Source organism: Leucogemmata humicola (assembly GCF_055379415.1).
Map to the genome: position 1 here is coordinate 1,378,541 of NZ_AP040875.1, position 461,373 is coordinate 1,839,913.

General features: G+C 63.0%; 377 protein-coding genes and 1 riboswitch (2 of these 378 only partly in view). Of the genes, 235 read left to right on the forward strand and 142 right to left on the reverse strand.

The window, feature by feature from the left end; all coding sequences use genetic code 11:
- Together AC6H4Z_RS05685 and AC6H4Z_RS05690 are read left to right on the forward strand one after the other, a co-directional pair.
- On the forward strand, positions 1-167 hold the final stretch of the coding sequence (locus AC6H4Z_RS05685; protein WP_497545769.1) for an FAD-dependent oxidoreductase. The gene continues 2,968 nt to the left of window position 1, outside the view; only the last 167 of its 3,135 coding nucleotides appear in the window; the start codon falls outside the window, past its left edge; its stop codon occupies positions 165-167.
- Entirely contained in the window at positions 164-5,440 is a 5,277-nt protein-coding gene (locus tag AC6H4Z_RS05690; protein WP_497545770.1) for an AAA family ATPase, read from the forward strand. Before AC6H4Z_RS05685 ends, AC6H4Z_RS05690 begins: the two co-directional genes overlap by 4 nt.
- A 41-nt stretch (positions 5,441-5,481) precedes the next feature.
- Here the strand turns inward: AC6H4Z_RS05690 and AC6H4Z_RS05695 are convergent, their stop codons facing one another.
- Complete coding sequence (locus AC6H4Z_RS05695) at positions 5,482-6,690, reverse strand: carboxylate--amine ligase (RefSeq protein WP_497545771.1); 1,209 nt, start codon at positions 6,688-6,690, stop codon at positions 5,482-5,484.
- Between the two features lie 542 nt (positions 6,691-7,232).
- On the opposite strand from AC6H4Z_RS05695, the gene AC6H4Z_RS05700 reads away from it, so the two are divergent.
- On the forward strand, positions 7,233-9,164 hold the full coding sequence (locus AC6H4Z_RS05700) for a DUF2779 domain-containing protein (RefSeq protein WP_497545772.1): 1,932 nt from the start codon (positions 7,233-7,235) through the stop codon (positions 9,162-9,164).
- Between the two features lie 276 nt (positions 9,165-9,440).
- Here AC6H4Z_RS05700 and AC6H4Z_RS05705 read toward each other — a convergent pair whose 3' ends face one another.
- Positions 9,441-10,424 (reverse strand): DNA-methyltransferase, encoded by a 984-nt coding sequence (locus tag AC6H4Z_RS05705; protein ID WP_497545773.1) that lies wholly within the window; start codon positions 10,422-10,424, stop codon positions 9,441-9,443.
- 131 nt (positions 10,425-10,555) lie between these two features.
- Here AC6H4Z_RS05705 and AC6H4Z_RS05710 point away from each other — a divergent pair, with 131 nt between their 5' ends.
- Complete coding sequence (locus AC6H4Z_RS05710; RefSeq protein ID WP_497545774.1) at positions 10,556-10,765, forward strand: helix-turn-helix domain-containing protein; 210 nt, start codon at positions 10,556-10,558, stop codon at positions 10,763-10,765.
- 113 nt (positions 10,766-10,878) lie between these two features.
- Positions 10,879-11,502, forward strand: a complete 624-nt coding sequence (locus AC6H4Z_RS05715) for a hypothetical protein (RefSeq protein WP_497545775.1) — start codon at positions 10,879-10,881, stop codon at positions 11,500-11,502.
- Between the two features lie 508 nt (positions 11,503-12,010).
- Here the strand turns inward: AC6H4Z_RS05715 and AC6H4Z_RS05720 are convergent.
- Entirely contained in the window at positions 12,011-12,763 is a 753-nt protein-coding gene (locus tag AC6H4Z_RS05720) for a hypothetical protein (protein WP_497545776.1), read from the reverse strand.
- Entirely contained in the window at positions 12,760-14,340 is a 1,581-nt protein-coding gene (locus AC6H4Z_RS05725; protein WP_497545777.1) for a hypothetical protein, read from the reverse strand. Before AC6H4Z_RS05725 ends, AC6H4Z_RS05720 begins: the two co-directional genes overlap by 4 nt.
- Before the next feature lie 490 nt (positions 14,341-14,830).
- On the opposite strand from AC6H4Z_RS05725, the gene AC6H4Z_RS05730 reads away from it, so the two are divergent.
- Positions 14,831-15,499 carry a hypothetical protein gene (locus AC6H4Z_RS05730; RefSeq protein ID WP_497545778.1) on the forward strand — a complete coding sequence of 223 codons (669 nt, stop codon included), beginning with the start codon at positions 14,831-14,833 and terminating at the stop codon, positions 15,497-15,499.
- 82 nt (positions 15,500-15,581) lie between these two features.
- On the opposite strand, the gene AC6H4Z_RS05735 is transcribed toward AC6H4Z_RS05730, so the two are convergent.
- The 3 genes from AC6H4Z_RS05735 to AC6H4Z_RS05745 all read right to left on the reverse strand — a co-directional run bounded on the left by AC6H4Z_RS05735 (position 15,582) and on the right by AC6H4Z_RS05745 (position 20,347).
- Positions 15,582-18,809, reverse strand: coding sequence for a DEAD/DEAH box helicase (locus tag AC6H4Z_RS05735; protein WP_497545779.1), 3,228 nt, complete (start codon positions 18,807-18,809; stop codon positions 15,582-15,584).
- A gap of 9 nt (positions 18,810-18,818) precedes the next feature.
- On the reverse strand, positions 18,819-19,517 hold the full coding sequence (locus AC6H4Z_RS05740) for an SGNH/GDSL hydrolase family protein (RefSeq protein ID WP_497545780.1): 699 nt from the start codon (positions 19,515-19,517) through the stop codon (positions 18,819-18,821).
- A gap of 209 nt (positions 19,518-19,726) precedes the next feature.
- Positions 19,727-20,347, reverse strand: a complete 621-nt coding sequence (locus AC6H4Z_RS05745) for a hypothetical protein (protein WP_497545781.1) — start codon at positions 20,345-20,347, stop codon at positions 19,727-19,729.
- Between the two features lie 227 nt (positions 20,348-20,574).
- On the opposite strand from AC6H4Z_RS05745, the gene AC6H4Z_RS05750 reads away from it, so the two are divergent.
- The 3 genes from AC6H4Z_RS05750 to AC6H4Z_RS05760 all read left to right on the forward strand — a co-directional run bounded on the left by AC6H4Z_RS05750 (position 20,575) and on the right by AC6H4Z_RS05760 (position 24,017).
- Positions 20,575-20,820, forward strand: coding sequence for a helix-turn-helix domain-containing protein (locus AC6H4Z_RS05750; RefSeq protein WP_497545782.1), 246 nt, complete (start codon positions 20,575-20,577; stop codon positions 20,818-20,820).
- Positions 20,821-21,063: 243 nt separating this feature from the next.
- Positions 21,064-22,344 (forward strand): amidase, encoded by a 1,281-nt coding sequence (locus AC6H4Z_RS05755; protein ID WP_497545783.1) that lies wholly within the window; start codon positions 21,064-21,066, stop codon positions 22,342-22,344.
- Positions 22,341-24,017: a serine hydrolase domain-containing protein gene (locus AC6H4Z_RS05760; protein WP_497545784.1), complete on the forward strand. Its 1,677-nt coding sequence runs from the start codon at positions 22,341-22,343 to the stop codon at positions 24,015-24,017. Before AC6H4Z_RS05755 ends, AC6H4Z_RS05760 begins: the two co-directional genes overlap by 4 nt.
- An 11-nt stretch (positions 24,018-24,028) precedes the next feature.
- On the opposite strand, the gene AC6H4Z_RS05765 is transcribed toward AC6H4Z_RS05760, so the two are convergent.
- Positions 24,029-24,397 (reverse strand): hypothetical protein, encoded by a 369-nt coding sequence (locus tag AC6H4Z_RS05765; RefSeq protein WP_497545785.1) that lies wholly within the window; start codon positions 24,395-24,397, stop codon positions 24,029-24,031.
- A gap of 151 nt (positions 24,398-24,548) precedes the next feature.
- Here AC6H4Z_RS05765 and AC6H4Z_RS05770 point away from each other — a divergent pair, with 151 nt between their 5' ends.
- The 4 genes from AC6H4Z_RS05770 (at position 24,549) to cysK (ending at position 28,339) form a co-directional block, all read left to right on the forward strand.
- A complete protein-coding gene (locus AC6H4Z_RS05770; protein ID WP_497545786.1) occupies positions 24,549-26,252 on the forward strand; it encodes a cytochrome c peroxidase in 1,704 nt (567 codons plus the stop codon).
- 75 nt (positions 26,253-26,327) lie between these two features.
- Complete coding sequence (locus tag AC6H4Z_RS05775; RefSeq protein WP_497545787.1) at positions 26,328-26,717, forward strand: RidA family protein; 390 nt, start codon at positions 26,328-26,330, stop codon at positions 26,715-26,717.
- A gap of 124 nt (positions 26,718-26,841) precedes the next feature.
- Complete coding sequence (locus AC6H4Z_RS05780) at positions 26,842-27,255, forward strand: GxxExxY protein (protein ID WP_497545788.1); 414 nt, start codon at positions 26,842-26,844, stop codon at positions 27,253-27,255.
- 58 nt (positions 27,256-27,313) lie between these two features.
- On the forward strand, positions 27,314-28,339 hold the full coding sequence (gene cysK, locus AC6H4Z_RS05785; RefSeq protein ID WP_497545789.1) for a cysteine synthase A: 1,026 nt from the start codon (positions 27,314-27,316) through the stop codon (positions 28,337-28,339).
- A gap of 234 nt (positions 28,340-28,573) precedes the next feature.
- Here cysK and AC6H4Z_RS05790 read toward each other — a convergent pair whose 3' ends face one another.
- The 3 genes from AC6H4Z_RS05790 to AC6H4Z_RS05800 all read right to left on the reverse strand — a co-directional run bounded on the left by AC6H4Z_RS05790 (position 28,574) and on the right by AC6H4Z_RS05800 (position 32,616).
- Complete coding sequence (locus tag AC6H4Z_RS05790; RefSeq protein ID WP_497545790.1) at positions 28,574-29,440, reverse strand: hypothetical protein; 867 nt, start codon at positions 29,438-29,440, stop codon at positions 28,574-28,576.
- Positions 29,441-29,487: 47 nt separating this feature from the next.
- Positions 29,488-30,654 carry an AAA family ATPase gene (locus tag AC6H4Z_RS05795; protein ID WP_497545791.1) on the reverse strand — a complete coding sequence of 389 codons (1,167 nt, stop codon included), beginning with the start codon at positions 30,652-30,654 and terminating at the stop codon, positions 29,488-29,490.
- Positions 30,655-30,963: 309 nt separating this feature from the next.
- A complete protein-coding gene (locus tag AC6H4Z_RS05800) occupies positions 30,964-32,616 on the reverse strand; it encodes a S41 family peptidase (RefSeq protein WP_497545792.1) in 1,653 nt (550 codons plus the stop codon).
- Positions 32,617-32,763: 147 nt separating this feature from the next.
- Here AC6H4Z_RS05800 and AC6H4Z_RS05805 point away from each other — a divergent pair, with 147 nt between their 5' ends.
- Positions 32,764-34,359 (forward strand): beta-N-acetylhexosaminidase, encoded by a 1,596-nt coding sequence (locus AC6H4Z_RS05805; protein WP_497545793.1) that lies wholly within the window; start codon positions 32,764-32,766, stop codon positions 34,357-34,359.
- Between the two features lie 354 nt (positions 34,360-34,713).
- Here the strand turns inward: AC6H4Z_RS05805 and AC6H4Z_RS05810 are convergent, their stop codons facing one another.
- Positions 34,714-36,024, reverse strand: coding sequence for an amidohydrolase family protein (locus tag AC6H4Z_RS05810; RefSeq protein WP_497545794.1), 1,311 nt, complete (start codon positions 36,022-36,024; stop codon positions 34,714-34,716).
- A gap of 680 nt (positions 36,025-36,704) precedes the next feature.
- Between AC6H4Z_RS05810 and AC6H4Z_RS05815 the strand changes: the two genes are divergently transcribed.
- The 4 genes from AC6H4Z_RS05815 to AC6H4Z_RS05830 are packed head-to-tail and all read left to right on the forward strand — an operon-like array spanning position 36,705 to position 41,350.
- Positions 36,705-37,193, forward strand: coding sequence for a hypothetical protein (locus AC6H4Z_RS05815; RefSeq protein WP_497545795.1), 489 nt, complete (start codon positions 36,705-36,707; stop codon positions 37,191-37,193).
- A gap of 15 nt (positions 37,194-37,208) precedes the next feature.
- Positions 37,209-37,673, forward strand: coding sequence for a hypothetical protein (locus tag AC6H4Z_RS05820; protein WP_497545796.1), 465 nt, complete (start codon positions 37,209-37,211; stop codon positions 37,671-37,673).
- An 18-nt stretch (positions 37,674-37,691) separates the two neighbouring features.
- Positions 37,692-38,516: a hypothetical protein gene (locus AC6H4Z_RS05825; protein WP_497545797.1), complete on the forward strand. Its 825-nt coding sequence runs from the start codon at positions 37,692-37,694 to the stop codon at positions 38,514-38,516.
- Positions 38,517-38,530: 14 nt separating this feature from the next.
- Positions 38,531-41,350, forward strand: a complete 2,820-nt coding sequence (locus AC6H4Z_RS05830; RefSeq protein WP_497545798.1) for a hypothetical protein — start codon at positions 38,531-38,533, stop codon at positions 41,348-41,350.
- On the opposite strand, the gene AC6H4Z_RS05835 is transcribed toward AC6H4Z_RS05830, so the two are convergent.
- Positions 41,237-42,136, reverse strand: a complete 900-nt coding sequence (locus AC6H4Z_RS05835; protein WP_497545799.1) for a sigma-70 family RNA polymerase sigma factor — start codon at positions 42,134-42,136, stop codon at positions 41,237-41,239. The genes AC6H4Z_RS05830 and AC6H4Z_RS05835 overlap by 114 nt on opposite strands.
- A 162-nt stretch (positions 42,137-42,298) precedes the next feature.
- On the opposite strand from AC6H4Z_RS05835, the gene AC6H4Z_RS05840 reads away from it, so the two are divergent.
- A complete protein-coding gene (locus tag AC6H4Z_RS05840) occupies positions 42,299-42,598 on the forward strand; it encodes a hypothetical protein (RefSeq protein WP_497545800.1) in 300 nt (99 codons plus the stop codon).
- A 108-nt stretch (positions 42,599-42,706) separates the two neighbouring features.
- Here the strand turns inward: AC6H4Z_RS05840 and AC6H4Z_RS05845 are convergent, their stop codons facing one another.
- Positions 42,707-44,398 carry an amidase family protein gene (locus AC6H4Z_RS05845; RefSeq protein ID WP_497545802.1) on the reverse strand — a complete coding sequence of 564 codons (1,692 nt, stop codon included), beginning with the start codon at positions 44,396-44,398 and terminating at the stop codon, positions 42,707-42,709.
- Positions 44,399-44,492: 94 nt separating this feature from the next.
- Here AC6H4Z_RS05845 and AC6H4Z_RS05850 point away from each other — a divergent pair, with 94 nt between their 5' ends.
- A complete protein-coding gene (locus AC6H4Z_RS05850) occupies positions 44,493-45,980 on the forward strand; it encodes a serine hydrolase domain-containing protein (RefSeq protein ID WP_497545803.1) in 1,488 nt (495 codons plus the stop codon).
- 30 nt (positions 45,981-46,010) lie between these two features.
- Here the strand turns inward: AC6H4Z_RS05850 and AC6H4Z_RS05855 are convergent, their stop codons facing one another.
- Together AC6H4Z_RS05855 and AC6H4Z_RS05860 are read right to left on the reverse strand one after the other, a co-directional pair.
- On the reverse strand, positions 46,011-47,126 hold the full coding sequence (locus AC6H4Z_RS05855) for a DUF2911 domain-containing protein (protein ID WP_497545804.1): 1,116 nt from the start codon (positions 47,124-47,126) through the stop codon (positions 46,011-46,013).
- 173 nt (positions 47,127-47,299) lie between these two features.
- Positions 47,300-47,722, reverse strand: a complete 423-nt coding sequence (locus AC6H4Z_RS05860) for a GxxExxY protein (RefSeq protein WP_497545805.1) — start codon at positions 47,720-47,722, stop codon at positions 47,300-47,302.
- A gap of 585 nt (positions 47,723-48,307) precedes the next feature.
- On the opposite strand from AC6H4Z_RS05860, the gene AC6H4Z_RS05865 reads away from it, so the two are divergent.
- Entirely contained in the window at positions 48,308-49,861 is a 1,554-nt protein-coding gene (locus AC6H4Z_RS05865; protein WP_497547020.1) for an amidase, read from the forward strand.
- An 87-nt stretch (positions 49,862-49,948) separates the two neighbouring features.
- The gene (locus tag AC6H4Z_RS05870) at positions 49,949-51,298 is read left to right on the forward strand and encodes a PrsW family glutamic-type intramembrane protease (RefSeq protein WP_497545806.1); all 1,350 of its coding nucleotides are present in this window, start codon (positions 49,949-49,951) and stop codon (positions 51,296-51,298) included.
- A 288-nt stretch (positions 51,299-51,586) separates the two neighbouring features.
- On the opposite strand, the gene AC6H4Z_RS05875 is transcribed toward AC6H4Z_RS05870, so the two are convergent.
- Complete coding sequence (locus tag AC6H4Z_RS05875; RefSeq protein ID WP_497545807.1) at positions 51,587-52,696, reverse strand: D-alanyl-D-alanine carboxypeptidase family protein; 1,110 nt, start codon at positions 52,694-52,696, stop codon at positions 51,587-51,589.
- Between AC6H4Z_RS05875 and AC6H4Z_RS05880 the strand changes: the two genes are divergently transcribed.
- On the forward strand, positions 52,695-53,525 hold the full coding sequence (locus tag AC6H4Z_RS05880; protein WP_497545808.1) for a hypothetical protein: 831 nt from the start codon (positions 52,695-52,697) through the stop codon (positions 53,523-53,525). The genes AC6H4Z_RS05875 and AC6H4Z_RS05880 overlap by 2 nt on opposite strands.
- A gap of 3 nt (positions 53,526-53,528) precedes the next feature.
- Here AC6H4Z_RS05880 and AC6H4Z_RS05885 read toward each other — a convergent pair whose 3' ends face one another.
- Positions 53,529-53,930, reverse strand: a complete 402-nt coding sequence (locus AC6H4Z_RS05885) for a YidH family protein (protein WP_497545809.1) — start codon at positions 53,928-53,930, stop codon at positions 53,529-53,531.
- 118 nt (positions 53,931-54,048) lie between these two features.
- A complete protein-coding gene (locus AC6H4Z_RS05890) occupies positions 54,049-54,609 on the reverse strand; it encodes an outer membrane beta-barrel protein (RefSeq protein WP_497545810.1) in 561 nt (186 codons plus the stop codon).
- 197 nt (positions 54,610-54,806) lie between these two features.
- Here AC6H4Z_RS05890 and AC6H4Z_RS05895 point away from each other — a divergent pair, with 197 nt between their 5' ends.
- Together AC6H4Z_RS05895 and AC6H4Z_RS05900 are read left to right on the forward strand one after the other, a co-directional pair.
- On the forward strand, positions 54,807-55,367 hold the full coding sequence (locus tag AC6H4Z_RS05895) for an ECF-type sigma factor (RefSeq protein WP_497545811.1): 561 nt from the start codon (positions 54,807-54,809) through the stop codon (positions 55,365-55,367).
- A gap of 46 nt (positions 55,368-55,413) precedes the next feature.
- Entirely contained in the window at positions 55,414-58,047 is a 2,634-nt protein-coding gene (locus tag AC6H4Z_RS05900) for a tetratricopeptide repeat protein (protein ID WP_497545812.1), read from the forward strand.
- 232 nt (positions 58,048-58,279) lie between these two features.
- On the opposite strand, the gene AC6H4Z_RS05905 is transcribed toward AC6H4Z_RS05900, so the two are convergent.
- The 4 genes from AC6H4Z_RS05905 to AC6H4Z_RS05920 all read right to left on the reverse strand — a co-directional run bounded on the left by AC6H4Z_RS05905 (position 58,280) and on the right by AC6H4Z_RS05920 (position 66,344).
- Positions 58,280-61,390: an efflux RND transporter permease subunit gene (locus AC6H4Z_RS05905; RefSeq protein ID WP_497545813.1), complete on the reverse strand. Its 3,111-nt coding sequence runs from the start codon at positions 61,388-61,390 to the stop codon at positions 58,280-58,282.
- Entirely contained in the window at positions 61,387-62,553 is a 1,167-nt protein-coding gene (locus tag AC6H4Z_RS05910) for an efflux RND transporter periplasmic adaptor subunit (RefSeq protein WP_497545814.1), read from the reverse strand. The genes AC6H4Z_RS05905 and AC6H4Z_RS05910 overlap by 4 nt, the downstream gene beginning before the upstream one ends.
- On the reverse strand, positions 62,550-64,157 hold the full coding sequence (locus tag AC6H4Z_RS05915; protein WP_497545815.1) for a TolC family protein: 1,608 nt from the start codon (positions 64,155-64,157) through the stop codon (positions 62,550-62,552). Before AC6H4Z_RS05915 ends, AC6H4Z_RS05910 begins: the two co-directional genes overlap by 4 nt.
- 123 nt (positions 64,158-64,280) lie before the next feature.
- On the reverse strand, positions 64,281-66,344 hold the full coding sequence (locus tag AC6H4Z_RS05920) for a M13 family metallopeptidase (RefSeq protein WP_497545816.1): 2,064 nt from the start codon (positions 66,342-66,344) through the stop codon (positions 64,281-64,283).
- 167 nt (positions 66,345-66,511) lie between these two features.
- Between AC6H4Z_RS05920 and AC6H4Z_RS05925 the strand changes: the two genes are divergently transcribed.
- Together AC6H4Z_RS05925 and AC6H4Z_RS05930 are read left to right on the forward strand one after the other, a co-directional pair.
- Entirely contained in the window at positions 66,512-66,823 is a 312-nt protein-coding gene (locus AC6H4Z_RS05925) for a UBP-type zinc finger domain-containing protein (RefSeq protein ID WP_497545817.1), read from the forward strand.
- Between the two features lie 28 nt (positions 66,824-66,851).
- Positions 66,852-68,495 carry an FAD-dependent oxidoreductase gene (locus tag AC6H4Z_RS05930; protein ID WP_497545818.1) on the forward strand — a complete coding sequence of 548 codons (1,644 nt, stop codon included), beginning with the start codon at positions 66,852-66,854 and terminating at the stop codon, positions 68,493-68,495.
- A gap of 326 nt (positions 68,496-68,821) precedes the next feature.
- On the opposite strand, the gene AC6H4Z_RS05935 is transcribed toward AC6H4Z_RS05930, so the two are convergent.
- The 4 genes from AC6H4Z_RS05935 to AC6H4Z_RS05950 form a co-directional block, all read right to left on the reverse strand.
- A complete protein-coding gene (locus AC6H4Z_RS05935) occupies positions 68,822-70,678 on the reverse strand; it encodes a TonB family protein (RefSeq protein WP_497545819.1) in 1,857 nt (618 codons plus the stop codon).
- Positions 70,675-71,061: a BlaI/MecI/CopY family transcriptional regulator gene (locus tag AC6H4Z_RS05940; RefSeq protein WP_497545820.1), complete on the reverse strand. Its 387-nt coding sequence runs from the start codon at positions 71,059-71,061 to the stop codon at positions 70,675-70,677. Before AC6H4Z_RS05940 ends, AC6H4Z_RS05935 begins: the two co-directional genes overlap by 4 nt.
- Before the next feature lie 100 nt (positions 71,062-71,161).
- Complete coding sequence (locus tag AC6H4Z_RS05945; protein WP_497545821.1) at positions 71,162-72,433, reverse strand: MFS transporter; 1,272 nt, start codon at positions 72,431-72,433, stop codon at positions 71,162-71,164.
- Entirely contained in the window at positions 72,430-73,866 is a 1,437-nt protein-coding gene (locus AC6H4Z_RS05950) for a pyridoxal phosphate-dependent decarboxylase family protein (protein ID WP_497545822.1), read from the reverse strand. The genes AC6H4Z_RS05945 and AC6H4Z_RS05950 overlap by 4 nt, the downstream gene beginning before the upstream one ends.
- A 344-nt stretch (positions 73,867-74,210) precedes the next feature.
- On the opposite strand from AC6H4Z_RS05950, the gene AC6H4Z_RS05955 reads away from it, so the two are divergent.
- The 4 genes from AC6H4Z_RS05955 to AC6H4Z_RS05970 all read left to right on the forward strand — a co-directional run bounded on the left by AC6H4Z_RS05955 (position 74,211) and on the right by AC6H4Z_RS05970 (position 81,167).
- Positions 74,211-74,585, forward strand: a complete 375-nt coding sequence (locus AC6H4Z_RS05955; RefSeq protein ID WP_497545823.1) for a BlaI/MecI/CopY family transcriptional regulator — start codon at positions 74,211-74,213, stop codon at positions 74,583-74,585.
- Positions 74,582-76,063: a M56 family metallopeptidase gene (locus tag AC6H4Z_RS05960; protein ID WP_497545824.1), complete on the forward strand. Its 1,482-nt coding sequence runs from the start codon at positions 74,582-74,584 to the stop codon at positions 76,061-76,063. The genes AC6H4Z_RS05955 and AC6H4Z_RS05960 overlap by 4 nt, the downstream gene beginning before the upstream one ends.
- 140 nt (positions 76,064-76,203) lie before the next feature.
- Positions 76,204-78,171, forward strand: coding sequence for a CocE/NonD family hydrolase (locus AC6H4Z_RS05965; RefSeq protein WP_497545825.1), 1,968 nt, complete (start codon positions 76,204-76,206; stop codon positions 78,169-78,171).
- Between the two features lie 107 nt (positions 78,172-78,278).
- Positions 78,279-81,167, forward strand: coding sequence for a bifunctional serine/threonine-protein kinase/formylglycine-generating enzyme family protein (locus AC6H4Z_RS05970; RefSeq protein WP_497545826.1), 2,889 nt, complete (start codon positions 78,279-78,281; stop codon positions 81,165-81,167).
- 7 nt (positions 81,168-81,174) lie between these two features.
- Here AC6H4Z_RS05970 and AC6H4Z_RS05975 read toward each other — a convergent pair whose 3' ends face one another.
- A complete protein-coding gene (locus AC6H4Z_RS05975; RefSeq protein WP_497545827.1) occupies positions 81,175-81,534 on the reverse strand; it encodes a VOC family protein in 360 nt (119 codons plus the stop codon).
- Positions 81,535-81,660: 126 nt separating this feature from the next.
- On the opposite strand from AC6H4Z_RS05975, the gene AC6H4Z_RS05980 reads away from it, so the two are divergent.
- The 7 genes from AC6H4Z_RS05980 to AC6H4Z_RS06010 are packed head-to-tail and all read left to right on the forward strand — an operon-like array spanning position 81,661 to position 90,120.
- Complete coding sequence (locus AC6H4Z_RS05980; protein WP_497545828.1) at positions 81,661-82,137, forward strand: chemotaxis protein CheW; 477 nt, start codon at positions 81,661-81,663, stop codon at positions 82,135-82,137.
- Complete coding sequence (locus AC6H4Z_RS05985) at positions 82,134-83,612, forward strand: CheR family methyltransferase (protein ID WP_497545829.1); 1,479 nt, start codon at positions 82,134-82,136, stop codon at positions 83,610-83,612. The genes AC6H4Z_RS05980 and AC6H4Z_RS05985 overlap by 4 nt, the downstream gene beginning before the upstream one ends.
- Complete coding sequence (locus AC6H4Z_RS05990) at positions 83,609-84,160, forward strand: chemotaxis protein CheW (protein ID WP_497545830.1); 552 nt, start codon at positions 83,609-83,611, stop codon at positions 84,158-84,160. The genes AC6H4Z_RS05985 and AC6H4Z_RS05990 overlap by 4 nt, the downstream gene beginning before the upstream one ends.
- A complete protein-coding gene (locus tag AC6H4Z_RS05995) occupies positions 84,157-85,623 on the forward strand; it encodes a HAMP domain-containing methyl-accepting chemotaxis protein (protein ID WP_497545831.1) in 1,467 nt (488 codons plus the stop codon). The genes AC6H4Z_RS05990 and AC6H4Z_RS05995 overlap by 4 nt, the downstream gene beginning before the upstream one ends.
- Complete coding sequence (locus tag AC6H4Z_RS06000) at positions 85,620-87,743, forward strand: hybrid sensor histidine kinase/response regulator (RefSeq protein ID WP_497545832.1); 2,124 nt, start codon at positions 85,620-85,622, stop codon at positions 87,741-87,743. The genes AC6H4Z_RS05995 and AC6H4Z_RS06000 overlap by 4 nt, the downstream gene beginning before the upstream one ends.
- On the forward strand, positions 87,743-88,822 hold the full coding sequence (gene cheB, locus AC6H4Z_RS06005) for a chemotaxis-specific protein-glutamate methyltransferase CheB (protein WP_497545833.1): 1,080 nt from the start codon (positions 87,743-87,745) through the stop codon (positions 88,820-88,822). The genes AC6H4Z_RS06000 and cheB overlap by 1 nt, the downstream gene beginning before the upstream one ends.
- Positions 88,819-90,120 (forward strand): hybrid sensor histidine kinase/response regulator, encoded by a 1,302-nt coding sequence (locus tag AC6H4Z_RS06010; protein ID WP_497545834.1) that lies wholly within the window; start codon positions 88,819-88,821, stop codon positions 90,118-90,120. The genes cheB and AC6H4Z_RS06010 overlap by 4 nt, the downstream gene beginning before the upstream one ends.
- Here AC6H4Z_RS06010 and AC6H4Z_RS06015 read toward each other — a convergent pair whose 3' ends face one another.
- The 5 genes from AC6H4Z_RS06015 to AC6H4Z_RS06035 all read right to left on the reverse strand — a co-directional run bounded on the left by AC6H4Z_RS06015 (position 90,121) and on the right by AC6H4Z_RS06035 (position 94,862).
- Positions 90,121-90,675 (reverse strand): hypothetical protein, encoded by a 555-nt coding sequence (locus AC6H4Z_RS06015; protein WP_497545835.1) that lies wholly within the window; start codon positions 90,673-90,675, stop codon positions 90,121-90,123.
- A 92-nt stretch (positions 90,676-90,767) separates the two neighbouring features.
- On the reverse strand, positions 90,768-91,214 hold the full coding sequence (locus tag AC6H4Z_RS06020) for a hypothetical protein (RefSeq protein ID WP_497545836.1): 447 nt from the start codon (positions 91,212-91,214) through the stop codon (positions 90,768-90,770).
- Between the two features lie 11 nt (positions 91,215-91,225).
- Positions 91,226-93,124, reverse strand: a complete 1,899-nt coding sequence (locus tag AC6H4Z_RS06025; protein ID WP_497545837.1) for a serine/threonine-protein kinase — start codon at positions 93,122-93,124, stop codon at positions 91,226-91,228.
- A gap of 65 nt (positions 93,125-93,189) precedes the next feature.
- Entirely contained in the window at positions 93,190-94,431 is a 1,242-nt protein-coding gene (locus tag AC6H4Z_RS06030; RefSeq protein WP_497547021.1) for an RNA polymerase sigma factor, read from the reverse strand.
- A gap of 35 nt (positions 94,432-94,466) precedes the next feature.
- A complete protein-coding gene (locus tag AC6H4Z_RS06035; RefSeq protein WP_497545838.1) occupies positions 94,467-94,862 on the reverse strand; it encodes a YciI family protein in 396 nt (131 codons plus the stop codon).
- Between the two features lie 293 nt (positions 94,863-95,155).
- Between AC6H4Z_RS06035 and AC6H4Z_RS06040 the strand changes: the two genes are divergently transcribed.
- On the forward strand, positions 95,156-95,515 hold the full coding sequence (locus tag AC6H4Z_RS06040; RefSeq protein ID WP_497545839.1) for a YciI family protein: 360 nt from the start codon (positions 95,156-95,158) through the stop codon (positions 95,513-95,515).
- A 9-nt stretch (positions 95,516-95,524) separates the two neighbouring features.
- Complete coding sequence (locus AC6H4Z_RS06045) at positions 95,525-96,775, forward strand: RNA polymerase sigma factor (protein ID WP_497545840.1); 1,251 nt, start codon at positions 95,525-95,527, stop codon at positions 96,773-96,775.
- A gap of 2 nt (positions 96,776-96,777) precedes the next feature.
- Here the strand turns inward: AC6H4Z_RS06045 and AC6H4Z_RS06050 are convergent, their stop codons facing one another.
- Positions 96,778-98,229, reverse strand: a complete 1,452-nt coding sequence (locus AC6H4Z_RS06050; protein WP_497545841.1) for a DUF4403 family protein — start codon at positions 98,227-98,229, stop codon at positions 96,778-96,780.
- Positions 98,230-98,559: 330 nt separating this feature from the next.
- On the opposite strand from AC6H4Z_RS06050, the gene AC6H4Z_RS06055 reads away from it, so the two are divergent.
- Both AC6H4Z_RS06055 and AC6H4Z_RS06060 read left to right on the forward strand, forming a co-directional pair.
- Complete coding sequence (locus AC6H4Z_RS06055) at positions 98,560-99,207, forward strand: DUF305 domain-containing protein (RefSeq protein WP_497545842.1); 648 nt, start codon at positions 98,560-98,562, stop codon at positions 99,205-99,207.
- 85 nt (positions 99,208-99,292) lie between these two features.
- Positions 99,293-101,515, forward strand: coding sequence for an LVIVD repeat-containing protein (locus AC6H4Z_RS06060; RefSeq protein ID WP_497545843.1), 2,223 nt, complete (start codon positions 99,293-99,295; stop codon positions 101,513-101,515).
- A gap of 210 nt (positions 101,516-101,725) precedes the next feature.
- Here AC6H4Z_RS06060 and AC6H4Z_RS06065 read toward each other — a convergent pair whose 3' ends face one another.
- The 5 genes from AC6H4Z_RS06065 to AC6H4Z_RS06085 all read right to left on the reverse strand — a co-directional run bounded on the left by AC6H4Z_RS06065 (position 101,726) and on the right by AC6H4Z_RS06085 (position 108,043).
- Positions 101,726-102,079, reverse strand: coding sequence for an Ig-like domain-containing protein (locus AC6H4Z_RS06065; protein WP_497545844.1), 354 nt, complete (start codon positions 102,077-102,079; stop codon positions 101,726-101,728).
- Between the two features lie 146 nt (positions 102,080-102,225).
- A complete protein-coding gene (locus AC6H4Z_RS06070) occupies positions 102,226-103,566 on the reverse strand; it encodes an ankyrin repeat domain-containing protein (RefSeq protein ID WP_497545845.1) in 1,341 nt (446 codons plus the stop codon).
- 182 nt (positions 103,567-103,748) lie between these two features.
- On the reverse strand, positions 103,749-105,203 hold the full coding sequence (locus tag AC6H4Z_RS06075; RefSeq protein ID WP_497545846.1) for a S10 family peptidase: 1,455 nt from the start codon (positions 105,201-105,203) through the stop codon (positions 103,749-103,751).
- The gene (locus AC6H4Z_RS06080) at positions 105,200-106,459 is read right to left on the reverse strand and encodes an aminotransferase class V-fold PLP-dependent enzyme (RefSeq protein WP_497545848.1); all 1,260 of its coding nucleotides are present in this window, start codon (positions 106,457-106,459) and stop codon (positions 105,200-105,202) included. The genes AC6H4Z_RS06075 and AC6H4Z_RS06080 overlap by 4 nt, the downstream gene beginning before the upstream one ends.
- A gap of 48 nt (positions 106,460-106,507) precedes the next feature.
- Positions 106,508-108,043, reverse strand: a complete 1,536-nt coding sequence (locus tag AC6H4Z_RS06085) for a hypothetical protein (RefSeq protein WP_497545849.1) — start codon at positions 108,041-108,043, stop codon at positions 106,508-106,510.
- A 54-nt stretch (positions 108,044-108,097) separates the two neighbouring features.
- Here AC6H4Z_RS06085 and AC6H4Z_RS06090 point away from each other — a divergent pair, with 54 nt between their 5' ends.
- On the forward strand, positions 108,098-108,874 hold the full coding sequence (locus AC6H4Z_RS06090) for a DUF481 domain-containing protein (RefSeq protein ID WP_497545850.1): 777 nt from the start codon (positions 108,098-108,100) through the stop codon (positions 108,872-108,874).
- Positions 108,875-108,888: 14 nt separating this feature from the next.
- On the opposite strand, the gene AC6H4Z_RS06095 is transcribed toward AC6H4Z_RS06090, so the two are convergent.
- Positions 108,889-109,398, reverse strand: coding sequence for a hypothetical protein (locus AC6H4Z_RS06095; RefSeq protein WP_497545851.1), 510 nt, complete (start codon positions 109,396-109,398; stop codon positions 108,889-108,891).
- A gap of 156 nt (positions 109,399-109,554) precedes the next feature.
- On the opposite strand from AC6H4Z_RS06095, the gene AC6H4Z_RS06100 reads away from it, so the two are divergent.
- Positions 109,555-110,439 carry an AfsR/SARP family transcriptional regulator gene (locus AC6H4Z_RS06100; protein ID WP_497545852.1) on the forward strand — a complete coding sequence of 295 codons (885 nt, stop codon included), beginning with the start codon at positions 109,555-109,557 and terminating at the stop codon, positions 110,437-110,439.
- Here the strand turns inward: AC6H4Z_RS06100 and AC6H4Z_RS06105 are convergent.
- Positions 110,410-110,889 (reverse strand): hypothetical protein, encoded by a 480-nt coding sequence (locus AC6H4Z_RS06105; RefSeq protein WP_497545853.1) that lies wholly within the window; start codon positions 110,887-110,889, stop codon positions 110,410-110,412. The two genes, AC6H4Z_RS06100 and AC6H4Z_RS06105, sit on opposite strands and share 30 nt — an antisense overlap.
- Entirely contained in the window at positions 110,886-112,265 is a 1,380-nt protein-coding gene (locus tag AC6H4Z_RS06110) for a hypothetical protein (protein ID WP_497545854.1), read from the reverse strand. The genes AC6H4Z_RS06105 and AC6H4Z_RS06110 overlap by 4 nt, the downstream gene beginning before the upstream one ends.
- A gap of 523 nt (positions 112,266-112,788) precedes the next feature.
- Here AC6H4Z_RS06110 and AC6H4Z_RS06115 point away from each other — a divergent pair.
- The 4 genes from AC6H4Z_RS06115 (at position 112,789) to dacB (ending at position 120,521) form a co-directional block, all read left to right on the forward strand.
- Complete coding sequence (locus AC6H4Z_RS06115) at positions 112,789-115,854, forward strand: SusC/RagA family TonB-linked outer membrane protein (RefSeq protein WP_497545855.1); 3,066 nt, start codon at positions 112,789-112,791, stop codon at positions 115,852-115,854.
- 60 nt (positions 115,855-115,914) lie between these two features.
- Complete coding sequence (locus AC6H4Z_RS06120) at positions 115,915-117,207, forward strand: RagB/SusD family nutrient uptake outer membrane protein (protein WP_497545856.1); 1,293 nt, start codon at positions 115,915-115,917, stop codon at positions 117,205-117,207.
- A 90-nt stretch (positions 117,208-117,297) separates the two neighbouring features.
- Positions 117,298-118,938: an N-acyl-D-amino-acid deacylase family protein gene (locus AC6H4Z_RS06125; RefSeq protein ID WP_497545857.1), complete on the forward strand. Its 1,641-nt coding sequence runs from the start codon at positions 117,298-117,300 to the stop codon at positions 118,936-118,938.
- Positions 118,935-120,521, forward strand: coding sequence for a D-alanyl-D-alanine carboxypeptidase/D-alanyl-D-alanine endopeptidase (dacB, locus tag AC6H4Z_RS06130; RefSeq protein ID WP_497545858.1), 1,587 nt, complete (start codon positions 118,935-118,937; stop codon positions 120,519-120,521). Before AC6H4Z_RS06125 ends, dacB begins: the two co-directional genes overlap by 4 nt.
- 7 nt (positions 120,522-120,528) lie before the next feature.
- Here the strand turns inward: dacB and AC6H4Z_RS06135 are convergent, their stop codons facing one another.
- Positions 120,529-121,353 carry a GntR family transcriptional regulator gene (locus tag AC6H4Z_RS06135; protein WP_497545859.1) on the reverse strand — a complete coding sequence of 275 codons (825 nt, stop codon included), beginning with the start codon at positions 121,351-121,353 and terminating at the stop codon, positions 120,529-120,531.
- Positions 121,354-121,503: 150 nt separating this feature from the next.
- On the opposite strand from AC6H4Z_RS06135, the gene AC6H4Z_RS06140 reads away from it, so the two are divergent.
- A complete protein-coding gene (locus tag AC6H4Z_RS06140) occupies positions 121,504-122,625 on the forward strand; it encodes a M23 family metallopeptidase (RefSeq protein ID WP_497545860.1) in 1,122 nt (373 codons plus the stop codon).
- Here AC6H4Z_RS06140 and AC6H4Z_RS06145 read toward each other — a convergent pair.
- Complete coding sequence (locus AC6H4Z_RS06145; protein WP_497545861.1) at positions 122,622-123,131, reverse strand: GNAT family N-acetyltransferase; 510 nt, start codon at positions 123,129-123,131, stop codon at positions 122,622-122,624. The genes AC6H4Z_RS06140 and AC6H4Z_RS06145 overlap by 4 nt on opposite strands.
- Positions 123,132-123,269: 138 nt before the next feature.
- On the opposite strand from AC6H4Z_RS06145, the gene AC6H4Z_RS06150 reads away from it, so the two are divergent.
- Both AC6H4Z_RS06150 and AC6H4Z_RS06155 read left to right on the forward strand, forming a co-directional pair.
- The gene (locus tag AC6H4Z_RS06150; protein WP_497545862.1) at positions 123,270-124,226 is read left to right on the forward strand and encodes an SDR family oxidoreductase; all 957 of its coding nucleotides are present in this window, start codon (positions 123,270-123,272) and stop codon (positions 124,224-124,226) included.
- Between the two features lie 95 nt (positions 124,227-124,321).
- The gene (locus AC6H4Z_RS06155) at positions 124,322-125,047 is read left to right on the forward strand and encodes a hypothetical protein (RefSeq protein WP_497545863.1); all 726 of its coding nucleotides are present in this window, start codon (positions 124,322-124,324) and stop codon (positions 125,045-125,047) included.
- A gap of 17 nt (positions 125,048-125,064) precedes the next feature.
- Here AC6H4Z_RS06155 and AC6H4Z_RS06160 read toward each other — a convergent pair whose 3' ends face one another.
- The 5 genes from AC6H4Z_RS06160 to AC6H4Z_RS06180 form a co-directional block, all read right to left on the reverse strand.
- A complete protein-coding gene (locus tag AC6H4Z_RS06160; protein ID WP_497545864.1) occupies positions 125,065-125,463 on the reverse strand; it encodes a VOC family protein in 399 nt (132 codons plus the stop codon).
- A 152-nt stretch (positions 125,464-125,615) separates the two neighbouring features.
- Positions 125,616-127,946 (reverse strand): arylsulfatase, encoded by a 2,331-nt coding sequence (locus tag AC6H4Z_RS06165; protein ID WP_497545865.1) that lies wholly within the window; start codon positions 127,944-127,946, stop codon positions 125,616-125,618.
- A gap of 352 nt (positions 127,947-128,298) precedes the next feature.
- The gene (locus AC6H4Z_RS06170; protein WP_497545866.1) at positions 128,299-128,640 is read right to left on the reverse strand and encodes a hypothetical protein; all 342 of its coding nucleotides are present in this window, start codon (positions 128,638-128,640) and stop codon (positions 128,299-128,301) included.
- On the reverse strand, positions 128,637-130,346 hold the full coding sequence (locus AC6H4Z_RS06175) for a sensor histidine kinase (protein ID WP_497545867.1): 1,710 nt from the start codon (positions 130,344-130,346) through the stop codon (positions 128,637-128,639). Before AC6H4Z_RS06175 ends, AC6H4Z_RS06170 begins: the two co-directional genes overlap by 4 nt.
- 60 nt (positions 130,347-130,406) lie before the next feature.
- Positions 130,407-131,090, reverse strand: a complete 684-nt coding sequence (locus AC6H4Z_RS06180) for a LuxR C-terminal-related transcriptional regulator (RefSeq protein WP_497545868.1) — start codon at positions 131,088-131,090, stop codon at positions 130,407-130,409.
- A 159-nt stretch (positions 131,091-131,249) separates the two neighbouring features.
- Here AC6H4Z_RS06180 and AC6H4Z_RS06185 point away from each other — a divergent pair, with 159 nt between their 5' ends.
- Positions 131,250-131,711 (forward strand): response regulator, encoded by a 462-nt coding sequence (locus tag AC6H4Z_RS06185; protein ID WP_497545869.1) that lies wholly within the window; start codon positions 131,250-131,252, stop codon positions 131,709-131,711.
- 2 nt (positions 131,712-131,713) lie between these two features.
- On the opposite strand, the gene AC6H4Z_RS06190 is transcribed toward AC6H4Z_RS06185, so the two are convergent.
- Together AC6H4Z_RS06190 and AC6H4Z_RS06195 are read right to left on the reverse strand one after the other, a co-directional pair.
- Positions 131,714-132,106: a hypothetical protein gene (locus AC6H4Z_RS06190; RefSeq protein ID WP_497545870.1), complete on the reverse strand. Its 393-nt coding sequence runs from the start codon at positions 132,104-132,106 to the stop codon at positions 131,714-131,716.
- A 92-nt stretch (positions 132,107-132,198) separates the two neighbouring features.
- Positions 132,199-133,023, reverse strand: a complete 825-nt coding sequence (locus AC6H4Z_RS06195) for an SH3 domain-containing protein (RefSeq protein WP_497545871.1) — start codon at positions 133,021-133,023, stop codon at positions 132,199-132,201.
- A gap of 363 nt (positions 133,024-133,386) precedes the next feature.
- On the opposite strand from AC6H4Z_RS06195, the gene AC6H4Z_RS06200 reads away from it, so the two are divergent.
- The 5 genes from AC6H4Z_RS06200 to AC6H4Z_RS06220 all read left to right on the forward strand — a co-directional run bounded on the left by AC6H4Z_RS06200 (position 133,387) and on the right by AC6H4Z_RS06220 (position 141,108).
- Positions 133,387-133,860 carry a MarR family winged helix-turn-helix transcriptional regulator gene (locus AC6H4Z_RS06200; RefSeq protein ID WP_497545872.1) on the forward strand — a complete coding sequence of 158 codons (474 nt, stop codon included), beginning with the start codon at positions 133,387-133,389 and terminating at the stop codon, positions 133,858-133,860.
- Positions 133,861-133,963: 103 nt separating this feature from the next.
- Positions 133,964-137,128 carry an efflux RND transporter permease subunit gene (locus tag AC6H4Z_RS06205; RefSeq protein ID WP_497545873.1) on the forward strand — a complete coding sequence of 1,055 codons (3,165 nt, stop codon included), beginning with the start codon at positions 133,964-133,966 and terminating at the stop codon, positions 137,126-137,128.
- Positions 137,115-137,588: a BP74-related protein gene (locus AC6H4Z_RS06210; protein ID WP_497545874.1), complete on the forward strand. Its 474-nt coding sequence runs from the start codon at positions 137,115-137,117 to the stop codon at positions 137,586-137,588. The genes AC6H4Z_RS06205 and AC6H4Z_RS06210 overlap by 14 nt, the downstream gene beginning before the upstream one ends.
- A 68-nt stretch (positions 137,589-137,656) precedes the next feature.
- Positions 137,657-138,427 carry an SDR family NAD(P)-dependent oxidoreductase gene (locus AC6H4Z_RS06215; RefSeq protein WP_497545875.1) on the forward strand — a complete coding sequence of 257 codons (771 nt, stop codon included), beginning with the start codon at positions 137,657-137,659 and terminating at the stop codon, positions 138,425-138,427.
- A complete protein-coding gene (locus tag AC6H4Z_RS06220) occupies positions 138,424-141,108 on the forward strand; it encodes an MGH1-like glycoside hydrolase domain-containing protein (protein ID WP_497545876.1) in 2,685 nt (894 codons plus the stop codon). Before AC6H4Z_RS06215 ends, AC6H4Z_RS06220 begins: the two co-directional genes overlap by 4 nt.
- A 44-nt stretch (positions 141,109-141,152) precedes the next feature.
- On the opposite strand, the gene AC6H4Z_RS06225 is transcribed toward AC6H4Z_RS06220, so the two are convergent.
- Together AC6H4Z_RS06225 and AC6H4Z_RS06230 are read right to left on the reverse strand one after the other, a co-directional pair.
- Entirely contained in the window at positions 141,153-141,611 is a 459-nt protein-coding gene (locus tag AC6H4Z_RS06225) for a methyltransferase family protein (RefSeq protein WP_497545877.1), read from the reverse strand.
- Positions 141,608-142,825, reverse strand: coding sequence for an alpha/beta hydrolase (locus AC6H4Z_RS06230; RefSeq protein ID WP_497545878.1), 1,218 nt, complete (start codon positions 142,823-142,825; stop codon positions 141,608-141,610). The genes AC6H4Z_RS06225 and AC6H4Z_RS06230 overlap by 4 nt, the downstream gene beginning before the upstream one ends.
- 42 nt (positions 142,826-142,867) lie before the next feature.
- Here AC6H4Z_RS06230 and AC6H4Z_RS06235 point away from each other — a divergent pair, with 42 nt between their 5' ends.
- Positions 142,868-143,884, forward strand: a complete 1,017-nt coding sequence (locus AC6H4Z_RS06235; RefSeq protein WP_497545879.1) for an App1 family protein phosphatidate phosphatase — start codon at positions 142,868-142,870, stop codon at positions 143,882-143,884.
- On the opposite strand, the gene AC6H4Z_RS06240 is transcribed toward AC6H4Z_RS06235, so the two are convergent.
- Entirely contained in the window at positions 143,881-144,930 is a 1,050-nt protein-coding gene (locus AC6H4Z_RS06240) for an LLM class flavin-dependent oxidoreductase (protein ID WP_497545880.1), read from the reverse strand. The genes AC6H4Z_RS06235 and AC6H4Z_RS06240 overlap by 4 nt on opposite strands.
- Positions 144,931-144,939: 9 nt before the next feature.
- Positions 144,940-146,232 (reverse strand): dipeptidase, encoded by a 1,293-nt coding sequence (locus AC6H4Z_RS06245; RefSeq protein ID WP_497545881.1) that lies wholly within the window; start codon positions 146,230-146,232, stop codon positions 144,940-144,942.
- Between the two features lie 153 nt (positions 146,233-146,385).
- On the opposite strand from AC6H4Z_RS06245, the gene AC6H4Z_RS06250 reads away from it, so the two are divergent.
- From AC6H4Z_RS06250 to AC6H4Z_RS06295, 10 genes are all read left to right on the forward strand, one after another.
- The gene (locus AC6H4Z_RS06250; protein WP_497545882.1) at positions 146,386-146,739 is read left to right on the forward strand and encodes a hypothetical protein; all 354 of its coding nucleotides are present in this window, start codon (positions 146,386-146,388) and stop codon (positions 146,737-146,739) included.
- A 124-nt stretch (positions 146,740-146,863) separates the two neighbouring features.
- On the forward strand, positions 146,864-147,079 hold the full coding sequence (locus AC6H4Z_RS06255) for a hypothetical protein (RefSeq protein WP_497545883.1): 216 nt from the start codon (positions 146,864-146,866) through the stop codon (positions 147,077-147,079).
- Positions 147,080-147,097: 18 nt separating this feature from the next.
- Positions 147,098-148,567 (forward strand): potassium/proton antiporter, encoded by a 1,470-nt coding sequence (locus AC6H4Z_RS06260; protein WP_497545884.1) that lies wholly within the window; start codon positions 147,098-147,100, stop codon positions 148,565-148,567.
- A gap of 64 nt (positions 148,568-148,631) precedes the next feature.
- Positions 148,632-149,699 carry a dTDP-glucose 4,6-dehydratase gene (gene rfbB / locus AC6H4Z_RS06265; protein WP_497547022.1) on the forward strand — a complete coding sequence of 356 codons (1,068 nt, stop codon included), beginning with the start codon at positions 148,632-148,634 and terminating at the stop codon, positions 149,697-149,699.
- Positions 149,696-150,580 carry a glucose-1-phosphate thymidylyltransferase RfbA gene (gene rfbA, locus AC6H4Z_RS06270; protein ID WP_497545885.1) on the forward strand — a complete coding sequence of 295 codons (885 nt, stop codon included), beginning with the start codon at positions 149,696-149,698 and terminating at the stop codon, positions 150,578-150,580. Before rfbB ends, rfbA begins: the two co-directional genes overlap by 4 nt.
- Entirely contained in the window at positions 150,577-151,122 is a 546-nt protein-coding gene (gene rfbC, locus AC6H4Z_RS06275) for a dTDP-4-dehydrorhamnose 3,5-epimerase (protein WP_497545886.1), read from the forward strand. The genes rfbA and rfbC overlap by 4 nt, the downstream gene beginning before the upstream one ends.
- Positions 151,123-151,128: 6 nt before the next feature.
- The gene (gene rfbD, locus AC6H4Z_RS06280) at positions 151,129-152,055 is read left to right on the forward strand and encodes a dTDP-4-dehydrorhamnose reductase (RefSeq protein ID WP_497545887.1); all 927 of its coding nucleotides are present in this window, start codon (positions 151,129-151,131) and stop codon (positions 152,053-152,055) included.
- 78 nt (positions 152,056-152,133) lie between these two features.
- Positions 152,134-152,373: a hypothetical protein gene (locus tag AC6H4Z_RS06285; protein ID WP_497545888.1), complete on the forward strand. Its 240-nt coding sequence runs from the start codon at positions 152,134-152,136 to the stop codon at positions 152,371-152,373.
- Between the two features lie 6 nt (positions 152,374-152,379).
- On the forward strand, positions 152,380-152,937 hold the full coding sequence (locus AC6H4Z_RS06290; RefSeq protein WP_497545889.1) for a redoxin domain-containing protein: 558 nt from the start codon (positions 152,380-152,382) through the stop codon (positions 152,935-152,937).
- The gene (locus AC6H4Z_RS06295) at positions 152,934-153,497 is read left to right on the forward strand and encodes a DsbA family protein (RefSeq protein ID WP_497545890.1); all 564 of its coding nucleotides are present in this window, start codon (positions 152,934-152,936) and stop codon (positions 153,495-153,497) included. The genes AC6H4Z_RS06290 and AC6H4Z_RS06295 overlap by 4 nt, the downstream gene beginning before the upstream one ends.
- A gap of 28 nt (positions 153,498-153,525) precedes the next feature.
- Here AC6H4Z_RS06295 and AC6H4Z_RS06300 read toward each other — a convergent pair whose 3' ends face one another.
- A complete protein-coding gene (locus AC6H4Z_RS06300) occupies positions 153,526-154,041 on the reverse strand; it encodes a COG4315 family predicted lipoprotein (RefSeq protein ID WP_497545891.1) in 516 nt (171 codons plus the stop codon).
- 201 nt (positions 154,042-154,242) lie between these two features.
- Here AC6H4Z_RS06300 and AC6H4Z_RS06305 point away from each other — a divergent pair, with 201 nt between their 5' ends.
- Positions 154,243-154,596 (forward strand): DUF5335 family protein, encoded by a 354-nt coding sequence (locus tag AC6H4Z_RS06305; protein WP_497545892.1) that lies wholly within the window; start codon positions 154,243-154,245, stop codon positions 154,594-154,596.
- A complete protein-coding gene (locus AC6H4Z_RS06310; protein ID WP_497545893.1) occupies positions 154,586-155,185 on the forward strand; it encodes an HdeD family acid-resistance protein in 600 nt (199 codons plus the stop codon). The genes AC6H4Z_RS06305 and AC6H4Z_RS06310 overlap by 11 nt, the downstream gene beginning before the upstream one ends.
- A 60-nt stretch (positions 155,186-155,245) precedes the next feature.
- On the opposite strand, the gene AC6H4Z_RS06315 is transcribed toward AC6H4Z_RS06310, so the two are convergent.
- The gene (locus tag AC6H4Z_RS06315) at positions 155,246-155,938 is read right to left on the reverse strand and encodes an Ig-like domain-containing protein (RefSeq protein WP_497545894.1); all 693 of its coding nucleotides are present in this window, start codon (positions 155,936-155,938) and stop codon (positions 155,246-155,248) included.
- Between the two features lie 166 nt (positions 155,939-156,104).
- Between AC6H4Z_RS06315 and AC6H4Z_RS06320 the strand changes: the two genes are divergently transcribed.
- The 4 genes from AC6H4Z_RS06320 to AC6H4Z_RS06335 all read left to right on the forward strand — a co-directional run bounded on the left by AC6H4Z_RS06320 (position 156,105) and on the right by AC6H4Z_RS06335 (position 161,830).
- Complete coding sequence (locus AC6H4Z_RS06320; RefSeq protein WP_497545895.1) at positions 156,105-157,946, forward strand: glycoside hydrolase family 3 protein; 1,842 nt, start codon at positions 156,105-156,107, stop codon at positions 157,944-157,946.
- Between the two features lie 273 nt (positions 157,947-158,219).
- Entirely contained in the window at positions 158,220-159,044 is an 825-nt protein-coding gene (locus AC6H4Z_RS06325; protein WP_497545896.1) for a glycosyltransferase family 2 protein, read from the forward strand.
- Between the two features lie 67 nt (positions 159,045-159,111).
- Positions 159,112-160,404 (forward strand): aminotransferase class V-fold PLP-dependent enzyme, encoded by a 1,293-nt coding sequence (locus AC6H4Z_RS06330; protein WP_497545897.1) that lies wholly within the window; start codon positions 159,112-159,114, stop codon positions 160,402-160,404.
- A gap of 133 nt (positions 160,405-160,537) precedes the next feature.
- On the forward strand, positions 160,538-161,830 hold the full coding sequence (locus AC6H4Z_RS06335) for an acetyltransferase domain-containing protein (RefSeq protein WP_497545898.1): 1,293 nt from the start codon (positions 160,538-160,540) through the stop codon (positions 161,828-161,830).
- A gap of 49 nt (positions 161,831-161,879) precedes the next feature.
- Here the strand turns inward: AC6H4Z_RS06335 and AC6H4Z_RS06340 are convergent, their stop codons facing one another.
- Positions 161,880-162,380, reverse strand: coding sequence for a DinB family protein (locus AC6H4Z_RS06340; protein ID WP_497545899.1), 501 nt, complete (start codon positions 162,378-162,380; stop codon positions 161,880-161,882).
- A 136-nt stretch (positions 162,381-162,516) separates the two neighbouring features.
- On the opposite strand from AC6H4Z_RS06340, the gene AC6H4Z_RS06345 reads away from it, so the two are divergent.
- The 6 genes from AC6H4Z_RS06345 to AC6H4Z_RS06370 all read left to right on the forward strand — a co-directional run bounded on the left by AC6H4Z_RS06345 (position 162,517) and on the right by AC6H4Z_RS06370 (position 170,351).
- On the forward strand, positions 162,517-164,217 hold the full coding sequence (locus AC6H4Z_RS06345) for a glutamine--tRNA ligase/YqeY domain fusion protein (protein ID WP_497545900.1): 1,701 nt from the start codon (positions 162,517-162,519) through the stop codon (positions 164,215-164,217).
- Between the two features lie 347 nt (positions 164,218-164,564).
- Positions 164,565-166,532, forward strand: coding sequence for an erythromycin esterase family protein (locus AC6H4Z_RS06350; RefSeq protein WP_497545901.1), 1,968 nt, complete (start codon positions 164,565-164,567; stop codon positions 166,530-166,532).
- Between the two features lie 158 nt (positions 166,533-166,690).
- Positions 166,691-167,623: a TraB/GumN family protein gene (locus AC6H4Z_RS06355; RefSeq protein WP_497545902.1), complete on the forward strand. Its 933-nt coding sequence runs from the start codon at positions 166,691-166,693 to the stop codon at positions 167,621-167,623.
- A gap of 42 nt (positions 167,624-167,665) precedes the next feature.
- Positions 167,666-168,385, forward strand: coding sequence for a DUF969 domain-containing protein (locus AC6H4Z_RS06360; RefSeq protein ID WP_497545903.1), 720 nt, complete (start codon positions 167,666-167,668; stop codon positions 168,383-168,385).
- On the forward strand, positions 168,382-169,338 hold the full coding sequence (locus AC6H4Z_RS06365) for a DUF979 domain-containing protein (protein WP_497545904.1): 957 nt from the start codon (positions 168,382-168,384) through the stop codon (positions 169,336-169,338). Before AC6H4Z_RS06360 ends, AC6H4Z_RS06365 begins: the two co-directional genes overlap by 4 nt.
- Positions 169,335-170,351: a DUF2891 domain-containing protein gene (locus tag AC6H4Z_RS06370; RefSeq protein WP_497545905.1), complete on the forward strand. Its 1,017-nt coding sequence runs from the start codon at positions 169,335-169,337 to the stop codon at positions 170,349-170,351. The genes AC6H4Z_RS06365 and AC6H4Z_RS06370 overlap by 4 nt, the downstream gene beginning before the upstream one ends.
- A 7-nt stretch (positions 170,352-170,358) precedes the next feature.
- Here the strand turns inward: AC6H4Z_RS06370 and AC6H4Z_RS06375 are convergent, their stop codons facing one another.
- Entirely contained in the window at positions 170,359-171,408 is a 1,050-nt protein-coding gene (locus AC6H4Z_RS06375) for an N-acetyltransferase DgcN family protein (protein ID WP_497545906.1), read from the reverse strand.
- Positions 171,409-171,503: 95 nt separating this feature from the next.
- Here AC6H4Z_RS06375 and AC6H4Z_RS06380 point away from each other — a divergent pair, with 95 nt between their 5' ends.
- The 5 genes from AC6H4Z_RS06380 to AC6H4Z_RS06400 all read left to right on the forward strand — a co-directional run bounded on the left by AC6H4Z_RS06380 (position 171,504) and on the right by AC6H4Z_RS06400 (position 179,363).
- On the forward strand, positions 171,504-171,713 hold the full coding sequence (locus tag AC6H4Z_RS06380) for a hypothetical protein (RefSeq protein ID WP_497545907.1): 210 nt from the start codon (positions 171,504-171,506) through the stop codon (positions 171,711-171,713).
- 142 nt (positions 171,714-171,855) lie between these two features.
- On the forward strand, positions 171,856-173,328 hold the full coding sequence (locus tag AC6H4Z_RS06385) for an ATP-binding protein (protein WP_497545908.1): 1,473 nt from the start codon (positions 171,856-171,858) through the stop codon (positions 173,326-173,328).
- A 33-nt stretch (positions 173,329-173,361) separates the two neighbouring features.
- Positions 173,362-174,909: a cyanophycinase gene (locus AC6H4Z_RS06390; RefSeq protein ID WP_497545909.1), complete on the forward strand. Its 1,548-nt coding sequence runs from the start codon at positions 173,362-173,364 to the stop codon at positions 174,907-174,909.
- Between the two features lie 102 nt (positions 174,910-175,011).
- Complete coding sequence (locus AC6H4Z_RS06395) at positions 175,012-177,024, forward strand: ATP-binding protein (protein WP_497545910.1); 2,013 nt, start codon at positions 175,012-175,014, stop codon at positions 177,022-177,024.
- Between the two features lie 2 nt (positions 177,025-177,026).
- Positions 177,027-179,363 (forward strand): protein kinase domain-containing protein, encoded by a 2,337-nt coding sequence (locus AC6H4Z_RS06400; protein ID WP_497545911.1) that lies wholly within the window; start codon positions 177,027-177,029, stop codon positions 179,361-179,363.
- Between the two features lie 76 nt (positions 179,364-179,439).
- Here the strand turns inward: AC6H4Z_RS06400 and AC6H4Z_RS06405 are convergent, their stop codons facing one another.
- Positions 179,440-179,961, reverse strand: a complete 522-nt coding sequence (locus tag AC6H4Z_RS06405; RefSeq protein WP_497545912.1) for a DinB family protein — start codon at positions 179,959-179,961, stop codon at positions 179,440-179,442.
- Positions 179,962-180,543: 582 nt separating this feature from the next.
- On the opposite strand from AC6H4Z_RS06405, the gene AC6H4Z_RS06410 reads away from it, so the two are divergent.
- The gene (locus AC6H4Z_RS06410; protein WP_497545913.1) at positions 180,544-181,332 is read left to right on the forward strand and encodes a PEP-CTERM sorting domain-containing protein; all 789 of its coding nucleotides are present in this window, start codon (positions 180,544-180,546) and stop codon (positions 181,330-181,332) included.
- A gap of 111 nt (positions 181,333-181,443) precedes the next feature.
- On the opposite strand, the gene AC6H4Z_RS06415 is transcribed toward AC6H4Z_RS06410, so the two are convergent.
- The 5 genes from AC6H4Z_RS06415 to AC6H4Z_RS06435 all read right to left on the reverse strand — a co-directional run bounded on the left by AC6H4Z_RS06415 (position 181,444) and on the right by AC6H4Z_RS06435 (position 186,291).
- A complete protein-coding gene (locus AC6H4Z_RS06415) occupies positions 181,444-182,364 on the reverse strand; it encodes an MBL fold metallo-hydrolase (protein ID WP_497545914.1) in 921 nt (306 codons plus the stop codon).
- A gap of 3 nt (positions 182,365-182,367) precedes the next feature.
- Positions 182,368-182,760, reverse strand: a complete 393-nt coding sequence (locus tag AC6H4Z_RS06420; protein WP_497545915.1) for a DUF8785 domain-containing protein — start codon at positions 182,758-182,760, stop codon at positions 182,368-182,370.
- 69 nt (positions 182,761-182,829) lie between these two features.
- The gene (locus tag AC6H4Z_RS06425; protein ID WP_497545916.1) at positions 182,830-184,344 is read right to left on the reverse strand and encodes an MBL fold metallo-hydrolase; all 1,515 of its coding nucleotides are present in this window, start codon (positions 184,342-184,344) and stop codon (positions 182,830-182,832) included.
- Positions 184,345-184,432: 88 nt separating this feature from the next.
- Positions 184,433-185,185, reverse strand: a complete 753-nt coding sequence (locus AC6H4Z_RS06430; protein ID WP_497545917.1) for a LytR/AlgR family response regulator transcription factor — start codon at positions 185,183-185,185, stop codon at positions 184,433-184,435.
- Positions 185,182-186,291: a sensor histidine kinase gene (locus tag AC6H4Z_RS06435; RefSeq protein WP_497545918.1), complete on the reverse strand. Its 1,110-nt coding sequence runs from the start codon at positions 186,289-186,291 to the stop codon at positions 185,182-185,184. The genes AC6H4Z_RS06430 and AC6H4Z_RS06435 overlap by 4 nt, the downstream gene beginning before the upstream one ends.
- A 98-nt stretch (positions 186,292-186,389) precedes the next feature.
- Between AC6H4Z_RS06435 and AC6H4Z_RS06440 the strand changes: the two genes are divergently transcribed.
- The 7 genes from AC6H4Z_RS06440 to AC6H4Z_RS06470 all read left to right on the forward strand — a co-directional run bounded on the left by AC6H4Z_RS06440 (position 186,390) and on the right by AC6H4Z_RS06470 (position 193,946).
- Entirely contained in the window at positions 186,390-188,204 is a 1,815-nt protein-coding gene (locus tag AC6H4Z_RS06440; protein ID WP_497545919.1) for a M20/M25/M40 family metallo-hydrolase, read from the forward strand.
- Positions 188,201-188,614 carry a hypothetical protein gene (locus tag AC6H4Z_RS06445; RefSeq protein WP_497545920.1) on the forward strand — a complete coding sequence of 138 codons (414 nt, stop codon included), beginning with the start codon at positions 188,201-188,203 and terminating at the stop codon, positions 188,612-188,614. Before AC6H4Z_RS06440 ends, AC6H4Z_RS06445 begins: the two co-directional genes overlap by 4 nt.
- Before the next feature lie 7 nt (positions 188,615-188,621).
- Positions 188,622-189,686 carry a calponin homology domain-containing protein gene (locus AC6H4Z_RS06450; protein ID WP_497545921.1) on the forward strand — a complete coding sequence of 355 codons (1,065 nt, stop codon included), beginning with the start codon at positions 188,622-188,624 and terminating at the stop codon, positions 189,684-189,686.
- Positions 189,683-190,624 (forward strand): alpha/beta fold hydrolase, encoded by a 942-nt coding sequence (locus AC6H4Z_RS06455; RefSeq protein WP_497545922.1) that lies wholly within the window; start codon positions 189,683-189,685, stop codon positions 190,622-190,624. The genes AC6H4Z_RS06450 and AC6H4Z_RS06455 overlap by 4 nt, the downstream gene beginning before the upstream one ends.
- A gap of 24 nt (positions 190,625-190,648) precedes the next feature.
- Positions 190,649-190,897, forward strand: coding sequence for a GlsB/YeaQ/YmgE family stress response membrane protein (locus AC6H4Z_RS06460; protein ID WP_497545923.1), 249 nt, complete (start codon positions 190,649-190,651; stop codon positions 190,895-190,897).
- 78 nt (positions 190,898-190,975) lie between these two features.
- Positions 190,976-192,100, forward strand: coding sequence for an HD domain-containing phosphohydrolase (locus AC6H4Z_RS06465; protein ID WP_497545924.1), 1,125 nt, complete (start codon positions 190,976-190,978; stop codon positions 192,098-192,100).
- Positions 192,072-193,946 carry a protein kinase domain-containing protein gene (locus tag AC6H4Z_RS06470; RefSeq protein ID WP_497545925.1) on the forward strand — a complete coding sequence of 625 codons (1,875 nt, stop codon included), beginning with the start codon at positions 192,072-192,074 and terminating at the stop codon, positions 193,944-193,946. The genes AC6H4Z_RS06465 and AC6H4Z_RS06470 overlap by 29 nt, the downstream gene beginning before the upstream one ends.
- A gap of 21 nt (positions 193,947-193,967) precedes the next feature.
- On the opposite strand, the gene AC6H4Z_RS06475 is transcribed toward AC6H4Z_RS06470, so the two are convergent.
- Genes AC6H4Z_RS06475 through AC6H4Z_RS06485 form a run of 3 tightly spaced genes read right to left on the reverse strand, consistent with a single transcriptional unit; the run spans position 193,968 to position 196,549 of the window.
- Positions 193,968-194,561, reverse strand: a complete 594-nt coding sequence (locus AC6H4Z_RS06475; protein ID WP_497545926.1) for a hydrolase — start codon at positions 194,559-194,561, stop codon at positions 193,968-193,970.
- Between the two features lie 2 nt (positions 194,562-194,563).
- Complete coding sequence (locus AC6H4Z_RS06480) at positions 194,564-195,124, reverse strand: nitroreductase family protein (protein ID WP_497545927.1); 561 nt, start codon at positions 195,122-195,124, stop codon at positions 194,564-194,566.
- 36 nt (positions 195,125-195,160) lie between these two features.
- Positions 195,161-196,549 (reverse strand): serine hydrolase domain-containing protein, encoded by a 1,389-nt coding sequence (locus AC6H4Z_RS06485; RefSeq protein ID WP_497545928.1) that lies wholly within the window; start codon positions 196,547-196,549, stop codon positions 195,161-195,163.
- A gap of 141 nt (positions 196,550-196,690) precedes the next feature.
- Here AC6H4Z_RS06485 and AC6H4Z_RS06490 point away from each other — a divergent pair, with 141 nt between their 5' ends.
- The 7 genes from AC6H4Z_RS06490 (at position 196,691) to AC6H4Z_RS06520 (ending at position 207,691) form a co-directional block, all read left to right on the forward strand.
- Positions 196,691-197,083, forward strand: coding sequence for a cupredoxin domain-containing protein (locus AC6H4Z_RS06490; protein WP_497545929.1), 393 nt, complete (start codon positions 196,691-196,693; stop codon positions 197,081-197,083).
- Between the two features lie 119 nt (positions 197,084-197,202).
- Positions 197,203-200,637, forward strand: a complete 3,435-nt coding sequence (locus tag AC6H4Z_RS06495; protein WP_497545930.1) for an amidohydrolase family protein — start codon at positions 197,203-197,205, stop codon at positions 200,635-200,637.
- A 373-nt stretch (positions 200,638-201,010) separates the two neighbouring features.
- Positions 201,011-202,390: an FAD-binding oxidoreductase gene (locus AC6H4Z_RS06500; protein WP_497545931.1), complete on the forward strand. Its 1,380-nt coding sequence runs from the start codon at positions 201,011-201,013 to the stop codon at positions 202,388-202,390.
- Positions 202,391-202,476: 86 nt separating this feature from the next.
- Positions 202,477-203,370, forward strand: a complete 894-nt coding sequence (locus AC6H4Z_RS06505; protein WP_497545932.1) for an alpha/beta hydrolase — start codon at positions 202,477-202,479, stop codon at positions 203,368-203,370.
- Positions 203,371-203,389: 19 nt separating this feature from the next.
- Positions 203,390-203,896: a DinB family protein gene (locus AC6H4Z_RS06510; protein WP_497545933.1), complete on the forward strand. Its 507-nt coding sequence runs from the start codon at positions 203,390-203,392 to the stop codon at positions 203,894-203,896.
- Positions 203,897-203,956: 60 nt separating this feature from the next.
- The gene (locus AC6H4Z_RS06515) at positions 203,957-206,434 is read left to right on the forward strand and encodes an ABC transporter permease (protein ID WP_497545934.1); all 2,478 of its coding nucleotides are present in this window, start codon (positions 203,957-203,959) and stop codon (positions 206,432-206,434) included.
- 84 nt (positions 206,435-206,518) lie between these two features.
- Positions 206,519-207,691, forward strand: a complete 1,173-nt coding sequence (locus AC6H4Z_RS06520) for a metallophosphoesterase (RefSeq protein ID WP_497545935.1) — start codon at positions 206,519-206,521, stop codon at positions 207,689-207,691.
- A 3-nt stretch (positions 207,692-207,694) separates the two neighbouring features.
- On the opposite strand, the gene AC6H4Z_RS06525 is transcribed toward AC6H4Z_RS06520, so the two are convergent.
- A complete protein-coding gene (locus tag AC6H4Z_RS06525; RefSeq protein ID WP_497545936.1) occupies positions 207,695-210,157 on the reverse strand; it encodes an ABC transporter permease in 2,463 nt (820 codons plus the stop codon).
- Between the two features lie 156 nt (positions 210,158-210,313).
- Here AC6H4Z_RS06525 and pepT point away from each other — a divergent pair, with 156 nt between their 5' ends.
- Positions 210,314-211,621 carry a peptidase T gene (gene pepT, locus AC6H4Z_RS06530; RefSeq protein ID WP_497545937.1) on the forward strand — a complete coding sequence of 436 codons (1,308 nt, stop codon included), beginning with the start codon at positions 210,314-210,316 and terminating at the stop codon, positions 211,619-211,621.
- Positions 211,622-211,625: 4 nt separating this feature from the next.
- Here the strand turns inward: pepT and AC6H4Z_RS06535 are convergent, their stop codons facing one another.
- Together AC6H4Z_RS06535 and AC6H4Z_RS06540 are read right to left on the reverse strand one after the other, a co-directional pair.
- A complete protein-coding gene (locus AC6H4Z_RS06535; RefSeq protein ID WP_497545938.1) occupies positions 211,626-212,912 on the reverse strand; it encodes an MFS transporter in 1,287 nt (428 codons plus the stop codon).
- Between the two features lie 43 nt (positions 212,913-212,955).
- Positions 212,956-213,741, reverse strand: coding sequence for a LolA-like protein (locus tag AC6H4Z_RS06540; protein WP_497545939.1), 786 nt, complete (start codon positions 213,739-213,741; stop codon positions 212,956-212,958).
- 128 nt (positions 213,742-213,869) lie between these two features.
- Here AC6H4Z_RS06540 and AC6H4Z_RS06545 point away from each other — a divergent pair, with 128 nt between their 5' ends.
- The 3 genes from AC6H4Z_RS06545 (at position 213,870) to AC6H4Z_RS06555 (ending at position 215,725) form a co-directional block, all read left to right on the forward strand.
- A complete protein-coding gene (locus AC6H4Z_RS06545; protein WP_497545940.1) occupies positions 213,870-214,556 on the forward strand; it encodes a DUF4412 domain-containing protein in 687 nt (228 codons plus the stop codon).
- A gap of 73 nt (positions 214,557-214,629) precedes the next feature.
- Complete coding sequence (locus AC6H4Z_RS06550; protein WP_497545941.1) at positions 214,630-215,013, forward strand: MbcA/ParS/Xre antitoxin family protein; 384 nt, start codon at positions 214,630-214,632, stop codon at positions 215,011-215,013.
- Positions 214,973-215,725, forward strand: a complete 753-nt coding sequence (locus AC6H4Z_RS06555; protein ID WP_497545942.1) for an RES family NAD+ phosphorylase — start codon at positions 214,973-214,975, stop codon at positions 215,723-215,725. Before AC6H4Z_RS06550 ends, AC6H4Z_RS06555 begins: the two co-directional genes overlap by 41 nt.
- A 25-nt stretch (positions 215,726-215,750) precedes the next feature.
- Here AC6H4Z_RS06555 and AC6H4Z_RS06560 read toward each other — a convergent pair whose 3' ends face one another.
- The gene (locus tag AC6H4Z_RS06560) at positions 215,751-218,192 is read right to left on the reverse strand and encodes an ABC transporter permease (protein WP_497545943.1); all 2,442 of its coding nucleotides are present in this window, start codon (positions 218,190-218,192) and stop codon (positions 215,751-215,753) included.
- 65 nt (positions 218,193-218,257) lie between these two features.
- Between AC6H4Z_RS06560 and AC6H4Z_RS06565 the strand changes: the two genes are divergently transcribed.
- Together AC6H4Z_RS06565 and AC6H4Z_RS06570 are read left to right on the forward strand one after the other, a co-directional pair.
- Complete coding sequence (locus AC6H4Z_RS06565) at positions 218,258-219,559, forward strand: VanZ family protein (protein WP_497545944.1); 1,302 nt, start codon at positions 218,258-218,260, stop codon at positions 219,557-219,559.
- Between the two features lie 53 nt (positions 219,560-219,612).
- Positions 219,613-219,852 (forward strand): hypothetical protein, encoded by a 240-nt coding sequence (locus tag AC6H4Z_RS06570; RefSeq protein WP_497545945.1) that lies wholly within the window; start codon positions 219,613-219,615, stop codon positions 219,850-219,852.
- Here the strand turns inward: AC6H4Z_RS06570 and AC6H4Z_RS06575 are convergent.
- The 8 genes from AC6H4Z_RS06575 to AC6H4Z_RS06610 all read right to left on the reverse strand — a co-directional run bounded on the left by AC6H4Z_RS06575 (position 219,839) and on the right by AC6H4Z_RS06610 (position 231,464).
- Entirely contained in the window at positions 219,839-221,647 is a 1,809-nt protein-coding gene (locus AC6H4Z_RS06575) for an NAD(P)-binding protein (RefSeq protein ID WP_497545946.1), read from the reverse strand. The genes AC6H4Z_RS06570 and AC6H4Z_RS06575 overlap by 14 nt on opposite strands.
- Before the next feature lie 100 nt (positions 221,648-221,747).
- Entirely contained in the window at positions 221,748-222,899 is a 1,152-nt protein-coding gene (locus tag AC6H4Z_RS06580) for an NAD(P)/FAD-dependent oxidoreductase (RefSeq protein ID WP_497545947.1), read from the reverse strand.
- 70 nt (positions 222,900-222,969) lie between these two features.
- Complete coding sequence (locus AC6H4Z_RS06585) at positions 222,970-223,404, reverse strand: hypothetical protein (RefSeq protein WP_497545948.1); 435 nt, start codon at positions 223,402-223,404, stop codon at positions 222,970-222,972.
- A gap of 54 nt (positions 223,405-223,458) precedes the next feature.
- A complete protein-coding gene (locus AC6H4Z_RS06590; protein WP_497545949.1) occupies positions 223,459-227,079 on the reverse strand; it encodes an ABC transporter permease/M1 family aminopeptidase in 3,621 nt (1,206 codons plus the stop codon).
- A 3-nt stretch (positions 227,080-227,082) separates the two neighbouring features.
- Positions 227,083-227,967, reverse strand: coding sequence for an ABC transporter ATP-binding protein (locus tag AC6H4Z_RS06595; RefSeq protein ID WP_497545950.1), 885 nt, complete (start codon positions 227,965-227,967; stop codon positions 227,083-227,085).
- Positions 227,968-228,080: 113 nt separating this feature from the next.
- Positions 228,081-228,854 (reverse strand): DUF4159 domain-containing protein, encoded by a 774-nt coding sequence (locus AC6H4Z_RS06600; RefSeq protein ID WP_497545951.1) that lies wholly within the window; start codon positions 228,852-228,854, stop codon positions 228,081-228,083.
- 61 nt (positions 228,855-228,915) lie between these two features.
- Positions 228,916-230,034, reverse strand: coding sequence for an alpha/beta fold hydrolase (locus AC6H4Z_RS06605; RefSeq protein WP_497545952.1), 1,119 nt, complete (start codon positions 230,032-230,034; stop codon positions 228,916-228,918).
- A gap of 53 nt (positions 230,035-230,087) precedes the next feature.
- Positions 230,088-231,464, reverse strand: a complete 1,377-nt coding sequence (locus AC6H4Z_RS06610; protein WP_497545953.1) for a serine hydrolase domain-containing protein — start codon at positions 231,462-231,464, stop codon at positions 230,088-230,090.
- Between the two features lie 93 nt (positions 231,465-231,557).
- Here AC6H4Z_RS06610 and AC6H4Z_RS06615 point away from each other — a divergent pair, with 93 nt between their 5' ends.
- The 8 genes from AC6H4Z_RS06615 to AC6H4Z_RS06650 all read left to right on the forward strand — a co-directional run bounded on the left by AC6H4Z_RS06615 (position 231,558) and on the right by AC6H4Z_RS06650 (position 240,622).
- On the forward strand, positions 231,558-232,955 hold the full coding sequence (locus tag AC6H4Z_RS06615; RefSeq protein WP_497545954.1) for a serine hydrolase domain-containing protein: 1,398 nt from the start codon (positions 231,558-231,560) through the stop codon (positions 232,953-232,955).
- Between the two features lie 10 nt (positions 232,956-232,965).
- Positions 232,966-233,874, forward strand: a complete 909-nt coding sequence (locus AC6H4Z_RS06620; protein WP_497545955.1) for a M55 family metallopeptidase — start codon at positions 232,966-232,968, stop codon at positions 233,872-233,874.
- 220 nt (positions 233,875-234,094) lie between these two features.
- Positions 234,095-234,682 (forward strand): DUF4337 domain-containing protein, encoded by a 588-nt coding sequence (locus AC6H4Z_RS06625; RefSeq protein ID WP_497545956.1) that lies wholly within the window; start codon positions 234,095-234,097, stop codon positions 234,680-234,682.
- A gap of 26 nt (positions 234,683-234,708) precedes the next feature.
- Entirely contained in the window at positions 234,709-236,064 is a 1,356-nt protein-coding gene (locus AC6H4Z_RS06630; protein WP_497545957.1) for an MFS transporter, read from the forward strand.
- A 102-nt stretch (positions 236,065-236,166) separates the two neighbouring features.
- The gene (locus AC6H4Z_RS06635; protein ID WP_497545958.1) at positions 236,167-237,420 is read left to right on the forward strand and encodes a FecR family protein; all 1,254 of its coding nucleotides are present in this window, start codon (positions 236,167-236,169) and stop codon (positions 237,418-237,420) included.
- A gap of 24 nt (positions 237,421-237,444) precedes the next feature.
- Entirely contained in the window at positions 237,445-237,927 is a 483-nt protein-coding gene (locus tag AC6H4Z_RS06640; protein WP_497545959.1) for a hypothetical protein, read from the forward strand.
- 60 nt (positions 237,928-237,987) lie between these two features.
- Positions 237,988-238,884 carry a PP2C family protein-serine/threonine phosphatase gene (locus tag AC6H4Z_RS06645; RefSeq protein WP_497545960.1) on the forward strand — a complete coding sequence of 299 codons (897 nt, stop codon included), beginning with the start codon at positions 237,988-237,990 and terminating at the stop codon, positions 238,882-238,884.
- A 4-nt stretch (positions 238,885-238,888) separates the two neighbouring features.
- On the forward strand, positions 238,889-240,622 hold the full coding sequence (locus AC6H4Z_RS06650) for an N-acyl-D-amino-acid deacylase family protein (protein WP_497545961.1): 1,734 nt from the start codon (positions 238,889-238,891) through the stop codon (positions 240,620-240,622).
- Here AC6H4Z_RS06650 and AC6H4Z_RS06655 read toward each other — a convergent pair whose 3' ends face one another.
- Positions 240,623-241,024, reverse strand: a complete 402-nt coding sequence (locus AC6H4Z_RS06655; RefSeq protein ID WP_497545962.1) for a response regulator — start codon at positions 241,022-241,024, stop codon at positions 240,623-240,625. It lies immediately after the preceding gene.
- Positions 241,025-241,162: 138 nt separating this feature from the next.
- Between AC6H4Z_RS06655 and AC6H4Z_RS06660 the strand changes: the two genes are divergently transcribed.
- From AC6H4Z_RS06660 to AC6H4Z_RS06670, 3 genes are all read left to right on the forward strand, one after another.
- Positions 241,163-243,403: a M20/M25/M40 family metallo-hydrolase gene (locus AC6H4Z_RS06660; protein WP_497545963.1), complete on the forward strand. Its 2,241-nt coding sequence runs from the start codon at positions 241,163-241,165 to the stop codon at positions 243,401-243,403.
- Between the two features lie 182 nt (positions 243,404-243,585).
- On the forward strand, positions 243,586-245,847 hold the full coding sequence (locus AC6H4Z_RS06665; RefSeq protein WP_497545964.1) for a carbohydrate binding family 9 domain-containing protein: 2,262 nt from the start codon (positions 243,586-243,588) through the stop codon (positions 245,845-245,847).
- 62 nt (positions 245,848-245,909) lie between these two features.
- Positions 245,910-248,267, forward strand: a complete 2,358-nt coding sequence (locus AC6H4Z_RS06670) for a carbohydrate binding family 9 domain-containing protein (RefSeq protein ID WP_497545965.1) — start codon at positions 245,910-245,912, stop codon at positions 248,265-248,267.
- Positions 248,268-248,455: 188 nt separating this feature from the next.
- On the opposite strand, the gene AC6H4Z_RS06675 is transcribed toward AC6H4Z_RS06670, so the two are convergent.
- Complete coding sequence (locus AC6H4Z_RS06675; RefSeq protein ID WP_497545966.1) at positions 248,456-250,543, reverse strand: prolyl oligopeptidase family serine peptidase; 2,088 nt, start codon at positions 250,541-250,543, stop codon at positions 248,456-248,458.
- 106 nt (positions 250,544-250,649) lie between these two features.
- On the opposite strand from AC6H4Z_RS06675, the gene AC6H4Z_RS06680 reads away from it, so the two are divergent.
- Genes AC6H4Z_RS06680 through AC6H4Z_RS06690 form a run of 3 tightly spaced genes read left to right on the forward strand, consistent with a single transcriptional unit; the run spans position 250,650 to position 253,490 of the window.
- A complete protein-coding gene (locus AC6H4Z_RS06680) occupies positions 250,650-251,612 on the forward strand; it encodes a chromosome partitioning protein ParB (RefSeq protein ID WP_497545967.1) in 963 nt (320 codons plus the stop codon).
- Positions 251,613-251,617: 5 nt separating this feature from the next.
- Positions 251,618-252,550 (forward strand): 1-aminocyclopropane-1-carboxylate deaminase/D-cysteine desulfhydrase, encoded by a 933-nt coding sequence (locus AC6H4Z_RS06685; RefSeq protein ID WP_497545968.1) that lies wholly within the window; start codon positions 251,618-251,620, stop codon positions 252,548-252,550.
- A gap of 37 nt (positions 252,551-252,587) precedes the next feature.
- Positions 252,588-253,490: an esterase/lipase family protein gene (locus tag AC6H4Z_RS06690; RefSeq protein WP_497545969.1), complete on the forward strand. Its 903-nt coding sequence runs from the start codon at positions 252,588-252,590 to the stop codon at positions 253,488-253,490.
- Here the strand turns inward: AC6H4Z_RS06690 and AC6H4Z_RS06695 are convergent, their stop codons facing one another.
- On the reverse strand, positions 253,491-254,105 hold the full coding sequence (locus tag AC6H4Z_RS06695) for a DinB family protein (RefSeq protein ID WP_497545970.1): 615 nt from the start codon (positions 254,103-254,105) through the stop codon (positions 253,491-253,493). It lies immediately after the preceding gene.
- A 152-nt stretch (positions 254,106-254,257) separates the two neighbouring features.
- Between AC6H4Z_RS06695 and AC6H4Z_RS06700 the strand changes: the two genes are divergently transcribed.
- On the forward strand, positions 254,258-254,869 hold the full coding sequence (locus tag AC6H4Z_RS06700) for a hypothetical protein (protein WP_497545971.1): 612 nt from the start codon (positions 254,258-254,260) through the stop codon (positions 254,867-254,869).
- 19 nt (positions 254,870-254,888) lie between these two features.
- Here AC6H4Z_RS06700 and AC6H4Z_RS06705 read toward each other — a convergent pair whose 3' ends face one another.
- Positions 254,889-255,914 carry a hypothetical protein gene (locus AC6H4Z_RS06705; RefSeq protein WP_497545972.1) on the reverse strand — a complete coding sequence of 342 codons (1,026 nt, stop codon included), beginning with the start codon at positions 255,912-255,914 and terminating at the stop codon, positions 254,889-254,891.
- 57 nt (positions 255,915-255,971) lie between these two features.
- On the reverse strand, positions 255,972-256,991 hold the full coding sequence (locus tag AC6H4Z_RS06710) for a hypothetical protein (RefSeq protein WP_497545973.1): 1,020 nt from the start codon (positions 256,989-256,991) through the stop codon (positions 255,972-255,974).
- Positions 256,992-257,235: 244 nt separating this feature from the next.
- On the opposite strand from AC6H4Z_RS06710, the gene AC6H4Z_RS06715 reads away from it, so the two are divergent.
- On the forward strand, positions 257,236-258,846 hold the full coding sequence (locus AC6H4Z_RS06715) for an alkaline phosphatase family protein (RefSeq protein WP_497545974.1): 1,611 nt from the start codon (positions 257,236-257,238) through the stop codon (positions 258,844-258,846).
- A gap of 187 nt (positions 258,847-259,033) precedes the next feature.
- A complete protein-coding gene (locus AC6H4Z_RS06720; RefSeq protein ID WP_497545975.1) occupies positions 259,034-261,781 on the forward strand; it encodes a TonB-dependent receptor in 2,748 nt (915 codons plus the stop codon).
- Between the two features lie 208 nt (positions 261,782-261,989).
- Here the strand turns inward: AC6H4Z_RS06720 and AC6H4Z_RS06725 are convergent, their stop codons facing one another.
- The 5 genes from AC6H4Z_RS06725 to AC6H4Z_RS06745 form a co-directional block, all read right to left on the reverse strand.
- The gene (locus AC6H4Z_RS06725) at positions 261,990-263,381 is read right to left on the reverse strand and encodes an APC family permease (RefSeq protein ID WP_497545976.1); all 1,392 of its coding nucleotides are present in this window, start codon (positions 263,379-263,381) and stop codon (positions 261,990-261,992) included.
- 87 nt (positions 263,382-263,468) lie between these two features.
- The gene (locus AC6H4Z_RS06730; RefSeq protein WP_497545977.1) at positions 263,469-263,906 is read right to left on the reverse strand and encodes a carboxypeptidase-like regulatory domain-containing protein; all 438 of its coding nucleotides are present in this window, start codon (positions 263,904-263,906) and stop codon (positions 263,469-263,471) included.
- 129 nt (positions 263,907-264,035) lie between these two features.
- Positions 264,036-265,340, reverse strand: a complete 1,305-nt coding sequence (locus AC6H4Z_RS06735; protein ID WP_497545978.1) for a hypothetical protein — start codon at positions 265,338-265,340, stop codon at positions 264,036-264,038.
- Positions 265,341-265,379: 39 nt separating this feature from the next.
- Entirely contained in the window at positions 265,380-269,135 is a 3,756-nt protein-coding gene (locus AC6H4Z_RS06740; RefSeq protein WP_497545979.1) for a TonB-dependent receptor, read from the reverse strand.
- Between the two features lie 304 nt (positions 269,136-269,439).
- On the reverse strand, positions 269,440-270,504 hold the full coding sequence (locus tag AC6H4Z_RS06745; protein ID WP_497545980.1) for an NADH:flavin oxidoreductase/NADH oxidase: 1,065 nt from the start codon (positions 270,502-270,504) through the stop codon (positions 269,440-269,442).
- 62 nt (positions 270,505-270,566) lie between these two features.
- Here AC6H4Z_RS06745 and AC6H4Z_RS06750 point away from each other — a divergent pair, with 62 nt between their 5' ends.
- Positions 270,567-271,535: an ankyrin repeat domain-containing protein gene (locus tag AC6H4Z_RS06750; RefSeq protein ID WP_497545981.1), complete on the forward strand. Its 969-nt coding sequence runs from the start codon at positions 270,567-270,569 to the stop codon at positions 271,533-271,535.
- 58 nt (positions 271,536-271,593) lie between these two features.
- Here AC6H4Z_RS06750 and AC6H4Z_RS06755 read toward each other — a convergent pair whose 3' ends face one another.
- Genes AC6H4Z_RS06755 through tssK (AC6H4Z_RS06765) form a run of 3 tightly spaced genes read right to left on the reverse strand, consistent with a single transcriptional unit; the run spans position 271,594 to position 277,301 of the window.
- Positions 271,594-275,058, reverse strand: coding sequence for an ImcF-related family protein (locus AC6H4Z_RS06755; RefSeq protein WP_497545982.1), 3,465 nt, complete (start codon positions 275,056-275,058; stop codon positions 271,594-271,596).
- Positions 275,055-275,810, reverse strand: a complete 756-nt coding sequence (locus AC6H4Z_RS06760; protein WP_497545983.1) for a DotU family type IV/VI secretion system protein — start codon at positions 275,808-275,810, stop codon at positions 275,055-275,057. The genes AC6H4Z_RS06755 and AC6H4Z_RS06760 overlap by 4 nt, the downstream gene beginning before the upstream one ends.
- Before the next feature lie 60 nt (positions 275,811-275,870).
- Entirely contained in the window at positions 275,871-277,301 is a 1,431-nt protein-coding gene (tssK, locus tag AC6H4Z_RS06765) for a type VI secretion system baseplate subunit TssK (RefSeq protein ID WP_497545984.1), read from the reverse strand.
- 86 nt (positions 277,302-277,387) lie between these two features.
- Between tssK (AC6H4Z_RS06765) and AC6H4Z_RS06770 the strand changes: the two genes are divergently transcribed.
- Positions 277,388-278,842: a hypothetical protein gene (locus tag AC6H4Z_RS06770; RefSeq protein WP_497545985.1), complete on the forward strand. Its 1,455-nt coding sequence runs from the start codon at positions 277,388-277,390 to the stop codon at positions 278,840-278,842.
- Positions 278,843-278,860: 18 nt separating this feature from the next.
- Here the strand turns inward: AC6H4Z_RS06770 and tssK (AC6H4Z_RS06775) are convergent, their stop codons facing one another.
- Positions 278,861-280,210, reverse strand: a complete 1,350-nt coding sequence (gene tssK / locus AC6H4Z_RS06775) for a type VI secretion system baseplate subunit TssK (protein WP_497545986.1) — start codon at positions 280,208-280,210, stop codon at positions 278,861-278,863.
- Positions 280,211-280,346: 136 nt separating this feature from the next.
- On the opposite strand from tssK (AC6H4Z_RS06775), the gene AC6H4Z_RS06780 reads away from it, so the two are divergent.
- The 15 genes from AC6H4Z_RS06780 to AC6H4Z_RS06850 all read left to right on the forward strand — a co-directional run bounded on the left by AC6H4Z_RS06780 (position 280,347) and on the right by AC6H4Z_RS06850 (position 299,393).
- Positions 280,347-281,900 (forward strand): methyltransferase regulatory domain-containing protein, encoded by a 1,554-nt coding sequence (locus AC6H4Z_RS06780; protein ID WP_497545987.1) that lies wholly within the window; start codon positions 280,347-280,349, stop codon positions 281,898-281,900.
- 48 nt (positions 281,901-281,948) lie between these two features.
- On the forward strand, positions 281,949-283,355 hold the full coding sequence (locus AC6H4Z_RS06785) for a type VI secretion system contractile sheath domain-containing protein (protein WP_497545988.1): 1,407 nt from the start codon (positions 281,949-281,951) through the stop codon (positions 283,353-283,355).
- Between the two features lie 10 nt (positions 283,356-283,365).
- Positions 283,366-284,931, forward strand: coding sequence for a methyltransferase (locus AC6H4Z_RS06790; RefSeq protein ID WP_497545989.1), 1,566 nt, complete (start codon positions 283,366-283,368; stop codon positions 284,929-284,931).
- Between the two features lie 52 nt (positions 284,932-284,983).
- Positions 284,984-285,499: a type VI secretion system contractile sheath small subunit gene (gene tssB, locus AC6H4Z_RS06795; RefSeq protein ID WP_497545990.1), complete on the forward strand. Its 516-nt coding sequence runs from the start codon at positions 284,984-284,986 to the stop codon at positions 285,497-285,499.
- Positions 285,492-286,973: a type VI secretion system contractile sheath large subunit gene (gene tssC / locus AC6H4Z_RS06800; protein WP_497545991.1), complete on the forward strand. Its 1,482-nt coding sequence runs from the start codon at positions 285,492-285,494 to the stop codon at positions 286,971-286,973. The genes tssB and tssC overlap by 8 nt, the downstream gene beginning before the upstream one ends.
- A 158-nt stretch (positions 286,974-287,131) precedes the next feature.
- On the forward strand, positions 287,132-287,614 hold the full coding sequence (locus AC6H4Z_RS06805; protein ID WP_497545992.1) for an Hcp family type VI secretion system effector: 483 nt from the start codon (positions 287,132-287,134) through the stop codon (positions 287,612-287,614).
- A gap of 19 nt (positions 287,615-287,633) precedes the next feature.
- Complete coding sequence (locus tag AC6H4Z_RS06810; RefSeq protein ID WP_497545993.1) at positions 287,634-288,347, forward strand: type VI secretion system accessory protein TagJ; 714 nt, start codon at positions 287,634-287,636, stop codon at positions 288,345-288,347.
- Positions 288,348-288,356: 9 nt separating this feature from the next.
- Entirely contained in the window at positions 288,357-290,144 is a 1,788-nt protein-coding gene (tssA, locus tag AC6H4Z_RS06815) for a type VI secretion system protein TssA (protein ID WP_497545994.1), read from the forward strand.
- Between the two features lie 2 nt (positions 290,145-290,146).
- Positions 290,147-290,665: a type VI secretion system baseplate subunit TssE gene (gene tssE / locus AC6H4Z_RS06820; protein ID WP_497545995.1), complete on the forward strand. Its 519-nt coding sequence runs from the start codon at positions 290,147-290,149 to the stop codon at positions 290,663-290,665.
- On the forward strand, positions 290,658-292,538 hold the full coding sequence (gene tssF / locus AC6H4Z_RS06825; protein ID WP_497545996.1) for a type VI secretion system baseplate subunit TssF: 1,881 nt from the start codon (positions 290,658-290,660) through the stop codon (positions 292,536-292,538). Before tssE ends, tssF begins: the two co-directional genes overlap by 8 nt.
- A gap of 7 nt (positions 292,539-292,545) precedes the next feature.
- Positions 292,546-293,577: a type VI secretion system baseplate subunit TssG gene (gene tssG / locus AC6H4Z_RS06830; protein WP_497545997.1), complete on the forward strand. Its 1,032-nt coding sequence runs from the start codon at positions 292,546-292,548 to the stop codon at positions 293,575-293,577.
- Positions 293,578-293,615: 38 nt separating this feature from the next.
- Positions 293,616-296,351: a type VI secretion system ATPase TssH gene (tssH, locus tag AC6H4Z_RS06835; RefSeq protein ID WP_497545998.1), complete on the forward strand. Its 2,736-nt coding sequence runs from the start codon at positions 293,616-293,618 to the stop codon at positions 296,349-296,351.
- Between the two features lie 15 nt (positions 296,352-296,366).
- Positions 296,367-298,451, forward strand: coding sequence for a type VI secretion system Vgr family protein (locus AC6H4Z_RS06840; RefSeq protein WP_497545999.1), 2,085 nt, complete (start codon positions 296,367-296,369; stop codon positions 298,449-298,451).
- Between the two features lie 13 nt (positions 298,452-298,464).
- A complete protein-coding gene (locus AC6H4Z_RS06845) occupies positions 298,465-299,073 on the forward strand; it encodes a DUF6931 family protein (RefSeq protein ID WP_497546000.1) in 609 nt (202 codons plus the stop codon).
- Between the two features lie 20 nt (positions 299,074-299,093).
- A complete protein-coding gene (locus tag AC6H4Z_RS06850) occupies positions 299,094-299,393 on the forward strand; it encodes a PAAR domain-containing protein (protein ID WP_497546001.1) in 300 nt (99 codons plus the stop codon).
- A gap of 12 nt (positions 299,394-299,405) precedes the next feature.
- Here AC6H4Z_RS06850 and AC6H4Z_RS06855 read toward each other — a convergent pair whose 3' ends face one another.
- The 3 genes from AC6H4Z_RS06855 to AC6H4Z_RS06865 all read right to left on the reverse strand — a co-directional run bounded on the left by AC6H4Z_RS06855 (position 299,406) and on the right by AC6H4Z_RS06865 (position 302,497).
- Complete coding sequence (locus AC6H4Z_RS06855) at positions 299,406-300,014, reverse strand: pentapeptide repeat-containing protein (protein ID WP_497546002.1); 609 nt, start codon at positions 300,012-300,014, stop codon at positions 299,406-299,408.
- 174 nt (positions 300,015-300,188) lie between these two features.
- Positions 300,189-302,084: a M28 family peptidase gene (locus AC6H4Z_RS06860; RefSeq protein ID WP_497546003.1), complete on the reverse strand. Its 1,896-nt coding sequence runs from the start codon at positions 302,082-302,084 to the stop codon at positions 300,189-300,191.
- Positions 302,085-302,197: 113 nt separating this feature from the next.
- On the reverse strand, positions 302,198-302,497 hold the full coding sequence (locus AC6H4Z_RS06865) for a hypothetical protein (protein WP_497546004.1): 300 nt from the start codon (positions 302,495-302,497) through the stop codon (positions 302,198-302,200).
- 114 nt (positions 302,498-302,611) lie between these two features.
- Here AC6H4Z_RS06865 and AC6H4Z_RS06870 point away from each other — a divergent pair, with 114 nt between their 5' ends.
- A complete protein-coding gene (locus tag AC6H4Z_RS06870) occupies positions 302,612-304,510 on the forward strand; it encodes an ATP-binding cassette domain-containing protein (RefSeq protein WP_497546005.1) in 1,899 nt (632 codons plus the stop codon).
- Between the two features lie 24 nt (positions 304,511-304,534).
- Here the strand turns inward: AC6H4Z_RS06870 and AC6H4Z_RS06875 are convergent, their stop codons facing one another.
- Positions 304,535-305,068, reverse strand: a complete 534-nt coding sequence (locus AC6H4Z_RS06875; protein WP_497546006.1) for an HNH endonuclease — start codon at positions 305,066-305,068, stop codon at positions 304,535-304,537.
- A 76-nt stretch (positions 305,069-305,144) separates the two neighbouring features.
- On the reverse strand, positions 305,145-305,603 hold the full coding sequence (locus tag AC6H4Z_RS06880; protein ID WP_497546007.1) for an META domain-containing protein: 459 nt from the start codon (positions 305,601-305,603) through the stop codon (positions 305,145-305,147).
- 148 nt (positions 305,604-305,751) lie between these two features.
- On the opposite strand from AC6H4Z_RS06880, the gene AC6H4Z_RS06885 reads away from it, so the two are divergent.
- On the forward strand, positions 305,752-306,750 hold the full coding sequence (locus AC6H4Z_RS06885; protein ID WP_497546008.1) for an HAD family hydrolase: 999 nt from the start codon (positions 305,752-305,754) through the stop codon (positions 306,748-306,750).
- A gap of 121 nt (positions 306,751-306,871) precedes the next feature.
- Positions 306,872-307,732 (forward strand): creatininase family protein, encoded by an 861-nt coding sequence (locus AC6H4Z_RS06890; protein ID WP_497546009.1) that lies wholly within the window; start codon positions 306,872-306,874, stop codon positions 307,730-307,732.
- Between the two features lie 133 nt (positions 307,733-307,865).
- Here AC6H4Z_RS06890 and AC6H4Z_RS06895 read toward each other — a convergent pair whose 3' ends face one another.
- A complete protein-coding gene (locus tag AC6H4Z_RS06895) occupies positions 307,866-310,949 on the reverse strand; it encodes a M14 family zinc carboxypeptidase (RefSeq protein ID WP_497546010.1) in 3,084 nt (1,027 codons plus the stop codon).
- Positions 310,950-311,100: 151 nt separating this feature from the next.
- On the opposite strand from AC6H4Z_RS06895, the gene AC6H4Z_RS06900 reads away from it, so the two are divergent.
- Positions 311,101-311,556 (forward strand): VOC family protein, encoded by a 456-nt coding sequence (locus tag AC6H4Z_RS06900; protein WP_497546011.1) that lies wholly within the window; start codon positions 311,101-311,103, stop codon positions 311,554-311,556.
- Positions 311,557-311,932: 376 nt separating this feature from the next.
- Here AC6H4Z_RS06900 and AC6H4Z_RS06905 read toward each other — a convergent pair whose 3' ends face one another.
- The 4 genes from AC6H4Z_RS06905 to AC6H4Z_RS06920 all read right to left on the reverse strand — a co-directional run bounded on the left by AC6H4Z_RS06905 (position 311,933) and on the right by AC6H4Z_RS06920 (position 318,875).
- Positions 311,933-312,916: an aldolase/citrate lyase family protein gene (locus AC6H4Z_RS06905; RefSeq protein WP_497546012.1), complete on the reverse strand. Its 984-nt coding sequence runs from the start codon at positions 312,914-312,916 to the stop codon at positions 311,933-311,935.
- Positions 312,917-313,297: 381 nt separating this feature from the next.
- Positions 313,298-315,913, reverse strand: a complete 2,616-nt coding sequence (locus tag AC6H4Z_RS06910; RefSeq protein WP_497546013.1) for an ABC transporter permease — start codon at positions 315,911-315,913, stop codon at positions 313,298-313,300.
- Positions 315,910-318,528, reverse strand: a complete 2,619-nt coding sequence (locus AC6H4Z_RS06915; RefSeq protein WP_497546014.1) for an ABC transporter permease — start codon at positions 318,526-318,528, stop codon at positions 315,910-315,912. Before AC6H4Z_RS06915 ends, AC6H4Z_RS06910 begins: the two co-directional genes overlap by 4 nt.
- Positions 318,525-318,875: a PadR family transcriptional regulator gene (locus AC6H4Z_RS06920; protein ID WP_497546015.1), complete on the reverse strand. Its 351-nt coding sequence runs from the start codon at positions 318,873-318,875 to the stop codon at positions 318,525-318,527. The genes AC6H4Z_RS06915 and AC6H4Z_RS06920 overlap by 4 nt, the downstream gene beginning before the upstream one ends.
- Before the next feature lie 229 nt (positions 318,876-319,104).
- On the opposite strand from AC6H4Z_RS06920, the gene AC6H4Z_RS06925 reads away from it, so the two are divergent.
- Positions 319,105-321,603, forward strand: a complete 2,499-nt coding sequence (locus AC6H4Z_RS06925) for a fused MFS/spermidine synthase (RefSeq protein WP_497546016.1) — start codon at positions 319,105-319,107, stop codon at positions 321,601-321,603.
- Positions 321,604-321,694: 91 nt separating this feature from the next.
- Here AC6H4Z_RS06925 and AC6H4Z_RS06930 read toward each other — a convergent pair whose 3' ends face one another.
- Positions 321,695-322,183 (reverse strand): MmcQ/YjbR family DNA-binding protein, encoded by a 489-nt coding sequence (locus AC6H4Z_RS06930; protein ID WP_497546017.1) that lies wholly within the window; start codon positions 322,181-322,183, stop codon positions 321,695-321,697.
- Positions 322,184-322,272: 89 nt separating this feature from the next.
- Between AC6H4Z_RS06930 and AC6H4Z_RS06935 the strand changes: the two genes are divergently transcribed.
- Genes AC6H4Z_RS06935 through AC6H4Z_RS06955 form a run of 5 tightly spaced genes read left to right on the forward strand, consistent with a single transcriptional unit; the run spans position 322,273 to position 327,077 of the window.
- A complete protein-coding gene (locus AC6H4Z_RS06935; protein ID WP_497546018.1) occupies positions 322,273-323,496 on the forward strand; it encodes an MFS transporter in 1,224 nt (407 codons plus the stop codon).
- A complete protein-coding gene (locus AC6H4Z_RS06940; protein WP_497546019.1) occupies positions 323,462-324,037 on the forward strand; it encodes a prolyl-tRNA synthetase associated domain-containing protein in 576 nt (191 codons plus the stop codon). Before AC6H4Z_RS06935 ends, AC6H4Z_RS06940 begins: the two co-directional genes overlap by 35 nt.
- Positions 324,034-325,275 carry an acetate/propionate family kinase gene (locus AC6H4Z_RS06945; RefSeq protein ID WP_497546020.1) on the forward strand — a complete coding sequence of 414 codons (1,242 nt, stop codon included), beginning with the start codon at positions 324,034-324,036 and terminating at the stop codon, positions 325,273-325,275. The genes AC6H4Z_RS06940 and AC6H4Z_RS06945 overlap by 4 nt, the downstream gene beginning before the upstream one ends.
- Before the next feature lie 6 nt (positions 325,276-325,281).
- The gene (locus AC6H4Z_RS06950) at positions 325,282-326,088 is read left to right on the forward strand and encodes a PPK2 family polyphosphate kinase (protein ID WP_497546021.1); all 807 of its coding nucleotides are present in this window, start codon (positions 325,282-325,284) and stop codon (positions 326,086-326,088) included.
- Positions 326,085-327,077 carry a CHAD domain-containing protein gene (locus AC6H4Z_RS06955; RefSeq protein WP_497546022.1) on the forward strand — a complete coding sequence of 331 codons (993 nt, stop codon included), beginning with the start codon at positions 326,085-326,087 and terminating at the stop codon, positions 327,075-327,077. The genes AC6H4Z_RS06950 and AC6H4Z_RS06955 overlap by 4 nt, the downstream gene beginning before the upstream one ends.
- A 79-nt stretch (positions 327,078-327,156) precedes the next feature.
- Here the strand turns inward: AC6H4Z_RS06955 and AC6H4Z_RS06960 are convergent, their stop codons facing one another.
- Positions 327,157-329,211, reverse strand: a complete 2,055-nt coding sequence (locus AC6H4Z_RS06960; protein ID WP_497546023.1) for a S9 family peptidase — start codon at positions 329,209-329,211, stop codon at positions 327,157-327,159.
- A 226-nt stretch (positions 329,212-329,437) separates the two neighbouring features.
- Here AC6H4Z_RS06960 and AC6H4Z_RS06965 point away from each other — a divergent pair, with 226 nt between their 5' ends.
- The 9 genes from AC6H4Z_RS06965 to ppk1 all read left to right on the forward strand — a co-directional run bounded on the left by AC6H4Z_RS06965 (position 329,438) and on the right by ppk1 (position 338,777).
- Positions 329,438-331,162 carry a carboxypeptidase regulatory-like domain-containing protein gene (locus tag AC6H4Z_RS06965; protein WP_497546024.1) on the forward strand — a complete coding sequence of 575 codons (1,725 nt, stop codon included), beginning with the start codon at positions 329,438-329,440 and terminating at the stop codon, positions 331,160-331,162.
- Between the two features lie 97 nt (positions 331,163-331,259).
- On the forward strand, positions 331,260-331,595 hold the full coding sequence (locus AC6H4Z_RS06970; protein WP_497546025.1) for a PadR family transcriptional regulator: 336 nt from the start codon (positions 331,260-331,262) through the stop codon (positions 331,593-331,595).
- Between the two features lie 128 nt (positions 331,596-331,723).
- Positions 331,724-331,996 carry a hypothetical protein gene (locus tag AC6H4Z_RS06975; RefSeq protein WP_497546026.1) on the forward strand — a complete coding sequence of 91 codons (273 nt, stop codon included), beginning with the start codon at positions 331,724-331,726 and terminating at the stop codon, positions 331,994-331,996.
- 59 nt (positions 331,997-332,055) lie between these two features.
- Positions 332,056-332,781 (forward strand): energy transducer TonB, encoded by a 726-nt coding sequence (locus AC6H4Z_RS06980; RefSeq protein WP_497546027.1) that lies wholly within the window; start codon positions 332,056-332,058, stop codon positions 332,779-332,781.
- A gap of 48 nt (positions 332,782-332,829) precedes the next feature.
- Complete coding sequence (locus AC6H4Z_RS06985; protein ID WP_497546028.1) at positions 332,830-333,324, forward strand: hypothetical protein; 495 nt, start codon at positions 332,830-332,832, stop codon at positions 333,322-333,324.
- Positions 333,325-333,344: 20 nt separating this feature from the next.
- Positions 333,345-333,854 carry a hypothetical protein gene (locus AC6H4Z_RS06990; protein ID WP_497546029.1) on the forward strand — a complete coding sequence of 170 codons (510 nt, stop codon included), beginning with the start codon at positions 333,345-333,347 and terminating at the stop codon, positions 333,852-333,854.
- Between the two features lie 27 nt (positions 333,855-333,881).
- On the forward strand, positions 333,882-334,916 hold the full coding sequence (locus AC6H4Z_RS06995) for a DUF4956 domain-containing protein (protein ID WP_497546030.1): 1,035 nt from the start codon (positions 333,882-333,884) through the stop codon (positions 334,914-334,916).
- 24 nt (positions 334,917-334,940) lie between these two features.
- Positions 334,941-336,083, forward strand: coding sequence for a hypothetical protein (locus AC6H4Z_RS07000; protein WP_497546031.1), 1,143 nt, complete (start codon positions 334,941-334,943; stop codon positions 336,081-336,083).
- Between the two features lie 18 nt (positions 336,084-336,101).
- On the forward strand, positions 336,102-338,777 hold the full coding sequence (gene ppk1 / locus AC6H4Z_RS07005) for a polyphosphate kinase 1 (protein WP_497546032.1): 2,676 nt from the start codon (positions 336,102-336,104) through the stop codon (positions 338,775-338,777).
- On the opposite strand, the gene AC6H4Z_RS07010 is transcribed toward ppk1, so the two are convergent.
- Both AC6H4Z_RS07010 and AC6H4Z_RS07015 read right to left on the reverse strand, forming a co-directional pair.
- The gene (locus tag AC6H4Z_RS07010; protein WP_497546033.1) at positions 338,774-341,521 is read right to left on the reverse strand and encodes an ABC transporter permease; all 2,748 of its coding nucleotides are present in this window, start codon (positions 341,519-341,521) and stop codon (positions 338,774-338,776) included. The two genes, ppk1 and AC6H4Z_RS07010, sit on opposite strands and share 4 nt — an antisense overlap.
- A 4-nt stretch (positions 341,522-341,525) precedes the next feature.
- Complete coding sequence (locus AC6H4Z_RS07015) at positions 341,526-341,873, reverse strand: PadR family transcriptional regulator (RefSeq protein WP_497546034.1); 348 nt, start codon at positions 341,871-341,873, stop codon at positions 341,526-341,528.
- 343 nt (positions 341,874-342,216) lie between these two features.
- Between AC6H4Z_RS07015 and AC6H4Z_RS07020 the strand changes: the two genes are divergently transcribed.
- The gene (locus AC6H4Z_RS07020) at positions 342,217-343,305 is read left to right on the forward strand and encodes a sensor histidine kinase (RefSeq protein ID WP_497546035.1); all 1,089 of its coding nucleotides are present in this window, start codon (positions 342,217-342,219) and stop codon (positions 343,303-343,305) included.
- Here the strand turns inward: AC6H4Z_RS07020 and mgtE are convergent.
- From mgtE to AC6H4Z_RS07035, 3 genes are all read right to left on the reverse strand, one after another.
- The gene (gene mgtE / locus AC6H4Z_RS07025; RefSeq protein WP_497546036.1) at positions 343,298-344,695 is read right to left on the reverse strand and encodes a magnesium transporter; all 1,398 of its coding nucleotides are present in this window, start codon (positions 344,693-344,695) and stop codon (positions 343,298-343,300) included. The genes AC6H4Z_RS07020 and mgtE overlap by 8 nt on opposite strands.
- A 97-nt stretch (positions 344,696-344,792) precedes the next feature.
- Positions 344,793-345,446, reverse strand: a complete 654-nt coding sequence (locus AC6H4Z_RS07030; RefSeq protein WP_497546037.1) for a TetR/AcrR family transcriptional regulator — start codon at positions 345,444-345,446, stop codon at positions 344,793-344,795.
- A gap of 36 nt (positions 345,447-345,482) precedes the next feature.
- The gene (locus AC6H4Z_RS07035) at positions 345,483-345,806 is read right to left on the reverse strand and encodes a hypothetical protein (protein WP_497546038.1); all 324 of its coding nucleotides are present in this window, start codon (positions 345,804-345,806) and stop codon (positions 345,483-345,485) included.
- A gap of 323 nt (positions 345,807-346,129) precedes the next feature.
- Here AC6H4Z_RS07035 and AC6H4Z_RS07040 point away from each other — a divergent pair, with 323 nt between their 5' ends.
- Positions 346,130-346,813, forward strand: coding sequence for an alpha/beta hydrolase (locus AC6H4Z_RS07040; RefSeq protein WP_497546039.1), 684 nt, complete (start codon positions 346,130-346,132; stop codon positions 346,811-346,813).
- On the opposite strand, the gene AC6H4Z_RS07045 is transcribed toward AC6H4Z_RS07040, so the two are convergent.
- Positions 346,810-347,775 (reverse strand): SDR family oxidoreductase, encoded by a 966-nt coding sequence (locus AC6H4Z_RS07045; RefSeq protein ID WP_497546040.1) that lies wholly within the window; start codon positions 347,773-347,775, stop codon positions 346,810-346,812. The genes AC6H4Z_RS07040 and AC6H4Z_RS07045 overlap by 4 nt on opposite strands.
- 102 nt (positions 347,776-347,877) lie before the next feature.
- On the opposite strand from AC6H4Z_RS07045, the gene fdhF reads away from it, so the two are divergent.
- The 8 genes from fdhF to AC6H4Z_RS07085 all read left to right on the forward strand — a co-directional run bounded on the left by fdhF (position 347,878) and on the right by AC6H4Z_RS07085 (position 359,975).
- Positions 347,878-349,860: a formate dehydrogenase subunit alpha gene (gene fdhF / locus AC6H4Z_RS07050; protein ID WP_497546041.1), complete on the forward strand. Its 1,983-nt coding sequence runs from the start codon at positions 347,878-347,880 to the stop codon at positions 349,858-349,860.
- On the forward strand, positions 349,860-351,737 hold the full coding sequence (locus tag AC6H4Z_RS07055) for an NAD(P)H-dependent oxidoreductase subunit E (RefSeq protein ID WP_497546042.1): 1,878 nt from the start codon (positions 349,860-349,862) through the stop codon (positions 351,735-351,737). The genes fdhF and AC6H4Z_RS07055 overlap by 1 nt, the downstream gene beginning before the upstream one ends.
- Before the next feature lie 41 nt (positions 351,738-351,778).
- Positions 351,779-352,738, forward strand: coding sequence for a 2Fe-2S iron-sulfur cluster-binding protein (locus AC6H4Z_RS07060; protein ID WP_497547023.1), 960 nt, complete (start codon positions 351,779-351,781; stop codon positions 352,736-352,738).
- Complete coding sequence (gene fdhD / locus AC6H4Z_RS07065) at positions 352,728-353,555, forward strand: formate dehydrogenase accessory sulfurtransferase FdhD (RefSeq protein WP_497546043.1); 828 nt, start codon at positions 352,728-352,730, stop codon at positions 353,553-353,555. Before AC6H4Z_RS07060 ends, fdhD begins: the two co-directional genes overlap by 11 nt.
- A 13-nt stretch (positions 353,556-353,568) precedes the next feature.
- The gene (locus tag AC6H4Z_RS07070) at positions 353,569-355,251 is read left to right on the forward strand and encodes a formate--tetrahydrofolate ligase (protein ID WP_497546044.1); all 1,683 of its coding nucleotides are present in this window, start codon (positions 353,569-353,571) and stop codon (positions 355,249-355,251) included.
- A 338-nt stretch (positions 355,252-355,589) separates the two neighbouring features.
- Entirely contained in the window at positions 355,590-357,002 is a 1,413-nt protein-coding gene (locus tag AC6H4Z_RS07075) for an efflux RND transporter periplasmic adaptor subunit (RefSeq protein ID WP_497546045.1), read from the forward strand.
- 3 nt (positions 357,003-357,005) lie between these two features.
- Positions 357,006-358,421, forward strand: coding sequence for an ABC transporter permease (locus AC6H4Z_RS07080; RefSeq protein ID WP_497546046.1), 1,416 nt, complete (start codon positions 357,006-357,008; stop codon positions 358,419-358,421).
- Positions 358,422-358,499: 78 nt separating this feature from the next.
- A complete protein-coding gene (locus AC6H4Z_RS07085) occupies positions 358,500-359,975 on the forward strand; it encodes a TolC family protein (RefSeq protein WP_497546047.1) in 1,476 nt (491 codons plus the stop codon).
- 74 nt (positions 359,976-360,049) lie between these two features.
- On the opposite strand, the gene AC6H4Z_RS07090 is transcribed toward AC6H4Z_RS07085, so the two are convergent.
- The 3 genes from AC6H4Z_RS07090 to AC6H4Z_RS07100 all read right to left on the reverse strand — a co-directional run bounded on the left by AC6H4Z_RS07090 (position 360,050) and on the right by AC6H4Z_RS07100 (position 363,474).
- A complete protein-coding gene (locus AC6H4Z_RS07090; RefSeq protein WP_497546048.1) occupies positions 360,050-362,632 on the reverse strand; it encodes an ABC transporter permease in 2,583 nt (860 codons plus the stop codon).
- Positions 362,629-362,946, reverse strand: coding sequence for a PadR family transcriptional regulator (locus AC6H4Z_RS07095; RefSeq protein WP_497546049.1), 318 nt, complete (start codon positions 362,944-362,946; stop codon positions 362,629-362,631). Before AC6H4Z_RS07095 ends, AC6H4Z_RS07090 begins: the two co-directional genes overlap by 4 nt.
- A gap of 84 nt (positions 362,947-363,030) precedes the next feature.
- On the reverse strand, positions 363,031-363,474 hold the full coding sequence (locus AC6H4Z_RS07100; RefSeq protein WP_497546050.1) for a DUF1569 domain-containing protein: 444 nt from the start codon (positions 363,472-363,474) through the stop codon (positions 363,031-363,033).
- A 280-nt stretch (positions 363,475-363,754) separates the two neighbouring features.
- On the opposite strand from AC6H4Z_RS07100, the gene aroF reads away from it, so the two are divergent.
- The 6 genes from aroF (at position 363,755) to AC6H4Z_RS07130 (ending at position 368,640) form a co-directional block, all read left to right on the forward strand.
- On the forward strand, positions 363,755-364,813 hold the full coding sequence (gene aroF / locus AC6H4Z_RS07105) for a 3-deoxy-7-phosphoheptulonate synthase (protein ID WP_497546051.1): 1,059 nt from the start codon (positions 363,755-363,757) through the stop codon (positions 364,811-364,813).
- Positions 364,810-365,133 (forward strand): chorismate mutase, encoded by a 324-nt coding sequence (locus AC6H4Z_RS07110; protein ID WP_497546052.1) that lies wholly within the window; start codon positions 364,810-364,812, stop codon positions 365,131-365,133. The genes aroF and AC6H4Z_RS07110 overlap by 4 nt, the downstream gene beginning before the upstream one ends.
- Positions 365,130-365,993: a prephenate dehydrogenase gene (locus AC6H4Z_RS07115; RefSeq protein ID WP_497546053.1), complete on the forward strand. Its 864-nt coding sequence runs from the start codon at positions 365,130-365,132 to the stop codon at positions 365,991-365,993. The genes AC6H4Z_RS07110 and AC6H4Z_RS07115 overlap by 4 nt, the downstream gene beginning before the upstream one ends.
- Before the next feature lie 125 nt (positions 365,994-366,118).
- Positions 366,119-366,868, forward strand: a complete 750-nt coding sequence (locus AC6H4Z_RS07120; protein WP_497546054.1) for a VOC family protein — start codon at positions 366,119-366,121, stop codon at positions 366,866-366,868.
- 63 nt (positions 366,869-366,931) lie between these two features.
- A complete protein-coding gene (locus AC6H4Z_RS07125) occupies positions 366,932-367,855 on the forward strand; it encodes a phospholipase C/P1 nuclease family protein (RefSeq protein ID WP_497546055.1) in 924 nt (307 codons plus the stop codon).
- 119 nt (positions 367,856-367,974) lie between these two features.
- Positions 367,975-368,640 carry a L,D-transpeptidase gene (locus AC6H4Z_RS07130; RefSeq protein WP_497546056.1) on the forward strand — a complete coding sequence of 222 codons (666 nt, stop codon included), beginning with the start codon at positions 367,975-367,977 and terminating at the stop codon, positions 368,638-368,640.
- Here the strand turns inward: AC6H4Z_RS07130 and AC6H4Z_RS07135 are convergent.
- Together AC6H4Z_RS07135 and AC6H4Z_RS07140 are read right to left on the reverse strand one after the other, a co-directional pair.
- A complete protein-coding gene (locus AC6H4Z_RS07135) occupies positions 368,637-369,566 on the reverse strand; it encodes a DMT family transporter (protein WP_497546057.1) in 930 nt (309 codons plus the stop codon). The two genes, AC6H4Z_RS07130 and AC6H4Z_RS07135, sit on opposite strands and share 4 nt — an antisense overlap.
- Before the next feature lie 43 nt (positions 369,567-369,609).
- On the reverse strand, positions 369,610-370,422 hold the full coding sequence (locus tag AC6H4Z_RS07140; RefSeq protein ID WP_497546058.1) for a class I SAM-dependent methyltransferase: 813 nt from the start codon (positions 370,420-370,422) through the stop codon (positions 369,610-369,612).
- A gap of 104 nt (positions 370,423-370,526) precedes the next feature.
- On the opposite strand from AC6H4Z_RS07140, the gene AC6H4Z_RS07145 reads away from it, so the two are divergent.
- From AC6H4Z_RS07145 to AC6H4Z_RS07155, 3 genes are all read left to right on the forward strand, one after another.
- Positions 370,527-370,928 (forward strand): BlaI/MecI/CopY family transcriptional regulator, encoded by a 402-nt coding sequence (locus AC6H4Z_RS07145; RefSeq protein WP_497546059.1) that lies wholly within the window; start codon positions 370,527-370,529, stop codon positions 370,926-370,928.
- A 4-nt stretch (positions 370,929-370,932) separates the two neighbouring features.
- Positions 370,933-373,143, forward strand: a complete 2,211-nt coding sequence (locus AC6H4Z_RS07150) for a HEAT repeat domain-containing protein (protein WP_497546060.1) — start codon at positions 370,933-370,935, stop codon at positions 373,141-373,143.
- Positions 373,144-373,264: 121 nt separating this feature from the next.
- The gene (locus tag AC6H4Z_RS07155; RefSeq protein ID WP_497546061.1) at positions 373,265-374,635 is read left to right on the forward strand and encodes a HEAT repeat domain-containing protein; all 1,371 of its coding nucleotides are present in this window, start codon (positions 373,265-373,267) and stop codon (positions 374,633-374,635) included.
- A 32-nt stretch (positions 374,636-374,667) separates the two neighbouring features.
- Here the strand turns inward: AC6H4Z_RS07155 and AC6H4Z_RS07160 are convergent, their stop codons facing one another.
- Complete coding sequence (locus AC6H4Z_RS07160; RefSeq protein WP_497546062.1) at positions 374,668-375,045, reverse strand: hypothetical protein; 378 nt, start codon at positions 375,043-375,045, stop codon at positions 374,668-374,670.
- 107 nt (positions 375,046-375,152) lie between these two features.
- Here AC6H4Z_RS07160 and AC6H4Z_RS07165 point away from each other — a divergent pair, with 107 nt between their 5' ends.
- Positions 375,153-375,893 (forward strand): SGNH/GDSL hydrolase family protein, encoded by a 741-nt coding sequence (locus tag AC6H4Z_RS07165; protein ID WP_497546063.1) that lies wholly within the window; start codon positions 375,153-375,155, stop codon positions 375,891-375,893.
- A 6-nt stretch (positions 375,894-375,899) separates the two neighbouring features.
- Here AC6H4Z_RS07165 and AC6H4Z_RS07170 read toward each other — a convergent pair whose 3' ends face one another.
- Positions 375,900-376,334 (reverse strand): hypothetical protein, encoded by a 435-nt coding sequence (locus tag AC6H4Z_RS07170; RefSeq protein WP_497546064.1) that lies wholly within the window; start codon positions 376,332-376,334, stop codon positions 375,900-375,902.
- A 73-nt stretch (positions 376,335-376,407) separates the two neighbouring features.
- Positions 376,408-376,803: a surface-adhesin E family protein gene (locus tag AC6H4Z_RS07175; protein ID WP_497546065.1), complete on the reverse strand. Its 396-nt coding sequence runs from the start codon at positions 376,801-376,803 to the stop codon at positions 376,408-376,410.
- A gap of 240 nt (positions 376,804-377,043) precedes the next feature.
- On the opposite strand from AC6H4Z_RS07175, the gene AC6H4Z_RS07180 reads away from it, so the two are divergent.
- The gene (locus AC6H4Z_RS07180; protein ID WP_497546066.1) at positions 377,044-378,660 is read left to right on the forward strand and encodes a DUF1800 domain-containing protein; all 1,617 of its coding nucleotides are present in this window, start codon (positions 377,044-377,046) and stop codon (positions 378,658-378,660) included.
- Positions 378,661-378,674: 14 nt separating this feature from the next.
- On the forward strand, positions 378,675-379,964 hold the full coding sequence (locus tag AC6H4Z_RS07185) for a DUF1501 domain-containing protein (protein ID WP_497546067.1): 1,290 nt from the start codon (positions 378,675-378,677) through the stop codon (positions 379,962-379,964).
- Between the two features lie 26 nt (positions 379,965-379,990).
- Here AC6H4Z_RS07185 and AC6H4Z_RS07190 read toward each other — a convergent pair whose 3' ends face one another.
- The gene (locus AC6H4Z_RS07190; RefSeq protein ID WP_497546068.1) at positions 379,991-380,350 is read right to left on the reverse strand and encodes a cupredoxin domain-containing protein; all 360 of its coding nucleotides are present in this window, start codon (positions 380,348-380,350) and stop codon (positions 379,991-379,993) included.
- Between the two features lie 15 nt (positions 380,351-380,365).
- Between AC6H4Z_RS07190 and AC6H4Z_RS07195 the strand changes: the two genes are divergently transcribed.
- Positions 380,366-380,860, forward strand: a complete 495-nt coding sequence (locus AC6H4Z_RS07195; RefSeq protein WP_497546069.1) for a hypothetical protein — start codon at positions 380,366-380,368, stop codon at positions 380,858-380,860.
- 3 nt (positions 380,861-380,863) lie between these two features.
- Here the strand turns inward: AC6H4Z_RS07195 and AC6H4Z_RS07200 are convergent, their stop codons facing one another.
- The 5 genes from AC6H4Z_RS07200 to AC6H4Z_RS07220 are packed head-to-tail and all read right to left on the reverse strand — an operon-like array spanning position 380,864 to position 384,413.
- Complete coding sequence (locus AC6H4Z_RS07200) at positions 380,864-381,712, reverse strand: hypothetical protein (protein WP_497546070.1); 849 nt, start codon at positions 381,710-381,712, stop codon at positions 380,864-380,866.
- A complete protein-coding gene (locus AC6H4Z_RS07205; protein WP_497546071.1) occupies positions 381,709-382,500 on the reverse strand; it encodes a molybdopterin-dependent oxidoreductase in 792 nt (263 codons plus the stop codon). Before AC6H4Z_RS07205 ends, AC6H4Z_RS07200 begins: the two co-directional genes overlap by 4 nt.
- A complete protein-coding gene (locus tag AC6H4Z_RS07210; protein ID WP_497546072.1) occupies positions 382,481-383,194 on the reverse strand; it encodes a cytochrome b/b6 domain-containing protein in 714 nt (237 codons plus the stop codon). The genes AC6H4Z_RS07205 and AC6H4Z_RS07210 overlap by 20 nt, the downstream gene beginning before the upstream one ends.
- Entirely contained in the window at positions 383,191-383,580 is a 390-nt protein-coding gene (locus AC6H4Z_RS07215) for a DUF1634 domain-containing protein (protein WP_497546073.1), read from the reverse strand. Before AC6H4Z_RS07215 ends, AC6H4Z_RS07210 begins: the two co-directional genes overlap by 4 nt.
- A complete protein-coding gene (locus AC6H4Z_RS07220) occupies positions 383,577-384,413 on the reverse strand; it encodes a sulfite exporter TauE/SafE family protein (RefSeq protein WP_497546074.1) in 837 nt (278 codons plus the stop codon). Before AC6H4Z_RS07220 ends, AC6H4Z_RS07215 begins: the two co-directional genes overlap by 4 nt.
- Before the next feature lie 121 nt (positions 384,414-384,534).
- On the opposite strand from AC6H4Z_RS07220, the gene AC6H4Z_RS07225 reads away from it, so the two are divergent.
- From AC6H4Z_RS07225 to AC6H4Z_RS07240, 4 genes are all read left to right on the forward strand, one after another.
- Complete coding sequence (locus AC6H4Z_RS07225) at positions 384,535-386,217, forward strand: L,D-transpeptidase family protein (protein WP_497546075.1); 1,683 nt, start codon at positions 384,535-384,537, stop codon at positions 386,215-386,217.
- 175 nt (positions 386,218-386,392) lie between these two features.
- Positions 386,393-386,773, forward strand: coding sequence for a hypothetical protein (locus tag AC6H4Z_RS07230; RefSeq protein ID WP_497546076.1), 381 nt, complete (start codon positions 386,393-386,395; stop codon positions 386,771-386,773).
- 75 nt (positions 386,774-386,848) lie between these two features.
- Entirely contained in the window at positions 386,849-387,799 is a 951-nt protein-coding gene (locus tag AC6H4Z_RS07235) for a TPM domain-containing protein (RefSeq protein ID WP_497546077.1), read from the forward strand.
- Positions 387,800-387,823: 24 nt separating this feature from the next.
- Positions 387,824-389,413, forward strand: a complete 1,590-nt coding sequence (locus AC6H4Z_RS07240; RefSeq protein WP_497546078.1) for an amidase — start codon at positions 387,824-387,826, stop codon at positions 389,411-389,413.
- Positions 389,414-389,601: 188 nt separating this feature from the next.
- Here AC6H4Z_RS07240 and AC6H4Z_RS07245 read toward each other — a convergent pair whose 3' ends face one another.
- Entirely contained in the window at positions 389,602-391,209 is a 1,608-nt protein-coding gene (locus AC6H4Z_RS07245) for a M20/M25/M40 family metallo-hydrolase (RefSeq protein ID WP_497546079.1), read from the reverse strand.
- 94 nt (positions 391,210-391,303) lie between these two features.
- Here AC6H4Z_RS07245 and AC6H4Z_RS07250 point away from each other — a divergent pair, with 94 nt between their 5' ends.
- From AC6H4Z_RS07250 to AC6H4Z_RS07270, 5 genes are all read left to right on the forward strand, one after another.
- Entirely contained in the window at positions 391,304-392,875 is a 1,572-nt protein-coding gene (locus AC6H4Z_RS07250; RefSeq protein WP_497546080.1) for a glycoside hydrolase family 10-like protein, read from the forward strand.
- A 29-nt stretch (positions 392,876-392,904) separates the two neighbouring features.
- Positions 392,905-393,894 (forward strand): NAD(P)H-quinone oxidoreductase, encoded by a 990-nt coding sequence (locus AC6H4Z_RS07255; RefSeq protein ID WP_497546081.1) that lies wholly within the window; start codon positions 392,905-392,907, stop codon positions 393,892-393,894.
- 65 nt (positions 393,895-393,959) lie between these two features.
- Positions 393,960-394,313, forward strand: a complete 354-nt coding sequence (locus AC6H4Z_RS07260) for an ArsR/SmtB family transcription factor (RefSeq protein WP_497546082.1) — start codon at positions 393,960-393,962, stop codon at positions 394,311-394,313.
- 14 nt (positions 394,314-394,327) lie between these two features.
- The gene (locus tag AC6H4Z_RS07265; RefSeq protein WP_497546083.1) at positions 394,328-396,766 is read left to right on the forward strand and encodes an ABC transporter permease; all 2,439 of its coding nucleotides are present in this window, start codon (positions 394,328-394,330) and stop codon (positions 396,764-396,766) included.
- Positions 396,767-396,853: 87 nt separating this feature from the next.
- Complete coding sequence (locus tag AC6H4Z_RS07270) at positions 396,854-397,318, forward strand: SRPBCC family protein (RefSeq protein WP_497546084.1); 465 nt, start codon at positions 396,854-396,856, stop codon at positions 397,316-397,318.
- Between the two features lie 31 nt (positions 397,319-397,349).
- Here AC6H4Z_RS07270 and AC6H4Z_RS07275 read toward each other — a convergent pair whose 3' ends face one another.
- Genes AC6H4Z_RS07275 through AC6H4Z_RS07285 form a run of 3 tightly spaced genes read right to left on the reverse strand, consistent with a single transcriptional unit; the run spans position 397,350 to position 399,467 of the window.
- Positions 397,350-398,621 (reverse strand): RNA polymerase sigma factor, encoded by a 1,272-nt coding sequence (locus AC6H4Z_RS07275; protein ID WP_497546085.1) that lies wholly within the window; start codon positions 398,619-398,621, stop codon positions 397,350-397,352.
- 48 nt (positions 398,622-398,669) lie between these two features.
- Positions 398,670-399,083, reverse strand: a complete 414-nt coding sequence (locus AC6H4Z_RS07280; protein WP_497546086.1) for a YciI family protein — start codon at positions 399,081-399,083, stop codon at positions 398,670-398,672.
- Between the two features lie 9 nt (positions 399,084-399,092).
- On the reverse strand, positions 399,093-399,467 hold the full coding sequence (locus tag AC6H4Z_RS07285; protein ID WP_497546087.1) for a YciI family protein: 375 nt from the start codon (positions 399,465-399,467) through the stop codon (positions 399,093-399,095).
- Between the two features lie 135 nt (positions 399,468-399,602).
- On the opposite strand from AC6H4Z_RS07285, the gene AC6H4Z_RS07290 reads away from it, so the two are divergent.
- The gene (locus AC6H4Z_RS07290; RefSeq protein ID WP_497546088.1) at positions 399,603-401,069 is read left to right on the forward strand and encodes an MATE family efflux transporter; all 1,467 of its coding nucleotides are present in this window, start codon (positions 399,603-399,605) and stop codon (positions 401,067-401,069) included.
- On the opposite strand, the gene AC6H4Z_RS07295 is transcribed toward AC6H4Z_RS07290, so the two are convergent.
- The 4 genes from AC6H4Z_RS07295 to AC6H4Z_RS07310 form a co-directional block, all read right to left on the reverse strand.
- On the reverse strand, positions 401,063-401,950 hold the full coding sequence (locus AC6H4Z_RS07295; protein WP_497546089.1) for a transglycosylase SLT domain-containing protein: 888 nt from the start codon (positions 401,948-401,950) through the stop codon (positions 401,063-401,065). The two genes, AC6H4Z_RS07290 and AC6H4Z_RS07295, sit on opposite strands and share 7 nt — an antisense overlap.
- A gap of 63 nt (positions 401,951-402,013) precedes the next feature.
- On the reverse strand, positions 402,014-402,523 hold the full coding sequence (locus tag AC6H4Z_RS07300) for a hypothetical protein (RefSeq protein ID WP_497546090.1): 510 nt from the start codon (positions 402,521-402,523) through the stop codon (positions 402,014-402,016).
- Positions 402,520-402,906, reverse strand: a complete 387-nt coding sequence (locus AC6H4Z_RS07305) for a four-helix bundle copper-binding protein (protein ID WP_497546091.1) — start codon at positions 402,904-402,906, stop codon at positions 402,520-402,522. The genes AC6H4Z_RS07300 and AC6H4Z_RS07305 overlap by 4 nt, the downstream gene beginning before the upstream one ends.
- A 63-nt stretch (positions 402,907-402,969) precedes the next feature.
- Positions 402,970-405,060 (reverse strand): TonB-dependent receptor, encoded by a 2,091-nt coding sequence (locus AC6H4Z_RS07310; protein WP_497546092.1) that lies wholly within the window; start codon positions 405,058-405,060, stop codon positions 402,970-402,972.
- Positions 405,053-405,154: riboswitch (TPP riboswitch) on the reverse strand. It overlaps the preceding gene by 8 nt.
- 74 nt (positions 405,155-405,228) lie before the next feature.
- Between AC6H4Z_RS07310 and AC6H4Z_RS07315 the strand changes: the two genes are divergently transcribed.
- From AC6H4Z_RS07315 to AC6H4Z_RS07325, 3 genes are all read left to right on the forward strand, one after another.
- Positions 405,229-405,693 carry a YMGG-like glycine zipper-containing protein gene (locus AC6H4Z_RS07315; RefSeq protein ID WP_497546093.1) on the forward strand — a complete coding sequence of 155 codons (465 nt, stop codon included), beginning with the start codon at positions 405,229-405,231 and terminating at the stop codon, positions 405,691-405,693.
- 93 nt (positions 405,694-405,786) lie between these two features.
- Complete coding sequence (gene infA / locus AC6H4Z_RS07320; RefSeq protein WP_497546094.1) at positions 405,787-406,008, forward strand: translation initiation factor IF-1; 222 nt, start codon at positions 405,787-405,789, stop codon at positions 406,006-406,008.
- 164 nt (positions 406,009-406,172) lie between these two features.
- A complete protein-coding gene (locus AC6H4Z_RS07325) occupies positions 406,173-407,273 on the forward strand; it encodes a porin (RefSeq protein ID WP_497546095.1) in 1,101 nt (366 codons plus the stop codon).
- A 14-nt stretch (positions 407,274-407,287) separates the two neighbouring features.
- Here AC6H4Z_RS07325 and AC6H4Z_RS07330 read toward each other — a convergent pair whose 3' ends face one another.
- The gene (locus AC6H4Z_RS07330; protein ID WP_497546096.1) at positions 407,288-408,349 is read right to left on the reverse strand and encodes an L-threonylcarbamoyladenylate synthase; all 1,062 of its coding nucleotides are present in this window, start codon (positions 408,347-408,349) and stop codon (positions 407,288-407,290) included.
- 36 nt (positions 408,350-408,385) lie between these two features.
- Here AC6H4Z_RS07330 and AC6H4Z_RS07335 point away from each other — a divergent pair, with 36 nt between their 5' ends.
- From AC6H4Z_RS07335 to AC6H4Z_RS07345, 3 genes are read left to right on the forward strand one after another with little or no spacing between them, the layout of a single operon-like run.
- Positions 408,386-410,140, forward strand: coding sequence for a M28 family peptidase (locus AC6H4Z_RS07335; protein WP_497546097.1), 1,755 nt, complete (start codon positions 408,386-408,388; stop codon positions 410,138-410,140).
- A gap of 1 nt (position 410,141) precedes the next feature.
- On the forward strand, positions 410,142-410,741 hold the full coding sequence (gene pnuC, locus AC6H4Z_RS07340; RefSeq protein ID WP_497546098.1) for a nicotinamide riboside transporter PnuC: 600 nt from the start codon (positions 410,142-410,144) through the stop codon (positions 410,739-410,741).
- The gene (locus AC6H4Z_RS07345; protein WP_497546099.1) at positions 410,738-411,259 is read left to right on the forward strand and encodes an AAA family ATPase; all 522 of its coding nucleotides are present in this window, start codon (positions 410,738-410,740) and stop codon (positions 411,257-411,259) included. The genes pnuC and AC6H4Z_RS07345 overlap by 4 nt, the downstream gene beginning before the upstream one ends.
- Before the next feature lie 20 nt (positions 411,260-411,279).
- Here AC6H4Z_RS07345 and AC6H4Z_RS07350 read toward each other — a convergent pair whose 3' ends face one another.
- Positions 411,280-412,665, reverse strand: a complete 1,386-nt coding sequence (locus tag AC6H4Z_RS07350) for an MATE family efflux transporter (protein WP_497546100.1) — start codon at positions 412,663-412,665, stop codon at positions 411,280-411,282.
- Between AC6H4Z_RS07350 and AC6H4Z_RS07355 the strand changes: the two genes are divergently transcribed.
- The 5 genes from AC6H4Z_RS07355 (at position 412,651) to AC6H4Z_RS07375 (ending at position 418,056) form a co-directional block, all read left to right on the forward strand.
- Entirely contained in the window at positions 412,651-413,976 is a 1,326-nt protein-coding gene (locus tag AC6H4Z_RS07355; protein WP_497546101.1) for a hypothetical protein, read from the forward strand. The genes AC6H4Z_RS07350 and AC6H4Z_RS07355 overlap by 15 nt on opposite strands.
- A complete protein-coding gene (locus AC6H4Z_RS07360; protein WP_497546102.1) occupies positions 413,964-415,235 on the forward strand; it encodes an LVIVD repeat-containing protein in 1,272 nt (423 codons plus the stop codon). The genes AC6H4Z_RS07355 and AC6H4Z_RS07360 overlap by 13 nt, the downstream gene beginning before the upstream one ends.
- A 148-nt stretch (positions 415,236-415,383) precedes the next feature.
- Positions 415,384-415,728 (forward strand): hypothetical protein, encoded by a 345-nt coding sequence (locus AC6H4Z_RS07365; protein ID WP_497546103.1) that lies wholly within the window; start codon positions 415,384-415,386, stop codon positions 415,726-415,728.
- 26 nt (positions 415,729-415,754) lie between these two features.
- A complete protein-coding gene (locus tag AC6H4Z_RS07370; protein ID WP_497546104.1) occupies positions 415,755-417,326 on the forward strand; it encodes a S41 family peptidase in 1,572 nt (523 codons plus the stop codon).
- Between the two features lie 40 nt (positions 417,327-417,366).
- Entirely contained in the window at positions 417,367-418,056 is a 690-nt protein-coding gene (locus tag AC6H4Z_RS07375; protein WP_497546105.1) for an alpha/beta hydrolase, read from the forward strand.
- Positions 418,057-418,068: 12 nt separating this feature from the next.
- Here the strand turns inward: AC6H4Z_RS07375 and AC6H4Z_RS07380 are convergent, their stop codons facing one another.
- Entirely contained in the window at positions 418,069-418,458 is a 390-nt protein-coding gene (locus AC6H4Z_RS07380) for an RNA-binding S4 domain-containing protein (RefSeq protein WP_497546106.1), read from the reverse strand.
- Positions 418,459-418,542: 84 nt separating this feature from the next.
- Here AC6H4Z_RS07380 and AC6H4Z_RS07385 point away from each other — a divergent pair, with 84 nt between their 5' ends.
- The 7 genes from AC6H4Z_RS07385 (at position 418,543) to AC6H4Z_RS07415 (ending at position 425,097) form a co-directional block, all read left to right on the forward strand.
- Complete coding sequence (locus tag AC6H4Z_RS07385; protein WP_497546107.1) at positions 418,543-419,178, forward strand: alpha/beta hydrolase; 636 nt, start codon at positions 418,543-418,545, stop codon at positions 419,176-419,178.
- Positions 419,179-419,240: 62 nt separating this feature from the next.
- The gene (locus tag AC6H4Z_RS07390; protein ID WP_497546108.1) at positions 419,241-419,657 is read left to right on the forward strand and encodes a hypothetical protein; all 417 of its coding nucleotides are present in this window, start codon (positions 419,241-419,243) and stop codon (positions 419,655-419,657) included.
- 211 nt (positions 419,658-419,868) lie between these two features.
- On the forward strand, positions 419,869-420,555 hold the full coding sequence (locus AC6H4Z_RS07395) for a TetR/AcrR family transcriptional regulator (protein ID WP_497546109.1): 687 nt from the start codon (positions 419,869-419,871) through the stop codon (positions 420,553-420,555).
- A complete protein-coding gene (locus AC6H4Z_RS07400) occupies positions 420,552-421,925 on the forward strand; it encodes a TolC family protein (protein WP_497546110.1) in 1,374 nt (457 codons plus the stop codon). The genes AC6H4Z_RS07395 and AC6H4Z_RS07400 overlap by 4 nt, the downstream gene beginning before the upstream one ends.
- 30 nt (positions 421,926-421,955) lie before the next feature.
- Entirely contained in the window at positions 421,956-423,095 is a 1,140-nt protein-coding gene (locus AC6H4Z_RS07405; protein WP_497546111.1) for an HlyD family secretion protein, read from the forward strand.
- Between the two features lie 37 nt (positions 423,096-423,132).
- Complete coding sequence (locus AC6H4Z_RS07410; RefSeq protein ID WP_497546112.1) at positions 423,133-424,749, forward strand: DHA2 family efflux MFS transporter permease subunit; 1,617 nt, start codon at positions 423,133-423,135, stop codon at positions 424,747-424,749.
- A gap of 54 nt (positions 424,750-424,803) precedes the next feature.
- On the forward strand, positions 424,804-425,097 hold the full coding sequence (locus tag AC6H4Z_RS07415) for a GNAT family N-acetyltransferase (RefSeq protein ID WP_497546113.1): 294 nt from the start codon (positions 424,804-424,806) through the stop codon (positions 425,095-425,097).
- 26 nt (positions 425,098-425,123) lie between these two features.
- On the opposite strand, the gene AC6H4Z_RS07420 is transcribed toward AC6H4Z_RS07415, so the two are convergent.
- Positions 425,124-426,230, reverse strand: a complete 1,107-nt coding sequence (locus tag AC6H4Z_RS07420; protein WP_497546114.1) for an alanine racemase — start codon at positions 426,228-426,230, stop codon at positions 425,124-425,126.
- A gap of 35 nt (positions 426,231-426,265) precedes the next feature.
- Between AC6H4Z_RS07420 and AC6H4Z_RS07425 the strand changes: the two genes are divergently transcribed.
- The 6 genes from AC6H4Z_RS07425 (at position 426,266) to AC6H4Z_RS07450 (ending at position 431,659) form a co-directional block, all read left to right on the forward strand.
- Positions 426,266-426,661: a RidA family protein gene (locus AC6H4Z_RS07425; RefSeq protein ID WP_497546115.1), complete on the forward strand. Its 396-nt coding sequence runs from the start codon at positions 426,266-426,268 to the stop codon at positions 426,659-426,661.
- 139 nt (positions 426,662-426,800) lie between these two features.
- A complete protein-coding gene (locus AC6H4Z_RS07430) occupies positions 426,801-427,295 on the forward strand; it encodes a Spy/CpxP family protein refolding chaperone (protein WP_497546116.1) in 495 nt (164 codons plus the stop codon).
- A gap of 249 nt (positions 427,296-427,544) precedes the next feature.
- A complete protein-coding gene (locus AC6H4Z_RS07435; RefSeq protein WP_497546117.1) occupies positions 427,545-428,843 on the forward strand; it encodes a GGDEF domain-containing protein in 1,299 nt (432 codons plus the stop codon).
- A 31-nt stretch (positions 428,844-428,874) separates the two neighbouring features.
- On the forward strand, positions 428,875-431,175 hold the full coding sequence (locus AC6H4Z_RS07440) for a lytic transglycosylase domain-containing protein (protein ID WP_497546118.1): 2,301 nt from the start codon (positions 428,875-428,877) through the stop codon (positions 431,173-431,175).
- A 119-nt stretch (positions 431,176-431,294) separates the two neighbouring features.
- Positions 431,295-431,543, forward strand: a complete 249-nt coding sequence (locus AC6H4Z_RS07445) for a four helix bundle protein (protein WP_497546119.1) — start codon at positions 431,295-431,297, stop codon at positions 431,541-431,543.
- Positions 431,501-431,659 carry a hypothetical protein gene (locus tag AC6H4Z_RS07450; RefSeq protein WP_497547090.1) on the forward strand — a complete coding sequence of 53 codons (159 nt, stop codon included), beginning with the start codon at positions 431,501-431,503 and terminating at the stop codon, positions 431,657-431,659. The genes AC6H4Z_RS07445 and AC6H4Z_RS07450 overlap by 43 nt, the downstream gene beginning before the upstream one ends.
- Positions 431,660-431,791: 132 nt before the next feature.
- Here AC6H4Z_RS07450 and AC6H4Z_RS07455 read toward each other — a convergent pair whose 3' ends face one another.
- The 3 genes from AC6H4Z_RS07455 to AC6H4Z_RS07465 all read right to left on the reverse strand — a co-directional run bounded on the left by AC6H4Z_RS07455 (position 431,792) and on the right by AC6H4Z_RS07465 (position 440,027).
- Positions 431,792-434,968, reverse strand: coding sequence for a peptidase S9 (locus AC6H4Z_RS07455; RefSeq protein WP_497546120.1), 3,177 nt, complete (start codon positions 434,966-434,968; stop codon positions 431,792-431,794).
- 423 nt (positions 434,969-435,391) lie between these two features.
- A complete protein-coding gene (locus AC6H4Z_RS07460; RefSeq protein ID WP_497546121.1) occupies positions 435,392-436,825 on the reverse strand; it encodes a RagB/SusD family nutrient uptake outer membrane protein in 1,434 nt (477 codons plus the stop codon).
- Positions 436,826-436,856: 31 nt separating this feature from the next.
- Positions 436,857-440,027, reverse strand: a complete 3,171-nt coding sequence (locus tag AC6H4Z_RS07465; RefSeq protein ID WP_497546122.1) for a SusC/RagA family TonB-linked outer membrane protein — start codon at positions 440,025-440,027, stop codon at positions 436,857-436,859.
- 330 nt (positions 440,028-440,357) lie between these two features.
- Between AC6H4Z_RS07465 and AC6H4Z_RS07470 the strand changes: the two genes are divergently transcribed.
- Complete coding sequence (locus AC6H4Z_RS07470; protein ID WP_497546123.1) at positions 440,358-441,077, forward strand: tetratricopeptide repeat protein; 720 nt, start codon at positions 440,358-440,360, stop codon at positions 441,075-441,077.
- Here AC6H4Z_RS07470 and arfB read toward each other — a convergent pair.
- On the reverse strand, positions 441,074-441,502 hold the full coding sequence (gene arfB / locus AC6H4Z_RS07475) for an alternative ribosome rescue aminoacyl-tRNA hydrolase ArfB (RefSeq protein WP_497546124.1): 429 nt from the start codon (positions 441,500-441,502) through the stop codon (positions 441,074-441,076). The two genes, AC6H4Z_RS07470 and arfB, sit on opposite strands and share 4 nt — an antisense overlap.
- Positions 441,503-441,645: 143 nt before the next feature.
- On the opposite strand from arfB, the gene AC6H4Z_RS07480 reads away from it, so the two are divergent.
- The 18 genes from AC6H4Z_RS07480 to topA form a co-directional block, all read left to right on the forward strand.
- The gene (locus tag AC6H4Z_RS07480) at positions 441,646-443,415 is read left to right on the forward strand and encodes an ATP-binding protein (protein WP_497546125.1); all 1,770 of its coding nucleotides are present in this window, start codon (positions 441,646-441,648) and stop codon (positions 443,413-443,415) included.
- Positions 443,412-444,788 (forward strand): sigma-54-dependent transcriptional regulator, encoded by a 1,377-nt coding sequence (locus AC6H4Z_RS07485; protein ID WP_497546126.1) that lies wholly within the window; start codon positions 443,412-443,414, stop codon positions 444,786-444,788. The genes AC6H4Z_RS07480 and AC6H4Z_RS07485 overlap by 4 nt, the downstream gene beginning before the upstream one ends.
- Positions 444,785-445,531: a glycosyltransferase family 2 protein gene (locus tag AC6H4Z_RS07490; RefSeq protein WP_497546127.1), complete on the forward strand. Its 747-nt coding sequence runs from the start codon at positions 444,785-444,787 to the stop codon at positions 445,529-445,531. Before AC6H4Z_RS07485 ends, AC6H4Z_RS07490 begins: the two co-directional genes overlap by 4 nt.
- Positions 445,528-447,297: a tetratricopeptide repeat protein gene (locus AC6H4Z_RS07495; protein ID WP_497546128.1), complete on the forward strand. Its 1,770-nt coding sequence runs from the start codon at positions 445,528-445,530 to the stop codon at positions 447,295-447,297. The genes AC6H4Z_RS07490 and AC6H4Z_RS07495 overlap by 4 nt, the downstream gene beginning before the upstream one ends.
- 98 nt (positions 447,298-447,395) lie before the next feature.
- Positions 447,396-447,782 (forward strand): type IV pilin protein, encoded by a 387-nt coding sequence (locus tag AC6H4Z_RS07500; protein ID WP_497546129.1) that lies wholly within the window; start codon positions 447,396-447,398, stop codon positions 447,780-447,782.
- 194 nt (positions 447,783-447,976) lie between these two features.
- A complete protein-coding gene (locus AC6H4Z_RS07505; protein WP_497546130.1) occupies positions 447,977-448,321 on the forward strand; it encodes a type IV pilus modification PilV family protein in 345 nt (114 codons plus the stop codon).
- Positions 448,315-449,220: a type II secretion system protein gene (locus AC6H4Z_RS07510; RefSeq protein ID WP_497546131.1), complete on the forward strand. Its 906-nt coding sequence runs from the start codon at positions 448,315-448,317 to the stop codon at positions 449,218-449,220. The genes AC6H4Z_RS07505 and AC6H4Z_RS07510 overlap by 7 nt, the downstream gene beginning before the upstream one ends.
- Positions 449,193-450,179: a hypothetical protein gene (locus AC6H4Z_RS07515; RefSeq protein ID WP_497546132.1), complete on the forward strand. Its 987-nt coding sequence runs from the start codon at positions 449,193-449,195 to the stop codon at positions 450,177-450,179. Before AC6H4Z_RS07510 ends, AC6H4Z_RS07515 begins: the two co-directional genes overlap by 28 nt.
- A 203-nt stretch (positions 450,180-450,382) precedes the next feature.
- Positions 450,383-451,423: a type IV pilus assembly protein PilM gene (pilM, locus tag AC6H4Z_RS07520; protein ID WP_497546133.1), complete on the forward strand. Its 1,041-nt coding sequence runs from the start codon at positions 450,383-450,385 to the stop codon at positions 451,421-451,423.
- A gap of 36 nt (positions 451,424-451,459) precedes the next feature.
- Positions 451,460-452,215, forward strand: a complete 756-nt coding sequence (locus AC6H4Z_RS07525) for a PilN domain-containing protein (protein ID WP_497546134.1) — start codon at positions 451,460-451,462, stop codon at positions 452,213-452,215.
- A gap of 2 nt (positions 452,216-452,217) precedes the next feature.
- Entirely contained in the window at positions 452,218-452,835 is a 618-nt protein-coding gene (locus tag AC6H4Z_RS07530; protein WP_497546135.1) for a type IV pilus inner membrane component PilO, read from the forward strand.
- On the forward strand, positions 452,835-453,497 hold the full coding sequence (locus AC6H4Z_RS07535; RefSeq protein WP_497546136.1) for a hypothetical protein: 663 nt from the start codon (positions 452,835-452,837) through the stop codon (positions 453,495-453,497). Before AC6H4Z_RS07530 ends, AC6H4Z_RS07535 begins: the two co-directional genes overlap by 1 nt.
- The gene (locus AC6H4Z_RS07540) at positions 453,494-455,503 is read left to right on the forward strand and encodes a secretin GspD/PilQ domain-containing protein (protein WP_497546137.1); all 2,010 of its coding nucleotides are present in this window, start codon (positions 453,494-453,496) and stop codon (positions 455,501-455,503) included. The genes AC6H4Z_RS07535 and AC6H4Z_RS07540 overlap by 4 nt, the downstream gene beginning before the upstream one ends.
- Positions 455,504-455,524: 21 nt before the next feature.
- On the forward strand, positions 455,525-458,065 hold the full coding sequence (locus AC6H4Z_RS07545; protein WP_497546138.1) for a hypothetical protein: 2,541 nt from the start codon (positions 455,525-455,527) through the stop codon (positions 458,063-458,065).
- Between the two features lie 71 nt (positions 458,066-458,136).
- Entirely contained in the window at positions 458,137-459,372 is a 1,236-nt protein-coding gene (gene aroC / locus AC6H4Z_RS07550; protein WP_497546139.1) for a chorismate synthase, read from the forward strand.
- Positions 459,329-459,892, forward strand: a complete 564-nt coding sequence (locus AC6H4Z_RS07555; protein WP_497546140.1) for a shikimate kinase — start codon at positions 459,329-459,331, stop codon at positions 459,890-459,892. The genes aroC and AC6H4Z_RS07555 overlap by 44 nt, the downstream gene beginning before the upstream one ends.
- Positions 459,893-460,023: 131 nt before the next feature.
- A complete protein-coding gene (locus tag AC6H4Z_RS07560) occupies positions 460,024-460,263 on the forward strand; it encodes a DUF494 family protein (protein ID WP_497546141.1) in 240 nt (79 codons plus the stop codon).
- 2 nt (positions 460,264-460,265) lie between these two features.
- Positions 460,266-461,373, forward strand: the start of a protein-coding gene (gene topA, locus AC6H4Z_RS07565; protein ID WP_497546142.1) for a type I DNA topoisomerase. The gene runs 1,409 nt beyond the window's last position; 1,108 of the gene's 2,517 nt are visible here — the first part of the coding sequence; it begins with the start codon at positions 460,266-460,268; its stop codon lies off the right edge, out of view.

Here is a 461,373-nt window from a genome sequence, read left to right on the forward strand (position 1 = left end):
GGTACGCCAACATGTTTCTGGCCGGCGACTGGACCAACTTTGGCCTCAACGTTGGATATATCGAGGGAGCGTTGATTTCCGGAACGCAGGCCGCGCAGGCGCTGCGGCGCCGATTCTTTGGCCAGACGAACAACCGCGTCATCTGGACGGACCCGCACGCTCGATGACCGTTCCTCGGTCCGTCACCCCCGCGCGAACGATTCTCCACGAACGGCCGCGCACGACGGTCTACCTCGACGCCGGGGGTGACGCGCCGATCGTCATCAAAGTTCTCAACGATCCGCAGCCCACGGTCGAAGAGCTTGCGCGCTTTCAGCGCGATCTGTCGATCTCGCGTCAGCTCGACATTCCAGGCGTACGTCGCGGCGTGCGAAAAGATCGAGTCGGCGAGCGACATGCGCTCGTGCTCGAGCACGCACCCGGCAAACCGCTGCTACCGCGTGTCATTCGCAGCGAGAGTGACGTCCGTGATTTTCTACGCACCGCGATCGCAATTACGCGCGTGCTGGGCGACGTTCACGATAGGCACGTCGTTCACAAGGATATCAGACCCGCACATCTGATTCACGATCCGCTCACGGGCGCGGTGACGCTCATCGATTTCGGCATCGCTTCGCGCCTCGAGCTCGCGGTTGCCGACGCGGGTCGCCCGGAGCTCATCGAAGGAACGCTGGCGTACATCTCGCCGGAGCAGACGGGCCGTACCAGCCGCGTCGTCGACTGGCGCTCCGACCTCTACTCGCTGGGCGCAACGTTCTACGAACTGCTCACAGGCCGTCCGCCGTGGACGCTCGACGACGCCGGAGAACTCGTCCACGCGCACCTTGCGCGTACTCCCGCGCGCGCGGACGACGTGAATCCGGCGGTGCCGCAGCCTATCGCCGACATCGTAGACAAGTTGCTCGCCAAGGACGCCGAGGATCGGTATCAATCCGCTGGCGGACTCGCGTTCGATCTTGAACGATCTCTCGCGTCGTTGGAGCACGATGGGCGCATCGAGTCGTTCGCGCTGGCAACACAGGACGCGTCGGGCCGACTGCGCTTTCCACCACGCCTCTACGGTCGCGAAGCGGAAGCCGCCGCGTTGCTTGATGCGTTCGCTCGCATTCGCGCCGGCTCGCGTGAACTCGCGCTCGTCGCCGGCGATCCCGGCGTTGGAAAGTCGTCGGTGGTTCACGAGTTGGACCGCCCGATTGCCGAACGTGCCGGCCTGTTCATCGAAGGAAAGTTCGATCAGATGCGTCGAAGCGTTCCGTATAGCGCGTTGGAGCAGGCCTTTCGCCAACTCGTCGACACGCTGCTCACGGAACCAAACGCCGCCTTCGCTCGCTGGCGCGACGCGATCGCCGGCGCGCTCGGCGCATCGAGTGCGGCGTTGTTGCCACTCGTGCCGTCGCTCGAACGGATCCTCGGACCGCTGCCGGCTCTCAGCGACGCGTCGAGCGACGAAGTCCAGAATCGTTTTCGCATTGCAGTCCAAGCGTTCGTGCGTGCTGTGTCGTCGGCCGAGCGACCGCTCGTGCTGTTTCTCGACGATCTGCAGTGGGCCGACATCGCGTCGCTCGAGGTGCTGCGCTGGATTCTGACCGATCGCAACGGTGCGCACGTCCTCATCATCGGCACGTACCGCGACAATGAAGTTCCGTCGGGACATCCGCTGAACGAGCTACTTCGGGCGACGGCCGCGGCGGATGTGCCGACGCACACCCTGCGCTTGAATGATCTCGCGCTCTCCAACGTCGAGGCACTCGTCGCGGACACGCTGCATGTACAGGCGAGCGAGGCCGCCGAGCTCGCGGCGCTCGTCCACGCCAAGACGCGAGGAAATCCTTTCTTCGTTCGCCGCTTCATCGAATCGCTCGACGACGACGGACATCTGCGGTTCGAAAAGAGTGCACTCCGTTGGCGCTGGGACGTCGCGTCCATCGCGTCGCTGAACATCACCGACAACGTCGTCGAGCTCGTGGCGGCGCAGCTCGAGCGCCTCCCGGAAGAGACGCGCGCCGTTGTGCAGTCCGCCTCGTGCATCGGCGGACGGTTCGATCTGTCGATTCTCTCCACGGCTACGGCTCAGTCGTCGGATGAATTGCGCCGCGTGCTGTGGCCGGCGGTGAGCGCCGGATTCATCACACCGCGAGACCGTGCCGAGTCGAGCTTTTCATTCGTGCATGACCGCGTGCGCCAAGCCGCCTACGATGCGCTCGACGAAGGTGTGCGCACCGCGGCGCATCTCCGGATCGGACGAGCGCTACTGGCGAACACGCCGCTCGCCGACCGCGACGAACGCTTATTCGAGATCGTGAATCATCTCGACGTCGCGGCGACCCTCATCGACAGTGCAGCCGAGCGCCGCGGCCTCGCCGAGCTCAATCTCGCCGCCGGTCGACGCGCCGCGGCATCGGCCGCCTACGAGCCAGCGTGTCGGTATCTGTCTGCCGCCCTACCACTGCTCGGACAGAACGAGTGGGACGCCGAATACGAGCTCACGCTCGCCGTGCAGTCGGCATTGGGCGAGGCCGCGTATCTGTCCGGAGCCCTGGAGGATGCCGATCGGGCCAGCGACGACGTCGTGCGACACGCCCGCAGCGCACTCGATGCCGTCACCGCCCGCGACACGCGCGTCATGGTCGCGTACGCGCGCGACCGGCAGGATCTCGTACTCGAGCACGGTCTCGACGCGCTGCGGCAGCTCGGCGTGCGATTCCCGTCGTCGCCCACGACGGCGTCGATCGTCGTCGATCTCGGGCGTACGAAGCTCGCCCTGCGCGGACACGCCACCGAATCGCTCGCCGAACTTCCGGTGATGACCGACGCGCGCATGATCGCGGCGATGCACATGATCGAGCGGATGATTCCGGCGGCGTTCCGCTCGGGAAGCAAGCTCTTTCCTCTGCTCGTGTTTCGGCTCGTTCGCCTGTCGGTTCGTCACGGAAACAGTCCCGTGTCGGCCTTCGGATACTCGACGTACTCGATCAGCTTGTGCGGTGTGCTCGGCGACTACGAAGGCGGCTATCGTTTTTCGCTCGTCGGCCAGCGCGTCGCCGAGCGATTCAATGCGCCCGCGTTCCGTGCGAAGGCACTGTTCGTGTTCGGCAACTTCGTTCGCCATTGGCGTGAACCGCTCGCCGAGTCCATCGAGCCACTCGCGCAGTCGTGGCGCCTCGGCATGGAGAGCGGTGCGCAATTCGAGGCCATCTGGGCCACGTTCTATCGGCTCCTGTGGCTCCTGCAACTCGGCCGCGATCTGCCGGACCTCGAGGGCGACATCATCGCCATGGAGGGACTGCTGGCTCAGGATGTCGGCGCGGCCGATGCCGGGAGACTGCTGCGACAGGCGGTCGTGAATCTCGGCGCGCGAGATGGCGCACAGCCAAAGGACGCGGCGCGACTGTCTGGCCCATACTACGACGAGGCGACGATGCAGGCGCGCCACGCCGAGGCCACGGATCAAACGCACCTGTGTTTCTACCACGCCATCAAGCTGCAACTGGCCGTGTGGTTTGGAGCCGTCGATGAAGCGCGTCATCACGCGGAGGAGGCGGAGCGACGAATCGAGTCGGTGACGTCAATGCCGTACGTGCCGATCATCCGCTTCTACTCGGCGCTCGCCGCGCTCGACGCGCTGCGGGCGAAGCCCGAGGATCGTGCGCTCGGTCGACTGGCAGCCAAGCGCTCTGGCCTCCTGAAAAAGTGGGCAGAGCGCTCACCGGCGAATTATCGGCATAAGTATTTACTCATCGAAGCAGAACGTGCTCGAGCGGCCGGCAACGCGGGTGACGCGCGCGAGCGATTCGAAGCAGCGTTGACGGCTGCAAAGGCCAGTGGTCTCGTACAGGAAGAAGCACTCGTCCTCGAGCGGGCCGGCGCGTTCTATCAGTCGTTGGGGCAGGGCTTGCTCGCGTCAGCGCTGATCAACGAAGCGGTGCGCGCGTGGCGCCATTGGGGCGCGCATGCCAAGGTCGCAGAGCTCGAGCGCGAGTTTCCGTCGCTCGTCGTCCGCGACCACGATGGCCGTTCGCGCGACACCTCGGCACATCACGCGAGCGCGGCGGCAACCGCCGGGAGTGTGCTCGACCTCGCGGCGATGACCAAGGCGGCCGGCGCGATCAGCGGCGTCGGTGATCAACTACTCGAGCGCCTCGTGTCGGTGGCCGTGGAGAGTGCCGGGGCAACGCGCGGTGTGCTCGTCACGGCGCGGGGTGGCACACTCGTCGTGGCTGCCGTGCACGACGGCAACAGCCCCACCGAATTGGTGAATCGGCCACTCGATGCCAACGCGCCGCTCTGCGATGCCGCGGTGTTGTTGGCCGCGCGAACGTCTCAGGCGCTGGTCGTTGCCGACGCGCGCGCCGACGCGCGCTTTCGCGATCACTCGTGGATCACGAACAGTCCCGCGCGTGCGCTCCTTTGCGTGCCGATCATCCTCCGCCAGCAGCTCGGCGGCGTACTGTATCTCGAGAACACCGCACCCGGCTCGTTCACGCCGGATCGCGTGGAAGTGTTGACCGTCCTCGGCGGCGAGGCCGCCATCGCGCTCGAGAATGCTCGACTCTTCGACGCTCAGCTACGACTCACCGAGGCACAGCAGCGCTTCGTGCCCACCGAGTTCCTTCGCAGCCTCGATCGGATGGACATCGCCGAGGTCAAGCTTGGCGATGCGATCGAGAAGACGATGTCGGTCCTCTTCGCCGACATGCGCGGGTTCAGCACGCTGATCGAGGGAATGACACCAGCGGAGAGCGTTCGCTTCATCAATGCGTATCTCGGTGAAATGGAGCCGAGCATCACGAAGTACGGCGGATTCGTGGACGAATATCAGGGCGACGGCATTCTCGCTCTGTTCGACGCGAGTCCCGACGACGCGGTGCGTGGCGCGCTCGACATGCTGACGCGGTTGGAGGCGATGAATGAGCGACGGCATCGGAGCGGCCACGCGCCAATCCGCATCGGCGTCGGGATCAACACTGGACGGCTGATTCTCGGGACCATCGGCGGTGAACGTCACCTGAAGGCGGCGGTCGTCGGCGACATCGTCAACCTGTCGGCGCGCATCGAGTCGTTGACGAAGGCGTACGACGTATCGTTGTTGGTGGGCGGGGAGCTCGTGTCCGCGCTCAGCCGCCCGAGCGATTTCGCATTACGACCGCTCGACACCGTTCTCGTCGTCGGACGGGCGACGCCGGTGACGTTGTACGAAGTGTTCGATGCGGACCCACCGCCGAAGCGAGAGACAAAACGAGCGCTTGCCGCACGGTGGACAGAGGCGCTGGCATGTTATCAGCGGCGCGAGTTCGCTGCTGGGAGGGCGCTGGCGCTCGAGTATCTCGAGGCGGTGCCGGGCGATGTGGCGGCGGAGACGCTTGCCGGGCGGTGTGCGCGATATGAGGCGGAGCCACCGCCAGAGGAGTGGACGGCCGTCGAGAAGTTGCAGAGGAAATAGAACACGGGCGGCTTCGCCCGTTGGCCGTCAGCCGACGCTGTTCAGAACAGGTACGATACGATGGCGGCGACGATCGGCACGCGCTGCAGACGTCGGCCGAAGAACGTCGACGACACGCGGAACGCCGAGCGTAGAGCGGGAAGGGGATCGCTCAGTTGAAAGACTGGCTGAATCGCGCCAATCCAGGATCGCGCCCACTCACGGAGTGAGAGCTTCCCGACCCGCCGAAGGTCGACGCAGGCGAAGTAGTCGTAGTACGGATACACGAGCTTGCGCCCAACGTCGTAGCTCTCGACCGAGTCTACGGAGTGGCCCAGCGCGTCCTCGTACGCCATGCGGCACACGTCGACGCCGCTGCGCGCGGCGAAGTCGACGTACCACCACGCGCGCGTATTGACCTCGATGATCTTGAACACGCCATCGCGCGGATCGAGCTTGAACTCGGCGCTGAACATCCCGCGGTAGTTCACGTGTCGCAACAGTGACGTGATGGAGTCGACCGCGCCCGATGCCGCCGATGCAGGCACACTCACCATAAAGGTGCTGTTGCCGAAGTCGCGCGGCGACATGCGCAGACGCTGACGCACGAACGCCGCACGCACAGCGCCGGAGCGGTCGATGAATCCGTCGACGAAGTAGTGGTGCGACGCTGGTCCCGGGATGTATTCCTGCAAGATCACGGAGAAGCCCGCGGCCGTCGCCATTCGCAGCCGATCGAGTGCCGCTTCGCGCGTCGTGACGTGGAACGCCTTCACACCGAAGTGTTCGATGAACGCCTGCGAGTCGCGCGGCTTCACGATCGCGCTCGCAAAGAGGTCGTCGGGCGCGGACATGACGTCGGCCGGCGAATCCAGCGGATGCGATCGCGGATGCGGCGTGCCGGTTTCGCGAAGGAGCTCGGCGAACTGGCCCTTGTCGAGGAAGCGGCCGATCGTGCCGGCCGACGAGATGCTCGTCGGGAATCGTTCTGCCAGGGCCGGGTCGAGCGCCGCCACCTCGCGTGCCCAGTCGTCGGAGCAGGGCATGAGGACCGCGCGGTCGAACGGGAGCGTTGCCAGCCATTCGCCGAGTGGCGCTTGCATCGGCTTTGGCGCGCCAGGGACGCGCCGGAACCATCGCGAACTGCTCGCCAGGTGTGCCCGCGGCTCGACGGCGTACGCGCGAAGGCCGTCACGCGCCATGATGCGAATGACTCCAAGCCCGGTCACGCCGGATCCGAGCACGAGCACTGGCGGACGATGGTCAGCCATCGATCAGCTCTGCGCTCCGCCGCTGCTTTGGCAAATCATGTTGCGGCCCATCGACTCCCTGACGACAAACGCGATGCGACGGGCAACGGAGCCCGTCCCCCATTAAGCCCGACGAAGGATGGCTTGGGGTGTCACGAAACATTGTGACGGGACCGACATGGCGGCGCTAAGGTTTTCGGCGCCGGGGGCAGGCGTGAGGCGTGAGGCGTGAGGCGTGAGGCGTGAGGCGTGAGACGTGAGACGTGAGACGTGAGGCGTGAGGCGGGCGGCGAGTCGGGTCGGCGGGTCGGCGGGTCGGCGGGTCGGCGAGGCTCGGGATTCTTGATCGGGGCGGGAAATCCATTGCACTTTCGCCGACGCCGGATGACTCGTCATCGGGCGCTCCGGCATGCGAGCACTCACGCTCGTGATCGAGTGAGGCTCGCTGGACGATTATGAAAAAACACTAATGTTGCAGGTTGGTCTTGATGCGCTGACAGTCGAATAGCACCTTTGCTATCGTCGTACGCGCGATCACAAGCTCGCGGACGATCCGAGTAGTCATGATCAACCGCGATCTGGGAGTGGCGATGGGTGAGACGGCGCACGGCACGCAACTCGATCTGCTCACGAGCGCCACTCAACGCACCCTCTCCAAGTCCGACTTCAAGCTCGCCCGCACCTGCGACGCGAAGCTGTACTTTCGCGAGAATCGCTACCCGGACAACCGCGGGAGCAACCCGTACCTCGCGCTACTCGCCGAGGGCGGATACATGGTCGAGGCACTCGCTCGGGCGAAGTACGCAGACGGCATCCAGGTGGGCTACGGCGGAAGCCCGGCCAAGGACTACGCGCTCACGATCGAGCATCTAAAGCAGGACACCGTCACCCTCTTCGAGGCGACGCTACTCGCCGGCCGCCGGCAGGCCCGCGTCGACATTCTCGAGAAGAAGGGCAATGTCGTGCGCCTCCTCGAGGTGAAGGCGAAGTCGTTCGACGGCGCGAAGCACGCAGAGTCAATCGCCGAGGGAAAGAAGGGCGTGCTGCGCGGCGTGAAGAAGCCGTTCAAGTTGCTCAGCGACTGGGAAGAGAAGTTCGAGGAGATCACGTTTCAGACGATCCTCCTCGAGAAGCTGCGACCGGACCTCGTCGTGAAGCCGTATCTCGTGCTCGTGGACACGAGCAAGGAGTCGGGCATCGACAACGTGCCTGGCCTGTTCGAGCTCGTACGCCGCGACCGCGGTGCCGACACGATGACGGTCCACTCGGCGCGCTTCACAGGCTCCGCAGAGGACCTAGCGCAGCTCGATCTCGTGACCGAGGTCGACGTCTCAGAGGAAGTCGAGATGCTTCGCGCCGAGGTCGAAGAAGCGGCCGCCCGGTACGAGTCGCTGCTCGACGCGCCGCTCTCGGCGTACGCGGCGACGGTCGAGCGCAACGCGAATTGCGGGAAGTGCGAGTTTCGCGTCGACGACAGTGCCGTCGAGAGCGGATTCGCCGAGTGCTGGGGCGCGCTCGCGAAAGCCAAGCCGCATATGCTCGAGCTTTTCTCCGTGGGTCGCGCCAAGGCGTCCGACGGTACGCCGCTCGTCGACGCGATGCTCCGCAGCAACTCGGCGAGTCTCCTCGACATTCCGCTCGACGGATTCGAGATCAAGCCGGAGAGTCCGGGCGCGATCGGCAATCGGCAGCGCCGGCAGATCGAGTACACGAAGTCGAAGTCCATCTATTGGAGCGACGAGCTGCGCAAGCAGGTCGAGCAGCTCCGTGGTCGCGGCACGATGCACTTCATCGACTTCGAGACGTCGCGTCTGGCGTTGCCGTATCACAAAGGAATGCGACCGTACGGACTCGTCGCGTTTCAGTGGAGCTGCCACACGATCGACGCATTCGGCGATCGTCCGCGCCACGCCGAGTGGCTCAACATGAACGACATCTGGCCGAATCAGTCGTTCGCCGAATCGCTACGGAAAGCGATTGGTGACGAGGGGCCGGTGCTGACGTGGAGCCACTTCGAGGGAACGACGCTCAAGCAGATCGTTCCGGAGCTGACGAAGTTCGGGCACGAGGTGCCGGAGCTGGTCGAGTGGATGAAGGATGTCGTCGAGCGGCGGATCGTCGATCTGCACGACTGGGCGCGGTGCCATTATTACAATCCGGGTATGCGCGGTCGGACGTCGATCAAAGTCGTGCTAGATGCGCTCTGGCAGTCGGATCCGGTGATGCGGGAGCAGTTCGGTTTGTGGACTGGCCGCTCTGCGGAGGGCGTGGCGGATCCGTATCGGACGTTGCCGCCGGTGGAGATTGCAGGGGTGATGCAGGATGTGCATGAAGGGACCGGGGCGATGCGGGCGTATCAGGAGATGATGTACGGGGTGGATCGGGATGATGTCGGGGTGAAGGAGAAGTGGGCTCGTTTGCTAAGACAGTACTGTGGATTGGATACGTTAAGTATGGTGCTCATCTTGGAGCATTGGAGCCGTCTGACGGCATAGGTCCACTTTCGATTATTCGCGGAGTCTGGTTGTTCGGGAGACCACGAGCCGTCCGCGATGGAACCTGTTCCGCACTGGAGACGCTTGACGGCAGCGTCGGGTCCCATCGCGGCCGTGTTCCGCCAAGCGTATTCACGCTGCGCTCCTGTTGCGCGGCGGGTGCCTCAAGCACTCCGTTTCAGACACGCTTTGAAAAATCGAGTCGCGCCGAAACAAAAACGCCACGCTTCCGGAGGCCGCGTGGCGTTTGCTGCATGATTTCAAAGCAAAGGAAGGTTACCGTCGAGCCAGCTGGTCATCACTGAAACGGAATTTGCTGGCTTCGAGATATTCCTGCACTTCATCGGCAATGATCCATCGGCGATCGAGAGCTTCGGCGACCATTCCGGTGGTATTTGAGCCGCCGAATGGATCAACAATTAGGTCGCCCTCATCAGTCAGTAGTTTCACAAAAAAATCTGGCAACGCCGACGGGAAGCGCGCTGGATGAATCTTGAATCCCGCCTCTTTGCAGCGCTTGGTGTATACGTCGTTGGCGGCGTTGTTCCCAAATTTCAAGAGATCCGAGGCGACGTCTTCCTCGAACATGTTCGGCGGAATAGAACCTCCGGCGTCGACCTTGTTGAAGTCTTCTGTAATGTTGTGGCCTGAGGGTCGGACGGTCGCACGTACACCGCGCTTGTTAAGGCGGATCATATCAGCACTGTATGGCTTTAAGACTCGACGGTTATTCGCTTTCGGCCAAGGCGTCTTTGAAAACCACCAGACGTACTCCACCGCGTCCTTTACACGAATTCGGCGCACAGTAACCCACTCTGCTGGCATCGGCATTTTCGCCGGGTTGTACCAGAAAAGCTCCTGCGCTAGATAAAAGCCCAACTCTTCAACAAGGGCTAAGAGCAATTTGAAGTGATACGTTGAGCGGGATGGCTCGCCCTTGTTGTAGCTGCCGCCGATGTTAAGGATGAAGCTCCCGTCGTCGCGGAGAATGCGATGTATGTCTTTAGCAAACGTCAGAAACCATTCGACGTACTCGTTCTTATTGACATTGCCATACTCCTTCTTGAAATGAAGGGCGTACGGCGGGGAGGTGAAGACTAGATTGACCGATGAATCGGCTAAGCCCTTCAAAACGTCGCGCGAGTCCCCCAAATAGGCAGCGCCCCTCTGCGTGGTGTAGAAGGGTTTATGGCCGGATAACAGTTCCGCGGGATGCGGGTCGTCTCGAAAAGAAAGCGAATGCTGCTTCGGAACCGTCATTCGACGTTGTCTCTGTTAGGCGGGGCGAGTCATTCCTTGCGTGACGTGACCGGATGGCGAAGCTTAACATCGCGTCAGGCGTCCTCACCAACTCTTCCACTGCACCACGAACCTAAAAGAATTGGTTGTCGGTGTCAACCCATTTCGATGATTCTGACTGGATCTCACAGGCCGAGGCCGCACGGCTTCGCGGAGTCTCTCGACAGGCGATTGCGCGCCTTATCAAGCGCGGGCGGTTGGCGACGAGAGCGGTTGCAGGCTACCTCCTAGTGCGCCGAGCCGACGTTTTGAACTTCAGCCCCCGTAGTGCCGGCCGACCTGCAAAGGACGGAGCCAAGTGACAGACCTCGACGAGGTAAGGCGGCTCCTCGACGGAATGACTCTGGATGAGCGAAAGGAGGTTTTCGCCTACCTCCGCTTACTTCTTCCAAAGCACCCGATGGAAGAGAAGTTGATGATTTCACCTGAAGGCATGCTTGACGCCTTTGCACGTTCTGGTGACTTCACGGTGAGAATGATTCGCGGCGTTTTCGCCGAGGCAGCATTTGCAGCAGACGTGCTTCCGGGCCTGAAGAATTGGCACGAATTGCCGATGCGTGGTGACCCGCCGTACGACTTTTACCTGACCGATCGCGTGGGCGAGCTGATTCCGGATCCGGATCCGTCCCACACGACCGTAAAACTCCAGGTGAAGATGCAACGGTCGCAGGGCGGAAAGCCGATGTCTGCCGCAGATGTGTGGAAGAATGCAGTCAAGTGGCCGGCGTCGGATTTCGTCGTCGAAGTTCAGAAGAGTCGAAAGGGCGAGAAAAAGGGATTGAGTACTCGGCCGATGCGATTCGGCGAATTCGACATTCTCGGCGTATCCCTCGGCCCGTCTCGGGGACGGTGGTCGCACTTCATGTTCACGCTGGAACGTTGGTTGCTACCTACGCCGGGACGTACCGACGAGATCCTAAAATTCCAGCCGGTTTCGCCCGAAGAGACGGATTGTTGGACCAAGGACTTCGAGCGCGCCGTCGAATGGCTGCGTGCCGGGGAGAAACGCCGTATTTCGGACGAGATTCCGAAGACCTAGCGCTCATCGGAGGATATTCCAGCGGATTTCCCGCGATTGGGCGTGATTAGTAGAATCCCGGAGGCCGTATGACGCATCAGAAGAAAGAAGAGAAGCCAGAGGGATCGGTTGAGCAGAGCTACACACGACTGTTGACGGAGTTCGAGGCGACGGGCCGGCCCAATCGAGACGCGGTCACGTTCTTGGTTTCTCGAGGATTCACTCGCGGCCAGGCGCGGAACGCGGTGTACAGATTCCGGCAGAAGCGCGTTGATGCCTCCTAGGCCTTCCCGTTCTCGCCTCGCGGCGGCCGAATATCGAATGCATCGTCAACACGAATAAACGACTCGCGAATCTCATCCGTTGACTGCGAAGCGGCATTTCCCCCGGCGAGGAGGTCTTTCGAGCGCGTTACGGACCTCCGGATCTAATCGGTCGCGTTCACTTCGCTCGCGTGGAGCCTGAGCGGCATTGCTCGTTGGCCATCAAGCCGCCAGAGTGCTTCGACGACGTTGCCATTCCCGCCAAATCAACAGCGAACTTCCGACGCGTCCGGCACAAACGCTCGGTAGTTACCCACCGTTAGCGTTCCTCCCGCGGCCGCGAAGTACCGAACCCAGAAGTCTCTAATCGCCGCTTCACGCTGCGTCTTCGACCCAGCCCCCGCGACCACCACACAGACTCCGCGCACATCCGGCAGTCGGTTCGTGCTCTGACGAACCTCAATCCACTGCCGAGAGGGTATCCCCTCGTCTCGCTCCATCCGCATCTCGGCCGTCGAATTCTCCATGTCCGACAACAAAATCAATGTCGGCCGCCGGTCATGCGCTGCTTTCGCATAATCTGAAGCTCGATTGATCGTCCCAAACACGTCGGTGTTGTCGATCCTCCGCACTCGATTCGGATCGAACATCGCGCCGACAACCTGATGCGCGACGGCTTTGAAATCGTCGAGCCTCCGCTTGTCGCTCGGCGTGACGACGCCTGGCGTTCGCGCGCGCGGAACCGAATCGATCCACTGGTGATCCCCAGTGTCCGAGCTGCCGTACATCTCGAGCAACACTAGTTCATCGCCGTTGTGCAGTCTCTCGACGAGGTTGTCGAGGAGCCGCCGCGAATCTCGCAGCGCTTCCACGGTGCGACTGGCCGACAGATCGATTCCCACGATGAACTGATTCGTCGGCGGTGGAACCACCTTCGCGCCAGCCGACTGTCCGCAACCCAGCGCCGACAACCCGAGAGCAAACGAGACACATCCGAGTGCGAGCCGCGCCACCATCATACCGAGCTCGCGTCGCTGAGGTTGATCGGAATTCGCGCCGTCGCAGCCACGAAGTCGCGACGGGTCGCATCGAATTCCTCCTTGAGCCTTGCAAAATCGGTCGGCTCGGGAAAACCGCGCTCCGCTTCGAGGGTCGGTAGCGACAGCGACGGCTTTCCAGCAAATGCAAGAATGCTCGCCGGATCCATGTTGCGCAGCCGAGCATTCTCCCCGCGGAACAGTGGAATCACAACTTCCAATCGATCGGCCTTCGCGACCCACTCGGCCAGCGGACTCGCGCTCATCAAATGCTCGACACGTCCAATGCTCGCGCGAGCCTGTGATTCCGCCGCACGGCCCGCTCGAACCGCGGAGTGCGCGTCCGCTTGGAGCGATTGGCGATCCGCTCGAAGCTTGACGATCGCTGGATGCTCGGTCTTTCCGTCGCGCACGACTTGGCGGTAGGTCAGAAATCCCAGGACCGCAGCGCCGAAGACAAGCCCAAGGTTGAGGAAGAACAGCGGCGTATTGTTGTTCTGCACCGTGGTTGCATAAGCGCGATCGTCGCGGTGGATCTCGAGTGTCCGCGCTTGATCGCGAATTGCTCCGGCCGATCTGCCCATGGCGCCGAGGTCGCCAGGTGGAATCTGCTGTGCTTCACTTTTGAGCCGTTGCAACTCGAGGCTGTCGGCCGTCACTCGCTGAGCCGCAACCGAAGCGATGCTGGCGCGCGACAAATATAGGAACGCTAATACAGCTGCGACGCCGATGAGTGAGCCGAGCAGCGCGGCGAGGTGTTGCCGTCGAATGCTCTTGATGGTTGTCGTAGCGAGCGGCTGGTCCTTGGGTATGAGCGCGACGAGGACGCGACCCGATCCGCCAATCGTTTTGCCGAACAAGATGAGAAAGAGCACTGCGACGAGCGCGACGAAGAGCGCGTCTGCGTGGAGAACGATCTCCTTCATCTGCAGCGCCAAGCCCGCCCACCAGTCCGCACTGATCGTATCTTGCGCCGCATCTTCCGCGGCCTTTGCCAGCCCCGCTTTGAGCGGAAGAAGGAGGCGAAAGACCGGGAAGTTGGCGAAGAACTCCACGATCGTCAGCGCGATGGCGAAGAACCAGAAGAACAACCAACCCGGAACGATCGGCTCGAACCCGACCGGCGCCGCGTTCTCCTTTGTCTCAGCGCTGAGTTGCTGAACTCGGGCGTCGATTCCGGTGATCTCCGATTCGAGCCGCTCGAGTCGGATTGTCGACGCGCGCAACTCGACGAGCTTGTCACCGAGCGACTGGGCCTCGCGGGCGATTCGGTCGCGCATCGTCACGCGAACGCGATCGACCCATTGACGAAACGTCTCCGCGCAGCGGCCGGCGAGAAACTGTTCTACCTCGAGCGGCTCCGTTCGCGCGACGTCATGTCGCGGCAGTCCCTTGGTAGCCCAAGCCGCCGCGAATGTTCGTGCGTCGCGTTCAAGAACGCCGACTTCCCGATCGAACCAAGAGTTGGTCTCTTGCGTGATCGCATGAATGTCGCCGGACGCGTCGATGACGACCTCCGGTGCGGCCCGCTTGGCCCTAGGGATGAGCCTACCCAGCACGCTGCGCAGCCTTGACGTCGTCTTCGGAACGCGAGTTGTGCCAGGGTGAACTTCGACACTCGACGCGAGTGGAACCTCGAGCTCGATTCTTCTCTCGGCACTGGTCGTTGTTCGACCAAGTGCCCTGTCCGTCAAGTCGTGAGATTGACTGTCGTCGATCTCACGACGAGGCTTGCCGTTGGTCGTCTCCATTCTATTCGTCCCCTGGACTAGCAAGACTTTCAAGAAGCCTGAATACAAAGAACGGCCGCTTCGCCGGCTTTGTTTCGAGCTCGCTGAGGTCGGGGATGGGACACTTTCCGGGCCACGAACCGCGGCCGGCATCGAGCCGCGAAACATGGCTCCGGCGATCTCGACGGCCATTCACTAACGCTCCGGGCCGCGGCGGCGCTCGTGTGCTGACCTCGATCTACCACCGCATTGCGCGCTTTTGGTACGACGCGAATCGGTATGGTACCGGCACCGCCTGCGACGGACGTAAGATCAGACCATGGGCCTCACACTTCACTACGAGCTTCGTCTCCCTCCGCACACGTCGCGCACCGACGTCGCCGCGCGCCTGAACGCACTCCGCTCCCGCGCCGTCGCCACGCCCGCGACTCACGTCTCGCCGCTCTTCGACCTCACGCTCGACGACGGCCACCTCGATAAAGAGGACACCTCTTGCCGAGGATTTCTCGAATTCCACGCTGAGTGCGTCGGCGATCCGTACACCGACGATGACACGCCGCCCTTTTCCGGCGACCCGCGCTCAGCGATCGGCTTCACGGTCGATCCCGGCCGCGGTTCGGAGACCGCAACCTTCGCCCTCATGCGCCGTCGCGCCGAGCGTGGCGGCGCAGAAGAATGGTTCTGGCTGTGCAGTTGTAAGACGCAGTACGCATCCACCGTCAGCGATGACCATCTCGTCACAGTTCACACATTGCTCGTCACCATCCTCGACGCCGCCGCGGAACTCGGCTTCGATGTGACCGTCTGCGACGAGACCGACTACTGGGAATCCAGGTCGACGACCGCCCTTCTAGAGTCGGTCGCGAAGATGAATCGCCTCATGGCCAGGTTCGCCGGCGGTCTGAGCGATGCGTTGGGCGACGGTAACAGCGTCCAGGCCGCGATCTTCGAGCATCCGCGCTTCGAGCGGTTAGAGATGGGGGAGTGATGTCAGGCGCTCATTCCAAATTTGGAATGAGGCGACCTGGAGGGCGTGGTGCAGCCTGCGCGAGTTCCGAGCATGGATAGCTTCAGCCTAGCAACATCGCTAGCTCCTCCCGCCCGATCTGCGCCAGCACACCCTGATCCTGCCCGAGGATCGCCTCGGCCAACGCGCGCTTGGACGCCTGCAGATCCAGGATCTTCTCCTCGATCGTATCGCGCGCCACGATCCGCGTCGCAATCACGCGCCGCGTCTGACCAATACGGTGCGCACGATCGATCGCCTGCGCCTCGACCGCCGGATTCCACCACGGATCGAGAATGAACACGTACTCCGCCGACGTGAGATTGAGCCCCTGTCCGCCCGCCTTGAGGCTGATCAGAAAAAGTGGACACGTCGGATCATTCTCGAATCGGTCGACACGCGCCTGGCGATCGCGCACTCGGCCATCCAGATACTCGTAGCGAATCCCCATCTCGTCGAGCCGCTCGCGCAGCAGGCCGAGGAAGGTCGTGAACTGCGAGAACACGAGCACCTTGTGCCCTTCGGAGATGACCTCCTCGAGCGTCGGGATCAGCGCGTCGAGCTTCGCACTCGGCCCCGCGTGTCTGCGTGGATCGGCGAGGGCAGGGTGACACGCCGCCTGTCGTAGGCGGAGCAGCGCCTCGAGAATGTGCATGCGCGCCTTGCCCACACCCACGCGGTCGACGCGTTCGAGAACGCTGCGACGATACGCCTCGAGTAAATCATCATAAAACTTGCGCTGCGCGCCTTCGAGCTCGACGTGCAACGTTTGCTCGATGCGCGCGGGGAGGTCGGTCGCGACTTGAGCCTTGGTGCGACGCAAGATCACCGGACGCAGGGCGCGCGCGAGCACGTCGCGGCCGCCGGCTTTGTCACCGAGGCCGGCGAGTCGGGCCAGTTGTGCGAAGGTTGACGACGGGCCGAGCATTCCTGGATTCAAGTACTCGAAAATGCTCCAGAGTTCTTCGAGACGATTCTCGATCGGCGTACCGGTCATCGCCAAGCGATGGTCGGCACGTAGCAGGCGCGCGGCTTTGGCCGACGCCGAGCTTGGCGTCTTGATCGCCTGCGCCTCGTCGAGGATCGCGTAATCGAACTCGATCTCGGCCAGTTGTGCGATGTCGCGACGCAGCGTGCCGTACGTCGTGATCACCAAGTCGACCTTGTTGCCATCGATCGCTTCGATCTCACGACCCACGCCCGAGTGGTCGATCACACGCAGGCGGGGCGTAAAACGCTCGGCCTCGCGTAGCCAGTTGAACACGAGCGATCGCGGAACGACGGCGATCGACGGACGGCTCGGATTCTCGGGCGTACCGCGTCGCGCATCGAGCAGCGCGAGCACCTGAATCGTTTTGCCGAGTCCCATGTCGTCGGCGAGACAGCCGCCGAGTCCGAAGGTGCGAAGGAAGTGAAGCCAGCCGAGTCCTTCGCGTTGGTATTCGCGTAGCGTGCCGCGGAACGATCGCGGCGGATCGAGCGGCGCGACCTTGTCGAAGCCGCGCAACTCGGTGCGCGCCTTGGCGAACGTCTCGTCGACGTCGGCTTCGGGGAGCGTGGCGAGCAGGGCGTCGAGCAGCGCTGTTTGAGAACGCGAATAGCGCATCGCGCCATCGACGACTGTGCCGCCAGCAGCGATCGGGCCGAGTCGCGCGAGCCAGTCGATGGGAATGACGCCGCGAGTCCCATCGGATAGTTCGATCACCGACGCGCCCTTGCGTCGCGCGTTGAGCAATTCCTGCAGCGATACCTCGATGTCGCCGTATCGCACGCCCGCGCTGAGCTCGAACCAATCGATGCCCGACGTCACTGACGCTCGCGTGTGACCCGCAGCGCGATACAACACGCCCTCGGCTTCGACGCGCCAGCCGTCGTTCACGAGTTCGGTGATGACCGGAATCAGTTTGCTCGAGTGAATCGACAGGCCGCGCGCGCGACCGGCGACGGGCGCCTCTTCTTTCGCACCGAGTCCAACGAGACGCGAGCGCGCCGCACGTTCGCGCGCGAGATCGCGCGGATGCACCGTGAGCGTCTCGCGATCGAACAGCGTCGCGTCGGGCGTGTTCATGTCGACGCGCAGCGCGCCGTACATCGAGAACGGCTCGAGCCGATGATGTGCCTGACGCCAATCGCTTTCGTCGGGGAGAATCATCACGCCCGGCTCGGGCTCGAGACGCACCTCAGTGATGTGCGCGTCGGGCGGCAGCTCGAGTGCCGGGCGACGCGGCAGCGTGTACAGCGACTCGAGCATCGCGGGCAGATCGTCGTCCGACACGCGGACAGTCGGCTTCTCGCGGAAGAGCGACACGAGCGCGAACGCGCCCCCGTGGTCGAAGCGCGCGAACGAACCGCGTGCGAGCAGCAGTCCCTCGGAGTGCAGCATCGTCGGCTCTTGCAGCGACATCTCTTCGCCGTCGCGACGCAGCATGCCTTCGACCACACTCTCGCCCGCCTCGCGATGCGCGACGCGCAGGCGGAATTGCCACGCGGCCCCATCGTCGAAACCGACGGCGTCGACGGGACGTTCATCGTGTACGCGACGCACTCGGCAACGGCCCGTGGAGCAGATCAGTTGCAGCGTCGTCTCGAGCGCCGCGCCACGGAGCACGAAGCCCGACGTGCGCGTCGGTCCGACGCTCTGCGTCGGCGGCGGCGCGCCGATGAGCATTTGCGCAATCTGCCGATCGACCGGATCGGGCGCGGCTTGCCACGCGTCCGCGGCGATGCGGAACGGCATGGGCGGTTCCCACGAGCCGCCGGGTGTCTGTCGCTCAGTTGCCAGTTCCACGACGATGCCCGCCGCATGCGACGTGACCGACAGGTCGACGATGTACACGATGCGCTGATCCGCGGGCCAGAAGGCCTGCGTCGACGTGTCGAGCGTCGACAGATAGGCCATCTGCCGGCGCGCCGCGTCGAGGAACGCTTTCCATTCGGGCGGACGCCCCGATCGATTGCCGGACACGTCCTCTCTCCGAGTCGCGGCGAGCGCTGGGTTGGGGCCGGTGGTGTTCAAGAGTCGGTCGAGGCGACCCTCTGAGTCAGCCTGTCGCAGGCCGGCCCAGATGTGTTTGCAGATCCCATGGTCGGCGGCGTACCGGCAGGTGCAGCTCGCGGTGAGCAGATCGGGTTCGGCGCCGAGTTCGACGACATACCCGGTCGTACCGCGCACGAGCGCCGACAGACCCGTGGGTCCGGAGCGCGCGATTTTGACGTTGCGCGAGGAAAAGTACCGTTCTCCGCGGGAGCGGACGTCGGCAGGAAAGGCGGCTGTTATACGGCGTGGAATCACCCGATAAAACTATCGCAGCAACGCCTCGGCGATTGCCCGTTCCACGATCGGGCCCATCACGGCAAAGCCCGGCGCGGTCGGATGCACGCCGTCATTGGTCAGATTGCTCTTCAACCCTTGGCGTTCGTCTGCCATGGCGCTATGGAAGTCGCAGTACACCGCGCCCGCGCGCGCCGCGTATTGCTTGATCCACGCATTGAGCGCGACGATCTTCTGCGCCGGCTCGAGGCCCTTCTTCCACGGGTAGTCGTACACCGGCAGCACTGAGGCGAGCACGACGCGAATCCCGTTCGCCTTGGCGAGCTCGGTCATCGACGCGAGGTTGTCCTCGATCATCTCGAGCGTCGACGGTCCGGTGTTGCCCGCAATGTCGTTCGTGCCGCCGAGTATGACGACGACGTCGGGCTTGAGGGCGATGACGTCCTGTCGAAAGCGCAGCAGCATCTGCGGCGTGGTCTGCCCGCTAATGCCTCGGCCGATATATGGTTTGCCCGGGAACTGCGTGTCGAACTGTTTTGCCCACCCCTCGGTGATCGAGTTCCCCATGAATACGACGCGATGCTCGCCAGCGCGGACGGGCGGAAGCTCGGCGTTGGCTTTGGCGTATCGGCCGAGTGCGGGCCAGTCGGCCGAGGCCTGAGCGGCGAGAGTGTTGAAACTGAGGACGGCCGCGATGGCCGCGCCCAGGGAGATTCGGCGCCAGGTCATGGGGGCGAGGCGTTGGTGTGGGGGCCGCTCATTCCACGAAGTGGGATGTGCGCCGAGTGGCGAATCGGTTGCTCATTCCAAAATTGGAATACGATGCCCGGGTGGGGGCTGGACGAAATGGCCGTCGGCAGGGTCTCTAGCGAGTTACCGCTAACAAGTCCCGGCCGGTGGCGACCGATCGTCCCCGTATTCCAATTTTGGAATGAGCGTCACTGCGCAGACACCTTCTGCACCCGATCGAGAATCTTCTGCTCGAGATTACCCGTCGACGTGCATCCCTGTGGACCGCGAAACACGCCCGACACATCTCGACCACTTGCCACGGTCGCAACCCCAACTTTGGAGCCCGGGCCGGCCGGCCTTACCCAGACAACGACCGCGATTTCTAGGCGATAGGAATCGGCATTCGGCCCGATCGCGCTCTCGCCGCAGGCGAACGACTTCGACATCAGCGAACCAGCGAGGGTCCGCGTCCGCTCGAAGCGCTCGCTTCCGATGATGCCCTTGCCTCCATCCGTACGCCCCGTGGGAATTTCCAAGTCGGCAAAGGCTTTGAGCGCCGCCTGGTACGCCTTATCCGCGGGCACGCTGATTTCGTGCTCCTGGCGCAGGGTGTCCATCAACACCGACTCCTGCCACGCGGCGAGCTTGATCCGGACCTGGGCGCCGAGGGTCGGATGGGCGGTGGCGACGAGAGCGACTGCACCCGCGAGCTGACATAGGAAACGATGACGCAGTGACACCATCGGATACGCTCCTTCGCCGCCGTGCGGCACGAGTGGGTTGCTGGCACGAATGTATACAAAACCGAGTGGGAAGGCCAGAATCATTTTTGGCTCTCGCGGTAGGGCGGAAACTGCGGCGGAGTTGGGGCCCACGGTGTCTCCGCGCGACCTGGGCAATACTGCCGATACTGCCGGCAGTATTGCCGCTGGCCCGCGCTGCGACACCGTGGGCCCCAACGCCGCGGACGCACTTCGCTACCGAGTGCGTGGCGCCCGCACGATTCGCGGCCGGACGATGACGCGCGCTGAACCCCACGGCGCGACCATGCGTCATGCCTCGCGTCGATCCCATCCCTGCACTCAAAATCCAACTCGGCGCCGAGCTCGCCTCGCTACTCGACGGCTGGAACGGCGACGACGTCGCAGCCCTGATCGGGACGGACCGCGCGCGAATCTCCGATCTGCGCCGCGGTCGCCTCCGCCGCTTCTCGCTCGAGACGCTGATTCGGTATGTCGAGCGCTTGGGCCGCCGAGTCGAGATCGCGACAAGCCCGCGCCCGATCACACGCGCGCGATGAGAAGAACTCCGTGCCCGCGAAGCGGCCGCCGGTAGAGGCTAGTTGGGTGGCGGGTGGGCCGGCGTCCGCAGCGCGGGCCAGTGGCGATACTGCCGGCAGTATCGGCAGTATTGCCCAGGTCGCGCGAAGGACGTCGGCCCACTCGCCACCTCGCGCGAAGGACCAGGCCCGTCGTCGCGAGGTGGGCGATTCCATCGCGCGCCGTCAGCGGGCATCTTTGTCCCGACTCAACCCCAGACCAACATGCCGACCTCCGCCGACCTCGTCGACGCGAGCCTTGCTGCTATCGCCGAACACGGTGCTTCCACCAACGCGTTCATACGCGTCGACGCCGACGCCGCCCGAGCAGCGGCCAAGGTCGCTGACGACGAACGCGCGCGCGGAATCGACCGCGGACCGTTGCACGGCGTTCCGATCTCGATCAAAGATCTCATAGATATCGCCGGCCAGCCGACCACCGCGGCGTCGAACGTCCGCAAGGGACACATTGCCGCCGAGGATGCGCCGGTCGTGAAGCGGCTGCGCGAGGCGGGCGCCGTGATCATCGGCAAAACGAACCTGCACGAATTCGCCCTCGGCACCACGAGCGAGGAGACTGCGTTCGGCGCCGTGCACAACCCACTCGACCTCGGTCGTTCGGCCGGTGGTTCGAGCGGTGGATCGGCGGCCGCAGTGGCGACGGGGATGGGAGTCGCGTCGATCGGCTCGGATACCGGCGGCTCGATCCGAATTCCCGCAGCGGCGTGCGGGATCGTTGGACTCAAGCCGTCGCTCGGCGAAGTGCCGACCGACGGCGTCGTGCAGCTCTGCGCGACGTTCGATCACGTCGGGCCGATCACGCGCAACGTTGCCGACGCGGCGGCGCTGTGGGCAATTCTGGCGAACCGGCCGATTCCGACGATCGAAACGCCCGCGCCAAGCGCGGTAAAGCTCGGCGCGCTCGGTGGATACTTCACGGCGCTGCTGCAGAGCGAAGTGCGCGTCGCATTCGACGCGGCGATTGCGCGTCTTCGTGCGTGCGGCATGTCGATCGAGTCGCGCGCGGTGGAAGGCACCGACACGATCATCGATACGTACGTCAACATCTCGCTGCCTGAAGCGGCGAATTGGCATCGCATCGCACTCGACACACAGCCGGGCGACTATCAGCCGCCGGTGCGTGAACGACTCGAACGCGGTCGCACGATTCCGGCGGTGAATTATCTGCGCGGTCGTGAGGTGCGCGAGGTGCTCACTCAGGCGGTCGACGCGGCGCTCGAAGGGTGCGATGCGCTCGTGTTGCCAACACTGCCAATCGTCGCGCCGGTGATCGGATCGACGGAGGTGAAGATGGACAACGGCGAATCGCTGCTCGTGCGTGCGGCAATGCTGCGCCTGACTCAGCTATTCAACATCACCGGGCATCCGGCGATTTCGCTGCCGGTTCGAACGGACGGACTTCCGGTTGGACTTCAGCTCGTTGGGAAGCGCGATCGCACGGTCGACTTGCTAGCGGTGGCAAGTGCGTGCGAACGTATGCTATGAACCCGCGCCCCCCACGCACCGTCGCGATCGCACTCGCTGCGTCGCTGATCTCCGCAGGAACGTCCGCTGCTCAAACGCCGAGCACCAATCCGCGCATCGACTCGATCTACGCGTGGTTCGATAAGCGCGATTCGCCCGGCTGCGCGGTGTCCGTCTCCGAAGGCGGTCGAACGGTGTTTGCCAAAGGCTACGGCGCGGCGAGTCTCGAGCACGATGTGCCGATCACGCCCGTGTCCGCGTTCTACGCAGCGTCGGTGTCGAAGCAGTTCACGGCGTTCGCGGTCGCGCTGCTTGCGACGCAGGGCAAACTCTCGCTCGACGACGATATCAGAAAGTGGATTCCCGAAGTTCCGAAGTTCGGGAAGACGATCACCGTTCAGCATCTCATTCACCACACGAGCGGAATCCGCGATTACTTCGGTCTGCTCGGAATGACCGACTGGCAGTCGGACGGCCCGCTTACCGAAGCGCGCTTTCTAGATCTCGTAAGCCGTCAACACGCACTCAACTTCGATCCGGGCACGCGGTCGCTGTACAGCAATACTGGCTACGTGCTGCTGTCGATCCTCGTGAAACGAGTGTCGGGTCAATCGCTGCGCGAGTTTGCCGACGCGCAGATCTTCGCGCCGCTCGGGATGACGAACAGTCACTTCCGCGACGATCACACTGCGTTGGTGAAGAATCGCGCGCTTGCGTACGCGCCGCGTTCGCCGAAGGACGGCGGCGGCTGGGAGCTCGACATGCCTGGCTTCGACGTCGTCGGCGATGGCGGATTGTTCACGACGGTCGAAGATCTCGCGAAGTGGGCGCGCAACTTCGACGATCACACTGTCGGTGGCGACAAGGTCGCAGCGCTCGTGCTCACGCGCGGGCGCCTCAACTCCGGCGACTCCATTCCGTATGCGTTCGGCCTGTCGCTCGGCAACTATCGCGGGCTTGCGACGGTCGAGCACTCCGGCGGATACGGCGGGTATCGCACGAACGTCCTGCGCTTTCCGGCGCAACACCTCGCGGTACTCATGCTGTGCAATGCGGCAATCGCGAACCCCGTCGCGCTCAGCCAACAGGTTGCCGCCGTCTACCTCGGCGACAAACTCACGTCGACGACTGCGGCGACGCAGTCGAGCATCGCCGAGCCGACGGTGTCCGTGCCGCGAGAGCGCGTTGCGCGCTACGCGGGCGCATACTGGGACGCAACGAACGAAGCGCTCGTGCGCATCGAGATGCGTGGTGATTCGCTCGCCGTCGTCGGCGCGCCTACTGTATTTCGCCCCGTCGCTGTCGATCGCTTTCGCCCGATGATGGGGCCGAACGTCATCACGTTCCAGCCGGAGTCGAACGGCGTGATGCGCATGGAAGTCGCGACACCGCCGAGCCAGGTGGCGACGTATCGTCGAATGCCGGCGCCTCGCACCGATGCGGCGACGCTCGCCGGCTTTGCTGCCGACTATCGCAGCGACGAACTCGACGTAACGTGGACGCTCGCGGTCAAAGACGGCGCGCTCGTAGTGCGGCGTCGCGCGATGCCGGACATGGTGCTCCGGCCCGCGTTCCTCGATGCGTTTCAGTCCGACGTGGGCGTCGTGCGCTTCGTGCGCAACGACAAGAAACGCGTCACGGGTTTCGTCGTTGGCGCGGGTCGCGTCACCGGCTTCCAGTTCGCGCGACGCTAGCGATTGACGCGTTAAGCGCGGCGTCGTGCCGAGAGCGCGGCGCGTAACGTGTCGACGGCCGCCGCTGGATCGGCGACTTCGATGACCAAACGCGTATAGTGCTCGTGATTGAGCTCGAGCACGATCGTGTTCTCCGGATCGTGAACGTCATAGAACACGGCGCCGTCTGACTGATAGAACGTGCCCGCCGTGAGCACGCCGGGAATCTGCGTGCCCGGCAACCGGAGTCCGTGCCACCAGCCGCGCGCTGGCTCAGGGTCCGCCCGCACGGACGTCACGTGCTCGAGCGGAATCTCCAGTTGGCTCTTCAGCGCCCAGAGCTTGTCCCAGCCCTCGACTGTGAAGTGAACGCGATCATTCTCGATGGAAATATTGACCATTATCTAAACTCGGCGACGATGTTGGAGCCCATCTCACTCGTTGCGTACACGCTGAAGGTGGCGAACTCAGGACGAGACCGTCAGGGTTGAACCCCAGACGGCGTGTCTCCCTGGATCGGACGGCCGGCGCAGTTTCTCGCCATCATTACGTATGGTCAATTTCCTTCGCAGGTGTGCGCGCATCTCGGTTGTCGGCGCCGTTCTCGCCTGCGGCGGCGATTCGACGCAGAGTCCGACCACAGCCGCGCCCGCGCCAACCCCTGCCGCGCCGACGCTGTTGGCGTCGAATGGGATTCTCGCGGTCACCGTTGGAAACTCGGTCGCGTACGATGCGAGCAAGGGCGCGACGGTATTTTCCGATCCCGCGGCGAAGGGCCTCACGTACAAGGTGACGTTGGCTGGCGCGGCGAACGGACTGACGACAACCGGTTCGTCGATCTCCGGAACGCCATCGTCGCCAGCCGTGATGAGCGCCACCATCACCGCGACCGATGCACTCGGCCGATCTGTCTCCGATCAGTTCTCGATCGTCGCGTTCGCTGCCGGGCTCGCTATTCCGGTTCTGCCACCGTCGCTCGAACGATATGCCGACGCCGAGGTGCCCGTGCCTGGGCATTTCTCGGCCAGCATCGGAGGCACATCCGTCGTCGCGACGGACGCTACTCCGGCGACCAATCCCATTACTGACGCCGGCGCCACGCTCGGCCGCGTTCTGTTTTACGACCCGCGTCTGTCGGCCGACGACGGGACCGCGTGCGCGTCGTGTCACGTACAGTCGCTCGGCTTCAGCGACGCCGGGCAATTCAGCGTCGGCTTTGCCGGCGGGATGACGACGCGCCATTCACCCGGTTTGACGAACACGCGGTATTACAAACGCGGTCGGTACTTCTGGGACGAACGCGCGGCGTCCGTCGAAGCACAGGCGCTGGCGCCAATTCAGAACGCGACGGAGATGGGCCTGACGCTCGATGCGCTCGTCGCCAAACTCTCCGTCACGCCGTACTACCCGCAACTTTTCACGGCGGCCTTCGGTTCGTCCGCCGTGACGAGCGATCGCGTGTCGCTCGCAATCGCGCAGTACGTCCGCTCGATGGTGTCGGCGTCGTCGCGCTACGATCGCGCGTTCTCGGCTGCTGGCGTCGCTGATTTCACGACGACACTGACCGCCGAGGAGCAGCAGGGTGAACAGCTTTTCCGGTCGGCAGGCTGCGCGTCTTGTCACACGACCGTCGCCCAGCTCGGCGACTCGGTGCACAACATCGGTCTCGATGCTGTATCGATCGACACGGGCTCGGGCAAAGGCGCGTTCAAGGCGCCGTCGCTGCGCAATGTCGCTGTGCGTCCGCGGTACATGCATGACGGACGCTTTGCGACGCTCGCCGAAGTGGTGGAGTTCTTCGATTCGGGTGTGCAGGCGAATGTGAATCTCGATGCGCGTCTCAAAGCGGCGGATGGTTCACCAAAGAGACTCGGGTTGAGCGGTGCCGAAAAGAGCGCGCTGGTTGCGTTTATGAGAACACTCACGGATTCGACTTTCCTGACCGCGATCAAGTTCTCCAACCCGTTCGTCATCGGTGCTACGCCGCCGCCACTTCCCGCAGGGAGTGTATCGATCACGATTCAATCGATTGCGTATCATCCGAATCTGTTGACCGTGGCGCCGGGCACCATTGTCACGTTCACAAATCTCGACAACACTCGGCACAGCGCGAACTTCAGCTCGAGCGCCATCGGCGCGACGGGGATCTTCTCGTCGGGCAGTCGTTCGCTGACGATGCCGACGACGCCAGGGAGCTACTACTTCCAGTGCGCGATTCACGGCGCGGCGATGAACGGCACAATCATAGTGAAGTGAGTCGCCGGCGATGGTGGCGGACGGGTTTTAGGACTGGCTAGCATTCCTGGACCACACCAATCCATCGAGATCTTCATGTCGACGCATCGCCCCATTCACGATCCCAAGCTTCCAGCGCCGGTTGGCCCGTATTCGCCTGGCATGGGCTTCGAGCGCCTCATCTTCGTTTCTGGTCAGGGCGCGACTGTTCCTACCACCGGCAAACTCGCCGGTTCCGACGCGACGGCGCAAACTGCCCAGTGTCTGGAGAATGTGCGAACGATCCTACGCGCCGCCGGATCGGATTTGCAGTACGTCCTTCGCTGCGGTGTGTTCCTGCTCGACATGAAAGAATTCGAACAAATGAACGCCGTGTACTCCCAGGTGTTTGGCGACCACCGTCCGGCGCGGACGACGATTCAGGCCGCTGCGTTGCCCGGGGAGGGGCTGCGCGTGGAGATCGATTGCATCGCATATATCCCGTGACGTAGTTAATCCGGCAGTTTCCGGAGATCCGGCCGTTTCCGTTCATCTCGCTTCGATGCGTTGTTTTGGTACGACCATCAACAAAATGATGATCGGAAACGGCCGGATGTGCTGAAACTGCCGGATGACAAAAAACAAACTGGTGGATGAGGAGCTCAGCGGAGCTGTCATCGGGGCGTTCTACCGGGTGTACAATCACCTGGGGTTTGGGTTTTTCGAGACAGTGTACCGGAAGGCGCTGCAGGTGGAGCTCGAGCGGCGCGGGCTGCGTGTCCGGCGGGAGGCACGCGTTCGCGTTTACTATGAGGGCGTAGAGCTCTGTCAGTTCCGAATGGACATGATCGTGAATGAAACGTTGGTGGTTGAGATCAAGTCGACGCTCGACCTCCACCGGGCCGCAAAGCGGCAGGTTCTGAACTACCTCCGCGCGACGGACCTCGAGGTGGGGCTGCTCCTGCACTTTGCGCCGGAGCCCAAGTTTCATCGGGTCTACAGTCCCAATGGCGTCACGGCCAACCCAGAGCCGGAGGCGGACTAGCAGGGAGGCTGTAGTATTCGAGGACCGATGGCATAACCTCCAGCCGCTCGTCGAAACCATGACCAAATTCGCCAGCATTCTCGAGACAGTCGGTAACACGCCGGTGGTGAAGATCAACAAGCTCGCGCCGGCGGGCGTCGACCTGTACGTCAAAGTCGAAGCATTCAACCCACTCGGCTCCGTAAAGGATCGACTCGCCCTTGGCATCATCGAAGACGCCGAGCGTACGGGCGCGCTGAAGCCTGGGCAGACGGTGATCGAGGCGACGAGTGGCAACACTGGCATCGGCCTGGCGATGGTGTGTGCGGCGAAGGGCTATCCGCTCGTGTTGACGATGGCCGAGTCGTTCAGCGTCGAGCGTCGGAGGTTGATGCGCTTCCTCGGCGCCAAGGTCGTGCTGACGCCGTCGCCTGAAGGTGCGACGGGAATGGTTCGACGCACCGTGGCGCTTGCCGAAAAGAATGGCTGGTTCATGACGCGTCAGTTCGAAAACGAAGCGAACGCTGACTATCACGCGAAGACGACGGCGCGCGAGATCATCAACGACTTCGCCGGGCAGCGCCTCGACTATTGGGTGACCGGCTTCGGCACTGGCGGTACACTCAAAGGCGTGAGTCGCGTGCTCGACAAGGAACGTCCCGAGACGAAGATCGTCGTCGCCGAACCGGCAGACGCGGCGATGGTCGCGAGCGGAACGAAGCAGGAGCGCAACGCTGACGGCTCTCCGGCGGGGCGACACCCGGCGTGGAAGCCGCATCCCATCCAAGGTTGGAGCCCGGACTTCATCGCAAAGCTTGCTGGCGACGCGGTCGACGCCGGGTTGGTCGACGAGCTGATCTCCGTTTCCGGCCCGGATGCCATGCAGTGCGCACGCGATCTCGCGAAGAAGGAAGGCATCTTCGTGGGCACGTCGTCAGGCGCGACATTCGCCGCGGCCCTGCAGGTGTGCAAGGAAGCGCCGAAGGGTTCGACGATTCTGTGCATGCTACCCGACACGGGCGAGCGGTACCTGAGTACGCCGCTCTTCGCCGATATCCTGCCTGAGATGAACGACGAAGAGAAGGCGATCGCCGAGTCGATCTGAGTCTTGGCGGATCGGCCCTGAGGAATTGGTACAACGAAACAACCGGATTTTGCGAAAACGGCCGGATGAAAATCGGACACGATTTCATCCGGCCCGTTTCCGTAAAATCCAGCCGCTTTAGCACTCAGTCAATCGACTGCTAAACAAAAATCAGAATTGTGATTGTAGCTGGGGCCGGCGCGACCCAAGCCACGAGGACGGCGTCTCCTCGGCAGCGCGGGCTATCAAGTCGCGCTACGCAGCGTCGATCTGCGCTCGGATCGCTGTGCGGTACGGGAGCACCCACTCTCCCGCAAAATCCAGTGAGACAGTGACTGCCCCCAACAACCGCTTCTCCAAACTGTCCTCGTGAAACGTCCGATTCCCAGCACGCGCGCGAATTGTTTCTACAAGGAAATGAACGTACCAACTGCCCTTGAACACTACGTCGTGACGACCTTGATCATAGAGGTCCCCGACGAGCGAGCTGATTTCTTGTCGGCGCAACCGAAAGTCCGCCTTTGATAGACCAGCCTTCTCCCGGAGGCTGATCAGCCGCTTCGCATAGTCACGCCTGCTCAACGCGCTCCATGCAGAACTATGCACCGGCGACTGCAATTTGTAGGTGCAACCGCACCCAACCTGGTGCACGCGGTCATGCACACAAAGCTCGACCCACGGACGCCAGTTAATTGCGGCGGCCTTCATCCACTCTGCTTTATTTGTGAGGTCGGCAAACATCGTCGCAGGCAGGGAAGAACACCTCGCGGCGGCTGATACAAGATCAGCATGCCGGAAGAAGTAGTTCTCCATGTGATAGTGCTCGGTATAGACGATGCTCGGCGATCGAACCAAGGAGTTCGTCACGTCGTCGATGTCTTTATCGGGGAAAAACATCGCGACAGTCCGCTTCCCCTGAAAGTCGTTGGTCAGGGATCCAAGGGCGGATTGTTCGGCGAAGAGCTTTAGGAGTTGGTTCTTACCCCCCGACTCGCCTAGAACTTCCTCCGCGCTGGTGACCTCGAATGGTTCCTTAGCAGTAACAGCTGCCCGACAAATCTCCTCGTAGAACCAGCGGTCCGAAGGTCCTTCGACGAAGCAAAACAGAACTGTTTGCGACATCTGCATTGCTCGGCGGAACCCCGCTGGTGAATGCGCGGGACGAGCCTTCATAAGCGAAAGATCTTTTCGTCGGGTAGGTTCGCCAGAATCTCTGGCGAATGAGTAGCGAGGATCAGTTGCGACGTTGGATTCAATTGACGCATCGAGGGAATCAGCACTTTCTGCCAATCGAGGTGAAGCGAGATTTCTGGTTCATCAATCAGTATCGCGCTGTCACGTTGGATGAGAACTTCCGCGAGGATTCGCAGCGCCTGCTTTTCACCGGAAGAGAGCGAGTTCAAGCCGATCTCCTCCTGGTCTCGCGATAGGATCTCAATTCCACGATCCGTGAATTGAATGCGCTTTGAGCCGCTAAACAGTGAGCCGACGAGTTTTTGAAATCGATCGCGGAGAGCGGTCGCCTTCTCGATTCTGCGTTCTACTTGTTCAAGATCCACCGCCAGCCGGCGTAGCGCGGCGTTCTTCGCGTATCGGTCGCGGAAACTCTCCATCGAACCGAGGAGATTTTCGGAGCCTTGTCGTTCAAGAAAGGATTGCAATCTCGAATATGCAACTTCGACTGAGACCTTCTTCCTAGTCCGGCCTCCCTTTCCAGCCAGGACAGTTTCAAGAATGCCTGTGAGACCCTCAGCCTGAGCTTTGGAAACCTCCGACACGACTCCGACTGAATAACTTTGCCATAACGACGTCATTTGCTGAGCAAAGAACGCATCCAATGCTCGCTCTGACGCTTGCGGGCTGTGCCCAGCGAGCGCAGTTCTCGTTTGCCCCGACCGCCGACTTGAGGCGAGATAGAGGCGTGACGTCGGCAGCCAAGTGTGGCGCCACCCGGTCAGTTGTTTCCTATCCGGGGGATGGAGTTCCCAGTTAACGTCAGGCTCTCCGATCAGCGATAGCCCGGTCAATTCTGCGTGACGCGCTCCGGACGAGCGCATAGTTGCGGTTTCAGGCTTTGGACGCGTCGGCTTCGTCAGCGTATGGGTAAACACTCCCTTGAAGTCGAGAGAGTAGATCTGAACCTCAGCCCGACTAAAGGGAACGTCTTCGATGCCCTCAGTATTGTGGGAGAGCGCCGACGCCAAGAGACGCAACAACGACGTTTTGCCAGCCCCATTTAAGCCGAAGAATACATTGACGTCGTCATTCAGCTTGACACTATAAGGCTCGCTTCGACCGGCGAGGCCGTCGATGGTGAAACTGACGATGTGAGCCATTCTTGGAAGAACTCAAGTCAAGGAGGGAGCAACGATGGGACCTTTAGAGCCTACTCAAGATGCAGCGGTGGCAACCACACGTCCAGACTCGGCCAGAAATTGACTCGATGCACCCGGACGACAGGCAAAGAACTTCGTGGGTCTTCCCGCATACGGAACGACCCCACAGGTGTGGCTCACGAGTATCGAAGAAACTCGTCGCTAGGTTGTCGATAGACTTTGGCAAAATGAGAAAACTCGACGATATCGACTCGCCGCTGCCCTGATTCCGACTTCGGCTTGAGTCGCTGCGGCCAAATTCGGGCAACCTTACATGCCGCCAATGAACTTGGCCAACGCGATCAAATTCTCCGGTCGCTGATCGTCCTGCGTCGATAGCAAGATGTCGACGTCGAAACCGTAGCCATCGAAGGATCGGTTGTCTCCATAGCCGTCGCTCGTACCCAGCGCGATGCGGAAGGGAAGGCGAGTGTGCGGCAGCACCGAGTATCCCGGCTGAACGTACTGCGCAACGCCGTAGCTGTTGCTGCCAACGATCACCGCTTCGGGCAGCGACGCGAGCAGCATCTCCATGTACTCGCCGTCGCTGCCGACGCCGTTGTTCACGAGCACCATGATGCGCAGCTGTCCGTCGGTGGCGCCGGGTGGTTGCATCGCGTGCTGCCGATAATCCCAGCCGCTGTTGCTGTCCTCGAACTGGCTCGGGCAATCGGGCGCCGACGGTCTGAATAGATCGCGCATCGACGTCTGGAGACGCTGCGTCATCGACGCGGTCGCCGGCGGTTTGATCGACGACGTCGATACGGTGACGTATCCCCAGCGGAGCGCATGGTAGAGACACGACGCGCCTTGGTGGCGATGCGTCGCCTGGGCGCGTTCGGTACGTCGAACGTCGACCCAGCCGCGCAGGGTTTGCGTCGCGACGTCGCCACCTCCGTTGTCGCGCAAGTCGACGATCAACACTCGCTCGGCGCCCGTCTTCTTGGGCCAACTCGCGATGCGCTTCTCGATGATCTGGCCGTTCGCCACGTTGAACGTCGGCAAACGGAGATATGCGACCGTCGGTTCGAGAACTTTAAAGTCCGGTTCGTCGATGATCGCGCCGGACAGCGCGCGTACAGCGAGATCGCGCGCGGAGGCCTCCGCCGGCGAACGACTCGCCGGGTCGCCCGACGGCCACGCAGCGGTCATCGCGAGTGAGTCGGCGCCGCAGCGGATCGACATCGGTACACCGCGATTTGCCGGAAGACTGAGGTACGTCACTGGAACGAGAGCGTGTGCAGACGCATCCCAACGTTTCGCAACGCGCGGTCGTTGCGCGGGATCGTTGACGTCGAGCGTCAGTGAACGACCATCTGCCATTCGTACTTCCGTGCAGGGCGCCGTCGGCGAACCAGCGATCACCGCGGAGCGCGAGCCGCTCCCGAAGCGGGCGCCTCGAAGTGGGATCGTCGTGTGATTGTCGAGCTGAACGGCCATCAAGTCTTTCATCGGCGCGAACGCATCGATGAGCGCGAGCTTTTGCCCCGATCGCGCGTGGAGCCTCGTGGTCCAATCCGCGAACCACTTGTCCCAATTCCAGCCACGACGCTTGGCCGTGTCCCAACCGCCGTACGCGCGCTCCATCACCGTGGCGAGAATCGGCAGATCCGCCGCGAGCGCATCGGCGCTCACCGAATCAGGAATGGGTGCCGTGAACCACGCCTGCGGCATGACGTACGATCGTCGCGTGAATGGCGGGTCCCATGGCCGCTCGAGGATCACGCCACCTTCTGGAACGTTGACGCCGAGCGCGCGTAGCCGAGCCGACTCGGCATCGCGGTCGGCTTGGGGTACGATCATCGCGGAGTCCGCGGCGGGCGCGGCCAGAACCTCAGCACGCGCCGTGCGGATGGACAGGGTCGCGCCGGCCGCGAGAGTTGCCACCGTGCCGGCAAGCAAATACGCTGTGGTCGTTCGCATACGTCTCGCGAGTCGAATGACGCCGGCTATCTAGGGCAGTCCACCGGCCTGAACCAAATATGGGACCGGGATGGGGCGCGACAAGTACATTGAAGGGCTCGTCGACGCCGCCGTCGCGGGCCATGGGAAATCACCACGTTCGCTGCGATGAGACTTTACTCAACGATCATTCTGGCGACCGCGCTCGCCATCTCGGCCTGCGGCCACGCCACCAGCACCAACTCAACGCCGGAGAGGCCGACGCCGACTCCGGCCAACCGGCCGCTAGCGCACAGCGTCGTGCCCATCCCGTCGACGATCGAAATCGCGGCGCCTGACAGCTTCCTCGTCACAGTGCGCACGAACGTGTATGTCGACGCCGATGCCAGCGCCGAAGTCGAAGCGATCGGGACGTACGCGGCGAACATCATCGCGTCGAAATCGGGCGCGACCGCACAGCGTCTAGCCGCGGGAGCGTCGGCGCCGGACTCGAACGTCGTGCTCCGACTCGATCCGTCGCGCACGCAACTCGGCACCGAGGGATACGAGCTCGTGGCGACGAAGACACAGGTGCGCATCGTCGCCGCGCAGCCGGCCGGACTGTTTCACGGCGTGCAGACGATGCGGCAGCTGTTGCCCGCGTCGGTCGAGCATCAGGCGGCAGTGAATCGGCGACTCATCATGCCTGCCGCGCGTGTCACCGATGTGCCCCGCTTCGAGTGGCGCGGCGCGATGCTCGACGTCGCGCGCCACTTTCTTGGCCCGGATGACGTCAAGCGATTCATCGACCTGTATGCGCTGTACAAGTTGAATCGCCTTCATCTGCATCTCGCCGACGACCAAGGCTGGCGCATCGAGATCAAGTCGTGGCCGAATCTCACCGCGATTGGTGGAGCGACGCAGATCGGCGGTGGTCGCGGCGGATTCTTCACGCAGGAGCAGTACGCCGACATCGTTGCGTACGCGCGTTCGCGCTACATCACCGTCGTGCCCGAGATCGACATGCCAGGCCACAGCAACGCGACGCTCGTGGCGTATCCGGATTTGCGCTGCAATCGCACCGCGCCTGAGCCCTTCATTCGCGTCGGTGGTCCGCCGAACACGCTCTGCACGGAGCGCGATAGCGTCTACGGATTCATCGGCGACGTCGTGCGTGAGATCACTGCGATTGCGCCGACTCCGTATTTCCATTTCGGCGGCGACGAGGTCGCTGGACTCAACAAAACTCAGTATCACGGTTTCGTCGAACGTGTTGAGCGCATCGTCGACTCGATCGGCCCGCGGCCAATCGGATGGGGCGAGATCGCGCTGGCGAACATCAATACGCGCACGATCGTTCAGAGTTGGACGAAGGACTCGAGCGACGAGCACGCGAAGCGCGGCGGCAAGCTGATTCTGTCGCCAGGACCGCGGATGTATCTCGACATGAAGTACGACAGCGCGACGGTGCTCGGTCTCAAGTGGGCCGGATTGATCGATCTGCGGCGCGCGTACGACTGGAATCCGACGACGTTCATTCCGGGCGTGACCGAGTCGTCGATCCTCGGGCTCGAAGCTCCACTCTGGGCCGAAACGCTCATCACGCGTCAGGACTACGAGTTCATGTCTTTCCCGCGACTGACGGCCATCGCCGAGTTGGCGTGGTCGCAGCCGGATCGCGTGGGTTGGGACGGCTACCGTCGTCGCATCGCGGCGCACGGGGCGCGCCTCGCCGCGCTCGGCGTCAACTTCGCGCGCGTGCCTGGTATCGAGTGGACGTGGTAATCGCGAAAGGGCGGCGGCCGCGGTGGGGCCGGAGTGTCGCCGCGCGACCGCTGGCAATACTGCCAAACTGCCGGCAGTATTGCCCCGGCTCGCGCTCTGACACTCCGGCCCCACCGCGTCCTTAAGGGCGCGCGCGGGGCGACGACGGTAACGGCCCATCGAGCCCGGGAGGGTGTGGCGCGCACTCGGCGCTGACGAGACCGTTCAGACGACGCGCCGATTCGCAGTGGACGGAGGGGTGCTGTCCGCAGCGCGGGCCAGTGGCAATACTGCCGGCAGTTTCGGCAGTATTGCCCAGGTCGCGCGGAGGACAGCACCCCTCCGTCCACTCCCTCGGCGCGAACGGCTAACGCCTCACCGAGGCATCCCGTAGAGTCGCGCCGCATTACCACGGAGCACAGCACGGGCGATATCGACAGCTTGGGCGCGTGTGATCTCGCCGTCGGTCATCATGCCGGTCAGGGCGATCGCGAGCGCGTCGCGCGCCGAGGTCGTGGTCTGCCAGCCAATCTCTTCCCAGTCGACCTGCGGCGTGCCGGGCGAGAGATCGGTGCCGAACAGCACCTTTTCCGGATACCACTCGAGCCAATACCGAATGGACTTGGCGAGCTCGCTCGTTGGTAGCAGCCAGGTCTGTTCGGAGAAATCCGTGTACACGTTGGGCTTCATGAGCAGCGGCGCGATCGACGTCGAGAACGGCCCGGCGCCGCCGTGCAGCAGAACGAACGTCGTTTTCCGGAGCGCCGCGTCGTCGAGAATGGGTTCGAGCAGCAGCGGATTCGCGCCCGCGATCTCGAAGTATCCGCCGCAGCCGTAGCCCGTATGGATGTGCACGGGAAGTCCGAGGCGCCCAGCTTCGGTGGCGATATAGTGAAAGACAACGTCCTGAATGGCCGTGTACTCCCCGTCGGTCGGCACGCCTGACGACGCGTACTTGGCATACGCGCGATCGGCGGCGGCACGATCGCCACGAGTGAAGTTGAGAGGACGCAAATATGCAACTTCATATTTGATCGCGACGCCGCCTTCGCGCTTCAGCCGCTCGAGCGTCGGTGTCACCACCTTCGACAGGTATTCGCCGAGCGATCCGGGACGACGAGAGACGTTGATCGCGGACATGTATCGCTTGAGCAGAGCGTCCTCTCGCGCGAAAAAGATCTTGCGGTCAGGCGTGTACGCCGCGACGGCGCTGTTGTCGAGTGGAAAGAGCAGCGCGTCGACGAACGGCACCCAACGAAAGCGCGGGGCCGTGAGTCCGCGTCCGGGCGCCACGCGATTCGCGAGCTCAGTCTCGATGCCGAGTTGGTCGAGGACCCACGCGGGATAGCGGTCGCCCTGCGCGGCCTTCACTCGCTGCTTTGCCGCGAGCAGCTCACGCACGTGCGTCGAATCGGTGTCGTTGTACTTGTAGCCATAGAGCGCCTTCCATGCAGCAAGAAAGCGCGGATTGTCGGCACGGCTACTCAGTGCGGGATCGGTCGGCTCCAACGGGTCGCACGGCAGCGCATCGAACTCTGGATCACGTTGACCGGCAGGTGTAAGGGCCGGCGGGTGTGAGTGGTTGTCGATCGCGCGAATCGCTCGAATGGCGGTGACGAGCCGTGGGTCAGGCTGCTGGGCCCATGCGGGCGAAGCGAAGAGAATGACGAGGAGGAGGCGCTTCATCACGGTCCCGGAATAACGGTTTCGATGCGATGAGGAACTGCGATCCGGCTGTCTGATCGCCCTCGAAACTCTAACTCAGCGTGGGGAACGGCAACCGCGAAACGGCGGCGGCCGCGGTGGGCCCGAAGTGTCGCCGCGCGACCGGTGGCAATACTGCCAAAATGCCGGCAGTATTGCCCCGGCTCGCGCTCTGACACTCCGGCCCCACCGCAGCCGCGAAGCAGGGCGCGCGCTAGAACGGCGTAGACCCGGATAGCGCGCACCGGACCGGCGGCGAAGGGAGCGCGTCGGGCTCGATCTGCGGCCGACGAAGCGTCGGCTATCGCGCGCGACAAGATCTGCGCTCTGTTACTCGCACCACGGTAGACGGACGGGTGGGTGCCCGCAGCGCGGGCCAGTGGCAATGCTGCCGCAGTTTGGCAGCATTGCCCAGGTCGCGCGGAGGGCATCCACCCGTTCGTCTACCCCACCGTCGACCTGTAACGCTTTGCCGGGCCATGCCGCCCTCGATCGCACGCGAAACTCTGAACCAGACGACCAGTCTCTCTTGGCCGCCCATGGAAATTTATGTGCCCTAGTATCGGTTCGACCGTCTCATTTCTAGACGCACCGATGTCGGGGCGTAGCAACAACCCAATCGCACTGCGCGGACCTTCACGACCGACGACGGAGATGAAGAAATGAGGATCGCACGCGCACTTCCCACGGTTATCGCGCTCAGCGCTGGACTCGCGCGCGTAACCATGGCACAGACGGCGACGCAGACCGTCACGTACCAAGTCACTGCCATCAATCAAATTTCGATCACCGGCGCTGCGCCGACGTTGATCGTGAACAGCGCGACGGCCGGTGGTGCTCCAACAACGGCATCGTCAAGCGGAATTACCTGGGCAGTCACGACGAATCAGACGGGTGCCAAGATCAACGCGAGCATCCCGGCGAACATGCCGACTGGCCTGACGCTGTCGGCGAACCTAGGCGCACCCGCCGGCGCGACGAGCGCCGGACTCAAAGCGCTGACCACGACGGCTGTCGACGTGGTCACGGGCATCACGAAGCTCAGCTCGAGCGGATTGACTCTCACATATTCGCTCGACGCGACGGCCGCTGCCGGTGTTGTAGCATCGGGCACGCGACTGGTCACGTTCACGGTGTACGGCGGAACCTGACCCGTGGGCGGCGGGATGTCGACGGCGCGTCCTAACCGACGCGCCGTTTCCCTTTTCGCGCTCGCGCTGGTACTTGCTCAGGCGCGAACGGCTGTGGCGCAGGATGCCGTTCAGTTTCAGGCCGCCGCGGGATCGATGGTGATCAGCTCCGCGGTCGCCGGCGCCGCACCAACCGCACAGACGACGTCGACCGGGCAGTATCGCGTACGCGTCGCATCGGGCACGACGAAACAGATCAAGGCGTCGATCAACAGCGCGATGCCCGCCGGAGTGACGCTCACGATTTCGCTCGTCGCACCTTCGGGAGCGACGAGTGTCGGAACGGTGACGCTCACGACCACGCCGCAAACGGTCGTCACCAACGTCACCAACACGTCGTTCTCGCCGAACCTTGGCATCACCTACACGCTGAACGCGACGTCGCCGGCCGGTGTCGTCGCATCGAGTAACAAGACGGTGACCCTCGCCGTTACACCCTGACCCGTTGGTGAGTTGCGGATGTGGTTCAATGTAGGCGTACATGCACGTCGGTTCGTCGTCGCACTCGGCGCCATTGTCGCCGCGCCGCGGGCGATGCGCGCACAGCTCGCGGTGCTCACGAACCTCGTTGAAGAAAAAACGGCGAGTGCGGGCGATCGATATGTCGGTCGGATCACGGTCCGAAACACGACCAATATCGCGCAGTCAGCGCGAATCTATCAGACCGACTTTCGCTTTTCCGCGGACGGTACGTCACACACCGACGATCCTGGATCATCGGTGAGGTCGAACGCGGCGTGGGTGCATCCGCAGATGACGCGGATCTCCATTCCCGCGGGCGCCGAGGTGAGCGTCCCATACTCGGTGGACGTTCCGCAGAGCGACGCGCTGCGCGGAACGTACTGGAGCATGATCATGATCGAAGGCGCGCAGTCGGTGGCCGAGCTCAGTGAGGCGGCGAACGGCAAGGCGACTGTCGGTATCGGCTCTGTCATGCGCTACGCCATTCAAGTTGCGACGCACATCGGATCGACCGGCACGCGAGCCGTGCAGTTTACCGATGTCAGCGCATCAAAGAATCCTGATGGTCGTGCGACGCTGGATCTCGACGTCATCGATACGGGCGAGCGCGGATATCGGCCGGTGTTGTGGGTCGAGGTGTACGATTCGACTGGCGCGCTGCGTGCCAAAGGAAAACAGTCGCGCGGTCTGCTCTATCCCGGCACGTCGCTGCGGCAACACTACGACCTCGGCGCGCTGCCGAGCGGTACGTACAAGGCGCTCGTCTTTGCGGACACCGGCATCGAGCCCGTCTTCGCGGCGCAGTTCACCGTGGTCTTCTAAGCGCTTCCGCCGCCATGCGCCCCCGCCCCCGACTGCCTTTGCTCGCACTCGTGGGGTTGATCGCGACCACACCGCGCTTTGCGCACGCGCAGTCGCAGGTCGTGATTCAAGCAGCACGTCGCGATACGCTAGTCGTCGAATCGGGAAGCACCGTGACCGCTGCCTTCGACGTGAGGAATGCGCGCGACGACTCCGTGCGCGCCGAGCCGCGTGTGGCGCTGCCGAAGGGTTGGTCTGTCGTGGTTGGCGGCGCTCCGTTCACTCTTTCGGCGAACGGCCGCGAGCTCTGGCTCGTCGGAATCGCCCCAGCGTCGATGGCAGCGGCGGGAACGTACGCGATTCGCGCAACGGTCGCTGTTGGCGGCGACTCGATCCTCGCCGATTCAGTATTCGTTCGCATACCTGAGCGGCGCGGCGTCGAAGTGTACGCGGGCGACGCGCCGACGTATGCGATGACTGGCGACGGGTATCCGGTGAGTGCGTTCGTCCACAATCGTGGCAACGTCGCGGCAACGTTCTCGCTTCGGGCGTCGTCGAGCGTGGGCGCGGCTCCGTCGTTGGCGCGCAGCGTCGTGATGGTGCCGCCCGGAGCGACCGTCACGGTGCTTGGTCGCGTGGCGAACGAACGCTCCGGACTCGGCTGGGGCACGCACGAGAACGTCGTCGAGCTGCAAGTCGCAGATCAGGCAGACAGCACCGTCTCGTCGACCGTGTCGTTGCACACGACGATCGTTCCGCGCTCACGACGATGGCTCGATCAACTGTCTACGATGCCGGCGCAACTCGTTGTGCGCGCGGTCGGCGCTAACGGCGGCGTCTCACCAGCAACGCTGTTCGGAAGCGGCCAGCTCGGTCCGGAAACCAACACGCAAGTCGACTTCGTCTTTCGTGCGCCGGTGAGCGGCCCATCGTTGTTCGGTGAGCGTGACGAATACCGTGTCGCCGTCACCGCCGACCGATATCGAGTACGGCTCGGCGACAATCTATTTGGATTCTCTCAACTCAGTTCGAGTTGGCAATCCGGGTTCGGGGCCGAGCTTCGTGGGGAGGCGTCCGGTCTCACGGCGGGCGCGTATATCAAAGAAGATCGGTGGACACACACGCCCGGCTCCGAACGCGGCCTGCAAGTCGGTACATCTTTGCAAGCGCCTCTCTCGGTGTCGCTCATTGGCGTCGACCGTACTGGCGCCTTCGGAACGGGCGCGCGCATGGGCGCGTTCGCGTCGCAGGCGCACGTCGGCGAGCATTCGCTGCTCGAGCTCGAAGGCGCGATGAGCGACAGCGCGGGGGTAACGGGCGAAGCGCACCGCATACGAATGTCGGGCGACTATACGAAAGTGAGTTACGACCTCAGTGTCACTCACGGAACGCCCGACTTCGCCGGGCGCGATCGCGCGCAGACCAATGGGCACGCTGGATTCACCGCACACCTCGTCGATTGGGCGTCACTCACAGCGAATACGAATACTCTGACGTACGTGCCTGCGTTCGACCAATTGGGCTTCAGTCGAGTGCAATCGACGAGCATAGAGAGCAGTCTGCTTCACGATCGACTGGGCGTCGCCTACGAGCAGATGGATCGATCCGACAGCGGCGTGTTCGTGACGCTCGGCGGCGCCCAGCGCGGTGGCCGCCTTCGCGCCAGCGTTCCGCTCGGCTGGGCCGATCTTTTCGCCGACCTCGCTGGTGGGACGGCGAGTCGGCTCAATTCAGTCGAGACGCGATACTCATCGTTCTCGATGACACTTCACGCACCATTGCGACAGGTGGGATCGCTGGAATTCTACGTGCAGCGTAGTTCCGGAATGCTGTTCGAAACGTCCGGGCTGAATGCTGCTACGACGGCGATGCTTCACCTTCCACGCGCGACGAACATCATCATCTCGGCGTTCGGCAATCTGCCCACGGGCCAAAGCCGATTGTACTACGGCCAGATCGACGCCGAGGTTGGTCATACGTTGGCAAACGGGATGACGCTCGTGGTGCGCGATCGATTCACGAACTCCACGTGGAGCGCGGGCCAGCCGATGGTGAATCGGCTCTTCGTCGAGTTGCGTGCGCCGCTGCGAATCCCAACGGGCATCTCGCGTCCCACTGGTCTCGCGCGCGGACGAATCGTGGATGAAGAGACAGGCCGCGGCGTCAGCGGCGTACTCGTGCGACTCGGGCCCGAGGCCGCGGTGACCGACGCGCAGGGAAGAGTGTCGTTCGCGTCGCTCGCTCCCGGCCGATATCACGCGAGCGTCGACGGGGCTCTCGCGCCGCGTCTTGCCGATGCGCTGCTCACTGGTGACGTCGCGGTCGACGTAACGCCAAAGGCGCGTCAGGCGGCCGACTTTTCGCTGTCGCTCGTGCGTGGCGGACAGGTGCGCGTCGACGTGCGACAGCTGGACTTCGCGCAGACGCTCGCGAATTCGTCGCCTGATTCGCTCGTCGACGCCGGCGGCTTGGGCGGAGCGATGCTCGCGCTCGTCGGCCTGCGCGATACGATTTACCAGGTGACGAATCAGGATGGCGTCGCGGACTTTCGGGACGTGCCGGTGGGGCGATGGACCGTGCGCTTGATTGCGGTAGAGCTACCGGAGGCGCACGCATTGGACGATGAGGAGCGCGTCGTTGTCGTGCGCGCCCGTGAGCGCGCGACGGTCGGGTTGCGAATCGTGCCGAAGCGTCGGGCGGTGCAGTTCGTGCCACCGCCGGGCATCATCGTTGCGAGGCCGTCACCCAAGCAGGTAGTCGATGTGCACGTAGTCGCGGATGCGTACGACGCGGCCGTCCTGCCACCACAACCTGATCGCCGTATGCGGCTGCCAGTCGTTTCCGGCGCGACGTGAGTGGATGATCACCGGCATGTCACTGACCATGCCGAAGTCGAGTCGCCACTCCCACGGCAATTTCACGTAGTTCGTCGAGTAGCTCGCGCCCAAGCCAGCCATGTCTCCCTCGGCTTCGCCGACGATTTCCAGGCGCGCATCGGCGCTGACGAGGTCGCGCAGTGCTTCCCAGTCACGTCGATTGAAGACCTCGGCGTACGCCTCGAACAATCGCCGCTGATCGAGGTCGAGCGTCGAGAGCGACGGCGTTTCGGTGGTCGCGCGCAGCTTAGCGCGTCCGCGATGCAGCGCGGCCTTGGCGCCGCCGAGCGTGGAATCGGCGATGTCGGCGACCTCGGTCAGCGCGTAGCCGAGGACGTCTTTCAAGATTACTGAAGCTCGCTCCTTGGGCGGCAGCGCACCGACGAGCGTGATCAGCGCCTCGTCGATTGGCGCATCGGCAAGATCGTCGGCGTCGGACTCGTGCGCGCGATCATGGTGCTCGTCGTACGCAACTTCGGCCTCGTAGCGCTGGTTGCGACGCAGGAAGTCGACGGATTTGTGGTAGGCGATGCGAAAGAGCCACGGTTCGAAGCGGCTCGGGTCTTTCAACGAATTGAGTTTGAAAAAACCCTCGGCCAGCGTCTCCTGTACGACGTCCTCGCCGTCGAGCGACGAGCCGCACATCCGCGCGCAGAAGCGGTGAAGCCGAGGCCGCAAGCCGCTGGCGGCCTCGATGAACGCCTTTCGTGAGCGCGCGACGGACTCTCGCAGTGCGGGCGACAGATTGGGCGTGGCGTCGGTCATTGGGGTGAGTGCGAGGAAGGGGCCCGTTGTATGACGAGATTCCACCCCCGAAAGGATACGCGTCGGAGGGCGATGGGGTCGACGTATCCTTTCGCGCCTCAGAATTCGACAACAGGGTAGGCGCGGCGAGTCGCGCTACACCTTGGAGATTGGAGACGACCGATGAAACACGTAATGGTGCGCTATACGACGCGACCTGAGCGCGCTGAGGAAAACGCGAAGCTGATCACGGATGTGTTCGACAGCCTTCGGCGGAGCGCGCCGCCCGGATTGACGTATTCCTCGTATCGCCTAGAGGACGGCGTGAGCTTCGTTCACGTCGCATCGGTCGCGGACCCGGACAACAATCCGCTACGGCAGCTGGCTGAGTTCAATGCGTTCACCGCGGGGATTCGCGAACGGTGCGATATGCCGCCGGTGACGTCGGTGCTTCAAGAGGTCGGGCGCTATTCGGACCGCTGAGCCTCTCGAAAGAGGGAACATGTTTGTCGCGAAAACGGCAGTTTTCTGGCAGTTTTCGTGTTCCAAATCTTCCATTCGTCAACGCGCACGACGGCCAGTCGCCTCAGTTTATGGAAACTCAGGCGGCGCGACTCGCTTCTTTGTCGCCTGCTCGAACGCATACGCGAGCGCGATGAGCTTTGGCTCCGTACACATCGCCCCGGTGAAGCTCACGTTGAACGGCGCCGGCTTCGGCTCGAAGCCGGCCGGAAAGGCGAAGATGCCGGTTCCCTGCGGCACGGGCAGCAGCCCGTATGGAACTGTGACAGTCGGATAGCCGGGGCGTGCGGCGATGCCTGCGCTGCTCACGCCGGGAAAGAGCAGCGCGTCGAGATGATTCTGTTTCAGCGCCGCATCGATGCCGTTCGTCGCCGACAGCTCGATGTCCTTTCGACGATCGGACTCGTAGCGCGCGCGGTCGGCCTGGAGGTCCATCTCGTCAGAAATGTCGAGATTCGCCTGGCCGTACTTGATCGACCCCGCGCGCTGATGCGCGATGTTCCATTCACGCAGCGCGGTGAGCGTCTTCAACGGCGCCTTGGCACCGAGTGATTGGAGCCAGGTGTTGAAGTCGCGCTTCATCCCGTACTTGAACGCGACCGAGCAGCTGATGTCGAGCCCCTTCGCATTCTCGAGACCGCTGCATGGATTCCAGTTGATGAAATTGCGTCCCGCGGCGGTGTCGACGACGCTCGGGATGTCGGCGGGATCGACGATCACTGCGCCCTGCTGTGTGAGCGTCGCGATGACTTCCTTCATCATTGCCCGCTGGGCGTCGGTCAATCCGCCGCGCGGCGCGGTGGCGCCTGCCGACGATGGCTCGTAGAAGAACGCGCGGGGAATGCCGATTCGCATGCCCTTGAGCGCGCCAGCGTTTAGAAATCTCGTATAGTCTCTCCCCGGTGGCGGCGGACAATTGCGCGTTGCCGGGTCGTTCGGATCGGGACGGGGATTTTCCATTGCGCCGAGCATGATCGCTGCGTCGGACACGGAGCGGGTCATGGGGCCGGGGGTGTCCTGGTCAGCAGTAATCGGAATGACACCATACCGACTCACACGCCCCACACTCGGCTTGATGCCGACGAGCATATTCTGATTCGACGGGCTCAGGATAGAGCCCGACGTCTCCGTGCCGACGTTCGCCATCCAGAAGCTGACGTTCGTTCCGGCGCCGGAGCTCGAGCCACCCGTCGACAGAACGGGGCGACCGTCGAAGAATGCGTCGCGCGGATCTCGGCGCGGATCCCACGGATTCATGCCGTAGCCATTGAGTCCGTTGTAGTTGCCGGGCATTCCACTAGCGACCCAGTTGGCGAGCTCCGTGAGCTGTGTTTTGGCGAGAATGATCGCGCCGGCCGCTTCGAGGTTCTTCGTGAGCGTGGCTTCATACGGCGGCACCAGGCCGGCGAAGGCGAGCGCGCCGCCCGTCGTCGGCATGTCGGTCGTATGAATATTGTCCTTGAGCGCCACCGGAATGCCGTGCAGCGGGCCGTGAATCCGGCCGGCCGCTCGCTCGCGGTCGAGCGAATCTGCGATCGCCAAGGCGCGTGGATTCACCGTGATGACGGCGTGCAGCTTGTCCTCGTATGTCGCGATGCGCGTGAGGTATTGCGTCACGAGTTCGCGCGACGTCGTTCGGTGTTGTTCGAGGGCGGCCCGCGTGTCGGCGATATTCGCTTCGACTACGGAGAAGGGACGCGCCGTCTGCGCGGCGAGAGGAGCAGAAATCAGGGTGAGCAACAGGAGCGGCGAGCGCTTCATTCGAAAGTGGGGAAGAGACCGGTGAAAGGTGGGCACGATTGGGAGTCGGGGCCATAGCTGGCGCACTGGCGCCCCAGGCACTCTCTTAGATCGCATGCGACACACTACGAGTCACCGCGTTGCGTTGGCACTGGCCTTGGGGCTCGCGGGCCGCGCCATCGCTCAGAATCCGAGCGCGATCGAGCACCATCTTCGCTTTGGCGTTCGACTTCTCGATCAGCCGGACAGCTCGATCGATCTCGTCGACCGGATGCGCGCGTATCACGTGCCCGGTGTCAGTATCGCCATCATCGACAACTACAAAGTCGTCTACGCCAAGGGCTACGGCGTCGCCGAGTTTGGTAAGAGCAAGGCGGTCGACAGCACGACGCTGTTTCTGGCGGGCTCGATCAGCAAGCCAGTGTTCGCGAGCGGCTTTCTGCGCGTCGTCGAGGACCGCAAGCTTCCGCTCGACGCTGACGTGAACACGCTGCTCAAGTCGTGGCAGTTGCCGGCGAGCCGATTCACCGCGACAGAGAAGGTGACGCTCCGGCGTCTGCTCTCCCACTCTGCCGGACTCACGGTCTGGGGCTTTCCCGGCTACGCACTCGGCGCGCCCGTACCAACGGTGCCGCAACTGCTCGACGGCATGGCGCCATCGAACACTCCAGCCGTGCGCAACGACACCACGCCTGGCGCGCGATGGTTGTACTCGGGCGGAGGGATGACGATCGCGCAGCTCGTCTCCACCGACGTGACCGGCGAAGCATTCCCGAGCTTGATGCAGCGCGAGATGCTCAAGCCCGCGGGGATGACGCGCAGCACGTACGAGAATCCGCTTCCCGTGTCGCGACGCGCCGAGGCGGCGTCGGGCCACGAGCAGGTCGACACGCCAGTGCCCGGCGGATTCCACGTTTATCCTGAGATGGCCGCAGCCGGTCTCTGGACGACGGCGTCCGATCTCGCGCGATGGGCGATCGCGCTGTCACACTCGTATCGCGGCGAACCGGGCGGTGTGCTGTCGACGAACATGGCGCGCCAGATGGTCTCGAATCAGATGCGCGTACTCCCTCCGTACGGCAACGGCTACTGGGGGCTCGGAGTCAGCGTCGCCGGCGATGGCGATTCATTGTCGTTCAGTCACAGCGGCCGCGACGAAGGCTTCATCGCCAACATGATGATGTGGCCTGCACGCGGACGCGGGCTCGTCATCATGATGAACGGCGTCAACGGTGGCTTGATGGCCGAGATTCAACGCGCATTCGCCGAGGAGTATGGAGTGGGCGCGGTGCCGCGTGTCGAACGCCGGCTCGCGCCGCTCGGTGCAGAGAAGCTCTCCGAGTTTCGCGGGACGTACGTTGCCGTCGTGAACAAGGATACGACGACGTTCGAGGTGAGTGTCGCGCGCGATGGTAAAACACTCATGGCGTATCAACCGGGCCCAAAGCGGACGCTCGTGCTGGCGCCGATGGGCGGCGACACGTTCGTCGGAATGGACGGTGGCGGAGAGTGGACCTTCGAGCGCGCGGCGCCGAATGGCCCAGTGCGGGGACTCGCAACTGGAGCAGGCCCGAACCGACGAGTATTCGAAAAGAAAGGGTGAAGGGACGTTTCCCTTCACCCTTCTCGTGCTTCAACGAATGTCGAATGCCGCCGTTGCCATCGAGTCGCCCCACGCGAAGTCGATGGCACCGCGAGTTGCGGTGATGTTGCGCACGGTGATCGTGAAGTCCTCGACGTGGTCTGGCGTACGCGCAAAGTCCATCTTCACGCGACCGATGTCCTGCGACGCTTGATACTCAGTGCCCCACTGACCAACCTGTTTGTTGACGATCAGGAAGGTCCCGTTGCGAGTATGCTGAATCCACAGCGAATACAGGCCCGGCGCGAGGGTCATGTCGCCGAGTGCGATGGTCTTCGACGTTGCGAGGTGGGTGGCTTCGTTCGCGCCCGTTCGCCAGATCGAATCGAAGGGCACGAGCGTTCCGCCCCACACGGTTCGTTCGCGCACGGCCGGTCGCCCGTAATTCACGAAGATCGGTCCGCGATTGAAGCCAGCGTACGCGGTGCCTCGCGGCGACAACACGCCAGTCGGCTTCATCGCGGCGGCGAGTGCGTTGATGTCGGCGGCTCCCGCCGAACGCGTGCCGATCGACTTGTTCGTCGTCAGCGATCCGTCGGCGACCTGAATTCGTCCGTCGCGATCGAACCGCACCAACATCTGGTACGTCCCGCCGCGCATGCGCAGCGTGTCGCCGGAGACCGGCTGCAATCCGATCACGCTGATCATGTTCCCAGTCAGTCCGACAGCGAGCACCGAATCACGTCCACCTGCTCCGCGAGCGTTGATCAGCTCGAACGGCGCGTAGGCAAACACCGGCAACGCTGGAAACGCATTGGGTGCAGCGAACGATCGGACCTGCGTGCTGTCGCGCCACACGATCTCGCGTCGCGCCGAGTCGGCGCGAAAGGTGAAGCGCACTTCGGTGGGATTGTTCGGAATAGGCGACCCGTCAGCCTGTCGGCGTCGAACGGTGGCCGCGGTGACTTTTCCGCTCGCGAGTGTGAGATCGTATTCGGTGCGAGAGACGACCGCTCCGCTACGCGTGACCATTTCGCCGGCGAACCGGGTCGCGCTGCGTGAGAATCGCTCGACAGCGACGGTGTCGCGTCCGAGTCGGTAAACGATCGTCGCGTCTTGCGCGAGGAGGGGGGCGGGGAAGAGGAGGGCGAGGAGTAGGCGCCGCATTGGGTAGGTGTTGTGGGTGCGATGAACGTTCGCTAGCGGACGCTGTTGTGGGAAGGTCGCCCCGCGAGGACCGTTCGCGTCATCGGATTCGTTACGAACGGCTTTGTACACGAATGACACGAATGAACCCCAATCGAACCGTGTTGGTTCAGGAGGTCGACGTGGCCCGTTGCCTACGGGGCGTCAAGACTCGGGCTTGTATCGACTCTGCTGGGGCGCTTCGGATAGTCGACGAAGCGATGGAACTGCGGCACGAGACCGAAGTGGAGTATGAGTCCAACCTCGAAGGGCGTTGCGCAGAGGTAGCTGAGCAACTGAGGTGCAGCGGTGACCGGCAGCTTCGCGGTGGCCTTGTTTTCCACGATGACCTTGAGGTCGACCAGCATGTCGAGGCGTTGGCGTGCGACCTCGTGTCCCTTGTAGAAAATCGGGACGCTGTATTCACGATGAACCGTGTGGCCACGAGCGCGAAGCTCGCGAGCCAGCGCGCCCGCGTAAACGGCCTCGCTCAATCCGAAGCCGTAGTAGTTGTACACCTCGAAGAATGCTCCGACGATCGAGTAAACTCGCCGCGCTTCGATCAATTCGCCTCGCATGCGGCAACAATAGGCTCGCCGTGAAAGATCATCCCATCATTCTCGCGCATGACGATGCAAATCCATCGACGACCAACTGCTCTGAACACGAATGAGACGAATCAACACGAATCGAACCCATTGTTCTCAGGCGACATCTCGGCCCTTCAACCAGCCCGACTCGGGGCGATGGATGTGGCAATTCTCACGGTTGGATTCGTTTTCATTCGTGTTATTCGTGAAAAGAGTCGTCAACTCTCCGCGGCTACAATCTCTCCGGGGCGCATCGGTGAAGTCCGCGATAGTTGCGACCCGTGGCGATCGGCGTTCTCTTAACGAATCCGAACACCGACTCGCGTGAACACTCGACGCCAATTTCTGATCACGGCTCCCGTCAGCCTCTTGTCCGTCGCCGCGGCATGCCGGGGCGAAGCCCAGAAGCCTGACGCCCCGCCTTCGACCGCCGGCGCGCCGCCGACCTTCGGCACCATGCCCGCGGTTGGACCCGAGGTCACGGCAGCGACCTTCGCCGAAGCAGAGAAGCTGTCGCAGGTGCAGTTCACGCCCGCCGAGCGTGAAATGGCGGCGAAGAGTTGGCGGACGACCATGGCAGCGTTGCTCGAGCGACGCGCTGGCCCGCGCGTCATTGCCCTCGAGCCTACGGTAGCTCCCGCGAGCGGATGGAATCCATCGTTACCCGGAACGCCTGCAGCGCCCGCGCACGATCTGTTCGTGCGCTCGAAGATCGATCCGGGCCCACTGCCGACGAGCGACAGCGAGATCGCCTACGCTCCGGTCACGCAGCTTTCACGATGGATCGAGACGAAGAAGCTCACGTCCGAACGACTCACATCGATCTATCTCGCACGCATCGCACAGTACGATCCCAGGCTGCATTGCATCATCACCCTCACGCGCGACTCGGCCATGACGCGGGCGAAGAAGGCCGATGCGGAGATTGCGGCGGGACACTATCGTGGTCCGCTACACGGCATTCCGTACGGCGTGAAAGATCTGCTCGATACTGCCGGAATTCCGACGACGTATGGCGCCGAGCCATTTCGCAATCGCGTGCCGACTGCCGACTCCGCGGTCGTTGCACGACTCGACAATGCGGGCGCGGTCCTCATCGCGAAGTTGAGTCTCGGCGCGCTGGCGCTGAACGACATTTGGTTCGGCGGCCAGACGATGAATCCGTGGCTGCTCGAAGAAGGCGCGTCGGGGTCGAGCGCAGGGCCAGGTGCGGCGACTGCCGCGGGACTCGTCGGATTCTCAGTCGGAAGCGAGACGGGCGGCAGCATCGTGAGTCCGAGTATGCGCTGCGGCGTGACGGGTCTGCGTCCAACGTTCGGTCGCGTGCCGCGCACAGGTGCGATGACACTTTGCTGGTCGCTCGACAAACTCGGACCGATGACACGAAGCGTCGAAGATGCGATGCTCGTGCTGCAAGCGATCGGCGGCCCCGATGCGGGCGACGTCGCGAGTGTGCCGAGTCATCTGAATTTCGATGCGACGGCGGATGTGAAAGGACTGCGCGTCGGCTACCTCGCCAATTGGATGAAGGAGGCGCCGGCGACGGATGTCGATCGCGCAGCACTCGATACGGTGCGCAAGCTCGGCATGGTACCGACAGAGGTTACGCTCCCCGACTTACCCTACGATTCGCTGCAGCTCATCCTGTTCGCCGAAGCAGCAGCAGCGTTCGAAGGACTCACGCTCACGGGCGACGCGGCGAAGCTCAAGGTCCAAGTGCCCGACGCGTGGCCGAACATCTTTCGTCAGGCCCGTTTCCTCTCGGCCGTCGACTTCGTGCAGGCCGATCGACTCCGCCGGCGCGTCGCGCAGGAAATGGCTCGCGTGTTCGCCAGCGTCGATCTCCTACTCGTGCCGTCGTTGCGCGACGAGATGCTCGTCATCTCGAACTTCACCGGGCATCCGTCCCTCACGTTGCGCGCCGGGTTCGTCAACGTCGCAGAAGCGCGAAGCGATTGGGCGCCTGATCCGGCGAATCCGCTGCCGAAGTTCTCGCCGCCGCGTCGCGTGCCGCACGGCGTCACGCTGATCGGTCGCCTGTTCGACGAAGGCACCGTCGCGCGCGCCGGCATCGCCATGGAGCGCTCATTCGGCGTCGTGAAGGAGCATCCGCCCGCGTTCGCCTGACGCTGGCGGGAGCGCTTCGGTACCCTGGCCGACGGTATCCGTAGGCCATAGCTTCTCGCGCCTACATCGCTCATCTGCGAGGCCGCGATGACTACCGCCGGTACCGAGCGCTCCACGACATCCGCGACGCACTTCCTCACCTGCATCTCGGGACCGGATCAGGGAAAGCGCATTGCACTTACATCCGGCCGCCTGGTCGTGGGCCGAAGCTCACAGTGCAACGTATTGAGCGACGATCCGGAGGTGACCGACACCTTCGCCACGCTCAGCTTCGTCGGCGGCCGGCTCGAGATCAGAGCGCTCGCGATGCCGCTCCCGTTTGTTGACGGACACTCTGTGTCGGAGGCGAGTCTGTCGCCGGGACAGCAAGTTCGGCTTGGAAGATCCGTCTGGCAGGTGAACACTGGGATGGCCGGCGCCAATCACGGCGTATTCGACTTCGTGAATAAGATCGGCGATCAGCTCAGCCACGCTGCCGGGCTGGAGAAACCGACCGACTGGAATCCACGCGAGATGTTCTCGGACGTCGGCAAGAAGCGCGGCGACGACGAGATCGAGGAGTACTTCACCGTCGGCACCAGCCGCACGACGCCACCGCTGTCCGCCGTGGACGCTCGCTGGCCGAAGCCATGGGTATTCGTGCGCGTGTTCATCGCGTCGCTCGTTCTGTATCTCGGTTTCGTCGGGGCATGGAAGGAGTTCGAGAACATCTATCTCATCCCGGCGATCATCATGATCGGCTCGGTGGCGATGCCGTTCTCGCTGCTCATCTTCTTCTTCGAAGTGAACGTTCCGCGCAACATCTCGATCTACCAGGTCATTCGCCTGCTGTTCATCGGTGGCCTGCTTTCGATTGTCGTGTCGCTATTCGGCTTCAAGATGACAGATCTCTCCAGCCTGCTCGGCGCCGCCAGCGCTGGTATCATCGAAGAAACCGGCAAGGGATTGGCGCTGTTGCTGGTGGTGAACCGCCCGAAGTTTCGCTGGACGCTGAACGGCCTTCTCCTCGGTGCGACTGTCGGCACCGGCTTCGCCGTGTTTGAATCGGCCGGTTATGCGCTGCGCACGCTGCTCGAGTCGCAGAGTGCACTCGCGATGCGGGGGCTGATCATGGAGCGCGGAATCCTCACTGTCTTCGGCGGTCACGTGTTGTGGACGGGACTCGTGGGCGCTGCGCTCTGGCGCGTGCGCGGCGATCGCCCGTTCAGCCGAGAGATGTTGTTGGATCCGAAGTTCCTGCGCGTGTTCTTCTTCTGCGTCATCATGCACATGATCTGGAACACGAGCCTCATCGATCTGCCCTTCCGCGGGAAGTACATCGCGCTTGGCGCAGTCGCGTGGCTGCTCGTGCTCGGCTTCATCCAGGACGGCCTGAAGCAGATCCGCGAAGCCCAGGGAATCGAAGGCGCCAAGGTGGCGGCCGCCGCGACGGCCTGACCCGGCGGGACGTGGTAACCATCGTCGCGCTGCTCGCCATGGCGGCGCGGCCGGAGTAGCCCGCGCCCCGTTACAAAGTCCAATAGGCGCGAGTGCGACCGGCGACCAACGTGCGTTCAGTCGCGTCGAGAGGCGTGCGACGGATTTCGACGGGCACGGGTGTGGGGTATGGGGGGCCGTCGGCAAAGACCTCTCGGCGCGATCGCCAAGCGCAACGGCGTTGTCGCTTCGATTCGTTTGTTATTCGTCCAATTCGTGTCGCAGCAGTTTGCAGTTGTTCAGAACCGCTCAGGGCTGCAACCGCGGCGGAAGCGTCGGCGCGAAGTCGCAGGGTGTCGTAGAGCCGGGCGCGAGGCACTTCTTGGCCCGCTCGATCGCCTCCTCGATGCTGTGGAACCCAATCTGGTCCGTTGGCACTTCGACGTGCGGCCAATCCCACGTGTGATCGAGCGCGCCGAGCACATGAAAGCGCTCGCCAGTCGGTGCTCGATACGTCGTGAGCCAGGTCCGGAACGCAATCCAGTCCGCCTTCGTCTGCTTGTGCGCTCGATTGCCGTCGTCGACGACAATGTCGAGTGCGCGCCCGTACGAATGCGACGACGTCAGCGTATGCGTGCGGTTGCCGCCCATCGACATGAGAAATGCCTGCCGCTGAGGCGACCGATACGTTGCGATGACGTGAAGCTTGTAGCCGGCGGTCGCCGCGTCGTTGAGCATTTGCTCAACAGCGGGCCGAACATTTGGATCGAGGTCGGCTGTGGAACGACTCGACGGAATGCGACTGCCAGCGAAGCGCCGATGCGGCGTTTCCTTTACCCGGCGCTCGACCTGCTCCCATGACTCACCGGGCTGTCGCACAGACATGAAACCGACGTCGTAGCTGTCGACGTAGCACGTCCGACATGCCTTCACCCGCGTGTCGTATTTGAGGAGCTGCGTGTCGCTCGAGTCGGATAGATACAGACGGTGCGGATCTTCAATGCCGTAGGCGCGGCGAAGCAGGAGCGAGTCTTCCGCAGAGAACGACTGCGTGGCGTAGTGCGGAATTCCCTCGCTGTCGTGGCCCTCGTAGGCGACCGCGGCGTCGTCGCTGTCGGGGGCGATTCCGAAAAACGCCTCCAGGCGAGTCCACCATCCGAGCGCCGCCGGTGCCGAGTCCACGACCATATTCGGCGACGGCAAACTGTCGGCAACGGTTCCGCTCGCGCTCTTCGGATGTTGGCACGCGACCGCGACAACACACAGACCCATCATTCCCAGCACCGCGGCGCGACCAACGACTCCCATGACTGCTAAGCACGCGACGTTCCGTGCCTCACAGAGCGAGGGCGTTACAAAGTCCAATGGTCGGCGCAACGTGCGACTCGCGATCGTTGAACGATTCAGCGAGGTGGACATGCGTAGTACTCTTTGCGTAGGTCGTCGACTCTTCAGCGCGGCTGCTGCGTTCACTGTCGTCGTACTTAATCTACCGACCACAGCTGGCGCACAACTGGCTCCGGCCCCAATCGGCCCGGATTCGGCGACACGCCGTGACCCGTGCGCGCCGACTACGCGTGCGCCGCAGGCGCACTTCATCATCGCGCCGTACGCCTGGATGCCCGGCATCAAGGGCGACGTTGGCGTCCGCGATCTCACGGCCGATGTCGACATCAGCTTCGGCGATCTGCTCTCGAAGCTACGATTCGCCGCGATGGGGACCTACGAGTTCAGCTACGGCCACTGGCTCGGCATAGCGGACGGGGTGTACGCGTCGATCCACCAGAACAATACGCCGTCGGTTCGCGGCCTTACCGCCGATATCGATTTCAATCAGAAAATGCTGATCGTCCAAGGCTTCGGCGGCTATTCATTCCGCTTGCGACCCAACCTTGCCGTTGATCTGCTCGCAGGTTCGCGCGTCTGGCACGTCGACGTGTCGCTGCGTCTCACCGGTGAGGACGTCGCACGGGAACGACAGCGCATTCGCACCTTCGCCGACGCGATCGGCGGTCTGCGTGTCCGTTGGGAACCGGCGCAGCGGTGGTACGTCGGTCTCGCTGGCGACGGCGGGGCAGGCGCGTCGCAGGGAACCGGCGAGGGCATGGCAACGATCGGTTACGACGTATCGCGCCGCTGGAACATCTTCGGCGCGTATCGATATCTCTACGAGGACTACCGCGGCACCGATCTGTCGTTCAAAGGCCACCTGACTGGCCCTGCGATTGGTGGCGCCTACCGCTGGTAGGCGCTACGCGCGGAAGAGCATCGACAGCAGACCGAGAACGCCGAGCATTCCAATCAGCGCGGCGAGAACGCGCGAGTTCGAGCGCGGAATTGGCGGATAGCCGCGCTGCTCGGAATACTGCTCTCTCAACCTGTTCATGGCGTTGTGATGCTCACGCACGCTCAGGATGAGCGTGCAGAGCCCGATGATCATCATCGCGAGACCGAACTCGCGCGGTCCGATGAACCCGGTCGTACGGTCGGGCTTCATGTTCCGAAAGAACTGCTGGATGCTGAAGCCGAAGGTGATCAGCGAGATCGCGGTTCGGACCCACGCGAGTTCGGTTCGCTCGTACGCCAGTACGGTGCGCTCGAGTGCGAGCTTCGAGCCGGCGTCGACCTTGGGCGACTCGGAGTCGTTTGCCATACGCCGCGGTCCTACATGATTCACGCCAACTCTGGTGACCGAGCGCAAAAGCAAAAGGGCCGCCGAGTGATCGGCGGCCCTTCGAGCGTCGTCCAGTCGTAGGCGACGTGCTGCGGTCTTACATGACCTTGAACATCAGGCCGACGTTGAACGTCGCGGCACCAGCGCCGACGTCGACGTAGCCCGCCATGTTCGGCTGGAAGAAGTAGCGTGCGCCCGCGCGGCCGATGAAGTAGATCGCGCTGTTCGAGCACAGGCTGCTGCCCGTCGATCCGGTGAAATCGCAGGTGATGAGCTGATAGCCGAGACCAGCGCCAATGAACGGGTCGAACTTCGGCTCCGACACCTTGAAGTGATAGTTCGCCGTGACACCGATCGGGATGTACTTCCAGCTATAGAAGTTGTTGCTCCACGAGTAATAGTCGAAGCTCGCTTCGATGCCGAGCGTGCCATTTCCGAGATCGGGCAGCGCCTTGATGGCGTGCTCGAAACGTCCGCCAAACGACGCGCTGGCGTTACCAATGCCGCCGATGCCGATCGCCGGGCCGATGTCCGTGTAGCCCAATCCGAAGCCGCCAGCGCCGCCCTTGGCCTGTGCGCTCGCCGACTGCGCGCTGAAAGTCATGGCAGTCAGCACCGCCAACGTCGCGGCGGCCTTTCGTGCAAATGAGTGACGCATTGTGTTCTCCTAAAGGGGGGGAGAGGTTGGCCGTCATCGGCCGGGAAGTTGAGTCGAGCGGGAGACCTACCGATACAACGTTTGGGAATTGCGATCGTACAACGTTGGGTGGTACGCTTTACCCATCCGAGTTTGCGAGCTTACTGCCTGCATTGCGCAGGCAGGGACCGAAAACCGTCATTCCGCACGGAGACTCAGTGTCACACGGGCTGGACATGGGCGAATTTGGCGGAATGTTCGACGATGTCCGTCTGCTCGACGACCTGTTTAGTGCTACGTACGAGGAACTACGACGTCTGGCTTCAGTCGTGCGACGCGGCGACCCGAGTGCAACGTTGAGTCCAACGGCACTCGTCAACGAAGCGTGGCTGAAACTACGTGAATCCCCCCACCTCGCGCGAGCCTCTCAGGTTCATTTCAAGCGGATCGCCGCCCGCGCAATGCGGCAGGTTTTGATCGAAGCCGCACGCCGCCGACAGGCCGACAAACGCGGTGGCGGAGCAGCCATGGTGACGTTCGACGAGACAGTTCACGAGTCGGCAGCGTACGCCGAAGATCTACTCGCACTCGACGAAGCGCTTCGGGACCTCGCGAAGGTGCAACCGCGTCAGGCAACACTAGTTGAGAGTCGTTTCTTCGGTGGCTTGGACGTCGCCGAAACCGCAGAATTGCTCGACGTCTCGGAGTCCACGGTGTTGCGAGATTGGCGCGCCGCAAAGGCGTGGCTCGCTCACGAACTTCGCGGCGGATTCCAGTAAGTCATAGGTCCTTTCCGACCCAAGTCACTCCGACGGAGGCGTGACCATGGATGCAGTGCGCTGGGAACGATTGCAGTCGCTCTTTCACGCCGCCGCAGATCTTCCGGCCGCCGACCAGCGCGCCTTTCTCGACACAGAGTGTCGCGACGATCCAACACTCGTTGCCGACACGCTCGCCCTTCTCGCCGAAGACGCGCGAGGTGGATCGCTGCTCGATCACGGCGTCGCAGCGGTCGCGCACCAGATGTTTAGGCGATCCGCCTACGATCTCCCCGTCAACCGTTTCGGCCCCTACCGAATCACCAAATCACTCGGCGAAGGCGGCATGGGCGTCGTCTATCTGGCCGAGCGCGATGACCTCGGGACGCTCGCCGCGATCAAGATCCTGCGCGACGCCTGGCTCTCTCCAGCGCGACGCGAACGCTTTGCGAGCGAGCAACGCACGCTCGCGCAGCTCAACCACCCGCTCATCGCGCGACTCTACGACGCCGGCACGCTCGACGACGGGACGCCCTGGTTCGTCATGGAGTACGTCGAGGGCGTATCGCTCACCGCGTACTGCGCCAGCAACCACACGCCGCTCCGCGACCGTCTTCGACTCTTCCGCGACGTCTGCGCGGCCGTGCAGCACGCGCACCAACACCTCGTCATCCATCGCGACCTCAAACCGTCGAACATTCTGGTGAAGGCCGACCGCAGCGTGAAGCTGCTCGACTTCGGTATCGCCAAGCAGCTCGATAGTCTCGACGGACCAGCCGATCAGACGCGCACCGGCGTTCGTCTCATGACGCCCGCGTACGCCGCGCCGGAGCAGGTCAGCGGCGGACGCGTTGGTATTCACACCGACATCTACGCACTCGGGGTGATTCTGTACGAGCTGATCGTTGGTCGTCTGCCGTTCGACTTCACCGACAAGACGTCGGCAGAAATCGAGGCGCTGCTGGGCGCGCGCGACGCCGAGCGTCCATCGATCGCGGCGCGGGACACGTCGCAGAGCGCGAGCGAGTGGGCCGATCTCGACGTGCTGTGCCTCACCGCGATGCACAGAGATCCGCAGCGGCGCTACGCCACCGCCGACGCGTTGATCCGCGACGTCGATCACTACCTGAACGGCGAACCACTCGAGGCGCGTCCCGATAGCGTGCAGTATCGCCTCGGGAAATTTGTTCGACGTCATCGCGCGGCTGTCGCCGCGACGAGCGCCGCGTTCGCGATCGTCGTCGCGCTGGTCGTGTTCTACACCGTGCGCTTGACCGTCGCCAAGAACGAAGCGATCAACGAAGCAGCGCGGGTACAGCGCATTCAACGCTTCACCCTCGATCTGTTCGAGGGCGGCGACAAAGCTGCCGGACCCGCCGACAGTCTGCACGTCACCACGCTCGTCGATCGCGGTCTGCAGCAGGCACGGAGTCTCGACGCCGACCCCGCGGCGCAAGCGGATCTGTACATCACCCTCGGTGGCATCTACGAAAAGCTTGGCAAGCTTCCGCGCGCCGATTCGCTGATCAATCTCGCGCTCGAGCGTCGGCGCGCACGCTTCGGTCCAACACATCGCGACGTCGCCGCGTCGCTGATCGCACTCGGCGAACTGCGCATCGATCAGGCGCAGTTCGAGGATGCGGAGCGATTCATTCGGCAGGGATTGGACATGGCAAAGCAAACCTTGCCACCAAACGATCCCGGTGTCGTGAAGGCGACGGCAGCGCTTGGCCTCGTGCTGCAGGAGCGCGGTGAGTATGAGAAGGCGATCCCAGTGCTGCAGGATGTCGTGCGCCTCAACCAGCAATCGTCAGCCGGAACCGCTGATCTCGCTGCGAGCATGAGCTCGTTGGCCGACGTCCATTTCTACTCTGGACACTATGACGCGTCGGATTCGCTCAACCGTCTCGTGCTCGGCATGTACCGACAGGTCTACGGCGATCGACACCCGCTCGTGTCGGACATCCTCATCAACCTGGGTGCGACGCAGTTCGATCGCGGCAACTACGCCGACGCGGAGAAGTTCGAGCGCCAGGCGCTCGACATCACGCGAGCGTTCTACGGCGACGACCACTATAAAACGGCGGGCAACCTCACGATGCTCGGCCGCACGCTCGTGCGCGAAAAGCGAATCGACGAGGCGACGACGATCCTTCAACAGGCGCTGACGATTCGCGAGCGGGTTTACGGAGCAAAGCACCCGACCGTCGCGTCCACGGCGAACGAGCTTGGCAGCATCATGCTTCAAGCCGATCGATTCGATGAGGCGGAAGCGTACTTCCGCCGAATGCTCTCCATCTACCACGACGTCTACGGCGACAAGCACTACCTGATCGGCGTTGCGACGTCGAACCTCGCCAGCGTGTACAGCGGACGGAAGGACTTCGCGCACGCCGAGCAACTCTATCGGGACGCAGTGCGACGCTTCTCGGAGTCGCAGGGCGCGGATCATTTGAATACTGGCATTGCGCGCATCAAACTCGGTCGCTCGCTGCTTCGGCAGCGCAAGTTCGACGAAGCGCAGGTCGAGTCGCGCGCCGGCTACGACGTCCTCGCAAAACAGGCCAATCCAGCGATGGGCTTTCTTCAGAACGCGCGGAAGGATCTCGTTGCGGAATATGACTCGCTGAAACAGCCGTCGCGGGGAGATCGATTCAGGAAGGAGTTGGCCGCCGAATCGTTGAAGGTGGTGAAGAAGTAGTTCGCGCCGCGGACGTTTCCATGCGCGGAGGCACATGTCGCGCTCTGATCGCCGGCGAACGTAACGCTGACGTCTGCCCTACGGCCCCGCTCTGCAGCTCGACCGCCGTGATCACGGTCGCACGCAAGCTCTTCTCGTGTTCCTCGAGATACAGCGCCACCTGGTCGTCGCGGAATTTCGGCAGGAGCGGTTGTACGACGAACCGAACGACGATCGCGATGATCGCCAACCGCTAGTCACCAGCCGGCTGAAGCTGGATCTCCGCCTTCTTCTCGCGCGCTAACGCCCTCTCGACCCGCTTGTTGAGCGGATCAAGGTACGTGTACACCACGGGCGTGATGTACAGCGTGATGATCTGCGACAGCGCGAGACCGCCCACGACCGCGATACCGAGCGGACGACGCGATTCTGAGCCCATGCCCGTCGCCATCGCGACCGGAAGCGTGCCGACGAGCGCCGCCATCGTCGTCATCATGATCGGCCGAAAGCGAATGTGCGCCGCGTGTACGATCGACTCGGTCGGCGCTCGCCCTTCAGTGCGTTCAATCTCCAACGCGAAGTCGACCATCATGATCGCGTTCTTCTTCACGATGCCGATCAGCAGAATGATGCCGACGAACGCGAAGACGCTGAGTTGGATGTGAAAAATGTATAGCGCGAGCAGCGCGCCGAGCGCGGCGAAGGGCAGTCCGGACAGGATCGTCAGCGGATGCACGAAGCTCTCGTACAAAACGCCGAGCACCATGTAGATCACGGCGATGGCGAGGATGATCAGGACCATCAACCCAGCTTGCGTCGATTGAAACGCCTGCGCCGTTCCGGAGAACGCCGTCGTGATTCCACTCGGCAGGTTCTGCACGGCGAGTCGCTGCATCTCGGCCGTCGCAGCGCCGAGCGACGCATTCGGTGACAGATTGAACGTGATCGTCACCGAGGGAAGTTGGCCCTGGTGATTCACCGTCACGGGGCCGACACCGCGAGAGAGTTTGGCGACGGCGCGAATCGGGACGAGGCTGCCGTTTGATGACTTGAGAAAAAGCAGCCCGAGCGCCGAGGGGTCCTGCTGGTACTGAGGCAGCAACTCCATGATCACCTGATATTCGTTGCTCGACGTGTATATCGTCGAGACTTGGCGCGAGCCGTAGGCGTCGTAGAGAGAACCCTCGACCAAATCTGCCGTCACGCCGAGCACCGCTGCGCGCCGTCGATCGATGTCGACGTTCACCTGCGGACTGTTGTTCTGCATGTCGCTCGTCACGTCCTGCAATGCGGGCGACGTCAACGCGGCATTGATCAGCTTCTGCGCAGCCGGGTAGAGCACGCTCGCGTCGGACGCCTGCATCGTGAACTGATACAGGCCCTTCGAGACGCGTCCGCCGATCTGAATCGCCGGCGGGAGCGTGACGTAGGCCGTGATTCCCGGTATGTGCGACAGCTTGGGTCGCAGCTCGTTGACGAGATCCATCGCGGACATTCGCGTGCCCAGCGGTTTGAGCGCGAGAACGAGTCGGCCGTTATTGATCGCCGACGAGCCGCCCGTTCCGCCAACGACCGAAATCAGCGCTTGGACATTCGTGTCGCGCTGCACAATGGCGGCGATCGCCTGCTGGCGTCGCACCATATCGTCGTACGATGCGCCCTGCGCGGCCTCGGTGGTGATGTTGATCTGGCCAATGTCCTGGTCGGGAAGGAATCCGGTCGGACTCGCCTTGAACAGGATCACCGTCGCGACCAGCACCAGCGCTGAGAAGATGAGCGCGACTGGCCGATACCGCATTGTCCAGTCGAGTGTCCAACGATACTGATCGAGCAGCCAATCGTAGCCACGCTCGAACAGCATGTAGGCGCGATTGTGCTTCTGATCGGCGTGTCCGCGCAGGAAACGGCTCGACAACATTGGCGTGAACGTCAACGACACGACGCCAGAAACGAGAATCGCTGTCGCAATCACGACGGCAAACTCGCGGAAAAGCCGGCCGACGACGCCGCCCAGAAAGAGCAGGGGAATGAACACCGCCGTGAGCGAGATCGTCATCGACACGATCGTGAAGCCGACCTCGCGTGCGCCGTCGACGGCGGCCACGAGTGGCGGCTTTCCCATCTCGAGATGGCGCACGATGTTCTCGAGCATTACGATTGCGTCGTCGACGACGAACCCGACCGCGAGCGTCAACGCCATGAGCGACAGCGTGTCGAGGCTGTAGCTCAACGCGTACATGATCGGGAACGTGCCGACTACCGAAAGCGGAAGTGCCAAACTCGGAATCAGCGTCGCCCAGAAATTCCGCAAGAACAGGAAGATCACGACGATCACTAGAACGAGCGTAAGCACCAGCGTGCGTTTCACGTCACGCACCGACTCTTCGATGCCGACAGATCGATCGAAGAGGGTGTGAATGACCACGCCGCCAGGCAACTGCGCGCGCATCGAGTCCAGTGTCGCATTCACCGTCTTCGCGATCTCCACCGTATTCGTGTTCGGCTGTCGCTGAATCGCGAGGATGATCGCACGCTGCCCGTTGAACCAGCTCGCGCTCTTGTTGTTCTGTACATCATCCAGCACTCGGCCGAGCGCACCAAGAGTGACCGCGGCGCCATTGCGATAGGCGACGGTCATCGCGCGGAACGCCGCGGCGTCTTCGAGCTGACCGTTGGCTTGCAGCGTGTACGCTGTCGTTGGACCCCAGAGCACACCGGTGGGTTCATTGACGTTCTGATCGTTGATCGCTGTCGCGACTTCGTCGATGCCGATCTGCCGATACGCGAGCGCGGTTGGGTCGAGCTGCGCGCGCACGGCGTATTTCGCGGCGCCGTACACCTGCACTTGTGCCACGCCGTCGATCGTCGAAATGCGCTGGCCGATCAGCGTTTCGCCGACTTCATCGAGGCGCGAGATCGGAACGTTCTCCGACGTCAGCGCGAAGAGTTGAATCGGCGACGCTGCCGGATTCGCTTTCTGATAGGACGGCGGCGTGATGCCGAGCGGGAGCTGTCGCAACGTCTGCGCGATCGCTGCCTGCACGTCCTGCGCGGCCGCGTCGATGTCTCGGCTCAGCGAGAACTGCAGCGTGATCGACGTCGATCCCAAGCTCGACGTCGACGTCATGTTGTCGATGCCGGCGATCGTCGAGAATTGTTTTTCGAGCGGCGTTGCCACCGCCGACGCCATTGTCGTTGGGCTCGCGCCCGGAAGGCTCGCGCTCACACTGATCGTCGGGTAGTCGACGGTCGGGAGGTCGCTGATCGGCAAACGGTCGTAGGCAATGATGCCAAACAGGAGAATGGCGACCATCAGCAGGATGGTCATCACCGGACGGCGAATGAATTGCTCGGAGACGTTCATCGTCGCCTCGGCGCTGGTGCAACGTCGCCGGCGTCCGTCTTGGTCGTGGGGCGTGCGACCGTCGCGGTGTCGCCAAGTGGCGGTAGCAGCGCCACACTCGCTCCGGGAATCACACGCGACTGACCATCAACGATGACGCGCTCGCCGAGTGCGACGCCGCGCGTCACGACGGTGCGTCCGGCAACCTGCTGGCCGATCGTCACGGGGCGCGTTTGCGCAGCACTCTTCGCATCGACGACATAGACGTAGCTGCCCTGTTGACCGGTGAGCACGGCTTCGTTCGGCACCGCGATCACACCGCGGTGCATCGCCAGCTCGACCGTGAGAAAGACAAGCTCCCCCGGCCACAGTCGTCGTCGCGCGTTGGCGAAATTCGCTTTGCCCACCACGGTTCCGGTGAGCGAATCGACTTCGTTATTGAGAAACCTCAGTTCGCCATGCTCGACGTCGCCGCTGCTGTCGCTCGACACGGCCATCACGTCCAGCGGGTGCGCCGCGACGGCGCGTTGCACGGCAGTGAAGTCCTGCGACAGAACGGGAAAGCGAACGAGTACGGGGCTGATCTGATTGATCACGACGATTGGCCCCGACGTCGGGCTGACGTTGTTTCCGCGTCGCACGAGCAACACACCAGTGCGTCCGGAGATCGGCGCGCGAATCGTCGTGAAGCCGACGTTCACTTCAGCGGCACGGAGTGCGGCGCGATCGGCTTGCACCGTTGCTGCTTGCACCTTGGACGCCGCGCGAAACTGATCGGCCTGCGACGCGCTGACGTAGCCCATGTTCAACAATCGTCGGTAGCGCTCGTCGTCCTTCAGCGCCGCCTCGGCCTGCGCTTCGTCTTTTGCGAGCGTCGCGCGCGCCTGATCGGCAAGTGCACTGAGCGCTCGCGCGTCGAGACGGAAGAGCGGCTGACCCTTCTCGACGTAGTCGCCTTCCTTGAAGAGCACGTCCATGAGTGTTGCGCTCACCTGCGCGGTGATGTCGACGGTCTGCACTGGCTCGACGACGCCGGTCGCGACGATCGTCGTCGGCGCGTCGATGCGGACGGCAGCGGCCACGCGCACAGGCGGTGGCGCGGGCGCGCGCTTCGGTGCGGATTCTCGACATCCGGCGAGCGCCGCCCAACTCACGAGGCCGAGTCGCACTATTGTGCGCGTCATCGACGAACCTGCGGCGGACCGAGCGGAAGGTTCGGGCGTCCCGCGGTGTCGAGCGAACCGACGTCGTGCGCCAACTGCGCCAGCGCGGTCTGCCATTCCCACCGCGCCTGGACAAACTGTCCGCGAGCCGTGGCAAGCGCGCTTCGCGCGATCAACACGTCAGTGATCACCCCCACGCCTTCGCGATATCTGCCAATTGCTCCGCTCGACGACTGTTGGGCGCTGGCAATCAGCTCGATCGCCGACTCCATGCGATCGGTGGCCGTGCGCAGGACCGAGTACGACGTAAAGACTTCGAGCGCGATCTGACGCCGCGTCGACTGCACACGAGCCAGGCCCGCCTCGTAGCGTTCCTGCGCGGAACGAACATCGTACGCGCGCGAGTAGCCGTTGAAGATCGGTATCTGGAGACCGAGCTGCAGCGAATAGTTCGTTCCGTTGTTTCCCTGACCCTGAAGGCGACTGGCGAGCCCACCATTCGAGCTCAGTGTCAACGACGGAAATCCGGCCGACCGTGCAACGCGAATCTGCGCCGCCAACGCCTCCGCTTCAGCTCGCGACTCAGCGAGTTCTGGGCGCTCGACGATCGCGCGATTGATGAGTGTGTCGACGCTCGCCGTGATCGACGCGACCGAGTCGGCCGCCAAAATGTTCGGGATCTCGAACTCGACGTTCGCCGGAAAGCCGAGCGCGTTGGCCAGTGTTCCGCGTGCTGTGACGAGGTTGCCCTCGTACGTCGCGAGCTGAAACTTGGCCTGCGCGAGTGCTGTGCGCGTCTGGTAGAGGTCCTCGAGAATGCCGACGCCAACGCGCAGCCGCGCCGAGGCCGCCGATGTGTCGGAGCGCGCTTCGTCGACGCTGGTGACCTGTGCATCTCGCAGCGCGCGCGCCGCGAGAAAAGCGAAAAGCGACGACTCGGCCTGAAGCACGACGTTTCGAATCGTCGCGTTGTGAGTGAGATTCGCGGCGATGGCCGTCTGCTTCGCCGACTCGATCGTGCCGGAGCGACCGCCATGATCGAAGATCAGATAGAAGACGGAAAACCCCGGTGTGATCTGAGCGCGCGTGGACCCACCGCCACTAGCGAAGCCTCCGGTGCTGTCCGTCGTCGCGTTGTTATTGCTATTGTTGCTGTTATTGCTGTTGAATCCGCCAAAGCCACCGAAGCCGCCGTTGCTATTGCTGTAGTTCTGCGTGAGGTTGACGGTCCCGTTGATCGTCGGATAGCGTGCGCCACGCGCTGAGCCATACGCGTCAACGGCCGCGAGCGCATTGGCCCACGATTCCCGTGTCGCTGGGTTGTTGCGCAGCGCGAGATCAACGACGTCGGCGAGCGATAGATGGCGCGCCGAGCCAGCCGTCGCGGAATCCGCTCGCAACGCGTCGGTCGCATTCGGTGCAACTGGTGGATTGCGCGATGGCGCCGGCGTCCGCACGGCAGGCGGTACAACCCACGGCGCCGCGCGGCTCGGTGGTGCCCCCGCCATGTCGTCGATCTTCGGTGTTCCGGGCGTGGCGCACGCAGCAACGGCGAGAACGACAGTTCCAGCCAGCAGCGGTCGCGGTCGCGACCATCGAGATGAAATGCAAACACGCACGGTCATCGGCACCGTGCGTGGAATGCACATCAAGGACCGAGCGCGGCGCAATTCGCCGCTCGGTCGTGGCCGCCGGCCACAAAGAGTTGTGAGTGCTGAGTTCTCTGAGCGCGAGAACTCAGCGACTTACTACCAAATCCTCGCTCTCAGAGCCTCCGGTCGAACCATCGCATCACTGTCCTTGCATCCCCAGGCTGCTTTGAACTCCGGCATGTTCGCGAGCGGTCCGTCGACGCGCCATTTGCCGGGCGCATGCGGATTGGTCTTCAGGTTCTGCAATTCTGTTTCGGGCCGCGAGAGGCCGCGCCAAATCTGCGCCCACGCGAGAAAGAAGCGTTGCTCCGGCGTGAAGCCATCGATCTTCGTGCGCGGCTTGTTGCCGAGCGCTTTCTCCATCGCGAAGTAGGCGACGGTCAGTCCGCCAAGGTCGGCAATGTTTTCGCCGAGCGTCAGCCGTCCATTCACGTGCGACGCGCTGTCGACCACCGTGAAGCCGTTGAACTGATCGACGACGAGCTGCGCCGCGGCCTTGTACTTCGCGGCGTCTTCCGGCGTCCACCAGTCGCGAAGGTTGCCCTTACCGTCGAACTGACGGCCTGAGTCGTCGAAGCCGTGCGTCATTTCGTGGCCGATCACCGCGCCGATCGCACCGTAGTTCACTGCATCGTCGGCATTCGGGTCGAAGAACGGCGGCTGCAGAATGCCGGCGGGGAACTGAATCTGATTCAGTGACGAACTGTACGACGCGTTCACCGTTGGCGGCGTCATGCCCCACTCGGTACGATCCGGTGCCTTGCCCACACGCGACCAACTGCGCGCGGAATTCCACTCGCCAACGACGCGCTGATTCTCATAGTACGAACCCGATTTGATCGCGAGCGTCGAGTAGTCGCGCCACTTGTCGGGATACGCGACTTTGCGAAGGAACGCGTCGAGTTTCGCGACGGCCTGCACTTTCGTCGGCGCGCTCATCCACTCGAGACCCTTGATTCGATCGCGTAGCGCCGAGACGAGGTTGTCGACCATCTTCGACGCGCGAGCTTTGGCCTCAGGAGAGAAGTTGCGCTTCACCCAATCCTGGCCGACGGCTTCGCCTAATGCGGCATTCGTTGCGCTCGCGCATTGCTTGAGTCGCGACTCCTGCTGCTGCACGCCGCTCGTGATCTGCTGCCAGCGAAATGCTTCTTTGCGAAACGCCGAGCTCAACGAGCCCATCGCGCCACTTGTTGCGTGCCAGCGGAGATACGCTTTCCAATCGTCGACTGGCGTCGACGCGATCAGCCCGTCGAGCGATGTAAAGAACGCTGGCGCGCGAACGTTCACATCCGTCACGTTCTTGCCGCCCTGCTGCTGCACATACCTCGGCCAGTTGATGTGCGGCGTGGTCTTACCAAACTCGGCCAGCGTCATCTTGTGATACGTCGCCACTGGATCGCGCATGTCGGCCGGCGGGATCGTGATGTTCGCGATCGCGGTCTCGAGCTTGAGCACGGCGTCCGCGTCAGCCGACGCCTGTGTGCTGCTCTCACCAATCAGCGCGAACGTACGCGCCATGTGCTCGGTGAAGTCGGCGCGACGCTTCTGCGCGCGATCGTTCGTGCCGAGGTAGTCTTCGCGGTTGAGCGTGAGGCCGCCCTGATTGGCCGAGACGATGACCATGAGCGCGTTCTTGGGATCGGTCTGCGGTCCGAGTGAAAAGGGGGCGAGTCCGCCACCACCACCGCGACCGCCGCCGCCAGCACCACGCGCGCCGAACGTCTTCACGACGTCGTCGGTCGTCTTGATCGCGGCGATCGCATCGAGGGTCGGCTTGATGGGCTTGAAGCCAGCCGCTTCCATGGCCGTGGTGTCCATGCACGCCATGTAAAACGTGCCGATCTTCCAGTCGTTGCTTCCGGCCTTCGCCTCGCCGTCGCTTACCAGGTTGGCGTCGTCGATGACGATCTTTTGCACGACCTCCTGGTTCTTGTCGCCGAGCATCCCAAAGCTGCCGAGGTTGGTTTTGTCGGGCGGGATCTTGTTGCGCTTCAGCCAGTTGCCGTTCGCAAACTGATAGAAGTCGGTACAGGCGGCGCAGGTTGTATCGAGATTGGCGCGATCGAGCGGTTTGGCCTTTTGCGCCGCGGCCGCGGACGCCGCCAGCAGGCCGATCAGCGCCGGCAGAGGCAGGCGCGAAATGAAGCGAGAAAGCATAGCAAACTCACGAGTTGAAGACGCGACTTCGGATCCAATCCAAGAAAACCTGTCGCTCCGGCTCGCCACGCGCAAACAAGAATCCCTCGATGGAGGCAGCGGCTCGGGCGCGTGGGTAGACTTGTGTACTCAGTTCGGGAAAACCGCCACCCATTTCGCCAGGCTCAATGTCCCCGTCATCCGCGCGTTGCTCGCATTTCTCGCAGATCAAGGCGATCGAACCGAAGACTCCGACCGGCTGCGAGGAATGCCTGGCGTCCGGCAGCAAATGGGTGCATCTCCGTCTTTGCCTCGAGTGCGGTCACGTTGGCTGCTGCGACAACTCCGCAAACCGACACGCGACGCGACATTTTCACGACACGAAGCACGCGATGATGCGAAGTTTCGAACCCGGTGAAGAGTGGGGTTGGTGTTACATCGACCAGATGTTCTTCGAGCCGATGGATACCTTCGGACTGAAGACCACGCATCACCCTTGACGTTCCTTCCTCGCTCCTTCGAGCTCAGATGGCGACAGAACTAGAAATCGCGTTTCCCACCCTATCGGCGCGCGACATTGATTCACTCCGTCCCGCCGGACATGAACGCGACATCGTAGCGGGCGAGGTGCTCTTCGCCGAAGGCGACCGGGACTTCTGCTTCTTCGTCGTGCTCGAAGGATCGATCGAGATCGTCGAGCACTCGTCAGACGTCGAGCGCGTGGTCGTTGTGCATGGCGTCGGGCAGTTCACGGGTGATGTCGACATGCTCACCGGTCGCGCCGCGATCGTCACTGCGCGGGCCCGTGAGAATGGGCGCGTTTTGCAAATCGGCGCGCGCGATCTGCGTCATGCCGTACAGGGATTGCCCGACCTCGGCGAGACGTGCCTCAAGGCATTTCTCATGCGTCGTACGCTGCTCCTAAGAACGGGTTTCGAAGGCATTCGCATCATCGGTTCGCGCTTCTCGCAAGACGCGCATCGCTTGCGCGACTTCTCGACGCGCAATGCGATTCCATTCACCTGGATCGATCTCGAGCGCGACGAGCACGCGGAAGCGCTGCTCACGCAATTCGGCATTCCCGCGTCGGCAACACCGGTGGTGATGTGTCGCGGCGGCAAGTTTCTCACGAATCCATCGAATGCCACGCTGGCGCACGCGATTGGACTCGAGGCGCACGTCGAGCCGGGAGAAATGTTCGACCTCGTGGTCGTTGGCGCGGGACCAGCGGGGCTCGCGGCGTCGGTGTATGCGGCGAGCGAAGGCCTGCGCACGATCACGCTCGACGGTCTCGCTCCCGGCGGCCAAGCGGGAACGAGTGCACGCATCGAGAACTACCTCGGCTTTCCTACCGGTGTGTCGGGCGCGGATCTGACGGGCAATGCGCTCGTGCAGGCGCAGCGTTTCGGCGCGCGCGTTACCGTACCGGGCAAGGTCACGGGCCTGATGCTCGATGGTGCGCATCGCATCGTTGCACTCGATGACGGCACCGAACTCCGCTCACGCTGCGTGCTCGTCGCGAGCGGTGTGCAGTATCGCCGCCTCGACATTCCGGGCTTCGATCGCTTCGAGTCGGCAGGCGTGTACTACGCGGCTACGGAGATGGAGGCCCGCCTCTGTCGCGACGATGAAGTCGTCGTCGTCGGTGGCGGTAACTCGGCGGGGCAGGCAGTCGCGTTTCTCACGCGCTTCGCCAAGAAGGTGCACCTCGTCGTGCGCGGCTCCGACCTCGGCGCGAGCATGTCGCGCTATCTCGTTGATCGCGTCGAGACAATGCCGAAGGTGGAGATCCATCTCAACTGCCAAGTGAGCGCGCTCGATGGCAACGGTCATCTCAGCGCTGCGGAACTCACATATGGCGACGGAACGAAGCGCACCGTCGCCGCCGGCGCGATTTTCCTGTTCATCGGCGCGGCCGCACACACGGCGTGGCTGAGTGGTTGTGTTGCACTCGACAAGAATGGCTTCGTGCTCACGGGCCCAGAGATTCCCGGCGACAAGCTCGATGCGAATTTGTGGAGCGACGTCAATCGAAGACCGATGCACCTCGAGACGAGTCTGCCTGGCATCTTCGCGGCGGGCGACGTGCGCAGCGGATCGATGAAGCGCGTTGCGTCAGCCGTCGGCGAAGGTGCGATGGCCGTGAGTCTGGTGCATTCGCATCTGAGCTGATTGACTGCTGCGACGGGCTCCATCGGCCGGGATGGAAACGGCTCTGGACACGAATGACCCGAATAAACGACCAATCCAACCGTGTGCAGCTCCGGCGGCGTCACGCCGTGGATGCACATGGTTCGATTCGTTTTGATTCGTAGTATTCGTGTATAAGCCGTGTACGTCTTGTCCCAGTTTCCGACTTGAGTCTTGGGATTCGTCCAATCCGTTAATCCGTGCTGCAGTTACTCCCGTCATCGAAACCTGACCTGGCCACGATGACGAACACAAAAAGCACACGGATTCGCGGATTTGACGAATTTCGCGGATGACTCGCTGAATCGCTAAGGATGCGGATACTCGCGAGCGCGACGCGCAGCCTCGGCGAACGAGCGGCCTTGCGCATAGAACGCGCGGAGCATTCCCACATGCGTGGTGTCGCCATCCGCGACTGCGAAGTAGCCGCCGACCACTTCGCCGGTTCGCCGCTCACGCGCGGCGAAGTCGAGATTCATTTCCTGAATCTCGCCAAAGGCAAGGAGATCGTAGCCGCCAGTTTCATCTCGGATTCGCAGCATGCCGTCGCGCAGCTTGGGCGCCAGGTGATCCTGAACGTATTTGCGGAGCGCCGTAGTGTCAGTGCTGTTGAATGCCTGTAGCCAGACATCGAAAGCGCGCTTTGCCGGCGACGATGCTTGCGACTCCTGCGGCTGGCGCGGTGGAACGCGGATCGGCTCCATCGCGGCGACGATCACGACTGGCAGAACGTCGACGCCCTCAACGGTGAAGGTCGGCGAGTTGCCGTTAGCCATTTCTCGCTGGCTGGTCTCTGCGGCCATGAACCGACAGGCCATGCGGACCAATCCCGGCGAATCGAAGCGCCACGACGAAAGCGCGGAGCGCACGGAACTGTCGAACAGCGCATGCGATGACGAGAGAATCTGAATTGTCGACATTTCGACGAGTCCGTTCGCATTGGTCGAGAATTTCAACGTCACCGTACCCTCGACGCCAGCGGTCTTGAGAGAATCCGGATACCTCGGTGTCGGATTCCCCGGTACTGGCCGCGGATTGCTCGTCGCCACCGGTTGCGCGGTCGGCGGAGTGATGGGCGTCGGCGCCAGAACTTTCGTGACCACTTGAGCGAGCGGCGTCGTGTGCTTGCCCGCGGTGTATGCCGAACTCGAAACAGGGGCGAGCACGACGCGTCGTAGCGGTGTCGCGAGGGCGACCGCGTGCGATCGCGGAAGCGGTTCCGGCCGCGGCATCCATGCGGCCGTCGTGAGAACGACGAGCGCGATCACAGCGAAGGGAAGCGATGCAACGATAGGCCGACGGTGACGCGCGGTAGTCATGGCGTTGATCCTCGCCTCGAGATTCGTCGGGCGTTCAGAGAGGAACGCCGACATCGGAAGTCCGGCCGTGTGGCGCTCGCCGGCAGTGAGCAGCATGAGTCCGTACGAATGCGCGCTCTTCACGGTGCGAATGACACGTGCGTCGCAATCGATCTCGATCGCCAAGCGAAGGCGTCGTGACATCCAGACGATCGCGGCGTTCCACGGAAAGGCCATTTGCAGTAGCACCGCGCCGAACAGAACGCGCGTGTCGCCGGCACGCACGTGCTCGAGCTCGTGTCGGAGGAGTAGATTCCGCGTCGATCGATCCGCGTCGACCGCCCACTGCGGAATCACGATACGCGGCTGCAGTACACCAATGACAGCCGGGCCGGCGTCGCGCGCGACCAATACGCGAACTGCCTCGAGGTCCACCTCTCGCCAGCCGGCGCGGAGCCGTCGTTGGCGTAAAACCGCGAACACAACGAACGCCAACCATCCGAGCGATACCACGAGCCAACTCGGCGCGATCGACCTGTCGAGCAGTCCGTTGATCTGCCGCGCGGTGATCGGCGCGCTGACTAGACGCGACGGATGTTCAGCGAACGTATTCGCTCGCGTGGGCGCCGCGACGCTCAGCGGAGTTGTTGCCGGCGCGATGACAGGTGTTCCAACACGGCCCGTCAGGTGATTGCTCGGCTCCGGACGCAGCGCGATTGCGACACTCGCCAGGGCCGACGCGAGCATTGCCCCGATCCAGATGAAGCGTCGCGGCGCGCCGATGTAGCCAGCGATTCGGTCGATCGCCGATGCCGCCGCAGCGATGAGTGCGGAAGCGAAGATGGACCAGAGAATCCAGACGGTCATGGCTCGTCCCTCCCGTCGTCGACGGCCAGCCGCGCGTCGAGAATTGCGCGAAGATGACGGAGTTTCTTCTGATCGATGTGTCGGTCGCTCACGAGCTGTGCGAGCAGCAGTTCGTGCGATCCGGCGAACATCGTGTCGAGAATTCGCGACAGTGCGCTCTTGCCGGCGACGTCCGGTTCGACGGTGGGAACGTACCGGTGCGCTTTGCCTTCGACGACAGGTTTGACGTACCCCTTCTCGGCAAGCGTGCGAAGGACGGTAAGCACGGTCGTCCGCGCAAAATCGTCGGCCAGCGCCTCACGCACCTCGGCCACTGTCCCCGAGCCGCGTGCCCACAGCACGGCCATGACGTCGAGCTCTCGATCGGTAAACGCGATGCGCAAGGGAATCTCCGACTAGATGTCTAGTCGATTGTATTGTCCTTGGGCAACCGTGTCAACTAGTATTTTAGTCGGCGCAGTCGAGGACGCTCTGCGTAGGGCTCTAGTCGACTCGCGCCAGATCCTCGCCGCGCGTCTCGCGCGAGATGCCGATGCACACGAGCGCCGGCCCGGTCATCGCCGCTGCGTACAGCGATACCGGTATCGTCGAACCGTACACGTTGAGCAGCGCGACTCCGATCAGCGGTGCGACTGCGCCCGAGATCACGGTTGCGAGTTGATAGCCCAGCGAGAAGCCGGTGTATCGCGCCGACGTCGGAAAGAGTTCGACGAAGAACGCCGACATTCCACCGACGATCGTTCCATGGCATAAGCCGCCCACGGCCGCGGCGAACATCAGCGCCGGCACGCTACGCGACGCGAGCGGAAAGAGCGCGAACGCCCATATCGCTGCGCCGATCAAACCCGCTGCGGTGACGACGCGCCGCCCAACACGATCCGAAAGCGCGCCCGTCGCGAAGATCGTGACTATCTCGACGACCGAAGCCACTGCGATCGCGGTCAACGCGAGCTGTCGTGGCTTCTGCAGCATTCGTGTGACATACACGACGAGAAATGTGCTGAAGACATAGAACAGCGCGTTCTCGCCAGCTTTCACGAGCAACACAGTGAACACCGATTGCCAGTGCGCCGCGACCGTCGCTGCGATCGTCGTGTGTGGCGTTCGTCCGCGTCGTTCGGCGTAGGCGCGATATAGCGGCGATTCCTCGACGCGAGTGCGCATCCAAACGCCAACGCCGATCAACAATCCCGAAGCGATGAACGCCAATCGCCAACCCCAGGCAAGGAATGCAACGTCACCCAGCGAGGCGCCGAGCAACCCAAGCGCGCCGGCAGCGAGCAGATTGCCCGCCGCGCCGCCGATCATTGGCCACGCAGTCCAGACCCCTCGTCTCTCGGCCGGCAGACTCTCGGCAACGAGCAGCAATGCGCCGCCGACTTCACCGCCGACCGCGAGTCCCTGCGTGAGTCGCAACGCGACGAGCAGTATGGGCGCCGCGACACCAATTGTTGCATAGCTGGGAATGAGACCGACGGCGACCGTCGCCATTCCCATGAGCACGAGACTCCAGACGAGTGCGCGCTTACGCCCGTACCGATCGCCGAGTACGCCGAAGACGATGCCGCCGAGCGGACGGGTGATGAATCCGACCGCGTACGTCATCAGCGAGAGCAGCACGCCGGTGAGTGGATCGGCGCGCGGAAAGAACGCGCGATCGAAGACCAAGGCGGCTGCCGACGCGAACACAAAGAAGTCGTACCATTCGATAATTGTGCCGATCGAGCTCGAGAGCAGCAGGTTCCGCTTGGTCACGCTCGGCCAGACTCCACGTCGAGCGCTTCGAAGATGGCGGACATGACTTCGTCGATGTCGCCCTCGGTCATGCGATGCACCTGCGTACAGAGACGCAGCGAGAACTTTCCGCGAAGCTTGGTCGACGAGATCAGAAAGCGTCCCGTGGCATTGACGCGTGTGTTGATGCGCTCGTTCAATGCATCGATCGCCGGCTCGTCGAGTGCCGACGGCCGTGCACGAAAGCAGACGACGCCGAATTGCGCGGGCGACAGGACTTCGAAATCCGACCGCGCTCGCACGATCTCTTCAGCATACTCGGCGCGTCGAACGCCGCGGGCGATCGCCTCGCGTATGGCGTCGACGCCGAAGTACTGGACGGATAGCCAGACTTTGAGCGCATGTGACGAGCGAGTGAGCTGTTCACCGAGGTCCGCGAAGTTCACTTCGTGTTCTCGCGCGCGAACGTCGGTGAGATACTCAGGATGAACGCTGAACGCTTCTTCGAGCTTGCGTGGATCGCGAGCGAGCAGACAGCCGCACTCGAACGGCACGAACAACCATTTGTGCGGATCGAGCGTCACCGAGTCGGCGCGTTCGATGCCAGAGAGCGTCGTCGCGCCACGCGGCGTGAGTGCGGCGAAGCCGGCATACGCCGCATCGACGTGCATCCACAGCTTTTCGCGCTCGCATACGTCGGCGACGAGACCGAGCGGATCGACTGCGCCGGTGTTCGTGGTTCCGGCACTCGCAGCAACGAGGAAGGGAACGAGTCCCGCCGAGCGATCGGCGGCAATGGCGTCATTGAGCGCGTCGACGCGCATGCGAAAATCGTCGTCGGTCTCGATCGCGCGGACGTTCGTGCGCGGAATTCCCGCGATCCATGCAGCGCGCTGTACCGACGAATGCGCCTGCTCGGATGTGTAGAGCGTGAGCTGTGACACGAGATCGCCCGACGGATCGGCCGCGTGGCGCGCCGCGACGACGGCAGTGAGCGTCGCGGTGGATCCACCCGATGTCAGCAGGCCACTCGTGCCGGCGGGCATGCCGAGCCATTGCCGAAACCAGTCGAGTACGACGAGCTCGATCTCGTTTGGCCCCGACGCGACCGACCACACGCCAGCGAAGAAGTTGAATCCCGATGCGAGCCAATCTCCTAGCACGGCGGGGAAGGTGGGCGAGCTGGGGATGTATCCCATGAAATGCGGATGCGGCTCGCGCGCGTGATATGGGAACACGCGTTCTTGGAGCGTACTCAAGATCTGCTCGAAGTCGCTGCCTTTCTCCGGCGGCGGCGACGCGATGAGTTGCGTCGCGTCTGCGCGGCTGAGCGAGCGCTGCGCCGGCTGTTCGCGGAGAGTGGCGATGTGCTCCGCAACGAGTTCCGCTACGCGGGTGCCGTGGCGGAGCATTGTGTTGCGGTCGAGGTCGAGATTCGAGGGCTGGTGAGGCATGCGGAGAACGTACTCGGCCGTTGGTTGCGAGAACATGGCGACCGGGCCTCACTGGTTGCGCACTGTACTGCATGGACAGGCATTGGACGAATAGCATCGAATCGAACCAATCAAGGGTTGGTTGAGTCGTGGCACTTCGAGCTGTTGCCAGGCGGTTCGGCTGCGTCGGCTCCTCGGTTGGATTCGTTTCGATTGTTGTGATTCGTGTCCAAGTCATTGCAGTTGCTAACTCTGGCCCCCGCCGGGACTGCCAGGCGACCCAAATCGCTCGACTACGGAAAAAGCAGTTGACAAATCCAGCCCCCGGCCACACACTACTGGAAGACCAGTAGAACGGGTGCCTGATGAACGAGATCTATTTCCCGCCGCGCGAACTCGCGGTCATGAGCGTCCTCTGGCGGCTTGGATCCGCCAGCGTCACCGAAGTGCGTGACGCGCTCGAAGAAGACCTGGCGTACACGTCGGTGCTCTCGGCGCTACAAACGCTCGAGGAAAAGGGCTACGTGCGACACGAGGCCGAAGGTCGTGCGTATCGCTACTTCGCGACCGTCGAAGCGGAACGCGCGGGAGGCAGCGCATTAGCCCGAATTCGCGACGCGATCTTCCATGGATCGGCTGAGCGGATGTTCGCGCAAATGGTGTCCGACAAAAAACTCGGACGCAAAGAGCTCGAGCAGATGCGACAGCTGCTCGCCAAGCGACTGGGAGAAAAGCCATGATCGCCTGGATGCTGTACACGATCGTCGTGAGCACGTTCGTCGTGCTCGGTGCGCGCGCGGTTGAATCGATCGGACGAAGCATTGGCTACCCGGTCCGGTGGATATGGACCGGTGCGTTGCTCCTGCTCGTCGCGCTCACCGCCATCGCGCCCTACCGCGTCGCAAAGCAGCAGGCACCGATGCAAATCATGGCGAAGGTGCGCGAGGTGCCCACTGCACCTGCCATCGTCGCTTCCAGCTGGACGGATGTGATTCAGTCACGCGTCGAAGCCGTGCGTCAAGCATTCAACGCGCGGATCGGTTTCGTGGCGCGTGTGGTCGAACAAAAATTACCGCAACGCACGACGGCATATGCGTTGGGCTCGTGGTCAATCGTCACCGCGACGCTGGTGCTGCTCTTCGCGCTCGTGCAGCTGCGCTTTCGTCGGGCGCGTCGGGGGTGGCCACTCACTGACGTCCAGGGCGTGCGTGTCCGTGTCGCACCGAACATTGGTCCCGTCGTGATCGGCGTTGCCCGGCCGGAGATCGTCGTACCGCACTGGCTCCTCCGTCGCGCGGCGCACGAACAGCGGCTCGTCGTTGCACACGAAGCTGAGCACGTGCGCGCTCGTGACACGCTGCTGCTCGGTGCGGCGTGTGTCGTCGCCGCCCTCATGCCGTGGAATCCCGCCGTGTGGTACATGCTCTCGCGGCTGCGCTTGGCCGTCGAACTGGATTGCGATGCACGCGTGCTTCGGGCCGGTGCTGCTCCGCATTCATATGGCGCGTTGTTGATCGATGTCGCCGAGAACAATTCTGGCTTTCGTTTGGGCGCACCGGCGCTCGCGGATGATTCGTCTCACCTTCATCAGAGGATCCTGGCAATGAACGCAACACGTCCGAAGTTCGCGCTGGTGCGCGGTGGGGTTTTTGGTTCGCTGGCCCTCGTTGCGGTGTTGGCCGCATGTGAGGCGAAGATGCCGACGACCGCAGACATCGACAAAATGGACGCGGCCGCGGCTGAGCGAACGGCGACGAAGATGGCGCTGCTCAGCAAGCAGGGAGACTCCGGGACCGTCTATCTCGTCGACGGCGTTCGCGCCCCAGCGGCGAAGGCGAACGCGATTGCTCCGGCCGACATTGCGAGCATCGAGGTAAAGAAGAGCGATGGCCAGGGTGTGATCAGCATTCGGACCAAAGCGGGCTCGTCGTCACTCGGCGTTGATAGCGTGCGCACGACCGCATTGAAAGAGAAGGAGCACGTCATCCGTCGTCGTGACTCGTCAGCGGTCTCGCTGGAAAAGCTCGGGGAAAAAGCGCCGCTGCTATACGTCGACGGCGTGAAGATGCCGGCTGCGACGATCAAGACGCTGGCACTCGACCCCAAAGCCATCGAGTCGGTCGAAGTGCTCAAGGGCGCCGCGGCGGCGGCATATGTGAATGATCCAGACGCCGCAAACGGCGTCATCGTCATCAAGACCAAGAAGGGATCGAAGTAGCTCACTTTGCTGGGCAGGGAGAGCGGCGCGCCGGTCCCCCGGCGCGCCGTGTTTTTTGGGGGCATCCCGGTACCCTCGCGGGGTAGCGTGACGAGCGGTTAGCTTGGATTAACCGCCTTAATTGTCCCCCAGGAGCCCGCATGACCACGTTCACTCGCCGTGCGCTCTTCGCGCTGGCCGCCATTCTCTCGGCGTCGACCGCATTGCCCGCACAGGGCCGCGGCGGCCGCGATACGGTGCTCGTCAACCGACGCGACTCGCTCGAGAAAGAACTCCAAGCAATCGCCGTCGTCGACCGAAAGGTCATGGTCGCGATGGCTGACGGCACGCGCATTCCATTCGACATCTACCGTCCGAAGAACGCGACGGGAAAGGTGCCGGCGATCTTCGTGCGCACGCCATACAACATGAACTTCTGGGACGTCGCGCTTGGCGCTCCCGCTGACATGTCACAGCAGCTCGACGCCGTGAAGCGCGGTTACGCGTGGGTCGGTGCCAACGAGCGCGGACACTTCTTCTCCGAAGGCAACTACGACATCCTCGGCCCGCCGCTCTCCGACGGCGTCGAAGAAATCAACTGGATCAGCAACCGCCCGTGGTCGAACGGCAAAGTCGGTCTGATCGGATGCTCGTCGACGGCAGAGTGGCAGATGGCGGTCGCTGCGCAGTCGCCGAAGGGACTGGGCACGATCATTCCGCAGGGCTTTGGTGCCGGTGTTGGTCGTGTTGGCCCGTACTACGAGCAGGGTAACTGGTATCGCGGCGGCGCCGTGCAGATGCTGTTCATCGACTGGCTGATGGGCGAACAGAATCAGGTGCGCCCGATGCTGCCGAAGAATGCGACGCAGCAAGATCTCATTCGCGCCGCAAAGTCGTTCGATCTTGCGGAGCATTCGCCGCCGGTCGATTGGGCCAAGAATTTCTGGCACCTACCGTTGAAGGACATGATGAAGGCGGTCGACGGGCCGAAGGGCATCTTCGCCGATTCGATGCCTGGTATCGCCACGGGTGGTGCGATGATTCAGCGTACGCCGAATAGCGCGGCGTGGTACAAGGGCGGTCTGTTCAACGACGGCATGAAGATCAACGTTCCGGGGCTGTGGTTCATGTCGTGGTACGACGTGTCCGTCGGCCCGAACCTCGCGACGTACAATCACGTTCGCAAAACGGCTTCGCCCGACGTCGCGAACAAGCAGTACGCCGTCATTGCACCAACGCTTCACTGCTCGTACACGCGCGCCACCGAGAACACGATCGTCGGCGAACGCAGCATGGGCGACGCACGCTACGACTACGCGGCGCTGACGTACGGCTGGTTCGACATCTTCCTCAAGGGCGACAAGACCAGCAAGCTGCTCGACACGATGCCGAAGGTCCGCTACTACACGATGGGCATGAACAAGTGGCAGTCGAGCGACAGCTGGCCGCCGCGCGGCGCGCAGACGCTCACCTACTACCTCGGCAGCGGCGGCAACGCGAACACGCTCAATGGCGACGGTGTGCTCAGCCTCCAGGCGCCCGCCGCGGACAAGCCAGACAACTTCGTCTACGATCCGATGAAGCCGTTGATGTCGCACGGCGGAAACGTGTGCTGTCAGGCGAATGCACTGAGCGGCGGATCGCTCGATCAGCGCGAGATGGAAGCGCGTCCCGACGTTCTGGTGTATTCGACCGAGCCGCTCAAGGAGGCGATCGAACTGAGCGGACCGATGGAGTTCACGGTGTATCTCTCGTCGGATCGAAAAGACACCGACGTAACCGTGAAGGTGATCGACGTCTACCCTGACGGCAAAGCGTACAACCTCGACGAAACGATTCAGCGCGTGCGGTATCGCGACGGATACGACAAGCCGGCGAAAATGATGGAGCCGGGCAAGGTCTACAAAGTCGCGCTGCAGCCGATGACGACGAGCAACTACTTCCCGGCGGGTCACCGCATCCGTATCGAAGTGTCGAGCTCGAACTTCCCGCGCTTCGATCGCAACTTGAACACGGGCGGCAACAACTTCGACGAGACGGTTGGCTTGGTCGCACACAACACGGTGCACCACTCCAAGGAGTATCCGTCGGAGCTCAAGATCAGTGTGGTAAAGAAGCCAGTCCCCTGAGCTGACCGACCGCTCATGTCCTACGGGACTGTTCGACCACACGCCATCCTTCAGCTCGGACCTCTCGAGCTGGAGGGTGGCGTGATCGTTTTGGGGCGCGGAGGACCATGACGCTGGTTCCAGGATCGAAGCTCGGACCGTATGAGATTCTCGCCCCGCTGGGCGGCGGCGGAATGGGCATGGTCTACCGCGCACACGACGCGCGGTTGCGTCGCGACGTGGCAATCAAGGTGCTCGCGCCCGGGCTCTTGGCCGACGACGACGCTCGCCGGCGCTTTCAGCGAGAGGCACTCGCTCTCGCCAAGCTGAATCATCCCAACATCGCCACGGTGTTCGACGTCGGCGCGCAGGATGGTGCCGACTATCTCGTGATGGAGTTAGTACCAGGCGAATCGCTCGCGACAAAGCTGGCGTCGGGACAGCTTCCGGTGCGCGACGCGCTGAGCGTTGCGTCGCAGATTGCGGCCGCGCTCGAAGAGGCGCACGAGCACGGGGTCGTGCATCGCGACCTCAAGCCGGCGAATGTGGTCGTTACGCCCAAGGGCCACGCTAAGGTGCTCGACTTCGGCATCGCGAAGTTGATCGAGCCTACGACGTCGACGACGGGTCTCACGCAAACGAAGGGACCGATCGGAACGCCGCTGTACATGTCGCCAGAGCAAATCGCTGGCGAGCAGGTCGACGCTCGCACCGACCTGTGGAGCTTGGGGGTTGTGCTGTACGAATCGCTCACGGGTAGTGCGCCGTTCACCGGCCCGACCGCGATGGCGCTCTTCTCTGCGATTGCCACCAAGGCCGCGAGACCGCTGCGCGACGCACGTCCGGAGATATCTGGTCAGGTGGAGACGGTGGTCGGTCGCGCGCTCGAGAAGGATCCGACGCACAGATATCAGTCCGCCGCCGACATGCAGCGCGATGTGTCGGGCGCGCTCGCGCAACTGACCGCTACGCCGGCGCCGGCTCCTCGCACGCGCGCATCGGGTGCGCGAATGATTGGCGCCTTGGTTGTAATCGCGATCGTCGCGGGCGGCGGAGCGTGGCTGTACCACCGGTCGGAACGCCGTCACTGGGCGCGCGAAGATGCGGTGCCAGAGGTGTTGCGACTCGCAGACGCTGGGAAGGACATCGAAGGATTTAGAATTCTCCAACAGGCCGTGGCCTACCTTCCAGCGGATACAGGCCTCAAGCGACAGCTCGCCGAGAAGACGGATACTGTCGCCATCGTCTCGTCGCCGTCGGGAGCGACGATCGAAATCCAGGATTACGCCCAGCCGTCGGCCAACTGGTATCGCGTGGGGACGACGCCGATCGATCGCGCGATGATCCCTGACGGATACTTTCGCTGGAAGGTGACGAAGGCTGGCGTCGGCGAGTACATCACGGCGCCAGCGATCCGCGGCCACATGCGCTTTGACCTGGACTCGGCGCTCGCGGCCCCGCAGGGAATGGTGCGCGTGAGCGGCGGCACGTGGATGGACATGATCGACTTCGTTGGGTGGGTCGGTCCGTTCGAGCTACCGACGTACTACATCGATCGTCTCGAGGTCACCAACAAGGAGTATCAGGAATTCGTCGACCGCGGCGGATATACATCACAACAATACTGGAAAGAGAAATTTGTAAACAATGGCCGGGAGCTGGCGTGGAGCGACGCGATGCAGTTGCTGCGCGACCGCACCGGGCGTCCGGGCCCGTCGACGTGGCAGGGAGGTCGCTATCCCGACGGTCAGGGCGACTATCCCGTGTCGGGTGTCAGCTGGTTCGAGGCGTCGGCATACGCGGTATTTGCTGGCAAGAGTCTTCCGACGTTTCCGCAATGGTACCGCGCTGCGCCGCCAACGCTCACACGCGCGATCGTGCGGCAGAGCAATATCACGCGTTCGGGCGTTGCGCGCGTGGGTTCGTTCAATGGACTTGGTCCGTTCGGTACTCTCGATATGGCGGGCAACGTGCGTGAGTGGACGCAGAGTCTCGTTGAACCAGAAGCGCGTCTGATCTTGGGCGGAGCATGGAACTCGCAAGCGTATCTCTACGGAGAACCGCTCAGCCTTCTCCCCTTCGACCGCTCACCGGAGAATGGTATCCGGTGCGTGCGCAATCTCTCGCCGCTGCCAGTCGCGGTCACGGCACCGATCAAGCGCCTCGATCGAGACTTCGCAAAATTCCGCCCCGCGTCGGATGAGGTGTTCAACGCGTACAAGGTGATGTACGACTATCCGAAGACGATGGCGCTGCACACGGTGCTCGATTCGTCCACGGCGCAGGATTCGCCGGATTGGCGCGTGGAGCGAGCTACGTTCGACGCTGCGTACAACAGCGAGCGAATGTCGGCCTATCTCTTCATTCCAAAGAAAGTCCGCCCGCCGTATCAGACGGTCGTCTTTTTTCCGAGTGCAGCCGTGCTCGGAATTCAGTCGAGTCAAACGCTGGGCGATAAGTCGTTCTTCGACTACATCGTGCAGAGCGGTCGCGCGGTGCTCTATCCGGTTTTTCAGGACACCTACGAGCGCCGCGTGAAGTTCCAACTCCCGGGTACTGCGCACGATCTCGCCCTGGCAACTCAGCGCTCGAAGGATCTCGGCCGTTCGCTCGACTATCTCGCGACACGAACTGACATCGACACCAGTCGTATTGCGTATCTCGGTGTGAGCATGGGTGCCGCAGAAGGCGTGATCTACACCGCGCTAGAGCAGCAGCGACTCAAGACTGCGGTGTTCTTCGACGGCGGATACTTTCTCTTCTCGCCGCCGAAAGGCGGCGATCAAGCGGACTTTGCGCCGCGACTCAAGCTTCCCGTGCTGATGGTGAACGGTCGGTACGACTTCACCTTCTCATTCGAACGGGCCCAGCTTCCGTTGTTCAACACGCTCGGCACTCCCGCCGCCGACAAAAAGCACGTCGTTCTCGACGCGCCTCACGGCGTGAACGCGCAGCGCCCCGCGATGATGAAAGCAACGCTGGAGTGGCTCGACAAGTATCTGGGTCGAGTGAACTGAAGACGCGCTAGATCGGGCAGGAGACTTCGATCAGGATTTCGCCGGGCGCGCTGAAGTAGAATCCCCAACTGCCATGCATGACTCGCGGCGGGTCAATGGTGAATCCGGCTGCCGTGAGTCGGTCGTGCATTGCCTCGACGGGCGCTCGCTCTGCCTGGATGAAACCGAGATGAAAGTCCTTCGGATACTCGGGCTTCGTGCTCCGATCGAGATTGGAGACGATCAGCGTGAAGCCGGCATCGTCGCGCAGGACAGCGAGGCTGTCACGCCCCTTCCGTTCGAGTATCTCGAACCCGAAGAATTTCTCGAAGAACGCCGCGGACTCGGCGACATCGGGAACGCTGAGGTTGATGTGGTTGAGATTCATAGTCTCTCGAGTTGGCGCGCCTTGAATCTATGAGGACCGATGCCGCGGCCGGCGAGTTCAGCGCCTAGCGAGGTCAGCGGCACGCGGTATGCCTAGAGAAGACTTACCCCTCTCAGGCCCCGTTCCTTGTCTGCTCCCACGCTTCTCCTCGCGTTCCGCGTGGAGGAGATTCGATTTGGCCTTCCGGCCGCGTCGGTTGTCGAAGTTGCCCGCGCCACTGCCGTCAGCACGCTCCCTGGAGCGCCGACTGTCGTCGAGGGTGTGATCAACTATCGTGGAACGATCATACCCGTCTTCGATGCCGCGCGTCGGTACACTGACCGCGAACGCACCGTACGAGCGAGTCATTCGTTTGTGGTCGCCGATACGCCAACGAGGCGCGTCGCGTTGCATGTCGATCAGGTCGACGGGCTGATCGAGAGCGATGCGCCGATGACCGATCCCCCGGTTTCGTTGCCGCCGGAAATTCCTGTTGCCGGCGTGCTTCGGACCGATGATGGTTTGCTCATCGTGCAGGACCTCGGCCGCTTTCTGTCGCACGCCGAGTCGTGGGCGCTCGACAGAGCGTTGCGCAAACGGGCTGACGCCGCGAGCGGCTCGTGATCGCACCGACCGCCGACCTGCTTGGAGCAAGCGCCTATCCGCTCGCGATCGAAGTGCTCCGCGAACGTGGCGGGCTCGTATTCGCTTCGCCGCGGCGAAAGACGGTCGAGTCGGCGCTCGGGCGAGTGATGCAGCGGGTCGGAATTCTCGACGCCGATCGGTTCGCTGCAGTCCTTGCTGAGTCCGGGCCTGTGTTCGACGAGGTGATGGCGCTCGTCACTGTCGGCGAAACGTATTTCTTTCGCGAGGCGGCGCAGTTCACCGTGCTGCGCGATCGCGTATTTCCGGAGATCGTCGAGCGCGAAGGGGCGAGGCCCGCGCGCATCTGGAGTGCCGCTTGTGCGACTGGCGAGGAGGCGTACTCGCTTGCCATTGCCGCCGCCGAGTCGCGAGTGAACGCATCGATCCTCGGCACGGACGTGTCGCGGGCGCGGCTCGCGGCGGCGAGGCGCGGACGGTATCGCGAGTGGTCGATGCGTGGCGTTCCGCGCCCGACAGTCAATCGATACTTCACCCACGCCGACAGCGAATACACGATCACGGCAAACTTTCGCCGCCAGGTTCGCTTTGCGTACCTCAATCTGGCGTCCGACACGTATCCGTCGACGACGAACGATTTGTGGGGTTTCGACGTCATCTTCTGCCGCAACGTTCTCATCTATTTCGATGCGCCGACGATTGCGCGGGTTGCGACGCAGCTGTTGGAGTGTTTGAGCGACGCTGGCTACCTCTTTCTCGGGGCGTCTGATCCGCCGTTGATCGATCGCGTCGATTGCGAGATCGTGCAAACACCGGCAGGCCTAGTCTATCGGCGGGGCACGGCAGGACGGTCGCGCCGATGGGAGCGTCCTGTCGCCATGCCGGAGTTTCCAGCGCGTGCAGCTACCGCGCCGAACCTCGCTCCGGCCACGACTGCAGAACCGCGCGTCGAGATTGGTACGCCAACACCGCCTGACATCACTGTCGCGGCTATTGGCGAACGACTGCGAGCGGCCTATCGCAAGCGAGAGTATCGCGCTGCAGCGGAGATCGGGCGAACGATGTTCGATCTTGGCGATGACAGTGCCGACTCAATGGTCCTGACGATTCGCGCACTGGCCAACATCGGCGAGCTCCGCGACGCCGAACGACTCTGCGCCGAGGCGCTCGATCGGCATGGCGATGTCGCAGAACTTCGGCACTTGATGGCGATGCTGCTGTTGCACGCGGGCCACGCGCGCGCCGCTGCCACCGAAGCGCGACGAGCCATCTACCTCGATCGCACCGGGGGCGCGGCGTATCTCACGCTTGCCGACGCGCTCGCGCAGCTCGGCGACGGGAACGCGGCTCGGCGCACCTTGCATCGCGTCGAGCGCGTGCTGGAGTCGCTGCCGGCAACCGATGTGTTAGAACCTGATTCAGACGAGTCGCCGGCGCGATTGCTCGCCATCGCCCGGGCGCGACTCAAGCACTTTCCTGAGCTCACTGACAAATGAGCGACGCACACGCTGTCTCAGCCGTGGAGCGCGAGATACTCGAAGAGCGGGCGCGCGCGCTCGCTCGCCCGCCACGCGTCGCTGACGTCGACGTCGCGACGACGGTGACGTTCCGTTTATCGCGCGAGCGGTACGCCATTGCGGCGGCGAATGTCTTTGCGGTGTTTCGCCTGTCGACGCTGGTGCGCGTTCCCGGTGCACAGCTGCCTGTCGTCGGCGTCACTCGATGGCGGGGCGACGTGCTCACCCTGCTCGATGTGCGGTCGCTGGTCGGTGCGTCCACACATGCACTCGACGATCTCGCCGTGGTATTGGCGATCGGAATCGATCAACCGGAGTTCGGCATTCTCGCCGACGCACTCGACGCACCGATCGCGCTCGATTCCAACGAACTGCTCGCTCCCGTCACTCGCCTCGACGCCACCAACGAAACCGTGGTTCGTGGCGTGACCCGCGACGGTCATCTCGTACTCGACGCCGCAGCTCTGATACAGCGACAGACCGGTGCTGCGCGTCCTTCCACTTCCTCACCGTCTCGGTCTCTATGAACTGGACTATCAGCCGTCGCATCGTCGTTGGGTTTTCGATCATTCTCGTTCTGCTCTCGGTTGTTGCCGTGCTCGGGTGGTATACGCTCCGGCAAACGGCTCAGACGTACGAGGATGCGCTGGCGGATCGTCGTGCGTCGCTCGTTCCGGCGCTGCAGGCCGAGTCCGAGCTGCGGGCGGCGAACAGCGCGTTCCTCCGCTATCTCATCGAGATGAAAGACGCGGATCGGCACGAGCGCGACAGTTTGCTGGACATCAACGCGCGCCTGCTCACAGGCCTACGCGATTCCGCGCTGACGCCAGATCTGCGTCAAACCTGGACAGAGGCATCGCAGCTGCTGGCACAGTGGCGTGAGTCGGCTGACACGGCGATGGCGATTCGTGCGCGCGGAAATCTGGCCGGTGCCATGACCATGCGCTCGGAAACCACGGCACCGGTTCGCAAGCGACTCGAAGCGCTCCTGCGCTCTGGCGTGATTCGCGCGACGACCAGCGCCGACGCGACGGCACGTCGCGGCGCGAGCACGGCGAGTGCCGCGCGCACAATGCTTCTTGCCGGCGCGCTCATCGCGCTCATGGTTGGGCTGGTGTCTGCGGCAATGCTCAACAACGCCATCGTTCGCCCGCTGCAGGAAACGAGCAATGTGATCGCGTCCGGGACCGCGGAAATTCTCTCGGCAACCACCGAACAGGCAGCTAGCGCAAACGAGACGATGGCGGCGGTATCAGAGACCGTGGCGACGGTGGACGAGGTAACGCAAACTGCCGATCAAGCGGCGCAGCGCGCGAAAGCGGTGGCCGACTCAGCGCAACGCGCCGCGGAGCTCGGTCGTGCGGGACGTCGCGCCGTTGATGAATCGGTGGGCGGGATGCAGCAACTGCGTACGCAGGTTGAATCCATTGGCGGAAGCATTCTGTCACTCGCCGAGCAGGCCGAAGCAATCGGCGAAATCATCGCGGCGGTCACCGACATTGCCGAACAGACGAACCTTCTCGCGCTGAATGCCGCGGTCGAAGCGGCGCGTGCCGGTGAGCAAGGGCGTGGCTTTGCGGTAGTCGCGTCGGAGATCAAGAGTCTCGCCGAGCAATCGAAGCGATCGACCGTGCAGGTGCGCCAGATTCTTGGCGAGATTCAGCGTGCAACGAGCACAGCAGTGATGGTGACTGAGCAGGGGACTAAGCAGGTCGCTGCCGCGAATCGACAGATCACCGAAGCAGGCGAAACGATTCGAGGACTCGCGGACGCTGTGCAGGAGGCGTCGCAGTCCGCCGCGCAGATCGTGGCGTCGGCGGGTCAGCAGGCGCTCGGCATGGAGCAGATTCGTCACGCTGTCGCAAGCATTCATGACGCGACGCAGCAGAATCTCACGGCATCGCGACAGTCGGAGCAGGCCGCGCAGGATTTAACGCAGCTTGGGAATCGACTGCTCGGTCTCGTAGGGACGACGGGACGCGCTGGGTGAATCCCGAGGAGCTGTCCGCACGACTGCGCGCCACATTTGCCGCGGAGCTGGATGACCAGCTTCGCGCCGCCGATGCGCACCTCATCGCGCTCGAAGCCGATCCGGCGAACGCGAACGAGTTGCGGGCGCTTTTTCGCGTCATGCATACGCTCAAGGGCGCGGCGTTGGCAGCGGGCGTTCCAACTGCCGAACAGATCTGCCATCGCGCCGAGTCTGCACTGGCGAATGTTCGTGATCAGGGACGGCCGATCACGCCCGAAGAACTCGATTCGCTGTTCAGTGCTGTCGACGAGTTGCGTGGAATCCAGACACCGCGCGCGCCGGTCGCCAGGCCTGAGTCAACATCTGTCGTTGCGCCGCCAGTGGGGGATACGCCAGCGCCCGTTCGCGCCGAGCAGTCGGTCCGCGTTGCCGCGGATCGTCTCGACACGCTTCTTTCGGCTTCGAATCGGCTGCTTATCGCCTCGGGGCGTGCGTCGAGCGAGGCGTCGGCGCTGGATGAGTTACGCGACGAGGTGCAGCGGTTGAGCGGCGCGTGGCGACAGCAACATCGGATCATCCGGCAGCGACTTGGCGATCGCGCCGATACCCGCGAACTGACACGCGAGCTCGATCGCCTTGACGCGCGGTTGCGTCGCGTCGCGAGCGAGACCACTCGGCTCACGAGCGCGGCTGCTGATACCTCGCGCTCGCTCGGGGTCGTCAGCGCCGACGTCTCGGAGGGAATTCGCGTTCTGCGCCTGCGTCCGTTCTCCGATGCGGTCGACGGAGTCGCGCGAATGGTGCGCGACATTGGAGCAGCGAGCGGCAAGCAGGTGAGAATCGACGTGCATGGAGCCCACGTCGATGCCGACCGGTCGGTGCTCGACCTGTTGCGCGACGCGATGATGCATCTCATTCGCAACGCAATTGACCACGGCATCGAGCGGCCGGCGGAACGTGCCGCCATCGGAAAGCCGGAAACCGGTACGGTGACCGTTGCAGCAATGATCGTTGGCGATCGTATGCGCGTCACCGTTGCTGACGACGGCCGGGGCGTCGACGTCGCGGCGATTCGGCGCGAGCTCGCGAGGCGCGGAGAGCCAGCGGACGGCGACGATCGGACGGTCGTCGCTCGCCTACTCTCTGGCGCAGGCATCTCGACGCGCGCCGAAGCAGGAACGATCTCGGGTCGAGGCGTTGGTCTCGACGCAGCGAATGTCGCGGTTCAACGCGCTCGAGGGTCGTTGGCGATCGAGTGGAAGCCAGGACAGGGGACGACGTTCACGATCGATACGCCACTCACGCTCGCAACGATTCGCGCGATTCTCGTTCGCGCCGGCGATCTCACAATTGCTTGCCCAACGTCGTATGTCGACCGCCTTGTCCGCGTCCCTGCGTCGCAGGTCGAGGTGAGCGAGGGCCGAGCGGCCATCACAACGCCAAACGGTCCGGCGTCGTTGGCAACGCTTGGGGCCGTCCTCGGCATGAACGCCGAGCACGCGCCGGACGCGGCTGTAGTCGCGCTCATTCTCTTGGGACCGTCGGGCCGTTACGTCGCGCTGCGGGTCGAGGAGTTGGTTGGGGAGGGCGAGGTCGTCGTTCGTCCTATTCGCGCTCAGGGTGGAACTCCCGCGCGCCACATCGGTGGTGCAGCGCTTCTGCCCGACGGAACGATCGCGCTCGTGCTCAACGTCGCTACGGTGATCGAAGATGCGGCGGGCCGAGCGGATCTGGCGCCGCGCGCCGTCGTTCGCGCCACGGCGCCTGCGCGAAAGCGCGTACTCGTCGTGGACGATTCCATTACGACCCGAACATTGGAACAGAGCGTGCTTGAGGCAGCAGGGTATGACGTGGTCACTGCGGTCGATGGCGCCGACGGTTGGCGCCTGCTGCAGGAGCGCGGAGCGGATCTCGTCGTCGCCGACGTCGAGATGCCTCGCATGGATGGCCTCGAGCTCTGTCGCGCCGTGCGTGGGTCTCATCGCTTCGGCAATCTTCCTTTCGTCCTGATCACGGCACTCGAGTCGCCCGAAGATCGCGCGAAGGGAATGGAAGCTGGTGCAGACGCATACCTCGGAAAGTCGAGTTTCGAGCAGACTGCGCTAGTTGACGTACTTCGCGATCTCCTGGGAGAGTGATGCCGCAGTCCAAACGCCCCATTCGTGTGCTGGTGGTCGAGGATTCAACGACTGCGCGTCAGCTGATCGTCGAGCTGCTGCGGAGCGATGGTGCGTTCGACGTGGTTGGCGAAGCGGACAACGGCGCTGATGCGGTCGAAGCAGCACTGCGTCTCTCGCCGGATCTGATCACGATGGATGTGCACATGCCGGTGCTCGACGGGCTCGACGCGACGCGCCAGATCATGCGCGAGGCGCCGACACCGATCGTGATCGTCTCGGGCTCGTTCTCGAAGAGCGACGTCGATGCTGCACTGACTGCGACGCGCGCCGGCGCGCTCGTCGTCGTTCCCAAGCCGGGCAATCCGACGTCGCCGGACTTCGCGCTTCACCGCGAAGAATTCCTCACGATGGCCAAGGCCATGGCCGGAGTGCGCGTTGTGCGCCGATGGGGCGGTGCTGGCAGCGATCAGTCGTCGATTCGTCGTGCCTCGTCGAATGGCGCGCGAACGACTCCGGTTGGCCCGCCCAGGCTCGTTGCCATTGGAACGTCGACCGGCGGCCCTGCAGCTCTTCATAAAATACTCAGCGACCTGCCCGACGACTTTCCCCTTCCGATTGCGGTCGTGCAACACATGGCGCACGGCTTCATTCAGGGGTTGGCCGATTGGCTCGCGGCGAACTCCGGTCGTCGCGTGGTCGTGGCAAAAGCCGGCGACACCGTCGCCCCGGGCGTGACGTACATCGCGCCGGACGACCAGCACATGAGCATCTCGTCCGCAGGTCGCGTCGTGCTCGCCGACAGTGCGCCGCTCAACGGCTTTCGTCCCGCAGCCGACTATCTATTCGACGCGTGCAGCCGCGCGTTCGAAGGCGCGCTGATTGCCGTGATTCTCACGGGCATGGGACAGGACGGTATGGCGGGCCTCAAAACGGCGCATCGCGCCGGGGCTCACATCATTGCCCAAGACGAAGCGAGCTCGGTGGTCTTCGGCATGGCGCGGTCAGCGATCAACGAAGGCGCGGTCACGGAGGTGCTGCCACTCGACAGCATTGGCCACCGGCTCGGTCTCCTCGCCGCGCGGACGGGAGTCGCATGAACACGTCGCGCGAGTCGCCTCGTATCCTCGTCGTAGAGGACAGCCCAACGCAGGCCGTGGCCATCGCCGCGCTCCTCGAGGACTCCGGGTATTCGGTGGACGTCGCGCGTACCGCCGAGTCGGCCATCGAGAGCCTGGATGTCGGCGCCTATTCGCTGATCATAAGCGATGTCATAATGCCAGGAATCAGCGGCTTTGAGCTGTGCAAAACGCTGAAGTCGGACGAACGATACCGTCACATCCCGTTCGTACTGTTGACCAGCCTCGCCGATCCGCTCGACATCGTGCGCGGCCTGGCATGCGGCGCGGACAATTATGTCACCAAGCCGTACGACGCCGAGTTGCTCATCGGCCGGATTGCGCGCGTGCTCGAGACGCATGCCATGCGCCGCAATCAACCTCGCACAGGTGTCGTCGACATCAACTTTCTTGGATCACACTTCCAGATCTCGTCGGACAAAGAACAAATCCTCGACTTGCTCATCTCGAGCTTCGAGGAGCTGGTTCACGCCAACGAGGAGCTTCGTGCTGCGCGACGAGATGCCGAGGCCGCGCGCGCGCGAGCTGAGGATGCAAACCGCGCCAAGTCCGAGTTCCTTGCAATGATGAGCCACGACCTTCGTACGCCGCTCAATGCGATCGGCGGCTATGTCGATCTGATCACGATGGGCGTGCGTGGCCCGGTCAACGACGCGCAAGTGTCAGATCTCGAGCGGATCCGGCGCAATCAGCGACATCTGCTCACGCTTGTGAACGATGTCCTCAACTTCGCACGTGTCGAGCGAGGCGACATCCCACTACGTATCGCTCGCGTCCATCTCAATCACACGCTCAAGCCACTCGGCGCGGTCATTGGCCCACAGGCGCAGAAACGCAACGTGAGCTACGAGTTCCTCAGCTGCAAGGACGACGTCTTCATCAATGCGGATGCTGAACGAATGGAGCAAATCGTCATCAACCTTCTTTCGAACGCGCTCAAGTTTACGCCGGCAAATGGCAAAATCGTCATGACCTGCGCATCCGAAGGTCGGTACGGTGCGATCATCATCCGTGACACCGGCATTGGAATTCCCGAAGAGAAGTTGGCGTCGATCTTCGAGCCGTTCACGCAAGTCGATTCGTCCAGTGCCGGCGGCCGCGAAGGCGTGGGGCTTGGCCTCGCGATCAGTCGTCAGCTCGCACGGAGAATGGGTGGGGACATCGGCGTCGAGAGTGTACTCGGGAGCGGATCGACGTTCACGCTACGCCTTCCGCTCGCCATGGCGCCTGTACCCACCATCCCGGGCGGCGTATCGTAGTCAGCCACACGCCTCGACGTAGTCGACCGCGGGTCGGCGTCCGGCGCGAAAGCGCGTGACCTGTTTGCCATCAGTCTCGAATACGATGCGATGCAGCGTGTCGCCCACCGCGTCCACGATGAGATAGTGCCCGCCGGTCACGTACTTGTGCGGCAGAACCTGCACGCGATTGCCGTAGAGCTCTCGAATGCGCGCTTCCGAATCGCCGACGCCAGCGCCTTCGGCGGTGCGCACACCTGGACCGACGACGTCAACGCGCTCGAGGCGCTGGGGTGCTCCCGCAGAGTCACGCTCGACGAGAAAGCGCGCGTTCTCCGGCATGGCCTTCGACCGCGCCATCTGACAAACGTCGAGCCTGCTCGTGTCCACGGCGAAACCTGCGCCGAGGACCGCGTTCGCACGCTCGATCCCGACACCGAGCGGCAACGGACCGTAGGCGTCTGGGCGAATCGTCCACATGGTGATGTCGGCGCTCGAAGGATCGAGCCGCGGCTTCTGACTGTCTGACGTGCCGACGGCCTTCGGGCGGTCGCAGGCGAGGAGGGTGAGGAGCATGAGGGAACTCGCAAGTCTGGCAATCATGGGCGTTGGACGCTGGTGGGAAGCGATTCTGTCAGCGAGCCATAGCGCAGGTTCGACGCCAGCAGTTAGTCGCTCTGTCCCGTCGCGTCGTCCTCGAAGCGCGCCAGTTCCTCTGGCGTGAGCAAACGGCTGGCGAGCCAATGGCCGAGCGTGTCGGGCGTTGGAACGTTCGGCGGCACCTCGCCGCGCAGCACGCGCTCCGCAAAGTCGCGAACGAGAGCGGCCTTGGCGATGTGCCAGAGCGAGATCGCTACCGGGCGTGCACCAAGCTGCTCGCGTTGCGGCCGGCCCTCCGCCAGCACGACGCTCTTGAGATAGCCGGCGATGTGTACTTCGGTCGCGTCGGCCTCGACCATACCGAGAACGATGTTGGCCTGTTCGTCGAGCCAAACCGCGTCGGTGTCGCGGTTGCGCTCGAAGAAGCGCGCGAGCACCCGACGCATCGTGGGCACCGGCGACTCGCCGCGGTCCACCCAGTTGCCCGCGTTCTTCGAAGTGATCGTCGGCTTCATACCGACGGAATTTACAGCTTTCTCAACTCCGCTGCTGCGTCGAGCGCGATGCCGATGTCGCGCGACAGCACGCGCGCTTCCTGCGTGGCGGTGGATACGTCGCCGAGCGCGGACTCGATTCCCGACGATCTGAGCTTGACCAGATCGAGGCGAAGGTTGCCGAGTGCCAAGCCGGCGCTTTCGATCTGCCGGGCGAGTGCGTCGCGGCGCTGCGCGAGTTCGTCAATCGTGTCGCGTTGGCGGCGCAGCAACGACACTCGGCGTTGTGCGTCAGGTGTGGTGCCATCGCTCGCCACGCCAGCGATTCGCGCGTCGAGCTCGGCAAGAAGACTGGGATCAAAATCCGCGTCGAGGCGATGCAGCATACAGGCGAGATGTGCGACTCGGTCCACGAGGCCATTTACCGTAGGCTCGATGTCCGTGAGCATCGCGCGATCCACCTTCGACAACCCCGCGACTGTCTCGAGAATCGCGGCACGATCGTCGAACGCGCGACGAATCGCGCTGCCGCGCGGACCACTCAGCACGTCGCGCGGCGCGAGCTTTTCGAGTGCCTGGTCCGCGCTCGCCGGCGGAGCCGGGAGTGCCATCCGTGAGCGCGGCATGAAGAACACTCGCCGGAGCTTGAGCCCTGCTTCCTTCAGCGAGTCTCCACGCCGCCACAGCTTGATCCACATGTAAATCGGAACGAGCGGCGAGAGGACGAATGGAGGCGCGTCATCGACGCCAAAGACAAAGCCCGCGATTCCAAGCGCGGACATGCCGAGCGTGAGCAATGCATATCGCCGAGCGAGCTTCACGCGATCGAGCAAATTCGTGCGGCCGTGCCAGATGCGGAGGTCGATGCGCTGCGCGGCAGAAAGCGCGGCGTATTGCTGCGGTTCGAGCAACGTCGCGCTCGGCAGCTCTTGCACGGGAGTGGCTGGAACGACCGGCGGCGAGAATTCAGGCTCGCGTCGCGGCGATACCGCCATCGACGGCGCGTGCGGCTCGCGACGCGCGCGAGGTACTGGCGAGATGTACCGCACCGGTTCGCGATGCTCCAATCGCCACGACGACGCGACCGTCTCGTCCAACGACAGCGCGTCGCGCATGGCGGCAGCGGTCGGCCATCGATCTTCCGGCGCCTTCATCAATGCCCGATCGACGACGTCGACCAACGACTTCGGCGCCTCCGGACGGAGATCGGCGATGGGACGCGGCCGTTCATTGACATGCTTGAGCAGCAGCGCCATGGAATTTCCGGCGACGAACGGCACACGGCCCGTGAGCATTTGATAACCGAGAATGCCCAGCGAGTATATGTCGCTCCGGCCATCGACGTCGCGTTCACCGACAGCTTGCTCTGGCGACATGTACGTCGGCGTGCCGACGGCGATGCCGGTGAGCGTGAGCCGACTCCCGCCTTCCATCGCCCGCGCGATACCGAAGTCAGTCACCATCGCTCGGCCGCTGTCGGCGTCGAGCAGAATGTTATCGGCCTTCACGTCGCGGTGGATCACGCCGCGCAAATGCGCGTACGAGAGTGCGTCGGCAATTTCGGCGAGGAGGCGTCGTACTTCATCCACGGGACGGCGCGGCTGTCGATCGATCAACGCGGCGAGATTGCCGCCGTTGATCAGGCCCATCACGAAATACGCAATCCCGTCGCGTTCACCGACGTCGTAGATCGGAACGATGTTGGGATGCGACAGCTGGGCCGACGTTTGCGCTTCACGCGTAAAACGTGAACCGACCGCGGGATCGTGCGCCAGTTCGGGCGGGAGCACCTTGATGGCGACGGATCGATTGAGTCGCAGGTCGCGCGCGCGATACACGACGGACATACCACCGCGGCCGATTTCGCCTTCGATGCGGTACTGATGCCCGATCGCGCCGACGACTCGATCGTGGAGCGACTCTGCCGCCATGAACAATCCCGTGTGTGGTGTATCTGCCCGTCTACTTCGCGGCGGTTGGGCACCGCAAGAATATCTTAACGCTTCGGCCCGTCGGCCACGAGTCGAGCGGCCTTGGTCGTCAGGTAATTCCGTTCGGGGATGCTCAGCGTCCGCTCAGCCGCGGCGCGATAGTGCGCGATTGCTCGCTCGTTGTCGCCAGCCATCTGGTGCAGGTGACCCCGAACCGCGTCGAGGCGATAGTGGCCAGCGATTCGCGCATCGGTCTCGAGTTCGGCCAGCCGATGCAGGCCCACGGCTGGTCCATCGACCATCGCCTCGGCGATCGCCCGATTGAGCGAAACCATGGGATTGTCGGACATTCGCTCGAGCACTCGGTACAGAGCCAGGATTTGTGGCCAGTCGGTGTCCTGGACCTGGGTGGCTTCGTCGTGCACCGCGGCGATGGCGGCTTGCAGCTGGTAGGGTCCCGGAACCTGTCGTTGCAGCGCGGCGGAGACGACGGCGATCCCCTCATGGATCAGCGCTCCGTCCCATAGGGCGCGATCCTGCTCGTCGAGAGGAATCAGCTCTCCATTGTCTCCCGTCCGCGCGGTGCGTCGCGCATCTGTGAGCAGCATGAGTGCGAGGAGTCCGGCCACCTCGGCGTCGTCGGGGAGCAGCGCGCCAAGAAGTCGTGTGAGTCGAATCGCTTCGTTCGACAGATCTGTTCGCTGCAACTCGGCGCCACTGCTGCTGGCGTATCCCTCGTTGAAGATCAGATACAGTACGTGGAGCACCGCGCCAAGTCGCTCGGCGCGCTCGGCCTCCGACGGCATGTCGAAGGGAATCTTCGACGCTTTGATCGTCTGCTTGGCTCGACTGATTCGCTGAGCCATCGTTGCTTCGGGAACGAGAAAGGCTCGCGCGATTTCGCCCGTCGTGAGACCGCCCACGGCGCGCAGCGTCAGCGCGATTGCCGTCGGCGGCGTGACGGCTGGGTGGCAGCACATGAACAGCAGCACGAGACTGTCGTCTTCGTCGGGGCGAATCTCGCCGAGCATCGACGGGACGACTGTCTCGATTGCCGACGCTTCGGTGGCGATCGCGCTCTCGCGTTCGTGCCGCGCGATCTCGCTGCGGACATGGTCGGTGAGACGACGCACGGCAACGTGGTACAGCCAGCCGCGGGGGTTGGCCGGAATGCCGCTCGCTGGCCATTGTTTCGCGGCGGCGATCATCGCGTGCTGGACGGCATCTTCCACCGCGTCGAAATCCTGATGCCGACGGGCGACTGCGCCGAGCACCTGCGGCGCGAGATCGCGCAGCAGGTGTCCGATGTTGGCGGTCGATTGAGCTTCGTTCGAGTCCAGCGCTACACCTCGATCGGGGGGGCGCTCATCACCTGTCGGACTTCGACGGGAATGATGAGCGGCGTGCCACCGGGGCCGGGCGCGGACGACACTCGTGCGGCGATCTGGTGGGCGCGCTCCTCGCTGTCGACGTCAACGATCCAGAAGCCGGCGAGAAACTCCTTCGTTTCGGCAAAGGGGCCGTCGGTGGCGGGCGCGCCGTTCTTGCCAACGCGGACGAGTTTCGCGTCGCCCGGCGGGGCCAGTCCTTCGGCGGAAACGAGCTCGCCCGACTTGGTCAGGTCGGCGTTGAGCTGGTGCATGAAGCCGACGTGGGCTTTGAGGTCGTCGTGCGTCCATTGGTTCGCGACCCAATCGCCGCCGCCGCGCGGGGCGTTCATCATGAGCATATATCGCATGGTTCAATCTCCTCTCGGATTTGGCGCCGTGAGCGGCGCTTTCGTAGAGAAGTCGGAACCGGCCGCGCGTTCTCTACATCGTCGCGAAAAAAGAAATTGCGGGAACGCGGCGACCATCGCCACCGGGCCCGGCCGTTTGACCTCCCGGCACGCCGCACGCCGCGCCGCGCGCCGCACGTGCAGATTCCACTGCCAATGCGAGTGTCCGGCCGGCGCCGGCCCGAACGTCGAAGGTCAGGCGCATGACGCGACCCGCGTTGTGCCCAGTCATCTAGAGGCCCGAGAATACAGCAATGAGCGATTTCGTCTTTCTCTTTCGAATCGGTGCCGCCGAACAGCGCGAAGCCATGGGCACACCGGAGCGTGCGCAGCAGAGCATGCAGGCGTGGATGGCCTGGATGCATGGTCTCGAAACGAACGGGCATCTGTCGAACCGAGGCCAGCCGCTGGATCGGTCCGGCCGAGTCGTGCGCGGGCAGAGCAAGGTGGTCACCGACGGTCCGTATGTCGAAGTGAAGGATCTGGTCGCCGGATTCATAGTTGTCTCGGCGCGCGATCTCGAGCACGCGACCGAGCTGGCCGCGGGTTGTCCGATGCTCGCTGGCGACGGGTCGGTCGAGGTCCGCCCGGTGATGACGATGAATGCGCAATAGCGCGACGCGATGGAGCTGAGCGAGCACCTTTTTCGGCGTGAGTCGGGGCGAATGGTCGCCGCACTCACGCACGTTTTTGGAGTGCACAACCTCACGCTTGCAGAAGACGTCGTCCAGGACGCCTTCTGCCGAGCGTTGGAGGTGTGGCGGATTCATGGCATTCCAGAGAATCCGTCGGCGTGGCTGATGACGACCGCGAAGAATCGTGCGCTCGATGTTCTCCGTCGCGAACGCATCGCCGACTCTTCGACGCCCGAGGTGCAGCGGCGCATCGAACTGGAATGGTCGCCGCCGCAATCGGTCGACGAAGCGTTCGCCGCGCACACCATTCGCGACGAACAGCTCCGCATGATGTTCTCGTGTTGTCATCCGCGACTGCCCGAGGAAGTGCGTGTCGCGCTGATTCTCAACATCCTGTGCGGCTTCGGTGCGAACGAAATCGCGAGCGCGTTTCTCGTCTCTCGAGCGGCGATGGAGAAGCGAATCGCTCGCGGCAAGACGGAACTGGCAATGGCCAAGCGACTGTTCGATCTGGCCGACGCGGAGTTCGCATCGCGATTGTCGACCGTGCATCGCGCGCTGTATCTGCTGTTCAACGAAGGCTATCACGGTGCGTCGTCCGAGCACGCGGTGCGCGCCGAGTTGTGTGGCGAAGCCATTCGACTTGTGGCGTTGCTGTGCGAGCATCCACCGGCGAATGCGCCGGCGACGAATGCGCTCGGTGCGCTCATGTGTCTGCACGCGGCGCGGCTTCCTGCACGCGTCGATTTGGCCGGCGATCTGTTCGCGCTGACGGACCAGGACAGATCGCGGTGGGACGCGCGCCTCGTCGCCGACGGCCTGGAATTCCTCGAACGCTCGGCCGCTGGCACGGAGGTCACGGCGTATCATCTCGAGGCGGCCATCGCGGCGGCGCACGCGAGCGTTGCGTCGATCGACGACACGGATTGGGTGCTGATCGTCTCGTTGTACGATCGTTTGATGAACACCGCGCCGTCGCCCGTCGTCGCACTGAACCGTGCGATCGCAATTACGCAGCGCGACGGGGACGAGGCAGGACTTGCAGCGATCGATGCGATCGAGGAGCCCGATCGGCTCTCCCGGTATCCCTTTTATCCAGCGGCAATTGGGGAGCTCGAGCTGCGACGCGGAAATCGAATCGAAGCCGCCCGCCAATTCCGCGCTGCTCTGGCGTTGGCGCGGAATCCGTTTGAGGAACGCTTTCTCGAAAAGAGATTGCGGGGTTGTGACTCCGACTGACGTTATTTCTGGCTGACCTTGACCCGCGCTTTGCCGCGGGCTTCAGCGCGCACCACGAGTCCGCCCTTCGTGACGTAGAGACCGCGCACCGCGACCGAGTCGACTTTCGCCGACAGCGTGAGCGCGTCGCCGATTTTTCGATTCAGTCCGAGGAGTAGCAGCGATCGACCTCGTTCCAGTGCCGAATCGATCGGGACGTGCGCCTTCTCGCGAAAGGTCGCGCGCAGCACGTCGGACTGCAGCCACGCATATGAGTTGATCAGTTTGCTGTCGGTGGCGAGATCGTAGTCGAGATCCGGAACGACGATCTGGCGGTGTACGCTGTCGAGCACCGGTGTGCCGAGGAAGAGGAGCGTGCCGCGCGCGTCGCCGGAGAAATCGACTGCGAGAGCGACGCGACCCTTGTTCGTTGGGCCGATGCGCACCGCGTTCACCGTCACCGACTTTCCCGCTTCGGTGATTCGTTTGTTGACGAGCGCGCGGTTCACCACGGCCGACGCTGTCGCATAGTCGATCGTCCCGTCGATGAGAATGCGAAAGCCCGACGACGTTCCGCCGCGTGCGAGTGGCGGCGGCTTCGTCTCCGCGACGGCCGGCGGAGTCGCCGACAGCAAGATGCGCGGTCGCGCGCTCAGCGTGACGGGAACCGTGAGGATTTTATCATGACCGGTGACGTTTCCGATGGCGAGTCGTTCGGGGCCGATGAGCAGCCACACGCCGTCGGTCAGGCGAATGGGGCGGGCGAGGATGCTCCACCACTCCGCGAAGCGCGCGTCGAGGTTGACGTCGGCAATCTTGCCGTCGATGTCAGTGAGATGCGACGAGATGCCGCCGCGCGCCGCGTCGACTACGCGCGCCGTGACGTCGTGATGCAGGATGCTCACGTCGCACCGGTCACGCTGCTGGCCTGTCGCAGGCGAGACGTTCTCGAGCTGGACCTGCGACTTCAGATGCCAGTCGGGAGTGAGCGTAATCGGCGTGGAGAGTTCGAGCTCGAGGCGTGGACGCTCGCCCTTTCCTCCGCACCCAGCGCCGATCGTCGGTCCGACGATCGGTTTGTAGTAGCCCTTGGCGGCGTAGGCGAGCGTCGCCTTGAGATGCACGAGCCGCCCGTCGGCGTACGCGGTGAACGGTTCGCGATCGGCTTCGAAGGCGTAGTGTCGTCGCGTGTCGTTGCCGACGACTCGAACGCTGTCGAGGGAACCGAAGCGTGTGGGCACAACTCGTTCGACGATTCGCATGATCGGCGAGAAGTCGTACTCGAAGGGCACGCTGAACTGTGATAGCTCGGCCTGTCCTGGCGCTGGCGCCGCGCCGAGAATATCCGACGTGACGACGGCCGGCGGAGCGGCCGGCTTGTCACAGCCGGCCAGAGTCGCCGTCAGCGCCATCGATACTGCGGTCGCCAAGCGGCGCATGACGTCTTCGTCGGGGAAGCGGTGACCGGCGTTCACCAGTCTCAAGAATTTGAGTTCCCCGGTTTGGTCGGTCAATCGCGGGTCACGCAATCATTTGGCCGTTCGAACCTCGTCAACGAGTTTCAGGCCGAAAACGGTGCCGGGGGAGCCATTTGGCGCCCCCCGCGTTCGTTTCTGGCTCCGCCAAGACGATTTTGTGAAAATTGGGTGGCAAATGGTGCAGCGTCGGGGCGGGCTAACCCGTATTCTCAACGGAGTTTGTCTGTGTGTCCGCCGCCCTGTGGCGCCCTACCTCTCCCGGCGTTCCGGCGGTAATTTCGCAGGCTGACATCCTCGTTCCGATCGGGGGTTTTGCGTATGGCATTCTTGTACACACGTATCGCGACCGGGGCTGCGCTGACCCTGGCCGCCCTTGTGCTTCCGCACCAGCGCGCCGCTGGCCAAACGCCCATGACGGGCGTTCAGCAGGCACGGGTCGACAGCCTTCGACGTCCGTACACCGTGGCGGACATCGAATTCATGGCTGGGATGATCGGGCACCACTCCCAGGCCGTGAAAATGGCCGGGTGGGCCGAATCGCATGGCGCCAGCAAGTCGCTGCAGATCTTCTGCGGGCGAATCGCAATGGCGCAGACGGCAGAAATCGGGATCATGAGCGACTGGCTGAAAGATCGAAACCAGGTCGTTCCCGAGCCCGATCCGCGCGGCATGAAGATGAACATGAACGGCATGACGCACTACATGATGATGCCGGGCATGCTCACCGAGGAGCAGATGTCGCAGCTCGACAAGGCGCGTGGCGTCGAGTTCGATCGCCTGTTCCTCACGTTCATGATCCAGCACCACCGTGGCGCGATCAGCATGGTCGATTCGCTGTTCAACACTCCGGCGGCTGGTCAGGACGAACTCATTTTCAAGTTTGCGAATGACGTGCAGGCTGATCAAACGACCGAGATCGAGCGCATGCAGTTGATGTTGGACGCGCTTCCGGCCGCAAAGACCGAGCAGGACTGAGTTCTACTTCATCTCGTTGGCGTAGTGCGTTGTTCCTCCACCCGTGTGGCGTCCCACGCCACACACTCTCTCACCGGAATTACCTATGGTACCGGTTTCGAAGCATCACCGTGATCGCACGTCGTTGACGACGTCGCTCGTCGCGGCCGGTTTGGTCCTCACGTCGGTCATTGGCGCGGCGTGCGCAGGTTCGTCGTCCATGGGCTCGACGTCCGCCAGCCCGCAGCAGCAGGGTTCGCCCGACATGTCCGCCCCGCTCATCACCGCGCCGCAGCCCGACGCACGCGTCGGCCTCAAGGCGGGACTTCAGGACGCCGGTTCGGCGATCTGGAATATGCGGATGGTGTCGCACGTGCAGTCGCCCGCCGGTTTTGCCGGGATCACGAACTCCGACCTCGGCTTCAGCGGCACGAACGTCATCCAGGGCAACTACAACGGCTTCCAGATTTGGGATATCTCGAATCCCACGGCACCCCGCCTTCGCGTTGGCAAGCTGTGCCCGGCGTCGCAGAGCGACGTGTCGGTCTATAAGAACTTGCTCTTCGTGTCGGCCGAAGCGCCCACGTCGCGTCTCGACTGCGGCGCGCAGGCGCCTACGGCGCCGGTGAGCAAAGACCGCATCCGCGGTCTGCGCATCTTCGACATCACGGACATCGACAATCCGAAGTACCTCGCGAACGTTCAGACCTGCCGTGGTTCGCACACGCACACGGTCGTCGACGATCCGAAGGACAAGGACAACGTCTACGTCTACATCTCAGGCACGTCGGGCATTCGTCCGTCCGAGGAGTTGGCGCGTTGCAACGACAACCCCTGGGACCCGAATAACTCGAACTTCCGCATCGAAGTCATCAAGATCCCGCTCGCGCATCCGGAGCAGGCTGCCGTCGTGAGCTCGCCGGCGATCTTCGCCGATCCGACGTCGGGCAACCTGAACGGACTGTTGTCGCCGCAGGGTCACGGTGCGTCGCCGGCTGATGCCGAAGCGAATGCCGCGCGTGCAAAGTTTGACGCAGCGCGCGCCGCGCTCCCCACGCCGGTGACGGCGGCCGACTCTGCCAAGTGCGCGGCGTCGATCGACGCGCTCGAGAAGCAGTACGGTATTGCCGGCGGCGGCCGTGGCGGCCGTGGTGCGGGCGCACCGAGCTGCGGCGCAGCCGCCGTGGCGAACGGTGGTCGTGGCGGTCGCGGTGGCGGACGCGGTGGCAACGCTGCGCCGGTGACGAAGGAAGATTCGGCGCGCGTGAACTTCCAGAACGCGGTCACGGCACTCGGCCCGTTGACGTCGACGTCGAAGGCTGACTCGGCGACGTATCGCTCGAAGGTCGACGGTCTCGCCAAGCAGTATGGCGTCGCCTCGCCGTTCGCGCCGCGCGCGCTGACGCAGTGCCACGACATCACGGTGTATCCGGCGGTTGGTCTCGCCGGCGGCGCGTGCGCCGGCATGGGCCTGTTGCTCGACATTCGCGATACGCCGAACCCGAAGCGTCTCACGCAGGTCGCCGACTCCAACTTCTCGTTCTGGCACTCGGCCACGTTCAGCAATGACGGGTCGATGGTGCTGTTCAGCGACGAGTGGGGCGGTGGTGGTGCGGCGTACTGCCGTAAGGATGACCCGAAGAACTGGGGCGCCGACGCGATCTTCAAGATTGTGAACGGCAAGATGATCTTCCAGAGCTACTACAAGCTCCCGGCGCCGCAGACGGCGCTCGAGAACTGCGTTGCTCACAACGGTTCGCTGATCCCGATTCCGGGCCGCACGATCATGGTGCAGGCGTGGTATCAGGGTGGCGCGTCGATCTTCGAGTGGACCGATCCGGCACACCCGCACGAGATCGGGTACTTCGACCGTGGCCCGAACGACGGCACGCGTGCGATGGGCGGCGGTTTCTGGTCGATCTACTGGTACAACGGCCAGATCATCGGTTCGGAAATGCAGCGCGGTCTCGACATCTTCGAGCTGACGCCGAGCGGCGCGATCTCGCAGAACGAGATCGATGCGGCGAAGTCGATCCATATGGATTTCCTCAACGTCCAGGATCAGCCGAAGTTCGTCTGGCCGGCGACGTTCGCGCTGTCGCGTTCGTACACCGACCAGCTCGAGCGTTGGAAGGGTCTGTCGCCCGACAAGGTTGCGACGGTCCGCACGGCGCTGACGGCTGCTGAAGCGATGAGTGGTTCGGCGCGTCGCGATGCGTTGAATGCGCTCGCGGGTCAGGTTGGCGGCTACACGAACGGATCGTCCGATCCGCAGCGTGTGCAGTGGCTGCAGACGTCGCTCAAGGATCTGGCGAACGTCAGCCGGTAACGCAGTCGCAGGGTAGCAACAAATGAAACGGCGCCAGTCGAGAGACTGGCGCCGTTTTTCGTAGATGAAGCTCGCGAGTGATCGTCCCACGATGATTTTGGCGAAGATGCTGCTCGTCGATATCGGTTTTTGTGCGTTGTGTTTACCACGAAGATCACGAAGAACACGAAGAGTTTCTTCGTGCCCTTCGTGACCTTCGTGGTAAACGGACTATGGCTGGACCGTTACGGCCATTGCTCCCTTCACATTGGGATCGGCGACCAATAAGGCGATGATAGTCGCGGTCCCTTGTTTGCGCGCGCGAATCAGTCCACTCGTGTCAACGGTGGCGACGATCGTGTCGCTCGAGCTCCACCGGTAGCGGTCAGTCGGACTAGCCGAACACGCCGGAAGACCGACCGTCGCGCGAAGTGAATCTCCCGGATGCAACGTGGCCGATGCGGGCGACACCGCGGGTCCCACTGTGATGCAGTCTGCCGACGGACCGACGGGGGCCACGCCAGCGGACTCGTTCGAACTACACGCGACGACTGTTGCTGCGAGAATGACAAAGCACAATTTCATAGGCCACTTGAGTTGAAGGTTGTATCACGGTGTTGCGTGAACGACCGTCGCCTCTTTGATCATCAGCATGCGACTGTCGCCGCCGCAACGACTACGGCAAACACAGAAATACTTCTCATATGTTGGAACCTATAGAAGTACTTTCTTCAGCGCGATGGGTCATCCTCGACAGGATAGCCGCCTCCTCTCTGGCCCGCGAGGACGAGATCGACATGCGACTGCATCTCCGGGTACACGTCGGTCCGCGCTCCGAGGTCGAGCAACTCACGCGCGATTGCCGCGTAGTCGACGCCGTCCACCGGGTCGTTCAGCGCGAACCACACCGTGCCATCGAGCACTGTGCCGCCATAACTGTTCAGCGTCTCGAGCGAGGCGCCGCATTTCAATAAGAGTCGTACGAGATGCATTCGCCCAAGCGCGGCGGCGAAGTGCAGCGCGCTCGCGTCGTCGTCGCGTCCTGAAGCATCCACGCCCTTCTTCAGCAACAGCTCGACGACATCATCGCGACCAAACGTCGTGGCCCACGTCAGTGCGTAGCCGAGGTGTTGGGCAGGATCGTTGGACAGCTTCGGCCATGGGCCACTTGGCGGCGCAACAGGAGCACGCACGCGCCCTTCGTCGTCCACCATGCGATCGACGAGATCCGCACGACCTAAAGCGGACGCGGCAATGACATTGTCGACTCGCGCGCCGCGTCGCGCCAACGCTTCCGCTGCTTTCGGATAGTGAAAGCGAAAGGCCGTCATCATCGGCGAGCCGTCGTCCGCGACCCCATTCGGATTCGCGCCGAAGTCGAGCAAAATGTCGACGAGTCCGACCTGTACACCCGCTTTATGCGGGTGGGCACTCGAGACGAGCATCTGCATCGTCGTCACGCGATGACCGTACATGTCGGCGAGCGCATCGACCTCCGCGCCTGCTTCGAGCAGCACACGCGCGATCTCTACCGCATTCTTCGGGGTTCTCTGTCGGAAGCCCTCATGGCCGTTGGCGGCGATATAGTGCAACAGTGTCGCGTGATGCTCGCGCGCTGACCTTGCGTGAATCAGCGACGGATTGTCGCGAAGGAGCTCGGTGAGAGTCGTGGCGTCGCCACTTGCAATCGCGTCGGCGGCAATCTCGAATTGTGACACGGGCGAGCTGTCCTCCTGTCGCGCGTCGACGTGCGCGACGAACTTAGGCCAGCTATCGAAGCCGTGAAGGCGCGCGAGGAATAGCTGTGCATCGGACAGCGTCGTCGCTTCGGTCAGCTTTGCTGCGGAGACATCGCGAAGGATGTTGTAGGCGCGCCGGTCGAGTTGATCGGCAGTGACCGGCGTTCCGTGAAGACGAGCCATTCGGCTCATCCATGCTTCAGCCCATTCGCGCGTTGCGTCCTGGTCGCCGGTATGGCGAGCCTTGACGAGATCCTTCGCGAGCGTCCGATACTGATCGATGTTCGGACGAGGGGCGAGCGGCAGTGCATCGGTGGTGCGGACACGCAGCATACGAGACTCCTTTCGCAGGAAATGCCTGGAGTCCGCACTCGTCAGGCTGAAAGAAGAATCGTCGTTATATGGTGCTGTCCTTCCAGGTGGGCACGGCCCTTTCCGCGGACTGGATGCGCCCTGAGCGCTTGACGCAGCTTACGCTGACCGTCCGCTCGAGGCAAGCGTGCTCCGCTACTCGTTCATCGCGTTACGAACGTCCGCACCGCTGCCGATAGCGCCGAGCGGTTTGCTGCCTCCATGAACACGGAGTGTCCGGCGGGGAACGCCGCTCCCGTCACTCGACTGTTGACGACGCCGGCTTGATCGAGCGCGTATCGTGCCGCGTACAACGGCGTCGTGATGTCGAAATAGCCGCCTGTCCAGAAGAGACGAAGTTTCGGATCGCGTCGCATCGCATCGCCGAGCGATGGGTTCACGTCGGTTCTACCCTCGTGATTCCACGCTGAGTTCACGTCGAGGTTGAGTGCGTTGTACACCTCGGTCGTCGCGAACCCGAGGTCGTGCTTGAAGTACAGATCGACGGGCGAGCCAGCAACCGATGTCTGTGGCAGCGCCGGTCCCGTTCCCGGCGGAGCTTCCGGATCGTAGTTCATGCCAGGATCGTCATAGGGCGGCCGTCGCTTTGGCGCATCGAGCCGCACCGTCGCCCGACTGTCGAGCTGTCCCGTGCGCAGCGCGCGATCCTTCAAGAGGTTCAACATGAACGTGTCCTTCGACACGCGAAGGTCATTCGCTTCGATCAGCTGCGGCGACAGTCCGATCAACGACGACATCTTCTGCGCGATGCGCGCATGCTCGGCCGCGGGAAGACTCCCTCCACGAATGAGGGCCGAGACATACTCGGTGCGCGCGAATTCCACGGCTTGGTCGTAGACCTGTTGCACCGTCCGTCCGTTGCGCGGAATTCGCTCGAAGAACCACGCGGTCGTAGCGAATGCCGGGAGGCTGGCGACGTATGGCATCTCCTCACCAGACAGATCACCGACGATCGCGAAGAGCAGCACTCCGTAGAAGTGCAGTGAACCGGGATTCTTGAGAATGAGCGTCGCGCGCGTGGTGCCGTAGCTCTCGCCGCACAGATACTTGGGCGACGACGAACGGCCATTCTGCGCAATCCATTCTTCGATCACCGATCGCACCGACGCGGCATCGCTGGTTCGCGACCAGAAACGATGACCATCCACTCCGGGTAACGGGCGACTGAATCCCGTGCCAACCGGATCGATGAATACGAGGTCGACCACGTCGAGCGGACTATCCGGGTTGTTCACCATCGACTGCGCACCGGCGGCGCCAACGCGACGCACCGGCCCGAACGCACTGAGATGCAACGGCGTCGACGACGCGCCAGGGCCGCCGTTGAACAGGAACATCACGGGGCGTGCCGCACGATTCGCGACGTTGTCGCGTGTGTACGTCGTCGTCACGAGTGACGCGAGCGGCTTACCCGTCGAGTCCTTGAGAAAATGCTCGGCGACCGTCGCGGTGTACGCGACGTCCTGATTGTTGAAACGCCCCGAGTGATGCGTGACGGCGACCAGTGGTGCACGTGGCTTCGGTGCCTGAGCCTGCGAGTACGCAGGCATCGACAGCGCCATCGCGGCGCCGATCATCATCCGGGACGCACGGATCACGCGAGCGCCTCGAGCAGGCGATCGACGTCGTGAATGTCGTTGTACACCGATGGCGACAGCCGAATCCAACGCGACGCCACACGCGCGTTGACCTTCGCGGCGTCGAGCTTCTTCTGTACAGCCGCGCCATCCTTCATTGCGAAGGTAATGATCGGCGACGTGCTCTCGGGCGGCGTGACTGGCGTGAAGCCGAGTCGCGGCATCTCGTCGCGTAGCTTCTTGAGCAACGGCTGACGGTGTGCCTGGATGTTCTCGACGCCGAGGCTCTGGATGTAACCGAGCGACGCGCCGACGGCTGCCTTCACACTGCCACCGATGCTGCCAACCTCGAACATTCCCGTGGCGTCGTTGCTGAGCGTCCATGACACAGGATGCGTGTCGGCCTCCGGATCGAACGGCGGAACGTGCTCGTTCATGTCCGACGTGGAGTGATAGCCCCACTGTGAGCGCTTTACCTGTTCGAGCGCGCCTTCTCGCGCGTATAAAAAGCCGAGCCCGAAATCGCCCATCAGCCATTTGAAGCTCGAGCAGGCGGCAAAGTCGAGCCCCGTCGCGCGCACATCGATCGGAACGGCACCCGCGCCTTGAATGATGTCGGCGTAGACGAGTGCACCGTGCGCATGCGCGAGATCGCACACAGCCTTGAGATCGTGCTGAAAGCCGTTGTACATCGCAACGAGCGATACCTCGATCAACTTCGTCTTCTTGTCGACGAGCTTCTCCACGTCGCGAATGTCGATGCGGTAGTCGCGTTGCTTGGCAATGCGCAGATCGAGACCCTGCTTCTGCAATTCGAGCAGATGCACGAGCGCGCCGTCGAAGTGAAGCGCGTCGGTCACGACGTTGCCATCGAAGCGTGTGACGCCAAGTCCATTCAACACGAGGTTCTCGCCCGTGCTCGTGTTCGGGACATAGCTGATCTCCGACGGGTTGGCGTTGATCAGCTTTGCAAACAGCACCTTCGGATCGGGTTGCGCTGTGCTCGCAATCGGCGAGAGTGTGGCACGCGCATCAGCGGCACGTCGCGCAGCGTCGGCCGCCACGCGCGGCATTGGATGCGTGTATGCGCCGTTGATGTACGTGTAACCATCGGCGATGCTGAAGTCGGCTTTGCGCGGAAACTCGGGCGCAGACGGTAGGACTAGCGGCGACGCATCGGTGCGGAGCGCTCGCGGCACCTGCGCGCCGAGCTTGTTCAGCGCCGCCATGGCCGCCGCGCTGCCGACACCCGTGATCAGGTCTCGTCGATTGATCATCATGATCCTCCAGTCAAAGAGCGGCGCACACTTTAGCGCCGCTGCCATTCACCATACTCGGCAGCGCGCATCGGGAATAGAGTCTACGCGGACCCACTCAAATCCGTCGACCGACGGACCGCCCGTCCGTGGCGTCAATTCTGTGACGCGACGCACGAAACACGGCCCGAACGCATCAGACGCAGGCACGATGGTCGCGCCGCGAAGGATCACGCTGTCGAAGTCGCGGCGCGCCGTCGACCCGATTTCCCGCGTTACGGCGGCGATCCATGCGTCATGATCGAAGCGCTCGCCACGTGCGCGCTTCCGGAAGACGTCAAACATCAATGAGTCGAGATTCCGTCGCCCGTGCGACGCCGCGCGGATCTTGGAGTCGAGATCGGCGAAGTACAAGCTGCCACGCACGTACGGAATATGCCGCACGTTCTCGTCGTTGAAGCCGATCTTCACGATGGAGTCGGCGGACAAATTGCGCGCGACGTTGGTATAGTATTCACGAAAGTCGGTGTTCACCTGCCGACCGTACGAACTCACCGAATCAAAGCCGCCGCGCATTGGCAGCAATCGCGTGTAGTAGGTGTTCAGTCCCTCGGTGAACCAGCTCGTCACCCCGAGCGGGCCCTGAATGTCGCCCACCCACATATGTCCCATCTCGTGCGTCATCGTCTCACGGGGCGACATTGCCGCGCCAGCGTTCGTTCCGGCCGGCGATGCAACGAGCATGAAGGAGTTGGCGAGCGCCGTCGCCCCGCGCGAGTTCGGAAGTACGCGAATGAACACACGATACGGCGGCGGCGGATTCAGATACCGGTACGCCTTGCCGAGATACGCGTACATGCGCGACGCCCATTCCATCTCGGCCGGTGCATCGAACGCGGGCGTTCCTAGCCACACTGCGCTGAATCCCTTGGCGCTGCCGGTTCCACGGAATGCGCCGAGTGGGCCGGCCATGATCCATGTTTGCATCACCTCGTCGGGCGCGCCGCTGAGATCGAAGTCGCCTTCACCGAACGTCGTCGCTGCGATCGAACCGGGTGACAGATCGCTCAGGTCCCAGTGCACGCGTGTGTGCACAGAGTCGGGGCTATCGGGGAGGACGAGAAACCCGGAGCCGGCGCCACTCACGCCGCCGGCCGCAGCTCGAATGCCGAACGGAGGTCCGCCGCCAGGCGGCGGTTGAACGAGCGAGCGATAGGCAATGGTCATCGTCCCGCGAACCGGGCGCTCGGCCTTCCAGTGTCGGTAGTTGGGAAAGCCGCCGGGATGCGCGGGCTCGTTCTCGACGCTGAGCGCGACGTCGCCAACTGAATCTTTCACGACGAGTCGCTCGACACGATCGGCAATGCCGCGAACGCCGGCGTACGTAATTGGTGCTCGTAGCGAAAACGCATTCCGATTTGCCGGCGACGCGAGCGTTTCACGTACTTCGATCGCCGCGACCTCTGATGTGCCGTCGCGAACGGGACGCCACGACATCACGAGCTCCGGGAGCGGCGGTGCCGACGTCGCCACAACCTCCCCTCGACGAACGAAGGGGGGAGTGAGCAGTAGCAGCGTCGCCGCGGTCAGAGCTCGATTCGGCATTCGGCAATGTCGTAGACCCGATTATTCTGCAGCAACCTCATCCAAGACGGAATCGTGAACGACCGATCCAAGGTCATTTTGCTGCATTTTTCTCGACGTATTGCGCTGGCTGCGGCTATGGCCTGTGCCGTGAGCCACGTTGCTTGGGGACAAAAGCCCGGTTGGCACGCAGTAGCCGAAGCGAATGCCAGCACCCTGTTCGGGGCGACATCTCAGACCTTGACGGGACTCGCCGGAAGCGTCTCGCACACCGGCGAGGACTTCACCGCCGACGCGAGCCTCAAGTTCCGCTACGGCGAGTCGGAGGACGCGCAGAAGGTGAAGTTCGTCAACGCGCGGGGCTGGGAAGTGACGACATCGGTCGACGTCGCCCCAAAAAGCCGAGTGAGCCCGTTCGTGTTCGCGAGCACGGAGTCGAGCCTCGAAAAGAAGATCGACAATCGCAGCGCCGGCGGCGCCGGCGTGAAGTGGTTGTTCGCGAAAACGAACACGGGCGCCGCGAGCGTGAGTGTTGCGGTCCTTGGCGAACACACGACACCGCTCGGCGACAGCGCATCTTCCACGAGCCTGGCGCGATTGTCGTGGCGCGTGAAGGTCACGCAGAAGGTCGACGATCGGCTGTCACTGTCGCACGTGACGTTCTACGCGCCAGTCGTGAACGCCATGGATCGATACACGATTACGTCGACGTCCGTTGGCGCGTTCAATTTCACGAAAGCCGTGGCGCTCACGCTGACCTTCACCGACAACTTCGACACCGAGGCTCGTTCCCGCGGCGCCGCAAGCAACAATGACGGATCATTGTTGCTTGGGATTCGCGGCGCGTGGTAAAGGCGAGGCGGGGCTCAGCAGTGTACGCGCGGATTCCAGGTCGCGAATAGCCCCTTCGGATTCGTCCGGTGCGTCCAGACGTGCAACGCCCACACGCCAAACACGTCGTTCACAGCGAACTTCTGTCCGAACAGTTCCGGGGCCGGGGACGTTTTTGGGACCGCCGAAAACGGCACGAGGAATTCAACGCCGACGAGGCTCATCTCACCATTCGTTCCCGGCTCGTAGATCAGTACCTCGGGTTGCAGTCCGTCGACCTTTGCGTCGAATAGCTGCGTGTTGCCGAAGTGAATGCCCATCGCACCGTCGTCACCGTTCGACATGCAGTCGGTGATCGCCGTGTTGTACCCGGCGGTCTTGGCGAGTGCCAAGCTCGAGTAAGCGGCCATTGAAGTGCGCAACGCTTCCACCTGTGGTGGCAGCGCGGGCTCGGTCGTTTCACTGCCACCGCCACAACCCGCTGCAACGACCAACGAAAATGTCGATGCAAACAGGACACGTCGCATACCGATAGTCATACTCATGATCCTCATTGTTGTCTGACTGCCAAGTGCTCGGCTCACGACGCGAATTGGTGTGATGCGAACGCGAACCAAGCGAGTGTGCGCATGATTGTCCTCACTCATCGCCTCATTCTCGTTTTTCTATCGCCATCGTCATCGCCACCATCGTTACGCCACGTGAATCGTCTCACATTGTTCGGAGGAGCAGTCCTCGAATCGGAGCACCAGCCGATCACCGGTCGCGCGGCGCAGCGACATCGCATCGCGCTGCTCGCTCTCCTGGCTACCAGTCGCCGCCCGCATCACAGTCGCGATCAACTCATCACGGTGCTGTGGCCGAATGCCGACGCTGAGCGCGGTCGCCGGCTATTGTCGGATTCGGTGTACCGCATCAATCAGGCGTTGAGCGGCGATGCGATCGTCGCCGTTGGCGACGACCTGCATCTCAATCGCGACTTCGTCGGTAGCGATGTTGCCGATTTCGAATCGGCGATGAACTCGCTCGATTGGCGCGCGGCCGCAACGCACTACGCCGGCGTATTTCTCGACGGCTTCTATCTTCCCGACGCACCTGAGTTCGATCAATGGATGGAGATCGAGCGTTCGCGTCTGACTCGGGCCGTCTCCAAGGCGATCGAGCAGCTCGCCATCGAAGCGCGAGCACTCGGACGTGTCGCCGAGGCGCTCGATTGCTGGCAACGTCTCGCGGCGCTCCTGCCAGAGGACTCGCGTATCGCCATGGAGTTGATGCGCGCGCACGCGGCGTCTGGTAACCGCGCCGGCGCGCTACGTCACGCACGCGTTCACGCCGCGTTGCTTCGAGATACACTCGGCCTCGAGCCCGACCCGGCGGTTGAACAACTCGCCGAGCAGCTAGCGCCACCGTCAGCCGAGCCGTCGAGTCGCCGACCTTCGTACGTCAGCACGATCGAGCAGACTGACAACCATGGTTTCGCGCAGCATCCGCCACGACTCCGTCGCCGCGTTAGCCGATGGTATTTCCGCAGAGTTGGTGGCCGTTTAGGAACGCGATCATTTCTTGCGCGGCCTTTGCTTCGCTGACACGCTACGAATGATGAGCTTTCGTGCGACTGCATCGGGAAACACGCTCTTGGAGCGCGCGGTTGCGGCGACGAAGAGGGCCTCGACATCTGGACGATCGACAGTCTGTGGTCCGTCGACGGCAATCGTTCGCGTCTGATTGCCGGCTCCCCTCAAGATCTTCGTGGGGTCGGGAAGCTTGGCGCCGTGCATGAAGCAGATGCTCACTCCATTGCTGCCTGCGACAAGGGAGAGGATGGCCTCGGATGGTCGCTCGGTGGGTCCGAAGCCGATGACGAAAAAGTTATAGTTGTCATACGCGAGCTCCGTGGCAGTCGGAAACCGACTACGGAGCTTCTTGCGTACCGAGCGTATGAGCTTCTGGTGCGCCGGCGAAAACTTGTCGATGAAACGCTTCAGCCGTGCCTCAGCGTCTCGTTGCGACTCCGGTGCCGTGCGCGCCACCGTCATCGGTTGTATTCCGATAGCAGGTGAAACTGTCGCTCGGTCAACTGAAAGTGGCGTGGCATGCGAATCAGCTCGACGTGAATGGAGTCGCCGCGAATTGCCGTGTGAAAGCGAATCGTGTTCGTATCGGGACGGTCGTATCGCATCGTGAACAGGAACGTGCTGTCACGTGGAATCGTGGAGGTCTTCCATACCGCGACCGTATGCGCGACGGAGTCAGGCTTGTAGCGGAAGTAGCCGCGGTGATACCGCTGCCAGAAGACTGGGTCGGTGGTGTTCACGCTGCCGGCGCCGCGATTGTCGAAGATCACGTCCTTCCAGCGCAGCGAGTCGGTGTTCGATACGGGAATCGTGTCGTGGTTGACGACGTACCGTCGGACGTCGTAGATGCCAGCCTTGAACGGGCCGGAGTCCACTGAGCGATTGCCGTCTTGATATCGAGTCCAGCCGCTCTGAAGCGGAAGGAGCAAGAACTGATAGACGAGCAGCGCTTTCACCAAAATGCTTCCGCGGCGCTGCCAGGTCGTCGTGAAGTTCGGTTCGTACGCCGTCGTTGCGGCGGCGCCCTGGTTCAAGACGAGGAAGCCGAGCAGCCGTTTGGAGTCGAGCGCGAGTAGAAAGAGGCATGACAGCAGTAAGTGCGACGCGTAGATCTTGACCGGCACGTCGTACGCGAGATTGATCATCACGACGTTCATGAACGCGCCAGTCGCAGCGAACAGCCCTGCTGTCACCGTGCGCCGGTACAAGAGCAGGAGCCCCGCCACCGTTTCCATGGCGCCGGAGAAAATCTGGTAAGGCGCCGAGTAGCCGATGAACAGCCACGAGAAACGCATCGGGAGCAGGTCGCCGAGCGGCGTCGCGAGTTGGCTGAGTTGGGGAAACGGCATCTGCAGCATGAACAGCTTGATGATCCCGTAGCTCAACGCGGCGGCGGCGATGTAGTAGCGGACGATCATGCGAAGCCAAAAGCCCATGCGCGCGTAGTTGGTGCGCTTCCGGTCGATCACGCTCCAGACGACACATCCGATCGTCGCGAGGCTCAGGTACAACCAGATCTGGGCCCACGCGTATGACGTGTCGCCGCTTCCGTTCATCGGAACGAGCGTCTCGCGCACGTGGAAGTAGCGCGCGTTGCCGGCGTTCACCGCCCATGCGACGGTCTGGTTGTAGTAGCTGAAGATGAACGACACGCCCGGGATGATCCGAAACCAGTTCCAGGGCGCGACTTGAAGGACGAAGTAGATGAAGCAGAAGCGAAACAGCACCCGTTGCCAGAGCGGCCAGACCGGGATTGGGGCTGAAACGGCGGCCGGGGGCGGGGTGAAGTGCGTGAGGGGCGGTGCTTCGCGCTGCGTAACCGTCGATACGCTTTCCACTAGAGTCTCCAACGAGGGTGGGGCGGCGGGGCGGAGCGCCCCAAAAAGGGCGACGGGGGTCCGAGTTCGCAATTGGCCCGATGGACCGGTACCGAGAGTGCGCGACCGGGCGATAGTGGGCAAGTGATAAGACGAATTTCTCCGAAGGGTGACGTGTCATGCATCTCCCCGATGGTCTATATGAGTACTCTAATAATCGCGATATAGTCCGTGCGCGGAACAAATCCCTTACACGTTCTGGACTGCCTCGCCGAGACAGGCTCGAGCGTAATCGTGCAGCCGTCAGCGCGCTGTAAAGCGCGACACAAAGTTCCCGAACGTATTTGCGTGGTCGACCGCTGCGGTGTACAATCGACCCCGTAATCAATTGTCTTCGGTTCGAGGCGCACCGATTCCTCAGCCTCCCGACCGATTGGTAGTTCATCTTCGACTTTGTCGTAGTCAGCGCGTCCGTCGTCGAACGCGCTATCGCGTCACGCACACGCCGTCGATCCGCTGCACAATCCACATTGGGAGGAGGACTATGAGAAACGTTGGATGGACTCGCGCGACATGGCATACCGCTGCGGCACTCGCGGTCGTGCTATTCGCGCCCCAACGACTGCATGCCCAAGAGGGCGCCGTCGCCGGAACCGCAGTGGTCTCTGGCTCGCAGCGCGCGCTGTCGGGCGTGCAGATCTCGGTTAGTGGTCAAGCCGGCCGCGGCGCAGTTACCGATGCCTCCGGGCGCTTCCGCATCACCGGCGTCACCGGATCGCAGGTCGTGCTGCAGGCCCGATCCCTCGGCTATCGACCCGACTCAGTGTCGGTGCGTGTCGGTGCGACCGATGTGCGCATCGTGATGACGGAGCGCGCGCTCGAGCTCAACGAAATGGTCGTCACCGGCACTGCCGGCGGCGAACAGAAACGCGCACTCGGTACGTCGATTTCATCTGTCGACGTCTCCGACGTCACCGCAAAAACCTCAGTGCCGAGCGTCGACGCACTGCTCAATGGCCGAACGCCAGGCGTCGTCGTCCTTCCCGGAACGGGACAGGTTGGCGCCGGCTCGCAGATCCGCATTCGCGGCATCAGCAGCTTCTCGCTGTCGAGCAATCCGCTCATCTACGTCGACGGTGTGCGCGTCGACAATCAGACGGGCACCGGCATCAACGTGCAGGCGTTCAGTTCGGGTGTCATCTCGCGCTTGAACGACTTCTCGCCCGAGGAAATCGAGAATATCGAAGTCCTCAAGGGTCCCGCGGCGGCCACGCTCTATGGAACGGAAGCGGCGCGCGGCGTCATCAACATCCTCACGAAGAAGGGCGCGGCGGGAACCACCAAGTATTCCTTCACCGTGAAGGGCGGTTCGAACTGGTTCCAGGACGCGGCCGGTCGCATCCCGACCAACTACTGTAACTCGTTCACGAACTCCTCGTGTAAGCTCAGCGCGGGTGACACGTCGCTCTACAGCGTCAACGTCTATCAGACGGAGAACGCGCGCGGCACGCCGCTCTTCCGCGATGGCGGCATCCAGAACTACGCAGCGAACGTCAGCGGCGGCTCGCCACTGTTCCGATTCTTCGCGTCAGGTGAATGGAGCGGAAACCAGGGCGTGGACTACGCGAACGAGCGCATTCAGCAGTCGGCGCGAACGAACCTCTCGGTAACACCGAGCGAAAAGTTCGAGCTCGAGTCGAGCGTGGGCTACATCAAGAGCAAGACGAGCTTGAGCTGCGAAGCGGGCTGCGGTGGTACGCTCTGGGGCTCGCTCTATTCGAATCCTGTAAACACGTCCAAGTTCTGCGTCGGCAGCAGCGATCCGGCCTGCGGCTGGGGACGCGGCTTCAACAGCTCGCCGCCGGAGTCTGATCGCGCAGAGCAGTTCTGGCAGAACCTCAATCGCTTCACCGGCAGCGTGACGCTCCGGTTCAATCCCACGAGCTGGTTCACCAACCGCCTCGCGGTGGGTACGGACTACACGCTCGAGGACGACGTCGACTACCTGCCGTACATCACGAACGACACGATTGCGTACTTCTGGGGCTCGAGCTTTGACGGCTTCCGCTACCAGAACCATCACCAGGCGTTCTACAACACTTACGACTACACGGGCGCGATCAATCTGAATCTTCGCCCGACGCTGACGTCCAAGACCGCCGGCGGCATTCAGTACTACACGAACTACAACACGTACTTCTCGGCCGAGGGCGACCACTTCCCGGCACCGGGTCTGGAAACGATCACCGCCGCCGGCACAAAGATTCCTGCGAGCTCCGACGCGCAACGCAACAACACGCTCGGCTTCTATCTCCAGCAGGAGTTCGGCTGGCGCGAGCAGTTGTTCGTCACCGCGGCAGCACGCGTCGACAACAACAGCGCGTTCGGTAAAGACATCAAGTGGGTGACGTACCCCAAGGCCAGTATGTCGTGGGTTGCGAGCGAGAACCAGACGGTGAAGGCGCACCTGCCGTCGTTCATCGACAACCTGCGCCTTCGCGGCGCGTACGGCGGCTCGGGTCAGCAGCCAGCCTACAACACGGCACTTCGCACGCTGCGTCCGGTCGCGGGACCGAATAGCCAGTCGACGCTCACCCCGAGCACGTTCGGCAACCTGAACCTCAAGCCAGAGCGAGTGTTCGGCACGGAGCTCGGCTTCGAAGCGGGCACGTTCAGCGATCGCATCGGCTTCGACTTCACCTACTACAACGACGTTTCCAAGGACGCGATTCTCTCGCGCGGTGTGGCACCGGGCACGGGCTTCGGCGCGAGCACGCAGTTCTTCAACGCCGGTGAAATTCAGAAGTCTGGTATCGAGCTTGGAATCAAGGCGCAGGTCATCCAGCGCCGCGCCTACGGTTGGGAGTCGGCGTTCAACGTGTCGACGAACAACGGCAAGATCAAACGGCTCAACGGCAAGGACACGACGATCGACAACGGTTCGTACTCGCACCGCGTGGGTTACGCACCGTACTCCTGGTTCTCGTATCGCGTGCTGAGCGCGACGTATGATCCGACGCAGCGCAAGGCGATCAACCCGATCTGTGACGACGGCAAGGGTGGCTCGATGCCGTGCTACAACGCGGCCGGTGTGGTCCAGGCGCCCAAGGTCTACCTCGGTCGCGGCATTCCGCCGGTCGAAGGCTCGTGGACGAACACGATTCGCTTCTTCACGAACCTGCGGCTGTATGTCATGACCGACTACGCCACGGACTTCGCGCGTCTCGACAACAACCTTCGCATCCGCTGCCAGATCTTCTACACGTGCCTCGAGTACGTGCAGCCGGCGAAGACGGACCCGCGTCTGCTCGTGCAGATGCAGAGCAACGGTACGCTGCGTGACTTCGTGATCAACAACGCTTCGTATATGAAGCTCCGCGAACTGTCGCTGTCGTACGACGTACCGGAACGGCTGTCGTCGCGCTTCGGCGCACATGGCGTTGCGCTCACGGCGTCCGGCCGCAATCTGCACACGTGGTCGCAATACACGGGTCTTGATCCGGAAATGATGTTCGTCTCTGGTTCGAACCCCGGCGCAAACTTCGGTGTCGACCAGGCCGAGTATCCGCCGCTCACGTCGTTCGTGTTCACGGTCCGCGTCAACTACTAACTCCCGTCGAAGCCGCATGCTTTGCGGCTTCGCCACACATACTGGATGGACTCACTTATGATGAGAGTTGCAAAAACCATCAGTGCGTCGGTCGTCGTCGGGTTGGTCGTCGCGTGTAATACCAGCCGACTGCTCGACGTGAACGCGCCGAACGCCGTGCCGGTCACGGTGTTCGATTCACCCGCCGCTGCGAACCTCATGGTCGTGAGCGCGATCAGCGACTTCGAGTGCGCCTTTGGATCGGCCGTCACGGTCGAAGGCATCATTTCCGACGAGCTGGCCGATTCACAGCTCGGCGCCGCGCAGTGGCCGTATGACCGCCGCGACGCAAACACGCAGACGAACGGCATCTACGGCACGAGTGGCTGTGCGGGCAACCAAGGCCCCGGCATCTACACGCCGCTCTCGACGGCACGCTTCGATGCCGACAACGCGCTTGCGAAGTTGGCTGCTTGGACCGATGCGCAGGTTCCCGGCCGGCAGAAGTACATCGCGCAGATGAACCTGTACGCGGGATTCTCGTACTCACTGCTCGGCATGTCGATGTGCGGCGCCGCGTTCGACAACGGCCCGACGGTCGATCAGAAGGGAATGTTCGCCCTGGCCGAAAAGCGTTTCACCGACGCAATCGCCGCAGGACAAACGTCGGGACAAACTGCCGTCGTGAGTGCGGCGTACGTTGGACGAGCGCGCGTGCGCTTGTATCAGGGCAATACCGCGGGGGCAGCCACCGATGCGGCGCTCGTGCCAAAGGGCTTCGTGTACAACGCGAGTACCGACGCAAGCGATGGCGGCGGTCGTCGAGCCAATCGTGTGTACGCAGCGGTCCAGCAGACCGGCAACTACACTGTCGAATCCGTGTCGATCAACCTCAAGACGGAACAGGGTGAAGTCGATCCGCGATCGGCAACGGTCACCACGAACACTCGTCCAGCGGATTCACGCTCGGTGATCTATGCGCCGGCGAAGTACTCGTCAGGCCCGACGCAGAACAACACGACGGGTGACGCGATTCCGCTTCCGATGGCGCGATACGAAGAAGCGCAGCTCATTCTCGCCGAAGTGCAGGGCGGCGCGAGCGCCGTGTCGATCATCAATGCGATGCGTGCAACGGTGTCGCTCAAGCCGTACGTCGGCGCAACGGACGCGGCGTCGATGAAGAACCTCGTTGCCGACGAACGCCGTCGTGTGCTCTTCCTCGAAGGCACGCGCAATTACGATATCCAGCGCCTCACCCTGCCGCTGAACCCAGCGACGGGCAGCGTTTATCCGCGCGTCGGCGGCACGTACGGCACCACGGTTTGCCTGCCGTTGCCCGACGTGGAACGTCTCAATAACCCGAACGCGACCTGAGGTCTCGGTTCACAGGTCTCAGGTCTCTGGTCGGGGGTTACCCTGGCCTGTGATCCGGAGACCTGTGACCTCCACTCTTTCACGATCGAAATGATTCACATCACGAGACGAACGGTCGTCGCGCTTGCCTGTGGCCTTGTAGCCGGCGTTGCGGGCGCGCAGGGGCCCTCCGCTGCGCCGCAGTATGATGTCGTGATTCGGAACGGCCGGGTGCTCGACGGCCAGGGCAATCCTTGGATTCTCGCCGACGTCGCGATTCAGAGCGGTCGTTTCGTGAAGATCGGCAAAGTGCCGGGGCGCGGTCGCACGGAAATCGACGCTGCCGGGAAGTACGTGAGCCCAGGCTGGATCGACATGATGGATCAGTCGGGCTCCGTGTTACCGCGAAACGGTCGCGCCGAGAATAAGCTGCAAGAGGGCGTAACGACGGCGATCGGTGGTGAAGGTGGTACTCCGGTCCCCGCCGGTCGCGTGAGCGAATACTTCTCGAATCTCGAGAAGAGCGGCATCAGCATCAATTTTGGCAGCTATTTCAGCGAGACGCAGGCGCGCGTTGCGGTGCTCGGCCAATCGGCGCGCGCACCCACTGCGCCTGAACTCGCACGCATGCGTGCGATCATGGACACGGCTATGCGTGGCGGCGCGATGGGCATGACGACCGCGCTCATCTATCCGCCGTCGAGCTACAGCACCACCGACGAACTCGTCGAGGTCGCAAAGGCCGCTGCTGCGTATGGCGGCGTTTATGCGAGCCACATCCGCGGCGAGGGCGCCGAGGTCGTCGATGCGGTGAAGGAAGCGATCGCAGTGGGAGAGCGATCGGGCGCGCCGGTCGAGGTCTTTCACCTCAAAGTGGCGAATCAGCCAAGTTGGGGAATCCTCATGGACTCTGTGCGCGTCGCGGTCGATGCGGCGCGCGCACGCAACGTCGACGTCGCCGCCGATCTATATGTGTACACGGCCGGCGGTACCGGCCTCGAAGCGACAATCCCGAGTTGGGCACACGAAGGCGGAACAGACTCGCTCAAGTCGCGCTTGGCGAATGCGCAAACGCGGGCACGACTCAAGGGCGAAGTGAAGTCCGGATCGCCGGGTTGGTGGAACATCATCGATGCTGCGGGCGGCTGGGACGGCGTTGTCCTCGTGAACGCGCGCAACCCCGACAACGCGAAGTACGAGCAGAAGAACATCGCGCAGATCGCACGTGAGACCGGCAAAGAGCCCGCCGACGCGGCGTGGGACATCGTCGCGCAGGGACACGGACGCGTCATGGCGATCTACCACATGATGGGCGAGAAAGACATCGAGACCGCGCTGAGTTTCCCATGGACGAGCATCGGCAGCGACGCCGGCGCCGTCATGCAGATCGGCGTGCCCGATGAAACAGGCCTGCCGCATCCACGGAGCTTCGGCAACTTCCCGCGTGTCATCGCGAAGTACGTGAAGGAGCGACACGTTCTCACGTTGCCCGAAGCCGTTCGCAAGATGACGGGCTGGCCGGCCACGCGAATGCGTCTCGCCAATCGCGGCACGATCGCCGTTGGCAATTGGGCCGACGTCACGATCTTCGACTACGATGCGCTGCAGGACAAGGCGACGTACGAAAAGCCAATGGAGTTCCCTACGGGAATCGAATGGGTGCTTGTGAACGGCGTCGTGACGGTGGATCACGGCAAGCACACCGGAGCAAAAGCAGGCAAGGTCCTCTGGGGACCGGGAGCAGGCAAATGAACGCGCGCCTTCGTACAATCGCATTCGGTGCGACCCTACTGTCACTGTCCGCGGCACGCGCACATGCGCAGGGTCTCGCGGCCAAGATCGCCGAGATCAACGCGCGGCCGGAGCTGGTGCACGGAGCATTCGGTGTAGCGGCATACGACCTCGATGCGAAGAAGATGGTGTTCGGGCTCAACGCCGAGCAGCTCTTCACGCCTGGTTCAACGACGAAGCTGCTCACGAGCGGCACCGCACTCGCCTTGCTCGGCGCCGACTATCGCTTCCGCACACCGGTGTATCGCACCGGGCCAATCTCGGGCGGCGTCGTCAAAGGCGACATCGTGCTCGTGGGAATGGGCGACCCGAATCTGTCGGGACGCGCGGTCGGCGACACGTTGGGTTTCGCGAATGAGGATCACTCGTATGCAGGCGGCGGCGATTCTGTCGCCGTCGCGATCGGCGATCCCCTCGCAGCCATGCGAGATCTCGCGGCGCAGATTGCGGCGAAGGGAATCAAGTCGATCGAAGGCCGAGTGCTCGTGGACGCGAGCCTGTTTCCGCAGGGTGAACGCGAACTCGGAACGGGCGTCGTCATTTCGCCGGTGATCCTCAACGACAACGTCGTCGATCTTCTCGTGTCGGCGGGCAGCAAGGCGGGCGACCCGGTCAAGGTCCGGCCGTCGCCCGATCTCGGAATGTTCAAGCTCGTGAACGAGATCAAGACGACTGCCGCGCAGTCCGTCTCGAGCGTACGTCGGTCGCTGAGTCGCGACTCCGCGGGGAAGGTGACGGTCCGACTCACCGGCAGCTACGCGGCTGACGCGAAGCCGATGGTGATGAGCATCAACGTCGACGATCCGTCCGACTACGCGGCGCGCGCGCTCGTTGCGGCGCTCCACGATCGTGGCGTCACGGTTCGCGACGGCGCGAGTGGTTCGCAGAAGGACGTCGCACGTCTGGCCGCGCACTATGCCGATTCGACGCGTCTCGCCGAGCATGTGTCGCTCCCGCTGGGCGAAGAGGTCAAAGTCATTCTCAAGGTGAGTCAGAACCTGCACGCGAGCACGATGCCGTACATCGTCGGTTCGCTGGTCGGAAAGACCAGAGGGCGGGGCGCACTGCAGGCGGGCTTCGACGCTGAGCGCGAATTTCTGACGAAAGCCGGTCTCGACTTGATCGCTGCCGCACAGGGCGACGGCGCCGGCGGGGCACCAGGTGCGTTCTACTCGCCAGCGTTCATGGTGCAGTATCTGGCGTACATGGCAACTCGGCCGGACACGGCGGTGTTTCGCAAGGCGCTGCCGATTCTCGGACGTGACGGAACGCTCTGGAATATTCAACCCCAGTCGCCCGCCGCTGGGAAAGTGTTCGCCAAGACCGGAACGTTCGGGCTGGTCGATCCGCTCAATCAGCGGATGATCATCACCGGGAAGGGACTGGCGGGATACATGACGACAGCTAGCGGGAGACGCTTAGCGTTTGCTATTTACGGAAATAGAATTCCGTTCCCGCCAGGATACAAAGGCGACCCCGCGCTGCTCGTTGGCCAGGCGCTCGGTGAGATCGCCACGGCGATGTGGAACGACCCGCTGCCGTAGCGCAGCGCTATCGGCGACTCCGGGTAGCCCAATCGGAGTCGCCTTCTTCCGCAACACCGTCCCACATGTGCCACGCGCCGCGCTCTCCGTGCTCGGCAATGATCGTCGACAGGCGATCGGCGGCGTTGTGCCAGTTCATTTCCACGGCGTGTTGCGCTGCCTTGGGATCGCCCTTGGCAATCGCCGCGGCGATTGCTTCGTGCTCCTTCACCGAGGTCGAGAGCTCGTCGAGCAGGACGTTTACGTACAGGCGAGCGTACCGTTCGCACTGCGGCTTGATGGCCCGATGCAGGACGACGACGCGCGGTCCGGCCACGCCCTCGACGTACGTCGAATGGAACTTGAGGTCGAGAGAGAAGAGAACAGCCGGGGCCGCCTTGCCCTTCGACGCAACGGCGAGCTCCTTGTTCACCGCTCGCAGCTCTCGTACGAGCTTTTTGCGCGGTTCGGATGGGAGCATCGCGGCTCCCCGGGCCGCAAGCCCTTCGAGGTGGCCGACGATGAGGAAAACCTCATGGCCGTCGCCGCGGGTCAGCGGGGTGACGATCAGCCGCTGGTCGCCCGCCCGGCCGACGGAAGCGACGAGTCCTTCCTGCTGAAGCCGGTGCAGGGCGCTCCGCACCGGCGTGCGGCTCATCCCCATTCTGGCGACCACGGCTCGTTCGGCGACGCGAGCGCCGGGCGGCAGTTGGCCAGCGATGATGAGAGTACGCAGCTCGTTGTAGACACGAGTGACGTTGTCGACCGGCGTGCGGGAGTGCGACGACGCGGTGGACCCCTTGGACGAGCGGGCGGCTGGCCGCTTGGCGCGGCTCGATGACGATGCGGGCACGGAGGAAAAGATAGCTCTCGGGTAAATTGCCGAGCAAGCAGGCCTGGCGGTCGTAACATGGTCGTGACCTGATCATGACGGTATACCAAAACGGTCTTTCGCGTAAGCAGGAGGTGCGTTACGTTGGCTGCTCCCTCGCCCGAACGACTCATGAAATCCGTCGTCGCCGTCCTCGCTGGAGCCTTGCTGGCCGTGCTTCCGACCGCGTCCCGCGCGCACGCCCAGATCCCGCCGTCCGTCGAGTTCCGGGTGCCCAAGCCGCCAACCGTGGCGATGAGCGATTCGGGCGCGTTCCTCGTGTACGAATTACACGTCACGAACCTCACGGCCAATCCGCTCACGCTGCGGCGGGTCGAGGTCCTCGCCGTGGATGGCGGAAAGCCGGGACGCGTCGTCGCCAATCTCGCGGACAGTGCGCTGATACGGGCGACGGCACGCGTAGGGCCTGCGGTGCCGGTGGCCGAGCGAATGCGGATTGGCGGCGGAATGCTCGCGTACGTCTACCTGTGGATTCCCACCGACGCCAACCGTCCGCCTGCGGCGCTCACCCACCAACTGACGTTCACTCGCGGCACGAGCGATACGACCGACGTTATACGCGGCACCACGATTCCCGTGGAGCCGCGCGCCGTGGCGATTGGACCGCCGGTGCACGGCGAGTGGGGCGCACTCAACGGACCGTCGAATAGCTCGGGGCATCGTCGCTTGGTGCTCGGGCTCGACGGCCATACTGCGATCGGCCAGCGCTTCGCGATCGACTTTCTCAAGTTGGACTCGGCGGGCAATTCGTTTCGCGGCGATTCACTCAAGAACTCCAGCTATTACGCGTACGGTACGCCGCTGCTTGCTGTGGCTGACGGTATCGTCGTGGAAACGAAAGACAGCATTCCCGAGAACATTCCTGGCGCCAACTCACGCGCAGTGCCGATCACTCTCATCACCGTCGGCGGCAATCACGTGGCGCTCGATATCGGGGGCGGAAAGTACGCGTTGTATGCGCACGTTCAGCCAGGCTCGCTCAAGGTGAAGGTCGGCGATCGAGTGAAGCGTGGTCAGACGCTCGCGCTACTTGGCAATTCTGGCAACTCGACGGAACCGCATGTCCACTTTCAGATCGCTGCCGGACCGACCTTTCTGTCATCCGAGGGTTTGCCCTACGCCACGAATTTCGACGTCGTTGGCCGATGCGGCAGCGACGGGTGCAAGCGATCGACGCCAGTCCCAGTGAAGGGCGGTGTCCCTCTGCAGAACGAGATCGTTCGTTTTCCCTAATCGATTCGCCGGATCATTCGCGCGAACGGGACGTCCACGCCGCCCGTGAGCGACAGCGTCACTGGTTCTGCGACGGTGAATCCAAGGGCGGTGTACAGGGGCACGCCGGGCATCGTTGCCAATAGCTCGAGCGAGCGAAACCCGGCGGCGTAGGCGGCGCGAGCGCATTCAGTATAGAGACGGCGCGCCAGCCCGCGCCGAGCCCAATCGGGATGGACGAAGAATGCGCGAATTCGTGCGGATTCGGTCGCGGGATCGAGTCGCGGGTCGTCGGCGCCCTTTGCCTGATCGCCGCCAAAGAGCGTCCGACGACCACTCCAACCACCGCTGGCCGCGGGACCGGTCGGTCCGTCGACGACGTAGTAGGTCTGGTCGGCAATGAGCTGTGTGTCCACACCAAACAGCTCCGTCATCGCCGTTTCGATCTGCGCGGGCGAATAGAAGCCAACGCTCAATCCGCGCACGGACTGAGCGATCAGGCGTTGCAGTGCCGGTACGTCCGCCATCGTCGCGGTACGAAGAGTCGTTTGCTCGACAGACACGCCGGTCTTAGCGCTCGGGTGGAACGTTCATTGGTTGACTCGCAGCCGGAAATTACGGCATCTTGGCGGACCTCGCTCCTCTCCGCCAAACTGAGCATCTCCATGCACACTGTCCGACTCGGCCTTCGCCTCGCCGCGCTGCTCCTTTTCATCGCCTCCCGTTCGGAGTCGCAAGGTGCGGCACCTCAGCGTGCAGTGCTCGTTACCGGCGCGAGTAGCGGCATTGGCCGCAAGGTCACCGAGCGGCTCGCGGCGAATGGGTTCTTCGTCTACGCTGGAGCGCGCGCGCAAAAGGATCTCGACGACCTCAACGCGATCAAGAACGTGCAAGGCGTTCGGCTCGACGTGACCGTTCCCGCCGACATCTCGGCGGCGGTGGAGGCCGTAACGAAGGCGGGACGCGGACTGTACGGTGTCGTGAACAACGCGGGTGTACTCGTCATCGCGCCACTGATCGAGGCGGACGAGAAGGACATGCAGAATATCCTGAGCGTCAACACCCTCGGTCCGTACCGCATCACGAAGGCGTTTGCGCCGCTGATCCTCGAGTCGAAGGGGCGCGTCGTCAACATCAGTTCTCTGAATGGGATTGTCGCGAGCCCGATGATCGGCGCGTACAGCATGAGCAAACACGCCATCGAAGGTTATGGCGATGCCCTGGCCGCCGAGCTCGGGCGCTTTGGAGTTCGGGTCAGTCTCATCGAGCCGGGGAATTACGGCACCGACATTGGTCGGACCGTGGTAGCCCGGTTCGATACGAATACTCTGAAGGGATCGCGCTTTGAACCGCAGCTGCGGTCGACGCTGAACTCCATGCGCGCGTTCGAAAACAATCCGCCGCCCGACGAAGTCGCCGACGCCGTGCTCGACGCCTTCACCAGCGCCACGCCGAAGGCGCGGTATCTCGTCGTTCCTGTCGCCGGACAGGCGGCTATCCCGATCCGGAAGGTGATCGAGGAGCTCGTTCAGTTGAACGAGGGACAAAAGTTTAGCTACGACCGAGACGCACTTGTAAAGATGCTCGACGACGCCCTGGCGAAATCCAAGCAGCGCCGGTGACGAAACTCCGCTTGCGGATTTGCGTACAAATCCCCAGAGTTGATGCTGTCGGGAAGGCGTTGACGAAACCATAAAGCGTTGTCCGTGAGGCTGCCATGCGCACTCGAGCTCTGGTTGTTGCCGCGTTACTCGCATTTCCGCTGGGACTTACCGCCCAGGTTCTGCGCGTTCCGCGCCGCGGAGGCACGCCCGATCCAGCGCCGCTTCCTCCGCCAGCCGTGCCGGTCGCCCGTGCGCTCGCCTTGCAGCAATCGCGTTGGTCAGCCCAAGCGTATACGCTGATCAGCACCTACGAGATGCCTGGCGTTTCCCGATTTACGACCTTCGGCACGGGAACGCACGCCGACTACCTCGTCGGTCAGGGATTCTCCGCCAGCGTCGATCTCACGGCGTCGTTCATCGGTGGGCCGTCGAGAAGTCAGACGGCCGAAGCGGGAACGCGCTATTCACCGCTTGCGTGGAATCGCAAGATCCGCCCGTTCGTCGACGCGCGTGTCGCGTACGTGAACATGCTCGACCAATACACGGTGGCGGGCAACCGATCAGTCGTCGGCGCCGGCCAGAGCCTCGATGAGGGGAGCCGCTATAGTCGCGGATTCGGTGGCATCGTTGGCACCGGAGCAGACTTCGCGGTCACGAACACCTGGGCTGTGACCACCGAGATCTTGGCGATGCGCGACCGGATGGCGACGTACCGCCTGACGAACACGGCGAATCTTCCGGTCGGCACCAACTACATGATGAATTCGCTGCGGTTCACGCTCGGGCTGAAATTCGCCCCGGTCCGGACGCTTTCCCTGCAGCAGAATCCGCGCGGGTAGTTTTTCCGCGAGTGCGGCTACGATCCCGACGAGAAGGTGAACTTGAAGCCGTCGGGATCGGCAATCCGGAACATCCGCGGTCCCCACGGCATCGTGGCCGGTTCGGTCGACAACGTTCCGCCCTTTGCTTTGATTGCTGTGGCGAGTTCGTCGATGTCCTGTGCCGTGGTGATCTGAAGCGAGAAGCCTTCGCCTTTCGCGCGATCGAGTCCCTTCGCGCCGTCGTCCTGACCGATCAGGATGCGCACGTCGCCCGCCCGGAGCGACACTGCCATGATTTTGCCACCGCGCTCGTGCTCGCGGTCGACGGAAAAACCAAGGACATCGCGGTACCACGCCAGGCTCGCGCTCAGGTCTTTCACGGTCAGAGACGCGGCGAGGTTGCTTCCGTTCAGAGAATGAGTCGTCGAGGTCACAGTGTCTGGTTTGGGCTCGTGTTTCCTCCGTGGACTGCCAATGCGTGTTCAGGTATAACGTGATTCGAGCGGCGTCGCGAGCGTGCCGGCCGACAATTTTTCAACCTGTTTCAATTGTCGACCGGACTCAGCGAGCCCCGGACTGACCAGGCTCAGTCCCGCGCCATCGCCCCAGCGGCTTCTCGTTCGAGGTCGAGATACACGTCCTCGCCCACGTCGACTGCCACACCGAGAATCGTTCCGTCGGTAAACGTGTTCGGAGCCTCATACTCCTCGCTCACCCGATCTTCACTGTCGTATCCGACGCAGATTCCGTCGCCTGACAATGAGAAGTGTCCAGGCTGAGTCTTCATCGGACCTTCGGCGACGACCTTCTCGTCGATGTAGAGCTGCGTCTTGCCGATCGACTCACCATACTTGCCGCCCTTCTCTCGAACGAACGCCATGCCGACCGTGTGCTTTCCCGGCGACAGTTCCTCCGACGACACGAATTTCTGCTCGGGCTTGATGCCGAGGAAATTGTAGACGTAGGTCAGCTTCCGATCCTTGATGAAGAGCGCATGCCCACCGAAGCGTGAGCCGTGCGCGAAGATCACACCTGTGGAGTCGGACGTGATGTTGACGTCCGCAACGATCTTGTATGAGCGACCGCGCACGTTGACGCCAACCGCTTCCGGCACCGGCGACGTATCGGCGTAGTAGATGAAACGCGTGCGCGGCGGTTCGCTCGTTGGGTGCTGAATTGCCAATAGCTCGACAGGCCCACGATCATCGAGTGGAAGCACGAAATTCTTATCGGCTTCCTTGAACCACAGGTCGATGAGGCTCTTCAGCTTGTCGGGATTTTCCTTGGAGAGGTCCTTGGATTCCGAGCGATCCTCATCCACGTGGTAGAGTTCCCACCGATCCTGGTCAAAATGCCCAGCGCCGCTGATCGGCGCGTGTAGCGCCGCGGCCTTCCAGCCGTCTTGCCAAATTCCGCGTGTGCCGAGCATCGCGTAGTATTGCACCTTCTTCTGCGTCTTGGCGTTGGCATCATCGAACGTGTATCGCATCGAGACGCCGTTCAGCGGATACTGCTCGACTCCCCGGTACGTCTTCGGCATTTCGAGCCCGACTGCCTCGAGAATCGTCGGCACGATGTCCGTCGAGTGGTGATACTGATTCCGCACCTCGCCCTTCGCCTTGATGCCTTTGGGCCAGTGAATGACGAGCGGATCGCAAGTGCCGCCAGAGAACTGTGAATACCGCTTGAACATCTGAAACGGCGTGCTGAAGGCGACTGCCCAGCCGGTCGGGTAGTGATTGTACGTGTCGGGACTACCGAGCGTGTCGAGATACTTCATATTCTCTTTGATGTCGTCCGGGTATCCGTTGAAGAACTTGTTCTCGTTCACGGAGCCGTTCGGGCTTCCCTCGCCTGACGCGCCGTTGTCGGCGCAGTAGAAGATGAGCGTATTGTCGAGTTGATTCGTTTTTTCGAGATACTCGACGATGCGCCCGACCTGCGCGTCGGTGTATTCCGAAAATCCGGCGTACACCTCGGCCATGCGCGCAAAGAGCTTCTTCTCGTCGGCGTTCAACGAGTTCCACGGGCGTACCGCGTCGCCCGGGGCGGTCTTTGCAACGTCTTCTGGGAGTGGATTGATTGGCGTGAGCTCAGTGCCCTTGGGAACGATGCCCTTCTCGATCATCCGCGCGAGCGCCCACTCGCGATACGCTTCGTAGCCATCGTCGAACTTTCCCTTGTACTTGTCCGCGTATTCCTTGGGGCTGTGATGCGGCGCGTGGTTCGCGCCGGGACAGAACCACATGAACCACGGCTTGCTCGGGTTCGATGATCGCTGATCGCGTAACATCCGGAGCGCCTGATCGGCGAGATCCTTCGACAGGTGGTACCCGTCTTCCGGAGTGTATGGCTGATTGATGAATCGATTGTCTTCGGTGAGATCAGGGTACCAGTTGTTGGTTTCGCCACCAAGAAACCCGTAGAAGCGGTCGAAGCCTTTTTGCAAAGGCCATTCGGATCGACTGCCGCCGCTCGAAACGTCTTCGGTCGGCACGTTATGGTTTTTCCCTAACCAGAAAGTGCTAAAGCCGTTGTCCTGAAGCACCTGTCCGATCGTCGCACATTCGGCGGGGAGCCGGCCTGCAGCGCCGGGAAACCCGTCGGCGCCTTCTGAAATCGAGGCGCATCGATTGACGTGATGATTGCGACCGGTCAGGAAAGTCGAGCGTGTTGGCGAGCACAGGGCGGTTGTGTGCCATTGCGAATAGGTCAGGCCGTTGTCGGCGAGTTTCTGTAACGTGGGCATGTTGATGCGCCCTCCGTACGGCGACCACGCGGCGAAGCCCGTATCGTCGTACAGAACGATGAGCACGTTGGGCGCGCCTTTCGGCGCACGGGGGAGTTCGTAGGGTGTCCAGTCGGGCTTGGAGTCGCGAACGTCGAGCTTGATGACTCCCTTGAAAGGCTTGGCCATCGAACACCTCCTATGAATGTCCGTCTCCAACTCGACGATTCTCGTCATCGCGCGGCGTCCAGCAGCCTACCGACGCGGCCGCGTATGCTGCATTGGTCTTTGGGCCGCTACGAGCTCTGCCCATCGAGCGGCGGCGAGCGGCCAAGTCAGTCGTCAATGAAAAATGTAGAAAGAGCGATCTACATTGAGCGATCAGAGCCGAAGCGCTGCGTCGATGAACGCTATGCCCAAGACCAGCGCGGCGAATTCGCCGCTACGAACGGACACGTGCGGCGCGACCTGGCGCTTGAGCGGTCTCTTGTGGGGTGGCCCGGTCGCGCGTCGTTCTTCGGCCGCTGTCCACCGGCAGCGCTCAAGCCGTCCGCAGTGCTGCGCTCGCGAGCTTCAGCACTTCCGTGCGGACCGGCATCCATCGCAGTTGTCCGGATACCAGCGACAGACGATCAGCTCCGCACGCGCGCCCCGTGTCCTCCACCAGTTCGCTCAACACGTCGAGGATGGACTGATCCGCATACCCCGCCGCCTGGAGCTCACGAGTCGCATCGCCGATCGCGTCGCGAAGCGACTGCGGAGTACTGCTCGTGCGTGCGCGGAGCGCGCGAATGAATGCTCGCTCGAGTCGCGAACCCGTGGCGACAGTGAAGCGATGCGCGAAGTGAAGCAGCTCGGGAAAGTTGAGACTGGTCGGACTCACGTTATTGCCTTGAGGTCTCGGGACGACATCTGTTCCACCACTGCCGACGCGGCGGTGATGAGCGAATCCGCATCGGCCAATGGAAGCGATAGCGTGAAGACCGAACCAACGTCCTCGACACTTTCCAGTGTCAGGTCGCCGCCCATTGCATGAGCAAGATCGCGGCTGATGGACAGGCCAAGACCAATGCCCTGCTGCAGTGGCAGCGTCAGGTGGCGATTGATTTGAACGAAGGGTTCGAACACACGACTCGCGTCGGCGGCTCGGATGCCGACCCCTGAGTCTTTCACTCTGATTCGAACGGAATCGTCGGCGAGCTCCGACGTGACGTCGACCCTGCCTTCGGCGCCAGTGAACTTGATCGCATTTCCCACCAGATTGAGCAAAATCTGCTGGAGCCGCTCGGCGTCGGCTACGACGAGAAACGGTGAGGTTGAAGGCGTGATGGAGAGCGTAACGCCTTTGGCCTTGGCCTGCAGAGCGCAGAGATCCTCGACCTCTGCGAGTGCCTCGGTCACATCGACGGTCGCGAGCCGGAGCGGTCGTGCGCCATCGAATCTCGCAACAGTCAGAACATCGTTGATCAAACGCAGCAGATATGCCGACGCGCGCCTAATGCGATCGAGATCCTTGACCTGAGCCGTGTTCACCGCGCCACGAAGCCCGAGCTCCAATAACTCCGCGTAGCCGGAAATGGCGTTGAGCGGCGTGCGTAGCTCATGACTCATGCCGCGCAGGAAATGCGTCTTCGTGTTGTTCGCGTGCTCGGCCACCAAGCGTGCATCGCGCGCCTCGGCCAGCGCCGCCGCTGCTTCGACGCGCAGTTTGACGCGATCCATCGCCTGTGCGCAGTAGCGGGATACCGTGTCGGCGAACTGTTGATCGAGCGCCGAGAATGTTCGAGGTCCTGAGAATCCGAAGGCAAGCGCGCCGGCGCCTGCGCCGTCGATTTCGAGGGGAAGAAAGATCCATGCGCCGCTGGCGTCGTCTACCCCGACGTCCCGAAACGCCGGATAGCGAGCGACCATCTCTTCGAACGACTCGAGGTAGAGAGGCCGGCGTTGCGCTATGGCGTCGGTGTACGGACCGCGAACTACTGCCGGGCCGTCATGCGCGAACGACCGCATGATCGCGTCGAGCGATCCCGCCTCTCGGAGCAACACGAAGTCGGTTCGCGGCCCACCGGCGGCGATGACGACTGTGCCGGAGTCGCATTCGAGAGCGACAATTGCCTCGCGCAACACCGCATCGGCGACTCCTTCGAGCGTCACGCTGTTACTCAGCGCTGCGGTGATACTCTGCAGACGTGCCAGCCGCGCCGAGGCTGCGTCGGCAATCGCCTGCGCCGCTGCGACCTCCGCCGCACTTCGATCCAACTCTTCGTTCGCAAACTCGAGTGCGGAGAGCGTCCCGCGCAGCTTGCGCGCGTGATCTTCGAGTTCGGCCGCGCTTCGCTGAAACTCCTGGGCCAAGCTGGCGATACGCTGCGCATCCTCCGCCGCGGCGAGCGAGCGACGTCGATCGAAGCTCGGCAGGCGGGGGGCAGACGCGATCGCAGCTTGGTCGAGCTGAGGGCGCGTCAAACTGCCACGGCGTTCGTCGCGCTTGCGAAGGCGCTGATCGGCATCGCGGCAAACGACTGTCGGGCGAGCGGGAAGATGGCCATTACGGAGAGTAGGCCGAAGCTCGGCCGTGGCCCATCGCACGAACGGGTGAAAAAGTAGGTAGACCTGACGCTCACCCGTTCGGTGAGCGACTACCCTTCGCTAGGCCGGCCCGTCGCGGTGCGAGTACGCGGCTATCTGTAACCGCGTGTGCAACGCCAGCTTCTCCATGACGTTGCGAACGTGGCTCTTGACCGTATGTGCCGCGATGTTGAGCCGTTTGGCGATGTCCTTATTGCTGAGTCCTTCGCCAATCAGCGCGATCACCTCGCGCTCACGGCGGGTCATTCGGACGTCTTCGAGCACCTGTTCACGGCCGCGCTCGCCAGCGAGTTTCGCGATTTGTGAAAAGAGCGTTTCCGTCATTCGGGGCGGCAACACTTTCTCGCCAGCGGCCACCGAGCGAATCGTCTCGACGAATTCATCGAACGTGGCGTCTTTGAGAACGAAACCGGAGACGCCCACGTTCACGAACTCGGCGATTTCTTCGTTCACGGGAACCAGATCCATCACGATGATCTTGGCGTCAGGAACGTCTCGTCGAAGCGCTGCCGCCACGCGCAGGCTGTCCTGATCGCGAAGGCCGACGTCGAGCAGGAGAACGTTCGGATGCTCGGTGGCGAGAAAGGCCGGGTCGGCGACCTCCGATGCGACGACCCGAACGTCCGGAAGCCCATTGAGCATCGACGTGAGCGCCTCGCGAACCAGTCGATTGTCATCGACGATCGCGACCGTAATGATTTCGCCCGAAGGCGTCAGGCTAGCGCTGTGCGGATTATCAGTCACCACGGAAGGTACCGGCAAGCGGGGCGCCAGCAATGCCATGCCGCCAATCCTTTCGGGACCGAGAGGCTCGCGATCCAACGGAGTACGAGCGCCTAACACCGTTGTGCGATTGCGCCGTCCGAACGCTCGGCCTATCTACCGCACCTACGCCGGAGCCTCATGAAGCGAAGCGAGAACACGATTCCGATCACGATTCTCGTCTGTGACGATGATGCCGGCGCTCGCGATGCCACCCGGCAGACGATGGCCAATGCACGTCTCTCCAATGTCGTGCGGTACGTCGACGACGATGAGCAGTTGCTCGACTATCTGTATCAACGACGCGCCTACGCTGGCGAGACAGGAAAAGCACCCCGGCCGGGGCTGATTCTGTTGGACCTCAACGTCCCCGCGACGGAGCCACGAACCGCGGTGAAAATCGAAGACGTCGACGACACGCTTCGCGACATTCCCGTCGTGTTTCTGTCTTCATCGTCGCGGAATGGCGATGCCGTGTCGCGGTGTGGACTCGGACGCTCCGCCTCGATGACCAAGCCCGTGACGCTGCCAGGACTCTTGACTGCACTGCATTCCCTGGAACGCCACTGGGTCGAGATCGTCGAACTCATCCGGTTGCGTTAACGCTACTTCAGATAGTTCCAAAGGCCGACAAGGCCGAGCACACCGCCGCCCACTGCGATCGCAGTGCCGCCATTGCCGCCAACGATTGCGCCAACGAGGATTGCGGCGCCGCCGACAATCATCATTGCGGGGTTGCGCGAACCTTCCGATGACATGAGCGCGCGTGTTGGAACCATCTCCGTCGTGCGTGCGGGTGTATCGGCGGTGAAGTTCAAGCGAGCAGGCGCAACGAGTAACGCCCTTTCACTAACGAGCCCTGGAGCATTCAATCGCTCAACCGTGTCGATGCGAACGTCGCGTCGCGACGCACTGTCCGACAGGGGCTGTTGCGCGGAGAGCGGAGCGGTGATGGCGACAAGAGCGAGGACGGTCGTGATAGTCCATTTGCGTAACATCTGAATCCCTCCGGGATTCGAGAAAGCTTCGGGCGAGTCTCATGAGTAACGCAGCTGGGCGGCCATCACCATCGCACAGTTGGCGTACTCACTTAGCGTGCGGCGAGGCCGCCTGCTTTCCCGGAGGTTCGTATGGTGACGAACGCCGACTGCGATTCCACCCAGCCGGCGATTCCGCGCGCCTTGACGCGCCGCCACGTGCCGCGCGATTCACCGAGCTGCACGCGCGAGTTCGGTCCGAGCGATGCGACGATGCGTGAACCCTTGCTCGCGTCGGAGCGGACGACGACCCAATTTCGCGCCACAGAGTTGACCCACCGTGAGGTCACTCGTGCCTTCGGCGGAACAGGCGCTGGCGATTTCGCGGATGGTTTCGCAAGCGTGCTCGTCGTCGCGACCGTACGAGGCGCCGCCTGTGGAACGACCGGCGCGATCGGATCGGGCGCGGCGACGGGCGGCGGATCCGGAAAACGAAGACTATCCTGATCGATGCTCCCCGAACTAGCGATCGTCACTCGTGATGTCGCTGTGTCACCCGGTGCGATCGCGGTGAGTGTCGGGGCGGTGTCCACTTTCTGCGGCGCGGAATCCGACTTGTACACCGTGGTGACGTGTGCGTCGTCCCGCCTCGGCCGAGAGTCGCGCATGAGGAACGCAACGATGGCGAGCACAGCGAGCGCTCCCGCACCGACATATCCCCAGACGCGCGGCACGTTCGGAGGCGGCTCTGGTTTGGTGCCACACCAGCGACACGATCCGAGTGTTTCTGGATAATACGAGTCGCAACTCGAGCAGTAGGAGAGCGGAAGCAGCTGTCCGAAGCCGTCTCGCATCTCGAACAGGTGACTGCACTTGGGGCACTGAGACGCGGCCGTGAGCGCCTTGGTGCCGCAGACATCGCATCGCACAGAGCGCATTCGAACCGCCTCGTTGAGGGTGCGTTCCCCAACTACATCGCACTCGGAGATCGAGCGCGGTGCAGCAACCTATTGGTTGGACAGCATCACCTTCGAAAACGTCCGATAGTACCGTCGGATGTCGGAGATGTGCCCCTGGGTGCAATCGAGTTGCGCGAGCCGCCAGAACCGTGCCTCGTCGCTCGAAGCCGATTGCGAGGCTACGCGCTGCCGTTGAGCTGGGCGTACTACCCTTTCTGGCTTCGATGACTTTGTGAACGGCAGAAACGGGATTGCCGAATTTCACGGAGAGAGCGGATGAATGCGCCCGAGTCGTTTCGCCCCGCCTACCTGAACCTTGCCAGGAGCGCTACCGTTGGATCCATGACCTCGCCCCGTCGCGCGAAGCCGTCAGAAGACGGACCCGAGCAGCGCGTACTCCGCGCCTTCAAGGACTTTCGCGCCGTCGTTCTCCGCGATTCCATGCGGCAGACGATCAAGTTCCTCCACAGCCGCAACCTATCCCTCGCCGCTATCGCGACGGTGATGGCGCTGCGCGAGCGCGGCGATCAAACGATCTCCAATCTCGCACGCGAAATCGGCCTCAGCGTTGCCGCGACGAGCCAGCTCATCGAACGCCTCGTCCAGGATGAACTCGTGCGTCGAACTGAACATCCCGGTGACCGGCGGCGAAAGCAGGTCGCGCTCACTGCAAAGGGCAACGCTTTCCTGGCGAAGATGGACGGCTCGCACTTTGCCGCCGCGGCGAACGTGCTGGGCCGCGTACCGGCAGCATCGCTCAAGCGCCTCGAGGCGGCGCTCGTCGAGGTCATCGAGTCATTGTCTCCAGAACCGTAACGTCCCGGCGACGGCCGGGTCTGGTCGCCGAGCGGGCTGATATATTGCTTCCAAGGACCAAACTATCGTGCGTATCGAACTAATCTCTGATCTGGTCGCCTGAGTGTTCATTTCTGATTTTGCGATCGAAAAACCGATCATCACCGTCGTCACCATGATCGCGCTCGTCGTGTTCGGTCTCGCTTCACTGGCGCGGCTCGACACGGACGAGTTTCCCGACATCGACCAACCGATCGTCTTCATCGGCATCGCCTATCCCGGCGCCGCGCCCGACGTCGTCGAACGCGAAGTGGTCGGACGCATCGAGGACAAGCTGTCCGGCATCAGCGGCGTCGAAAAGCTGAACTCGACGTCGACCGACGGTTTTGCGCAGATCATCATCCAGTTCTCGTTCTCCAAGGACGTGAACCAGGCCACGCAGGATGTGCGCGACGCGATATCTGCGGTGCGCGCGCAACTCCCGGCGGAAATGCTCGAGCCGATCATTCAGCGCTTCGATCCGAATTCGCTGCCGATCGTCTCGCTCGCGCTCACGTCGAGTGTGCTCTCGTCACCGCAACTCACACAGCTCGCCGATCAAACTATCGGCGGCGAACTGCGATCGATCGCCGGCGTGGCGCAGGTCAACATCGCCGGCGGCGACAGCGCGCAGCTCAACGTCGAAGTACGGCCGACCGCCCTGGCGGCGTCTGGCATCGGAATAGACCAGGTGGTGAACGCGCTCCGCGCGCAGAACCTTGCGGCGCCCGTTGGCGAAGTGACCACGCCACTCGAGCAGCGCTCGATTCGCTTGCAGGGACGCTTTGACCGACCGGAAGACTTCGCCGGGCTCGTCATCGCGCAGCGAAACGGTCAGCTCATCACACTTGGCCAGGTGGCGACGGTGACAGCCGGCGCGGCCGAACCGAAGTCGGCGGCGCGGTTCAACGGAACGCAGGCGATCGGCCTCGACATCGTCAAAGCGCGCGAATACGCCACGACCGCGGTGAGCGACGCGGTGAAGAAGCGCATCGCCGAGCTCGAAAAGACGCTGCCGCCTGGAACGCGAATCGAGATGGTGCGCGACGCCGGTGTCCGTGTGCGAAACTCGGTGCGCAACGTCGAAGAGACACTGATTGAGGGCGCGCTGCTCACGGTGCTCGTCGTCTTTCTCTTCCTGAACTCGTGGCGTTCGACGGTCATTACGGGCCTGGCACTGCCCGTCTCCGTGCTGACGTCGTTCGTTCCGCTGCTCCTCTTCGGCTTCACGCTCAACGTGATGTCGCTCATGGGTCTCTCGCTCGCGATCGGTATTCTGATCGACGACGCGATTGTCGTCCGCGAGAACATCGTGCGTCACGTGGAGATGGGCGCCGACCACATGCGTGCCGCTCACGACGGCACTGACGAGATCGGTCTGGCCGTCACCGCCACGACCTTCTCGATCGTCGCCGTGTTCGTGCCGGTTGGCTTCATGCCAGGCATCGCTGGACAGTTCTTCAAACCGTTCGCCATTACGATCGCCGCGGCCGTTCTCGTTTCGCTCTTCGTGTCGTTCTCGCTCGACCCCATGCTCTCGGCCTACTGGCCCGATCCGCAGCTCGAGGCGCACGAACGTCGCAACCCGATTGGCCGAGCACTCGAGCGATTCAACAAGTGGTTCGACTCGCAGGCGGATCGATACAAGAACCTCATCGCGTGGGCACTCGATCACCGAGTGCTCATGGTCAGCATCGCCGCCGTCTCGTTCTTTGCGGCGATCGGGCTGCAGGTGAAGTTCGGCGGCTTTGGATTCGCACCGTTGAGCGACAACAGCGAATTGAACATCAACGTCGAAACACCGCCCGGATCCAGCCTCGAATACACGACGCTCAAGGCGGAGGAAGTCGCATCGATCGCGCGACGACACCGTGAAGTTTCGTACGTCTACACGACAGTCGGCAGCAGCTCGGGGTCAGGTGCCGTGGACAATGCGACGATCTACGTGCGCATGATTCCGAAGCATCAGCGATCGATCAGCCAGGACAACTTCGGCCAACTTCTTCGCAAAGAGCTGGCACAGGTCGGCGGCGCGACCGCGTACACTTACGCTGCGGGCGGTTTTGCCGGAAATCAGAAGGCGCTGCAACTCCAGTTGAAAGGCCCTGACGCGAACGTGCTGGCGAGACTCGCCGAGCCGATCGCCGATTCTGTGCGCGCAACGCCGGGCGCGGTGGACGTTGGACTCTCGACGCGCGGCCAGAAGCCGGAGCTCAACGTCGAAGTAAATCGTGGATTGGCCGGTCAGTTGAATGTGAGCCTGGCGCAGCTCGCGCAGTCACTTCGCTACGCGTTCGCTGGCGTCGACGCAGGCACATGGGTCGATCCCGGCGGCGTCTCGCGATACGTCCATGTGCGGCTCGCTGCTGCGGCGCGCGAAAATGCCTCGGACCTCGGGCAGCTGCCGGTGGTGCTCGCGCCAACAGTTGGCGGCGGTGCACCGACGTTCGTGCCGCTCAGTCAGGTTGCGACGATCACGCAGGGGTATGGCCCCGCGCAGATCGATCACTTTCAGCGTCAGCGTGTCGTCACGATTGGTGCGAATGTACTGGGTGCATCCGTGGGCAATGTCGCTCGCGACGTGATGTCGCGCGTCAACGCGGTTCGGCTGCCGCCCGGGTACAGCATTGATCAGGGGGGACAGATCGAAAGTCAGAATCAAGTCTTCACCGCGATGGTTCTCGCGCTGGGCATTGCCGTCATGTTGATGTACCTCATTCTCGTGATTCAGTTCGGATCGTTCCTCGATCCGCTGGCGATTCTGGTCTCGTTGCCTCTGTCGCTGATCGGCGTCGTCGGTGCGTTGCTCATCACGCGCGACACGCTGAACATCATGAGCTTGATTGGCGTGATGATGCTCATGGGAATCGTCGCGAAGAACGCGATTCTTCTCATCGATTTCGCCAAGTGGGCGCGTGAAGATCGTGGCGCGACGCGTCGCGACGCGCTGATCGAAGCGGGGCGTACGCGTCTTCGCCCAATCCTCATGACGACTCTCGCGCTCATTGCCGGCATGATCCCCGTTGCGCTCGGCTACGGCGAAGGCGCCGACTTCCGCGCGCCGCTCGGACGCGCGGTCATCGGCGGAGTGATCGCGTCGACGGTACTCACGCTGCTCGTGATCCCCACCGTCTACGAGATCTTCGACGAATGGCGTGAGTGGCTGTTCAGCAAGTTTGGAGCGAAGAAGCCTGCGCACGGAGTGACCGCCGCCCAGCCTGCACGGTTGGGCGGACATGCAGATAAATAGACGCACTTCAGTTCTGGCCGCGGCGGCGATGACGCTCCTCGCCGCGTGCGGCTCCGATTCCTCGCTCGGGCCAATCATCGATCCCGTAGGTGGCCCGGCGGCGTTGGTGACGGTCGTGTTTCCATCGCGACCGGCCGACACACTTCATGTGATCGTGACAGATTCTGCCACGATTGCTCAGGCAGAAGCATTCGTCAGGACGGGCACGGGCCCGAAGTTGATCACTGGCAAGATCGTACGAGGCCAGGGCCTCGATGCGAAGTACCCGTTCCACTACGTGCCCGAAACGGTGCGGATCGCCGATTTCGCCATCGAGCTTTGTGATGGGGCTCCGATGCGCACCGCCAAGGACGTCGATGACTTCTTTCTCTGGGGAACCGGGAGCGTTGCTTCGACCCAGGCGACATGGTGTCCCTGGGAGAGTAAACCGATCGGCGTCACACGCTTAGCGACTCTTTAACGCTTCGCGGCCTCGCACCGCGCGTCAAAGCTCTACACTGTTAAGAACGTCCTCAGTGTGGAGCTTTCATGCGTTTGGAGAACAAGGTTGCCCTCATCACCGGCGCGTCGAGTGGAATCGGCGCAGGTGTCGCGGCTCGATTCGCCGCGGAGGGTGCTCACGTCATCGTGAACTATCGGCCCGGGAGTCCGAAAGACTGCGCGGCAGCAGAAGAAGCTGTTGCCGGTTTCGGAGGTCGGTCCATCGCGGCAGAAGCGGACGTGTCGAAGCGCGATCAGGTCGGGGCGATGATCGAACGCATCGTGCGCGAGTTTGGTCGCATCGACGTCTGCATCAACAACGCGGGCATCGAGATCAAGCACGACTTCCTCGATACCACCGATGACGAATGGAATCGCGTGCTTGGTGTGAACTTGTACGGTTCATTCGTCGTGAGTCAGCTCGCGGCGCGCGCGATGGTGAAGCAAGGTGGCGGCGGGCGTCTCATTTATATGTCGTCGGTGCACGAGGACATCCCGTTCCCCGGCTTCACTTCGTACTGCGCGAGCAAAGGTGCGATTCGCATGATGATGCGCAACGTGGCCATGGAGCTTGCACCGCACGGAATCACGGTCAACAACATCGCGCCGGGTGCGATCGCGACGCCGATCAACCAATCGGTGCTCGATGATCCGGTCGCTTACAAGAACGCGGTGAGCGAGATTCCGCTCGGTCGATTCGGCAAGCCAGCGGATGTCGCCGCGGTTGCCGTCTTTCTCGCGAGCGACGAGGCGGGGTACGTCACGGGCAGCACGTACTACGTCGATGGCGGGCTGACCCAACAGGTGACGATGTATTGAGCACCGACGTCCGAGCAACCGAAGAACAGAAGCGGCTCGACGACTGCCACGCGGGAGTCGCCCGATGGCGTCTGTGGGGATCCTATCTCGCCGAGCGTGCGTGGGGCACCGTGCGCGAGGACTACAGTGCCGACGGCGATGCTTGGCGCTACTTCCCGCACGATCAAGCACGTAGTCGCGCATATCGCTGGAACGAAGATGGGCTGCTCGGCATCTCCGATGAGAGCCAGCGATTGTGCTTTGCGCTCGCGCTGTGGAACGGCGCCGACGCGATGCTCAAGGAGCGCGCGTTCGGCCTGACAGGCCACGAAGGCAATCACGGCGAAGACGCGAAGGACTACTGGTTCTACGTCGACAACGTGCCGTCGCACGCGTATATGCGAGCGCTATACAAATATCCACAGCGCGCATTTCCGTACGATCAGCTCGTCACCGAGAACGGCCGGCGCGGCAAGGACGATCCGGAGTTCGAGCTGCTCGACACCGGTGTATTCGACGACAATCGCTACTTCGACGTGTCGGTTGAATATGCAAAGCAGTCACCGACCGACATTCTGGTCCGAATCGCCATCGCGAACCGCGGACCCGACGACGCGCAGATCGACGTGCTGCCAACGCTCTGGTTCCGGAACACGTGGAGCTGGGGGCAGCACGCGTACCGCCCCTCGTTGTCAGCATTGCTAACGCACGACGGATCGGCGCAGATCCTTGCCGAGCACGAGACGCTGGGCCGATATCATCTCACCTGCGAGGGTGCACCCGAACTCCTCTTCACCGAGAACGAGACCAACGCCGAGCGTCTGTTCGAATCGCCGAATCACACGCCGTATGTGAAGGATGCCTTTCACGAATACGTCATCGCGGGTCGCGCGGATGCCGTCAATCCGGAGCGCGAAGGGACGAAGGCTACGGCGCGATATCGGCTGTCGGTGCCCGCTGGTGGAGAGCGGGTGATTCGCCTTCGTCTATCGTCGGAAGTGAATGGCGCTGAGGCGTTCGGTCCGTCGTTCGATCCGTTGTTCGCGACACGCGCCGCCGAAGCGGATGTGTTCTACCGGCCGCTGGCAGACGACGAAGTCTCGGACGACGAGCGATTGGTACAGCGTCAGGCGTTCGCGGGTTTGCTGTGGAGCAAACAGTTCTACAATTACGACGTGCATCAGTGGTTGTCCGGCGATCCGGATGGACCCGCGCCGCCGCTCGAGCGGTGGGGCGGACGAAATCACTCGTGGTTGCACCTGAACAATCACGATGTCATCTCGATGCCGGATACATGGGAGTATCCGTGGTACGCGGCGTGGGATCTGGCGTTTCACACTATTCCGCTGGCGATGATCGATCCCGATTTCGCCAAGCGGCAGCTCGTACTGCTGCTGCGCGAATGGTACATGCATCCGAATGGCCAGCTACCAGCATACGAGTGGGCGTTCGGCGACGTGAACCCACCGGTGCACGCGTGGGCGGCCATGCGCGTGTATCAGATCGAGCGCAAGGCAACCGGCATTGGCGACGTGAAGTTTCTCGAGCGAGTATTTCACAAACTGCTCATCAACTTCACCTGGTGGGTCAATCGTAAGGACGCAGAAGGGAGAAACGTCTTTCAGGGCGGCTTTCTCGGCCTGGACAACATCGGTGTGTTCAATCGCAGTGAGCCGCTGCCCGATGGGGCGCGACTCGACCAGAGCGATGGCACGAGCTGGATGGCGACGTTCTGCCTGAACATGCTCGCGATTGCTCTCGAGTTGGCGCGTGAAGACGAAGCGTACGAGGACGTCGCAACGAAATTCCTCGAGCACTTCTTTCACATCGCTCATGCGATGAACGATCGTGCGGCGGCGCTGGGAGATCCGGGCGTCGACCTCTGGGACAATGACGACGAGTTTTACTACGATCTGATCAGCTTCCCCAGCGGCGATCGTACGTACATTCGCGTGCGCTCGCTGGTTGGACTGATTCCGCTGCTCGCTGTGGAAACCATCGATCCCGAGTTGTTGGCGAAACTTCCCGGGTTTCATGCGCGGCTCGATTGGTTCCTCCACAACAGAACCGACCTCGTTGGCGATGCCGCGTCGGTGGTACGAATGGGCGAAGCCGATCGGCGACTATTCGCGATCGTCAGCGCGCCCCGCCTGCGTGCGATTCTCAAACGGATGCTCGACGAAAACGAGTTTCTGTCGCCGTATGGTCTGCGGTCGCTATCGCGCTGGCATGCGGAGCATCCGTTCCGTCTATGCGTGAATGGCCATGAGCTCGGTGAGGCGGACTACGAGCCTGCCGAATCGCGCAGCGGCTTGTTTGGCGGCAACTCGAACTGGCGCGGACCGGTGTGGATGCCGCTCAACTATCTCATCATCGAGGCGCTGCAGAAGTTCGATTGGTACTACGGGCCAACATTCACCGTGGAGTATCCAGCCGGATCGGGCAAGATGCTGACACTCTGGGAAGTGTCGGTGGAACTCTCGCGTCGACTGATTCGACTGTTCATCCTGCATGACGGACGCCGCACGGTGTTGGGGTCGTCGGAGCGGCTGCAGCAAGATCCGCATTGGCGAAATCTCGTTCCGTTCCATGAGTACTTTCACGCGGACACGGGCGCGGGGCTCGGCGCGTCGCATCAAACGGGATGGACGTCGCTTGTGGCAAAGCTCATTCAGCAGAGTGGCGTGCCGTCCGTCAGATAGGGCAAGTGATGCAGCGCTGGCATTCCTCCAGGCCGGACTATGATCTAGAGGAACCAGCGCGGCACCTTCGCTCGGTATGCAGTCCACGCCTCACCGTGCGTTCTGGCGAGCCATGGCTCCTCGCCGAAGATCACTCGAACGTGAAACGCGGCAACGACCAAGACCGCGTAGACCCAGAGCGTTTGCGAGTTGTAGAACAACGCCCAACCGCCAAGAATCGTCGCGACGGCCACGTACATGGGGTTGCGTGTGAAACGATAGAGGCCAGTCGTCACGAGGCGCTGCGGCGGCGCCCATGGTGCCAAACTGCCCTTTCCGACGACGTAGAAGTCTCGAACGCACCAAAGGAGCAGAGCGCTTCCAACCGCGAGGGCCGCCAATCCCACGGGATGCGTCGGCACGCCGCGCGGCCGAAGTAGCCACGGGAAGAGAAAGCCAACGGTTCCCGGTAGTGCGAGGAACGCGGCGAGTGCCTGCCAGAATCGAACGCCGCCCGCCGTCACCGCGGCCGTGCGGTGCCTGCGCCAGCCTGTCGCTCGAGCGCTTTCAGTTTTCTCCTCGTCGCTGTGTCGACAGGGGTCTTGGTTCGAATTGCAACGTCGATCGCTTTCTGAAACTGCCGGCGCGCCTCGGCGCGATTGCCAGCGGCGAGAAGCGCGTCGCCGAGGCTGTCGTAGGTATTCGCCGACTCAGGGTAGTTCGCGACATTTTGCGCGAGGATCCACGCGGCAACCTTCGGCGCCTTCAGTTCGGTTAGCGCCGCCAGCCCGACCGTGTTCACGAATGGTTCTGGCAACACCTCGGGAAGCTGCAGCGATCGCGCCGCACGCGCATACGCTTGCTGTGTTACCACGAACGCATTCGTGATCGACGCCGAATCTCCTTTGCGAATGCTCAGGACCGGTGCGCGCGTGAGCGAGATCGGCTCGAAGATGAATCGCACACCATCCACCAGGCTCGGAGCGGGCGTGAGCCCGTGGTCGTCGTCGGGATACCGTAGACGCGCGAATCCGAGATTCGCCGGTTTGATCTGATCGAGGCGCGACGCAAACCGAGTCGTCGACGCGTCGATGTCCGTTTCGATGCCGCCACTCGTCGCTACCAACCGCAACGGCGTTTTGACTGCCGCGATCGAGTCGGCATACGCCACGGCCGCGTTGCCGTCATTCCACCAGAGCGACGGGCTCATCGCAATGATTCCGGCGAATGCCGACGCTCGAGTGGCGGCGACGTGGAGCGCGAAGATACCGCCGAACGAGTGCCCCGCGAGAATCGTCGTCGGTAAGGTGCGATACTTCGTGCGAACGAACGGCAGCATCTCGTCAACGATAAACTGTGTCATCGCCTCTGCGCCGCCCGCGGTGCGATAGTTCCGTGCCGACGCGCCGGTCGCGCGCGGGGTCAAATCGCGCGTCCGATTCACGTTGGGAACACCGACGACGATGATCGGAGGAATCACGCCTCGGCTGGCGAGGAACTCGATGTTCGCGACGGCGGCGGCGAGTTGAAACTCATCGTCCGCGTCGAGCAGTATGAGGACGGGGTAGCGTCTGGAACTCGCGGCGTAGTCGTGCGGAGGCACGACATATATCGATCGAGCCTGATGAAGCTTTGTCGATTGGACGACATAGCGTATCGTTGGCCCGCGCGCAGACTCCTGGGCCTGACCGCGATTCCCGAACAGGGCCGCGACCGCGATGAGTGGTGACAAGCGCATAGATTGAACATAGTATGACAACTTTCGGTCGAGGTGACCAGCGTGTCCGCTCGCGATCCACGTCGTGTCCTCGGGTACCGCGGCTACGGCACGCGATGGCGCGCGCTTACGCTCGGGCGCGTCCTCGAGTCGCACAGCGTCGTGCCGGGCGAGCTGCACCACGGCGGCTGGCGAAACCTCGTCAACAGCGTTCGTCGCCTGAATAGCGATCCGCTGCCGCACGCGCGGCTGATTGCGTCCATCGGGGAGTCGACGCACGAGATCCGCGCCGACGACGAGGGCTTCATCCACGAATGGTTGAAGCTGCCGACCGCGCTCGCGGAAGATCAATGGCACGAAGTCGAGCTCGTGCTCGACATTCCGGATCGTGATACAGCGCCGCGTGCGACGTCGCGAGTGCTCGTCCCATCGCCACACGCCTCGTTTGGGGTGATCAGCGATATGGACGACACGGTGCTTCAATCCGACGCCACGACTCTCGTGCGTGCCGCGAAGCTCATGCTGCTCGAGAACGCGCGCACTCGGCTACCGTTTCCCGGTGTTGCCGCGTTCTATCGCGCGCTGCATGCTGGCGTCGCGAATGTTGTGAAGAATCCAATCTTCTACGTATCGAGCAGTCCGTGGAATCTCCACGACGTCATCGCCGACTTTCTCGACGCACGAGAGATTCCCGCCGGGCCAATGATGCTCCGCGATTGGGATCTTTCCTCGGCGCTGGCGGGGCACTCGGGGCACAAGTCGCTACTCATTCGCGAGATTCTCGACGCGTATCCGTGGATGCGCTTCATTCTCGTTGGCGACAGCGGCCAGGAAGATCCGGAGATCTATTCGACGCTCGTCAGCGAATATCCCGGACGGATCCTCGCAGTGTACATCCGCGACGTCACACGCAAAGCAGCGCGCTCAGCGGCGATCTCGGCGCTTGCTGAGCAGATGGCCGGGTTGCAATGCTCGCTCGTTCTGGCGAGCGACACGCTCACCGTCGCGCGTCACGCCGCCGAGCATGGGTGGATCGATCCGGCTCGCCTCGCGGAGATTGGCGGCGAGGCGAGTAGCTAGCGGACCGACGTCGCTCCACCAAGCTCGCGGCGAATCACCGGCGCGACCTTGGTTCCGAATAGCTCGATGGCGTGCATGATCCTGTCGTGCGGCATTGCGCCGAGTGCCATCTGGGCGAGGAAGCGATCATGCTTGAACAGCCCGTGCTCGAACATGATTTTGTCGATCACTTGCTGCGGGCTGCCAACGAGTAGCGCGCCACGGGCCGAGATTGACCCATCGAACTGACGTCGCGTCGTTGGAGGCCAACCGCGCTCGCGACCAATGCGGGTCATGACTTCCGCATACGACGGAAAGAACTCGTTCGCCGCCTGCGCCGAGTCGTCGGCAACGTACGCGTGCGAGTTGATGCTGACGCGGAGCTTCGATGCGTCATGTCCGGCGCGGGCGCCCGCCTCGCGATAGACGTCGATGAGCGGCGCGAATTGCTCGGGCGCACCACCGATGATCGCGAGCGCCAACGGCAGCCCGAGCGTTCCTGCGCGCACGACGGACTCCGGACTTCCACCAACCGCGATCCACACGGGAATCGGCTGCTGAACCGGCCGCGGATACACGCCGAGATTGTCGATACGCGCGCGATGGCCGCCAGGCCAACTCACTCGCTCGTTCTCGCGAAGCTTGAGTAGAAGCTCGAGCTTCTCGGAGAAAAGCGCGTCATAGTCGTTGAGGTCGTAGCCGAAGAGCGGAAACGACTCGATGAACGACCCCCGTCCCGCCATGATCTCCGCGCGGCCGTTCGACAGCAGGTCGACCGTTGAGAATTCTTGAAAGACCCGGACAGGGTCGTCAGAACTCAGAACGCTGACGGCGCTCGTCAGCCGGATTTGCTTGGTCCGAACCGCTGCTGCGGCGAGAAGAACCGCTGGCGCGGAGGCAGCGTAGTCGGGGCGATGGTGCTCACCGACTCCGAAGACATCGAGCCCGACCTGATCGGCGAGCTCGATCTCTTCCATGAGATTCTTGATGCGTTCAACCGGTGCGAGCGGCTGCCCGACGGTGGTGTTGGGCGCGACGTCGGCGAAGGTATAGAGTCCGAGTTCCATCGCGAAAAGCTAAGCGTGCGGCTTAGTCCCCTTGTCCAGCTCTTCGATCGTCGCGTTCGACGGCTTGCGCGTCTGCTTTAGCTTCGTCGAAACCTGCTCCGCCTGCTTGAGGATCCGCAGCACGTTGCCGTTCGCCAGCTTTGCGAGGTCGGCGTCGGTCCAGCCGCGGCGCGCCAACTCGGCAAAGATCGCCGGGAAGGTCGATACGTCTTCGAGACCGGTGACTGTCTCGGTGATGCCATCGAGATCGCTACCGATGCCGACATGATCTACACCGGCAATCTTGCGGACGTGCTCAATGTGGTCGGCAACCTGTGCGACCGTTGCGCCGGGTCGCGCATGCGCCTTACGCCAAGCCGCGACTTCATTCTTCACGGCGACGCTGTCGGTCGGATGCTTCTTCTTCGACGCGGCGGTCGCAGCTTCGAGCGCCTTGTCATCGGCGAACACCGCTGGCGAAACAAAGCTGGTGACGAACGGCACCATCACCACGCCCCCGTTCTTTGGCAGGCGCGCGAGAATGGAGTCGGGAACGTTGCGCGCATGATCGACCAGCGCGCGCGAACCAGAGTGCGAGAAGATCACCGGGGCTTCCGTGGCGTCGAGCGCGGAGCTCATCGTCCCCGGCGACACGTGCGACAGATCGACGAGCATGCCGAGCCGGTTCATTTCGCGGACGACTTCACGTCCGAACGGCGTGAGACCGTTGTGCTTCGGCGCATCGAGCGCAGCGTCGGCCCAGTCGAGCGTCACGTTGTGCGTGAGCGTCATATATCGCGCGCCGAGGTCGTAGTACTGACGAAGGAGCGGGAGCGAATTCTCGATCGCGTGGCCGCCTTCGAGTCCAAGCAGAGATCCGACGGTTCCGGTCTTGAAGTTCGCGCGGACCGCATCAGCGGTGAGCGTCCACTTGAACTCAGGGTACTTGTCGATGACGCGGCGCGCGATGTCGAACTGCTCGATCTGCACGCGCGAGTAGCCAGGTGTGCTCGCGACTGCACCCTTGGACTTGTAGGTATTGTCGCCCGGCTCGCCGGGGATGTAGATGGACCAGAACTGTGCGCCGAGGTGTCCTGCTTTAATGCGCGCGAGATCTGTCATCCCCGGTGTGCGCTTGCGAAGGTCATACGCTTCTACGTCGTGCGGGTGCACGGTGTCCTCGCGAATTCGCCATGGGAGGTCGTTGTGACCATCCATGACAGGATTGGCCGTGAGGACCTTGATGGCCCGCTGCATGTACTGATCGTTTTTCTGAGCGGGTGCTGCCTGAGCGGCGGCTGACGCAGCAGCGCGGACGGTCATGAGCGAGAGGGCGAAAGCGGCGAAAGCGATTGGCGCGCGCATAGGATCCAAAGCCGGGGAAGGGAAAGGTGCCCGAGGCGGTACCGGCCTCAAACATACGATAAAAACCGCCCAGACGCGGCTAGGAGCCGCCGACCTCACTAACTTTCGTTTATGACCGCCCGACGTCGTCCCATCGCCTCGATGTTCGCGGCGCTTCTCGTTTGGTTGACCGCGGTGAGCGCCGTTCAGGTGGCTCATCCGGACGAGATGCGCCTCGTTGGCATTGAAGCGGACGGGTCCGCGAGCCTGGTCATCGCCGCTGCCAGCGCGGTGGTGTCGACGCCGCGCATTCCAACGCGCCCGTCGACCATTCCGCAGCCGGATCTGCCGCTCGCCGAGCCGCAGCCGTCGCTGCTTCCGGCAACGCCGGACCGTCGCGAATCGCCCTTACTGCTTGCGCATGTTCGTCGCGCGCATGGGCTCGCGTCGACCTACGACGCCGTCGCGCCGCCTCGCGCCGCGTAACCAACCCGCCCTGACAACCTCGACGTTTTCGCCGCACCGGTAATTCGGCGCGCGATTGACGTCGTCCATCCACAATCTCTACACACAATGCACGACGTCGCTGACGTCGCGCTGGAGCCTACTCATGTCCGAACAAAAAAACACACCCGTCGCGTCCGCTCAGAACGACATTCCTCGCATGGAGCCCTGGTTGGCCATTACGCTCTTGTCGTTCGTGCCGGCACTGGGTCTCTTCATTCTCCCGACAGCGGCAATGATTCCGCTCTATGTGGTGATGGGCGCGCTGATGGTGACGGGGCTCGGGATGTATTTGAAGACCGAGTTCACACGAAAGCCGTAAACCGACGATGACGACCGCATGACTGAACCGATCAGCTCAGCAGTCATCCTCGCTGCGTTCGGCCTGTTGTTGACGGTCGCGGTGACGTTCAGTCGCGCTTCGGCGCGGCTGGGCGTTCCCCTCGCACTTGGGTTTCTCGCGATCGGCGTCCTCGCCGGCACGGAAGGGATCGGCAACATCCCTTTCGAGGACTATCACCTCACCTATCGACTGGGAACGGCCGCACTCGTTCTCATTCTGTTCGACGGTGGTCTCAACACTCCGATTGCTGCAGCGCGCGAAGCGATCGGACCCGCGGCGCTCCTGGCAACGCTCGGCGTTGCGCTCACGGCGATACTCACCGCGTTTGCCGCGCATCTGTTTGGAATGGAATGGCGTCTTGCACTCTTACTCGGCGCCATCGTCGCTTCGACCGACGCAGCCGCTGTGTTCTCTGTACTCGCATCGAGCGGAACGCACCTCAAGCGCCGCGTCGCGCACCTGCTCGAGCTCGAATCTGGTTTGAACGATCCGATGGCCGTCATTCTCACGACGGCGCTCGCGGCGAACCTGCTACGGCCGGGATCGGAGAGCTTCTGGACGATCCTTGGTCAGGTCGCGATCGAGATGACGATCGGCGCTTTGTGCGGCTGGGCGATTGGCCGTCTCGCGCGTTGGCGCGTTTCCAAGTTGCGACTGCCGGCGCCGGGACTCTATCCCGCGTTCACGCTCGGCATCGCGTGTCTAGCGTACGGCATTCCGACGCTCATTCACGGCAGCGGCTTTCTCTCCGTGTACATCGCTGCGGTCATGCTAGGCAACGGCGAACTCCCATACGCGACCGGCGTGCGCCGCGTGCACGACGCGCTCGGCTGGCTGAGTCAGGTCGTGATGTTCCTGGTGCTCGGATTGCTCGTGTCGCCGTCGCATCTCGTTCCCGTCTTCGGGATCGGACTCGCCGTGGCGCTGGTGCTCGTGCTCGTGGCGCGACCGCTCGTCGTCGCTATCTGTCTCGCGCCGTTTCGCTATCCGGCGCATGAGACACTGTATGTCGGGTGGGTTGGACTTCGCGGTGCAGTGCCGATCGTCCTCGCCACAATCCCGGTGATGATTGGCGCGCCAGGTTCGCGCGTGCTGTTCGACATCGTGTTTTTCATCGTCGTTGTCGGCTCGATTCTACCGGGCGCGACTGTACCGTGGGTGACACGCAAGTTGCGACTGCAGTCGACGGCGGCCGCCGCGCCGCCCACGATCGTTGCGATGGAAGGGCCGAAGGAGGAGAAGCAACTTCGATCGTTCTTCATCGAAGCGGAGCTCGCGGTCGCCGGCGCACGCGTGGGAGATCTGCCGTTGCCCGTAGGAGCCGCGATCACGATGATCGACCACTCGGGAACAATGTCCGCGGCTTTAGAGTCGAACGTCGTGCGGCCGGGAGACTACGTTTACGTGCTCTATGCGCGGGAGGATGCGGCGGAAATCGAGCTATTGTTCGGTCCGCCAACCGCGTAGCCCGGCGCGACAACGAGTGGTCCGCCGAGGTAATTTGGGAACGTAACGTGCTCAAGCGCTGCACATCGTGAAGACAATTCTCGTGACGGGTGGGGCGGGGTTCATCGGGTCGACGGTCGTACGCATGCTCGTTCAGGAAACCGAGCATCGCGTAGTGACCGTCGACAAGCTCACGTACGCCGGGAACATCGAGTCGCTCGCGGACGTGCGAGACAATCCGCGACATCGATTCGTGCACGCCGATATCGCCGACGCGGTTGCGATGCGCGCTGTGATCGACGAAGAACGGCCCGACGGCATCATTCATCTCGCGGCTGAATCGCACGTCGATCGCTCGATCGACGCGCCCGCCGCGTTCATCGAGACGAATATCGTCGGCACGTACACGCTGCTGCAGGAAAGTCTGCGGTATTTCCGCAGTCTCTCGCGCGATCGCGCGTCGATCTTCCGCTTCGTCCACGTGTCCACCGACGAAGTGTTTGGATCGCTCGGTCCAACTGGCGTGTTCGTGGAGGACACTCCATACGCGCCGCGCTCTCCGTATGCAGCGAGCAAGGCGTCGGCGGATCATCTCGTCCGCGCGTGGTTCCACACGTACGGACTTCCGACGATTACGACCAACTGCTCGAACAACTACGGGCCGTATCAGTTTCCGGAAAAACTGATTCCGCTCGCGATTCAGCGCGCGCTGCACGGACATCCGGTTCCCGTGTACGGCCGCGGAGACAATGTGCGCGACTGGTTGTTCGTCGACGACCACGCGCGAGCGCTCATTGCCGCCTATCACACCGGCGTTCCCGGCGAGACCTATAACATTGGCGGGCGAGGCGAGCGACGAAACCTGGAAATCGTCGAGTCGGTGTGCTTACTCCTCGACGAGCTCGCGCCGCACCCCGGTGTGGCCGATCGTCGTTCGTTGATCACGTTCGTAGCTGATCGTCCGGGACACGATCTTCGGTACGCGATCGACATGAGTAAAATCGAACGCGACATCGGTTGGCGCGCGCGTGAATCGGTCGACACCGGGCTGCGCAAGACGGTCGCCTGGTATCTCGAGAATCAGACGTGGTGCGCGCGCGTACAGGCAGGCACGTATCGCGGCGAACGCTTGGGTCTGCGGGCGGAGACATGAGTCGCAAGGGGATCATCCTGGCCGGCGGTGCCGGCACGCGATTGCACCCGCTCACGCTTGTCGTGAGCAAGCAATTGCTGCCCGTGTACGACAAGCCGATGATCTACTATCCGCTCGTCACGCTGATGTTGGCGGGAATCCGAGAGCTGCTCGTTATCTCCACGCCGACGGATCTACCGCGCTTCCGTGAACTGCTCGGCGACGGGTCGCAATGGGGCGTCTGCTTCTCGTACGCAGAGCAGGCGGTTCCCAATGGTTTGGCCCAGGCGCTCGTCATTGGTCGCGATTTCATCGGTGGCGCGCCGTCAGCCCTCATCCTCGGCGACAATATCTTCTACGCTGCCGGACTCGGCGATCAGCTCGCGGCTGCCGGTTGCCGCGAGAGTGGTGCGACGATCTTTGCGCATCACGTGCGAGACCCGGAGCGCTATGGCATCGTCGAGCTCGATCGCAACGGACGCGCCCTGAGTATCGAAGAGAAGCCGCGTGTGCCGCGGTCGAGCTACGCGGTCACGGGTCTGTACTTCTACGACCGCGATGCGTGCGATATTGCCGCGCGTCTCGAGCCGTCGAAGCGTGGCGAATATGAGATTACTGATGTCAACGCCGAGTATCTGCGTCGCGGGTCGCTGACGGTAGAGGTGCTCGGGCGCGGCGCGGCCTGGCTGGACATGGGCACGCACGAGTCGTTGCATGCGGCGTCGAGCTTCATCCAGACCATCGAAACTCGGCAGGGACTCAAGGTCGCCGCACCAGAGGAGGTTGCTTGGCGAATGGGATGGATTTCTGACGATGCCTTCCAGCAGCTGGCGAGTCGCTTTGCTGGGAATGCGTACGGTCAGTCGTTGCTCGAAAATCTCAAGGAGCCGAGGAGCTCGTGAAGGTCACTCCAGCCGAGATCGAGGGCGTCCTGTTCGTCGAGCCGAAAGTATTCGCCGACGCGCGTGGTGCGTTCAGCGAAACCTTTCGCGCCGACCGGTACGGGTCGTTTGGGAATTTCGTACAGGACAATCTGTCACTCAGCATGCGAGGCGTGCTGCGCGGGTTGCACCTTCAGCATCCGAATGGTCAGGGGAAGTTGGTGTTCGCCTTGCGCGGTGAAATCTTCGACGTCGCTGTCGACGTGAGGGTCGGTTCGCCGACCTTCGGCAAAGCTGTGGCGACGGTGTTATCGGCGGAGAACCATCGGCAGGTCTTCATTCCGCCTGGCTTTGCACACGGCTTCCTCGTCACGTCGGACGAAGCGCTCGTGGCGTACAAGTGCACGGACTACTACGCGCCGGAACGCGAACAAGCCGTTCGGTGGAATGATCCTGCGCTCGGAATTCCGTGGCCGAACGGTTCCCCGGTTTTATCTGAGCGTGATGCCGCTGCGCCGCTGTTGTCTGAGATAGCGCCGCGCAAACTACCCGCATATCGCTAGCGCACCATGAGCCGCCATTCGACTATTCTCATTCTTGGCGGTACCGGCCAAATCGGCCACGAGCTCGTGCGAGAGCTGTCGACGCTCGGCACTGTTGCCGCGCCCGCGCGACATGAGCTCGACCTGACGTCGGACGACGCGATTCGAGAGTCACTGCGAGCGATGCGGCCGGCGGTGGTGGTGAATGCGGCGGCGTACACGCAGGTCGATCGTGCGGAGTCGGAGCCTGATCTCTGTGCTCAGCTCAACGCGACTGCGCCCGGTGTTCTCGCCGCTGAATGTCGGTCGCTCGGTGCGATGTTCCTGCACTTTTCCACGGATTACGTCTTTGACGGTGTGCAGCGCACGCCGTATCTCGAGACCGACGAGCCGCGCCCGCTCGGCGTGTACGGACGCACGAAGCAGCAAGGAGAACAGGCGGTCATCGCGGCGGGTGGGGCGTTCATCATCGTCCGAACGTCGTGGGTGTACGGGCTGCACGGTCGCAACTTTCCCGCGACGATGCTGCGCCTGGCACGCGAGCGGGAAGAGCTTGCCGTTGTCGACGACCAGACTGGTGCGCCGACCTCGGCGTCGGCCGTGGCGAGTGGAGTGGGACAGGTCATGCGATCGCTGGCCCGCGAGCAGGACACGCGCGCCGCGTTCGAAGCCGCGTCCGGCATCTATCACATGACAGCATCGGGCTCGACGACGTGGTACGACTTTGCGCGGCGCATTCTCGCCGACGATCCGCGCTCCACTGAACAGGTGTGCCGATCGGTTCGACCGATCACGACGGATGAGTATCCGTTGCCCGCTCGTCGCCCGTCGTACTCCGTACTCGACAACACGAAGCTTGCTGCGCGATTTGGCGTGCAACTTCCGTCATGGAGCGATCAATGGCGCGCCGCGCTCGAGCACATGCGGCTCGGCAGGAGTGCCGCGACGACATAGTCCGCCCCTTTTGTCCGACGGCGGAGCTTCGGACAGTCGTCGACCTTTTCACCAACGGTCAGCGATACGGAGAAGACCATGGTCAAGCGTCGGGGCAAAACGGGCAACCACGCCGAAGGCGAGCACGGACCGCGCACGCGCGCCAAGCTGATTGATCAGCTCGAGTCGGGCGAGAGTCAGCTCCCGGCTGCCGAACGCCTCAGCCTCGCTCGCGGACCAGAGGGCGAAACCGGAAAACAACGCCTCGTCGAAGGGCGTCAGCAGCACGATGACGCCGAAAAGCAGAGCGAGCGTCGGCGCCTCGAGAATGAGGAGTGAGTCGCGATGACCGACGCTAACGTACACGGACAATCGAGCGGCGGCGTCCTTTCAGCCGGCACGCGCGCTCCCGACTTCGAGTTGCCATTCTCACCGGGGCACAAAATGTCGCTGAGCGAGTGGCGCGGTCGTCCGCTCATTCTGTCGTTCTATCCGGCGGACTTCAGTCCGGTCTGCGGCGATCAACTCGCGATCTACAACGAGCTGATCACGGACTTCGGCGAATACAACGCGCAGCTTCTGGGTATCTCCGTGGACGGCGCGTGGTGTCACGCGGCGTTCGCCAAAGAGAGAAAGCTTCGCTTTCCACTGCTCAGTGATTTCGAGCCAAAAGGCGCAGTGTCCCGCGCGTATGGCGCATATCGCACCGAAGATGGCACGAGCGAGCGCGCGCTGTTTGTAATCGACCGCGAAGGTGTGATCGCCTGGAGTCACCTTTCGCCGGTTGACGTGAATCCTGGCGCTGATGGCATTCTCAACGCGCTCGAAATAATGGTGCACGGCCGCGCGGGCGGTATCCAGCCCGAGGCTAGCGCAGATCGACCCAACGAGTCGCGCGAATGAGTCCGCGACTCATCACGCCCATCGGCGATCGCGATCACGTCATCGGCTCGAGCAACGCACCACTCACGCTCGTCGAGTACGGCGATTTTGAATGTCCGTTCTGCGGCCTAGCGTATCCCATCGTCGAGAAGCTGCGTGCGCGGCTCGGTGCGGAGATTCGTTTTGTTTTTCGGAATTTTCCGCTCCAGGAGTCACATCCTCACGCCGAGCACGCCGCAGAGGCAGCGGAAGCGGCGAGCGCGCAGGGAAAATTCTGGGACATGCACCACGCGCTGTTCGAGCATCAGGAAAAGCTCGACGATGGTGCACTGGCGGAGTATGCGTCCGATCTTCAGCTCGATGTCGAGCGCTTCTCGTCAGAGCTTGCGGACCACGTGTACGAGAGTCGAGTGCACGAGGATTTTCAGACCGGAGTTCGTAGCGGCGTGAACGGGACGCCTACGTTCTTCATCAATGGCGTTCGGTACGACGGTCAGTGGATGCACGAGGAGGAATTTGGCAGCGAACTCTCTCGCGTCATTTCCGAGGCCCACAAGGGCGCGCCTACCGCTTCGCGATAGGCGCGCACCTCGAACGCAGGACTACGATCTACATCTTGTGCTTTCCGCCGGCCATCGAGCCGTCCGGATGCAGGAGGTGACCCGTGGCTCCAGAGTCCTTGTGATTGTCGCCTTTGACATCGCCTGCCGCCTGATCGCCGCCATAGTAGTAGAGCCCCTTGCCGCCGTACGTCGCCTGCGCGCCGCTCGCGCCCGTCGTCGTCCCGATCATTCCCGCTTTGATCGACGTGTCGGTGCTCGTGGGTGCTGATGCGCCGCTGACCGGCTTCCAAGAATTCGTATCAGACGGAGTTCCGTCGAGGACGTAGAGTGCGCGTCCGCTGCCGTCGGCGAGGAACAGGCCCGTGCCCGCTCTCGACGCCACGGTAAGAATGATTCCCGTGGGAAGCGGCGCCATGGTTGTCGCGGCCGCCGCCGTCGTGTCTGGCCCAATGGCGCCCGCGGCCGAGCTCGTGTCCATGTTGTTCGCACTGCGTCGCGAGCATGCCGCGGCGAGGCCGAGCAGCAGCGCGACGGAATAGCGCGTGGTGGATTGAATTGACATTGCCTCTTCCTCTCCTGTGTGATTGACGCCTGACCTGCTGGACGTTGCGACGCGGTGGGTGAGACCGGTTGAACGGTGGGAGACTCAGCATGGGGCGCGCCGCTGCGGCTCAGACAGCACGGATTTCCGCATTTGATTTCTTGATGTGACGTGCGGCACAGGCGATGCGGACACCATCACGCGTCACGCCCAGGAGCACACATGTCCGTCACAAAGCGCCTCTCGCCGGAGGGGATGGAAGACTATTTCAACCGGTTCAACAAACGCTTCCTTCGCAGCGAATCCAGCGACGTCGCCGACGTCGAAGTTCTCTCATCCGGCCTCGGCGATCAGGTTGCCGCCGAGGGCGCGCACCTGCTCGGTATTACCTACGATCCACAAACGCAGTCGCTCGAAGTCGAGCTCGAATCGGGAGACCTCCGCGCCATCAAACCCAAAGAGGTGTGGGCGATCGAGGAAGACGACGGATTCGTTCGCGCCATCGAGATCATTCGGGATGATGATGCAAGCGAGATCGTGCGCGTACGGCGCATTGGGGTGCAACGTGCAGACTGATCAGGGAATGGATCCGCGGAGAGATCCGCGTACGCACGAGGCGATCGGAAAGATCACCGGCAACTGGTGGGCGCTCGCGTTGCGCGCGGTCGCGGCAATCATCATCGGCCTGTTCGCGCTGATGAGACCAGGGATCACGCTCATCGCGCTGATCACGCTGTTCGGTGTCTACGCAATGGCGGACGGACTCTTCGCGATCGTTGCGGCGATTCGCGGCATTCACGCGCGCGAGCGGTGGGGCTGGATGATGTTCGAGGGGATCGTCGGCGTCGTCGTCGGCGCGGTCGCGCTGCTGAATCCCGCGATTGGCGCGCTGGCGCTCACGTGGCTCGTTGCCGCCTGGGCCTTGTCCACCGGCATTCTCGAAATCATCGCCGGAATTCGACTGCGCAAGATCATGCGGGGCGAATGGCTCTTGCTCGTCGCCGGCCTACTGTCCGTGATCCTCGCGTTCCTGATTCTCTCGCGTCCGAGGATCGGCGTAGTGCTGCTCGTTTCGTGGGTGGGCGCGTACGCACTCATCTCCGGCATCGTGCTGCTCGGCGTCGCGTTCCGTGTCCGGGCATGGACGAACGCGCACCCGGTTTAAGCGAAGGCTCACTATCGCCATCGCGACGCGTGGTCGCGATGGCGATGCGGCTCAACGACCCTAGCTACCGGTCAGGGTGAACGTGACCGGCGGGAAGCCGGCTGCCGTGGCGGTGACCGTGTACTTCGCTGGAAGCAGATCGGTCGTGAACGTGACCTGTGCGTTGCCGCTGATTCCGGTCGTCGCCACAGTGGGTGCAAGCGTTCCGGCGTTCGATACCCACGCGACGTCGATCCCGGGAACTGGATTGTTGAACTGATCGACGGCGCGCACCGTGAACGATGTCGACGCCGATGCAACGACCGTTTGTGAGTCGGTGCTCACCTTGATCAGCCCACGCATCACGTCTGCAGAGCCGGTGGCGGTGATGGTCACCGCTACGCCAGAGACGGATACCGTCAGCGTGTTGAGGCCTGCAACGGTCCCGAGCGTCCAATCGGTCGACGCTCGCCCGCCGGCATCGGTCGTGGTCGTCGCCGCGGGGATCGTTCCTCCGCCCGACTCCACGAACCAGCTTGCCGTGGCTCCGCTGACGGTGCCCCCAGTCGAACTGGAGAGCGTTGCCGAGACATGAATCGTATGGCCGACGACAGCGATCTGCAGGTTGCTAGTGCTGTCGGCGGCAATCGAGAAGCCGTTTGCTGAGCTGCTGGTGATGTTGGAAGAATCATGACTGCACGCCGTGGCAAATGCCGCGCAGAGCGCAATCGTGGTGGCGAATTTGAGCTGCAAACGGAACTGTACCGCGGTCATGTAGAGGCCTCGATCGGGAGATTGGCTGGGGTCGCTCAGCGATCCATTGATTGACACGCGGACGGGCGACATCCCCCATCAAATGTCCCAATCGGGCATCAACTGGGCCGTGTACGACTCTATTTCCGGGCTGGACGCAGCCACATCGAGGCATCGAATATTGGACATGCGTTTCCACCCAGCGCCCTACGCCGTCGCTGCCGCCATTGTCACCGCGGCCGCCTGTCATACGCCGAGCGCGAGCTCTCCGACCGTCGCGCCGCCCACGCGGCCACCGAGCTCGCCTTCCGCGTCGATCGATCCGCGATTGCCGTTGACCGCGTCTCAGCGCCAATGGATCGACAACACGCTCGGCGGACTTTCGCTACGGCAGCGCGTCGGGCAGATGGTGATGATCTGGATGTTGGGCGACTACACCAACACACGCGACACGACCTACGCGCAGATCATTCGCTGGGTGGAGCAGGACCAGATCGGCGGCGTGTCCATGTCGCTTGGAACGCCGATCGAGGTTGCCGCCAAGCTCAACGACCTTCAGCGCCGCGCCCGCGTTCCGCTCCTCGTGAGCTCCGACCTCGAGCCGGCCCTCGGCAGACTCGAAAGCGGACTGTTCTCGCACTACCTGCTCGAAACGGGTGGCGCGACCGTGTTTCCGTCGGCGATGGCGATTGCGGCGACGGCGCGCGATTCCGACGCGTACGACGTCGGCCGCGCAATCGCGAGGGAAGGGCGAGCGGTTGGAATTCACATCAACTTTGCGCCCGTCGTCGACGTGAACAACAACCCGGCGAACCCCGTGATCAACACGCGTTCGTTCGGAGAAGATCCGCAGCGCGTCGCGCGACTCTCGGCGCTGTTCGTGCGCGGCACGCAGGACGGCGGCGAGCTTGCGACGGCAAAACACTTTCCCGGCCACGGCGACACCGACGTCGACTCGCACGTTGGATTACCAATCGTGAGCGCGAACTCGGCGCGGCTGGATTCGGTCGAGTTGGTTCCGTTCAAAGCGGCGATTGCTGCAGGTGCGTCGCTCGTGATGACGGCGCACATCGCGCTGCCGGCGATCCAGGGCGACAGCAGCACCCCCGCGACGCTCGCGCCTCGGATCATCACCGGTCTGCTTCGCGACACGCTCGGGTTCAAAGGCGTAGCAATCACCGATGCGATGACGATGGAAGGAGTTGGTAAAGGTTACACGACGGAGCAGAGCAGCGTCCTCGCCGTGAAAGCGGGCGCCGACATTTTGCTCAAGCCGAGCGATCCGACGCGCGCCATTGATGCGGTGGTGGCGGCAGTGGAGCGCGGCGAGATTTCGCGCGCACGGATCGACAGCGCAGTGCGGCACATCCTCGAGCTGAAGGTTCGTGCGGGTGTGGCGCAGAGTGGGATCGTGTCGCTCGAACGACTGCGGGAAGTCGTGGGCTCGCCCGAGCATCGCGCGATTGCGGCGAGCATCGCCCAGCGCTCTCTCACGCTTCTGCGCGATCGGGACAATCTCGTGCCCGTCGCTACGGACACGGGGCGAGTGCTCGTCGTTCGATACGCGCCGGAAACGGAGATCAAGGCGGGCAAGACGTTCGAAGCGACGTTTCGTGCGGGTCGAAGCGCGCGCGGTCGCCGTGGGCCTGTCGATGTGGCTCGTATCGCCCCAGGTGCAACGCGCGACCTCTTGGATTCGCTCGATCGTATGGCCGACGCTGCGAGCACCGTGATCGTGACGGCATATGTTCGGCGCGTCGAGGGGCAGGGACGCGTCGCCATTCCACAGCCGATCGCTGCGTGGATCGAGGGGTTGTCGCGTCGGCATCGGACGGTCGTGGTGGCTTTCGGGAATCCTTATCTGATCGGCCAGTTCCCGACGGTTGGGAGCTTCCTGGCTGGGTACAGCGTGAGCGAGGACCTGGAGCGCGCGGCGGCAAACGCGCTGCTTGGTCGCGCGCCCATCACGGGGAAGGCGCCGATATCGCTGCCGGGCGTGTTCAAGCGCGGCGACGGTCTCACTCGGTAGCAGGTCGCTCGTGACGGAAGCGGGACCGCATTCAGCGGTCCCGCTTTTGCTCGTTCGCCAGTGACATCCGAGCATTGTTTAACAACGCCCCGGCCTCGCCGTCAAACACCAGTCGCCAGCGTCGGTTTGTGACGTACGGCACAACCAAATGCTCGTCGCGCGACCCTCGCACTTTTCCTTCAACCCTTCGCCCTCGCCCCTCGTAGAGCTTTTAGGGGCGCGCATACGAATGGGTGTCTTGATTCGGACCTCTTCTCGGCGGATGACCGATCGATGAGCGAAGCAGCACAGATGCGCCGTTCGACCCAGAACGCTCCGCCAGCCCTCGTGCTGGCGCCAGTCGACCGCGTCGCCGTGTCCGTGATCATGCCGACGCTCAACGAGTCCCGCGGACTTCGTGAAACGCTCGCCGATCTCGATTGGGCCGATGAAGTCATCGTCGTCGACGGCGGTTCGACCGACGATACCACGACCATTGCGCGCCGAGCCGGCGCCCGCGTCCTCGTCGTTCCCGGGGTTACAATTGCCTCGCAGCGCAACGCAGGCATCGCCATCGCTCGACACAACTGGATTCTCGCCCTCGATGCCGACGAAAAGGTGACGGACGAGCTTCGGACGTCGCTCGCGTCTTTGGCCGGCGCCGAGTCGGGCGGGCCCTCTGCGTTTCGTGTTCGGTCGCGCAACTGGCATATGGGTCGCGAACTGCGATACGGGCCCTGGGGCCGCGACTGGAAGGTCCGCGTATTTTCCCGCGAGCGTCGATATGCCGACCAGCGCGTCCACGAACATCTCGACGCGCTCAAGGAAGTAGGAACGCTCGACGGTGCGCTGCTGCACCACCCGTATCGCGACCTGTCGCACCAGGTGCTCAAGATCGCGACGTATGCCCAATGGGGCGCGCAGGACCTTCGCTCACGAGGGCGCCGGGCGCACATCTGGGATCTGCTGACGCGACCCTCGTGGCGCTTCATCCGCGACTACCTCATCATGAGCGGCTGGCGCGACGGCGCGGCCGGGTTCGTCGTGTCCACGGTGAGCGCGTTCTCGGTCTTTCTCAAGTACGCCTGCCTTCTCATGGAAGGCCCGCCAGCGGCCTGACCAGGCTGTAAGCGCTGCCGCGGGCCGGGTGTCTTGACCCCGCCCCGATTCGGTCCGAACGTGTTGTATGACAACTCGACGCACGTTCGTCTCCTCGGTGCTCGGCGCAGGCGTGTCGCTTCCCGTCATGCGCGAGTCGGCGTTCAAGCAGCTCTTCCGCGCAGAACCAATCGCCGAAGGACTTTCCGCTACGGCGGTGGCTGAGGAGGAAGCGTATTGGAGTCAGATTCAGCGGGCGTTCGATCTCGATCGCACGATGATCAATCTGAACAACGGCGGCTGTAGCCCAGCGCCGACCCACGTGCTCGATCAGATGATTCGAGATCTGAGATTCTCGAATGAACTGCCGACGGAGCACATGTGGCGCGTGCTCGAGCCACGGATCGAATCGGTGCGTCGCGATCTGGCCAAGGACTTCGGTTGCGACCCCGAAGAAATGGCGATCGTGCGCAATGCGTCCGAGGCCAATGAGACAATGATCTTCGGCCTTGATCTCAAGCGCGGCGACGAGGTGATCTTCACGACGCAGAACTATCCGCGTATGCAGAACGCGTGGAAGCAGCGCGAACGTCGCGAAGGCATCGTGCTCAAGCGGGTGAAGATCGAGACGCCGGTGAAGAGTGTGAAGTCGTACGTCGATCAGATTGCGGCAGCCATCACGCCGGCAACGCGCGTGATCGAAGTCATGCACATCAGCTTCCAAACCGGATACATCGCGCCGGTGCGCGAGATCGTCGAACTAGCGAAGCCGCACGGCATTCAGGTATTCGTCGACGGTGCGCATGCCTTCGCGCACTTTCCGTTCACGCGCGATCAGCTGGGCGCCGACTACTACGGCACGAGCCTTCATAAGTGGATGCACGCGCCCATTGGCACCGGCTTCCTCTATGTGCGTCGCGACAAGATCAAGTCGCTCTGGCCGCTCATGGCGGGTGGCGTCGATCAGGAAGACAACATTCGGAAGTACGAGGAGATCGGAACGCATCCGGCTGCGAACCACAACGCTATTGCCGTGGCGATCGCGTTCAACCGCGGTATCGGCATGGACCGCAAGATCGCGCGACTGCGCTTCCTTCGCGATCGCTGGGCGAATCGTCTGCTCGCGGCGAGCGATCGCGTGCACATGATTACGCCGATCGGCCCGAATGCCAGCGGCGCCATTGGCGTCTACGGCATCGACGGGATGGACATGGGCAAGCTCGGCGGCTGGCTCCTGTCGAAGCACAACATCGTGACCACGCCCATGGTCAACGATGAATTTCAGGGAATGCGAATCACGCCGAACGTCTACACTACGCTCGACGAGGTCGACCTGTTCGCTGACCGCGTCATCCAGGCGATTCGCGGCGGAATCGCCTGACTAAATCGCGGAGAGCCCCGATGCCTCGGGGCGTTCTCCCGTTTGCTGCAAACGTCTGACCGTTCGCTGATTGCCGTCTCGCGCTGAATCCGCGCGCGGGCCACTGTGCTGGAATCCTGGCGGAGGCGAGACGATGGAAACCACCACAGTTCGCGGCGTGGCAGATGCCTACGCGCCACCCGCGCCGGCGGCATCCACGGCGGCGACGAAGCGCATCCCGTCGCTCGACATCGTGCGTGGTCTCGCCGTGGTGCTCATGGCGATCGACCACGTTCGCGTGTACTCGGGCCAACCAGCAGGTGGCCCGACATTGGGGATTTTCCTCACGCGGTGGATCACGCACTTCGTCGCGCCGACGTTCGTATTTCTCGCGGGAACGGCGGCGTATTTCTATGGTCGAAAGGTCAACGACACCAGAAAGCTCGCGTCATTCCTCGTGACACGTGGTCTGTGGCTCGTGTTCCTGGAGCTCACCGTGATTCGCGTTGCATGGACCTTCAATTTCGATTTTGCGCACTACATGCTCGCCGGCGTGATCTGGATGATCGGCTGGTGCATGGTGTTGATGGCCGGGATTGTCTTTCTCCCGCGCAAAGCGATTCTCGTCGGAAGTTTGCTGGTGATTTTCGGCCACAACACGGGAATTCTGTCACACCTGCTGGCAAGCGGCGGAGAAGAGTCCGCAAATCCGATTGCGAAAATTCTGTATCTCGGCGGAAGCTTCCAGTTCGGAGACAACGGGCCGCCGCTGTTGATCCTATTCGTGCTGGTTCCGTGGATTGCCGTGATGGCCGCGGGCTATGCGTTCGGCCCGATCATGGAACTGTCGCCAGCGCGGCGACGCGCGATGTGCATCAGACTCGGACTGGCCGCGATCGCGTTGTTCCTCGTTCTGCGGGGAACGGACCGCTACGGCGATCCACGTCGCTGGCATCGCCCGAGCGTGGCGACACAAACAGCACAGGCGCCCGCCACTGGAGCGACGGTCCAGCCGTCGGCGCCTCGGCCGCAGATGCCGTTAGCGCTCGCGTTCCTCAACACGGCGAAATACCCGGCGTCGCTTTCGTTTCTGCTCATGACGCTCGGGCCAATGCTCGTCCTACTCGGCCTCGTGGATCAAGCGCGAGGTCCAATCGCGCGCGCGCTCGAGACATTCGGTCGCGTGCCGATGTTCTATTACCTGCTGCACATTCCTGCGATTCATCTTGCGGCGGTAATCGTGTCGCTCATTCGCGAGGGGTCGGTGAATCCGTGGCTGTTTGGGAATCACCCGCTCAATCCGCCGCCGCAGCCGCCCGGGTACATGTGGAGCCTGAGCCTTTTGTATCTCGTTTGGGCGATCGTCATCGGCGGGCTCTACGTCGCGTGCAGATGGTACGACGGCGTGAAGTCGCGGAGTCGCTCGGCGCTGCTGAGTTATTTGTAGTACTGCGCAAGAGGAGTAACGATTTTCCCGTTACTCCTCTCCGTGGCGATCAGCTATCGGCTGTCGGACCATACACTGGCGGCAGCGGCACATCGTTCAGCCGCAGGTATACGCTGAGCTGTCCGCGATGATGAATGAGATGGTTCATCAGCAGCGATCGCAGCATTCCCGCACGCGGGCCGCTGACGAGCACCTGGCCGCCGCGCTTGAATGTCCACGGTGCCTGGTACGCCGCATCGTCCAGCTTAGCGATCGCCGCGCGGGCGAGCGAAACGTTCTGGTCGAACGCGGCGAGTAGCTCGTCGGTCGTGCTGAACTCTGGGCGCGCGGTAGGCGCGACGCCGGGGGCCGCCATATCCAACTCTGGCAGCGACGCGATCTGTGCGCCGAGTCCGGGCAGGTTGGCCACGTGCGACGCGAGCGCACCGATTCCGCGAGACTTGGTGTGCGGCTTCCACGGACCGTTCTCGAGGGGAACGCGCTCGAGCATGGTGCGGGTGACCTTCATTTCGTGATCGAACTCAGAGAGCAGGGCGTCGGTGAGTGCCATGAGATCGGCTTCGGCTAAGGGTGAACTCTGAACATAGGGCCGTCGAGAATGGCGAAAGCCGGTCAAGCGCCGCACCTCACTCGGCGCTGATATCTTTATACACAGCCCGTCGAACCCCGAATTCCGCCCGACAGCCGTGACCAATCCGCCAGCAGACTCGACCGTACCGATTAGACGTGACTTCGTCCGCGAAATGGTCGCGGAGGATGTCGCGAGCAACCGCTTTGGCCGTCAGATCGCGACGCGCTTTCCGCCTGAGCCGAACGGTTTTCCGCACATTGGCCACGTCAAGGCGATCTGCGTGAACTTCGGCGTTGCTCGCGAATTTGGCGGTCGATGCAACCTGCGATTCGACGACACGAATCCGGCGGCCGAGGACATCAAGTTTGTCGAGGCGTTCAAGAACGACATTCGGTGGCTCGGCTTCGAGTGGGACGAAGAGCTGTACGCCAGCGATTATTTCGAGAAGCTCTATCAGTTTGGCGAACTGCTCGTGATGAAGGGCAGCGCGTATGTCGACTCGCAGAGCGACGTGCAGATCCGCGAGAATCGCGGCACGGTCACGGTGCCCGGTACCAACAGTCCGAATCGCGATCGTTCGGTCGAAGAGAATCTCGATCTGTTGCGTCGGATGAAGGCGGGTGATTTCCCCGACGGCGCACACGTGCTGCGCGGTAAGATCGACATGGCGCATCCGAACATGCTGATGCGCGATCCCATTCTGCTGCGCATCAAGCACACGCCGCATTACCGTCAGGGCGACGCGTGGTGCATCTACCCGCTGTATGATTTCGCGCATCCGCTGTCCGACGCGATCGAGAACATCACGCACTCACTGTGCTCGCTCGAGTTCAAGGACAACAACGACATCTACAAGTGGCTCGTGCGCGAGTGCGGCTTCGATCATCCGCCCGAGCAGACGGAGTTTTCGCGCCTCGCGCTCGAGTACACGGTGATGAGCAAGCGCAAGCTGCTTCGTCTCGTGAACGATGGCGTTGTTGGGGGATGGGACGATCCCCGCATGCCGACGATTAGCGGAATGCGTCGTCGCGGCGTGACGCCGGAAGGTCTCCGCGATTTCGTCGAGACGGCGGGTGTGACGCGCAAGCCACAGCGCACCGAGTTGGCAACGCTCGAACACGCGGTCCGCAACGATCTCAACATGCGCGTGCCGCGCGTGATGTGCGTCGTGAATCCGCTGAAGGTCGTGATCACGAACTATCCGGAAGGGCAGGTCGAAGAGCTCGACGCATCGTACTATCCGCACGACGTGCCCAAAACTGGTTCGCGCAAAGTCCCATTCTCGCGCGAGGTGTACATCGAGCGCGACGACTTCATGGAAGATCCGCCGAAGAAGTTCTTCCGCCTTGCACCGGGCCGCGAAGTCCGTCTTCGGTACGGCTACTTCATTACGTGCACCGATGTCGTGAAGGACGGTTCGGGTGAGATCGTCGAGCTGCGTTGCACGTACGATCCAGCCACTCGTGGCGGCGATTCACCTGACGGTCGAAAGGTGCAGGGTACGATTCACTGGGTGTCCGTCGCTCAGGCGATCGATTGTGAGCTGCGCTTGTACGACAAGCTGTTCACCGTTCCGGATCCGGACGACGTGGAGGAAGGGAAGGACTTTCTCAGTGTCGTCAATCCCGAGTCGCTGGTGGTTGTGCACGGCGCCAAGATCGAGCCGAGCGTCGGCGACGATCCGGCCGGCACGCGCTATCAGTTCGAGCGCACCGCGTACTTCATCAGCGACGCCATCGACTCGGCGCCGGGCAAGCTCGTGTTCAATCGCACTGTCACGCTTCGCGATTCGTGGGCAAAGGTGAAGGGCAAGTAAGTCCTGGCTGCACATTGCGGCGCACCGCCGAGGACAAGTGTTCCAATCGGACGAAGGGACTGGGACACGAATTTGACGAATTGACGGCAATCGAACCGTGGTTGTTCGGCGTGATTTCTCCGGACAACGCACGGTTCGATTCGTTTTGATTAGTCCGATTCGTGTCCCAGTAGCGCTATCGGCTCTAAGCTGGGATCAAGTCGCGACAAACGAATGTTCACTTTGCCGAGAACACGAGGAAGAATAAGAGCTCTAATAATTCGAAAGGCCTGGAGCGTTCTGCGTCGCCTTGGCGTAGTATACAAAAGCTTATACAATTGCAGTCGACTCCTTCAGCGGGCTTTCCAATGCCAGGTGGTCGTGCCCTTCGTGCTGTGGCCGGCGTTTCCCTCGCCGCCTATCTCGCCGTCGGTGTTGCCTGCTCGGGCGACGCTCCAACCGTCTCTGCTCCGAGCCTTTCGGCCGACGTTCGGACGCCTGGCTTTCCTGAGGGTTGGTACGGCGGCACCCCCACTCCGTTCAGCACCGGGCTCGATAAGACAGAGCATCATGGCGGCAGCGCGTCACTCTTTATAACCACGGGCACCACGCTACCGAGCGCGGTGCCTACGGGATTTGCCAGTGTGACGCAGTCGATTCGTGCCGACGGGTTCCGGGGGACGCGCGTCCGCTACTCCGCCTGGGTCAAGCAGTCGAACATCGTGCCCGCGGGCAGCCCGACCGCGAGTGGGCTCTGGATGCGCGTCGATGGCCCCGGAACGCTCCTCGCTTTCGATAACATGTCGCCGCGGCCACTCCTCGGCACCGCCGACTGGCATCAGGTGTCGATCGTTCTCGACGTACCGCAAAACGCGCTCGGCATCGCGTTCGGAGTGCTGTTCAACGCGACCGGGACGCTCCTCGTTGACGATCTTTCAATGACGACCGTCGGCCTCGACGTTCCCACGACCACGCTCGCAGCCAACCAGCCATCTGGTGTCGACTCCGCGACGACTGCTCAGGGCTATGTGCGTGCTGCGTCGGCGGCGGTGAACACCGATTTCGAGGGGCTGCCTTCGGTGTCGGCAGCGACTGTCGATTGGCTGTCGCACAATACGCGCGCACTCTCGACGACCGATCCCACAGCGAGTCTGGACGATCTTCAACCACTCCAAGCGATAGTTGGCGGCGCGCACATCGTCGGCATGGGCGAGGACACGCACGGAACGCGACAGTTCTTCCAGATGAAGCACCGACTTCTGGAATTCCTCGTCACGAAGATGGGCTTTACGCACTTTGCCATCGAGGCGACGAGCCCGGAAGCGGACGACATGAATCAGTATGTACTCAACGGCTACGGCGATCCGAAGCGATTGCTCTCGCGCCTGTATTTCTGGACGTGGAACACGCAAGAAGTGCTGGACATGATCCTCTGGATGCGCCAATGGAATACAACTGCCGCCCCAGACCAGAAGGTGCAGTTCCTCGGATTCGACATGCAGACGCCTGGCGCGTCGATGGACAGCGTCACGGCGTTCATTGCTCGATTCGACCCAACGAAGTCCGGCGTCGTGACACAGGCTTTCGCGTGTCTCGGCCCGTATCGAAACCACGGAGCGACGTTTGGCGCTTCAACGGCGCCGTACGCAGGAGCGAGTGCGACCACGAAGGCGGCCTGCGCGTCCGGATTGCAGGACGTCTACAATCTCATTCAGAGCGGGAGCGCTCAATACCAGGCGGCGAGCTCGCCATCGGTGTATCAGCAAACGCTGCATCACGCGCGCCTCGTGCAGCAGTTCGAGGCGATGATTGCGATCAGCGATGTAAATGCATCGAGCCTTTCGCGCGACAAGGCGATGGCGGAAAACGTCGGGTGGATTCGTGATCACGCCGCGCCGAGCGCCAAGATTGCGCTGTGGGCGCACAATCTCCACATCAATGCGCTGCCGCAGCATATGGGTGGCTACCTGCAGAACACATATGGTGCGGACTACATACCGCTTGGCTTCGCCTTCGGAACTGGCGGATTCAATGCCGTTGGATCAGGGCTGCCGCTTCAGCCGTGGCAGGCAACGCTCATTCCAAAATCATCAATCGAAGCAGCATTCGTCGCGACGGGCCAGGCGATGATGCTGCTCGATACTCGTACGCTCGCTACCGGCGGGAGCGCGACGGCGTCGCTTCGCGGACCAATCCTGATGCGCGCGATCGGCGCGGTGTTCGATCCCAAGATCGAAACCAACTACTTCTCCAGCTACATCTTTCCCAACGACTTCAACGTCCTGGTCTTTCTGGCCACCACGACGCCGAGTACGCTGCTGCCGTACGCGCCCTAGTCCTGCGAACGCGACGATTCGTGTCCAATGACTCGAGTCGTCCTTGGGAAGGCGTCATCCTGGCCCGGCGACGCTCCGACCAGGCAATAAACTTGACTATGCGCATGTTACATTCGCGGCCGTGACAGCCGAGACGCGAGAATCGTCTCATTTGTACTATGAAAGCCACAAACGCTGTCACCCGCCTCTCGCTGATCGCGACGACGATTGTCGCCTCCGGGCTGTTGTCCGGCTACGCCCTGTCGCCGCGCGCGCCGGCCCGTTCGGCCGCCGAGGGTCGGAACCCGGGGTCTGGAAAGCACATGCTCTTCCGTGTGCGCGGGTCGACCGGCGCAACAGTGTATCTCCTCGGCTCGGTACATCTGCTCGATCCACAGGCTGGCAAACTGCCAGCGGAAGTGGATTCAGCGTTTGCTCATGCCAAGACTGTCGCGTTCGAAACGAGTCTCGACACCGTGCAAATGCGCGGCATGGAGATGATGGCGCGCGGGCAGTTCACCGGCGGGGCCACGCTGCGATCGAGTCTGTCACCGGCCGGCGTTGCCAAAGCGGACAGTGTGCTCAAACTGTACGGCCTCACGATCGACCAGGTGAATCGCTTCAAGCCGTGGTTCGTGTCGGTGCTCATGACGCAGATGGTCATTCAGAAGGCCAAGTACGAAGCGCAGTACGGCGTGGACATGCAGTTGAACGCTCGTGCCAAGGCGGCGAACAAGCCGGTCGTCGGACTGGAATCGGTCGACTTTCAGCTCGGTCTCTTCGATCGCATTTCCGCCGCTGATCAGGAGCGCATGCTCACGACGTCCTCGAGCCCGGATTCGTCGGCTCGGACCATGGCGCAGATCAAGGATGCCTGGGTACTCGGCGACGCGAAGATGCTCGACAGCCTTCTCAATCGCGTCGCGGGGGAGTCACCCGAGTTCTTCTCGATCATGGTCACGGATCGGAACAAGAGCTGGATTCCCAAGATCGAAGACATGTTGAAGGGCAAGGATGACGCACTGGTTGTCGTGGGTGCGGCGCACCTCGTTGGCACGCAGGGCGTCGTGTCGATGCTCAAGGCCAAGGGCTACACGATCGAGCAGATGTAGTGGTTGCCTAGTGGTCAGCGCGCGCGGCGTCTAAATTCGCGCGTGCTTCCGCTCATCGGCATCGTCGTTGTCGTCGTAGGCTTCGGCCTCCGGCTCAATCCTCTGCTTGTCGTGACGACCGCCGCGGTCGTCACCGGTCTGGCCGCCGGCCACGCGATCCTCGACGTCGTCTCCGCCTTCGGCAAAGCGTTCGCCGATAGCCGCTCTGTTGCCGTCGTGTGGCTGGCGCTTCCGGTCATCGGATTGCTCGAGCGCGCCGGCCTCAAGGAACGCGCGCGACGTGTGATTGCGAGCATCAGCGTTGCGACCACCGGGCGGCTCCTCCTCGCATACCTCGGTGTTCGCCAGATCACGGCTGCACTCGGGCTCACATCGCTCGGCGGGCATCCGCAGATGGTCCGGCCCCTGATTGCTCCGATGGCTGAAGCGGCCGCCGAGCATCGTCAGGGAGATCTTCCAGCGGAGACGCGCTACAGGATTCGCGCGCACGCGGCGGCCGCGGACAACATCGGTCTGTTCTTTGGCACTGACATTTTCATCGCGATCGGGTCGATCCTGCTGATTCGCGGTTTCCTCGATCAGAACGGGATTCATGTCGAGTCCACGGCTCTCGCGATTTGGGCCGTGCCGTCGGCGATCTGCGCCTTCGTGATCCACGGCGTGCGGCTGTTGATGCTCGATCGCTCGCTCGCGCGGCCAGTCGATGCCGTTGCCACCGAATACTCGATGGCCGCGCAGCCGCAGGACGACCTCGTCACATGATCAATCTCGAGTTTGTCTACGGTTTGATGGGGCTCATGCTCGCAGGCATCGCGATCGTGAACCTGCGCGACCAAGCCAGCAAGAAGCGTTACAACAACGCCGCGTTTTGGGGATTGTACGCGGTCACCTTTCTCGCCGGTTCACATCTTCCCAATCTGCTCAATGGTCTGATCGTGATCGCGATGGTGCTCGTCATGGCCATCGGAAAACTGGGCGGCGCTCCTGCGGAACTGTCGACGCGCGCCGATCGCGAAGCGAGTGCAGCGAGGTTTGGCAACAAACTGTTCATTCCCGCCCTCACGATTCCCGCGGTGACGTTGCTTGGGACATTCACCCTCAAGTACCTCGTGGTGAACGGAACGCCGCTCGTCGATCCGAAGCAGGTCACCCTGATCTCGCTCGGACTAGCGACCGTTGTGGCGTTGATCGTTGGCGTCGTGATGTTGCGCCCGAAGGCATCGACGCCGATCGTCGAAGCTCGTCGCCTGATGGACGCTGTGGGCTGGGCCGCCGTTCTCCCGCAGACACTCGCTGCGCTCGGCGCAATGTTCGCGCTCGCTGGAGTTGGGCCGATCATCGCCGGAATCGTGCAGCGATGGATTCCGTTGAACACGCCGCTCGCCGCAGTGGTTGCGTACACGGCCGGCATGGCGATCTTCACGGTGATCATGGGCAACGCCTTCGCCGCGTTCCCCGTGATGACCGCCGGGATTGGACTGCCACTGGTCGTCCATCAATTCGGAGGAAACATCGCCGTCGCAGCGGCAGTAGGAATGCTTTCGGGTTTTTGCGGAACGCTCATGACGCCGATGGCGGCGAACTTCAACATCGTGCCGGTCGCACTGTTGGAAATTCCAGACGAGTATGCGGTGATCAAAGCACAGATCCCGACTGCGCTGCTGATGCTGGTTGCCAACACCGCGATCATGTACCTGTTCGTCTACCGAAAATGACCGACGGTCTCACGCCCGCTCTGGCGAGCAAATTCGCGTCGTTGGCTCTCGCGCACGTCACGCGCGAGTATCCCAACAAACTCGATCACGTTCTGAACGGTCCGGACGATCTCCGTTCGCCGCGGCGCTTACACCCTGTGTTTTTCGGCAGCTTCGACTGGCATTCGAATGTCCACGGCTATTGGCTGCTCGCCACGATCTACCGGCGTGTACCTGAGCTGACCGAGCTGCGCGAGCAGATTCGCAATGTGTTCGACGAGCGGTTAACGCCGATGAATATCGACGGTGAGCTCGCGTACCTTGCCCAACCGATGCGGGGATTGTTCGAGCGTCCGTACGGCTGGGCGTGGGTCCTCATGCTCGCCGCCGAGTTGGCGCGACACGACAGTGATGAGGGGCGTCGATGGTCGCGCACTCTGCGGCCGCTCGACGAGGAATTCGCCGCACGCTTCCGCGAGTTCCTCCCGCGCGCGACGTATCCCATCCGTGTCGGCACGCACTTCAATACCTCGTTCGCGCTCACGCTTGCCATCGAGTACGCGGACACGATTCACGATCTGCCGTTCGCCGATCTGCTACGCGAAAAAGCGATCGCCTGGTACTCCGCAGATGCCGATTGTCAGGCGTGGGAGCCGTGCCTCGACGACTTCCTGTCGTCGGCACTCATGGAGGCCGAGTGCATGCGCCGCGTGCTCGAGCCAGACGCGTGGACGGACTGGATGCGACGCTTTCTGCCGTTCCTCGCCGTGCAGGATCCGGCAACTCTGTTCACGCCGGTCACGGTGAGCGACCGCACCGACGGCAAGATCGCCCATCTCGATGGACTGAACCTCAGTCGCGCATGGTGCTGGCGCTCGATGTCAGCGCATTGGCCCGAGGACGACCCTCGTCGCGCTCTCGCGTTGGAGACAGCCCAACGACATCTCGACGCGAGTCTGCCACACGTCGCCGGCGACTACGCCGGCGAGCACTGGCTTGCGACGTTTGCTCTGCTCGCGATTCTGGCGATATAGTCCGTCGCTACTTGCCTCGACGTTCCTTGTCGAAGGCGAGCACGGCGTCGACGAGCGGCTTGGTTTCGTAGCGAACGGGATCCGTTGTCGGGAGCCCGGTTTCCTTCGCGATGCGATCGATCATTCCGCGAGCTTCCGCATCCGAGAGGTCCGACGTGTTGAGCGACACGCCGATCGTTCGCGCCGGGCGTAAAGGCGCCGCGATCGATTCGTGCAGTTGAATCACGTCCTTCAGCGGCGGAATCGGCAGCCAGTCGTTGTGGCGGAAGGTCTTTCTCGACGGCTGATGGCAGGCGATGAGCGCGTGCGGAAGGCTGCCGTGCAACAGTCCGAGTGACACACCGGAATAGCCTGGGTGAAGAATCGACCCCTGGCCTTCGACGAGTACGATATCAGCGTTCTTGGATGCCTGAATCGTGACTTCTTCAGCCGCGCCGGCGATGAAGTCCGCGATCACTGCGTCGACGCACAGGCCCCAGCCTTCGATGAAGATGCCAGTCTGGCCGGTAGGAGCAAACGACGACCGCGCGCCGCGAGCGTTGAGCGCGGTGCGCAGCTGCAGCATCACCGTCATCTTGCCGATGTTCGCGTCGGTGCCGACGGCGAGCACGACGGTCGAGTCGAGTTCACGTACGCGGCCCGTGCCGACAGGAAGCTCCGGCGGCGGACGGCGAACGTCGTGGAGCTTTACGCCGCGATCTCGGGCGAGCACGGCCAGCGATGGATTGTCACCGACGAACAGGTGCAAGCCATTCCAGATTGCTAAACCCTTGTCGATCGCATGGTGGATCGCGGAGAGCAGGCTGTTGGGCAGGCCGCTTCCGTGCATCGCGATGCCGACGAGCAGGGAATCAGCACCCAGCGCGATGCCCTCGTCGACCGTTGCGACAATCGGAATGTCGCCGCCAAAGCCAAGAACGTCCTGCACTCGTTTCCCGGCGTGCTGACTGTCGAGCACTGCCGCGACCTGGTCGGCCGAGTAGCGAACTACAGAATTGCCCGTCTTGGAGGCCGGTGTTCCGAACTGGCCTTCGGAGAAAATGAGGTAGCGAGACATGGGAGGAAACCAACACGGACGGGCCTGCCGCCGAAACCCCTTGTGGTCCTTGGTTTGCTGAATAGTTCGCTGGAAACCGAGCCCTGGAGCCACTCATGCAGCACTTGCAAGACGGTCAGTGCGGTCTCTGTACCCATTTTGGCGAATCGCACCAGCGGGATGACAAGCTCGTCGCCATTCGACGGTCGCAGGAAGGGCCTGAAACGCTCGTCGACGAATGCGGACATCCGCGTCACGCCCCGCTACACCTGAAGGTGACTCCGATCAGCAGCTGTGAAGGATTTGCGCCAGCCGCAGTGGCGTAGCAGGAAGAAGCAGTGACGAGCTGAGCCGTCGCGTCGGGCCCTTCGGGGCCCTTGCGACGGCTCAGCCGCCAGAGTTCGTCCAGACCCCATTCGCTCGAAGCCCACTCCTCCCACACTTCCAGGCCCCGCTCAAGGGCTACACATGCGTCAGAGCACGGACGCTCAATCGGGTCGCGACCGATCGCGAACCAGGCCGGCCGCCAAAAGGCCGACGGCCTCGGTATCGCACGACCATGCCGTACAGTTCTACGAGAGCGACGCCTTCCTCGTGGGGGCAATCACTCGGTACGTCCTCGACGGATTCGCGCGAGGAGACGCAATCGTCATCGTCGCGACCAAGGCGCACCTAGACGGCGTGACTGAGGCGCTGCGCGCGGAGGGTCTCGACATCGCTGCGGCGCTCGGGAGTCGGCAAATCGCTTTCTACGACGCACACGAGACCCTGGCGACGTTCCTCGTTGACGGCGTCCCGAACGTCGAGCGGCTCGATCTCGTGTTCCGAGCCATTCTGCAAAACGTTCCTCGCGCCTCGGACGGAAAAGCGCCACGGCTTCGCGTCTACGGCGAGATGGTCGACATCCTGTGGAACGACAAGAACGCAAAGGCCGCGCTCCGGCTCGAGGAGCTGTGGAACGAGCGCGCCGTGCAGCACGATTTTTCCCTCCTCTGCGCGTACGCCATTCGAGGTTTCGCAGCGACGAAACACGCCGACGGTATCGCCGCTGTTTGCCGACAGCACGCCCGGGTTACGCCGACCGAACGATTCAGCCAGCACGATGCCGCGCGGCGGCGCGTCGAGGTGGTGTTGCTCCAGCAGCGCGCGCAGGCGCTCGAGACGGAGCTCGCACACCGACGTGACCTCGAGCGGCGCCTCCGACGAACGACCATTGCGGCCAAGAACGCGCGCGCTGCCGCCGAGGTCGCGAATCGTGCGAGGAGTCAGTTCCTCGCGGTGATGAGTCATGAGCTTCGCACGCCTCTCAACGCGATCGGCGGCTATACCGAGTTGCTCGAGATGGGCATTCTTGGCCCGGTGAGCGACGATCAGCACGATTCGCTCGAGCGAATTCAACGCAACCAGCATCGGCTGCTCGACCTGATCAACCAGGTTCTGGACTACTCCAAGCTGGAGACGGGCGCCCTGCGCTTCGACCTGGCGGACGTCGTTGTGTTTCAAGTGCTCAAAGCGGCCGAACAGTTTGCCGTCCCGAGAATGACTGCAAAGGGACTGCATTTCGCCCATGCCGGCGACCCGGCGCTCATGGTGCGCGCCGACAGAGACAAGTTCCAGCAAATCGTGTTCAACCTCCTGGCCAACGCCACGAAGTTCACGCGCGACGGCGGCTCGATCGACGTCGACTGCTCGTGCGACGACGCTCGGGTCTACGTCCACGTTCGCGACACGGGCGTGGGAATTCCCATCGATCGTGTGGCGACGATTTTCGAACCCTTCGTTCAGGTGGACACGGGGTACGCCCGAACCAGCGACGGCATTGGCCTTGGACTGGCGATTGCTCGCGAGTTAGCGCGAGGTATGAACGGAGATCTCACGGTGGAAAGCACGCCTGGGGTGGGATCGACGTTCACGCTCGCTCTTCCGCGTCTCGCTCGGTAGCTTTTTGACCGATATCACCCGGTCGAGGAGCTCATGTCGGTCACTCGTTGCCTCGTAGTTGGCGCCCTCGTCGCGCCGTCGCTCATGTTCGCGCAGGGCGCTCGTGGAGCCGCCGCGCCCAAGGTCGGTCCGCCTAACGGGACGGTCATCGTCGTCGGAGGCGGGTCGATGGGACCGGAGCTCTACTCGCGTTTCATCGAGGCGGCCGGTGGGCCCAATGCGCTGATCATCGACGTGCCCACTGCCGGCGGCGATTCCGTGTATACCCAGGATGCTCCGGGCGTACGTGGATGGAAAGCGGCGGGCGCCAAGAATGTCTACGTCCTCCACACCACAGACCGGAAGCTGGCTGACTCAGACAGCTTCGCGACGATTCTCGCGAAAGCAGGCGGCGTGTGGTTCGAAGGTGGTCGTCAGTTCCATCTCGTCGACTCGTATGCTGGCACGAAGTCGGAAAAGGGATTCCACGACGTACTCGCTCGCGGCGGCGTGATTGGCGGTTCATCGGCCGGTGCGTCGATCATCGGCGACTTCCTCGTGCGCGGCGCGCCGTCGAATAACAATTTCATCATGGACTATCCGGGGTATCAAAAAGGCTTTGCCTTCCTCCGGAACGTTGGCATCGACCAGCACGTGGTCGCACGCGAACGACTGCCCGACCTCGCAGACTCCATCATGCCGAAGTATCCCAAGCTCCTCGCCATTTCCGAGGACGAGGGCACGGCGTGGGTCGTGCGCGGCGACACGGCAACGATCGTTGGACGCAACAAGGCGTTTGTCTACGGCGGCGGCGACCCCACCGACGTCGGGCGTCCGTTCCTCACGCTTCATCCCGGCGACCGATACAATCTCGCAACGCGCCGCGTGATGCGTCGTGCGGCTGACGACTCGCCGGTCAAGCGTGCCTTCATCGACTCTCTGTTCAAGAAGTACGCTGACGCCTCGGCAGGCGGTGCGACGGTTCTCGTCGCGCAGAACGGTTCCGTGTTCGTCGATCAGGGTTTTGGTATTCCCGCGCAGGCGAAGTACATGCACACGACGACTGTGCCGCAGTTTGCTATCGGTGACATCGGCGAGGTATTCAAGGCGCTGTGCGCGCAGCTTCCCGAGCCGCGCGCGGGTCGCGGTGGCGCCGGTGCGCCCGACAGTGCGGGGCGCGGCGGACGTGGGGCCGCGGCGAACAACAATACGCCGTTCCAGAACTGCGTTACGCGTCAGGTCTCCACGCCGATTGGCATGCACAAGACGTCGGCCACCGCCGACGGCGGAGTGCTGTCCAATGTCGATGAGCTCTATCGTCTCGCGCTCGGTCTCGAGAATCCGCGAACATACGTGCGAGACACCACTCGCGCCGATGCCAACGGGCAGCGAGGGGTCGACTATTCGCGCGGCTGGCAGGCCGATACACAGCACGGAACCGCCAGACTCTCGGCCTTCGGTGCCACGGGTGGCAAAAAGAGTGCGTTCATCCGCTACCCGGACAAGCGCGCCACGATCATCATTCTCACGAACGATGATGCCGCCGATGCGAAGGCGATCGCCGACCGAATTGGCGACCGCTTGCTCGGCTCGAGTAAGTAGCCGATGGCGGCGCCCTCGGGAAATGGTGCCGCCGTCGGATCTTTGCACGATCAAACGCCTTCCCGTGGGATGATGCCGTACCGTCGTCGTCGGTCTCGGTGGGTGCGACGCCTCACTGTGTTCGCGCCTGCCGCGATCGTGTTGATCAGCGGTGTGCTGTCATACGGCGCCCTGCAACGCGGGTTAGCCAGCCGTCAGTGGGTCGTGCACACGCGCGATGTGCTCGATGCGTCTGGTCGCCTGCTGACCACGCTGCTCGACGCTGAATCGTCGTTGCGCGGATTCATCATCACTCGAGACACCACCATTCTCGAGTCGTCCGTGGGGGCAGCCGCGCGCGCGGACAGTTTGCTCGAGCGACTTCGCAATCTCACCGCCGACAATCGCTCGCAGCGAAGCCGCGTCGACACGCTATCCGAACGAACGCACGCGCGTTTTGCGTTCATCGATTCCGTCACGATTGCGGCGAAGCAACCCGGCTATGTAGTCGTGGCCACGGGACCGACCGGACCGGGGCGCCAGATGATGCGCGATATTCGCGCGCTACTCGATCGCATCGAGGCCGACGAGGAGCGGCTGCTCGCCGTACGCCAGCGCCAAGCGGCGAGCGCAGAGCAGCTCGCGTCGTTTGTGATCGTCATCGGAGCGTTTCTCGCCGGCATGCTGGCCCTCCTCGTGAACCAGAATCTCGATCGCGCGCTCCACGACAGACGGCAGGCGGTCGACGAACTTGAAGTCGCGAACGAACGCCTGCAGGAACAAGCCGTGGAGCTCGAAGCGCAGGCCGACGCCGCGCAGGCCGCCGCGGTCGAAGCCGAGCAGGCGATGGAGCACGCTCAGGTGTCGCTCGTTGCGGCCGAAGAATCAGAGCGACGCGCCGAACGATTGCAGGGCGCGACCGAAGCGTTCGGGGGCGCACTCTCAGCCGACGCAGTCGCGGGCCTGATCATCGATCACGCCATGGCCGCGCTCGACGCGCGGTCGGCCGCGCTCGCGACGCTCGAGGGAAAGGACACGCTTCGTTTCCTCGCCGCGAACAATGTGCCGAGTGTCGCGATGGGCAGCACAATGGACCTCAGCGAGAGGCGGCCGATCACGGTCGCGGTGCAAACGGGGAAACCACTCATCATGGAATCCCTGAGCGAGCTCGAAGCGAACTTTCCGGAATTGGGCGACAGGTTTCAGCGTGATCGCGTCCACGCGATCGCCGCATTCCCGATCGAAATCGATGGGCGAATCATTGGCGGCTTGAGCATCGCCTTTGGACAAGGTCGAATTCTGTCGACAGTCGACCGATCGTTCATGGCGGCACTGTCACGTATCGCCGCGGAAGCATTCGAACGCGCACGACTGTTCGACGCCGAGCGCGCAGCGCGGACGGCGGCCGAGGCGGCGAATCGCGCCAAGGCCGCATTCCTCGCGTCGATGAGTCACGAGTTGCGAACCCCTCTGCAAGCGGCACTTGGTTTCGCACAGCTCGTACGCTCGGGGCTATACGGGCCCGTGAACGATCAGCAGTCGGAGATCCTAGGCCGCGTCGAGCGCAGTCAGACACATCTCGCACGATTGATCGACGACATTCTCGACTTCGCGCGACTAGAAGCCGGCCGTGTTCGGATGGAGGTAGAACTCGTACCGCTCCACGACGTCGTCGCCGAGTTGGCGCCGCTCGTCGAGCCGCAGGCAGGAAAGAAGAACATCGAACTGTCGTTGCTCCCGCCGCCTGTCTCCATCTCCGTGCGCGCCGATCGTCACCGGCTCAAGCAGATTCTCGTCAACCTCGTCGGCAACGCCATCAAGTTCACGGGCGACGGTGGCAGCATCAGGCTGGACGCGTCGTCCGATGACGAGCGCGCAACGATTCGCGTCGTCGACTCCGGGGTTGGAATTCCGGCGGATCGACTGAGCGCGATCTTCGAACCTTTCGTGCAGGTCGACGACGGGCACACGCGCACGCACTCCGGCGTTGGGCTGGGCCTCGCGATCAGTCGCGATCTCGCGCGAGCCATGGGCGGCGACCTCACTGTCGAGAGCACACTGGGCGTCGGGTCGACGTTCACGGTACAGCTTCCGCTGAGCACGCGCGCCGATCGCGAAGCGGTAGTGACAGGCTGATCGTGTCGATCTCGCCGGAACTCGTGCGTGCGCTTGGCGGAGCGTACACGATCGAGCGTCCGATCGGCGAGGGTGGTATGGCAACGGTGTATCTGGCGCGCGACGAGAAGCACGATCGGCGGGTAGCCCTCAAGATGCTGCGACCAGAACTCGCGGCGTCGCTTGGGGTGGAGCGCTTTCGTCGCGAGATACGCATTGCCGCGAGCCTCAGTCATCCGAACATTCTGCCACTGTACGACTCGGTGGAGTCAGTGGATGGTGGTCCACTCTGCTTCATCATGCCGTTCGTCGAGGGAGATACGCTGCGAGCGCGCCTTTCGCGCGGCCCGCTCGCACTCGACGAGGCGCTCGGCATCGCGATCGACGTTGCGTCGGCGCTCGATCACGCACATCGCCGCGGTGTCGTGCATCGCGACATCAAGCCGGAGAACATCCTGCTGCTCGACGATCACGCGGTGGTCACCGACTTCGGGATTGCGCATGCCGTTGGCGAGGCAGGCGGCGATCGGCTGACGCACACGGGCATCATCCTTGGAACCCCGACCTATCTGTCGCCCGAACAGGTCGACGGCGTTCGTGCCATCGACGGACGCAGCGACGTATTCAGTCTTGGCGCCGTGCTTTATGAAATGCTCGCGGGCGTCGCGCCCTTTGCCGCGCCCACAGTCACATCGACGCTCGCCCGCGTTTCCGAGGCGCGAATTCCGCCGATTCCGCTCGACAGAAAGGTTCCGGCAGATCTCGTTGCGATCATTGGCCGTGCACTCGCGCGCGACGCCGACAACCGGTTTGCCACCGCACGAGAGTTTGCTGATGGACTCGCCGGCGTGCGCGCGAGAGCGACGGTGGGTGCCACACCCTCGAGTGCGCGTAGCAAGCTTGTCTATGTCGTGGCCGGCGTTTCCGTCGTCGTCGCGGGGCTCGCTCTCGTTGTGCGCGCGCGGCCCGCGGCGAGCCACGAGCTTCCGTCGGTAGCAATTCTTCCGTTTCAGAACGAAAGCGCGGACACGAGCGACGCCTACGTCGGCGCCGGAATCGCGGAAGAACTCCTAAACGCACTCGGCGACGTCCCCGGCATTCGCGTGGTGCCGCGCGCGTCGTCGTTTGCTGCGGGGACTGGCGGGAGTGCGCGACAGATCGGCGAGCGATTGCGTGTGAGTACGCTGCTCGAGGGAAGCGTTCGTCGAGCCGGGAACACGATGCGCGTCACGGCTCGACTCTTCGATGTGAAGGCCGACAGCCAAGTCTGGCACGACAACTTCGACGAGCCGGCGAGCGCGATGTTCGAGGTCCAGGAGCGAATCGCGAAAGCCATTGTGGGACGCCTTCGCGGAAGACTGGGCACAGACACGATCGTGCATCGACGCACATCGAATCCGCTCGCGCACGACATGGTGCTCCGCGCGGCGTCGATGTTTCGCCGTGGTTCTCCTACGCGCACTGGATCGCTGGCAACCGCAGCGCTACTCGATAGCGCCGAACAGCTCGATGCAACGTTCGCCGAAATTCCTGCGTTGCAGGCGGAAGTATTCCAGTCGCTTGCCGTGTTCCGCGATCAAGCGGGGCTGCCTGACTCGCACGGCGTGAGTCCCGGAGAGATGCTTCGGCGAGCCAGTCAGGCGGCACGGCGCGCAGTCGTACTGGATCCGCAGAGTTCGACGGCACACGCAGCCCTCGGCTTGTCGCTGTTCCGCTACAACTGGGACTGGTCAGGCGCCGAACGCGAATTCAAGGAAGCACTCGCGTTGAACCATACGTCGGGATCTTCATACGTTTTGTACGCGCGCTTTCTGCGATCGATGGGTCGGTTCACAGAAGCGCGCCAATTGCTCGACAGCGTTGCGAAGTACGAGTCCACTCCGCGCGAGTTGGCGATGTTGGGTCAGAGCCGCGTGTCATTTTTCGCTCACGACTTTGCGAGATCGATTCGTGAGAGTGCCGGCGCGGACTCGACCAGCCGCACCTGGGCAGTGTGGCTGACCGAAGCGCTGCTGGCTGACGGACGGACGGCGGCGGCCGAGTCGCTCTTCGTTCGCCATCCGAAACCGGATGACGCCGTGCGTCCGCTGACGCACGCGTTGATTGCCGCGCGACAAGGCCGCGCCGCCGAAGCCCGCAAGATCGTCGATGAGGTCCGCGGCACCGACTTTGAATTGCCGCCCGTCGAAGTGGGTGTTCTCCTGGCGCTCGGCGATACCGCGGCGGCGATCGACGCCGTGCGACGAGGGATCGATCGCCACGATCCGCTCGTCGTCGACTACAAGGTGACGCCGTGGTTCGATCCGCTGCGAAAGAATCCGCGTTTCGTCGAGATCTACGAGCGGCTGCATTTCCCGTAGTACGCGCTATCTAAGAAATCAAAGCCCTGCAGGCCTCTGGTCTCACCCTTAGACCAGAGACCTCAGACCTGCGATCTCATTTCGACGGCTTGCTCGACGGCGGCACCATTTTGTTCAGGCGCATGTACGTCACGATGTTGCCATAGTGCTCGTTGTCATGCGTCGCGTTCTCGAGGAGAACGTACAGGCGCGAACGCTGCTGCCCGAAAACGTCGACCATCGGTTCGGTCGCTTTGTCAGTTTGCTTATAGGCACGCGCGCAGTACGTGGTGGCTTCTTTGAGCGCGGCCACGATCGCAGCCTTGGACTTCGCGGCCTTTTCTACAGCATCCTCTGCGGGCGGCTTTTCTCCGAGCGCCATTGCGCAGAACATCTTTTCCGAACCGGCAACGTGACTGAGGAGCTCGCCGAAGCTTCGGACTTCGGGCGTCGGTTTGTACGCGTACATCGCTTCCGGCGCGTCGGCGGCCGATTGGCTGATGTATCGGCTCACATCCTCCCAAAGCATGCGAGCGTTTGCCACGTTCGGGTTGGCCGGGGCTTGGGCAAGGACCGGAGCGGCGGACAGCGAAACGAGTACGGCGAGTCGTCGGAACATGGTCGGCCTTTGGGGTGGCGGTGGTGCGTTTGGGTGGGGCTTGCTTGTCGTACGAACCTATTGAAGCCGAACCCGGACACCAGCCGGGGTGGGCGGCCAAGGGAAATCCTTGCAACTCTGCCCGGCTTCGCTGACCTCTGGCCGGGGCGCGTGAGACGGAGCAAGGGCGGGACGTGGAAAAATGGACCAAAATGTTACACTGGGGTTGCGCGAGAAAATCACCGGGGAGTGTGATGCACAGCACAACAGGGGTGTTGCGAGCGCTCAACACCTGCCCGAATCAGCCTCACAGTCGTAAGGGCTCATAATGGCGTAAGTGGTTGCGTGCTAAGGGATTGGGCGTTGTGCCAGAGTTCGGGGCCATCGGCACCTCGATTGCGTTGGGGTGCGCTGCGCCGACGCTTCTGGCGCAGAACCTTTTGCCTTTACTATCCAATGCGGCTGTACGCACTGCTTAGCGCAGGATCGTGTGTGGTTCTCCTCGCAGGATGTTCGGGGAGTCCAAAGACGCCAGGTCAACTCGCGCTCCGAGATGCCTCTGGGTTGGCCTCAGGGTCTGCCCACATCTCCGGTGGCTTGTCGATGACGTCCGCCAACGCGAACGTGGCTGGCAACGGACATGGCGTTGGTGGAGCGGCTGGCGGTGGCGTCGGCGGTTCGATCAGCCGAGCGCTGGCCAATCGCGGCGCGTCGTCGAGCTCCCGCTGGCAGTCCGGCTCGTCCGAGGGCGGACTGGTTCCGGTCTACTCGTCTTCCGGCTCGGGCGTGTGGCTGAGCGCCACGGCGCCGCAGGGCGGGAACGCGCACAACAACGTCTTCACCGAGCCGCGGAGCACGTCTGCCGCTGATCCCTCGTCGGGTTCGAGCGCAACGGCGCGCGCCATCGACACGGTGAATGTCGGCTCTGTGCAGATGATTGGCGATGCGATTGGCGTCGGCCAGTCGGCTGTCGGTCTTGGCAACCTGCTCGATGTCGGCGGTGCGTTCGGCGGCGGGTCGTCGGCGTACAACGGCTTCAGCCAGGTTTTCCCCCAGTCGTTCGGTCTCGGGTTCGAGGGCTATCACCAGGGCTTCAGCCAAGCCAACCCGACGCCGACCGCTCCCGACGGTCCGCACTACGATCCGCCGTCGCCCCAGGGTCCCCCACCCTCGTACTTCAACAACGATCATCCGCAGGGCGGCGAGTCGCCGTTCGCCGGCAGCCCGACGACGGGCTCGGACAACCGCCCGGACGATCACGGTTTCGACGACCGCGGTCGCGGTGGTCAGACGCCGCCGGTGACGGCGACGCCAGAACCCGGTTCGATCGTGCTGCTTGGAACCGGCTTACTCGCCATGATTCCAATCGTCCGCCGGCGCCGCCGCGCGTAGTCGTTACTCCGCGCGACCCGGCACCACGGGCAATGGGCTTCGGCCGCCAGGCGCTCCTTCGGGGTCGCGGGGCGGCCGAATCTCTTTTTAGTGCTACGAGTTTCGCGATTTCTAATAGACGGCGAGATCCCGACCAGACGCTACCGGCCCGTCGTATCGCGAGCGAACCTCACGCAGCAGGGACTCGTCGTTTCCACCCCAGTACAGCTGGTGATACATGACGAGCAGCTTTGGTCGCGCTCGTGCGGCGAGCGCGGCAAGCTCGTAGGTCGAGGTGTGGTAGGCGGCGTGGTAGGTCTGCCACGCAGGGGGACGCCCCTTGAACGTTTCGGCATCATAGACCTCGTGAATCAGCACATCGCATCGCTGGCATGCTCGCACGATGGCGTCCGACGGATGCGTGTCGCCCGATACGACAATGGTTCGGTCGCGCGTCTTGAAGATGTATCCGTACGCGTGTTCCCATTTGCCATGCGGCACTTCGAACGCTGTCACGACGACGTTCGAATCGCGATAGACCTCACCCGGTTTTACGTCCATTCCGGTCGACGCGTATCCGGTCTTGTTCGATGGTTCGCCACCGTGCAACCGCACTTCGATGTCTTCCGAGTAGGCCTGCGAGAGGAGCGAGACCATTCGCGCGGTTCCCGGTGGTCCGCGCACCTCGAGCGGCGAGGCTCGTTCCAGGACCCACGGCGAGAGCATGAGGTCGGGCAGTCCCACCGTGTGATCGCTGTGCAGGTGCGTGAGGAACACGCGCCGCAGATTGGGACTGCGCAGCGCGGGAATCGAATCCTGTCGCATCGCGAGCGCGGCGCGTCGCACGATTCCAGCGCCTGCGTCGACGAGATAAACGGCATCGCCAACAACGATGGCGACCGCGGGACCCGATCGCTCAGGGTCGGCGTTCGGGGTGCCCGTTCCCAGCATCACCACGCGTGTGTGCGGAGGTGCGAGCGGTACGCGACTGAATCCCGTCGAACTCGCGATCGCGACGGAAAGCGCTGCGCCCGCGATCACCGCGCGTCGCACCGGCTACTCGGTGCCGAGTAGGTGGACGCCGGTGATGTAGTACTGAGTGTCGCCGAAGCAGGACCCGGGCACGCCGACATGTTGCTGGTAGTCGAGCACGACGTGCTGTCCGGCGACTTTGTTGAGCGCGCCGGCGACTGAATCCGATCGCACCGTAAACAGGAATTTCTCCGGCGAAGCCCCTGGGACGGCCGTGACCTGCAGTTCACCTTCCCATGTTTTGCACACCCATCCGCGTTTCGAGAATTTTTGCAAGATTCCGGCGCGGACGCCGTTGGAGTAGGAGAAGTTGAGCGCGATCGCCGTCCACACCGTGAACGCGGTGAACGGAAGCACGATGATGAGTGCGAGGATCGTCAGGAGTGGTCGCCGACGAACGATGGTAGGGATACGCATGCCATCAAGATAGGGCGAAACGGCGACGGTCCGTGAGGGGGGCGGCGTGAGGCGTGAGGCGTGAGGCGTTCAAAACACCGGCTCATCAAACACCCGCCATTCCATCATCGGGTACGGCTGAACACAGAACAACGACTCCACTACCAGACCCTCACGGGCCACGGCGCGACGTAGATCCACCGCCGATGTCTCGAGAAAGCCCTTCGCGACCTTGCCATCAGCGCCACGATTTGGGAATACCAAGTCAGCCCCGTATAGGAGCTTGTGATCCGGGAAATACGCCATGAGCATTCGCTCCGCGTACGCTCCACCGACAGGATAGAGCTCGATCCGATTCTCGGCGCGGCCGATGACGACCTTCTGCGACACAGCAATGAACTTCGGCGCGCGAGGGGCTCGTGCGAGTGAGTCGGGGGCCATGGTATGTGGTGCCTTGGCAATCGACGTTAGAAACGGGATGCTGCGGGCGTTCGCATAGATCGGGATGCCCAGCGCGATCGCCTCGCGTACACCACCGATATGCGCCCACGGATCGGAGCTCATCACGATGCCCTTGATCGGCGCGCTCGGCCAACGACGATGCGCTTCGTCGATCACGTCGTGCAGGTATTGCGCACTGATGTGTGCCTCGAAGATCACGACGCCGTCGGGTTGCTTCACCAATGTTTGCGTCCACTGATCAGGAACGCGAACGATGCCGGGTTTGAGTTCCGTGGGCTGGCCGCGCATGCCGAGTCGAAAGCGCGAGAAGTTCAACTTCGATGCGGCGGCGAACTGCGCTCGTGCGGAGTCGGAAACGGTGAATGAATCAGGCGACGCCGCGGACGCTTCGAACGACACCGAGGCGAGGGAGACGTCCCGCAGCGGTTCACCGTTGAGCGACGTCTTCTGCTGCATCGGCCAGTACGCGCCAGATGGAGTGACGTTCCAGTCGACGTAGTCGGTTCGCATCGTCACATCGCCGAACGGCGCCCACCGAAAATTATCGGGGTACGGACGCACGATCTCGACGGCGTCGGGAAGGCGCGTCTCGCGACTCAGCTCCAGCCGCATCCGACCGTTGCGCCACGGGAACGACACGACGTCGTACGTGAGACCAAAGTGTTGAACCGTGCGGTCGTACGTCAGCGCGGGCGAGGCGGCTGCAAGGAGCAGGGCGCGATCGGGCGCTCCGTCGAGCCGGTCGATAATGTCCTCAAAAAAAGCGTGCGACAATCCGTTCTGCCGGCCCCCGGCGATCGTCGCAACGACGGAGTCGGCGACGATGGTGATGCGATCAGCGGTCTTGGTACCGGCGGCCGTTACGCCCTGCTCCGTGCGACGCAGGCGCCGACCGTCGAGATCGCGAAGTTCAACAAACTGTGAATAGCCAACGCGCCACGGTCCCTCTGCGCGCTCGGCGTTGCCGAACATGAACTCGTGCTGAACTCCGACCATGCGGAGGGAGTGCGCGTCGCGGAGGTTGGCCGACCGTTGCATCGCGGCAATCGCACTGTCGACGAGGGCGCGCGCATTCGGTCGAGGTGCGGGGAGGCGCGGTCCGAGCGAGAGGGACAGCGCCAGCGTGACAATGTGTGTGAGCATATCGCGGTTCGGAGGCAAGGCGTGAGTGTTCACTCACGTTGCCACGGGGACCACGACGAAGAAACGCGACTGTTGCCGGCGGTTGGATTTATGTCGTGAGCGGTCGCACGAGCGTGTCGAGAATCGCGCGCCGCCGGCGGCTGACGGGGAGCTCGATGCCGTCATCCATCACGACGCTCGGCCCGTTTGTCCGATCGCGCCGGATCTCCGTCACTCTATCACGCCGGACGATGTACGATCGATGGATGCGCGCGAACTGAGCGGGATCGAGGGTTCGCTCGAGTGTGTCGAGCGGCGTGCGAACGAGAAGGCGTCGCGAGCGCGTCACGACCGCGGCGTAGACGTCGTCCGCTTCGACGTAGTCGATCGTGTCGAGCGGAATGATCACGTCACGGTTGCCCACCCGTGACACGAGGTGCGGCACGTACGCGCCGCCGTCCGCTTCGGCCATCACTCCGTATCGATCGGCATGCCGGCGTAGACGGAGTTGCTCGCGTACGCGATCGAGCGCGGCGTCGAAGCGTTCCTCGGCGAGCGGCTTCGTGAGGTAATCGACCGCACCCGTGTCGAACGCCGGGAGGGCGAACGAGTCGTACGCGGTGACGAATACAACGAGCGGACCGGACTTCGCGTCGCGCGCGCGTGCGACGGCGAGCCCCGATTCGACGGGCATACGAACATCGAGAAAGACAACGTCCGGCTGCTCTGCGTCGATCGCATGTCTCGCCGATTCGCCGTCGCCACACTCTGCAACGATCGTCACGTCGGCATGGCGCTCGAGCAACTGATGGACGAGGCGGCGCGACAGTGCTTCGTCGTCGGCGATCAATGCGCGGATCACGTGACGCCGGCGGTGCGGAGGGGAAGCGAGATTTCGACGACCGCGCCTGGGCCGCCGGCGACGTTTTGTACCGACAGCCGCGCCGCCGAGCCGTACATTCGCTCGAGTCGTGCGCGTGCGTTGGCGATTCCTACGCCAGGCAGCGATTCTCCGTCCGGCGGCAGGCCACGGCCGTCGTCGCGAACGGTGAGCATGAGGCCACCGCCGTCGACTCGCGCATGGACCACAATCTCGTTTCCTGCCCGTTCCCGCAAAACGCCGTGTTTGAGAGAATTCTCAACGAACGGCTGTAGCACGAAACGAGGGACGAGTACGTCGTTTAGCGTCGCAGGAACGTCGAGCGTCACCCGGAGTCGATCCCCGAAGCGCACGCGCTCGATCTCGAGATAGCGCGCCACGAAATCGAGCTCGTGGGACAGCGTCGTCTCGTGCGAATCGCCGGCATTCACTGTGGCGCGAAGGACGTCACTGAGGAGGGAGAGCGCGCGAACCGCATTCGCTGTGTCCTGGTCGCGAACGAGCGCCATGATTGCGTTGAGACTGTTGAACAGGAAGTGCGGCTGCAATTGCATGCGGAGCGCGCCGAGTTGCGCTTCGCGCAACTGTGCTTCGAGTTCGGCGGCGCGGCGTTCACGCTCGCGCAGCGCGGCAACGCTTTCGAGAGCGTACGTGGCACCGATGATCGCGAAGTACGCGAGCGTGGTGGCTGGCAGCGCGGACAGAAACCAGTTCGTCGTCGAGGCGAGCAGCGACAAGCGTGATGGCCGGACCCACGAGTTCACGACGGCGTCGGCGACGGCGATGAGGTATCCCGCACCAACGCTGCCAATCACGTGCACGATCAGATTCGTGAAACGAACAGGGCGCCGGAGAGGGAAGCGACGCGCGAGCCACACGATTGCCGGTGTGAACACCACCCATCCGTACCATTGCGGCGCCTCAGCAACGAAGGCGCGCCATACGGGTATGGGCCGTTGCGCGAGACGGGCAAACATCACCGTCTCGAGAGTGGACAGCAGGGCGGGCACGGTCCACAGCGCCAGCAGCGCGCGCAGGCCGATGCGCCCATTGCGCTGCGGTGTGAGATCCAGCGTGGGTTCAGGCATCCACAAAGAAGATGGTGGAGTGCGCGGCAGGCGTCGAGCGTCGGCTAGCCGGAGCCGAGGGCAGCGTCGATATTCATCGCATCACCTACGGAGCCCTCATGTCCCGCATCTCATCCCTTTCGCTCGCGGCGTCAGCCCTTGTCGTCTCGATCCCAGGGTTCGCGCACGCGCAGGCCAGCGCGAAGTTGAACAAGTACGGCAATCCTGCGCGCGTTTCGGCGGCGCCCACCACCGCCGCGATCACGGCACGCGATCTACAAATTCGACTGTATCAATTTGCCGACGACTCGATGCAAGGGCGTCAGGTCGGCCGGCTTGGCAACTATAAGGGAACATCGATGATTGCCGCGGAGGTCAAGCGTCTTGGCTTGCTGCCCGCCGGCGACAACGGGACCTACTTCCAGGTGCTGCCGTTCCACATCAAGAAATACACAGACCATTCGCGGCTCACGGTCGAAGGAACACCGCTCAAGTGGGAACATGACTGGGTCGCTGTTCCCGGTGCGCGTGCGCCGCGGTCGATCGACACCGCGCAGGTGATCTTTGGCGGCACGGACGGCGACACGACCAAGCAGATCACCGCGGCGCAAGCGGCGGGCAAGTTCGTTGTGCTGCTTCCCGCGGCGCCTGTTGCTGCGAATGCGGGTCGCGGCGGCGGTCGCGGTGGCTTTGGCCCTCCGGTGCCGTCGCGCTTTGCCGACGCTGTTGCCGTTGCGACGATCAATCTCGACACACTGAACGCGAGCGCACGCGCAGCGATCAACATTCCGACCGTCGCGTCGCAGACCGCCCCGCCCGCGGCGGGTGGTGGTCGTGGCGGCCGTGGCGGAAATGCTGGGCCGCCGCCTGACTCGCTGACCATGGCGCGACAGCAGCTCGCGCAGCTGCTGCCGCAGGCGAACATCCGTCTGACACGCGCGGCGGCGACGCAGCTCTTCGGCCGTCCGCTCAGCGGCCTCACTCTCGGTGCGACGGGCGGCAAGGTCACGGCGTCACTCGACTTCGTCGAACTCCCGAGCGAGTGGGCGCGAAACGTCGTCGCGGTGATTCCGGGAAGCGATCCGGTGCTGAAGAACGAATACGTCGCGATCGGCGCGCACAACGACCACGTCGGTATGGGTGGCGCACCCGTCGATCACGATTCTCTCAAGGCGTTCAACGACGCCCGCAACAAGATGCTGCTCGCCAACAACATGATCGCGCTCACCCCGGAACAGCTCGGGTCGATCCACGTGAACATGGACAGTATTCGAAAGATCTATCCGAAGGTGCGCCTCGATTCTATTCGCAACGGCGCCGACGACGATGGCTCCGGCTCGATGGGCGTGCTCGAGATTGCCGAAGCGATTCAGGCGATGAAGGTCAAGCCGAAGCGTTCGATTCTGTTCGTGTGGCACACCGGTGAAGAGGCCGGACTGATTGGGTCGCGCTACTTCACGAAGAATCCGACCGTCCCAATGGATTCAGTGGTTGCGCAGATCAACATCGACATGATCGGCCGCGGTCGCGCGGAGGACTTGCCGGGCGGTGGCCCCGATTACCTCGGCGTCGTCGGCTCGTACTTCGACTCGAAGGATCTTGGCGAGACGGTGGCCAATGTGAACAAGAAGCAGGGCAAGCCGCTGCAGCTCGACTACAAGTACGACACGACGATCACGTGGTCGGGGTACAACAACATCTACGGCCGTAGCGACCACTACAACTACGCGCTGCAGGGCGTTCCGATCGCGTTCTTCTTTACCGGTCTCCACGGCGACTACCACCAGTCGACGGACGAAGCCGAGTTCATCGACTATCCGCACTACGCGCGGATCGCGAACTACATTCACGACATCATGATCGACGTGGCCAACGGCCCCCGTCCGCGGATGAATGGAACCAAACCGGCCCGGCCCCGTACGGTGACACCATGATGCGAGTCGTCGTATTGCCAATGTTGCTCATGACGTTGTCGGGAGCGGCGTTCGCGCAGGGCGGCGCGACGACGAAGGCAATCGCCACGAACGATCTGCCTGCCGTGGCATTGAAGGCGAGCACCCTTCGGGTCGAACCGACGACGATCACGGTGCGCGTTGGCGAGTCGATGGCACTGAGCAAGCTGACGGCGATCGTTCTCGACTCGGCCGGCAAGCTACTCGGCCGTCTGGACGGTTTCGATTTTTCGATTCCGCCGGGGCAATCGGCGAGCGCTGCCCCGTTCAAGGTGACGGGCGAAAAGGTTGGCACCACGCAGCTCGTCATCCGTTTTCCGGGCGGCCAGTGGTCGAAGGTTCGCAAAGACGTGAGACCAGAAGCCAAAGTGACGGTCGTCGTCAAACCATGAGGGGGCGATGTACGCCACCTGTCTGTTCTGCAACAAGGCGCTCGGCAGTAACGAAGCGCTAGAAAGTTTTCCGGTAGGCAAGCGTCTCGCGTTCGACGCAGCCAAGGGACGGTTGTGGGTGGTGTGTCCTCACTGTGAGCGGTGGAATCTTTCGCCGCTCGATGAGCGGTGGGAGGCGATCGAACAGGCGGAAAAGCACTATCGCGACAGTCGGCAACGCGTCGCGACGGACAACATCGGGTTATCCAAACTCCGTGATGGAACGACGCTCGTGCGCATTGGCGAGCCGCTCCGTCCGGAGTTTGCCGCATGGCGCTATGGCGACCAGTTCGGCCGTCGCCGCCGGCGACAGCTACTCTTTGCTGGTGGCGGCATTCTCGCGCTCGGCGCCGTCGTGGGCGCTGGCGCAGTGGCCGGCGTCGGTATCGGCGGATTCGGTTGGCTCCTCGCTCGATCGGGGAACAGCATCATCATGGGCGATCCGGATTCGGTCGTCGCGAAGGTTCGCAGCGACAGCGGTCAGGTGATCCAAGTCAAGCGTCGTCACCTCTCTGAATCCTCGTTGACGCGCGCGGATGATGGTTCGCTTGCACTCAACTTGCGGTTCAAGAACGGGAAGGCGACGTTCGTCGGCCGTGAGGCGGAGCGGATTGCGGCGATCGTCGTTCCCAAGCTGAATCGATTCGGCGGCGGCAAGGCGACGGTCTCGGCGGCTGTTAGAGAAATTGAACAGACGGGCGGACCGGAAGGCTATCTGGCGCGGCTGGCCGAAATCGGAGACACGTTGCCGCGGGCCGCCGAAGGGAGCGAACGTTGGCCCTGGAGTCGGCAGTCGTCGCGAGGCTATCAGCAAAAGGGTTTGTTTGCGCTGCCGCAGCACCATCGGCTCGCGTTCGAGATGGTGTTGCACGAAGAGGCGGAGCGTCGCGCGATTCAGGGTGAGCTGGCCGAGCTCGAACGCGCGTGGCGTGAGGCCGAGGAGATCGCGGGCATTTCCGATTCGCTGCTACTGCCGGACGATGTGAACGCGTCATTCGAGCGGATGCGCAAAGACACGGAGCACGGGAAATGATGCGTCACGCGCGATGGTTGTCGATCGGCCTCCTGTACGCTGCAGCAGCCAGCGCGCAGACTGGGTACGTCGCCATGTCCGATTCCGCTCGGCTGTACTACCGAATCATGGGACACGCGGCGGACACGATCATCGCCATCCACGGCGGCCCAGGGATGGATCAGGAGTCGATCGCCAACGACTTCGCCGTGCTCGCCGACAAGCACACCGTGATTTTCTACGATCAGCGTGGCGGCGGGAAGTCGACGCTGCCCACGGACACCGCGACGCTCGTTGCGGCGCGGCAGGTCCAGGATCTCGACGAATTGCGGCGGCACTTCAAGCTCGCCAAGGTGACGCTCGTCGCCCATTCGTATGGGCCGCTGCTGGCGGCGTCGTACGCGATCGCGCACCCCGCGAACGTGAAGCGGATGGTGTTCTTCGGACCCGTCCCGCCGCGGCGCGGCGAGTTTTCGCGGCGGTATGGCCAGAGCATCAACGGTCGGTTGGACAGCGCTCAGCGGGCGACCCAGTCGGCCGCGTCGCGGCGCGCGACCAACCCGGCGGCGACCGAGGCCGAGATTCGGCAGGCGTGTAAGGAGCAGTGGGCCATTGGGATGCGTCCCCGGCTTGCCGAGCCCGACAAGACTCTGCCGCTGGTCAAGTCGGACCTGTGCGCCACGGATCCGAACGGAATTCGGTACGGAAGCCGAATCGGAAACCGTGTGATCATGAATTCGTACGGTGACTGGGATCTTCGGCCGCAACTCCGTACGCTCACGGTGCCCCTGCTGGTGGTGCACGGCGAGGAGGAGAGCATTCCGATGGATCTCGTCGAAGAGTGGGTGACGTCGATGCCGAACGCCCGATTGGTCAAGGTGCCACGGGCCGCCCACTTCGCGTACGCGGAACGTCCTGAGTTGGTGTGGCCGGTGGTCGAGAAGTTCCTGGCTAACTAGCGACCCTTTACCGAGATCATCTCCATGCTCGTCGCCATCATCGTCGGAATCGTCGCAGGCTTCTTCGCAGGAAAGATCATGAACGATGCCGGTTACGGTATCCTCATGGATCTGGCTCTCGGATTGGTGGGTGGAATCTTCGGTCGCTTCGTGCTCGGCATTGTCGGCATTGGCGCGTACGGCATCATCGGGTCGATTCTCGTCTCGACGTTTGGTGCGGTACTTCTCATTTGGATTGTGCGCTGGATCAAGTCGAGCCGAGGAGCCGCGTAATCTTCACACGAACGCATGCCCGTGTCCTGTCCGGCCCATTAGGTTGTGGTAGCCTGATAGCCGACGGAGGCCACTGGCATGTCTGTTCGAGTATCTCGTGGAGACGAGTTTGCTTTGAGCGCGAGCGATGGAGCGGGATCCACTCTCGCGAATTCACCGGCCGATCGCATTCTGATCGCCGACGATATGGCCGACAACGTTTGGCTGCTCCAGGCGCTGCTGACTCAGAGCGGCTACGAGCATGTCTATTCGACGACGGATCCGCGAGACGTGATGCAGATGTACGCCGAGTTGCAGCCGGATATCGTGCTTCTCGATGTCCACATGCCGGGCGTCGACGGGCTGACGTTGATTCGCGAACTGCGCCGCATCAATCCCGCTGGCGCGTTCCTGCCGATCGTGATGCTGACGGGCGATCTCTCGTCCAAGGTCAAGCGCGACGCGCTCGAAGCGGGCGCCTCAGACTTCATCTCGAAGCCGTTCGACGCAACCGAGGTGCTGTTGCGCGTGCGGAATCTGCTGTCGCTCCGTCAGCTCCATCTCCGGCTGAGGAACGAGAATCTCACGCTCGAAGCACGGGTGAAGGAGCGCACCGACGCGTTGGCCGCGTCGCGGATCGAAGTGCTCGAGCGTTTGGCGATGGCCACGGAAGCGCGCGACGATCTCACGGGGGAACACACCCGACGCGTGGGCATCCTCGCGGGCGAGCTGGCGGAAATCATCGGACTGCCGGACGACCAAGTGGAGCTGATCCGTCGTGCAGCCCCCGTGCACGACATTGGCAAGATTGCGATTCCCGATTCGGTCCTGCACAAACAGGGTGCGTTGAGCGCCGACGAAACGTTGGTGATGCGGACGCACACGACGATCGGTGCGAGCATTCTCTCGGGCGGCGACAACTCGCTGGTGATTGCCGCCGAGCGAATCGCGGCGAGCCATCACGAGCGCTGGGACGGGCTCGGCTACCCTTTTCGCTTGAAGGGCGACGCCATTCCGATCGAAGGACGGATTACCGCGGTCGCCGATTTCTTCGACGCACTCACGCACGATCGTCCGTACCGTCTCGCTGTGCCGCGCGAGTTCGTTTTGCTCGACATCGAACGCGGTGCGGGAACACAGTTCGATCCGGTCGTTGCCGCCGCAATGCGGCACGCGGCCTCGGCGGGACGTCCGCGTGACAGATCCAGCATCAGTAAATCCTGATGACGAGCTGAAGGCGAGGCTCGCGCGGGCGCTTGCGCCGGCGTATGAGGTCGACGCCGAGATCGGCCGCGGCGGCATGGCGATCGTCTATCGTGCGCGCGACATTCGGCTGAAGCGGGGCGTGGCAGTAAAGCTCCTGCCGCCGGAACTGGCTTTTCGCGGCGACATCCGGACGCGCTTTCTGCGGGAAGCGGAGACCGCGGCGCGATTGAGCCACCCGAACATCGTTCCGATCTACACGGTCGACGAGCGCGACGGCGTCGTCTACTTCGTGATGGGGCTCGTCGAAGGGGGAAGCGTCGGCGATCGGTTGCGGCTCAGTGGCGCGATGGCGGTCGACGAAACACGCCGAATCATTCGCGAAGTCGCCGACGCGTTGGCGTACGCACATCGCATGGGTGTGGTCCACCGCGACATCAAGCCGGACAACATTCTGCTCGATGCGGTCACCGGGCGAGCCATGGTGACGGATTTCGGCATCGCTCGCGCCGCGAGTGACGGCGACGGGACACGGCTGACAGGCACGGGTGTCGTGATTGGCACGCCGGCATACATGTCGCCCGAGCAATGCGCCGGCGACCACGAGATCGACGGGCGGTCGGATCTCTACTCGCTGGGCTGCGTGGCCTATCAGATGCTCGTCGGATTGCCGCCGTTCAGTGGTGGGAACACGCCGTCGATCATGTTGAAGCAGGTCACCGAGCGACCGGTTCCGCTTCGAGAGCGACGACCGGATGTTCCCGCTGATCTCGAGAGAATCATCATGAAGCTTCTCGAGAAGGACCCGGCCAATCGTTTCGCCGATGGCATGGAGCTCGTTGCCGCGCTCGACGGAGCGCCGGTAGCCGATCCGATCGTGCCTGTGTCGATCTTTGCCGAGGCCGACGACGCGCGGGTGCAGCGTCAGGTGTCGGCCGCCATGGAGCGGATTCTAGCGCAGCATCAGACCCGACTGACGCGGTTGACCGACCGCGAGGCGAAGCGCGAGTCGCGTCGCCTGGAGAAGCAGCAGCGCAGGATCCTCACGCTGCCAAATCGCATTCGGAAATTTCGGAGAAACCTGCTCAGCTACACCGGAACGAGCGGATTCCTCTTTGGCATCAACTGGATGGCCAACGGCCATGGACACGGGCATTGGTGGTTCCTCTATCCCGTGCTCGGAATGGCTTTTGGTGCCGTCTCGGAAATGAGCTCGCTCATCGCGACAGACGGCGTGCCGTTTCGAAATCTGTTCTTTGGGCAAATCCCATCCGAGGCGTTGCCGAACGTGCAGGCGCCGGCCGCGATTCCTGCTCCGGCCATCGCAAGCGAAATCCTGCGCGGTCCGCACGGCGACATTCTTCGACAGGCGACATCGGACCGTCGTCGCATCGATGAGTCGATCGAAAAGCTGAGCGACACCGAGCGTAAGTTGCTGCCAAACCTGAAGGAAACGGCCGACGCGTTGTTCGGCCGCGTCGAGTCCCTCGCTACGGCGTTGCACCGTCTCGACGAGCAACTCGGCAGCGATCGCTCGTCGGCGATCGACGAGCGCATCGCACAGTTCGAGTCGGAGACGGGGAATTCGTCCGATCGTGAGCGACGCCTCGCGCTACTGCGCCGTCAACGCGAGATGGTGCTCGAGCTCGAACAGGCGCGTCCGCGACTTCGCGAGCAGTACGAGAGCGCCGGTTTGCTGCTACAGAATCTCGCGCTCGACCTACTCAAAGTACGATCGTCGGGACTGGACGCTGCGATGTCGGGGATCACGAGCGCCACGCAGGAAGCGCGCGCTCTATCGCGGGAAATCGGCTACGTTCTCGCTGCCGCAGACGAGGTTCGCGGAACCGTTCAGCGCGCGGAGTAACGACGGACCTCTCGCGCGCGATTAGAGCGCCGAGAGAACCTCTGCCGTCGAACGAACGCGCGAGATACGCGGAAGAATCTTGTCGATCGCGAATTGGTGCATCGAGGCTTCGCCGCTCGCGCACGCGTCTTCGACGACGATGACGTCGTAGCCGTGCTGCCATGCTTCGCGCGCCGTGCCTTCCACGCCGAAGTTCGTGGAGATGCCCGTGAGAAGAATCGTCTTGATGCCGCGACGGCGTAGCTGGAGGTCGAGCTCCGTTCCGTAGAACGCGCCCCACTGCCGCTTGGTGATCACGATTTCCGCGCCGAGTGCGGCGATCTCGGGAACGAGCTCGGCCCAGTTGGCCGGGAACCCACCCGGAGGCATGGCCATCGGCACGTCGATGGCTCCCTGCGGTCGGTCCGCGCCGCCTGGTGAGAAGGTCACGCGCACGGGCAAGATCACGCCGCCGGCTTTCTTCAGCGCAGTGCCGATTCGTGCCGAATTCTCGATGACCTTTGGTGCAGGGTGCGGCGCCGATTCACGCCCGGTGATGCCCAGTTGCAGATCGATGATGACGAGCGCAGTCGTGCGCGCGTCCAGGGCGAGTGCCGGGCGATCGTCGGTGGCCACGATCAGGGTACCCAGGTTGTATACGTGGAGGCTGACTCGCGCTTCTTCGGACCCGGCGTTTCAGCAGGCGTTCCGACGTTGACGATGGCGACGATTCGCTCGCCGTCTCGAATCCCCGCCGCAGCGCGTGCATCAGGATCGCTCATGACCGCGCCCGTCTTGATGTGCGTTCCGAGCCCGAGCTCGACCGCCACGAGCGACAGATTCTGCACCGCCATCATGCCGGCGGCGTAGTCTTCTTCGCGCGTTTCAGGATTCTCATTGTCGACGACGGCGACCGCGATCATTGCCGGTAGAGCGCGATGCTCATTTGCGACGTTGTTGCGCATCGTGTCTGCGGCCACAGCGTCCTCGAGCTTGCGTGCCTTGCGATTTCCCAGAGCTATGCCGTACGCGTGGCGCGCTTCAGGTCCGAGGACGTAGAAGCGCCACGGCTGCGTGAGCTTGTGATTTGGGGCAAGTGTTGCGGCGGAGAGGATCGTTTCGATCTCTTCGCGCGTGACTGCGCGGTCGGTAAAGCGCTTGATCGAGCGGCGTTCGCGGATGGCGTCGGAAGCATTCATGAATCGAAAGCTAGCGACGCCAACCCGTATCACGCGCTATTTGCGAGCGCCTTCCGACGTCCGGCCATTCTGGAGCAGCGCCACCTTCGTCGCTTTGCCATTCTCGACGGTGAAGGTGAGGCGAATATCCGGATCGAAGTCCACGCCAAAGACGTTGTTCCCGAACGGTATCAGCACGTTGGGGCCCTGTCCCTGAAGCTGCGAGTAGAGCTCACCGTCCTTCTCGAAGAAGGTGAAGTCGGCCTTGTTCGGACCGAATTGCATTGCATACACGCCGACATACCTGGCGCGCTCCGCGGCCGAGATTGCTACGCGCGGCGGGGAACGCTTGAGTGGAACGCCGAAGGTTGCGCGAGCCACCTGTGCGAGAAGTCGGTCGGCCCGACCCGCGCCGGAGTTGGTCAGCACCGTGATCGAGATGTCAGCGTCGGGGAAGTACGCGTTGGACGAGATGAATCCGTTGATGCCGCCGCCGTGAGAGATCACGGTGTGACCCGCCATCGTGTCGCGTCCGAGGCCGAAGCCGTATTTCGCCCCGGCTGCGGCTCCCGCCGGTGTGGTCATCGTCTTATACGACTCCGCCGACACAACCTTGCCGGTGGCAAGCGCGCGGTTCCAGCGACCGAGGTCGCCAACGGTGGAGCACAGCGCACCCGCCGAGAACGGCTGGCTCATCGCGAGGTAGGCGCTGTTGGCAAAGGTGCCGTTCGGCCCCGGCTCGTATCCGCTCGCACGCCTCATGATGATGTCGCGCGTCGAGCAATTGCGCGTATCGGACAGGCCGAGCGGCTTGGCGAATCGTTCGTGCACGTCGTCCGCCCAGGGGCGTCCGGCCATCTTCTCGACGAGCATTCCGAGGACGACGTAGCCGGAGTTGTTGTAGGCCCACGACGATCCAGGAGGGAAGGTCATCGGATCGTTGGCGGTGATGGCGACGATGGTGTCGGGCGTCATCTCCTCGCCCCAGCGTCGCAACCATCGTTGGCCCACGTTGGTGTAGCTCGGAATTCCGGACGTGTGATTGAGAAGCTGACGCACCGTGACGCTGTGCCACTTCGCCGGAAGCGTCGGCAGATACGTGCCGATGGAATCGTCGAGGCGAACCTTGCCGGCTTCGACGTACTTCATGACCGCCGCGGACGTGAACTGTTTCGTGATCGATCCGATACGGTAGACGCTTCGCGCCGTTGCGTTGACGTCGTCTTCGATGTTCGCCTTGCCCCAGCCTCCCAGCGCGAGCGTGTCATTGCCGTGAAACACGCCGATCGAGACGGCAGGCGAACCCTTGGTCGCAATGAAATCGGCGGCGAGCGAGTCGACCGTTTTCGCGACGACCTTCTTCGGCGCGACGGACTGCGCTCTCAGGGGAACGACCGCGGCGAGCAGCAGCACCGCGGCACGAGCGGAGAACGAGGCTGGTTTCATGAGGGTCCGGGATGGCGTTCGGTAAACAGTGCCCGGCCAAAGAGCTCAGTGTCAAGAAATCTCGCTGACAGTTCGGGAACCCATCCCCGCGCCCGCGGATTCTCGCCGTCAGACCTTCTTCACGACGTGGAGCGACCTAACGTGCGAAATCTCATGCAAGTGCTCGCCGCGGCGCTGATTGCGGCCTCGGTTGGATGTGGCGGCAGCAGTGACGGCGGAGCGGTGGTTACGAATCCAGGTGGTACAACGAATCCGGGCGGAACGAGCAACCCGACGACGCCGGTGTCGACGAGCTCCGTTGCCGTCAGCGACAACCAGTTCACGCCGAACTCGATCAAGGTGGCTCCGGGCACGTCGGTGACGTGGACTTGGGGATCCAACGTTGTGACCCACAACGTGACGTTCTCCGATGGAACCGGCTCGGGGGATCGTGGCGCTGGCGCGACGTTCTCGAAGACGTTTGCCACCGCGGGAACGTTCACCTATCAGTGCACGATTCACGCGGGAATGACCGGGACGGTTTCGGTCCAATAGGATCGCGCCGGGAACTGTGACGCGCGGCCACTCGCGCCGCGCGATCGAGGGCGACAGCTTATCGAGTCCGTGTCCGCGAACCCACTCGCAGACGCCGAGTCGATCTGAGGAGCCCTCCCATGGTCCGAATTCCGCTGCTTTCACGCTCGACGCGCGCGGCTACGCTGCTGCTCGCGATCGCCGCTCCGTCACTCACAGCACAGGCGCGCGGAGGCGGAGGAGGAGCTGCGGCTGCCGACGGCGGCGGTCGTGCGACGTGGGACGTGATGCAGGCGCGCGGACAGACACGCGACGTCGACTTCACCACATCCGAGGGCACGTGGACGTCCGTTGATCTGTCGCCCGATCGAACATGGATCACGTTCGATCTACTCGGCCACGTTTATCGCATGCCCGCCGCGGGTGGTGAAGCGACGGTTCTGACGCAGGCCTCCGGCGTGGCGCTGAACTTTCAGCCGCGCATTTCGCCCGATGGAAAGACGATCGCGTTCATCACCGATCGTCGTGGTCAGTACAATCTCTGGGTCATGAACGCCGACGGGTCGAACCAACGTCCGGTGTTCACAGATCTCAACGCGACCGCACTCGAGCCCGCGTGGACGCCCGACGGGAATTACATCATCGTGCGAAAGGGCGGCCGTGGTGGCGGTGAAGGTGGCGCGCCCGCCGGCGGCATCTGGATGTACCACAAGGACGGCGGTCAGGGCGTGCAGATCGTGGGCGCCGCGGCCGGCGGACGTGGCGGCGCTGGCGGAGCTGGCGGCGGTGCGCCTCAATGGCCGACCGTGTCCGGCGACGGCAAGTACCTGTACTACCAGGTGTCGTCCACAGTCGCGGACAAAGAGCCGCTCTCGGGTTCGCTACAGCTGAGAAGATTTGAATTCAAGAGTGGTGAAACCGTCGACATCACGGCCGGTGAAAGCAGCAATGCGGCGGCTGGACGATTCTCGAGCGGCGGTGGCGCTGCTCCCATGATCTCGCCCGACGGGCGCTGGCTTGCCTTCGCACGCCAAATTCCCGACGGCTTGCTGGAGTTCAAGGGCCACAAGTACGGACCGCGCACTGCGCTATGGCTTCGCGACATGAAGACGGGCGCCGAGCGTATGGTCATGGATCCGATCGAACCGATGGTCGCGAGCGGATCGAAGACGCTTGGCGTGCTGCCGCGATACAACTGGTCGAGCGACGGCAAATCGATCGTCATCATGCAGGGTGGCAAGATTCGCCGGCTCGACGTCGCAACCAAGGACGTGGCGACGATTCCGTACACGGCGAAGGTGCACCGGACGTTGTCGCAGATGGCGCGCAACGAATTCCGAATCACTGATGGTCCGTTGGCGGTGAAGTTTTTCCGCTGGCCAACGTCCACGGTCGATGGCGGAACGATTGCGTTTCAGGCCGTCGGGCACATCTGGCTCCAGGACGCGGAAAACAGCACGCCGCGCCGCCTCACGCCGAAGTCGTTCGATCAACTCGAGTACGCGCCGGCGTGGAGTCCGAATGGTCGCGAGCTCGCGTTCGTAACCTGGGACGACACCGGCCGAGGACATGTCTGGAAGGTTCCGGCAACGGGCGGCGCTCCCGTGCGGCTGACGAAGGACGAGGGCGACTACGTCGACCCAGTGTGGAGTCCAGATGGTCGCTCGGTGATCGTTGCGCGCGGCGAAGGCGCGACCGCGCGTCAGAGAACACTCACGCACAATGCGTGGTATGACCTCGTTCGTATTTCGGCGACACCTGCGGCGGGTGGCGACACCGATGTTGCGTTGGCGACGATTACGCGACCGAGCGGTTCGGCGATCTCCGGCGAGGCGCGTCGCCAGATGGTGCGTCCGTCGATCGGCCCCGAAGGAAGAATTTTCTGGATCGATGAAGTTTCTGGTACGGGCGGCGGGCGCGGTGGTACCGCGCTGCTCTCGGTGAAGCCAGACGGAAGCGACAAGCAGGAGCATCTCAGCTTCCCGGCGGCCGACGAAATCGTGCCGAGTCCGAATGGTGATTACGTCGCGTTCCAAGAGGGCGACAATGTGTACGTCGCGCCCATGGCGTGGGGCGGAATTGGCGGCGACGCGCAGCGCATCGAGAAGCGTCGCGGACAGTTTCCGGTCACGCAGCTGACGCGCGACGGCGGACTCTTTCCGCGCTGGCGCGATGCAAAGACGCTCGAGTATGGCAGCGGCACGCGCTACTACGTGCGACACATGGATACCAATCGCACGGACACCATTACGCTCAAGCTCAGTGTGCCGCGCGACATTCCGACTGGCACGGTCGCGCTCACGAACGCGCGCATCGTCACGCTCGACCACAAGAAGGTGATCGAGCGCGGAACGATCGTCGTGAAGGGAAGCCGGATCTCATGCGTGGGACAGTGCAGCACGAACGGCGTCGACAAGGTCATCAACGCGAGCGGCAAGACGATCATTCCCGGTTGGGTCGACATGCACGCGCACCACTATCGTGAATGGCGCGGCATGCGGCCGAAGCACGACTTCGAGCAGGCCATTTACCTGGCATATGGCGTCACCACGACGTTGGACCCGAGCATGTACAGTCAGAACATGTTCCCGACCGCCGAGTTGATCGAAGCGGGCGATCTGATTGGACCGCGCGGCTTCAGCACGGGCGACAACATCACGGCGGGTGATGCGGCGCGCGCGAATGAAATGAACACGCCGGCCGACGCGCTGGCCGCCGTGCGCAAAATGGCAGACTGGGGCGCCGTATCGATCAAACAATACGCGCAGCCGCGTCGCGATCAGCGTCAGTGGATGGCGGAAGCGTCGCGCACTGTTGGCCTGAACGAGACGTCCGAGGGCGGCCACTTCATGGAAGACCTGGGCTTCATCATGGATGGCCAGACGGGTTGGGAGCATTCGTTCAGCGAAGTGCCGCTGTATTCCGACGGCGCAAAATTCCTGGGCAAAGCCGGCGCGACGTATTCGCCGACGCTCGTCGTCGCAGGGCCGAGCGCATGGAGCATCGAGTACTGGTTCCAGCAGAGCGATGTCTGGAAGGATGCAAAGCAGCGTCGCTGGTTCCCGTGGCGCGCGCTCGTGCCTCATACGCGCGTTCGCTGGTTGCGTCCCGAGACCGACTACAGCTACCCGATCGTTGCGCAGGCGATGGCGGACATCATCGCCGAAGGTGGCTGGGGTGCGATCGGCTCACACGGCGAGCACCACGGACTCGCGTCGCACTGGGAAGTCTGGATGGGTGCCAGTGCGCTCGGGAACATGGGCGCGCTCGAGGTCGCGAGCATGCACGGCGCGCGTTTCCTCGGCGTCGACAAGGATCTTGGATCGATCGAGGTTGGCAAATTGGCGGATCTCATGGTGCTGAACACCAATCCGCTCGACAACATCAAGAATACGATCGACTCGAAGTACGTCATGAAGGGCGGCAAGCTGTACGACGCAATGTCGCTCGACGAGATCTGGCCGAAGGCGGTGCCGTTCGGACCGTACTACTGGGTGAACGACGACGTACTGCAGCAGAACACGAAGTCGACGACGACGTTTGACAAACAGCCGCCGGCGCCCAAGAAACCGTAGCTACGACGTAACAGCTACCGGGCTCCGCAGCGGTTTCTGAACGCGGCAGCGTCTGTTGCACCGGTGCCTTGAACGACAGCCCGACGTCGAGTGACGTCGGGCTGTTGCTGTTTGGCAGTCGTGCGCGACCAAACTTCAACTGGCCTGCGCCGGTGATCGATTTCTCGCCGACGGGTAGCGCGGCGAACGTTCATGTCCTTTCTCGCACTCCAGGCGCGTATTCGGTTGCGTAGATGATGCGCGGTCTGGCGGGCTCGGCGCAAAACAACGCTCAGTCCGCCGGGTTGTAATAAGAAATCTTGGGACACATGTCCTCTAGCCGACGATTCTCGCGCAGATATATCAACCACCATCACACTACAGCGAGGGTTGAATGAGCGCGCCCACTCCCGTCCCCAATAACCTTTCCGATCGGCTTCGCGATTTCAGCGCGCGCTTTCGGGGCGACCTTCTGCGGCCGGGCAACGAAGGCTACGACGCTGCACGCGTCGTCTGGAATGGAATGGTCGATCGTAAGCCGGCATGTATCGCTCGCTGTCGCAGCGTAGACGATGTGCAGGCGGCGATTCGTTTCGCGCGCGACAACGATCTTTCGATCGCAATTCGGGGCGGCGGACACAATGCGGCGGGTCTCGCCGTGAACGATGGCGGATTGGTCATCGATCTGCGCGGGATGCGCGATGTCGTCGTTGATCCAACCACGCGCACGGCGCGCGCCGGCGGCGGCGCGACGTGGGGCGAGTTCGACGCTGCGACTGCAGCGCACGGACTGGCCACGACGGGCGGCGCCGTATCTACCACTGGCATTGCGGGTCTGACACTCGGTGGCGGACTCGGTTGGTTGATGCGCAGCTACGGAATGACCTGCGACAATCTGATCGGCGCCGAGGCGGTAACGGCCGATGGGCAGGTGTTGCATGCGAGTGCGTCAGAGAATCCTGATCTGTTCTGGGCGCTGCGCGGAGGTGGCGGAAACTTCGGCGTCGTGACGACGTTCGAGTTCCAACTCCATCCCGTGTCGACCGTGCTGGGAGGAGCGCTGTTCTATCCACTGGCGCGCGCTCGCGACGTGCTGCGTTTCTATCGCGACTTTGTGCGTACGGCGCCCGATGCGCTGACCGTCTTCGGCGCGATGATGCATTCCCCCGAGGGCGTTGCTGTCTGCGCCATGGTGATGTGCTACAACGGGCCGGTCGACGAAGGCGAGCGCGCGATCAAGGCGATTCGAGATTTTGAAGCGCCGATTGCTGGTGGCGTTCAGGCGATGCCGTATACCGCGCTGCAATCCATGCTCGATGCTGGCTTTCCGGGAGGCCTGCAGGTTCACTGGCGGTCAGAATTCCTGACATCGATTCCCGACGAGCTGATCGATGCACTCGTGTCGGCGTACGAGCGCGTTCCGTCGCCGCTCAGCGCGATTCTCATCGAGCAGTTTGGTGGACAGGTGCATCGAGTGCCGAATGACAGCGCGGCATTCGACAATCGCGATTCCGACTTCAATCTCGTGATCGTGTCGCGATGGTCGGACGCCGCGGCGGCGGAGCGCAACGTGGTGTGGGCGAGGGCGACGTCGGATGCGGCAAAGCCGTTTTCGAATGGGCGCGTGTACGTCAACTACATCGGCGTAGGCGAAGCGCCCGATCGCGTGCGGGCGGCGTTCAGCCCGGAGAAGTTTGCGCGGCTCGCACAGGTGAAAAAACAGTACGACCCGCGGAATGTGTTTCGGATGAATCAGAACATTCCACCTGGCTGAGTCGTCGAGCACGGGCACGATCGCGAAGCGTGGCGATCGTGCCCGTTTTGTGGCGGTAGGGAGAAGTTGTTCGTAGCTTTTCGCCGATGCTCACCGTCCGTCGTGCGATACTGCTGCTTGTGGCACCGCTCCTTACGGCGGTCGCGCAAACGCCGCTGCCCATTACAGACGGACAGGTCATTCCGCTCTGGTCGGGCGCCGCGCCGGGTGCACTGGGCACTGACACGACCGACATCCCCGCGATGATGGTGTTTCTCCCGCGGACGATGAATGCGAACACGCCGGCGGTCATCGTGTGTCCGGGCGGGAGCTACATTCGCCTGGCGTCGAATCACGAGGGACGCCAGGTCGCGAACTATCTGAATTCGCTCGGTGTTGCGGCGTTCGTGCTTCGGTATCGGCTCGGACCACCGTATCACCATCCCGTAGAACTTGGCGACGCGCAGCGCGCGATCAGGCTGCTCCGATCTCACGCGTCCGATTGGCACCTCGATCCGGGGCGGATCGGCATCATGGGATTTTCGGCCGGCGGGCACCTCGCGATGACGGCGAGTACTCACTTCGACGCCGGAAACGCGGCAGCGCACGATCCCATCGACCGCACGTCGAGCCGGCCAGACATTAGCATTCTTGGATATCCGGTCATCTCGATGACCGAGGCATGGACGCACGCGGGATCGCGCACCGCGCTGCTCGGCGCCAATCCCGATCGGGCGCTCGCGGAGTCGCTGTCCGGCGAGCGTGCCGTCGTGAAGACGACGCCACCGACCTTTCTCTTCCAGACGAACGAAGACACCACGGTTCCGGCCGAGAACGCCACGTACTACTACTTGGCGTTGCGGCGCGCCGGCGTGCCCGCCGAACTACACGTGTTCGAGCACGGCGCGCATGGCGTTGGCTTGGCGAACGCAGACGCCGCGCTCTCTGAATGGTCGAAGTTGCTGGCGAATTGGCTGCGCGGCCGCGCATTCATTCCGTAGAACTTTCATCGCTGAACCAATGACACTCCCAGTTCGGATACTGCATCTCCTGCTCGATCGCGAACTCTCGAGCCTGAAGCGCGAAATCGAGGCTTACCCGACCGACGAAAGCGTCTGGGCGACGCCTCCCGGCATCTCGAACTCGGCTGGGACATTGGCGTTGCATTGCGCCGGTAACATTCAGCACTACATCGGCAGGTGTATTGGTGGCACGAGCTACGTGCGCAACCGGCCGGCGGAATTCGCGCTGCGCAATCTCACGCGCGGAGAAATCCTCGCCGAGTTGGATCGCGCCCTCGAGGCACTGCGCGGGACGCTGACCACCCTCGACCCGGAATCGATTCCGGTCGCGTTTCCCGATCTGATTGCCGGCCGTTCCGTGGACGCCGAGGAGTTTCTGCTGCATCTGGCTGCGCACCTCGGGTATCACATCGGCCAGATCGATTATCACCGCCGGATCACGACCGGTGACGGCACGATCGTGGATGCGGTCCGGGTCAGCGCGCTGACGGAAAGACTGGCGTAGATCCGGAACTCCGGGCGGGTGGGTTCCGTAGGGCGTTGGTCTACCGTTTCGAGCCGAATCATGAGCCTTTGGCAGAATGTGTCGCACGCGTCCCGATCCCTTCGGCGCGCGCCGGTTTTCAGTGCCGCCGTCATTCTCACGCTGACCATTGGCATTGGCTCGGCGGCGGCGATCTTCGCCGTCGTGAACGCCGTGCTCCTGCGGCCGTTGCCGTATGGCGATCCTGATCGCCTGGTGGGCGCGTGGTTCGACTTGCCGCCAGTGTCGATGACGCACGCGCAACAGACCACGGCGACATACAACACGTTCAAGAGATTCTCGAAAACGATCGAGGGAATCGCGCTCTACGACGACGAGTCGGCGAATGTCAGCGATCCGGACGGCCGTGCGCAGCCCGAGCGAATGCTCGTGACGTGGGCCACGTCCGATCTGATTCCCATGCTGCAGGTTTCGCCGATCCTTGGCCGGCCGTTCAACGAGAGCGAGGACAAGATCAGCGGGCCGAGCGTGACGCTGATCAGCGAAGGGCTTTGGCGTTCGCGGTATGCGGGCGATCGCAACGTGATCGGGAAAAAGCTGCTCGTTGCTGGCCACGCCACGGAGATCATCGGCGTGATGCCGGCCACGTTCCGCTTTCCGAGCAAGGGCACGCAACTCTGGCTGCCAAGAAAGCTCGATCCCAATGATCCGTATCCGGGCGGCTTCAATCACAACTCCATCGCGCGGCTCAAGCCAGGGGTAACAGCGGCGGCGGCACAGCGTGAGTTCGCCAGCATCCTACCGCGCGTCGTCGAAGTGACTCCGATGGTCGCGCCTGGCATTCCGATGCAGATGCTGCTCGATCAAGGCAAGCCGATTCCCAAACTGATTCCGCTCCGCGAGGATATCGTCGGCGACATCTCGAAGACGCTGTGGATGGTTGCGGCAACAGCGGTTCTCGTGCTGCTCGTGACGTGTGCCAATGTTGCCAACCTCCTGCTCGTTCGTGCCGACGGCCGCCATCGCGAGCTATCCGTGCGCGCCGCGCTTGGCGCGGGACGAGGTCGCGTGCTCGCCCACTTCTTCACCGAGGCGGCCGTTCTCGCGGGGATTTCAGCGGTACTCGGGCTCGCGGTTGCGGGCGTCGGCATTCAGCTCCTCGTCGACGCTGGGCCGACGGAGATTCCGCGATTGGGTGAGGTACACCTCGACGCAGCGGTGATCGCATTCACGATCATCGTTGCCGCGATCGTCGCGGTAGCGTGCAGCGCGATTCCAGCCGTTCGATTCATGCGTTCTGACGCATTGTCGGGCCTGCGCGACGGCGGGCGGAGCGGAACCGCCGGTAGTCGTCGACAGCGAGCGCGCGGGATACTCGTTGCGGGACAGATGGCATTGGCGCTCGTCGTCCTCGCTGCGTCGGGGCTGCTCTTTCGAAGTTTCCAGCGGCTGCGCGCGGTGCATCCGGGCTTCAACCCGGATGGCGTCGCGACGCTCTGGCTCTCGATTCCAGAGCTTCGGTATCGAGGCGACTCGAGCATCGTTCGTTTCTACGCGAGACTGGCCGAGCGTGCGGCACAGCTGCCAGGGGTGACGTCGGTGGGGCTGACGTCGCGCCTGCCGTATGAGTCTCACGGCATCAATCAGAATCCGATGTGGTTCGAGGGCGACGCCTCGAGCGCATCGAAGATACCGCCGCTCGAGCTCTACACGACGACTGATGCTGGATACTTCCGAACGATGGGAATTCCGCTCATCGCGGGACGGACGTTCGATCAGATCGAACGGCAGCGCGACAATGAAGTCGTCGTTGGGCTGGAAGTGGCAAAGACGTTCTTTCATGACTCGACGGGGCGGAGTGCAATCGGAAAGCGATTCCGCGCACTTCCAAATGGCGCGTGGCGAACAGTCATTGGCGTCGTCGGTCCCGTACGCGACACGGCGCTCGCGGCGCCGCCCAATCGCGTCGTGTATTTCCCCCATTCGGTTCCGAACGACACGATGGACAGCCAGCTATCGCGCACGATGGCTGTCGTTGCGCGAACGAGCGGCGACGTTGCGACGACGACGCGGGCACTGCAGGCGCTGATTCACGAAATCGACCCGACGCTGCCGACCTTCGACGTTCGCTCGTTGCGGCGTACGCTCGATAGTTCCATTGCGCGACTCACCTTCACGATGACGATTCTCGGTGTCGCCGCGGGCGTCACCTTGATCCTCGGCGTGATCGGTCTGTACGGGGTGATCGCGTACGTCGTCACGTTGCGAACGCGGGAACTCGGCGTGCGTATCGCGCTGGGTGCGCAGCCAAGGTCGGTGGAGGCGATGGTAACGCGACAGGGCCTGATGTTGAGCGGCGCCGGCATCGCCATCGGGCTCGTGCTCGTCATCGGGGTCGCGCGCTTTCTGCGAACCTTCCTGTACGAGATCGCGCCGACCGATCCCGTGACGCTCGGCGCGGCGACGGGCACGCTGCTGGTGTTCGCGCTCCTCGCGAGCTGGATTCCGGCACGTCGTGCTGCTCGGGTGAATCCTACAGAAGCCTTACGCGCGGATTGACGCGCGGCGTGCGATGAACAACATATTCCACCCGCGGCGCTCTTTGCGCCGCGGGTTTTCTTTCGACCTTCACCGCAGACCGCCGTGATTCTTCGGGCACTCAATCTTGCCGCGGTCGCCGTTCTCGTCGGCGTCGCTACGCCGCCGGCCGACATTACTGGAGTCGTATTCGCGGACCGGAATGCCAATGGTGTTCGCGATCCCGGGGAGGCCGGCATTGCTGGCGTCGCGGTCTCGAACCAGGACACGGTGGTCACGACCGATGCCAACGGAGCGTTTCGCATCACCAAGGCGGGAACCGGCGTCGTTTTCGTGTCGACGCCAAATCGATATCGCGCCGTTGGCCGATTCTGGCGCGCAGCGACCGATGGGCCGCTCTCGTTTCCGTTGGCGCCGCTGAGCGGAAGCCAGGAGTTCTCCTTCGCACACGCGTCGGATACGCACATCTCTCCGAGCTCCGTTCAACGCACGCAGCGCCTGCGCGCTGTCGTCGATTCGATACGTCCGGACCTATTGCTGATCACCGGCGATCTGGTTCGTGATGCGCTCCGCGTTTCCGAGGCCGAGGCGACGAGCTACTACGACCTGTTCGCTCGAGAGTCGGGCGCGTTCAAGACGCCGGTGTTCACGGTGCCAGGAAACCATGAGAACTTTGGTATCGAACGCGATACGTCGCACGTGAGCGCGTCGCATCCGTTGTACGGCCGCGCGATGTACCACCACTACTTCGGGCCCGACTATTACTCGTTCACTCGCGGTGGAGTGCACTTCGTCGGCCTCAACACCGTCGACATCGACGATCAGCGGTACTACGGACACGTCGACAGTCTTCAGTTGGCCTGGCTGGAGCGCGATCTCGCACTCGTCCCGGCTGGAATGCCGGTCGTCACCTTCGACCACATTCCGTTCTTCTCCACGTTCGAGACGATCAACGGCTACACGGACGGGGGGCCCGCGCCGACTGTCATCACCGTCAACGGCAAGGCGGCATTTCGTCATACCGTGTCGAATGCTGGTGCCGTGCTCGCGATCCTTCGAAAACGGAATCACGTGTTGGCGCTTGGCGGCCACATTCACGGCACCGAGCGCATCGAATACGAGATGGCCGGCGTGAAGACGCGTTTCAACCAGGTGTCCGCGACGATTGCCGGGCCGCGCGGCGCGAGCCTGGCGTTTACGTCAGGTGTCACGGTATATCACGTCAAGAACGGCGTGATCGATGCGGGGCGTTTTGTTCCGCTCGATCCTGTCAAATAACTCTCAATCGCTTCGCAGTACCGACGCCGGATCGACATTCGCCGCTCGGCGCGCGGGGAGCCATGACGAAAGCAGCGCTGTCGCAAGCAAGACGGCGCACGTTGCGCCAAGCGTGAGCGGATCTGTCGGACTGACGTCGTAGAGTAGTCCGCGAAGCATTCGTGTCGACGCGATGGCGCCGGCCAGACCGATCACGACGCCGACGGCGGCGAGCGTCACACCCTGGCGTGAGATCATTCGGCTCACGTCGCCCGGCTCGGCACCCAGCGCCATGCGAACGCCAATCTCACGCTGGCGAAGGCTCACGCCGTAGGCCATCACACCATAGATGCCAACGGCGCCAAGCACGAGTGCAACGAGACTCGCTGCGCCAAGCATGAGAACGAGGAAGCGCGCCTTTGCGGATGCGCTCGTGACGATTGTGTCCATCGACTGCTGGCCGTAAGTCGGAAGCCCAGCATCGAGATCGTGGACGATTCCGCGAATCGCCGCGGCGATGGGAGCGCCGGGTTGATCGGTCGCCACCGCGAGCGCGACGCGCGAACGCACGACCGTCGAATCGCCATCAGGCACCACGAGCGGGAAGTACACGGCTTCTTCCACCGGTTGATCGAGTGCCGTGAGGTGCACGTCGTCAACGACGCCGACGATTGTGAACCAATCGCCGTGAATGCCCTGGTGCACGCGGTGACCGAGCGGCGACCGATCCTTCCAATAGCGTTTGGCGAATGACCTGCTCACGAGCGCCTCGAGCGCGGGATGTGCCGGATCCTGCGCTCCGATCGTACGTCCGGAGAGAATCGGAATGCGCATCGTGGCAAACCAGTTGCTCGACACGTTGTTCACGCTGTGTACCGGCGGAACGGTGTTCGGCGCCAGCGAAAAGTCTTCGACCGTGACCGCGCTGTTGTTGGCGTCTCCCGTGAGTGGGAGCCACGTTGTGTACGCCGCGTCGCGAACGCCCGGTATGGCGCGCGCGCGAGTGCGTAGCTCCTCGAGAAAGTTGTACGACGCCGCGGTCGTTGCGTACTTGGCGCGCGGGAGCGTCACACGCGCCGTGGTCACGTTGGCGGGATCGAAGCCGGGTTTGACATCGCGCAGGCGCGCAAAGCTGCGCGCCAGCAGGCCCGACGAGGCCACGAGCAGCAGCGCCAGCGCGACCTGTGCGACCACGAGCGCGCTGCGGGTGCGGTGCTTGTCGGCACCTGCGGTTGCCGCGCGACCCGATTCCTTGAGTACCGCCGCAATGGCAATCCGCCTCGTACGCAGCAGCGGAACGAAGCTCACCGCAGCCGCCGTGACGAGCGTCATCGTTGCCGCGAACAGCACGACGATGGGATCGAGGCTGACTTCCGCGAGTCGCGGAACGTAAATGCCACTCGGCAGCGCCGAGAGTAGTCGGATGCCAAAGTACGCCAGCGTTACTCCGATGGCGCCGCCGCCGAAGGCGAGCACGATCGCTTCGCTCAGGTATTGCGCGACGACGGTTATTCCACCTGCACCGAGCGCAGTGCGGACCGCGAGTTCGCGCGATCGTCCTTCAGCGCGGACGAGAAACAGATTCGCCACATTGGCGCAGGCGATTGCCAACACGAGTCCAACTGCGGCGAGCAGAATCCAAAGAAGCCGGCTGACGTCGCCGACGATCACGTCTCGCAGAGACGTCACGACCGGTGTGAGATGAACTTTCTCGAACATCGCTCGCGGAATATCCGTTGGAAATTCGTCGAGCAAACGAGGAAGCGAGCGCGCGAGGTCGGCAACCGCCGCGGCGTTCGTCACGCCAGGCTTGAGCCGCGCGATGGCGTTGAAGTTGAAGCTGCCCGCGTCGGTGGTCGCGGGATCGATCTGCAGCGGATACCACACCCGCGTCGTCGCCGAGGGATAGCGGAAGGACGCTGGCATGATGCCGATGACCTGCCGCTCCGATCCGTTGACGACGATAAACTTGCCGACGATGCTCGGATCGGCGCCGAACTTACGTTGCCAGAGCGCGTCGGAGAGCATCACGACGCGTGGAGCGCCCGGGCGATCGTCGTCAGCCGTGAATGCGCGACCACGCGCCGGTGCGACCTGCAGCGTCGGCAGCCAACTCGCAGTTACGCCTGCGCCGAGCGTGCGCTCTGGTTCGCCGACCGAGCCGGGCGCGGGCGCGATGCTGACGTCTGCAGGCCGCGATAGGCCGATGTTCTCGAAGACCGAGTTGTGGCGCTGATAGAGCAGGAATGTCGCGTCCGATTGCTCGAGATGCTGGAGCCCGGAGATCGTCGCGGTGTGCGTGATGTCGACCAGCTGCGCCGACTGAGGGAAGGGGAGCGGTCTGAGCAGGACTGCGTTGACGATGCTGAACATCGTCGTCGTTGCACCCAGGCCAATGCCGAGGACGATGAGGGACGTCGCGGTGAACGCCGGCGCTCGGCGGAGACGACGCCAAGCGTACTGAAACTCCCTCGCGAGATCGGGCATGGCGCGGCTCCGTCGTTGATTGCGGTGGCAGGGCGACTGGGTCTTGGTACGAACCGGGGCAGACTCAGGTTTCGCGACGGCCAGAGTGACGGCATGGACTTCGGTCCCGGGCCGTGTCAAAATCCACGGACGGCTACCAGAGAGAGACGGGCGACGATGACATCAACAGCGGTGCAGGGAAACACGATTGGCGGCGGGATCAATCCGCCGCGCGAGTCTGTGGTCGATCGATTCCTCCGATATGTGAAGATCGAGACGCAGTCGAACGAAGACAGCGCGTCTCGGCCAAGCACACCGTCGCAATGGGCGCTCGCCAATCTGCTCGCCGAGGAACTCCGGCAGCTGGGCGCGCAGAACGTTCGGGTCAGCGAATTCTGCATGGTCTACGCGACTATCCCGAGCAACCTGCCGCTCAGCCTCTCGACCGGAATGCCGACGATCGGTTTCCTCGCGCACGTCGATACGTCGTCGGCCGTGACGGGGGCAAACGTGAAACCCGTCATCCACCGGAACTATCAGGGTGGCGACATCGTGTTACCTGGTGATACGACGCAGGTCATCACCGTCGCGCAGAATCCCGATCTCGCCAAGATGATTGGCGACGACATCATCACGACCGACGGAACGACGCTGCTCGGCTCCGACGACAAGGCTGGCGTCGCCACGATCATGACGCTCATCGACACGCTGGCGACCAATCCGCAGATCCCGCATGGTACGCTGGCGATCGGGTTCACGTCGGACGAAGAGATTGGCGCCGGCATCGAGAACTTCGATGTCGAAGGCTTCGCCGCCGACTTCGCGTACACGGTCGATGGGGGCGGGCTCGGTGAGCTCAACTCGGAAACGTGGAGCGCGCGGCAGGCGACGATAACGTTCCACGGAAAGAGCGTGCATCCCGGTACGGCAAAGGGCGTGATGGTCAACGCCATATACGCGTTCGCTGATTTCCTGTCGCACATGCCGACTGACATGCTGCCCGAAACGACCGAGGGACGCGTCGGCTTCGTTCACCCGTACTCCGGCGTGGCCGACGTCGAGGAATCGAGCATCAAGGTTCTCCTGCGCGATTTCGAGATCAGTGGACTCGAGGCCAAAGAGAAGCTCCTGCGCGACCTCGCCGCGGCGACGGAAAAGAAGTTCGCAGGCGTGACGGTCCGCATGGACGTGAAGGAGAATTATAAGAACATGAATGAGGTGCTGCGGGATCACCCGCAGCTGATGGACAACGCCTTTGAGGCGTCGCGGAGAGCTGGGCTCGAGCCGTTCATCGAACCGATTCGCGGCGGTACCGACGGATCGAAGTTGACGTTCCGCGGTCTGCCGTGCCCCAACATTTTCACGGGCGGCTACAACTTTCACGGAAAGCTCGAGTTCAACTCGCGTCGCGGGCTTGAGAAGACCACCGAGACGCTCGTTCACCTCGTCCAGGTATTCGCCGAGCGAGCCAAAGCTGCGGGCTGATCTTCTACTTGGCTTGCATCGCCTGCTCGGCCGATAGTATTCCGCGTTCGACGTAGATCGGTCGCACGTGTTCGCGTAGTGTCGGGAGTTTGAGAGCCAACCATAATGCTGCGGCCACGCAGGCCACGCCTCCAACAGAGATCGTGGCTTCGGCGCCGATGCGCGCGGCAACGAAACCGGCGAGCAGACTCCCCAGCGGTGCAGTGCCGAGGAACGCCATGGTGTAGAATGCCATCGCTCGGCCGCGCAGCTTCTCTTCGATGATCGTTTGTAGAATCGTGTTGGTCGATGCGAGCTGCACCATGAATCCGGCACCGACGATCGGCAGCACACCGAGCGCGATCCAGAACGACCGCACGAATCCGAACGCGATCAGTCCGGCGCCAAAGGCGAACGTCGCAGCCACCATGACTCGCCCTAACCCGAGCACGTTGGGGCGCGACGCGAGATAGAGCGCGCCAGTCACGGCTCCGAGCCCAGATGCCGTCATGAGAAAACCGAGCGTGTGCGCGCCGCCGTGAAAGACGTTCGTCGCGATCACGGGCATGAGCACGGTATATGGCATTCCCATGGCGCTCACGATCGCGGTGAGGATCAGCGCGGTGCGAACAGGCGGGAAGCCAGCAACGTATCGGAAGCCGGTGCGAAGATCGTCGAGCACCGAGCCTCCGCTTGGGCGGGGCGGCTTCACGGCAATCCGCATGACGAGGAGCGAGATGATCACGGCGATGTACGAGATCGCGTCGATCATGAAACACCAGCCTTCGCCGACCGCGGCGATGATCAATCCGCCGATCGAGGGGCCGAGGATCCGGCTCGCGTTGACCATCGTCGAGTTGAGCGCGATGGCGTTCGGCAGGTCGGCCGGATCGTCGACCATCTGAATCACGAACGACTGTCGCGCCGGCGTATCGAAGGCGTTGATGATGCCCTGTGCGATCTGCAGCGCGATGATCCACCCGACGGTGATCACGTGCGTGAGCGCGAGAATAGCGAGGGCGAGCGACTGCATCGCCGACAGCGCCTGCGTCCACACCAGGATAGTGCGCCGGTCCATGCGGTCTACCAGGACGCCGGCGAAGGGCGAGAGCACGAGCGTCGGAATCTGGCCCCAGAAGCCGACGACGCCGAGCAGGAACGCGGAGCCGGTGAGGCGGTAGACTAGCCAGCTCGTCGCGACGCGCGTGATCCAGGTGCCAACGAGCGAGACGCTCTGGCCGCTGAAGAACAGTCGAAAGTTGCGGTGCGCGAGAGCACGTGCGATGTGCGGGCGGGGCGCGTCGGTGGTCACGACGCGCTCTTCCGCACGGTCCCTGCCAAACTCCGTGGTGCGCTTACTTCTTTGCCCAGTGCGGTGCGGTCGTCCACGTCTTCACGTCGAACAGCGCGGCGGGGAGTGCGATGTCGGTTTTCCAGTCGGAATACTCCTCGGTCTGAATGACCTTGCCGTTGATGGCCATGACGATCTTGGTGGCCAGCCACGCCGGACCAACTGGTTCGTAGCCATCGAGGGCGATGTCCATCGTGCTCGTGCTGTCTCGCTTGAGGATGGCGCGTACGACGACGTTGCGCTGTTTGTCGACCCAGAATTGCGACGACGTCGTGTCGGACGCGGCCGCGGCTCCAACTACCCATACCGGGCGGTCGCGCCACGTTCCCGCGGTCACGCGTGAGAGATCGATCTTCATCGCACTCACCTCGGCGACAGTCTTGGCCATAGGCTGGACGTAGACGCCTTCGATCAGCGGCAGGAACTCGTTGCCGCTACCGTTCGTGCGGGCGAGCGCTCCGTTGCGAAGGACCCAGGATGAGTCCGCTGTGTAGAGCATGCCATTGCCAGCTGCCAATTCGCCCACGTCGATGCGAAGCTGTACGCCGGTTGCCGGTGTATAACGGAGACTCTCGTGCCAGGTCCCGACGTTCGGAGTTCCATCGCGGCCCGTCGTCGTCGTCTTTTGCACGAACGTCAATGTCTTGTACCACTTGCCGGCGTACGCGGCTCGCATTTGCTCGAGCACCGCAGCGCCGTCGCGCGGAGTCTGTGCGACGAGTAGCGACGGGAGCGCGAGTGTGAAGGCCGCGAGAGTCGCGAATGACCGGAGCAGAGTGCGTGTTGGCATCGGAGGATTTTGGAGTGGTTCCGGGCAACGTATGTAGCGTGCTGTAGCTGCGCCACAGGGCGGCGCCCATCCGACGTGGAACGCTGGGACTGTTTGCAATAAATTGACAACTTCACCAAGGAGGTCGAATGCGTTTCAGCTCTGGTTGCATCACCGCGGCCGCTGCACTCGTCGCCGCCGCCGCGCCGCTGTCAGCCCAAGCCTTTGAGGGACGGATCGCCTTCAAGGTGTCGAGTGAGAATGGGCAGACTCACGAGATGGAGTATCAGGTCAAGGACAACAAAGTGCGTTTCGATCCCGGTGTTGGCGGCCGGGGCGGACAGATGGGAATGGTCATGGATCCCGGCAATCAGAAAATGCTCATTCTGATGCCCGCGCAAAAAATGTACATGGAGCGATCGTTCGCGCCGGTCGTCGCGCAGGCGCGCGCCGGGCAGGCGGGAAAAGTCAACGCCACGGTCACGGCCACAGGAAAGAAAGAGACGATCGCGGGCTATCAGTGCGAGCACTTCATCGTGACGGATGACGACGGCAGCAATGTCGACGCGTGCATCGCCCACGGCCTCGGCTCGTTCCTCCAGCCGCCGAGCGGCAACCCAATGGCTGGCGGCGCGGCGAGCTCCGGGAACGAGTGGAGCAGCAAGATTGGCAAGGACGGATTTCCGCTCAAAGTGACGAAGGGCAACACTACGATCATGGAAGTCACCAAGATCGAAAAAGCGTCGCTCGATCCGTCGCTATTCTCGCCGCCCACCGGTTGGAAGAAGTTCGACATGCCGAACATGCCCGGCATGCGTCCGCCGCCGCAGCAGTAAGGGCGCGGTCCTGGGCGGATTGGAGCGTTTTGTGCCTTGCACATGAAATAGTAGAGTCGTAGTATTTCATGTGATGACAACCCCTCTCCGCCCAGCCGATCAGCGAGTACCGGACCCGGCGCCGGTACTCGCCAAGGCTGTGCTATCCGCGGCGGCTCGACTGGGCTTGCGCAACAAGCAGCTCGCGGCGGTGATCGGTTCGAGCGAGGCGTCGGTGTCGCGCCTGCAGCACGGCCGCGGGCTCGACCCGGCGAGCAAAGAAGGCGAGCTCGCGCTGCTCTTTCTGCGCGTCTATCGCAGCCTCGACGCACTCGTCGGCGGCGACGACGATCGAGCGCGCCAGTGGCTTCACGCCGACAACGATCACATCGGCGGCGTACCGGCCGAACGACTCCGCACCGTGGAGGGCCTGGTTGATGTCGTCCAGTATTTGGACGCGATGCGCGGGCGACTCTGAGTTTCGGTCGCTGCGGCTCACGCCGTGGCGCGCCGTCGAGGCGCAGCATCAGGTGTCGACCCGCAAGCTCGTCGACTCGGCCGAAGAGCAGATTCTCCTCGAGGAGTTGATCGACGGCGTGAAGCCGCCCGACCTGACGCGCGGCCGGTTGCACTATCTGCTCTCCACGCCCTTTCGCTATCCGCCCCTTCGCCACGGATCGCGCTTTGGAAAGCGACACGAGCGCGGGATCTGGTACGGGTCGGAGTCGCGCCGCACGGTCTTCGCCGAAGTGGCGTATTACCGCCTCGTATTCCTCGACGGAACGCGTGCTGACCTCGGCGTCGTGACTACCCAGCTGACCGCATTCACGATTCGCGCAAAAACGGCGAAGGGCATTGATCTCGTCGCGTCGCCGTTCGATGCACACCGACGCGCGATCGCGTCGCCGACGAGGTATGACTCGACGCAGGCGCTAGGTGCAGCGATGCGCGAGGCGGGCACCGAGCTCTTCAAATTTCCGTCGGCGCGGGATGCGGACGGAGTGAATGTCGGCGTCTTCGTGCCCTCTGTATTTGGCGGAGCGCGTCCGCGCGAGCTCGAGACGTGGCACTGCACCGCGACGCGGGAGCGAGTCGAGTTTACGACGCGCGACTACTTCAAGCGCGAAGCAATGACTTTTCCGCGCGAGAACTTTCTCGTCGGTGGGTCGCTCCCAACGCCGGCAGTGTAGCCACTGCCGGCGACAGAACGTCGGACTACTCGGAGCGCATCGCGATCACGGGATCGACCGCCGCCGCTCTGCGCGCCGGCAACCAACTCGCGAGAACGGCAACGCCGATGAGCGTCACGGCGACACCGCCGAATGTCGCGCCATCGATCGCGGCAACGCCGAACAGCATCGTGCTGATCAGGCGCGTGAGCGCAAACGCGGCGATGAGTCCGATCGCAACGCCACCGACCGTCAGCTTGAGGCCCTCACCGAGCACCTGGCTCAACACACGCTGCTGAGTGGCACCGAGCGCGATGCGAATGCCGAGCTCACGCGAGCGCTGCGCGACAGTGAACGAGATCACGCCGTAAATGCCGATGGCTGCGAGCACGAGTGCGATTCCGGCGAAGACCGCCAACATCGTCATATAAAAGCGTGGCTGCGCAACCGAGTCCGACACCACCTGCTCCATGGTCGACAGTCCGATGACGGGCAATCGAGGATCGATTTCGCGAACCTGCGCGCGCACAGCGTTTTCCACGGCCACTCGCGACGCGCGCGTCCGCATGATGATGGAGTTCTGCGCACCGGGAAACACGTTGTACGGCAGGAACACGCTCGGGAACAACTCCGCCGAGAGACCGCGCTGCTTCACGTCGCCGATCACGCCGACAATTTCGCCGCGTACACCGGCGGTGTCTGTGGGCGACGAGTTGTTGTAGCTCATGCCGAGCGTGATTTCTTTGCCGACCGGATTCTGATTCGGGAAGTACCGTCGCGCCAACTCCTCGTTGATCACGAGCACCTGATGGCCGTCGCGACGATTCTCGGCTTCGGTAAAGAAGCGACCGCGTTTCAGCGTCATTCCCATTGCGTCGAAGTATGACGGCGACGCCGCGTGCACTTCGGTGATAGTGCGATGCATCGGATCCTTCGGTGGCTCGCCGACGACGTCGAACATCGTCATCATCGTAATACGAGCGAGTGGACGTCCCACGGTGACGCCAATTCGCTCGGTTCCGGGCAGCGCCTGCAAACGGTCGACGACGCCTTTGATGGCCGCGATCCGCGCTTCGTCGCGCGCGTACTTTGCCGGCGGAAGCGACAGATCGAACGTCACGACGTTCTCCGTACGGAAGCCGGGATTCACTCGGCTCAGCGCGACGAAGCTCTTGATCAGCAGGCCAGCGCCGATGAGTAGCACCACGGCGAGTGCCATCTCTGCCACGACGAGTCCCGCACGCAGCCGATTGATCCCGCCGCGACTCGAGCCGCGAAGATTCTCGCGCAGCATCGACGCGATATTCGGTCGCGCAGCGTACAGCGCGGGGACGAGCCCGAATAGAACACCCGTGAGGACGGACACGATCGCGGACACCGCGAGTACGCGGCCGTTGACGGCCACGTCCTGCAGCCGCGGCAGAAGTCGCGGTCCCATCGCCGCGATCGCACTCACGACCCACGCCGCCGCGGAGACTCCGATCGCGGCACCGGCGAGCGTCAGCAGCAGTCCCTCGGTGAGAAGCTGTCGGACAATTCGCGCACTCGGCGCGCCGAGCGCGGTGCGCACCGCCATTTCACCGGAGCGGGACGTCGCGCGAACGAGCAGCAGGTTCGCGACGTTTGCACAGGCGATTAGCAGAACGAAGCCGACTGCCCCGAGAATGGAGAAGAGCGTCGTGCGCAGATTGCCGACCATCTGCTCCTGCAGCGGGTACACCGTTCCGCCGAACTCCTGATCGAAATCCGGATACTGTTCGCCGAGCCGCCTCGCGAGTGTTTTCACATCTTCGCGGGCCTGCGCTACTGTCACGCCATTCTTGAGTCGGGCGATGGCGAAGAACTGATGCGCGCCACGCGCGCTCGGGTCCGTCGACGCCACGATGGCGCGCGGAACCCACACGTCGACAGGCTGCGGGTAGTTCACCGTGCTCGATGCAACGCCGATGACTGTGAATGGTCGCTCGTCGATCGTAATGGATGTGCCGAGTATGCTGGGGCTTTCCGCGAAGCGCGTACGCCAGAGCTTGTCGGAGATCACCACGACGTTGGCCGAGCTCGGCCCACCTTCCGTTGGCGCAAAGAAACGGCCGAGCACCGGGCGAACACCGAGCACGTCGAAGAAACCGGGGCCAACATTGGCGCGGTCGAGCCGACTCGGCTCACCTCCACTCGTGGATGAGAAGTTCGCGCTACCGACTCCAAATTGGGCGAGGCCAGAGAAGCTCGTCGTCCGAGTCGTGTAGTCGAGGTAATCAGCGGGCGAGAGGGGAAACGCCTTCCCGTCGCGACCTGTCGACTCGAGCCGCACGAGTTGCTCCGGTGCCCGGAACGGCAGCGGCTTGAGGATGACGCCGTCAACGATGCTGTAGACAGCTGTCGTGGCGCCGATCGCCAACGCGAGGGTGGAAACGGCGACGATCGTGAACGCTGGCGCGCGAAGCAGCTTGCGCGCGGCGTATCGCAGGTCCTGGAGGAAGATGTCCATGGTTGGTCAGACACACTCGTGGCGCGAGGGGTTGCCGCCGCCTCAGTTGTCGTTGAGCCATCGGCATGATAGCATTTCGACTTCCTGGACAACGGTCACGCACTCGATTGCCCGACGGAACGAACGTACCCGCATCGCCTACGCGGGCGAGACTCAGCCTGGTCCTGCTGCTGTATTTTCTCGGCGTGATTGGAGTAATCACGCTGGCGCCCTTTCGTTTCTCCATGCCCACGGATGTAAATGTCTTGGCAACCGGTGGTCTGTTCGACATCGTCGCCAACATTTTGCTATTCGTGCCATTGGGATTTCTTTATCCGCTGTCGCGGCCCGGTGATCACGAGCCGTCGGTGATGCGCGTTCTGATGCTCGGCCTCTTGTTGAGCGCAGGCATCGAGACGACACAACTATTCGAGCGAGAGCGGTTCAGCTCCGTCGTCGACGTCATCACCAATGGTGCGGGCGCAGCGCTCGGCACATTCGTGCTTCGCGCGACAATGCGGCGCATTCGATCGAACGCGCAACTCGTCGGACGCCTGTCGCTCGAAATCCCGCTCATGGGTCTGATCTACCTGCTCGTCCCGCTGCTGCTGGTCGCGAGTCTGTCGGCGGTGATGGACCCATTGCGCATGGTGGCGCTGATTCCACTCGGCCTGACCGGTGCGCGTCTCATGGGAGCTGTGCAGCAGAATCACTTTGGTCCGAGCGAAGTGATCTCGCGCAAACAGGTGGGTCTCGTGGCCGCAGGCTGGATGGTGCTCGGCACCTTTCCAGTGATCCTGCAGCATCCGTTGCTCGGCGCCAGCCTCGTTGCGTTGGTTGGCGTTGCGACGTGGCATGAGTCGGCACCAGAGTCGCCGCGAGAGGGCGCAGAGCGGCGGTTTGAAGCCGACACGTTGCGTAGCCTTGCGCCATACGTTGCCGCGTATTTCATCGTCATCGTGTTCCTGCCGTTGGCGTCGGCTGTCGACGCTTGGCACTTCGAGCTCGGCTTGACTGGCGCGGGCAACAACGTCGATCAGCAAATGCTGCGGTTGTTGGAGCCAGTCGCTTCGCTGACGATGCTCGGCTACATCATCGCTGAAGCGCGCGGGCGACGCGAGCAGTCGTTCGGAGCGGTTGTGACTCGGGTCGCGCCAGAGTGTGGCGTCATCGCGCTAGTGATGGAGGTGAGTCGCGGTTTTCAGCCTGGCACCGGCGCGAGCGGTATCTCAGTCGGCCTGATGGTCGGCGGCGCCGTGCTTGGAGCGGGGATGTACCATAGCCAGCGCGAACACGTTCGCTGGACCCTCGCACACCGCGCGAGTTCGCGCCGAGATCAGGTTCTGCCCGCGGCGAATACGGCCTTTGCAGTTCCGACGTCAGAGTAGATTAGTCGCACACGCATCGAGTAAACCGACCGCATCATCGCAAGGAGCGTCCAATGTCCGACGAGGATCTCAGAGCAGAGCTGGAACGACTTCGTAAGGAGAACGATTCGCTGAAGAAGGGTGCGGCGAAGGGGATCTCGATGAAGGTGAGCGAGAAAGGCGGCCTGTCGATCTATGGCCTTGGCCGATTCCCGATCACGCTGTACAAGGAACAGTGGACCAAGCTCCTCGATATGTCCGATGAGATCCGCGCGTTCCTCGTTGCGAACGACGCTCAGCTCAAGACGAAGTAGCGGCCCACTCGCCCAGGCGTTTGCCCTGGGCCATTGCACCGGTGGCGCTCTGGTGTCCATTGAGCTCGGAATGTCCGATGGCGATGCGGCCAAATCCCTTGGCCACGACGTCGCGCGGCGCGGGCTTCCCGTCGTTGCCGTAGTACCAGCCAACGGGCTGCACCAGGCGCGCGTGGCCCCAACGGTTCAGGACGATTCCGGCGACATCCTTCTTCGCGTCGAAGCCGCTCGACGCGAACTGTCGCCGCAGTTGAGCCATGAGCATTCGCTCATAGTCGGCATAAGGCGTTGCCAATAGCTTGGCGCGATTCATCGTCCCTTGTTCCAGCGCCGAGTGGCCGGGCGTGTAGAGGCCAATGTAGTAGGTCAGGACGTTCGGCTTATCCGGGTCCACCGGCGCGTCGTAGCCACCGACGGTCATCTGGCGTCGAATGTTCGCCACGAAGCCAAGACCCTGATCGTCGAACCAGCGCGCGGCGGTGATGCCGAGGCGGTGCATGAACCGCCAGTTGGTGAGCGCAACGTTGACGATGAGCGCGGGCGCGTATTGGAATGTGTTGTATGCGTCGCGAATGTCGGCCGGCACGTCAGCGATGACGCGCTTGTTCACCCAGCCGCCAGTCGCCATGGCGACGCGTCGTGCGCGCACACTCAACAGTCGTCCGTCCTTGATGTACGTAACGCGAACGGCGTCGGCCGAATCGGGTGAACCAAGGTGTTCGACGCGAATCGCGGTGGTGCCGACGCGCACCCGAGTTGATGCGCCGCGCCGATCGAGTGCCGTCCAGTTCACGCGGCCATTGAGGATCCCGTCGAACGACGCGTCGCCGGCGATGGCATCCGGAATCAGCTTCTTCACCAGATGCCTGCCGTAGGTGACGTTGCCGCCGGGAAATGACAGCCCAGGGCCGCTATTCCGTCCGCGCGGCCGACTCACGCCTGGCATTCCGATCTGTTGCGCCGCGTGCGCGCTCACGGCATCGGGACTCGCGCCGCTGATCAGACCAACAATCGGCTCGATCACCTTCACGACGTCGTCGTGGTAGCCGGCCTTGTTGAGAAAATCCTTATACGTGATGGTATCGAGGTACCGCGCGAACTGCTCCGGCGTTCGCCCCTGGACGTTCGGCGGGGTGCTCCGCCATTGCAGCAGTTCACGCTTCACGTCGTCTGATACGGCGAGTTCGCTCAGGTCGTTCTGCCAGATGTTCTTGAGCCAGGTGGGCTTGGGCGTTCGGCCAAGCGACGACCGTTCGTCGAAATAGTAGCCGATATCGATGCCATACTCGCCGATGCCGTCCATCGGCTGGTAGTTGTCCTGCGCCATGCGGAGTTCGGTCGCGCCGGTGGCGCTGCGCGACCACGTAAACTCCCGCGGCATGCGCAGGTCGTCCCACATCTCGCTCTGCCAACCGGCGCCCTCTCGCGGAACGCCGAAGTCGTTCGAACCCTGCGGCGCGATCAGCCGAACGCCATTGACCAGAAACTCGTTTTGCTTCGCTTCGCCGCCGAAGATCGGATGGTTATCGAGTACGAGACACGTTTTTCCGTTCTCGGTGCTCTTAGCGAAGAAGTACGCAGCGGTGAGGCCGGTGATCCCGCCGCCAACGACGACGAGATCGAAAACTTCACCTGTGTCGGTGGCCTTTGGCGACGCGCCGTACTTGCCATCGCGAATCGTATGCGCCGCGTCGATGACGGCCTTCGTGTTGCCGTTCGATTTCGCGTAATCACCAACGCCACCTGGGCCGGTGAATGTGTCGGCCGGCGCCGATGCCTCTGCTGCCGCCGCCATTGCTGCGGCGGGCGACGGAGCGCTCAGGAGCGCCGCACCGACGCCAACCAGCGTGGCGTCGATGAAATCGCGCCGAGTAATGGCGCGCGGCGCTCCGTCGTCAGACGACGTTGTACTCTCCGGCGCTCACGCCAGCTTCGAAGCGGCCCCACCGCAGGCCGTCGATGTCGATCGTCGTCGATCGACCGTCGAGAATCTCTTCAGCGAGTGCCAGGCCCGCCGCGGGACCGTGCATCAGTCCATGCCCACTGAATCCCGCGCAGGCAAACAGACCCTCGACTTGCGGGAGACTGCCGAGGATCGGCTGATCGTCGGGCGTGACTTCGTACAGGCCGGCCCACTCCGCCGCGATCTCGGCTTCACCGAGCAGCGGAAGACGCTCCATAGCATTCTCTAAATGGTGCAGCCGCCACGCTTCGTCGACGCTCGTATTGAAGGCAGGTGGTTCGTCGCGATTCGACATCCCCGTAAGAATTCCGGGGCCTTCGCGGTGAAAATACAGCGAGCGCGAAAAGTCGATCACGAAGGGGAAGTCGGGGCGCAGACCCGGGATCGCCGCAGTGACCGCGATCTGCCGGCGAATCGGCTGAATCGGCAGATCGATGCCGGCCATCGCGCCGACCTGTCCCGACCACGGACCCGCCGCGATCACGACCGTCGGCGTATCGATCGTTCCCGTCTTCGTGACCACGCGCTGCACTCGGCCGCTGCTCGTGTCGATTGCGGTGGCTGGCGCGCTCGTGACGAGCGTGGCTCCAAGGCGGCTCGCGTTCGAGACGTAGCCTTGCAGCAGGCCGTGCGGATCGACCAGGCCATCGAGCGGGCACCAACTCCCGCCGATGATGCCCGTGATGTCCACCTCGGGCGCGAGCGCCGCGATTTCTTCCGGGCTGATGATCCGACTCGGCACACCGTGCGCGTTCTGCAGCGCGACGTTCTTGCGGAACTGCTCGAGGTCCGCTTCGGTGTCGAGCATGAAGAGATAGCCGCAGCGCTTGATCCCGAGCTCCTGATCCATCTCACTCGGAAAACGCTCCATCATCTCGAAGCTGAGCTTCGAAAGTTCGATGTTGACTGAAGTGGCGAATTGATAGCGAATGCCGCCGGCGTTCAGTCCTGTGGAACCGAGCCCGAACATCTCGCTCGCTTCGAGGACGACGACGTTGGTGCAGCCACGCTTGGCCAGATGGTACGCAGTGCTTGCGCCCATGATTCCGCCGCCGATGATGACGACGTCGGCAGTGGATTTCATGATGTCACGGATTGAGGACGAATCGGCATGGCCACAATCTGCCGGGTGCGCCACGCGCGCGGCAAGGCAACTAGGGGCAGCGCACCAAATTCGTTTGACGGTTCCGGATCGCAACGACCGACGTGATGTCGCCCGCGGGTGCTCCCGGTTCGTCCGGGATCTGCTGGATGCGCAACTCGAGTGTGCCGCCGTTTGCGTCAGTCGCGTGCCCTGTCACGCGCGTCGGCGTCGTGCCTTCACCTGGCATCGGAGGCACGCCGCCGATGCGTGACCGCTGTCCCGTGAGGACGAAGTTGCCCTGGTCGTCGGTGAGCAACGGCGCGCTGATCTTCACTAAGCCGCACCCGAGGTCGATGCTGGCGGATTGGGCGTCGGCATGGACCATGGCGTTCGACGCCCCGAAATCGCCGACGATCACCTGCTTCGGCAGCGGATCGGCTGATCCGCTGCAGGCGGCGAGGGTCGCGACAGCGACGAAAACGGCTACGGCACGTGAGGTCACCATGGCGAAACTATGCGAACTGCTGCCGCGTCACTCTGAGGCTTCCAAGCGCGTCGGCTAGGGCTTCGTCACTGCCACGACATTATCCTCGGGCGTTCGGTCGATCAGCTTGTTGTACGGATCGATGCCGGCCTTCTTCGGCTCTTTCGCTACGACCAAGTCGATTGTGGTCACCGGCTGCGTGATCCGAATCTTCTTGACCAAGAGCGGCTCGCCGAGTTTTTGTCCCGCGACATGTTCGCCAAATACGCCGACGTCGATATAGTCGGCGATCGGCACGTCGCGCGTGTTGCCGAGTGAGTCGCCCTTGAGCTTCTTCGACCGCAACACGAGATGTACGGCGTACGAACCATCGGGCCGTTTGGTGGTCGTCGCGCTATCGGCCTTGTTCTCGTAGAACGTGATCTCGTTGAAGAGATCATTCAGCACGTACTTGAGTGAATCGGGCGTGACGTGATCCAGCTCGGCGTATAGGTCGCGGGCCGTTGGGTACGGCGGACCCTTGAGCGCCCACTTGGCCAGGAACGCGCGCAGCGCCGTGTTCATCGCCGCTTCGCCGATGTAGTCGCGCAGCGCGTAGAAGGCGAGCGAACCTTTTTGGTAATGGATGTACGGTTGGTTCTCGACGAGCAGGAGCGGCACTTCCTTCTTTCGCTCGTTGCCGCGCCCGCGCAGATAGCCATCGAGCTCGCGTCGCAGGAATTTCTGCGCGGCTTCGCGGCCGTACCGCTTCTCCATGACCGTGAGCGCCGAATACTCGGCGAGGCCCTCGGAGAACATCGTCGAGCCCTGACCGTCGCCGCCAACGACCTGGTGTGCCCACCACTGGTGTGCGAGCTCGTGGGCCGTGACGAAGTACGCCCAGTCGATTTTGTCGTCGCCTTCTTCCTTGCGATACAGAAAGCCAATCGCTTCGGAGTAGGGAATGGTGTTGGGGAAGGCCTGCGCGAACGTCTGATACTTCGGGAACTCGATCACGCGGTACTGCCGATACAAATACGGCGCGAAGTTCGTAGCGAAGTAGTCGAGTCCATCTTCCGACGCCTGGAGCATCGACGGCAGCGCAAAGGCATGATCCGGCATGTAGTAGATCTCGAGCTTCACGCCGTTGTGCTCCGCGCGCTTCACGGTGTATCGCGCAGAGAGCGTGGCATAAAAGTCGAGGATCGGACGATCCATCACGTAGTGAAAGCAGTGACGACCGTTATCCGTCCACTCGCGCTCCAGGTAGCCGGGAGCGATCGCGATCTGATCGGTGCTGGTGCAACTCGTCTCGTCGAACGAGATCCAGTCGGCGTCGGAGGTGAGATAGCTGTTCCGGCGCACCGCGGGATCGTCGATGAGTTTCATTCGCGGCTTGGGCTTGAGCCCGTTGCGCTGGCGAATGTCGTCGTCGGCGAGCTCGCCGCCTTCCTGATATCCAAACGCCGGCACGTACTGCGAGTTCATGAACGAGCCGTTGTACGCGACATCGTTGTTGAACGCATCGTTTGGAAAGCCCTTTGGCTCGAAGCGACCCGCGAAGCGAACGGTCAGCGATTCTCCCGTCGCCAACGGTTTCGCGAGACGATAGAGCCGAACGCCGTTCGGGAGATCGTCGTTGATGAGCGACGCCTCGCGGTCGAAGACGAGCGAATCGATGGCCAGGCCAGTGCTCGATGCCGCCTCGAATTGATTCGTCGGCGTCGGACCGGTTGGCCGCAGGGAAATAAACAGGGTGTCGACCGAACGCTCGTTCTGGTTCACCGCGCGCAACGTGCCGTGCCACGCGGCCGCGCGGCGCTCAGGGTAATAGTCGTGTTGCAGCGACACGCCGACCAATCGAGGTTGGGCGAGCGACTCGAGCGGCTTGTATCGCGTCTCGAAGGCTTTCACACGGCGTTCGGCGGTGCGCACTTCGCTGTACGCATTGAGCCAGTTCGCGTTGTAGACGAAGATTCCCGCGAAGGCAACAGCAGCGAGGCCAAAGCCGCTCACAGCGAGCGCGCCGCCTGAGCGCCATCGAATACCGGCAGTGCGCCGTCGGGCCACCCAACTCGTTTCCGTTCCGCGCACGAGCGCCAGGTACCCGAGCGTCGCGATGGCAAGGCAGGCGAACGCGGAGTAGAAGCCGATCGTGAGAATTCTCGGAAGGTACGGGCCCCATCCAGCCATGTCCGAATACGTGAAGTCGGCAGGACGGCCGATCTGATAGATCCGATGGTCGAGTCCGAGCGTGCTCATCACCTGAATGCCAATCCAGTAGGTGATGATCACCAGATGTCCTACGAACTTCTGATTGACTACCGCGTGAACGCCCATCGACAGCGCGACGATGGCGAGCGCGATCGGCAGCGCGATGAGCCCGATCATCTGCGCGTACAGGCCGACCTGAAAGCGCGTGTACCCCTGCGCCGCCTGGATGATGATGCCACCCAACGTCGTCGCAATGAGCAGCACGACGATCGACAGAAAGATTGCGACGAGCTTGCCGCCAAACATCACCCACGACGGAACGGGCATCGCGTCCTGCAGCTGATCGGTCTTGAGCTGACGCTCGCGCCAGATCAACTCACCGCCGTAGAGAGTCGCGAGGAGTACGATGAACAGAAACGCGCCGCCCGTGACATTAGGTGCGATCGCCGACGTCACCGGCCAGATGGCCGAGTCGCCAGGATGCGACGCGTACCACGCACCGACCATCAGGTTGATCACGCAGATCACCGAGATCGCCAGGAAGGGCGGTTCACGCACGATCGATCGCAGGTGGAAGAGCGCCTGGTTGATCAGTGCGCGGCGCCACGACGCATTGTCGTACCGGAGCGACACGACGGGCGTGGGTGGCGCAACGACCTTCGTCGTTTCCGCGCGATTCGTCTTTTTGCGAAGAGAAATCCCCTGCTGAAGGCGCAGCCGGAAGACCGCGGCTACGAGCGCGAACAGTGCGAGCGCCGTGCCGATCCACAACATCCGGTTCTGCACCATCGATCCCGCGAACGGAATCAGTCGCGTGTTCTTCTCGGCAACACTCCAATAGCGAATGGCGATGTTCGTCGTGGTGATGGCGAACGGGTCGATCAACGCGGCGAGTGAGAGCTTGTCGAGACTCCCGACGACCTGCTGCGTGATTTGCCAGACGACGAGCAGGATGATTCCTGTGACGTAGACAGCGAACAGCTTCCGCGTGAGTGCACCGATCGCGAAGAGCAGGGCACTGACGAAGAGGAGGTTGGGAAGCGCGACGATGAAGAACGGTTGGAATGCCGCGGCGAGCGATACCGGGCCGAGTTTGTCGGCCGGCACCCACGGCATGAGTGTGCCAATGAGCAACCCAATCGGCAGCGCCGCGTAGATCACGACCATGATCACGAACGCGCCCGCAAAGCGACCGAGCAGATAGCCAGCTTTGGTGAGCTGTGTCGTGAACAGCAGCTCCTCGGTGCCGAGTTGTGAGTCGCGCAGCACGGCGGTGCCGGCGATCGCCGTCGTGATCACCTGACCGATGGCCGTCAGAATGCCGATCGCCGACGCGAGCACGAAAGGAGCGTTGCGATGGATCTGTCCCGTGCCGCCAATCGTTAGGAACGAGTCGCTCGCGGTCGAGAAGAACGCCATGAAGAAGAACAGCGCGAAGAAGAGCAGCGTTAGTGGTCGTTTGAACCAGTACGCCAGCTCGAACGTGAAGACAGTCCAGAACATGGCTCAGGCCTCCGCGAGCGCGCCGCCACCTACCCGATGCATGTAGACATCTTCGAGCGTCGGATCCACCGATGTAAAGCCGTCGCCGGGTGCGCTGTCGCTGAACACGTGCACCACTGGATCGCCGGCAACGAGTCGCACGCTGATCACCTTGAGCGCCGACTGTACCGCGGCGAGTTCCGGTTTGCGAATACGCTTTCGCCAGATGTGTCCGCGCACGTCATCGAGTACCTGGCTCGGATCGCCCTGCAGAATCACCTGACCACCGTTGATGATCGCCATGCGGCGACAAAGCTCTCGCACGTCTTCGACAATGTGCGTGGACAGGATGACGATGACGTCGTCGCCAATCTCGGAGAGCAAATTGAGAAAACGATGACGCTCGGTCGGGTCGAGTCCCGCGGTCGGTTCATCGACGATCAGCAGTTTCGGCCGACCGGCGAGTGCGATGGCGATGCCGAGTCGCTGTTTCATTCCACCCGAGAATCCGCCAACGGCTTTCTTTCGCGCATCCCAGAGGTTGGTCTGCTTGAGCAGCGCGTGCACGAGATCGCGTCGCTCACCTGCGTTCGCCACACCTTTGAGCGCCGCGAAATGATCGAGCACGCGCTCGGCTCCAAGGTTTGGATAGAAGCCGAACTCCTGCGGCAGGTAGCCGAGGACTCTGCGAACGTCGTCTGGCTGGGCGAGTACGTCGATGTCGCCGAGTCGGATGCTTCCTGAGTTGGGCTGCTGCAACGTCGCGATCGTCCGCATCAGCGTCGACTTACCGGCGCCGTTGGGGCCGAGGAGGCCGAACATGCCCGCCGGGATCTCGAGCGAGACATCGTTGAGGGCGCGCACGCCGTTGGCGTACGTCTTGGAGAGGCGATCGATGACGAGGTTCATGGCAGCCTGGTCGAAGGTGAGCGACCGGACGATTGTACGGCATCGGTCAGGCGCTCAGCAAGACGACTCAGGGGCTAGGGGCCAGATCCCTGGTCTCAGGTCTCTGGGAGCCCTCAGTGCGTCAGCGCGTAGATCAGATAGTTCACGCCGAGTTTGTACGCCTCGTTGCTCCCGGCAATCGGCTGAAATCCGCTCGCGGAGAATTCCCAGAAGTTCGATACGTCGGTATTGAAGTTCAGCAGGACCAGCAATCGCTTGTTGGGATCGTTGTCGGCAAAGAGTGCGCGAAAGATCGGCGGGCCGCGATCGTAGTACTGCTGGACGATGCTGAACGACGCGATATCGAAGAACGAGTGAAAGATCGGGTGCGTGATCGAGATGTCGACGAAGTGAAGCTCCGGGAACACGCGCGAAAAATTCCGGGCGATGTTGTCCATGCCCATGTTGCCGGGATAGCGACCGTCGCGTGTGTCATCGAGGATGAGAAACCCGCCACGCAGAAGGTATTTTCTGAGCGCGGCGCCCTCTTTGTCGGACATGATCCAGTATCCGCCCTCGGTCATGTACGACACCGGATACTTGAACAGAGCGGGGTCGTCGAGCGCGAAGACGTTCGTTCCGTCGCGGTGCGCGTCGAGCACGCTGACCTCGTGCGTGATTGCCAGCAGATTTTCTTCGGCGTGTGCGTAGCCGTGGGCCCACGCAGGGAGCCCGAGGTAGTAGTACCCTCCGGACGCGACGGCGTACTTGACTCGCGCGAAGGTGAAGCGGCCGTCATATGAAAGGTTCTTGACGACCGGATCGCCCTGCAACTCGCGGAAGCGTTGCGCGAGTCCGCTCGACGCGAATGTCGCGATGATCAATCCAGACAGGAGCGAGCGCCTCATACTGCTAGCTACGGCGGGTCGATCCGGTCAGCAAGCGAACGACTGCATCGCCACGTCCTTCTTAGCGAGTTCTTTGCGACGCACCCGAGAGAAACGCCGAGATCGTTTGATTCAGAAAATTGCGATCCTCGGGATTGCCACCGGCGCCGGCCGGGTGGCCCCACAACGACGGAATCGGAACGAGCGAGACAGTCGACATGAACTGTGCCTCGTAGCGCGCGTCGCCTACCGGGAAGTAGAGGTCAGTCTCCGACGGCATGTACAGAATCGGCACCTTGATCGAGCGCAGTGCGCGCTCGATGTCGCCGTTGAATCCGGGCGTAGTCCCAATGTCGTGCTTCTCCCACGTGCGCGCCTGGAGAATGATGTCGTTCGCATCGGCGCCGGAGAGAAAGTTCGTGCGGAATGTTTGCAGATACTGCTCGAGCGTCGTGCCAGGCGCGGCATTCGTCTTCCAGAGCTCGCGTCGCCACCACTCTTGAGAGTAGAGCCATGCCGCCCAGACCATCCCGAACGCTTCGAGTCCCTTCTTTGGCGGCGACGTGTAGTCACCGTTGTTGAAAGTCTGATCGGCCGTGAGCGCCGCGATCTGTCCTTCGAGCCGTGCGATGCCGTGGCCGTACGCCTTTGCCGTGCCCGACGTCGCGACGATGCGATCAGCAAAGTCGGGATGACTTACGGCCCACTGAAAGGCCTGCTCGGCGCCCATCGAAAAGCCAATAATGGCGCGCAGATGCGTGACCTTGAGATCGCGCGTCAGCAACTGATGCACTGCATCGACGTTGTCCCGAATCGTCATCACAGGAAAACGCGGGCCGTGAAACGGTTCCGGCGTATTGCTCGGTGACGACGAATGTCCGTTGCCGAACAATTCGGTCGCAACGAGAAACAGCGTAGCGGTGTCGAGCGCGCGACCTGGTCCAATCAGCCATTCGTAGCCGTGATGCGTCGCCATATAGTGCGACGGAAGCAGCACGACATTGTCGTGGGCGGCGTTCAGGTGGCCGTAAGTACCGTAGACGACGACGGCCTTGGGCAGGACGACGCCACTCTCCGTATGGAAGTTCTGAATCGCGAATTCGTGATGCTCGGCGCGGTCGACACGCTGGGCGCGAGCTGGACCCACGAAGGCGAGAGCGGCTGTGATGACAACGAAGGCGGAGGCGCGAATGGATCGCATTGTCTTTCCGGATGACGAATGCGTCAATCTTCGCACCTCGGCCTCGTGGCCCGCTAGCCGCCGACGAGAACTTGAATGCTCCTGATGCGCGGGCGTGCGCCGGCGTCGACCTCAAACTTCAGCGTTGCTGCGCCTTCGTTCGCCGTCATGATCGATGCTTCGACCAACTCGGCGCTGACTTGATCGAGGCCCGCAATTTTCAATGCGCCGAGATTGGCGTGCAATCCACTGAACCGCTCTGCGCGCTGTGTCGCCGGCGGAGATCCCGGCTCGATCGCGAAGTTGTCGCCAATGAACTTGGTCAGCGCCGCGAGATCGCCCCCATTCACAGCTTTGATAAAATCTCCGATCAGCGTTGCGACCGCCACCGGCGGGGCCTTCGCACTCGCTCGTGGACCAGCCACGGTCTGAGGCCCACCATCCACCGACGGAAGTCCAAGCGCCTCGGCGATCGGTTGGCGAATCGCGGGAAGTCGAACGTCTGGAGTATTCGACGCGATGATGATCTCGATGCCGCGCCCCGGAAGTCGCTCGTAGAGAAACGAGTTCACGAGATCCGACCCCGCCAATCCGATCGGCTCGTTCGGATTGAACCGCAGATTGCGCGTCGCCGGCTTGAGCAGCTTGTCGGTTTCGAACAGCGCCGTGTAAAACGCGTGCATGTCGCCGACCGTCGACAGCATTCCGCCGTTGCCGCGGAGATTCCAGTACGGACCATCGGGCGCGTGCGGCTTCGACAGCATCGTGCCCTGATCCGCGCCGCCACGATAGCCGTGGGACAGGCGCTTGAGATCGAAGCCGGGGAGCAACAACCCAGTTTCATTGAGCCCGACCGGTTTGAGAATGTTGTCGCGCACGAACTCGTCGTATGTCACGCCGCTGACGTTCTCGATCACGGCCGCGAGAATCGAGTAGCCGGTATTCGAGTATTGCTCACGCGCTCCGGGGGTGAAATCGAGAGGCCGCGCCATCGCCGCGTCGAGGAATGCCTGTCGCGTGAGCGGCTCGAAGTCACCGCCGAGTCCAATGGGAAAACCGGCAGTGTGTTGAACGAGTTGCCAGAGCGTGATGTTTCGCTTGTCCGCCGGCGCGTTCGGCAAAAACTTCGCGAGTGAATCGCGGATGCTGAGCTTGCCGCGTTCGTGCAGCTGCAACAGCGCGACGACGGTGAAATCCTTGGTATTCGAGCCGATTTGGACGACCGTGTTTGGCCCGAATGGCGATTTCGTTTCGCGATTGGCCAAACCGTAGCCGCGCTCGAGGAGCGTCGAGCCGCCTCGGTCCACGCGCACCACGCCGCTGAATCCTTTTGCCTCGAGCGCCCGCAAACCGGCGTCGATATGGGCCGCAGCTGGATCGGGCGTCTGGGCCCGGACGGACGCAGCCAGCAGCGAGCAAAGGGCGAGCGCGGTGCGATACGGACGGTGCATACATCCTCTCCAATACTTGGTGGGGGGCGCGCGACGGATCGTCATTCGACACGGCCCTCGACGGGAGGGTTTACTCGCTGTCTCTTTGGCTCCATGAAACGCTCCCACATTGCGGCCGCGCTGCTCGTTGCCGGCGTGAGTGCCGCCTCCGCCCCGGCCGTCGCACAATCCGTTGTTCCGTCGCAGCTCGACAGCATCATCCGCAAGACCGTCGCCGACAAACACCTCGTCGGTCTCTCCGTCGGCGTCATGCAGGACGGCAAGATCGTCCTCGCCAAAGGGTACGGCGTGAAGACGCTCGGCACCACCGACTCGGTGACGCCCCGCACGATGTTCGCCATCGGTTCAGTGACCAAACAGTTCACATGCTCGGCGATCATGATTCTCGCCGACGAGAAGAAGCTGTCGCTCACCGATCCGGTGTCGAAGTACTTCCCGAAACTCACGCGCGCGAAAGACATCACGCTCGTCGATCTCGGCGGGCACCTCTCGGGCTATCGCGACTTCTATCCGTTGGATTTTGTCGACAATGAGATGCAGAAGCCGGCGACGGCCGACGCGATCATCGAAGAGTATGCGACGCGTCCGCTCGATTTCGAGCCACGGTCGCGCTACTCGTACAGCAACACTGGTTTCCTCATTCTCGGACGAGTGGTCGAGAAAACGAGCGGACAGACGTTCGGTGATTTCATCACGAAGCGCCTGTTCACGCCGCTCAATCTGACGCGCACGGCGTTCGAGCCCACGTGGAGTGCGACGAACGACATGGCCAAGGGCTATTCGTCATTCGGATTGGCGCCGCCGATTCCCGTGCCGCCCGAAGCAAAGGGCTGGGCAGGCGCAGCCGGTGCGATTTGGTCGACGCCGACAGACTTGCTCAACTGGGATCGCGCGCTCGTCGAACACAAATTGATTTCCGCGCAGTCGTACGCCACGATGACTACGGCACGCCGACTCACCGATGGTCGGAGCAGCGGCTACGGCTGCGGCGAAGGCGTCAACGATCGTGCGCAGTCGATCACGCTGTCCCACGGCGGCGCGGTGAGTGGCTTCATCGCGCAAAATACTGTCATCCCGGCGACGAAGTCCGCGGTGGTCATGCTTGCGAACACCGATTTCGCCGCAGTGGGTGCGCTCAATCAGGAACTCGTTGCGAAGCTGATGCCGCAGGTCGACATCCCGCTCGTCAAAGGTGTGGCGGCGATCGACGCGGCTCGTACGATCCTCGCGGGACTCGAGAAGGGAACCGTCGACCGTGCGACGCTCGCTGTCGACTTCAACGATTACCTCACTCCCGCAAAACTCTCCGCGGCCAAACAAGCGCTCAACGCCCTCGGTCCAATCAAGAACATTCGCGTTGGCGGCACCGGAGAGCGTGGCGGCAGCGAGGTCACGACCATCCTGTTCGATGCCGGCACCACACCGGCGCGCGCCGTCATGTTCCGCACGCCGGCTGGCAAGGTCGAGCAGTTCCTGCTTTCGAGAAACTAGAATCCAACTCATGAGAATCTCATTTCGTTCGTCGCTGGCCGCGCTCGCACTATGCGCGGCCGCGACGTCAGTCAGCGCGCAGCGTCCGCTCAAGGTCTACATCTCGGCCGACATGGAGGGCATTACCGGCGTTGCGTCGGCCGATCAACTCGGGCCCACGAGCTTCGAGTATCAGCAGGCGCGCCAATGGATGACCGGCGAAGTCCTGGCGGCGATTCAGGGCGCGCGCGAAGCTGGCGCTACTGAGTTCGTGATCAGCGATTCGCATGGCAACGGAGAGTCCCTGCTGATCGATCGCTTCCCCAGCGATATCCCAATCACCATCGTGCGGTCGTTTCCGCGACCGCTTGGAATGATGGAAGGCATCGATTCCAGCTTCGCGGCGGTGATGTTCGTCGGCTACCACGCGTCAACGTCGAGCCTTACCGGCGTTCGCGCGCACACGATGTCGAGCGCGCTGCTCACGCGCATCGCGATCAACGGAACGTCGATGTCCGAAGCGGGCGTCAATGCCGCAATCGCCGCGGAGTACGGCGTGCCAGTCGTGATGATCACGGGCGACGATCAGATCGTCGCTGAGTCGAAGCAGCGCTTTGGACCAATCGAGGGCGTTGCCGTCAAACGCGCGATCGGATTCCACTCCGCGGCCACGATCACGCCCGAAGCGGGTCAGGCGTTGATTCGGCAACACGCCAAGATCGCGCTAGGACGGCGCGCCGAGATGCGCGCGTACAAAATGGCGCGACCGCTGTCGCTCGAAGTGTCGTTCAAGAACTATCGGCCAGTCGAGTTGCTCGGTTACCTGTCGAACGTTCAGCGCATCGATTCACACACTGTGCGATATGCGCCGCGCGACATGGTCGACCTGTCGAAGTTCCTCGAGTTCGTGACGAACTACGATCCGACGACGACGCCGTAGCTCGCGCTAGCCGCGGCTCCATTGCACGGCGCAACTACCTGGCACGAATGACACGAATGTAAACGAATCGAACCAAACATTGACGCGGTGGAGAACCGCCTCGCACACGGTTTCATTCGTCTGCTATTCGTGTCATTCGTGTTTAGGCAGTTGCCGGGGGTCGTACAAAGAAAGAACAATCCACGCTGTCGTCGAGCGCGGTTGAGCCTATTTTCGCGTCATGGAAATCGATCCGATGGAAGCCGCCGATTCGAATGACCGGGAACACTCGCGGCTCAACGCGTGGGTGGCGATCACCGTCGCACTGCTCGCGACCTTCATGGGCATTTGCAAAGTCAAGGACGACAACATCGTTCAGGCCATGCAACAAGCGCAGGCCGACAAGATCGATCACTGGAGCTTTTACCAGGCGCGCAACATCCGGCAGGAAATCGGGGCGGCCACGCTCGCTCAGTTGACCATTACGCGCGCAGTAGCCGCACCGGCGCAGCGGCCCGCTGTCGATTCGGCGATTGTCAAATACAAGGCGCTCGTGGCTGATCAGGCGGCGAAGAAGGACTCGCTCCGTATTCAGGCGGAAGCCGACCAGAAGACTTACGATTCGCTCAACTACCGCGACGATCAGTTCGATCTCTCCGACACGCTGATCGCGTTGGCGATCTCCATGCTTGCGCTCACGGCCCTCACACGAAAGCGCTGGCTCTTCTGGGCTGCCATGGTGCCTACGGCGCTCGGAGCGCTCATGGGACTCGCTGGCCTACTCGGTTGGGCACTGCATCCGGATTCGATCAGTCGATTGTTGTCCTGAGCCGTTCCGTATTGCAGTATTGGGCCATGACGACACCGACTGTTTCTGCTGAAGGCGCCGCGGCGATTCCGGCGACCTCCGTAGACCGAAAGATCTGGAGCGTGATCGCCGCCTCTTCGGCCGGCACGGTCATCGAGTGGTACGACTTCTACATCTTCGGCAGCCTCGCGGCAGTTCTGTCTGGAGTGTTCTACCCGGAATCGAATTCCACGATTTCGCTGCTCAAATGGCTGGCGACGTTCGCGGCCGGATTCGCCGTGCGGCCTTTTGGCGCGATCGTCTTTGGCCGCGTCGGTGATCTCATCGGTCGAAAGTACGCGTTCATGATGACGCTGCTCATCATGGGCGGCTCGACGGCGGCGATCGGTCTGCTTCCGAGCTACGCGGCGATCGGTGTCTTCGCGCCGATTCTCCTCGTCACGCTTCGCTTGTTACAGGGACTCGCGCTGGGCGGCGAGTACGGCGGAGCGGCCATCTATGTCGCCGAGCATGCGCCGGACGGAAAGCGCGGTTACTACACGTCGTTCATTCAGACCACGGCGACGCTCGGCCTGTTCGTGTCGTTGCTCGTGATTCTGGCGACCAAGCACTCCATGTCCGATGCCGACTTCAAGGCGTGGGGCTGGAGAATTCCGTTCCTGTTGTCGGCAGTCTTGGTGGTAGTGTCGTACTACATTCGCCAGCGCATGTCCGAGTCGCCGCTCTTCGCCAAGCTCAAAGCAGAGGGCAAGACGTCGAAAGCGCCGATCAAGGACAGCTACGGCACGGCCGAGCGATGGAAGGTGTTCTTCATCGTGCTTCTCGGAGCCACGGCGGGTCAGGCGGTCGTATGGTATACGGGCCAGTTCTACGCGCTCATTTTCCTTCAGACGATTCTGAAGCTGCCGCTCGACACGTCTTACGAGATCGTGGCGCTCGGCCTGCTGCTGGGCACGCCGTTCTTCGTCGTGTTCGGATCGCTCTCCGACCGGATCGGCCGTAAGAAGATCATCATGGCTGGATGCCTGCTCGCGGCGGTGACGTACATCCCGATCTATCACGCCATGTCGGCCGCGGCAGAGCCGCTGCAGTTCTGGAAAATGGTCGGGCTGATCTTCATCCAAGTGCTCTATGTGACGATGGTTTACGGCCCGATCGCGGCGTTCCTCGTGGAGAGCTTCCCGGCCAAGATCCGGTATACGTCGATGTCGCTCCCGTATCACATGGGCAACGGATGGTTTGGCGGCTTCACGCCGGTCATCGCGACGTCGATCGTGGCGTCGACCGGGAATCGCTACGCAGGACTTTGGTTTCCGATTGCTGTAGCGGCCACGACCTTTGTCGTTGGCGGTTTCCTGCTCAAGGAGACCAAGGATTTGCAGATTTGGAACGAGGTCGACTGAGGCGGCGACCCGGGTGAGGTGACGAGCGGCAGGGCGGCTGCTCTTGCGACTGGTTGGCTGGGTGCCATGATATACGGCCCAACCGTCGAGCGGAGGCCGTAAATGTCGCCAGATGCCCGCACCGCCTCACCCAGTTCGCTGACGCCTTCGAGTTTTCTCATAGACGAGGCCGCGCTCAAACGACAGTTTGATGCGCAGTTCGACTCGTCACTCGCCAATGCCCGTGCGCAACTTGGCGACGCAACCGCGATGGCGCCGAAAGTCGTTGAAGGTGCGTTCGTGAGTGCGTGGAATCAGCGCACGACCATCGCGACTGCCGACCAACTCACCGTCGTCCTCAACGATGAGATCCGTCATGGCGCCGCGCGCGCACTGAGTCGACGCCACTCCGCGGGACGATTTGCCGGCAGCGGCAAACAGGCGCACAGCACGCACACCGCGGCCTCCGAGGCTTCTGCCGACGTGTGGGCAAACGTCGAGAAGGCGATTCACGCGTCGTCGACGTCGAGCGCGCACGAGGCACATGCGACGACCGGTCGTCACGAAGCCGCAAGCCACATGAAGTCCGTGGGCAAGCGACCGTCGTGGATGGTGCCGGTCGCGATTGGCGCGTTTGCCATCATCGTGTCCGTGGGCGGCATGCTGTACGTCGACCGACTCGGCGAAGACGATGGCGCGCTCGCGCTCGTGAGCTCGGCGGCGATCCAACCAATTTCCACGAACGCGGGTCAAATCGGATCGACCACACTCGGCGACGGTTCCAAGATGAAAATGGGGCCGGAGACGAAGGTGTTCATTCCGGACGCATTTCCGGACAAGGCTCGCGTGCTGAAGGTCGAAGGAACTGCCCAGTTCGACGTCGCGAAAGCTGCGGACGGAAAGGCGCTGCCTTTCCGAGTCATCGCCAAGCGCGTGCACATGATTGCGACGGGCACGAGCTTTGTCGTCTCGGCGTTTCCGAACGACAGTGGAATGATGGTGCGAGTCAAAGAGGGATCGGTGACCGTCAAGGCGGGCAAGACGGTAACGACCCTTGGGCCTGGTCAGGCGCTACTCGTTCAGAATAACGTTCCGCGTCAGCCGACGGCGGACGAGAGTGCTCAGGGATTTGGTTGGGTAGACGGACAAATTTCGGTGCAGCACCAGCAGCTTCGCACGGTGGTGGCAGCGCTTACTCGCTGGTTCAATTACGATGTAAAGGTGCCCGATTTGCCTCTTCTGGATCGCGATGCATCGATCAACGTGCCTCTCGATTCGAGCCGACTGGCGATTAGCCAGGTTGAGAAGAGTGCAAACGTCAAGTTCACGTACGAGGGCGAAACGAAGGTCTTCCGTGACGCCACAAAAAAGAAATAAGCAACCGATCTCTTGAGGACTTCCATGCGCCGCGCTGTTCCTATTCTGCTCGCACTTGCGTCACTAGCCGCGCCGCTGGCGGCTCAGGCTCCGCAGGCCCATCCCGATTTCTCGGGGAAGTGGGCACTCGATACGACGACCGCTCAGGGTCCGATGGCGCCGCAGTCGATGACGCTGCTGGTCACCCAGGACGCCAAAACGGTAAAAGTCGAGTCCGCGGCGACAACGCAGATGGGCGAGCAGAAGGGGACTTCGGTGATCAACCTCGACGGGACAACGTCGAAGAACACGATGACCACGCCGAACGGTCCGCTCGATCTCACGTCGATCGGCGGATGGGACGGCACCACGTTCGTCGTCACGAACAACGCACAGATCCAAGGACAGTCGCTGCAAATGACCGAGCGTTGGTCGATGGATTCTGGCGGAAAGACGCTTCACGTGGATCGCGCCGTGGCGGTCGCGGGTCAGAATTTCGACGTGAAGTTGACGTTCATCAAACAGTAGGATGCGCCACGAGTAGGCGCGGGTCTTCACATGGGTCTTCGCGGCTGGACCGCCACGCGCATGCCAAATTCGGTGGCTACTCCCGTAGCCCTCGAGGCCGGGCCTCGGCCGCTGGACAACGAGCTGGATCTCTTCGGCATCACGCATCCGGGTAAGGTGCGGCCCGAGAATCAGGATCATTTCCTGTTGTGTACCGTGCATCCGCAGGTGGTGGTGCACGGCACGAGTCTGCCGAACGTGGATCACCTGCCGCTCCGTGGTCAACGATTGGCCACGCTGCTTCTCGTCGCCGACGGGGTTGGCGGCACGTCGAGTGGCGGAGAGGCAGCGCGCGTAGCCGCGGAAACGATCACCCGGTACGTGACGTCGACGCTTCGCTGCTACCACACCGCCGGCTCGTCGCGCGACGAGGAGTTTCACGAATCGCTGCGGTCCGCGGCCCGCGAGGCACACGAGGCGGTGCGCGCCGACGCCGAAGTGCGTTCCGGCGCTGGCGACGGCGCCACCACGCTCACACTCGGCATCGTCGTCTGGCCGTGGCTGTACGTTCTCCAGGTTGGCGACAGTCGCTGCTACACCTATTCACACGGTACGCTGAGACAGGTCACGCGTGACCAAACCGTCGCCCAGTCGCTCGTGGACCAGGGGCTTCTCGCGCCGGACCGGGTGAAGGCATCGCCGTTCAATCACGTCCTGGCCAGCGCGATTGGCGCGGAAGAGTCGTCGCCAGAGGTGGCGCGCATCGACATTTCAGACCGCGATTCAGTCACCCTGGTGTGTAGCGACGGTCTGACGAAGCACGTCAAGGACGAGGAAATCGCCGAGTATCTGGGCGCAATGCGGTCGACCGAACAGGTGTGCCGAGATCTCCTACAGCTTGCGCTGGAGCGGGGCGGGCACGATAACATTACGATCGTCGCGGGGCGAGCTCCGCGCGCTACCTCAACCGGTCGGTAGACAAATGCTTCGTCACCTCCTGGTCGCGGCTCTTGCCGCGACGCTCGTTGGCTGTGCGAAAGATTCGCAGCCCGCTGCCGCTCCTGTTGCGCCCACTGCATTCGACGTCGTGATCTCCAACGGCAAGATCGTCGACGGAACGGGCAACGCCTGGTTCAATGGCGATGTCGGAATCGTCGGCGACCGGATCGCGCGCATCACGCCTGCGGGCGCCCTGAGCTCCGCTCAGACCAAACGCCGAATCGACGCCAAGGGCCTCGTCGTCGCGCCAGGCATCATCGACATCCAAGCGCAGTCCTATGTGCAATTACTCACGGGCGACAGCCGCGCCGTCAGTATGATCACGCAAGGTGTGACGACGATGATCCTCGGCGAGGGCGACAACTGGGCGCCGGTGAATGCTGGCGTGCTCGCGTCGGCAACGGCACAAGCGATCGACACGTCGCAGCAGCGACTGATGCCCAATTGGCGCGGTGCACGCGGCTTCGATGCGTGGTTCCGTGAGATGGAGCAGCACAAAATGGCGGTGAACGTCGGCTCGTTCATCGGCGCTGGAACGGTCCGGGCGTACGCCAAGGGCATGTCCGAGGGACCGGCGACACCAGCCGAGTTGGACACCATGCGCCGAGTGGTGCGCGACGCGATGCTCGACGGCGCGATGGGGGTGGGCAGTGCGCTCATCTATCCGCCGGGCAGCTACGCCTCGACGACGGAGCTGGTCGAGGAAGCAAAGGCGATGGCGCCGTTCGGCGGCGTGTACATCACGCACATGCGGTCGGAGGGCGATCGCCTGGTCGAAGCGGTCGACGAAGCGATCAAGATCGGAAAGGACGGCGGTGTTCCGGTCGAGATCTATCACCTGAAGGCAGCGGGCGTGAAGAACTGGCCCAAGGCGAAACAGGTGGTCGCCAAGATCGACTCTGCACGCGCGGCGGGGCAGGACGTGGCAACGGATCAGTATCCGTACGTGGCCGGCCAGAACAATCTGTCGTCGTGCATTCCCTCGTGGGCGCACGCCGACGGCAAGTTGCTCGACCGCCTGCGCGACCCGGCGACCCGGGCAAAAATCAAGAAAGAAATGACGGTCGAGTCGCCCGCCTGGGAGAGTCTGTGTCTCTCCGCGACGCCACAGGGCGTCGAAGTCGTCGGATTTAAGGTAGACTCATTGAAGAAATTTGAAGGCAAGCGATTGCCCGACATCGGTAAGGCGTGGGGAAAAGACTGGGCCGACGCGCTCATCGACCTGACGTTGGCCGAGAAGAATGGGCTGGGCCAGGTCATCTTCGTGGCGTCGGACTCGAACGTAGCAATGCAGGTCCGTCAGCCGTGGATGAAGTTCGGCACTGACGCCGAGGCGTTCGATCCCGCCACCGCGAAGATCGCCACGCATCCGCGCGCCTACGGCACCTATCCGCGGATCCTGGGCCGTTTCGTTCGCGAGCAGCATCTGCTCACGCTCGAGGACGCAGTTCGCAAAATGACGTCAGGTGTCGCCGAGCGGCTGTCGATTCGTGATCGAGGCACGCTGCGGGAGGGGAATTACGCCGACATCATGATCTTCGATCCGAACACGATCATCGACAAGGCGACGTATGAGGCGCCGCACCAACTGTCGGAAGGCATGAAGTGGGTGCTCGTGAACGGCGTACCGATCGTTGCCGACAGCAAGGTCACGGGCGACAAGCCGGGTCGGTTGGTGCGTGGACCCGGGTGGCGCGGTACCGGAGCGGCGAACTAGTTAGTGGCGCGGGTGCGACCGAATCGCTTCGCGCACGGCGCTGTAGAGCGATTCGGCGTGGAACGGCTTTTTGATGAATGGCACGTCGGAGCGGCCGATGATGCTGCGTTCCAATTCGCTCACGTCGCCTGACACGATCGCGACCGGCATGCCCGGGTAGACGTTCCTGATCTGATACGCCAAGTCGATGCCGGTCATTCCCGGCATCGTCACGTCGGAGAGGACGATGTCGATGTCGTCCGTCCCGGCAGCGAGTCGATCGAGCGCTTCGCTGCCGCTCGAGGCTTGAACGACGGCAAAGCCGCCCGCTTCCAGCATTCGTGCGATCGTCTGACGCGTCGGGTTGTCGTCGTCGACGACCAGGACTCGCTTGCCGATCTCACCGTTCGTTGCGTCAGCCATTCCATCTCCGCTTGGATACGTTGCTGCCTGTAGAATGATACGCGGACCGGCGAGCGCAAGACATCGTCGGACCTCTGACCCCTCCGCCAACTGCCAATCCATGGCCTGGGAGGGCGCCACCGGGTATCTTCGGCGGCAATGATCAAACGAATTCTTGCCGTTGTCGCGCTCTTGGCTCTCTGCGCGCTCGCCATCGTTCGAACCTCGCGCCCGCCCGCCCCCGCTCCCGCCACGTCTCCCGATACGGTTTTTTCGGCGGAACGAGCACTGCGTCACGTCGAGGAAATCGCCGTCCGGCCCCACGCGCTGGGTATGCCCGACCACGATCGGGTTCGCGACTACATAACGGCGCAACTCACCGCGATGGGACTGCACCCACAGGTGCAGGCGACGACCGGCGTTGGTACGCGATACCAGGACGTGGGGCGAGTGCAGAACATTCTCGCGTCGCTCCCTGGCAGCGACCCCAATGGCAAGGCCGTGCTGCTCATGGCGCACTACGACGGCGTCGAAGCCGGACCTGCAGCATCCGACGACGGCGCAGGTTCCGCTGCGCTGCTCGAAGTCGTGCGGGCACTCCGGGCGAGGAAGACGCCGTTGGCTCACGACGTGATCGTGCTGTTCACCGACGGCGAAGAGTCAGGTCTACTCGGTGCGGCCGCATTCGTGCGAGAGCATCCGTGGGCGAAGGACGTCGCGGTCGTCGTGAATCTCGAGGCGCGCGGCACCACGGGACGTTCGCTGATGTTCGAGACAGGACCCGGGAACCTCGGCGCTGCGCGCGCGTTGCGATCGGCTGGAAGTGTGACTGCCGGCTCCGTGTTCGCCGCCGTCTACCGCGTGCTGCCGAACGATACGGATCTGTCGGAATTCGCAGTGCTCAACCTTCCGGCGCTCAACTTTGCTTTTGCCGACGGGGTCGAGCGTTACCACACGACGCACGATGATCTCGCGCACCTGAATCCCGGCAGCCTTCAGCATCACGGCGATCAGGCACTCGCGTTGGCGCGCACGTTCGGAAACGAGACACTCCCCAGCCCACGCACCGGTGACGCGGTGTATTTCGATTTTCCGGTGGTCGGGCTGATCGTGTACCCAGAGTGGTTTGCGTGGCCGCTGGCAATCGCGGCGATCGCGCTCGTGGGTATTGTTGCCTTCCGCGAGCGACGCGGAGTGATTGCCGGGATCATCACGGCAATCGTCGGAGTGGTCGTCGCCGGCGCGGTCGCAGGTCCGCTGTCGAACTGGATGCAGCTGTTGCAGTCGAGAATGCCGTGGGGCGGGGAACCACAATGGAGCGTGGTGTATGTCTGCGCGCTCGGACTCTTCGCCGCCGCGATCGCGCTCGCGTTTTACGCGCTCGCCCGGCGGTGGGCATCGGAACGCGGCCTCGATGCCGGTATCCTCGTCGTGTGGTTGATCATCGCTGTCGCGCTGACGGCGAAAGCGCCCGCGGCTAGCTATCCCTTCGTCTGGCCGCTGCTCTTTGCCGCGACCGCTATGATTGCGCCCAAGGATTCGTTCCTTTCCACGGCGCTCGGATGGATTGCTGCGTCGGTCGGTATCGTCGTCGTGTTGAGTCTTGCGTATGGAGTGTCGGGGGTGATGCTGGGCGTTGCAGGCGTCGGAGCAATGGCGCTTGCTGTGCTTGTGGCACTCACCGCGTTGTTGGTCGCGCCCCAGATCCGACCGATCGTTCGCGACAGTGCTGATTTCGGAGCGGCGACGCTCGCGGTTGCGGGCGTCCTGCTCGTGGTCGTTGGTCTCTTTGCGGTTCGACGGAACGCGGACCACCCGTGGCCGACGGCGCTCGCGTATGTCCAGAATGCTGATTCGGCGGGTGCGTGGTTGGGCACGATTGGACGATTCCGCGATCCGTGGACGCATGCGGCCCTGGGCGACGTCGGCGCTGGCCCGGCATGGGCGAACCGAACGTTCCAGGGGCTCGTGCCCTTTGCCGGTAGGCAGGTCACGCGCGTGCCGCTCGACGCGCCAAATGCCGCGTTGGTGCGTGATACGCTGATCAACGGAGCGCGACGCGTCGTGCTTCGTGTCACTGCGCCGCACGGGACGACGGCGCTGTTGATGCGCGCCTCGGGTGCGAAGGTGTCGACGTCGTCGATCGATGGACGCGTGGTCGATACGACTCGCTACCGTCGCCCTGGCAAGGATTGGGAAATGCAGTACTGGGCGGTTCCGGATAGCGGCGCGATCGTGGCCCTCTCCATTCCGCCCGGCTCGTCAATCGACTTCGAGATGACGGCTCGGCAGCCAGGCATCCCGACGATCCCCGGCGTCACCATTCCGCCGAGGCCGGAGTCGGTCGTGCCGGCGCAGATGGGCGACGCGAGCTATGTGTACAAACGGTTCCATTTCTGACGCAGGCCGTCCTAACAAGATGCTGACCCGGATGTGGTAGCGACCCCGGTGTACACACGGCATTTTGTGTGATGGTTTCCTGCCTTGTTCTTGTTGCGTCGAGCGTGTTGTGTCTTCCGCCCCGCTCGACAACGCCGCCCCCTCCGGCTGCGACATATGTTGGACGCGAAAATCAGCTTCAGGTGCGCATCCCGCGCCTGGAAGGTGAAGCCGCCCTCGACGACATCGACGGCTCGCTCAACGAGCCCGCGTGGTCGCAGGCCGCCGTCCTGACCGGTTTCTCGCAATTCTCTCCAGCGGACGGCATTCCGGCGGCGGACTCAACGCAGGTGCTGCTCTGGTACTCGCCGACCGCGCTGCACGTCGGCATTCGGGCATTCGAAGCGCATGGCGCAGTGCACGCGACGCTGGCCGACCGCGACAAGATCACGTCCGACGACAATGTGCAGTTGCTCATCGGCACGTTCAACGATCGGCGACAGGCGTATCTCTTCGCCGTGAATCCATTCGGCGTGCAAATGGACGGCACGATCGTCGAAGCCGGCGCGCGAACCTCCGGCGGATTCGCGCCGACGTTCTCGGGGCGGACCGCGCCGGATCTCAACCAGGACTTCGTATTTCAGTCGAAGGGCCGACTGACCGAGTACGGCTACGAAGTCGAAATGCGCATTCCGTTCAAGAGCCTCAAGTACAAATCGACCGAGGCGCAGGCGTGGGACTTCAACGTTGTGCGCCAGGTGCAGCACTCCGGCTACGAAGACAGTTGGGCGCCGGCGAAGCGGTCCGCGTCATCGTTCCTCGCGCAGTCAGGCACGATCGAAGGGCTGCGCGGGTTGAATCGCGGCCTCGTGCTCGATCTCAATCCGGTCGTCACGCGCAAGGCGACCGGGGCGCCGTCGCCGAATGGCTGGGGCTACACGCATCCGACGCCGCAGTTCGGTGGCACCGCGCGATGGGGCATCAGCAACAATCTCACGCTCACCGGCACGGTGCATCCGGACTTCGCGGAAGTGGAGTCGGATGCGGGTCAGATCGTGCTCGATCCGCGCCGCGCGCTGCGGTTTGCTGAGAAGCGACCATTCTTTCTCGACGGACTCGAGCAGTTCACAGTACCAAACAGCCTGATCTACACGCGCCGCATCGCGAACCCGGACGAAGCATTCAAGCTCACGGGCAAGTCGGGGAGCACGACGCTTGGGCTTCTGTCGGCGCGCGACGACCCGTCGCTGTCGCCGACCGGGCACGACGGCATCTACTACAACATCCTTCGCACGCAGACTGACATCGGCGGCACGTCGCGCATTGGAACGGCATACACCGATCGAATCGCGGGCGACGACTACAACCGCGTTGCCGACGTCGATGGCCGCATGCTGTTCGGCAAGCTCTATACGGGCACGTTCCAGTACGCGCGCAGTTTCGATCGGACGGGCGGGCAGTTTCGTGCGGCGCCACTCTGGGATGCGGCGCTCAACCGGAACGGTCGCGAGTTCGGCTTTCGCTATTCGCTCAACGGCATCGACGACAACTTCCGCGCGCCTTCGGGATTCATCACACGCGGTGCCATCGCGCACGGCGCGATCGATCACCGGGGCACCTGGTTCAACAAGCGCGGGAGTCTCTTCGAGACTGTCACCGGCGACGTGCTGTACGACGACATTTGGGAGTACTCGCACTTTGTTCGGCGCGGTGACGCGCAGGACAAGAAGTTTCACGTCACGCTGACGTCGAGCATGCGTGGAGGCTGGGGATTGCTCGCCGCCGTGTACTGGGAATCGTTCGGCTGGGACAAGACGCTGTTCGCGAACTACACGATGGAGCGAACGGTCGGCACGAAGGTCGACACTGTTCCGTTCACTGGTGTGGGGCGAATTCCGAATCGCGACTACGTCGCAACGTTGACGACGCCCCAGTGGTCGAGGTTCAGCGCGGCGCTGACGTACATCGGCGGGCAGGACGAGAACTTCTTCGAGTGGGCGCAGGCCGATATTCACTATCTGTCGGCGACGCTGAATCTGCGGCCGACCGATCAACTGCGTGTCGCCGCCACGTACGTCTACCAGGACTATTTGCGGCGGACCGATCACTCGCTCGTCGGGCGCAACGCGATTCCACGTGTGAAGACCGAGTATCAGTTCACGCGATCGATCTTCCTGCGTGTCGTCGGCGAATACGACCTCACCGAGCAAGACGATCTCCGCGATGAGACGCGCACGTTCTACCCGTTGCTCATCAACGGCAAGAAAGCGCTCGCAACGAGGAACGCGCAGCTCCACGGCGATTGGCTCTTCTCGTATCAGCCGAGTCCGGGAACCGTGCTGTTTCTTGGGTATGGAAGCCAGGCGAATGCGACGGCGAATCCACTCGACCGTTTCAACTTTCAGCCATTCGTCCGCGCGTCGGACTACTTCTTCGTGAAGTACAGCTATCTGCTTCGGATGTAGCGGTTGTCACGGCGAGCGACGCAAGGATCTGCGTTCTCGCCTCTTTCCTAACAACATCGGCCATGCCTTGCCCACCCCTCGTCGGCCTTTTCGTCGCGCTCTGTAGCGCCGCGCATCCCGCGCCAGGCGCGACCTATATCGGTCGTGAAAACCAATTGCAGGTGCGCATTCCACGTATCGAAGGTGAAGCCGCCCTCGCAGACATCGACGGCTCGCTGAATGAGCCCGCATGGGCGCAGGCTGCCGTTCTCACCGGGTTTTCGCAATTCGCCCCGCTCGACGGCATTCCTGCCGCCGATTCCACGCAGGTCCTCATCTGGTATTCGCCGACGGCCATGTACGTCGGTGTTCGCGCGTTCGAGGCGCACGGTGCCGTTCACGCATCGCTCGCCGATCGCGACAAGATCAGCGCCGACGACAATGTGCAGATACTACTCGGCACTTTTCACGATCGCCGGCAGGCGTATGTGTTTGCCGTCAATCCATTCGGTGTCCAGATGGACGGAACCATCGTCGAGGCTGGTACGGCGACGGGCGGATGGACCCCGACGCTTTCTGGAAGGACGGCGCCCGATCTGAGTCAGGATTTCGTGTACTCGTCCAAGGGACGTCTGACGGAATACGGCTACGAGATCGAGATGCGCATCCCGTTCAAGAGTCTCAAATACCAGTCTGTTGATGTCCAGAGTTGGGATCTCAACGTCATCCGGCAGGTTCAGCACTCCGGCTACGAGGATTCGTGGGCTCCGGCGCGCCGCTCGAATGCCTCGTTCCTTGGACAGGCGGGGACGCTCGACGGACTGGCCGGATTCGATCGCGGTCTCGTGCTCGACCTGAATCCAGTCGTGACGCGCAAAGCGACCGGCGCGCCGGGCGTCAATGGCTGGGGATACACGCATCCGCGCCCGCAGGTCGGCGGCAACGTGCGTTGGGGAATGACGAACAACGTCACGCTCAACGGCACTGTGAATCCTGATTTCGCCGAAGTCGAGTCCGACGCCGGCCAGTTCGTGATCGATCCTCGGCAATCGCTCTTTTTCCCGGAGAAGCGGCCGTTCTTTCTCGAGGGACTCGAGCAGTTCAACGTGCCGCACAACCTGATCTATACGCGGCGTGTGGCGAAGCCGGACGGCGCGCTCAAGCTGACGGGCAAGGTCGCCGGTACGAGCATCGGATTTCTGTCGGCGAGCGACGACCAGTCGCTATCGGCGAACGGCCAGTTCAATACGACCTACAACATCCTGCGCGCGCAGCGCGACGTCGGTGGCGCGTCGCGAATCGGTGTGGCGTACACCGATCGCATCGTTGGCGGCGACTACAATCGCGTGGCCGACGTCGACGGACGCATTCTCTTTGGTGGCGTGTACTCCGGTTCGTTTCAGTACGCGCAGAGCTACGACAAGACCAAGGGGGCGGTGACCAACGCGCCGCTGTGGGAAGGAATTCTGGCGCGCAATGGAAAGCGTTTCGGTTTCCGCTACACCATGACCGGCATCGACGAGAAATTCCGCACGCTGACCGGGTTCATCTCGCGTCCTGGCATCGCGCACGGCGCGCTCGATCACCGCGCAACGTGGTTCAACGAGCGTGGCAATCTGCTCGAGACGCTGACGGGCGACATTCTGTTCGACGACACGTGGCAGTACTCGCACCTGATGCGCGGCGGCGACGCTCAGGACAAGAAGTTCCACCTCAGCACCAGCGCCGGTTTGCGCGGCGGATGGACGCTCGGCGCCGGCGTGTACTGGGAGACGTTCGGCTGGGATCAGCAGCTGTTCCGCAACTATCAGATCGAGCGAACGATCGGCACCAAGGTCGATACGGTTCCGTTCACCGGCGTTGGGCGTATTCCCAATCGCGACTACGTGCTGAATTTCGCGACCCCGCAGTGGGCGCAGTTCGATGCGTCGATGCTGTACGTCTTTGGCCAGGACGAGAACTTCTTCGAGTGGGCGCAGGCGAACATCAACTACATCTCGCTGACGACCAACTTCCGCCCGACCGATCATCTTCGCATCAACGGCACGCTGAGCTACCAGGACTACTGGCGTCGTACGGACCATAGCCTCGCCGGTCGCAACGCGATCCCGCGCGTGAAGGTGGAATACCAGTTCACGCGATCGATCTTCCTGCGCGCCGTAGGGGAATATGATCTGTCGGAGCACGATGACCTGCGCGACGAGACGCGCACGTTCTTTCCGTTGATCATCAGTGGTCAGAAGGCACTCGCGACGCGCAGCGCGCAGTTCCACGCAGACTGGCTGTTCTCGTACCAGCCGAATCCGGGAACGGTGCTGTTCCTGGGGTATGGCAGCCTTGCCAACGCCAATCCGAATCCGCTCGAGCGGTTCAACTATCAACCGCTGATTCGCGCGTCGGACTACTTCTTCGTGAAGTACAGCTACCTGTTCCGGATGTAGCTAGAGCCTGAGAAATTTGGGTAGTTCGGTCGACCAGTCGTTTCAGGGCGAAGCAGTTCTCTGCGACCTCTGCGACCTCTGCGGTTCAACTCATTTCGTTTTGAACGCAGAGGTCGCAGAGGTCGCAGAGGAAAACCAGATCGCGGGCCAAGGAATTCGGTACGACAGATGGCGTCGAGCGATTTCGACTAGCGCCAATCCGGCGCCACGGCGTCCTTCCTCCCATCCAGATACTTGTCGAACCAGTATAGCTGCCAATTCATGCTTTCCACGAGGTGCTTCGGCTCGCCCGTTCTCGTGAGATTGTGATTCTCGCGCGGAAAGAACACGATCTCGGCGGTCTTTCCAAAATGCTTGAGCGCGCGGAACCACTGTTCGCCCTGCTCGATCGGCACACGGAAATCGTTGTCCGAATGCAGAATCAGAATTGGCGTTTTGACGTTTTGTACGTACTTGAGCGGTGACCGATCCCAGTACAGGTCGTGCTTCACGAAAATGTCGCCGTTGAAGTCGTCCTTGTGGCCGTACGCGCCGTCTCGCGTGCCGTCGTCGCTGATGAAGTTCGAGATGCTGCGTAGCGTGACCGCCGCCTTGAAACGCGACGTGTGGCCGACGATCCAATTCGTCATGTATCCGCCGTAGCTGCCGCCCGTGACACCCATACGCGTCGTGTCGATCCATGAATTCGCCGCTATGGCTGCGTTGACTCCGTTCATGATGTCGACGTAGTCCTTGGCGCCCCAGTTCAGCTCGATGCCGCGTGCGAACTTGCGACCGTAACCTGTAGAGCCGCGTGGGTTCGTGAAGAACACCGCCCAGCCTCGCGCCGCGTATACCTGGAACTCCTGATACCAGTCGACGCCGTACTGGCCGGCAGGTCCGCCGTGAATGCTGAGGATCATCGGATATTTCTTGCCGGCCTGCCAACCCACGGGCTTCACGAGAAAGCCGTCGACGTTCCAGCCATCCGCGCCCTTGAACGTCATGCGCTCAACCGGTGGCAGTGTGAGCTGCGAGAGTACTGCCGCGTTGTGATTCGAGAGCTTCTTCTCACCCTTCGCGTCGAGCGACGCTGCATACACATCGTCGAGGTGCGTGAAGTCGTTGACGAGATACACCATGCCGCGTCCATTCGCCGCGATGCTCGGCGAGCGGACGGCGCGCGATCCACTCGTCACCTGCGTCAGCCGATGCGCTGAGGGCTCGATCTTGAAGACCTGGAATTCGCCCTTCACGCCAGTGTCGAAGTACAGGGCACCATCGCTGGCCCACTGCAGATCCGTGGGGCCGAGGTCGAGGCTGGGGACCGGTGCGGTTGCGGCGCCGCCGGTCGCCGGCGCAATGACGAGCTGAGGTGGCGCTTCTTCAGCGGCGGCGGTGATGAAGGCGAGCGATGCACCGTCGGGCGACCAACGCGGCTGATTGTCCGGTCCGGACGCCGATGAGACTTTCGTGATGCAGTTGTCGGTCTGTCCGGACGAGGCCTGCTGCGACGCACAGCCATTGGCAGGAATCGTCCAGACATCGGTGTTGCGACCGCCGTCGAACTCCTTGCCAGTGCGGTCGGAGACGAACGCGATGCGTGCGCCGTTCGGCGACCACTGCGGGTCAGTGTCATTCCACGCGTCGCCAAACGTGATCTGTTTCGCATCACCGCTCGCCAGATCGACCATCCACAGGTGCGATCGCTTGTCGTCGTACCAGCCGGTGTCGTTGAACTTGTACGAAGACTGTGTGTAGTGGCGCACATCGCTGCGCTCCTTACCCGCCGGCCACTTGTCGCTCGGCCCGGTTCTGCTGAGACACACCGCCGCGCCGCCCTTGGGTGAGATTGTGCAGTTCGACACGCCGTTCATCACACTCGTGACCTTCTTCGGCGCTCCTCCGCTCGTAGCAACTAGCCAGAGCTGGGCACGCGGAGTCACTCGAGGATTCGCCGTGGTGTCGCCCGTACCGTGCGAAGACACGAATGCCACGGTCCCATCTGGCGCCCAGCGTGGTGCGCTCGGCGACCACGACTCGTCGACGATCACCTTGGCGGGCGTGCTGCCGTCGGTCGGCGCGATCCAGATCGACGGCACGCGACGATTCTGCGCGCGATCGACGCGTGAGACCACGTACACGACGTGCGACCCATCTGGCGAGATCCGTGGATCGGACACGAGCTCGAACGAGAAGTAATCCTCGGCCGTCATGCCGCGCTTTGTAGGCACTGACTGCGCAAAGAGCGGGACAGCGGAGACGGCGAATAGCACCGCCAGTTTGGAGAATCGCATTGTCGTGGTTTTTGGGGTGGACGACTTCGCTCTTACGCTGGCCGCAAGCGGCGCCAAGACGGTATCATTGGGGTCTCCCGCGCAGGCAACCTCCGGCGGATCGAATATGGCCACCGCGCCGAAAAAGAAGAAGAAGACCAAGCCGTCCGCTCCAGCGGCATCGCGTGGATTGGACGCGAAGCGACTCGCGAGTGCCGCGCCGCCTGCGGCCGTCGAAGCGCTCTCCCGCAGCATCGTCGCCGACGGCGGCTCTGTGCTCGCGGCGTATCGCGACCCGCTCGGCGGACACTGGCAGCTCCTCGCCGGGCTGCCGATCGATCACGTAGAACCGACTCCCTATCAGCGCGACCTCTCCGAAGCACACGTTGGCAAAGTTGCCAACGCGATCGATAAGCTCGACCGATATCTCGATCCAGTCATTGCGGTGCCGGCCGGCGACGGAAAATACTGGTCGCCGAACGGCTATCACCGACTCGGTGCGATGCGCGAGCTCGGCGCGAAATCGATTGTCGCGCTGGTGGTGCCGGAGCCCGAGGTGGCGCACAGAATCCTGCTGCTCAACACCGAGAAGGCGCACAACCTTCGCGAGCGTGCCTTGGAAGTAGCGCGGCTCGCAGAAGCGCTGGCTGAGCTGGACGACCGCCCAGAGCGCGAGTTCGAAATCGAGTTCGAGGAGGCGGCGCTCGTGACGCTCGGCCTGTGCTACCAGCAGAACGGGCGCTTCTCCGGTGGCGCGTATCATCCAATTCTCAAACGGTGTGACAAGTTCCTCGGATCCAAACTCCCAACGGCGCTCGGTGTTCGACGTGACCGCGCGGCGAAGCTGCTCGAGCTCAATGAAATGGTGAACGAAGCGGTGAAGAGCATGAAATCGCGCGGGCTCGAGAGTCCGTACCTCAAAGCATTCGTCGTGGCGCGAATCAATCCGCTCCGCTTTCAACGCAAACCAACCGCGGACTTCGACGAGACTATCGACAAGATGCTCGCCAGCGCGCGTCGCTTTGACGCAACGAAGGTCAAGGCGGACCAAGTGGCGCGCAGTGGCGGCGCGCCGTCGACTGAGGAATGACCGAAATGCTCGAGCGATCCCGTGTACCGCTATTCAATGGACCGTCTGCGGTCGAGGAAATGTCGCGTCTTCGCGCCGAGCTTGGCGCGGCTCCCAAGCTGCTCATCAAGCGCGACGATTCGATTCCGTTCGGATTTGGCGGCAATAAAGTTAGAAAACTGGAATACGCCCTGGCGCAGGCGCAGGCGTTTGGTGCCGACACTCTGGTTACACTCGGAGGTGTGCAGTCGAATCACGCGCGCGCGACGGCTGCCGCCGCGGCCAAGTTGGGACTCAAGTGCGTGCTGATCGTGAACGGCGCTCCGCCGGAGCGTCCGACCGCGAACGCGCTGCTCGACCGATTGCTGGGCGCTGAGTTCGAATACATCCCGTCGCGGAATGAACGCGCCGAAGCGACGGAGCGCGTGATGGCGCGTTTGCGTGACGAGGGTCGCCGGCCGTTCTTCTTGCCACTCGGCGCGTCAACGCCGGTTGGCGCGTTCGGATTCGTTGCCGCTATTGGCGAGCTCGTCGATCAGGGGATTGTCCCCGACGTGATCGTACACGCGTGTTCGTCAGGCGGGACGCAAGCGGGATTGATCGCTGGCGTCGCACTCTACGGACTGAAAACGCGCGTGATCGGAGTCAGTGCCGACGATCCCGCGGCTGCGATCGGCTCGACTGTGCGGCGAATCATCCGCGGCATCGACGGCCTCGAGAACTTTGACGGGGAAGTCGAGGTCGATGACACCTGGGTCGGCGACGGCTACGGTGTGCCGACAGATGCCTCGATAGAGGCACAAGCGCTCGCCGCGCGGACCGAAGCGCTCTTCGTCGATCACACGTACACCGCCAAAGCGTTCGCGGCATTCCTGTCGTATGTCCGAGCGAAACGCTTCGGTGCGGATCAGACCGTCGTGTTCTGGCACACGGGCGGTCAGGTCGGTCTTTTCGCATAGTGGAACACAGCCGGCGCAGCACCCGTACACTAGAGACATGATGCTGCGCTTCGTTTTCGCTGCCGCTGCGATGCTGGCCTTTGCGGGTCCGCCGCAGGATGATCGCGGTCGTCCGGTCATTCTGATGCTGCATGGCCGCGGCATGGGAGATCGCGACACCGCGGAGCTCCGTAAGATGTGGCTCGACGGTCTGACGAAGGGCGCCAAGCCGTTGACGCGCGCTCCGCTGGTATCCGATCGAGACGTGCGCCTCGTGTGGTACGCTGACGTACTCGATCCACGCTCCGCCGAGTCGTGCGACTACGCGGCGGACGATCCGCGCGCGCGACACGATGCGGCGACGGATCCGAATCTCAAGACCTTCGTGTCTCTCGTTGGCAATGTGCTCGGCGCGCTCACGATGGTCGTGTCGGACACCGAGTCTGCGGTGCAACTGCGCTCACTCGCCGCGGACGCGTCGTTCCTGAGCGACGCGCACAAACGATGCGCGTCGGAGCGACGGCTGTCGAACGCAATCGAGCGCGCGCAGCGCGAAGGCCGGCCGGTCATCCTCGTCGCGCACAGCCTGGGGTCGCTCGTCGCGTACGACTATCTCTCGGCGCGACGCGATACGGCCATCGTGCAACGCCTCGTGAGCCTTGGCTCCATGCTCGGCGCCACGGACCTGCGGCGCTTGCTCATCGGCGGCGACTCCGCCGATGCGTTCGGAATGCCCCGTAGCGTTCACGCCTGGGTGAACGTTCGCAATGAGGGCGATCCGTTGGCCGTGTCGCTGCCCTTTGGCAACGAGATCATCACCACACCGCCGCGCGACGAGATGGACCGCCACGAGATGATCGCGTATCTGCGCAACAGCTTCACCGCTGGTGCGATCCTCGAGGGATGGTGCGCCGCATTTACCGCGGCGCAGCCATCCGGTTGTCGCGAGCTCAAGCCGTAGCTACTTGGTCCAGGGCGGCTTGACGCCGATGGATCGTGAGTAAGCGATGAGTTGTCCGAGGTGTTCGTGCAGGTCGCCCGTCATTCCGAATGCGGCCGCGTCGATCGTCATGCCCCACGGTTTGTACTTGCCAGTGAGCTGTGCTGGATCTGCCGCCTTCAGTTGCGCAGCCAAGTATGCCCACGACTTGTTGAGCTGATCGACCACTTCGGCCTTCGAGGTGATCTTCTCGAGCGCGGGAAGCTTCTCCTTTGGAACGCCGAAGTCAGCGGGCTCTTTGCCGCCGAGCGAGCGCGGGCTGTAGAACCACCATTCCGACGCTACGTGCATGAGCGCTTCCGACACCGAGCGAACGCCGGCGGTGGGGCGCCACGAGTATTTGTCGGCGGGAATCGCGTTCGCGAGCGCGACGATTTTCGTGTGCACCGTGTCGAGATCGGCGAGGTATTCGTTGCGGATGTGCGCCGCGGCTTTCGCGTCGAACACGGGCGCGTCGGCCTTGGCTTGCTGCTGTTGAGCTCGAGCAGCAGCGGGCAGCGCGACGACGCACGCGAACGCGAGCGGCGTGACAGCGCGGACAATGTCGCGCACGCGGTGATTTTCAGAGAGGAACATGGAAGGCTCCGGAGTGAGGGTCGGTGCGTCGCTCGTAATACGCTCGTAGTCGCGGCCGACTTCCAGATGCGGCGATGCATTCAACAAAAACCTGACAACTGTTCGTACGTCTCGGCCCGGATGGCGCACGCCTTGCCCCAGATGACCCTACTATGCCTATCCGCAGACTCCGATTTCGCGCCGCGTTCGCTGTTGCAGCGACGGCGATTGTTCTGATCGCGCCGATTGCGTCGGCTCAATGGCGCGTCGGTTCCGACTCGGCGACGCGTCTCACTCGCCTCGGTCGCGCGATCGGATACGGGACAATTCTCGGTGTCGGTTTCGCCGCGGTAGATCAGTGGCAGAACGATCCGCCAGAGTGGGGAAGGGGTTGGCCAGGCTTCGGTAGGCGTACCGCGTCGAACCTTGGTGAGTTCTACATCCAGGAGACCGCGACTGAAGGACTCGCGCTCGTGATGAATCGGCCGCTCGACTACACGCCGTGCAACTGCCGCGACAACGGCGACCGAATCATCTGGGCCGTGCAAGGTGGCTTTCTCGATCAGCTGCCGAACGGCAAACGCGTCGTTGCGGTTCCGCGCATCGTGGGTGCGTACGTCGGAAGCTTTGCGCAGGCTGCTTGGCGGCCGTCCGGCGGCAACAATCGCTTGACCACGGGCCTCGTGAATGGAACGACGTCACTTGGCATTGGTGCGCTGATCAACATGTACTACGAGTTCAGACACCACGACAAGAGTTCGACGGTGGCCGGCGATCGCAAATAGAGGTTTGTAGAGCTGCAGCCTATCGAGTGCCGGGATCTTCGTTCGCCGTCGCCTTGCGGAGCGACGACGCATCCGGCATCCAGACCTCGAGGCCAAGGCTGGGTAGCGTCTTCGAATGTCCGGCAATCACCTGACGACGATAGTGGGCGTTATCGAAGTCGAACGGCGTACTCTGATCCTCGTCCACCACGAACATCTCGGCATCCGGCATATAGAGTTTCGTGAAGTGGAGCGTTCCGCCGCGGTAGAGCATGTAGTTCTTTACGGCCGGATCGATCGTCTGTCGCGGCGCAGCATCGGCGGAGTCGCCGAGTAGCTGAATGAGCTGGTCGCCGGAGATGTGTGCGCCGGTGAGCGTGCCGCGAATGGCCGGCGGTGGCAGAATCGCCAGCGGGTCGATGATCAGCGAGTTGTGGTCCACCGTCACGCCGTGGGCCTTCGATAGATCCATCATCGATTCGAGACTCAGTCCCAGTGCGCGCATGAGAGCGAGTCCGTCGACGCCGAGGATGCGAACGCGCTTGGCAGCGAGTTCGATGCGGCCGTCGTTCGTCACGGATACCGTCGACGTCATGTCGAACGGAATCCTCACTCCCTTGTGCAGCGTGCCGGTCTGCCGAACGCCGTCGGGCGTGATCTCGATTTTGAGATTCGAGATTGGTGCGCCCGAGTAGTTGAAGACGTACCGGTTCATGAGGTTCGTGAGGTCCGGACCTGTCAGGCCAACCTCTGCGCTCGCGACCTCGGTGACGTAGCTGTTGATGTCGTCGAAATCGATGACGCCACCACGGCCACGCATCTGCCCCGCGAGTCGCCGGATGTGGAGCACGATCCCTTCTGCAATGTGAAAATCCACATTGCGCATCGTGACGTTGGTCGGCTCACCGCTGGTGATGAACGGGACCTGGCGCGGCGCTTCGTGCTGTGATGGAGTATCCTGCGCCGCATTGACGAACGCGGGTCGAACCCGCACGTCGACGCGAAGCCCGGCCAATATCAGGATCCCGGCACCAACGAGCGCGCCGCGCAGCACGGTGATACGCACGAGGCTACTGGATACACGGTGCGTGCCGTGCGCGTGGCGAGCCGAACTGTAACGGCGCTACTGGTACTGGATGTACATGGGCCGCGGCCGCAGCGCGAGCACTTCCTTGGGGCTCAGCAGCGCGTCGCCCTTTCTCGTGTCGTTGTGGAAGAAGAGCTTGAAACCGGTGAATTGCACGGGCTCGTCGACTTCGCACCGTTTATACGTGTCGAACTTGAGCCAGGGCTGCCCCCATCCGTCCATGTTGATCACCACCTGCACCCGCGGGTCGAGTTTTATCTTCGACGCGTTCTGCACCATGTTGACCGTGAAGCGGTGAACCACGAGGACTTTCGGCGGCAGATTGTACTTGGTCACGAGCGCCGCGAGTTGATCGATCGCGTAGTTGATGTCCGCCGCATCCATCGCGCCGATCTTGTCGCCCGGAACGCGCCCCTCGCGGTTGTAGTGCATGTAAAACTCAGGATCCATTCCGAGATGCACGTCGGGGCGCTGCAGGAAGGGAAGTAGCAGCGGCAGCTCAGAGTCGATCGTGCTTTTTCCCGCCTGAATGTCGAGGATCGTCAGCGCGCCGCGCGCGTGAGCGAAGCCGTAGATCTTCTCGATCAGATCGGGGTCGGAGCGTTGCCGATGCATGCCGTCTTTTCCCGGTTGACCCTGCGCCACAGACACGATGAGATGGAGTGCTGGCTGCACCGGCGTAGCCGGGTCCGCTGCCGTCCATTCGCCCACCACCGTGTCGAGCTTTGCGAGCATCTGGTCGTACGGGATCTCGCCGAGGATGCCCATGCGCTTCGACAGCGGATTGCCATAGAACGCCACGATCCGCTTGGCTGGTAGTATTGACTTGGGCAGCGGAGTGGACGCGCGCACTGGCCAACGAGGATTCTTGAGCCCGGCACGGATCGATGCAGCAAGCGAGAAGCTGTCGGCGCGCGTGCGACTCTTGGGCTGCGTTGCCACGACAATCGCCACGGCCGAGTCGGCAGCGAGTTTACTGCGCGCCGCGGAGTCGAGCGTTGGCGGAAGACCCTCGCGCGACGCGGCGAGGTCGAGCGCCGCCGCGGGCGTGCTCACGCTGCCATCCGTTCCCCCTGAGTCGTGCGTCGTCCGCGTGTCCACCACCACCGCTTTCGATTTGGGTGTTTGGCTACAAGCGACCGTCAGAAGGACGTACAGCAGGGCACAGCGTGAGACTCGCATCGATAGTGAGAAGAGCAATGGACGCGCCGAGGGTGGAATCCGGGACGGGCGGCGTCCCGTGACCGTTTCGTGACAGGACGCCGCTGGAGGCGTGCAGGATACGGCGTACTCTGCCACTATGAAAATTGCATACCTTCCGGCGCTACTGCTCGCCATTGGCGCGGCGGCGCCGCTCAGCGCTCAGGCGGCCGCTCCGTCCACTCGGCCAGCACTCGTGGTCCTCGTTGCGATCGACCAGTTCCGAGGGGACTATCTCGACCGATTCGGATCGCAGTTGAACGGTGGGCTCGCTCGCTTTCACACCCGCTCGGCGTTTTTTCCGCATTCGTGGCAGGACCACGCGATGACGGAAACCGCGCCGGGCCATTCGACGATGCTGTCCGGCCGCGAGCCCGTGCACACCGAGATCATCTCGAACAATCGCGGCGTGCCCGACGTGAGTTCGCCGCTGATCGGGTCGAATTCGACGGGCGCGTCGCCAAAGCGATTCATGGGCACGGCACTGTTCGACTGGATGATCGCCCGCGACTCGAGCGTTCGCGTGCTCTCCGTGTCGCGCAAGGATCGCGGGGCAATTCTGCCAGTCGGTCGCGCCAAGGGCGACGTCTACTGGTTCGTCGACGGACGATTCACGACGAGTCGGTACTATCGCGACACGCTGCCGACGTGGGTCAAGAGTTTCGACGATTCGATTCACCTCGAGCGACTCGCCAACACGAGTTGGGATCTGCTGCTCCCGGCGAACCAGTATCCTGAACCGGACTCTGTGTTCGTCGAGAACGACGGGCAGGATTTCACGTTTCCTCACAAACTTCCCGACGCCGAAGGCCTCAAGTCGCGACTCGAGAAGTATCCGTGGATGGATTCCGTCACGTTGGCATTCGCCCTCGACGGTGTTCGCGCACTGCACCTCGGCCGACGCGGTCCTATGCCGGCCGGCGCGATGCCGGATCTGCTTTCGATTTCATTGTCGACCACGGATGCGGTTGGTCATGCATACGGGCCTGATTCACGCGAGATCCACGACCAAGTGCTGCGCGTCGACCGCTGGCTTGGCGCGTTCTTCGACCAACTACAGCGTGAAGTCGGCACCGATCGCATCGCGATGGTGTTGACTGCCGACCACGGAATCGCTCCGTTGCCGGAATTGGCCGCGATGAAGACGGGGCGCGGTGGACGAATCTCGCTCGTCGATATCGCCACCTCGATGCAGCGAACGCTCGAGTCGCGCTATCACACCGACTTCGGCATCGAGTTCGACACGGGCCTCTTCTACGCCGACGTCCTGTCGTTGAAGGCACACGGCATCAATGTCGACTCGCTCTCGAATGTGATCATGGCGGCGGCGAAGGGCCGGCGCGGCGTGCGCATTGGCTTCACGCCGAAGACGATCGGCGCGTCGAGTGACAGCGGCGCGGTTCGATGGAAGCGAACGCTTGCGCCGGCCCAGGGCTGGCTAGCTGCATTCGTCGCCGAGCCAGACTACGTGTGGTCTGCGGGCAAAACGACGGCCGAGCATGCGACGCCGAATGCACTGAGCCGTTTGGTGCCGATCGCGTTCACCGGACCGGGATTCGTGGTTGGTCGGTACGAGCGACTCGCGCGCACCGTCGACATCGCGCCAACGCTCGCGGCGTACCTCGGCATCACGCCGTCCGAGCAGCTCGACGGCAAGGCGCTCGACGAAGCCATCACCGTGAAGCGCAAGGCGGCAGACCAGAAGCGTTGACGATTTCGTGATGTGCCAAACGCGCGCGCCGCAATACAAACACGTCGCGCGCGTTACCGAGCTGTGGCATTCGTGATACCGGATCGCCTGACAGCTGCGTGTAAGGTTCGCGGTCGCATCGACAAGGATGCGACCGCGTTTTCATTTGCGCCCCGCCTACACCACTCCCCGCTGGCAGGTATCAACTATGTCGGTTCTTCGAAGGACGATCACGGCAGCCATTGCCGCCATCGTTCTCCCCATCGCGCTCACGGCCCAAACCGGGACCGGCGCGATCGTTGGACAGATCACCGGAAGCGACCACCGTGCGCTCGCCTCAGCCGCCGTCTGGATCGACGGCACGGCGATTCTGTCAACGACGAACGACGACGGCCGGTATCGGCTGCAGCGCGTTCCCGCAGGCCGCCACACGCTCATTGCGCGCTTCATCGGCTATGAAGTGACGCGTCGTGACATTACGGTCATCGCCGACAGCACGCTCGACCAGGACATTGCGCTCGGTCAGGTCGCACGCACGCTCGGCGTCGTGACAATCGAAGGCCAGCGCGATGCACAGGCTCGCGCGTTGACGCGCCAGCAGAACTCGGACGTCGTATCGAATGTCGTATCATCCGACGCCATCGGTCGTACGCCGGACGTGACGTCCGCCGAAGCGCTTCAGCGCCTCCCCGGTGTGTCTGTGCAGCGCGATCAAGGCGAAGGACGCTTTTTCCAGGTGCGCGGTACGCCGCCGGAATTCAGCAGCGTGAGCATGAACGGCATTCGGTTACCGGCGCCCGATCGTTCGACGCGCGCCGTTGCACTCGATGCGGTCATGCCTGACGCGCTCGCGACCATCGTGTTGAGCAAGACGCTCACGCCCGACATGGACGCCGATGCGATCGGTGGCGCGGTCAATCTCGTGACGAAGGCTGCGGAAGAGGGTCGTGTCACGCAGAACATCACCATTGGACAGGGCTACGATCCACTCGCGAAGGGCGCCATCGGCAACTACGCCGCCACGTACGGACGTCGCTTCGGACCCGATCAACAGCTCGGCCTTATTCTCGGTGGAGCGTTCCAGCAGACGCACCGCGGCTCGAACGATTTGGAAGAAGACTGGGCGCCGACGAAAGTCGGTTCGACGACGATCAACGCGCCGATCAACATCGAGCCGCGCGACTATCTCCTCACGCGCACGCGTCAGACGTACTTCGGAACGTTCGACTACGCGCCGAACTCGACGACGAATTTTTCGCTGCGAGCGAACCTCAACAACTTCAGCGATCAGGAAAACCGGTGGCGTACGCGCTACCGTCCGGGCACGTTCCAGACGGGAGACTCGGCCACGGCGTCGCGCGTCGAGCGCACGCTGCGATATCGCCGCCTCGACGACTACTTCCAGACCTATACACTGAAGGGCGAGCACACGGCGCAGAAGTACACGATCGACGGCACGGCTGGTTGGTCGCGCGCCCGCGAGACGAATCCATTCCGTGAAGAGGTCACCTTCCGTCAGAGCAGCACGACGATCCAGTACAACGTGCACGACCCGTACAATCCGTTGGTATCGCTGAGCAAGGGAAATCTCGACCAGGCGAATCTCTATTCGTTCACCGGGCTAACGCAGAATTTCCGCGACGGCACTGATCGCGATCTCAATGGCCGACTGAATCTCAGCGTTCCGTTCAACTCGGGTTCGTGGGCTGGCTCCTTCCAGGTTGGCGCGGCGTATCGCGGCAAGTTGAAGAACTCGACGGAATCCGACATCGTGACGACCAAGTTCCCTGGGACGATCACGCTGGATTCTGTGATGGGTACGCGGACCAACACCGACTATCGCTTCGGGTCGAACTACTTCGCACACTCGAACGTGGATCAGCAGTTGCTCGACGCCCTCATCGCGCGCTACTCGTCATCGCGCACGATCGACACGGCCGCCGCGCACCTGACGCGCGATCCGAACGTCTTTCGCGCCACGGAGAACGTTTCCGCTGGCTATGCGATGCTGACGCTCGACCAGGGAAATCTGCGCCTCATTCCCGGCGTGCGTTTCGAGCAGACGAACCTCACGTCGAACGGCTTCATCGTCAACACGAAGAACGGCGTCTGGACGGGCTCCACGCCGGCGTCGACGAGCAACGACTACACGAACGTTCTTCCGAGCCTCAACGCGCGGTATCGCCTCGATGCGCAGACGAATATTCGTGCGGCGGTGACGCGCTCGATCACGCGTCCGATCTACGACAACATCCGCGACTACGCGCAGCCCGATTTGCAGTCGCTGACCGTTGCCCTCGGCAACCCGACGTTGCACGCGGCGCTGGCCACGAACTACGACGTGATGGCTGAGCGGTTCTTCCAGGGTATCGGTGTCATCGAGGTCGGCTACTTCCAGAAGGACATCACCGATTTCATCGCGCCGATTCAGTACACGGCAACGACTGGCACCTACAGCGGCTACATCGTCACGCAGCCGCAGCAGGGTGGAAACGCAACGATCCGTGGCGTGGAGTTGAACTGGCAGCAACAGTTCACGTTCCTGCCTGGCTTTCTGTCGGGGTTTGGTCTGAACACGAACTACACCATCACGAAGTCCACGGCACACGTGCCGAACCAGAATCGCACGGCGGATTTCGTCGGCCTCGTGCCGCGCACCGGCAACGTCGCGGTGTTCTACGAGTCCGGCCGCATCCAGACGCGTCTCGCCTGGAACTTTAAGGCGAACTTCCTCGATACGTATGGCACCGACGCCACGACGGATCTCTTTACCAAGGAAGCGAACGAGCTGGATTTCACGGCGAACGTGAAGCTGCTCCGCGGAGCGCGCCTGTTCTTCGACGCGATCAATCTCACGAACCAGCCGCTCGATCGGTACAAGGGCAACATCAACCAGCCGATTCAGCAGGAGTACTATCGCCCGTGGTTCACGACGGGCATTCGCTGGGAGCCGTAAGAAGCTCGATTTGGATCGAGCAATCTCGACGGCTTGGAAAGCATAGTTCGAACAAGTAGGACACGAATTGCACGAATGAAACGAATCCAACCGATGGCATGACTGGCCGCGTTGCCGCCAGCTCGCCCTCGGTTGGATTCGTTTTTCAAATCGTGCAAGTCGTGTTCAAGAAGGTCCCGCTGTCCAGACGGAACCCGCCAACAAGGCGCTACGGCGTGGGCACCGCGCGCGCCTGCTGTTTGCCGCTCCCTTCCTCGCGCTTCCGTCCGACGGTCAAGTAGTAAACTGGAATGCCGAGGATGATGATCCCGAAGATCGCCAGCGTCGGCCAACGGCTGCTCTCGTCGATCAGCGCGTTAACGAGCAGATACAGCGTGGCGAGCACGAACAGAATCGGCGCAACGGGATAGAGCGGCGCGCGGAAGGGCGGTTTGTACCCGCGCTTGCGGAACACGAAGATCGACGCGACGCCGAGTGCATAGAACGGCAGGATGGCCGTTACGAACGTGTCGGCCAGCTGTTCGAAGGTGCGCAGCAACACGAATACAATGCCGAGTACCGCGGTGAGTCCGATCGCGACGTACGGCGTTTGATACTTCGGGTGCACCGCGGCGACCTTGCGGAACAGCAAGCCGTCGGCGGCCATTGCGAAGAACACGCGCGGGTTCGTGAGAATCGAACCGTTGAGTGTGCCGAGCGTGGAGAGCATGACCGTCAGCGCCACGAGCACGACGCCCGGTTGTCCGATCAGACGTGACGCGACGTCGGCGGCAACGAGCTTCGATTGGCCGATCTCCTGCACGGACATTACGCCGAGGTACGCGACGTTGGCGAGCAAGTAGATCGCGACCACTGCAATCGTGCCGTAGATCAATGCGCGCGGGAGATTGCGCTCAGGATCCTTGACTTCGCCCGAGATGAAGGCGAGGTCGGCCCAGCCATCGTACGCCCATAGCACAGAGACGAGTGCTAGGCCGAACGGTGTGATCGAGAAACTTCCCGAAGGCATTGCCGGCGTGAAGTGCCCGCCGGTTTTCGGTAGCCCAATCGCGATTGCCACGACGACGATAAACAACAGGCCGAAGTATTTCGCGACCGTCGTGATGTTTTGAACGAGGGAGCCCCAACGAACACCAATGCCATTCAGAATCGATATGACGAGGATTGCCAACGCGGCGACGTAGTGCACGTAGCCGTCATACGGCGCGAGGCTTGGATCGAATCCGAGCACGCGTAGCAGGTATTCGGCGAATGTCGTGGCGATCGCACCGACCGCAGCAGCTCGGATGATCGCCAATTCGGCCCAGCCGAACAGAAAGGCGGGCAATCGGCCAAACGCGTTTCGAATGAAGACGTAGATGCCGCCCGTCTGCGGAAACGCGCCAGCGACTTCGGCGAGCGTCAGCGCACCGCACAGCGCGACGATACCGCCGGCAATCCATACGCCGAAGAGCGGGAGCGGGCCGGGGAGTCGTCGCGCGATGCCGGCCGGCGTTCGGAAAATTCCCGATCCGATCGTGATACCAACGACGACCGCGACCGCGCTCCAGAGACCGAGTCGGCGGGGAAGGACGCCTGCGGGAGTGCTCGATTCGCTCATTGATTGGGCGGGATGTGAGACGCGAGACGCTCGACCTGACCGTCCAATATCCCCTACGGCGCGCTCATCGTCCAGCGTTACGACGATTTACGTCATCCGTACAGAGCAGAGCAGCAGTCCCCGGCGGAGCACAGCACGGAGCGTGTCGACACCTGGAGCAACGTCGATTGTGTCTGTCACCTGCTGAAAGTTGACTCTGCGAACCCGGTATCGATATCGGCCAGGGCGTAGCCCGGCGATCGTGAACTGGCCGGCGCTATCGGTCTGCACGGCGACCGAGTCACGGGTCGTGATCGAATTGAGGAGGACGGAGGCTTGCTCGAGCCCGGCGCCTGACGTGCTGTCGGCGGCGTAACCGATCAGTGTTGCGCTGACCATCGACGTCGCCGCGGGCGCAGCTGGAAGGGCGGCTTTGCCCCGCGATGGCAACAGCGCGTACGGTTTCGGGCAATCGCTTTCGACTGCTGCACTTCGATGGCAGGCCGCCAGCGCGGCGATCGCAATCGCACGAATCCAAAATCTCAACGGCTGCACTCCCTGAACGACAACGCGGGATACTGAACTCGAAAGTTCAATATCCCGCGCTGCTCACCTCTCAGGTAGTGTTGCGCACGCCGCACGCCGCACGCCGCACGCCGCACGCCGAACGCGACGTTACGGACGCACGCCCTCGCGTGCCTTCGCGCGCTCGATCCACGCCCCCTTCTCGTCTCGCGCGCTCATGTACACCACACCGCCGCGGCCGAAGCCGATGATCTGACGACCAGCGGGAATCTGCAGGCGATCGACGAGCTCACCCTTCCGATTCACCACGTCGTAGATTGGGCCGGTCACGCCGCCGGTACGAACCGCCGACGTCCGGATCCACAGATTGCCGTCGAGATCTGCACGCGCCGCACCCTGCGTGAACGCGGGACGGTAGTCCGGCAGCTCGCTCGGCGTGATGAATGTCAGCGGCGGAAGCGCGCCAGCCGCCATGCTCGTGCTACGAGCCGGCCCGTCGCCACCCATGCTGAACGACATCACCATTCGCTGCGCACCCTCGGCGGCGGCGGACGGATTCGCCGCCTGTGCTGCGCGCTGACGTTCCATCGTCGCCTTGGCCGAGTCGACCACGGCGATCTTGTCTTCGTCCGACAAACGCTGCCAGTCGAACGGGAGTTTGGCCGTTGGCGCTATGCCGCCTTCTGGACTCACCCAATCGATGTGATAGTCCTGACCACGAAGGATCGCGACCGATCCATCGCCTACGACCGCGAAGTCGTCGACAATCGGCATCGGGTTGATTTCGTTCGTCATCGACACGCGACCGTCGGTCTGCGTGATGCTCATCTTCGTTTTCGGGATCTTGTAGAACCCGACCGTGTCGACCTTTCGCGTTGCGAGATCGACGCGCATGATCGCCGACGAATCTGGGAAGTCAGGCATGGCCATGCCGCCGGGGCCAGCGCCCGGACCACCGCGTCCGCCACCCGCGATGATTCGGCCGATACCGCCGCGATACACGAGGCGTCCCTTTGAATCGAGCGCCGGAGCGCCGAGTGCATTCGAGCCCATCGCCGCGGCATCCTGCGAACGCGGCACGGCGGCCACGCGGGCGATCGCACCCTTCGGATCGATGACGAACATCGACAAGTCGCGCGGATCGATGAACAGCAGCGAGTCACCGAAGAATCCCGTGAGTGCGCCTGCCGACGGTCCGTACGAGTTCGCGCCGCCGCTCACCGAGTCCGCGATGATCGTCGTGGTGCCGAGCGTCGCATCGAACATCACGAGCTGACGCTTCACGACGTCATTCACGACGACGTTCCCATTCGGTAGCTGGCGTGCCGCGGCCGCGTTGCCGAGCACGGGCTTGGAGCTCGCGTCGGGTGCGTTGATGAGACGCACCGGCGGCGTTGGCGATTGCTGCGCGGCGAGTGGCGCGGCGACGAGAAGGAGCGGAAAGAGTTTTCGCATATGAGGAGTGGAATGATGAACGATGGGAAAGTTGCGAGGTCAGGGCGTGCCCGACCGGATGATGATCTGTTGTCCACCGCCGCCGCCGCCCATCATCGGCATCGCCATACCACCGCCGCCGGGGCCCATGATCATGCCAAGACCAGTCCCGGCGCTGCCGGAGCGAACCGACGCGAGATAGCGTCCATCGAGGAAGGGCGTGATGAAGGTCGGGAGTCGGCGCATCTGCTCTGCCGTCAGCAGCGACCGGACCGTCGGAACGACCTTGATCAGCGCGTCGACCGAGATCTCGCGCGCTTCGCGATACCGGCCGTACGCGTCGCCCTGGTCGTAGGTGGTTGGCAGGGCTGCGAGGTATTTAGCGACCGGCGACCACACGGAGTCGAGCTTGATCGAGAACGCGCGATTCAGCACGGCCATGCTGTCTGCCTGTTGCGACGTGAGCTCGAGCGTGTCGGCCTGGCGCAGAATCGCGGCCATCGGGTTCGTGATGCCGATCGGTCCGAAGGCCTTGAGCATCGCTTCAGGTGCCTTTGTTCCGTCGAGTGTGCGACCGCGATCGAGCATCTGCGTCAACGCCTGACGTTCACGCGTTGGGCCGACGTCGAAGCGCAGCATCGTCGTCAGCGTCACCGGCGTGCGCGCGATCGTCTGGCCGACCGCCGTCGCGCCGAAGCGCTGATTGACCTCATAGCGATAGCGCTGCGTCGTCGCGTCAAAGCCGCGGACGAACAGCAGCTGGTTCGACGGGATCGCGTTCTGTCCCCAGCCGTGCATGTTGTTCGGGCCATGCAGCATCATGTCGGCGGCGCCGAGCGGATTCGACAGCTGGAATTGCAGCGTTGCGCGCTGCGGCATGCGAACCTTGATCGGATTGAACGAGAAGTTCACGTTCGCCGTTGTCGTCCACGGACCCTGACAGCTGTTGCGGCCCGCGAGCTGTCCGAGCTGACTCTGGAGACAATCGCGCGCCGAGCCCGATCCGCTGGCGAGTAGCGAGCGCATGCCGTTCGCGAGCGCAGTGTCCGTCGTCGTGGCCGGGTTGAAGATGTACGCGCGATCATTCGAGTAGCCGTCGCCGTTGATGTCGCCGGTGACCGTTGGCGTGTACGGGGTGCCCGTGCGGAACGAGCCGTTCCACCCGATGCGTACCCAGTCGAACGCGTTGTATGTGAGACGGTATTGGAACTGATGGCGCGAGTCGAAACCGGAGCGTCCCCACGCGACGTCGAGCGGGTTGCCAGTCGTGCTCGTGAAGCCGCGATACTGCTCACGCGTCTGCGCGTAGACGTATGACAAGCCCCACGTCACCGTGGAGTTGAACGACGTCGGCGACACGCTGACGGTGAATTGCTTGCTCTCGGACTTCATGTCGGAGCGCAACTCGCTCACGTGCGTGTACGCGTTCGCGACGCGCGCTTCGCTCGATGCGATGGCGCCGGTCGTCGGCACGATGCCCGACGCGCGCGCAAACACCGGACGATTCCCTTCGGCCGTGAGCGCGAACTGCTGAATCGGATTGAAGTTCAGGTCATACGTGCTCGCCTGATTGAGGTTCAGCGAGTACGTCACGTCGGCCGACATCGCGAAGCGATTGCCGAGCGTGTTCCCCGACCAGTTGAGGTTCGACCGCAATGACCGCGGCGCCGTGTAGTTCTTGTCGAACAGGGCGACGTTCGGCGCTGTGCTCGAGAACACCGTGCTCGTCGTTCCGTCAGCGCACTGCGACGGCACCGAGCTGTTGTTGTTCATGTACCCTGCCCAGTCGGGCGACGGCGCGGCAAGTCCGACGCACGCCAACTGCTGCACGCCGCTCGCAAGACCGGTGTTGTCCATCGCCGAACCGATTGCCGCGACGTTCGGCGTATTCTGGAACATGCCGATGCCACCGCGCACCACGGCGCGCGGTCCGCGCAACGCACCCATGAATCCCGGAATCTCCGAGGCCTGTCCGTACATCCAGGAGAAGCCAACGCGCGGACTCGCGTACAGGCGATTCGGCACGTGATCGTTGGCAATACCGAACAGCTGCTCCACCGCCGGGTTCAGTACCGGCTCAGAGTTGAATCGATTGCCGTCGACGCGTACGCCGTATTGAATCTGCAAATCGCTGTTGGGGCGATACGAATCACCGAGCGACAGCGCGCCGACGTACTCGCTTTCGCTGCGCTTCCGTGGCGAGAGCTGTCGCGTGTACACCGACGGAATGCCTGCGTCGAGATCGGCGAGCGAATTGTACGTGAAGCTGCCGAAGCGATTCGTCGTGAGATCCTGCGCATACGAGTCGCGACGGAGTTCGGTCGTGAACTTGATGCGATGCTTGTTGTTCTCGCTGAACCAGGACAGCGCGTTGATGAGCTGTCCGCTCACCTGCGTCACGCTCGTATTGAGCATCGGGTTACCGCCGAACGACACGGTCTGCACGCTCGGCGTGCCATCGGCGAACGTCGAATTCACGCGCACCGAACCACTCGGCTCGTCGAGATATGGCGTTCCGTAGTTGCTGTTGCCGCTCAGGCCGAGCGACGTCTCGCTGAGAATGCCGAAGCCGAAGTAGTTCGTATGGCGACCCTGAACGCCTGCGTTCCACGAGGCGCGATCGCCGCTGTGGGCGGGCATTTCCGTGGGCGACATGGTCACGGCCGTCGAACGATTGAAGCTGCCGTTGAGCGTGACGTTGAACGCCTGGCCGGTCGTGGACGACGGCGGCGTGAAGTCCATGCTCGCGAGCATCAACGCCTGGTCGTTGTACCGGTTGTTCGGCACCGCGCCCACGGTCGACGGAACGTGCAGGCGATTCAGGATCGAGATCAACCGGTTCGCCGAGTCGGACGAAATGCCAGCGGTCTGCAGGCCGAGCGCGTCCGTCGTGAGCAAACTCTGAAGATCACTCTGCCGGCGGCCGAGCTGGTATGAGAGGTTGAAGAACGACTTGTCGGGCTGGATCGGGCCGGCGAATAGGCCGCCCACCGAGAGATTCGCATATTGCTGGTGCAGCGCTTGACCCGCGCGATCGGTCCACTGTGCGGCCGGAGCGTCGATGTTGGCGCTCGTGGTGCGCACGATGTAGTTCGATGCCCGGCCGGTGCGGATGCTGAGCACGCCGCCGCTGAAGTTGCCGCGCGACACATCATACGGCGCCAGAGCGAGCGACGACGATACGTTCGCGTCGCGCGGAATGCTCGAGCCACCGAAGTTCATCCCGTTCAGCGTCGTCGCGTTCTGATCGGCGCCAAGGCCGAGCACCGAGAAGCCGGCCGGCGAGCCATCTGCAGCGGGAATGAGTTGCACCCCGGGCATGGACGCCGCGAGAGCGGCGAGATCGCCGAGCGCGTCGGCAGAGACGTTCGATGTATTCACCGATCGCTCGGTGCCGCCGATGTCATTTCCGTTCGCATCGCGCTGCGGCTTGTCTCGATTCGCCTGGACCTTCACGGCATCGAGCTGCGCTGCCGATTTCGACAGACGCGCATCGGCGACGAGGATGTCCTGATCGCCGGTTCGCTTGATCTCGAAACGCTTACCGGTGAATCCGAGTGCGGCCACGCTCACCATATAGTCGCCTTCATCGCCTGGGAAGGTGATCGTGAAGCGACCGTTCTTATCGGTGCGAGCGTTGCGCGTGATGTTGCCGTTGAGCGACGTAACCGTAATGGTGGCTCGCTCGACGGGCACGCTGTCGGGGCCAGTGATCCGGCCGCGAATGACGTCGCTTTGCGCGTGGAGCGCTATTGGGCGCGAGATGGCCGCAGCAACGATGGCTGCGGTAAGAAAGAGCAGTCGGCGTAGACTCACGAGGCAAGCCGGTGGGTGTGAGACGGAGGAGGCGTCTGGATTGACAACGAGATTGGACCCGGGGGGGCGGAGAAGGGTTTACGCCCGCTTGAAGGGGCGGACTTCCCTTACATCCGGCTTTCATTCGCGTGGGCCGTAGGAGCGCTCGCCGCCGTCATTGGGCCCCAATGTTCACATTGAGGTGGCGAAAGGAGGGAAGGAGTACGCTAACGTGTTGCGCAGTCTCTCCCAATACAAAAAGGCGCGAGCGTAAGCTCGCGCCTTCCGATTCTCTAGCGCTTAGCGGCCAGCGCCGCGCCGTATCTCAGTTTTTCGCTCTTTCATATTGCTTCGGCCAGACGATTTCTTGCTTCAGATCGCGGGCCGCACGGAGCGGAAAGTGTGGGTCGCGCAGTAGCTCGCGCGCCAGAAAGACCATGTCGGCCTGACCGCTGCGAATGATGGTGTCGGCTTGATGCGCGCTCGTAATCAGCCCAACAGCCGCTGTCGCCACGTCCGCGTGTCGCCTCACGTGCTCGGCGAGATGGGTCTGATAGCCCGGGCCAATCGGGATGGGCAGACGCGGCAGAATGCTGCCGCTCGACACGTCGATGAGGTCGGCGCCGTCGTCCGCCAATAGGCGAGCGACAGCCGCGGCGTCGTCTGGCGTCCAGCCGTCGGGGTGCCAGTCCGTGCCAGTGATCCGGACGGACAGCGGCAACTCCTCCGGCCACACAGAGCGAATCGCCGCGACGACCTCGCGAGTAAGTCGAACACGATTCTCGAATGAGCCGCCGTACCGATCCGTCCGCGTGTTCGACAGCGGCGACATGAACTGATGCAGCAGATATCCGTGCGCCGCGTGCACCTCGACCATCTGCATTTCCGCCGCGAGCGCTCGGCGCGCTGCATCGCGGAAACCGTCGATCACGCGCGTGATACCGGCGTCGTCGAGCGCGACGGGCGTCTGATACCCGGCATCGAATGGCAGTGCGCTCGGCCCGACGAGTGGCGTCCAACCGCCAGCGCTCTCGTCAACGGGACGACCGCCGTCCCACGGACGTGCCGTGCTCGCCTTCCGTCCGGCGTGTGCGAGCTGCGAACCCCACACCGCGCCATGCGCGCGAACGAAGCGGCCGATGCGAAGGAGCACGTCGATATGCTCGTCCTTCCATAGACCCAGATCGTGCGGACTGATTCGTCCCTCAGGTACGACCGCCGTCGCCTCGGTGATGACGAGTCCTGCTCCTCCCACGGCGAATTGGCCGAGATGCACGACATGCCAGTCGTTCGCAAAGCCGTCAACGCTCGAGTACTGGCACATGGGCGAGACGCCAATTCGATTGCGAAGCGTCACGCTTCGAAGCTGCAGCGGAGTAAAGAGAGACATGCTCGAATGATACGGCCCATGGGAACGTGGCCGGCCGCGCGAATCGGCGGTATCGTCTAGCCATGGCGAACGACACCACGGCGCTCTTCCAGGCGATTCGCTCCGGCGACGAGCAGGCCGTTCAGCGCGAGCTCGACGTCAATCCGGCGCTCGCGACGGTCCCTGGCCCGCATCCCATCTGGGGCGGACGACCGACCGCACTGCATCTCGCCGCCGAAAATAATCGCCTCCGCATCGCCGAGCTTTTGTTCGAAAAAGGGGCCGACGCGAATGCCCCCAGCGACGCATACGATCACTGGACGCCGCTGCAGATCGCGATCAGTGGGCAGCGCCAAGCATTGATCGATCTCCTTCTCTCGCACGGCGCGCGCGTCGACGCGTGGGAAGCCGCCGCCCTCGGCGATGCTCACCGATTGCGCGCACTACTCGATGCCACGCCCGAAGTGGTTCGGGCTCGGGGGGTAAACGACGCGCCTCCGCTGCACTGCGCGTCCACGGTCGAGGTGGCGCGAATGCTCGTGGATTCGGGGGCGCCGCTCGACGTGCTCGATAAGTACGGCTCGACCGCGGCGCGCTCCGCGGCGTACGCTGGAGCGAGGCGTGCCGATGTTGCCAGATTTCTCATGGAGCGCTCGGGCGAGCGCGATCTGTGGCTGTGTGCGGCGATGGACGATGTCGACGGACTCACCCGACTGATCGCAGGCGGTGCGGACGTCAACGCTCTGCGAACCGGGATCAATCCCGGCAGCGGGCCGGATGAAACGCCGCTTCACACCGCGGCGGCGCTGGGCAATGTTGCCGCGACGCAGGTCCTACTCGCGCATGGCGCGTCACCAAACGGCATCGCAGGGAACGACGCGACACCGTTGCACTACGCCGCCAAGCGTGGGTCGCGTGCAGTCGTGGATGTGTTGCTGGCCGCTGGCGCTAACGTGCATGCGATTGACGCGAGTCACAGCGCCACTCCAGCTGACTGGGCGAGGTTCTTCGGGCACGGCGCGCTTGCGGCGCACCTGAACGACAAAGGGTGAAAGGCGAAGGGTGGAGACACCCTTACCTTCCACCCTCGCCGCGTTCTCAGTCTAAATCCTATTTCGCGATGTCGCCGACGCACTCCGAGCCGGCAAAGAATCCTTTGCGTAGTACGACTCCCGCTGGTGCGCCGTCGAGCTGCACGGTCACCTTCGCGCCACGACCATTCGCTGCCGCGACACGCTGCGACTGCGTGCTCAGTCCCCATCCAACGCGATAGCCATTCGGTGCGGTTTGCCAATCGTCGGCGGCATTAAAGAGTTGGAATGCCGCCCATGGGCCATTGAACGGCCCAGCGATCAGGAACTCCGGCCCGCCGTTGCTGGCCGATAGCTTCGCTTCTCGCGCTGCGCCAACCCAGTCGATGCGCGCCGACTCGATGTTCCCGCCCGCCGTCGCTTTGATGGTCTCACCGTTCAGCGTGATCGTCACGCTCGAGAACGGATCGCCCGGGAGTGGCCCGACCGTGAACGATAGGCGCGGCTGCTGCGCGTCATCCTTGAACATCACGTCACCGAACGTCGCCGCGCGATTCATGAACGTCACGAAGCCAGGCGCGAGCTTTACGGGGCCGCTCGGATTCGCCACGAACTGATTGCCCTGCTTCGGCAGCACCGACGCGAGCGCGTCATCATAGAACTTCCATAGGCTGCCCGTACCAGGACGGAGCAGCGCTGCAACTTCGCCGAGCGACGCTTGGGCAGTCGCGTCGGGATTGAACGGATACTTGGCGAGCAGCGGACGCGCCGCCGCGCAAAAGGCACGCGACCGGACGTTGATCTCGGCGGCGCCGAAATTCTTCAGCAGCGGCTCGGCGTACGCGATTGGCGCTTCCATGAGATTCTGAACGATCGAATGCACGTTGCCCTGTTGATCGATCGTAAAGCCTGACGCGATCTGACGTGCAGCGGTGCGCGCAGCAGTGGCGTTACCTGCCGCCTGTCCCGCGGCAGCTTCAGCAGCCGGACCCGCGGCGTTCGCCGTTTGGTCGAGAGACGACTGGAACGTGAGCAGCGCGTTGATGTAAGGTGCGTTCTTGTCGCCGATCAACTTGTCCGTGGCGGTCGGTGGCGTCACGAGCTGCACGGGCTGGAACGTGGTCGCGACTTCCGGCAGCGCGACGGCCGTGTTTTGCGACACCACCGAGAAGAGTGCGAGCAGCGGCGACTGATTGCCGCTCAGCACCGCGAGCTTCTGGGCGGCGTCCTTCACATTCGAGTAGTGCGCAACCGACGCCGACGACAGGAACTTGCGCCAGTGGCCAACATAGTCCGTCGAATATCGCGCGCTGAGATCGGCGACGAGCTTCGCCTTGTCGACACCACTGGCGTCTTCGCCCACCACCCAATTCTCGCCGCTGATGAACTTGTCGAGGGTCTTGAACGCGCCGAGCATGAACACCGAACCGCCCTTGGTGAACGCACCGGGCACTTCGTACGAATCGACGACGTACGGCGCAGCGCCCGCCACCTTCTTGTTGAACTGAATCGACGCGTTTGTCTTTGCCGCCTCGGCGAGCATGAACTGATAGATGCTCTCGGAGCCAGCGAACTGACGTAGGAACTTTCGCGCTTTACCGACAGTGGCGACGTCCGCCGAATCGGGATATGGATTTGCATATCGCAGCTCGGTCGCGTACGTCACGAACTGACGTCGTGCCAACTGTGCGCGCGTGCTGTCGACCGATCGACCGCCGAGCCAGCGCGTCATCAGTGCGGGCACCAGGAAATCGGCAGTGCTCTTTTCTGGATGTGACGTCGTGACGATGTACGCCTTGAGGAGACTGTATGTGTCGCCGTAGTCGTCGGTGGGCGTCGGCGTATCCGGCAGCGCACGCAACGTCGTGAGCATGTTGGTGCGCGTGCTCGAGAACATCAGCTTGCTGAATCCGGCGAAGTACGCATTTCGCACTTCGGGATAGAGCTTGGTTCCCGAGTAGAGGCCCCATCGCAGACCCAGCGGAGCGCCGTCGTGTTCGTACGCACTGAGCGAATCGAGTTGGATTCGCAGCGCGTCGAGCTTCTGCAGCGCGTCGGCTGGGGGAAGGTCGACTGGATTCGGCGCGAGTGACGCGATGCCGCGCGTTGCGTCGAGGGCACTCGCTTCCATCGCGTGGTTGCCGCGATACGACACCGTGAGCGCGATGGCGAAGAGGAGCGCTGCCGCTGTGACGACGCCGAGTCCAACGCGCCGCCAGAAGCTGACGCGCGCGCCGGCCGCGGTGAGTCGCACCGCGGCCTCGTCGCCGAATACCACTTCGCGCAGCACGCGCGGAAGGAAATCCCAGCGCGGAACTTTGCGCGTTCCACCCGCGGGCTTCGGCGCGGTTGCGGCCGCAGCGATGGACGCTGCGTTGAACACGCCAGTCGCCGAGCGCACGGCCGCTGCAGCCTGTGCCTGTGGCGCCGCGGCCTGATACTCCGGCGTGGTTTCGTTGACGAACACCGCTTGCACGCCCGTGAAATAGAAACCGCGCAATACCGGACTTACCGACAGCTCACTCGGCCGGCCGATCTCACGAAGGAAGTCGACGGCCAGCGGTCCGATCTTGTTGAACTCACGAGGAAACTCATACGCACCCGGTTTCCACTCGTCGCCGAACTCACGGCTCAGCGCCTGAACGCGACGGTCGGCCAGCGAGGCGAAGAGGTCGCCGAACGCTTGTTGCAGGCGCGGCGTGACGCGATCCGCGTATGTGCCGGCGCCGCCGGCGTCGGGATACACGCCAGCGCCCAGTGGCTCGCGCGCTTCGTCGGCGGAAAGGTTGCGCGTGTACGCGTCGAAGTACGGAATGCTATCCAGCTTCGTGAACACCACGTACGTCGGCAGCTGCATGCCGAATTGTTTGGCTGCCTCGCCGAGTCGATTGCGAATGTCGCGCGCGGCCGTGGGGACGCCTTCGCCGCTGCCAGACTTGAAGAATTCGTCGCAACCAAAGCAAACGATGGCGAGACGCGGTGACTGCGGTCGTCCCGTGAGCGCGGACATCAAACTGCGCGGTCGCAGCGAGCGCAGTAGACGATGCCACGTCGTCGCGTCTTTGAGCAGCGGGCCGCCCGCTTCGGCGATGACTGTGCTGTTGGCGAACCACAGGTTCACACCGGTCGTCGGCGCAACGGTCTCACCGCGAAACACGTCGCCGGCGAGTAGCTCGGGGTCGAGCCCGGAGCGAATGATCGTCGTCGTCTTGGTGCTCGACTCTGGGCCGAGCACGAGCAGCACGGGGAGTGCGCCGAACGACGGCTTGGCGCCGCGACGTGCCGTCGCCAGTTGCGTTGCAGCCGCAGCCAAGGTCGCATCGATGCCGCTCGCCGGCGTGCCTGCTACCGGTGCACGGAGATCATCGCGGAAGAACCAGAGCAGAATGCCGGCGCTGACCAGACCGAGTACACCGAGCGTGATGACGAGCGGCCAGAGTCGCGGACCGTGAAGCTTGAAGGCGAGGGCGACGATCACCGCCACGAGCAGATAGGCGGCAAAGACGCCGAGCGCCATCAGCCATGTTTTCGTTGGTCTTGTCATCGAGAAGACGGGAGAGTCCCCAGTTTCGCGGTTTCCGTTCTCATATCGGCAGTGCCGGAATGCAGGGACACCGTGAAGTACACGAACAGCCCGCTGGCGATGACGAGCGATGCAGCCGCGGCGATCAGCAATCGCGGCACCCACTGGTCGCGTCGTCGTCCGATGTCACCGCGCGACGGACGCCAATGCGGCGAGAGTTCGCCCGCCTGTCCGCGAATGCGATCCATCTTTTCGCTCAGCTGCCGGACGAGCACCGGAATGTCGCCGTCGTGCGTGCGGCTGTATCGACCCTTGAAGCCGAGCAGCAAGCAGAGTGAATAGACCTCGAGAATGTCGGCGAGGTCGGGTGAGTCCTGACGGACCATGAGCTGTTGCAGGTATTGGAAAAACAGCTCGCCCGCCATGTGAACTCCGAACACCTCTTCCTGCAGCGTTCGACTCGACCAGTGCGCAAACATCGGCTGGCCGGAGTTGAGCACTGTTTCATCGAGGAATGCGATCACGGCAAAGAGCGCGAAGCGTACGTCGTCGGCCGCGTACCCGTTCGTGCGCGCTTCCTGCTCGGCACTCGCGAGGACCTGTTTGATTCGGACGCGGAAGGCTTCAGCGTCGGTGGCGACCTGTTTGTTGGCACGGAGCCGCGCTACGGTTGTCAGCGCTTCTTGCAACGTGACGGCCAGGCGCGTGCGGCTTGGTGCGCCATCGACGCGAGGAGTCTCGAGCGTCGCAGAGCGGGGAGGGGCAGACGTCATGATGCGAAATTACGACGGGGAACGGTTGAAGGAAGAGCACGCGCGCCGAGCGCGGTCGTCTTACCGCTCCGCGTCGACGATGATCGCCAGCTCGAGCTCCACGTTCGGGATGGAGTCCGGAACGTAGATGCCGACTTCCTGAGTGGAGACGATCGTATCCCAACATGGTCCCGCACGCTCGATGGCGAAGTATTGCGTGTCACTGCGCGGAGAAATCGACGCCGGCGGATAGGGCTGATGGTCCAGCTTGAGCCCAGGGAACGCGCGCTTCACCAACTCGAGCACGAACTTGTTCGAGCAGACCTTGGTCAGCGCGGGCACGCGGGCGGCGAGTTCGTTGGGCAGGAGCGACGACCGAACGCCAAGAATCCATCGAGCTGGGCCGTACGATCGAGCATCGCGCACGGGAGCCGTGTAAAGATTGTCGGCGCTCTGCGTGAACTGAATGGCCGTCGGCCCGGTGGGCGCGGCAACGTCGAGGTGTGCGCGGATGTGGCGATCGAGCGCGTCGAAGCACGGCTCGGGGTGATCGTGATCGTACGCCGGCAGCGCACGCGGGTGTGCGTCGAGCGAAAACGTGCACAGCGCGCCGGAAAGACGGGCCAGTTCCACGTACAGTCGTTCCGGGTGAACGCGCTTTGCCTGCAGGTAGTGCCGCAGCGTAGGAACGCTCGCGTGAATGGCGTGCAGCAGCCAGAAGCTGGCGACCTCCCGCTGCGCGAATTCGTCGGACGAGCCGCGTCGGCCGTGCGTGATCGAATCGGCCTTGGCGTCGAGAACCTCGAGGAGGCGGTGCAGTACCGCCATGAGCCGCGGACTCGCGCCGATGTGTAACGACGGCGCAACGTATTCCGAATCGTAGATGAAATGGCCGGCGCCATCGCGACGCACCCGCGCAATCGGCAGCGCGATCATTCCCGCAGCATCGGCCTCGGCGATGTCGCTGTCGAGCATCAGGCGAAAGTTCTTTCGGCCGATGGTCAGCGATCGCTCATCACGCCCGGTCATATCGTCGCGGACGCTCGCGACTTCGGCGGTGTATCGCACTTCTGGCTGTCCGTACGTCGACGAGCCGTTGGTGGCAAAGTTCGCCTGATCCGGGCGATAGGCCGGAATCGCAAGCAGCACCAGATGGCTGTCCGACGTGGGCGAAAAGCGTTCGCGGATCGGCAGCGGAGCCACCGGCGCGTCGCCCGAAGGAATGTCGAAGGGTAGCCCGTCGGGCATCATCCCGCGCGCATGGATCAGCGAAACGGAATCGTTGAGCAATGCGTCTGCATCTAGTTCGCAGGCGATGATCCCGTATGGCCGAAAGAAGAGGTTCGTCAGCGCGAACTGAACGGTGTCTTCGAAAAAACGGCCCTGCGCCTGGAAGTGATGCTGCGCCAGGTGCATGCCTTCATTCCACACGATGTGCGAGAGTTGCTTCATTGCACCGACGTTGAAGCGATGTTGCGCGATGGGATCGGCGTTGCGGGGGTCGCGCGCCAACGACTATATAACTTGAACCGAACGCCAACCGTGAAGACGCGAACCGAGGCGGGTCTCGCCGTTAACGTACCCGTTCGCCCTAGCTGATGACAAGCGCCGAATTTGCCGCGAAGTACCGCGTTCTGAAGACGCTCACCGAAGTGGGAGCGCGAACCCAGATCGCGCAGGAAGTTGCGCTCGGACGAATGGTGATGGTTCACCATCTCGACCTCGGAACGTCGGCGGAACGCGAGCGTCTCTCGGCGAAGGTCGCCGGATTGACGCCCGACGCGATGGGTAAAGTGTTCGATGTCGTCGACGTCGACGGAACGCAGGTCGTGGTGACGCACTTCCTCGCGACCTTTCGCAATCTTCCGTCGTGGCTGGAGGAGAATAGCGCGTCGCCCGATCCGCTCGACGCGAAAACGGTAGTGATTCAGGCGCCGGAGATTCCGCCGCCGACCGCCCCGACTGTTCCCGTCGCTCCGCCCGCGACGCGCGCGCCGCTCGTTCCGCCTACCGTGCGAACCTTCACGCCGATCGCGCCGCCGGCGTCGGCTCCGCCGAGCGCGCCCGCCCCGTCGCCCGGTGGATTTACCGCAGTATTTGGTGCGAGCGGCGCACCAGCCAGCCCGCCTACGCCGACTGCGCCACCGTTCGTTCCGCCACGCACGGTAACGCCGCCGGCGCAGAAGGGTTCGTTCACGGAGGTGTTCGGCGGGTTGAACTCGGCCACGCCGATCGCACCAGCGACACCGCTATCTACTGCGCCGATGCGACCCGCGTCAGCGCCGCCGGCTCCGCAGTTTGCTGCGCCGCCAGCAACGATAGCTCCGCCAGCGGCGCCGCAGTTTACTTCGCCGCCACCAGCGCCGGTGTCGTCGCCGCCAAAAGCGGCTGAGGCAAGTTTCACGTCGGTGTTTGGCGCGCAGCCGTCGCGCCTCGATCCGCCGTCGGGGCTTCGCACACCGAATACGCCAAGTGCGATGCCGCCCGCGGGTCCGCCGATGTCGCCGAATGCAGCGCGTTTCGATTCTGTGATGCCGCCTGTCGAACCGCCGCGGCCAGCGCCAGTTCAGGCTCCGCCGCAGGCGCCGAGCGTGAATCCGGCGAGCAACGACTTCAACGCGCTGTTTGCGCGACTCGATCCCAACGTGTCGGCCGCACCACCGTCTGCTGCGCCGCCGTCGCCCGCCGCTCCCTCGTTCGCGCCGCCCTCAGCGCCGAGCATGGCCGCACCGCCGGTGCCGAGCTGGCAGCCGCCTGCTGCTCCGCCGCCGTCCATGCCGCCGATGATGTCTGGTCCACGGTCGCCCGCGGGGCCGAGCGAGTTCACGCGGGTGCTCGGAAAAATGCCGCAGCCGTCAGCCGCGCCGCCGGCCGCGCGTTTGCCCGACGTTGGGGCTTCGGCGCCAAGCTTTCCTACGCCGGCGATTGCACAGCCACAGGCGGCAGCGCCAGCGGCCAAGGCGACCAAGTCCTACCTGCCCGTGATCATCGCGCTCAACGTGGTGTTGATCGGCGCGATTGTCGTGGTCGTCTATTTCGTGATGAAACGCTAAACGCCTCGTCCTGCCGAATCAGGTTTTCGGCAGAATGATCACCAGTTCGAGCTGCGGCGACGGAAACTCGGCCGGCACGAATGCGGCGACGTTTCTCGCGCGAGCGATGTTGTCCCACTCCGCACCCGACTTCTGCAACAGGAAGTAGTGGTGATTGACCTTCACCGACACCGCGCTCGGCGGATTCGGTACGTAGGTCAGCGCCACGCCAGGCAACGCCTGACGAATCAGCGTGTCGAGCTGGCCGGCGGCGCTCACCTTCATGAGCGACGGTCCGCGCCCTGCGACGTCGGCGCGACCGTCGATCGTGACCGCGAGATAGATCTGCGGCGCGGCCAGATACCGATCTTGGTCGAGCGCGGCCGCGTACACCGACGGCTGCACGAGCTTCATTGGCAGCGACACGGTCGTCGCCGGCACCACAGTCTCCAATAGCTCGCGAACCTGTTCGTCGAGTTTCGCGAAGCACACGGAGAGATTGTCGTGCTCGTACGCCGGCAGGTCGCGCGGATGGATCGTTCCGGAAAACGTCGTGAGCGAGCCCGCGAGGTTGAGCATGGCGTTGTACAGCTCGGCCGGATGACCGCGACGCGTTTCGTAGATGTGGCGCAGCTCGGGGAACACGCTGTTGATCGTGTACAGCAACCAGAAGCTCGCGACGTCGGCGACGCCAAATTCGGCGAGACTGAGATTCTTCTGGCGGCGTCCCGATGCGAGCGTCGTGCTCTTGGCCGACAGGATCTCGACCAGTCGTCGGGCGATCGCCATGAGGTGATCGCTCGCGGCGAGATCGACGAGCGCCGGGACGAAATGCGGATCGAGCTGGTAGTCGCCGGTCGGCGCACGACGCACTCGCGCAACGCGCAACGCACTGGTGCCTTCGAGCGACTCGCCGCCGAACAGAATTCGGAAATTGCGACGCGCCACCTGAATCGGCCGCTCGGCCTGACCGGTGGTTTCGTCCCGGCGCAACAGTTCTTCGGCGCGATACCGCGCGTCACGATCGCGATTCATTCCCGAAACGTTGTGCCCACCGTATCGGTACTCGGGAATGCCGAGGTAAACGTCGAGCCATTCCTGATCCGGCTCGAATGCACCTTCGAGTGGCTTGGGCGACGGCGCGCCTTCGGAGTTCGGCATGTCGAACAGCAGACCGTCGGGAAGAACTCCCGACGCCGCCGCCAATGCGAAGCTTCCCGCGGCCAGCGCTTCTCGATCGATGTCGAGTCGCTGAAAGCCCCACGGACAAAACGTCAGCGCGGACAGCTGGAACTCGAGGAGATCCTCGAGAAACCGGTCCTGCGTCTGGAAGTGCTGCGGGCTGAGAAGAGCGCCCTTGGTCCACAACACGGGCTGCATTTGCCTCATGCGCGTCGAAGCTAGTTCAGTGACGCTGCAAGTCCAGAGCTTGCGCCGCTGGATGTGTGGGCGTCGCCAGTGCAGACTTCCCACCGCACCGGCGCGGGCGTCGACATTGTGGTCAACGAATTCCAGGAGCAACGGCGTGACTGATCGACTGCTCGAGGCGTACGAGAGCGTTCCGTACGACAGCAAGCCGATTCATTTCTCGCATGTTTCCCGACTCGAAACCGTCGGCCGACTGCATAGGCTCACGCCTCCGCCCAGCGATCGATGCCGAGCGTTGGAGCTTGGCTGTGCGTCGGGGGGCAACCTGATTCCCATGGCGGCGAACCTGCCGGGTTCACGCTTCGTCGGCATCGATCTCGCCCCGAGCCAGGTTGCCGCCGGTCATGAAGACATCACCGCGTTGGGCCTCGACAACGTGGAACTCCGCGCCATGAACATCGCGGACATCACGCGCGCTTTCGGCGAATTCGACTACATCATCTGTCACGGCACGTACTCGTGGGTTCCGCCGGAAGTGCAGGACAGCATCCTGCGCGTTTGCGCGGAGAATCTGGCGCCGAACGGGATCGCGTACGTCAGCTACAACATTCTCCCTGGCTGGCATCTGCGGAACGTCGCTCGGGACGTGCTGCTCCACCACGACGACGCGTCGCTACCGTGGCGCGAGCGAATCGCCCGCGCCCGCAGTGTGATCGAATCCATCGCGGACAACCTCACCGAGCCAAAGTCGGTCTACGAGACCGTCCTCGCCGAAGAGATGCGGGGCCTTCGGCGAGAGCCAGATGCGTACCTCCTCCACGAGCACCTCGCACCATTCAATAGTCCGGTTCACGTCGCCGAATTCGCGCGACGCACTGCCGAGCGAGGACTTCGGTACGTCGCCGACGCTAGGATCGAATCGAATGACGGGTCAACGAGCGGATCGGGCGACCGTGAGCCCGACGTGATTCGAGCGCAACAGTCCATCGACTTGACGCGCGGCGGCACGTTCCGCCGAACGCTGCTCTGTCACGATTCCGTGGTTCCCGCCGCCGAGCCGATGGTCAGTGTCGTGCGCGACCTGTACGTCGCCACTCGCGCCGTGCCCGCGGTCGTGTCGGACGAAGACGCGAAACGAAGCGAAGGAACGGCCGAGGCGTTTCGATCGCACGACGGCGTGGTCATGACCACCAACAATCCAATGGTCATCGCCGCGCTTCGGGTGCTCCTTCAGGTGGCGCCGGCGACGATGCCGTTTGCCGAATTGGCTCGCCGCGTCGAAGGTCGGTTGAGCGTTGGAGCTACTCCCGGGTTTCTGACAGAAGCTCCAAATCCGGTCGCCGGCCTCGAGGATGTCGTCCTGCAATGCGCACTCGGCGGAATGATTGAACTCACGGCGCACGCGCCTCCGATTACGTCGATCATTTCGGAGCGTCCAGTTGCAACTTCAGTCGCGAGGCGGAGAGCACAGCAGGGAGGAGCGGTTCCGAATCAACGCCACTATCCTGTAGCAGTCACTGGATTGGACCGGCTGATTCTACTTCACCTCGACGGCATGCACTCGCGTGGTGATCTCCTGGGGATCGCGTCGCGTGCGATTGCGCAGGCGCAGGCGACACATGGCAACGCGCTTCCGGACGACGCAGCCCTGAGCGCGACGATCGACATTACACTGCAGAAGTTTGCGGATACGGCCCTTCTGATTGCGTGACGCGCTGATCGGCGCGCCGACGATCGATCGGATCCACAGGAGCCATCGATGATTCACAACTTTCTGATCGCCGGCGATTTCGGCGGTCGCGAACATGCGGGGCGTGCCGCGAGCGAGCCGCTTGCTCGTCGTCGCACCTGGCGCGTCGACCGCGATGATCTCGAGGATGTCCTCGCTCGCGTCGCGCCTCAGGTGCGCGTCACGCTCGACGGGGCGCAGCCACCGACTGTGATCGAGTTCGCGTCGCTCGACGACTTTCATCCGGACCAACTCGCGCAGCGTGTGCCTATGCTGCGGGAACTTCGTGAATTGCGCGCCAATCTCGCGGCGCCCACGAGCCCAACGTCCGCGTCGCGCAATCCGATTGCCGCGCCGCACGGCGGCGATGTCGCCACGGCACTCAGCGGCGGCAGCCTGCTCGACCAGATCCTCGGCGACGCGTCAGCTGCCAATGCACCTCCGACGGCGCCGGCGCGACCAGCCGACGAACTCTCGGAGTTCGTGCGACGCGCGGTGCAGCCGCACCTCGTCGGCAATCCTGACGCGGCCCAGCGCGACCAGATCGCTCAGGTCGACGACGTGATTGCCGCGGCGCTTCGCGTCATCCTGCACGATCCGGCGTTCCAGGCGCTGGAGGCGCTCTGGCGTGGTGTCGACCTCGTCACGCGCCGTGTGGACACCAGTGAATCACTACACATCACGCTCGTCGACATCACGCGAGCCGAACTCGTCGCCGCGCTTGCCGACGAATCCGACGCGTCGGCCGGGGGACTGCGCACGCTGCTCGGGACGCCCTCTGCGAGCGGCAATGGTTCTCAATGGTCGGCACTCATCGCGGCACACACCTTTGGTGCGGTCCACGTCCCCGTTCTCGCGCGACTTGCTCGCATCGCGCGTGACGTCGGCGTTCCGTGTATCGCCGCGGCGTCGCCGGAATTCGCCGGTGCTTCGACTTTCGGCGACGGCGGCGACGTCGACGATTGGAGTTCGTCGCCAATTACCGGATGGGACGAGTTGCGTCGGAACGAAGCCGCTCCGTGGCTCGGTCTCGCGTTACCGCGCTTTCTGGTGCGCGTTCCATACGGTGCCAAGGGAGAGCCCTGCGAGGTCGTTCCGTTCGAGGAAGTCGAAGCGAGCCCGGCGCACGAGTCTCTCCTCTGGGGAAACTCCGCACTTCTTTGTGCAATCTTACTCGCCGAGTCCGCGGCAGAAGGCGAATCGTGGGTAACACAGGGTGCGATCGGTCGGCTGCCGTTCTATGTGACACTCGCGAACGGCGAGGCTAGCTCGATTCCGTGCGCCGAAACGCTGCTCACCCAGCGCTCGGTCGTCCACCTGCTCGACCGTGGTCTCACCGCGATCGCATCGATGCGCGACGGCGACGAAGTACGAGTTCCGCGACTGCAGTCAATCGCTGCGCCCCCGGCGCGGCTGGCGCTCAGGACCGACCAGTGAAATCGTGACGATGGTGGCGACGGCTCAGTGGGCGATCGAACCTTTCGCGGCGGCGAACTCTGAACAGTTTGCGCAGCTACGTGCGCTGTTCGAACGCGTCGGCTTCACTGAAGCAGGTATCTGCCAGGCCGCAGGCGCAGAAAGCGTCTACGACGTGCCGTCGTATAGAAAGCGGGATCGGCTCATGGACGTCACGGATCCGCAGGCGCTTCTCGTGCACCTGTTCATGGATGGGCTGGCTGTGCCGTGGAGCGTCGTGCGGTCCGCGCTTGCCGATGGCGATCTTGCGTTGCTCGCGGCGTTGGGACTCGTTCATAGCTCGATCATCGATCCCGAGAGCTGCACAGCGTCCGTCGCGCTCTACCCCAACGAGGGGCTGTATGTCGTCTCCGACAAGCACTCCAACCTCGACGCCGTCGCCACCGGCCTTCCGTCGGACCTCGTCTATTCGGCGCTGACGTCAGAAACGCAGCGATTCGTCCGGCTCATGCCGCGCGTACCGTGTGGCGATTATCTCGAATTGTGTTCGGGAACCGGTATCGCTGCGTTGGTCGCCGCCAAGACGTTTGCTCGCCATGCGTGGGCTGTGGACATCAGTGAGCGATCCACGCGGTTCGCCGAGTACAACGCAAGGCTCAATGGGCTGTCGAACGTCACGGCACTGACGGGTGACGTCTATGAGCCGGTCGCCGGTCAGACTTTCGACGTCATCTCGGCACACCCCCCGTACGTGCCGTCGCCCGAGATGGCGATGGTCTATCGCGACGGCGGCGAAGACGGCGAGCAGATCACTCGGCGGATCATTGCGGGCCTGGCCGAACATCTCAATCCGGGTGGTCAGTTCTACTGCGATTGCGTCATGACCGATCGCAAAGACGCTCCTCTAGAAGACCGAATCCGGGCGATGCTCGGGCCATTGCAGGGGGAGTTCGACGTTCTGCTGGGCCAGGCCGGCGTGTTCGACGGCGCTGGATACCTGGCGCGGCTTTCTCAGACGCAGCCGAGCGGGAAGGCGCGCGCCCCGGAGGAGCTGGCCTGGCATCGCGATCTGCTCGAGCGGCTCGAAATCGAGCGTTTCGTTAATGCCGCGTTCGTCATCCAACGGCGGCGTGGAGAGCGGCCAGTCTTTACCCGGCGCCGCGTTGTGTCGTCTGCAACGGCGAACAGTCATTATCAGTGGTACTTACGCTGGGCCGCCGCAACGGCGACGTCGCAGGGCGACCTGCAGTCGTTGCTGGACGCGCGCCTGCACCGGGTGACCGGCACGGAGCTGCGTTCACGATCGGTGTTTCGCGCGGGCGGATGGACGATGGTGGAATCGACGTTGGTGACGCGAATTCCGTTTTCGCACGAGCTCCCGAGCCCCACTTGGCTCGCGTCGTTGCTCGCTCGCTGCGACGGAAGCGTGACGGTACGCGATCATCTGCGTCACTTCCGCGACATCGGCGTTGTTCCAAGTTCGGCAACGGACGCGGAGTTCGCATTGCTGATCGGACAATTGGCGGACGGCGGATTCGTGGAGCTCGACGAATTCCGCTTGCCGTCGCTTGACGTTGGGGTAGCAGTTCGAGCATGATTGCGCATCTGCGTCGATGCCACGCAACCACACGGTTTTCCGGGAGTCCAACATGGCACGAGAAGGCACACAGAAGAAGCTGGAGCGCGTTCGTCCGCCGCGCGTGAACATCAGCTATGACGTGGAAACTGGCGGCGCGGTCGAGACGAAAGAGCTGCCGTTTCTCATGGGCGTTCTCGCGGACCTGAGTGGCACCCCGGCCGACGCGCTTCCCAAGCTCAAAGATCGGAAGTTCGTCGAAGTCACGCCCGACAACTTCGATGCGGTTTTGAAGAGCATGAAGCCGCGCGTGAATTTCGCGGTCGAAAACAAGTTGCAGGAAGGCGGCGGCAAGATCGGCGTCGACATCACGTTCGAGAGCATGGACGACTTCTCGCCCGAAGCCGTGGCGCGCAACGTCGGCCCGCTCAAGGAACTGCTCGAGCTTCGCACCAAGCTCGCCGACCTCCGCGGCAACCTGCAGGGCAACGACAAGCTCGAAGAAATCCTTCAGAGCACGCTCAACGACGCCGACGCAATGAAGAAGCTCCAGTCCGAAATCGGATCGCAGGGAGGCAGCAATGGCTGAGGCCCAGGCACAGAATCAGCAGGCCGCCGCGTTTTCCCCAGAGCTGAACCTCCTCGACAAGATCGTCGAAGAAGGCCGCATGGGTCGCGACGCCGCTGCCAAGGAGCGCGGCAAGGATCTCGTCAAGAACTTCGTGAGCGAAGTGCTCCGCGGTACGGTGACGCTGAATCCGGATACCGAAGCGATGATCAATGCGCGAATCGCGCAGATCGACGCGCTCATCTCGTCGCAGCTCAATGAAGTCATGCACCATCCCGACTTCCAGAAGCTCGAAGGCAGCTGGCGCGGTCTGAAGTATCTCATGAACAACAGCGAGACCGGTACGCAGCTCAAGATCAAGGTCTTCAACGTCTCGAAGAAGGATCTGCTCAAGGATCTTCAGAAGGCGCCGGAGTTCGATCAGAGCGCGCTGTTCAAGAAGGTCTACGAGGAAGAATTCGGAGTGTTCGGCGGCACGCCGTTCGGCGCGCTGCTCGGCGACTACGAGTTCGGCAAGTCGGGTCAGGATATCGAGCTGCTCGAAAAGGTGTCGCAGGTTGCCGCCGCGGCGCACGCGCCGTTCATCAGCGCGGTGAGCCCGGACATGATGAACATGGAAAGCTTCACGCAGCTCGACGCGCCGCGTGACATGGCCAAAGTGTTCGACACCACCGAGTACGCGAAGTGGAAGGGCTTCCGCGCCAGCGACGATTCGCGGTACGTCGCGCTCACGCTGCCGCGCATTCTCATTCGCGAGCCGTACGGCGCGGACACGGTTCCCGTAGAGGCGTTCGATTACGAAGAGCGCGTCGACGGTACCGACCACTCCAAGTACTGCTGGGCGAACGCGGCCTGGGCGCTCGGTTCGCGCATCACGCAGGCGTTCTCCACCTACGGTTGGTGCGCCACGATTCGTGGTGTGGAAAGCGGCGGCCTCGTCGATGGTCTCCCGGTCCACAACTTCAAGACCGAGTCGGGCGACATCGCCATGAAGTGCCCCACCGAGACGCCAATCTCGGATCGTCGCGAAAAGGAATTGGCCGACCTCGGCTTCGTTCCGCTCGTGCACTGCAAGGGCACCGACTACGCGGCGTTCTTCAGCGTCCAGTCGGCGCAGAAGCCCAAGCTCTACGACTCTGACGCAGCCACGGCCAATGCACGTATCTCGGCGCAGCTGCCGTACATCTTTGCCGTCTCGCGCTTTGCGCACTACCTCAAGTCGATCATGCGCGACAAGATCGGCGGTTTTGCGTCGCGCGGTGAAGTTGAGGCATTCCTCAACAACTGGATCCTGAAGTATGCGGTAGCCAACGACGACGCTGGCTTCTCGGTCAAGGCGAGTCATCCGCTGAAGGAAGCGCGCGTCGAAGTCGTCGACGTGGCTGGCAAGCCGGGCGTGTATCGCGCGGTTGCCTTCCTCCGCCCTCACTTCCAGCTCGACGAGCTGTCGATGTCAATGCGTCTCGTCGCCGATCTCCCTCAGGCGGCCGGCTGATTCAGCCTGCTGTAACGTCACATGTGGTCACGATATAGACCGCATGTGACGTGGATCCGGCAGGTCCGAACAGGCGCTGTTAGTATTGCCTGGCGGGAAGTTGCTACTGCAGTACGACACATCATCCCTCAATCGCCCCAAGCACGGAGATCGCGGCCATGGCAGTAGACATGTTCCTCAAGCTCGAAGGTATTTCAGGCGAATCCAAAGACGCAAAGCACAAGGGTGAGATCGACGTGCTTGCATGGTCATGGGGCGCCTCACAGAGCGGCTCCACGCACGCCGGCAGCGGCGGCGGCGCGGGCAAGGTGAACGTTCAGGACATCAGCTTCACCAAGTGGGTCGACAAGTCGTCGCCCAGCCTGTTCCTCACCTGCGCGAACGGCAAGCACATTCCCACGGCGACTCTCGTCGTCCGCAAGGCGGGCGAGAATCCCCTCGAGTACATCAAGCTCGAGCTCTCCGAGATCATCGTCAGCTCATGGACCACGGGTGGTTCCGGCGGCGAAGATCGTCTGACGGAGAACGTGACGTTGAACTTCGCGAAGATGAAGCTCAGCTACGTGCCGCAGAACGATAAGGGCGGCGGCGAGTCGCCGGTCGTCACGGGTTGGGATATTCCGCAGAACGTAAAGGTCTGAGCCGAGCAGTCATCCGCTGATGCAAGCTCGCCAGCTCTTTCAGGCTGGACGACTCGATGAGGCGATCGAGGCGTTGGGCGCCGAGGTTCGGGACAACCCGACCGACGCCCAACGCCGCGCGTTTCTCTTCGAGCTCCTCTGCTTTGCCGGCCAGTACGATCGCGCCGAAAAGCAGCTCGGTGTTCTAGGCACCAACGGCCGCGACGCCGAAATGGGCGCGCTGCTGTACCACGCAGCACTCCACGCGGAGCGTCTGCGACAGGACATGTTCGAGAAGCAAAGCTTTCCAGTTTCTTCAGCACGCGTCGTTGGCGGCACGATCAACGGCCAGCCGTTCACCACGATCAGCGACGGCGACTCGCGCATCGGTCCGCGCCTCGAAGTCTTCGCCGCCGGTCAGTACATCTGGCTCCCGTTCGAGCACATCGACACGGTGCGCGTCGAAGCGCCAAAGCGCCTGCGCGATCTTTTCTGGGCACCGACCATCGTTCGCCCCGCCGAGACCTTCAAGGGCCTCGAGTTGGGTGAGGCGCTGCTGCCTGCCATCGCGCCGCTCACCTGGCGGAATCCCGACGGCCCGCTGCGCCTCGGCCGCGTCACCGAGTGGTTCGAATCGGACGACGGCGCGCAGTTCCCCGTGGGACAAAAAATGCTGCTCGTCGACGATGAGGAATTTCCGATCCTGGAGCTGCGTGAATTAGAGATCGCGCACGCCCCAGCTGCGTCGATCTGAGGGAGGGAGATGTCGCTGCGCGATGAGCTCCTGAGTCCCGTCCCCGGAGGGAAACCCGGCGGCGTGGACCTGCGGTACGATCCGCTCTACGACAAGATCAAGGAAGCGCGTCGCGAAGACGACGATGCGCCTCAGGGCGACTGGGCCACCGAGCGGAAAACGGCTGACTGGCCGATGGTCATCCGCTTGGCGAAAGAAGCGCTCTCAACAAAGTCTAAAGACCTTCAGATCGCCGCATGGCTCGCCGAGGCGTCGCTGCGCCGCGAGGGCTTCGGCGCATTTGGCGAGAGCATCGATCTCATCGCCGGCCTCGTCGTCGATCACTGGGACCATCTCTTCCCCGAAATCGACGACGGTGACGCCGAGATGCGCGCCGCTCCGCTCGAGTGGCTGTCGCTCAAGCTCGACGTTCCGGTGCGCATGACTGCGCTCGATCGCGGCGGCTATGGCTTGCTGAAGCATCGCGAGGCTCGCCTCGTGGTGACCGAAGCGCAGGCCGCAGAGAGCGACGACAAAGCCGCATCGCGACAGACAGCTATCGCCAACGGCAAGCTGACGCCTGAGGAGCTCGATGCCGCGTTCACGTCTACGCCAAAGGCGTGGTTCAAGACACTCGCCGCCGATATCGGCGCCACGCTCGAGGCGATCAAGAAGCTCGACCAGGCGTCGCGCGAAAAGTTCGGTGACGTCGCGCCCAATTACTCGCGTCTGCGAGACGTCGTCGAAGAAGTGCAGCGCGTCGCAACGCAGCAGCTCAAGCGCAAACTCGAGCTCGAGCCGGATCCGGTCGACGTCGCCGCTCCCACCGATGGCGTCTCGGTGCCAGACGACGTCGTGCTTCCCGGTTCGGCGACTGCTGCCGCTGGACGCGGAGCGCTCGCGCCAGAGCCCACGTCGCGCGACGACGCAACGGCGCGCATCGTTGGCGCCGCGCGATATCTGCGCGCCAATGATCCGTACAATCCGGCCGCGTATCTCATGCTGCGCGGTTTCCGTTGGGGGGAGCTCCGCGTAAGCGGTGGCTCGCCCGATCCAAAGCTTCTCGCGGCGCCGGCAACCAACATCCGCACCAACCTCAAAGGGTTGTTGCTCGATTCACGTTGGGCCGATCTTCTCGAGGCCTGCGAAGGCGTCATGGGAACGCCACAAGGCCGCGGTTGGCTCGACCTCCAGCGATACACGCTCACCGCATGCGACGCACTCGGCAGCGATTATTTCGCGGTCGCCACGGCCATTCGCGGTGCGCTCAAGTCGCTGCTCGTCGACGTTCCGCAGCTGCTCGAGATGACGTTGATGGACGACACGCCCACGGCAAATGCCGAGACGCGCGCGTGGCTTCGTTCCACGTTGCCCGCCGACGCTGAGCACTCTCCGAGTGCGGATTCGTCTGGCGCATCGATCGACGAAGCCGCTGAACCGCGTTCGCGGGATCCGTTCGCACTCGCTACGGCCGAGGTGCGTGCTGGACGCGCTGATCGTGCGATTGCGCTGCTCATGCGTGAGACGTCGCGCGAGAAGACGAGCCGTGGCCGTTTCTTGATGCAAGCGCAGCTCGCGCGCATCATGGTCGACGCCGGGCACGAGAACGTGGCTATGCCAATTCTCGAACAGCTCATCGCCGATATCGAGACGCACAAACTCGAGGAGTGGGAAGCGGGCGAGCTCGTCGCGGCGCCGATGTCGCTGCTCTATCGCGTGCTCGAAAAGACCGACGGCGACTCGTCGACGCGCCAGAGTCTGTATCTCCGCATCTGCCGCCTCGATCCGATTCAAGCGATCAGCTTCGCGCAGCCCTAGACATGGCCAAGCGTGAGATCGAGCGAACCGTTCAGCCGTCGCTGCTCGACCGATTGACCGACGAAGATCCGCGCAGCTCGGCCGATGGCCGCATCAGCTATGCGGAGTCGCTCGCGCAGTTCAAGGCTGGCGTTCGACGCGATCTGGAATGGCTGCTCAACACGCGTCGTACGCCGTCGCCGGCGCCGGAAGAGATGGAAGAGCTTCCACGATCGCTGTACAACTTTGGTGTTCGCGACATCACGTCGATGAGCGCCGATTCACCGAGCGCACGCGCCGATCTGCTGCAGGACGTCGAGTCAACGCTAGCGATCTTCGAGCCGCGACTGGAGAACGTCCGTATCTCGCTCGTAGAACAGGAAGGGGAAGCCCGTCGCCGCGAGCTCCGATTCGTCGTCGAAGCAACGCTACGACTCGATCCCACGCCAGAGCAGGTCGTGTTCGACACCGTGCTGCACTACAGCAGTGGTCAGGTCGACGTGGCCGGCCGCTCGGTGAGTGGAGGACTGTCGAATGCGTGAGGCGCTGCTCCACTACTATGAGCGCGAGCTCACTTTCTTGCGCCGCATGGGCGCCGACTTCGCGCGCCGGTATCCCAAGGTCGCTGGTCGGCTCATGCTCGAGCCGAACAAGTGCGAGGATCCGCACGTCGAGCGCATGCTGGAGGCGTTCGCCTTCCTCGCCGCGCGCGTGCACCTCAAGATCGACGATGATTTCCCCGAGATCAGCGAGTCGCTGCTCAATATCGTCTATCCGCACTACGTTCGGCCAATCCCGGCGATGTCGATTGCGGAAGTTCGTCTCGACCCCGAGCAGGGAAAGCTGACGACTGGCTACACACTGCCACGTGGCACGATGCTGTATTCGCGCCCCGTGGACGGTGTGCCCTGTCGCTTCCAGACGTCGTACGACGTGACGCTTTGGCCGCTGACGGTTTCTGCCGCGCAGTGGACGTCGCCCGACCGTCTGCGTCCGCCTGCTCGCCTCGGCGATGCGCCTGCCGTGCTTCGCATCGAACTTCGCTGTCAGGCCGACATCACGTTCGCCCAGCTCAAGCTCGACACACTACGCTTTTATCTCGACGGCGCCGGCAATCTCACCTCGGCGCTGTACGAGTTGCTCAACACCAGTGGTCGCGAGATTGTCGTTCGCGAAATACCGGCGGCGGGACGCGCCGCGGTCTCGCCGAAGACCATCACGTTGCCTGCGTCGGCGCTGCGTCCTGCTGGGCTTGGGCCGGACGAAGGCATTCTACCGTACCCCGGCCGTTCGTTCGAAGCGTATCGTCTGATTCAGGAATACTTCGTCTTTCCTGAGAAGTACCTGTTCGTCGACCTCAGCGGCTTCGCGCAAGTTGCGGCCGCTGGCTTCGGTAACGCGATAGAAATACTCATTCCAATTCCTGCATACGAGCGCGCCGACTGGCGTCCGATGCTCGAATCTGGCGTGACGGCGTCGACGATGCGGCTTGGCTGCACGCCGATCGTCAATCTGTTCCCGCACTCGTCCGAGCCAATCCTGCTCAATCAGCGTCGGCCGGAGTACCAGCTCGTGGCCGACGCCCGGCGCCGGCTCACCACGGAGATTTTCTCCGTTGATAGCGTGAGCGCAGTGACGCCCGACTCCGAGCGCACGCTTCGCTTCCGGCCATTCTTCGCACCCGCTCGAGCGGCCGGTGGGGCGTCGGTGCAGGATATCGACGCAGACGAGAACGCGGGATTGTACTGGCTCTCCAAGCGCCGTGAGAGCGGCTGGCGCACAGACGACGGCACCGATGTGCTGCTGTCGTTCGTCGATCGGTCGGGCCGCACAGCGCATCCCGATCGCGACGCGGTCACTGCGCGCCTCACCTGCTTCAACAGCGATCTGCCGAGTCGTTTGCCGTTCGGCAATCCTGGGGGCGATTTCGAGCTCGACGGGGCGGCGCCGGTTCGAGAGATCACCGCGCTGATCAAGCCGACTCGCGTCGTTCAGCCACCGCTCGGGGGCGGCCAGACGTGGCGGCTCATCTCGCAGCTCTCGCTCAACTATCTGTCGGTGGTCGAGGCGGGCGGCGACGCACTGCGCGAGACCCTACGACTGTACGACTTCGCTGATTCCGTAATCGCGCGCAAGCAGATCGACGGCATCACTGGCGTGCGCAGCGCTCCGGCGTTCGCGCGCATCACGACTGAGCACGGACTCACCTTCGCGCGCGGCCGTCGGATCGAGATCGATTTCGACGAAGAGCAGTTCACCGGCGGCGGAATCTTTTTGTTCGGCACGGTGCTCGAGCGTTTTCTCGGTCTGTATGCGTCGATGAACAGCTTCTCCATCCTTGCCGCCGGTTCTGCTCAGCGAAAGCGCGCCGTTCACGAGTGGCCGGCACGTGCCGGGTGGAAGCCGCTGCTGTGATGGTCTCATGACGATCGATCCCAAGCTCATGGGAAGACTGCTCGACGAACCGCAGGCCTACGACTTCTTCCAGGCCGTTCGGTTGCTCGAGCAACTCATGCCGGAGCGTGCGCCGGTTGGCGAGTTTGCGGACCCGGGTAGTGAAGTCGTGCGTTTTGCGACGCCGAGCACTGTCGGTTTTCCTGCGAGCCAGATCCAGAGTCTCGAGGAAGGCGAGAACGATTCGCCCGCGCAGATGGTCGTGAATTTCCTTGGACTCGTTGGTCCGCAGGGCGCTCTGCCGCTCGACTACACGCTGTACGCCGCGCGACGCGAGCGCGCGGGCGACTACGCGCTCAAGGATTTCATCGGCCTGTTCGAGCATCGACTGATCTCGCTCTTCTATCGAGCGTGGACCAAGTCGCATGCTGCGCTTGGACTCGCTGCGCCGGCGCCCGAGAGTGACTCCGATTCCCTGGCCGGCCAACGGGAAGGGTGGCTCACCCAGCAGCTATTGAGCATCGTTGGAATCGCGACGCCTGGATTAGGCGGACGCCAGGAGATTCCCGACGAATCGCTGCTTTACTACGCGGGGCTGCTCAGCGTTCCTTCTCGCCCCGCAGTAGCACTCGAACAGATGGTCAGCGACTACTTCGACGTACCGTGCGAAGTGGAGCAGTTCATTGGCGCATGGTACCCGCTGCAGGTGTCGGCGCAGACGGCACTCGGCGACGAGCTGGGTGGGCTCGGCACTGGCGCCGTAGCCGGCGACGAGATTTGGGATCAGCAGGGCCGGGTGCGAATCCGCATCGGCCCGCTCGCGCGTCGCCGGTACGACGAATTTCTGCCGGGCGGCGCGTCGTACGCGTCGCTGCAGGCGTTGACGCGCTTCTTCGGCAACGATCAATTCGATTTCGAGATTCAACTCGTTCTCGCGCGCGACGAAGCGCCACAGTTCCGCCTCGACGCCGACGAGGTGCCGCTACCGCTCGGCTGGACAACCTGGTTGCACACAGCGCCGCTGGATCGCGATCCGGACGACGCACTGTTCACGTTATAGATCCTCTCCGTACTCACGTCGCACGCGAGGCGTTGCCAATGGCTGTCAATCTCCGCGCTCTCATCGGGAAGCTCAATCACACGACTCGCAGCGCCGTCGAGTCGGCCGCGGGTCTCTGTCTTTCGCGCACGCACTACGACGTCGAGATCGAGCATTTTCTAATGAAGCTGCTCGACAGCACCGACGGTGACGTCGCCGCGATCCTCAAGCAGTATGGGATCGACCGGTCACGTCTAGCGTCTGAGCTGTCGAAGAGCCTCGATCATCTGAAGACAGGAAATGCGCGCACGCCTGCGATGAGTCCGCACATCGCCGTCATGCTCGACGAGGCGTGGACGATCGCCTCGCTCGACTACGGCGCGACGCAGATTCGCACCGGGCACGCGTTACTCGCGCTTCTGGCGAACGAAGAGCTGGCGCGACTGATGAAGGACATCAGCCGCGAGCTGACGAAGATTCCGGTCGAGACGCTCAAGAAAGACTTCGCCGCGATCACGGCTGACTCGTTCGAGGAGACGTCGGCGACCTACGCGCAGAGCGGTGGCGGTGCTGCGGCGTCGGGCGGCGATGCGCCGCGAGCCGGTGGCGGCAAGCAGCCCAACCTCGACGCGTACACGGTGAACCTCACCGAGCGCGCCAAGCAGGGCAAAATCGATTCAGTCCTCGGTCGCGATTTCGAGATCCGTCAGGTCGTCGACATTCTGCTGCGCCGCCGTCAGAACAATCCGATCCTCGTCGGCGAAGCTGGCGTGGGCAAGACTGCCGTCGTCGAAGGCTTCGCGCTGCGCATCGCCAATGGCGACGTGCCACCGCCGCTGCAGAACGTCACTGTTCGTACGCTCGACCTCGCGCTGTTGCAGGCTGGCGCCGGCGTGAAGGGTGAGTTCGAAAACCGGCTCAAAGGTCTGATCGACGAAGCAAAGAATTCGCCGACGCCAATCATTCTCTTCATCGACGAAGCGCACACCATGATCGGTGCGGGCGGAACGGCCGGTCAGAACGATGCCGCCAATCTGCTCAAGCCTGCTCTCGCCCGCGGAGAGTTGCGCACGATCGCGGCGACGACGTGGAGCGAGTACAAGAAATACTTCGAGAAGGATCCGGCGCTTGCACGTCGCTTCCAGCTCGTGAAGGTCGAAGAGCCGACTGAAGACGTTTGCCTCCAGATGATGCGCGGCATTCTCCCGTCGCTCGAGAAGCACCACAACGTACGCATTCTCGACAGCGGCCTCGATGCGGCGGTTCGCCTCTCGCATCGCTACCTCGCCGACCGTCAGCTTCCGGACAAGGCTGTGAGCATTCTCGACACGGCGTGTGCGCGTCTCGCGCTCGGTCAGAGCGCTACGCCGCCCGCGCTCGAGAATGCAACGCGCCGCATCGAAGATCTTGCCGTACAGCGCCGCGTGTTGGAGCGCGAAGTTGCCGTCGGCGCGAATCACTCCGACCGTCTCGCCGAGATCGAAGCGGAGCGCGCGAAGACGGAGACCGAGTTGGCGGCACTTACCGCGCGATGGGAGAAGGAGAAGGGTCTCGTCAACGAGATTCGTGAGATCCGTCAGACGCTCGAGCAGCACCACGCCGGTTCAAAGAAAGCCGATGACGCCGACGCGCTGCGCGCTAGGCTCGGCACGCTCGACTCGCAGCTCGAAGCGCTGCAGGGAGAGACTCCGCTCATTCGCGTTTGCGTCGACGGATCGATCGTCGGCGAAGTTCTCTCCGGCTGGACGGGAATTCCCGTCGGCAAGATGATGCGCGACGAGATGGGCGTCATCCTCGAGCTCGAGAAGCACCTCGGCGCACGCGTGATCGGGCAAGGAACCGCGCTGGAGCAGATCAGCCGCCGAGTGCGCACGTCGCGCGCCGGCATCGAGGATCCGCAAAAGCCAAAGGGCGTGTTCATGCTCGTCGGGCCGTCTGGCGTCGGTAAGACGGAAACGGCACTGGCGATTTCCGACCTGCTCTACGGTGGTGAGCAAAACCTCATCACGATCAACATGTCGGAGTTCCAGGAGTCGCACACCGTGTCCACGCTCAAGGGTTCGCCGCCGGGATACGTCGGCTACGGCGAAGGCGGTGTGCTCACGGAGGCCGTGCGTCGCCGTCCATACTCGGTCGTACTACTCGACGAAGTCGAGAAAGCACATCCCGATGTGCTCGAGCTGTTCTTCCAGGTGTTCGACAAGGGTCGCATGGATGACGGCGAAGGCCGTGAGATCGATTTCAAGAACACGGTCATCATCCTCACGACCAACGCGGGAACCGACACGATCATGAAGCTGACCGCCGACGTGGAGACGTCGCCGTCGGCAGAGGGACTCGCGAAGGCGCTCAAGCCGGAACTCGACAAGACGTTCAAGCCGGCGTTCCTCGGCCGCATGGTCATCATTCCGTACTTCCCGGTGCGCGACGAGAACCTCAAGCAGATCGTGCGCCTCAAGCTCGGAAAGGTGCGTCGCCGAATCGCCGAGACGCATCGCGTGCATCTCGCCTACGACGAGGCGGTGGTCAGCGCGGTGGCAGCGCGATGCACCGAAGTCGAGAGTGGCGCGCGCAACGTCGACAACATTCTCACGAACACGCTGTTGCCGGAGATCTCGGGCCGCATTCTCGAGCAGATGGCGACGGGCGGCGGAATTGGCGGGATCTCGGTTGGAGTTGCGGCTGACGGAAACCTCACCTACGACGCGGCGCCCGCGGATTCATCGCGTGGCGTGTCTGCGTCCGTAGCGACGCTGCCGTCATCGTTCGGGGATGAGACCATCCCGGTTGCCTAAGGCAAGGAGCACTTCGTGGCTGAACTGACGCAGCACGACAAGCCGTTACGGCTGGAGACACCACTCGGTGCCGATGTTCTCGTCATCGAGCGACTCGAATGCACCGAGTCGGTGTCGACGCCGTTCGAACTGTCGCTGGACCTTCTGTCACTCGACGCCGCGATCGATTCTCAAAAGCTGCTGAGAAAACCGGTCACGGTCACGGTCGCGCTGTCGGCCGGAGGGCAACGCCACTTTCACGGATGGGTGCGCCGCTTCGTGCAGCTCGGCCGCTCTCTCGCCGGCGTGTCGTACCGCGCCGACATCGTTCCGTCGATGTGGTTCCTGTCATTGGCTACCGATTGCCGGATCTTTCAGGCCAAGACGGTGCCAGAAATCGTGAAGTCGGTGCTCAGCGAAGCCGGCATCACCGACGTGCGCGACGCGCTCACTGGATCGTACGCTGCTCGCGAATACTGCGTACAGTATCGCGAGAGCAATCTCGACTTCATTTCGCGGCTCCTGGAAGAGGAGGGAATTTTCTACTTCTTCGAGCACACGAAAGACAAACACACCATTGTTCTTGCCGATGCGTCAGCGGCGGTGAAGGCCGGTGCGGCCGCAAAGTTGAAGATGCAGGCCATGTCGTCGGGCGGAGGAACGCTGTTGAGCGAGGACGCCATCAACGAGCTATCGGTCGATACGGAGGTACGGTCGACCGGCACGGTCACGCTGATGGACTACAACGACAGCACCGCAAAACGACTCGAGGGCAGCGCAAAGGGTAAGAACGTCGCGAGCGCGTCGCAGCTCAGCCAGTTCGACTACCCTGGAAAATTCCAGGTGGTGGCCGACGGTGAGCGATTGGCGCGCATTCGCATCGAAGAAGCCGAATCGCTCAGTCACGTGGTGAGTGGTCGCACGCCCTGTCGCGCGCTCGGCAGCGGTCAGAAATTGGATATTAGCGAACACTATCGGCGCGACGTCAACATGTCGTACCAGCTGCTCTCGCTACAGCATGTAGCCGTTCAGGGATCGTATCGTAGCGGCGACTCGGACGGCGAGTTTGCCTTCCAGAGCGACTTCCGCGCGATTCCGCACGCGGTGCCTTTTCGTCCGCGCTGCGCTACGCCTAAGTCGATCGTACACGGGTCGCAGACGGCCATCGTCGTCGGTCCCAGCGGCCAGGAGATCTACGTCGACAAGTACGGTCGAGTGAAGGTTCAGTTCTATTGGGACCACCTCGGCAAGAATGACGAGAAGAGCTCGTGCTGGGTGCGCGTTTCGAGCACGTGGGCGGGCAAGCAGTGGGGCTTCATTCAGATTCCGCGAATCGGCCAGGAAGTCGTCGTCGATTTCCTCGAGGGAGATCCGGATCGCCCGGTGATCGTGGGTCGCGTGTACAACGGCGATCAGATGCCGCCGTACGACCTTCCGGCCAACGGCACGCAAAGCGGCGTCAAGACACGCAGCTCGGCAAAGGGCACGTCGTCGGACGCCAACGAAATTCGCTTCGAGGACAGGAAAGACTCGGAGCAAGTGCTCGTACATGCACAAAAGGATTTTCTGATCGAAGTCGAGAACGATGAGACCGTCCATGTCATGCACGACGTCATGCGGACGGTCGACAACGACGAGACGACGACCATCAAGGGCAAGCGGACGGAAACGGTCACCAAGGACGAATCCCTCACGTTCACCGAAGGGAACCAGAGCACCAAAATCGAGAAGGGCGATCAAACGTTCGTCATTGCCAAGGGCAAACAGGACATCACTGTCGAAGGAAATCGCTCGGTCAAAGTGAAGACGGGCAATCTCGAGACGACTGTCAGCAAGGGAGATGTCACCACGACCGTCGACAAGGGCGACGTAACCACAACCCTGTCGATGGGTGATCTCAACGCCTCGCTCAAGGCAGGCGCGATTACCTACGATGCCATGAAGGGCATCGAGCTGAAGGTGGGTGGCAACAGCATCAAGATCGGGCCGGATGGAATCACGATCAAAGGCATCAAGGTCGCGATTCAAGGCGATACGACGGCAGAAATGAAGGGTCTCATGACCACCGTGAAGGCAGACGCGATGGTGACCGTGAAGGGCGGCATCACGATGATCAACTAACGGCGGACTACCGATGACTGCTCCAGCCACCACGTCGCCGTCGTACACAGCAGGCCAAACTCCTCGCGGCTCCGCCGAGTTGTGTGCGGTCGCGGACGTCAGCGATGACGCTCGCGCGCTGCTGGCCGAAGGTGCGCGATCGCCGCGCGCATTCTTCGCCCTGCTCATCGACCGTGAGCTGAACGTCGACGCCATTCGCTTTCTCGCGCATGCGCTTCCTCGGCGAGAAGCCGTGTGGTGGGCGTGGGTCTGCGCACGAAAGGCGGCCGGTGCCACTCCGCCCGCGCCGGTCAAGGCAGCGCTCGACGCAACCGAACAGTGGATCGTTCAGCCCACCGAAGACAATCGTCGCAAAGCGATGCAAGCGGGTGAAGCCGCGGACTTCGGCACGGCTGCAGGCTGTGCAGCGCTTGCTGCGTTCATGTCGAGCGGCAGCCTCGCTCCGCCAGACGCGCCGGTTGTTCCTCCCGGGGAGTTCCTGTGCGCAAAGGCCGTGTCTGGAAGCGTGACCGTCGCCGTCGTTGCCACGGAGCCGGAGCGCGCGCCGGAGAAATTCAAAGAATTCTTACAGCTCGGCCTCGAAGTGGCCGAGCGCACGAAGCTCTGGCCGGCCGGCTCATGATGAACGGGAGACCCTGACCCATGGGACAACCTGCTGCTCGCGCCGGGGACATGCACGTGTGTCCGATGATGACGCCCGCGGTTCCGCCGATTCCACACGTCGGCGGACCTGTCATGCCTCCCGGTACGCCGACCGTGTTGATCGGAAGCATGCCTGCCGCCACGGTTGGCGGCATGTGCACGTGCGTCGGACCGCCGGCGCCGATTGTCATGGGCTCGGTCACGGTGATGATTGGCGGCAAGCCGGCTGCTCGCATGGGCGATCCGACTGGCCATGGGGGCAGCATCGTCCTTGGCTGCCCCACGGTACTCATCGGCTGATTTGCCGCGCGGCTAGTCCGCGCGGATGTCCAACCCGAGTGCCGTAGCGATCACGATTGCTTGATCTATCGTGATGATTGCGCCACGAAGATCGACGCCTTCCGGGTCGAGGTCGCTCAGGTCGCTGCCTCGCAGATCGCACTTGGAGAAGTCAGCCTTGTGAAGCAGCGCGCCCGCGAGATCGACGTCGCGGAGCGATGAGCCCTGACAACGCGCTCCGGTCAGATCCGCTTCGCGCATTCGAACGTCGGCAAACGACGCCGTGCGCAGATCGGCGCCAGGAAGTCCTACCCACGACCAGTTGCCACCTTCGACTTTCATGACGTCGAAGGTGCATCGATCGAACATGCTTCCCGTGAACTTGAACTGCGCAAAGCGCGTATCGAAAAACGTGCACCCGCCGAACGTACAATTGAGGAACGCGGCGTCAGTGTGCACCGATGCGTTGAACCGAGCGTTGCGAAACGTGCACTCGGTAAAGACCGCGCCGCGATTCTTCGCCTCCGTCAGGTCGAGGTCCACGAATTTGATTCGCGTGTGCGTCTGACCGGAGATGTCGGCGCCATACCAGTCGGCGCCGGTGATAGTCTGTTCGGTTGGACTCGGGCCCTTGTTGGACATCTTGTATTCTGAAAACGGAAACGGCCGGATGAACGGAAACCGCCGGATGCGACGATCGCCGTTTATCCGGCCGTTTCTGTCCAATCCGGCAGTTTCCGTTCCCCAAAATCACGGTGCTTGCGCGCCAAGAAATCCTATTCGGTGGCGCCTGAATCTTGATGCGCTTCTACGCTGTTAACGACAGACCGGGTACGACGGATCGGGACCCGCGATCGCCGGACGATCCTTACGCTGCGCAATCGCCCACATGATGTCGTGAATGAATCGGCCCACGCGCGCCGCATGGTCATACTCGACATACTGTGGCTCGTCGGTCTGTTGGTGATAATCCTCGGCGTATCCGAGCGAGAAGTACGTGACGGGCACGTCGTGGTGCACGTAGTTCACCTGATCGCTGCGGCAGAAGCGATTCATCGGATTCGCCGTCACATCCCACGACTTGTCGATGGCCATCGTTTCGGTGCGCGTCGCATTGACCGAATCGATGATGTCGCCGAACTCACGCGATAGGCGGCGCGAGCCAAGCATCTGGATGGACGTCGGACCACCGAACTTCACCTGATCGGCGCGACCCTTGGCCACCATGTCCATGTTGTGCGCCGCCACGATCTGATTGAGCGGGATCGTCGGATGATCCGTGAACCAGCGCGAGCCGAGGAGCCCGGATTCTTCGCCTTCGTGCGACACGAAGATGATCGAACGGGCCGGCTTTTCGGAGGCGAACTTTTCGGCGATCTCCAGCATCACCACCGTGCCGGAACCATCGTCATCGGCGCCGTTCATGATCGAGTCACGACGCGGCGGACGGATGCTTCGTGCGCGCTTGATCAGCGAGTCGATGAGGTGCTGCTGTTCGGGCGTCGGACGACACACCGGGTCGTTTCCACCCTGCTTGCGCGTGACCATGTTCACGGCGCGGAGCGAGTCGTGATCCACCGTCGTGGTATTCACGCCGACGTGATCGTTGTGGGCGCTCACCAACACGTACTCGCCGGCGCGTGCCGGGTCGGAGCCAGGCAGGATTGCGATCACGTTGCGAGCCGGCGTCTTCGACATCGTCCACGCGTAGTTCCACGTGCCACTCACGGGCTGGCCCGTCGCTCCGACCGAAAGCTGCTCCACTGATTTGCCGAACAGCTTTTGCGCAGCGCCGTTCGAGATCACTGCGCCCGCGGGTGCCGCAGTCGGCGCGGCAGTCGGCTGCATGCCGCCACGGCCGTTGAACACACCGCTCACCGTCGCCGCCGGAATGGCGTCGAGTCCTACGAACAGCACCGCGACCGCACCGGCAGCCTGTGCGCGCGTGTCGCGCACTCCACCGCCAACGCCACCTCTGCCGCCGCCGCGCCCACCACGACCGCCGCCAGCCGCACCTGCGGCGCTGTCGGCGGCACGCTGCGCAGCCTCGACCTTGATCGCCGCGGCCGCGCCGAACTTGTCGGGCACCGAGTCGCAGCGAAGAACTGCGGCCGCACCGCCACGTGCACCACCACCCGCAGGTGCCGCCGCCGGAGCGCCCGCGAACACGGCGACCTTGCCGCGGAAGATCGCCGGATCGAGCGCCGTGGTGTCGCCCCAACGACCCGCGAACACCGTCTGCACGTTCGAGAGATCAGCTTTGTTGCCGAGGCCATTCGTCGGTGCAGGCGCGAGCGGAATCCATTCGCTCTTCGTCGCGAGCGGTGCGCCGCCTGCCGTCAGACGCGTCGCGGAGCTGTCGAAGCCGATCGGACCGTAGGGCATGTCCTGGAAGAACGTCCCGTTCTCCCCGGCCGGCTTGAGGCCAAGTCGTTTGAACTCAGCTGCGATGTAGGCGGTGCCTTTGTAGTTCCCCAACTCGCCAATGCGACGGCCCATCATAGAGTCGTCGGCGAACTGGTAGAGCCGCGTACGCAGATCGTTCGCCGTGATGTCGGAGACCGTCGGCCGGGGCGCCCACTTCAGGGGGCCCTCGTCGGGCCACACCGGGCGAGTGGCTGGTTTCAGTGTAGAAGACGCAGGCCTATTCTGCGCGGCCGCGCTTGCCGCGAGGCAGGTTCCGAGGGCAAGCGCGAAAGGGATTCGACGCACGAAGTCACTCCTAGAAACGGAAAGCCGGCCGCGCGTGACACGGCCGATCGTATCCAGGAAATGTGCGGTGTCTCGAGGGCTGCGGCAACGTGAGCCCGCAGCCGAATCGCGTGTTAGTGCGGCGTGACGGGCCGCCCGGGCGGCAGACGATCGAAGTTGTCCGGCAGGTCGCTGATCATGCGCGCGCTGATGCGGTGGGCGGCTTCGAGCCGATCGAGCGCGTTCGTAGTCTGACTCAGCGCCTGTTCCAGGCGATGCATGCGGGCCTGAACGTCGGCCAGCTCGATGGGCATGGCTTCGTCACGGCCAAAATACCGGCCGAGCATCCAAACGCCGTAGAACAGTGCACCGGCCATCGAGATGCCGCCGCCGACGACGATGAGTGGGACGAGCAACCGGAGCGTGTGGCCCATTAGCATGCCTTAGGCAGGAGGTGGAAGCGCGATCGTATCGCCGACCGATATGCTAATCTACGAACGCGTCAATGACGTGGTTTCGCGACGCCGGTTCACTCGAAACGAGGCAGCATGGCTCTGTTGGGATTGCAGGACGTCAGCATTGCGTTTGGTGGCCCTCCGGTGCTCGACCGCGCGAGCTTCAGCATCGACCGCGGCGAGCGGGTGTGTCTCCTCGGCAGGAATGGAGCGGGGAAAAGCACACTCATGCGTCTGCTCGACGGCACCGTGAAGCCCGACTCGGGCGACGTCGTCCGCCAAACGGGAATCACCGTCACGCACCTCGAACAGGAAGTGCCCAACGACGTCGACGGCACCATCTTCGACGTGGTCGCCACGGGGCTCGGAGAGCCCGGTCGCCTGCTAGCGCGCTATCACGACGCCAGCGTCCGAGTCGCCCACGGCGCGGGCGACTCCGCGCTTCGCGAGCTCGATCGCCTACATCATGCGCTCGATGCGGCCGACGCCTGGCAGATGCAGACGCGCGTCGACACGGTACTCTCACATCTCTCGCTGGACGCGGACGCCGGCTTTGCCGCCGCATCTGGCGGACGAAAGCGCCAGACGTTGCTCGCGCGCGCCCTGGTGCGACAACCCGACGTTCTGCTCCTCGACGAACCGACCAACCATCTCGACATCGAAGCGGTCGAATGGATTGAGACTTTTCTCATCGACCGCGACGTGACGTTGCTCTTCGTCACCCACGATCGTGCCTTTCTCCGCCGCGTGGCAACGCGCATCATCGAGCTCGATCGAGGGAAACTCGTCGATTGGGGCACTGGCTACGACGACTACCTCACGCGAAAAGAGTCGGCGCTCGCCGCGGAAGCGCGCGAATGGGAAGCGTTCGACAAAAAGCTCGCGCAGGAGGAAGTGTGGATCCGCACTGGCATCCAGGCGCGACGCACGCGCAATGAAGGGCGCGTGCGAGCACTCGAGTCGCTCCGCGTCGAACGCGGTGCGCGGCGCGATCGTGTTGGAACGGTCAAGCTTCAGGCGCAGGAAGCTGAGCGTTCCGGGCGACTCGTGGCCGAGGCGCGCGATGTGAGTTTCTCGTATGGTGATCGTGCGATCGTGCGCGATTTCTCAACGACGATCACGCGTGGCGATCGCGTTGGACTCATCGGCCCCAACGGTTCCGGAAAGACAACGCTCCTTCGCCTGCTGCTCGGCCAACTCACGCCCACGTCGGGCACGATTCGTTTGGGGACCGGCCTCGAGCTCGCGTATTTCGACCAACTTCGCGAGCAGCTCGATCCCGAGCAGAGCGTGTTCGACAGTATCGCCGACGGCGCGGACTTCGTCGACGTTGCTGGCTCGCGCCGGCATGTGCACGGATATCTGCAGGATTTTCTTTTCCCGCCCGACCGTGCACGCACGCCGGTTCGCGCGCTGTCCGGCGGCGAGCGAAATCGGTTGCTTCTCGCACGACTGTTCACGCGCAAGTTCAACCTGCTCGTGCTCGACGAACCGACGAACGATCTCGACATTGAAACGCTCGACTTGCTCGAGGAATTGTTGCTCGAGTTCAGCGGAACGCTCATCGTCGTGAGTCACGATCGTGCGTTTCTCGACAACGTCGTCACCAGTACGTTGGTGCTCGAGGGCAACGGACGCGTCGGTGAGTTTGTCGGCGGTTATTCCGACTGGGTTCGGCAACGGAAGCCGGTGGAATCTGCGCCAGTCGCGAAGCGCGTAGTCGCGCCGCCGCCAGCACAGCCCAAGGCGAAAAAGCGAAAGCTCAGCTTCAAGGAAACGGCGGAGCTTGCATCGCTTCCCGATCGCATTGATGCTTTCGAGCAGGAGCGAGGACGGCTCTATGCGTCGCTCGGGGATCCGACCTTTCTGCGCGACGGTGCCGCGGTCGTCAGCGCTAAGGCGCGACTCGGGGAAATCGAAGTCGCGCTGGCGGAGCTAGTGGCGCGCTGGGAAGAACTAGAGACGATCGTTGCGGAATCGACGACTGCCTAGCGTCTGGCGCTCGAAGGTCCGTGGTCAGTCTCTGTACGGCGACTCGTCGTCGTCGGCTTCCAGCGCGTCGGCTGGAACGAGCGACCGAGCGAGATCGAACAGCATTGGGCTGAGGTGCGACCCGTAGCGAACGAGGTTGACCGCGCGAGGGCGCGACGCGAGTAGGAAAGCGAGAGGCGCCTGATCGCGCTTGGCCGAGTTACAGCCGGGGCAGGCGAGCACGAGGTTGTCGCGGCGGTCGTACGCAGTCTGACCGCGGCGGGGCGCCACGTGGTCGAGCGTCATGACCTGGGCGGTGAACCGGGTGCCGCAGTATGCGCATACGGGACCGTGCTGTTGAAGCAACCAGGCGCGCGTTTCGATGTACGCGTTTCGGCTGGTGGGAACAGACGTCAGCGAGCTCGGCTTTGCGGAGCGTCGGGAGGTCTGTTTGGAGGAGCGGCGACGGCGGCGGGACCGGCCAGGAGGCGGGGATGCGGCGTCGCGGTACGGTGATTCGTGAAGCAAAATGTCGCGAAACTGAGTGACTAGGACCTTCAGCAGGTAGACGCCGACCAACCGTCGGCGTCACAGAAATCTAACCCCTGCTGTGAGCGGTCACGTCACTTTTGGCCACTTTTTCTTTGGGCTCCAGCTATTTCATCGGGGCGAACTCGAGCGTACCGCCATCGTCGCCGAGGCCAAGAAAGAGGTGGCCATCCTGATACGAATACGAGCGCACGTAGCCGAGGTCGTTTACAAATCGCTCGTGCATCGAGCCCTCGGCGCATTTCATTTTCGTCATGCGCGCGCCGCCGAACGCGAGATCGGTCTCTTCGGTCGAGTGCCATGATGCCACGCCGCGGTTGCAGTCGGCGCGAATGAGCGCGCGCTTGTCCGCGCCGAACGAGAGCGTGTACTTCGTTCCGTCGTCGGGCGTCGTGACGCCGGCATGTCGCGCGTCGATCCCGACGAGTTGCCACGCGGTGCCGGATAGCGTCGAGGTCATCGACGAGTTTTTCGCCGCCGTTCCCGGTATGACGATCGCTGCCGCAATCACGAGCGCGCTCACCGTGCGACGAACGCGCGGCGTTCCGATCTCTGCTGTCCTCATACGACCATCCCTCATCCGACGAATCGGCGCGATGACGTTGTGTGTGCGTGCCTTCCAGCCTGCACAAAAAGCATCGGGCGTGCCGTAGGCCGGTACTCGGCGCGCAACCTGCACGCACCTCTCGGCCTTTCGACATCGGAGTTCTCATATGCCGTCGCTCACTCGCCGCGTCGCCGTCGTTGGCGCGTCTCTGGTCGCGTTCGCCCAGATACCTGCGCAGACCAACCCGCTGCCGTCGTGGAACGACGGCGCGGCACGGCGCGCAATAGTCGACTTCGTACGAAGCACCACCGACGCAGCGAGCCCGATGTTCGTTCCCGCCGACGAGCGAATCGCCACGTTCGACAACGACGGCACGCTCTGGGTCGAACAGCCGATGCCGACTCAGGGTATCTTCGCCTTCGCGCGCATTGCCGCGCTCGCCCCGCAGCATCCCGAGTGGAAGACGACGAATCCGTACAAGGCAATTCTGACGCGCGATCGCGCCGCCATCGAAGCGTTCACCGAGCACGACTTCGTCAAGATCATCGTTGCGACGCACGCCGGAATGAGCGTCGATGCATTTCAGAAAATCGTCAAGGACTGGCTCGCGTCGGCGAAAGACGACCGCTTCAAGCGTCCGTACACGTCGCTCATCTACCAACCAATGCTCGAAGTGATGACGCTGCTGCGGGCCAATGGCTATCGCACGTTCATCGTCACCGGCGGCGGCCAAGAATTCGTGCGCTCCTTTGCCCAGCCGACGTATGGCGTGCCGCCGGAACAAGTCATCGGTAGCGCGGCCAAGGTGAAGTACGAGATCACGAACGGGATTCCGTCGCTCATCAAATTGCCGGAGATCATGTACGTCGATGATGGCCCGGGAAAGCCTGAGGGCATCAACCTGGTGATTGGTCGTCGTCCGCGCGCCGCATTCGGCAATTCCACCGGCGACCGCGAGATGCTCGAGTGGACGCAAGCCGGTGACGGCGCGCGCCTCATGTTGCTCGTCCACCACGACGACGCCGTGCGCGAGTATGCCTATGGCCCAACGGCAAAGATCGGAAAGTTCGACGACGCGCTCATGCGCGAGGCCACGACGAAGAAATGGATCGTCGTCAGCATGAAAAACGATTGGAAGCGCATCTTCCCATTCGACGCGCCATGAGTTGAGTCAGCGCCCCTTCCGCCCGCGCGGACTTTGTTCGAATTTGGCTGACCGATCCGCCAGTTGTCGCGGACTTCCACCGATCAGTCGCCGGCCCGCGCGCCGGTAAAGGAGAGCTTTCATGCACCGCCGTTTGTTCCTCGCGCTGATTGCGCTGCCCACCGTTGCGTGCGCGCATTCGACCGCCGCGCCAGCCACATCCATGGCGACGCCCGCTCGAGGCAAGGAGCCGCTCGTCGAGTTCGAAATGATGACGTGGCCCGAAGTGAAGGCGGCCATGGAGAGCGGGAAGACGACGGCGCTGTTCTATACCGGCGGCACTGAGCAGCGCGGACCGCAGAATGTGAACGGCGGACACACGCTCATGGCACGTGCCACCGTCAAGGAGATCGCGCTTCGTCTCGGCAACGCCATCGCCATGCCCGTGCTCGCGTACACGCCGAACAACGCGAGCGCGCAGTTGCCGGGTACGATCGGTCTCACGCCTGAAATCCTCGGCGTCGTGCTCGAGCGTTTGTCGGAAGAAGCGATCAAGACCGGCTTCAAGACCGTCGTCCTCATGCAGGATCACGGCGGCGGCACGAACGTCTACGGCGAAGTCGCGAAGAAGCTCGACGCCAAGTACGCGTCAAAGGGTGTGCGCGTGTTCTTCTGCGACGAAGTCTACGCCAAGGCGCAGGGCGATTTCGACAAGTGGCTCGAGGCCAACGGCTATCCCGTCAGCTCGCACGCCGGCATTCCTGATACTTCAGAGATGTGGTATCTCGGCGGCGAGACCTGGACGCGCACCAGCCTCATTCCCACTGCACTCGGCGACGTTCGTCAGGCTGGCGCACCTGCTGGTGCTCCCGCGGCGCCGCGCGTGAACAACGGCATTAGCGGCGATGCGCGTCGCTCCACGCCGGAACTCGGCAAGAAAGCCTTCGAGATGAAGGTGGAGTACGCCGTGCGTCAGATCAAAGCGTTCCAGGCCGGACGATAGGTCTCCGGTCGAGGTCTCTGGTCTGAGGTCTCTGGTCTCAGGGGAAAACAAAAACGCTCGGGATGCGCATTTTGGCATCCCGAGCGTTTTTTGCTTTCCCCTCAGACCAGGGACCAGAGACCTCAGACCTGTATCAGGGTTGCGGCCGCGCCGGAGCCGGCGCCGGTACGTCGTTCCAGTTCATGATCGAGTTGAACACCATGTTGAACTCACCATGGTTCTGCCAACGGTAGATCGGGTTGTTCGCGAACATGATCACGCGACCATTCCCGTTGTGCGCCTTGGGTACGTCGACCGCGAACGCACGACCGCGCAGGTTGTCGGCGCCAGTCATCAAGCCGCTGAGCACCGAAGCGTCGCCGCCCACGTACGTCGCGAGGACGTTGCCCTGGTCCGCAACGCCCACGCGGAAGACCTGTGAGCCCTGGCCGTACTTGATCGGGAAGATCTTGTTGCCGTAGCCGTAGAAGACCGGTGAATCCGTCTTCGTGATCTCGGCTTGAATGAGCGGCTTCTGCGCATTGATGCCGGTCGGCGTTTCGAGATCGACCGTGTGTGCCAAGCCGAACTCGATCGGATAGCGCACCGCCTGCAGCGTCGTGATGAGCGTACCACCAGCGTCGAGGAACTTGTCGATCGCGTCGACGCCTTCCTGGCCGAAGCCGCCGCTGATGTCGGCCGATTCACCGTACATGCCCAGGAACTTGAACTTGTCAGTCTTCTGATAGGGCTGCGGACGCGCCGCCTTCGGTGCGAGCACCGATGCGCGGTTGATGTTCTGCGCCGCCATGATGATCACGTCGTAATCGTTCTTCAGATTTCCCTTCGCCACGCGCTCCTTGTAGATCAGGTCGAAGGGAATGCCGAACTGATCGAACGCGTGACGATACCAACCGAGTTCCTGGGTGCCGCTCCACTGCGAATAGATCGCCACGCGCGGCGGGTCGCCTTCATGCATTGCGACCGTCGGAACCGACGAGAGTGCCGCGCCAGTGAGTCCGAACTCGATTGCCGCAGTGCGCGCCGCCTGCTGATCGGCCGCCGATCCGGTGATGATGAACGAGCCGGCCGGGAACGTGACGCCCTCCGCCGTGAACGACTGCTCGGCGATCTTCATCGCCACGTTCTTCAGCTTGTAGCGGAACGCGATCATGTTGTTCGAGCCCAGGTGCGCGACGGCGAGGCCAGCCGTGCCGCTGCCCGCGATCTTTCCCTTGAGCTCCGCCTTCTTGATCAACGGTGCCGGCGCGGTGAGGATCGACTTGTCCTTGATCTCCTTCACGTCGACGTTGAACGCGTAGCCCATCGACCAACCGCTGTCGTCGTACGTCGTGAGTGCCGCATCCGGGTAGTCTTGTCGCTCGAAGAGGTTCTTTGCGAGACGTCCGTATGGCTGATTCAGCTTGATGACGTACGAGCCGGCTGGATACGAGTCGGTTCCGATCTTGAACTCCGACGAGAGCTCGCCGACTTCGATGCCCTGCGCGCGCATGATCTCGAGTAGTGCGATGACGCGCGTCATGTCGCGCTGCACGGGAATCACGTACGCGTACGGTGCCTTTGCCGCGCCCGCTTCGAGCGAGTGCTTCGTCTTGATGTAGAAGTTCTCGATGATGAGGTTCGGGAACATCGACGTGAGCTGCAGCGCCGACAGCACGCCGGTCTGCATGTAGTTCGTGTTGTTGCGACGCGTGAAGTTCTGGATGCCGTTCGGTGGAATCGGAATTCCGCGATACCACTCGCGATCCTGCGCGCCGCCGCAGCCCGTCGGAACGGTGGAGCGTCCGCCGTTGCACGCCGAGAAGGCGCCCGTGCCGCGACCGCCCCCAAAGCCACCGGGGAAGGGCGCGCCTGCCGGAACCAGACCACCGGTCGTAGGAGCCGTCGGGACCGCGGCGCCGGCTGGCGCGACAGCGCCGCCCGGTGCTGCCGCACCCGCGCGACCGCCGCCCGCACCACCACGTCCTCCGCGCCCACCACCAGCGCCACGACCACCAGCCGCACCGGCCGCATCGTTCGCCGGCGTGGCGGCAACGGTCACCGCTGCCGCGCTATCCGGCTTCGCAGCCGTGGTCGCCGCGGGCGTCTGCTCGCGACCGGACTGCGTTTCGTACATGCGCATCATGCCGTTGTGGTTGTACGCAACGGAGCCGAGGTAGCCCGGCGAATAGCCATCCATGAATGCGAACGTGTACACGCCAGGCATGCCCCACTTCGTCATCTGCGCCAACTCCCAGTTCGAGAAGAACGGAAGCTCGCCGAACAGAATCGGATCGAGGTTGGGGTTCTGCGGCGGGCCGCCGCTGTACGTGTACATCAACGGCTGTGCTTCGTGCAGATCGTGGATGATCGGCGGGTGCGCCGTGAAGTACCAATCCGTGATCGCGCGCATCGACATCTGCGACAGGTTGATGTCGCGATTGTTGTCGTGGAAGACGTACTTGCCCCAGTACGGGAGCTGTCCGCCTGCACCGCCGCCACGACCGCCACCAGGCGTCGTATCAGCTGGGAAGTCGAGGCTGCGATAGAACCAGTCGACGTTGCGATCGCGGCCGTCCGGTTCGGCGGCTGGCGTGATCGACACGATGACGTTGTTGCGGATTTGGTTGATCAGCGGCGACGTCTCGGTCACGAGACGATACGCGAGCTCCATTAGCATTTCCGACGGACCCGTCTCGCCGCTGTGCAGACCACCCATGAGGTGGTAGTGCGGCTTCGTCGTCTGGATGAGATCCTTGATCTGCGCGTCGCTGAGTCCGCGCGGATCAGCGATCTTGGCGAGCTTCGCTTTGTTCGCCGCGAGGTTCTTGATGTTGTCTTCCGACGACACGTAGATGATGACGAGCTCGCGCCCTTCGTCCGACTTGCCGATCGTCTCGATCTTCACCCGCGGCGACGCCTTGGCGAGCGCACGGTAGTACTTCAGGATGTCGGCGTAGTACGTGAGCTTCGCCGGCGCGCCGATGTAGTAACCGAGCACTTCCTTCGGCGTCGGAATGCCCGACACGAGCGGAAGGTGATCGACGAGCGGACTGCCGAATTCCGGCGAACGGGTCCACTCGGTGTAGAGCTTCGCGAATTCCGGATCCTGCTTCTGTTTCGGATCGCGCGTCTCGGTCACCATCTGCTGCGCTGGGAGCGCGGCGACGGTAAGCACGGTTGCGAACGCACCGAATACGGCGGTCCGCAGGATGCTGGTGTTGAGGCGGGGCATCATCTGGGATGACTCATCGAAGTTGGCTCCGCCCAGCGCGACGCGCCTGGGCGGCAATTGGGATCTTCGTGCTCGACAAGTTACCGGACGCGGCAACGCTGGACTAGAGGATTGAGCGTTGACCAGTCGTTGCGGTTCACGTGAATTACACCGCATGTCAACGAATCCTTCTCTGGCACAGTCGTCAGCGTCAGTTCCGCCGCCACTGGCGCGCGTTCTCGAGAGCGCGCTTTACGTCGACGACCTCGCCATTGCGCGTCGCTTCTACGTCGACATCCTCGGCGGCACTGTGCTCTTGGATACCCACCGCCTCCTCGCGCTCAGCATCAATGCGCCCAGCGTTCTGCTGCTCTTCAAGCGAGGCGCGACGAGCGAGCCGCTTCCTACGCCCGGCGGATTGGTCCCCGGACATGGCGGAACGGGAGTTCAACACCTCGCCTTCGCCATTGCGCCCGAGACGCTCAACGCGTGGCGCGCGCACCTAGTGCACCAGGGAGTGGCGATCGAAAGCGAAGTTCAATGGGAACGCGGCGGCGTCAGTCTCTACGTCCGCGATCCCGATGGCCACTCGATCGAATTTGCTACGCCGGGAGTTTGGGCTAGCTACTAACTGCGCGTGATGAGTTGCGGGGCCACGCTGTCTCCGCGCGACCTGGGCAATACTGCCGATACTGCCGGCAGTATTGCCGCTGGCCCGCGCTGCGACACCGTGGCCCCGCAACTCATCCGAGTAAGGCTGTGCACAATCGTGTCGCCGCAAGTCTTCGAGCGCGCGTGGTGCACGCGGACGCGAGGAACGAGCGCACCAGCGAGGCGAGATGCGCTGGACGCATCTCGGTGTTTCACCCCAACGCGAGAGACGGACGGGCCGGTGTCCGCAGCGCGGGCCAGTGGCAATGCTGCCGCAGTTTGGCAGCATTGCCACTGGCCCGCGCTGCGGACACCGGCCCGTCCGTCTCTCTCCCGCTGTTTAGCAATACGCGAAACTAAGGCATCTCCCCGTCGCGGCCTGCGACCTTTTTCCCAATCTCGATGGTCTTGAACCCGGGCTCGCCCCAGTTCATTACGAAAAGACTAAAGCCCTGCTTCATCCGCTCTTCGATGTCGTTCGCGGTCGCTGGGTAGCCGCAGGGCACTTTGAACTCCTTGCACGCGGCCAGCACGGTCTGAATGGCGTTCTCCCAACCCGCCGCGTCGAACTTCCGCTCGCCTCCGACGGTATCGGTGAACACGCCGCGCAGCGTGCCGGCGCCAGGGAAGAGCACCGCGATGCCCTTTACAGCGGCAATCTCACGGATGTGCTTCAGGCCTTCCTTACTCTCGACGATTGTCCAGTTCGTGAGCTCGCCGTTCGGATTGAGCGGCCACACGTCGGCCTTTTCTTTGTACTCCTTGTCGCTCATGCCCCAATACTTCGGCGCGTTGCCGGCGTCGTCCGGGCGCGTTCCGCCTTTCGACTTGAAGCGCATCGCGGCGAGACCCGTCTTCACTTCTTCCGCGCTTTCGACGCCGACAAACACAATGCCGCTGACGCCCTCGTTCAACTGACGTCCAATGCGCGACGCCGCGAGTGTCGGATTCTCGGCAATCTCGTGCGTCTTCACGAACATCGGATGATGAATCCGGCGTGACGGCGACGTTTGCGCGAAGCCGTTGTCCGCCATCCCCTTCATGAACTCGGCAAATGCCGGGAAGGCAGCGTCGAAGTTGCCCTCCATAGTGCCATCGAAATCGAAGTCGGCATTCTTGTACGCGATCGCGTCTTGCGCCAACTGCGCCGCGGTCTTCGGCGGTGGCGCGTCCGCCGCGGGAGCGGCGCCGCCACGCCCACCACGACCGTTGCGTGGCGCGTACACGCCGAACACCGGCTTCTTCTGCGCGAGCAACTCGATGACCGGATTCAGCCGATGCTGCGCCTGATGTACCCACGCCAAACCGGCGAACATCACAACCGCCGGAACTGTCATCATCCATTTAGTACGCAATTGGCCCCCCTCCACGCGTGCAAGGATGCATCTGTGTTTAGTCGGCGGGAAAATGCACAGGTTGCACTAAGAGCGCGAGGTCATCCGTGACGACGCCGGACCGGGCACGCGCCGTGCGGCGGCTGCCGAGTCCTGGCTGTCACGCGTCGCTACGATCAAGCGACGCACCGGCCCCAACCCTGAGGACCTTCACCATGGCCCACGACCACAGCTTCGATTGCCGTCAATGCGGCGCGCACCTCGACTCACAGGAAGACCTCACGAAGCACATGCGCGACAAGCACAGTCAACAAGCGTCGAGTTCGTCCTCCTCGCAGGGGTCCGGGTCGGGGACAGGATCGTCATCGACCCGGCGAAAAGAGTAACTCAGCGTAGCGCGCCAACTGGATCGATCCGCGCGGCCCGGCGTGCCGGAATCGCCGCAGCGGCAATCGCAACGACGACCAGAGTTCCCGCAACGACGACGAACGTCGCCGGATCAGTCGCCGTGATCTGAAAGAGAAAACGACTCAACACGCGAGTCAGCGCATACGAAGCGCCCAGCCCGACGACGATGCCCGGAACCACGAGCATCGTCGTTCGGCGCAGGACCATGCGCACCACCTCGCCCGACGTCGCGCCGAGCGCCATCCGCACGCCGATCTCCTGCGTTCGCTGTGCGATGCCGTAAGACAACACGCCGTAGACGCCGATCATCGCCAGCACGAGCGCGGCGAGCGAAAACGTCAACAGCATGCGCGACTGAAAGCGCGGCTCCGCGGTCGTTTTGCCGATGAGATCCGGCATTGCCGCCGCCGTCGCGATCGCGAGATTTGGATCGGCTTCGCGCACGACGTGCGTCGTTGCCACGGCAATCGGCGTCAAGGCTGCGTCCTCACGACGCTTTACGAGGAACGTCACGCGCCTGATAAAGAAGGGCACGTCGGTCTGCGCGATTGGAGTGTAGGTCGCGGCAACCCTGCCCCACTTCGCGCCGCCCTGAGCGACGTCTTCCACGACGCCGACGATCGTCTTCCAGTCGGACGGCATCGGGTTATTGGCCGACGTGATTCGTTTGCCAATCGGACTCTCCCCTGGCCAGAACTTCTCGGCGACTGAATGACTCAGGATCACCACGCGCGCTCCGTTCGTTCGGTCGTCTGCGGTGAAGTCGCGTCCGCGTTCGATACGAATACCCATCGCGCGAAGGTATCCAGGACTCGCGGAGAGGGCGCTCGCGCTATACCCCCTCGGAACTTCGCGTCCGTCCTCGAGAGAAAAACCTCCGGAGATGCCGTTCTTGCTGACAACCGGCACCGTGTTGATCGCACCCGCCGCTTCCACACCAGGAATCGCGCCGAGGTTCGCGAGAACGCGCGCGTAGAATTCTCGCATCGCGGTGGCGTCGGGGTAGCGCGCCGGTGGAAGATCGACCGTCACCGCGAGCACGTTGCGGGGATCGAATCCGAGCTCGACCGAACGCAAACGCTCGAAGCTGCGAAGGAGGAGACCGGCACCAGTCAATAGGACGAGCGCGAGGGCGATCTCACCGGCGACGAGGAAGGATCGCAGGCGCTGGCGCCCACCGGTGAGTGTGCGTGCCCCGGCGGCCAACGAGTCGCGTAGCCGATGCTCGGACGCATGGAGCGCCGGAATCGCTCCGCAGACGATCGCGGTGACGATCGCCAAACCCGCCGTGAACCCGAGCGTCCACGGGTCGAGCCGAATTCCGTCGGCCCTCGGCAACATCTTCTGCGGCGCAAGCGCGAGCAGCAAGCGGAGCGTCGCCCACGCGACTCCGATTCCGGCGACCGAGCCGATTGTCGTGAGAACCAGCGTTTCGGTGAGCATTTGACGAACCAGTCGCCAGCGCCCCGCGCCGAGTGCCGCGCGCACTGCCATTTCTCGATCGCGCGACGCGACGCGCATGAGCAACAGGTTCGCGACGTTCGCGCATGCGATCAACAGCACGAATCCGATCGCGCCGGAGAAGATCAGCAACGGCGTGCGCACGTCGCCGACCAGTAGCGTCTTGAGCGGGATGAGCTCAGGAACGAGTCCCCTGCGCGGGGGACCGTCGACGATCGGGAGATTCGGCGCAAACGCCGCGAACATCTGCTGCGCTTGTTGCGCCGACACTCCGGGTTTCAGCCGCCCGATCACAGGAAGGAGGCTTACGTTATTCTTTGGGTCGGCGATCACCCGCCAAGGCTGCCACACGTCAGTACCGGCGGGAAAGTCGAATGACGCCGGCATCACGCCGACCACTGTCCGGCTCACGCCATCGAGCATGACGTTCGTGCCGACCACCGACGGATTGGCGTTGAAGCGACTACGCCAGAGCGCGTCGGAGAGGATCACCGACGTGCCGCCATCGCTCGTTGCTTCATTCTCGTCGAACAAGCGGCCGACCTGCGAACGCGCCCCGAGCACGTTGAAGAATTGAGGCGTCACTCGCGTTGCACTCGCCTGCAATGGATCGCCAACGCCGGTGACGGTGAGAGACCTCGTCGTATAGGTCGCCAGCCGCTCGAAGATCGACGTGTCTTTCTCGAACAGCACGTAGTGATCGTCGAACATCACGGCCCCCCGCCCGAATTGCGTGGGCGAAGAGAACGATGCGGCGAACAACCGTTCGGGATTCGCGAACGGCAACGGGCGAAGCAGCACGCCATTCACGACCGCGAACATCGCCGTGTTGACGCCGATTCCCAGTGCGAGCGTGAGTGCGGCGACGACCGTGAATGTCGGCGCGCGTGAGAGCGATCGTGTGGCGAAGCGCAGATCTTGTCGCAACCGTTCGAGCCACACACCGCCCCACATCTCGCGCGTCACTTCTTTCACGTGGCCAACGTTGCCGAACTCGCGGCGAGCCGCGGCCTCGGCGTCGCTGCGCGATTCACCGCGCGCCATCCTATCGCGAACCGCCATCTCGAAGTGCGCGCGAATTTCGGCGTCGAGGTCGGCGTCACGTTGCGTACGTTGCTTCAGCTTGTTCATCATCGCAGGACCTCGACTGGATCGACGCTGCCAGCACGTCTAGCGGGAATCGCTGCCGCCGCGAGCGCGACGACGCCAAGCAGCAGCGCGACCAGCGCGAACGTCACTGGATCGGTGGGTGTCACTTGAAACAGGAATCGTCCGAGCACGCGCGTGAGCGCGAACGACGCGATGAGGCCAGTGAGAATTCCTGGAATCGCGAGCACTGCAGTCCGGTGAATCACCATCCGTATTACCTCACTTCGTGTTGCGCCGAGCGCGATGCGAACACCGATCTCCTGTCGTCGCTGCGCCACGCCGTACGACAAGACGCCGTAGATCCCAATCACGGCGAGCACTAGCGCAGCGAGCGAAAAGGTGACCAGCATTCGCGACTGGAACCGCGGTTCGCGCGTCGTATGCGCGATGAGATCGGCCATCGGTGTGACCGTTTCGACCGCGAGATTGGGGTCGGCTTCGCGCAGCACATGTGTGGCTGCCGCCGATATCGGTGCCGTGACGGCGCCTGCGTTGGGTCGCAGCACGAACGTCACGTGACCGAGGAAGAACTGCGACTTCGTTTGATCGATCGGTACGTAGCTCGCCGCATCGGGACTCGACGTCACGCCGTTCTGCACGACGTCGTTCACGATCCCGATCACGGTCAGCCAATCAGCGGGCGTCGGATTGTCCGACATCGAGATGCGCTTTCCCAACGCGGCGTTGCCACCCCAGAACTTGTTGGCAACCGATCGGCTGAGGATCACGACACCGGGCGCATCGGCGCGGTCTGCCGCGGTAAAATCACGGCCGCGCTCGATGTGAATTCCTATCGCGCGAAAGTACCCCGATGTCACCGACAGCTTGTCGACGAGATAATGCTTCGGGAATTCCGCGCCGTTCTCAATCTTGAAATCACCGGCGATGAGGGCGTCACCAAGAGGGCGCCAATTGATCGCTCCCACCGCGTCGACGCCCGGAATGGCCGCGAGGTTGCCGAGCACTCGACGGTGGAACTCTCGCATCTCGGCGTCGGTGCGATAGCGCGACGATGGAAGATCGACCGTCACCGCGAACGTGTTTTGCGGCTGGAAGCCAAGATCCACTGAACGCATTTGATGGAAGCTGCGCAGCAGGAGCCCAGCGCCAGTGAGCAGCACGAGTGCGAGCGCGATCTCGCCGATCACGAGCATCGAGCGAAGGCGCTGATGACCTCCGGCGATCGTGCGCGCGCCGGCGGTGAGCGTCGAATGCAGGCGATTCTCCGACCCATGCATTGCCGGAACGAGGCCGCACACGACCGCGGTCACGAGCGACAACCCCGCCGTGAACAGCAGCGTCCAGGGGTCGATGCGAATGCTCTCGGTTCGCGGAAGCATTCCTTGCGGCGCGAGCGAGAGGAGGACCCGCAACGCGCCATACGCCAGCGCCACGCCCAAAACTGCGCCGGCCATCGTCAGCGTCAGCGTTTCCGTGAGAAGCTGGCGAACGAGACGCCAGCGTCCAGCACCCAACGCGGTGCGAAGCGCAATCTCGCGGTCGCGCGATGACACGCGCATCAGCAGCAGGTTCGCCACATTGGCACACGCGATCAACAGCACGAACGCGATCGCGCCAGCGAAGATGAACAACGGCGCACGAACGTCGCCGACCATCGTCGCCTTGAGCGACCGCAGATCGGGAACGAGTTGCTCTCGTTTGTTGTCGTCGACGAGCGTGAGATGTGTGGCTTCCGCCGAGAACATCTGCTGCGCGCGCTCGGCGCTGAGACCGGCTTTCAGCCGGCCCAGCGCGGGAATGAGGCGCACCTGGTTCGGCGACACAGTCACACGCCAGGGCATCCACATGTCGGTGCCCGCCGGGAAGTCGAACGATGCCGGCATGACTCCCACGACCGTCCGTGAAACGCCCTCGAGCATCACGCTCGTTCCGACCACTGACGGATTGGCATTGAAACGACGATGCCACAGCGCATCCGAGAGCAACACCGTGTTTCCGCCCTCTGCGCCTGCATCCGATTCATCGAACGCACGTCCGAGCTGAGGTCTGACTCCGAGCACGGGAAAGAGCGAGGGCGTCGCGCGTGCCGCGCTCACGCGCAACGGATCGCCAACGCCAGTCATGGTCAACCGATCGATCGAATACGTGGATAGCCGTTCGAAGATCGAATTGTTCTTTTCCAGCTCGACGTAGTTGGCGTCGTACATCGCCGGCGTAGGCATGAACTGGCTGCGCGGCGGCATGTACGACGCCACGAACAATCGCTGCGCATTGGCGAACGGCAATGGACGCAGAAGCACCCCGTTCAGCACCGTGAACATCGCCGTGTTCGCGCCGATGCCGAGGGCGAGTGTGAGCGTCGCGACGATCGTGAAGCCAGGCGCGCGGGCCAGAGATCGGACGGCAAAGCGCAGGTCCTGAATCAAGCGCTCGAGCCACACGCCGCCCCACATCTCGCGCGTCACCTCTTTTACATGGCCGACGTTGCCGAATTCGCGGCGAGCGGCCGCTTCAGCGTCGCGCGGTGATTCGCCGCGAGCAATTCGGTCGCGCACCGCCATCGTGAAGTGCGCGCGAATCTCAGTGTCGAGATCGAGGTCACGTTGATCGCGTCGCCGCGAAAACTTCGGGAACCTCATGACTCGCCCTCGGTGAGTGGTGGCCGCATCACGCCGGCGATTGCAGCCGAGAGCTGCTCCCACTTCGTGCGTTCGACGAGGAGTTGTTTACGGCCGGCGGCCGTGAGCTTGTAGACACGCACGCGCTGGCGGTTCTCGGAGACGTCCCAGTCGGCCGAGATCCACTTCTTTCGCTCGAGGCGGTGCAGGGCGGGGTAGAGCGAACCGGTATCGACCTGCAGCGTGTCGTTGGAGTTGGCGCGGATTTGCTGCGCGATTCCATAGCCGTGGCGCGGACCCCAGCGCAGGGTCTGGAGTACGATGAAGTCCAGCGTGCCCTGAAGCAGCTCGATTCGCGAGAGGGACATGGCGCCCATGCGGTGAGGGTCGTGGGTGTAGAGCGCCTACACCCTTGGGGGTGTAGGATGTCTACATGCACACCGCGCGTCAAGAGCCCGCGCCGGATCGCAGCACATTTGACCACCAGCCCGTCTAGACGGGTAGTGTGTCGACGACCACTTTTCAGTCTGGCGTTCCGGACGCAGAACTCCCACCTCCGGATTGACGCTTCTCCCTCCCCGCTTCCCGCTTCCCGCCGTGGCTACCACCACCAAAACTTCCAGACGGACTCAGGCTTACACGGACACGCCGTCCAGTGTTCAGGCCGCCTCGTCACCCGTTCAGAGCCGATTCCTCCCGGCCCTCGTCTTCCTTTTCATTGGGAGCGGGTGCGCCGCGCTCATCTATGAGATCGTCTGGTTCCAGCTCCTGAGCCTCATCGTCGGGTCGTCCGCGGTGTCGCTCGGCGTGCTGCTCGGGACGTTCATGGGCGGCATGTGCATCGGAAGCCTGTTCCTCTCCAAGTACATCTCGCGCCGACAGCACCCGCTGCGCGTCTACGCGTTGCTCGAAGCGGCGATCGCAGTATTCGGCCTGCTCGTGCTGTGGGGCCTCCCGTACGTCGGCGGGTTGTACTTCAAGATTGCCGTCCACGGCATGAGCGGTGTGTTCCTCCGCGGCGTGTTCTGCGCGCTCTGCCTGTTGCCGCCCACGCTCCTCATGGGCGCTACCCTCCCCGCGATCGCACGTTGGGTCGAGACGTCGAAGGAAGGCGTGTCTTGGCTCGGCTTCTTCTACGGCGGCAACATCGCGGGCGCGGTGTTCGGCTGTCTGCTCGCCGGCTTCTATCTCCTGCGCGTTCACGACATGGCGTACGCGACGTATGTCGCTGTCGTCATCGACCTCGTCGTCGCCGGGGCCAGCCTCGCGCTGGCGAACGTCACGTATCACGAGGCGGTGGACGATGTGCCTTCGTCGATGTCGCTACGCTCGCTCATTCCACCCGGAACGTGGCCCGTCTATCTCACGATCGGCCTGTCCGGTCTAACGGCGCTGGCCGCCGAAGCGGTATGGACGCGTCTCCTCTCGCTCCTGCTTGGCGCCACGACGTACACCTTCTCGCTCATCCTTGCCGCGTTCCTCGCGGGCCTCGGCATCGGTAGCAGCATCGGTTCGATCCTGTCGCGCCAGATCGAAGATCCAAAGCGCGCGCTCGGTATCTGTCAGCTCTTGTTGACCGGCGCCATTGCGTGGGCGGCGTACACCATGACGCGTCAGATTCCGTACTGGCCGATCACACCGGGCCTCTCGCCGAACCCGATGAATCAGTTCCAGATCGACATGGTGCGCTGTCTGTGGGCCGTGCTGCCCGCGGCGATTCTGTGGGGCGCGAGCTTCCCGCTCGCCCTCGCGGCCGTTGGCCAGGACGAGAAAGATCCGGCGCGCCTCGTTGGAACCGTCTACGCTGCGAACACGGTCGGCGGAATCGTCGGTGCTCTGTTTGGCAGTCTGCTCGTCATCGCGTGGCTCGGAACGCAGAGTGCGCAACGCATTCTCATTGGCGCAGCGGCGCTCAGCGCGCTCGTCGTTCTTGTGCCGATGACGAAGGACATGGCGGCAAAGTCAGTCTCCAAAGCGGGCGGATTCGTTTGGGGCTTGGCGGCGGGTATCATCGCGGTTGCGCTCATCGGCAGCGTGCCGGCAGTTCCGCCGCTGCTCGTCGGCTACGGTCGTTGGTTCGCGAATCGTCTCAGCAACGAGAACGATTTCATCTACATGGGCGAGGGCATGCAGTCGTCAGTCGCGGTATCGCGACTGAGCAACGGCGTCCTCAACTACCACAACGCAGGTAAGGTGCAGGCGTCGAGCGAGCCGCAGGACATGCGCCTTCAGCGCATGCTCGGCCACCTCACGACGCTCATGCCGACGAGCACCAAGCAGCACGTGCTCGTCATCGGCTGTGGCGCCGGCGTGACCGCGGGCGCAGTCAGCATCAGCCCGGCTCTCGAGCGAGAGACGATCGCCGAGATCGAGCCGCTCGTGCCGAAGGTTGTTTCGAAGTACTTCGGGGCGCACAACTACAACGTCGTCACGAATCCCAAGGTGCACGTGCAGATCGACGACGCGCGCCACTTCATTCTCACGACGCAGGAAAAGTTCGACGCAGTGACGTCCGATCCGCTCGACCCGTGGGTGAAGGGCGCGGCGACGCTGTACACGCGAGAGTTCTTTGAAGTCGTGAAGGACCATCTGAACCCGGGTGGCGTCGTGACGCTCTTCGTGCAGCTCTACGAGAACAACGGCGACGCGGTGAAGAGCGAGCTCGCCACGTTCTTCCAGGCGTTCCCGAATGGCGTCGTGTTCGGCAACACGAACAACGGCGCGGGCTACGATCTCGTCCTCGTCGGACAGCTTGGCACGATGAAGATCGACGTCGATCAGGTCGAGAAGCGGTTGCAGCAGCCTGAGTATGCCCAGGTTGCGCAGTCCCTCCGCGAGATCGGCTTCAACTCGGCGACAGAGCTCTTCGCGACGTTTGCCGGCAATGAGCCGATGCTTCGCCCGTGGCTGGCCGACGCGCAGATCAACACCGATCGCAACCTGCGTCTGCAGTTCCTCGCCGGCGCGAGCCTGAACACGTACGACCAGGCGGGCATCTACAGCCAGATGCTTCAGTACCGTCGCTATCCAGAGGGCCTGTTCACCGGTATGCCCGATCAGATCAACCGCATTCGCGCGGGCGTCGGCGGACTGTAGACGACACGATGCAGGCGGGAAGAAGAACGGGCGGGTGACGATTCGATCGTCACCCGCCCGTTTTCTTTCGCTCGTGTGTGACCGATGGAGGTCAATCTACGAGCGCGGCGATCTTCTTCGGTGCGCGCCTGCGCCACGCGTCGCGAATGAGTTCCTGGATCTCGGCCCACGGCGGGTTCTTGTCCAACCACGCGCCGATCCAGCCACTCGGGCCAACGTATGGCGGCTTGAAGTAGCGATCTGGGCGCGCGCGCAGCACGAGGTCCTGCTCGACGTTCACGGAGAGGATCCAGACGCCCGGGCGGCCGGCGCCGTGATGATTCCCGGCCGATGCATACATCGCGAAGATTTTTCCCTTCACGCGAAAAGTCGGTGCGCCCCATGCCTCGACCTCGGTCGTCTCGGGAAGCGCCATGCACATCTCGCGCAGTCGAGCGATCGGATCGTTGCTCGGCGCTTTCTTGGCCGGTTTCGGTTTTGGCGTCTTTGCCTTCGGCTTGGCTGTCTTTGCCTTCGCCGTTCTTGACGCGGCGGCCTTCGCTGTCGCGGACTTTTTATTCGCTGCTTTCTTCGCGGCCATGAAATCTTCGGCGTGTGTTCGGTGTTGAAGATGTCGACGCCGCGCGGTCCGCGCAACTGACTTCGTACCGGCGTCAATTAGCTTCACGCGTGGCCACCGAACGCGACAGCCCCGCGCTGATTCACCACGGGACACCGGAATTCCGCCGGACGAACCTCGCGCTCTTTTCTGCCGGCTTTGCGACCTTCGCGCTGTTGTACTGCGTGCAGCCGCTAATGCCCGTCTTCGCGCGGGACTTTCACGTGAGCGCGACCGAAGCAAGCCTGTCGTTGTCGCTCACGACGGGACTGCTCGCCCCCGCGATGATCGTCGCCGGCGCTTTGTCAGAGGCGCGTGGCCGCAAATCGATGATGGTCGGTTCGCTCTTTCTCTCTGCGCTCCTGGCCGTCATCTCGGCGTTCGTGACTCGGTGGGATGTCTTTCTGTTGACGCGTGCGCTCGCCGGCCTCGCCTTCGCTGGACTCCCCGCTGTTTCCATGGCGTATCTGAGCGAGGAGGTTCATCCCGGCTCGATCGGCCTGGCGATGGGCCTCGCCATTGGCGGCAACGGGCTCGGTGGAATGGTTGGTCGCATGATCACGTCGCTTATCACCGACGCGCTGTCGTGGCGCTACGCGCTCGGAGCCATGGGGACCCTGGGTCTCATCGCGACGGTGATCTTCTGGCGAACGCTTCCGCCGTCCCGGCATTTCCATGCGCGGCCTCTTCGGATTGGTGCGCTACTCGTCACCTTTGCCGAACAGTTCCGTGATCCACGACTAGTTGCTTTGTATGCGGAAGGCTTTCTCGTCATGGGATCGTTCGTCACATCATACAACTACATCACCTATCACCTGCTCGAGCCGCCGTACTCGTTGAGTCACGCCGCGGTCGGCTTCATCTTCGTCGTCTATCTCGTTGGGATCTTCGCGTCGGCATGGATCGGGGCACGCGCCGATCGCACCGGTCGCCGGCGAATGCTCGTTGCGATGATCGTTGTGATGCTCGTGGGCATCGTGCTCACTGCCGCGCGTCCTATCGGGCTCGTCATTGTCGGCATTGCAACGGTCACCTTTGGTTTCTTCGGCGCGCACTCCGTCGCCAGCAGTTGGGTAGGGCTTCAAGCAAAGCACGCGAAGGCGCAGGCTGCGGCGCTCTATCTCTTCTTCTACTACCTCGGCTCGAGCGTCGCGGGCTCCGCCGGCGGCGTTTTCTGGGGAATCGCACGATGGCCAGGCGTTGTCGGGTTCGTGGCGGCGATGCTGGCGTTGGCGCTCGGAATCGCGATCTTCGGCACGCGTGATCCGCATCCGGCAGTCACCGCCGCGACCTGAGTATCATTGGAATGTTCGCATCGACTCGATCGTCAACCGGAACGACGTGACTGACATCTACGCGGTGCTCGCCGAGTTGGGCGTCGACTACACGCGCTACGACCACGAAGCCGTCTTCACCTGCGAAGCGGCCTTGGCCGCCGTTCCCGATCCGTCGTCGGTGCAGACGAAGAATCTCTTTCTGCGCGACAAACCGGGCAGGCGACATTTCCTCGTCGTTACCACGTGCGAGAAGGCCGTCGACATCAAGAAATTCGCTGACGCCATCAACGCCGGGCACCTGAGCTTCGGATCCGCTGAGCGACTGGACAAACACCTCGGACTCACGCCCGGTTCGGTGACCGTGCTTGGCTTGGCCAACGATCCAATGCACGCTGTGGAACTGTATGTCGACGCCGACGTCTGGCAACGCGACAACTGGAACTGCCATCCACTGATCAACACGTCGACGCTCGTGCTGTCGCGCGCGAATATCGAAAAGTTTCTCGCGCACACGGGGCACACGCCACACGTCGTGCGTCTCGAGGAGCGATCGGCGTGAACATTCTCGTGCTCAACGTCGGCTCGTCGTCGCTCAAATTCCAATTGATCGACACCGATGAAGCGTCGATTGCCGAGTCGAGCGATCGCCGTCTCGCGCGTGGCCAGGTGGAGCGCATCGGTGGCGAAGCCGTGATCAGTCTCAGTGACGCCGACGGTCATTCGACGAAGACGAGTGCCCAGATTCGCGATCACGCGGCCGCGGTCGAGTACATCATCGGATGGCTGACGAGCCCTGAGTCCAAGGTTCCGGTTTCACGTGTTGCCGAGATCGAGGCCGTTGGACATCGCGTGGTGCACGGCGGTGAACGCTTCACGCATTCAACCCTCGTCACGGATGAAGTCTGGCGCGGCGTCGAGGATCTCATCGAGCTCGCACCGCTCCACAATCCGCACAACCTGCGCGGCATTGCGGCGGCGCGCGCCGTACTCGGTGCCGGAGTACCGCAGGTTGCGGTGTTCGACACGGCCTTTCATCACAGCCTACCGGACACGGCGTATCTCTACGCAATTCCGTATCAGTTCTATCGTCGCTACGGTGTGCGACGGTACGGTTTTCACGGGACGTCGCATCGGTACATCGCCTATCGCTATCGCCAACTCACGGGCCGATCGCGCGAGGACACGAAGATCATCACGCTGCACCTCGGCAATGGCGCCTCTGCCTGTGCGATCGTCGGCGGCTCGTCGGTCGACACGTCGATGGGATTCACGCCGCTCGAAGGTCTGGTGATGGGAACGCGTTCGGGCGATCTCGATCCGGCGATTCTCGAGTACATCGCGGTGAAGGAAGGGATGACGCTCCGCGACGTCGATGCGATGCTGAACAAGCAGTCGGGGTTGCTCGGCGTGTCTGGCCTCACGGCCGACATGCGCGAGCTGCTTGCCGAGGAGTCGGAGCATGGTGATCGTCGCGCACGGCTGGCGGTCGACGTCTTTTGCTATCGCGCCAAGAAGTACATCGGTGAGTACCTCGCGGCGATGAATGGTGCCGACGCCATCATTTTTGCGGGCGGCATCGGTGAAAATTCACCGGAGATTCGATCGCGAATCTGTTCCAGCCTCGACTGGCTTGGTCTTCGTCTCGACGATGCCAAGAATCAGGCGGCGCACGGCACGGAGGGGCGCGTCGATGCCGACGGCTCGCGAGTCGAGCTGTGGGTGATTCCGACCGATGAGGAACTTCTGATCGCCCGCGATACCTGGCGCGTGGTGAACGGCGCGGAACTTCGCTACTAGGACGCTATGTCGCTCAAACTCAAACCGATCGACGCGAAAACCAAGATCCGCCTCCGCGACAGCGATGCGCATCGCCCGAAGAACGCACCATCGGGCGACGAGCTCGAAGAGTTGGTCGCGCACGAGACGGATCGAATCGCAAAGCTACAGCGTGTGTTCTACGCCGATGCACGGCACGCCCTATTGATCGTACTCCAAGGCCGTGATGCGTCGGGGAAGGACGGCACAATTCGGCACGTGTTTCACGAGGTGAATCCGCAGGGCTGCGAAGTCACCAGCTTCAAGGCGCCCACCGAGGCCGAGCGGTTGCATGACTATCTGTGGCGCGTGCACGAGCGTATCCCTCCGCGCAGCATGATTGGCATCTTCAATCGGTCTCACTACGAAGACGTGCTGGTCGAGCGCGTGCACCACGATATGCCGAAGCGCGTTTGGTCGGCGCGGTACGATCAGATCAACGACTTCGAGCGGATGTTGAGTGAGAATGGCGTGGTCATTCTCAAGTTCTTTCTGCACGTGTCGCGCGATGAACAGCGGCGCCGTCTCCAGGAACGCCTCACCGACGAGACGAAGAACTGGAAGTTTCGCGTCGGCGACCTCGATGATCGTCAGCGATGGGACGCGTACACCAAAGCGTACAAGGGCATTCTTTCGAATTGCAGCAAGGACCACGCGCCCTGGTACCTCGTTCCGGCCGACGACAAGGAACTTCGCAATTGGTTGATCGCGCGCACGATCGCGGATGCGCTCGACGATCTCGATCTCCGCTTTCCTCCGGCTGATCCCGCCGTGCGAGCGATCGAAGTCAAATGAACGCCAGCGTGACACCCGCGCTGTTGAACCGGCCGGCCGCGTTGGCCGCGCGCGTCGTCGCGAACGTGCGGCTCGACGCCTGCGTCGCTGCGCTCGACACGCTGGATACCGCAGCGCCCGAGGCGCTGCACGATCTCCGCGTCTCGCTGCGCCGGCTGCGCAGTTGGCTTCGGACCTTTCGCCCGTACCTCGACGACAGCATGCGTGGGCGAACGTATCGTCGTCTCAAGCGACTCGTTCGCGCCACGAATGGAGCGCGCGATATCGAGGTATGGCGCGAGTGGTTCGCCGAACAGGCAGATCTGAGTGTCCGCGAGCGCACCGGTGCGAAATACCTCGCGGCGTCGCTCGAGCGCGAAGGGAGTGCTGCACATGCAAAGGCACTCGAGAGTGTGCAGCGACGCCTACCAAAGGTCGTCGAGGCGCTTCGCCGCGATCTTGCCACATACTCACTTCACGTCAACGGCGGCGGTTCGGTCGACCACCGCATGTCTTCCGCCGTGGCGGACGCACTCCGAAGCGGAAGTCGCCGTCTGGCTCGCAGGGTGGAGCGAGTGGAGTCGCTCGCCGACGTCGACGCGATTCATGCAGCGCGAATTGCGGCCAAGAAGCTTCGCTATCTCGCCGAGACACTCGAGTCGACTGAGGCCGCGGATGTCGCACGTTCACTGTCCGAGCTGCAGGACCTGCTCGGTGTCGTACACGACATGCAGTTGCTGGTGGTGCGTCTCGTCGACGAAATCGAAATGGCGGGTGCGATCGACGCGCGGCGGCGCGCTCAGCTCAAGCTAGGCGTCGAGCCGGACGACAGCGGCTTGGCGCCGCCGCGTCGGGCGATTGCCGGACTCACCGCGATCGCGGCGCGCGCGCAGCACCGCGCGGAGAACGAGTTCTTGCGCTTCATGCGCGAATGGAAGACACAACGGCTCGAGCAGCTCGACGCGGAAATTGCGCGGATTGCACGAAAGATCGAGTCGTCGGCACACTGAAAACGAATTGAGCGGATGACGACGTGTCATCCGCTCAATTCGTTTGCTGTTCTGTTGTCTCAGTGAGCTGCTTTGCCGCCTAGCGTTCCTGCGTCGTTGTGATCGCACCGCTTGGCTTGCTGCCATACTTTTCGAACCAGCTGCGCAGGTACAGCTGCGTGCGCAGGAAGTTCGACGGTGTGCTCGACGTTCCGTGATACTCGTTGTTTACGCGAATGAGCGCCGTGGGCACGTTCCGCAGCCGGAGTGCGCGATAGAACTCCTCGCTCTGGGGCATCGGCGTACGAAGATCGAGAACGCCCGTCATGAGCAGAGTCGGCGTCTTCACGTGGCCGACGTACATGATCGGCGAGCGCTTGAGGTGCTCGCTCGGATCCTCCCAGAACGGCTTCTCGAAGTTCATGTACCAGCTCGCGCCGTCCGTCTCGCCAACAAAGCTGAGCCAGTTGATCACTGGGCAGAGCGACGCGGCCGCCGCGAAACGATCGGTGTGGCCGACCGTCCACGCCGTCAGCACGCCGCCGCCAGAGCAACCGGTCACGAAGAGATTCTTCGGGTCGATGTACCCGCGACCGATCACGGTGTCGACGCCCACCATCAGGTCATCGAAATCCTTGTCCGGATAGGCGTTCTTGATCGCATTGGTGAACTTCTCACCATAGCCGGTGCTGCCGCGCGGGTTCGTGTAGAGAATGACGTAGTTGCTCGCCGCGTGATCCTGACGCGAGAAGCTGAAGCCCACGTTGTACATCGCCTGCGGGCCGCCGTGAATGTCGAGAATGAGAGGATACTTTTTCGACGGGTCGAAGCCCGGGGGCTTCACGATCCAACCTTGAATCTTCAGACCGTCCTTCGACGTGTACCAGACTTCTTCAGTCTGCGCGAGCTCTTTGCCCGCGAGCACGTCGTCGTTGACAGCGGTGAGCTGCGTGAACGTCGACGCGGTGCCGGTCTTCGGAACCGTGAACGTCACGACGTCGTTCGACTTTGTGGGCGTCGAGCGAACACCAACGGCCACGCCAGTCTTAGTGAAGCTGCTGACCGTGAGCATGTGCTTGCCGCTCGTCACTGGGCGGAACTGACCAGCGGTCGACGCGAAATACAGATTCTTTGAACCTTCACTCTCGGCGCTGAAGTACACGCCGCTATTGTCGTCGGCCCAGGTCACGCCCGAGATCGGACGATCGAGGTTGCCCGACACGATGTGCGGGTTCGTGCCGTCGGCGTTCATCATCCACAGCTTCGTCTCGGCCCATGCCGAGTGATCGGTGGAGTCGGCCGACATGAAGGCGATCAACCGGCCATCGGGTGAATACGACGGGCCGCTGCTCGTGCCGTTGCGGTGGGTGAGCTGCTTCACTTCGCCGGTCGCAACGTTCTGAGCATAGATCTGCGATTTACGGAATGCGTTCTCGGCGCCCGGTTCACGCAGCGATGAGTAGGCGATCCACTTGCCGTCCGCGGAGAACGTTGGTGCCGAGTAGTTCCAGTCGCCCGTGGTGACCTGGCGCGCCGTGCCGCCGTCGGCCGGGATGACGAACACGTGACGATAGTAGTCGTCGGTGTAGCCAACGCGATCCGAGCGGAAGTTGAGTCGCGTGATGACCTTCGGCGGCTCCGTCCACTTCGCGCCTTTGGGAGGCGTGGGCATTGGAATACGCCAGTTGTCGCGCACCGCAACGTTCATGTTGAACGCGAGCGTCTTGCCGTCGGGCGACCACTCGAGCGCCGATGGCGATTCGGTGAGATGAGAGATCTGTGTAACTGATCCCTCGGCGTCCATGTACCGCACGAAAATCTGTGAGCCGCTCGGCTCACCCTTCGCGATGTACGCGACGCGCTTGCCGTCGGGCGACCACTGCACGTCGGATCCTTGCACCAACGCGCGTTGATGCGTGCCGTCTGCGTTCATCAACCAGATGGACGATTCCCAGCGGTCGTTCATCTTGTCGACCCATCGGCGGCCGAACAGGATCTGAGTGCCGTCAGGCGACAGCTGTGGATTAGAGACTTCTTCCCAATCGAGATACTGCTCCAGCGCAATGCGATTCTGCGGGCGTTGCTGCGCGGTGATTGGCGCGAGCGCGATGCTCGCAAAGGACAGCGTGACACCGGCAACGCGTAGAGCGCGCATGAGGCCTCCCGGAGGCGGTTGTTGACTCGGCGTAAATACTGTTGAACGCGCGCGCAGCCGGGAAGGGGCCTGGGTTAGGGATAGAACATGGGATACCAGCGGTAAGCCGGCGCGCGCTGCCACGCCACCCGCGCGGAATCATCAAATCGTAATGTCGCGTGCATCGCGGAGCGAAATGGCGGGGCGTAACATGCTCTCGACTCTCTAGCGTCGGAGCATCGGTTCGATGAGACGGGCGGTAACCATTGTTGGGTTCGCCGTAGCCATTTGTTTTGCCTTCGCACTTCCGATGCACGCGCAGCAACTGCGCGGTGTCGTGAGCGACAGCGCTGCCGGTGTGTCCGTGTCCGGCGCCGTGGTGTCGGTCATCGACTCGTCGGGAGCGACGGCGGCTCGCACGATTTCCGATGGCGCCGGCCGCTTTACGCTCGCGGCTCCCCGTGCAATGCGCCTGCGTGTAATTCGCATCGGATTTCAGCCGCGCGAGGTATCGCTGACGCCCCCCTTTGGCCAGCCGATTCCGATCTCGATGGCCAGATTGCCAACCACGCTGCTAGCCATGCGAGTGTCGGGACGCGAATTGTGTCCGGGGTCCGACGATCGCGGGCCGGCGTTTCAAGTATGGGAACAGGCGCGCGCTGGACTCCTCGCTACCGTTGTGGCGCGCGAGTCGAACCGAGCGCAAGCGACGTCGATGACGTTCAAGCGCCAGTTCGCGCCGACCAACGATCTGATTCTCCACGTGCAAACGCACGTCGCGACCGGTACGACGACGAGACCATTCGTCGCGTCAGCGTCGGCCGCGGAGTTTGCGCGAACGGGGTACATGACCGAGGGCGCGGATGGGCGAACGTTTTTTGCCCCGGATGCCGACGTGCTGCTCGACGAGTCGTTCGCGTCGACGCATTGCTTTCGCCTCGCGCCCGACGATGCGGCGCATCCCGGGCAGATTGGGGTCGCGTTCAAACCCGCTCCCGCATCCGCGCGCGATTCGCTCGTCGATGTTGCCGGAATCCTGTGGCTCGATCGTGCAACGCCGGCTCTGCGATCTCTCGATTTTCTATACACGGCGCTCGAGCGTCCGGCGATGGATCTCCACGCTGGGGGCCACCTCGAGTTTGCTACGGTAGCGAATGGCGTTTCGTTCGTGGAGCGATGGACGTTGCGCCTCGTGAACCTGGAGCTGTTTCGAACGCTGCGGTCGGCTGGCAATCCTCCGGCTTTCTCGCCTCGTCGTCGTGAGGATCGCACGGACGTCCGGGCCGTGCAGATCGACGAGACCGGCGGACAAGTGCTCGTTGCCGACTGGCCAGATGGCACGAGTTGGCGCGCGCCCGCGACGGGAATCGACGGACGCGTCGTGCAGACTGCGGCGAAAACCGGCGTCGCAAACGCCGTCGTCTCGATCGATGGCAGTCCGGACACCGTCGTCACTGTAGCCGACGGTGTGTTTTCGATCAGGCGCATGATCCCGGGTCGCTATACCATCACCGCGGCGGACACGATGCTGGTCGCGCACGTGCCGGCGCGTCGAGTGACGCAGGTCGTCGAAGTCCCGCGCGATCGCGTCGTCGACGTTCAACTCAAGGTGCCGCCGCTCACCGACCTCCTCGCCGATCTGTGCAAGGGGGCTCGAAGAGGGAAGAATACGACGGCGATCGTGGGCCGCGTTTCGCTGGTCGGTAGTGAGTTGCCGAGTGGCGTTGAGGTGTTGGCGCGGTGGCAGGCGGACTTTGAGAATGTCTCATCGGGGGGCGGCCCGGTTGCGGTGACGGTCGCTCAGCAGACCGCCAAAGTCGATCCCGATGGGCGATTCGTCGTTTGTGGCGTCGCCATCGATCGTCCGATTGGACTGCGCTTGAACGCAGGCGACCTCCATCTCGCCGACACGACGTTCTACGCGCGCGACGACACCTTCAGCCGGATGGAGTGGCGCGTTCCGCCGCGCTGATCGTCTCGACGCGGCCGGTCCGTCCCGTTTCCCTTGAACCCGTCGCGCGGTGCGGCGATGTTGAAGCCTCTCCTTTCGACTGCCTAAAGAGGGCTCGATGCCGCCGGCCGCACGCGACGATTTGCTGCAGGGTACGCTCGATATGCTCGTCCTCAAGATGCTTCAACTGGGCGCGATGCACGGTTGGGGAATCACCGAGCGCCTCGAGCAAGGCTCGCGCGGCGTGTTCCAGCTCAATCAGGGCTCGCTGTACCCGGCGCTCTATCGCCTGGAGCGACAAGGCCTCGTGTCGTCGACATGGAAGGTCACCGAGCACAATCGCCGTGCGCGATACTACGCCCTGACCGCTGCCGGACGTCGCGCCCTCGACGCCGAGCAGGGGAAATGGGAACGGCAGTCGGAAGCGGTGAACCTCGTTCTGCGATTGACCTGACTCGGACGAGGAAGCTCAGTTCGCCACCAAAACCTGCGCCCATCCAGCCTCTGAGGCCTCGTTTCTCGACGCAATTTCTTGTCGGCCTAGGCTTTGCCTTCTCTGCCATTCAACAGGAGGCAACAGAGATGAGCGATCATCGCAAAACTCACAATGGACGCGACATCGACGGGCGGTTCCGCGTCCGACAGGTTGACGTCGAAGAAGTTCTCGAAGACCCCAGCGGCGTCGATATCGTGCGCGACGACGTGCGCCTCGGAGGCGCAGTGGAGGACACGGGCATCAACGCTGCACGGCCGGCGGTCGAGATCGGCGAGCGCATCGCCGAGAATCGCGAGGACGTGGCCCGGGTGACCGGTCGTGTCCCACGCCATCGCGGCAAGGGCTCGCGAGGTCGCTAGAGCGGTAGCGTCTGGCTGACGCCGAGCTGTGTCTGCGCCTATCTTGGGTTCGAGACACCATGCCTTCGCAGCACATAGGTAGCCAGTTGATGGAGTCGGCCCCGCGGCCCAGCCGCGGGGCCCGGCCGTTCATTGCCAGCGTCGGAACACACGCGGCACTGATCGCGCTCTCGGTCGCCGCCACGCTGCATCCGCGCGCATCTGTCGCGAGAGCCGACGAGCAGGTGGCCGTGGTCGACCTGTCGAGGTTCGCACCCCCCACCGCGGCGCAGGTCCGCGCTCGGGAGGCTGCTGTCGTGCAACTTCCGGCGCGCGGCTTCCAGGTGCTCATTGCGCCGTTGGAAGCGGCTGTTGCGCTGCCGAACGTCGACGTGAGTCAGCCCGCGATCGCCCCAGAAGATTTCTCGGCACGTGGGATTGCCGGTGGCCTCGCGTCGGGCGTTGGTGCCTCGCTCCTCGAGCCAACGGTTCGGTCGAACGAACCGATAGACGGGAGCGCGGCGGACGAGCCGCCGTACATCCTGCCAGGGCAGATGGGCCCGTCGTATCCGGAACCCCTGCGCGCTGACCGGCCCGACGGCGTCGTCGTCGTGCGATTCGTCATCGACACGCTCGGCGTCGTCGAGACGCCATCGCTGAAAGTCGTGAATGCGTCGCATCCGCTCTTTCTCGATGCCGTTCGCGAGTCGCTCGAGCGCATTCGGTTTCTCCCGGGGAGATACTCTGGTCAACGTGTCCGCGTGAGCATGCAGCAGCGGTTCGAGTTTCACCTGGCGTCGCCGTGATCCGCCGGTCAGTTTGATCGCGATGATTCATTCCCGAAGGAGCGCAGCATGATTCACACTTTCTCTAACTACCTCACCCTCCGTCGAATTGTCGTCGCAGCCGTTGTCAGTGTATCGGGCACCGCCTGCGCCAGCTCCGCGTCCGAAAAAACGGCGACGCAACAGTCATCGCGGTATTTGCTGGTTCAGTCCGACATCGAGCGGGCAAAGGGCGACAACGTGTACGATCTGATCTCCAAGCTTCGCCCGGAATTCATTCGCGGGCGCAACGAGAATACGAGCTTCGTCCAACAGGCGACCAGCAGTGGCTCGAAGGACCCGGGTGCCGCGCCCGCCAGTTCATCGTCGGCGGGAACCGCGATTCTTACGAGCGGAGCGGCGGTTATGGTGTATAAGGACAACGTCCGCCTCGGCGGAGTCGACGATCTTCGTCAGATTCAGCCGTCAACCGTTCGCGAAATTCGCTATTTGCCCGGACCGGACGCCGTCATTCGCTTTGGGGCCAACCACAGCGCCGGCGCCATTCTGATCACGAGCAGGTAGACGCACCTGTGGGGTGAAGGATGGGACGTGCACTACGATTGGCGTGTCTAGCTTCGCTGCTTCCGGCGCTGGCGATGGCGCAGCTTCCTGGTATCGGGGGGCTCGGCCGCGGAAAGATCGGAACGATCGCTCGCGAACCCGGCATCGACATTCCAAAACCGGTGAACGCGATCAACCTACTGATCGAACACCGGCAGGAGCTGACGCTCAGCGACACGCAATTCAAGAAGGTCATCGCCATGAAGCGAGTGCTCGATTCGACTAATGCACCGCTGGCGCGCAAACTCGATTCGGTGCAGCGCCTGTTCAAGAAGGCGCCGTTGTTCAGCGAGCCGAGTGTGCAGCGTCGCGATTCGCTCGCCGATGCGCGCTCGCTGGTGCGTGAAATGACGGTCGATATTGAGCAGAACATCGCCGCGGCGCGCGATAAGGCGTACGCGTTACTTTCGGCGTCACAACTTGTTACTGCGGGACAGATCGAGGAGAAGGCGCGCAAGGCTAGCGAACCGCCGGCCCGAGGGCGATCTTAGCGGATCTCCCTACCGGAACTTCCACGCATGGCGAACGGCAACACCGGCGCAACCGCCGCGTCCGCTCGTAGCGTCATAATTCGTGTCGTCGCGTATTACATCGTTCTCATCGCGGTCGGCGCGGCTGTCTGGCACTATCTCCCTCGAACGCACCTCTTCGCTGACAATTCGCTCGACGCGCTTTTTGGCTCGAACAGCGACGTCGTGCGACAGGGGAAGAACCTCGTCGTCCAGCCGGTCGATCAAGGAAGTCTCGCGGCCACCGTCACCATGGCGATGGTCGCCGCCGCGCTACTGGCGATTCCGATTGCTTGGATCTACACGCTCACGCGAGCGCGGCGCGGCTACCAACAGTCTGTCGTTCAGCTGCTGATCATCCTGCCCGTGGTGGTGGCAGGAATCGTCGTCATGGTGAAGTACAGCCTCGCGCTGGCGTTCAGTCTCGGCGGCATTGCCGCAGCGGTGCGCTTTCGCAACACGCTCGACGACAGCAAGGACGCCGTCTACGTCTTTCTCGTGACGGGACTCGGCATCGCCGCGGCAGTCGACCTCCCGGTAGCGCTCGTGATCTCGGTGCTGTTCAACGTCGTGATCACGGCGCTCTGGCTCACGGACTTTGGCCGGACGCCCGTTGCACTCGAGGGCGCGCATGCAGAACGTCGCTTGGCGCGCGCGCGCCAGTTGGCGCGCACCGGCACGTTCGTAGCGCGCATCGATGATGAAGTGCTCAAGAACATGACGAGCGAGCAACTCGACGGCGTGGCGCGACGCGCTTGGTCGCGCGCCCGCGAGCACGATCCGGATGGCACGGTCGGGAAGGTCAAGCCCGAAGGGCGTGTGATCGTGCGTATGCGCGACGTGACGCGCATTCGGCCCATCGTCGAATCGCAGTTGGAAGAGGCGACGAAACGCTGGAGCGTCGATACCGTCGTGAAGAGCGAGGATGGTATGACCGCCATCCACTACACCTTCGTCGCGAAGAAGAGCAAAGGCCCGGACGAGTTGCTGTCGATGTTGCGGGCCGCTGGTGGCGCCGATCCGGTCGACGCCGAGCTGCAGTAGCGAACTCCAACCTGGCGAGCGGCTATGCGCATTCAGCGGTGGTTCGGGCTATCGAGGTTTGTTCTCGTGACGGCGTGCCTCGGCGCGTCGCATCTCGCGAACGCGCAGGCCAAGCCGCCGGCAAAGGGCAAGCCGGCAAAAGACAGCGCGGCCGCACGAGCCAAGGTGGTGAAGGACAGCACGCGCGCGATCAAGGACAGCGGTGTGGTCCTGGCCTTCTTTCGCAGCGAGGCGCCGATCTCCGTCACGCTCACGACGAACATCAAACGCTTTCGCGGCGACAAGGGCGAAGACGCACCTTGGCGCGCAGCAACGTGGACGTTCGCGGGTACCGACGGCGCGCCGGTTGTGCTGCCGGTGCGCATCAAGACGCGTGGAATCTGGCGTCTCAAAACCTGCGAGTTCCCGCCGACACGCCTGAACTTCACGAGCGAAGAGGTCAAGAAGACGCCCTTCAAAGGCCTCGATAAGCCGAAGCTCGTGAACTATTGCCGCAACAACGACGAATACGAGCGGTACGTCTTGCAAGAGATGCAGCTCTATCGCGTCTATCACACGTTGACGCCGGTGGGCCATCTCGTCCGGCTGCTCAAGTTGACGTACGCCGACAGCGCGAGCGGTAAGACCGAGGCGACTCGATATGCGTTCATTCAAGAAGAGCCGGAAGCCGTCGCGCGCCGAATAGGCGGCCGTGCGCTCAAGCTCGCGGGTGCGATGCCCGACGACCTCGAGGCCGACGACGATCTCATTTTCGGGCTGTTCCAGTACATGATCGGCAACACCGATTTCGGAATCAGCGCGCTGCACAACGTGGAGCTCGTTGGCCTGCGGTCGGGCGGCTACATCCCGATCGCCCACGATTTCGATTTTTCTGGTGCAGTCAACGCGCGATACGCGACGGTCGATCCCAAACTCTCGGTGCACAACGTGCGCGATCGTTTGTATCGCGGTTACTGCGTGCCGCCTGCCACGTATGCCAAGATCGTCGCCCTCTTCAACGCGAAGAAGGATTCGATCTACGCGCTCTACCGTGATCCGATCGGCAAGCTCTTGCCGGCCGACGCCTCTTTTGAAACGCTCAAGTACTTCGATGAATTCTACAGAGTGATCAACGATCCAAAGGCGTTGAAGCGAGAGATCATCGACCAGTGCATGAAGCCGACGTGAGCAGTTCCCGCGCGTGACATGACCGGTTTTCGCTGCGAACTGTTGTCGGCGGACCAACTCGCGGCGCTGGCGTCTGGGCCGTTGCCAAACGGCCTCGCGGCGAGCGAGGCGCGACGCGAGCATCACCGCGATCTGTATCTCGACACGTCCGATGACTCGTTGAGGCGACGGGGCATCGTGTGCCGTCTGCGAACCACCGCTGACGGTCGCGGTGCGTTTCTGCTAGACCTGGGCGGATCGAACGGGCATGGCCGCATCGAAGCGGCGACTAACGGCGGCGACGTCCGCGAGGTTCTTGGCGGCGACAGCGCGGTCGTCCGTCGCTTGCGCGGTGTGATCGATCCCGCTTCCCTCGAGGTGCGTGTGGATCTCGAGGTCGATCGTCTCTCCCGTTCAGCAGCGCGCGACTGGCTCGGCCGGCCACGACTCGATCTGCATCTCGACCGGATAACCGTTCGTCGAGGCGCGAACGGGCCGTCGTCCAGCTATTTCCAGATGTGCGCGCACCAACGTCGTGGCGACGGCGACGAACTGCGCGAGTTCGTTCGTGCGCTCGAGGAGGGCCACGGCGTTCGGTCGTCGGCCATGGGCGCGCGCGAACGCGCGGAGTTGGCGCTGAAATGGGCGCGACTCGACAACGGCGTACAGCGAAGTCCGCGTTCAGACCGACTCTATCGCACGACAGGAATGCGGTCGCTCGACGCATCGCCGCAATTCTTCAACTCCGAGCTTAGCCTGCTGTCCTTTCAGGACCGCGTGCTCTCGCTCGCCGAAGATCCGGCAACGCCGCTCGCCGAGCGGTTGCGGTTCGTGGCCATCGTTGGTGCGAACGTCGACGAGTTCTTCATGGTTCGAATGGCCGGACTCTCGGCGGCGGCGAGCGAAGCAAACGAAGAGCAGAGCGGTGACGGACTGACACCCGGTGACCAACTCGCCGCGATCCACGCCGCTGTTCACGATATCTCCACGCGGCAAGCCGCATGTCTCGCCCAGTGTATCGGGTTGTTGGCCCAGCGTGGATTGCGATTCAGGAACTGGGCCGATCTCACGGAGCCGCAGCAGGAGTCGCTGACAGCGCGCTTTCGCGACGTGATTCAGCCGCTGCTTACGCCGTTCGCGATGACGCTGAGTCCCGGCCATCCTCTTCCGCGGCTCGCGCATCTGTCGTTGGCGATTGCGACGATCGTTCGCAATCGTGCCGGCGGACCGCCTCGCTTCGCCGAGTTGGAACTGCCGTCGAGCGTTCCGCGTTTCCTCGAAGTCGACGATGATCCCGGTGCGGTAATCGCACTCGAGGAGGTCGTGCGATGGAATCTGGCGTCGCTCTATCCTGAGTCGCGCCTCGAACAGGCGTTCGTCTTTCGCGTGACGCGCAGCGCGGAACTCGATCTCGACGAAGCGCACGCGGATGACCTGCTCGACGAAGTTGCCCGCGCCGCCGCACAGCGAGGGCAGGGAATCGCCGTGCGTCTCGAAGTCGAGCGCAGTATGCCAGGAATACTTCGCGCGCTGCTGTTGGAGAATCTTCGACGCGAACTTCCGCCAGACGCGGTACCGCTCGTGTCCGATGTCGAGGAGGTCGACGGCCTGCTCGATCTCTCAGCACTGGCGCGGCTGCCGGTGCCTGCGGATCCGGCGCTACGGTTCGCGCCGTTTGCGGCGACGGATCCGTTCGCCGATGCACCGTCCGTGTTCGCCGCGGTTCGGCGCGGCGACATTCTCGTGCATCATCCGTATGAATCGTTCGCGGCATCGGTGACGCGCTTCGTGCGCGACGCAGCGGACGACGATGACGTGATGGCGATCAAGATGACGCTATATCGCGTCGGCAATCCGTCGCCCATCGCCGACGCCCTACTCAACGCCGCTCGGCGCGGCAAGGCAGTGACCGTCTTCGTCGAGCTGAAGGCGCGCTTTGATGAAAGTGTGAACGTGGCCTGGGCACGGTCGCTCGAAGCCGCCGGTGGCCACGTCGTTCGCGGACTGGTTGGCTTCAAGAATCACGCGAAGGTGGCGCTCGTCGTGCGTCGAGAGGAGAACGGTTCGACGCTGCGTCGGTATGCGCACATCGGCACCGGTAATTACAATGCGCGATCGGGCGAGCAGTACACGGACCTGAGTCTGTTCACGACGGCCGACGACATCACGTCCGATGTGGCGGATCTGTTCAACGATCTCACTGGGTCGTCCGAGCCGCCGCAACGAGCGTCGCGTGCACTCCTGGTGGCGCCGCACCATCTGCTGCCAGGCATTCTCGAGCAGATCGATCGCGAGGCGGCCCACGCGCGCGCGGGACGCCCGGCACATATCACGGCCAAGTTCAACGGACTGTCTGATCCAGACGTGGTTCGTGCACTCTACGGTGCGTCACGCGACGGCGTACAGGTCGATCTCATCGTGCGCGGAATCTGCACGCTGGTGCCGGGCGTCGCCGGACGCTCCGATCGCATCCGCGTTGTCTCGGCGGTGGGCCGGTTTCTCGAACACTCACGCGTCTATCGCTTCGCCAACGGCGGCGACGCGAAATACTTCATCGGGTCGGCCGACTTGCGGCCAAGAAATCTGCGTCGCCGAGTCGAGCTACTCGTGCCAATTCGCACCGAGCCACACCGCGTCGTTCTCGACGATTTGCTGTCGCGATATCTGAACGATCCGGCGGTGTGGCGGCTGGGGCCCGCGGGGTACTCGCGCTAATCGGCGCGCAGGGCGACGATCGGTGAAACGCGCGACGCGCGTAGCGCTGGAACGAGCACGGCAATCACGGCGCTGATGGCGAGCACGCTCACCGCCGCGATGATCGACAGCGGATCGAGCGCGTCGACGCCGTGCAACTGCGTTCGCAGCAACCGCGTCGACGCCAACGCGAACGGCAGTCCGAGCGCCAAACCGATCCCGACGACGCGGAGGGCGTCGACGAGCACCATTCGGAGCACATCGGCACGCTGCGCACCCAATGCCACGCGTAGTCCGATCTCGCCGGTGCGACGCGTGATCGCGTAGGTCATCACACCATACAGGCCGATTCCAGCGAGCAATAGCGCGAGTGTTCCGAATGCTGTCGCGAGTTGCGCGACAAGGCGCTCCTGCGCGATTGACTGCTTCATCAGCCTCGGAAGCGGATCGATTCCGTCGATAGCCAGCGACGGATCGACAGCCACGATTGCTCGGCGAACATCCTGTACGAGGGCCGACGGGTCCTGCTTCGTACGGACCTCGAACCGGAGCGAGCCTGGCGGACCGATCGCCGAGTCGTGGTGCACGTACGGGAAGTACGCGCGCCGGGACGGCGTGGCGTCGAGCTCGTGATCGCGAGTGTCCGCGAGGACACCGACGATCTGGATCGTGATCGAGTCCTGGGTGTGAAGGTACTTTCCGATCGCGCTCTCATTAGGAAAGTAGAACTTCGCCAGTGATTGATTCACCACGGCGACGCGGGCGAGATGACCTTCATCTGCGGGGCGGAGGTCGCGTCCCGCGAGCAGGTGGCCACCAATGGCATTCACGTAACCCGGGCTCACCTGGTCGTAGGCCATGGACGTGTCGCCAACGCTCTTGGCAATGAAGCCAGGTACCGTGACGGACATTCCCGACTCGGTCCCTGAGAAAATACCATTTTCCGAATAGCCCACCGCCGCGACGCCGGGAATCTGCGTCAGGCGATCCTGTAGCTGATGCACGAGTGCCGCCCATCGATCAGGCGTATAGCCACGCGCACCGATGTCGACGTCGGCGATGATCAGGTGGTCGCGATCCATCCCCACGTCGATCGACTGAACATTGCGCAGGCTACGGACGAGCATTGCCGCACCGACGAGAAGCACGACGGAGAGCGCAACCTGTCCCACGATGAGCAGCTTGCCGAGCGGTGCGCGTTGTCCGCGGGCGCCGAGCGCGCTGCCGGTAACCGAGTGCGCGTTGGCGCGCATGGTCGTTGCTAGATCGACGCGCGAGGCGCGCAACGCGGGCACGAGTCCGAAGAGCAACACCGCGAGCACCGAAAGCACGAGCGTAAAACCGAGCACCCACAGATCTGTGCCGAGGTCGAGCGACGCAGCGCCACCTCCGCCCGCCAGCACCAAGAGACCGCGACTGCCCCACCAAGCCACGATCATTCCCGTTGCAGCGCCGACACCAGCCAGGACGACGCTTTCCGTCAGCAGCTGACGAACGAGTCGTGCGCGATTGGCGCCGAGTGCGAGGCGGACCGCCATTTCGCGCCCGCGAGCAATGGAGCGTGCGAGCAGCAGGTTGGCGACATTCGCGCAGATGATGCACAGCAGCAGGCCAACGCCCATCATGAGCGTGAACAGTGGAGCCTGGAAGGTCTGGCGCACGCGCGAGAGACCTTTGGCGCCTGAAGAGAAGTAGTATTCTGGCGACGACGCGATAAAGTCCTGTCCACTCGAGCCCGTTGTATTCGCGATGATCGATTGCCGCATCGTCGCTGTGAGCTCCTGCTTCGCTCGCGCGAGCGTTGCGCCGGGAACGAGGCGTCCGAGTCCAACCAGAAAGCTCGTCTGGCGATCGTTGAGCACGCGCTGATTCGGATGCAGCGCATCCAGCATGCTCACCGGCAGCCACATGTCGGGCGACATGCCCACCACTTCGCCGGTGAACGACGGAGGCGTGATGCCGATGATCGTCATCTTCAGGTCGTTGATGATGACGGTGCGGCCAACGACGTTCGCGTCATTCTTGAACCGTCGCGTCCAGTAGCCATCGCTGATCACGACCATCGGGGCGTCACCGATGACGCGGTCCTCCGTGCCGTTGAAGACGCGTCCACGCGCGGCGCGAATGCCGAGTACGGAGAAATAGTTCGCGGTCACCATGCGACCGCGCGGGTGTTCGATTCCGGCACCGGAATCGTCGATGCGAACGTCGAGTCGCCCGGTGCGGCCTGTCGCAACGAGGCCGCTGAATACCTGATTATGATCGCGAAGATCGCGATACAGAGGATACGACAGCATGTCCGTGCGCGGAGAACCCTGGGACATGGAGTTCACACGGTTCGGAGTACCGATGATCACCAGTTGCTCGGGGTGACTCACGGGCAGCTGCCGAATCAAGACGGCATTGATCAGCGTGAAGATCGCCGTGTTCGCTCCGATGCCGAGGGCGAGTGCGCCGACGATGATCGCGGTGAATCCGATGTTCCGTCGCAGCGTGCGTACGGCGTATACGACGTCCTGTTGCAACTCGCCGATCACATTCGCTCTCTGCATCGCTCGCTCTCGTTGTTCATCCATGGAGACGCAGTCCTCGCGGACCGCGCCGATATCGCCGAACTGTCGCAGCGCTTCCTGTCGCGCTCGCTCTGGGTCCCAGCCCGCGGCGATGAGACGCTGCGTTCGCATCTCGAGATGGAACGTCAGTTCGTCGTCGACTTCCTGAGTGATTTGCTTGCCGCCAAAGGGCAGCCGAAACACGCGTCGCACTGGCTTAAGCGGGGCTTGGCGACGCGGCGCCGAGCGCCTTGCCAACGGCGCGCGCGTAGCGTTCCCACGAGGAGACCTCAGTACGCAGTTCGGCGCGTCCGGTGCGACTCAACTGGTAGTACTTCGCGCGCCGGTTGTTCTCCGAGTAGCCCCAATCGCCGACGAGCCATCCGTTCCGCTCGAGCCTGTGGAGGGCGGTGTACAGCGGGCCCTCTTCAACGAGGAGCTCACCATCCGTGACGGTGTGAATCCACTCGGCCACGGCGTACCCGTGGCGTGGCCCCCAACTGACCGCCTTGAGGATGAGCACGTCGAGCGTGCCCCGGAGCAAACCACCGTCCCGATCCAACATTCGAGCGTCCCCCTCTGTGATAGAGGGGAACGTAGGAATGCGCACAGGCGCGGGCAAGGGCCGTGGTCGCTCGCGGAGCGCGGGCGTGATGTTAGGGCTTGCTGATGGGGTGTTACGGCTGAGATTGTCTAAATACTCGCACTTCCCTCATCGGGCACGGTGTCTCAGTTTCTAGCCCGTGAGCGCGGATCAGGTTTCTTCACCGTCGTCGAAGCCGACAGCGGATCGGTCATCAATCAGCGACCCTCTCGACGGGTCTGTTGATTTTGAACGCGCACATTTCGGCGACTCCACTGCGATCGCTCTCGCGCGCCTTCGCGTCGCGCAGTTGCAAGGTCTCACGATGTCGCTGGCCAAGGCCACGGCCATCGATGAAGTCCTCGCGATCGTCGTGCGTGACATGTCCGCCACGTTCGGTGCCAACGTCACCATCGTTGCGCGCGTCGCGATCAACGGAACGGAACTGGAAGTTGTCGCGGGCATCGATCCGCGCGAACTTCCAGCCGAACACTACGAGTTTGCGTTGGACTTGGGCGAACGCCGTGTCGCGGGCGCGATACGCGTCGCGCCTCTGGAGCTGCGCCCGCTCGACGCCGATGATCGCGCTCTCGCCGTCGCGATGGCGACCGAGTGCGCGGTGGCCATCGAGCGCACGCTTCTCGTCGACTACGTCCGTCGTGCGCGATCTGAAGTCGACGCGGCGCGCCTGGCGGCAGAAGACGCGCATCGTTCGCGGAGCGACTTCCTCGCCGTGATGAGCCACGAGCTGCGAACGCCGTTGAATGCCATCGCCGGCTATGCAGAGTTGATCGAGATTGGCGTGCACGGACCGATCAACGCTGAGCAACGCGACGCCGTTCAGCGTCTACAGCGCAGCCAGCGACACTTGCTCGGCTTGATCAACGGCATGTTGAACTACGCGAGAGTCGAGGCGGGCGGCGTGCACTACGATGTGACATCTGTTCCGCTCGATGACGTCCTGGCTAGTTGTGTCACGCTGGTCGCACAGCAGGCGCGGTCGAAGGGCCAGCACGTATCGTTCGCACCGAACAGCGATCGCGTGATTGTGAAAGGCGATCGCGACCGCATCGAGCAGGTGTTGCTCAATCTGCTGTCGAACGCCGTGAAGTTTACGGAAGACGGCGGATCGATTTCCATTCGGTACGGCGCCGCCAACGACATTGCGACGATTGAGATCGTCGACACCGGCCGCGGTCTAGCGGAGAATCAGTTCGAGCGCGTATTCGAGCCGTTCGTTCAGGTCGACGCGCGCCTGACTCGCGCGCATGGCGGCGTTGGACTCGGTCTCTCGATCAGTCGCGGCTTGGCGCGCGGGATGGGCGGCGACATCACGATCGAAAGCGCAATCGGTGTGGGAAGCACCTTCCGATTCACGCTCCCAGTCGCGCCGCCGCCCGCCGCCCTCAATTGAGTAGCGTCCCGCGCAAGAAGATCAGCGCGACGCTGAAGTAGATCACCAGTCCGGTCACGTCGACAAGCGTCGCCACGAATGGCGCTGAGGCGCTCGCCGGGTCAAAGCCCAGCCGCTTGAGAAGGAAGGGCAGCATCGACCCGGCTAACGATCCAAAAGCAACGATGCCAACGAGCGCCACGCCAACGGTCACGGCCAAAATCGTGTGATGCGGACCGTAGTCGAACAGGCCGAGTGCTTGCCACAGTTCTATGCGTACGAACCCGATGATACCGAGAATCATGCCGAGCGTGATGCCGGTCGGGAGCTCGCGGAGCGCAATGCGCCACCAATCGGAAACGCGAACCTCGCGGAGCGCCAATGAGCGAATGATCAACGACGTCGCCTGCGAGCCGGAGTTGCCGCCAGAGCTCATGACGAGCGGAATGAACATCGCCAGCACAACTGCCTTCGAGATCTCGCCCTCGAAGCGCTGCATCGCCGTGGCAGTGAGCATTTCGGACAGAAAGAGCGCGCATAGCCAGCCCGCGCGCTTCTTGATCATGCGTGTAAACGGAATCGACGGATATGGCTCGTCGAGAGCCTCCATACCGCCGAATTTCTGGACGTCTTCGGTCACCTCGCGCACGAGGGTGTCGATGACGTCGTCAACGGTGACAATGCCGAGTACGCGCTTGTTCTCGTCGACAACAGGCAGCGCGAGGATGTTGTACTTCGAGATTACTCGCGCGACGTCTTCGCGATCGGTCTTTGGCTTGACGGTGAGTGGCGTGCGACGGTCGCTCGCCTGCGCCACGGGAATGCTCCGGTCGGCGACCATGAGCTCGCGCAGCGATACCACATGCAACAGTGCGCCGGTGTCTGGATCGGTGATATAAATCGCGTACACCGTTTCTTTCGCGCGGCCAACAACACTGATGTGTCGAAGGGTCTGTTCGACAGTCCAGTTGGCGGGAACGCTGACGAATTCCGTCGTCATGATGCCGCCGGCGCAGTCCGGTGCGTATTTGAGCAGATCCTTCAACGCCGCGCGCGTGTCTTCGTCGAGCGCCTTGAGCAAACGTGGGCGGTCGGCCTCAGGCAGTTCACGGAATAGATCGGCGCGCTGGTCGGCCGACATGGCTTCGATGAGCTCCGACGCCATCGGGTCGTGTACTAACCGAAGAATTTCAGCTCGATGATGCGCCAGCTCGGGTTCGTCGAACACCTGAACGGCGAGATCAAACGGCAAAGCACCGAGAATCTTTGCGGCGATGTCCGGCGTGAGCGTGAGCAGGGCTTCGGCAATGTCGGCAGCGCGGAATGTTCTCGCAGCCAACGCCAAATCTTCCGGCTCTCCATGCAGCAGATACAACAGCTCGGGGGCGGAACTCTTCGTAGCAGTCGTCATGTCAGCACCAAGGGGCGGCGGCGTGCGGTCGACCGAGTGTTGGCCGGACGCGAAGCAGCCTTCTATTTACCCCAGCCCGTGGTGTGTCGGTAGCTATTTATCGGCTGCGTCGAGCTACTTTGCGCTGCGACGTGCCCCCGCCGAGCCCGCGCGCGCGCCGTGGGCGCTGTGACGTGCGCAGCGGTGTTAGCAATGTCTCGATATCTCGGCCGACGAAGGGCATGACTCGTCCGTCGCGATTGATCGCCCACGTGAGCAACGACCCACTGGCAACCGCTTGCACAGCGTACGCGACGCGTCGGACGTCGCACTCAGCAAGCTCACCGGCGTCGATTGCATCGCGCAGGAGTGCTTCATAGCCCGCGAGTAGGCGCTGCAGCTGGGCGAGAGCAGGTCGTCGAAAGTCCGGATCGCTGAGATCGATTTGCAGGAACGCCAGGTGATTCACCAGCTCATTCGGCGAACGAACCCCCTGTGCCACGGCGGTCGCCACCGAGATCAGCGCAGCGAGCGGCGACGAGTGCGATGCACGTGCGGCGACGAACCGGTCGTCCACCATTCCCGGGCCTTGCCGAACGAACGCCAGCAGGAGTTGCCTCTTCGATCCAAAACGCTGAACGAGCGCCGCGGCGGAGAGTCCGACTTGGTTCGCGACGTCGGCGAGCGTCAGACGAGTGGGCCCGATTCGCGTGATCGCGAGGCCTGTCGCCGTGAAGATGCGTTCGTCGCTAACTGTACGCGGGCGTGACATGGTGCTGACGACTGCCCTCGATGACGCGATGGACGGCTAGTCCACCCACATCAAGTGAACGTTCATCAAGTACCGCACCCACGACGACCTTTCGACATCGCGCCGCTGACGGCGCGGCTCACCGAATGGATCGCTATCATCGCAACCCATGTCGGCCGGGACAGAGGAACGTCCCCCAGGCCCCAGGCGGTCGAGGAGCGAAACAGGGTCGTGGTTTCTTGCGCTCGACGCCGTCTCGCGTGGGGCGGCGGTGCCCTCACCGAGCGGCGGTGCACCCAATGGGAGTACGCGTTCGACCAACGCGCGCCGATGAAGCAGCACGCGATGCACTCGCACCTGATTGTCAGTGGAGGTATTCATGGTCGAACCGAGCGAAGCGCTGCGGAGCTCAACGTGCGGTCTGTCTGGCGACATATTCCGAGCCCAAGACATCCCGTGTGCGTTCCGGCGGCGGAACGACCGATGCGGCTGGCCACCTGCATCAGCAAGCTACGTGCACTGCAACATCGTGTTACATCTTGGGGAGATAAACGCCCCGTTCGATCGTCCAACCCCCATTTTGCGCCCTCGAGCGCGGTCAACCTGTCCGATACCCGACTGCGCACGATTCGACGTTGCGGCGCGAACGCCACACTATGCATCGATGCCGCGCCGTTGCAACGCGCGTTTGCTGAGCCACTTCAATGAAACAACTCTCATTGGTTCACCTCGTTCGGCAGCCGGCGCCCGATCCAGCTCGCGGGAAGCCGCCATTGCTGCTCCTGCTGCACGGGATCGGAAGTAATGAACTCGCAATGTCGGCGCTCTGGGACCGTTTCGACCGGCGCTTCCTCGTGATCAGTGCGCGTTCACCAATCCAGCTCAAGCCGTCGTCGTTCGCCTGGTTCCACGCGCGCTTCACTGCCGAAGGCCCGGTGATCGACCAGGACGAAGCCGAAGCGGGATGGGAGCAACTCATTGCCTTCGTCGACAAAGCGGTCGAGGCATACGGCGCCGATCCGGCGCGCGTGTACCTCGCGGGCTTTAGTCAGGGGGCAATCATGTCGCTTGCGGCGCTGCTCACTGCGCCCGAGCGCATCGCCGGCGTGGCCGCCATGAGCGGAAGACTTCTCCCTGAGGTCCTGCCACATGCCGTTTCGCCTGCTCGGCTCCGTGGACGTCCCGTGCTCATTCTCCATGGCACGGCCGACGATCGCTTGGGTATTGGATACGCGCGATCCGCCCGGGAGGAGCTCGCACGATTGGGTGTCGACGTGACGTATCACGAGCTCGACATCGGTCACACGACGACCGACGACAGCGTCGGCCTCGCGTCGACGTGGCTATCGTCCCGACTCGATGGAGCGGAGAGTATTAGCGAACGCTAACGACCGAGCGTTTCTTGATCGGCGATGATGCGATCGTAGAGACGGTCGAGTTCCGGGTCGAATGCGCTGCTCTGCGGTGGGTGCGCCTTCGCCACGCGTCGCATTCCCTCCCACGGATCGATCGGACAGTCGAAATCTCCGACGACGCTCTTGACCTTGCTGTTGTCGAAGATCACCGACGCCGACTTGTCACCGAGCAGCGGACCCTCCCACTCGGCGTGATACCTGACGAGCGTATCGCTCGCGACGTGCACGATCGTGCGCTTCGCGACTCCGAGCGCGGACGCAATCGCCTCAAAGATCTCGTTCCACGACCAGCTGCGATCGTTCGTGATGTGAAATGCGTCGCCGAGCGCGTGAGCGTTACCAAGCAACCGCGCGAAGGGACGCGCGAAATCCTCGGCGTGTGTGATCGTCCAGAGCGACTCACCGTCGCCGTGCAGGATGACGGGCTTGCCGCGCATCATCCGCGACACCTCGCCGCCCAGAGGCGTGGGCATGCGCGTGCGGTAGGTGTGGCTCGGACGGACGATCGTGTACGGAAGTCGGTCCTGCGACTGCAGCATCCGCTCCATTTCTGCTTTGTCGCGCGAGTACGCCCAGTGCGGATTGTCGAGCGGCGTAGCTTCGGTGATCGGCAGATTCCGCACTGGCTTCTTATAGGCCGATGCGGAGCTGATGAAGACGTACTGGCCGCAGTGACCCGTGAACAGCGCGATGTCGCGCGCGATCGCTGCCGGCGTGAACAGCCGGAACTGGCAGACCACGTCGAAGTTCTGTCGTACGGCTTGGGCGTAGGCCGCATCATCTTCGACGTCGCCGACGATGAAACGGACACCGTCAGGGAGCCCGGCGTTGTTCCGGCCACGGTTGAACACTGTGACCTCGTGCCCGAGTCTGATCGTCTCTCGGATGCAATCGAAGCTGATTTCGCCGGATCCACCTACGTACAGAATCCGCATTGCAGGGTGCAGGTCTGAGGTCGGGGGTTTCAGGTGCGTGTCCCACTTGCCCCCCTCGGGAACACGCGCCAATCTCCAGTTAACAGTAGTGCACTCAAGGAGATGCACGTGAAGAAGTCCCGTTCAATACCCCGGGGTGGTTATCGCCGCCTGACGCAGCCGCTGGTGCGCGAGAACGGCGTGCTTCGTCCCGCAAGTTGGGATGAGGCGCTCGATCGCGCGGCCGAGGGATTCCGTAAGTCGCTGGTCGAGAACGGCCGTCGTTCGACCGGAATCTTCAGCTGCTCGAAGTCGACCAACGAGGTCAACTTTCTGGCGTCGAAATTCGCCCGGGCGGTATTCGGCAACAACAACGTCGATAGCTGCAACCGGACCTGACACGCTCCTAGCGTCGTCGGTCTGACGACAATCTTGGGAGCGGGCGGCAGCACGAGCTCATATGAGGAAGCGGAACATGTTGATTTCTGCTTCCTCTGGGGATCGAATGCCCGTGAGGCACATCCGATCTGGTTTCACCATCTGCTCAAGGGAATCCAGAACGGAGCGCGGTTGTATGTCGTCGATCCGCGGCGGACGAGCTCTGCCGCGTGGGGCGACGCATGGCTTGGACTGAATGTCGGGACCGACATCGCGTTGGCCAACGCGATGGCGCGTGAGATTTTGTTTGCCGGTTTGGAGGACAAAACGTTCATCGAGCGCGGCACGTCGAACTTCGAGGCATATCGGGACGCGGTCGAGCCGTACACGCTCGATGTCGCGGAACACATCACGGGCGTTCCCGCCGATGTGATTCGCGACGCGGCGCATCAGTACGCCAAGGCCGATCGGGCGATGATCTGCTGGACGCTCGGCATTACCGAACATCACAACGCCGTGGATAACGTCACGTCGTTGATCAACCTCGCGCTACTCACGGGGCATGTCGGCCGATACGGGTGCGGCTGCAATCCTTTGCGCGGCCAGAACAACGTGCAGGGCGGCGGCGACATGGGCGCGCTGCCGAACAAGCTCCCTGGCTTCCAGGACGTCACGAATGACGAGCACCGCACGAAGTTCGAGCGCGCGTGGGGGCGTGACATCATTCCGGAGAACGGCTGGAATCTCACCGAGATGATCGACGCGATGGACAAGCGCGAACTCACCGCGCTGTACGTGATCGGCGAGAACCCCGCGCAGTCCGACGCCGACATGCATCACGTGACGCATGTCCTCGAACAGCTCGACCATCTCGTGGTGCAGGAAATTTTCCTGACGAAGACTGCGCAACTGGCCAACGTCGTATTTCCGGCGGCGGCTACGTGGGCCGAGGGTGAAGGCACGGTCACGAACAGCGAACGGCGGGTGCAGCGCTGTCGCAAAGCAGTTGAGCCGCCGGGTGAAGCGCGCGATGAGATCTGGATCATGTCGGAGCTCGCGCGTCGGCTCGGTGTGGATTGGGGACAGCCAACGGCCGAGGATGTCTGGAATGAAGTGCGCTCCCTCTCGCCGCAGTTGGCCGGAATGAGCTATGCTCGCCTCGAGGCGTTGGGCGGTCTGCAGTGGCCGTGTCCGGACGAGACGCACCCCGGCACCAAATTCTTACACGCTCGACTGTGGGACGAAGATCCGGCAAAGCGTGGACGCCTCGCTCCGTTTTCGGTCGTGCATCACGAGGGTCCGACCGAGCAGCCTGACGATGAGTATCCTTTCATACTTTCCACCGGCCGACGTCTCGAGTCGTACAACACTGGCGTTCAGACTGGCGGCTACGAATCGCCGTTGCACCGCGGCGAGACGGTGGACATGTCGCCAGAGGATGCCGAGTCGATGGCTGTCACGGCGGGCGACCTCGTTCGAGTGACGTCGCGCCGCGGCACTGTCGAGGCACCGGTGTACATCGACCGCGCACTGCGGCCGGGCATGGTCTTCATGACGCTGCATTTCCCCGACGATGTCGCGACCAATCTGCTCACCATCAACGCGACTGATCCCAAATCGGGTACGGCCGAGTTCAAGGCGTGTGCAGTTCGCGTGGAGCCTGTGCGTCGGATCGCGCCCAATGAGCTGCGCCGTCCGAATCGTCTCGCCGCGACTGGAGACGATTGATGGATCTGCACCTGCGGCACGCCGCCCCGACTGATGATGAGCGTGCCGCGGTGGACGCATTGCTGGGCCCACCGCGATCCGCCTGGGACGGAGGGGAGCGTGGCGATCGACGCGACGCGCACTCAGCCACAGGCGGCCGAAATGCCCGTGAGCAGCGACATCTGCTGCTACCGGCGCTCCAGGCGCTCCAAGCCCGCGTTGGCTGGATCAGCGAGACAGGGCTGGACTATGTATGTCTGCGCCTTGGCGTACCGCCCGCCGACGCGTGGGGCGTCGCGACGTTTTATGCTCTGCTCTCGACCACGCCGCGCGCGCCACGAGTGCTGCACGTGTGCGACGACGTGGCCTGTCGCTGCAAAGGTGCGGCGGAACTGGCCGAGCGGCTCGAGCGCGAAGTTGGCCCGGCGCACGCGCACGGGCCGTCTGGCGACCACGTGCACCTCGAGCCGAATTCCGCTGTATGGATGCGGTCGCCATGTTTAGGATTGTGTGATCATGCACCAGCGGCCTTCATGCAGGAGGCTGGCGTCGCGCCGCGCGAATCGCTCATCGCCGGTCTCACTGCCGACGAAGCGATCGCGTTCTTGACGAACGAGCGGAATCCGCTCGCGCCGTTCATTCAGGACAACGAAGCGACCGGTCCGGAACTGCTCAAGCGCATCGGCAGAGTCGACCCAACGGACATCACGGCGTATCGCGCGTCCGGCGGCTTCGACGCGCTACGCAAAGCGATCGACATCGGCCCCGAGGCCGTGATTCGCGAGGTCATCGATTCGAAGCTCATGGGTCGTGGCGGCGCGGCGTTTCCCACTGGTCGCAAATGGGACGCTGTCTCCAAGCAGGCAGTTCGACCGCACTATCTGATCTGCAACGCGGATGAATCGGAGCCGGGCACGTTCAAGGATCGAGTGCTTCTCGACGGCGACCCATTCGCAATCGTCGAAGCGATGACGATTGCCGGATTCGCCACGGGGTGTATGCGCGGTTTCCTGTACATTCGCGGCGAATATCCGCTAGGCGCCGAGCGAATCCAGCACGCAATCAACGAAGCGCGCGAGCACGGACTACTCGGCGCGGACATTCTCGGTCGCGGCGTGTCGTTCGACATTGAGATTCGTCGGGGCGCCGGTGCGTACATCTGCGGTGAAGAGACGGCGATCTTCAATTCGATCGAAGGTTACCGCGGTGAGCCGCGCAACAAACCGCCCTTTCCCGTGCAAGCAGGCCTGTTCGGTTTGCCAACGGTCGTCAACAACGTCGAGACGTTGGCGAACATTCCGTCGATCATACTGAATGGTGGCGCGGCGTTCGCGCGGATCGGCACCGAACAGTCGACAGGCACGAAGCTGTTTTGCATCAGCGGCAATGTTGCCAAGCCAGGCGTCTATGAAGTGCCATTCGGCAAGACGCTGCGCGATCTCATGGAGTTGGCGGGCGGAGTGGCAGATGGCCGTTCGCTGCAAGCGATTCTCCTCGGTGGCGCTGCCGGCGTATTCGTCGGCCCCAACGAGCTCGACATTCCTTTGACCTTCGAAGGAGTTCGTGCGGCGAAATCGACGCTCGGCTCCGGGGTCATCGTTGCCTTCGACGATCGTGTGGATCTGCGCAAGATCCTACTGCGCATCGCGTCATTCTTCCGTGACGAATCCTGCGGCCAGTGCGTGCCGTGCCGCGTGGGAACCGTCCGTCAGGAGGAAGCGCTCTATCGAATTGCCAGCGGTCGAACGCTTGGCGGCGTAGGAGGAGAGATCGCGCTGCTCGACGAAGTTGGTCTGGCCATGAAGGACGCGTCGATCTGCGGTCTTGGCCAAACGGCCTACGCGGCGATCGAGTCGGCGATTCATCGCCTCGGCGTACTCAAGGAGCAATCCACGTGACGGCGCTATCGACGCCACTCGTTCAGCTGCAACGCCCCACGATCGCGACGGATCAGTCGCGTCGGCGTTCGACGCGGGACGTTGCGTTGACGATCGATGATCAGGCGGTCACGGTGCCAGAGGGAACGACGCTGTTGGCGGCGTGCCGCGAAATCGGTGTCGAGATTCCGACGCTGTGCTTCCTCGATACGCTGCATCCGGTGAACGTGTGCCGCATCTGCGTTGTCGAGGTCGAAGGCGCCCGCGTGCTCGCGCCCGCGTGTTCGCGTGCCGTCGAAGACAAGATGGTGGTTCAGACCAACTCGCCGCGGGTGAGGCACAGCCGCAAGCTCGTCCTCGAAATGCTGGCGTCGTCGGTCGATCTATCGACCACGCCACAGGTGGCCGAGTGGATCGAAGAGTACGAGGCGAAACCGGAGCGATTCGGGCCGCCGGCGCCGCCAGCACCTGCCGGAACGCGCGACGCATCGATTCCCGGGCATCACGCGGAGCCCAATCCGGCATACGCGGCCACCGTCGCCGAGCCGACGAAGATCGACAACGACTTGTACGTCCGAGACTACGCGAAGTGCATCCTGTGCTACAAGTGCGTCGAGGCGTGCGGGCCGGATCATCAGAACACCTTTGCGATCGCGGTGGCCGGCCGAGGGTTTGATGCACACATTTCCACGGAGTTTGCGGTGCCCCTGCCGGAGTCGGCGTGTGTGTACTGCGGCAACTGCATTGCGGTGTGTCCGACCGGCGCGCTGATGGCGAAGACGGAGTTCGACAAACGCGCCGCGGGGACGTGGGACGAATCACGAATGACGCACGCGGACACGATCTGTCCGTACTGCGGAGTGGGCTGCACGCTTCGGCTGCATGTCGATGACGGAGAGATCGTCAAGGCGACGTCGCCGCTCGAGAATTCCATCACGCAGGGCAACCTTTGCATCAAGGGCCGGTTTGGCTGGCGCTTTGTGCAGAACCACGAGCAAGATCCCAAGGACAATGGCCGTTGATCGTTTGCTGAACCGGCTTGGCTATTCCGAGCCGTCATCGCAGCGCCCCATGTGGCGGTTGAGCGAAGGTGAAGGCGACATGGGTTTGGCCACGGTGGCCGAAGAGGTGCCTATTGCGCTCGTGTACAATGGCAGGCCGTTCGCCGTCGTAATGGGAACGCCTTCTGATCTCGAGGACCTTGCCGTCGGCTTCAGCTTGACCGAAGGGATTGTCGCGGGTGAGGGCGGGATCGAACGCGTGTCCGTCGTGAAGGCGAATCACGGCATCGAGGTGCAAATCGAGATCGGCGCTGGCGATGCCACGCGACTCGAGGAGCGCGGCCGGAGCATCGTGTCGCGCACCGGCTGTGGGCTGTGTGGTGTCGAGACGATCAATGACGCCATCCGTCTACCGAACCGGCTCGACTTCACACTCGATATATCACGCACGGCGCTGTGGCGAGCCAGCGAGGAACTCGCCCAGCAGCAGACGCTGAACAACGAGACGAACACCGTGCACGCCGCGGCGTGGGCAAGCAAAGAGGGCGAGCTGTTGTTCGTCCGAGAAGATGTCGGCCGGCACAACGCGCTCGACAAAGTGCTCGGCGCGCTGGCTCGCGAGCACAAATCGCCGACTGAAGGTTTTGTGCTCGTAACGAGTCGCGCGAGTTACGAGATGGTACAGAAGGTCGCGGTGTGCGGCGTTGAAATCATCGCCGCCATTTCGCGCCCGACGGGCCTGGCCATGCGAATGGCACAGGCGTCGGGAGTCACGCTGGTCGGGCTGCTCCGCGGCCGAACGGCGAATGTGTACTCGTGCCCGCAACGAATCACCTGAGGACCCGACAGCCGTGAGCGTCTCCGTCGTTCCTTCCGATATCGAAATCGCCCAGCGCGTGAAGATGCGCCCGATCGAGGACGTCGCGGCTGAGCTGGGGCTCGAGCGCGATGAGCTCGACCTATATGGAAAGTATAAAGCCAAGCTGCCGCTCGACGTTGCACAGCGGCCCATCCGCGGCCGGCTCGTCGTTGTCACGGCGACCAATCCGACGCCAGCCGGTGAAGGGAAGAGCACCGTATCCGTCGGGCTGGCGCAGGCGCTGCGACGAATGGGCCAAAAAGTCGCGCTCTGCATTCGCGAACCAAGCCTTGGGCCCGTCTTCGGAGTAAAGGGCGGCGCCGCCGGCGGCGGGTACGCGCAGGTCGTGCCGATGGACGACATCAACCTGCACTTCACCGGCGACTTCCACGCGATTTCGAGTGCGCACGCGCTGCTCGCGGCGATGCTCGACAATCATCTGCAGCAGGGCAACGCGCTCGGCATCGATCCGCGCCGGATCACCTGGCCGCGGACGATCGACATGAACGACCGTGCACTGCGGAACTGTATCATCGGACTGGGCGGTGTCGGCGACGGTGTTCCACGAGAAGAGCATTTCGTCATCATCCCCGCGAGCGAGATCATGGCGATCGTCGCGCTGGCGACAAGCCCGCAGGATCTCGAGGAGCGGTTGGCGCGTATCATCGTCGGCGCCACCGCGGGCGCAGCGCGCCGACCGGTCACGGCCGGTGAGCTACGGGCTACCGGCGCCATGGCGCTCCTCCTCAAGGATGCCATTCGCCCGAATCTCGTGCAGACGCTCGAGGGTGGTCCGGCCTTCGTCCACGCGGGACCGTTTGGTAACATTGCCCACGGGTGCAATAGCATTCTCGCAACGCGATCCGCACTCGCCCTGGCCGATATCGTTGTGACGGAGGCTGGCTTCGGCTCCGACCTTGGCGCCGAGAAATTCTTCGACATCAAGTGCCGCGCGGGCGGCCTGCAGCCCGAGGCGGCGGTGATCGTTGCCACGGTGCGGTCGCTCAAGATGCACGGCGGTGCGGACAAGAAGAATCTCGGGGCAGAGAACCTCGATGCGCTCGAACGCGGCTTGCCAAATCTCGAAAAACACATCGAGAACGTCCGGCATTTTGGCGTTCCGGGAGTGGTAGCGCTCAACCGCCGGTCGTCCGACACCGACGCCGAACTCCAGATGATCACGGATTTCGTATCGCGACTCGGCGTGCCAATCGCGCTGACCGAGGTCTGGGAGAAGGGAGGTGCCGGCGGCGAAGCCCTGGGCGCGGAACTGCTTGCCCTCCTCGACAAGAAGGGCGCCGAGTTTCGGCCACTGTACCCGACGGATCTGCCGATCAAGGAAAAGATCGACATCATCGTCAAGCGTATCTATGGTGGTGACGGCGCCGATTACACGCCGGAAGCGGATCGCGCGATCACGTACCTCGAGTCAATCGGACTCGGCAATACGCCGATCTGTATGGCGAAGACGCAGTACTCGTTGACCGACGACGCCACCAAGTTGGGTCGCCCGCGTGGATTCCGGATCAGCGTCAATCAAGTTCGGGCGTCGGCCGGCGCGGGGTTCGTCGTAGCCCAATGCGGCGACATCATGACCATGCCGGGCCTGCCGAAAGAGCCCGCTGCCGAGCGTATGGCTCGCCTCCCTAGCGGCGAAATCGTCGGGCTCTTCTAGGCCCGCTCGCTCGGCACCATTCCCCCGAATGTTGTCGGGAACAAACCGAGAAGAGGTCCGTACATAGTACCGCGAGCGCCCGGGACTGCCCGGCCGCCCGTGGTGCGGTGCGTTCCGTAACGGCTGCGAAACGGCCCCGCGCGTCGAACCAACGCTTCGGCCGCTCGTGGTGTCAAATGGTCGGTTCTCGTGTCGTTCTCGGCTGTCGACGCGGGTTCTTCATCATTTACTAACACAAAGTTCATTGCCATCATCGTATACGACTACTATGGTCATGCGAGATGGCGCGCTCGTCTGCCTTAGGCTCCCCAGCTCCACCCACGCTCGAGGGTCCCGAGATGCAACTGTTTCGCAAGCGCTGGCTTCAAGTTCTGATCGCTGCTCTCGTCATCGGCGGGCCAGTGGCGTGGTACAAGTGGCCCTCCACGGCATCCGCAGCCGAGGCCGCCCTCACCGCTCCGGTCCGACAAGGGGACTTTAAAGTCCTCGTAACCACGACCGGTGAGCTCCGAGCGCGAAAGTTCGTCCAGATTCAAGGTCCGAACTCGCAGGCAGCTCAGGTCTATCAAACGAAGATCACGTGGATCGTGCCCGAGGGGACGGTCGTCAAAGAGGGCGAGAAAATCGCCGAGCTCGATCGTGCGCCCGCCGCGACGCGCCTCCAGACTGTGATGCTCGACAATCAGAAGGCGCAGGCTGAGTTCACGAATGCGTCGCTCGACTCGACGCTCAACCTGGCCATCGCGCGTGAAGACGTACGCACCGCGGAGTACACGCTCGAGGAGAAGAAGCTTGCCAAGGAGCAGGCGACCTACGAGGCGCCGACGATCAAGCGTCAGGCCGAAATCGACTACGAGAAGGCGCAGCGCGCGCTCGAGCAGTCGAAGCGAAACCTCGACACCAAGACCAAGCAGGCCGTCGCCAAGATGGCGGTGTCCGGCGCGGACCTCGGCCGCCAGCAGAATAATCTAAAGATGGTCCAGGACGCGATCGCCGGCTTCACGATCATGGCGCCGTCGTCCGGCATGGTGATCTACGTTCGCGAATGGAACGGCAAGAAAAAGGGCATCGGCTCGCAGTGGCAGCCGTGGGACCCAACCGTCGCGACGCTCCCCGACCTCACGCAGATGGAGTCGCAGACGTACGTCAATGAAGTCGACGTGCGCAAGCTGAGCGTAGGCCAGAAGGTGGCGATCTCGCTCGACTCCGACCCCACGAAGAAGCTGTCGGGAACCGTGACCGGCGTTGCGAACGTCGGTGAGCAGCGCCCGAACCAGGACTCGAAGGTCTTCGAGGTGAAGGTCGAAGTCACCAAGGCCGACACGACGCTCCGTCCGGGTATGACGACGTCGAACGCAATCGAAGTTGCGTCTGTGCCGAACGTGCTGTCCGTTCCCCTCGAAGCGGTGACGAACGAGGGCGGATTCTCATACGTCTACAAGAAGGACGGTCGCAACGTCGTGCGGCAGATGATCGAGACCGGCGCAATGAACGACAATGAAATCGTCGTTCGCAAAGGTCTAACGAAGGACGATCACGTGCTTCTCACCGTGCCGACTGACAAGGCGACGATCAAGACGGAGATCATTCCGGGCCTCAAGCCAGTGACGCCGGGAGTGAGTGGCGATACTACCAAGGGCGTGACACTCCCCGCGAAGCCCGACGCAAAGCCGGATGCCAAGTCCGCGGCGCCGACGCCGGCCGCCAAGCCCGCAGCAGCAACCGCACCGATCGCCAAGCCCAAAGGCTGAGTCGTGGCAACGACTGTTCTCGAGCCGGGCGCGCCACCTCAGTCGCGCGCCCAGAAGCTCATCGCGCACGCCATGTTCGCCAGCCGCACCGCGGCTGAAGCCGTTGCGCACAACAAGCTGCGCGCTGGCCTCACATCGCTCGGTATTCTGTTCGGCGTTGCCTCCGTGATCGCGATGTTGGCGATCGGCAACGGCGCCGAACAGGAAATTCTCGAGCAGATGAAAATGCTCGGCGCCAACAACATCGTCATCACGCCAATCGTCGAGCAGAAGGAAGGGAAGGTCGATACCGATCCGAACGGCAAGAAGACGGCAAAGCGATTCACGCCCGGACTGTCGTATCTCGACGCCGAGGCGATCCGGAACACGATTCCGAGCATCGCCAACACCAGCAGCGAAGTGGTGGTCAATAGCGTCATTACTCGAGAAGGCCACCACCGTTCTGGCAAGATCGTCGGCGTCGACTCGAGCTACTTCCAGGTCATGAACCTCAAGCTGTCCGAGGGCTCGCTCTTCTCTGCCGCACACTACAACGCGTCGGCGCCGGTGACGATCATCGGCCAGGGCGTGAAGTCGCGCTTCTTCACGACGACCGATCCGATCGGTCAGACGATCAAGGTCGGCAATCAGTGGGTCACGGTCGTCGGGGTGCTCGAGGATCGAAAGGTTTCCAAGGAGACGGCACAGCGGTTGGGTATTCGCGACGCCAACATGGACGTCTACGTACCGCTGCCGACGATGCTGCTTCGCTATCGCAATCGCGCCGAGGTGACACAGCAGGAAATGGAATTGGCGGCTCGTGAGTCGAACAATGGCTCGTCGAACGATTCGTCCGAGACCGACGACGCGCGCGCCGAGAAGCGGAACTATCACCAGCTCGACAAGATCATCGTCCAGGTCGACAGGTCCACGGCGGTGACTGCGGTGACCGACGTCGTGCGCCGAATGCTTCAACGCCGGCACAACGACGTGACTGACTTCGAGATCACCGTGCCGGAGTTGCTGCTGCAGCAGGAGCAGCGCACCAAGACGATCTTCAACATCGTGCTCGGCGCCATCGCGTCGATCTCGCTGGTCGTCGGCGGCATCGGCATCATGAACATCATGCTCGCGTCGATTCTCGAGCGCATCAAGGAAATCGGCGTACGGCGCGCGGTCGGCGCCACACAGGGCGACGTGCGAGCTCAGTTCCTGAGCGAAGCGATCATGATCAGCCTCGCGGGCGGCATTGCCGGCATCATCCTCGGTGGAATACTGGCAGTCGTCATCGAGAGCGCGGCGAAGATCCACACGATCGTATCGCCGCTCTCAGTCGCCGTGGCGTTCGGCGTATCGGTCGCGGTTGGCCTCGTGTTCGGCATCATGCCGGCGTCGAAGGCGGCCAAGCAGGACCCCATCGTCTGCCTTCGGTACGAATAGCAGCGCTCGCACCATCTCACTCGCAACGGGCGACGCGATTGCCCGTCGGTTGGTTTCGCATCCTCCCCGAAGGTTCGTATGCGCCTCGCTCCCGCACTGCTTCTCGTCGCCGCCTCACTCGGCGCCCAGGCTCCCGCGCAGACGGTCGTTCAGCAAACGCTAACGCTGCAGGAAGCGATCGCGATGGCGCAGCGGCAAGGGCCGTCCGCCCAGGCTGCGCGCAGCACGCGAGACGGTGCGCGCTACCGCGATCGTGCGTTCAACGCACGCCTGCTGCCGCAGATCTTTCTGAATGGCAACGCGGCGAACCTGAACAAGGGCATCAACCCCATCACGCTGCCCGACGGATCGACGCAATTCATTTCGCAGGCGCAGAACCAATCGTCGCTCGGCGTTTCCGTCGCGCAGAAGATTCCACTGACTGGCGGGACATTCTCCGTTGGTTCGGCCGTGAGTCGCATCGATCTCTTCGGCAACCAGAACAACAAATACTGGCAGACGACTCCCGTCGTCATCAGCCTTCAACAGGACCTGTTCAAACCGCGCACCCTCGTGTGGGACGAAAAGGTGCAGTCGCTCAGCTCGAGCGTCGCCGAGCGTCAGTATCTCGAGGCGCGCGAAGACGTCGCCGGCAATACTGCGAACGCCTTCTTCGAGTTGTATTCGGCACAGATGACTCTCGCCAATGCGACGTCGAACGCTGCCGTCAACGATACCCTGTACAATCTCAGCAAGGGCCGGTACGAAGTTGGCAAGATCGGTGAGAACGAACTACTCCAGAGCGAGCTGCAGCTACTGAAAGCCCGCGCCGCAGTCGACGACGCACGTTTGACCCGCGACCGCGCGGAAGCCGCGTTACGCCGCAATATCGACTATCCGGCCGAGCGTCCGTTCGCCATCGTCACACCGGACTCGATTCCGATCGTGGATGCCGATCCCGATGTTGCGGTGAAGCAGGCGCTTCGGAACTCCAGTGTGACCGAAGGCGCGTCGTTGGCAACGCTCGCGACGCAACGCCGTATCACTGAGGCGAAACTCAACAATCGATTCAACGCATCGATTCAGGCGAGCGTCGGATTCAACCAGACGGCGTCAGTATTCGGTCAGGCCTACCAAAGCCCGCTCGCCAAACAGTCGCTGCAGGTTGGCGTGAACATGCCGATGGTCCAATGGGGTGCCGGCAGGGCCGACGTCGAGGCCGCACGGGCCGACGATCAGCGCACGACCGCCTCGAACAAGGTGAATCGCGACGCCCTCGTCGAAGATGCCCGCTTCTCCGTGCTTCAACTGCAGCAAGCGCAGCGCAATGTGCTCATCTCGGCCAAGTCCGATACCGTGGCGCAGAAGCGCTTCGAGGTCGCGAAGAACCGATACGTCATCGGCAAGATTGGCATCAGCGATCTGTTCATTGCCCAAGGAGAGAAGGACAATGCAGTGCTCTCGTACGTGCAGGCGCTGCGCTCGTACTGGACCGCGTACTATCACTTGCGCCGCGTCACGCTGTACGACTTTGCCGCCAAGCAGGAATTGGCTGATCTGCCGGACAGACGCTAAGGACTGGCGCTAGCGACAAGGAAGGCCGCCGCGACGATGTCGCGGCGGCCTTTCGATTCCTGCGGATCGGCGAATCAATTGCCGTTGCGCAACGCCTCGCTCGGATCGATGCGCACTGCTCGCAGCGCAGGAAGTGCGCACGCGACGAGCGTGACCACGGCGAGAAGCACGATCGCGCCGGATAGGGTGACCGGATCGCTCGGCCCGACTCCAAACAGCATCGTGCGAAGGAAGCGCGTCAGCGCAAACGCCCCGCCCAATCCAATCACGATCCCGATGACGGCGAGTCCGCCACCCTGTCGCACGACCAGCGCGACGATCTCGCGCGGCGTCGCGCCGAGCGCCGCTCGTAGACCGATTTCTCGCGTGCGCTCGGCCACGCTACCGGCGAGTACGCCGTAGATACCCGCGATCGAGAGAAGCAACGCGGCCAGCGCGAACGCGGCGAAGAGGACGAACGCCAGGCGTCGCTGCGCCGTTGATTGCGCGATCACCTGATCCATCGTCGCGACGCGAATGATTGGCTGAGTTCCATCGACCGAGGCGATCGCGTGGCGAACCGCCGACGTCATCGTGGCCGGATCGGTCGCGGTGCGAACGATGAGCCTGATCTGCGAATCCGAAAAGCTCCACTGACGTTCTGGTGCGTACCACTGCATCGTCGTCGTGGCGTCGAGTCCTGAGTGCTTCACGTTGCCGGCGATCCCGATCACGGTACGCGGCGGCGCGGTCGGGCCGCCAAGCCTGACGTGATGCCCGAGTGGATCTGCGCCCGGCCACAGGCGATCGGCGAGGGCCGCGCTAAGTACGACGACGCGCTGTGTGCTGTCTACGATGTCGGCTGCCGTGAATGCGCGTCCGCGCAGTACTGGCACGCGCATCGTCGCGAAGTAGTCCGGCGTGACCACGTACCTGTCGCCATACGGCGCGAGTTCGGGATTCGCCGGCGGATTGTCCGCATCGACGACACCGTAGGCATCCATGTTGCCGCCGAGTGGCATCTGATTCGTCATTGTGACGCCGCCGACGCCAGGAATCGCGCGTACAGCGTCGCGAACGCGGTCGTGGAATGCGTAAACCGACGCGTCGGTGTCATAGCGCTTGCCAACAGCATCTACTTCGAGAGTGAGCAAGCGTGACGCATCGAAACCGGCGTCTACGCCCAGCAGCCGTACGAGGCTGCGCGCCAGCAGGCCGGCGCTGATCAGCAGCATCACCGCAACCGACACTTCCACAACGACGAGTGTCGACCGCGTGAAGTGTTGCATTCCACCAGCGAGTCGCCGTCCCGAGCGCAGCGATGCACCGAGGTCGGCACCGCGCGCGCGGCTAGGCACCAGTGCCATGACGATCGCGAGCAGCATGACCGTTGTGCCAACGAGAGCGAGCGTCGTTCCGTCGAGGTGAATCGCCGACACCCGCGGCAGCGCCGCAGGCAGATGGCTCACGAGCAGCGGCAACGTGGTCTGGGCTACGATCGTCCCCGCGATACCGCCGCAGACGGCGAGCACCAAACCCTCTGCGAGGAGCTGACGTGTTACGCGCCATCGACTGGCACCAAGCGCCGTGCGAATCGCGAACTCTTCGTCGCGTCGAACGGCTCGGGCGAGTTGCAGGTTCACGACATTGGATATCGCGATGAGCAAAACCAGAACGACCGCACCGGTCAGCGCGAGCAGCGCTGGTCGGAATTGTCGCGTGACTTCATCTTGCAGTCGTACGACGCTCGTGCCAACCGAGGCGTACTGTGTTGGAAATTGCTTGAGCATTCCCGCGTGGACGTGATCGAGCTCCGTCGATACACTCGCGAGAGTCGCGGTTGGCTTGATACGAGCCACCATTCGCAGGTGCCGGCACGTCCGACAGGCGAACGACTGGGTCGCAGAATACCCAAGCACGCGCCAGATCTCGGCGTTTGGCGCCACGACGTTGTCGAACGATTCCGGCATCACGCCGACGACGCTCACCGGGTTGCCGCCAATCGAGATCGAACGCCCAATGATCGATCGATCACCACCGAAGCGGCGCTGCCAGAGTCGGTGGCTGAGGATGACGACCTGGTTGTGGTCTGGTTGATCGTCGTCGGCGAGGAAATCGCGGCCGAGCGCTGGTTGTACGCCGAGTGTTTTGAAATACGTCGCCGACACGCGGCTACCCGAAACGCGTTCTGGGTCGACGTCACCGATCGATGGCTCCCACGATCCAACTGCCGCGGACGTCTCGAGCGTGCTCGACTGCGCGGCGATATCGGCAAAGGTCGAGAAGCCGACGTTGCTGCGTCCGCCGTCGCGGTCGCGCTCCCACACGAACACCAGGCGATCAGCGCCCGCATACGGAAGCGGTCGCAGCAAGACTGGGTCGATGACGCTGAAGATCGCTGCCGTCGCACCGATCGCGAGGCCGAGCGTGATGATCGATGTGACGGCAAACGCTGGTGCGCGACGCAGCTGTCGCACTGCGAGTCGAACGTCGTTGACGAACGTAGCCATGATGGCATCTCCCCGAGAGCGACTGCGAAGTTGAATGAGCGCGACCAATGTTTGTCGGCAGATCCAGAGCGTGCCGCGAGCCTGCTGCTCGACGATGTCGCCGATCACGGGATCGCTGAGGTGATCGGGAAGGAAGCGCTCGAGCAGCCAGAGACAGAGGCGCGTCATGTCGGCTCGAGCCCGATGTCGACGCCAGCCGACATGCGCTGCAACGTGCGCAGTGACGCCTGCAGTGAGCGCTTCCCGGCCGGGGTCACGGCATAGCACCGTGTACGTCGTCCGCCGCGCTCCGCCGTGGGTTCGCCGATATGAGAAACGACGAGCCCTTTGTCCTCGAGGCGCGTGAGCGTTTTGTAAATCGTGCCGAGCGTGAGATCGCGTCCAGCGCGGCGCTGAATCTCGTCATGGACGGGAACGCCGTACGCGTCCCGTCCTACGCGGAGCACGCCGAGCAGCACGAGCTGTTCGAGCTCGCCGAGCATCAATGCCTCTATTTCCTAGACAATGCCGAGGATATGTGTGTGCTCAGCGGCGCGCAAGAGCGGAGGGACGACCATGCGACTTTCTTACACGCCGAATTGTCGCAGGTGATGGTCCAGGTGCTTGGCCTGCAGCTCGCTCCACTGGCGACCGTTCAAGTCGCCGAGTCCCGCGGAGTGTCCCCAGTCCGCAGCGTCGAGCGGTCGTTGTGTGAATTCATTGATCAGGGCGCGGCATCGATCAAGCTCCGCGTCGAAGGAGTAGCGATCTCTCGCTTTGACTTCGGGCAGCGTCGGCGAGCCCTTCGGCCACGGAAGGCGAATGACAATGAGCCGAAGCAGAAACTTGGGGAGGGGAATCCGCATGTCCGCCGGTCGAAAGTGACCGAGACCATTCCGCAGCATTTCATTGACGTGCCAGAGCATTTGGTCCACCGACATCGCTCCCCATTTGCGCTGCGACGTGGGCGTCAGCTTTTCGAAGCGGGCGCGTATCGAGGCGGCGACAGCGGGATCGTGAAGGAGGGGCATTCAAACTCCGGTACGAGAGGGTCTGTAAGGATGCGAGTTCACCGGGGCCGAGGTCAAACATCGAGGGCGAAAATGTTCCAGCTTGACACATCGCTGTCTCGCTCGTAGCCTTCAGTCCATGACGCCCGCCAAGACCTACTCCTACTATTACTACTACGCGACCCGCAACACGGGCCGTGGTTGGAGTATGCGGTAGCGTCGACGAGACACCGCACCAACCCCAGCGACCCGTGATTCTCACGGGTCGTTTTTTTTTGCTCCTAGCTCCCATTTTCCGCAAATGATCATCATCACTCGGCCCCACGTGACGGACGCAGAAATCGACCACATCCGCGAGCGCATCGAATCCGTGGGCATGCGCACGCACCTCTCTCGCGGTGAGCACCGCACCATCATCGGCTGTATCGGCGACGAATCGCTCCTTCAAGAGTTGCCGCTGCGCTCGTTGCCCGGCGTCGAGTCGGTGACACCCGTCCTGAAGCCATACAAGCTTGCGTCGCGAGAGTTCGCGGCGGAACGAACCATCGTTCGTGTCGGCGGTCGCGATGCATCAGCGGCGTTCGGCGGCAAAGCAATCACCGTCATCGCCGGCCCGTGCTCCGTCGAGAACCGGGACATGCTATCGAAGACCGCGCTCGCCGTGCGCAATGCCGGCGCGACGATGCTTCGTGGCGGCGCGTTCAAGCCGCGATCCTCGCCGTACGCATTCCAAGGACTTGGCGCGGAAGCACTTCGTATTCTCGCCGACGTGCGCGCAGAGACAGGTCTTCCGGTCGTGACGGAAGTGATGGACGCGCGGCAGATCGATCTCATCGCCGAACACGCGGATATGCTCCAGGTGGGCGCGCGAAACATGCAGAACTTCTCGTTACTCGCCGAGCTTGGCCGCGTTCGCCGTCCTGTGCTCCTCAAGCGAGGCCTTTCCGCGACGATTAAAGAACTGTTGATGGCCGCCGAGTATATCATGGCGAATGGCAATCACGACGTCGTACTGTGCGAGCGAGGCATTCGCACTTACGAGACCGCGACGCGCAACACGCTCGATGTCGCAGCAATCCCGGTCTTGAAGCGTGAGTCACATCTTCCCGTCATTGTGGACCCGAGCCACGCGGGCGGCGACGCATCGCTCGTCGCACCCTTGGCGTTCGCGTCGATTGCTGCTGGCGCAGATGGTCTGATCGTCGAAGTGCATCCGGATCCCGAGTGCGCACTCTCCGACGGCGACCAGTCGCTCGCACCGCCAGCATTCGCGCGATTGATGGAACAGGTAGGTGCCTTCGCCGCGGCCGCTGGGCGCACGATGAGCAGCCCGGCGACGGAAGCGCGAGCCGTCGCATGAGCGATTCCAATCCCGCTGACGCGTTGGTGGAGCTTGCCGCGTGTCGCGACGAGATCGAGAAGATCGATCGCGAAATCATCTCGCTGCTCGCGCGTCGGCTCCTCGTGGGCAAGCGAACGGGCGATCTCAAACGCCTTGCGGGGTTGCCGATTCTCGACCCAACGCGTGAGGCAGCAGTGATTCGTCGCGTGACGACGGTCGCGCGAGAATCCGGCCTTCCGTCCGAGCCCGTACGCGAGGTCTTCTGGCAAATCATCGGTATGTCGCGCGCGATACAGCAGAACGCGCGATCGGAGCGCAGTGAGGGCCAGGCTGAATGACGACACTGGAGAGTGTGGCGATCGTCGGCCTTGGTTTGATCGGCGGCTCGATCGCGCGAGATCTTGCGTCGCTGGGAGTCGAGGTGCGTGCCTACGACTCCGACGCAACCCGCCTCGCCGCCGCAGTGCGGACGAAGGTGATCAGCTCGGCCATCGATGCGTCGCTCGACGGCGTTCGTGACGCGGACGCGATAATCATCGCTGTTCCGGTTGACGCCGCCATCGACGTGCTTCGCAAGATCGCGCCGCATGCGCGACGCGCGAAGCTCATTACCGACGTCGGCAGCACAAAAACGCGAATCGTCGATGCAGCAACCGAGCTATCACTCGGCGACCGGTTCGTCGGTGGGCATCCGATGACTGGCGATCATCGATCGGGCTGGGAAGCCTCTCGAAGTGGTCTGTTTCGCAACGCGCCGGTCTATCTCTGTCCAACGCGTGAGTCGAACGCCGACGCGGTGAATGCAGCGACGTCGCTCTGGCGATCGCTCGGCGCGCGTCCCGAGTGCATGTCGGCGACGCAGCACGATCTCAAGCTGGCGTGGACGAGTCATCTACCGCATATGGTGTCCGCATCGTTGGCATTGGCGCTCGCGAACGCGGGTGTAGATCGCATCTTCCTCGGCCCCGGTGGGCGCGACACGACGCGCTTGGCGGGTAGTTCGCCGGAGATGTGGACCGCGATCGCGATGGAAAACGCACCGGCGATTGCGGGAGCTCTCAAGCAGGCTGAAAGAGAAATGGCCGATCTCCGCGCGTCGCTCGAGCGGACCGATCCGCACGAGCTTCGTGCTCGATTCGAGAATGCTAGAGCCTGGTTTCAGCGCGAAGAAGGAGCTGGTAAGGGAGACGAGGGGTAACGCAGGCAGGTTGCGGGTTTGAGTTGCGGGATACAGCGTTTGGAACAGCGGGGCGCGGCTATTGCGACCGCCGCGCGTTTCATCATCGTTTCCCGCTTCACTTCCACCCTCTGTCTCTCCGGCCAATGTCTGACTTCATCTGGCACGAGCTCACGACCGACGATCCGGACGCGGCGAAAGCGTTTTACACACAGATTGCGCCGTGGGAAACGAAACAGTGGGATGATTCGATCGACTACACGATGTGGACGCGCGGGAGCAAGTCGCTCGGCGGCGTCGTCGCGCTGTCGGCGGATTTGAAAGCGCGTGGGGTTGGTGCGCACTGGTTGCCATATGTCGGCGTGTACGATGTCGACGCGACCGTGCGGCAAGCGGCGTCGCTCGGCGGCACCGTGCGGATGGGGCCGAGGGAAGTCGCGAGCATCGGAGCGTGGGCAGTGATCGCCGATCCGCACGGCGCGCCAATTGGTGTGTTTGAACCGACCAACGCAGCGCCGGTGACGAAGGGCGACGCGCCGATTGGGGAATTCTCATGGCACGAGCTGTCGACGACCGACTACAAGGCCGCGAGCGAGTTCTATCGTGCGCTGTTCAAGTGGGAAACGATCAGCGATTTCGACATGGGTGAGATGGGCATGTACCGAATCTTCGGTCAGCGAGGAACGACCTTCGGAGGCATGTTCAATCGTCGCGACGATATGCCTCCCGCGAATTGGCTGTCGTACGTTCGCGTCGATAGCGTGAAGCCCGTAGCCGAAAAGGTGAAGGAACTCGGCGGCACGGTGTTCGGCGGGCCTATGGAAGTGCCGGGCGGCGACTGGGTCGCTCAGTGCGTAGACCCACAGGGTGCGGCCGTCGCACTGCACGCCAAGTAGCGGTTGGGCCACGACCGGCGCCGGCCGATGCACGAGTCCGGCGCACGTCGTAGTTTTCTGCGCATGACAAATCTGCGCTCTCGCCCGGTGGTGGCTGGGATCATCGCCGCCGCCGCCGTGCTCCTCATACCAGCAATCGTCTTTGCTTGGGGCGACGCTGGGCATCGCCTGACGGGCGAAGCCGCCGCCCTCGAAATGCCTCCGTCGACGCCCGCCTTCTTTCGCAATGCGTCGCGTCAACTCGGCTACCTGAACCCCGAGCCGGATCGCTGGAAGGATCGCGCGGAATCGGCGATCGATCAGGCGCTCGATCGTGGCAGCTTCCCCGATCACTTCATCGATATGGAAATGGTGTCGCCGAGTGTGCTCACGTCGGCACTCAAGGCGAAGGATCGGTTTGGCTATCTCGACACGCTGGCGGCCGCCGGCGTCAAAGGCGCGACCATGGGAACGCTCCCGTTCCAGATGCTCGAGCTATCGCAACGACTTCGCGTCGACTTCCGCAATTGGCGCGCTGCGCCTGACTCGATCAAGCCATGGATCGAAGCGCGCATCATCGATGATGCTGGTTTGCTCGGCCACTACGTTGCCGACGGATCTAATCCGGCGCACACCACGATTCAGTACAACGGTTGGACGGGTCCGAATCCGAACGGCTACGCAACTGACAAGCAGTTCCACGCTCGGTTCGAGTCGGGATACGTTGGGGCGAACATCAAGCTCGCCGATGTCACGTCACGAATGGATACTGTCGCGCGTGTGCTGCCCGATTTCCGCGCGGCGATCATCGAATATCTACGGCAGAGCAATGCCCAAGTAGAGCCGCTGTACAAGATCGATAAAGCTCATCCGTTCGACGCAGGCTCGTCCACGCCAGAAAACAAGGCCTTTGCTGCCGATCGCCTCGCCGCTGGTGCACGGATGTTGCGCGACATCTGGTGGACCGCGTGGGTAACGAGCGCGGCGTCAGGCGGCTCGCCGCGCTGACCGGTTGGTCGTGCCCGCTGATTTCGTGCGGGAACATGCCTTGCTTTTGTAAGCCCGTGAGAAGGGGAGGGCGTGCGAGTCACGCCAGATGAACGGGCAGCAAACAGAAGCGAGATGTGATGTCGATTCAACGCAACTATACAAGATTCCGAATGGCGGCGCGCCGATTCAGCGGAGGCGCGCTTGCCTTCGCCGGCATGTTGGCCGCCGCCGGATGCGCGAGCAGCGGCTCGTCGGCCTCGGGAACGTACCGCCCGAGCCCGATGCTAGGCAGCAGCAACGGCGCGTCGTGGGCCGGTGAGCCGTCGGGTGTTCACATCAACGTGGACCTGAGTGAGCGAAAGCTCTACCTGAAGAACGGAACTGAAGTCGTGCAGAGTTACTCCATTGGTGTCGGCAAGGAAGGTTATGAGACGCCGATGGGTGACTACTCGATTCGTCGCATCGTCTGGAATCCGCCCTGGAATCCACCCGACGCCGCATGGGCCGAGGACAAGGAACCGCAGCCGCCCGGCGCGGCCGACAACCCGATGAAGGTCGTGAAGATCTACTTCAAGGAGCCGGACTATTACATCCACGGCACGGGCACGGTCTCCAGCCTCGGCGGAGCCGTATCACACGGATGCCTTCGTATGGCGCCGAGCGATGCCGCGGCACTTGCACGTTATCTAATGGAGCACGGCGGCTCGTCGCGTGATGCGGCGTGGTTTGCTCGCGTGCAGAGCTCCAATGAAACACAATCGGTGTCGCTCGACATGGCGATCCCGATGCACGTCGCCGGCTAGCTGGATTCGGCGATAGGACGCGGCGTGAGGCGCGGAGCGAAACGCTCCACACTCACGACCGCGATGCCAGCGAGGACGAGCGCACCGCCCAGCAGTTGACCAGGGCGGATGCGCTCTCCGAGCATCGGCCACGCGAGAATCGCCGTGAGAGGCGCCTGACCGAGTAGCGCGATCGACGTCAACGTCGCCGGCAGCTTGCCGAGCGAGTGCGCCACGAGCACCTGGCCGATCACCTGCGACACGACCGCGAGCGCAATCAACGCGGTCCACGATCGACCACTCAGCCCGACCAGCGGTTGCCGCGCGAGCAGACACACCGGAAGCAGGCAGAGCGCGCCAACGCCAGTCGACCACGCGCTGAAGCTCAACGTGTCCATTCCTGCGCGGCTCCGCTGAACGTACACGATGTAGATCCCGTAGCAGAATGCGCCGGCAACGGCGAGCAGATCCCCGACGCCGAGTGACGGATGCACGAGCACGTCCATGCCAACGATGGCAATCATTCCGGCAAGCGCGAGAAGAAATCCTGCCCAGAAGCGCGTAGTCGGACGCTCGCCGGTCAGCAGCCACATCCCCAGAGCGACGAAGATTGGTGCGTTGACGCCGAGCAGAGCAGCGTTGGCGGCGCTGGTCGCCATGACGGCGGAATTAAAAAACGCTAAATCCGCCGCGAACAGAATGCCGGCGATGATGGCGGCGCGCATGGCGGCCGGCGTCGACCTGGTACTCTGGCGAGGCGCCAGCAGTCGCCACGGCACGAAGACCAGCGCGGCAAACGCCAAGCGATAGAAGGCCGAGACAAGCCCCGAGACCTCGGACCATCGAACGAAGATCGCCGACCACCCGATGCCGAAGACGCCGAGCGCCAGCGAGATCGCGGCGCGGCGGTGCGACAGCGAGGATGTTGGCGAATCCGGTGTGGGCATCCGCGCAAACTAATCGCCTGCACAGTGCGATTGTCGGAGAGAGCTACGGTCGCGTTGCGGACATGTTCAACCGCCAGTAGTCGAGCGTGAATGCGGGGCTGTCGTCGGCCGCGTGTGCGACGATACGATCGAGAAATGCATTGCGTACGTCGCCCTCTGGCAGGCGCGCGACGAATGGGCGCATGACGACGGTCGTGATGAACGTGCGAAACGCATCGGCATTGGCGAATGTCACCGGCGACTCTTCGATGTTCGTGCGGACATCGCGAAAGCCGGCGCGCATCAGACGATCGTGCGTCACCTCGGCGGTCGCGAATTCCCAGGGCTCTTCCCAATCGGCGAAGTACTTCGCGAATTCGGGCGTCAGCATCAAGTCGTGCACGCGGTGGTGAATGCGCTCCAGGTTCCGTCCGCCGCCGCATTGCGCGTGGAGTCGGCCGCCAGGAAGCAGCGCCGCGAACAGCGCGGCAAATAGGCGATCGTGATCGCGAACCCAGTGGAACGTCGCGGTGCTGAAGACGACGTCGAATACCGAGCTGAATGGGAGATCGGAAAGGTCCGCGGCGACGACGTCCGCGTTCGTGAATCCGCGCAGGCTTTCATGTGCAACGCTCGTCATGTTCACCGATCGATCCACCGCAACGGCACGACCGCGCGGGAGTCGATCGAGGAGCAGCGTGGTCAGGCGCCCTGTGCCGGCTCCGGCATCCATCACGCGCTCGTCGCCGCGTAGCGTCAGCGTCGCGAGCACGCGTCGGCCCCACTCGAACTGGGGTTCGGACACCGTGTGATAGGAACGGGCGTCCCATTCTCGCGGCGGTTCGGAGCCGTCCGGAGGCACATCGTTCATAGCCATGGCTGAAGTCTGATCAGAGTCAGAAGAGGGGCACTTGGAGTCCGCTATTGACTTTTTTCGTGCACTGTTGAAAAATCAACACAGCCGCCTACCGGGAGTTTCGCTTGTCCAAAGAGTCGCCAGCCGCTGCCACCGCCGCCCTTTCGCGCCGCGAACGGCAGGTCATGGACATCCTGTACCGCCGGGGCGAGGCGACGGTGGCCGAGGTCATGGCGGACCTTCCCGATCCGCCGACGTACTCAGCCGTTCGGTCAATTCTCCGCATCCTCATGGAGAAGGACCTGATCAACCATCGCGAGGATGGTCCCCGGTACGTCTACCTGCCTGCCGTGAATACTGACCGGGCGCGCGACGACGCCCTCAAGCACGTGATCCGAACCTTCTTCGACGGCTCGGCCGAACAGGCGGTGGCTGCCGTACTGCGTGTATCCGACGCGAAGCTCACCGACGCCGAAGTCGAGCAGCTCCGCGAACGTATCAAGAAAGCCCGCGTGAGCGGGAGGTGATGCCATGAATCCGATCAACGCTCTCCTCACCGGCACCGGCCCACTGGTTCTGTTCCTGACCAAGGCGACCGTGCTGCTCGTTGGCGCTGTCATCGCCATGATTCCCCTTCGCCGCAGCACGGCGGGCGCGCGCCACCTCGTGTGGCTCGCTGCACTGGTTGGCGTACTCGCGCTACCGTTGCTTTCGCGAATGTCGTGGCTGCGGATGGATATTCTGCCGAGCAGCCTGGCCGGGTCTGTCGCGACGCCGGCGCCGTCGATTCCAGCTCTCGCCGAAGTCGTGGTTGCTCCGGAGTCGCCGGCCGTGCGTATGGTGACATCGCCGCCTTCCGTTGCAATGGTCGTGGGCGCCGCGGCCCCAGTAGTGGCGATTGCTTCGACGCCGCCGGCGGCGTTGCCACTCATGCCGGAGTCGTTCGATGGCGCGCCGTTCGCCGCGTCGTCCATTCTCACGATCATCGCAATCGTCTGGGCGAGCATTGCATTCGCGCTCGTTGGGTGGCTCATCGCCGGCGCGGTTTCCGTGCGCCGCATTGTCGCAACCGCAGCGGAGCTCACGACGCCCGATTGGACAACGCCGCTCTGCGAGGTTGCCGATCGCCTCGACCTCGAGCTTCCGCCGCGTCTCGTCATGAGCGATCGGACCGAGATGGCGTTCGCGTGTCGCGCACTTGCTCCGACCATCGTCCTTCCCCTTGCAGCAGAGTCGTGGTCCGACGATCGCCGTCGGGCGGTGCTCTTTCACGAGCTCGCGCACGTGAAGCGCCACGATCTCCTTAGTCATACGCTCGGACGCCTGGCGTGCGCGCTGTACTGGTTCCATCCGCTCGTGTGGACCGCTGCGAAGAACCTTCGCAACGAGAGCGAGCGTGCGTGCGACGATCTCGTCCTCAGCTGTGGCGCTCGCCCGAGTGAGTACGCGCAGCACCTGCTCGACATGGTGACGAGCGTTCGTAACTATGGAGCGCCAGTGATGGCCGTGCCGATGGCGCGCAAGAAAGAATTCGAAGGACGCATGCTCGCCATTCTCGATCCGGCCATCCGCCGTGCGTCGCCAGGCCGACTGCAGGCCGCGGGCGTCGTGGCGATGATTGCTCTTCTATCCGTCACGGTCGCCGCTGTATCACCGGCCACCGCCACGGAAACTCCGGCGCCGGCGATCGCGCAGGCACCGTCTCCTGCACCGACGCCGCCTGCCGATCGGCTTCCGCAAGCGCTCGCTATGGAACACATGCGCACGGACACGATCACCGACACCACGAATTCGCAGTCGATGTCGATCGGTACAGCCGTGTCGCGCTCAACCTCATCGCGTTCCAGTTCGGCGGCGCAGGCACAATCGTCGCCGCTGCCGGGCACGTTCGTCGACGTGATTGCGCAGACCGCGGTGAACGCCGCGAGCGCAGGGCTGTCGCTGGCCAGCCGCGAGCTCAATCGCGATGTTGGCCGTGATGTCGCTCGTGAAATTACTCGAGAACTGCAGCAGTCGACGAAGCGTGGCGACACCGCGCGCGTTGGACTATTGATTCAGATTCTCGGTGGTGACGGCGACGCGAGCGTCCGGCGCACCGCGGCGTGGGGATTGAACGACGTGCAGACCGCGAGCGTTGCGCCGGCGTTGATCAAAGCGCTCAAGCAGGACACCGACGCATCGGTGCGAGAAATGGCTGCGTGGGCACTGGCCGAACATCGATCCGCGAACACCGCATCGTCGCTCGCTGACGCATTGCTGCACGACAAAAGCGCGCGCGTTCGAGCAACTGCGGCGTGGGCGCTCGGGGAAACCGACGCGCGTCAGGAAGCCAGCTCGATCGAAAGCGCGCTCGTCGATCCAGAATCCGAGGTGCGATATTCGGCGATCTGGGCACTCGGGCAGTTCGATCTCAAGGCTGCGCCGCGCGGCCTGACGACGACGCTCACCGATCAGTCGCAGCGCGTACGACTCATGACCGCATGGACGCTCGGCGAAATCGAAGACAAGTCCACCGCTCCGGCCCTCGTGAACGCGTTTCAGACCGAGACGGATGCGCAGGTTCGGTCCGCCGAGCTCCGCGCGCTCGCGGTGATGGGTCAGGCCTCGCAATCGGTGATCGACATCGCGCTGAAGTCGAACGATCCAGAACTTCGTCGTCGCGCGGTCGCAATGCTCGCCGGCTCCGACAACGGTGCATGGCCGTGGCCATGGCCGTGGCCGCAGCCCCGTCCCAATCCGTAACTGAATCCGCGCGGCGCCAATCTCGGCGCCGCGCGCGAACCGCGAACAAACGGCGATGAGGTTTTTCTCACGCCCTATAGTGCTGAAAAATCAACAGAACTTCCTAGCCCCTGAGGACGACATGTATACGAGATTGCTCATGGTTGTTGCTGCGGTCGCGATGAAGAGCGGCGAAGTCGGAGTGCTTCCGCAACGGACGAACGAAGTGACGGTCGGGCGAACTGCGGGCGACACGCGCGCCGATGTGCGCGAGCTGCTGTCGTCCGCGCGCGGCGTTGCGCCCACACTCTGTGCGCTCGCCGCCGACGGTGCGTCGTCCGGATGGGGCGGATCATGGGATGCGCCTGAACTCGCCATACGCGCCGACGTTCGGCAGTTGATGCGGAACATGCGCGCCGAGTCGATGAATCATGAGGAGTCTGTTGCGCTGCTCGATGCGCTTGGTTCCGACGACGCGTGCGTACGCCATATGGCCGGCACTCTCATCGGACGATCGGGGGATCGTGCCTTCGTTCCGGCGTTGACGCAGAAGCTCACGTCAGCGTCGCCCCAGGAGCGCGCTGGCGCCGCGCGCTCTCTTGGATTACTCGGCGAGCGCAGTGCCGTAGACGGAATCATCCGCGCGTTGCGCGACGCGACCCCAGCAGTGCGTGCGAACGCCGCGTGGGCGCTAGGCCGCATTGGCGATAAGCGCGCTGCGCCAAGTGTCGCGCAGCTCGCACGCGACGAATCTCCAGAGGTAAGAGGCGCAGTGGTCGTCACGCTCGGACATCTGCAGGCGGCCGACAATGTCGAAACACTCCTGCGCGTGCTGAAGGATGACGACAACGCGTCGGTGCGCCGTGCGGCAGCGTGGGCGCTCGGCCAGATTGGTGCACGCTCGGCGTCGCAGGGACTCGCCAACTCCATGCGCGCCGACAAGAGTGACGCAGTGCGCGAGATGTGTGTGTGGGCGCTTGGCGAGATGGAGTCGCGCGAAGTCGTCGACGCGATTGCCGACGCACTCAAGCGCGATGAAAGTCCGATGGTTCGCGAAACCGCGGCGTGGGCGCTTGGGTCTATTGAAGAGAAGGGAAGCGCCGATCTGCTCGCCAGCGTGTCAGCGTCGGACAAGTCTGCGAACGTTCGCGGCACGGCGGCGTGGGCCGTGGGTCAGTTGAATCCTGGGCGCGCTCCCAAGGCGTTGCTGACCGCCCTGCACGACACCGACGACGACGTGCGTCTCAAGGCGGCGTGGGCGCTGAGTCAGATCAGCGACGCGGACGTGATTCATGAAGTCACCGAAGCGCTGCGCGTCGAGCAACGCGATCGTGTGCGTCAGGCGTTGGTGCGCGCGCTACTCGAGTCCGGCGAACGGTCGTCGGAGGTGTTCAAAGGCCTGCTCGAGTCGAAGGACAAGGATACGCGCGAGATGGCTGTGCGTGCTCTCGCTGGTCGTCGCGGACCCTGGCCGTGGCCGTGGCCCTGGCCGCGCCCACGGCCGAATCCGTGATTGCGTTTTCGTCTCGCGGATGCCGGCGGACGTTACTTGCGCGCGCTCCAGTGAAGCTTGACCGCTTTGCCGAGCGTTTCCGCGAGACCGATTGCGGCAAGTCCAACGAGTAAGTGTGCGATGCGGACCACCCAGTGTCCTGCACCTAGGAACAGGGTGGTCTGCGCCATGCCAAGCCAGAGCACCAGGGCTCCCCAGAGGAGCGCGAATAGTGCAATGCCGCGTTTGGACAGCGCAAAGAGCGCGATCGCGGCGATGATCCATAGCACGAGCACGAACACGGAGCCGAGCGCGCTGTGAAGCGCCACGACGTTCGGGGTCCAGCCGAACCAGATCGTGAAGCCAATCAGGATCTGCGCGGTTCCAAGAAGCCGCGCGAGCATTTGCAGGACGGTGACGGTCTGTCGCATGAGGGATAATACCGTGGACTGACAGCGTGAGCGACGGTTCGTCCCGTCGGTTGCGCGATTCAGCACGAGGGCGGCGACGGGCGAGTCCGCATGTCGCATCGTACGCCATGCGCATTCATCTCCGGTCGCTCATCGCGTGCGTCGTTTCGGCGGGGTGCCTGTCGAGTGGCGTCACCTCGCCGACGCTGGTAGGCGAAGGTCGCCATCTCCTCTTCATTGGCAATAGCCTCACCTACTTCAACGACCTTCCTGGCATCGTTCAAACGCTGGCTGACTCGGCGCATGGTGAGTCGCTGGCCGTCGAAACGATTGCTGAGCCCGACTTCGCGTTGATCGACCATTGGAGCGCCGGCCTAGCGCAGCGGGAGATCGCGAAAGGCGGATGGTCGTTCGTCGTGCTGCAGCAGGGGCCGTCATCGGTCGAAGTGAATCGCGACACCCTGCGATTGGCTACGAAGTTGTTCGGTGCCGGAATCGCCGCTGTCAGCGGTAGGCCGGCGTTGTTCTCTGTTTGGCCAACGGTTGATCGTCGACAGGATTTTCCGCGCGCGATCGAGTCGTATCAACTCGCTGCGGCCGACGTAAACGGCGTGTTTTTGCCGGTGGCGTCGGCGTGGATAGCGGCGTGGGATCGCAACCCCAACATCGCACTGTACAACGCCGATGGGTTGCATCCGTCGCCGACAGGATCGTACCTATCGGCGCTCGTGATCTATGCGAAGTTGGCGAACCACTCGGTGCTTGGCCTGCCGAGTACGCTGCAGCTTCGCTCAGGTAGCCGCATCACGGTCGATCCGGTGATTGCGCGAATGCTGCAGGAGGTCGTGACCGACGTGCTGTCGAAATAGCGCGCGTCATGTTCGCGTTCTACCTAGGTGCGCGACCATTCCCTTTCGCGCAGCGTCGAGTGCGGCATGTGGCGTCATTCCGTGCGCCTGACACACGCGATGAATGCCGACGCGATAAGTCGTTGGCGGTTGATGCGGCTTGAGCTGCGTACTGAATTCGCACGCGATCATCCGGCAGCTTTCGTCGACCTTCACTACCCACGCGCCGGTGAGAAAGTCGATATTCTCGTCGACGGTGTGTTCGGCGACTGAGGGGCCGAGTCCGAGTTGCCAGACGTTCGCGTCGCGCGCGAGCGGCTTGCCCATCAAACTGAGATTCTTGCCGAGCGAATAGCGCTCGACGATTAGGTCGCGATATCGCTGCGCGCGATCGCGGTTGGTGAATACGGCGAGCACAGAATCGTGCGGCCGGCCGTCGGTGGTGAGCCAAATCTTCCCCATCTTCGCACCCGAATAAAAGCCGAAAGTATGTTAACTCGGGGCGGGGGATTTGGGGAAGAGATGCGATTCAGTCTCAGCCTTTACAGAGGTAGTCGAGCGCAACCTTGGTCATGGATCCGCCAAGTGCCGGACCGAAGCCGGGCTGTGCGTTGACTTTTTTCTCGACCACGTGTGTGCTCGCTTCGTCGCTGTAGTAGATGCTTTCCTTTGCGGCGACGGTGGACTTCGCGCAGTCGAACATCGCGAGGTGTTGCGAGGTCACCCATGTGCCCTGAGGCGTTGGTACCGGCGTGGCAAACTTGACGCGAATCTTCGCCGTCACGACGCCGTTGACCTTTTTGACGGTGCGTGGGTCCACGTACACAGGATTGCCAACGGACGTCTTGCCGATCTCTTTCCATCGGCCCTGAGCACTCGCTTCAAGGACCGGCGCTGCGAGCAATGCAACCGCAAGAATGAAGATGCGCATGACTACACTATGCACGGCATGGTCGCATCCGACAATCGTTGCTCTGCCAACGCACAGCGCGATTGGATACACGCACGGCACAAATGCGTCTTAACGTCCAGAACCTAGCGTCGTCCACTCGTCGACGAGTTGTGCGCCTTTGTACTTGTTGGTGATCCTGCTCACGTCTTGCGCGGGCCGTCATAGCCATGTTGCACGGCATGGAATCGACGCCGCTCTTTCGCAGGTGAGGACACTCGAATGCGCTCTTTGAATTCCGCGTCCCGCTCCACCTCTGCGCCCGAATCGATCGGTGCCGAGTCACAGACATCGACCGAGCCTCTCGAAGCTGAGGTCGAGGAGCGCGTCAATGAGAAACGATCGTCGCGACGATCGTTCTTCGCTGGTGCGCTTGCCGCCACGGCGTTACTTCCCGCGGCCGCGAAAGCGCAACAGGCGCGTCCGCGTTCGCGAAAGCCAGTGGATCGTGCGCCGACCGATGGGTTCCTGACGGTTCCCCAGAACGAGAGCGTCGCCGCGTTCAAAGAGTGGGACGTTGCCACGACCAGCCGGCTCGTTCGCCGCATCACGCTTGGCGTGACGCCGGCTGATGTCGCAAAGGCGAGTCAATTGGGATGGCAGGGCTATCTCAACTACCAGCTGAACCACACGCGCATCAACGACGACGCGGTAGAAGCGGCGATTGCACAGAAGTGGCCGCTCATGTCGCAGACGTCGGAGCAATTGTTCGATGCCGACGCTGGCCAGGTGCAGGTGCAGCTTCGCGAATCCACCATGTATCGCGCCGTGTTTTCGCAACGCCAGCTGTATCAGCGCATGGTCGAATTCTGGACCGACCACTTCAATCAAGACATCGACAAGGTTCAATACCTTCTCGTCGCGGATCTGCGAGACGTCATTCGCAAGAACGCGCTCGGGACGTTCCCTGATCTACTCAGGGCGAGCGCGCATAGCGCGTCGATGATGGCGTATCTCGACCAGAACGCCAGTCGCAAAGGCGCGCCGAACCAGAACTACGCTCGCGAGATCATGGAGCTTCACACGCTCGGCGTCGACGGCGGTTACACGCAGGACGACGTCGCCGAACTGTCGCGCGTGCTGACCGGCTGGACGATTCAGGGCAAGGGCCAGTTCGTGTTCAACGCGTCGATTCATGACACGGGCAACAAGACCGTGATGGGTCAGACGATCACGGGAATTACGGGCGCGAACGGCATCAATGAAGGCGAGGCGATGCTGAACTTCCTCGTCTCGCATCCGAGCACGGCGCGGTTCATCGCCACGAAGATGCTCAAATGGCTGCTCGATCCGAATCCGACCGAAGCGCAGATCGCCACGGTTGCGTCGGCGTACAAGGCGACGGGCGGCGACATCAAGGCGATGATTCGCGTCATTCTGAATGACACGTGGCTCCCCGCGGCGCCAATGAAGCTCAAGCGCCCGTTCCACTTCATCGTGTCGTCCGTGCGCTCGGCCAATCCAACGGTCGTCACCATTACGCCGGTCAGCAATCAACTCGGCAATCTCGGGCAGACGTTGTTCGCCTGGGACACGCCAGACGGATATCCCGATAAGGTCGAGTACTGGGCGGGCAATATCGTTCCGCGTTGGAACTACGGCACGACGTTATCGACGTTGAATTCCACGACGTCGATGGTGGTCGATACCACTGCGTACCGTGCGGGTTCGCCCGCCGCCGCAGTCGACCTGCTCGACCAGAATTTCTTCGGGGGCGAGATGCCGCTTGTTACGCGGACCGCGCTCCTGGCGTACGCCGGCACGGCCGCACTCACTGACGCCAAGGCGCGCGAGATGATCGCGCTCGCTGTTGGCGCCAACGCCTTCCAGTGGTACTGACCCGGAGCGAGACGATGGACGACCAACACGAAGTCGACTGCGGCTGCGAGGAATACAACGAGTTATCGCGTCGCCAGTTTGTTGGAAGGGCCGCCGGCGTATCCGCGATGGCGTTCTTTCCTGATTGGCTGCCGAAGATCGTCATGGCCAAGAATTACGCCGCGAATCGCGACGTGATTGTCTCGGTCTTCATGCGTGGCGGCGCCGACGGACTGAGTCTTTGCGTGCCGTTTGCCGACGCGAACTACTACACGTCGAGAACGACGATCGCCATTCCGCGTCCAGACGCGTCGGTGGCAACCAAGGGCATCAATCTCGACAACTTCTTCATGTTCCCGCAGGCAATGGCGGGACTCGTGCCCGCGTATCAAGCGACGGACCTTCTCGTCGTTCACGCCGCGGGACAGACGAACAATTCTCGCTCGCACTTCGACGCACAGCGGTACATGGAAGTCGGCAAGCCTGTCGATCCGGCGCTCGTCACCGGATGGTTGGGTCGTCACCTCGCGAGCATTCCGCCGCTTAAGCCAGATGCGCCGCTACGCGCCCTCGGCGTCGCGAGCGGACTTCAGAAAACTCTCGTTGGCGCGCCAAAGACTCTGCCCATCGCCGATCCAACGAACTACTCCATCGGTGGATCGTCAACGACGCAGCCGCAGCGTCTCGCATTCATGAAGGGCGATTACGCGGGTGCCGATGAGCCGATTCACTCGGCGGCGCTCGATGCAACGAACACTGTCGATCTCCTCAAGGCGGTGAACTTCACTGGCTACAAGCCGGCGAACAGCGTTGTATATCCGACGAGCTCGTTCGGTCGCGCGCTGCGTTCGGTGGCGGTGTTGATCAAGGCGAACGTCGGTATCGAAGCAGCGCAGGTCGATGTCGGCGGTTGGGACACGCACTCGGCGCAGGATCCGATCGCCGGTTCGATGTTCAACACGATGAAGGATTTCTCCAACTCACTCGGCGCGTTCTACGCCGACGTGATCGCGACGGGTGCGAGCGTGACGCTCGTTGCCTTCTCGGAATTTGGACGCAACGTCCGCGAGAACGGCAGCAACGGCACCGATCACGGGCGCGCGTCGGCCTTGTTTGCAATGGGCAAGGGCATCGCCGGCGGTCGCGTGCTCACCAAGAACTGGCCGGGCCTGGCGAAAGAGAATCTCGACTCGGGTCAGGATCTCAAGGTCACGATCGATTATCGCGACATTCTTTCCGAGATCGTGCAGAACCGTCTTGGCAACACGAATCTCGATTTCATCTTCCCGACGTGGAAACCCACGCTGCTCGGCGTCACGCGGTAGTCGCGTAGCCGAGCAGGAGGGTTGAACTACTGAACGATGATCTGCGCGTTCATTCCTGGGTGAACGTCGCAAACGTACGAGAAGGTGCCGGCCGCGGTAAAGACACGCGTCGCAGTACCAGTCTTGAGCACGTTGATGTCAGCTGGAGATGCGCTCGTCCGTGGCGAGAACCGAACGTTATGTCCCTGTCCATCGGAGCCGCCGGCAAACGTCCAGCGAACGGTGTCTCCAACGGCGACGGTGGGAAAAGTTGGACTGAACGTATCGCCGACGGTAAACACGTCGACCGTCTTGTTCTTGTTGGTGGATCCGGGCGGTGTCGTTGTCGAATCACCTCCGCCGCAAGCGGAGACGACTAAGGCGACGATCAACAGGTGAACACGCATTGGCGGGTGGACTCCATGAGAGAAGCGCGACAGCAGCACACTACATCACGTTGGACGATTCGTCGAGCGCAGACGTTAGCTCTCGCCGCCGGATTTGTCGGCATCGTAGCGGCATCCGCGTGTAGCAACGATTCAACGGCGCCGGTGACGCAGCCTCCGGCGGCAACGCCGAACGGCAACTACACGATGACCACTGTGAATGGCCAGGCGTTGCCGTTCGCCGTCGCGCAGGATGGGAACTACAAGTACGAGGTCTCGGCGGGCACGGTGAGCCTCACGACGGACGGGCGCTTCGCCGCAGTCGTGACGTATCGCCAAACCATTCCTGGGAACGTGTCGATGTTCGTCGACAGCAGCGCTGGCACGTGGGCGCAAACGGGAGCCAAGATCGCGCTCGTGTACTCCGATCCGACCATCCCGCCGGACACTGCGGCGTGGGCCGGCAGCACGCTCACGCTTGTCGGCACTGCGAACAAGGTGTCGACGACGACGGTCTATACGAAGAAGTAGTCGTCAGGCGTTCGGGAGCATCGCCGTGCATGCGGCGATTGCCGATCTCACGAACGCCTCGCACTGTTCCCGCTGATTGGACGTCGAGACGTTCGATGCCGGGAGCACGGCGCCCATCCATTCGTGTGTATGCCACGCCCCGCCTCCACTGAGCGCGGGGCGAGTCGCATCCGTGGCTGGCGGTGGCGCCATGTTCACGTAGAAATACGGTTCCGCGTAGTACACATCGCCCGGCTCCATGCCGACGCCGACCGTTCTGTGGGGCGACACCTCAATCAACGTCGCGATATCGAAGTGGTGCGGCCAGCAGCGAACGACGGAAGCGCCTGGCGTCGTTGCCGCAATCGTCGTGAACAAGCCGGCCGCGTTTGAATACCACGCGGAGAGCTGCTCGAAGTCGCCGAGGTGCGTCGCATCGAAACCTCCATGCTCCGCGACAGGATGCCTCGGAATGGCGTAGTGACGCTTAAGCGTGTAACGCGCTGAATCGAGACCGAAGCCGTCGAGCTGCACGCGAATCCAGCGCGCAGCGCCATCGATCGTTCGTCCGTTGAGGAGCAGCGTCGCCGCCGGCAGGTTCGATTCATCGAGCACCAACACCGACAGCGGATTGGCGCGCACGGCAATCCGAACGGGCGTGGCGTCGCGTACGATGTTCGATGCCAGCGCATCCAGCTCGGGCAGCCATTCGAGATTCGTGTGGCTGTCGTCGGGTTGAGCCGGGAGGTACGAGATGCCGAGTGCGGTTGCGAGTTGCGCCGCGTGATGAAACTGGAGGCGTGCGTCGGCCAGCCCAGGGCCTCGCTTTGGATCGACCTCTCGCCATGCAGCACGCGTCGTTGGTAGCGTCATACGCCCCCGTACCACTCGTAGCCGCGATCCGTCCAGTAGCCCCCATTGCGTTCGGGCATGAACATGATACGCGTGAGGTATTTCGTATTCTTGTATCCTAGCTTGACCGGTGAGTATACGCGAGCTGGTGCGCCCCACGCTGGGTTCAGATAGTGCCCGTCTTGCGCGTAGACGATGAGCGTTTGTGGATGCGTCGCGCTTTCGATGTCCCAGCTCTCGTGATAGCCACTGTCGAACGATTGAAAGTCGACGTACTTGGCTTGCGGCATGGCGCCGACGAGACGAGCGAGGTCGGCGAGGCGCACGCCCGTGCGCGTCGCGACGGCCGTCCAGCCTTCGACGCAATAGTGATCGAGCTTGTACCCGGTGCGCGGCAGCGCAGCGAGATCTTCGAGCGAGAGCTTGAGCGGATTGCGAACGAGTCCGCCAACCTCGAGGCGCCACGGACCCCGCGCGGCGGTGTCCCAGACGGGAACCTGCGGAGACACGAAATACGAAGGGAAATGTTCTCCCGCGGGCAAAGCTCCTCGCCTCGGAACGTCCATGGACGTGTGGCTGAACAGCGCACGCTCGACGGTCTCGTTCTTGTGTTCGGCGAACTTGAGAAGTGGCGCGGCGGACTTCGGTCCCATCGAGTCGCACGCCGCGAGAAAGAGCGCGCCCATCGCACCGCCGCTCGCGAGCAAAAAACGACGACGATCGATTCCAGCCCGCTCGGCAGGATGGCTGCGCATGATGCGCTGCACGCCGCTCAAAGGAAGCGCGAGATCAGACTTTCGGCGTTCCATGCTCTGCCGGTGGCAGGAGATGAACGAACGGGCGCGCGTTGCGCGCCTCGGGAGACAGGTCCTCATTGTACCTGCCGGTGATCATCGATCGAATCGAGTACGGATCGACGCTGAACACCATGAAGACGTGGCCAACGGTGAGCGCAACGAGCAGCAGCATCGCCCAGAAGTGCCAGTACCTCGCCCACACGTAGCCGCCCATCAGGTTCGTCAGCGGCGATAGCTCGACTGGTTTCCAGATCGCAATGCCGGTGATGATCGCCATTGCTGCGACAATCGGCATGGAGAAATACGCGAGGCGTTGCAGGGCGTTGTTCTTCCCTTGATGCGGATGATCCTTACGCACGGTGAGATAGAACCGGACCATTTGCCACGCATCGCGCAAAATTCCGCGACGCGGAACGAGATCGCGCCACTCGCCGTGCAGATAGATGAACGTCAGATAGACAAGCCCGTTCACCGCGAGCACCCACATCATTGCGAAATGCCAGTTGCGGGCGCCGGCGAGCCATCCGCCGAACGTCAGCGCCGCTGGAATTGGATGGTGTTCGAAGGGATAGCAGCAGAATGTCTCACCGCGCCGCGCGAACGCCGGATACGCGTTGAAGATGCGCAGTCCACTGCCGATCATCACCGTCAGAGCGACGACGTTCACCCAGTGGGTGATGCGGACTACGGCATGGTGTCTTTTCACGCTCGTCCGAATACCAATCCGTAAAGGAGTAGAGCCAGCACGACCGTCGTGATGGCAACGTACACGCGATCGCGTTGAAGTATGAACGCCACGAGCGTACATGCTACTCGTGCCACCGGTGTGGCAATAAGCAGCACCAGCCCCAGCTGCACGATCGACTCGCTACGAAGCTCGAGCACGCCCCGCGCAATCCCACCCAACGACGTCACGTAGTCAGGCTGGCCATTGAACACTCGATAGTCGGGCACGCTCGATCCGTGTTGCACGAGCAAGAGCGTACCGCCTATGACGGTCACGATCGCAGCCAGTAGAACGCCTAGTTGCAGCAGGCGCCCGATCATCTGCTCCACGGCGTGGTCGGTCCAACGCGATGTCGGCGCCTTCATAGCGAACCCGTGGCGCCGCGATACAACATCTCGAGTGCAGTGATCACGACAATGGCCGTAAAGATTTTCCGAATCCAGTCTGTTTTCCCTCGCGTGAGCACCTTCGCGCCAAACAGTGCACCGCCAAGGACGCCGAGCATGACGGGGAAGGCGAGCGTGGGATCGATGTATCCGCGATGCAGGTACACGCCGGCACTTGCCGCCGCGGTCACGCCAATCATGAAGTTGCTCGTCGTCGTCGAGACCTTGAACGGCAGGCGCATCATCTGATCCATCGCCAGCACTTTGATGATCCCAGAGCCGATCCCGAGCAACGCCGACAGAATGCCGGCGAGGAACATCAACGAGAATCCCGCCGGCACGTGCTGAACAGAGTACGCCTGCTTTCCCGCAGGCGTGGGATAGGTCGAGTCGAGTCGCAGGCGCTCCGACCACCTGTCCGGCGTGGTGAGCAGTATGTGGTCCTCGCGCGGCTTCATCGATCGATACGCCGTGAACAGCAGCACGAGTCCGAACAGCACGCCCAAAGCGCTCGTCGGAATGAATCCGGCCAACGTCGCGCCGATCAATGCGCCGATGGTCGTCGCGACTTCGAGCAGGATCCCGACGCGCACATTCGTGAATCCCTCACGCACGTATGCCGCGGCGGCGCCTGACGACGTGCCGATGACCGAGATGAGCGACGCGCCGATCGCGTAGCGGAGTTGCACGTGGAAGCCGAGCGTCAACAGCGGGACGATGATGATTCCGCCGCCGAGTCCGGTAAGCGATCCGAGAAGGCCGGCAAAAAACGAGGCGGCGCCGATGATGAGCGCCAGAGTCAGTGTTGTCATTACCGAGGGAATGTGGATCCGACGGGCCCCGTTCGCCACGACCCGGAGTAAGCGCCCTCTGCACTGGCCCGTATTTCGCCTTTAGAAAGCGCACGGAACAGAGCCGACACCCAACGAGACAATGAAGCCTCCCCAGCGTTCGAGATGGATCCTCACGGCCGGACTGATCGCCGCCTCCGCGGCCATCGTCTCGTGCAAGTACAAACGCCACGCGGATGGTGAGGTCAGTCGCACGTGGACGCCGCCGCAGCAGGAACAATACATGGGCGTTCCGGCCGCCGACGCGCAGGCCGCCATTCAGCGACGCCTGGCCGCGACGGCACCAGCGCAGCTGAGCGCCGACGAGTGGAAGCACGTCAAGAATCTCTACGGCGGCTTCGGCCAGAACCTCCTGTGGCTCGACGACAAGGGCGTGCATCAGCCGCGAGTCGCCGCGCTGCTCACGGCGCTCGCGAGCGCGGACAGCGAAGCGTTCCGGCTCGACGCGCTTCCGATCTCCGATTTGAGTCGTTCGTTGACGGCCGTGCAGGGTGGTAAGCCCACGGCGGACCAACTCGCGGACGCAGATGTCCTGCTCTCGGCGGCGTTCACCGCGTTTGGCGAACAACTCCTCACGGGTCAGGAAAAACCTTCCACGCTCGGACAAGCGTGGCACATCAATCCGCTGGAAGAACGCGTCGATAGCGCGCTGGCTCGCACGCTGCGCGAAGACGATCTCGCTGCTGGCTTAGCCAGGATGCGCCCCGAAGACCCCGGCTATGACTCGCTACGCATTCAGCTCGGCGTTCTGCGCCACGCGCTCGCCAATGGCGGTTGGCCGACGCTGACTGCCGGCCGTACGCTGTCGCGCGGCGACGCTGATTCACCGCGAGTCGTTGCGTTGCGCGGACGTCTACGCGCCGAAGGCTACCTGCCGGATTCGGCAACGCAGTCTGGTGTCTACGACGCCACGCTTGCCGCGGCCGTCTCCGATTTTCAAACGCACCACAACCTCGCCGCGACGGGAACCGTCAACAAAGAGACGCTCGACGCGCTGAACATTCCACTACAGTACCGCCTCGCGCAGATCGCGGCGAACATGGAGCGCTATCGCTGGTTGCCGCGCTCACTCGGCAGTCGATACATCCTCGTCAATGTTCCGCAGTTCAAGCTCACGGCGTTCGACAGCGGCGCCAAGTCGCTCGAGATGAAAGTGATCGTGGGCAAGGACTACGAGGACAAGGCGACGCCCGTGTTCAGCGACTCGATGGAGTTCGTGATCTTCCGACCCTACTGGAACATCACGCCAACGATCGCGGCGAACGAAGTCTTTCCGAAGGGTCCCGACTACCTCGCGGCGAACGACATGGAGGTCTACAACGACCACGGTCGCCAGGCGGTCCGCCAGCGTCCCGGCCCGAAGAACGCTCTCGGGTTCGTGAAATTCATGTTCCCGAACGACTTTAACATTTACTTACACGACACGCCGAATCACGAGCTGTTCAAGAAGGACGTGCGTGCTTTCAGTCACGGATGCATTCGGCTGGAAAAGCCCGCGGAGCTCGCGCAGTGGGTGTTGGGTTGGTCGCCGGACAAAGTCGACGAAGCAATGCACGGCGCCGACAATCACCAGGTGAACCTTCCGTCGAAGATCCCGGTGTACATCGTCTACTTCACCACCTACGTCGACGGCGGACGAATCTTCTACGGCAACGATCTGTACGATCGCGACAGCAAGCTGGTGCAACAGCTCGCAACCTCGGCGGTTCCCTCGCCGGAAACGATCCAGGCGCAAGGCACGCTGCGAGAACTCGCGAAGAACTAACGATCGGCAAAGGTCTGAATGAGCGACAACGCGGCCGGTGCCATCGGCCGCGTTGTTTGTTATTCCAACCCGCCCACCTAGATGTGCGAAAACTGTACGGTCCGTTGCGAGTTGAACGGCCAATCAACAGAATGGCCGAGTGTCGTCCTCGCGATCACCTTTTCCACATCTCGCCATGAATTCTCGCGCGCTGTCTCTCGCCACCGTGATCGGCACCGTTCTCCAGGTTGGAATGGTCGTCGCCGGACACTCCAACAAATCGATCGCCGCCCTGTTCGCGGTTGGAGGAATGGGCATCTCGCTCCTCGCTGGACTGATCTACGGCTACTTGGCTCGCGGAGGCTCGACTCCGTCGCTTGCCGTTGGTGGACTGATTGCTGGTGCGCTGTGCGCTGTCATTGGCATCTTCGTGTCGTACATGATGGGCGACGTTCCGGCCTCGCTGCTCTTGCTCGGCACCGTGAGCTCCGCGGTCACCGGCGCGATCGGAGGGGCGATTGGGCGCTTCTTCGGGGGCGCGGCGCCCGCCTCCGGCGCCTATCCGACGAATCGATAGCCGTCTTCCCGCTCGGTGACGGGGTGACGCCGATGTGTCGTGCGAGGGCCGGGTGTATGGATTCTGTGAAAGTCGGTGACACTGATCGTCCGTGAGATGCGTAGTGGAAACGTCACCCTCAAGACCACCATGCCCGCCCTCGTTCGACGTTGCCTTGCCGTTCTCTTCGCGTCCGCCACGGCTACGGTCGCCAGCGCGCAGGATCAACCGCCGATCGCGCGCGTCGTTCCACCGGCGCCTAATCCAGCACACGTTTTCGTGCTCGACTCGGCGCATATCCTGTCTGCGACAACGATCACTGCTCTCCAGGACAGCGCGCGCGCTCTGCAGACTGAGACGCAGGCCGATGTGGCTTGGGTGACGTTGCCCACGCTGAACGGCAGGCCGATCGAGGAGGCCGCGCTGTACATCGGGCGGACGTGGCGAATCGGATCGGCTGGCAAACCGGGCGATCCGCTGCGGAATCGCGGTTTGGTCATCCTGTTCATTCCCGATAAGCGGACGACGGCGGGCTCCAACTTTCGCATCGAAGTCGGGAACGGACTCGAAGGGACGATCACGGACTCGCGTTCTCGATCGATCAGCGCGGCAATGCGCGAGGATCTGAGGGCCAAGCGTTACGATGCGGCATATCTCGCTGGCTGGACCGTCGCTGCGTCGCTGGTCCGCGAGGATTTCGCGTCGCATGGTATCGAGGCGCCAGCGCCGCACCCGGCGCCGGAACCGGCCGTTTCGACCGGAACTGGTGGGGGAGGGCTCCTCGTCACGTTGCTGTTCATCGGGGTCGGCATCGTGATCGTCGTGATGATAGCGGTGCGCCGGCGCAACGTCGGCACTGGAGCGCCGGCGCTTGCCGGCTTTGCCGCCGCCGCCGCCGACGACGACGAGGACACGAGGCGACGCGGCAGTTGGTCGTCGTTCGACAGCGGGTCCTCGAGCAGCAGCGATAGCTCGTCGAGCAGTGACGGCGGCAGCTTTGGTGACGGTGGTGGGTTCTCAGGAGGCGGCTCGTCAGATACAATCTGACATCCAAAACTCCGCCGGGTTGCCATGCTCCGTCGTTCAGTCGCCGTGGGTCTGCTCTCAGTCGCTGTTGCCTGTCACACCGTGTCCAGCAGCGGATCCACCGCGGTCGCAGCACCGGCGGGATCGCCGCGTGAGTTCCGCGTTGACGAGACGTCGATCTCCGCAATCCACGACGCGATCAAAACGGGTGCGCTCACCTGTCACGCGCTCGTTCAGGCCTATCTGCGGCGCATCGACGCATACGACAAGCAGGGGCCGTCGATCAATGCCATCACCGTCGTCAACCCTGACGCCATAGCAACCGCGGATTCGCTCGATCGACGCTACGCAGCAACGCACCAGCTCGGGGGTCCGCTGCACTGCGTCCCGATGATCGTGAAGGACAACTTCCAGACGATCGGACTGCAGACGGCCGCGGGCAACCTCGCGCTCAAGGGTTACACACCCTTGAAAGATGCCTTTCAGGTCAAGCGTATCAAGCAGGCGGGCGCGATCGTGTTAGCAAAGTCTAACATGGCCGAATTTGCGTTTAGCCCAGTCGAGACGGTCAATTCACTCATGCCCGGCTACACGCGCAATCCGTATGCGCTCGACCGCGTGACGGCAGGCTCCTCGGGCGGCACAGCTGCCGCCGTCGCCGCTGACCTTGGCGAAGTCGGACTCGGTACCGACACCGGCAATTCGATTCGGGGCCCGAGCTCGCATCAAGCGCTCGTTGGAATTCGTTCGACGATGGGTCTCGCCAGCCGTGCTGGCATCGCGCCGCTGAGTCTCTTTGCCGACATCGCCGGCCCTATGGCTCGCTCTGTCGCCGACGCGGCCGCAGTGCTCAACGTCGTGGCCGGATACGACCCCGACGATCCGGTGACCGCGGCGGTGAAGGACAAACCAATCCCCAACTACTCGGCGTCGCTCGTCGCTGGCGGTCTCAAAGGCGCGCGCATCGGTGTGCTGCGTCAGGCGTTCGAAGGTCCGACGGTCGATCCGGAAGTGCGGGCCGTGTTCAACCGCGCCATCGACGATCTGCGCCGCGCCGGTGCGATCGTGCTCGACACCGTCATCATCGCCGAGTCGGATTCGATCCGTCGGTCTGGTCGCGGTGCGTGCAACCCGTTCAAGTACGAAATCAATCGTTGGCTGGCCGACCAGGGCGATCGCGTGCCGGTGAAGACCATCGATTCGATCGTTCGCTCGGGCAAGTATCACCCGTCGATTCAAACGCGCCTCGAGGCCGCGGTTCGCGTCGACCTGCCGCCCGACTCGGTTCCAGGCTGTCAGTCTCGTCAGCGCGTTCGCGATGGGCTCCGCGAAGCGGTCACGCGCACGATGGATCGGCTGCAGCTCGATGCGCTTGTGTACCCCACATGGAGCAATCCACCGCGGCTCATAGGGGACATGACGACGCCAGCGGGCGACAACAGCCAGGTCTTTTCGCCGACTACGGGAATGCCCGCGATCACCGTTCCGATGGGTTATACGCGGAACAACACGCTGCCGGCGGGCATGACGATCTACGGTCGAGCGTTCGACGAGCCGAGGTTGATCAAGCTCGCGTACGGCTACGAGCAGGCCACGAAGTGGCGTCGTCAGCCAGCGTCGACGCCGCCAATCTGAGCGTCGAGCGCGGCATGACCATATGAGAAAAACGTACAGGCAGCGCTGACGCTGCCTGTACGTTTCTCTCTCCCCCACCTAACGAGCCGCGCCCCACCTTCAGCCGCCGGAGCGGCCCTCCCTTTCGCGGTCTCGCGGTATGTACTAGAGCAGGTGTCGTGCCAACTCGCCGCCCGATGTGAGAAATCTCAGGGAACCGCACCGCGCGCTGGACGGGGAGCCGGGAGCGGCTTCCGCGGCAGCTTCTCGTCGCGCTGAGCGGTGAGGTACGCCATGGTCGCGACCACCGTCGCCATCTGCTTCATGTCCTCGGGCTGCACGCGGTCGACCACGTCCATGTTCGAGTGGTGCGTCCGCGAGTTGTACTCGTAGCGCTCCTGCACGAACTGAAATCCGGGAAGGCCGACTGCTTCGAACGCTTGGTGATCCGTCGACGTCACCGAGCGCGGACTCAGAATGTCTACGCCGAGATCCTTCACCGGCGCGGTGAGACCAGCGAATACCGGCGCGACGCCGGAGTTTCCCTGCATCCAGATGCCCCGAATCTTTCCTGTGCCGTTGTCGATGTTGTAGTACGCTGAGAACTTGGCGTGGTCGGGCTTGAGTTGCATCGTCGACGGATCGCCGAGGTGCTCGCGAACGTACGCCTGCGACCCGAGCTCGCCCTCTTCCTCGCCGCCCCACAAGCCGATGCGAATCGTACGGCGTGGCTTGGCGCCGATCGTTTTGAGAATTCTCATCGCCTCCATCATCGCGGCGTCGCCGGCCGCGTTGTCCGTCGCTCCGGTCGCACCGTGCCATGAATCGAAGTGTGCGCCAATGAGCACGATCTCGTCCTTCAACACCGGGTCGGTGCCAGGAATGTCGGCGATCACGTTGAAGCCGCGCGGCGTGCTCTCGTCATAGAAGCGCGTCTGAACGTTCAGTTCCATCTTCACCGGCACGCCCTTGCCGATGATGCGGACCATCCGGTTGTAGTGCTCGACGGCGAGCGTGATCTGCGGAAGTCCGGTGACGGCGGAGTCGCGATTGCCTGCGCCGCTCTGGACGAAGATCGTGCCGCCGTCCACGCGCTGCGTGTACCACGACAGATCGCTTCCGCCGGCTGACGAGTCCGCGTCGGAGCCGCGGTCGAGCAGTGCGACGACGCCTTCGGTTTTATAAAAACTCTGAAGCTGTGTCGCGAAACTCGGTGCGCCAGCGGCACCGCGTCCACCGCCACGTCCGCCGCGACCCGCCACGCTATCGGGCGCATGCATCGCTTCGGCAATGTCTTTCGCGTCGTACCGCAGCACGATGCGACCGTCGAGCATGCGAACCATGCGCGCTGGCTGCGTGAGAATGATCTTTCCCTTCAGCTTGCCGCGGTAGCGATCGAAATCCGCCGCGGTGCGAATTTCCGGCATGACGACCTCGCCGGTGACAGGACCCTTGGTGCCGGGTGTCCACGCCTTTGGCAGTCCGATGAGCGGCTGAACCTGCGGTTCAGTCATCGCTGCATCGAAGTGAACGAGCGACCAGCCTTTGCCGAACTTCCACGGCTCGAGGTGTGGATTCGTGAGGCCCCAGCTGCCGAGCGTCTTCACCGCCCACGCACCGGCCTGTTGGAAGGTTGGGCTGCCCGTGAGGCGCGGCCCGTAGACGTCGGTGAGCCATACCATGTGGTCCATCACCTGCGAGCGATTCATCCCCTCGTCGCGAATCTTCGCGACCGTCGCTCCGTCGATCTTTTCAGTCTGCGCCGCAGCGAGCGCGGGAATTGCCAGCAATCCTGCGACGGCCAATGCTCTGATCATTCGAACTCCGAAGGTTTCGCCCGCCGTTAGTTTCTCTAAAACGCCTCGCGTTCGCCAGCCGTCGCCCGAACCGCCTCAATCCTTCGTTCCCGCTTTGTCGCCTTTCCTCGCCCGACTCGCAGCGTCAGCTCGCGGACCGCTAGCCGTATTCGCGCTGGTGCTAGGCGCGGGTGCGCAGCCGAAAGTGCTCGAGCCGCCGCCCGCCGTTCCGCGAGAGTTCCGCGCAGCATGGGCGACGCCGATCTGGGACCGCGGCTTTCGCGACTGGCCATCGGTCGCCGGACTGTCGCCTGACTCGCAGCGGGCCGAATTGCGGGGAATGCTCGACCATGCCGCAGCGATCGGACTGAACGCCATTCTGCTGCACGTCAGAATCGCGAGCGACGCGATGTATCCGTCGCCGTACGATCCGTGGTCGGCGTACCTGACGGGAAAGTCCGGCGAAGGCCCGCGCCCCGCATACGACCCGCTCGCCTTCGCCGTCGAAGAGGCGCATGCGCGCGGTCTGCAGTTGCACGCGTGGTTCAATCCGTTTCGCGCGATGATGCCGATCTTCGCGGGAAAGGCCGCACCGTCGCACGTCACGCGAAAGCATCCGGAGTGGATTCGAAAGTACGGTCCAGAAACGTGGATCGATCCAGGCGATCCCGCGGCTCGGAAGTATGTGCTCGAGACCATGCTCGACGTCGTGAAGCGATACGACATCGATGGCGTGCACATCGACGACTACTTCTATCCGTACGTCGAGACACGTACGGTCGTTCGTCGCGTGAAGAAGAAACGGATTCGAGAAAAGGTCGAAATTCCGTTTCCCGACGACCGCACGTGGAAGAAATATGGAAAGCCTGAAGGCTTCGCCGATCGTGGCTCGTGGCGCCGGTCGAACATCGACGACTTCGTGCGGTCGCTGTACCGCGGCGTAAAGGCGATCAAACCGACGACGCTCGTCGGCATCAGCCCATTCGGCATCTGGCGCTCAGGCACTCCCGAAGGCGTGAAGGGACTGGACGCGTACAGTGAGATCTACGCCGACTCGAGAAAGTGGCTCGCTGAAGGGTGGCTCGACTACGTCGTGCCGCAGCTCTACTGGCAAGTCGATGGCTATCAGGATCGTTTCCGCGCGCTCGACTCGTGGTGGCGGTCGGAGAACAGGCAGGGAAGGCACGTCTGGCCGGGCCTATATACCTCGCATGTGTATGGCGGTTATGATGCGTGGCCGCTCGGCGAGATTCGAAAGCAGGTCGCGACGTTGCGCGACGATCGCTTAGGCAGCACCGACGTGCCGGGGCACGTGCACTTTCGCCTTGGTGCGCTGTTCGCCAACAACGATCAACTCGCGCGCGATCTGGCACCGTTGTATCGCGATCGCGCGATCGTCCCCGCGTCGCCCTGGCTTGCGTCGCGCGCGCCGGCTGCGCCACTGGTGTCGGTCGTCACCACCGATGGACCAACACGCTTCAGCGTGACACCGGGCGACACCGTACGTGTTCGCTGGTGGCTGATACAGACACGTGGCCGCGACGGGCGTTGGACGACGAATCTACGTCCGGCAGGCGAAGGTCGTCTCGACGCGTCTGCGTTCGGCACGAACGATCCCGACGAACTTGCGGTGACCGCGATCGGTCTGGCCGGAGTCGCCAGCGGTCCAACGTTGATTTCGCCGTAGCACGGCACTCTACTCTTCATCCGATCTCAATGCGCGCGGTCGTCATTGTTGGCGCAGGCGGGCCTGAAGTCCTGGAGATTCGCGACCGGCCCACTCCAAAGCCGGCGCCAAACGAAGTGCTGGTGCGCGTACACGCCTCGGCGCTCAACCGTGCCGACCTGCACCAGCGCGAAGGGCATTATCCCGCGCCGCCAGGCGCGCCTGAAGACATTCCCGGTCTCGAGTTCGCCGGTGAGATCGCCGAGCTGGGCTCCGACGTGAAGAACTGGCGCGTTGGCGATCGCGTCTTCGGCATCGTGGCCGGTGGTGGAAACGCCGAGTTCCTCGTCACCGATGCGCAGACCATCGCGCGCGTACCGGAGCGGCTGTCGTGGACGGATGCGGCGGCGATTCCCGAGGCGTTCATCACCGCGTACGACGCGATGGTGACGCAAGCGGGTCTGTGTGCCGATGAGAATGTACTCATCCACGCTGTGGGCAGCGGTGTTGGATTGGCGGCGACACAGCTGGCGCGGGCGTGGAAGGCGATTCCCTATGGTACCGCGCGAACCGCAGAGAAGGTCGAGCGTGCGCGCGAATTTGGATTGCAGAACGGAATCGTCGTGTCCGATGACCTGGAGATCATTCCTGTCACCACGGAGCTGTGGACCGCGGGGAAGGGAATGCACGTGACGATGGACCTCGTCGGCGGCCCGTACCTCGCGATGAGCATTCGCGCCGCGTCGGCGCGCGGACGGATCATGCTGATCGGCACCGTCGCTGGGCGTCACGGGACCATTCCGGTGGGCATGATACTCGGCAAGCGCCTGACGCTCCGTGGAACCGTGATGCGCGCGCGTTCGCTGGACGAAAAGCGCGCGGTGAACGCGGCGTTTACGCGCGATGTCGTGCCGCTACTCGAGTCTGGCGTGCTACGACCGAATATCGATCGCGTTTACGATCTGCCGGAGATCCGTGATGCTCACGTGCGGCTCGCGAGCAACGCGACGTTCGGCAAAGTCGTCGTGCGCATCGGATAGTTCGTCCTTGACGGGACGGACGTTTCGCTGTATTTAACCGATGGGATAATTAACCCGTCGGTTTAATGCAAACGGATCATCTCAGCCTGACATTCGCCGCGCTCGCCGACCCGACCCGTCGCGCCATTCTCGCGCGCCTGTCGACCGGCGAGGCATCCGTGAGTGAGCTCGCCAAACCATTCGAGATCAGCATGCCCGCCATCTCGAAGCACCTGAAGGTTCTACAGCGCGCCGGGCTCATCACGCAGAGTCGTGAGGCCCAGTGGCGGCCGTGCAAATTGGCGCCTGAACCGCTCCGGGAAGTCGCTGATTGGGTCGGCGAGTACCGTCGGCTCTGGGAGGAACGGTTCGACCGATTGGACGAATACCTGCGCGAGATGCAGTCCCAAGGGAAGAAATCCAGCCGCAAACGGCGATAGGAGTCAGAGGTATCATGCGCGACATCCGCTACGCCCTCCGAAGTCTCTCCCGTGCACGTGGCTTTGCCATCGCCGTCGTGCTCACGCTTGGACTCGGGATCGGCGCCAACACGGCGATCTTCAGCGTCGTTCGCGGCGTGATGCTCCGGCCGTTGCCGCACAAGAACGGCGATCGACTCATGTACCTGCGCCAGTCGGCGTCCGGACCTGGTCGCGACAACGTCGCGTTCTCCGTGCCCGAGATCAACGACTTCCGATCGGCGTCGAAAACGCTCGAGGGAATCGCCGAGTACTCGCCGATCACGTTCAGTCTCGTTACGGACCACGATGCGGTGCGAATCGACGTGGGGCTCGTGACGGGCAACTACTTCTCCGTGATGGGCCTGTCGCCAATCCTCGGCCGCAGCTTCGACGCGAACGATGACGGCAAGAGTGCGGCGCCGGTGATGATGTTGACGCACGAGTACTGGAAGAAGCGCTTTGGCGGCGACCCCAAGATCGTTGGCCAGACACTGCGTGTCGCCGGAAAGGCCGTAACGGTCGTCGGCGTGTTGCAGCCCGCTCCGTATTTCCCGGCTCGCATCGACGTGCTCATGAACATGGTGAACAGCGAGCATCACTTGAGCGCGATGATGGTCACGGGTCGCACCCATCGCATGACGGAAATGATTGCGCGATTGGCGCCAGGTGCGACGGTACAGCAGGCGCGCGCCGAAGTCGGGACGATCACCGCGCGCGCACACAAGGAATTTCCGGAAGCGTACGACGCCGGGTCAGGCTACCACGTGACGCTCACACCCTTCCAGGAGATTCTCGGCCAGAAGGCGCAGCTGACGCTTTGGTTGTTGATGGGCGCGGCCGCATTCGTGTTGATCATCGCGTGCGCCAACGTTGCGAATCTCACGCTCATGCGCGGCGTGCGTCGCGAACACGAGCTCGTGGTTCGCGCGGCGCTCGGCGCCGGGACGTCGCGCTTGCGCCGCCTGCTGCTCGTCGAGAACCTGCTGCTCGCGTTGATGGGCGGAGTGCTCGGTCTCGTGTTGGCGTTCGGTGGTGTGCGGATGCTCATCAGCTTTGCTGAGCGCTACAGTCCGCGGGCCGGCGAGATTCGCATCGATGGAATGGTGCTGCTGTTTACACTCGGGTTGGCGATGTTCGTGGCAGTGCTGCTTTCGTTCGCACCGTCACTTGCGCAGGAACGCACGTTGAGTGCGTCGCTCGCCGCGGGCGGACGCCGCGCAACGGGTGGCGCGAAGCGGCAGCGTACGCAGCAGGCGCTCGTCGTCGCGCAGGTCGCGGTCTCGGTGATTCTCCTCACGGGTGCTGGACTTCTGACGCGCACCATGCAGCGGCTGGCTGTCGTGCAGACCGGCATGAACGGCGACAACGTGCTGACGATGGAAGTTCCGAAGGACTACAATGGCGAAAAGCCCGAAGCCGTCGTTGCGCAGTATGAGCGGATCCAGGCGCAGCTCGCCGCGTTACCCGGCGTGAGTCAGGTTGGTATGGGTTCGACGATTCCGCTGCGCGCCGCGGGCTTCCTCCTCGACGTCAAAGCAGAGAACCATCCGATTGCGCCGAATGAACCAACGCCGCAGTCAGAGTATCGCACGGCGAATCCGGACTACTTCAAGGCTTCCGGCATTGCGCTGCTCAAAGGCAGAGAGTTCTCGCTCACCGATCGTGCGACGTCGCCGCGTGTCGTGATCATCAACAAGACCCTGGCCGACCTCTTCTTTCCGGACAAGGATCCGATCGGTCAGCGGATCGCGTGGACGGGCGAGGTGTTGAAGTTCATCGGCGTCTCGGGCGATTGGCGCACGATCGTCGGCGTCGTGGGAAACACGAAGGACGGCGGACTCGATGCGCAGCCCCTCCCGGTGACCTTCATTCCGTTTGCGCAGGGCGATTTCCCGTCGGGCGGTTTCGTCATTCGAACGAAGGGTGATCCCGCCGCACTCGGCGCCGCCGCGACGCGCATCGTGCGATCGGTCGCGCCCCAGCAGCCAATCGAGAAAGTGCTGACCGTCGAGCAGATTCGCGACGAAAGCGTGGCGCCGCGCCGATTGAACGCCATGCTCGTGACGTCGTTCGGCATGCTCGCGCTCATCGTTGCGGCCATTGGCATCGCCGCAGTGCTCGCGTTCTCCGTGAGCGCGCGGACCAACGAGATCGGCATTCGGATGAGTCTTGGCGCGGATAGCGGCAAGGTACAGCGCATGATTCTGTCCGAGGGCGGCCGGCTCGTCGTGATCGGCCTCGCGCTCGGCGTGATCGGCGCGTTGTCGTTGTCGCGACTGATGCAGGGTCTTCTGTTCGGCGTTGCGGCGCACGATCCGCTTACGCTTGCCGGTGTGGGCGGTTTGATGGCGGCGGTCGGCATTGGCGCGTGCTGGATTCCCGCTATGCGTGCGGCGCGTATCGATCCAGGAATCGCCTTGCGGGCTCAGTAGCAGGCGGCGTCACACCCAACGTCAGATACTCAACACAGTGACAACGATCTCGATGGTTACGGTGATCTCTCAAGGCGAGGCCATACGATGAGTGCGTCGGTGTCTACCACGGACCGCGAGATCATCGTCACGCGCGTTTTCAATGCGCCGCGTGAACTCGTGTTCGATGCGTTCAGCGATCCGAAACACATCTCCCAATGGTGGGGTCCGCGTGGTTTTACGACCACCACTCACTCGATGGACTTCCGCGTCGACGGTGAGTGGAGATACACCATGCACGGCCCCGACGGCACTGATTGGCCAAACCTCACGGTGTTTCGCGAGATCAAACGCCCAGAACGTTTGGCGTATACACACGGTGCCGAACGTCGTGGCGAGCCCTCAGAGTTTCAGGTGACGATCACCTTCGTCGATCAAGGCGGCAAGACGAAGCTGACCATGCACTCGGTGTTTGCTTCGCCTGATGAACTCGAGCGCGTCAAGAAGTTTGGCGCGGTCGAAGGCGGGAAGAACACGCTCGATCGTCTCGCCGAATATCTGGCTGTCGAATAGGTCGACGGCCAAATAATCACGATGAGATCGGCTATGCGTCGGCTCGATCCGACGCTTTCGCCCGCGCCGTGAGCAGCGCCTGTTCGCGCGCATTCTTCGTCAACGAAGCTGCGCGCTCGAATTCGGCGCGCGCTTCGCGATGACGGCCAAGTTTTGCCAATAGATCGCCGCGAACACTCGGCAGCAGATGATACGATTTCAGCGCGGCGTTGTCGGTGAGTGCGTCCACCAGCTCGAGTCCTGCCGCGGGACCCAGCGCCATCGATACGGCGACGGCGCGGTTGAGCTCTACGACCGGTGTTGGAATTATCTGCGCAAGCTCGCCATACAGCGCGGCGATTCGAGTCCAGTCCGTTTCACTCGCCACGCGCGCGCGCGCATGGCAGGCGGCGATCTCCGCCTGCAACCGGTACGCACCACGCTCGGTGCCAAGCGCTTCCGCGCGAGCCAACGCAGCGAGGCCGCGATTGATGAGCACATAATCCCATCGCGCGCGATCTTGGTCGAGCAGCAAGACTGGCTCGCCGCCGGCCGCCACGCGCGCGGGTGCACGCGACGCCTGGATTTCCATCAGCGCCACGAGTCCGTGTACCTCGGCCTCGCGAGGTACGAGCTCAGCGAGAATACGCCCCAGGCGAAGCGCATCCTCACACAGCGCGGGGCGAAGCCAGTCATCGCCGGCGGTGGCGGAGTATCCCTCGTTGAACACGAGGTAGATGACTTGGAGCACCGACGACAAGCGTTCCTCGAACTCCGCGCCACGAGGAACCTCGAATGGAACCTTGGCGTCGGCGAGCGTGCGTTTCGCGCGGACGATGCGCTGTGCGATCGTCGCCTCGGGAACGAGATACGCGCGCGCGATCTCCTCGGTCGTGAGCCCGCCGAGGAGTCGAAGCGTGAGGGCGACGCGCGCGTCGGTGGAGAGCACCGGGTGACAGGAGATGAAAACCAGGCGCAGCAGATCGTCGCCGACATGGTCGTCGATCGCAGCGTCGAGATCGGGTACGGCGCGTTCCTGCTCAGCCTCGAGTTCGTGGCCGAGCTGTTCGTGCTTGCGATCGAGCAGCGTGTTGCGGCGCATCATGTCGATCGCACGATGCTTTGCAGTGGCCATGAGCCATGCGCCGGGATTGTCCGGCACGCCGGACTGTGGCCAGCGTTCGAGCGCCGCGACCAGGGCGTCCTGGGCGAGATCCTCGGCGAGGCCGACGTCGCGAACGATGCGCGTCAGACCGGCGATGAGTTTCGCCGATTCGATTCTCCAGACCGCGTCGATCGCGCGGTGTGCATCGGTAGCCGTCACGGCTACCAATCACACCAGAGATGTCACTTCGTGCAAGACTCCGCCGAGCTACTTCCTTTCGGCGAGTCCGACCTCGAGCATGCGATCGATCGCGGGGCTGGGGCCGAAGTCTTCGTACTCGAACAGCTGGCGAATCTCGATCTCGACCTCGCCGTGACCATCGAGCTGCGGCCAGCGCTTCACCCACTCGATGGCTTCCTCTTTCGACTTTACCTGGAGGATCGAGTAGCCGGCGATGAGTTCTTTGGTCTCGCTGAATGGTCCGTCGATGACTGTAGGCTTGCCGCCGGAGAACTTGACGCGTGCGCCCTTGGCGCTGGCCTGCAATCCGTCGGCGGCGATCATCACCCCGGCTTTGACCATCTCTTCGTTGTACTTGCCCATTGCGGCGATGACCTCTTCCGGCGGCATCACGCCCGCTTCGGTCTCTCGATCGGCCTTGCGAATGACCATGAAACGCATTGTCTGATTCTATCGTGTGAGTGTGAGTTGCGGTTCGAAGTCGGAAGACTCGAAGATTTGTCGCAGTTCAATTTGGGCCCGGGCTTCAAACGGGAGTCGTTTCGCCCACTCGATGGCTTCCGCTTTCGACCGCACTTGGATGATCCAGAAGCCAGCGACGAGTTCTTGGGTTTGGGCGAACGGCCCATCGGAGACGGCTCGCTTTCCGTTTTCGAACGTCACGCGGGCTCCCTTCGAGCTTGCTTGGAGTCCTTCGGCCGCGAGGAGGACGCCAGCCTTAATCAGTTCTTCGTTGTACTTATCCATCGCGATGAGGTCTTTTTCGGACGGCAGCTTTCCCGCTTCGGAATCGGCGTCGGCTTTGACCAGCATCACGAATTTCATCGAACGGGGCTCCGTGATTGTGTTCGGGTTTCGCGCGGGTCCTTTCCATCGTGCGGAACGGGGCTCTACTTACACGTCGAGCGGCACGCCGCTGGATCGACATGATCACAGAAGTTTCTTCCGGGTCCGAATCCTTTGACTGACGTCACCGCGCCAGCCGATCGCAATACGTCTGCCTCATCCGCTCCGACGCCGCCGCCCAACACGCGGCGGTACGATCGGTCGATCGTCGAGGGACCGCTCTCGCGCGCGGTGTGGAAGATCGCTTGGCCCACGATGCTCGCCAACATCATTGGCGGAATGCAGGGCATTGTCGACCACGTCATGGTGGGACACATCGTTGGCTTTACCGGCAATGCGGCGATCGGCGTGTCGTGGCAAATCTTCATCATCGTCATTGCATTCATCACCTCGCTCTTCACGGGGATGAGTGTGCTCGTCGCCCGCTTTGCTGGGGCCGGTGAGGAAGAGAAGGTCGATCGAACGGTGTATCAGGCATTTCTCACGGCGATCGGGATCTCGTTGTTCATCATGGCGCCGTTGGGATATGTGTTGTCGCCGCACCTGCTCGATCTCGTGAACGCGGCGCCGAAGGTCAAGGCCGAAGCGCTGCCGTTCCTGCGGATCATGTTCATGTTCAGCAGCGGGATGCTGGTGTTCTTCATGCTTGGCGGCGCGCTGCGCTCGGCCGGTGACGCGCGCACGCCGATGGTGCTTGGCATCGCGACAACCGTGCTCAACATCGTGCTGAACGTCGTGCTCATTCGCGGCCTGGGTCCGATTCCGGGTTTCGGGACGACCGGCGCCGCGATGGGGACATGCATCTCATCGGGCCTGGTTGCGCTGTACGCGCTGATGAAGCTCACTCGCGGCGGTTGGGTCGTGTCGTTCCCTCGAGGGCAGGGCTACGCCCCGGACTGGACGATCATCAGATCGCTATTTCGCTTCGGGCTACCCACGGGCATTCAGGGAATTGCGATGAACATCGGCGGCGTACTCATGCTGTCGTTCATCGGTTCGCTCGCGCAGAGCGCAGCCGCACAGGCGGTGTTTGCTGTGTCGTATTCGCAGCTCTTCTCGCTCATCACGTGGACGTCCACCGGATTGATGGGCGCTGCGGCGGCGGCCGCTGGACAGAACCTGGGTGCGGGAAAACCTGATCGCGCTGATGAGGCAGTGCACGTCGCCGCGCGAATCGCGATGCTGGGCGCCGGTTTTATCGGTCTGTTCTTTCTCTTCTTCCCGGCGCAATTGCTTGGTGTATTCGGTATGACCGAGCCCGTGGTCGTCGAGATCGGATCGGAGCTGTTGCGCGTTCTCAGTCTGTCGGGATTGTTCATCGCTGTGGCGCTCACGTACACGGGCGGCCTTCAGGGAACGGGTGACACGAAGAGCCCGCTGTACATATCAGTCATCTCGCAGATCATCGTTCCGCTCGGGATCTGCTTCGTGATCAAGCACACGGGGACGCTGCAGCCACTGCACATCTGGATCGCCATTCTCATCGGCCACGCGACCCGCTGCGGCTTGAGCGTCCTGCGTTTTCGCCAGGGGAAGTGGCGGTCGATCTCCGTCGATATCAGCGGCGGTGGGCGCTACTGAGTTGCTGGGGCGGTATCCGGTTGCCGTCCCATAAGCCCGGAAATGAACGGCTTGGCGATGCAGTCGTAGAAACTCTTGTCGCCGCACATCGCTTCCGCCTGGTTTTCGACGAAGGTCTTCACCTTGTTCGGGTATGTCTTGCAATTGGGCGTGTGGCTGCCGCTCACGCAGCCGTTATAGCGAAGCAGCCCTTTGCCGACATTGCCTTGCGTTACGCTGCCAGAATCGGATTTGATGTACTGTTTGAGGATGTAGATACCGTATTTCAAATTCGTTGAATCGGACGCCAGATCTTTACCGAACTTGGCGCTCAATGCCTTGAGCCAAATCTTCGGATAGACCTGCATGAGGCCGACCGCGCCAACGTCTGACATGGCGCCGCTGATGAATCGGGAATTCTCGGTGAGCATGACGCCGAACACCACCGCCGGAGGAATGCCCTCGACGTACGATTCGCGGACGGCGTAGTAGGCAATCGAATCCGCGCGCGCCGGATTTACGCGACCTGTCTTCACGAGGTCGGCAGCAAACGCCTTCCGATCGGCCTCGAATTGAGGCGTTTTCATCATTTGCGCGATGCGACTCGTATCTACCGCGCCAGGCGTTGGCGCCGGCGTCAGCACTGTCTTCGCGAACACCGGCGCCTTCTTGCTGATCGCCTGAACGACCGTTGGCTGATTCGTGAAAATCGGCCGAGTCAGCGTGATTGCCGCGATGATGGCGAGCAGAGCTCCGCCGATGAGCGCTAGATCTCGTCCGGCGATTCCCAGCAAGCGGGCCGAACGGCTCGGTTTTGCATCACGCCGACTAGCCGAGGGCTCCGCGCGGCGATCGTTCGCCTCGCGACGCTCCGGTTTGGGTGATGAGAGCGGCTCGGACATGGTGCCGTAAAACGCAAGCGCCGCACCGGGTTCACCGTCGGAGCGCGTTGCCCGCCCGGCAGGTCAGCGTTTTCCGACCCGCTTCATTTCATAGACGGTCACGCGGTCGTGGCCGCCCAGGCCGGTGCGTGCGGTTGCCGTCCACGCGTTTGCGCCCTGCGACGACCACGCGAAGCTGTTGTTCGCGTTCGCTTGCGGCACGAAGTACGCGCCCGTCTCGTCGATGTGCGTCGCGGCCCAGCGGCCAGGCCCGAACGTATGAAAGATTCGGCCGACGGACAGATAGACGCGGCCACTGCCCGTCGTGCGCGTCAATGTCGAGTCGCTGTAGTACGTGATCTCGATCGTTGAATCATTCGCGAACTGATAGCGCTCGTAGAAGGTCCGCTCGCCCGTGGCGTTTCCTTCCCACGTGCCCTCGAGCCATTTGAGTCTGGCGAGGTCTGCCGTGCCGAACGCCGCGCGCGGTTGTCCGCGTTGCGCCTGTGCCACCGTGGCTGCGGCCGCTGTCACAACCGCCGCGAGAACGACGAGCAACGAGCGCCGAATGGCGGGCGAACGCGAAATGCTCATCCGCCCGCTTCGTCTCCCATCGCGGCCATTCGATCGCAGGACTCAGCGCATGATCCGCACACGTCGGCGCAGTGCGCAAGCTGCTCGTCACCGCTGATGGTGCGGCAGGCTTCTTCGCAGGCGCGGCAGAGTTCGGCGCACGCGCCGCAGGTGACGACATGATATGGAGATCCGCGCAACATGAAGTTCGCGCTCGTCTGACACATCTCCGCGCAGTCGAGTAGCAGGCCCACGAGGTTGACCTCAGTGTGGTCGCCGCCCGTCGCGAGGCAGTGCTGCAACGACAGCGTGCACACCGCGTGGCAATTCAGGCACTCCTCGATGCACTCTTGGAGCGCGTCGTGGGTGTGCTCGTGGGCGCTATCGGTGTCGTTCGTGGCCATGGCTGCTCCGAGAGTGTAAACGCTGACGACCGGGGCAGGTTGCGTACCGCGGCGACCGACCGGTCAAAATCCGACTTTCAAACCCATGAAATAGTTGCGCGGCGGGAGGACGAAATAGTACGACACACCGTCGCTCGCGTAGCCGCTCCCGTACTTCTTGCTGTCCGTCAGGTTGTTGCCGCGCAACAGGATCTCGTATTCGCGGACGTGAAACGACACGCTGCCGTCGAGATTGAACGCGGCAGGAAGAACGTAGCGCGAGTCGTTGGTGTTCTGCAGGAACGCGCGGCTGGCGAAGCGGGACTCGAGCGCGAACGAGACATTCTGCGTCGCCGCCAGCTGAGCTCGTTGGAACGTCGTGAAGTGCGGCGTGAGCAGCGGCTCGACGTCGTGATACGTGAGCGGCGTGCTCTGGCTCGAGTCGGTGTACGAGCGAATCCGATTCATACTCGCCGCGAAATTGGCGGTCAACATCAGGCGAGGAATCGCGCGATAGGTCACGTCGGCCTCGATGCCGCGCCGGTAGCTGGCGCCAACGTTCTTACGCAGTGCTGATCCAGTGAGGCTGAGTGCACCGATCGGTGCGATCTCGTTTCGAAAGTCCATCGAGTAGACGTCAACGTTCAGGTCGACGTTGCGCGTGCGGTACGCTGCGCCGAGCTCGAGATCGTGAACCGTCTCGGGTTTCACGCGCGTCAGATCGCCGACGTCCGCGACGTTCGAAGCGTCGACATTGTCCGCTCCGGCAAACATGTCGCTGCGCGCCGGTTCGCGAGAGTTCTTGCCGTATGATGCGTAGACCGACAGGGGCTCGCTCAGCGCGTAGGTGATTCCTGCCTTCGGATTGACGAACGACCACGAGACGGATCGCTCGGCGATGCCGGCGTTCGCGTCGGGCGAGTAGCGGAATTCGGCATGACGTGCCTGCGCGTCGCCGAAGAGCGTCGAGCGGCCAGCCGTGTACGCGAGTTTGACGAACGCGCTCGCGTCCTGCTTGTGGCCGGTGTTGAAATAGACCGCGTCAGTGAGGTTGGGCCGTTCGTATTCGGCGTGATCGCGCGCGTACGTATTCGCGTTGACGCCCACGTCTACCTGGAGCGCGTCGTGCCGATAGCTCCAATCCGACGTCACGCCGTACCAAACGAACTTGAGATTGAAGTTGTCGAGCGAATCGATGAGCACATCGTAGTCGCCGCTCGCGGAGATGCGATACGCCGTGGTGGACAACGACGACGACGGGCCGAGTAGCCGCGTGTACGAGAGTGCGGCAATGCGCTCGCCGAAACCGTCGCGTTCGCGCGGCGTGAGCGGATTGATACGACGATCGGTTGCGAGATCGCTCTCGGCGACGGCGAGATACGCCATCGTATCGCGCATCGTGCCGGTCGTCACGGTGACCTTGGCGATGTCGCGGTCGCCGAGGTAGCCGGCGGAGAAGAAGAGTGAACGTCCTTCGACGCCCGAGTGGTAGCGATAGCCGTCGGTATGCAGCGCCGACACCCGCGCGTACATCGCGAAGCGACTTGGCAACAGACCGCTCGAGAATTCTGCACTCATGCGCTTCGAGCCGAACGAGCCGCCCTCGAGCTGAACTTCGGCGCGACGCGGGGCAGCGAGTGAAACGCTCTCCATGTTGATGGAGCCTGCGTACGCCGCGGTGCCATTGCTGCTCGTGCCAACGCCGCGCTGCACTTGAACGGAGTTGAGGCTATTGGCCAAATCGGGGAAGTCGGCGAAGTACAGCACCTGATCTTCCGGATCGTTCAGCGGAATGCCGTCGAGCGTGAGGTTGATTCGCGATTGATCGATGCCGCGAAGCCTGATGTAGCTATAGCCCCAGTAGTTGCCGGTCTCTGCGTGCGCCGTGAGTGACGGCGCGGCTCCCTGCAGGAGCATTGGCACGTCCTGACCGAAGTAGCGTGGCTTCACCTCGCTCGAGGTGATCGTCTTTTGCGAGATCGGTGCGGAGCCGGCGCCGCGCACGGCAGATATCATGACGCGTTCGAGTTGCTGCGTGCGACTGCTGTCGGCGCGCGCGCTGTCGCGGCCCGCAGCTTGGGCGCCGAGCGTGGTGCTGGCGATGAGAAGGGTGAGCGACGCAGTGGCGATCGCCCGGGTGCGGCGCGCAGGCGCCGATGGGAACAACACAGTCATCTGATTGACTCCCTACGCCGGTACAAACCGGATCAGGTTCTACGGGTCTCTCTCAGCCTGCACCCGACGTGGGCAGGCACCCCGGTCAACGGCGAAACATAGCGACGCAATCGTGGCACGTGGCCTGCCTTTTAGTGCGGCATGCCATTCACACAAAGAAGGCCACCAATGACGAAGCGCATTCTCTCAACACTGATTTTCGGGCTCACGATCGCCACCGTCGCGTGCGGGAAGGGTCGATCTGGCGCCGCGGATACGACCCTGAATAGGGATCTCTCACTAGCGGCACAGCAGCATTCGCTCGATAGCCTCGCCGACGCGCCAGCCCAGTCGTCGGCACCGCGAACGGCCACGACGACTCATCGGACATCATCGTCTGGTGATGTGTCTCACACCCGGCGGAGCGCGGCGAGTACTTCGACCGTGTCATCGAGCGGCTCCGCTCCGGCCTCGACGGGCGGCACAGTCGAGAAGCACACGCAGCGCGATGCGGCGATCGGCGCGGCGGCGGGTGCTGTTATTGGAGCGACGACCAGTAAGAACAAGGTGAAAGGCGGGGTGATCGGCGGCGTCGTGGGCGGGATTCTGGGCGGCGTGATCGGCAACAACGTCGACAAGAAGAAAAAGCCCTAGGTAGGCGGCGCCGCCTGCCCGGCGGCGCGTCTTACTGGATTTCGACCGAGGCCCTATACTTGTAGCTCCCGTGTACGTCCATAACGAGGGTTCATGGCCAAGGAAGAACCGATACAACTGGAGGGGCAGGTGACGGAGGTGTTGCCAAATGCGACCTTCCGTGTGCAGTTGACCAACGGTCACAACGTGCTCGCGACGCTCGGCGGCAACATGCGGCGATTCCGGATCCGCGTGCTTCAGGGCGATCGCGTCACTATCGAGGTGTCGCCGTACGATCTCACGCGCGGCCGCATCATCTTCCGGCACAAGACCTGATTGTTTTCGGCGCGCGTCGCGGGGCGCGCGCCTGTCGTTCTGCCTTCACGGCTCCAGATCGTCCCTCCGTCGCAACGCCTGCCTTCCCCCCGTTCGCGGCTCAATTTGTCCCGCCGGTTTGCGAATTCCGGTCCTGCCGCTGCTTCCTGATTGGTATCCCCACAATGCTACTGCGCCACCTCCGCGCCCGTTGGGCGGCCGTCACGATCGTGTCGTGTGTAATCGCGGCGCGCGCGATGGCGCAGGACAGCGCCACGACGCCGCGGTTGGCGCCGGGTGCGTCGCCATCGTTCATTCCGACGTTGAGCATTCACGGATACATCCAGGTCTACTACCGCGCCGGTGATCCGTTGACCAAAGACGGATTCCGATTGCGAAAATCCGATCTGAAGTTTGCCGGCGATGTGTCGCCCAATGTTCAGTGGCGTGTGACGTTCGACGCCGGAAAATTGCTGACGCTGACCAACAAGACCACGGTCATCGCCGATTCGGTCGCGCTGAGCGATGCGGCGATCGATCAGAAGTCGAAGCTGCTCCAGGATGCGGCGCTGACGTACAACGTCAACAAGGATCTCAATTTCGACATCGGGCAGCAAATCATCCCGCTGACGCTCGAAGGCAAGATTACCGCGGCGCAGGTCGAGACGATCGAACGAAATCTCTTCACGAGCGAGCGGTCGCGCGCCGTGGGGCTCGGGGATGTGCGCGACATCGGTGTGTCGGTGAATGGCTTTGCGGTGAATACCATCGAGTATCACGCCGGTGTGTTCAACGAGACGGGCGATGACGCCGGCAGCACCGATACGAATCAGCAGAAGGCGTTTATTGGCCGCATCTCGATTCACCCGTCGCCGTTTCCGGCACTGCAGTTCGGCGCGAGTGGCGGCTACGAGGGCGGAGCGCGCACGCTCCAGCGACGTCGTGGCGCGACCGAAGTCCAGTTTCGCGTACCGTTGTTCACGCTGCGCGCCGAGTCGATGTCGGCGCGCGACGGAAATCTTCGCCGCTTCGGCTGGTATGGACTCGGCGCTTTGCGACCGACGTCGAATGTGCAGCTCGTCGCGCGGTTCGACTCGTGGGACCGCGATTTGAGTCGTGATGCGTCGGTCGCCGACGCGTATGAGCGACAGGTAGTGCTGGGCGGGAGCTACGGGCTCGATCTAGCGACGCGCGTTTCAATCAACGTCATTCGGCAGACGTTTCCGAACGTCAACAACATTCGTGCGGCAACGTTTCTCATGACCGCGTTCCAGGCGTCCTGGTGAGCTGACCGCCGCGCTTATCGCGCGGCGCGCTCGAGTCGGTCACGCACGCCCGTCCAGTCGTCGCTCACAGGCGGACGTTCGACGAGGATCACGTCGCACCCGCCGTCGTCCATCGCGTGGAGTGTCTCGTACAATCGGCTTGCGTAGCCAGCTGACGTCGACGGCATTCGCGTCAGCACCGCGACCGTCGCTGCGGTCAGGTCGGAATTGATCACGACCGCGCCGATGACGTGGCCGCGCGCGCGCTCGCGAGCCACTGTTTCCGCCATGTTGGATGCGTCGACGAGAATGAGATGCGCGCGCGGGGAATAGTGCCGGTCCAGCATGCCGGGAGAGGGACGGGCATCGCTCCCCTCGATGCGATTCGCCAGCATGAGAGGGCCGATGACGCGATTCAACTCCTCGGCGCTGATCGTCCCGGGGCGCAGCAGCGTTGGCGTTGGTGTCGTGAGGTCGACGACGGTCGATTCGATTCCAACTGTCGTAGGACCGCCGTCGAGAATGACGTCGACCGAATCGCCAAGTGATTTGGCGACGTGCGCGGCGGTCGTCGGCGATAGCATCATCGAGCGGTTCGCACTCGGCGCGGCGACCGGAATAGCAGCGGCGGCGAGCAGTGCGTGGGCAACTGGATGTGCCGGAACTCGTATCGCGACAGAGGGAAGCCCTGCGGTGACACCATCGGGGACGTTCGGCTTTTTGCGAAGCACGATCGTGAGCGGCCCGGGCCAAAATGAGCGGGCCAGTAGCTCTGCGTGTTCCGGCCACTCTGCGGCAATGATCGATGCGTCGAGCGCGTCGGCGATGTGTACGATCAGCGGATTGTACGCCGGGCGGCCCTTGGCCGCGTAGATCCGCTCCACGGCCTCCGCATCGAGCGCATTCGCGCCAAGCCCGTAAACCGTCTCGGTCGGAAAGGCGACTAGGCCGCCAGCACGGAGGACCTCTGCGGCGCGTGAGACGACTGCCGGATCCGGCGTTTGGGGGTCGACGTGCAGGAGATCCATGTGGTGGAAGGTATACAGAACCGTCACTGCCCGGGCGAGATCGTTCGTCGAGTTGTAGCTTGGAGTCATGGGACCCGCAGTGCGTTCATCCAGACCAACGTCACCATGTCAGAGATGACTCAGCGATTTGCTCTTCTCGCCGCCGCGGCCAGCGTGGCGATCACCACGCCCGTCGTTGCGCAGGTTCGTCGTGAGACGCCGACGGCCGTGCAGCGCTACCTCGAGCTGACGCGCCCGCTGTTTTCGGGCGATCGCGCCTACGATCAGGTCGCGTTCATGGACCAGTACTTCCGCTGGCCAGGGAATACGGGTTTCAACGCGAGCATTCGTCGCGTCGAGGAAACTCTCAAGAACGCCGGCTACGTCGAGGAGTCGAAGGCGAAGAAGGGCGATGCGCTCACGTATCGCATCGAGCATCGGCCCATTCGCCAGCCGGCGTGGGAGCCAGTCGACGCGAGCGTCACGATCGTCGGCGAGTCGAAGCCGGTGCTCCAGTTCGCGACGAACCGTAACATGCTCGCTATCGCGTCGTTCTCCACGCCGGATACCGGCATTCTTGCGCCGCTCGTCGACGTTGGAAAGGGGACACCGGCCGACTACGACAAGGCGTCGGTTGCCGGCAAAGTTGTTCTAGCTGACGGCGGCATTGGTCGCGTGTTTCCCGAGGCGGTACAGAAGCGCGGCGCAGTTGGCGCGCTCGCGTATAACATGCCGGCGTATACGCAGCCCGACGTCCACCGCACGTCGATTCAGTTCGGCTCCGTGCCGTACGACTCGGTGAAGAAGAGCTGGGGCATGCCGATCTCGCGCGACGCGGTCGATCGGTTGCGCGCGGCGTTGGCCAAGGGCCCCGTGATGGTGCGCGTCAAGACGAAGTCGAAGATGTACGCGTCAGATGAGCTGACGCTCGTTGCTGAAGTTCACGGCAGCACGCTGCCGGATGAGCGATATGTCGTGAGCGCCCACGTGCAGGAACCGGGGGCGAACGACAACGCCTCGGGCGTCGGCGACCTCAGTGAGATGGCGCGTGTGCTGGCGACACTCGTGAAGAACGGATCGGTGAAGCCGAAGCGCACGATCACCATGTTGTTCGGTCTCGAAATTCAGCAAACGCGAAATTTTCTCGCAGACGATTCCGTGCGCACCAAGGGCGTGCGCTGGGGCCTGAGCCTCGACATGACCGGCGAGGACACGAAGAAGACCGGCGGGACGTTCCTCATTGAGAAGATGCCCGACCCGTCGGCGGTGTGGACGCGTGGCGACGACCACCACAGCGAGTGGGGCGGGCGTCCGATCGCGAAGGCCGACATCGTACCGCATTACTACAACGACTACTTGCTCTCGCGCTGCCTCGATCAGGCCGCGGCGACGGGTTGGGTGGTGCGTACGAATCCCTTCGAAGGCGGAAGCGATCATACGCCGTTCCTCACGGCCAAAAAGCCAGGCGCACTGTTCTGGCACTTCACCGACGTCTACTACCACACCGACGGCGACCGTATCGACAAGGTGTCGAAGTCGGAGTTGGTCAACGTTGGCAATGCGGCGCTGGCATCGATTCTCACGCTGACGTCGGCCGATGGCCCAACGGCCCGCGCGCTGGTGGCGGAGTTGGAGCGCGCGGCAATCGCGCGCCTCGACACGGAGCTCAAGCTCAGCAAAGCTGCGCTCGCCGCGAACGGCAATCGCGCGACCGAAGAGGATATTCTCAAGACGTGGACCGACTACTACGTCGCGTCGTTGCACACGATGACCGACATTGAAGTGGGTGGATCGTCGCCGGAAACACTCAAGGCGATCGATGCGGCGGCGGAGCGTGTGAAGGCCGCAGGCGATCAGCGACTGGCGGCCCTCAAGCCCTGACGTGACAGACTTCTGCGTTTGGCTCGCAGGCCACGGCTCGAGTTGTCTCGAGGCCGTGGCCGTTCTGTTTGGGGTCGTGAGCGTGTGGCTCAGCGTGCGCCAGAACATCTGGAGCTGGCCCACGGCGCTCGTGAACGTCGCACTGTATTTCGTGCTGTTCTTCAAGTCCGGTCTGTATTCCGACATGGCGCTCCAGGGCGTGTACTTCGCGCTGTCGATCTATGGCTGGTACGAGTGGCTGTACGGAGGCGAAGGTCGCACCACGCTCGCCGTTTCACGCACCACGCCGCGCACCTGGGCCGTTCTGTCGATCGTCGGCATTGCCTTCTGGGCCGTTGACGGATTGATCACGTCTCGGTTGCCGGGCGCCGTCGTTCCGTATCTCGATGCCGCCACGGCGACGACGAGTCTCGTTGCGCAGTACATGATGACGCGCAAGTTGCTCGAGAACTGGATCGTGTGGATCGTCGTCGACGTCGTATACGTCGGCATGTTCATCTGGCGCGGCCTGTACCTGACCGCGGCCAACTACGCGATCTACCTAGTGCTCGCGGTACTCGGCTATATCGCCTGGAAGCGATCGCTCGAGGCGACGGCGTGATTCGTGTCGTCCTCACAGGCTCCGAGTCGACGGGCAAGTCGACTCTGGCCGAGCGTCTCGCGCGCCAGTATCACGCGGAGCTCGTGCCCGAATTCGTGCGCGGCTTCGCTGAAGCGCGCGGCGGAGTGATCGAGTTCAGCGATCACGGCCCGATTGCGCGCGGGCAGATCGCGCTCGAGGATGAGTATATCGCACACGGCGGGCGGCTACTCATCCAAGACACGGATTTGCTGAGTACCGTGGTGTACTGTCGGCACTACTTCGGGGCGTGTCCGGCGTGGATCGAAGAGAAAGCGCTCGAGCGTCGTCCCGATCTGTATCTGCTGTGTGAGCCAGACATTCCCTGGGTCGCTGACGGTGTGCGCGATCGTGGGCATTTGCGCGAAGAGATGCACGCGCTGTTTCGTGACGCAGTGATCGCGTCTGGCGCGGCGTACGTTGTGATTCGTGGGGACGGAGAGCCGCGGTTTGTTAGTGCCGTCCGGGCCGTCGACGCGCTGTGGGCGCGGACGCCATAAGCGAATTGGTTTTCGTGGCGCTAGTCGTCCGCACGCGGATGTTCGAGGTGAATGCGCCGTAATTCGCGACTGAACACCACGCGAATTCGTAGGTAGAGGAATAGGGCAACGGCGGCGAGCGAAAACACAAAGCCCCACCAGAGTCCCGCTGCGCGCATTGCCGTATGAAAACCCAGATACGCGCTGACTGGAACGCCGACCAGCCAATACGCTCCGAGCATCACCAAGAGTGGGGCCGTGGTGTCGCCTGCGCCGCGCAGCACACCGGCACCCACCGCCTGCGCGCCGTCGAACACCTGAAACACCCCGGCGATCGGAATGAGAACCGACGCAAGGCGAATCACGGTTGTGTTATCGGTAAACGCGCGTGCAAAAACACTCGGCGCGGTCAGGAATGCCACGGCGGTCAGCGTCATGAAGCCCACGCCGCATAGATACCCAGCGCGAATGGCGTAGCGCGCGCGGGCGTCGTCGCCGGCACCAATCGCATGGCCCACGCGTACGGAGGTCGCCGTGGCAACGCCGAGCGGCACCATGAAGGTGAGCGACGCAAGCGTGATCGCGATCTGGTGCGCCGCCATCTCGATGGTGCCGAGCACGCCCATCAACAAGCCGATCGCGGAGAACGCGCCCGCTTCGAGCGCTTGCTGCACGCCGATAGGCAGCCCGAGCGTGAGCATTCTTCGAATCGCGGGCCACTGCCAACTGTCGCGTCGAATCGGAATGAGATTGGGACGCAGGTGCTTCCAAGCCAGCGCCAACAGAAGAATGGACATCAACCATCGGCTCACCGCTGTGGCAATGGCACTGCCAGCGACACCGAGCGCTGGACTGCCGAGATGTCCGTACACGAACACCCAGTTGAGCGCGACGTTCGCGGCGTTCGCGAGTGCGATCGTCCAAACGATCGGCGCAACGCGATGCATGGCCTGAAGACTCTGTCGCAGTACGACGAAGGCAAGAAACGGTAGCACGCCCGCGATCGAGATCAGGAGATAACGCGCGGCGTCGGGTGCGATCTCCGCTGGTTGATGTACCGCACGCAAGAATGGGCCAGCAGGCGCGAACAGCGCAGCCGCAAAGACCGACAGACCGAGCGCGATCAGGAGGCCTCGCTGCATGGCGCGCGCGACCGACGCGCTGTCATCGGCACCGATCGCCTGTGCGACGAGTGGATCGAGAGCCATCAACGTGCCCGAACAGAAGAACGACACCGTCATGAAATACAGATTGCCCAACGCCACCGCGGCGAGCATCGTCGCCGAGACCTGCCCGACCATGAGCGTGTCGACCGCGCCCATCGCCGTGAAGCCGAGTTGTACGAAGACGACAGGAATCGCCAGCGAAACCGTCGCCCGCAACTCCGATTGCCGGGCACTAGCTTTGAGCGCATGCGTATCTGGCATCTCGTCACTGTAGCGGGGCTCGTGCTTGCGCGCGACTCGGCCGCTCAGGCCGTGTCCGTTGCGGCGCAGGCAATTCCCGTGGTGACGCGCGCCGACCCGACCGCAACGGGGTCGGCGCTCACTGAGGCCTATCTCACGCAGCCGATCGTCATGGGACACGCTGCGTGGAACGTGTTTCGGCTCAACGCGATGTTCAACTTCGAGGGGCTCACGCTCCAGCGCGGCGAGTTGAGCACGGGCGGCTACGGTGAAGGGTACGTCGATCGACGTCATCCGCACGCGTATGTGCACGAACTCGTCGCCGGCGCGGACGCAACGAAGTTCGGATTTCAGGCGTCAGCGTTCGTCGGGCGCGGCTTCGCCCCGTTTGGCAGTGATGATCCGATGGTGCGTCCATTCGAGAAGTACCCGATCAACCATCACCTCGCGCAGGTGCTCGAACGCGCCGTTGCGATTGCCGCTGTTCAGCGCGGGCCGGTCATTGCCGAAGTTGGAACGTTCAACGGTGACGAACCATTGAATCCCGGCAGTTCACCGAATTGGAATCGCTTTGGCGACTCGTGGTCGTCGCGTCTCACGCTCTTGCCGCTCGCGGGCATGGAATTGAGTGGAAGTCTGGCTCGCGTGCGCTCGCCGGAAGAACGAAGCGGGGCAGGTCTCGACCAGCACAAAGCGAGCGTCGTGGGCCGATATGCGCGACAGATGTCGACGTCAGCGAGCTACGCACTCGTGGAATGGGAGCGCACGAACGAATTGGATCGCGGCGAAACAATCACCTCGTTGTATAGCGTGCTGGCTGAGGGCGCGTACTGTCGCGCCGGAGTCATTGTCGCTGCTCGGGCCGAGCGCACCGATCGCCCCGAAGAGGAACGCCTCAGCGATCCCTTTCGAACGCCACGCCCACCGCACGATTTGTCGAACCTTGGCGTGTCGCGGTGGACGACGTTCACTCTCTCGATTTCGAGTCCGGCTGCTCGCGCCGGTATTTTCTCGGCCCGTCCATTCGTCGAGATCGAGCGGATTGGCGCTGCCGCCGGCAATCCGCCGGGAATCTTCAATCCGGACCTTCGCTACGGCGCAAACCGAATGTGGATGGTGTCCGTAGGCGCACGGCTCGTGGCCGGAATGCCGCATGTTCGGATGGGGCGCTACGGAGCAGCCCTACCAAGTGCAAATTTGGGAACTCGCGCGGTGCCAGGTGAGTCTCATAGCATGCCCGGAATGCCGGACATGCCCGATATGCCGAGCGGCGCGCATGATATGTCGCCAGGTTTGTCAGCCCACCCCCTGACTTCCCAATGCAGTCTCTGACACGAACCGCTGTTGTTGCCGCCGTCGTCGGCGGTATTGCGCTCGCCGGCTGTAGCGGCGATGCGTCGTCGCCTGGTACGGGATTCAATGGCCCGTCTTCCTGCGCTGGCATCACCGTCGACCCGCAGCCCGCGAAGACATCGCCGGCGACGCTGCCAGTTCTCGGCATCGGACTCGATACGACGCGGTACACCGCGGAAATCGCCGTGCGCGGTAGCATTGCCTATACGTCGACATGGAATGTGCGACGTGCTCAGGGCAACAAGATCAACATCTGGGACGTCAGTGGCGCGTGTCCGCAACTCGTCGACTCGCTGATCATCAGTGGCGTGACCACAACGGGCGACGTTGCCATCAGTGACGACGGCAAGACGCTCGTCGTGGCGACGGAAACGTCGAATGGATCGATCGTGACGTACGATCTGACCGATCCAAAACACCCAGCCCTCCTGGCGCGATTCATCACGCCCGAGACGAGCGGCGGCGTCCATACCGCCGAGATTGGTCGTGTGAATGGGAAGCTGTATGGCTTCCTATCGATCGATCCGAGCAGCGCGGCTCCCGCGCACATCGTGATCGTGGACCTGTCGGTTCCGGCTGCGCCGAAGCAGGTGTTCGTGAGGCAGGTAGGCAGCCCGTACGTTCATGACACCTACGTACGCGACGGATTGCTGTTCGTGGGACTCTGGAACGATGGCATGGACATCTGGGACGTGGGCGGCGGCGGGCGCGGCGGCACTCCCGAGAGTCCCGTCGTGCTCGGCAACGTCAAAACGCTCGGGGGCGAGGTCCACAACATCTGGTGGCTCCACGATGCGAGCGGCGGGAAGAAATTCGCGTTCGTTGGCGAGGAGGGCCCGGGGTCGATCGGCTCGAGCTCACGCGGCGACATCCACGTGGTGGACGTCAGCGACCTGACACAGCCGAAGGAGGTGGGTGTCTACCACATCGACGGCGCGGGAACGCACAACTTCTCCGTCGACGAGACGAATGGCGTGCTCTACGCGGCGTACTACAACGGCGGCGTTCGCGCGATCGACGTCCGAGGCGAGTTGGGCAGCTGTACGGCGGCGCAAAAGGTCTTGGATTCTGGCTCCGGTCTCTCTCGGTGCGACCTCAGGGCGATGGGTCGCGAGCTGGGAACGGGATTGATCGAGCTGAATCGGCCTGTGTATGTCTGGGGCGTCCAATACCTGGCTGGCAACGTGTACGCCTCGGACATGCTGAGCGGGATTTGGAAGCTGGGTGCGGCGAAGTAGGGATCCATTTGTACGCATTTCGTAAAAAACGGTGCGACAAGGCCTTAGCGAGTGACGGATACCACTCGTCCCCCGAGTTTTTTGTTGACAAGATTCGCGGCAAATCTTAGTCTGCACCACAGCGGCACCCCTCTCGAGGAGTGATGGTATGACCGGGTCGATCGAGCGTGGCTGGGGGAAGGTTACGAGGCACTCCCTCGCGCCGGTCATCATGCTCGTTGTCGGCATGAACGGCCCGGTCGATCCCACGCGACGCTCCTCCGGCTACGGCGGTGTCGTACCGATTCCGGCTCCCGCAACTGCCGCCGTCGCCCCCACGACGCGCCCTGAGCCGCTACTCGACCAACAGCGCCGCGACCTTCGCGCCGCCCGCGGTCGTGTGTTGTACGCCGACGGGCATACCCCGCAGGCAGTGGCCCCCCGTACCGAGCGCAAGGCACAGTGCCCCGAGCGCCGCGTCGAGGGTCGCCCGAGCACGTCGCCAACCTCCTGAGCGACCAACCAGCTCTCTAGCACTCAATGCCACGTTTTCGCACTGCGGCAGCGGCGTCGCTGCTCGTCGTACCGATCGTCGCGGGCGGTTTCCTCCTCCAGGAACCGCCCGTTCACGCGAATGCGCAACTGTTCGATCAGGTCATGTCGCTCGTTCGCCAGCAGTACGTCGACACGCTCCCAACGGCCGCGGCATATGAGAAGGCGGCGCGCGGGCTGGTCAAAGAGCTGAACGATCCGTACAGCGAGCTACTGTCGCCAAAGCAGTCCGAGGACTTCAATCGCTCCACCGGTGGGCGCTATGGCGGCACTGGTATGGCGATCGTGCAGCAGTCGCCGGGGGTGATCGTCGTCGATCGCGTCTTCCCGAATTCGCCCGCAGAAGAAGGCGGAGTCCGCGAAGGCGACCACGTGCTCTCGGTCGACAACAATTCGACGTCGACGCTGGAGCTCGGCAAGGTCTCGAACCTTCTGCGCGGCGAAGTCGGTTCGCAGGTGGCAGTCACCTACTCGCGCCCAGGCGTCAACGAAACGATCAAGCTGCGCTTCACGCGACGCATCGTGCGAGTGCCGGCAGTCGCGTTCACCGGCATGTTCGGCGACCACATCGGGTACGTCCCGCTGCAGACGTTCAACGAGAACGCTGCGGATGAAGTTCGCGCATCTGTTGACCAGTTGGTGAAGCAAGGCGCACGCGGTCTCGTGCTCGACATGCGCGACAACGGCGGCGGCATCGTCGAACAGGCCTTGGAAACGTCGAGCTTGTTCCTGCGCGAAGGGCAGGAGATCGCCAGCGTTCGCTCACGCAATCAACCCACTGAAGTTCTCAAGTCAGCCGGCCGGCATCTGGCGCTCGACGTTCCGCTCATCGTGCTGCTCGATGGTGGTTCGGCCTCCGCAACCGAGATCGTCGCTGGTGCGCTGCAGGATCATGACCGCGCGCTCGTGATCGGTTCGACGTCGTTCGGCAAGGGACTCGTCCAGTCGGTGTACTCGCTGCAGGGTGGATATCAGCTCAAGATCACGACCGGCAAGTGGTACACGCCGAGTGGTCGATCCATTCATCGCGAGCGCACGCTGCTGCCGAACGGATCGTTCGTCGAAGTGCATCCGGATTCGCTCAAAGACACGACGCAGCGTCCGATGTTCAAGTCGGACGGGGGTCGTTCGGTCGTTGGCGGAGGCGGAATTCGCCCCGACATCGTCGTGGCAGACGACACGATCTCCACGTTGGAGCGCGATTTCCTTCGCACACTCGCGCCGCAGCTCCAGGCAGTCAACACCGAGCTTCAGGACTATGCGTTGTCGCTGAAGGGAACGGTGTCGAAGGGCTTTACGGTTCCGCCCGAATGGACGCCAGAGCTCATGCGCCGGCTTGCCGCGGCCAAGGTCAAGATCGATCCCAAGTTTGACGCGACCGCCCGTGCGTTTCTGACGCACGATCTCGCGCACCGCGTGGCGCGCATTGCCTTCGGCGATGCTGCAGCCAAGCAGCGCAACCTGTCCGAGGATCACCAGCTGGTTCGGGCGATCGATCTGCTTCAGCGTAGCACGACGCAAGCGCAGCTACTTTCCGCAGCCACGCCAGGCGGCCGCTAGCGTTTAGCCGTCATCACGCCGAGCGAGTACTTTTCTCGGCGTGACTGATACGAGACCACCTGCACCGCGCGCGCATCACATCCGCGTTCAACGCACGGCGCGCTACTACACTCTCGGTGGCGGAAACACCGCGCCGCGGACCGTGTGGTTCGTATTGCATGGTCATGGACAACTCGCGGGCGAGTTCGTTCGTTACTGCTCCGTTCTCGCGAATGACGAGTCGTTGGTCGTCGCGCCCGAGGCAATGAATCGGTTCTATCTCGTGACGCCGGAGACGGCACCGGCGAAGGACCGGCCGGTCGGTGCTACGTGGATGACGCGCGAGGATCGCGAGAGCGAGATGGCCGACTACATCGAGTATCTCGACGCGCTGTACACGGAAGTCGCGTCGTCGGCCGTGAGCGATGGGGCGACTGTCGGTGTGCTGGGCTTCTCGCAGGGCGCTGCGACCGCCACGCGCTGGGTTGCCGCGGGGGGCGTACCAGCAGCGAGGCTGGTGCTGTGGGGAGGGCTCACACCGCCTGAGACGGATCTGTCGCGGGGGCGGGCGTCGCTGCACGATGCGCGCGTGACGATCGTCATCGGCGAGCACGATCAGTACGTCAACGCCGCAATGGTCGCCGTCGAAGAGGCGCGTCTGATGGCCGTGGGAATTCCCGTCGACACCATTCGCTTCGACGGCGGACACGCGATCAAACGCGCGGTTCTCGAGCAGCTCGGCGTGCCGTAGGGCGCCAGGCAGTCAGCGCCGTTTGCGGTCGATGAAGCGAGAGAGGTCGCGGCGGTCCTTCTTGGTTGGCCGGCCCTTTTCTTCGTAGACGAAAGCGGCGGGCGCCATCTTGAGTTGTGCGGCGAGCCGCTCGCGCTCGAGACGACTGGCTTCGGTTTCTTCGTACAGCGTTTGCGCCACCGATGCGGGCCCGCGACGTTCCCCGAGTTCGCGCACGATGAGAGTATGCTCATACGGTCCAATCCGCAGGCGGATCTGGTCGCCGCGTTTCACGGCCTTGGACGGTTTGGCGCGGTCGTCGTTCAGATCGACCTTGCCCCCGGCGATCGCTTCCGTGGCCAGCGATCGGGTCTTGTAGAACCTGGCCGCCCACAGCCACTTGTCGAGCCGAACGGAATCCATGGTGTCGAATGATAGGAATAATCGCGCGCCGGTTGACCTGCTCTTCTACATTAGTGGGTAACTCCCAGCCAGAACACGGCGAACGTGACCGACGCGCTCGAGAAATACGTACACCGTTACATCCCGCCTGACGGCGACGATCCGCGCACGCTCCTCCTGCTGCATGGGACGGGCGGCGACGAAAACGATCTGATCCAGCTCGGCCAAATGCTTGCGCCGGATGCCGGACTACTGAGTCCTCGCGGGACCGTTCTCGAGAACGGCGCGCCGCGCTTCTTTCGGCGATTGGCCGAGGGTGTGTTCGACATCGAGGATCTGCATGCGCGCACGAAGGATCTCGTAGCGTTCCTCGGCGCAGCGGCGAGCAAGTATGGGTTCGATGCGAATCATCTCATTGCCGTTGGATTCTCGAATGGAGCGAACATCGCGGGGAGTGTACTGCTCTCCGCGCCCGACGCGCTGTCCGAAGCGATTCTCTTTCGGCCGATGGTCCCGTTCGTTCCCGAGCAGCCGCTGTCGCTGTCGGACAAGCGAATTTTCATTGGAGCTGGTAAGACGGATCCGATCGTACCGCCCGATCATCCGGAACGGCTCGCCGATCTACTGCGTGTGTTCGGCGCAGATGTCACCCTGTCGTGGCAACCGGGAGCGCATGCGTTGACACGCGGTGATGTGTCCGCAGCCTACGATTGGTTGGAGAACAACCGCCCCGAGACGTAGCTCCCGGAGCGCGTCTTGCCAAAGCACCCCTCCGTTCGTGCCTAAAAAACTCCGGAGGATGTATGCGGCGGCTTGTACTGCTCTGTGCGGCGGTGGCGGCAATTGCGTGTGACAGCAGCAACAACTCAGTCGCACCGGCAACGCGCGGTGTCCAAGGCGTGTACGCGCTTCTGAGTATCAACGCGGTTCCCGTTCCGGTTCTTCTCGGACAGAACGACACCGCCAAGGTGGAGTTGACGCAGAGCGTGATGACGCTGAGCAATGATCTCAGCTACAACGAGATCTATTCGATTCGGCTCACCGCTCCCGCCGGAATTCAAATGCAGGTCGACACGTTGCGCGGCACGTTCGTCGTCAATGGAACGACCGTGACGTTCCAACCGTCGGATGGCAGCGGCGGGTATCAGATGGTATTGACCGATGAGCATACTCTAACGGAGAACGATCCAGGGTATGTGCTCGTGTACCGGCGAGACTAGTCGGGAATCAGGGCGCCGAGAGCGCCCATCGCAGGCGGCCTGAACCCTCGGGCCCGCCTGCGCCGGGAACGGCGGGCCCGAGCGATCAGCCCAGACCCTTGCGATAGGGGACTGGGTTGCGTGGGCGGCCATAAGCGAATATCTTACTGACGCGTCAGTTATTTTCTCTGACGCGGAAAAGCGGTTAAAACGCTGGCAGTAAGGTGTTTAGATGGCCCACGCCCACGATCAACAGAATCCAGGAGAACCACGCTGGCGCCGGCTTCCCGGCGAGCGGCCTGGTCAGATCCTGAACGCCGCCCTCGAGGTATTCGGGGAGCGGGGGCTGTCGGCGTCGCGCCTCGAGGACATCGCCAAGCGAGCTGGGCTCTCCAAGGGCACCATCTATCTGTATTTCCCGAATAAGGAAGAGCTGTTTCGGGAAATGGTCCGACACACCGTCGTGACGCAGATCGAGCAGCGCGAGCAGTTGATGAGCGCCGCGTCTGGCACGGCGAGCGAGCTCCTCGTGCTGTTCATGCGCGACTACTGGAAGTTCATTCGGTCCGCGCAGTTCGCGCCGCTCTTCCGGTTGATTCACGCCGAGATTCAGAATTTTCCAGATCTCGCATCGTTCTACGCGCAGGAGGTCGTTGCGCGTGGGCACCGGCTCATCTCGTCCATCATTGTCCGAGGCATCGAGTCGGGAGAGTTCCGCAACATCGAGCCGCTGGTCGCGGCGCGCATGTTGGCGTCGATGTTCGTGATGCACGGGCTCTGGTGCACACATCGCAACTGTTTTGAATCCGTTGCGAACAAGAACGACGAGCAGGTCCTGAGCGAGATCATCGATTTTTATCTCCACGCCATACGGGCAACCGGTGCGCAAGAGCGCGCGCTGAGCGCCGTGAAATCATGAACGCGACATTTCCTCGAATCATTCGTATTGGCGCCGGGCTTTCGTTGCTCGTCGCCTTGCTTGCTTTCCTCGTGCGCTCGGCCGAAGGCCAGACACCGACTGAACCGCGGCGCTTGACGCTCGGCGATGCGGCTCGACTGGCCGCGGCGCAGACGGCGAACGTCCAGAACGCGCAGCTTCGCGTTCAGGAAGCGCAGGCGCGCGTCAATCAACAGAAGGCGGCGTTGCTTCCACAGGTCGACGCCGAGCCGAACTGGTCGAGCCGCACGGTGAATAGCGCGACGTTCGGATTCAATCTCCCAACGGCGCCGGGCGAAAAGCCGATTCTCGATCCGAATGGACAGATCCTCGGTCCGATCAAGATCTGGGACTTCCGCGGACAGGTCGTTCAGTCGGTATACGATCCCGCGGCGAAGCAGCGCGTCAACGCGGCGAAGGCTGGTGTTGGCTCTGCGACCGCCGATGTTGCGACCGTCGCCGAACAGTCTGCGTCGAACGCAGCGATCGCGTACGTGCGCACGCTGCGCAGCGACGCGACCGTGCAGGCGCGTATCGCTGACTCCACGCTGGCCGCGAGTCTGTTGCAGATTGCTCGCGATCAGTTGACCGCCGGCGTCGGCATCGCGCTCGACGTCACGCGCGCCGAATCGCAGTTGGCGAATGCGCGCGCGCAGCTCATTGGAGCACGGAACGATCGCAATCGCGCCGCGCTCGATCTGAGACGCGCGCTCAACATCTCGCTCGATGCGCCGTTGCAGCTCAGTGACTCGCTGGCGTCGCTGCCGTATTCGGAAGCGACGACAGAGGAAGCGGCAGTCGACATCGCGCTGCGAACGCGCCCTGACCTCAAGGCTCTCGATGCGCAGCTCAGTGTCTCGCAGTCGCAGCTGTCGGCGATCAAGGCAACGAAGCTCCCGCGCGTCAGCGCATTCGGTAACGACGGAGAGATTGGTTTCATCAACCATCTCCTGAACACGTACACCTACGGCGTGCAGTTGAGTTGGTCGGCGTTCGACGGCGGACGTCGCTCTGCGCAGGAGCAGGAACAGGAAGCGATGTCGCGCGAAGTCGAAGTTCGACGCCGCGATCTTCGCCAACAGATCTCGCTCGACGTGCGCAGTTCGTTGCTCGACCTGGCGTCTGCGCGCGAACAGGTGGACGCGGCGCGTGAACGGCAGCGTCTGTCCGAGCAGGAAGTCGCGCAGGCGCAGGAACGTTTCCGCGCGGGCGTCGCATCGAACGCAGACGTCATCACGGCATCAGTCACTCTCAATGCGGCGCGGACGGGTTTGATCGACGCGCTTACGTCGTATCAAGGCGCCCGAGTCTCGCTAGCGCGAGCCGAAGGGACCGTTTCACAGCTTCGTTAACAGAACACCCCATCGACACCGGTTCCGACCATGGCAACAGCTCTCAAGCAGGAAGTCAACAATCGCGATGCCGGCGCTGCCGGTTCGGCGGCACCTCAGCCGCCGAAGGGCGGCAAGCGTCGCGTCGTTCTCCCCATCATGCTCGTTCTCGCAGCGCTCGCCGCGTTCTGGGGCTTCAAACAGTGGAGCTATGGACGCGCGCACGAGTCGACAGATGACGCAGCCGTCGACGGCCACCTCGTTCCCGTGCTCGCGAAAGTGAGTGGGTACGTTCAGGCGGTCAACGTGGGCGACAACGATCACGTGAAACTCGACTCGTTGCTCGTGACGATCGATCCGTCGGAGTACAAGGTTCGCTTGGCGCAAGCTGAGGCCGATCTGGCCGCGGCGCGTGCGACGGCGGGCGGCGCTGGCTCCAATGGCCAGGCACAAGCGATGGTCGACCAGGCGTCCGGTCAGCGCGCGTCGCTCGATGCGCAGATCACGGCCGCTCGCGCAAACGAGAACAAGGCGAAGGCCGACCTCGCGCGCATGGAAGAGCTGGTTGGCAAACAGATCGTGTCACGCCAACAGCTCGACGCAGCTAGAGCAGCGGCCGAGGCGGCAGCGGCAAACGTCGTGGCACTCCAGCGGCAGACGACGGCAGCTGGCGGCACTATCGCCAGCGCGGAAGCGGGCGTGAGACTGGCAACCGCACGCATGCAGGGCGCACAAGCGGCGCGCGACAACGCAGCGTTGCAGCTGAGCTATACGAAAGTGCCGGCGCCTGCGACGGGCATCGTGTCGCGCAAGGCAGTCGAGCCGGGCCAGTTGATTCAGGCCGGCCAGCCGTTGCTCACGATCGTAACGGATACCGGCGTGTTCATCACGGCGAACATGAAGGAAACGCAGCTTGCCGATATTCGCGTTGGTCAGCCGGTCGAGATCGAGGTCGACGCGTACGGCGGCGCCAAGGCGACGGGTTGTGTCGAGAGCTTGAGCGCAGCCACGGGTTCGAAGTTCGCGCTACTGCCTCCTGACAACGCGACTGGCAACTTCACCAAGGTCGTGCAGCGTGTACCGGTTCGTATTCACGTAACGAAGGGCCTTGGCCCGAATGAGCCGCTTCGCCCGGGCATGTCGGTGAACGTGCACGTCGATACACAAGCAGCGCCTGGCAAGTGTGATTGATCTCTAGTGTCTAGCGCGTAGCGCTGAGGACCTAGTTATGGCAAACACGACACAGCTGACGGCAGGTCCGCGCATCGGAACGTTCGGACCTGCAACGGCCGCTGCTGCCAGCAGCGACAAGTACAAATACAAATATCTGATCGCGATCGCGGTGACACTCGCCGCGGTGCTCGAGCTGATCGATACGTCGATCGTGAACGTCGCGATTCCTCACATGATGGGGAATCTCGGCGCCACGCTCGATGAGATTTCGTGGGTTTCCACGGGCTACATCATTGCGAACGTGATCGTGATCCCGATGTCAGGATGGTTGTCGGCGTACTTCGGCCGCAAACGCTATCTGACCGGATCGATCATTCTGTTCGTCGTCGCGTCATTCTTCTGCGGTGCGGCCACGTCGCTCGGCGGGCTCGTTCTGTGGCGAGTGATTCAGGGCATCGGCGGCGGTGCCCTGTTGTCCACGGCACAGGCCACGTTGTTCGAAGCGTTCCCGCCGGAAGAAGTGGGCATTGGCCAGGCGATGTTCGGCGTCGGGGTCATGGTCGGACCAACGATTGGGCCAACGCTTGGCGGGTTCATCGTCGACAACTACAACTGGCCGTGGATCTTCTACATCAACGTGCCGCTCGGCATCCTCGCCGCGCTCATGACGTATTCGTACGTCCATGACGCAGAGCATCAGGAGCGGGCCGAGAGCGTCGATGTCATAGGGTTCCTGCTACTTGCGACCTGTGTTGGCTCACTGCAGTTCATGCTCGAGAAGGGCGAGCGGTACGATTGGTTCGAGTCACGACTCGTAACGGGGCTGGCACTCACGTCGATCGTGTCGTTCGTGTTGCTGATCTGGCGCGAGCTCACGATCGATGAGCCGATCATCAACTTTCGAGTTCTGAAAAGTAGGCAGCTCGCTGCAGGCGTAAGCATTGCCGCGGTGCTCGGTCTCGCGCTATTCGGATCGATTTTCGTGCTGCCGATCTTCTTGCAGAGCCTGCACGGACTGACCGCCAATCAGACTGGGCTTGTGATTCTCCCCGGCGCAATCGCGTCGGCGTTCACGATGGCGTTCGTTGGCAAGAATGCCAACAAGCTCGACGCGCGTTGGACCGTGGCCATCGGCTCGGCAATGTTCTTCATTGCCATGTGGATGCTGTCACGCATGACGCTGGTGAGTGGTCCGCACGAAACGTTCTGGCCGTTGATTCTGCGCGGCGTGGGCCTCGGATTGATCTTCGTCCCGCTCACGGGCGCGACGATGGCCGAAATGAAGGACCACGAGCTCGCGCAGGGTACGGGCATGTTCAACCTGACGCGACAGCTTGGTGGATCGATGGGCATCGCGATCATGGCGACGCTGTTGACGCGATTCACCGTACAGAAGAAGGCGCTGCTCACCGAGCACCTGACTACGATGGATCCCACGACGCTCGGTCGGCTCGAGCAGATTACTCGCGGACTCGTCTCACGCGGGATCAATCCTGCTGCGGCGAAGCAGCAGGCCCTGATGATGCTCGACCGTCAGATCTCGGCGCAGGCGAGCGTGTTGGCGTTCTCACGCATCTACATCATCAGCGGCATCATCCTCATGGCGTCCGTTCCACTCCTGTTCCTGTTCAAGACGGGGAAGGGCCGCGGCTCGGCGGGAATGGCCCACTAGCGCAATCTCAGCCTGCTCGGGACATTTGTCGTCCCGAGCACACCAGAGGTTTTCGTGACCGAATCCACCGCGCCACTCATCGAAAACAATGTGGCCGCCAACCGATTCGAGATTCGGTTTCCCGAGGGGCTCGCGCAGCTTCGATATCGCTACGATCGAGACGGGAAATTGGTGTTGATTCACACCGAAGTGCCCGAAGCCCTGGGTGGTCGCGGCATCGCCGGCCTTTTGGCCAAGACGGCGCTGGACTTCGCTCGCGCGAAGCATCTCTCGATCGTGCCAGACTGCCCGTTCGTGAAGACGTATCTGGAACGTCATCCCGAATATCAGGACTTGGTCGCGAAGTAGAAATCGCGACCAAGTTCCCGTCGCTGCTATAGCGAGTAGCCTCGACCCCGCGCCGCGACTGGCCAACTCGTCTCCACCGCGTCGCCGCGAATGCCGGCGATGACGTCGTTCAGATGCACGACGATGCAGACGTGATTCGGAATGATTCGCACGCGATCGCCGACCGTCGGCCGCCACGACGATTTGGACAGGTCGAGAATTCCGTGCTCTTCCGACATGCTCTTCACGAACACGTCCTGGTGATCGAGCACGCATCCGAAGCCATCCACTGTATCAGCGCCGCGCATCGGTTCGCGGCCGAGTGCCTTGGTGCCCGCGTCGATGACAGCTTGGCCAGGGACAGCGGTACTCACGACCGTCGCGAGAACGGTCAGCGCACAATCTTCCCAAGCACACGCGCCGATCGCCGCGGTCGTGCGATCGTTGTAGACGTACGTGCCTGGGCGAAATTCCGTGACGCCGGTCAGTTCGTGCGTGCGCCAGAGCGTGGGCGTCGAGCCGCCACTGACGGTCGCCGGGTGTAGGTCGGCCGCGTCGAAGGCGGCAATCGCGGCGGAAATGGTTGTCTGCAGCTGATCGAGCTTGAGTGTTTGCTGATCGACCGGTTCGCGCACGTGGCCCGGATAGAACGCAATTCCAGCAAACTCCAGCGACGGCCGGTCACGAACGACGCGGGCGAGCGCGATGGCGTCGTCGACGACGGGAAGTCCCACGCGATGCATACCGAGATCGAGTTCGATGATCACGGCGATGGTGCTACCGGCTTCAGTCGCGGCGCGCGACAGCTCGTCAACGGCCTGCACGGAGTCGAGTGCAACGGTGAGCCTGACTTTCTTGGCCAGTGTGGCAAGGCGGGCGGCGCGGCGCGGTCCGACTGGAGGGTAGGCGACGAGGATGTCGCTGCACACCTCGCTCATGACCTCGGCCTCGAAGGGCGTTGCGCACGTCACGCCCACGGCGCCACGACGAAGCTGCTCGCCGGCGATGCGCGGTGACTTGTGCGTTTTGATGTGTGGACGCAGACCCAGGCCGTGTGCGGTTGCGTACTCGGCAGCCCGGTCGAGATTACGGTCGAGTCTATCCAGGTCGACGACGGGAATCGGCGTTTCGAGCTCGGCGATCGTCAGCGGCATTTCAGTGCGCGATCCTCATTCAGTGGAGACCGAAAATGGCACAGGGCGAACGGCAGTGGCAATCGGTGATGCTTGGCGGCGACGTACCGCCGCCGGTTGGTGCGTACTCACCCGCCGCGCGTGCAGGCGGCTTTGTCTTCGTCTCGGGTCAAGTACCTCGGGACCCGGTGACCGGCGCGCTCGTGGGCGACGACATCGAATCCCAAACGAAGCAGGTCATTGCCAATGTACAACGTGCGCTCGTCGCTGCGGGGGCTTCGCTCTCCGATGTCGTCTCGGTGATCGTGTACCTGGCAGACATAGACGATTGGGGTCGGTTCAACACAGCGTACAAGGAGCTGATGCCATTCCCCTATCCGACGCGAACGGCGCTCGGCGCTGACCTACGAGGAATTCTGGTCGAGATCAGCGCCGTCGCGTACACGGGCTAGGCGACTGGCGTTTGTTCCAAAGTTCCAGCGGCTATTGGACTTGGCTCGCGTCGAGGTCGTATTAACGCGCGACGCGAGCGGACGTCTACCGGGTGAAGGCGCAATCGTGCGCCCCAACCTTGAATGGTGGAGGTCCACCATGAGACATATTCGTTTGACGCTGGCTGGCGCTCTGCTCACGTTCGGTGGAGTTGCCGTCGCGTCTGCCCAACAGCCGGCGACCGCTGCTCCGCACGCACACGCCGGAGCCGCCGGTCGTCATGGCCCAGGTCGCAATCCGCTTCTGCGCGGTATCACGCTGAGCGACGCCGAGAAGGCGAACCTCAAGTCTGTAGATGCGCAGCATGCGGCACAGATGAAGACGCTGCGTGAGCAGAACAAGCCGCAAATGGAAGCAATGCGTGCCGCGCGACAGCGCGGAGATACCGCTGCGGTTCGCGCGCTGTGGGAGAAGTCCAAGGGTCAGCGCGATCAGATGCAACAGTTGATGCTCGCGCAACGCAACGACGTGCGCAACGCACTTTCGGCCGAGAATCAGGCGAAGTTCGACGCCAACGTCGCAGCGTTCCAGAAGCACGCCGCAAATCGCGCGGCGAAGGGTAAGGGGCAGAGATTCGGTAAGCCCGGCATCTAGGGCTCCAAACGGAGTGCCGACGCGCGAGTGAGCGCGGGCGTGCGGGTGGGCACGTCCTCTCCTCCGCGGCGATGAAACAACGGTCTGAAGGTTCGCCTTCAGGCCGTTGTTTCATTGCGAAAGGCACGATGACTGTTGGATTCTGCGAGCGATGGTGGGCCTGGGCGTACGTCGCGTGACGAGTCGGGGGATTGGGCGTTTAGCTAGGTAAGGCTGATCGACCTCCTCCAGACCGGCGCCGACGCCGCAATGCAGCCTCACTCGCAAACCTTTCCCGTCCTCGCGTTCGTGGGTGTCGTCGTGCAGTTGGGCGGCGCTCTGATGCTGATTGCCCTGTTCCTGACGCTGCGCCGCTTCGTGTTGCGGCGCGCCTATTTCTCCGCCTGGGCGTCGGCGTGGGCATCCTTTGCCGTGGCGATCACGGCCCTCGTCATCCGCTACATCCTCGTTCCCGGCATTACCGGAACTCAGCTCGACGAGGGGGATTTCGCCACACGCTGCCTCTATCTCGTCTATCAGGCGAGCAAGGTGGTGGGCTTCGTCTTCTTCGTGCGCGGGACGGTGATCTATCTCGTCGGCACGACCGCCGGAATTCGAGCGACGCGCCACCTGTGGCTGTTTGGCGCCATTTTCGGAACCGTGTCGTCGATGCTCGTTCGCCGAGGGCTGAACGAGATGGTCGTGTGGCAGAGCGCCATTGCCTTCCCGGTGTTCGGTTACTGCGCGTGGACCATGCTCTCGCTGCCGCGACCGCGCAGAACGGCGGGAAGCACCGCGACGGGCGCTGCCTTCGGACTGCTCGCCGCGCTCTGGTGCGTGTACGGTGCGGTCTTCGTCGTAATCCTCCTCGACGGCCCTCGTCCGTTCGTCGACGCCTCGCTCTGGATCACCGCGTACAACTCGTACCTCGATCTCAGCGCCAACGTGCTGCTCGGCTACTCGATGATTCTGCTCCTCATGGAGGACGCGAAGCGAGAGGTCGACGACGCCCAGGCCGAGCTTCGATTGACACACGATCGTCTGCGACGCGACGCGCTGTACGACCCACTCACCGACTCGCTGAATCGTCGAGCGTTCGCCGAAGGCGTGGGCTTGGAAATGGTGCGCGCGACCTTCGGCACGGTGGTCATTGCCGATCTGGACAACCTGAAGCGGGCGAACGATCAGAACGGGCACGCGGTCGGCGACCAGCTCATTCGCCGCTGCGCCGACGTACTGCGCGGCGCGCTGCGTCCGTACGACAAGCTGTACCGTTGGGGCGGTGACGAGTTTCTCCTCGTGCTTCCCTCGGCGCACGCGTCCAACGTCCTTGGGAGGCTTCGCCACGCGATCGACACGGCCGAGCCAGCACGCACGGCGTCGGGTGAACCGATCGCCCTGCAGGTCAGCCTGGGGACCGCCGATTACGCGAGCTCGGAGCAGCTTTCCACGGCGATTGAGCGCGCCGATCGTGCGATGTACGTCGAGAAGGGGGCCCGTAAAGCCCACGCGCGTCGCGACAGCGGTGCCCTGAACCTCACGCCAGCCTCTTTGCGAGCGGTACGCTGAGCGGTACGGTTCCTGATCTTCTCGCTCCAGCATGAAGCGCTTTCTTCTGTGCGTCACAGCAGCCCTGCTCGCCTGCAATTCCTCGCACGAATCGAATGCGGGCGGAGAGGTCGCGTCGGTCGCTTTCGGGCAGGATCCGGCAGCGGGCGAAATAGCGCGTAGCGCACCCCTCAAGCAGGCGCAGGATGCGATCGACCAGGGACATCCCTGGCGGGCGACGCAGATCATGGCTCCCGTGCTTCGCGACAGCCGGCAACGCACGCCGGCCGCGCTGCTCGTTGCCGCGCGAGCAGCGGCTGGCTGGGGCGGCTGGCAGGAAGTCGAAAAGCTGATCGCCAAGGAGACCTGGCTCGACGCGTCGTTCGAGGGTGAAGGGCGCGAGCTTCTCGCGCGCTCGGCGCTCGAGCGTGGCGCGGACACCGCGGCGCGGCCACGTGCGACCGCCGCGCTTCGCGACGCAAAGAGCGACGGTGTGCGAGCGGTGCGACTCACTCTCCTCGCGCGTGCCTTCGAGCGAAACAACATGTTCGACAGCGCGGCCGCCGCATATGTGCGTGCAGCCGAGACGCTTCAGCCGGTGCGCGCATGGCTTTATTTGCGCGCCGCGGGCAGTGAGGTCGATTCCGCGGAACGCGCCAAACTCTTTGCGAAAGTCTCATTGGCTGCAGCGAAGCCGCGCGTCAATTGGACTGAAGCGCAAGCGCGTGAACGATTCAACGACGCGCTCGGCGCCGCGTCGCGCTACACGCGACTCGGCGCAACGGTGCAGGCGCTTCGTCTGCGACTTTCGGTCGCATCGGATACCGCGACGCGTGACGTCGTCAAGAACGAACTGCTTGCCGTGATCCGCGCACGTCCGAATACGGCTGATGCACGGAGCGCCGTGGACGTTCTCGATCGTGGCTTCACCTCGTTCTCCCCCGCCGAGGAGCTTGTGATTGGGCGCGGCACGTCGACGAATACACCAGCGCGCGCGGTCACCGCGTTCGCGCGCGCCATCACGGCACCGACGCTCATCACGCCGAGCGACCGTTTGCAGTACGCGCAGGCGTTGGCGCGTGTCGGTCGTTCTCGCGATGCGCTGGCGCAACTGCAGACGGTGCAAGGTCCACTCGCCGGGCAGGCCGCGTATCAGCGCGCGCGCGTGCTGCTCACGTCCGGGACGCGCGACGAAACGGTGGCTGCACTTCGCGCGACGGTTGCCGGATTTCCGTTGGATACGGCGTCAGCGGGTGCGGCGCTCTTTCTGCTCGCCGATCTCGCGACGGACGACGGGACCGACGATGTGGCGCGCGGAATGTATCAACAGCTCTACCGCGTGTATCCCACGAGCGCGCGTGCTGCAAACGCTCGCTTCAACGCGGCGATCATTGCGCTCGCGGGCGGAAACCCTGCGGCTGCTGCACAGGAGTTCGATTCGCTCAACACGCTGATGCCTCGGTCGGAGGAATCGCTCGCCGCGAGCTTCTGGAGCGGACGGGCGTGGGCTGATGCAGGCAATCAAGCGTTGGCGAAGGAACGGTGGCAGCGCGTGATGACGCAACAGCCGGTGTCCTACTACGCCTTCGCGAGCAGCAAGCGACTGGGCGATCGGGCGTGGTCTCCACAGAGCACTGCCGACTCGGTGCCGCGCATGCCTTCGGTGGACAGTGCCATCGCTCGAATTGTTTTACTCGAGCGGCTTGGCATGGACGTCGAAGCGCGTTTCGAGTACGACGCGCTCGACGAAGCAGCGAACGCATCGCCGCAACGTTTGTCGGCGACAGCGCATGCGCTGATCGATCATGGCCAGTCGTCGCGCGCGATTCGACTGGCGCAGAAACTGGTCGACACCGGGCACCGAGATCTGCGCACGTACCGTTTGCTCTTTCCGCTTCTGGATCGAGACGAGCTTGCGCTCGACGCAAAGACAAACGCGCTCGATCCAGTGCTCGTCGCGGCGGTGATTCGACAGGAATCGGCGTTCAATCCACGCGCCGTATCTGTAGCGGGAGCGCGCGGGCTGATGCAGGTGTTGCCATCAGTCGGCGAAGAGGTGTCGCGCGCGTTGACGTATCCGGTGTGGTATCCTGCCCTCCTGTTCGATCCGGACGCGAACCTGCAACTCGGCACGGCGCATCTCGCGGCGTTCATCAAACAACATGGCGCGGTGCCGCGTGTGCTCGCGGCGTACAATGCCGGTGGGTCACGCGTGACGCGCTGGGTCACGAAGGCGGGCGCGGCCGATCCGGAATTGTTCGCCGAGCGAATCCCGTTTGCGGAGACGAGAGACTACGTGCGGCTGGTGCAGCGGAATGCTGAAGTGTATCGGGAGTTGTACGATTGGAAATGAGGCGCTAGGGGCTAGGCGCTAGGCGCTAGGCGCTAGAGAAAAGGACTCGCGCTGCGCGCGTTTGGTTGTGATGGTGGGGCGTGTCTGGTTGATACTTGCTGACCAGCAGCGAGTACACCATGAGCGATTTCAGAAAGCTCGAGATCTGGCGGAGGGCTCGAGTCCTATCGAGGCGAGTGCATCTTCTCGTGCAGAAGCTGCCGTTGATCGAGCAGCGCCGGCGCGGCGATCAGTTGATACGGTCCGCGATTTCGATTCGCCACAACATCTCGGAAGGTCGGGGCGGGGAACGGCGAAGGAGTTTGCGCGCTTCCTTCGCATTTCCGTGGCGTCGGCCAATGAACTCGATGATGGTATCGAGGAATTGAGCGACGTCGGTTTGCTTCGCGATGAAGATCGCGATCTGATGGCTAAATCGCGCGAGATCGCGGCCATGATTGTCGCGTTTCGGGAAGTGGTGATAGCCCGGGGCGATCCTCCGTGAGGCTTCTTCGGCGGGGCTCCTCCGCGACCCGTAGTACCCGTCCACGCCCTTACAGAAAACGAAAAGCGCGGAGCAAAGCTCCGCGCCTTCCGAATCTCTAGCGCCCAGTGCCTAGCGCCCAGCGCCTCATACTTACCATCCCGGCGCCAGCTGGAAGCCCCACACCCAATTCTTCTGCGGGCGCTGGAACGGGTGCGCGAGGTACGCTTCCATGATCGCGTAGCCCATCAGGTTGAACCGGAACGAAAGACCGGTGCTGAACACTGGAATGCGATCAGCGCACGGATAGTACGCCTGTGCCTGAATCTGCTGCGGTGTTGTCGTCGACGTTGCCTGACACTTGGCCGGAATGTCGTTCGCCGATCGGGTAAAGCGGAAGTCGGGCGATTGATTGTTCGTGTACGACACACCGCCATCGAAGAAGGGCGAAACTTCCGTCGGCAGGAAGGGGAAGTTGATCAGACCAAAGCCCTCCGTGCCAAAGAGCGGAATGCGCAACTCGGCGTTGAACACCGCGGCCTTGCTGCCGAACAGACGCTGGAACGTCGGACATCCGACCTGCGCCGCGGCACTGCCGGGCGTCGTTCCGTTCACCTGACACTCGTCGTTGGAGAACGAGTTGTATCCGTAGCCGCGGATCATCGTTTCGTCGCCGAGGTAGATCGGCCACGTCGTGTTTGGATCTTCGGCGCCGCTGCCGTAGCGACCGAGCGAGATACCGCGGAACGCCGCCGTAAACGGGCGCATGAATATGTATCGACGATAATCAGCCAACGCGGTCTGATAGGTCACCGATCCGAATGTTGGCGTGACCTGAAGTCGATATCGCTCGCCCTGGACCGGCGATGTGAATGCAGAGAATGAGTTGTCGCCGACGAGCGCGATCGACGGCTCGGCGAACCACACGGGTTTGTACAGCGACGTGATCTTCTCGTCGCTCTGATCGACGATCGTGTTGCCGACGAACGTCGTCTTGAAGAGTTCTGTGTCGAAGCCGTAGTGCGTGATGTTGCCCGTAATCTCGAGTCGCTTCGTCGTCGAGAATGGATACTGGGTGAACGCCGACGCTTGGTCGATGTAGACGCGCTGTAGAATCTGGTTGATCGAATACGCCGCGACGGGGCCACCCGCCGAGCTGAGCGTGGTGTCTTGGAGATATACCTGCCCCGTCAGGTACGGTATGTGTTCGATTCCAGCGCCGTAATTCCAACGGTTCTTCATGTTGTAGTACTGCAGCGCGCCACCTATGTCCTTCACGCTTCCATTCGCTTGAATCGCGGCGAAGATCTGTCGATCACTCAACTGATCGCCAAAGATCATTGATACGCCGCCTGCGACGCCCGTTCCGAACGGTCCGCCTGCAACTACGCCGAGGCTCGGCTGGCCGATGGCGTCGAGTGAGAACGACGAGCGATATGGCTCGACGGCGAACTCATTGCCGCTCGGCAGTCCGGCGATGGGGTCTGCGAGGTAGCTCGTGACGAGGCTGCGCGTCACCTGTGGCGGCGGCAGCTGCGCACCTTCCCACGCCACCGATGGCGCGGCTACGGCCTCACCGACGGTCTGCGCCGCGTCGAAGCCACGGATTTCGTTGCCCTGATCGTAGAACGTCGAGAACAGCATCTTGCCAGTCTGACGCGACACGGAGAGCGAAGGCGAAATCGTCGTAATGCCGCTGACGCCCGTGGCAACCTTCGTGACGCGGAAGACCTGACCGCTTGCGAGGTTTAGCCGATAGATGTCAGGGAAGCCGTCCTGATCGGAGACGAAGAAGATTTCCTTGCCGTCGGGCGAGAACTGCGGATTGATGTGCTTGCCCTTGGCGAACGGCGAGAACACGCTGATGCGGCCCGTTGCCAGGTCATACGTCGCCAACTGCAGCGGCGAGAATTTGAGTGTATTGAAATCGGTCTGTGCGCCGCGATCCGTCGAGAACGCGATCGTCTTGCCGTCCGGCGACCACGTGGGCTGAATGTCGCCGTACCGATCGTTCGTCAGCTGACGAATCGTTTCGGCTTTCAGATCGAGCAAGTACAGATCGCTGATACCGCCGGCCTGTCCGGAGAAGGCGAGCGTGTGGCCATCGGGTGACCACGACACGCTGTTCACGGCGCCAATGCCTGGAAGCTTGATACGGCGTTCGACGTTCGTGCTCTTCGTGTTCAGGATCGCAATTTCGTTGGCGCCTTCAGCGTACACGACGAAGGCGAACTCGCTTCCGTCCGGCGACCAATCGCCCGCGGAATTGATGAAGCTGATGGCGTCGAAGTGCGGATCGCTCGACGGGCCACCGAGTTTCTTGATGATCTTCCCAGTCTGCGCATCGCCGACGAGCAGGTCGATACCGAAGAGGTTCTTCTTCGATGAGAAGAAGGCGAACAGCTTGCCGTCGGGGCTGATCGTTGGTGCAAGGTTGTAGTCGCCGCTGCGCGACAGACCAACGAGCTTGGTTCCGATGCTATCCGGATGCTGGCGGCCGGCCACCTGCGGCAGATACATGGCGCGGTTCGCGGCAGCCCAATCCTTCGACAGTGAGTCGCTGTTCTCACCGAGCACGCGCACGAGTGCGGCGTCCCAACCGAGACGGAGCGCCGAGCGGTAGACGTCGACGATTGCGCGATCACCCCAGCGTCCGCCGACGTACGCCCAGAGCGCCTGACCGTATCGATACGGGAAGAAGCGCGGGTCCATCGTCAGCTGCTTGATGGTCGGGAACTTGTTGCGCATCACCGCGTCGCGCATCCACATCGCCGTCAGTGGATCCTCGCGGCCGAGCGAGAAGTACTCGGCCATACCTTCGATGAGCCACAGCGGGAGCGCGTCGAGGCGCATCAGACCGCCGCCGGGGGTTCCCTCGGCGATGTTGTATTGAAAGACGTGTACGAGCTCGTGGCCGAGCACGTGATCGTTGTCCGAGTAGATGCCGGTGAACGGCATGATCACGCGGGTCCGGTTCGACTCGGTGACACCGCCCGTGCCTTCTTCGAGCTGCTCACCAATGACGTTCGTCTGTTCGAAGTCCGGGTGATCGGCGTAGAAGACGAGCGACTTGCGATCGAACGCGTGTCGGAAGGTGTCCGAGTGACGCGAATACCAGCGTTCCGCCATGCGCGCCGCGTCGTGGACGATCAGCGATTCCGGCGGATAGAAGAAGTTGTCGAAGTGGTCCGACTTGAGGACCTTCCACGGAAAGGTCTCGTACTGGACCTTGTTCCGGCCGAAGTACTCCTGGGCCTTGGCTGGAGTGAACGCAACGAGCGCTGCGAGCGGCACGATGGCCGCAGCCCAGCGCATGCGAAGTCGGGTCATGTAAGGTCCCCGCGGAGCGATCCGCAGCAAAGAGTCTTTCCGAGATCCAAGCGGGTGGTCCACTCGGGGTTTTGCCCTCGCACGGGGGCGCAAGGGACGTGCCCCATCCAATTCCACCGGATCTCGCCGAGACCGGCGCAAGTCCCAACGCGCCAACTCCCGGGTGCTGCAACTTCAATGTTATGAATACCAAAGAAGGACTATCCGATCCCCCATCCCGTCAAGATGCTGCCCGGGTCGCTTGGCCTATCGCTTCAAGCGGTCCTGCCTTCATCTGGGCGATTTCTTTGTAGACACTTCACGTGCAAAGTGCCCCGGTGAGCGGGATCGACCGTCGCTGTTAGGAAAAAGAAAAGGGGAGGCGGAAGACCGCCCCCCCTTTCCGTCTCTCGGTGGGCCGAAGCCCGACCGAGTGCCCCAATCCTACGCCTTGCGATCGATGCAGGCGGTGAAGTTCGGATTGCCATTCTGCTCGTCGGTCGTGACCGGCAGCTGGAGATCTCCGGCGAAGTTGCCACCCTTGTAGTGCTGGCCAATCGGGTAGCCGCCGGTGTTGGAACCGTCCGCCGCGCGACCGTAGTCGCGAATGAGCCGGCGGAGGTCACCCAACCGGAAACCACGGCTGAACGTCCAGAACGCCTTCTCGCGGAACAGCAGGTTGACGCGACTGTCCGTCGTGCCTGGATCGGTCAACGCCGGAAGAACCGGCACCGTCCAACCCGCGTGTGTGCCCGTGGAGCTCGGGCTCGAGACGGTGATGACCTGCGTCGACGCCCGCAGCCCGTTCAGGAACGACATCATTCCAGCCGGGTTACCCGCCTGGAGCGCGGCTTCCGCCTCGATCAGGCGTGCATCGATGCCGGCAGCGACGGCGACTGCCGTCGACGGACCCCAGAGACTGTCGACCTGGATGACGAACGTACCGCCATCCTGCGACTTCGTGGTGTCCTTGCCGTTCGTGCCGATCTTGTAGTGCGCCGGAACTCGACGATCGTTCGCCGAGAAGAACGGAATCGCATTCTTGACGAGGATGCTTCGACCATTCCCCTGGACGCTATCGCCGACGGTGTAGCGGTTCTGGCTCGTCGCCTGGTCCCACAGGGTGTTGGTGCTGGTCAACGATGCCGTGACGTCGTACCGGAACGTCGTCGGGATCGCCGTCACGAGAGCGGCGGCGGCCGGGGCGTTGCTCAGACCGAGGCCGAGCAGCGCACGTGCCTTACCGATACGCGCCGCACGGTTGACCTGAAGGCTTGCCGCGTCGGTGCCATTGCTCAGTGCCATTGCCGAATCGAACGAGGCGCTGGCGACAGTGAACACATCCTTCACCGGCAGTGGCTTGCCGAGCGTCGCCGTCTCGCTGGCGCCGTCGCTGAGCGGGATGCCGTTGCAGAAGTCAGACGCCAACTGCAGTTCGGCGAATCCACGAGCGAAATACATCTCGCCGATGTCGGCCGCCGGCTGCGCCTTGTACGTGTTCAGCAGGGCGATGGCCTGGTTTGCCGATGTGCGTACGCGATACAGCTGACGCAACGTCGAATTGACCGTGGCGTTGTTCAACTGGATCTGACGCTGGTCGGTTTCGTCGTTCTGAACGAACGTCGAGCTCGTGGCCCACTCGTCGACCAGAAGGCCGCCAAACAGCCAGGAGCTTTCGCCGTCGGCCGTTGCCGTGCGAAGACGCGACAACGCGCCGTTACGAACTGCCGTCGCGCCTGCGGCCGACTGCACCGCCGACGGATCGATGATCGACGGGTTGACCGCGTCGAGCAGGTTGTCCTTGAGCGTATCGCACGCCGCCAGACTGACGAGGGCCGCGATAGTCAGAGACGCGGTGACCGCTCGGCCACTTCTCATTTGCAATCTCATATCAGTGGTTGGCGAAGGGTCAGAAGTTGAAGTTCAGGCGGAATTGGAAAATCGTCGGCTGCGCGAACGTCTGGAACTCGCTCGGTGCATCGCTGCCGCCAGTTGCTGTGTAATCGCTTTCCGGATCGCTGCCGCGGTAGTTCGTCCACTTCTTGATGTTACGAGCGGCGAACACCAGGCTGCCACCATGCGCACGCGTGTGCGAGAGCAGCGCCTGCGGGATCTCGAACGTGACGGTCGCTTCGCGCCACTTCACGAAGGCGCCCGGCTGCATGTACCCGTCGAGCGTCTTTTCCGGTGCGAAGATCGCCGCAACGTCCATTGCTTGCTCTTCGAGCGACGCGGCGGGGTTGAACAGACCGTTGCAATTCGGGCGCGTGCAGCGGATGCGCTCCGTGTTGTTGTAGTAGCGGTTGCCACCGCGCCAGTCGAACAGGTTCTGGATGCGGATCTTGTGATTGAACAGGTCGATGCCCGACGTGAACGACGTCAGGTAGCGCGGCTCCGCGTAGCCGCGGAAGGTGCCGACGCCGAGAACCGACTTCAGGCCAGTCTTCGGATCAGTCGCCCAAACGGTGTCGGAGACGATCTTGACCTCGTCGACCGTGAGGATGCCGTCGCCGTTCTTGTCGGCGTAACCGACGATCGGCTTGGCCCAGATGCCGCTGATCGGATAGCCGGGAACGATCCAGTTCGAGACGCCGATCTGCGGCGCGGTCGAACCAAGGCTCACGACCTTGTTGGCGTTCATCGACGTCGTGAGGTGGAAGTCGAGTCCGAGCGCGCGGCGATCGAGCAACTGTCCGCCGACGGTGACTTCCAGGCCTGCGTTCTTGATCGAACCGAGGTTCGTGTTCTGACGGGTTGCGCCGGAACCGAGGGACGGAGCGATGATGGCGCTGATCAGTGCGTCGTGCGTCACGCGCGAGTAGTACGTCACGTCGAGCTGCACGCGGTTGTCGAACAGCTTTGAGTTGAAGCCGGTTTCCCATTCCGTCGAGCGTTCCGGCTTGAGGCTGTCGTTACCGATCGCCGTGAACGTTTCGATCGGCGTGTCCGTGTTCTTGATGCTCGCCGAGTTCGCCGAGTACGTGCGGAGCGCGTCCGTCGGGCCAGGCTGAACGCCGGAGGCACCGTTCGCGAGACGCAGCTGCAGGTTGCTGATCGCGCGGAAGATGCTCGAGCGCGGGAAGAAGTCTTCGTCCGAGATGACCCACGAAAGGCTCGCCTTCGGATAGTACACGCGTTGGAACTTCGTACCGAACGCGCTGTTCTGGTCGGTGCGGACGGCGGCCGTGAGGTACAAACGATCGCGCAACGCAGCCGACTGTTCGACGAAGATGCCCCACGTCTTCTGGATCGTGAAGCCTTCCGACGCCGACGCGACTGCGCCAGCGCTGGCGGTCACGGCACCCGGCGGCAACGTCGTACCGCCCGCGCTGTTCTGGTCGAGACGGTAGTTGTTGTACTGCGTGCCGACCGTGGTCTTGAGGTTCAGCCAGTTGAAGTGCGACGGATTGTAGTTCGCCGTGGCGCCGAGGTCGGCCGAGAGGTTCGTGATGTTCGTACGGGCGTTGAACGCCTGTCCGTCACGATACGTCGCCGTGAGCGGCCAGCCTTCGCCGTTCATATGGAGGCGCGTGTCGTTACGATCGGCGAAGTCGGTACCGAGGTTCGCGCGCGTCTGCAACCAGCTCGTCGGACGCCAGTTGAGGTTCGACGACAGCACCATGCGGTTGACGTTCTGCTGGAGCTTTTCGGCCCAGATCTGACCGGGCGTTCCAGCGCGATAACCGACGAGCGAATCCGTCAGACCGCTAATGAGACCATTGTTACGGTAGCCTGGGCCGCCGAACGCCTGCGAACCGATGCCGACCGTGTTGTTCGACTCGTTGCTGGTCAGCGCTTCGATCGTGCTGTAGCCAAAGTTGATGGCGGCGTCGAACTGCGGATTGACCTGGGCGCTGATGTTCGCGCGGAAGTTGTTCAGGAGACGGCTATTCGGACGCTCCTGCCACGGGTGAATCGTGATGCCGAGCGAGTCGAAACGATTGCGCTCGTAGTCGTCGAGCTTGAACACGCCGACTTCGTTGTCGCGGCCACCAGACATGAAGTAGCGAATCGTTTCCGTTCCACCGTTCACCTGGATACCACCAGCCTGACGATTGCCGAGGCCGAGCGGGGTGACCGTCGGATCCTTGATCGGGCTGTAGACGCGAAGGCTGTCGTAGCCCTTGGTGCCGTCGCTCTTCACGCAGGTGCCGAGGGAAACCATGACGAGGTTGCACTGGCCCGAGAGGACCAGCTTCGCCTTCGTCGTCGGGTTCATGCCGGCGAGCGTGTAGTTGTCGGCGTACCAGTTACGGTCGTCGAGGATACCGCCCTCGCCGTAGACCGTCCACTTGGACGAGCCGGCGCGGCCCTTCTTGGTCGTGATGACGACGACGCCGTTCGCGGCGTCGGTGCCGTACAACGTTGCGGCCGACGGTCCCTTGACGATTTCGATATTCTCGATGTCTTCTGGGCTGATGTCGCCGAGGCGGCTGAAGTCCGCACCACCGTTACCGAACGAGGTCGAGCCGTTGTTCGAGCTCATACGAATTCCGTCAATGACGAAAATCGGTTCGTTCGAAAGGCTGATGCTGCTCACGCCGCGCACGCGAATGCGCTGTCCGGCGCCCGTCTGCGTTCCCTGCTGCACCATGACGCCCGGGACGCGCGAATTCAGCACGTCGGAGATGGTACGCACCGGTGCGGTCTCGGTGAGCTTGGAAACGGTCAGGTTTTCAATGGCGTTTCCAACTTCCACGCGGCGCTGTTCACCGGTGGCGGTGGTGACGACTTCCTGAAGCTGAACGACCGTCGCGCTCATCGCGAAGTCGAGCGTTGCTTTCTGGCCGTCGAGAATGCGAACGGACTTCTTCTGCTCCTGATAGCCGACGCGAATCACACGGATCTCGGCCGTACCGGCCGGGATGCCAGGGATCGAGTATTTGCCGTCTGGTCCAGTGGAGCCGACGCGGCTCGTTCCAAGAATCAGGATTCGAGCTTCCTGAAGTGGGGTCCCACCGGGCTGCGTCGTCACAGTTCCGGTAAGCGTACCTTGCGCGCCAGCAACGGCGGCAGCGACCGTCAGCAATGCAGTTGATACTGCAAAACTGGCGAGGCGGCGAAGCCTCTTCGATGTCATCGTACTCGCCTCCCTAAGGGAAGTGGGGGGGAAAAGCTCGGGTCCAAACACTCCGGCTTTGGCGCCGCGTGGGAGCAGGCGGCGCGCGTGTAACATGCGACCGGGGGGAAGGGACCGGAACGGGTACGACCCGGCGAATTTGCGCCGGGTCGACATCCCCTCAACCGCTCCAGCAACGGCGCAGGTCACGTCGAAACGTGTAATAGTCGTGTCGCCACATTCGTCAGTCTCTTGCGTCGTTCAAATGCCGCCGTTTATCGCGTCGCGGCGGTCGCCGAGTGTAAAAAAACTGGCGAAATGAATGCTGTCCCATCGAAATGGTCCCACTCAATGTCCGACGATTCGCGTCTATCCAGCGTCCAATCGCAGACTAAACCGGCCGCTCCGTACAAGCCGACGATGTTCGATCGGCATGGGCCAGACGGGGCGCTGATCCTTCGCGCGGGCATGTTTGGCGTGGCGACGTTCGCCATCTCTCTCGCGCTGTTCTCGGCGCTCGCGCGCAAGATTGACCCGCAAATGCAGCCGCTCATGGCGGGAGCGTTCACGCTGGGACTCAGCGGCGTGGTTGGCGCATTCTCCGTTTGGGTAGGTGTCGCAACCTCTCGCTTCGCCGGCCAGCTGTTCGCGCGCTTCACAATGGGAGGCAGCACAACACCCTACACAGAGCAGTACTCGCGTGAACAAGCCCTCGTCATGCGCGGCGACGTGGATGGCGCCCTGCGGTCGTTCGAGGCGGTGATCGCCGGCAACCCAGAAGCGATCGACGCACGAATCAAAGCCGCCGAATTGTATGCGAAAGAGAAGGGCAACCATCGGCGGGCCGCCGAACTGTTTCGCGAGGTCCAGCGGCATCCCGATGTCACGCAGGGGCAGGACGTCTACGTGACGAATCGGATTGTCGATCTCCATTCCGGGCCGCTCGCCGATCCGGGGCGAGCCTTAGTCGAACTTCGGCGACTCGTCGAGCGGTATCCCGGATCGGCCGCGGCGACCCACGCGCGGTCCGCGCTGGCCACGCTCAAGCCGCGCGTCCATCGCGAGGGCTAATCGTCGGTTCGACGGTCGCGCTTTTTCTCACTCTGGCGCTTTTTCTCGGTCAACCGCCGCTCCTTCGACGCCTTTGTCGGCTTGGTTGCGCGACGTGTCTTCGGAATGTGCAGCGCATTGCGCACGAGCGACGCGAGGCGAACGTCGGCCGTCTGACGGTTCTGTTGCTGGCTGCGATGCTCACTCGATACCACGCGCACGTTGCCATCGGCGTCCAGGCGAGCCGCGAGGCGCGTCGCAATGCGGGCGCGTTCGTCTTCCGTAACCGCGCGGGAGTTGGGGAGATCCCATAGCAACTCGATCCGCGTGGACGACGTGTTCACGTGCTGTCCGCCCGGGCCGCCCGCGCGCGATGCGCGATAGCTCAACTCAGAGCGGGGAATCCACAGCGTGGGGGTCACGTTCAGGTGTGTCGCGTCTTCCATAGCCTCTAGCTCTTAGCGCCGAATGCCGGGCGTCGACCCGTAACCAGAGTCCGGCGGAGATCGTCAACGCTGGTAAGGCGCTCTAGCAGATTGCAACGATTTGCGCTGCTCAAGAACTCTCGCAGTTTGCAACTCCCCTCCACGTGCGACTCGCGTCCCGCCAAACCCAACCGGCGCTCAAACTGATTCTCGATCCGAGGCGACTCGTCCGATGGGTGTACATCGGGCGAATGTGTCTCGCGGTCGCGATTTTCATTGCCGCGATTTCCAGCTGGTCGGAGATCGCGGCCGATCGCACACTCGTCGCCGCTCTCGTTTTCGCGCTCTCTACCGTGATGACGGTGGTATCCGCCGTCTATTCGGAAATATATAGAAAGCCGCTCAGCTCCACGTTCCTGTACGCGCAGGCGGTTTTCGATCTCGCGCTCGTTACCGCCGTCATCCATGTAACGAACGGCGTCGGATCGCCATTCTCGGCGCTGTACATCCTGGTCATTGCGACGTCGTCGCTGCTCGTTCCGGCCGGAGGCGGCCTGTTCGTGGCCGCGACAGGGCTGATCTTCTACTTCATAGAAGTCGTCGTGTTTCTGCGTCCGCCCGGTACGCCGCCTGGTGTGTGGCTGCCAGAGCCGACCGTCTGGCTGCAGATCACGATCATCGCGATCGTTGCGCTGGTCATTCGGTACCTGAGCGCGGAATTGCGCGCGACGGGCGAGGGCACTGACCAACTCGTCGCCGCGCTCCAGCGCACGCGACTTCAAGCCGAAGACATTCTGCGCAACATTCGCAGCGGCGTCGTCACGGTCGACGTCGCCGGTCGGCTACTCTATGCCAATCCGACCTCCGAGCAGCTACTCGGTCTCGAGCTCGCGGATCGAATTGGCGAGCCGATTCTCGACGTGATCAGTCGAGTGGCGCCCGAGCTGTCGCACGCTATTCGTCAGGCGGCCGAATCGAAGATCCGTACGACGCGCGGTGAGCTGTTCGTCACCAACCCAACACGGCGTCTTTCGGTCGGCGTGACGACGACGTACACCGACCATGACGAAGACGGCGGCGGACGCACGGCCACGGCGATCTTTCAAGATATCTCAAATCAGAAACGGCTCGAGGTGCTCAAGCTGCGCGCCGAGCGCCTCGAAGGCATCGCAGAGTTGAGCGCGTCGCTTGCACATGAAATCCGAAATCCGCTGGCGTCGATTCGCAGTGCCGTCGAGCAGATCTCGCGGATGCCCGCGATCTCCGACGACCACAAGACGCTGAGCGGTCTCGTGATGCGCGAGTCTGATCGGCTGTCGCGGCTGCTGTCTGAATTCCTCGACTTTGCTCGCGTCCGCGTAGCGCGCACCGAGACGGTCGATCTCGGCGTCATGGCGCGCAGTGCTGCCAGTCTGGCCATGGCGCACCCCGACCGCCCGCCCACGGCGCAGGTGTTCTGCGACGTCGCCGATGGCGACCCAATTCGCGTGGAGGGCGACGAAGACCTGTTGCACCGCGCGATTTTCAACCTCGCGCTCAATGCCGTGCAGGCATCGTCCGATGATGGAGAAGTACGTATCGAAGTCGTACGGGGCGGCGGCGATCAGGTGCCGCCCGGTATGGCCATGGAAGGCGACACGGTGACGATTCGCGTGTCGGACAACGGGCCGGGCATTCCGCCGGAGATCCGTGATCGAATGTTCGATCCGTTCTTTACGACGAAAGCGAACGGATCGGGATTGGGGCTCGCGGTCGTCCATCGCGCTATCGAGGCGCATCGCGGGCTCGTGTTCGTAGACAGTGGAACGCACGGGACGCGTTTCACTGTGATTCTCCCTTCGGCAAAACCGGTTGCGACGCGGCAGCCTGGCGTACCTCAGCCGGCGCAACGCGTCCCCCAATTGGCCGCATCGGGCCAGGGAATTCTCTCGTGACCGAAGTTGCAACCAAGCCGAGTGTGCTCGTCGTCGATGACGAAACGGGTATTCTCGACTCGTTGAATATTCTGCTGCGTAACGAAGGTTTCTCGCCGCACCTCGCACACGGTGGACGCGCGGGCCTCGATCGCATTGGCGACATGTCGCCGGACATCGTCCTCACCGACATTCGCATGCCGAACGTCACCGGCGTCGAGATCCTCGCCGCCGCTCGGCAGAGCGATCCCGATGTTCCAGTGATTCTGATGACGGCACAGGCCACGCTGCAGTCAGCGATGCAGGCGGTGAACGAAGGCGCCTTCTATTACATCCAAAAGCCATTTCGGAACGACGAGCTGGTCGCGATTCTTCGGCGCGCTGCGGAACACCGCAAGCTTCGCGTCGAGAACAAGTCGCTCAAGCAGGCCATTCGACGCCACGAACGGCAGGGCGTTGCGCGCCCCGTGGGATCGAGTAAGTCGTGGATCGACGTACTGCGACTCGTTGAAACGGTAGCGCCCACCGACTCCACGGTGCTGCTCCAAGGTGAGTCCGGGACCGGTAAGGAAATCATCGCGCGGTATATCCACGAACTATCCACGCGCACCGAAGGCCCGTTTCTCTCCATCAACTGTGGTGCGCTCCCTGAGAGTTTGCTCGAAAGCGAACTGTTCGGACACGTGAAGGGATCGTTCACCGGCGCGATCAAGGACAAGGTCGGTCTGTTCGGCGCGTCGACGAAGGGAACGTTCTTTCTCGACGAAATCGGCGAAACGACTCCGGCGACGCAGGTAAAGCTGCTCCGCGCGTTGCAACATCGCGAAGTCATCCCGGTCGGTTCCACAGACGCCATTCCCGTCGACACCCGCGTCGTTGCCGCCACGAACCGTGATCTCGACGAAGAGATTCGCGTCGGCAACTTTCGCAGCGATCTGTACTACCGACTCAACGTCATTTCGCTGCATCTGCCGACGCTTCGTCAGCGTCGCGATGACATTCCGTTGCTCGCCGAGCATTTCCTGCATCGCATTGCCGAGCAGCGCGGCGAGTCACCAAAGCACATCACCGAGGACGCACTCGGCGTGATGGCCGAGTATCCGTGGCCCGGTAACGTCCGCGAGCTCGAGAATGCCATCGAGCGCGCAATCATCCTCACACCGGGCGATGCGATCGACGTCGGCGCGCTGCCCGAGCGCATCACCGAGCCGCGCACCGAGCCGCTCGTGTCGACGCGCACGCCGCCCAATCCAACGCTCGAAGCCGTGGAGCGCGCGTACATCATGTGGGTGCTGCAAACGGAGAGCGGGAACAAGTCTCGCGCTGCCGAAGTGCTTGGCATCGATCCATCGACTCTCTATAGAAAGCTGTCACGGTACGGAGTCGAAGCATGACGACGCCCGCATCGCCTGTGCGCACGCGCACGCCCATCGACCGCGCTGCCGTCAAGCTGTCCGTGCTCATTCCGGTCTACAATGAACGGAATACGATCGAACTCATCATCGATCAGGTGCACGCGACGCCGACGCCGAAGGAAATCATCTGCGTCGACGATCACTCAACGGACGGCACGCAACAGATTCTCGAATCGCTCCTCGCCGAGGGGCGCATTGCTCAGCTCTATCGTCATCCTGAGAATCGCGGCAAGGGCGCGGCGATTCGCCAGGCGCTATCGATGAGCACTGGCAACATCGTGATCGTCCAGGACGCCGATCTCGAATACGACCCGGCCGATTGGCCGACACTGCTCGAGCCCATCCTCGATGGTCGCGCCGACGCGTGTTTCGGCTCGCGCTTTCTCGGTGGACCACACCGCGTGTTGTACTACTGGCACTCGGTCGGCAACAAGGTTCTGACGACGTACAGCAACATGTGGACGAACCTCAACCTCACCGACATGGAGACGTGCTACAAAGCCGTGCGTGGTGAGCTCGCGAGGTCGCTGTTGCCCAAGCTCACCGCACAACGCTTTGGCTTCGAGCCAGAGATCACGGCGCGTCTGTCGCGATCGGGCGCTCGAATCTTCGAGGTGCCCATCAGCTATTCCGGACGCACATACGCGGAAGGAAAGAAGATTGGTTGGCGCGACGGGATCGCCGCGTTCTGGCACATCACCAAATACAACCTGTCGGCATGAACGCGCGCTCCTCTCGCTGGCCGGCCGCGGCCATCGCGTTGCTGGCTGTCGTCTCGTCGGCAATCGGCATCGTCAATCAATTCACCTACGACGACCGCTACATCATCGAGAAGAACCCCGCGATGCGTAGCCTCGCTCACTGGTGGAGAGTGTTTCTCTCGTCGTACTGGCCGGGCGCCTGGGGCGGCGACGGATATCGTCCACTCACGATGCTCGCCTTCAAGATCGAGTACGTGATCGGAGGCGGCCGACCAATCGTATTTCACGCCGCGAATATCCTGCTGTACGCTGTGTCCGCGGTGATGGTGTTGCTCCTCGCTCGGCGGCTCCTGCCGTCGTGGGCTGCATGGCTCGCGGCCGCGGCGTTCGCCGTCCACCCGATTCACGTCGAGGCAGTCGCGAACGTGGTGGGGCAGTCGGAGCTTTGGGTTGCTATCGCGCTGGTCCCCGCAATCCTGTTGTATCTGCGCGATCGAATGAAGGGGCCGCTGCAGCCGCGCACGGCCGTTGCCGTCATCGTGCTGTACGCGATTGGCTGCTTCTCAAAGGAGCACGCTTTTGTGCTCCCGGCGATTCTCGCCGCCGCCGAGTTCACGGTGATTCCGGCCGACGGTACGCTGACCCAGCGCATCGCGCGCGCCCGACTGTTCTATCTGACGTTGACGCTGGTCGCCGTGAGTGTGCTCGCGCTCAGATCTCACGTGCTCACCAATCAGCCGCTCGGCGGCTTCCAACCGTTCACGCCGTTCAACAGTCTGCACATCACCAGTCGTGATCGCGTGCTGACGGCGCTTGGCGTCGTGCCGGCCTGGATTCGTCTTCTGTTCTGGCCCGTGCGTTTGTCGTCGGAGTACGGCCCACCGGACATCGAGATTGCGCAGGGATTCAGCTTCAATCAAATCCCGGGACTCGCGCTACTCGTAGCGATTCTCTCACTCGGCGTGTTGCTGCGTCGCCGGCAGCCAGTAATCAGCTTCGGCATCGCGTTCGGATGCATTGCACTGCTACCGTCGAGCAATTTTCTCTTGCCGGCGGGAATCGTTCTCGCCGAGCGCACGCTCTTTTTGCCGAGCGTCGGCGCGATGTTGATTCTCGGCGGTGTGATCGTGGTGGTCGCGGATTCTTTGCGCGATCGATTCGGCTCACCCGAGCGAGCGCGTGCCTTTGGCATTGCGTTAGCGACGTTGGCCATCGTGGCGGCAATGGGTCGAAGCATTCAGCGCACCACCGTGTGGAAGGACAACGATCGGTTGTTCCGTCAGGCGGTTCTCGATGCGCCCCGCGATTACCGCGCGCACTTCATGCTCGGTGCGTGGAACTTCGAGCAAAAGCGTCTGCGTGACGGTGAGGCAGAGTATCGCACGGCGCTCACGCTATTTCCGTACGATCCATTTCTCTCGTACGATCTGGCGGAGGAGTATCGCAACGTTGGACTGTGTGGTCCCGCGATCCCGATGTACAAATGGACTCACGGTCTCGATCCACAATTTCCGCTTGGCCGTGGCGCGCTCGCGTGGTGCCTTCTCAATGAAGGGTATTACAAGGAGGCAAAAGCCATGGCGTTCGAATCCATGCGTTTCGGTGGCGACATAAAGGCATTGCGGCGCCTGGTCGTGTTTGCCGATTCGGTGTATGTCGCAGAGGGCGGGGACAAGTCGGGACCGGCCGTTACACTCACCGGGAGCCCTAGCAAACTGCCAGACTCCGTGCAAAAGGCACGTCCCCGCGCGGGCATGCCGCCGATCGCTGAATCCATAAGACGTTGATATAGCGCCATTTAGGTGTGGCGAGCCAATCGGGCCCGTCCGTTGCTTTACTCGGGTCGCGAACACCCCTCGAACACCTTCTCTCGGGAACCAAGCAAATGCTTAAAATGCGCAAGGGCTTTACCCTCATCGAACTTCTGATCGTCGTCGTCATCATCGGCATCTTGGCCGCGATCGCGATTCCGAAGTTTGCGAACACGAAGTCGAAGGCGTACGTCACGGCGATGAAGTCCGACCTCCGCAACCTCGTCACCGCGGAAGAAGCGTTCTTCTCGGACAGCTCGAAGTACACGCAGACGATCACGGACCTGAAGTTCCAGAGCTCGACTGGTGTCAGCTCGCCGACGATCGTTGCTGGTTCGGGCTACTGGACCGCGACGGTGACGCACTCGCAGCTGCCGGCTACGCAGCCCTGCGGTATCAGCATCAACACGACCAACCCGACGATTACGACCGCGGCTGAAGGCGAGCCGGCTTGTAAGTAAGGTTGGATAAGCACAGGCACCGGGCTTGATGCCCGGTGCCCAGCCCCGAGCGAAGGTGCTTGGTCCCAACCCCTGGTAACGCGAAAGCGTTGCCGGGGGTTTGCTGTATCTGCGCTATGCCGATGCTCCGACATCTGGCACTGCGCGCGCTCGTTTGATGCGAGTTTCGCGCACCACGCGCCTACGTTGGCGCCATGCATCGTCGCCGCGGGTTCGCGCTCATCGAAGTGCTCATCGCAGTCGTGCTCGTCGACGTCGGGCTACTCGCGCTCGTCGCCGCTGGCTCGGTGCTTGTCCGTCGGACCAATGAAGTGCGTCTGCGCGCTGCGGCGACGCGCGCCGCCATCGATCGACTCCAAGTGCTTGGTGCAGGATCCTGCATGGCTGCGAGCGGCACAGCCACCAGTGCATCGGGGCTTAGCGAGTTCTGGACGGCGATGCCGCCAACGAAAGGCGTGCGTGAGCTCTACGACAGCGTGTCATTCAATGTGGCCGGCGTCGAGAAAGCAGTCGCGTTTCGCACACGCTTGCCATGTTAGCTCGATCCCAGTCGGCGCGTCCGGGCGTCACGTTGCTCGAGCTCCTGGTCTGCGTGGCGATTGTCGGTATCGCGCTGTCGCTGGTTGCAACGATCAGCATGCGCGAGCAGCGCGTCATTGCCGATCTCGAGGACAACGCGGCGCTATCGTCGCAGCTCGGCGACGCGCTGGCGATTCTTCCTATCGATTTGAACGCAGTCGCTAGTAGTGCAAGAGATATTCGCGAAGCGCGCGACACATCGATCGAGATACGAGCAACGATCGCGACCGCAGTCGGATGCGATACGAGTGGTGCTCGTTTGGTCCTGGCGCCTGCGAGCCAGGGGGTTACCGCGTATGCCGGAACTCTCTCAGCGATCGAGGTCGGCGACACCGCCTGGGTTCTCGTTGCGAATGATTCGGCGGAGCAATGGCAACCCTTCCGCGTCGGAGCAACGGCGGTTGTGGGGCCAGGGGATTGTTCGCCCGCTGGGCCGAGGCTCAGCGCTGCAGCGAAGGCCTTCACTCGCGTCGCGCTCGCACTCGACGGATTCACTCCACGCGACCGGCTCGGTGCACCACTGCGTGTGACTCGCCCAATGCGGTACAGCCTATATCGCGGATCCGATGGACAGTGGTATCTCGGCCAGCGCGATTGGAACAACGCGAGTCTGCGTTTCAATACCGTGCAGCCCGTGAGTGGTCCCTTTCTGTCGCCGGCGTCCAAAGGACTCACGTTTCAATATTTCGATAGCGCGGGTGTTAAGTCCGCGTCGCCCGTTGCCGATACTAAATCAATTGCCCTGATTCGAATCGACGTTCGCGGTCAGGCGCGGAATACGGCGCGCGCACTCTCGACGACACCCGGCAAACGTGTCGACTCGATTGGCGAATGGGTTTTGCTTCGCAATCGGCGATGATGCCCGATCGACGCAATCGGCGAGGAGTGGCGTTGCTCGCGGCGCTGATGATGATCGCACTCATTGCGCTACTCATTGGCGGTGCGGTGTCGACAGCAACATTGGCGCAGCGATCGTCGGAGCTCGGCAGAGAGGATGCGTCGCTGATGGCGAGCGCTGACGCTGCTGTGCATTCGATGCTTTCCGGGGCGATCACGACCAGTCTCGCCGATCTACCGCTGGGTCGCGCATCGATCTACGCGGCGAGTGTTGCGTCGGCGCTACCGATCGAAACGACTGTTGCGGCCACGCGACTCCCGGACAATACGCTGTGGCTCGTTGCGGACGCGGAGCTATCGGGTCGAGACGCCGGACGACGCCGCATCAATGTCGTGGCGCGATGGCGACCGCTCATACCACTTCCGACGTCTCCGTTTACTGCACGCGGCTCGGTGCGACTCCGTGGCGGACTGGCGATAACAGGAGACACCGCCACCGATGCCGATTGCGCGATGTCGTCGTTTGCCGGCGTTACGGTGCCTCCAGGAGCCACGGTTGCGAGCCCGGATAGCGTGCGCGTCGCCACAAACGCGCGTGTTGGTGATGCAACTCACTATGCGCAGGCCGAATGGCAGCAACAGCTGATCGAGGCTGCGAGTGGAGCAATTCACATTCGTGCCGATACTGTCATCAGCAACAGTTCGTTCCAGGGTGTTATGATCGCGGACGGGAGTGTTTCGATCGTTGGTCCGTTCACGATGAATGGGCTGCTCATCGCTCGAGGCCCGATCAGTATCACGACGAATGAGTTGATGCTCACAGGCGCGATGTTGTCGTTTGCAAATCCGCCTGCGGAACAATTCGCAATCGATGTTGGTGGTGGCGTCGTACGATTCTCTCCATGTGTTGTTGCTCGTGCATTGCGTCGCATCGCACAATTGCGCGTCGTGCAGCAGAGAAACTGGACAGAGATCTTCTAAATCCTGTGATGCCAATCACCTAAGCGCACTCTGCTGTTACTTGCTTGAAAGTCGGTCGTGTTCGGTGGGAATGACAGCTTGTTGATGCGAAGTCGCATCGACAGACACGGCAGACGAATCGCAACACTCGCTGTTCCTACCGTCATCGCAATTTGCGATTGCTGTCTCCCAGCAAGCCGTCCACTCGCTCACTGAGCACTACCATGGCTTTGTTTGGTCGGAAGAAAACAACCGTCGGTCTCGACATCGGATCGGGGTTGATCAAGGTCGCTGTGATCGACCATTCGAAGCGCGAGCCGGAATTGGTTCGTGTGACGATCACGCCGCTGCTCGCAGATGCGATCGTCGAAGGCGAAGTCATGGATCCCGGCATCGTTGCCGACGCGATTCAGACGGCGCTCGCCAGTGCACAGATCACCAACAAGGATGTCGTCACCGCCGTTGGCGGTCGCGACGTCATCATTAAGAAAATCTCAATCGAGCGCGTGAAGGAGCAGCAAGCGCGCGAATTGATGCGATGGGAAGCCGAGCAGCACGTGCCGTTCGATATGGAATCGGTCGAGCTCGACTTCCAGATTCTCGATCCAGAAGGCGATGGCGTGGAGATGAGCGTGCTGCTCGTCGCCGCCAAGCGTGAATTGATCGAGTCGAAGATTCGCGTATGCACGGATGCTGGACTCGAGCCGGCTGTCGTCGATGTCGAAGCGTTCGCGCTGCACAACGCGTTCGAAGTGAATCACCCTGACGCGATGAACGGCGTCGTCGGCTTGCTCAACATCGGCCACGACGTCACGAACATCAATATTCTCGACGAAGGCGTTCCGCTCCTCACGCGCGATCTCACCGTGGGCACGCGTCGCTTCCGTGAAGATTTGCAGCGTGAGCGCGGTCTGAGCGCCGAAGCCGCGCAGCAGCTCTTGCAGGGCTACGATCGTTCGCCGCACCTGGACTCGGTCATCGAAAGCCGCGGCGAGGAAATCGCCGTCGGCGTCGAGCGCGCCGCGGCCTACCTCGCGCAGAACTCGCGCGCCGGTGCCATGCGATCGCTGTACACGTGTGGTGGCGGCTCGCGCATCCCGGGCCTCAACGACATGCTCGCCGCTCGCCTTCGTCTCACCGTTCGTCAGGCCAATCCGCTGGCGAATCTCAAAGTGCGCGATGGCGCGCTCGCATCGCTCGTCACCGATGAGATTGCGCCGCTGTTGATGCTTCCCATCGGTCTGGCGCTCCGGGAGGTCGCATGATCTCCCCGAACGGCCGCTAAGCCCCGAGGCCAGCCAATGATTGAAATCAATCTTCTGCCAGGTGCCGGACGCAAGAAGGCCGCGCGCGCCAAAGCCGTAGACTTCGGCGCAATCGCCGCGGGCGTCTCGAACCGTCTTCGCGACAAGTTCCTCATCGGTTCCATCGCCGCACTCGTCGTGAGTGCCGGAGCCGTGGCGGTTTTGTACGTCATGCAGAACACCAAGGAAGCGACGCTCGGTGAGCGTCGCGAGGTCGCGCTGCGCGATTCGACGCGCTATGCAAACTTCCTCAAGGATCGCTACCGCGCCGAAGCAACGCGCGATACGCTCCTCCGCCAGGTCAACGTCATCCGCAGCATCGACGAAGACCGGTACGTCTGGCCGCACGTTCTCGACGAAATCAGCCGCGCGCTGCCGCAGTACACGTGGCTCACCGCCGTGTCCTTCGCCGGTACGCCACAGGGCACGAACAACGTCGTCGTGACGCCGAAAGCCGGTGACGACACCTCGGCCGCCGCGAAGAAGCGCAAGGCGCCGAAGCGCATGGACACGGTGATCCCAAAGGATGTCATCTCGATTCGCGTCTCCGGGCGCACGGTCGACATCCAGGCCGTTACGCGCTTCATGAAAGATCTCGAAGCATCGCCGTACCTCTCCAATGTGCAGCTCGACAAGTCCGAGCTCGCGGTGGAGCAGGGTAAAGAGGTCGCGCAGTTCCAGTTGACGATCGGGTACGTCCGCCCGGACTCGCTGATGCTGCATCGCGTGCCGCTCACGCTGTCGGTCAGGTAACCATGGCGCTCCTTCCGCAGAATTCCCGCGATCAGAAGCTGTTCATCCTCGGCGTGCTGGCTGTCGCACTCGCCGGCGTTTATCAGCAGCTCGTCTGGTCGCCCAAGAACACCGAGCTTCATGCGATCGAGTTCCGTCTCGATACGCTCGACTCGTTGAACAAGCTCACCAAGATCGAAGTCGCCAAGGGTAGCGCGACCAAGATGAAGCTCGAAGCCGATGGCTTCGGACGTGAGCTCGAAGTGTTGCGCCGACTGGTGCCGACAGAAAACGAAGTGCCGGCGTTGCTCGAGTCGGTCTCGACGGCCGCGCGCCGTGCGGGCCTCGAGCTCTCCGATGTGCAGCCGGACGGCGTCATCAACGGCGATCAGTTCGACACCTATCGCTACAAGATGGGCGTCACCGGCCCCTGGCATGAAGTCGCCGAGTTCCTCGGCAACGTCGGTTCGATGCCGCGCATCGTGTCGCCGATCAACCTCACGCTTACGCCGAGCAATCGACAGGGCGAGCGCCGAGCGAAAAAGAACGAGCAGTTCCTCGATGCGAGGTTTGGCATTCAGACGTACGTCGCTCACACTTCCGTCAAGCAGCCGACGGCCGCCAAGGTAGGTGCCCCGTGATGCGCGCTCTCATTCTCGGCGCAGCGCTCGTTGTTGCGAGCCGCACGGCCAGCGCGCAGGATCCGCTCGCCGCGGCGCGTAAGGCAACGCAGAAGGCGGTGAACGCGACCAACGCGCACACCGAAGCCGAGCAGCATCCGGAAGCGCAGGCGGTGAAGGCGGCGCCGGTTCCGGCCGCGTCGACGCCAGCTCCGGCGGCGAAGAGCGTTGCGCCGGCTGCGAAGCCCGCACCGGTGAAGACGGTTCAGGTTGCGTCGGCCGGCAAGGGTGCGCACGCGGCTGACAAGGCTGCTGCGCCGGCCGCGCCTGCGCCGGATACGGCTGGCCCGCCGCCGACGATTTATCGCGAATCGTTCATGTATGGATCGGATGGACGGCGCGACCCGTTCAATTCGCTGCTCACTACGAACGAACTGCGTCCGGCGATGAGTGATCTTCGCCTGACCGGTGTGTTGTACGACCACACGGGACGTCACTCGGTTGCGACGCTCCGTGATATCGGCACCAACGCTCAATACCGTGTGACGACGGGGTCCACGCTGGGGCGCATGCGCGTTTCAAACATCCGCTTTACCACCGTCGTGTTCACGATCGATGAATTCGGCACGACGCGACAGGACTCTCTAGTTCTGCGCGACACCACCAAAGCGAGGGGAAAATGATTCCAATCCGGACGCTTGCCTCGGCAATGCTTGCTGCGTTCGGCGCGATCGGAGGTCGTACTGCTGACGTTCCGGCAACGCCGACCTTCAATGACGCGACCGTCGTATCCCTGAGCGTGGTGCCGCGCACCGGGCGCGCCGACGTCGTCGTACGCGTCGATGGCTCCGTGACGTTCAAGCACTTCACACTCGCCAAGCCCGACAAGATCGTGCTTGACCTGGCTGGCGCAACGCTTGGGCTGCCCGATGGCGACGCGTATGATGGCGTCGCACGCGGCGGCATCACGCGCATCCGCTATTCACAGTTTACGAAGACGACCGTCCGCGTCGTGTTGACGCTCGACGCGCCGCATTCTTATACGGTGTCGAACGACAACGGCGAGCTGCACATCAGCGTCGACGGGTCGACCGACAAGTTCGAGCCCTGGCAGGCTGGCCAGAACACCGCGAGCACGGTGCGCGAGGTGTCGGCGCCGAAGACGGTTGTCAGCCAGCCGACAGTTGCGACGCCGGCGGTGCCCGCGATCGTAATTGAAAAAGAAGTGCCGGTCCCGGTGCGCAAAGAGGCGTACGCCCCGACGTCGGTGATCGATTCTGCCCCGCGTCGTGAGCTTGCGTTTGCGTCGCGCGACAATCGCTCCGCGGCGCAGGTTCGTCAGCAGCGCCAGGAACCGCACATCACGAACAACTTCGAAGACACGTCGATCGCTGACGTGCTGGCGACGTTCAGCGCCTTCACCGGCCGCACGATTCTGCCTTCGAAGAACGTCACTGGCAAAGTGACGGCGAGCGTCATCGACCTTCCGTGGGACGTGGCGCTGAAGGAGATCATGAACGCCAACGGCTATGACGTCTCGGTCAATCCCGATGGCGTGATCGTCGTCGATACATATGAAGCGATCGCGGCGCGTCAGGCGACGATTCCGCTCGCCAACCGCACGGTGCGCCTCAACTACTCGCGCGCCATGGGTGTGAAGGAAATGGTGGCCGCGCGACTGACGCGTGTGTGTTCGGCGGTTGGACCGTCGGCTGCTGCCCAGGCGTCGGCCAACTCGGTGCCGGGCGCGATCCAGAGCGCAACCTGCCCGGCGCGCGGCACGGTCACGGCGGATACGATCACCAACTCGATCAGCATCACTGACGTTCCGTCGGCGCTGCCCGAGCTCGTGGAATACACCAAGAGCCTCGATCTGCGCCAGCCGCAGGTGAACATCAAGGCGAAGATTATTCTCGTCGACCGCTCGACGCTCGAGGGTCTCGGCCTTCGCTACGACATTGGTTCGAAATCACAGTTCTTCAACGACATCATTCCGCGACTCGACTCGCTGGGCAAGCCGTTGACGGACGCTGGACAGATTCTCCTCGGCGGCAACGCGGTGTCGGCGATTGCTAACGCGTCGGCCCGCGTCCCAGGCGCGGCGCTGCAGCTGGTCTACTCCACGGCGATGGGCAACTACGACTTCAGCACCTTCCTCGAAGCATTGCAGACGAACACGCTCCTCGACGTTCAGGCCGAGCCGAGCGCGAGTGTTCTGAACAATCGCACGGCGAACCTGACGGCCGGTACACAGGTTCCGATCCGCGTCATCGACGCCGGTTCGGCGTCTGGCAATACCAGCAACGCACCGCGCGCTCAGGTCACGATGCAGCAGACCGGCGTCATTCTCACGGTCACGCCGCAGATCACCGCGAATCGTCAGGTGCAGATGCGCGTGCACGTCGAGAACTCGGACGTACAGTTCCAGGCCAACGACGTCGGCGCAGTGTTCCCGACGCAGAAGGTCGACAACGAAGTGCTCGTCGCCGACGGCGAGACGGCAGTCATGGGCGGTTTGACGCAGACGACCGTGAGCATCAGCAAGTCGGGAATCCCCGTGCTCGTCGATCTCCCGATCATTGGCCGACTCTTTGGTGTGACCAACCGTCGGGAGACGAAGCGCGATCTCCTGATCCTGATCACGCCGCACATCATCGATGACGGGCAGCAGCCCGACAACCGTCAGTAATCGGGCTTCCGGAGCCATACGATGCGATCTGTTTTGATTCGCCTAGCCGCGTTGTCCGCGGGAGTCATGATTGTCGCGAGCTGCGACACGCGACTCCCAACGGCGACCACCCTTCCGACGACGGTCGGTTCGTCACCGTCGTCGTCCTCCAGCACCACGGCGCCAACCGTCGTGATCGACTCGCCGCTTGCCGGCGCGTTGATCAACGTCGGCGATTCCGTCCTCGTGACGGTTCGTCTTCACGACGCCAAACAGCTGAAGAACGCGACGATCGTCGGGATGACCGAGAAGGGCAGCGTCGATCTCGGCACCTACACGCAGACGGCGCGGTACAAGTCGGTCTCGATTCCGGCCGTGGGAACCTTCCGCACTGGTCTTCGCGACACGACGATCCGCCGCTACCTGCAGCCGATCAGCGCTGCTGACACGTCGCTCGACAGCCTCCGAATCGTCGTCATCGCGACGGATTCGCTGGCCGCCGACACGGCCAGCCGCCTGATCGACATCGTCGCTGGACCAAAGGTCAGCGTCGTTGCTCCGACCACGGGCGACAGCATTCCTGCTGGCGTCGGCTTGAACGTGTCGGCTCGCGCGCAGCATCCGAATGGCGTTGGCCGCATCGATATTCGCGTCACCGGTGAGGCGAACTGGCCCACCAAGTTCGATACGTCGTTTAGTCAGGTGTACACCACCAATCCGCGAGACGTCACGTTCTCCGCGGTGGCGCGTGTTCCTCTGAATGCACCGCTCCGCGGCCGCATCACGATCACGGCATCAGCCGTGGACGTCGACCGCCAGCCAGGCTCTTCGACGCCGGTCGCTGTGTACGTTCGCAGCGCCAACGCGGCAATCCCGCGCGTCGTGCAGACCGTGTTGCCCAAGAGCGAATATTCTGATTCTGTGGTTGTCCGCGCGACTGGTGAAGCCATCACTCGAGTTGGCATCGTCATCCGCGATAGCAGCGGTACGATCATCCAGCGCGACAGCATCCTGTTGGCGCCGCCGTTCAACGCGAACGTGCAGGCGAGCGTTCCGCTCGCGGTGCCGCCGTCGCAGCAGGGCAAGAAGCTGAATATCACGGCGTTCGCCGTCGACCAGGCCGGTCGAGTTGGTTACGCGGTTCCGGCAACGCGCGGCAACTCTGAGAGCGACATCAACGCCGCACAGCGCGACTCCACGCTCATCGTCTACGGTCGCACGTACACGCTGCCGCAGCAGGGCACGATCGGCGACATCGCGGTCGATGCGGCGCGCGGTAACGTGTTCCTTTCGAACACCGCGTTCAACCTGCTCGACGTCTGGCAGAGCTCGAACAGTGGAAAGGGCTTCGCGCCGAATGCCATTGCGGTCGGCTCGCTCCCGTGGGGTCTGTTCATCTCGAACAATCCTGACACGCTGCTCGTCGCAAATTCAGGCGGTACGAACATCAGTCGCGTCTACATCGGATCGACGAACGCGTCGAGCCTGCACGAAGACTTGCCGAACCGCATTCTCACCCGAAACACCTACGTGTTCACGGTGACGGTGCAGCGCGACGAAACGACCGGCAAGATCAAGCTCAGCGCGGCCGGACCGTTCAGCTACTCGGATCGCCCGCAGTACATCGCGCAGTCGCGCGGCGGCCGCGTGTTCTACTCCACGCGTCCCACGCCGACGGCGCCGGCAGGCACCATTCGCTGGCTCGATCCGAGCCTGCCCGTTCCGGATCCGCGTCAGATCTGGCAGTACGGCGACGTCACCAAGACAACCGAACAGGTCTACGCGCTGTTCAACGTCGACTCCATCGCCCTCATCCAGGCGCCGCCGTCGTCCGATTCATCCGACAAGCTGGTCATCTGGGATCACCCGTACGGTCAGCGCAGCGGAATGATCCAGACGGTCGATCCGCTTCCGCAAAACGCAGTAGCCGCGGCGCTCGCCGGCGGTAGCGACGCAGAATTGGTTCGCGGTCTCGTGGTGCCGTCACTGGCACTCACCGACACCACGTTTGCGGCGGCCAGCGGCGATCGTAACTGGATCGCGTTCGGCGAAGGACACAAGACAGGCGCCGGTCGCGTCATCATGGTGGCCGATTCTGCGGGACCGGTTCCGAACTTCTTCTCGCCGCTCGTCACGATCTCTGACCTCACCGACAACGCGTCGGAACAGGTCTTCGGATTGGCGCTCGACGTCAACGGTGGAACCGTAGCCTCTCACGGTTCGCAGTCCTTCTTCTCCGCGGTGAGCGATCCGTTCCACCTGCGCTTGCAGGGTAAGTACGATTCGTTCGACAACGGCGCCGGCATCACGTTCCATCCGAACGCAGCCGGAACGCTCTCACCGGCCAACCAGCGTCTCGCCTTCGTTGGAGCGGCGAGCGGCGTCGTCGAGATCGTGGACGTTGCCTACTACATCAACCGCGGCAAGCTCCAGCTGAAGAACCCGATCTATGGACCGCTCCGCGCGAGCGGACCAATGCCGGGTGACGCGCCAGACGTCGTGATGAAGCTCTACGCCGTCGGTCAGCAGGGTCTCGTCGTCATCGACCTCACGGCCGCCGATATCAAGCCTGGCCCACCGTGATTCTCAGATCGTAGCAGTAGTGAGACGGCGCGCGTGGTTCACGCGCGCCGTTTTACTGTTTACCCTTCACGATGCACCTTCGATTCACTACCGCCGGCGAATCGCACGGCCCAGCCCTCGTAAGCATTTTGGAAGGAATGCCCAGCGGCATTCCGTTGCTTGCTGACGACGTCAACGTCGAACTCGCCCGTCGGCAACAGGGCTATGGTCGCGGACGACGTATGCAGATCGAGAAGGACTCGATCGAATTCCTGTCCGGCGTCCGCGCCGGTGAAACGCTCGGTTCGCCCATCGCGATGCTGATGCACAATCGCGATTGGAAGAATTGGCAGGCGATCATGGATCCCGCTCCCGATCCTGCACTCGCGGCCACCGGCGAGAGCGCGGACACCGCAGCGCAGCCGCAGCGCGTGACGCGTGCACGCGCCGTGACACGCGTTCGCCCTGGCCACGCCGACCTTACCGGAATTCTCAAGTACGATCGCGACGACGCCCGTGACATTCTCGAGCGCGCGTCGGCGCGCGAGACCACGGCGCGGGTTGCCGCCGCGGCGATCTGTAAGCGTTTCCTCATGGAGTTCGACGTTCGCATCGGCAGCCATCTCGTGCACCTCGGTGGCATCGATGCGGTGCGGCCATCCACGATGCCCGCCGACATCAACGCCGCCGCCGATGCGTCGCAGTTGCGTACGCTCGACCCGGCCGCGGAGGCGCGCATGATCACGTACATCGATGAGATCAAGCGCGCGGGGAACACACTCGGTGGCATCTGCGAGGTCGTCGTCGACGGATTGCCCGTCGGCCTCGGCTCGCATGTCTCTTGGGATCGCAAGCTCGATGGGCGCATCGGCGCGGCGATCCTGTCCATTCCCGCCGTGAAAGGCGTCGAGATCGGAATGGGCTTCGACACCGCGCGCGTCACTGGCGCCGACGTTCACGACGAAATCGAAATGGCGCCCGGTCAGGTCCGATCGGGCAATGTCCGTCGCAAGACGAATCGCGCTGGCGGCCTCGAGGGTGGAATGACGACGGGGGAACCGCTCGTCATTCGTGTCGCGATGAAGCCAATTAGCACGTTGATGCGTCCTCTGGGTACAATCGATGTCGCGACCGGTGCCCCAGCGGCCGCGGTCGCCGAGCGTAGCGACGTGACCGCCGTACCCGCGATGGGAGTCATCGCAGAAGGAATGCTTGCTCTAGTGCTCGCCGACGCGTTCCTCGAGAAGTTCGGGGGCGATTCACTCGGGGAGATCAAACGGAACTATGACGCCTATCTTTCGCACCTCGCAGCCCGGCTCGGTAGCTGATCCGTCGAAACCGCACCTGATTCTGGTAGGATTGCCGGGATCGGGAAAGACGACGGTCGGCCAAGCCGTAGCGGACAAGACCGGGCGCACCTTCCTGGACTTTGATCTCGAGATCGAGCGACGGGAAATGCGCTCGATCGGCCAAATCTTTGCGGAGCGCGGAGAGCCGTATTTTCGGAAAAAGGAGCGTGAGCTTACGGAAGAGCTCACTCTGGTGGGGAACATGGTCGTGTCGCCGGGCGGTGGCTGGATTGCCAACCCCGACGTCGTCTCCATCGTCCGACCCCCTAGTCGGCTCATATACCTTAGAGTGCACCCAGAGACCGCGTTGAAGCGTTTAGGCCCCATGCGGAGCCTCCGACCGCTGCTTTCGCGGCCGGATCCGCGTGCCGAGCTCGAGCGTCTCTTCGAGGCGAGGAAGGCCGCATACGAAGCGGCCGATCACGTCATAAACACGGAACTCTATAACCTACAAAGGGTTATAGAGAAGGTGATCGAGCTTGCCTCGGCGGGGGTGTAAGAATACGTTACCGTTCCAATAGGGTGGCGGGGCCGAATGTGAAGGATTCGACAGGGAGAGGATCGATGCTACCCGCATCAGACATCCTCCCCTTCTTGCTTTTGGTCCGGCCTGCGCGTCCAGAGTAGGAGATGATGACTTTTCGAGTGTTGGGTCCGCATGAGCGCGGACGGTTTGCCCCCGAAGCCTGGGGTCATCTTTTGGCGTTGAAGGGCTCCGGCGCGCTGAACGCTGCCGAGCTCGAGCACATTATCGAACGGGCACTACTACAGATCGATGGCCGCATTGCCCTGGACGACCTCCGCTCCCTCATGGAAGGGGCGGGCTTCGGCGAGCCAGGCGAGAGCGACCAACACCAGACGGTACACTGAGCATGGCAACACGAAAGCGCCCCTCGAGCGCCAAACGCGGGACTGCGGCGGCCAAGACCGCCAAGCCTCGCGCATCGGCGAAAAAGGTGGCAAAGAAAAAGGCGACGACTAAGGCGACTGCTCGCCGGGGTCGCGTCAACGTTGCAGACGACGTATCGGAGTACGAAGCCGAGGCCGCAGCCTCCGGCGGCACCAGCACGCTCGTCATCGTCGAGTCGCCGGCCAAGGCGAAAACGATCGGCAAGTACCTCGGCCGCGGCTACCGCGTTCGTGCAACGGTCGGGCACATCATGGATCTGCCCGAGAAAAAGTTGGGCGTCGACGTCGACAACGGCTTCACTCCCGACCTCGTTCCGATTCCCGGAAAGGAAAAGACCATCGCCGAACTGAAGAGCGCGGCGAAGGACAGCAAAGAAGTGTTGATCGCCACCGACCCTGATCGCGAGGGCGAGGCGATTGCGGCGCATGTGGCAACGCAGATCGCGCCAAAGCGTGGGGCGCCGCAGGTGCCGATCCGTCGTGTGCTCTTTCACGAGATCACGAAGGACGCAGTGCAGCGCGCGATTCAGAACGCTGGCGTCATCGACAGCAAGAAGGTCGAGGCCCAACAGGCACGCCGTCTTCTCGATCGTCTGGTGGGCTACAAGGCCAGCCCGGTGCTCTGGAAGACGGTCAAAAAGGGCGTCTCCGCTGGCCGCGTGCAGACCGTCGCGCTCCGACTCATCGTCGAGCGCGAGCGGGAAATTCGTGCATTCAAGCCTGTCGAGTACTGGACCATCGAGGCGCTGCTGGAGCAGGACGGTCAGCAGTTCACCGCCAAGCTCCATCACATCGACGGCAAGAAGGCCGAGATCCACAACCAGGCCGAAGCCGAGCGTATTCTGGACGACCTGAAGGCGCGTCGCACTTTCGACGTCACCGAGGTCAAGCGACGCGAGCGTCGCAAGAATCCATCGGCGCCGTTCACCACGTCTACGCTCCAGCAGGAAGCCGCGAAGAAGCTCTCGTTCGGCTCCAAGCGAACGATGCGCGTCGCTCAGGATCTGTACGAAGGTGTCGACATCGGTAACGAAGGTACCGTTGGTCTCATCACGTACATGCGTACCGACT

What these genes read in the sequence shown, in the direction of transcription:
- AC6H4Z_RS06645 (WP_497545960.1), top strand. Translation starts at nt 237,988, where the DNA reads ATGCCAAATTCGGTGGCTACTCCCGTAGCCCTCGAGGCCGGGCCTCGG.
- AC6H4Z_RS07305 (WP_497546091.1), bottom strand. Translation starts at nt 402,906, where the DNA reads ATGGCCACGAACGACACCGATAGCGCCCACGAGCACACCCACGACGCG.
- AC6H4Z_RS06390 (WP_497545909.1), top strand. Translation starts at nt 173,362, where the DNA reads ATGTCGGTCACTCGTTGCCTCGTAGTTGGCGCCCTCGTCGCGCCGTCG.
- AC6H4Z_RS07295 (WP_497546089.1), bottom strand. Translation starts at nt 401,950, where the DNA reads ATGTCCGAGCCGCTCTCATCACCCAAACCGGAGCGTCGCGAGGCGAAC.
- aroF (WP_497546051.1), top strand. Translation starts at nt 363,755, where the DNA reads ATGATCATCATCACTCGGCCCCACGTGACGGACGCAGAAATCGACCAC.
- AC6H4Z_RS05850 (WP_497545803.1), top strand. Translation starts at nt 44,493, where the DNA reads ATGCGACACACTACGAGTCACCGCGTTGCGTTGGCACTGGCCTTGGGG.
- AC6H4Z_RS07180 (WP_497546066.1), top strand. Translation starts at nt 377,044, where the DNA reads ATGCGCTCTTTGAATTCCGCGTCCCGCTCCACCTCTGCGCCCGAATCG.
- AC6H4Z_RS06305 (WP_497545892.1), top strand. Translation starts at nt 154,243, where the DNA reads ATGTCCGTCACAAAGCGCCTCTCGCCGGAGGGGATGGAAGACTATTTC.
- AC6H4Z_RS06080 (WP_497545848.1), bottom strand. Translation starts at nt 106,459, where the DNA reads ATGATCAATCGACGAGACCTGATCACGGGTGTCGGCAGCGCGGCGGCC.
- AC6H4Z_RS07435 (WP_497546117.1), top strand. Translation starts at nt 427,545, where the DNA reads ATGCAGCCTCACTCGCAAACCTTTCCCGTCCTCGCGTTCGTGGGTGTC.
- AC6H4Z_RS06115 (WP_497545855.1), top strand. Translation starts at nt 112,789, where the DNA reads ATGAGAAACGTTGGATGGACTCGCGCGACATGGCATACCGCTGCGGCA.
- fdhD (WP_497546043.1), top strand. Translation starts at nt 352,728, where the DNA reads ATGGCCGTTGATCGTTTGCTGAACCGGCTTGGCTATTCCGAGCCGTCA.
- AC6H4Z_RS06720 (WP_497545975.1), top strand. Translation starts at nt 259,034, where the DNA reads ATGTCGGTTCTTCGAAGGACGATCACGGCAGCCATTGCCGCCATCGTT.
- AC6H4Z_RS06895 (WP_497546010.1), bottom strand. Translation starts at nt 310,949, where the DNA reads ATGATGCCCCGCCTCAACACCAGCATCCTGCGGACCGCCGTATTCGGT.
- AC6H4Z_RS06330 (WP_497545897.1), top strand. Translation starts at nt 159,112, where the DNA reads ATGACAACTCGACGCACGTTCGTCTCCTCGGTGCTCGGCGCAGGCGTG.
- AC6H4Z_RS06865 (WP_497546004.1), bottom strand. Translation starts at nt 302,497, where the DNA reads ATGGGCCACACGCTCCGGTTGCTCGTCCCACTCATCGTCGTCGGCGGC.
- AC6H4Z_RS07465 (WP_497546122.1), bottom strand. Translation starts at nt 440,027, where the DNA reads ATGACATCGAAGAGGCTTCGCCGCCTCGCCAGTTTTGCAGTATCAACT.
- AC6H4Z_RS06190 (WP_497545870.1), bottom strand. Translation starts at nt 132,106, where the DNA reads ATGTTACGCAAATGGACTATCACGACCGTCCTCGCTCTTGTCGCCATC.
- AC6H4Z_RS06200 (WP_497545872.1), top strand. Translation starts at nt 133,387, where the DNA reads ATGACCTCGCCCCGTCGCGCGAAGCCGTCAGAAGACGGACCCGAGCAG.
- AC6H4Z_RS06610 (WP_497545953.1), bottom strand. Translation starts at nt 231,464, where the DNA reads ATGCACCGTCCGTATCGCACCGCGCTCGCCCTTTGCTCGCTGCTGGCT.
- tssC (WP_497545991.1), top strand. Translation starts at nt 285,492, where the DNA reads ATGGCTGAGGCCCAGGCACAGAATCAGCAGGCCGCCGCGTTTTCCCCA.
- AC6H4Z_RS07190 (WP_497546068.1), bottom strand. Translation starts at nt 380,350, where the DNA reads ATGCGTGTTCACCTGTTGATCGTCGCCTTAGTCGTCTCCGCTTGCGGC.
- AC6H4Z_RS05960 (WP_497545824.1), top strand. Translation starts at nt 74,582, where the DNA reads ATGATCGCCTGGATGCTGTACACGATCGTCGTGAGCACGTTCGTCGTG.
- AC6H4Z_RS07280 (WP_497546086.1), bottom strand. Translation starts at nt 399,083, where the DNA reads ATGCGTTTCATGGTCATTCGCAAGGCCGATCGAGAGACCGAAGCGGGC.
- AC6H4Z_RS05890 (WP_497545810.1), bottom strand. Translation starts at nt 54,609, where the DNA reads ATGCGTCACTCATTTGCACGAAAGGCCGCCGCGACGTTGGCGGTGCTG.
- AC6H4Z_RS05880 (WP_497545808.1), top strand. Translation starts at nt 52,695, where the DNA reads ATGCGTAGTACTCTTTGCGTAGGTCGTCGACTCTTCAGCGCGGCTGCT.
- AC6H4Z_RS06585 (WP_497545948.1), bottom strand. Translation starts at nt 223,404, where the DNA reads ATGGTGACCTCACGTGCCGTAGCCGTTTTCGTCGCTGTCGCGACCCTC.
- aroC (WP_497546139.1), top strand. Translation starts at nt 458,137, where the DNA reads ATGCACCTTCGATTCACTACCGCCGGCGAATCGCACGGCCCAGCCCTC.
- AC6H4Z_RS06420 (WP_497545915.1), bottom strand. Translation starts at nt 182,760, where the DNA reads ATGCGTATCCCTACCATCGTTCGTCGGCGACCACTCCTGACGATCCTC.
- AC6H4Z_RS07365 (WP_497546103.1), top strand. Translation starts at nt 415,384, where the DNA reads ATGACCGGGTCGATCGAGCGTGGCTGGGGGAAGGTTACGAGGCACTCC.
- AC6H4Z_RS06660 (WP_497545963.1), top strand. Translation starts at nt 241,163, where the DNA reads ATGATCAAACGAATTCTTGCCGTTGTCGCGCTCTTGGCTCTCTGCGCG.
- AC6H4Z_RS05705 (WP_497545773.1), bottom strand. Translation starts at nt 10,424, where the DNA reads ATGACGGTTCCGAAGCAGCATTCGCTTTCTTTTCGAGACGACCCGCAT.
- AC6H4Z_RS07095 (WP_497546049.1), bottom strand. Translation starts at nt 362,946, where the DNA reads ATGCTCGGCGAGCTCGAACAGCTCGTGCTGCTCGGCGTGCTCCGCGTA.
- AC6H4Z_RS06650 (WP_497545961.1), top strand. Translation starts at nt 238,889, where the DNA reads ATGCTTCGTCACCTCCTGGTCGCGGCTCTTGCCGCGACGCTCGTTGGC.
- AC6H4Z_RS06315 (WP_497545894.1), bottom strand. Translation starts at nt 155,938, where the DNA reads ATGACCGCGGTACAGTTCCGTTTGCAGCTCAAATTCGCCACCACGATT.
- AC6H4Z_RS05845 (WP_497545802.1), bottom strand. Translation starts at nt 44,398, where the DNA reads ATGAAGCGCTCGCCGCTCCTGTTGCTCACCCTGATTTCTGCTCCTCTC.
- AC6H4Z_RS07430 (WP_497546116.1), top strand. Translation starts at nt 426,801, where the DNA reads ATGAGACATATTCGTTTGACGCTGGCTGGCGCTCTGCTCACGTTCGGT.
- AC6H4Z_RS06985 (WP_497546028.1), top strand. Translation starts at nt 332,830, where the DNA reads ATGATTCACACTTTCTCTAACTACCTCACCCTCCGTCGAATTGTCGTC.
- AC6H4Z_RS07325 (WP_497546095.1), top strand. Translation starts at nt 406,173, where the DNA reads ATGCTACTGCGCCACCTCCGCGCCCGTTGGGCGGCCGTCACGATCGTG.
- AC6H4Z_RS06540 (WP_497545939.1), bottom strand. Translation starts at nt 213,741, where the DNA reads ATGCCAACACGCACTCTGCTCCGGTCATTCGCGACTCTCGCGGCCTTC.
- AC6H4Z_RS07020 (WP_497546035.1), top strand. Translation starts at nt 342,217, where the DNA reads ATGTCGCTGGCCAAGGCCACGGCCATCGATGAAGTCCTCGCGATCGTC.
- AC6H4Z_RS07085 (WP_497546047.1), top strand. Translation starts at nt 358,500, where the DNA reads ATGCGCCTCGCTCCCGCACTGCTTCTCGTCGCCGCCTCACTCGGCGCC.
- AC6H4Z_RS06700 (WP_497545971.1), top strand. Translation starts at nt 254,258, where the DNA reads ATGCCTATCCGCAGACTCCGATTTCGCGCCGCGTTCGCTGTTGCAGCG.
- AC6H4Z_RS06955 (WP_497546022.1), top strand. Translation starts at nt 326,085, where the DNA reads ATGAACGCCAGCGTGACACCCGCGCTGTTGAACCGGCCGGCCGCGTTG.
- AC6H4Z_RS06480 (WP_497545927.1), bottom strand. Translation starts at nt 195,124, where the DNA reads ATGAATGCTTCCGACGCCATCCGCGAACGCCGCTCGATCAAGCGCTTT.
- tssH (WP_497545998.1), top strand. Translation starts at nt 293,616, where the DNA reads ATGGCTGTCAATCTCCGCGCTCTCATCGGGAAGCTCAATCACACGACT.
- ppk1 (WP_497546032.1), top strand. Translation starts at nt 336,102, where the DNA reads ATGACCGGTTTTCGCTGCGAACTGTTGTCGGCGGACCAACTCGCGGCG.
- AC6H4Z_RS07370 (WP_497546104.1), top strand. Translation starts at nt 415,755, where the DNA reads ATGCCACGTTTTCGCACTGCGGCAGCGGCGTCGCTGCTCGTCGTACCG.
- AC6H4Z_RS05740 (WP_497545780.1), bottom strand. Translation starts at nt 19,517, where the DNA reads ATGACCTGGCGCCGAATCTCCCTGGGCGCGGCCATCGCGGCCGTCCTC.
- AC6H4Z_RS06300 (WP_497545891.1), bottom strand. Translation starts at nt 154,041, where the DNA reads ATGTCAATTCAATCCACCACGCGCTATTCCGTCGCGCTGCTGCTCGGC.
- AC6H4Z_RS06575 (WP_497545946.1), bottom strand. Translation starts at nt 221,647, where the DNA reads ATGGCGGCGGCAGCAGAGGCATCGGCGCCGGCCGACACATTCACCGGC.
- AC6H4Z_RS06245 (WP_497545881.1), bottom strand. Translation starts at nt 146,232, where the DNA reads ATGACCGTCCGCGCTGCTGCGTCAGCCGCCGCTCAGGCAGCACCCGCT.
- tssK (WP_497545986.1), bottom strand. Translation starts at nt 280,210, where the DNA reads ATGAGGCAAATGCAGCCCGTGTTGTGGACCAAGGGCGCTCTTCTCAGC.
- AC6H4Z_RS07400 (WP_497546110.1), top strand. Translation starts at nt 420,552, where the DNA reads ATGAACGCGACATTTCCTCGAATCATTCGTATTGGCGCCGGGCTTTCG.
- AC6H4Z_RS06145 (WP_497545861.1), bottom strand. Translation starts at nt 123,131, where the DNA reads ATGGCGGACGTACCGGCACTGCAACGCCTGATCGCTCAGTCCGTGCGC.
- AC6H4Z_RS06635 (WP_497545958.1), top strand. Translation starts at nt 236,167, where the DNA reads ATGTCGCCAGATGCCCGCACCGCCTCACCCAGTTCGCTGACGCCTTCG.
- AC6H4Z_RS05690 (WP_497545770.1), top strand. Translation starts at nt 164, where the DNA reads ATGACCGTTCCTCGGTCCGTCACCCCCGCGCGAACGATTCTCCACGAA.
- tssE (WP_497545995.1), top strand. Translation starts at nt 290,147, where the DNA reads ATGGCCAAGCGTGAGATCGAGCGAACCGTTCAGCCGTCGCTGCTCGAC.
- AC6H4Z_RS06560 (WP_497545943.1), bottom strand. Translation starts at nt 218,192, where the DNA reads ATGGACATCTTCCTCCAGGACCTGCGATACGCCGCGCGCAAGCTGCTT.
- AC6H4Z_RS07545 (WP_497546138.1), top strand. Translation starts at nt 455,525, where the DNA reads ATGCGATCTGTTTTGATTCGCCTAGCCGCGTTGTCCGCGGGAGTCATG.
- AC6H4Z_RS06455 (WP_497545922.1), top strand. Translation starts at nt 189,683, where the DNA reads ATGATGCGTCACGCGCGATGGTTGTCGATCGGCCTCCTGTACGCTGCA.
- AC6H4Z_RS07360 (WP_497546102.1), top strand. Translation starts at nt 413,964, where the DNA reads ATGCAGTCTCTGACACGAACCGCTGTTGTTGCCGCCGTCGTCGGCGGT.
- AC6H4Z_RS06570 (WP_497545945.1), top strand. Translation starts at nt 219,613, where the DNA reads ATGTCCGACGAGGATCTCAGAGCAGAGCTGGAACGACTTCGTAAGGAG.
- AC6H4Z_RS06010 (WP_497545834.1), top strand. Translation starts at nt 88,819, where the DNA reads ATGAACACGTCGCGCGAGTCGCCTCGTATCCTCGTCGTAGAGGACAGC.
- AC6H4Z_RS07045 (WP_497546040.1), bottom strand. Translation starts at nt 347,775, where the DNA reads ATGCGGATTCTGTACGTAGGTGGATCCGGCGAAATCAGCTTCGATTGC.
- AC6H4Z_RS07260 (WP_497546082.1), top strand. Translation starts at nt 393,960, where the DNA reads ATGCAAACGGATCATCTCAGCCTGACATTCGCCGCGCTCGCCGACCCG.
- AC6H4Z_RS06365 (WP_497545904.1), top strand. Translation starts at nt 168,382, where the DNA reads ATGATCAATCTCGAGTTTGTCTACGGTTTGATGGGGCTCATGCTCGCA.
- AC6H4Z_RS05775 (WP_497545787.1), top strand. Translation starts at nt 26,328, where the DNA reads ATGTCGACGCATCGCCCCATTCACGATCCCAAGCTTCCAGCGCCGGTT.
- AC6H4Z_RS06880 (WP_497546007.1), bottom strand. Translation starts at nt 305,603, where the DNA reads ATGAGGACAGCAGAGATCGGAACGCCGCGCGTTCGTCGCACGGTGAGC.
- AC6H4Z_RS06380 (WP_497545907.1), top strand. Translation starts at nt 171,504, where the DNA reads ATGCAGCACTTGCAAGACGGTCAGTGCGGTCTCTGTACCCATTTTGGC.
- rfbD (WP_497545887.1), top strand. Translation starts at nt 151,129, where the DNA reads ATGAGCCGCCATTCGACTATTCTCATTCTTGGCGGTACCGGCCAAATC.
- AC6H4Z_RS06485 (WP_497545928.1), bottom strand. Translation starts at nt 196,549, where the DNA reads ATGAAACCAGCCTCGTTCTCCGCTCGTGCCGCGGTGCTGCTGCTCGCC.
- AC6H4Z_RS06230 (WP_497545878.1), bottom strand. Translation starts at nt 142,825, where the DNA reads ATGCGCTTGTCACCACTCATCGCGGTCGCGGCCCTGTTCGGGAATCGC.
- AC6H4Z_RS05700 (WP_497545772.1), top strand. Translation starts at nt 7,233, where the DNA reads ATGATCAACCGCGATCTGGGAGTGGCGATGGGTGAGACGGCGCACGGC.
- AC6H4Z_RS05860 (WP_497545805.1), bottom strand. Translation starts at nt 47,722, where the DNA reads ATGCGAGGCGAATTGATCGAAGCGCGGCGAGTTTACTCGATCGTCGGA.
- AC6H4Z_RS07510 (WP_497546131.1), top strand. Translation starts at nt 448,315, where the DNA reads ATGTTAGCTCGATCCCAGTCGGCGCGTCCGGGCGTCACGTTGCTCGAG.
- AC6H4Z_RS06595 (WP_497545950.1), bottom strand. Translation starts at nt 227,967, where the DNA reads ATGAACCTCGTCATCGATCGCCTCTCCAAGACGTACGCCAACGGCGTG.
- AC6H4Z_RS07285 (WP_497546087.1), bottom strand. Translation starts at nt 399,467, where the DNA reads ATGAAATTCGTGATGCTGGTCAAAGCCGACGCCGATTCCGAAGCGGGA.
- AC6H4Z_RS06465 (WP_497545924.1), top strand. Translation starts at nt 190,976, where the DNA reads ATGTCTGTTCGAGTATCTCGTGGAGACGAGTTTGCTTTGAGCGCGAGC.
- AC6H4Z_RS05855 (WP_497545804.1), bottom strand. Translation starts at nt 47,126, where the DNA reads ATGCGGCGCCTACTCCTCGCCCTCCTCTTCCCCGCCCCCCTCCTCGCG.
- AC6H4Z_RS06025 (WP_497545837.1), bottom strand. Translation starts at nt 93,124, where the DNA reads ATGGCGGCAGAGTCGCTCCACGATCGAGTCGTCGGCGCGATCGGGCAT.
- AC6H4Z_RS06495 (WP_497545930.1), top strand. Translation starts at nt 197,203, where the DNA reads ATGGTCCGAATTCCGCTGCTTTCACGCTCGACGCGCGCGGCTACGCTG.
- AC6H4Z_RS07125 (WP_497546055.1), top strand. Translation starts at nt 366,932, where the DNA reads ATGACAAATCTGCGCTCTCGCCCGGTGGTGGCTGGGATCATCGCCGCC.
- AC6H4Z_RS05915 (WP_497545815.1), bottom strand. Translation starts at nt 64,157, where the DNA reads ATGACCGTGCGTGTTTGCATTTCATCTCGATGGTCGCGACCGCGACCG.
- AC6H4Z_RS07255 (WP_497546081.1), top strand. Translation starts at nt 392,905, where the DNA reads ATGCGCGCGGTCGTCATTGTTGGCGCAGGCGGGCCTGAAGTCCTGGAG.
- AC6H4Z_RS06250 (WP_497545882.1), top strand. Translation starts at nt 146,386, where the DNA reads ATGACCGCCCGACGTCGTCCCATCGCCTCGATGTTCGCGGCGCTTCTC.
- AC6H4Z_RS07185 (WP_497546067.1), top strand. Translation starts at nt 378,675, where the DNA reads ATGGACGACCAACACGAAGTCGACTGCGGCTGCGAGGAATACAACGAG.
- AC6H4Z_RS06655 (WP_497545962.1), bottom strand. Translation starts at nt 241,024, where the DNA reads ATGGCTGACGCAACGAACGGTGAGATCGGCAAGCGAGTCCTGGTCGTC.
- AC6H4Z_RS06600 (WP_497545951.1), bottom strand. Translation starts at nt 228,854, where the DNA reads ATGAGGCGCTCGCTCCTGTCTGGATTGATCATCGCGACATTCGCGTCG.
- AC6H4Z_RS07205 (WP_497546071.1), bottom strand. Translation starts at nt 382,500, where the DNA reads ATGGAACGCCGAAAGTCTGATCTCGCGCTTCCTTTGAGCGGCGTGCAG.
- AC6H4Z_RS07245 (WP_497546079.1), bottom strand. Translation starts at nt 391,209, where the DNA reads ATGATCAGAGCATTGGCCGTCGCAGGATTGCTGGCAATTCCCGCGCTC.
- AC6H4Z_RS07110 (WP_497546052.1), top strand. Translation starts at nt 364,810, where the DNA reads ATGAGCGATTCCAATCCCGCTGACGCGTTGGTGGAGCTTGCCGCGTGT.
- AC6H4Z_RS07310 (WP_497546092.1), bottom strand. Translation starts at nt 405,060, where the DNA reads ATGACTGTGTTGTTCCCATCGGCGCCTGCGCGCCGCACCCGGGCGATC.
- AC6H4Z_RS05865 (WP_497547020.1), top strand. Translation starts at nt 48,308, where the DNA reads ATGGCAGCGTTGCTCGAGCGACGCGCTGGCCCGCGCGTCATTGCCCTC.
- AC6H4Z_RS06140 (WP_497545860.1), top strand. Translation starts at nt 121,504, where the DNA reads ATGAAATCCGTCGTCGCCGTCCTCGCTGGAGCCTTGCTGGCCGTGCTT.
- AC6H4Z_RS06295 (WP_497545890.1), top strand. Translation starts at nt 152,934, where the DNA reads ATGAGTCCGCGACTCATCACGCCCATCGGCGATCGCGATCACGTCATC.
- AC6H4Z_RS06210 (WP_497545874.1), top strand. Translation starts at nt 137,115, where the DNA reads ATGCAGATAAATAGACGCACTTCAGTTCTGGCCGCGGCGGCGATGACG.
- AC6H4Z_RS06550 (WP_497545941.1), top strand. Translation starts at nt 214,630, where the DNA reads ATGACAACCCCTCTCCGCCCAGCCGATCAGCGAGTACCGGACCCGGCG.
- AC6H4Z_RS06350 (WP_497545901.1), top strand. Translation starts at nt 164,565, where the DNA reads ATGCCAGGTGGTCGTGCCCTTCGTGCTGTGGCCGGCGTTTCCCTCGCC.
- AC6H4Z_RS06405 (WP_497545912.1), bottom strand. Translation starts at nt 179,961, where the DNA reads ATGTTCCGACGACTCGCCGTACTCGTTTCGCTGTCCGCCGCTCCGGTC.
- AC6H4Z_RS07100 (WP_497546050.1), bottom strand. Translation starts at nt 363,474, where the DNA reads ATGCCCCTCCTTCACGATCCCGCTGTCGCCGCCTCGATACGCGCCCGC.
- AC6H4Z_RS06450 (WP_497545921.1), top strand. Translation starts at nt 188,622, where the DNA reads ATGTACGCCACCTGTCTGTTCTGCAACAAGGCGCTCGGCAGTAACGAA.
- AC6H4Z_RS06690 (WP_497545969.1), top strand. Translation starts at nt 252,588, where the DNA reads ATGATGCTGCGCTTCGTTTTCGCTGCCGCTGCGATGCTGGCCTTTGCG.
- AC6H4Z_RS06930 (WP_497546017.1), bottom strand. Translation starts at nt 322,183, where the DNA reads ATGGCCGCGAAGAAAGCAGCGAATAAAAAGTCCGCGACAGCGAAGGCC.
- AC6H4Z_RS07165 (WP_497546063.1), top strand. Translation starts at nt 375,153, where the DNA reads ATGCGCATTCATCTCCGGTCGCTCATCGCGTGCGTCGTTTCGGCGGGG.
- AC6H4Z_RS07455 (WP_497546120.1), bottom strand. Translation starts at nt 434,968, where the DNA reads ATGACCCGACTTCGCATGCGCTGGGCTGCGGCCATCGTGCCGCTCGCA.
- AC6H4Z_RS07355 (WP_497546101.1), top strand. Translation starts at nt 412,651, where the DNA reads ATGCGTATCTGGCATCTCGTCACTGTAGCGGGGCTCGTGCTTGCGCGC.
- AC6H4Z_RS05900 (WP_497545812.1), top strand. Translation starts at nt 55,414, where the DNA reads ATGGATGCAGTGCGCTGGGAACGATTGCAGTCGCTCTTTCACGCCGCC.
- pepT (WP_497545937.1), top strand. Translation starts at nt 210,314, where the DNA reads ATGACATCAACAGCGGTGCAGGGAAACACGATTGGCGGCGGGATCAAT.
- cheB (WP_497545833.1), top strand. Translation starts at nt 87,743, where the DNA reads ATGCCGCAGTCCAAACGCCCCATTCGTGTGCTGGTGGTCGAGGATTCA.
- AC6H4Z_RS07160 (WP_497546062.1), bottom strand. Translation starts at nt 375,045, where the DNA reads ATGCGACAGACCGTCACCGTCCTGCAAATGCTCGCGCGGCTTCTTGGA.
- AC6H4Z_RS06500 (WP_497545931.1), top strand. Translation starts at nt 201,011, where the DNA reads ATGAGCGCGCCCACTCCCGTCCCCAATAACCTTTCCGATCGGCTTCGC.
- AC6H4Z_RS06565 (WP_497545944.1), top strand. Translation starts at nt 218,258, where the DNA reads ATGATAGCATTTCGACTTCCTGGACAACGGTCACGCACTCGATTGCCC.
- AC6H4Z_RS06920 (WP_497546015.1), bottom strand. Translation starts at nt 318,875, where the DNA reads ATGTCCCTCTCGCGAATCGAGCTGCTTCAGGGCACGCTGGACTTCATC.
- AC6H4Z_RS06065 (WP_497545844.1), bottom strand. Translation starts at nt 102,079, where the DNA reads ATGAAATTGTGCTTTGTCATTCTCGCAGCAACAGTCGTCGCGTGTAGT.
- AC6H4Z_RS06095 (WP_497545851.1), bottom strand. Translation starts at nt 109,398, where the DNA reads ATGAGTATGACTATCGGTATGCGACGTGTCCTGTTTGCATCGACATTT.
- arfB (WP_497546124.1), bottom strand. Translation starts at nt 441,502, where the DNA reads ATGGAAGACGCGACACACCTGAACGTGACCCCCACGCTGTGGATTCCC.
- AC6H4Z_RS06045 (WP_497545840.1), top strand. Translation starts at nt 95,525, where the DNA reads ATGGAGCTGAGCGAGCACCTTTTTCGGCGTGAGTCGGGGCGAATGGTC.
- AC6H4Z_RS07170 (WP_497546064.1), bottom strand. Translation starts at nt 376,334, where the DNA reads ATGGGGAAGATTTGGCTCACCACCGACGGCCGGCCGCACGATTCTGTG.
- AC6H4Z_RS05800 (WP_497545792.1), bottom strand. Translation starts at nt 32,616, where the DNA reads ATGCGAACGACCACAGCGTATTTGCTTGCCGGCACGGTGGCAACTCTC.
- AC6H4Z_RS06435 (WP_497545918.1), bottom strand. Translation starts at nt 186,291, where the DNA reads ATGCCTGAACCCACGCTGGATCTCACACCGCAGCGCAATGGGCGCATC.
- AC6H4Z_RS07555 (WP_497546140.1), top strand. Translation starts at nt 459,329, where the DNA reads ATGACGCCTATCTTTCGCACCTCGCAGCCCGGCTCGGTAGCTGATCCG.
- AC6H4Z_RS07470 (WP_497546123.1), top strand. Translation starts at nt 440,358, where the DNA reads ATGTCCGACGATTCGCGTCTATCCAGCGTCCAATCGCAGACTAAACCG.
- AC6H4Z_RS06370 (WP_497545905.1), top strand. Translation starts at nt 169,335, where the DNA reads ATGACCGACGGTCTCACGCCCGCTCTGGCGAGCAAATTCGCGTCGTTG.
- AC6H4Z_RS05695 (WP_497545771.1), bottom strand. Translation starts at nt 6,690, where the DNA reads ATGGCTGACCATCGTCCGCCAGTGCTCGTGCTCGGATCCGGCGTGACC.
- AC6H4Z_RS06890 (WP_497546009.1), top strand. Translation starts at nt 306,872, where the DNA reads ATGCACCGCCGTTTGTTCCTCGCGCTGATTGCGCTGCCCACCGTTGCG.
- AC6H4Z_RS05885 (WP_497545809.1), bottom strand. Translation starts at nt 53,930, where the DNA reads ATGGCAAACGACTCCGAGTCGCCCAAGGTCGACGCCGGCTCGAAGCTC.
- AC6H4Z_RS05910 (WP_497545814.1), bottom strand. Translation starts at nt 62,553, where the DNA reads ATGACGCGCACAATAGTGCGACTCGGCCTCGTGAGTTGGGCGGCGCTC.
- AC6H4Z_RS06580 (WP_497545947.1), bottom strand. Translation starts at nt 222,899, where the DNA reads ATGAAATCCACTGCCGACGTCGTCATCATCGGCGGCGGAATCATGGGC.
- AC6H4Z_RS07115 (WP_497546053.1), top strand. Translation starts at nt 365,130, where the DNA reads ATGACGACACTGGAGAGTGTGGCGATCGTCGGCCTTGGTTTGATCGGC.
- AC6H4Z_RS07140 (WP_497546058.1), bottom strand. Translation starts at nt 370,422, where the DNA reads ATGGCTATGAACGATGTGCCTCCGGACGGCTCCGAACCGCCGCGAGAA.
- AC6H4Z_RS06680 (WP_497545967.1), top strand. Translation starts at nt 250,650, where the DNA reads ATGGCCACCGCGCCGAAAAAGAAGAAGAAGACCAAGCCGTCCGCTCCA.
- AC6H4Z_RS05795 (WP_497545791.1), bottom strand. Translation starts at nt 30,654, where the DNA reads ATGGCTCACATCGTCAGTTTCACCATCGACGGCCTCGCCGGTCGAAGC.
- AC6H4Z_RS05790 (WP_497545790.1), bottom strand. Translation starts at nt 29,440, where the DNA reads ATGTCGCAAACAGTTCTGTTTTGCTTCGTCGAAGGACCTTCGGACCGC.
- AC6H4Z_RS06215 (WP_497545875.1), top strand. Translation starts at nt 137,657, where the DNA reads ATGCGTTTGGAGAACAAGGTTGCCCTCATCACCGGCGCGTCGAGTGGA.
- AC6H4Z_RS06590 (WP_497545949.1), bottom strand. Translation starts at nt 227,079, where the DNA reads ATGTTCTGGACTGTCTTCACGTTCGAGCTGGCGTACTGGTTCAAACGA.
- AC6H4Z_RS06630 (WP_497545957.1), top strand. Translation starts at nt 234,709, where the DNA reads ATGACGACACCGACTGTTTCTGCTGAAGGCGCCGCGGCGATTCCGGCG.
- AC6H4Z_RS06885 (WP_497546008.1), top strand. Translation starts at nt 305,752, where the DNA reads ATGCCGTCGCTCACTCGCCGCGTCGCCGTCGTTGGCGCGTCTCTGGTC.
- AC6H4Z_RS06460 (WP_497545923.1), top strand. Translation starts at nt 190,649, where the DNA reads ATGCTCGTCGCCATCATCGTCGGAATCGTCGCAGGCTTCTTCGCAGGA.
- AC6H4Z_RS06810 (WP_497545993.1), top strand. Translation starts at nt 287,634, where the DNA reads ATGCAAGCTCGCCAGCTCTTTCAGGCTGGACGACTCGATGAGGCGATC.
- AC6H4Z_RS06670 (WP_497545965.1), top strand. Translation starts at nt 245,910, where the DNA reads ATGCCTTGCCCACCCCTCGTCGGCCTTTTCGTCGCGCTCTGTAGCGCC.
- AC6H4Z_RS06805 (WP_497545992.1), top strand. Translation starts at nt 287,132, where the DNA reads ATGGCAGTAGACATGTTCCTCAAGCTCGAAGGTATTTCAGGCGAATCC.
- AC6H4Z_RS06950 (WP_497546021.1), top strand. Translation starts at nt 325,282, where the DNA reads ATGTCGCTCAAACTCAAACCGATCGACGCGAAAACCAAGATCCGCCTC.
- AC6H4Z_RS07075 (WP_497546045.1), top strand. Translation starts at nt 355,590, where the DNA reads ATGCAACTGTTTCGCAAGCGCTGGCTTCAAGTTCTGATCGCTGCTCTC.
- AC6H4Z_RS07030 (WP_497546037.1), bottom strand. Translation starts at nt 345,446, where the DNA reads ATGTCACGCCCGCGTACAGTTAGCGACGAACGCATCTTCACGGCGACA.
- AC6H4Z_RS07215 (WP_497546073.1), bottom strand. Translation starts at nt 383,580, where the DNA reads ATGAAGGCGCCGACATCGCGTTGGACCGACCACGCCGTGGAGCAGATG.
- AC6H4Z_RS07560 (WP_497546141.1), top strand. Translation starts at nt 460,024, where the DNA reads ATGATGACTTTTCGAGTGTTGGGTCCGCATGAGCGCGGACGGTTTGCC.
- AC6H4Z_RS06060 (WP_497545843.1), top strand. Translation starts at nt 99,293, where the DNA reads ATGGTACCGGTTTCGAAGCATCACCGTGATCGCACGTCGTTGACGACG.
- AC6H4Z_RS06195 (WP_497545871.1), bottom strand. Translation starts at nt 133,023, where the DNA reads ATGCGCTCTGTGCGATGCGATGTCTGCGGCACCAAGGCGCTCACGGCC.
- AC6H4Z_RS06960 (WP_497546023.1), bottom strand. Translation starts at nt 329,211, where the DNA reads ATGCGCGCTCTACGCGTTGCCGGTGTCACGCTGTCCTTTGCGAGCATC.
- AC6H4Z_RS06505 (WP_497545932.1), top strand. Translation starts at nt 202,477, where the DNA reads ATGCTCACCGTCCGTCGTGCGATACTGCTGCTTGTGGCACCGCTCCTT.
- AC6H4Z_RS07380 (WP_497546106.1), bottom strand. Translation starts at nt 418,458, where the DNA reads ATGGATTCCGTTCGGCTCGACAAGTGGCTGTGGGCGGCCAGGTTCTAC.
- AC6H4Z_RS07240 (WP_497546078.1), top strand. Translation starts at nt 387,824, where the DNA reads ATGCTCCGTCGTTCAGTCGCCGTGGGTCTGCTCTCAGTCGCTGTTGCC.
- AC6H4Z_RS06085 (WP_497545849.1), bottom strand. Translation starts at nt 108,043, where the DNA reads ATGCCGAATCGAGCTCTGACCGCGGCGACGCTGCTACTGCTCACTCCC.
- AC6H4Z_RS06020 (WP_497545836.1), bottom strand. Translation starts at nt 91,214, where the DNA reads ATGAAGCCGACGATCACTTCGAAGAACGCGGGCAACTGGGTGGACCGC.
- AC6H4Z_RS06605 (WP_497545952.1), bottom strand. Translation starts at nt 230,034, where the DNA reads ATGCGATCCATTCGCGCCTCCGCCTTCGTTGTCATCACAGCCGCTCTC.
- AC6H4Z_RS07150 (WP_497546060.1), top strand. Translation starts at nt 370,933, where the DNA reads ATGAATCCGATCAACGCTCTCCTCACCGGCACCGGCCCACTGGTTCTG.
- AC6H4Z_RS06625 (WP_497545956.1), top strand. Translation starts at nt 234,095, where the DNA reads ATGGAAATCGATCCGATGGAAGCCGCCGATTCGAATGACCGGGAACAC.
- AC6H4Z_RS05955 (WP_497545823.1), top strand. Translation starts at nt 74,211, where the DNA reads ATGAACGAGATCTATTTCCCGCCGCGCGAACTCGCGGTCATGAGCGTC.
- AC6H4Z_RS07270 (WP_497546084.1), top strand. Translation starts at nt 396,854, where the DNA reads ATGAGTGCGTCGGTGTCTACCACGGACCGCGAGATCATCGTCACGCGC.
- AC6H4Z_RS05825 (WP_497545797.1), top strand. Translation starts at nt 37,692, where the DNA reads ATGTGGTTCAATGTAGGCGTACATGCACGTCGGTTCGTCGTCGCACTC.
- AC6H4Z_RS07300 (WP_497546090.1), bottom strand. Translation starts at nt 402,523, where the DNA reads ATGAGCATTTCGCGTTCGCCCGCCATTCGGCGCTCGTTGCTCGTCGTT.
- AC6H4Z_RS05750 (WP_497545782.1), top strand. Translation starts at nt 20,575, where the DNA reads ATGCCTCGCGTCGATCCCATCCCTGCACTCAAAATCCAACTCGGCGCC.
- AC6H4Z_RS06910 (WP_497546013.1), bottom strand. Translation starts at nt 315,913, where the DNA reads ATGATGAACAAGCTGAAGCAACGTACGCAACGTGACGCCGACCTCGAC.
- AC6H4Z_RS05805 (WP_497545793.1), top strand. Translation starts at nt 32,764, where the DNA reads ATGAGACTTTACTCAACGATCATTCTGGCGACCGCGCTCGCCATCTCG.
- AC6H4Z_RS06790 (WP_497545989.1), top strand. Translation starts at nt 283,366, where the DNA reads ATGGTGGCGACGGCTCAGTGGGCGATCGAACCTTTCGCGGCGGCGAAC.
- AC6H4Z_RS06785 (WP_497545988.1), top strand. Translation starts at nt 281,949, where the DNA reads ATGATTCACAACTTTCTGATCGCCGGCGATTTCGGCGGTCGCGAACAT.
- AC6H4Z_RS05760 (WP_497545784.1), top strand. Translation starts at nt 22,341, where the DNA reads ATGAACCCGCGCCCCCCACGCACCGTCGCGATCGCACTCGCTGCGTCG.
- AC6H4Z_RS06555 (WP_497545942.1), top strand. Translation starts at nt 214,973, where the DNA reads ATGTCGTCCAGTATTTGGACGCGATGCGCGGGCGACTCTGAGTTTCGG.
- AC6H4Z_RS07390 (WP_497546108.1), top strand. Translation starts at nt 419,241, where the DNA reads ATGCGGCGGCTTGTACTGCTCTGTGCGGCGGTGGCGGCAATTGCGTGT.
- AC6H4Z_RS05755 (WP_497545783.1), top strand. Translation starts at nt 21,064, where the DNA reads ATGCCGACCTCCGCCGACCTCGTCGACGCGAGCCTTGCTGCTATCGCC.
- AC6H4Z_RS05720 (WP_497545776.1), bottom strand. Translation starts at nt 12,763, where the DNA reads ATGATGGTGGCGCGGCTCGCACTCGGATGTGTCTCGTTTGCTCTCGGG.
- AC6H4Z_RS05875 (WP_497545807.1), bottom strand. Translation starts at nt 52,696, where the DNA reads ATGTCCACCTCGCTGAATCGTTCAACGATCGCGAGTCGCACGTTGCGC.
- AC6H4Z_RS06685 (WP_497545968.1), top strand. Translation starts at nt 251,618, where the DNA reads ATGCTCGAGCGATCCCGTGTACCGCTATTCAATGGACCGTCTGCGGTC.
- AC6H4Z_RS07225 (WP_497546075.1), top strand. Translation starts at nt 384,535, where the DNA reads ATGAAGCCTCCCCAGCGTTCGAGATGGATCCTCACGGCCGGACTGATC.
- AC6H4Z_RS07535 (WP_497546136.1), top strand. Translation starts at nt 452,835, where the DNA reads ATGCGCGCTCTCATTCTCGGCGCAGCGCTCGTTGTTGCGAGCCGCACG.
- AC6H4Z_RS05935 (WP_497545819.1), bottom strand. Translation starts at nt 70,678, where the DNA reads ATGACCGTCTGGATTCTCTGGTCCATCTTCGCTTCCGCACTCATCGCT.
- AC6H4Z_RS05820 (WP_497545796.1), top strand. Translation starts at nt 37,209, where the DNA reads ATGTCGACGGCGCGTCCTAACCGACGCGCCGTTTCCCTTTTCGCGCTC.
- AC6H4Z_RS06760 (WP_497545983.1), bottom strand. Translation starts at nt 275,810, where the DNA reads ATGACGTCTGCCCCTCCCCGCTCTGCGACGCTCGAGACTCCTCGCGTC.
- AC6H4Z_RS06070 (WP_497545845.1), bottom strand. Translation starts at nt 103,566, where the DNA reads ATGCTGCGTGTCCGCACCACCGATGCACTGCCGCTCGCCCCTCGTCCG.
- AC6H4Z_RS06325 (WP_497545896.1), top strand. Translation starts at nt 158,220, where the DNA reads ATGAGCGAAGCAGCACAGATGCGCCGTTCGACCCAGAACGCTCCGCCA.
- AC6H4Z_RS06725 (WP_497545976.1), bottom strand. Translation starts at nt 263,381, where the DNA reads ATGAGCGAATCGAGCACTCCCGCAGGCGTCCTTCCCCGCCGACTCGGT.
- AC6H4Z_RS07395 (WP_497546109.1), top strand. Translation starts at nt 419,869, where the DNA reads ATGGCCCACGCCCACGATCAACAGAATCCAGGAGAACCACGCTGGCGC.
- AC6H4Z_RS05780 (WP_497545788.1), top strand. Translation starts at nt 26,842, where the DNA reads ATGACAAAAAACAAACTGGTGGATGAGGAGCTCAGCGGAGCTGTCATC.
- pilM (WP_497546133.1), top strand. Translation starts at nt 450,383, where the DNA reads ATGGCTTTGTTTGGTCGGAAGAAAACAACCGTCGGTCTCGACATCGGA.
- AC6H4Z_RS06040 (WP_497545839.1), top strand. Translation starts at nt 95,156, where the DNA reads ATGAGCGATTTCGTCTTTCTCTTTCGAATCGGTGCCGCCGAACAGCGC.
- AC6H4Z_RS05870 (WP_497545806.1), top strand. Translation starts at nt 49,949, where the DNA reads ATGACTACCGCCGGTACCGAGCGCTCCACGACATCCGCGACGCACTTC.
- AC6H4Z_RS06915 (WP_497546014.1), bottom strand. Translation starts at nt 318,528, where the DNA reads ATGAGGTTCCCGAAGTTTTCGCGGCGACGCGATCAACGTGACCTCGAT.
- AC6H4Z_RS07440 (WP_497546118.1), top strand. Translation starts at nt 428,875, where the DNA reads ATGAAGCGCTTTCTTCTGTGCGTCACAGCAGCCCTGCTCGCCTGCAAT.
- AC6H4Z_RS05765 (WP_497545785.1), bottom strand. Translation starts at nt 24,397, where the DNA reads ATGGTCAATATTTCCATCGAGAATGATCGCGTTCACTTCACAGTCGAG.
- AC6H4Z_RS06640 (WP_497545959.1), top strand. Translation starts at nt 237,445, where the DNA reads ATGCGCCGCGCTGTTCCTATTCTGCTCGCACTTGCGTCACTAGCCGCG.
- AC6H4Z_RS06965 (WP_497546024.1), top strand. Translation starts at nt 329,438, where the DNA reads ATGAGACGGGCGGTAACCATTGTTGGGTTCGCCGTAGCCATTTGTTTT.
- AC6H4Z_RS05815 (WP_497545795.1), top strand. Translation starts at nt 36,705, where the DNA reads ATGAGGATCGCACGCGCACTTCCCACGGTTATCGCGCTCAGCGCTGGA.
- AC6H4Z_RS06620 (WP_497545955.1), top strand. Translation starts at nt 232,966, where the DNA reads ATGAGAATCTCATTTCGTTCGTCGCTGGCCGCGCTCGCACTATGCGCG.
- AC6H4Z_RS06150 (WP_497545862.1), top strand. Translation starts at nt 123,270, where the DNA reads ATGCACACTGTCCGACTCGGCCTTCGCCTCGCCGCGCTGCTCCTTTTC.
- tssG (WP_497545997.1), top strand. Translation starts at nt 292,546, where the DNA reads ATGACGATCGATCCCAAGCTCATGGGAAGACTGCTCGACGAACCGCAG.
- AC6H4Z_RS06990 (WP_497546029.1), top strand. Translation starts at nt 333,345, where the DNA reads ATGGGACGTGCACTACGATTGGCGTGTCTAGCTTCGCTGCTTCCGGCG.
- AC6H4Z_RS06125 (WP_497545857.1), top strand. Translation starts at nt 117,298, where the DNA reads ATGATTCACATCACGAGACGAACGGTCGTCGCGCTTGCCTGTGGCCTT.
- AC6H4Z_RS06290 (WP_497545889.1), top strand. Translation starts at nt 152,380, where the DNA reads ATGACCGACGCTAACGTACACGGACAATCGAGCGGCGGCGTCCTTTCA.
- AC6H4Z_RS07405 (WP_497546111.1), top strand. Translation starts at nt 421,956, where the DNA reads ATGGCAACAGCTCTCAAGCAGGAAGTCAACAATCGCGATGCCGGCGCT.
- AC6H4Z_RS05970 (WP_497545826.1), top strand. Translation starts at nt 78,279, where the DNA reads ATGACGCTGGTTCCAGGATCGAAGCTCGGACCGTATGAGATTCTCGCC.
- AC6H4Z_RS06375 (WP_497545906.1), bottom strand. Translation starts at nt 171,408, where the DNA reads ATGTCTCGCTACCTCATTTTCTCCGAAGGCCAGTTCGGAACACCGGCC.
- AC6H4Z_RS07350 (WP_497546100.1), bottom strand. Translation starts at nt 412,665, where the DNA reads ATGCCAGATACGCATGCGCTCAAAGCTAGTGCCCGGCAATCGGAGTTG.
- AC6H4Z_RS07040 (WP_497546039.1), top strand. Translation starts at nt 346,130, where the DNA reads ATGAAACAACTCTCATTGGTTCACCTCGTTCGGCAGCCGGCGCCCGAT.
- AC6H4Z_RS06545 (WP_497545940.1), top strand. Translation starts at nt 213,870, where the DNA reads ATGCGTTTCAGCTCTGGTTGCATCACCGCGGCCGCTGCACTCGTCGCC.
- AC6H4Z_RS07515 (WP_497546132.1), top strand. Translation starts at nt 449,193, where the DNA reads ATGGGTTTTGCTTCGCAATCGGCGATGATGCCCGATCGACGCAATCGG.
- AC6H4Z_RS06355 (WP_497545902.1), top strand. Translation starts at nt 166,691, where the DNA reads ATGAAAGCCACAAACGCTGTCACCCGCCTCTCGCTGATCGCGACGACG.
- AC6H4Z_RS06695 (WP_497545970.1), bottom strand. Translation starts at nt 254,105, where the DNA reads ATGTTCCTCTCTGAAAATCACCGCGTGCGCGACATTGTCCGCGCTGTC.
- tssA (WP_497545994.1), top strand. Translation starts at nt 288,357, where the DNA reads ATGTCGCTGCGCGATGAGCTCCTGAGTCCCGTCCCCGGAGGGAAACCC.
- AC6H4Z_RS07200 (WP_497546070.1), bottom strand. Translation starts at nt 381,712, where the DNA reads ATGACGCTACCAACGACGCGTGCTGCATGGCGAGAGGTCGATCCAAAG.
- AC6H4Z_RS06855 (WP_497546002.1), bottom strand. Translation starts at nt 300,014, where the DNA reads ATGTCCAACAAGGGCCCGAGTCCAACCGAACAGACTATCACCGGCGCC.
- cysK (WP_497545789.1), top strand. Translation starts at nt 27,314, where the DNA reads ATGACCAAATTCGCCAGCATTCTCGAGACAGTCGGTAACACGCCGGTG.
- AC6H4Z_RS06015 (WP_497545835.1), bottom strand. Translation starts at nt 90,675, where the DNA reads ATGCTCCTCACCCTCCTCGCCTGCGACCGCCCGAAGGCCGTCGGCACG.
- AC6H4Z_RS05810 (WP_497545794.1), bottom strand. Translation starts at nt 36,024, where the DNA reads ATGAAGCGCCTCCTCCTCGTCATTCTCTTCGCTTCGCCCGCATGGGCC.
- AC6H4Z_RS05905 (WP_497545813.1), bottom strand. Translation starts at nt 61,390, where the DNA reads ATGAACGTCTCCGAGCAATTCATTCGCCGTCCGGTGATGACCATCCTG.
- AC6H4Z_RS06120 (WP_497545856.1), top strand. Translation starts at nt 115,915, where the DNA reads ATGAGAGTTGCAAAAACCATCAGTGCGTCGGTCGTCGTCGGGTTGGTC.
- AC6H4Z_RS05925 (WP_497545817.1), top strand. Translation starts at nt 66,512, where the DNA reads ATGTCCCCGTCATCCGCGCGTTGCTCGCATTTCTCGCAGATCAAGGCG.
- AC6H4Z_RS06410 (WP_497545913.1), top strand. Translation starts at nt 180,544, where the DNA reads ATGACGTCCGCCAACGCGAACGTGGCTGGCAACGGACATGGCGTTGGT.
- AC6H4Z_RS06515 (WP_497545934.1), top strand. Translation starts at nt 203,957, where the DNA reads ATGAGCCTTTGGCAGAATGTGTCGCACGCGTCCCGATCCCTTCGGCGC.
- AC6H4Z_RS06735 (WP_497545978.1), bottom strand. Translation starts at nt 265,340, where the DNA reads ATGCGAAAACTCTTTCCGCTCCTTCTCGTCGCCGCGCCACTCGCCGCG.
- AC6H4Z_RS06675 (WP_497545966.1), bottom strand. Translation starts at nt 250,543, where the DNA reads ATGCGATTCTCCAAACTGGCGGTGCTATTCGCCGTCTCCGCTGTCCCG.
- AC6H4Z_RS06995 (WP_497546030.1), top strand. Translation starts at nt 333,882, where the DNA reads ATGGCGAACGGCAACACCGGCGCAACCGCCGCGTCCGCTCGTAGCGTC.
- AC6H4Z_RS07420 (WP_497546114.1), bottom strand. Translation starts at nt 426,230, where the DNA reads ATGCCGCTGACGATCGCCGAGCTCGAAACGCCGATTCCCGTCGTCGAC.
- AC6H4Z_RS06980 (WP_497546027.1), top strand. Translation starts at nt 332,056, where the DNA reads ATGCCTTCGCAGCACATAGGTAGCCAGTTGATGGAGTCGGCCCCGCGG.
- AC6H4Z_RS06440 (WP_497545919.1), top strand. Translation starts at nt 186,390, where the DNA reads ATGTCCCGCATCTCATCCCTTTCGCTCGCGGCGTCAGCCCTTGTCGTC.
- infA (WP_497546094.1), top strand. Translation starts at nt 405,787, where the DNA reads ATGGCCAAGGAAGAACCGATACAACTGGAGGGGCAGGTGACGGAGGTG.
- tssB (WP_497545990.1), top strand. Translation starts at nt 284,984, where the DNA reads ATGGCACGAGAAGGCACACAGAAGAAGCTGGAGCGCGTTCGTCCGCCG.
- AC6H4Z_RS07540 (WP_497546137.1), top strand. Translation starts at nt 453,494, where the DNA reads ATGATTCCAATCCGGACGCTTGCCTCGGCAATGCTTGCTGCGTTCGGC.
- AC6H4Z_RS06185 (WP_497545869.1), top strand. Translation starts at nt 131,250, where the DNA reads ATGAAGCGAAGCGAGAACACGATTCCGATCACGATTCTCGTCTGTGAC.
- AC6H4Z_RS05930 (WP_497545818.1), top strand. Translation starts at nt 66,852, where the DNA reads ATGGCGACAGAACTAGAAATCGCGTTTCCCACCCTATCGGCGCGCGAC.
- AC6H4Z_RS06900 (WP_497546011.1), top strand. Translation starts at nt 311,101, where the DNA reads ATGTCAACGAATCCTTCTCTGGCACAGTCGTCAGCGTCAGTTCCGCCG.
- AC6H4Z_RS07175 (WP_497546065.1), bottom strand. Translation starts at nt 376,803, where the DNA reads ATGCGCATCTTCATTCTTGCGGTTGCATTGCTCGCAGCGCCGGTCCTT.
- AC6H4Z_RS06385 (WP_497545908.1), top strand. Translation starts at nt 171,856, where the DNA reads ATGCGTCAGAGCACGGACGCTCAATCGGGTCGCGACCGATCGCGAACC.
- AC6H4Z_RS06615 (WP_497545954.1), top strand. Translation starts at nt 231,558, where the DNA reads ATGAAACGCTCCCACATTGCGGCCGCGCTGCTCGTTGCCGGCGTGAGT.
- AC6H4Z_RS07155 (WP_497546061.1), top strand. Translation starts at nt 373,265, where the DNA reads ATGTATACGAGATTGCTCATGGTTGTTGCTGCGGTCGCGATGAAGAGC.
- AC6H4Z_RS06905 (WP_497546012.1), bottom strand. Translation starts at nt 312,916, where the DNA reads ATGATGACAGTTCCGGCGGTTGTGATGTTCGCCGGTTTGGCGTGGGTA.
- AC6H4Z_RS07335 (WP_497546097.1), top strand. Translation starts at nt 408,386, where the DNA reads ATGTCAGAGATGACTCAGCGATTTGCTCTTCTCGCCGCCGCGGCCAGC.
- AC6H4Z_RS07015 (WP_497546034.1), bottom strand. Translation starts at nt 341,873, where the DNA reads ATGTTGGATCGGGACGGTGGTTTGCTCCGGGGCACGCTCGACGTGCTC.
- AC6H4Z_RS07220 (WP_497546074.1), bottom strand. Translation starts at nt 384,413, where the DNA reads ATGACAACACTGACTCTGGCGCTCATCATCGGCGCCGCCTCGTTTTTT.
- AC6H4Z_RS07525 (WP_497546134.1), top strand. Translation starts at nt 451,460, where the DNA reads ATGATTGAAATCAATCTTCTGCCAGGTGCCGGACGCAAGAAGGCCGCG.
- AC6H4Z_RS07090 (WP_497546048.1), bottom strand. Translation starts at nt 362,632, where the DNA reads ATGACGCGCCTCTGTCTCTGGCTGCTCGAGCGCTTCCTTCCCGATCAC.
- AC6H4Z_RS07500 (WP_497546129.1), top strand. Translation starts at nt 447,396, where the DNA reads ATGCTTAAAATGCGCAAGGGCTTTACCCTCATCGAACTTCTGATCGTC.
- AC6H4Z_RS07120 (WP_497546054.1), top strand. Translation starts at nt 366,119, where the DNA reads ATGTCTGACTTCATCTGGCACGAGCTCACGACCGACGATCCGGACGCG.
- AC6H4Z_RS05835 (WP_497545799.1), bottom strand. Translation starts at nt 42,136, where the DNA reads ATGACCGACGCCACGCCCAATCTGTCGCCCGCACTGCGAGAGTCCGTC.
- AC6H4Z_RS06035 (WP_497545838.1), bottom strand. Translation starts at nt 94,862, where the DNA reads ATGCGATATATGCTCATGATGAACGCCCCGCGCGGCGGCGGCGATTGG.
- AC6H4Z_RS07000 (WP_497546031.1), top strand. Translation starts at nt 334,941, where the DNA reads ATGCGCATTCAGCGGTGGTTCGGGCTATCGAGGTTTGTTCTCGTGACG.
- AC6H4Z_RS05965 (WP_497545825.1), top strand. Translation starts at nt 76,204, where the DNA reads ATGACCACGTTCACTCGCCGTGCGCTCTTCGCGCTGGCCGCCATTCTC.
- AC6H4Z_RS05730 (WP_497545778.1), top strand. Translation starts at nt 14,831, where the DNA reads ATGGGCCTCACACTTCACTACGAGCTTCGTCTCCCTCCGCACACGTCG.
- AC6H4Z_RS06975 (WP_497546026.1), top strand. Translation starts at nt 331,724, where the DNA reads ATGAGCGATCATCGCAAAACTCACAATGGACGCGACATCGACGGGCGG.
- AC6H4Z_RS06105 (WP_497545853.1), bottom strand. Translation starts at nt 110,889, where the DNA reads ATGACGGTGGCGCGCACGGCACCGGAGTCGCAACGAGACGCTGAGGCA.
- AC6H4Z_RS07460 (WP_497546121.1), bottom strand. Translation starts at nt 436,825, where the DNA reads ATGAGAAGTGGCCGAGCGGTCACCGCGTCTCTGACTATCGCGGCCCTC.
- AC6H4Z_RS05995 (WP_497545831.1), top strand. Translation starts at nt 84,157, where the DNA reads ATGAACTGGACTATCAGCCGTCGCATCGTCGTTGGGTTTTCGATCATT.
- AC6H4Z_RS06770 (WP_497545985.1), top strand. Translation starts at nt 277,388, where the DNA reads ATGACAAGCGCCGAATTTGCCGCGAAGTACCGCGTTCTGAAGACGCTC.
- AC6H4Z_RS06165 (WP_497545865.1), bottom strand. Translation starts at nt 127,946, where the DNA reads ATGGCCAAGCCTTTCAAGGGAGTCATCAAGCTCGACGTTCGCGACTCC.
- AC6H4Z_RS07055 (WP_497546042.1), top strand. Translation starts at nt 349,860, where the DNA reads ATGGATCTGCACCTGCGGCACGCCGCCCCGACTGATGATGAGCGTGCC.
- AC6H4Z_RS06155 (WP_497545863.1), top strand. Translation starts at nt 124,322, where the DNA reads ATGCGCACTCGAGCTCTGGTTGTTGCCGCGTTACTCGCATTTCCGCTG.
- AC6H4Z_RS07425 (WP_497546115.1), top strand. Translation starts at nt 426,266, where the DNA reads ATGGCACAGGGCGAACGGCAGTGGCAATCGGTGATGCTTGGCGGCGAC.
- AC6H4Z_RS06255 (WP_497545883.1), top strand. Translation starts at nt 146,864, where the DNA reads ATGTCCGAACAAAAAAACACACCCGTCGCGTCCGCTCAGAACGACATT.
- AC6H4Z_RS05745 (WP_497545781.1), bottom strand. Translation starts at nt 20,347, where the DNA reads ATGATTCTGGCCTTCCCACTCGGTTTTGTATACATTCGTGCCAGCAAC.
- AC6H4Z_RS07445 (WP_497546119.1), top strand. Translation starts at nt 431,295, where the DNA reads ATGAGCGATTTCAGAAAGCTCGAGATCTGGCGGAGGGCTCGAGTCCTA.
- AC6H4Z_RS06445 (WP_497545920.1), top strand. Translation starts at nt 188,201, where the DNA reads ATGATGCGAGTCGTCGTATTGCCAATGTTGCTCATGACGTTGTCGGGA.
- AC6H4Z_RS06285 (WP_497545888.1), top strand. Translation starts at nt 152,134, where the DNA reads ATGGTCAAGCGTCGGGGCAAAACGGGCAACCACGCCGAAGGCGAGCAC.
- AC6H4Z_RS07410 (WP_497546112.1), top strand. Translation starts at nt 423,133, where the DNA reads ATGGCAAACACGACACAGCTGACGGCAGGTCCGCGCATCGGAACGTTC.
- AC6H4Z_RS07495 (WP_497546128.1), top strand. Translation starts at nt 445,528, where the DNA reads ATGAACGCGCGCTCCTCTCGCTGGCCGGCCGCGGCCATCGCGTTGCTG.
- AC6H4Z_RS05975 (WP_497545827.1), bottom strand. Translation starts at nt 81,534, where the DNA reads ATGAATCTCAACCACATCAACCTCAGCGTTCCCGATGTCGCCGAGTCC.
- AC6H4Z_RS05770 (WP_497545786.1), top strand. Translation starts at nt 24,549, where the DNA reads ATGGTCAATTTCCTTCGCAGGTGTGCGCGCATCTCGGTTGTCGGCGCC.
- AC6H4Z_RS05990 (WP_497545830.1), top strand. Translation starts at nt 83,609, where the DNA reads ATGAGCGACGCACACGCTGTCTCAGCCGTGGAGCGCGAGATACTCGAA.
- AC6H4Z_RS06340 (WP_497545899.1), bottom strand. Translation starts at nt 162,380, where the DNA reads ATGGCACTCACCGACGCCCTGCTCTCTGAGTTCGATCACGAAATGAAG.
- AC6H4Z_RS07265 (WP_497546083.1), top strand. Translation starts at nt 394,328, where the DNA reads ATGCGCGACATCCGCTACGCCCTCCGAAGTCTCTCCCGTGCACGTGGC.
- AC6H4Z_RS05715 (WP_497545775.1), top strand. Translation starts at nt 10,879, where the DNA reads ATGATTTCACCTGAAGGCATGCTTGACGCCTTTGCACGTTCTGGTGAC.
- AC6H4Z_RS07490 (WP_497546127.1), top strand. Translation starts at nt 444,785, where the DNA reads ATGACGACGCCCGCATCGCCTGTGCGCACGCGCACGCCCATCGACCGC.
- tssF (WP_497545996.1), top strand. Translation starts at nt 290,658, where the DNA reads ATGCGTGAGGCGCTGCTCCACTACTATGAGCGCGAGCTCACTTTCTTG.
- AC6H4Z_RS06335 (WP_497545898.1), top strand. Translation starts at nt 160,538, where the DNA reads ATGGAAACCACCACAGTTCGCGGCGTGGCAGATGCCTACGCGCCACCC.
- AC6H4Z_RS07035 (WP_497546038.1), bottom strand. Translation starts at nt 345,806, where the DNA reads ATGAATACCTCCACTGACAATCAGGTGCGAGTGCATCGCGTGCTGCTT.
- AC6H4Z_RS06425 (WP_497545916.1), bottom strand. Translation starts at nt 184,344, where the DNA reads ATGCTCACACACATTGTCACGCTGGCGCTGTCCCTCTCGCTCGGACCG.
- AC6H4Z_RS07230 (WP_497546076.1), top strand. Translation starts at nt 386,393, where the DNA reads ATGAATTCTCGCGCGCTGTCTCTCGCCACCGTGATCGGCACCGTTCTC.
- AC6H4Z_RS06870 (WP_497546005.1), top strand. Translation starts at nt 302,612, where the DNA reads ATGGCTCTGTTGGGATTGCAGGACGTCAGCATTGCGTTTGGTGGCCCT.
- AC6H4Z_RS05950 (WP_497545822.1), bottom strand. Translation starts at nt 73,866, where the DNA reads ATGCCTCACCAGCCCTCGAATCTCGACCTCGACCGCAACACAATGCTC.
- AC6H4Z_RS06510 (WP_497545933.1), top strand. Translation starts at nt 203,390, where the DNA reads ATGACACTCCCAGTTCGGATACTGCATCTCCTGCTCGATCGCGAACTC.
- mgtE (WP_497546036.1), bottom strand. Translation starts at nt 344,695, where the DNA reads ATGACGACTGCTACGAAGAGTTCCGCCCCCGAGCTGTTGTATCTGCTG.
- AC6H4Z_RS07530 (WP_497546135.1), top strand. Translation starts at nt 452,218, where the DNA reads ATGGCGCTCCTTCCGCAGAATTCCCGCGATCAGAAGCTGTTCATCCTC.
- AC6H4Z_RS05840 (WP_497545800.1), top strand. Translation starts at nt 42,299, where the DNA reads ATGAAACACGTAATGGTGCGCTATACGACGCGACCTGAGCGCGCTGAG.
- AC6H4Z_RS07195 (WP_497546069.1), top strand. Translation starts at nt 380,366, where the DNA reads ATGAGAGAAGCGCGACAGCAGCACACTACATCACGTTGGACGATTCGT.
- AC6H4Z_RS07135 (WP_497546057.1), bottom strand. Translation starts at nt 369,566, where the DNA reads ATGCCCACACCGGATTCGCCAACATCCTCGCTGTCGCACCGCCGCGCC.
- AC6H4Z_RS06755 (WP_497545982.1), bottom strand. Translation starts at nt 275,058, where the DNA reads ATGACAAGACCAACGAAAACATGGCTGATGGCGCTCGGCGTCTTTGCC.
- AC6H4Z_RS06750 (WP_497545981.1), top strand. Translation starts at nt 270,567, where the DNA reads ATGGCGAACGACACCACGGCGCTCTTCCAGGCGATTCGCTCCGGCGAC.
- AC6H4Z_RS06240 (WP_497545880.1), bottom strand. Translation starts at nt 144,930, where the DNA reads ATGGAACTCGGACTCTATACCTTCGCCGACGTCGCGCCCAACACCACC.
- AC6H4Z_RS06845 (WP_497546000.1), top strand. Translation starts at nt 298,465, where the DNA reads ATGACTGCTCCAGCCACCACGTCGCCGTCGTACACAGCAGGCCAAACT.
- AC6H4Z_RS05830 (WP_497545798.1), top strand. Translation starts at nt 38,531, where the DNA reads ATGCGCCCCCGCCCCCGACTGCCTTTGCTCGCACTCGTGGGGTTGATC.
- AC6H4Z_RS06970 (WP_497546025.1), top strand. Translation starts at nt 331,260, where the DNA reads ATGCCGCCGGCCGCACGCGACGATTTGCTGCAGGGTACGCTCGATATG.
- dacB (WP_497545858.1), top strand. Translation starts at nt 118,935, where the DNA reads ATGAACGCGCGCCTTCGTACAATCGCATTCGGTGCGACCCTACTGTCA.
- AC6H4Z_RS07505 (WP_497546130.1), top strand. Translation starts at nt 447,977, where the DNA reads ATGCATCGTCGCCGCGGGTTCGCGCTCATCGAAGTGCTCATCGCAGTC.
- AC6H4Z_RS06525 (WP_497545936.1), bottom strand. Translation starts at nt 210,157, where the DNA reads ATGCCCGATCTCGCGAGGGAGTTTCAGTACGCTTGGCGTCGTCTCCGC.
- AC6H4Z_RS07315 (WP_497546093.1), top strand. Translation starts at nt 405,229, where the DNA reads ATGACGAAGCGCATTCTCTCAACACTGATTTTCGGGCTCACGATCGCC.
- AC6H4Z_RS05920 (WP_497545816.1), bottom strand. Translation starts at nt 66,344, where the DNA reads ATGCTTTCTCGCTTCATTTCGCGCCTGCCTCTGCCGGCGCTGATCGGC.
- AC6H4Z_RS07330 (WP_497546096.1), bottom strand. Translation starts at nt 408,349, where the DNA reads ATGACTCCAAGCTACAACTCGACGAACGATCTCGCCCGGGCAGTGACG.
- AC6H4Z_RS06745 (WP_497545980.1), bottom strand. Translation starts at nt 270,504, where the DNA reads ATGTCTCTCTTTACTCCGCTGCAGCTTCGAAGCGTGACGCTTCGCAAT.
- rfbA (WP_497545885.1), top strand. Translation starts at nt 149,696, where the DNA reads ATGAGTCGCAAGGGGATCATCCTGGCCGGCGGTGCCGGCACGCGATTG.
- AC6H4Z_RS07130 (WP_497546056.1), top strand. Translation starts at nt 367,975, where the DNA reads ATGTCGATTCAACGCAACTATACAAGATTCCGAATGGCGGCGCGCCGA.
- AC6H4Z_RS06850 (WP_497546001.1), top strand. Translation starts at nt 299,094, where the DNA reads ATGGGACAACCTGCTGCTCGCGCCGGGGACATGCACGTGTGTCCGATG.
- AC6H4Z_RS06260 (WP_497545884.1), top strand. Translation starts at nt 147,098, where the DNA reads ATGACTGAACCGATCAGCTCAGCAGTCATCCTCGCTGCGTTCGGCCTG.
- AC6H4Z_RS06320 (WP_497545895.1), top strand. Translation starts at nt 156,105, where the DNA reads ATGCGTTTCCACCCAGCGCCCTACGCCGTCGCTGCCGCCATTGTCACC.
- AC6H4Z_RS06715 (WP_497545974.1), top strand. Translation starts at nt 257,236, where the DNA reads ATGAAAATTGCATACCTTCCGGCGCTACTGCTCGCCATTGGCGCGGCG.